Genomic DNA, 461,373 nt, shown 5'->3' with positions numbered 1-461,373 from the left:
TGGTGGTTTGCCTCATTTGAATGAAGAAAAAAACATCCTATAGGTGTTCCGATTACATTAAGCGGCCCCTACGCAAAGTACAGGAGTATAACCAGTAATATGTCCGGTTTGCGTACGATGCACGGGAAACATTCACAATAAGAATAAGAGCAAGAATGAAAAAAGGGTTGAAAATGGAACAGCCGAAGGATGAAGAAAATCAGCCGGAAGAATAACACGCGCGTTAAAGCGTAATATCAATAGGAAACCTACAACTCCGAATCCCTGAATTTAATGGTGCCTCCCCCGTTCAGGATGTTCCATTCAGTAAAATTCTGTTTGGCGTTCATGCCCATGCCATCAATGATTTCGGTTAAAGTACGGATTCGCACCTTCTTATCGGTATAAAAGGTTTCGGCTTTCTGGTCCCACCACAACTCATCACAATAGAGGGTGTCGCCTTTCAGCATATTGATCACCACCACGCTATCCCGGAGGAACACTTTCTGAATGCCCTCGTTGTATTTGCCGTAACGCGCATCGAGTTTGCTTTCGTGCACGGCGGAATCATTGTAGAAATCAACGTGCAGGCTTTTCGGGAATTCGTAATAAGGCGAGTCCACATCGTAGCGTTTCATCAGCGGGGACGTAAGCCTGGCCTGTATCTTTCCGTCCTGCGACAGGAAGCTTTCAATCTTTTCCGCCACTTCAACGGACACCACTTTATCGGTAAGCGCTTTTATTTCAGCATCCGAGTTTCCGCAGGAGACCGCAAAAAAACAGCCCGCCGAAAGGAGAGCTGCCGTAAAATATTTGTTGAGAAATGGCCTATTCATACTGGCGTTTTCTGAACCAGATATCGCTGAGGTTAAGTCCCAGGGATACCCTGAAATAGCTTTCTTTCAATGAATTGTCGTTATTCCCCCTTCTGCCGATCTCAAAGTTCGTATTGATGATGGTAAACTGGGTGGAATAGGGGCCGCGGCGAACGGGCAGGCCCATACCGAAGGTGAATCCGTAGTTGGGAATATCCCTTCCTTCCGCGATAATGTAATCGGGACCGGTATAAAATCCGGCACGGTAGTTCACCCTGCCCCAGTATTTTTTGGCTTCCAGGTTAGGCAGTATCTGCGCGCCCACGCGGAGGGTCCAGTTGTCTTGTGTGGCATCTGTCGCACCAAAATAACGGTAATTGCTCCACTGCGCCTGCTCATAGTCCACGCCCACCAGGAATTTCTCGGCCTTCTGGTAAAGCACGCCGAAACCGACTTTCATGGGGTATACCACATCTCCTTTTACTTCTTCGCTGAAATAAATGCTGTCAATGGTCTGGTCTGCACCTGTTTGCGAATAACTGAACGTTTCGTTCCTGGTGGAACGTTTGGCGCTGAGGTTCTGTTCCAGGTTGCCGTAGGCGCCGAGGCGCAGCCAGTTCTTCTCTGCCAGCTTGATGGAATATTGAACACCGGCATCAATGAAAGGACTGCCGATATTGGTTTGTGTGGAGAATTTGGATTGATAATAGAACACGGAATCATTTACGGGCGTGGTTCTCGTGGTATATTCCTTTCTGCCGAAGAAGTATCCGAAGTTGACACCCACACTGAAGTTCTTGATGGCCACCCCTGTTCCGGCAAAAGCCTGGTAGGTGCCGCCCGAACCTTCATACAGGGAGCGGATGCTGTCCACGCCTTCGATCCTGCTGTTCCTTTCAATTTTGTAATTGATTCTGGAGATGGGCCTCAAACCCAGGTTCAGCCCCCACTTACCGGCTTTTAGCGGCACACCTATGTTCAGGTAGTTCACCAGCATGTTGGCGGCGCTGAATTTATCGGTCTGATTGGTATTCCGTAATGTTCTGCTTTCTATATCCAAACCAATATCAAAAGTGGTAAGAAGTGAGAATTTAGCGTAAGAGGCCGGGTTCACCGTGTTGATGGATTGCCCGTCGAAATAAGCTGCCGATATCCCTCCCATGGCCCTGTTCACCACGTTTTGTGAGGGTACCAGGTTTCCCAGTCCATACCTTGAATAAGGTGAATTTTCCTGGGCAACGGCCGGTCCGGCTGTCAGCAGCAGTAAAGCGAGGGCGGTTCCGTTATTTTTCCTGTTGAAAATTGTGCTCACAAATCGCATACAATCCTTTATATATTAGTTGAGGGTCTGCAAATATCTTATTTTTCAGATGCCGTGCAAAAAAGGGTGTATCACCCCCGGTTAAAAGCACGTTAAAGTTCCTGTATTTTTCAGCGTATAAATCGATGAAACCGTCGATTTCACGGGCCATTCCGAAGAGTACCCCACTCAGAATATTTGTTTTTGTATCATACCCGGTTAGGGGGAAATCCCAGTTCTTTTCGATCAAAGGGAGCTTGGCGGTCTGCTCCTTGAGCGACCGGAAGCGCATTTCCATGCCGGGAGAAATTCCGCCACCCATGAATGCCCCGTACTTGTTGATGAAGTTGTAGGTGATGCAGGTTCCGAGCCCCACCACCAGTGTATTTGTCCCGGGAAACAGGTGAACGGCGGCACTCATCATGGCGAGGCGGTCTGCGCCGATGGTTTCAGGTTTTCCCACGGGCGTACTGAAGTTCAGTTTGCTGAGGTGGCTGAGTTTATGGAACCAGCTCTGTGCCGCAAGCAAGGTTTCCAACTCGGGATGGTGGTGCACCACCGAAGAAAGAATGGTGCGGGCGGGCCGCCATTTGTCGAGTAATGCTTTTATGGTAGCGGGGTGGTCATCTTCCGGAAAGACTTCTTCCGTAAATATTCCATCGGTGAATACCGCTACTTTTTTCCGGGTGTTCCCGAAGTCGAAACACAGGGTTACAACCATGTCAGGCGTATTATTTGTCGGCTTTCCATTCAAAATCGAGTCCTTCGAGGTTGCGGAAATGCCCGTTGAGTTTGATCTTTTCTTTCAGCAACTCCATCTGGGAAAGGAAGGGCACCACCTTGTTCAGGTGCCTTTTAAGGTATTCCAGCCGCTGGTCTTCGCGCAGCAAGGTAAGCAATTCATATTCTTCGTTCAGCGAAAGCGCCACATGGTGGGCCACATCGTAGCTGCTCAGTTCTTCATCTTTCTTTTTAAAAGACTTCGATACATTCAGCAACTTATGCAGTTCCCGTATAACGGGCAGGATACGTGGCATGAGTTGCGGCGGGGCGGAAAATACGTTGGCGGGGTAATCCACGATCGCGGCTTCGTAAAGCTTTTCGGGCACCTCTCTGATCACTTCGAGGATACGGAAAACATCTTCGCCACGGGTGGTGATGTCCAATTCGCCATTATCGTATTCTTTGACGATCTCCGTCACAAATACCCTGGTACCGTATTCTTCCAGTTTATGATCGATCACGGTGGGGATGCCGAAAGGCTTCTTTTCCTGCACGCATTCACGGATCAATTGTTTGTAGCGGGGTTCAAAAATGTGGAGGTTCAACTGTTCGCCGGGATATACTACGATGTTGAGCGGGAATATGGGAATGAAATTGATCAAAGTTATTTTTTTAGCAGAATATAGTTTTTGTACTCTCCTATGCGGATACCGAGAAAATCCTCGATGGGTTGAAGGTATTTATCTTTTTTCTTTTCCCAATACGCTTTTGCAGGATCGAATTCAAAATGCCAGTTCATATTTTCGACCAGGTCTTTCATAACAGCGGGATGCTCTCCTGTAAATTTTTCCAACCGGTCCACTTTCTGGTAGTCAAATTCTTTTTCTTTATTCTCTACATTCCAATGTATCAGGAAGTTGTCTCTTTTTTTGTTCATCAGTGGCGCCGGGCGCACCGCGTTGTAATGATACACCGGGGCGTCAATTTTTTTTACGTGGAGTTTTTTGCCTTTTTCTCCTGCGTTGTAGGTGTCGGCGCTCCTGTATATTCTGAAGCCTTGGGAATCACTGTACGCGCGTATATATTTATTGTTTCTGAATACGCGGATCTCATGTTTATGCACCTTTCTTGAGGTTCTGATATAATCATACGTTCCCCAGAAATGAAGAAAAGGCTGTATGAAACCATCCACTTTTTCGTTGTGTTCATTATCCTGGATAGCTTGGAGCAGAAGGGGAAGATCCTTTTCATGCATCACTTCATCCGCCTGAATATGGATTGCCCATTCGCCTGTTATGGCATCCAGCGCGGCGTTGGATTGCTGGGCGAACACCTTCCCCCCCTTTCGGAGCTGCATGTCCCAAACAGTGTCCACGATTTTTATTTTCTGCGGATCAATCGCTTCAACCGCTTCACGTGTTCCATCGTGGGAATCTCCAACAGCCACCACCACTTCATCACATATCGGAAGGATGGAACGAATAGACTCGATGAATGGGTAACCCAGTTCTAATCCATTCCGTACATAAGTAAATCCTGAAATTCGCATATCGTATAACGTGGCAATTTTTTTAAGATCATTGGCCGGTGATCGTTAACTGAAGTGTTCTTCATTCAAAATTAATTTCATTGTTTGGAAGATGATACATACTTTTAAAAAAACCTTATTATTATGAAAATGAGACGCACAGCCGCTCTGGCTATTGGTGTATTGTTTGCACTTTCCTCCTGTCAAAAATCAAGTTCCGTAATTTCCGAAGAGATCAATACACAAGACGTTCCCATTGCTGTTGACCAGGGAAGGCTGGTCTTTAAGAATGTAACCACATTTAATAAAGCGCTTACCGCCCTGAATAAAGGAGGATCTCTTGAGGGTATTCCAGGAAAAGAAACTGGTTTTCAGTCACTTAATGCCGCATTGGAAGCTTTTAATCTGCAGGATGATGCGCAAGACAAGCAGCTTGAAGCACTGGCGGATTTTCATTTTACCCCCGGTCAGCTCTACCTCTTAAACAGCAAAGGGGAAATACAGATTGGTAATGAAATCATCTGGTACCAGAACAACATGAAATATTACATTTCCGCTGAAAAGCAAAATGAACTGGCTTATTTCAAAGCAAATCCCGACAAAGTGGAGAAAAAGTTCAAGGCCGGCAGTAAAGTATTGCCGGTTTACGAGAATGGCTCCGGGGAAATAGCCGCGGATTATTTTAATATGGGATTCAACGCCGGTGATGCCCGCCACCAATATGAGTTTGTTCAACAAACGCCTATTGTTGGAAACAGGAAATATGTACACGAAGTCATTTCTTTCTTTGAAGGTTACTCTGACAGCTTCTTTTACTATTGGGCCACATATCTTACATTGAGAATTAAACTCGAATGGAAGGGCAAAAAGTGGAGACCCGCTTCTGAACTTCGCAATATTTCAACCAACCTCGCGGGCACCGCCACCGTAAATGTTCCAGGACAGGGCGCCTACTTCGCCGGACCGAATATCAGTTTTAATACTGCGGTTCAGGCCAACAGTGACTATGTGCTGCTTTTAGGACAATTCAACGGTAGCGGTACCCTGGGTACCGCCTACTGGACGCTCAACCTGTACGGTTCCATTACGCATCATATTGCGGGTGATGTGAGCCAGAACCAATGGACAAATGCAGGAACAGCGCAAGCGCCATTGTGGTAACAATTTTACAGGTGGACAAAAGAGCCGGCCCCATACCAGGTCGGCTCTTTTTTATTTAGAAATCATTGATGAAACGGGTACGTGTTGGTTTATGCCCCTAAATTGCAGTGCGCAAATAGGAACATCTCCCACCCAACCAAAAGTATGAAGCGGATATTAATCGACCTCGAAAAGCTGAAAGACCCTTATGTAGGACTGGGAGAAGTGTCTTTGCGTTATGCTACAGCCCTTGCTGCTAAAGCGCCTTTTTTAAAAGAAGAAGGAATAATACTCTGTGCCCTGGTGCCGCCATCCTTTGTTGGCTATTGGGGAAATGCGTTCACTTATTTCAAAACAGGTTTTCGTTCCCGGTATTTCCCTGGCACAATGCCTGTTTTCGATGTATGGCATTCCCTGCACCAAACCACAGGGTATGATCCCGCCTGTTCCGCCAGGAAAGTTTTACTTACCATCCACGACCTGAACCTGCTCTATGAAAAAACAGGTTGGAAAGCCGAAAAATACAGGCGTAAAATCCAGAAAAAAACCCATCGCGCATCCGTTATTTCCACGATTTCGGCTTTCTCCGCTGAAGAAATAAGGCAACACCTGGACCTTAACGGAAAAGAAGTTCATGTGATCAGGAACGGTGTGGCCAATCCGCTTGAACAGCCATCGCACGCGCCAAAACAATTACCGCCCGAAGATTTTCTTTTTCACATCTCCAGCCTTACCGCTAAGAAGAATACACACACGCTGGTCGAAATGATGCGCATCCTGCCGGAAAAAACATTGGTCATCGCCGGAAACTGGCAAACGGCTTATGCGCAACAGATGACGAAAAGAATTGAAGTGCTGGATTTGAAGAACATCATACGCCTGCACCAACCATCTGCTGAAGAAAAAAACTGGTTGTACAGTCACTGCGCCGCTTTTCTTTTCCCTTCCCTGTTCGAAGGGTTCGGACTCCCGGTTATTGAAGCTTTTTATGCGGGAAAGCCCGTTTTTTCTTCTCCCCTCACCAGTTTGCGGGAAATAGGTGGCAATCAGGCCGTGTTTTGGGAAAACTTCGATCCCGAATATATGGCAATGACGATAAGAAATGCGCCTGACTTCAACCAATCTGATGCGGCAGTTCTGGCACGAAAAAACTACGCGTCTCAATTTAATTGGGAAAAAGCATCGGAAGAATACATTTCTTTGTACAAAGCAATGCTGGAAGAAAAATAAAGAAGAGTCGGATACGTCATGAAGGCAGCAACAGTTACCATACAGTATATACAGGATATTCAGCAGGGCAATATCCGCGCGCTCTCCCGGGCCATCTCCTTCATCGAAAATGAAGCGCCCGGTTACGAGTCCCTGCTCTCCGCGCTTCCACAAAACAATTCCACCCGAATTATCGGCATCACCGGGCCTCCAGGCGCAGGAAAAAGTACGCTCACGGATGCGCTTACCGAATCGCTTCTGAAACTGGATAAAAAAATCGCCATCCTTTGCATCGATCCGTCATCTCCCTTCAGTAAAGGCGCGGTATTGGGCGACCGGATCAGAATGGGAAGGTGGTACGATGAACCAAAAGTGTACATCAGGTCCCTCGCCACCCGCGGCTGGCTCGGCGGACTTCACCCCAAAGTGCTGGAAATAACCGAACTGCTTAAGTTCGCTGCATACGATTATATTCTCGTGGAAACCGTAGGCGTAGGGCAAAGTGAAGTGGAAATCGCAGGACTCGCAGACCTCACCCTCGTGGTGCTAGTTCCCGAAGCCGGCGACGATATCCAGACCATGAAAGCAGGGCTCATGGAAATCGCCGATATTTTCGTGGTCAATAAAGCCGATCGTCCCGAAGCCAACCGCTTCGTGAAGAACCTGCAGCAGCACCTGTACCCATCCCTCAAACATACGGCGGAACACAAGCCCATCTTCAAAACCGTCGCCAGCACGCAGGAAGGAATAGCCGAATTGTCCACGGCAATTCAGGCGTATTTCGCCCAATCCTTTTCCCTGGAGGACCGCGCGGGATTACTCACCGAAAAAGCATGGCAACTCATTCAGCAGAAAAGAATGAAAAACATGAGCCGTTCCGTATTACGCGAAGAGATCACACAACTATTGGAGAAAGGAACTTTTAACCTGTACAAACTGGTAGAAGAAAAAGTATAAGGTGTTAACGGTTGCTCTGGTACCAGCGGTAACCAATGTAACCCATAATGGCCAGCGGTGTAAGCATCAGGTAGATGATGCCGGAGTTCATGCCTTTCGCGGGCTTCTCCCCCATTTGCTGGGCGGTTTTGGTACAGATGGAACATTGGGCGGAAGCCCTGTTCCCCCAAAAACCTGCCGTAAGCAGGCAGATGCCCAACACCAGTACACCTCTTTTCATGACAAACGAATTTCTGCAAAAATACAGCAATCGGCGGCGCGAAGCGCGCCAGGCCCGTTCAGTACCATTAAAACCCTGAAAAGTAAAAGGCCGCCCCAAAAGAGGCGGCCGTTGAACATTTACGAGAGAAATATCGTGAAAGGAAGTTAGGCTTCCGCTTTCATTGATTTCTGCTGCCTCAGCCGCTCGTTCTCATCCAGGTGGATCTTACGCATCCGGATGAAGTTGGGCGTAACCTCGATGCACTCGTCCTGTTGAATGTATTCCATACATTCTTCCAGCGTCATCAGGGTTTTGGGGGCAATATTGGTAGCCGCGTCGCTTCCGCTCGCGCGCATGTTGGTCAGTTTTTTTCCTTCGATCGCGTTCACCACTAGGTCGCCCGGTTTAATGTGTTCGGCGATGATCTGTCCGGCGTACACTTCTTCCCCCGGATCCACGAAGAAAGTACCGCGGTCGTTCAGTTTATCGATGGAGTAGCCTGTGGTGGTGCCGGTTTGTTTGGCCAGCAACACGCCGTTGCTTCTTCCGGGAATCACCCCTTTCCAAGGCTTGTATTCGGTAAAACGGTGTGCCATTACGGCTTCGCCGGTGGTGGCAGTCAGCATTTGCGTACGCAAACCGATCAGTCCGCGGGAGGGGATCTCAAATTCCAGGTGTTGCATTTCACCTTTGGTTTCCATCACCAGCATCTCCCCTTTACGGCGGGTAACCAGGTCGATTACCTTTGAAGCGAATTCCTGCGGCACGTCCACCACCAGGTTTTCGTAGGGTTCCATTTTTTTACCGTCGATGTGCTTCACGATTACCTGGGGCTGACCCACGGTAAGTTCGTAGCCTTCGCGGCGCATGGTTTCTATCAGTACGCCCAGGTGCAGGATACCACGGCCATATACCAGGAAGGTATCGCCGCTGTCGGTGTCCACCACGCGGAGGGCGAGGTTCTTTTCTGTTTCTTTAATCAGCCTGTCGCGGAGGTGGCGGCTGGTAACGAATTTACCGTCGCGTCCGAAGAAAGGCGAGTTGTTGATGGAGAAAGTCATGTTCATGGTAGGCTCATCCACGCTGATTACTGGCAGCGCTTCAGGCGTTTCAGCATCGGCGATGGTGTCACCAATGTTGAAATCTTCCAGTCCAACCACGGCGCAAAGGTCACCCGCGATTACTTCAGTGGCCCTTTTCTTGCCCATGCCTTCAAACACGTACAGTTCCTTTACGCGTTGTTTTTTGATGGTACCGTCGGCCTGCATCAATGCGATGGGCTGGCCTTCTTTCACGCTGCCGCGGGTTACTTTCCCGATGGCGATACGGCCAAGGAAGGAAGAGTAATCCAGTGAAGTGATCTGCAACTGGAGCGGACCTTCATTCACTTTGGGCGCGGGTACATATTTCAGGATACCGTCCAGCAAGGGATCAATACCTTCAATTTCAGTAAGGGAGTCGTTGAACCAGTTGTTCTTGCCACTTCCGTAAAAAGTGGGGAAGTTCAGTTGTTCTTCGGTAGCGTCGAGGTTGAAGAACAGTTCAAAAACAGCGTCGTGCACTTCATCGGGACGGCAGTTGGGCTTGTCCACTTTGTTGATTACCACGAGTGGCTTCAGGTTCAGTTGAAGCGCTTTCTGCAATACGAAACGGGTTTGGGGCATGGGGCCCTCGAACGCGTCTACCAGCAGAATCACGCCATCGGCCATTTTGAGTACCCTTTCCACCTCACCGCCAAAGTCGGCGTGGCCCGGGGTATCAATAACGTTGATTTTCACGTCTTTGTATTTAACGGCGGCGTTCTTACTGAAGATGGTGATCCCTCTTTCACGCTCCAGGTCGTTGTTATCCATGATCAACTCTCCGGTGTCTTGGTTATCACGGAAAACCTTGGTGGCGTGTAAAATGCGGTCAACCAGTGTAGTTTTACCGTGGTCAACGTGTGCAATGATGGCGATGTTTCTGATGTCCATAAAGTGACTAAAGCTAAAAATTTAAGGGTGCAAAGGTACGGTAAATAGCGGGAACGGGCTATTTTAATTGGTTATGCCATTGTTATGTGTGGCGGCCGCGGCATAATACGTTCGTTTTTAAGGTATTGGTTATTTTGGCCGTGTCCCTTCGGGCCGTGCTATCCGCTGCAAGTCCTCCCGCTTCGCCTGCGGCTTGCGGTGCGGGCTTTCCGCTGCTATCCCTCACGGGAATTTCACGCAAAGGGCGCAAAGGAGCAAAGACGCAAAGTTTGAAAGGCTGAGTGGCTTAAGGCATTTTAAAATGGATGCAACCAGTTCTTCATTCAGCCTATCCGAAACATATCAAGGCCTTGCGCCTTTGCTCCTTTGCGCCCTTTGCGTGAAACGAAGCAGTCCGTGGTTAGGCACAAGCAATTGCGTGAAACGAAGCAAAAAGCAATTCCGTGAAACCTCCTAACTTGCACCACCATGCGGCACCTCCTTTTCCTCATCAACCCTATTGCGGGAACGAAAAACAAAACCTCCCTCCCCGAGGAAATCGCGGGTTTCTGCACAAAAAACAAACTTTCCTTCCGTATAGAACATACCAACCGAGAAGGTGAATACGCATACCTCGCCAACATCATCCATACCGAAAAAATCACCGATGTCATCATCGCCGGAGGAGATGGCACCATCAACCAGGTCGTGGGTGCCCTCAGGAACAGCCCGGTAAATTTTGGGATCATCCCCTTTGGTTCGGGGAACGGACTGGCTTTTTCAGCCGGTATTCCCACCGATATTCAAAAGGCACTGCAAATCATTCTATCGGGAAACGCCCTGCCTACCGACGCGTTCACCATCAACAACACATTCGCCTGCATGCTCAGCGGCATCGGCTTTGATGCAGAAGTGGCGCACGCTTTCGCGCAGCAGAAAACCCGCGGACTTCTTACCTACACCATGGAAACCCTGAAACATTTCATGGCGGCAAAAGCCTATCCCTTCCTCATTACCGCCGACGGGCAGTCCATCGAAACCGAAGCATTCTTCATTTCCATCGCCAACAGCAACCAGTTCGGAAATCAGTTCACCATCGCCCCCAAAGCCAGTTTACACGACGGATTACTGGATATAGTAGTGGTAAAAAAGATGAACAAACTCCTCCTTCCCTTCACCGTTTTCAGCCAGGTGACCGGCCAGAACGAAATGAAACGCGTGGAGCAACTGGAGGATGCCGATCATATCCTGTATTTTCAGGCAAAGCAACTTTCCATTCAAAATACAGGCGCAGCCATGCTGCACATAGATGGGGATCCGGCAGCAACAGCCGGGAACTTCAACATTGAAATATTGGAACAGGCGTTTTATTTGCTGGTTCCGGCAGCAGCGGGCGCCCGGGAAAAAGCCTGATCGGCAGCCACCCGGAATCCAGGGTTGGACACCAATGTGTTGTTGTACTTCATTGTGTACTTCTGATATGCTACTGCTTTGCCTGCATCAATTCGTATACGGAGGAGAAGGATTTTGAATTGAAAGGATTATCCAACGCATCGGCGATATCCTGTTTTTCGCGCCGGGTAAGGTGGAAATTCAGCGCCGCCCCATTGTCTTGCTGACGGGGCACATACTGGAAAGATATTTTCTGCAATTTGCCGGGTACAATGGTTTGCGCGTAACTGAGCTGGTCGTTCTGGTAATAATCCTGGAGTTTATGCCAGTTGTGCTGGATCAGTAATACCGGCTTCGTGAGCAGTTCGCTGATATCCGTGGCCACATAAGGATGTTCCCACCCACCCGTTTGCCGGTCGCGGATGGAGATCATGACCACGCCTGCCGTATTTTCATTGATCCAGTCCCGGAAATGGCGGATAAAACGCAGGGTTGTTTCCTGGCCGAAATTATCCCGCAATCCCGCGTCCATCACATCTATCACCGGGGTGGTAGGCAACCACACGTTGGGCAGCACATAAGGGAAGGTGGCGTTCATGCGCATGGCCGTGAGTATGCGTAAACCCTGGGGATCGTGGTGCTTCAGTAAGGCACCGAAATCCACCGCATCCGGATCAGACTGGCGGATGCGTGCGGTGTCCATATCGGGCACCATCATAAAGCTCACGGGTTGCGTGCTGGCCACCATTTTTTTACCGTCGCGGGTGATTACCGAATTGAACATCATCAATGGAATCCGGGCCTCGCTTTCTTCAACCCTGTAATCGCCGAGGGTTTTGTTGAGGTAGCCACGGGTATTCTCACCCAAACGTTGTTCAAGGGCGTAGGCACGGTCCTTCACATAAGCCTGACCATTCACTTTGAATCTTTGCGTGGGCGATACCAGGTCGCGTGCCACGAAAGAAGAGAAAATTGAATTCAGCAAATCCTTTGAAATATCATCCACATAACGGTGATCGTGCAGGTTGATGGAAGAATCGGTCTGGCTCCTCCGGTAAAGCTCTCTGAAATACGTGGCCCCCAGCATACCACCCGAGGCGCCGGAAATCAGGAAGGTCTGGTGCATCAGTTGTCCGTTGGTGATGCTGTCCAGCCGCTGCAACACATTCATGGTAAACGTGGCGCTCCGGTTTCCGCCGCCACTTACGTTAATCAGGTACATCACCGGTTTCTCCGAATGCTGCCTGGCTTTCCAGGCGTTGAGGATCCGGATCATATTCTGTTTGTCGGCCTCCATTTTCTGCGGTGTACACAACGCCATCAGCGCCTCGCGGTTGTATGGCGCACGTTCTGTTTTCGTGTATACTATTCCGTAAGCCTTGTTCCGGGTATCAATAATATTGTTCGTGTAAAGGGTATTCAGCAGTAAATAGATCAACACCACAACAGGGATGCTCCAGCTCTGCAGGAACAGTGAAAAAGCGCCGCTTACGGCGATCAAAATTGAAAAGAAGAGGGCAATACTGGCGCCTGCGGGAAGTTGAAAAACGGGCTGGTCAAGCAGGAAGCCGATGATCAGCAGAAAGATGAAGGCAATAAAGATGGAAAACACCGCCGCCACGTGGTGCTGTTTGAATACATTTTCAATGAAGCCCGAACTGTAATGCGATACGTTCCGTGTTTTGCGCGGGTGAATCGGGCCGGCCATGTACCAGTCCACTTTCACCAGACTTTTCTCCTCGCCCCCGTTCCGGTGTTTGCCATAGGTGGATAGAAATTTGATGGGGTTGCTCATAACCGGCGCCATCCGTTTCATAATGGTTCTGTCGGCGCCAAAGAAATACAGCAACGAAATAGCCAGCAGCAATACCAGCCCCGCTACAAAACCGCCCACCAGCGCGAACACTTCAAATCCCGGCATCAGTTCACGGTTCAGATTATAACGGATGGCGCTCACCAGGTAAAACACCAGGAACACCATGGGAATAACACTGTTGTTAAGGCAGTATTTGAGGAAAGGCTGCGTGGTGGTGGCAAGAAAGCGGAACTGTCGTGAATGCAGAATGAATGTGGTGATGTTCCAACTCATGATGAAGATACCGATGGATATTCCGACAAAAGAAGCGCTGACGGGACTTACATTATCCAGGTACTCCGGGGCCAGGAACAGGGAGTCCGCGCCGAAAGCATGCATGAAATCTCCGTTCACCGTACTGAAAAGTATTACCCAGAATAGCAGCAGCACCTGGTATTTCCTGAAATGAAGAAAAACCAGTTGCACGGGAAAGGAATATAAAAAATTCTTCAGGCCCTGGGGTACTTTCATATGGATTGTATCTCCCGACAAGATACAATAATAGGTGTAAGGTGAAAGGGTTTCACCTACAAATTAAAAGGTAAAATTATGGTTTACAGGTTCCTGGATGGTGTTCGCAGCAGGAAAAGCAGGCGCAGCAAACTTCCCAGCAACAACATGCCTACCACCTGGTGCAATTGCGCCATCCATTCAAATACGCCCCACTGGTTAGGGATAATTTTTGTGCTGGTGAGTACGGCAAATATGCCCAGCAACACCTGTAAAAAAGTGAGCAACAACGGCCATTTGGCCCAGCGCTTAAAGGTGGTCGTTACCGATGGTGTTCTAAAAGCTTTCACCGTAAACAGCACCACCATCACCAGCAATATATAGGCGAGCCCACGGTGCACGAAATGCACCGTCAGCTTGTTCTCAATAAAATTCAGCAACCAGGGTGTTTCCCTGAACAATGCTTCGGGAATCCATTCTCCATTGATAGTGGGCCAGGTGGCGGCGGAAGTGGCGGCTTTATGACCCGCCATCAAAGCGCCATACATCAGTTGCGGCACCAGTATAATCACCAGCCAGATGATCCGTTTTTTTAACACGGGCTGCACTGTTTTTTCACCAGGCTTTACGGTCAGTTGAAGGTAGAACCAGTAGGCGTAAGCAATCAGACCCAGGGCAAAAATAAAATGCAACGCCAGCCTGGTGGGTTTAACATAAACGGCATCACCGGTTAATCCGCTGGCCACCATGATCCAGCCCACGGCACCCTGCAATGCACCGAGCAGGAAAAGTACCAGCAACGGTCGCTGCATTTCCGGCTTCAGTTTCTTTTTAGCCACCAGGTATACGAATCCGATCACGAACACCACACCGATGAGCCTGGCCCAGAAGCGGTGGAACCATTCCCAGAAGAAAATGAATTTAAAATCGCCCAGGGTGAAATCCGCGTTCAGGATCCGGTACTGGGGGGTGGCCTGGTATTTCTCAAATTCCACCAGCCAGCCCTGTTCGTTCAACGGGGGAAGGGCGCCGGTAACCACGTTCCATTCTGTAATGGACAGCCCCGACCCGGTAAGGCGCGTGATGCCGCCCAGTATCACCTGTACAATAAGCATGAATATGCCGATCAGTATCCAGTTCGATACCGCTGTTCCGCGGGATCCGTTCAAATTGCTGTCCATAATGCTGCAAAATTAGGACGCGTTACAAATTGAAAGTGGAACGGAACATGCTTTGTATGGACTACAACAAAGGTGAGAACAACCGGCAGATGGAGTCGGCCAGTTTCACCCGGCGCGGACGCGCCTTCCAGTTCTGGAGGAATACCTGCTCGCAGGAGAGGAGGTCGTTCTCGAAAACGGACACCAGTTCGGCACCCAGCTTCCTGCTGTACAATACCGCGTTTACTTCAAAGTTCAGGTCGAAACTCCGGATGTCCATATTTGAAGAGCCCACCATACACAACCTTCCGTCACAAACCATAGTTTTGGCGTGGACGAACCCTTTCTGGTACAGGTAAATCTGCACACCAGCCTCCAGCAGTTCTTCGTAATAAGAACGTGCGGCGGCGTTCACCACGCGGGAGTCGGAAACACCCGGCACGATGAGTTTAACTTCCACCCCGCTGAAAGCCGCTTTTTTCAACGCGTTCAGGATACTTTCGTTCGGAATAAAATAAGGTGTGGTAATACAGATGGATTCCTGCGCATTGCTGATGGCCGCGAAATAAGAAAGCATCACGGTGGCACGGTCCGAATCTGGTCCGCTGTACACGATCTGGGTGAGTTCTTCTGAAACAACGCAGGTATCGGGGAAAAATTCGTGGGTAACCCCAAGTTCCTCGTCGGCGCAGAAGTTCCAGTTCACCAGGAAAAGCGCCTGCATCATTTTAACGGCATCCCCTTTGATCATGAGGTGCGTGTCGCGCCAGAAAAGTTCATTGCCCGGCCTGGAGTTATCGTAGCGGTCGGAGATGTTGATGCCGCCTACAAAACCGGTTTCCCCATCCACAATAATGATCTTCCGGTGGTTCCGGTAATTGTGGCGGTTAGAAAGCACCGGAATATAAATTTTATAGAACGGGAGCGCTTCCACACCCGCTTCGTGGAGTGAACGGAGGAACTTCCCGCTGAGACTGCTGCCAAAATCGTCGTAGATCAGGCGCACTTTCACGCCTTCGCGGGCCTTTTGTTTCAGGATAGCGCAGATTTCTTCCGCTACGGCACTCTCTTCAAAAATGTAATACTCCAGGTGAATGTGGTGCCTGGCTTCTTTCAACGCCGCCATCACCGCCGGAAACTTCTCTTCCCCGTTCACCAGTAATTTCACTTCATTATATACAGTAAGTGTTACACGGCTTTCGCGCAGCAACATCCGCACCAGCGGGGCATTGTGGGCAATTTCTTCCTGGTAGGCCGCCAAAGCTTCCCGTGTAAGGCGCACCAGGTAAGCATTGTACTTCTCCATCGTTCTTTCATCCCTGATCAGCTTGCGTTTGTACAGCTTCCGCTTGCGGTAATTCTCTCCGAAAACAAAATAAATGAGTACGCCCAGGTAGGGCAGCACGAACAGCAACAGCAAATACCCCAGTGTTTTACTGGGATTTCTGTTTTCTGAAATAATCAATATCGCCACGATGGCGCTCAGTATGTAGGAAATACCCAGCAGAATCGTGGCCCAGCCCATATCGGTCAGCCAGTCAATCAACAGTAAGGGAAATGAAAACATAACCGTAAGTTAGGGCGAGAACCCGTTCATTCGCCACTATATTACATAAAACTTACAATACAGGCAGTAAAAGCGGAAAGCCGTTTCATTCCAAATCACCTAAATTTGTCTCCCAATACAAAACAAAACTATGAGCGCACAAAAGTATCAGTTTGCCATGATTGGCATTGGCGTAATGGGAAAGAACTTCCTGTACAATATGGCCGATAATGGTTTCGCGGTTCTCGGATTCAACAAGAGCGCGGAAAAAACAGGGGTGATGGAAGCTGAAGCCACACCCGGAACAAAGGTGAAAGGCGTGAACACATTGGAAGAAATGGTGGAATTGCTGGAAGTTCCCCGTAAGGTAATGCTGCTGGTGCCCGCAGGACAACCCGTGGACGATGTGATTGAATCGCTGATCCCGCTGCTTTCTCCCGGAGACATTATTATAGACGGAGGCAACTCCCATTTTACCGATACCGTTCGCCGCAACGCATACCTTAAAGGGAAAAACCTGCACTTCCTGGGCATGGGTGTTTCCGGCGGTGAACAAGGCGCACGCCGTGGACCGAGTATTATGCCCGGTGGCGACAGAGAAGCTTACAACTTCGCGAAACCCATGCTGGAAGCCGTGGCCGCCAAAGTAAACGGCGTTCCCTGCGTAGCACACCTCGGAAATGGCGCTGCCGGTCACTATGTGAAAATGGTGCACAACGGCATCGAATACGCCATCATGCAGCTCATCACGGAATGTTATGACCTTCTCCACCGCGGTGCAGGCCTTACCAACGAAGAACTGCACGAAGTATTCAAAGCATGGAACGATGGCGACCTCCAATCTTTCCTCATTGAGATCACCCGCGATATCTTCCTGCAGAAAGATGATGTGACCAATAACCATCTCGTGGACATGATCCTCGATAAGGCCGGCGCTAAAGGAACCGGTAAATGGACCTCACAGGATGCCCTGGAACTCGGCTCCCCGATCCCGATGATCGACGGTGCCGTTGCAATGAGAAATATCTCTTCCCAAAAAAGCCTGCGCGTGGAAGCCGCCAAACTGTACAACGCTGAACCGGCAAAGCTTTCCGTTGACAAAACCGCTTTCATCCAGGAAGTACACGACGCTTTGTTCCTCGGTGTAATGATCAGCTATGCACAAGGTCTTGCCATGCTACAGGTAGCCTCCACCGATCATGATATGCAGATCCCGATGAAGGAAGTGGTGAACGTATGGAAAGGCGGCTGTATCATCCGCTCCCTGCTGCTCCAGGATTTCGATAAGGCTTTTGAAAAGAATCCTTCCCTCAGCAATATCCTCCTCGACGAGGCCATTGCCGGTATGCTGAAAGATAAGATCGCCAACACCCGCAAAGTGGCTTCCGCAGCCGTGCTCAACGGATACGCCGCCACCTGCCTGTGCAGCGCCCTGAATTATTTCGACGCGTTCACCAGTGCGCAACTGCCCACCAACCTGCTGCAGGCGCAACGTGATTTCTTCGGCGCACATACGTACGAAAGAATTGATCAGCCAGGTAAATTCCACACGAGCTGGACCACTATCTAATCCCAACATCAACCACCCGTTATGCAAAATCATAAAAGACCGCCGGCTTCACTGCTGTTCATCTTCGGAGGAAGCGGCGATCTTAATTACAGGAAACTCTCTCCTGCCCTGTTCAACCTGTTCATCGACGACTGGATGCCGGAGAAATTCGATATAGTAGGTATAGGAAGAACAGAATACAGCAACGATAACTACCGCGCGCACCTGCTGAAAGGTATTCAGCAATTCAGCCGCCGGAAAGGTGAAGAAAACGGTAAATGGAGCAAATTCTCTGAGCATGTGGCCTATCTCCAGATGGATGCCGGTAATGAAGCCGATTACCAGAAGATCGCCGATATCGTGAAAGAGAAAGAAAAAGAATACGGCGAACACCCCAATGTGATTTTTTACCTCGCCGTAGCGCCGCAACTGGTGCCGGGCATTGCGCAGAAACTTGGTCCGCTCAACATTTGCGCCGATACCAAATGTACCAGGATCGTGGTGGAAAAGCCTTTCGGTCACGACCTGAAAAGCGCGCAGGAACTGAATTCGCTCCTGCTCACCATGTTCGATGAAAAACAAATCTATCGTATCGACCATTATCTTGGGAAAGAAACCGTTCAGAACATCATCGCGCTCCGCTTCGCGAACGCCTTGTTCGAACCCATCTGGAACAGGAATTATATCGACCATGTGCAGATCACCGCGTCGGAAACCGTGGGCGCGGAAGGAAGAGGCGGTTACTACGAGCAGTCCGGCGCACTCCGTGATATGGTGCAGAACCATATCCTGCAACTGTTGTGCATGATTGGTATGGAAGCGCCCGTTTCCTTCGATGCCAATGAGATCCGCAACAAAACAGTGGATGTACTCCACGCCATGCGCAAGATCACGAAAGACGATGTAAAAGATTTTGCTGCCCGCGGCCAGTACAGCAGCGGATGGATGAAAGGAGAAAAAGTACCGGGCTACCGGGAAGAAAGCAGCGTGGATCAGCATTCCAACGTGGAAACCTTCGCCGCGGTGAAGTTCTATATCGACAACTGGCGCTGGCAGGGCGTTCCATTTTATGTAAGAACGGGTAAAAGGATGAAGGAGAAATCCACCATCATTACCGTTCAGTTCAAAAAAGCCCCCAACTACGCGTTTCCACCGGAAGCCGCAGAAACATGGCGGTCTAACCGGCTCACCATTTCCATTCAACCTGAAATGGACATCAGGCTCAGGTTCCAGGCCAAGCGCCCGGGGCAGGAAATGTCGCTCAATCCCGTGGACATGATCTTCAACTATAAAGATGCCTACGAGGAGAGCCAGCCGGAAGCCTACGAAACATTGCTGCTGGACGTGATGGAAGGTAACGCGACATTGTTCATGCGTGCCGACCAGGTGGAAGCCGCGTGGAAAGTGATCATGCCGATCCAGGAAGCATGGGAAGCACGGCCGCCGCTCGATTTTCCGAATTATGCACCCGATAGCTGGGGACCGGAAGATGCGGAGGCGCTGATCGCAAGAGAAGGGCATAACTGGATATCGGTGCCGGCGCATCATTAATTTTTCAGGGCCTGGCGTTGATGCAGGGTTTCCCGCAATTGCTTCCTGCTTCGTGCCTCGCAGACGCAAAGCGTTGCCGAACTTTTTAAACCCTGAGTAATTTGTAAGTAAGGTACTGTTGGTAATCATAGAATAATTTGATTATAGAGGGGCGTGTTGTTGGATACGCCCCTTTCATTTACATTAGTTAGTATATGCAGATACATATTCATCCAAACATTGATGAACTCGCGCAACATGTGGCCCGCTGGATGGCCGTTGTGATCAAAGAAACGTTGGCGGAGCAAGACCGGTTTACACTGGCATTGTCAGGTGGAAGTACGCCGCAGAAGCTGCACCGGATACTGGCGCAGGAACCACTCCGCTCCGAAATAGACTGGAGCAAACTGCATATCTTCTGGGGCGATGAACGCGCGGTTCCTCTTGAGGATGAGCGCAACAACGCGAAAATGGCTTTCGATACGCTACTGAACTTCGTGCCTGTTCCAAAAGAACAGATCCATGTGATGAGAACGGATATTCCCGCGGAAGAAGCGGCACTGCAATATGAAAACCTGCTCCATGCTTATTTCGACGGAAAGCCATTCAGCTTCGACCTTGTATTGCTGGGCATGGGCGACGATGGGCATACACTGTCCCTTTTCCCTGGTAAACCCATTGTAAACGAAAAACATAAATGGGCGGACGCGTTTTTCCTGGAGGCGCAGGATATGTTCCGCATCACTATTACGGCACCGGTTACGAACTTGTCTAAGCGTGTTGCTTTTATGGCCGCTGGCGCAGGCAAGGCAGCAACATTAAAGGCTGTGCTGGAAGGTCCGCATCAACCGGATATTTATCCTTCACAACAAATCAAACCCGCGGGGGAACTGCATTGGTTCGTGGACGAAGCCGCCGCACAACAATTAAATCGTTAAACCATGTTCATACACCATGTATTTTTCTGGCTCATCAAAGGAGCCGGCACTGAAAACAGGGACCAACTGATCAAAGGATTGAAAGACCTCTCGAAAGCGAAGTCCATCAAGAGCTTCCATATCGGTGTTCCGGCCAATACAAACAGGCCCGTGATCGAAAAATCGTACTCCGTTTCGTGGATGCTTACGTTCGATACACCCGAAGCACAGGAGGCTTACCAGGAAGATCCGCTGCACCTGAAGTTCATCGCCGATTGCGCCCATCTGTGGGAGAAAGTGGTAGTCTACGATAGCATTGATGCATAACCGTTAAAACACGGTACCCGGTGGCACCGCTATAGCGGTGCCACCGGGTACCGTGTTTTAACCGACGTGAGCGCCGTTTAAAAACTCAACGTAACGACCCGGCGCTAACATTTCGGTAAGAACAAACATATTGGGACGCCCCTCTCCGCGCCGGAGAGGGGTTGGGGTGAGGCTACAACGGATACTTCCCTTCTGCAATCAATTTCTCTGCGATATTTCTTTTTGCCGCCTTGCTGTTGAAAGGCTCTGCTTTGGTGAAGCGTTTGAGCCCGAGCAGCATCATGCGCAATTCATCCCCCTCGGCGAAGGCGTTCACGGCATCTTTGCCAGCTTTGTTGATCTTATCAGCGGCATCGTAGAGGTAAGTATGAACGATATCCAGTTCGTAAGCACAGGCCGCCTCGCCTTTCTGCTGCACCAGCCTTTCGGCGCGGAGCAGGGCACTTTCCGCGTTGAAGGTGAGGATCGCCATATCGGCTATGTTCATCAGGATTTCCTGCTCCTGTTCAATTTTCATCATCAGTTTTTGCACGGCGGCACCGGCAGTCATCAGGATCGCTTTTTTGAAGCTGGCCACTAGTTTGTGTTCTTTCTCAAAAGCTTGTTCATCCCCGCTGCCAAAATCCGGTATACTCATCAGTTCTTTCTGCACGGCCATGGCTGGTCCCATCAGATCGAGTTTGCCTTTCATGGCGCGCTTCAGAACCATGTCCACGGTAAGCAGTCGGTTGATCTCATTGGTGCCTTCATAAATGCGGTTGATGCGGCTGTCGCGGTAGGCTTTTGAGATAATGTATTCGTCGCTGAAGCCATTGCCTCCATGAATCTGCACGCCCTCATCCACGATCAGGTCGAGCATTTCGCTGCCGTGCACTTTCAGCATGGCGCATTCTATGGCGAATTCTTCAGCCGCACCCAACAGCGCTTCATTAAAGGGCTTGCCTTCGTTCAGCAGTTCCACTTCTTTATCGTCGATCCATTTCGCTGTGCGGTAGAGTGAGCTTTCGGCTACCCAACATTCAATGGCCATGCGGGCCAGCTTCTCTTTGATGGCCCCGAAATTACTGATGGGCTGTTTGAACTGCTCGCGGGTTTTCGCGTATTCAATACTGGTGGTGATGGCTCTCTTCGCCCCGCCCAAAGCTGCAGCACAGAGTTTCAACCTTCCGATATTCAGGATATTGAACGCGATAATGTGCCCGCGACCGATTTCTCCCAATACATTTTCAACGGGCACTTTGCAGTCCTGGAAATACAATTGTACGGTAGATGAACCCTTGATGCCCATCTTATGCTCCTCTACCCCCTGGGTGAACCCTTCAAAACCGCGCTCTACAATAAATGCTGTGAATTTATCGCCATCCACTTTCGCGAATACGGTATACACATCGGCGAAGCCGCCGTTGGTGATCCAGCATTTCTGGCCATTCAACAGGTAGTGTTTTCCATCTGCACTTAATGTGGCCGTTGTTTTCGCGCCCAGCGCATCACTGCCGCTGTTGGGTTCAGTTAGGCCGTAAGCGCCTTTCCACTCACCAGTTGCGAGTTTGGTAATGTATTGTTGCTTCTGCTCCGGTGTTCCGAAATACAAAATGGGTAAGGTGCCGATACCGGTATGCGCGGCCACGGCCACGGAAAAGGAGAAACCTCCGCCCAGCGCTTCGTTCACGAGTGTGGAGGTAATAAAATCTTTTCCCAGTCCACCGAACTCTTCGGGAATGGAAGTACCGAGCAGCCCCTGTTCACCGGCTTTTTCCACCAGCGATGGCATTAAACCCGGCTCCAGTTTATCGATCCGGTCAATAATGGGTAACACTTCTGCATCCAGGAAGGAGGCACACATTTCTTTCACCATCAATTGTTCTTCGTTGAACTTTTCGGGGATGAAAGTGTTTTCAGCCTTGCTTTCCTTAATCAGCCATTCACCACCTTTCAGGGCGGCTGCTGTTGTGTTTGCTGCGGTACTCATGGTATATTGTTTTATGACAAGTTATCGTAAACACGTTGCAAAACCTGTTTGGACACCTCTACCATTTCGGGTGAAACGCCTTCCAGCGCTTCGTTCAGGGTCTGGTTAGCGATCTCCATCGTGATATCCTGTAACGCCCGGGCTTCCGGCGTTACGTAGATCATGTTCATCCTGCGGTCCTCTTTAGAAGGAACCCTTTTCACCAGGTGCTGCTTTTCGAGGTTATCCACCAATCTCGTAATGCTTGGCTTGTCGCGAAAAGTAGCGTTGCAAAGATCCTGCTGACTCATGCCGTCCAGTTTCCACAAATGATACAACACACTCCATTGTTCTATGGTGATCTCCAGGCCTTCCTGCTTGAACTTTTTCTGCAACCTGCGCGCTATGGCGGTAGAAGCCATGCCCGTGATGAAGCTGTAAAGTTCCCCTCTCTTAAATTGGTTGTTTGGCATATAGTTAGTTATGCAACTAAGTAAAGCTAATCAATTTTAGGAAGAAAAGAAAGGCTTCACAGGAAAATTTCCTTCTGCATAAAACATTTCCGGGTGCTGGTAGATTTTTTTCCGGTGAATGTATTTAATGCAGGAAAAAAGCCCATTTTACAGGAGAAATGAATACCGGTTCCATCATATTAGAGGAGCAGAAAATCACCTACCACCGCTGGGGAAAAGGGCCTCATCTTCTATTGTGTTTTCACGGTTATGGAGAATCCGGAAGACATTTCGGGTACCTGGCAGCCGCGATGCCCGAAAGTTGGAGCGTGATTGCCCCCGATCTGCCTTTTCATGGAGAAACGGAATGGGCGTTTGAAAAAGAATTCAACCCGGCAATGCTGGTGAACGTGCTCCAACTGATCCAGGAAAAAGAACAGCTCCAATTCCCCGCTGTATTGATGGGCTACAGCATGGGGGGGAGAATAGCGCTGCATCTTTACCAGGAGTACCCTTCTTTGGTTAGCGCGATCAGTCTTGTTGCGCCCGACGGTCTGCACGAAAACTTCTGGTACCGCCTGGCCACACAAACCGGTTACGGAAACAAACTCTTCAGCTATACGATGCGGCACCCCGATTGGTTCAAAGGGCTTGCGATGGCCGGTGTGAAACTCCAACTGGTGAACCCCAGCGCTAATAAATTCATTCAACGGTACATGCACGATCCACACATCAGGAATGAATTGTATACCCGATGGACGGCAATGCGCCATTTCAGGCCGGTCATTTCAAAGCTAAAGGACCAGATTAAAAAGGAGCATACACCCGTTTTGCTGGTGTATGGAAAACATGACCGTATTATCACCCATCTAGGCGGGGAGAAATTGCGTAGAGGCCTGGAAGAAAATGTACACCTGAAGTTTTTACCCGCCGGCCATCAGCTGCTTCAGCCTACCTTTGTGGAAGAGATTGCTGACGCTACCATTGCGCTGCATACTTAAATATTTTCCATGGTTCTTTCACTCACCATTCTGTTGCTTTTCTTTCTTTATACTGCCCTGATCCTTTATTACCAGGGCGGCTGGGACAAACTGCGCCTTTTTTCCAAACCAGCGGAAAAGCCGGCAAAGCACCTGTTCTTTACCGTTGTGATACCGGCGCGGAACGAATCGGCCAATATAGTTAACTGCCTGCGCTCCATACTGGTCCAGGATTATCCTGCCGACCGGTTTGAAGTAATTGTTGCGGATGATTTCTCCGAAGATGATACCGCGGACCTGGTGCTCTCTTTTCAGAACCCCCAGGTAAGGTTGCTGAAGATGAGCGATCATATTACTGCGGAAGAAAAGATTAAGGCGCACAAAAAGAAGTCTATAGAAACCGCGATCCAACTGTCCGGATCAAACGAAGTGGATTCCTGGATCATCACAACCGACGCAGATTGTATTGTATCCCCGCAATGGCTCTCTTCTTTCAACGCTTTTATCCTGGAGCATGAAGCTGATTTTGTGGCGGGTCCGGTAGACTATTCAGGTCCTTTCAACAGCTTTCTTTCCATATTTCAATCCCTGGATTTCCTTTCCTTGCAGGGCATTACGGGTGCGGCGGCGGCCCGGAAACTGCATGTATTGTGCAACGGAGCGAATATCGCTTACCGTAAGCTGTTATTCAATGAGCTGGGCGGATTTATTGGCATTGACCATATCGCCAGCGGCGATGATATGCTCCTGATGCAGAAGTTCTACCATCACCGGCCCCAGGGTGTTCAGTATATTTTTTGTAAGGAAGCCATTGTCCGGACTACACCAACACCAACCTGGAAATCTTTCTTCCACCAGCGGATCCGTTGGGCCAGTAAGGCCGATCAATACCGGGATAAAAAGATATTTTCAGTTCTATTATTGGTTTACCTGTTCAACCTTTCTTTCCTCGTACTTGCCGGATGGAGCTTGTTTCATCCGGCGTACGCCTGGTTCCTGTTCAGCCTGCTGATCAGCAAAACTTTGCTGGAACTGTATTTCCTTATACCAGTCGCACGCTTTTTCGGGAAAACAACACAACTGATCTGGTTTCTCCCCGCGCAACCCTTTCATATTCTATACACCGTGATCGCCGGCTGGCTGGGTAAGTTCGGTTCCTATGAATGGAAAGGAAGAACCAATACTTCCGAAAAGAGAAACACTTAACTTCGGTTTCATGGAGGAGAAAAAGTCGTGGCAGAAAGCCTGGAAGAAATTCCGCAGGAACCCGCTTTCCGTGGCAGGACTGGTAGTGATCCTACTCAGTTTGTGCCTCGGCATCTTCGCCTACCTGGTGGTGCCGGACAATAGTACGAACGCTAACCGGATGATTGTGGAGATCGGAGGAAAATCTCCGGGTTTCAGGCAGCAGTTCCTGCTTGTTCCCAAAGAAAATCCCGGACCGGAAACAGGTTTTTTAACGGAGATCGTCAGCGGGAAAAACACCGTGGTACAATACATCCCGATCATCGGCTATGCACGGGGAAAAAACGGCATTCACTACCGGAAATACATAGACGAGGGCGTTTGGGAGGAACAGTTCATCGCGGCAGGAAAGCAGGGAAAGATTCCCCAGATAAAAGAAGAAACGTTCTGGCTGGGTACCGATAAGTATGGAAGAGATATCCTGAGCAGGTTACTGGTTGGCATCCGGGTAAGCCTTTCCGTGGGTTTTATCGCCGTGGCCATCTCACTTACCCTGGGCGTACTGATTGGAATGCTGGCAGGCTATTTTGGCGGAAAGACCGACGAATGGCTGGTTTGGTTCATGAATGTGGTATGGAGCATTCCCACCTTGTTACTGGTATTTGCGATCACCCTTGTCCTGGGAAAAGGCTTCTGGCAGGTGTTCCTGGCCGTAGGCCTTACCATGTGGGTGAACGTGGCCAGGATGGTGCGCGGGCAGGTGATGGCCGTAAAAGAAATGGAATACGTGGAAGCCGCACGGGCCCTGGGGTTCAGCGATCTCCGGATCATGTTCAGGCATATCCTTCCCAATATCGCAGGCCCTATCATTGTATTGGCGGCGGCTAATTTCGCCAGCGCCATCGTGCTGGAAGCGGGACTCAGTTTCCTCGGCGTGGGCGTTCAGGCCCCGCAACCCAGTTGGGGGCTTATGATCAGGGAGAATTTCAACTTCATCATTACCAATCAACCTTTCCTCGCCCTGGTACCGGGCATTGCCATCATGGTGCTGGTGCTGGCCTTCAACCTCGTGGGAAACGGGCTGAAAGAAGCATTCAATACCAGGTCCTGATTCTATTTCCTTGAATACCTGTATGAACTGGTAGCCGTATTGCTGGGCTTGGCAATGGAACTTACTTTGATAGTGGCAATACAGGATTGCTGAACCGGAGTACCAGTAATGGTTACGGTGGAAGTTGCCGCTGTAACCGGGGTAAGCGTTTGCGTGAAGAAAGAAGCGCCTCCCGATTCAGGAGCCGCGGACACTTCAATTTTTACCCCCTGCGAAGGCATCTGGGAATCAACGCGGATCGATACTGTAAAACTTTCCTGCGCGGCGGCAGGAGATACGGTCCCATTTGCAGGTGTTGTGGTAATTACCAGATTCTGTTCTGCCTGGGGTTCAGGGTCTCCTCCCCCACCACCTTTCCCGCAGGAAGAAGACATGATACCGGATACGGCTATAGCGAAGAACGCAATCGACAATACTTTTTTCATCAGTGTGTTTTTAGCGACCCGAATGATGGGCATACACATCAGACGGAATTACTTTTAAAGATAATAAAAAGCAACAATGCCGCCTTTTTTTGTAAAAGGATGATCCGGACCGGGTTTACAGACTAACTTCTACGTTCCGGATAAAACTTTCTTCCAACGAAATGAAGGTTTCCGTGCGCTCAATACCTTTGATTTTCTGTAATTCATCGTGGAGTACGAAACGGAGCTGGTTGATGTCTTTACACACGATCTCGGCGAACATACTATAGTTGCCGGTCGTATAGTTCAGTCGTACGATCTGTGGTATCTTTTTCAACTCTTTGGCCACCGTATCATAAAGTGAACTCTTCTCCAGATAAACGCCTATGAACGCGATCACATCATAGCCCAGTTGTTTGAGGTCCACATTGAGCCGGGTACCCTTTACAATACCAAATTCCTGGAGTTTTTTGATGCGTACATGAATGGTTCCGCCGGAGACGAACAGTTTTTTACCAAGATCGGCGTAAGATATCTCAGCATTCTCCATCATTTCATGGATAATCTGGATATCCAGTTTGTCAAGATTTAATTTAGCCGCCATTTTTAGATAACAGTTTTGATGGTTTCGAATCGTATATACAAATATTTGAACAATTTCTATAATTACAAAATTTTATTTGAATAATTTGCAAACTAAAGGAGAATTGCCTTAATATTGCACTATCAAAGTTCTTACGGCAGAAGCCGATACATACTGTGGAGTGATGAAACTGGCAGACATGCCCTCTTGTCTCGGGGGTGGGGATCATGGGATAAACGTAGCATAGACCTGCGGGCAGCAATGCTTTCAGGAAGGGTTGACCACTCAATATTTTGTGCTATGGCTAACTACTCCGTGGAGGTTCGACTCCTCCCTCTACAGCTCTCTGTTTTGCGTATAAGTTGCAAGTCGTTGCTATGTTCTACCACACAAACATGGTTGCGGCTTGCAATTTTTTTTGCTTTCCCCTTCAGATTTTTTCTTTTCTCGCAACGGCGACTGCTTCGCAGCTTTGCTTCTCGCAGACGCAACGCTGGCTGTTGATTATCGACAATACATTTTGGTGCAGGGTGCTATTTATCAGTGTTTTTCTTCCTGAATCTCAGTGATTAAACATTTTTCAGTTTTTTTACCTTGGACTTTGACCGAAGCCTTTGGGGGCAAGGTTTCTGGGGTTTTTAGCGCTAACAGCGGTTTCCCGAACCGGTGCCACCGACGTTGTTTTCCCTGGGGTAGAACAGGGTTTTCCCGCACTTTTTACCCGTTCAAATACTTTGGTTGCCGAAAGGGTTTTAGTCTGCTTACGCTATAATCAATTGCCAGTAAGAGCTTGAAAGAAATTATGTGGCAGGAACACACTCATCTCCGGGTACCACCATGCACCAGTTTCCGTATACAGCGTTTAGGCTTCTCAATCGACATATTTCCCATCCCGGCTGCTTACCTTTGCGGGATGGGACAGAATAAATTAGAGCGCTTCGCCGATATCCGCGGCTTCTCGAATGTTTTTGAATATCCACCCAACATGCCGGGACAGTGGAAGAAGCATTTCAGCAATACAAACCCCATTACACTGGAACTGGCCTGCGGGAAAGGAGAATATGCCGTTGGACTCGGGAGGATGTACCCCGAAAGAAACTTTATTGGTGTCGATCTGAAAGGGAACAGGATTTGGGTGGGGGCAAGAACCGCACTGAAAGAGCAGCTCGGCAACGTGGCGTTCATCCGCTCACAAATAGACCAGGTGACCCAATATTTCGCGGCGGAGGAAGTGGCTGAAATATGGATCACGTTCCCCGACCCGCAACTGCGCTTCTCTAAACTGAAAAAAAGATTGACACACCCCGTGTTTCTCCGGAGATACCAGCAGCTCCTGAAGAAAGACGGCATCATTCACCTCAAAACAGATTCGCCCAGCCTTTACCATTTTACTAAAACAGTAATTGGAGTGTACGGGCTTGAACTGCTTGTAGACAAAGAAAATGTTTTCTCGGAAGAAAACGTTCACCCCGAACTTCAGATCAAAACCCATTATGAAAGCCTGGATATTGCTGGCTCCAACCGGATTCATTACCTTCAGTTTAGGCTCAATGTTGATCTGCCCGTTGAAAAAGACACCATCTTAAAAGAAATGCTCCGTGAAACAGCCGATGAAGGAGGGAATTGATTTTTATTTTAATGAAGCCGGACTGATGGTGTTAACGGAGGCCTTTCACCTGAAGCGCGGCCATTGCTGCGGAAACGGGTGCAGGCATTGCCCATATGATTATGAAGCCGTGCCGGAACCCAAACGTTCCATTTGTAAGGAAGACAGAAAACGCCGCGCACATGAAGGAAACGCCAACGTATAACCGGGAATCTTTTTATGAATCGGTCTTCGAGATTGTAAGGGCCATTCCTAAAGGCAGGGTGACCAGCTATGGCGCTATCGCCGCGGCATTGGGCGCGCGATCCTCCTCCAGGATGGTCGGTTACGCCATGAACGTTGCCGGTACGGCTCACCCGAAAGTTCCCGCCCACCGCGTGGTGAACAGTAAAGGACTCCTTACCGGTAGGCATCATTTTTCTCCCCCTGAAAAAATGGAAGAACTGCTCCGGAAAGAAGGGGTTACAGTGGAAGAGCACCAGGTGAAGGATTTCAAAAACAAATTCTGGGATCCCTCCGAAGAACTTTCCATCTAAAAAAATTGCCGCGGCTAGACAACCGCGGCGTAACATCATTAATGAGAAAACTTCGGCCGGCTATCGCCAACCGACATTGGAGGTATTAATTCCATCGGCATTGGCAACACCTCCGAACGTGTAGAAGGGTTGCTTTACGGCAAACGTTTCGAGCGTTTTACCCGGCAAAGGCCAATGGAGCGGCGTTCCTTTCTGGAGCAGATTCTTTTTACGCATTTCAAAGAAGGGTATTCCCATGCCCGTTAAATACATTTCCACATGTCGTTCATGGTGGATCGCTTTTTCAATATCCGTAAGCACGGCGGGCACGGCAGTCATATTCCCCCTGGTAACGCGTGTTCCGGCATTGATAATGGTTGCGGCGCCCGAGAGGTCGGAAGTATAAGCCCGCGCTTCCGCTTTGAGAATATCGTTTTCAGCTTTCATGAATTCCGGTATCGGGCCCACGCCCAACGCGAACTGATCGTCATAACGTTTGTAACGGTAGTTGGAAAAATGGTAGTATCCGCGGGTGGCCTGGAACCAGTTCAGACTTGAATATTCGAAATCGGTTTCCATGCGTGCGTCATCCGGATTAGTTGACTCGGGCGGTGTGGGGAAGCTGCTGTTATCCGTCCAGTGCGCAGGCTGTGTATCATCCAACAGGTTTACTACATACATGTCCACTTTTCCCCATCCCGGATAGCAGAGGTAATCGGCGGCTTCAGCGTACCATTTTACATAGCCGTCCATGTTGATAACGAAATCGCTTGTTAAGCCTGCGTCGGCGTATGTTTTTACCTTCGCCCAGTTCACGGCAGCGTGCTCCGTTTTGTTGCGGGGCATGTACGACATGATTCTCGCGGCGAAAGAGTTGCAGAGTTTGGCGAATTCCACATTGGAATAATCGGTTGTGGTGCCGAGCCATGCGGCGGGAACAGTAAAGGAGGATGAAGAAAGCGCGATGGCTTCATCCAAATAACCCAGTGCAGCTTCGGCCACGGCTTCGTAGGATACGGAACTATCTACTGTGGCGCCCGGAATGGATTTTACTTCATCTACAATGAATGCTTTATCGAAGAACAACGCCAGCGCTCCGTAAGAAATACCCTGGTTGAAACGGCAAACCGCTTTTACAAGATTATTGTCTGCACCACCCACGCCCACTTCAACACCATTGTTCAACGCGTAGAGGATATCGCTTGCGGGTACAATGGTGGCGTACATTTTATCGAACAGGTATTTTGTAATGGCCTGATAAGTGTAGTTGGGCGCATTGTTCCAGGCGTTCCGGGGCTCCCAGCTCATATCGCGCATGGCCTGGTTTCCCCAGGAGCAGGTCACGTTATCGGAAGCGGTGGCCAGCATCATATAAACACTGCTGAACGAATGGGTTCCGGTGTACCAGGTGTTAAAGAGGTTGCCGGCATTGGAACGGAGGTCCTCGCCAGAGCCATATACCTCACTTCTGGTGGGCCTGTTGGGGTCCCGCTCCAGGTCCTCTCCCAACTTCTCGCAACCCATAAAGGCTGTCGCGAAAACCAACGCTATTGTTATTATGCTGAATTTTTTCATAAACTTCATGGTTTTAAACAGGTTTAAAAATCAAGGGACAACGAAAAAGCCAGGTTCCTGAAATTGGGATAGCTGCCCGTTCCATCGAAAGGATCACGGATGGAACCTACTTCAGGATCGTAACCGGAGTAATCGGTAAAGGTGAACAGGTTCCTGCCAATCACTCTTGCGGTAGCGCCTTTCACTACGCCTTTAAACAATTTGAGGGAAGATGGGCCAAAGCTGTAGCCCAGCGCTACTTCCCGGATCTTCACAAAACCGGCGTCTTCCACCCAGTAACTGTTGTTGGTGTTTACATCATAGAAAGCCTGGAAGTAGTCGTATGCCTTCTTTTGCGCATCAGGTACGCCTCCCATGTCCATGATCCCGTTCCTGGAATCCCGGGTAAGCCATTGAGATTTTCTGTTGTACACATCTCCACCCTGCTTAATGTCCACCAGCGCATAAAACTGGAAGCCCTTGTAGCGGATCGTGTTGGAAATTCCCATGTTAAAATCAGGGTTACCATTGCCGATCATTACAAAAGCCGGGTTCCCGGTTTCATCCAGCAGTTTTACGGGCTTTTCGTTTATTGTTCCCTGTGAGCCAACAGGAACAACGTATCCGTCTGAATTGAGCTCATAGTCGGAAATGGATTTTCCCGAAGGCAGTTGCGCCGCCATCTGGTCAAGCGTTCTCACCCAGTCGTAGCCGTAGATCGCACCATAATCTTCCCCTTCACGTATATAGAACAGACCATCGGAACCAGCCTGGTAAGGAGGAATATCAAGTTGTGTGATCTTTTGTTGGATTTTCGCGAATACGATGTTCGTGTTCCAGGAGAAATCTCTTTTTTTAATCCAGTTCGCGCCCAGCGTAAGTTCGATCGTTTTGGATTCTGTTGCGGCCGCGTTCACCCATGTTGACCTGTTCCCGCCGTTCAGGAACGGAATGAGCGGCTGGTTGATAAACGCATCCGTTGTTTTTGATTTGGCGAAGGTTCCTTCAAAATAGAATTTCTTCAGGAACTCAACATTCAAACCAACCTCCAGTTCAGCGGTATTACTTGGTTTCAGGAAGGGGTTACCCACCTGACTCGGTTCATAGTTTGAGCCTGTATTGGAGAAATAATCATATTGCCAGTCGAAGCCGGGACGAATACCCGCCGTTCCGTAAGCGGACCTTACTTTCAACTCATCGATACCAGGTAGTTTGAAGTCTTCCGAAATACGGTATGCGCCTGAAACCCGGTAGTAGGGCCTCCATCTTTCTTCGGAGCCGAACAACGAAGAGCCATCGTACCTCCCCATTCCATCCAGCAGAAGTTTGTCTTTATAATCAAGGGAAACAATCGCGAAATAGTTCCTGGCCCTGGATTCTTCCATCCAGTTGTTCAGCGAGCGTGGTGCATCCTGCGCGAAGTTGTCGAAGTTGGCCACATTGGGATACAGGAACTGTGACGCGGAGGCATCATAGTTTTCATACTTCCTGCTTTCGTAGAGGTAAGAAAGCTTTGATTTTATGGCGAGATCACCCAACTTATGGCTCATGTTCAGCGTGGCCTGTGTATTCTGACTGTTTGTTTCGGCAGAATATTTATACAAACTTCCCTTGCTGTAACTCATGCCCCATTCCGGAGCGGTTCCTCCGTTGGCTACGATCCAGGTATCATAAGGCGAATAATTGGTGTAACGATAGTTTTCGATCTCAATGGTACGCGTAATATCCATATTGATCCAGCGCGCAAACTTCACATTGGCGCTGTAATTGCCCAGCCACCTTCTGGTAAAGTCTGTCCGCTGGTTTTTATACACGGAATAAAGTGGGTTCTTTTCGTTACTGAAAGGGTTGTGTCGGATGAGGTAAGGCTGCCCGTCGGGGTTTTCCAGGTTCAGGTTATTGTCCGGCTCGGCCAGTACAATGTTGAAGAAGATGCCTCCGCCGTCGCCCGGGAACTGTGTCTTGGTATTGATGAAAAGGTTAGAAGTGGATAATTTAAGCCAGGGCGCTATTTCATGGTCCACGTTCACCCTGAAGTTCTGGCGCTTATAACCATTCGTATATTGAATGATACCTTCCTGGGAGTTGTTCTCGAAAGAGGCGAACAGGTTGGTCAGTTTTGAGCGTGTTTGGATACCTATATAATTGGTATAGTTGGTGCCGGTGCTGAAAAACTCCTTCTGAAGGTCGCGGGTAACACCGAAGGGGTTGTCCATATAATGGTCAGCATCCACTTTTCTGCTGCCGGAAAGGTCCGGATGAAATCCCCCCATATAACCGGAAGGATAACCGGTAACACCATCAAACTTCGTGTACTGGCCTTTATAGGTTTCCCAATCCGAGGCCAGCATGTAAGGATGGTTTTCGGCGAGATCAATATAGTTTTGAAGACTTTGGAAACCGATCTCATTCCGGATGGTAACGGAAGAGCTGTTCAACGCACCGGATTTGCCACGTTTGGTGGTAACGGCTATCACGCCATTACCGGCGCGTGATCCGTACAAAGCCGCTGCGGCCGCACCCTTCACCACTTCCATTGACTCCACATCATCCACGTTGATATCGGATAAACTTCCATTCAGGATAATACCATCCACCACAATCATGGGGCCGGAACCAACGTTCAGGTTATTATCACCACGCAACAAAACTTCAAAACCATTTCCCGGAGAGCCGCTGTTGGAATTAACACGTACACCAGCCACTTTACCGGCCAGTGCGCCTGCCGCGGATGTAGCCGGTACCTGGTTGAGCCGGTCGGCGTTGATTTTTGTAACGGAAACGGTCATTTTCTTTGTGCTGGTAGCGCCCGCGACACCGGTAATGATCACGTCCTCCATTAAAGAGGAGGTCCCCGTTTTGAGTGACACGGTAATGTTGCTGGCTGAACCCAGCGTGAACTCAGTGGTTTCGTACCCGATACCAGATACAATCAACGTTTTGGCCGAAGCCGGAACTGTAATGGTGAAGTTTCCTTCCATGTCTGTGGAAGTACCTGTTCGAGCGCCCTTCACGATTACAGAAGCCATGGGAACCGTTGTTCCGTTGGCATCCGTTACCTTACCCGTTATTTTACGGCTGGTTTGCGCCATGAGGTAAGTAATGGGCATAGCAAGGACGAACAGGAGAAATAGTAGTTTTCTCATGTGAATCAATTTTGGTGTTTGAAATAAAATGTCGCTATGTTTCGGGCACGAAAACTTCAACCGCGCGCAAGCTGAAACTTCGGCAGCAAAACATTTCCTTCCGGCGACATAAAGCCGCCAGCAGATGCAGACTACAGTGTGTAATGGTAAAATATGCCTATGGCAGGCAACGGAGTGCTTGGTAAAGTTTGCACGAATGTGCGGAAGCGAAAGGAAAAACTAGATCTAAAAAACTAAAGGCGGGCCCGTATCATTGTAACGGGCAACTGTAAATGGTTTTCTCATGTGTGTTGGTTTGTTGGTTGCTTGTGTTAAAAATAGAATAATTTTTTTAACATCCAAAATTATCTTGATGCTCCATTTAGATAATTTGCAACCCACAAATAACACACAAACTTATCAAGAGGTTGCCGCTTATACATAATACGGACTGATCATCAGGTAAACGATCACTCCTGTGGCCGCTACATAAAACCAGATCGGCCAGGTGATGCGGGCGATCTTTTTGTGCTGCGGAAATTCAGCCGTCAGCCCCCTGTAAACCGTGAACAGGATAAAAGGCAGGATCACCGCGGCCAGGAAGATATGGGTGATGAGGATGAAATAGTAGAATGTTTTGATGGCGCCCGTTCCCCCAAACTTTGTTTCACCAGTAAACAGGTGGTAACAAATGTAGGAAACAAGGAACAACGCGGAAAACACCATCGCCGTAAGCATAATGTTTTTATGTGTGTTGAATCGCTTCATTTTCACAGCAACCAATCCGGCGGCAAGCAATAAAGTAACGGCGGTATTAAGGATGGCGTTGATCTTGGCGAAAACGTGTACATCAAACCCCAGGTCCACTTCAAGTTTAACCCTTGAAAGCAATACCACGGCGGCGAACACAACAAAGGACACCACACCGATCAGCAGTCTTGCCGACTTATCATTCTTCTTAATTACCGGAGCGAGCATAACGGGGGATTTATTTTCTGAAGAGGTTTCGTTTTTTCTTTTTGTCTTTTTCGAGCATCAGGAACACAATGTCTTCCGCGAGGGTCGCCATGGAAGCGGTATCCAGTCCGTTGTAATAACCACGGATCACACGGTCCTTATCGAGGAGGACGAATTTTTCGCTGTGGATAAAGGCGCTGTCCACATGTTCGCCGTCCACCAGCGCAAGTTTGTATTCGTTCAGCACCAGGTCATAAATGGATTTTTTATCGCCGGTGAGCATCCACCATACATCGTGGTTCACGCCATAACGGTCCGCGTAGTTTTTCAAAACAGGAACACTATCGCGTTGCGGGTCAATGCTGTAGGAAAGGAAATGAACGAAAGTGGTATCGATCATCCGCGTCTGGCTTTTCAACTTCAGCGCGTCCTGCAATCCTTTCATGCTGGTGGTGAGCCTGGGGCAGATGGTGGGGCAGCGGGTGAAGAAAAAGTTCGCCACAATCACTTTGCCGGGAAGGTCCTCAAAACTTACCGTGTCGCCCAACTGGTTGACGAGGGGAAGCGCGGGTATCTTATGCCAGACTGTATCGGTGGCCGTTTTTCCATCCACTATTTTAGTAAGAACGGTATCATAATAAAAACGGCGGGGCATGGCATAGGAATCATCGCTGAAAGATTTCACGATGAAATAGCTTACCACCGGTAACAGTATCGCGATGCACAAGGCCAGTAACGCACTTTTTTTCACTTGTTCAAATCGTTTAATAAAAAACCACCGCATAGCTGCGATGGTTTTGAAAAATATAAAAAGTTCCTTTCAAATCCGGGTTAATCCATCGCACCTTCTTTCTGCGCTTCGGGTTTATGTTCCTCGTGCGCGCCGTGTTCTTTCTTCTCCACTTTTTTGGTGGATTGCTCCTTGTGGTAAGGATCGTATTCGTTTTTCAGGTTCTTGTAAGAATTACCGTCCGCGAGGAAGGCGATGATGAACCAAACGAAAAGAAACAGGGGCACCACGATGGTCATGATGATCGTTTTCAATTCGTGCTTCAGGTGCATGAAGTAGGCCACGATGTAGAAAGCTTTCGCCAGCATCAGGATGATGATCGCTCCTTTGATACCGGTGAGCAGTCCGCCGTGTGGCATACCGATGATCCAGTAACCGAGTCCGAGTTCTACGATGGTGAGGATAAGCAGAATCCAGAAGGTCCTCCAGATTTCTTTGGTACCTCCGCCATGGTTTTCCGCGTGTGCTGTATGTTGGTTGTGTTCCATGATAATGTCTTCTTGAATTGGTGATTAAAGCAGGTAGAAGCAGGTGAATACGAATACCCAAACGAGGTCAACAAAGTGCCAGTACAAACCGGCTTTTTCGATCATCAGGTAATGACCTTTTCTTTCAAACACACCATTGATGGTCATGATCAGCATGATGATATTGATCACCACACCGGAGAATACGTGGAAACCGTGGAAACCGGTAATGGTAAAGAAGAAGTTGGTGAAGTTGGTGGTGGCTTGCGTACCATCAGCATTCAGGAAGGGATTGCTTCCCCACCAGGCGCCTTCGTGGTGCAGGTGTGTCCATTCCCAGGCCTGGCAACCGAGGAACGCCAGTCCGCCGATGATGGTCCAAACCATGTTTTTGATCACCCCTTGTTTGTCGTTGTTGTGTCCCGCGTGCACGGCCAGCACCATGGTCACGGAGCTCATGATCAGGATGAAGGTCATCACACTCACGAACAGCAGGGGATAGCCTGAACCAAGTCCGGGGAACGACTGGAATACTTCGTTGGGGTCAGGCCATCCGTTGGTAGCGAAGCGGATGGTTCCGTAAGAAATGAGGAACGCGCCGAATGTAAAGGCATCACTCATCAGGAAGTACCACATCATCAACTTGCCGTACTCTACATTGAAAGGGCTTTTTCCTCCGCCCCACAGCTTTTGTCCGGTTGGAACTGCTTGTGCCATGTGATTGTTTTAATAGATTCGCAAATTTAATTTACAATCCTGTTAACTGTTTAATTTTCCGCCAATTTTATTGCTACTGGATCCACAGAAAAAACACGAAAAGATAAATCCAGAGTATATCTACAAAGTGCCAGTACGTGCTCGCCACTTCTATCCCTACTGAACTGTATGTTCTTTTTTGTCTTCTGAACGCTTTAAAGAACATCACGATCAGCGCTACCACACCACCCAATACGTGTACCATGTGCAGCCCGGTGATCACGAACAGGAAAGAGCCGGAAACGTTTCCATCTAAACGGATACCCGTCTGGTACAATTGCCCGAAACCGAACCACTGCATCACCATAAATACCACGCCTAAGAGGGCGGTGATGGTGATGAGCCTTCTGTACTTCACCATTTCACGGTCCTTGAAGGCGCGCAGCGCCATCTGGATCGTGAGACTACTTACCAGGATCACCGCGGTGGAATAATAAAATTCCATCGGGATGCGGAACTCCTGCCAGTTGCCCTGGTTCCTTTTTACAATATACGCACTCGTTAAACCGGCGAACATCATGATGATGCTGCCCAGCGCGATCCACATGGTAAACTTGTGGGGGTGTATCTTTTTTCTTTGTTCACTCATGGTCAGGTTCATTCTTCACTTATTAAGAAATTAAAAATCTATTCTATTTTCCATAAAGTCCAAGTAAAATGGACAGCGATCCTCCATGTTCCCCCTTATCCCACAACAAAAACAACAACACGATAGGCAGGTAGAGGTAGCTCGTAAACATCACTCTTCTGGCCGAAGGCACATCCATTCTTCTGAAAAGCCGCACACATTGCAATACCATGTACAGGTTGGCGAAGAAAATCAGGATCAGACTTGCTTTTCCAGTCATCCCCAACACGTAAGGTAAAATACAAATCGGGATCAGCAGGGCCGAGTACATAATGGTTTGCACTGCCGTAAATTTAGTAGGACCTTCAGCAGTGGGGAGCATGAATTTGAACCCTGCGCGGGAATAATCTCCATGCGCCACCCAGGCGATGGCCCAGAAATGCGGCAGCTGCCAGAAAAACTGTATGGCAAAGAGCACCCATCCACCCGGCGTGTGCGCATCAGCGCCTGCCACCCAGCCAATCAGGCAGGGAAGCGCCCCGGGAACCGCTCCCACCAATACCGCAACTGAATTTACTTTCTTCAGCGGCGTATAGATGTAAGCGTATAAAAACAAACTGAATACCGACCATAAGGCGGCCATCCAGTTAAAATAATACCACATAATCAGGGTTCCGGCTATTCCGGCCACCCAAACAAAGAGCCAACCTTCCGTTACACTCATTCTCCCCGAAGCGATGGGCCTTACGGCGGTACGTTTCATCATCGCGTCCGTATCCTTCTCCACAATCTGGTTGATGGCGTTGGCCGCGCCCGTTACCAGCATTCCGCCCAAAAACAGCAGCGACACCATTTTCAGGTTAAAGAACACACCGGGCACCAGCAGGTAACTGATCACACAGGAGAAGACCACCGTGAAACTCAGTGTGAATTTCATGAGCAACATGTAATCGCGCACTTTAGAGTGCCTGGTTGCTTTTTCGCTCAAAGTCTTCCTCCTTCCGGTTTAAATCTGAATCTGAAAAAAATGCCCTGACACTGGTTCAGGGCATTGCCAAATATCTTTAGTGCTTGCTTTCCTGAGGATGAACCGGTTCGGTTTGCGGAATGAAATCCTTCCCATCCTTACCGTAATCGTACGCCCAGCGGTGTACTTCGGGAATTTCACCAGGCCAGTTGCCGTGACCGGGATTGATGGGAGTGGTCCATTCCAGCGTAGTTGATTTCCACGGGTTGGTATCCGTCACTTTTCTTCCCTTGAACATGGAATAGAAGTAGTTGAATACGAACAACAGTTGAACCGCGAATACCAGGATCGCTACAATACTGATGAATTTGTTCAGTTCCACGAATTGTTTGAACGATTCCCATCCGCTGTAATCGAGGTAACGGCGGGGCATACCGGCCAATCCTTCATAGTGCATGGGCCAGAAGATCAGGTAAGCACCGATCAGCGTGATCCAGAAGTGAATGTAGGCCAGTGTGTTATTCAGATAACGTCCGAACATTTTGGGGAACCAGTGGTATACCCCGGCGAACATGCCGAAGAATGCTGATACACCCATTACAATGTGGAAGTGCGCAATTACAAAGTAAGTATCGTGCAGGTGAATATCCAGGGTAGAGTTACCAAGGAAGATACCTGTAAGACCGCCCGAGATGAACAGGCTCACGAAACCGATCGCGAAGAGCATACCGGGCGTAAACCTGATATTACCCCTCCAGATGGTGGTGAGCCAGTTGAACACCTTGATGGCGGAAGGTACCGCGATGAGCAGCGTCAGCAGTACGAAGAACGCGCCGAGGAAGGGGTTCAATCCCGTCACGAACATGTGGTGCGCCCAAACCAGGAACGCCAGTACGGTGATCGCGAACAGGGAGGCAACCATGGCCATATATCCGAAGATGGGCTTGCGGGCATTGGTAGAAAGAATCTCCGAGGCCATACCCATCGCGGGGAGCAGGATGATGTACACTTCAGGGTGACCCAGGAACCAGAACAAGTGCTGGTAAAGGATAGCGCTACCACCTTCGTTGGGAAGAGCGCCCACACCTGAAATGAAGATATCGCTGAGGTAGAAGCTGGTACCACCGTGGCGGTCGAACAGCAGCAGGATGAATCCGCTCAGCAATACAGGGAAAGAAAGTACACCCAGTACAGCAGTGAAGAAGAACGCCCAGATGGTGAGCGGCATCCTCGTCATGCTCATACCTTTGGTACGCATGTTCAACACGGTTGAAATATAGTTCAGGCCGCCCAGCAGGGAAGATACCACGAAGAGCGCCATGGAAACGAGCCAGAGGTCCATACCCACTTTAGAGCCTTCGGAAGCGGCACCGAGGGCACTCAACGGAGGATAAGATGTCCATCCGCCACTCGCAGGGCCTGTTTGTACGAAGATAGAAGAGAACATCACCACGCTGGCCAGGAAGAAGAACCAGTAGCTCAGCATGTTCATGAAAGGCGAAGCCATATCGCGTGCACCGATCTGCAGGGGGATCAGGAAGTTGGAGAACGTTCCGCTGAGGCCCGCCGTCAGTACGAAGAACACGAGTACGGTACCGTGCATGGTAACGAGGGCATAATAAAATTCAGCGTTCAGTTTACCACCCTTGGCCCATTTACCGAGCAGGTCTTCCAGGAAAGGGAAGGTTTGATCGGGGTAACCGAGTTGCAAACGGAAGATCACGGAGAAGAGCCCCCCGATGATGGCCCACATGATTCCTGTAAACAGGAACTGCTTGGCGATCATCTTGTGATCCATACTGAAGATGTACTTCGAAATGAAGGTCTCATGATGGTGATGATCACCATGGCTGTCGTGATGCACATCGTGCGCATGTTCCGTTCCGTGTGCGTGTATTGTGGCTTCGTTGCTCATGAGAATGTTTTTTTCAATAACCTTAATAAACTTCGCGTCTCTTGTTCAAATTATTTCTGGGCAATGCTTTTTGTGGCGGTGGAATCACCGGCTGGTGTTCCCGCTGGCTTCTGGTTAGCGGGATCCTTATCGGGATGCGCCACCAGGTACTGCGGTTTCTGCTTCATCATCCACAGGTCGAACTCTTCCTGGGTAACCACCTCAATCACCCCTCTCATGGAGTAGTGCCCCTTGCCGCACATCTGGTCGCAGGAAATTTCGTAGGTGAAGTTGGGGTTGTTGGTCATTTCCTTCATTTCCGCGGTGGTGTACTTCGGTGTGAACCACATTGTTGTAGGGGTTCCCGGTACCGCGTCCATCTTCATACGGAAGTGCGCCAAACCCACATCATGTACCACATCACGGGAGTTGATCACCAGTTTAACAGGACGGTTCTTCACGATGTACATTACGGTAGGCGTAACATCGTCCTGCGCGGCGGGATCTTCCCAGATCAGGCCCAGTTCATTTGATTTGGAGTCGTCAATGTTCTTGTAATATTTTTTACCGAACTGCTGGTCTTTACCAGCGTAACGGTACAGCCAGTTGAACTGCTTTCCGGTAATTTCCACCACCAGGGCGTTTTCAGGCGCGTCGGAAGTGATGCGGAACCAGTATTTCAGACCGAAACCTACCATCACGGTGAGCACCAGGGCGGGAACAACGGTCCACAAAAGTTCGAGTTTGTTGTTGTGGGGGTAGTAGAACGCTTTGCGACCGGGTTTTTCCTGGTATTTGAAAGCGAACACGAACAGTACAATCTGCGTGATAAAGAATACGGCGCCGGTTACCGCTAGGGTGATCCACATCATCCTGTCGATCAGTTCACCTTCCACGGAGGCGGAGTCATGGGGCAAAAGGGTCTTGTTGTACAGCAGGTCGTTGCACCACCATACGCCCACCAGTCCGAGCAGCAGGAAGCCCACCATCAGGAAACCGTTGATACGGTTGCTCTGCTGGCGCGTTCTTTCTTCGCCCTTCAGTACAGACACGTATTCACTGGCTTTGGCAATCTGGAAGATTACTACAAAAACCAATACTACTACTGTAACAATTAATAAATACATGATATTGATCTATTAAACAAAGTTTCTAAATAAAATGGCTTCTTCCTCTTTTCGTTTACTGAACTTTCCGGATTAAGTATGGTGAATAATACTTTCTTTCAGGAAAGGGTGGTTCTTCGCGAGCAGGGAATGCTTCGTCAGTTGCCTTCCCACCAGCAGAATAATCAGTCCAACGTACAATACCGCGATACCGAAATCGAACCAGTTCAGGTGGAAATGTTCTTTCTGAACACTGGGCTGCACCATCAGGTAAACATCGATCCAGTGGCCGAATATGATCAGTACCGCCATAAAAGTTACAACGGAATAATTCCTTTTTGAATTGCGCGACATCAGAATAAGGATAGGCGCCACGAAGTTCACGATCAGGTTGAAGAAGAACAATCCCCTGTACGGACCTTCCAGCCTTGCCTTGAAGTAGATGGTCTCTTCGGGGAAGTTGGCGTACCAGATCAGCATGAACTGGGAGAACCAAAGGTAGGTCCAGAAGATAGAGAACGCGAACATGAACTTACCGATATCGTGCAGGTGCTCGTTGTTTACGTATTCAAGGTAGCCGTTGTTTTTCAGGAACACCACGAACAGGGCGATCAGCGCCATGCCGGAAACGAAAGTGCTAGCGAAAGTGTACCAGCTGAACATGGTGGAGAACCAGTGCGCGTCAATACTCATGATCCAGAGCCAGGGAATGGTGGAGGCAACGGTCAAACCGAAGAACACCAGGAACAGACCGGCCCAAACCGTGTTCTTCCAGATGAATTTCTGACCTTGTTCTTTGCTCATCACCCCGTTTTTATCGGAATCATAAGACATCTTACGCATTTTCCAGCCCAGGAAGCTCCACAGCACCAGTGTGATCACTGTCCAGGTGGTGAAGAAACCCGCGTTCAGGAAGCCCGATTTCCCTTTCAGGATGGGGTCGTGCTCCACGTGCTCCTTATCGAGCCAGTGGTAAATATGGTGTTGGTGACCGAGTACAATACCCATCAGCACAATGAAGGCGAGGATAGCGAAAACGGGAACCAGCGCTGATATGGCTTCGGGAACTCTTCTGAAAGCCACCTGCCATCCACCCATTGCGAGGGTGGTGGCGCAAATAAAGAACATGGCGGCGTTCACTACCAGCAGGAAGAATACGCTGTTTTGCAACAGAACGGCCCAGAAGCGCGCTACATCATGCTCATCTTTACTCATACCGAGGGTGAAGACTCCCAGGATTAGCGCGAGTGCGCCTACCGCTGTTAATCCCAGTCCCCAGTTGCGCATTCTGCCGGTGATTTGAAATTGTTCTCTGATAGCCATTATCAACTGTTATTTAATGATTTTTCGAAATGCTGTTTTGGTTTACTTCGTTGCTGTTGAATCTGCTTTAGGGGCCGCTGCGGTGGAATCCGAAGCCGCGGCTGCTGTTGCGCCGCCAAGTCCCTGTTTGTTCCTGATATAGCTAACGATCATCCATCTTTGCTTGCGTGTCAATTGAGAAGCGTAGCTGCCCATCAGGTTCCGGCCGTAAGTCATCACGTGGAACATGGTACCGTCGGCGAGCTTTTTAGAATAGTCGTCCAGCAAGTTCCGTGGCGCCGCGGGGTAAGGACCGGCCCCATCTTTATACAACGGACCGTTTCCGTCCAGTGCCTGACCATGGCAGATGCCGCAGTTGATGAGGTAGAGCCTTTCGGTTTCCTGCATCTCCTGTTCGGTGAGCGCGGGCAGCGGGTTCCTGATTCCTGCGCTGAGCGCGTAACCTGCGGAATCATTTTTCAGGCTGTAAGGAAGCATTTCGCCGCGGCTGATGGTTCCTTCAACGGGTAAGTTGCTGAAATTGATGCCTTGTTTTTTCAATTCGGCGCGTTGCTCCTCGGTTACCGAATAAGCCTCGTATGCACGGCTGTAAGCCATATCGGGCATATATATTTTCCCGGGCTTGCGCTTAACATCGCTGCAGGCGGCCAGTACTACGGCGCCGGTAACAACTGCTATGATTGATAATTTCTTCATCCGATGGTATTTTTTTAGCTGGCCGGTTGCCCGGATCAGCCTGCTGCTCGTTTAAATGATTAATGTCCTTCCTGGCGTACACCTTTTGCTTCAGACAATTTTGTTTCCTTGTCGTAGCGGCCCAGCCACCAACCGGTTTCAGCCATCTGCGTGTGCACTTCCTGCGCGCCGTTGGCTTCGAGGAACGCCATTACTTCGGCCTCATTGGTTTTAGAAGTACATTCAATGGCCATTACATGCAGGTCGTCGGTAGCGCGGGCATGGAAATGGTGCTTCTTCACGAAAGGCGCCAGCTGGCACAGGTAGCAGAAGGTAAGTACCATTCCTACCGCAGAGAAAAGCACGGTCAATTCGAACGTAATGGGAATGAACGCGGGCAACGGGAAATGGGGTTTGCCACCAATGTTCATCGGCCAGTCTTTGTTAAACACCCAACTCATAAAGCTAAGCGCCGTGGTGGTACCGGTGATGCCGTAAATGAAACCTGCCGTGTGAAGGCTCGTCTCGCGAAGGCCCAGTGCATGATCCAGACCATGCACAGGATACGGCGTGTACACATCGTGGATCTTATAACCCGCTGTGCGTACCTTTTTTACCGCAGGAAACAGTGTAGCCTCTTCACTGAAACAACCTACTACGAATTTTTTAACAGCCATTATTCTTCAATTAATAATAATTCAATTTGTTACCGTCTCTTCCTAGTGGTGATGCGCATGGTCATGTGCGAAATCATTCACGCTTGTACTTTCAATCACTTCCATCTTCTCTTTCTGCGCCTCACCTGTGGTAGCCAGTACGTGTTTGATCTCCGCGATGGCGATAACAGGGAAGTATTTGGCGAACAGGAAGAAGCAGGTAAAGAACAAGCCGAAGGTTCCGAGATAGAAGCCGATCTCCCAAATGGATGGACTGTAGTAAGCCGACCAGGAAGAAGGCAGGTAATCGCGGTACAAAGATGTTACGATGATCACGAAACGTTCGAACCACATCCCGATGTTCACGATAATACTCATGAAGAACGTGAAGGTGATGTTCCTTCTGAGCTTGCGGAACCAGAACAGCTGCGGAGATACCACGTTACAGGTCATCATCAGCCAGTAGCTCCATCCGTAGGGACTCAGCGGATCGGCACGGTTCTCGAAGAACACATATCTTTCGTATTCCACACCGGAGTACCAGGCAATGAACAATTCGGTGAGGTAAGCACAACCCACAATACAACCGGTGAGTACGATTACCTTGTTCATCGCTTCGATGTGGCCCAGCGTGATATAATCTTCCAGATAAAGAATCTTTCTAACGATGATCATCAGGGTTTGCACCATGGCGAAACCGGAGAAGATCGCACCCGCAACGAAGTATGGCGGGAAGATGGTGGTGTGCCATCCGGGAATTACGGAGGTGGCGAAGTCGAACGATACAATGGTGTGTACGGAAAGTACGAGTGGTGTACTCAAACCGGCCAGTACCAGCGAAAGCGCTTCATGGCGTTGCCAGTGTTTGGTGGAGCCTGTCCATCCGAAGGCGGCCACACCGTATAACATTTTACGGAGCTTAGTTTTTGCACGGTCACGAACGGTAGCGAAGTCGGGCAGAAGGCCGGAGTACCAGAACAACAGGGATACCGTGAAGTAAGTAGAGATCGCGAATACGTCCCAAAGCAGCGGGGAGTTGAAGTTCACCCACAGCGGACCGCGGCTGTTGGGGTAAGGCAGTACGAAGAAGGCCATCCATACACGACCCATGTGGAAGATCGGGAACTGACCGGCGCACATTACGGCGAAGATGGTCATCGCTTCCGCCGCGCGGTTCACCCCGGTTCTCCAGCCCTGGCGGAACAGGAGGAGGATCGCGGAGATCAGTGTACCGGCGTGACCGATACCTACCCACCATACGAAGTTGGTGATGTCCCAACCCCAGCCGATGGTCTTGTTCAGGTTCCATTCCCCGATACCGTAAGCCACCTCACGGTAAACGGAATACACACCGAACAACAACAGGGCCACGGAAATGTAGAAACCTACATACCACAGTCGGGCCGGCTTGGCTTCAATAGGGCGAACGATGTCTTCGGTTACCTTGTGGTAATCTTTGGTGCCGTTCACCAATGGCTCTCTTAACTGTGATTCGTACTTTAATGATGCCATATTTTGTCTGCTTTTCGCTTCTGTACTGAGTTATGATCTGTCTTTAAGGATCCGTTTTCTTAGTGGTGCGCCTCCGCTTCTTTCTTTGTGCCATGTTCCGCTCCGTGTTCAGCGGGAGCAGCGTGGTGCGCATCTGCCATTTCCACTTCATCTGTATTGCGCACTTTGGCCAGGTAGCTCACGTTCGGCAGGGTGTGCACTGATTCCAGGACATGGAACAACCTGTTCGGATGTTCATCCCTCATCTTGCGTACGCGGCTGTTCTTGTCGTTCACATCACCGAATACGATACAATCGCTGGCGCAGGCGGTAGCACAAGCCACTTTCGCTTCGCCGTCCTGTACGGGGCGACCGGCTTTTTTGGCTTCCAGTTTCGCTTCCTGCAGGCGTTGTACGCAGAAAGAACATTTTTCGATCACACCACGGCTTCTCACGGTAACATCCGGGTTCAGCACCATACGGGTGAGGTCGTCGTTCATTTCCAGGATCACATCTGAAGCTTCGTCCTGGTTGCCTTTGAAGCTATCCGCTCCGGTATAATCGGCCCAGTTGAAGCGACGTACTTTATACGGACAGTTGTTCGCGCAATATCTTGTACCGATACAACGGTTGTAAGTCATTTGGTTCAACCCTTCAGAACTGTGGTTGGTGGCGGCTACGGGACAAACGTTCTCGCAGGGCGCACTGTCACAGTGCTGGCACATCATCGGCTGGAACACCACATCCTTGATTTTGTCGGGATGTGCCGCGTCGCTCACAAAGTAGCGGTCGATACGGAGCCAGTGCATTTCGTGACCGCGCAGTACTTCCGCTTTACCAACAACGGGTATGTTGTTTTCAGCGTTACAAGCCACCACGCAGGCGTTACAACCGTTACAGGAGTTGAGGTCGATGCTCATTCCCCAGTGAATACCGGGACGCTCGTTCAGTTCCTTGTCGTACATGGAAGCCTCGTCGCGGTAGCTGCCTGTTTTGGGCGCATAAGTCTCAACCAGATGCTTGCGGTCGGCGGAGAAGACTTCTCTGTTGTGAACGAAAGTTGCCAGGGAGGCTTCTTTCACCACTTCTTTACGGTCTTCGTAAGTATTGTGTACCTGTGTAATGGCCACAGGGTAAGTTGCATTTGTTTTTTCCACGGTCACGCCAGCCAGTTCATACTGAACGGTGGTACCGTTGAAAGCTGCGAGGGGATAAGCGTTCCTTCCCACACCAATCACGGATTTACCAACTTTGGAATCACGTCCGTAACCTACGGCGATGGCGATGGTATTGCTGTCCATACCCGGGATAATCACCACAGGCAGTTCAATCGGATCTTTGCCGGAAACGGTCACTTTTACCACCGGCTTGGGGCGGTTCACTTCATAGTCATCACTCTGACCGCTGTGGGTAAGGTCGATGCCAACGATGCTTTTTGCCATGCTCCAGCTCATCAGTACATAGTTGTCCCATGTAGCTTTGGAGATGGGGTCAGGCATTTCCTGCAACCAGGGGTTGCTGGCCTGCTTACCTTCACCGATACCTGTTTTCTGGTAAAGCACCAGTTCAGCGCCGGTTCCTTTTTTATAGGAAGCGATAGCGGCAACCGCACCGGCTTCGTTGCCTGCGAATGCTGCACCTGAAACAGTGGCAACCGCGGGTTCGATCACACCATCCTGCAGGGCTTTGTCCCATGCTTCCTGTGAACCGAGTTTACCCATCCAGTACCCTTTCAGTGTAGTAAGGTAATCGTTGGTGCTGCCGCTCCATTTCAGGAGAGAATCCTGCCACTGCCTTGTTTTGAACAGGGGAGCGATGGTCGGTTGCATCAGCGAGTAGTAACCTGCTTTGGGTTCCGCGTCACCCCAGCTTTCGAGGTAGTGGTGATCGGAGATAACATATTTACAGAGTTGGGTGGTCTCATCCATTTTGGGACTGAGTGAAACCGTAGCTCTTACTTTTTTGATTCCGGCAACGAACTTCGGTGCATCGAAATATTCGTAGGCGGGGTTGGCGCCGTAAACAATGAGGCCGCCAATAGCGCCTGCATTCATATCGGCCACCAGTTTCACCATATCTGCGTCTATGCCCTGGCGATAGTTCACCGGAGCGGCCCAGTTGATGGTGGTTCCGTTTGCGCCAAGCGCTTCGTTGATGGCGTTTACAACGGTTTGAACATTCACATCATTGCTTCCGCTCACCACCAGGGCTGTGCCTTTGGCGGCGTTCAGTGCGGCAGCGGCTTTCTCGATCCCTTTCTTCAGTTCAGCATCAGCGATTCCGGTTGCACCCTGACCTCTTACCGCACTCAGCAAAGCGGCGGCCACGGCACCAACTTCAGAAGCACGGTGTGTAAAGCGCTCGTCGGCGTTTGCGCCGGTCATGCTCAGGAAACTTTCAAACTGGAAGTGCTTGCTCATTTCGAGTTTCGTCTCATCCAGTTTCCTTCCTGTGGAATATTGTTTGGCGAATTCTACGGGGCTGAGCCATGAACCGAGGAAATCGGCGCCAAGGCTCACCACTACTTTTGCTTTATCGAAATGGTAAGAAGGAATGGCTCTTTTACCGTAGGAAGCTTCGTTGGCCAGCAGCATACCGGCATAAGATACCGCGTCGAATGTTACATGGCGGCTTCCGGGGTATTTCGCGAGGAAACCTGCGATCACTTCTTTAGAAGAGGGCGAAGTAATGGTGCTGGTGAGCAATACGATGGGTGCGCCACCAAGGGAAGCGAACGCGTCGCCCACCATTTTATCGAACGCTTCGAGCGTGGAAACTTCCTTTCCGTCGGCCAGCGGGAAACGCAGGCGGGCGGTATCATACAGGTCCAGTACTGAAGCCTGTACGCGGGCGGAAGTAGCGCCGGAAGTGATGGTAGAAAGGCTGTTGCCCTCAATTTTGATGGGGCGGCCGTCTCTCACACGGGCGATCACGGGCACCACATCACCATCCTGTACATAGGTGGTAGCGTAGTAGTTCGCGATACCTGCCACCAGGTTATCGGGCTTATTAACGTAGGGAATCGCTTTTTTTACGGGGATTTCACAGCTCGCGGCGGCAGCGGCAGCGGCGGTGCTGAATCCGAGGTATTTCAAAAAGTCACGGCGGGGAGCCTTCGCGTCAAGCAGGCCCTTACCATCCAGATCCTCCAAGGGCAGCAGATCTTCCTGGAATTCATTTTGAGCCTGTTTTTTGTGGGCTTCACTGTTGTTCAGCTCTCCAAAACTTTGCCAGTACTTTTTTTGCTCCATATTCATTTAGTTGACTTGTACAAAGAGCGCTGCTTGCGCGGTCATCCCTCTGTTTCTACGATTATACTATGAATTACTTTGGTCTGTTGTTTCGCTTAGTAGTGACATTTCTGGCACTCTGTTCCACCGATTTCCTCCACGGTTACACCATCTCTTTTCTTCTGCTTGATCTCATCGTGGAACTTCTCGTAAATGCTGTAGAACTTGTTTTCCACGAACTGCACCTTTGTTTCGCGGTGGCAGTTGATACACCAGCCCATGCTCAGGTCGGTGAATTGCTTCACTTCGCCCATGTTCTGGATTTCACCGTGGCAGGTCTGGCACTGTACCTTACCGGCCGTAACGTGTTGCGCGTGGTTAAAGTAAACGTGGTCGGGCAGGTTGTGAATCTTCACCCATTCAATCGGTTTCGCTTTGGAAGGATCCCATTGCTTAGACACTGCGGGATCGAAACCAGCATACTTATAGAGTTTCTGAATTTCAGCCGTACCGTTCACCTCTTTTCCGTCTTCGGTAAACAGTTGTTCGCCGTTGTATTCGTTGATGGCCATGTGACAGTTCATACACACGTTGAGGGAAGGAATACCCGCGTGCTTAGATTCCTGCGCACCACCGTGGCAGTACAAACAGTTGATCTGGTTGATGCCGGCGTGCACCTTATGGGAATAGTAGATAGGCTGTTCTGGCTGATAATCTTTGCTGCGTCCCAGGTTGATCGCGCCATTCACGGTGAAGATACCACCTACGATGAACAATACGATTACCACCAATGCGATGTACGCTTTATTACGGTAGAAGGGAACTGGTTCGGAAGCGGGGATACCATCTTTATCGTCTGCCAGTTTGCGGAGGTTGCTGTTTACCTGGAGGAGAATCAGTGCAACTACTGCCAGTACTAATGTTAAGATACCGAAGAGCAGGCTGTTGTCGCCGGACTCTTTAGCTTCGCCGCCTTCGGGCTTGGCCACTACTGGTGGGGCGTAAGCCTCAACATATTTGAAGATCGCGTCAATCTCTTCATCGCTCAGGGAAGGAAAGCTGGTCATAGCTACCCTACCCCATTTAGCGAAGAGGTCGTTCGCATACTTATCGCCACTGGCTATTACTGCCTGGCTGTTCCTCACCCATGCGTGAAGTTTGGCCTTATCTCCCCAGCGTGCTTCAGCACCTTTCAGCGCGGGTCCGGTCGCATCCTTAACAGGATTGTGACAGGAAGCACAGTTGGCAGTGAACAAAGCTTTGCCATCCTGAGCTTGTACCGCAGTACCAAAGGAGAAAACTGTAGCGAGCAGAAGACTAAAAATTACTTTTTTGGCAGACGGTCTATTATGCATCATATCCACAATAATTGGTTTGGGATGTGGAAAAATATCCAAAGTCGGCTGCAAAAATATGACACGATGTTGACAAATTCGCAACCTGTTAAATTTTTTTTTTGCCAGTATTGACGCGGGTTTCAGCCGATTTCATACATGGTATTTTTTCCTTAGTCGTGATTATTCCAACTCCATTGTTGAATAGTACCATTGCACTTTAACAATCCCTAAACGGCACATAGATACTGCTTTTTTGGCATAACATTACATTCATTTTGCGCTATTGAAGTTTGATTTTAGCTTTGGCACATGAAAAAACTGGCCATCTTCGCATCGGGCGCAGGATCAAACGCGCAGAAGATCATCGACCATTTCAGGAACCATGCCTCCGTTAAAATCGCGCTGATCGTTACCAACAAACCTGGCGCGGGTGTATTGAACATCGCCGTGAAAGAAGGCATCGATACACTGAATATAGAGAAGGAACGTTTTTTCAGGGGAGACGCTTATGTTCCCGATCTTCAACAGAAAGGCATTTCGTTTATCGTACTGGCCGGCTTTCTCTGGAAAGTGCCCATCGCCCTGATCAATGCATTTCCCCAGGCCATCGTAAATATTCACCCGGCACTGCTGCCCAAATATGGTGGAAAGGGGATGTATGGCAGTTTTGTACATGAGGCCGTGGTGAACGCCAGGGAAAAAGAAAGCGGCATCACCATCCATTACGTGGATGAACATTACGACCACGGAGATAATATCTTCCAGGCGAAGTGCGCCGTTGACCCCGGAGATACCCCTGAAATGGTAGCGAAGAAAGTCCAGAAACTGGAACACCTGCATTTTCCTGTAGTGGTGGAAAAGTTACTGCTGAACGAAACGCCCTGACTGCAAACAAAATTCAGCAGGTATTACTAAAGGCAAGCGCCTTCTTTTATATACATCATTATATATCCGAAGTTGTTCAGGCTTCGCCCCATTCAACATCCATCATTCAACATTCAACATCATTCCCATGGATCAAACTAAACTCGGTATCGGCACACGGTTACAGCACACGCATTATGGTCCCGGTGTGATTGTCGGCGTTAAATTCGCGACTTACCTGATCTCTTTTATTCACCATGGTGTAAAGGAAATTGATAAAACGGACACAGATCTGGAGGAGATTCTCCCTGAAAACGTAACATTAGAAGTGGAAACCACTTCGGAGGTAGAAAAATCCCTGCTGAAAATCCTCCGCATGTGGGGCGGCATTTCAGAAACAGTGCCCCTCGGCGACCGTTGGAAAGGTGGTACGATGCTGCTGCAACCCGCAGACGCATCGCTGAAAGCTAAAGAAGTTCCCATCGAAGTTTTCTTTCACAAGATTGTGATGGCGCGCGACCGGCTTCGCGTGCTGGAACAGCAGATCAACAGCCATAAAGGGCTTGGCGATGAAGAGAAAGTGAACATGCAGCAATACATTACCCGCATTTACGGGAGTTTCACCACTTTCAACGTGCTCTTCCGGGATAAGGAAGACTGGTTCACGGGCGAGAAGAGTGGGGATTAGGTTAAAACACGGATACTTCCACGATAGAAGAAGGCATTTTGCCAGGTATGCGTTATCGGAGTACGGCTTCCATATAAACAACCCCGGGAAGCGGGTTATCGTAATAAGCGCCGGTTTCCCTGAATCCAAACTGTCTGTACATCTTTATGGCGGGTTGCAGTTTTTCGAGTGTATCCAGCCGCATTGTATGGTACCCGAGTTCCTTTGCCATCTCCAGCAGCATCGCCACAAGGGTACGACCGGTGCCGGTGGAACGGTGCTTTGGCCGCACATACAACCGCTTCATCTCGCAAACTCCTTCCTCCATGGGGTAAACGGCAATACAACCCGCGGGTTCAAAATTCCACAGCGCGAGTAATAATATGCCTTTCGGCGGACCGTATTTTTTAAGGGGATCTTTCAGTTCTGCTTCAAAACTTTGAAAACAGAGGTTCTCACCGAGTTCCTGCTCATATTCACGGAACAACATTCTTATAGAGGCCAGTTCTGGTCCCTCTTCTCTAACCTGGCGGATAATGCGCATGTGGCAAAAATAAAAAAAGGACCCTAGAAAAGGTCCCTGTCAACCAAAACCAACTGTTATGAGAAAACTTAAACTTGTATCTGTAATTTGTGCGGTTTTTAACCCGTTTGCGCTGCAAAGATACGTTCAAACAGTTGATTATCCCATATTATCAAAACGTTAAAGAAATAATTCCTGCTTTTAACAATAATACCATAATTTCGTCCTGATAACAGGAAATAAAACATCCAAAACAGCAAATTATGGCTTTGGAGAACCTCGATGCGGTTGACGTGCGCATACTGGCCCTGCTCCAGGAAGATTCCTCCCTTAGTGTGAAAGAGATCGCCACTAAAGTGGGACTCAGCACCTCTCCCACTTATGAAAGGATCAACCGCCTGCAGCGGGAAGGGTTCATATTAAGGTATGTTGCCCTGCTCGACAGGGAAAAGATCGGGAAAGACCTGGTGGTTTACTGTAATATCACCTTGAAGGAGCAGTCTAAAGCGACCCTGCGCAATTTCGAAAAAGCGGCTTCCTCCCTGAAAGAGGTCATGGAAGTGACCTGCCTTTCAGGCAACTACGACTACCTGCTGAAAGTAGTGACCACGGATATGCGGAGTTACCACGATTTTGTGATCGAGAAGTTGTCAACGATTGAGAACATTGCGAATGTGCAGAGTTCTTTTGTAATGGAAGAAATTAAGCGGGATACGGCGTATTGGCTGGAATAACACTAATACCCCAATAACCGCCCCATCGTGTCCTCCAAACGGGCTTTCGCCAGGAACTGCGCTTCCAGTTCTTTGTTAAAAGGTACCGGCGTATCCAGTGAAGCGCAGCGCATCACAGGCGCATCCAGCCATTGAAAGCAGTGTTCTCCGATCCAGGAGGCAATTTCTCCGCCTAGCCCGCCAGTGAGCGTGGCTTCGTGCAGGACCAATACCCTTCCCGTAGCCCGCACGGCACGTGCGATGGCTTCATGGTCCAAAGGCTGCAGTGTTCTCAGGTCAAGGATGTAGATGCTCGTTTCGGGATGCGCACCGGCATAAGCACGCGCCCATTCCACCCCCATACCATAGGTGATGATCGTTGCTTCTTCCCCGGTTTGTAGTACCCTGGCTTCGCCAATCCTCGTTTCATAATAACCTTCCGGCACGGGGCCATTCAGGCTGCGGTACAAAGCTTTGTGCTCAAAGAAAAGTACCGGGTTAGGATCGGAAAACGCCGCCAGCAGTAAGCCTTTTGCATCGGCAGGCGAAGAAGGATATACTACTTTTAACCCGGGCACATGGGTGAACCAGCTTTCTGTACTTTGTGAATGGAAAGGCCCCGCCCCAACGCCCGCCCCCGTAGGCATCCGGATCACAACATCTGCCGGCTGGCCCCATCGGTAATGTATTTTGGCGAGGTTGTTCACAATCTGCGTGAAGCCGCTGCTTACAAAATCAGCGAACTGCATTTCCACCATAGTTTTTCTTCCCTCCAGGCTTAGTCCTAAGGCCGCGCCCAGAACGGCGCTTTCACAGAGCGGGGTGTTTTTCACCCTTTCGGACCCGTATTTTTCCAGCAGTCCTTCCGTTATTTTAAACACGCCACCGTACTCCGCGATGTCCTGTCCCATCAGTATTAACTGTGGATGCTTTTCCATCGCTATATCCAGCGCCTCTTTGATACCGTCCATGAATCTTTTGGATGGCGCGGAAACAAAATCAGGAGGGGCGGGTTCTTCGAAAGGTGTGATGGGCAGCGCGTAAACATCTTGCAGTTGAGGTTGTGCCCCCACTTGTAAAGGAGTGGGTTCTTCTGCTTTCTTCCATTCGGTTTCAATGTGTTCATGCATTTCATCACGGGCGATACGGATGCTTTCTTCCGTTAATAACCCCGTTTCCAGCAGGTGTTTTTCGTATTGCTCCAACGGGTCCTTTCTCCCCCATTCTTCCAGTAAATAAGACGGCACATACTTGGTGCCGCTGGCTTCTTCGTGCCCGCGCATCCGGAAGGTGACGCATTCCACCAGGTAAGGCTTTTTTTCCCGCAAACAATATTCGCGGACACCTTTTATGGTATCGTAAACCGTTAACAGGTTGTTGCCATCGATCCGCACCCCTTCCATGCCATAACCCCGGGCTTTTGCCACCAGCTCACGGCAACGGAACTGTTCATGCGCAGGCGTGCTCAGGCCGTAGCCGTTGTTTTCGATCACAAAAATCACCGGCAGGTCCCACACCGCGGCCAGGTTCAGCGCTTCGTGGAAATCGCCTTCACTGGTGCCGCCTTCTCCGGTAAATACCAGCACTGCTTTTTCTTCCGCTTTCAACTGGTGCGCCAACGCAATACCATCGGCTACCGAAAGCTGGGGGCCAAGATGGGAGATCATTCCGCAGATATGGTGCTCCCGCGTACCAAAATGGAAGCTTCTTTCTCTTCCCTTGCTGTAACCGCCTGCATCCCCCTGCCATTGGCGGAAAAGTTTTTCGAGTGGTAAGGCCCTGGTCGTGAATACGCCAAGGTTACGGTGCAACGGTAGTAACCATTCATCTTCCATCATGGCAAGGGTACAGCCCACAGCAATCGCTTCCTGCCCGATCCCACTGAACCATTTGGATACTTTTCCCTGGCGCAGCAGCAACAGCATTTTTTCCTCCACCAGTCGTGGCAGCAGCAACGCACGGTAAAAACGCAGTTGCGTTTCCGGAGAGAGATCGCGTGGGTCGAAATACATAACGGCAAGATTTGGCGTGAAGATAGAAAGAAGAACAGAAACCGCGTTTGTACACGGAGGGGGGACAATACTCAGACAAGCGGGAAAGTAGATTTGTCCTCCCGGATCCATGCACAGTTGACGAAAGCACAGAAGCTGTTTTCGGACTGGTTCCAGGCCTGGGTTACGACTATGTTGCCCGGAACGGCGATAAAGTATGGAGGGGAACGATAAAAGTACCGTGTGAACTGAACAGGTGTTTTAATATAAGAATTGAATAGGTGTATCAAATATAACGGCACAAGCCCCTTCAGCACGTATTCATCTTTTATAAGATATCATTATATTCGTGTTCGACTCATAACCTTAAACCATGTCCGGTCATTTTCAATTGTTGGCTTTCGACCATCTGCAGCAGCACGTACGATCCTTATTCCCGGGGGAACCTTTGCAAGGCGTTGTTTCCCGGGCCGAACAGGAAAAAGAAGTTAATCTATTAAAAGAAACGCTCGGGAGCGAACGCTTCTTCTTCACAGTAGACCTTCAGGACTTTGAGATCAAGGAATGCCACGGTGTATTGCGCTGGCTCGGGTATCCCGACAGCCAGTTCTCCCTGAAAAACTACTGGAACCTCGTTCATCCAGGTAAGCAACAATCCCTGCTCGCGTTATCCATTCAATTGTACAATACACTTTGTACCGGAAAATTTGTTTTGAACTTCATGGTACAACGGTATTCCAGTCTGATAGCGCTGAAGCATTACCGTGGGCATTACCTGCTGGTAAAAAAGACCGCTTCGGTTTTTCAATATGATAAGAACAACCGTCTGCTCAGCTACCTGGATGAGTTCACCATCGTAGGCGATTACAACGGAGAGCCATTAAGCCCTACCTTTTTTACAGAAAAAGGCGACCTCGAAGTGACGCGCGGCGGACAAATGATGCAGCAGATGATGGAACATTTTATGGCTTTGAAAATCTTCTCTACCAACGAGTTCCATACGGCACGAAAGCTGGCCTACGAACCGGGCATCACGCAGGCCGCGATCGCCAAAGAATTTGGGGTTACCGTAAATACCGTTGACACATACTGCAGAAGGTTCCTGCAAAAATCGAGAAAGTTCTTTCAACAAAATTTCAGCAATGCCCTGGAAGCCGCCATATACATGCGTCGCGACGGATTATTGTAGTATTTAGCTTTGTCCGGCCAACGGTGACAAATCCGCCCAAAAACACATTATACTTTTAGGCGCAAGCCTCACATAGTTTCAACAATCTTTTACCTGCCCACTTAAATAGCCATAGTACCTGCTACCTGATCCTTAGAGGTCTGAAAAAATTTCATCCCCCAGGGGCCGGCTAGTCTGGTCCTTTTTTTGCCTTTTTCCCGGTTTCATCCCCCACAACCGGCTTCACAGGTTCTACTCCTGAACTTTACTGCCGTGATCGTGGAGGAAGTACCTCCGGTTCACGGCCTGCTTCCGGAAGCGGCATACATACTCCTTCATTTTAAACGGGCATGTTATGCTTACGTACAGAAAGTATTGTCTTTTCCAATTGAACGCCGATCCGGAAATTCAGGAAAATCTTTTCCAGCTTTTTAAAGAAATCCTCAATCCCGCCCTCACCAGAGCAGAATTTCAATCTTATCTCTTTAAAATGTGCCCCTGTGATATTTTCCTTTTACTGGTATATGATGGCGATAAGGCCGTCGGCTTTTGTTTCGCGGGTTTTTACCCTTTCCTGGTGAACAAGAAAAATGTTTATGTGGCACGTGTGGCCCTCGGCCTGCAAGACCGTTACCGGGGCAGGAACCTTCCGCTCTCCACATTTTTCATGGGTTTTCTGAGGTTCAAACTCAGCCATCCCGGCGCGGAAATCGTATTGATGAACTTTGTCCTGAATCCCATCGTATACAGAATGACACACGAATATTCCGCGCGCGCGTACCCTCGGGAAAAAGGTACCACCCCGCCATTCCTGCTTGAGTTGAAGAACAAAATCCTTGAACGTATGGGATTGAAAGAAAACGTGCGGGATTCTTTATTGGTAAATACGCCTTTCCGTGTGGTGCAAAGTCCTGAGCAGGTATCACGTTTTGAGAAGAGCGCCAATAAACTGATTCAGGAGTTTTTAAGGATGAACCCGGCATACAATCACCAGACCGGCGTGCTGATGCTTGTACCCGTAAACACCCGGAACCTGCTTCATGCGATTGGTACCGCCATGCGCAAAAAGAACCGGAAAGTGACGCGTATGCTTTGAAAGCACCTCCAGAAGTATCATTCAGAAGCCGTGGAAAACAAGCCTGAGCCTTTTCCGGGCTTCCTCCTGATAGTTCTCGCTTACTTCCTCCGACCCTTTCATGGTTTCATCGCGGTGGAACAGCAGTTCTTTCTCCGCGTCGCGGAACAGGAAATAGTACATATTGAACACCGTTGATTTGTTAAACCTTACCTGGTAGGCAGGAGCAAGGCTTAACAAATCACCGAGTGACCTGGTAATTTCATACGCGTTGCCGTCTTCCATATGTATCATCACTTTGGGCTTGTTGCTGCGCGACAATTCCTTAGTATTGGAACTGCGGAGCGCATAAATTTTGTTCCATGGAAGCATCAGGTGAAAATCAAGCTGCAACATGGTATCCAGCGACTCTTCTTTTCTGATAAGCCTTCGATAGCGGGATAGAAAGAGCGCTCCGGTTTTTACCAATGGAAAAGGTTCAGGCATTTTTTTTTGGTCGAACAATAACCTTTCACAAAGATCGTCGGCATCCAAGGGTTTGGGAATACGATGAACTTCCGGACCAAGATCATTTTCTGTTTTCGGCTTCCAGCCCAATACCGAGAGTCTTGCGGCGCGGTCGCGGTCTTCTTCCTGTTTTGTGCTGGTAAGCACGTACATAAACGTATTGTAGCCCTGAAAAATGTACTCGGCCACATCAAGTCCGTCTTTGTCCCCATTAATAACGATATCTAATATGGCGAAATGTGGCGGGTCCTTTTCAATGAGCGCCACCGCTTTTTCAAAGGTATCCACGGCTTCGTGTTTGGTACCCAGCACATGAAACCCTGCGTTTTCAAGTTGTAAACGAAGACCGAGGTAAATAAAATAATCATCTTCAACAATCAGGACTTTCTTTTTATGGCTCATGTTTTCTTCACATTATCTGATTTATTGAACTGTACTGGAAATACCGCTTCAAATACGGTTCCATTCTTTCCGTTTATGGTACAGGTGCCGCCAAGCCCTGATTTAACCTGCCCCATTATCAACATAAGTCCGAGGCCCTCATCCGACTCCCTCTGTTCAAACCCGACACCGTCATCCGTTACCGTAAGTTTGTAATTGTGCGCATCTGCCTGCACAATGCTCACTTCTATTTTTCCCGAGTTCCTGCCGGCGAACGCGTATTTAAAACTATTGGTCCATAATTCGGAAACGATGACGGCAAGCGCCCGGGCACGTTCTTTATCCAGCGCCATATCCGCGTTCACATGCAGGGTAACCGGAATTTCAGGGGCGAATATGCTTTCCACCTGCCGGTACAACTCTTCCAGAAAAGGTTTTACGTTCAGTTGGTCCAGTGTCATTTCCCCGTATAATGTTTTATGCAGCGTTCCCATTGCCTTCACCATGGAGTAAACGGGCCTGATGGAAACATGATCGTTTCTTGTGAGCATTTTTATTTCGACGTAGGAAGTGATGGCCTGAATGGTATTTTCAATCCGGTGCTTTAACTCCATACGAAGCGCGCTGATTGTTTCGTTGCGCAAGGTCAGTTCATTGTTCTGCTGGTCCAGTTCATTGTTTTTCAGCTTCAACTTCCTGGCATTCGCTATTCTGTTCCACAGTAACGCGCCGAGCAAAAGGAGGCCTGAAATGGCAAAGATGAGCTGCCAGGTTCTCCTGCTGTTTTTCAATTGTTCGTTCTGTACTTCAAGTTTAACCTGTCTCAGGCTGTCGTTCACCTGCCTTATGCTGTACTTTGTTTCCAGCTCCTGAAGCTGGCGGTTGAATACAATGCTGTTTAAGGAATCCCGTTCCACGGTATTCAGGGAAAACCGGTTTTGGGCCGCAAGGGAATCAATCAATGGCGGGAGCGTATCACGGCCATTTACAAGCAGTTCCTTTTTAATTTGTTCCACCCCACCTTTACTGTACAGCTTTCTAAGCAAGGTCCAGTACCGTTCTGGAAACTGTGGATTTTTTTGCTTCAATAAAGTAAGAGAACCCTCAATCTCGCCACGGTCCTGTGTTGCGGCAACCCCTTCCGCATAGGAAAGGAATAAAGAATCTCCTGTTCTCTTTTTGCCCTGTTTCAGCATAAGCGTAGCATAGTAAAGGTCATTTTCCGCTTTAATAGGCGCCAGCTTCCACTTTGTGGCATCCCTTGAAACGGCCTGGAAGAGGGAGTCCGCCCGGTCGAATTTCTTCAGAACGGTATAATAAACACCACGCAGCATCGCCGCAAAAGTATTTAGTGCAGGTTGCCCTAAGCTTGGCAATAGTTTTTCAAGGGTTGAAAGATATTGATCTCCTTCCACGGCGTTTTGTTGCGCAAGCGCGAATGCAGCCAGGTCTACATAACACTGAGCGGCCTGAAGTTTCATAGGAATCGCTTCATAAAGTTGCACCGCCTCCTTGTAATTGCTTACCGCCTGCTTCATATTTCCGGAAAAAGCATGGGCCTGCCCAAGCAATCCTTTACAATAGGCCATCTTACTACGCTTACCCACAATGGCGTAATAATTGAGCGCTTCTTCAAGCAGCCCGGGAACCTCTTTTATTTTCCATAACCTTAGCAGGGATTCTGCTTTAAAAGATTTCGCATCGGCCAGCCTTTCAAAATCCTTTGCATACGCTAATGCGGCAATGGCTTCATCATAAAGCCCAACCGCCTTTCCGTGTTCCCCCAGAGCAGAAACGTATCCTGCCCTTGTATACAACACGCGCGCTTTCAACAGCGGATGCCCTGTTTCTTCCGCCATCTCCGCGGCTTTATTGAGGTATGGCAGCACAGCCTGGTACATTTCCATGTCAATGGAAAAGTTCGCGGAAGAGAGGAAAGCATCGTAAATAACGATTTTGTTTCCCGACCGCAACGCGGCTTCCCGCCATAGCGGATAGCGTTTGGCCATATTGGGATAATCCTGAAGCCTGCGGTAATAAATCAACATGGACTCATGCCCTTTCGCTTCGAGGAAAGCGTTCCCTGATTTTAATCCGTATTCCTCCGCTTTAAACGCGTATGGTTTGGCCTTCTCAGGTTGCCGTGAAAAATAAAACAACAGCAGGTCGTAAGCGGATACTACTTTCTGAGAATCCGTAACGGCTGATTCATACCGATCGAGCAGTAATTTTTCATCCTGCGTCAATGCGCAGAAAGGCAGGCACAAGAGGGTGCAAAGGATAAGTAATCGCATAGGTCAATCCGGGTTTAAGGTTTGGGAACGGAGCACCGGTTATTAATAGGAAATGGACTGACCAGCGGGAAAATACGAATTATATGCAGCATGAAAAATATTCATCCAGAGAATTTAATTCGCATAGGCAAAATAGTTATGCACCCCATTCTTTGCCTTCGACATGGGTGCTTTCAACAAACAAATTATTCATTAATAATTGATCACCTGCTCTTCCATTGTTTCCGGGATGGCCCTGAACTCATATTGCTGGTTCCGCAACTGTGGCTCAAATCCCGCTTCCCGGATGGCTTCCTGGATACTGCGGCTGGTGAACCTGTGCGGCGCTCCGGCGGCGGACACCACATTTTCTTCGATCATGATGCTGCCGAAATCGTTAGCGCCCGCCTGCAGGCAGATTTGTGCGGTCTGTTTTCCAACGGTGAGCCAGGAGGCCTGGATGTTCTTCACATTGGGCAGCATGATGCGGCTCATGGCGATCATGCGGATGTATTCCTCCGGCGTGGAAAGGTTGTGCACGCCACGGATGCGGGCCAGCAAGGTGTCCACGTCCTGGAAGGTCCAGGGAATGAAGGCGATAAAACCCTTCGCGTGTTCCGGCTTCCTTGATTGCACTTCCCGGATTTTCTCCAGGTGCTCGAACCTTTCGCGTACCGTTTCCACATGACCGAACATCATGGTGGCGGAAGTGGTGATGTCCAGTTTATGGGCCTCGTGCATGATATCGAGCCATTCCTGGGAACCGCATTTTCCTTTGGAGATCAGGCGGCGAACGCGGTCGGTGAGTATTTCAGCGCCAGGACCCGGCAGGCTATCCAGCCCCGATTCTTTTAGGGCGAGGAGTACCTCGCGGTGGCTCATTTTTTCCAGTTTACAGATATGGGCCACTTCGGGCGGACCAAGCGCATGCAGCTTTACGTTAGGATAAAGTTGCTTGAGCTGCCGGAAAAGATCGGTGTAGAACGCCAGTCCAAGTTCCGGATGGTGCCCCCCCTGCAACAAAAGCTGTTCGCCGCCATAGCGGATGGTCTCATCAATCTTTTGTTTGTAGGTTTCAATATCGGTGATGTAGGCCTCGGCATGACCGGGTATCCGGTAGAAATTACAGAATTTACAATTGGCCACGCACACATTCGTGGTGTTCAGGTTCCGGTCAATGATCCAGGTCACTTTCCCATGCGGTACCTGCTTCTTTCGCAGTTCATCCGCCACCAGCATCAGTTCAGTTAAAGGCGCCTGCTCAAACAGGAACACACCTTCATCCACGGAAAGAAATTCAAAGTTCAGTGCTTTTTGGTATAGATCGGCCAGGTTCATCAGTTTCAATTTCTGTTTCCGCACAAAAATAACACAGTTGCATGAGCCGACGCAATTCCGTTGAAAATTGCCATTGTAGCGGGAAATATGTATATTCAGGAACATGAAAAAGCTTGCCTTTTTACTGGTGCTGCTGGCGTTGTGGGTGGAAGGAAAGGCGCAGGAAGAGTTTGTTCCCCCACCTGCCCGCAAGATCGCCCGCGTGCCGTTCAGGTTACTGAGCGGCGGTATTGTTATTCTGAAAGCCACCATCAACAACCACCCCGACAGCCTGCATTTTATCCTGGATACCGGCAGTGGCGGCATATCCCTCGACTCTGCCACGCACCATAAACTTAATCTCCCGCTTACCCCTTCAGAAAGAACCATACGCGGCCTGGGTGGCATCAAAAAAGTAAGTTTTGCGAACAACAACAAGCTTCATCTTCCCGGACTAAGCGTGGACAGTCTGAATTTCCACATCAACGACTATGACCTGCTCACCAGTGTTTACGGCATCAAGATCGATGGCATCATCGGTTACAGCGTACTCAGCAGGTATGTGGTAAACATCAACTACGACAGTTCCTGGATGGATTTCCATACCCCCGGCATTTTCCGGTATCCCAAAGGCGGCTTCATGTACCGCCCGCTCATCACCAGTTTACCTATCATGCAGGTACGGGTGAAAGATGAACACAGCATTCTAGCCAGGTATTACTTCGATACCGGGGCGGGATTGTGCATGCTTTTCTCCAAAGAATTCACCGACGACAGTATGTTTATTTCACGCAAAAGGCCACGTGTTTTAACCCAGGGAGAGGGACTCGGCGGAAAAATCAATATGGAACTGACCGCTGTAAAAGAAGTAAAACTGGGACCGTACAAGTTTAAAAACGTACCGGCTTACGTTTTTGATGACGAATACAATGTCACCTCCTACCCTTTCCTGGGCGGACTGCTGGGGAACGACCTGCTGCGCCGGTTTAACGTGATCCTGAATTATCCCCGTAGAGAATTCTACCTCACACCCAATACGCATTTCAGAGAAGCCTTCGACTACTCTTACACCGGACTTGGAATTTATTACATCGATGAGAAAATTGAAGTGGTAGACGTATTACCGGGATCGCCGGGCGAGAAGGCTGGCTTCAGGCCCGGCGACTATATTTTAGGGGTCGGAAATGTGATCAACAAAGATATTCTCACCTATAAAACCATGCTGCAACAAACCAATTCACGCATAAGGGTGATCGTGATGCGGGACGGCAATGTGCTGGAACTGTACATCAAACCCAGGAATATTCTCAGAAGGCGTTAATGGAGTTCTTTCATCAATTCGGCCACGGCCCTTTCCAGTTGCTGGTCCTTCCCTTTTCCAACCTGCTGGTACTCGTTCATCAGTTTAATGTCGGGCTCGGTTTGCAGGTTCTCCAGGTATTTTCCGCTCATGCTTTTTACACCCAATGGTGGCGCGCCCCAGCGAACACTATTGTCCTGCAATGTTTCCCATCCTGCGAAAGTACAGGTTCCCGGAACGGGCATCCCCACCAGTTTACCCAGTTGAAGATCACGGTAGCTGAATGCGAAACAGTGTCCATCGCTGTAATTGGATTCGTTGGCCAGCGCTATGGAGGGCTTTGTCCAGCGGAACGTAGGTTCGTAGGTAACCACACGGTTATCGGTGGTGTATTCCAGGAATCTTTTTCCACTGAGGAACATGGCCAGGTCGGCAACAAGATCGCCGCCGCCGTTGTTGCGGGTATCCACCACCAGTCCTTTGCGTGTCGCGTATTTGCCCATCGCGTCATCATAGGTGGTGCGGTAAGCGCCATCGTTCATGCCGGGAACATGTACATAACCCAGTTGTCCGTTGCTTAACCTGTCCACTTCATCCTGGTTCCTGCGCACCCATCTTTTGTAGAGCAAAGAATTTTCCTCTCCAAGTGATATGGGTTTTACACGTAATTCTCTCCGTGTTTTTCCATCGGTAACCGTGAGTAAAATATACTTGCCTGCTTTTCTGTTCAGGTAACGGGCGAAATCTGTATCCGCAGAGATGGGTGCGCCATCAATATTTAAAATGATGGTGCCGGGCGTAATATTCAGCATAGGCTTATCCAGCGGTCCTTCTTTAATTACCTCCTGCACCTTAACGCCCTCTCCTTTATAAGCTGGATCGTAAAATACGCCCAATGAAGCGGTGGCATCACCCAGCGGGTTAGCCGAATAATAACTGGAACCACTATGCGAAACGTTCAGCTCACCCAGTAACTCACTGAGCATTTCTGAGAACTCAAAGGCATTTCCAATATGCGGAAGATACGCTTCATAAGCTTTTCCAAGTTTTTCCCAGTCGGCGCCATGATACCCGGCGGTATAAAATGTTGTTTTGGTCCTGCGCCACACATGGTCGAACATTACCTTGCGTTCCTGCGCCAGGTCCACGGTCATTTCACCGCTGATGGAAACCGGCTCCTGTTTACCCGTTGCCGGATCGAGTTTACTGATCCTGCCTTCGGCGAGGATGAAAAGGGTTTTCTGCTCCTTGTCCCAGGTGAGCGACCCTGAACCGGCGTTCAGCGGGGCGATCATTTTCGTTTCTTTGGTGCGAAGGTTGGTACTCCAGAGGTTGTAGCCTTTTTCAAAACGCGCAAGGTAGTATAAAGTCTCGCCATCTTTACTCAGCGCAGCATCTGCCAGACTGGAAGAATGCAGAGTGAGTCGTGCTTTCCGGTAAGGAATGCCATCCAGGTCGAATTTGAGCAGGGTATCTTTTTTCTCTTTCTTTTTGGTAGAATCCTTGGCCGCCTTTTCATCCTGTTCCTTTGCCAGCGCGGCTTCTTCTTTAGTAAAACGGAAACGCTCCCAGGCATCGGCGTCCAGGAAAAGTCCGTACACATCCGATTGAGAGCCCCCGCTGTTGGCGAAACTGCGCAGGCCGTCCCTGTTGCTGGTCCAGAAAACCATCTTGCCACCCATGGCCCAATGTGCGTATCCATCGTTGTACCCGCTGCGGGACAGGTTATTGATACCGCCCTTTCCGTCCGCGGCGATCAGTCCGATTTCCCCGCTCCACACCGTTTTTTCACTGTATTCAAAAAGGATCCATTTACTGTCCGGGCTCCAGGTAAAATACTGATCATTGTCGCGCATGGAAAACAACTGATCTGAATTGAGCAAGGTGCGTACCTGTTTGGATGCGATGTTGTACACCTTAAGATGGTTTCGTTCTTCGATAAAAGCGATCTCCTTGCCATCCGGAGAATATTCCGGCTGGTAATTTTCTTTGTTGTTGGCGATGATGGCTTCTTCCTTCAAAAGGGTGGCGTGAGAAAAGTAAGCTTCTTCTTCCCGTACTATCTTCGTTTCATAAATCTTCCAGGAGCCATTTCTTTCACTGGCGTAAACCAGTTTTTTGCCATCAGGGGAAAAACTTACGGATCGTTCAGGTTCCGTTGTATTCGTAATCCTTTTTGTTGTTCCGCCATCCACCGAACTCACAAACACTTCTCCCCGTACGATAAAAGCCACCTCCTTCCCATTGGGAGAAACCGAGAGATCGCCGGCACCGCCGTTTACGGGCATTAGTTTTTCCGGATTAGATTTATCATCAGCAGTGATTAACACGGACAATTTACGGGGTTCTTCACCGGGTCGCTGAATGTATAAATGACCGTTATAACCATAAGATAAAGTACCATTATCGGCCACGGTTAAAAAACGGACCGGGTGGTCCTTAAAAGACGTGAGCGCTTTACCCGACCCGCTCCCGGGCCCCATGCTGAACACGTTGAAAGAGCCGTTCTCTTCACTGAGGTAAACGATTTCCTTTTCGCCAGCGGTAAAATGAGGCGTTCTGTCTTCTCCGGCAAATGTTGTAAGCTTCGTATGCTTATCCGATGCGGGCTCGTACAACCAGAGATCCCTTGCCACGGAAGAAGTATGGTGTTTTCTCCACTGGTTTTCCTGCCCTTTTTTATCGTGGTAAAGCATTTTCTTTCCATCGCGGCTCCAACTGATGTCTTCTGCAGGGGTAGTCAGAAAAAGTTCCACCCTTCCTCCTTTTGCCGCAACCCTGTATAGTTCCGGCTGATAGGCCGCAGGGAACTGGCGGTTGGAAGCCAGGTCTTCCTGCCGCGATCCGCCGAAATAAATATACTTGTCATCAGGACTGAACGAATATGGATATTCCTGCCCGGAATGCCAGGTCAGTCGGGTGGGCGTTCCGCCCGTAGCCGGAATGCTGAACACATCGAAATTGCCGTACCGGTCCGATGCAAAAGCGATCGTTTTGCCATCGCGACTCCATACAGGCATAAAATCCTGCGCCTCGTGCTGGGTCAGCGGGTAAGCCCTTCCGCCGCCAACAGGCACGGTGTAAAGGTCACCCTTATACGTAAAAACAATGGTTGAACCGTCTGGGGAGATTGCGGGATAACGCAGCCATGAAGCTTCCATTTGCGCGGAAGTGGCCACGGAAAGCAGCGTACAAGCCGCCATCAGCAGTAAGTATCTCATGTATAGGTATGTTAGTTAACAAATATAAGATTCAGATGTCTATAAGTACTGGCGTTGGGAAGAGCGGTGAAAAAACGGTGCGGAAACGGTGAAAACACGATTGTCGGGGAAAAATGCCGGGCGTACATTTGTATGGAATTGAAGGCGGGATCATTTCATTTGTTAACCATGTGGGACGAAGACGGGCAAAAAGATAAAAAAAAGGAAAAGCTCACCAAAGAACAGGCTTTTCAGAAACTGAAACACTTTTGCGCTTACCAGGAGCGGTGCCACTCCGAGGTAAAGGAAAAGTTGTACGGCTATGGATTGAGAACCAACGAAGTGGATGAGTTGATCTCCACCCTGATCACAGAGAATTACCTGAATGAAGAAAGGTTCGCCATTCAGTTTGCAGGAGGAAGGTACAGGCTGAAGAAATGGGGGAGGAATAAGATTAAATATGAACTGAAAAGCAGGCAGGTGAGTGAATATTGTATCAGGAAGGCACTGAAAGAGATTCCGGAAGAAGAATATTATGATACATTGCTAAAACTGGCCCATAAAAAATGGGAAGAACTGAAACGGGAGAAGAACAGGTTCACGAAGTTGAGGAAAGCTAAGGATTTCCTGTTACAGAAAGGGTATGAACAAGCGCTGGTACAGGATGCCCTAAAGCAGGTTGCTGAAAGTTAATAAAGACGATTTACCATGAGACCACTCACCATAACATTAATGCAGCAGGACCTGGCCTGGGAAGAGCCGGAAACGAACAGGAACAGGTTCCAGGCATTGATCGAAGCGATAGCAACACCCACTCACCTTGTGGTGCTGCCAGAAATGTTCACCACCGGTTTCAGTATGCAGCCGGAAAAACTGGCGGAGTCCATGGATGGCCCAACCTTTCATTGGATGAAAACCATCGCCGCTCAAAAAAGGATCATCCTCACAGGAAGCCTGATGATCAGGGAAAGGGAGCGGTACTACAACAGGATGATCTGGATGTTGCCGAACGGACAGTTCGGGTATTACGACAAACGCCATCTTTTCGGCTATGCCGGTGAGGATGAACATTATGCCCGCGGCCAGAAAAGGCTGATTGCGTCTGTGAACGGGTGGAAAGTAAACCTCCAGGTTTGTTATGACCTGCGATTTCCTGTCTGGGCCAGAAACAGGATGATGGAAGATGAAGAGGGGCGGGCCACCCCCGAATATGACCTGATGCTATATGTGGCCAACTGGCCGGAAAGAAGAAGTTCCGCATGGAAAACACTGTTGCAGGCGAGGGCCATAGAAAACCAGTGCTTCGTCGCGGGCGTGAACAGGATAGGAAACGATGGGAATAATATTTACCATAGCGGAGACTCTATGCTTATTGATCCTATGGGAGAGGTAATGCACCATGTGGCAGATAAACCGGATGTTTCCACTTTCACGCTTATGCCCGAAACGCTGACAGCGGTAAGAAACAAGTTGCCGTTCCTGAAAGACCAGGATCATTTTTCACTGGAACTGTAACCGCCGGTCCTCTTTTGACGAGCATCAATCAGTTGAAGGGTGCGTTCCATTTTTGAATCCAATCCCAGGCTGATGGAGCGAACGGAAGGTTTCACCTCCACATCAGGAAGCACACCTTTTCCTTTGAGGGCCCTATCCGGGTTGATCACCATGCGAAAAATGGGAAGGGTAACACGTATCCTGGTATTGGGAAGCGTCACATTTGGAATAAGCATGCCGTTGTTGCCGTATGCGCCGCCGCCGGTCTCTTCGCCAACAATGGTGCATCCTTTCTGTCCTTTCAGCGCTGACGCGAACAGCGTGGCGGCGGAGAAGGTCTGGCCGCTGGTGATAACATAGAGATCGCCGTTAAAATGTTGCTGCTTCCGGGGTTTGTAGCGGTGTTTTTCAAAGTAAAGAAAATGATACCGGTCATCCCGCATTTTCTTTGCGGAGAACATCATGTAGATGTCATTCAGGAAGCCGGCTTCCATAAACCTTACGGCGGGCATCTTTTTGGTAATGGCGGCCACGGTGTCGGCCACCCGAAAAGGTGTGTGCCGCAGGTACCGGGTGAGGAGGATATAATTCCGGATGTTACCCCCGCCATTGTCGCGTACATCCACCACAAGGTTGTTAAGTTGAGCCGCCTCGAGTTCGCGGAAGCTTTTGCGGAAAAAAGACCGGAGTTTATACCCGTTCGAAAAGGTATTCACTTCCATAATGGCCGCTCTGTGCAAGGTATCTATCCTCAGGGACCGCGCCGACTTCAGTTGATTTTGTTTGCGTTGCCTGGCAGGGACCTTCGGAGGACGGGGCTTTTTAACCGGGGAGGAATCGGGACGCAGCCTCCGGGAAGAATCGGAAAATGGTTTATACGAAGAGAACTTCCGTTCAAAGGTGGCTCCGCTCAATGTGGTATAGCCAACCTGGAATTCGGTAGTTGTGCCATAAACATTGCGGTAATAAGAAGGGAAAGAATAACTCAGGCGGATCTCGTTCACGCCTTGGGAATAACCATCCATTGGCATGAACTCGTAAAGGGAGTGGAGTATTTCCTTTACTGGTCTTCCGTTAATAGAAGTAATCAGTGTTCCCCTGGGCAGGCCGGAATCGCCACGGAGCCAGCTTTGGCTAACGGCCATGGTGTCGCTCCATATCCGAACATTAAACGGGAACTGGCTGCCCCTGTTGAAGCGCTCATACCGGCCAAATGCTTTGGAAGGCCTGACGAATGTATGCCCGCACCTGATCTTGGAAACCGCGTACGATACCAGGTTCCTGAACTGTACTTCATTCATGGAATCGGTGATGCTGTTGAAGGACCAGGTAAAATAACGGTGAAGGTCTTCCTCACTGGTGTACCAGTACAAACTTGGGTGGGCTTTCTCCAGTACGTTGTAAAGAAACTCGAAATCCTGCCGGAGCGCTTCCGCTGTAAAAACGGGCAGTCGCCGTTGTTGCTGGCCTTTCGCCAGTTGCAACATAGCCAGCAGTATCAGCAAACAGGAAACACACCGTCGTAAGATCATATGTATAAAGATAAGGTTCAGCTCCGTGTTATCAGGCGCCTTTAAAGGCGTTCCACCCCTGAGCAGTCAGTTCATGACGGTTTCCCCCGCGGGTAATGATGTGCGCGCCTTCGGAAACTTCCGTCATATAACCAACTACGCTGATTTGCTCGTTCAGGACAAGCTTATCGTACTCAGATTGGGCAACGGTGAACACCAGTTCATAATCCTCCCCGCCGCTCAGGGCGCAGGCGGTGGGGTCAAGCTCCAGTTTGTACGCAAACTGGCGGGCCTGCTCGTGCACCGGAATCTTCTCTTCATAGAGCACACAACCCAGTTCACTCTGTTTGCAAATGTGCAGGATCTCACTACTCAGCCCATCGCTGATGTCCATCATGGCGGTGGGCAGGATGTCGTTCTCCGCAAAAAAGTGGATGATATCTTTCCTGGCCTCCGGCTTCAGTAAGCGGCCCACGATATAATCCTGGTTCTCCAGGTCGGGCTGAATCTGCGGATTCTCCATGAATATTTTTTTCTCCCGTTCAAGGAGGGTGAGCCCCAGGAAAGCGCCCCCAAGGTAGCCGCTCACACAAAGCAGGTCGCCTTTTTTGGCGGTACTTCGTTTTACAAATGTATCGGGGGTTACTTCCCCGATGGCCGTAACGGAAATGATAAAGCCTTTCTGCGAAGAAGTAGTGTCGCCCCCGATCAGGTCAACGCCATATTGTGCACAGGCGGCGTAAACACCTTCGTAAAATTCTTCCAGCGCTTCCACGGAGAACCTGTTGCTGAAAGCGATACTCAAGGTAATCTGCGTGGGCGTGGCATTCATCGCGTATACATCGCTGAGGTTTACTACCACAGACTTATACCCCAGGTGTTTTAACGGTGTGTACATCAGGTCGAAGTGGATGCCTTCCACCAGCATATCGGTGGTGATCACCGTTTGCTTCCCGAAATGGTCGATCACGGCGGCATCATCGCCAACACCCAATAAAGTGGAAGCATTCTGAATCTCAATGTTCCTTGTGAGTTGTTCAATCAGTCCAAACTCTCCCAAAGCGTTTATTTCTGTACGCGGCTCACTCATATTCAACTATAATTTAATACTATTCAAAAAAGTTCCGGTTCATCTCTTTCAACGAACGTTTCAGCCTTTGTTCATAATACTCGATGCCAAAGCAAATTCCACAACCGAGTACCACCAGGAAATAAGCCAGGAAATGACTTAACCGGGAAATAAACGGCGTGATCATCACCATGAACATGCCGATGAGGAAAACAAGGTCATGAAACGGAAAGTTCCGGTCGGCATCTATTTTCTTCAGTTTCGCGGGTTCATCGCTGAACAGGAATTTGATGCGGTGGTAATCTCCGATCAGCAATACCAGGTTCAGGGCCAGTAATCCTACATTCACCCAGGGGGTTCCTTTCCATTCCAGGGAAACCGTCACCATCAGGATATTGAGGATCATGGGAAAAAGCATGAGTGCGCCTAAGGTCGCAAACCGTTGTGTGAGCAACAGGAAGCCGATGATCACCTGTGCGTAGGCCACAAAACGGGCGTAAAGGGCTAGGCCAAACCTGGATAATTCCTCTTCCAGCCAAACGGGTCCAATCACACCGGGAAATTTATGTTCGGCAAACAGCTTCGCCATTCCCGAGCTGAAAAAGATCAACCCTAAGCAAATCCTGATAAGAATGATGATCGTATTTTTCATTTCGATAATGGAAAAAATGGGGTCGGATGGGCTTCAAAAGTATCGTAATAATGGCAAGCGCACAAAAAAAGGCCCTTTCCTTTTGAGAAAGAGCCTTTAACCGACTCAACTTCAACCTGCTGTTCCGGAGGGAACAAAAGGTTAACGTAAACTCCTCGAGAGCGCCAGCAGCGGAGAAAAGAGGTTACCGGATACTTTTCCCACGCCTTTTGGCGCTTCATCTGAGGATGCTTCGGTTGGTGCGTCGTTATTTTCAGTACGTGATTTTTTCGCTTCCTCTATGGCTTTCAACTGTTCACGCAGTTCTTTTTCTTTTGCCTCCAGGATTTCCTGTTTCGCTTTTTCGGTTTCTTTGATCACAGAATCCATGGCCTGGTCGATCTCTTTTACGGAACCACGGTAGCGGTACCCTTTTCCATTCACTTCTACGGAAACTTCTTCCGGCTGTTTTTCAATTCTTTCCAATCCGCCGATGGTCATGATGTATTCCACCCCACTTTCCCAGCGCAGGTCGTCATCCCAGTTGTCATCGAATTCCCATTCGTCATCGAGGGAGAACCATCCGAGGCGGCGGGTAACGCTTCTGTCGATCCTTATTTTCTTACCCACGGGCACTTCGATGGTGAGTACCACTTGCTGCGCCCTGAACTTTCCCCCTTCCGCGATGGAGAATCCATTATCAAGATAGAACACGCTGTCTGCCTGGTTCACGGCGTAGTTGATATTCCTGGCAAAGGTCTGCGCCTGGTTGCCGTTTCTTCCACGACTGTATTTCTGTGCGCTGACGTGGTAGATTGAATCGCGGCTCTTGATTATTTTCAGCCTGATGCTGTTGATAATCAGGCTGTCTTCCGTGAGCTGGATGCCACCTGTTTTGAACCATCCACCATATACTTTCACTTTAGAATCCGCCACTTTCACGATCAGTTTTCCATTGGAAGGCTGCGTTACGGGCATTTCTTCGTGGATGCGCGCCTTGGTACTGAAGTTCCTGCCGATCTGCGTACCGAGCGCGATGGCGCAGAACAGTCCGATCAGCCAGAGGGCTCCGAAAGTATAACCGAGGTAGCTGTTCTTGCTTTTGATACCCATGATCTTACGGATCAGCCATACGATGAAAGCGATGATGGGTACGCCCAGGAAGAGCAGGATTCCACCCCAGGCCAGCAGGTTCTGCGCTGTACCCTCAAGAATATATCCTTTAAAGGGCAATGATCCCAGCCCGGCGCCGAAGAGCGCGATCAGGGCCACGAACAGGGCGAAGGCCACGGTTCCGGCAACGAACAGGAAGAAAGCTTTAAAGATCACCCCAATCGCATGTCCGAAGCCGGAAGCAACGGGTTTTGCCGCGGATGCCATCTCAGAAGCCAGCGGCTTTGCTTCCGTCTGAGAAAAATTTTCGGCACGCTCCTTCAGTTCGGCACCGAACTTTTCCGCACGACCTTTCACGCTCTGCATTTCTTCTTTCACTTTATTCTTGATGTTCTCCAGGTCCACTTTCTGTCCTTTCATCTGCAAACGTTCCGAAGTGGTGGATGCCATTGGCACTACGATCCAGAGGATAATATAGGCCAGCAGGAAAGTACCCATAAAGGAACTGGAGATGAAACCGGCGCTGCCGAAATCGAACCAGTACCAACCCCTGCCCACGATATTGAAGGCAATGTTCAGGATCAGCGGGGCAGCGAATACGAGCCGGGGAATCCAAACTTCCACATTGAAATAAGCGGCGATACCACCAGCCACACCTCCGATCACTTTTTCTTCAGGATTCCTGAAGAGTCTTTTCTGAACATTCTGCTCCAAAGACGCTTTCGGCAGCACGATCCACATGATAATATAGATGAGGAAGCCCAGGCCGAACCCACCGAAAGTGATGAGCGCGAATAAGATACGCACCAGAGAAGGATCGATGCGCAGCGAATTTGCGATGCCGCTGCACACGCCACCCAGGATTTTGTCGTTCTCATTCCTGAAAAGACGTCCGCGGGGAGCGCGTTGCTCGTACTCTCCAGAACCGGCGCCGCCATTGAATCCTGAAGCAGCGGCCTGTTGCGCGGTAGCCTCTTCGTTAGCGTCAAAATCTTCGGGGCGTCCAATGGAAGCCATTACTTCTTCCACATCAGCATCCGTAATGCAATGCGCGCCTTTTTTGATCTTATCCTGGAACAATTCGGCAATACGGCTTTCAATATCGCTGATGATCTCCTCTTTCCCTTCTTCGTGGGCAAAATACCGCTTCAGACTTTCCGTGTAGCCCCGCAGTATATCGTAAGCCGAATCCTCAATGGGTATCAGCCTTCCCGAAAGGTTTATGTTGATAATCTTTTTCATCTCCGTATGATTTATAGGTTGAGTTATTGGTTGTCGGTTGGTGTGCTTTGTAAGGCTTGTTGTTTGGAGGCGAGCGTGTTTACCGCGTTGGCCAGTTCGTTCCAGGTGGCTTCCAGTTCTTTGTAGAAGACTTCTCCTTTTTCTGTGAGGGAGAAGTATTTCCTGGGAGGACCGCTGCTGCTTTCTATCCATCTGTAAGTCAGCATCTCGGCGTTCTTGAGCCGGGTAAGCAGCGGGTAGAGCGTGCCTTCCAGGATCTGGAGGTTCGCTCCGCGCATCTCCTCCACAATGTCGGAAGGATAAGCTTCTCCCCGCCGGATGATGCTCAGGATACAGAATTCCAGTATTCCTTTCCGCATCTGGCTCTGGGTGTTCTCAATGTTCATACCGCATCTTTTTTAGAGTGAACTGATTTTGTTTTTCATGGCCGGATACTTTCCCCGGCTTTGTTTTCTTGGCTATTTGGCTATCTCAGACACAAAGATAGAAACAATTCAGTACTATGCAACACATAGTACCATTTTTTTACAGGTAATTTTTAATGAGTACTATTGGGCGAAAAGGAGAATCCAGTATTTACAAGGGTTTCCTTCAATTTTGATAGAAAGATAAATAATCGAATTTGGGAAGAACGGTAAATAAGATGGATAAGTGGGGCGAAGTATTCCTGGAAATCAAGCCCCAATACGCAGGATTAACTCCCAACCAGTTGCGGTAAGGCAAATAGAATGCACCGTGGAATAACCCGAAGAAGTTCAAGAAGCGGCCTGAAACAAATGTACTGCCAATAAAAGAAATCCATCCCATCGCCGCGCCGCCGTGTAGCCGCGAGAAAATTACCATCCAGTAATAATGTTGAGAAAACCAGCTGAATGCGTTACTTCACCCCTACAAGCACCATATAATTTCTCCTGATCACTTCCCCATTGGAACGGACCTCCTCCTCTTCTTCTTCCAGGCGCTCCATATGGAACCCGGCCTCGGTTACCAGGTTTTGTATGGCTTCAGGCGTATATAGTCTGAAGCCGAACCGGGTGAAGGGAAGTTTTTCCATGAAAGATGCCGGCGCGAAACCAATGGCCAGTCGACCGCCTTTCCGTAAAACACGGATCATTTCCAGGAGATACAACCCGGGATCGCTCCAGAAATACACGGTGTTTACCGTGAAAATATGGTCGAATATCTCATCTTCAAAAGGCAAATCCTTTCCGTTAGACAATGAAAATGATGCCTGTCCCTGCTCAACAGCATGCTTGTTCAGCCGATGGGCTTCCTCCACCATTGTTTCAGAAATATCGATACCCGTGTAAACGATGTTTTCCGCCTGGGATAAAATATAAGGAAGATGGCTTCCGTTGCCGAAGCCGATCTCGAGAACGCGGTCATCATTGTTGACGCGGAGCACATCAATGGCTTTACGGATCATACCGGCATTGTTTTCCTGCATCCTTTCGGCGGTTTTAATGCCGTCGCTGCCGCTGGGGTTTCCAAGTTGGCGCGCGATTTCATGCCAGTCAGGCTCCTGCATCATAATGGCGTGGTTTGAGTAATTGAAAGTAAGCAATTAAACACGCATATCATCGGCTACCCAGTGCACGATCTGTTGTTTGATGGCATCCGGGGAAAGGTTTTCTTCCATGGCGCGTAGCGTGAGCGCCGGAAGTTCCGCGTCTGAAGCGAATCGCAGGGCAGCGATCTGTCCGAAGCTGAGTTTCGGTTCCAGTTCCTCCAGTCTTTTCCCGGTAAGGAGGTGGTAACGCCAGCGCATTTCCATACGCACAAGCCTGTTCTGTACCGTGAGCGCGTAATGTTGCCTGGTCATAAAACTCAGCCAGGTAACCGTTATGGCCAACGCTGAAAGCAGGATATATTCCCCCCTGTTTTCCGGATGTTGCCAGATGCCTCGTACTGAAATGATGATCAGCAACAACATGACCGGGTAAAATACAAAATGGTGCGGGGCGTAAAAACGGATATGATTCTTATAATTCTGCATTGATAAAGTTTGAATGTCAACAAAGATAGGCCGGAGATGTTCCCGGCATTCCACATTTTAAGGCATAAAAAGGGGAAACCGATGCACAATTTTCCAGGTTTCTCCGGAAGAAAAGCTGGTCCCGTTTTTTAAGTAAATAATCCGGTTAACACTCTAAATATATAGGATTCCTTCCTGACGGATGTTTAGCCGAGCGAAGGTGAGGCGGATAGAAGCGGGTTGGGAGCCAGGCCGGAAGGCGCACTTCAGTAAAGGTGCGCCTTCCGCTTTTTAAGTGGTGCGCGGCTGAACTCATAAGCTGAAGCGATGGAGCGCATTCAATTCGCTGAAAGACTTGTTGTAAAATTCGAAAGCGTTTTCCCAATGCTCCAGGGGCAGCAGTTTTCCCATTTTCAGAAAGCCATGTGCAGGGAGCTTTTTCTTATTTATCTGAACATATCCGTCCTGTTCAAAATCGTATTCCCATGGAGAGGAATGCCGCGAGATCAGCCATCCGTATTTTGCGCCGGTTTCCAACACAACATCACGGTATTGCTCAACGTATTTTCCCTGTAAATGGAGGTGTATGCTGAACCCTTTTCCCCACCAGAAAAAACTTCTGATGGCGAAAATATCTTCCTTTCCGAAAATCCTCGGATAATCGAGCATTACATACGGCAGGCCCTGGTAGTTTTCGCCACGGGATATTTTCGGGGAGATGCTGAACAGCGTTATAGGAAGGGAAGATTGTAGGGCGTGTGCACGATAGGAGTCGCTCAATGATCCGAAAAGTGTGCACACTTTATCGATGATGCGCCGTTTCGCAAACAGCCACTCGGTGTTCAGCACCAACTCTTTTTCTGCCGGGGTCAATTGTACAATTTTGTCCATCGGTGTTTTTCTATTTGTTCTACCGTTAAAATACCGGGTTGACCTACTCCTGATCCGGTATAAATTTACAAGGCAAATCACACATCTGATACAATAGGCGTAAAAGGATCGTCAGAGGAAAAAACCACACACATTCAAAAGCTACGGATGTGCAAAAACAATAGTTTATCGGCATTTACATTGATCCATTTTTGGAGAAGGTGAACAGCTATGTACTTCAGCGCATGGAAAGTATAATTGGGTGCTGAAAGTATTTTGAAGATTGAACAAACGGACGAACGAACAGAGATGATGTATGTAAAATTTATTGAGCGTAGGAATGGAAACGGCCTACCCACCCTGAAGTAAGTGCATAAAACCTCGAATGGAGCAGGAACTGAATGGAATAGAACATCAAAGCGAGCCTAAATGAATAGTCGGGCACATGAATGTTAGCGTAAAGACAGAAGTGTGCATGAACAAAAAGATGCATGCACTTGAAATAAATGCAATATGATATTAACGCACTTCTTTACCAAAAGGCATCATACTGATCTCAAGCAATTTAAAATGTTGTTTGGCAAATGGAATCCCGATAATGGTAATCAGCAACAAAGCGCCGAAAAAAAGATGCACCAATGCTGTATACAAGCCGCCACAGATCAACCAGATAATATTAAACCCTAATGTGAAGCAGCCGTTATTGGAGGAGTTGTACACCACCTGCCTGCCGAAGGGCCACAATGCAAGACCAGCGAGCTTAAAACACTGTAGGCCGAAAGGAATACCAATGATGGTAAAACAGAGCACGATGCCGCCAAACAAATAACCGAGCGCGGAAGCAAATCCTCCAAAGACAAGCCAGATGAGGTTCCCAAGTAAATTCATTGGAGTAAGGTAAAAATTTATTTGAAAGTCACTGATACGCGTCCGGTTTCTTTTTTACCGGTGGTCGTTTTCCATGATGGTCCTTCTTTGATGAGTCGTAAAGCTTCCTTGTCGTAGGCTGCTCCTGCCGATTGTTCGATCCGAAAGCGCGTCAGTTTTCCTGATGCACGGACTTCAAAGGATACGATAACGATGGGTGTGGGCACACCTTCGGCAACTTTGAGCCGGGAGCTGTCCAGGAGGTACTGGTTGTAAGCCGCCCAACCTGCTTCAGGAACGGCTTTCAGGGGATTTGTATTGACAGTTTTAGAAACAGAGCCCGTTACCGTCTTTTTTTTCTGCCTGCCATATCCCACCACCACCACTTCCTCCATTGCTGCGGAACTGTTTTCAAGCGTGATCCTATTGGCAGCGGTATTATTTTTCAGTTCTACCTTTTGTGGTACAAATCCCAATACGTCCAGGGTGGCAACGGCAGCGGAATCTTTGGAGCGCAGACTGAACCTTCCCAGACTATCGGTAAGCGTTGCGGTCTTTTCCTTTTCCAGGGTAACCACCACGCCGGAAACAGGCTTTTGCTGCACATCCAGTACTTCTCCTCTGATTTGGAAAGCCGGTCTTTCATTTTTCAGCATAGCGTTCGCCCGTTGTTGAGCTTGTTTGTGTTCTGCTTTCGCCAGCTCCTGGAGTGCGGAAGCCTTGTCTTTCTGTTGCCGATCGTTTTCGGAAAGAATAAGGTCAGAAGATTTTGTTGTGGCCGCTAAATCTTCTTGTTCAGAAACGTGCTGTTTAGCAGGAGTCGGCTTCTCCTTTGTAGGGGCAACGGGAGCATCCGTTTTTTCACCGCTATCGTTCGCGTTGGTCAACGGGGTCTCTTTTGTTTTTTTAACGGTGGGTTCTTTCCGTGCAATGGACTGGTCTTCGTTGCTCCAGATCAGACGGTAAGCTACTGCCGCCGAAACAACGATCAGCACGGCAGCCGCAGCCGACCACCACCAGTTGCGTCGTAAAGGAACAACTGGCACCGGTTTATTTTCTTTGCTTTCCTTCAGGCGTTCGTTTAACCTCAAATTCAATTCCACAACATCGTACGACAATGTTTCAACATGCGCCGTGTAACCCTCCAGCGCATCGGCCAGGAACGGATCTTCCAGTGCCGCCTTTTCCAGTGCATGCATTTCCGTTGCGGTCATTTCACCCGCATGGTAACGGCGGATATCCTCCGCTGTAAATGGACAGTATGGTTGTTTTTGCTCCAGTTGTTATTTGTTGTTTTTCTCCATACAAATTCTGAGGTTGCGCCTGCCGTTCTGCACCAGGCTCCTCACTTTATTCCAATCCATCCCCGTTAATTCAACGATCTCCTTGTAACTTTTCTCTTCCAGGTAAAAAAGCCGGATGGTACGTTGCTGATCGGCCACCAGTTGTGCGATGCAGTCTTCCATGATGCGGAGATTCGTTTCCTGCTCCGATATACCGGCATGATGCAGGTTTTCCTCCGATTGCACATCCCATTCCTTTAATTCAGTGGTTTGTTTGTTTTTCCCACCTCTCAACTGCATCAGGCAATGGTTCTTACTGAGTACGTGAAGCCAGCTTTTAAAATTCGTTACCTCGAAACGGGGCAGTTTGGTAATCAGTTCCTCGAATATCTGCATCACCGCATCCTTACTGGCTTCCGAATCCTTGAGGTATTTAAGGCATACCCCATACACCAGCTCCATATACCGCTGATACAATGCGCCCAATACCTCCAGGTCACCTTTTTCACGGTATAAAGTTACCAATTCCTGATCGGTGGCAGTGGTATATGATATGTGGGGAAGAAATGACATCCGGGGTGAAAATAAATAAAATGGGTGATTGTGTAATCCTGAAAAAAGCGGCATCCTGCCTGCGGGCCCCATTCTTAAACAACAAAAACCATTCAGATGAAACGCATACAAACCTTCAGCCTGGGTGCATTACTTGCCGTTATAGTATTTGCGCTTGCTGCTTTTAACTCGTTTTCTCCCATCCGCATTACCGGTAAAATAACGGATGCTGCGGGTAAGGTAATAAGCGATGTAACCATCAGTGAAAAAAACACCAGGAATACCGTGCAAAGCGATGGAAACGGAGACTATTCCATTACAGTGTCCAATGCAAATTCGAAACTTTTCTTCAGCAAACTGGGTTATGCGGGTCAGGAACTCCCTGTAAGCAGTTCGGGCGTGGTTAACGTGGTGATGCACTCCACCGCGCAGGAGTTGAATGATGTTGTGGTCTTAGGCTATGCCGCCCAAAAAATGAAGCGCATCGTTGGATCAGTGCATTCCAACCATCAACCGGTGATGTACGGAAATCTCTACGAAACGCCACACAATACAGAGTCTTACGATTTTATCAATGAGAATAAGTTTCTTTCATCTCTGCAAAATCCACTTTCCACATTCTCCATTGATGTGGACGCGGCTTCTTATAGTAACGTACGCCGTTTCCTGAAAAGTGGCCAGCTTCCTCCCGCCGGTGCCGTACGCATTGAAGAAATGATCAACTATTTCGATTACCACTACAAAGATCCGGAGGGCAAACACCCGTTCGCCGTGTATACCGAGCTGGGTGAATGTCCCTGGAACCCGAAGCACCATATTGTGTCAATAGGCTTACAGGGCAAACATATGCCGCAGGAAAATCTGCCCGCCGCGAACCTCGTTTTCCTGGTAGATGTTTCCGGTTCAATGATGAGTCCGAATAAACTTCCACTCGTGAAGCAATCGCTCAACCTCCTGGTGGATCAACTGCGTGAAGAAGACCGCGTGGCGCTGGTGGTGTATGCCGGTAGTGCCGGTGTGGCGCTTCCCGCAACCAGCGGAGCCGACAAACAAGTGATCAAAGATGCCATCAACAGGCTGGAAGCAGGAGGTTCAACAGCAGGCGGGGCCGGTGTTACCATGGCCTATAAAATCGCGCAGGAAAATTTTGTAATGAACGGGAACAACCGCGTGATCCTTTGTACCGATGGTGATTTCAACATCGGAGAAAGCAGTGATGATGCCATGGAAAGACTGATCGAAACCAAAAGAAAATCCGGTGTTTTTCTCACGGTACTGGGCTACGGTATGGGCAATTATAAAGATTCAAAAATGCAGAAACTCGCCGATAAGGGCAACGGAAACCATGCTTATATCGACGATATTTCAGAAGCGAAAAAAGTATTGGTGAATGAATTCGGCGGCACACTGTTCACCATCGCGAAGGATGTGAAATTGCAGCTGGAATTCAATCCCGCCAAAGTTCAGGGCTACCGCCTTATTGGTTATGAAAACAGGACGCTGGCCAAAGAAGATTTCAACAACGACACCAAAGATGCCGGTGAAATGGGCAGCGGGCATACGGTTACAGCCTTGTATGAGGTCATTCCCGTTGGTATCGTATCTTCTTTCATCGGAACTGTGGATGGCCTGAAATACCAGCAATCCAACACCAGCCAGCTTCCTAATTATCAAAGCAACGAATGGCTGCATGTGAAAATCAGGTACAAACAACCTGACCAGGACAGCAGCATTTTATTGCAACAACCCGTTTCCGGCAATGTACTGCCCTTAACTAAAACATCCGACAACTTCCGCTTCTCCACTTCGGTAGCAGCCTTCGGTATGCTGCTCCGCAACTCCGAATTCAGGCAGGAAGCAAGTTTTCAGAAAGTGCTGGATATCGCAGAAACGGCTTCCGGCAAAGACAAGCATGGCTACCGAAAAGAATTTGCCGGCCTCGTGCGCAGAGCAATGAAGAAGCAACCGGACCTCAGTTACCACGAATAAATATCCGTTAACAGTACAGCGTCTTTTCTTTTAGTATCATTACAGTTCATTTTTCAGAACTATGCAAAGAAAAGATTTTATACGCTCGGCAGCCCTCGCCTCCGCCGCAGGAATGATGCCCCGATGGACATTTTCAATGGGTTCGCAGGAATTTCCCACCGTAAGAACACCCGAAAATGAAAGGAAATTTAAAAGCGAAGCCATTGAAAATGCTATCGCCACTTTCAAAAAAAATGTGTCCGACAAAGAACTGGGATGGCTCTTCGAAAACTGCTTCCCTAATACCCTCGATACCACCGTCGAATTTTCCGTACACAACGGAAGACCCGATACATACGTGATCACGGGAGATATTGATGCCATGTGGCTCCGCGACAGTACTGCGCAGGTATGGCCCTATATCTCTTTTATCAAAGAAGATAAAAAATTGAAAGAACTGGTGGAAGGGGTCATCAACCGGCAAACGGATTGTATCCTCTACGACCCTTACGCCAACGCGTTCTACAAGGAACGCACTAAAGTAGGAGAATGGAAATCGGATATCACCGACATGAAGCCGGGTATCCACGAAAGGAAATGGGAGATCGACTCCCTTTGTTATCCCATCCGGCTCGCGTATGAATACTGGAAACAAACCGGCGACACCCGCCCATTTGATGGGGACTGGAAAAAAGCCATCGCACTTACCGTGAAAACCTTCCGGGAACAACAGCGAAAAAACGGTAAAGGTCCTTACACGTTTCAACGTACCACCGCCTGGGCAACCGACGGTGTGGCCATCGGCGGATATGGGTATCCCGTAAAGCCGAATGGGCTGATTTGTTCGGTGTTCCGACCCAGCGATGATGCCACCTTGTTCCTTTACCTCATCCCCGCCAATTTTTTTGCGGTCACCAGTTTAACGCAGGCCGCGGAAATGTTGTCAGCCATTCAAAAAGATACAACGCTTGCAAACGAATGCGCGGCCCTCGCCAAAGAAGTGGCCACCGCCCTGCAACAGAACGCCATTGTTTCCCATCCCAGATTCGGGAAGGTATATGCTTACGAAGTGAACGGCTTCGGCAGTTACAACCTGATGGACGACGCGAATGTGCCCAGTCTGCTCGCATTGCCCTACCTCGGTGCCATGAAAAAAACGGATCCCCTTTACCTCAGTACCCGCAAGCTGATCTGGAGTGAAGAGAACCCTTTCTTCTTTAAAGGATCCGCATCCGAAGGCATCGGCGGCCCCCATGCCGGACTGGACATGATATGGCCCATGAGCATTACGATGCGTGGCCTCACCAGCACTAGCGATGCGGAAATAAAACAGTGTATCCAGGCGCTAAAAGCCACCCATGGAGATACGGGCTTTATGCACGAATCATTTCATAAAGACGATCCAAAGAAATTTACAAGGAAATGGTTCGCATGGGCAAATACGTTGTTCGGTGAGTTTCTCTGGAAGACCTATAAAGAAAAGCCGAAGCTGCTGTAAAAAGTATTTCACATGCGTTGCGCCGTAGCGTCGTTGCGAGAACTTTATTCTTTCCTGAAAGATGTAATTTTTATCTCTCGCAACGGCGCAACGTTTTTCAGCTTACAGGAATTTAAAAACCCATTTGCGGTAGTTTTCAAAATCTTCCAGCGTGGAAAGCGCATCAAATTTTTCCAGGGAACCACCAGGTTGTTTCCTGGCGAGGACCACGGTGCACCCGTTCACGATGCACCGTTTTCCTTTTTCAAATATGCGGTTCAGTTCATCAGTATCGCCGATGGTTTGTAATGCTTCTATTTCAGCCACGTTGATCGTAAGGTCTTCCATACAACTTCTTCTTTTACCTGTTCTGCAAAGTAAACCAATAACCGCGGGCTATACTTTTACTTTTTTCCATTTTCCCTTTTTGAAAAGAATAAAGCCGGCGATGGTGATGGCCGTTTCCGCAATGGGGATCGCGACGAATACGCCTGTTGGTCCCATGCTCAGTTGTTTCGCAAGGTACCACGCGAGCGGAATCTGGAAAAGCCAGAACCCGGCCAGGTTAATATAAGTGGGCGTCCAGGTATCTCCGGCTCCGTTGAAAGTATTGATCATTACCATGCCTATACCATAGAAAACGAAGGCCAGACTAATGATGCGCATGGCCCGTTGTGCCACGTCAATCACTTCCGGATCGGTGGTAAAGAAGGAAACCATCCAGTTGCCGAGGAAGAAAAACGCGAGCGTAACCAGCAACATAAAGATGGCGTTGTATTTCACCGTTTTCATCACGGAATCGTGGGCCCTTTGCACCTGGTTGGCGCCGAGGTTCTGCCCCACCAGCGTAGATGCCGCGTTACTCAAACCCCAGGCGGGCAGCATGAAGAACATCATGAGCCGGATCGCGGTTTGGTAACCGGAAGAACCGGCTTCCCCTCCGGTAGTGGCCACGAGTTGCGCCAGGAAAATCCAACTGCACGAGGCGATCACGAACTGGAAGATGCCCGGTGTGGCAATGCCCACCAGCGAACGCATCAGCGGGAGGTCTATATTCCAATGTGAGGGTTTGATCTTCAAGCTGTGTTTCCCGGAGAAGAGGTGGTACAACTGGTAGGTTACGCCGATACCCCTGCCCAATGCGGTGGCCATGGCCGCGCCGGTGAGACCGAATGCGGGAACAGGTCCCCATCCATTGATGAACAGCGGACACAACAAGATGTTGCAGCCGTTGGCGATCCATAAACTTTTCATCGCGATGGCCGCATTGCCTGCACCACGGAAGATCCCGTTGATGAGGAAGAGCAGCATGATCACAATGCTGCTGCCCATCATGATGCGCACGAAAGTTGTTCCTTTTTCTGCTGTTTCTGCACTTGCTCCCATCAGGAGCAGCAATTCCTTCGCGAAGAAAACACCGGTCAGACTCAATGCAGCAGTTACAACCGTGGCGATCACGATGGCCTGTGCACCTGCGTGGGCAGCGGCTTCAGGGTTCTTTTCCCCGATACGCCGCGCCACCACCGCCGTGGCAGCCATACTCATTCCGATGGCGATCGAATACATAATGGTGAGCACGGATTCTGTAAGTCCAACCGTTTGAATGGCTGCGCTGGAATCTTCGAGGTGACCTACGAAATACAGGTCAACCAGGGCAAACACGGATTCCATGATCATTTCCAGCATCATGGGAATGGCGAGCAGCAGAACCGCTTTGCGGATACTGCCTTGCGTGTAATCAGTTTCGCCGCCCTTCAGCGCCTGTTTCAACAATAATATATAGGCAGATACCGTTTTGGTATTCCTGGGATAAGATGTCATGAGAAGACTGTTATAGGTAAATAATTGAATTACAGGCAGGAACGTCCCGCTGTACGATATGGGTAGCAAATACCCCGTGGATTAGTGGCGCACACGCGCTGCGAAGGACTTCATGGTTCGTAACATTGAGGCACCGAAGGTAGAATAATTTTGGAGAAGGCCATTAAGCAGACGTTAATTTCCCCCGGCAACTTTTCTTGATGAGTAGAATTCTGTAATTTAAGAGCATGACCCCGTTTAAGAAGCGATTAGTAGCCGCCGCGATGATGTTCGCCGCCTGCCTGCCATGTTTGGCCCAGTCTGTAATGAAAAGGGACAGTTTACCGGAAGCCCCCCGGTTCCCGGTCACGAAGTTGCTGATCCCCGCAGCCATGATCAGTTATGGCGTTACTTCACTCGAAAACCACCAGATACAGAAATGGAACAACAATATCCGGGCGGAGATCGTGGAAAAGGATTATAAGCACGTCCGTATTGATGACTACCTGCAGTACGCACCTGCGGTTGCGGTTTACGGATTGAACGCCGCGGGCATCAAAGGAAAGCACAATTTCAAAGACAGGACCATCATCTACCTGATGTCGTCGCTGATTATGAATACCACCGTAAGCACCCTGAAGAAGTCTTCCAATTTTGAGCGCCCCGATGGCTCCAACGACCGCTCCTTCCCTTCCGGACATACGGCCAACGCTTTCCTTTCCGCGGAGTTCCTGCACCAGGAATACAAAGATGTATCGTTGTGGTATGGCGTGGCGGGTTATACGGTGGCTGGCTTAACGGGTACCATGCGCATGTACAACAACCGCCACTGGCTGAGCGATGTGGTGGCCGGCGCAGGCATCGGCATCGCTTCTTCCAAACTGGCTTACTGGCTCTATCCTACCATCAACAGGGCGATATTCAAACAGAAAGAAATGAAAACAGTGGCCATGCCCGCGGTGGTGAATGGCGCTCCGGGATTGGCATTGGTGCATCGGTTTTGAGTGGGAATAAAAAAAGCCTGAGAAAAGGTATTCCCTCTGCTCAGGCTTCTAGGATTTGAATGAATCCTCATTCAAAATTCAACATCCAAAATCTATAATTTCTTTATCTCAATATTCCGGTACCAAACCTGATCTCCATGATCCTGTAACGCGATGCGTCCGGATTTGTATTTCCCGAAGTCTGCCCAGGATTTGAATTTGCTTCCGGCCACCAGTTGGTTCCAGTTTTCATCCCACATGGTAGTCTCTACTATTTTCACACCATTCAGCATGAAGGTAAGTTTGCCGTTGTTGGCGATGATTTCCGCGAGGTTCCATTGCCCCACGGGTTTTACCGGTTCGGAGGAACTGGCGATCAGATCGTACAAATCGCCGGTACGGTGTTTATGGATTTTTCCGTCGGCATGGGCCTCATTGTCCAGCACCTGCATTTCGGGGCCCGTTAGATAGGTTTGGCTGAACTTCGGATCTTCCTTCACGAAGAAGATGATCCCGCTGTTTCCTTTGGGAGAAATTTTCCATTCCAGTTTCAGGTGAAAGTTCTCGTATTCTTCATTTGTTACGAGATCACCTCCGGTAGTGCCGGGTGCTTTCACAAGGGTGATGGCGCCATCCTCCACTTTCCAGGCATCGCCTGCCGTGGACTTGTTGAACGTGTGCCATCCGTTGGTGGTTTTGCCATCGAAGAGTTTGATCCAGCCTTCTTTGGAAGATGCTGTCGTCATGGAAGTGCTTTTTTTAGCGCTGCTGCAGCCTACGGCTACGATGCCTGCGGCCAGTAAGGTAAGAAAGGTGTTACGCATGGGTTAATTGTTTTTGAGCAGGAAGATGTATTTCACCATCGCTTTCGCGTCGTCCTGGGAAATATTATCGTGGGCGGCCATTGGCACCTGTCCCCAAACGCCGCTACCGCCTTTGATGATCTTTTCGGCCAGCATGGAAAGGTTGGCTTCGTTGTTTTCATATTTATTGGCGATATCCCGGTAAGAAGGTCCGATGAGTTTTTCGTCCACTTTATGGCAGGTAAGGCAGTCCGAGTTCCCGATGAGTGAGAGCCCTTTTGTGTAATCGGGGTTGCTGCTCATGTCGTCGGCAGGCTTGGGTGTTTCGGTGGCCGTTTTATCGGCGGGTTCAGTGGTGTTTGTTTTGGGGGATTCTTCCGCGCTGTTACCGCAGGCGTAGCAGAGTGCGCCCATCAGCACTACAAAAGCCAGTTTTTTCATCTTGATTGTTGTTGATATTGAGTAAAATAGTCCGTCGCCGCTAAAGTTCTGAAAAGAATCAGTTCAATCCCAGAATCCTGCGGTTAAAATTTTCATCCGCGCCTTGTCCGGCGAAATCGTCGAATGCTTTTTCCGTAACGCGGATGATGTGGTCCGCGATGAACTGCGCGCCTTCGCGGGCGCCGTCTTCCGGGTGTTTAAGGCAGCATTCCCATTCCATTACGGCCCATCCTTTGAAATCGTATTGGGCCAGTTTGCTGAAGATGGCCTGGAAGTCCACCTGTCCATCACCTGGCGAACGGAACCTTCCCGCCCTGTTGATCCAGCCCTGGAACCCACCGTAGACTCCTTGTTTTCCCGTGGGATTAAACTCGGCATCCTTCACATGGAAGGCTTTGATGCGTTCGTGGTAATGATCGATATAGCTGATATAATCGAGACACTGCAGTACAAAATGGCTGGGATCGTACAATAAACATGCGCGGGCATGGTTGTTCACTTTCTCCAGGAACATTTCGTAGGAAATACCATCGTGGAGATCTTCTCCCGGATGAATTTCATAACAAACATCCACGCCGTTCTCATCGAATACATCCAGGATGGGCTTCCACCTGTTGGCAAGTTCGGTGAACCCAGTTTCCACCAATCCGGCGGGACGTTGCGGCCAGGGATATACCGTATGCCACAGCAGTGATCCGCTGAAGGTGGCGTGCGCGTTGAGGCCCAGGTTAGCACTGGCTTTCGCGGCGTATTTCAGTTGTTGGGTTGCCCATTCGGTTTTGGCCTTCAGGTCGCCTTTCAGTTCCGTGGGCGCGAACCCGTCGAAGAGTTCATTGTAAGCGGGATGACAGGCCACGAGCTGCCCTTGCAGGTGCGTGGACAATTCCGTTATCTCCAGTCCGGCGGCGGCAATAGAGCCTTTCAGTTCATCGGCGTAGGTTTTGCTTTCCGCCGCTTTTTTCAGATCGATGCAACGGGAATCCCAGGTGGGTATCTGTACACCTTTGAAACCCAGATCAGCGGCCCATTTGCAGATGGTGGTGAGGTTGTTGAAAGGCGGTTCATCACCGAGGAATTGGGCGAGGAAGATGGCAGGGCCTTTTATTGTTGTCATAAGAAGATGATTTTAGTTTATTTTTTCACGCCAAGACGCAAAGGAGCAAGGACGCAAAGTTCGTTTATGTTGATAAAGCTCTTGATATAAGGTAACAGAAAAAGGGATTTGTAATTACAAAAACGCATCGCAAAAACGCAAGCTTTCCCAAGCTCAGCAACCCCTTGCGTCCTTGCTCCTTTGCGTTGCGCAGTGCGCAGCACAAAGCAATTGCGAGAACAAAGCAATTGCGTGACCACTTATACCTCAAAAGCCACCCACTTTTCAGCAGATTTCCCGCTCCGCACCACATTCTCCACGAATGCCATTCCTCTAACCCCGTCTTCTGCTCCCGGAAAATCGAGTGACTCTTTGGAAGGCGTTGCTCCTTTTTCCATCGCCACCACGCTCTGCGCGAAATTGCGGTAGAGGTTGGCGAACGCTTCGAGGTAACCCTCCGGATGCCCCGGAGGCGTTCTCGTATTGTGCGCGGCGTAACTACTTAGATAACCGGCTCCGGTGCGGAGGATCTGCGCGGGCTGATCGGGCCATTTCAGGATGAGGCTATTCGCGTCTTCCTGGCGCCATTCGAGTCCGCCTTTTTCTCCGTAAACGCGGATCTTCACATTGTTCTCTTCGCCGGCAGCTACTTGTGTGGCGAACAACATACCGGAAGCGCCATTGTCGAAACGCAACATCACCATCCCGTCGTCGTCGAGTTGTCTTCCTTCCACTACTATGTTGAGGTCGGCGCAGAGTTCGGTCACTTTTGCTCCGGTAACATATTCCGCCATATTGAAGGCGTGTGTGCCGATATCGCCCATGGCGCCCGCGATACCACTGCGGGAAGGATCGGTTCTCCAGCTTGCCTGCTTGTTATCGGTTTTTTCGGCGAGGGTGCTGAGCCAGCCCTGCGGGTATTCCACATATACTTTCCTGATTTTACCCAGCCTTCCTTCTTTCACCACCTGGCGCGCCTCTTTCAGCATGGGGTAACCTGTATAGGTATGCGTAAGACAAAACAGTTTTCCGCTTTGCTCCACCACTTGTTTCAATTCCTTTGCTTCTGCGAGCGTGAAGGTCATCGGTTTATCCAGCACCACGTGGAAACCGTTTTCCAAAGCCGCTTTCGCGGGTGCGAAATGCACGTGGTTGGGCGTAACGATGCTGATGAAATCCATCCTTACATTTTCGGGCAGTTGCTTCTCCTGCTCGATCATGTCCCACCAGGAAGGATATACCCGCTCAGGTGGAAGACCGAGCATGATGCCGCTCTCTTTTGATTTCGCGGGATCGCTGCTGAAAGCGCCGCAAACCAGTTCAATTTCTCCATCCATAGCCGCCGCAATGCGGTGCACGGCGCCGATGAACGCGCCGATACCGCCCCCCACCATGCCCATTCTGAGTTTTCTTTTCATGCTGCTCTATTTAAGTTTTGAATATGCGGAAGTTACCGTGCATTTTAGCCTTAACGCCTGCTGTTTTATAGCAAATGATAGTATTATTTTATCATTTGACGGTACAAAAGATCGCCGGTGATTAAATTGTTGTGCGCAAAACAGGCAGCAAGGTAAAACGGGCATTAAGTTAGGAACAAAAATTTTCAAAACGGGTAAATTTTACACAATGTTGGGTGAGGTGGTCTGATTTTACCCGGAAAAAAATTACATTTATGCCTTCCCCGGAACCCTTGGGAAAACCAAACGATCAATCAATCAAAACAACCTAGCGGTATGCAAGCCATCCAGCGGAACAAACTTTTTGTAGCCAGTTGCCTGGCATTACTGGTAACCTCTCTTTCTTTCGGCATCCGTGCCGGCATCCTCGGTAAACTTGGTGTGGAGTTCAATTTAAATGGACAGGAACTCGCGATCATCACCGGAACCGCTTTCTGGGGATTTCCCCTCGCGGTGGTAATCGGCGGCTTCATTGTGGATGCCATCGGCATGAAACGATTACTGGTAGCGGCATTCGTGTTGCACCTGCTTGGTATCGTACTCACCATTTGCACCCCTTATTTCAGCTCCGGCTTCTGGCCATTGTTCATCTCCACGCTTTTCATCGGGATGGCTAACGGAACCGTGGAAGCAGCCTGTAACCCATTGGTGGCAACCATTTATTCTGACAACAAAACCACCAAGCTGAACCACTTCCATTTGTGGTTCCCCGGTGGTATCGTTGTGGGCACGTTGATCGTTTATTTTTTAAGCGAACTTGGTCTCGGCTGGCAAATACAAGTGGCAACCATGCTTATCCCCACTTTTCTATATGGTTATCTTTTCCTTAAACTGGACTTTCCTGTTACTGAACGTGTGGCTTCCGGTGTAACCACGGCACAGATGTATAAGTCTGTAACCAGCCCGCTGTTCATCTTCATGTTCATCTGCATGTTCGGAACCGCGATCACCGAGTTGTTCACCAACCAGTGGATCGAGATTTTATTGAAGAATGTGACCAGTCATGGTATCCTGATCCTCGCGCTCACCGCGGGTGTGCAGGTACTGGGTCGTGCAGTGGCGGGGCCCATTGTTCACCGCATTTCGCCATCGGGCGTGCTGTTGGTTTCCGCTGTTCTTTCCGCGATAGGTTTGTACCTGATGGGTTCCGTATCCGGCAATATGCTGATTGTGGCCGCCATCATCTTTGGTTTGGGTATCACGTATTTCTGGCCCACGATGCTGGGATTCGTTTCTGAAAATATCCCGCAATCAGGCGCATTGGGCATGAACCTGATGGGTGGCGCGGGTATGTTCGCCGTATCCGTTTATACATATTTCATGGGCGGCTTTTACGATAACATCATCGCGAAGAACCTCCCCACCGGGGCGGACCTCAAAACTTACCAGGGCGCCGCAGCCGGAACGCCCGAAGCGGCGGCTTTCGCGCAGGCGCAGGCGGTGGCCGGTCCTGAAATCATCAATGTAACGCTGGTGATTCCCATCATACTGGTGGTGGCTTTCGCGGGTCTGTTCTTTTACATGAGAAAGCGTCAGCCTGTACATGCTTAACATTTTCTTTAACAATTACAACGGGATCGGTTCCTTAATTTCAACTTTTCGATACTATGCAATCTTCTAATACCCGCCGTTCGGCGATAAAAAACCTGGTTATGAGTGGCATCGCCGTAGGAGCTTTCCCTTCCCTTTCCATGGCTGAAAAAGCCGCGCTGGAGCAAAGTCCTGTATTGAAAGGAAACATCAATCATTCCGTTTGTTACTGGTGCTATGGCGGTATTCCCTTCGAAGAATTCTGCGCAGCCGTGAAACAACTGGGCATCAAAGCAGTGGACCTCGTGGGACCGAAAGACTGGGCCACCCTGAAAAAGCACGGCCTGGATTCCTCTATGTGTAATGGCGCGGAGATTAGTCTCACTGAAGGATGGAACGATCCACAGTACCACGAAAAACTCATTCAGAATTATTCAGAAATGATTCCGCTGGTGGCGAAGGCAGGCTACAAAAACCTGATCTGCTTCTCCGGCAACAAGCGGGGCATGGATGATGAAACCGGGTTAAAAAACAGTGCTGAGGGCCTGAAAAAAATCATGGCACTGGCAGAAAAAAACGGGGTCACCATCATCATGGAATTGCTAAACAGCAAAGTGGACCACAAAGATTATATGTGCGACCGCTCCGTTTGGGGTGTGGAACTTTGTAAGAGAGTTGGATCCGACAACTTCAAACTGCTGTACGACATCTACCACATGCAGATCGATGAAGGAGATGTGATCGCCACCATCAAACAGAACCACCAGTACTATGGGCACTACCATACTGCGGGTGTACCAGGCAGGAACGAGATTGATGAAACGCAGGAATTGTATTATCCCGCCATCATGCGCGCCATTCTTTCCACCGGGTTCAAAGGGTATGTGGCGCAGGAATTCGTTCCGAAGCAACCCGATAAAATCGCTTCACTGAAGCAAGCCATCACGATATGTGATGTTTAATTTGTAACGACTGTTAAAGCAATAAAGTAAAAATCAAAACAATTTTGTTATGGCGGAGAACACCTATGATGCCATTGTGATCGGCTCCGGGATCAGTGGCGGCTGGGCAGCAAAAGAGCTCACGGAAAAAGGACTGAAGACCCTGATGCTGGAACGCGGCAGAAACATAGAACACGGTAAAGATTATGTGAATGCCAATAAAGGTCCCTGGGAATTCCCACACCGCGGGGGCAGAACACAACAAATGATCGAAGATTATCCCGTGCTGAAAAGGGATTATCCGCTGAACGAAAAGAACCTCGATTACTGGGTCAACGAAAAAGATTGCCCCTATACCGAAGTGAAACGCTTCGACTGGTACCGTGGTTACCATGTGGGCGGAAGGTCACTGATGTGGGGCCGCCAGAGTTACCGCCTCAGCGACCTCGATTTCGAAGCCAACGCAAAAGACGGCATCGCCACCGACTGGCCCATCCGCTACAAAGACCTGGAAAAATGGTACGATTATGTAGAAGGATTCGCCGGCATCTCAGGCTCGGTTGAAAATATTCCACACCTCCCGGATGGCAATTTCCTGCCACCCATGGAGATGAACTGCGTGGAAAAAGACGTTTCTAAACGACTGAAAGAATATTACAAAGGCAACCGTCACATGATTATCGGGCGCGTGGCCAACCTCACCGCTCCGCACAAGGGGCGCGTAAACTGTCAATACCGCGATAAATGCTGGCTGGGTTGTCCGTTCGGCGCCTACTTCAGCACCCAATCGTCCACGTTGCCCGCCGCCATGAAAACGGGGAACCTCACCCTCCGGCCCTGGTCCATCGTTACCGAGATCATCTACGATAAGGATACCAGGAAAGCCAAAGGCGTGAAAGTGCTGGATGCGGAAACGAATAAAACCTACGAGTTCTTCGCCAAAGTGATCTTCCTCAACGCTTCGTCGCTCAACTCCACCTGGGTGCTGATGAATTCCGCCACAGACATCTGGCCGGAAGGGCTCGGCAGCAGCAGCGGACAACTGGGTCACAACCTGATGGACCACCACCTGCGCGTAGGTGCCAGCGGAGAAGTAGATGGATATGAAGACAAGTATTATTTTGGCCGACGTGCGAACGGCATTTATATCCCGCGCTTCGTAAATGTTGGCGGTGACAAACGAGATTATATCCGTGGATTCGGTTACCAGGGACGTGCCAGCCGCCAGGACTGGAGAAGGGAAATTCCGGAACTGTCCATTGGTGCGGAACTAAAAGAAGCGTTGACGGAGCCCGGTAAATGGACCTTCGGCATCGGTGGATTCGGTGAAACACTGCCTTACCACGAAAACAAAGTGACGCTCGATAAAAACAAAAAAGACAAATGGGGCCTTCCCGTTCTCGCCATCGACGCGGAACTGAAAGACAATGAGTGGAAGATGCGCAAAGACATGCAGTCTGAAGCAGTTGCCATGCTGGAAGCCGTTGGGCTCAAAAATGTGCACGGTTACGAAAATGACCAGGCACTGGGCATGGGCATCCACGAAATGGGTACCGCACGTATGGGTACCGATCCAAAGAACTCCGTGCTGAACGGCCACAACCAGGTATGGGATTGTAAAAATGTGTTCGTGACCGATGGCGCGGCAATGACCTCCGCCGGTTGTCAGAACCCATCCCTTACCTACATGGCGCTTACCGCACGTGCAGTGGATTATGCCGTAAACGAACTCAAAAAACAAAACCTGTAACCGAAATATAAACGACCATGAACAGAAGAGATGCCCTCTCCGCCGTTGCACTCCTGATGGGTGGTACCATTGTTGGCGCCAATGTTTTCCTTACAGGTTGCAACACCGCCGAAGAAAAGCCCGGCGAAGGAATGCTATTCACCGACAAGCAGATCGCCTGGCTCGATGAAGTGGCTGAAACCATCATCCCAACAACGTCTACCCCAGGGGCAAAAGCCGCCAAAGTAGGCGCATTCATGAATGTGATGGTGCGCGACTGCTACACCAAAGAGGAACAGGAAGCCTTTAAAGCCGGTTTCAAAAAACTGGAAGACGCCTGCAAAGCGAAGTTCAGCAAAGGCTTTATGGACTGCACACCGGAACAACGCAAAGAGCTGCTCACCGCACTTGATGCCGAACAAAAAGAATTCCAAAACACAAAGAAAAAAGAAGAACCCAAACACTATTTCAGGCTCATGAAAGAACTCACCTTGCTGGGTTATTTCACTTCCGAAATCGGTTCTAAACAAGCGATGCGCTATGTTGAGACCCCGGGAAGGTTTGACGCGTGCGTGCCTTATAAAAAGGGTGAAAAACTTTGGGTAGCGTAGGAAATTATAAATTTTGAATGTTGGATTTTGGATTAGGGGGAATACTTTAATTCAAAATTCAACTTTCAAAATTATTTCACCAGCAACTCCCTGAAATCCGTACTGTCTCCTTTAAAAACGTTGAAGTCTACTAAGGAGCGGATGCCGTTCACGCGACCGGTTTCGCTGTGTTGCCAGAAGTGCCAGGTACGGCCGATGCGGGGACGTTCTTTCTGAAGGTAATGCGCTACCCAAAGCGGGTATTCATCAAAATCTTCCCCGAGGTATTTTTCGTAGAACGAAACATTTGTGTACAGGATGGGTTTCACCCCATAATGCACTTCCACGATATCGAGCCAGGTTTTCACTTCCGCTTTTATTTTCGCGGTGGCCACGCCGTAAGTTTGTTCCACATCCAGTACCGGGGGTAAATCGCCTGGTTCAAGTGCTACGGTTCTGATAAAGTTTTCAGCCTGTATCCTGCCGCTTTTGGTAGCGAGGAAGAAGTGATAGGCGCCACGTGGCATAGCTGCATCGCCGGCACGTTTCCAGTTGCGGCGGAACTGACGGTCCACATTGCCCAGTCCTTCAGTAGCCTTGATGAATGCAAAGCCGAGTTTGATTCCCTCTACTTCCATTTCTTTCACGGCTTCCCAGTTGATGGTTTGCTGGTATTTAGAGACATCAATACCGTGAATTTCATAGCTCACGGGCATATCAATGCCGAATTCGGGGTAGCGGATGAACTTCGCGCGGCGCACTTTCCACCATTCATAGCCGGCTACACCGAACATCGCCACGATGGAAACGATCATGATCGCGATAAGTATTTTGTAGCCCTTCGGTGTTTTAGTGGATTTTTTCTTTGCCATGAACGGATGGTTGGGTGCAAAGATAATCCACCGTCATTATTCCCTACCTTTGAACTTCATGGGACAATTTCACCGACACGATGCCGTTAACCTGCTTTCCAAACTCACGCCACGCCGTGCCTGGAACATGTTGAAAGTATGGAGCAGCTACCGCATCAGCAGGCTCTCCGGGAAACCTGTGCAATGGGGCTATCCCGTTTCGGTTTCTTTTGAACCCACCACCTCCTGCAACCTTCGCTGCCCCGAATGCCCCAGCGGACTCCGCGCTTTCACCCGGCCAACGGGCATGCTGAACCGCGATTTCTTCCGTGAAACAATCGACGATATTTATAAGGACCTGCTGTACCTGATCTTTTATTTCCAGGGAGAACCTTACCTGAATCCGGATTTCCTGGAAATGGTGCAGTATGCATCTTCCAAAAAAGTATATACCGCCACCTCCACCAATGCGCATTACCTTACAGAAGCCAATGCCCGAAAAACAGTGGAAAGCGGACTCGACCGGCTTATCATCTCCATTGATGGCACTACGCAGGAGGTGTATAAACAATACCGGGTAGGCGGTAACCTCGAAAAAGTGATACAGGGCGCAAAAAATATCGTGCGGGCCAAAAAAGAAATGAACAGCAAAAAGCCCTTTGTAGTGTTCCAGTTCCTGGTGGTACGCCCCAACGAGCACCAGCTTGAGGACGTGAAGCAACTCGCGAAGGAAGTGGGCGTGGATGATGTTTGGTTCAAAACGGCCCAGGTATATGATTATGAAAACGATCCCCACCAACTGATCCCCCAAAACCAGAAATACAGCCGTTACAAACGTTTGCCTAACGGGGAAACCATACAGAAAAACAAACTGGAAAACCATTGCTGGAAACTGTGGCACGCCAACGTGATTACCTGGGATGGCCTGGTGGTGCCCTGCTGCTTCGATAAAGATGCCCTGCACCGCCTCGGGAACCTGCGCCATCAGAGCTTCCGCGAAATATGGAAGAACCCCGCCTACATTGATTTCAGAAGGCAACTGCTGACAGGAAGAAAGAACATCGACATCTGCGCCAATTGCAGCGAAGGCACACGCGTATGGGAATCCTGACACATATTCCGTACATTCACACATAACGATTATACCGTATTTTTGCACGCGAGAAGAAGCATATTTATGGGAATTGAGAAGGACATCAACCAGTCGGTTTTCAGGAACGAGCACCAGAAAGCGCTCATCAATATTATTTATACCCACAACTGGATGATGGAAAAGATGAAGGCCATGTTCGGGAAGGAAGACCTCACGCCCCAACAGTTCAACATCCTCCGTATTCTCCGTGGTGCACTGCCCGAACCACTTTCCACCCTTCAGATCAGGAACCGGATGCTCGATAAAATGAGCGACACCAGTCGTATTGTGGACAGGCTCGTGGCCAAGGGCCTCGCCAAAAAAACGACCTGCCGCGAAGACAAACGTCTTGTTGATGTCACCATCACCCCAAAAGGAAAGAAAATACTCGAAAAATTTGATGAGATGGAGGAAGAAATGGACAGCCTGATGGGGCATATTTCCTCCGATGAAGCAAAAACACTGAACGGTATTCTTGACCGGATGCGCAACTCCCAATAACTTTTACACGTCCAATAACTATGCAAAAAGCGATGCTATTGCCGGCCCTGCTGGCCAGTTTTTTATTTTTCAGTTCCGCACATGCGCAGCAATTTCCCAAATATGAAATGCGCGCCGCATGGATCGCCACGGTGGACAATATCGACTGGCCATCCCGAGGAAATTATGACTCCAGAAAACAACAGGAAGAATTCATTGCACTGCTGGACATGCACCAGCGCAATGGTATGAACGCCGTGGTGGTGCAGGTTCGTCCCGCTACAGACGCGTTCTATCCTTCCGATTATGAACCCTGGAGCGAATGGCTCACCGGCAAACAAGGACGCGCGCCGCAACCCTATTACGACCCCCTCGCTTTTATGGTGGAAGAAACGCACAAACGCGGCATGGAGTTTCATGCCTGGTTCAACCCCTATCGTGCGGTATTCAACATCAGAACATCTTCCATTAGCACGGATCATATTACACGGAAGAAGCCGGAATGGTTCCTTACTTATGGCGATAAAAAATATTTTGACCCTGGTAACCCTGAAGTTCGGAAACACCTCACCGAAGTGATCAGTGATGTGGTGAAACGATACGATATTGACGCCGTTCATTTTGATGACTATTTCTATCCATACCGCATTCCAGGAAAAGAGTTTCCGGACTATGCCTCGTATAAAAAATACGGAAACAACGTATCACGCGATGATTGGCGGAGAAGCAATACCGACAGCATCATACACAATCTCTTCACGGCCATCCGTGCAGAAAAACCCTGGGTAAAATTCGGCGTCAGCCCGTTCGGGGTATGGAGAAACAACGATAAGGATCCCGACGGATCACCAACACGGGGCGGGCTCTCCAATTATGATGACCTCTATGCGGATATCCTTTTGTGGCTGGAACTAGGATGGATAGATTATGTTGTGCCGCAGTTGTACTGGGAGCGCGGCCATAAGCTGGTAGCCTACGAAATACTGCTAGACTGGTGGGCAAGTTATGCTTACGGTAAACACCTGTATATTGGGCATGGCATATACCGCACCCAGGAAAATGTTACCACCGCCTGGCGCAACAAACAGGAACTTCCCGAACAGATCAGGTTGCTGCGCGAATACCCGGAAGTGCAGGGCAGCATGTATTTCAGCACCAAATCGTTTCTCAATAATCCGAATGGCTGGAACGATTCATTAAGGCTGAATTATTACAAATACAAAGCGCTCGTTCCCTCCATGTCCTGGATGGACACCACCCGGCCCGAAGTGCCTTCCGTTGAAAAAGTGGAAATAAAAGACAACAAAGCCGTTTTCTTCGTTAAACGGCTTTCCCAGCAACGCCCCATAAGAGGATTCGTACTTTACAGAGGGGGCAATGAAGCTGAACTGAAACTGAAAGGCGCTGAACAGTTGAGGGCGGTCAGCTTCAGCAGCGATTCCTGCTCTTTTGAAGAAGTGATCCCTGAAATGGCGCAGGAAATGTTGTTCCAGGTTTGTGCCATCAGTCACAACAGCATTGAAAGCGCTCCAAGTGTCTCCATTCGTATTATTAAAACCGCGAACAACGCCTGGGAAGTGGCGGAAATATTGCCTTAGAACTTAGGATCAATATTATAATTTATGTTATAGATTTTGTCTATTTAAGAATAGAGAAAAGAAATACTCAACAGAATCTGCCACAGCAAAGGGTTTCACGTGATCTTTCCTATCATATTAAAAAAAGAAAGTTCCCTGATTTTGATTTAAAGATGAACTGGTAGAAATTTGCAGCGCTAAAACAAGCTAATACATGCAAAACACAACCTTGTCGCTCGGCGCGCAATTTCCCGGATTCAAAAAGAAAGCAGTAGTATCCATTGAAAAAGGAAAAGAGTTTTATGATCTTTCTTACGAAGAGATCAAAAACGCAGGAAAATGGATGGTGATGTTCTGGTGGCCGAAAGACTTTACTTTCGTTTGTCCCACAGAGATCGCGGAATTCAACAAACACTACCAGGACTTCGCGGACCGCGATGCCGTGCTGGTAGGTGCTTCCACCGACAGTGAATTCGTGCACGTAGCCTGGAGAAGGGACCACGAAGACCTTCGCGACCTGCAATTCCCTATGCTGGCTGATACTTCCAAATCACTGGCCGAACAACTCGGTATCCTGGAAGCCGAAGAAAAGATCGCCTACCGCGCCACTTTCATCGTTGACCCACAAGGAATCGTACGTTGGGTTTCCCTTTACGACCTGAACGTGGGCCGTAACGTGAAAGAAGTGATCCGCGTACTCGACGCACTGCAAACAGATGAACTTTGCCCCTGCAACTGGCAGAAAGGTGAAGCCACACTGACCGCATAATTTTTCTCTTTTATCTTCTTAAGGAACCGGCTATCCCAGCACAACATAAGAAACAACAGCCCGGATAAACGACCCAGGATAGCCGGTTTCCTTTCCCCTCAAATTTATTACCATGATGTTCGGAACCGCAAATACCACGGACAATGCTGTTGCATTGCTCCAGGACCTCGGCATTGATCCATCTGCCGTTACGCCTTCCCTGAAATTACTCGCAGCTACAGATGCCCGTTACCTGAAAGACCTGAAGATCAATATCACCAATTCCCTTCAGGCGGAGAGTCTGCCCAGGAAAGAAGCTTACCTCATTGCTTTTGCCGTGGCCGTAAACGAAAAAAATACACTGCTCCAGGAAGCGTTCACCGCAAAGGCAAGAGAAGAAGGTGCTACCGATAAAGAGTTGGCCGAAGTCATCAGCTGTACTTCACTGATGGCCGCTAACAACGTATATTACCGCTTCCGCCACTTTATGCACGAAGAGTTCTACAATACCGCTCCCGCCGGTATCCGCATGAGCATTATGGCCAACCCGGTGCTGGGCAAGGAATTGTTCGAGACCATCAGTCTGGTGGTGAGTGCTGTAAATGGCTGTGAGATGTGCGTGACTTCACACGAGAAGAATATTGTATTGCATGGGGCTTCGAAGCAAAAGATCCACGATGCGGTACGTTTGGGAGCTGTGGTACGGAGTCTCGCGGTATTGTTGTAAATATTTTATGCGTTGCGCCGTGGCGTCGTTGCGAGAGATTTCTTTCAGGAAGACAATATAGTTTCTCGCAACGACGCCACGGCGCAACGTTTTTATTCCACTATCCGCAACTTCGCGTAATTCAACATAATCTTTTTCTCTCCGTTGTGTTGAAAATTAATCGTCGCGATAGGGTTGTGTGCGGAGCCTTCCAATTTAGCCACAGTTCCGAACCCGAACTTCTGGTGTTCTACCTGCTGGCCCGCCTGTAAGTTGCTGGTATCACTGGCAACAAAATCGGTAGAGGGCACATGCTCCACTACTTTGGCGGGCGCGGGCGGCGGCATGTAAGCCGGTTTGGTATCTTTTCTTTTGGCTGGCGGGGGACCATACATTTTTTCGGCCTGCGCGGCTGCACCAAAACCACCTTTCATTCTTTCGAAAGCTGATCCTCCGGTAAAAGAAGCGCCCTGGTTCCGGGCACCACCACCTGAGTAGCTGCGGTCTAGGTATTCATCCGGAATTTCTTCGAGAAAACGACTCGGCTCGTTCTGCACCAGTTGCCCGAAGCGGTAACGACTATTCGCATAAGAAATCCAAAGCCTCGTTTTTGCGCGGGTAACCACTACATAAAAAAGGCGGCGCTCTTCTTCCAGTTCTTCCCTGGTATTGATGGACATAGCGCTGGGAAACAATGTTTCTTCCAGCCCCACAGAAAATACAACTGGAAACTCAAGCCCCTTCGCCGCGTGGATGGTCATCAGTTTTACCACATCGGCATTCTCATCTTCATCGTTATCGGCATCTGTTAGCAGCGTAATCTGCTGGAGGTAAGCGCCAAGTGATTTGTCCACCTGTTCGCCATCTTCGGTATCAGGTGTTTCGGTAAACTCTTTGATAGAGTTCAGCAATTCCTGCACGTTCTCGTAACGCGCCAGGCCCTCTGATGTTTTATCGGAGAAAAGTTCCTTCACCATGTTGGTATGCTTACCCACCTGCTGTGCCACATCGTAAGCATTCTTATCGTTCAGCAACGCACGGAAATATTTTATCATCTGAACGAATTGCTGGATCGACTCCAACGTACCCGCTTTGAAGCCAAATTCCCCGGCTCTTTCCAGCACCTGCCACATGGAAATATTCTGCTCATTGGCAACGATCACCGCTTTTTCAACGGTAGTTTTTCCTATTCCCCTGGCGGGGTAGTTGATAATACGTTTGAGCCCTTCCTCATCCTGGCCGTTCACGATGATACGAAGGTAGGCCACGAAGTCGCGGATTTCCTTCCGCTGGTAGAAAGACATGCCGCCAAATATTTTGTAAGGAATGGCCTTTCTTCTCAGGCTTTCTTCGAATGCGCGGCTCTGCGCGTTCGTTCTATAGAGAATCGCGAAATCGCGGTTGTTGAAATGATTGCGCAGCTTCTGTTCCTGGATGGTATCTGCTACGAAATGCCCTTCCTCGTTATCGCTCATCGTACGGACGAGCCTGATCTTTTCGCCCTGGGCATTATCTGTCCAGAGGTTCTTCGGAATCTGTCCTTTGTTGTTGCTGATGATCTCGTTGGCAACATTCAGGATATTCTGCGTGCAGCGGTAATTCTGTTCCAGTTTTACCACTTTCACATCGTCATAATCTTTCTGGAACTGAAGGATGTTTTCGATGGTGGCCCCCCGGAAAGAATAGATACTTTGGGCATCATCACCTACCACGCAGATGTTTTCGTGCATCGCCGCGAGCAGTTTGATGATGGCGTACTGGGCAGGGTTGGTATCCTGATACTCATCTACGAGTATGTATTTGAACTTATGCTGGTATTTGTGCAGCGCATCTGGCTGCGTGTTCAGGAGTTCATACATTTTCAGCAGCAGGTCGTCAAAGTCCATCGCGCCGTTTTTGAAGCATCTTTTCACGTATGCGTCAAAGATGCGGGCGATCTCAGGCCGGTTCTGCCGCATATCTTCCTGCTGAATGTAATAATCCGTGGCATATTCCGCGGGCCCGACGAGCGCGTTCTTCGCGCCTGAAATCCTGCTGTGCACCACATTGGGTTTGTAGTGCTTATCGTCGAGGTTCATTTCATTGATCACCGTTTTCAGCACACTCCTCGAATCGTCGGTATCATATATCGTGAAGTTATTGGGATACCCGATGTTATGGGCTTCCCCGCGGAGTATCCGTGCAAAAACACTGTGGAACGTACCCACATATAGATTACGCGCTTCACTATTGCCGAGGATCTTTCCGATCCTTTCCTTCATTTCTGCCGCGGCCTTATTGGTAAAGGTAAGGGCGAGTATGTTGAACGCGTCCACCCCCTGTGCCATGAGGTGGGCAATACGGGTGGTGAGTACTTTGGTTTTTCCGCTGCCGGCACCGGCAACAATCATGATGGGTCCGTCTTTATGCAATACAGCTTCTCGTTGCTGCTCATTCAATCCTTCCAGGTAATTAAACATGGGTGCAATTTACGAAGGAATTGTGTACCCCGGTGCCACCGGTATAGCGGTGCCACCGGGTACCGTGTTTTTCTGCTGATGTTCACCGTGTTAATCTTTTGGAAGAAAAGGCCCTTGGGCGTGAAATCCGCGGAACCGGTGCCACCGACGTTGTTTTCCGTTAACGGAATCAGTATTTTGCCCGGAAGCCCTTCCGTTATTTTCTTTTAGTATTCTGGATTCAAAATTTTCCTTTCATCTCGTTAACATCCATTCTGCACACGAATTCGATTATCTTTATTCCTATTAAATTTTATCATTATGAATGGGCACATGCGTGTGTTCATTAAAAAAAACTACCATGAAACTTTTTCAGATCCCGGCTTTCGCGGCAGCCCTCTTTCTTTTCTCGTGTAACAATGCAGATCCTAAACCAAGCAGTCCCGATGGGGTGGAAGGTGGAAAGAACGGCGCCGCTTTCGTACCGAAAAGCAATGTGGCGCTTTGTTATGCCGGCATAAATGGCAAGGACACCATCAGCATGTCGATGATTGTGAGCGCGGACTCCATAAAAGGCAACCTGACTTACAATCTTTTTGAGAAAGATAAAAATGTGGGTATGGTGGTATTGCAGGCTTCCGGTGATACTTTGTTCGGGGAATATACCTTTATGTCGGAAGGAAAAGTTTCTATCCGGGAAGTCAGCTTTTTGAAACAGGGAGATTCGATGGTGGAAGGCTATGGGCCGGTGGAGGAAAAAAACGGGAGAATGGTTTTTTCGGACCGTTCGCAGCTTCAGTTCACAGGGTTTCCTTTGAAAGAGGTGGATTGTAATGCGGTGAATAAATATGCGAACCTGGGGGCGAAGAAGGATTCGTTGTAACATGTTGTTCCTCGCAATGCAGGGGAAAGCAATGGTTTTGTTGGGGAAGGTTTCACGCAACTGCTTTGTGCTGTGCACGGCGCAGGCGCACTGCTTCGTTCCTCGCAGGAGCAAGGACGCAAGGCATTAGCGGGTTGGCGGGCGTTTCTTTTATTAGAAAGCCGCGGATGTATTCTTATTTCTCGCAATTGCTTCATGCTTCGCAACACGGCGGCGCAACGTGTGCGCTTGGTATAATTTCTTGCTTATTGATGGCTGAGATTTTTTTGGAAATACTTCATGTGAAAATATGAATGAAATAAACGCGGGCGTATCGTTCTTTGATACGCCCGTTTCATTTTACTTTTTCGTAACCCGTTTTTTCGCCGGGCTTTTCTTGGGGGCAGCCTTCTTAACCGGTGCTTTTTTCACGGAGATGCCGCCGTTCTTTTTACGGAGCTTCAACACTTCCCTGACCATTTCAACATACACGCTGATCGTTTCCATACCTGCGTTTCCTTCGGGGATGAATTCGTAAGCAATATCTTTTCTCTGGCCTGAAAGCGCATGTGCCAGGAAGCACCATCTTTCAGTTTCCGCGATCTTTTTACCCGGGGAGCCGGCCTTTTCCCATATAGATTGCAGCGTACGCATAATATTGCTCCAGTCCTCTTCCCCGCCGGACGCTTTGCCCACCAGCATTCTGCAGAGTTCGATGTGTGTGGCGGAAACCATATCGTTGTAATCAAATTCATCGTCGTCGCTGTAAACAGTAGTGGCGGACTGCTCGAGTAATTTTAGAACATCCTCGGCTTGCGGGAGTGTGTAGGTCAGGTTTTCCGAGCGGCAGGACTGTCCCCATTTTCTTCCGTAGACCAATACCAGCACGCTTTCCATTTCCAGCCATGCCGTTAGCGCGTACATATTCTCCCCTTTTCCCGCCACCTGGTATGCCTGGTAACAAAGCGCGGCCGCTTTTTCCAGCAGCTTTGTCCGGGCGGCGGACTGGTTGGTCATCAGCGCTTTTCTTTTGTAGGCGCGCGCGAGTAGCCCGAACCGCTCTGCCGTACCGCCGGCGTTGATCAGCACACCCAGGTCGGCAATCACGCGGAGGATGCCTTCTTCCGCCTGTGCGGCCGTAATGAGTTTACGCTGAAGATCGCGCAACAGTTTTCTGCCCCTGATATCGCAATACCTTTCCATACTGAGGAAAGTGAAAAGCGCTTTTTCCATCCGGAGCAACTGCTCGTACTTCACGATGGCCTCATCAAAACTCGCCAGTTCAGTGAGGACCCATGCTTCTTTTTCGGTGATCTCCGCATTCCGGATGCCCGCACGGTCAACGGCATCCATGATGGCGACCAGTTTGCGGTTGTATTCAGCTACGGGCCGGTTCCCCATCTCCAGTTCATTCAGCAGGTTGAACAGGTCGTATTCCGCTTCTTCCGAAATAACATACGACAACGGACGCGCTTCTTTCCTGGAAGGACCATTCGCTTTCAATTTAAAGAACGGATCACCATAGCATTGATAGGCCCCCCAGGTGTTCGTTCCCGGGAACAGCGTGAAAACAGCCTTTCGAGCTTCCAGCACAGCTTCCCCGAAGTTATACCCATCGAAAAGGTGTTTGTAAAACACATTGGTAAACTCCTGCGCTGCCGCGTCGTTCACAGCCCACCCTGCGGCCACTACGGCTTTCACTCCGTTTTCAATCAGTTGTGTGCCAATGTTGGCGGCCAGCCGGTATCTCTTGTTGTACAGCGCTTCGGCGGCTCCGGAAGTTTTGCCCAGGAAGCAGCAGTTCACCACCACCAGTTCCGGAACCACACTCATCTGGGCGATTTCACGGGTGGAGAGATAGACATTATGACCGATCATCATCCCGGAATTTTCCGGTTCCTGTTCGTTGAAAAAACCGTGTCCCGCCAGGTGAATAATACGGTAATCGTCTTCGTATAAAGCCTGGATTATTTCCGGGGCCGCTGCTTCTGCCACGAGTTTTGTTTCGTACCCGTTCTCCTTCAATATATCCGCCACTTGCAGCCCCTCTTCTTTTGCTGCCGGAAGGGCGGGGGCCGCGCCGTTGAGCTGCGGTTCGGCAATAATCAGCACATTGTTCTTCACCGCTGGATTGATAATGGTCCGGTATTGCTCCGTGGCCAGTTGACGGATCATGCCCGCGCTGATGCACAGGGGTTTTGCATTCTGGATCGTGTCCTGCAGCAACTCCCAGGGATAAGCGGCCGTTTCCTTGTCCAGTATCCAGGAGATATGGCATTGCCTTTTGAGTTGTTCTTTAAAATCGTTGGGTATCAGCAATTCGAAGATGGTCTTGGCTCGTTGTGGCGTCCATTCATTGCTGGTGGAAATATTGTTCACCAGTTCATCAATAATTCCCATGCTGCAATGCAGTACCCGCACTTCCTCTCTTGCCCCTCCGGTGGAGGCGCTGAAATGCAGGCTGCTGATGGCTTTTCTTTCCAACGTCTCCAGACCATACTGCCTTACGGTGATGCGGTTCCACCATTCCTCGCTGGCGTCGTGTGGTATTCTTTTGGTCCTTCCCAGCAGGAGCCTTATTTTTTTCTCGGGTAAAGTAATGTTGAGCCAGCGGTTGCGCTCCTGCTCTATTCTTGCGAGTGAATAGAAACATCCGAGCGCGCGACTGTGGTCCTTCTCCACAAATTCTACATCTTCCACCATCCGGCAATGGGTTCCATACAATTTCGCCATTTTCACATTGGCATTCTGAACGCCCTGTAAAATGGCGCGGATGGAATTCTCCACGCTTAGTCCGCCATATCCACACCCGATAATAAGTGAGGAAATACCCGACCCGTCGTTCTTTTTTTGCCTGCGTTCCAGCCCGCTGTTAAAGCCCAGTAAATAATTGGTGACCCCCTGCTCTACGGTAAGCGTGAGCTGGTGCGCCGTTAATGTACCGGGTTTACCTAAACCGGTTATAATCGCTCCGGTAAACCGACCCGCATCGGGCAGGAACACTTCACTGGTACCGATTTTTCCCGGGTACAATCCAAGCTGGTGTCTTTTTCGCAACGCGCCATCCAGCAGCGCATCTATATAAGATTCGGCATACAGTACGCCATCATCTTCAAAGTGACCTGCGAGTACCGGATTTGCCGCGTAAGAAAGGTCCCCGTTACTTACCCATACCCGGATCGGTGTTTCACCCCGCTCAATTCCGGTGGTTTCTCCACCCAATCCCAGCAGTGTTTTTTCCAACCCTATCATGGAAGTATCGAAGTCGTGTACTTCCGGTGTACGGAATACTTTTTCTTCCCCGCGTACCACCGGCCGTTTCTTACTCAAAAGGTTGGTGGTACCTGTTTCAAGTATTTCACCAATGCCTTTGAACATGGAAGGTTCGTTGGCCAGCGCGCCATGCGAAACGTTTACGTAATACACATTATTGGCGGCTGACATTAAAGCAGGAATGCCTGTTTCCCAGGTTACGCTCTGGTCGCCTTCGGCGGTACTTAGGAACACGAGCTGCCCATTTTCGATGCGATAACCGCAAGGTGTGGACTTATCTTTCCCTGCTATGTACACGGCATTCTTAAAGTCATCCGCTGAAAGATCCGTTATGCCATCACGGTAATCTGCAAATGCTTTAATTGTATTGGCAGGCGGAAGCGGCCAGGAAGAATCGCCTACAGCCTGGGCCATCTGTCGCCAGGTTTCACCGTTTCCAAAATCATTTTCCGCATTGTTTTTATCGAGGGGAAGTAAACTTAACAATCCCTGCATGCCTGAAAACACGCGCAACAACTCCTTTTTGCTGTGGCGCATATCGATCATCGCGAGTTTCTTGATGATGGAATCTTTCCCGAACAACACGTAGGGAATTCTGAAAGAGCCGCCCAGTGGGGACCCGAGGAAGATAAGCCGGAAGCCCGTGGAATTATTGAGCTGCTGCCAGGTTTCGCGGTGGTTCACCATAAAATCACGGATCACCACACCGCCCATAGAGTGGCCAATCAACCTGATCGGCTGGCCGAAGGCCATCAGTTGTTTTATTCTTTCATTGAAGATAGCGGCCACTTCGGTCAATGGACGACGCCAGTCGAAATGAAAAGTCTCCACATCGTATTTCGCGGAGAGTTCATCTTTCAGTTTTTTATACGAGGTTTTCACCACGGAAGTTGCGGTGTATTCCTCCAGGTTGTTCAGGTCTTTTAACCCACCCTTAATGAACTTCCAGTAATTGATCCAGAGCAGGTCGCCCTTAGGACCAATATTGGAGCCCATGATGCCGGGTAACAGCACAGCGATAGGTCTTTTTCCCGTGATTTCATCGGGGAAAAGTTCACCACCTTCCGGGTTAAATAACGCGTTGCGGAGGGCTTCTTCCGAGCTGGGGCTGTTGAAGAGCGCGTACCCCGGAACAGGCTTATCGGGCTGGGTCTGGAAGGCGCGCATCATAGCCTGGCCCGTCTTTTTATTCCTGAAATAGCTGAAGTGGTCCACATCATCGGCCTCATCAAAAAAATACTGCACTGGCATTTTTCTTTTGGCCCCCAGGTACATGGAATCGCTGTTCACCACAAGGTCGTTGGCTTCCAGGAAAAAAAGGCGAACGGCAAGTATCTTCAACGCCTTCATACTGAAGTTCAGTCCACAGTTACCGGCCACCACCACCAATTGATTGTTCAATGGCGCTGACGTGGATGGATTGTTCAGCACTTTCAAAAACGGCGATTCCGGGTTCATGGCTTCTATGCCCGGTAATACATCGCTGTCATCTTTGGTATCGATCACCGAGGCGATCAGTTCGCGGAAAGCCGTGAACAGCGGGTTGGCCAGTGAACCGGTTAATAAACCGGTAAGGTTGGCGATCACATTGAAATAAATATCCAGTCGTTTGGAAGCCAGTATCGTTCCGGCGGCAGGACAGGCAACACGGATGAAACGCTCCACACGCAACTGTTTCCCCGCCATCAACTTCGTGATCGCCTCAATGTTCCGGAGGTCTGCATGTCTTTTCTCTTTCTCCAGCAAAGCCAGTTCCTCATCTGTAAAGCCATTTTTCCCCGCATCAGAATCTGTGAATCTGGAGAGTACATCTCCCAGCAATCCACCACGTGAATGTGTAATGATATGCAGGTGGAGGTTGGAAGGCAATAGCCCGATAAGTTCGCGGATATTGTCTAACGGACTTTTGCTCAGTGTTTCATGCTGGAAAGCGTAAATATTGTTACCATAGGTTTGGCAAAGGTATTTCCAGAGTTCTGTATTTTTCATTCCGCCAAAGCAACCCCATACGGAAGACGCTGTTCCATGGATCAGCAAAAGCACCGGTTTCCCCAGCTCCGGCGCACGGAATTCGTGCAAATGAAAGCCAGTATCTACTTTAAAAAGTCCCACCACATTGCCCAGGTTCTTCAACTCATAATTCCTGGCGGCTTTTTCAACGGTGATGCCTATCTTCTTTTTCGCGAATACATTGATGAGCTTTATGGCCACGTTGGTCACCCATCCACGTTCCGCTCCCGACGCCTTTAATGCCGCGGGTATTTCGAATGCGCCATCGCCGCCACGTACCGCCGAAGCCATGCCAGGCGCATCCAGTTCGGGGAATAATTCGTTGATGGATGCATCGCTGCACATCCATGTAGTTTCATCTTCAAAAATAAATTCAAGTAATTTCTCCCTGTTCAGTGTGATCTTATGGGCAGAGGCATCGCCTCGGGAAACCCCGGTAATCGTGTAAGACGCTTCCAGCTCCAATACATCGCCTGCATTGGTCGCAACTGCGGGCGTCTGCTTATGCCCTCTTATAACAATGTTCAACCCGTTCATGAGTATAAATTGATTATGAAGAATATGCAGACTAACCAGAGCGCCTTTCCGGAAAGAAAAGGGACATAATATTAGGAAAATTTTAAATGCCGCCGCTGAATACTTGCTGAACGGAAAAAGGAAGATAAATTACAGGTTGAAAAAACTTACAGACATGCAATCGATTGTTCGCTACCTGACCCTTTCGCTCAGCGCTCTACTGGTGCTGTTTTCCTGCAAGCCCCCCGTTCAAAACAAACAGGCCGGATGGCAGGACCTGCTCAACGGAAAAGACCTCAAAGACTGGATGGTAAAGATTCACCACCATGAAACCGGCGATAACTATGGCAACACCTTCCGCATTACCGAAGATTCTGTGCTCGAAGTAAGGTATGACCAGTACGAATCGTTCAACGAAAGGTATGGCCACCTTTATTACAAGAAACCGCTTTCCAGCTTCCACCTCAAATTCGAATACAAATTCACCGGCGACTGGCGGAAAGACGCACCCTCCTATACCATCCTGAACAGCGGCATCATGTTCCATTCCCAGGATCCCCGTACCATGCCCAAAGAACAGGACTGGCCAATATCCGTGGAAATGCAGTTGCTGGCCGGCTTACCCGATGGCAAACCCAGGCCCACCGGCAATATGTGTTCGCCCGGCACACACGTTGTTTATAACGGAAAGCTGGATTCCACCCACTGCATCAATTCTTCCTCCAAAACTTATCCCCCGGAGCAATGGGTGAAGGCTGAACTTATTGTGTACGGCGACTCCCTTGTGCAACACATCATAGAAGGCGACACAGTATTAACCTACAGTAAACCACAGATTGGTGGCAGCGTGGTGAACAGGTTCGACCCCACGCAGAAGCTGAACGGGAAAATGCTCAAAGAAGGGTATATCGCCTTCCAGAGTGAGGGACAGCCCATCGATTTCAGAAGAATACAACTGAAGGAACTGAAATAGTAACGAAGTCATGGGGTGAAACACCGATCTTTTTCGCCAAAAAAATGTTATCTTCCATCATACCTCATTGCCCGATCAACCTCAGGTAGGAATTTTGCATCTACAGAAAAAATGAAAAATATGAGATACCGTTTTGTAATGGCCTTCCTTCTCCTGTCCACCGCCATCTTCGCGCAGGAAACCGTTACCGAGAAGTTCAAAAAGATCACCACGCTCCAGCAGGCGCAGCAGTTTATCAAAGATAATCCTGAACTGAAGCCCGCTATTCTGGAACTTTCCGCAGATAAGGACACTACGCTTATCGATAAACGTTTGCTCCGCCAGAAGCAGGGCGATGTTTTCTCCGTGGGCTACGTTACCTATAAAGTGCTGGAAGCCGTTGGCTCCGTGGCTTATCGCGCCAGCTACGTGTTCCTCGATGGCGGATCACTCACCCCTTCGGAAATTGAGAAACTGAAAAAAGAAATCGTGCAGAAAGCCAATGAAGGCGTTTCTTTCGCTGAATTATCCGACAAATACACGATGGACGGCAACACCACCCGCGGTGATACCGACTGGTTCTTTGGTGAATACAGCTTCCCCAAAGAATTCCAGGACGCAGTGGCAGAACATAAAACCGGAGAAGTATTTTTCGTGGATGTATCCGACAAACAATGGCACTACATCATCAAAAAAACCCACGATGACAGGGTGAAGAAAAACATTACGGTGTTGAGAGCGAACGGGAGATAATGTTGGATGTTGAATGATAAATGATGGGCCGCTTCTTTGGGAGCGGCTTTTTTGTTTTCTGCTGTCGCATTCCCCCTGCTTAAAGTCATAATTGCACCCTGCTTATTTCTTCCTTACGCCGTAAGTTTGGTAACCTAAAACCATTTTATGGAAAATGCACCCGTGCTGGCTTCCGAACCCGTAAAGGCCACCCGCAAGGAATGGCTCGGTCTCATCGTGATTGCCCTGCCGTGTATGCTCTATTCGATGGACCTCACGGTACTTAACCTGGCCGTTCCTCAACTGAGCGCCGACCTGCAGCCCACCGGCAACCAACTGCTCTGGATCATGGACATCTATGGGTTCCTGGTAGCGGGTTTCCTCATCACCATGGGCAACCTCGGCGACAGAATCGGCAGGCGAAAACTGCTGTTGATCGGGGCTGCCTTTTTCGGATTGGCCTCATTGTTCGCAGCCTTCGCCCAATCCGCGAATATACTCATCTTCGCAAGGGCCATTCTCGGTATTGCAGGCGCAACCATCGCGCCCTCTACTTTATCGCTGATCAGAAACATGTTTCCGGATCCTGAAGAGCGCACGAAAGCCATAGGAATATGGGCCATGGGTTATGCCGCCGGTGGCGCGGTAGGCCCTATCGTGGGTGGCGTTATGCTACAATACTTCTGGTGGGGATCGGTTTTCCTGATCGGTATTCCCGTGATGTTGCTGTTGCTGATCGCCGGCCCCTATCTTCTGCCAGAATTTAAGGACCCTGCGGCGCGGCGCCTTGATATTGCGAGCGCCTTTCTTTCGCTCATTGCAGTACTGCTGATTATTTTCGGGCTTAAACAAATCGCAACCAATGGGTTCAATTGGCGCTGGCTCACCTCCATCGCGGCTGGTTTAATCACAGGAGTCATCTTCTTCCGGCGACAAAAACAACTCAACGATCCATTGATAGACATTAGCCTATTTCGCATACCCGCATTCAGCGCCTCCCTGACCATTTATGGAATGGGTTGCTTTGTGATGTTTGGTTCTTTCTTTTTTATCTACCAGTACATGCAGCTTGGGCTGGGCTTATCGCCACTTGCAGCAGGACTCTGGGCACTTCCCTCCTTCACCGGGTTTATCCTGGGTGCCACGCATGGGCCGAAACTACTGAGAATATTCTCCCCTGGTAAATTGATGGCGCTGGGTCTATGCCTCGCTATTGCCGGTTTTTTAGTCATTGCGCAACTCACCGCTCAGAGTAGTGTGTGGATGGTGGTTGCCGCCATGTTCCTCACTTCGGTAGGGTTTGCACCGGTTGTTACCCTGGCCACCGATCTGGTAGTGGGTTCTGCTCCGCCTGAAAGGGCCGGTTCCGCGAGCGCGATTTCTGAAACAAGCGCTGAGTTTGGCGGTGCAACAGGGATGGCCATTTTCGGAAGTCTTGGTACAGCCATTTATGTGCGACTGATGAGCCGGGAATCCATTCCAGCGCAGGCTTCAGAAAAGTCCCTGGAAACATTTGGGGGCGCGGTAAACGAAGCAGCGGCATTACCGGCGGAGCAGGGTAAGGCGCTTATTATCGCGGCACAGAACGCCTTCGGCACCGGAATGCAGGTGAGCGCCTGGGTGAGTGTGTTGTTCCTGCTGGTGTTAGTTGTGGTGGCACTGAAAAAAGTGGGTGGCCAGAAGACCGGGAACAATGCTGTTGAAAGTTGATCCTCTCCGGTAACTCACTTATCAGCATTAATCAAAGGAAGAAGTTTCTGTTGCAAATACTGCGTCCATGCGGGTGAACATGCATTGTAACATTCCACATCAGGCGTAAGGCCCTCGTGGGTAAAAACAAGTTTGGTTTTATCCCCTTCTTTTTTGATCTCAAAAATCACTTTTGTTCCGGTCCATTCATCTTTTTGCTGAATGAAATTGAAATCACTTTTTGTAGTGAGCCATACTATTTTTTCCCCGGGCACTACTTCAACCAGTTTGTGTTCGCTGTAATGCGCGCCATCTCCGGCACGGAAGCTGAATGTATCGTTCAGTTTTTCGGTTGCTCCTGTGAGTTCTTCCCCGAAAAATCCCGTCCACCAATCGCGAACCTGTGTTATCGCTGTAAAAACTTTTTCCGGAGACTGTACGGTTTCCAGCGTGAAAGTGAAATGTTTGTCTGACATATTCAAGGAGGTTTTTATTTTGTAAATCTATCGCCACTGATTCATTCGGAAGGGTGGCTGAACAGACATTTTAACGGGGCGATTCAGACAACCCACTTTCGTACCTTTAAACAAAAGACGCCGCATGCAACATATTACCATACTGGTTCCCGAAGGAGAAGGCAATAACCTGAGCAGCATTGTTGGCGCTTATAAAATTCTCACCAGGGCGAACGAGTTTCGGAAACAAAACGGAGGATCGGCACTGTTCAGCATACAACTCGCGGGCAATAAGAAAAAGATTGCTTTCCACGAAGGTGTTTTTACCGTACAACCGCATATTGGTATAAGGTCCATTCAAAAAACCGACCTGGTCATCGTTCCATCGGTGAACCACCAGTATGAAGAGGCCATAAAAAGAAACCGCCCCATGATCAGCTGGATTGAAAAGCAATACCAGTCCGGTGCCGCCATCGCTTCCATTTGTACCGGCGCCTTCCTGCTGGCTGCCAGCGGATTGCTCAATGGAAAACGCTGCTCCACACATTGGGCGGCCGCAAACAACTTCAGGCGCATGTTTCCAGAAGTGAATCTTCAGCCCGATCAGCTCATTACTGATGAAAAAGGCATTTACACTAACGGTGGCGCGTTCTCCTTCCTGAACCTGATGATCTATCTCGTGGAGAAATATTTCGATCGCGCAACCGCTATTTATTGCGCCAAAGTTTTTCAGATCGAAATGGACAGGAACAATCAATCCGCATTCGCCATCTTCACCGGGCAGAAACAGCATGGCGATGAATTGGTGCAGCGGGCGCAAACATTTATTGAACACCATGTACAGGAAAAAATATCCATGGAGGAACTAGCGCTGAAACTCGCTATCGGCCGGAGAAATTTTGACAGAAGATTTATAAAAGCTACCGGAAATACGCCGCTTGAATATGCCCAACGGGTAAAAGTGGAAGCCGCCAAAAAATCCCTGGAAAGCTGCCGGAAAAACATCAGCGAAATTATGTACGAAGTGGGGTACTCAGATGTGAAAGCTTTCCGAGAAGTATTCCGTGGCATAACGGGCATGTCGCCACTCGAATACCGGAGTCGTTATAACAATGCAATGGCCCGTTAAATATCACTTCTTCTTTCCACCGAGGTTCTTCCCATAATAAACATCCGCGGGAATATGGTGGTCGTGGTATACCTTTTCAAGGATGGCATACAAAGCGGGATCATAAGCCCTGAGGTCTTCGGGCGACTGAACACGCACATCGTTATCGTAAAATTCAAAATTCGACCAGAACCACCACTGGGTTCCTTCGGCCCAGTATTCATCCATCGTATTGATGGCGTATTGCCCTTTGTAAAGACCTTTCTCTTTCGCATTTGTATATGCTGCCTGCAACTCTTTTCTGAACTCAGGGTCTATTGATTGAATCGCACCCATCATATTGTGGCTGAATTCGTGCACTGTAATGTTCTCACCAAAATACCGTGTTCCCGGAATACCGAGCAGGTTCTCTTCAGCGCAGGAAGTATGAATACCGCCCATTCCACGTGCGCGTTGGTTCCAGTATTGCTGATCGGTCATAGAAGCGATCCCGCCTGGTTTATCGTAGTTTTCTCTTTCTCCCGGTGTAAGCCTGCGGTCGTCCCTGGTTGGCTTTTTCCAGTCCCTGCATTCAGGAAGATCGGTTTGCATTTCATCTTTCCCGATAATGGATAAACGTGCGCCTCTTTTGATGAGCACTTCCCTAACATCAGGCCGTTTCAGCAACATGTAGTTCACAATATCACGTGCAACGAGCAACGCGTCATCGGAAACATTTTTTGAGGAGATCACAGGAATGCCCCAGGCGTCAGTATACTTCGCGTAGAAAGAATCCAGTTTCATTGTTGCAGGCGGCGCGGTAATCAGGTGCTTTCCGAAAGAATGCACAATAGCGCCACCAGACGAGGTTTGCGCCTGCACAAAGAGCGCGAACAAAACACTTGAACAGCAAAGCAGGGTCTTTAACATAAGCATGTTTTTACCATTTCAAGGTAGCTATACTGCCGTGATTAAGGTTTACGGATTTTCACTGAAGCGGGCTTTATTTTACCAGTTATGCATTTCCAAAATACTTTATTCTTTTATCCATTTTAAATGGTTAAAAACACCTCGCCCAAAACAATAGTTCTAATCTTGCCCTTCATCAAAATTTTACATCATGAAATTATTTCCTTTTGTTTTTTTCCTGTCCATTTTTGTTTTTTCCTGTAGCAAACAGTCCGCTCCGCATGTTGACCTGAACCTGGCGCATGAAGCATCACTGATCACGAACCTTGCGAAAGTTACGAGGGCTTTGGGTATCGAAAGTATAGAGCGCATAAGCCCGCTTATCGGGAACGTGATTGAGTTCAGGCTGAATGGCGGGTTCAGAAATCTGAACGGCGCAACGGTAGAAACAGCAGGCGCAACATTAAAGTATAAGTTGGAGCCTGATGAAAGTATCACGCTGTCTTTCAGCAATGAAAACATTTCTTCTGCGCTGCTGATCAACAGCCGGGAAAAGACATTCCAACTCGACTACAACGGGCAGCTTTATGACGCCGCTTCCGTGGAGCAATTGAACGACAATCAAATAGCTGTGCTAAGCCTGCTTACCGTTGCCTATCTAGAGCTTACGGACAAGAGTCTTCCTCGTTTTCAAAAAGCGGAAACTGTTGCTGATGTGGCAAACCCAGGGATGGATGGCGCGGATCCCGGATTAGACGATTTTAATTGCAGAAAAACTGCCGTATCTTTCAGAACGTCGCGCAGCAGTGCCTCAGAACATGTGACGAGATTTGCGAACGATTACATCAAAACGCACCCTGACTGCAGAAAAATATATGGCGTTGACGCGGGCTGTCTCTGGGAAGATTATGGTTGTATGGCGACCCAGGAAATTGAGTGTACCGGTAGTTCCTGTAAATAAACTTTAATACTATGGAATTTATTATCTCATCCACTGTTTGGAAGGCGGCTATAGCGCTGCATATCGCGCTGGCCATTGCATCCAGTTTCTTATTGTTGAAATTTCCCATCAAGAGAGGCGCGTTGGCAATATTGCTGCTGCTTATATTGATCTGGTCTGTTCCTATTGTCGGAAGTACGCTGGCGATGTTAATGATTTACATACATCAGCGGAAATTGAATATGCAGCAATAAACCCCATTCTTCAGAAGGCGTTACGGGAGCAATACCGCATTGCTCCTGTAACGGTTTCTTTGTATTTGAATTTGTTTTGAAAAGGGTTTTAACGTGGCTTCTTATCGTAAATTTGAAGCCCTGTAAAGAAACCTTTTAGCTCATCTGTAACATGAATTTTTTTTCTGAGTAAAAATTTTTATTCAAAAAATTCATGCAATCATTTGGTGATATCAAAAAAAGATTCACATCTTTGCATCCGAAGAAAAAATAAATCATGCCACGAATAGCGCAACATATTATTTCACTCAATTGGTTTAGCAAAGAATGCTATACACCATTTACGGGGCATGTACCTATGCAATAAGTTGAACAGACTGAATCGCTGAAAGATACGCCCCGCCTGAATCGCGGGGTTTTTTATTTTATTTATACCAATATAACGGAGATGCAACAACGAATACAACATATACCATTTACCATGCGAAAGAATTTACGTTCGCAACATGCCGCCTATTGGTTTACGATACCCCTCTGCGCAAAAATCAGTACAGGCAACGAACAACATATTCTTTCCCGGCAACCGGATCATATACTTGTGAATACATAACCCATTCATGCAGTAACGATGAACCCGGTCGCCAAAAACGACCGGGTTTTTTTATGCGATGTTGAGTAGTGCAACGGCGAGCACGTCAGCTTTTGGCGCTGAAGATGCTGGTTCGAATCCAGCCTCAACAACAGTTTGTTGTCTTTAGCTTAACGGGTAAAGCGCCTCCCTGTGAAAGAAGAGAACAGGGTTCGAGGCCCGGAGACAACCCCCGGCTTATAGTTTAACCGGAAAGAACACTGTGCTACGAACACAACAGTGAAAGTTCCAATCTTTCTGAGCCGGCAAATGGTCCGTGGCGCAATGGTAGCGCAGGAACCTGATACGTTCAAGGCTGCAGGTTCAAATCCTGCCGGACCAACAACGGATGAATAGCTCCAATGGTAGAGCAGCGGTTTGAAACGCCGTGGTTACAGGTTCGAATCCTGTTTCATCCACCATTCGCGGGGTTGATGTAATTGGCAACAACACGGATTCCAAACCCGTGCATGAAGGTTCGAATCCTTCATCCCGTGCTTTTATAAAACCAAATGAAATGGAACAGCAATGGAGGAAATTAAACGGAAAGCCCATCGGCCAGCCGATTGAGGACGAGATCAGGGAAAGGATCGTTCAGGAAAAAGCCGCGGGCCACGAACTGAAAGTATGCATCGGGACCGATAGCCAGGTGAAAGGCAACACAACGGAGTTCGCTACCGTGATCGTTTTTATCCGGAAAGGAAAAGGCGGCTTCATGTACATCCGCTCCGAAACCAGTCGCAGGAAAATGAGCGTGAAAGAAAGGATGCTCGTGGAAGTATCAAAGAGTATTGACGCGGCTTTCCACCTGTGCAGGATTTTTACCCTGTACAATATTGACCTTGAAGTGCACGCCGATATCAATACGAATCCGGCATTCAAAAGCAATGAGGCGCTGAAAGAAGGCATGGGGTACATCATGGGCATGGGTTTCGCTTTCCAGGCCAAGCCTTTCGCTTTCGCCAGCAGCTCCTGCGCCAACAAAGTTGTGCAATAATGCAACAAAAAATATTGCTGAGTCCGTTCAGCAGAAAAGCTTCCCTCGCGGGAAGAAAGGCAATGATCATGAATGAACAACCCAGGCGAGGGTTTCCACGCCCCGCAGTGCAACGGTAGTAACCAGTTGTATGCTGTTGTTGGAATGGCATTGTCTACCATTAATCTGTGGGTCGAAGGTTCGATTCCTTCCCTCCTAACGCAGGTAGCTCAGTTGGTAGAGCAACAGTTCATGCAGCGCGGGTTCGAATCCTGCTCACGCTCAAAACGTGATAGTTCAGCGGTAGAACACAACACTCAAAATGTTGAAAAAGAAGTCCATCGCTTCTCAAAAAATGATGACAAGCAAACAAAACCAGGCTGCCCGCCTGTGGAACCTATGACCGCCGGAAGATTCCGGCGCTTGAAAGAGCGGCTCCCTTGAGTGGGGCGGCTTTGGAACCGCAACCAGGCAATAGCCAGCAATGGATGGAAGATGGCAGATCGACCCGCACTTCTTTTCGTGGCTGTCGTTCCTCAGCAGGAGCGACATAAGCGAAGGGAACAACAGGAGCAGCTGGTATACGAATTCCATTCCGCCTTTGCCGGTGGCGGGCATCGTGGTTTTTGAAAAAACAACCTTTAAAACGTGAATATGAAACAGGTAAAAGTGAACGCCTACGAAGTTGGACTGGTGTTCAGAAAAGGGGCTTTGGAAAACATTCTTACAGCCGGAACATATTGGTTCTGGCGCAACGAAAAGGTGGAAGTGTATGATACCACCAAACCCTTTCACGCCCCCATAGAATTGAACATTCTACTGGAAAACAGCACGCTTGCGTCTATGCTGATTGTGACAGAAGTAAAGGACAACGAAATCATACTCCTGTACAGGAACGGCATCCTGCACGAAGTGCTTTCCTCCGGAAGGTATGCTTTCTGGAAAGGTCCCGTAAAATATGATTTCGTTAAAGCTGATACGGGCAAAGCTGAAATTACGGAACCCATTGACCGGGCAATCTTATCCAATAAGATGGTGGCGCCTTATGTTCGCAGCGTAAGCGTGGAGAACTATGAAAGGGCCGTCCTTTTCATCGATGGTAAATATGTCCGTATGCTGGAAAGCGGCGCGCACTACTGGTGGAAAAACAACATCGCCATTTACGTGGGCAAAGTAGATACGCGCCAGCAACAACTGGAGATCAACGGGCAGGAAATGCTTACCCGCGATAAAGCAACACTCAGGATCAACGCCTGGGCGCAGTACAAAGTCACGGATATTGAAAAAGCCCTGTTGCAGAACAAGGAATACGATCGTCAGTTGTACATCTGTTTCCAGTTGGCCCTTCGGGAATATGTTGCCGGATTCGGTTTCGATGAGTTGCTCGATAAAAAAGACGTCATCGTGCCCTTCATCCTGGAGAAAGTAAAAGAACGTTCCGAAAAATTGGGTGTTGAAGTATCCGGCTTCGGTATCCGCGACATCATTTTGCCCGGCGACGTGAAAGAGATCATGAACCAGGTGCTGGTAGCCGAAAAAAAAGCGCAGGCCAACACCATCATGCGCAGAGAGGAAACCGCCAGCACACGTAGCCTGCTGAACACCGCAAAGTTGATGGAAGAAAACGCGATGTTGTGGAAACTGAAAGAAATGGAATATGTGGAGAAGATCGCGGATAAGATCACCAGCCTTAGTGTGAGCGGCAACGGAAAATTGCTGGAACAACTGAAGGGGATTTTCGTGCCTAAATGATGATACCGGAGTGGGAAACTGCTCCGGTATTTGCGTTTATTGCTTTATGTTTATTCGAGCATGTTAGGCAGTTATAAACAATTGCTTAATCTTCCATTAACCTTTTAATAACAGTACACTTCTACTTTCGGGCAAATATACTTCACGCAATGAAAAAGTTATTGCCAGCGCTCACTCTTCCCTTGTTCTTGCTCAGTTGTGACAAGAACGACAAAAATGGTTCTGACGCAGAAAAACCAGAATTCAGAAACAGGTCCAATGCGGAATCATTTGTGACCATCGATCCCGCTTTCTCTTCCACGGTTTCAGCTTACACCCTTATAAGTACCAGCGATACCATTCCAGGCTACCCCAACTTTATATATGGCGGCGCACCCGACGGACAAGGATTTCTTAAAAATCCTGACGGAACCGGGTACATCATGGTGACCAACCACGAAAATACTTATGCGGTATCCCGTGTATACCTCGATAAAAAACTTAATCCGGTTAAAGGAGAATATATCGTGAATACGGACGGTGGTATGTTCAGACTTTGCTCCGGCTCCCTCGCCACACCGGAAGAACATGGTTTCTCCAAGCCTACATTTCTCACTACCGGCGAAAGTAATGTGAACGCGATGACCCATGCCATCGATCCTATCGCCACGGCAAATCCTTCCGACCAAAGCCGGGTTAAACCAGCCCTCGGGAAATTCAGCGGGGAAAATTCCGTTCCACTTCCAAAAGATGCGTATCCAGGTAAAACAGTGATCATCCTCGGGGAAGATGCGGGTAACGGACAAGTATACCTGTATGTGTCCAATACCATGGGCGACCTGGATAACGGTAAATTCTACGCGCTGCGCAGAACCGACCTGAACCAGGTTGAAACCGCCATGACCAAAGGAAACACCTACGATGTCGAGTTCGTGGAAGTGCCCAATGCAAAGAACCTTACCGGCGCAGAAATCGAAAACCTGAACAGCAGCCTTAAGTCTATTCAGTTTGCCCGCGTAGAAGACCTTGATTACCAAAAAGGTGGCGGCGCGAAAGGACGTGAGGTATATTTTGTGGCCACTGGTGTAAGCGGTCAACCTGAAAAAACATATTGGGGAAGGGTATATCACCTGACCATGAATGCTTCCGATCCCCTCAAGGGTAAACTTTCCATCATCGAAGACGGCGACCTGAATCCGGGAAAAGACATCATCAACCCCGATAACCTCTGCGTTACCGAAAACTATGTGTACATCCAGGAAGACGGCGACTCTTTCTTCCCCGGCGCCTCGCACAACTCACTGATCTGGCAGCACACCATTTCCTCCGGTACCAAAAAAGTATTTCTTGACCTGAAAAATAAAACGTTGGGTAATACCAAGTACAACCCAAATAACGATCAACGTTACGCTACCTGGGAACATGGCGCAATGATCGATATCTCAAAAAACATCGACGTGCCCAACACGTTCCTCATCAACATCCACGCACATACCTGGGTAGATGGAGACAAATTCCTGAACCCCAGTAAAGCCACTTCCGTTCAGCCCTATAAAGCAGGCGGACAAACCCTGATCCTGACCGGTGTACCCCGTTAATAAAGCCCTAAAATCCATACCTAAATGTGATCCCTGGTAGTTTTTACCGGGGATCGCCTCTTTCACTTGTTACCATTTTATCGTTTTATGAGAGTTGTTGTGCTATCCATCGCTGCATTTTTTGCCTTCGTTTTATTCGCGGGTTCCTGTTCGGAGCACAAAACTGAAACCCTTGAAGGCGCCCGGAACAGCATCGTTCAGTTCGAACGGCAGATGGATACCCTCATCACTGAAATTACCGTACTCGATTCCATGCTTGCTCAAAAGGCCGGAGCCAATTCGCTTCAGCAACAGTTCCACCGGAGCCGTGCTGTTTACAAAAGGGCCGAGGCCATTACTGAATATTACTTCCAGGGACTTGTTCGCCGCATTAACGGACCGGCATTGCCCGATGTAAAAACGGAAGATGGTGTGGTTTGGCCACCCCATGGTTTCCAGGTAATTGAGCAATTGCTGTTTGCAGACTACCATGATTCCCTTCGGAAAACTGTTTCGGAGGAAGCGCAGCTTTTACTAACCGATATCCGTTTCGTAAAAGCCAATATGGCCCACAACGCCATTCTGCCGCGCCATGCGTATGAACTCCTTCAACATGAAATCATACGAATCGCCACACTTGGCATTACTGGATTTGATGCGCCAGTCAGCGTTGCTGCCATCCCTGAAACCGCAGCAGCGCTAGAAGGCATCAGGCTTTTCTGCCAGGCTTATTTTGGAGATTCTGTTTCAGCAGAACTGAATATCGCTATCGATGCTGGTATTGGTTACCTGGGAGCGCACAACGATTTTAATACCTTCAACCGCCTTGGGTTCATCACTACTCACCTGATGCCGCTGAGCCGCCTGTTGGATGTGTACCGTCCGCAACAAGCCGACACACTTAACTTCAGCGCTCCTTTCTCCGGTAGCTTCGCGGATTTGATGGAAGGAAGCGCCTGGAATCCCGACTTTTATGCGCCGTATGCAAAAGCCGCCACCAGTAAGGAAAAAGTTGCCCTAGGGAAATTATTGTTTAACGATCGGCGACTGTCAGCTTCAGGAAAAATCAGTTGCGCCAGTTGCCACAAGGCAGGACTCTCTTTTACCGATGGATTGCCTAAGGCAAGTAATCTTGTGCATGGCGGCTCCTTGCCCAGGAACAGTCCGACACTTTATTACGCCGCATTGCAGTCCGCGCAGTTCTATGATATGCGCTCCACTTCGCTGGAGGACCAGATCAACGATGTAATGCAGAACAGCAATGAGTTTGCGTTGGAAGCCCGGTCAACCGCCGAACGGCTGCTTGCAGATTCTTTCTACCGGAAAGCGCTTCAAAAAGTGTATGGTGAAAAAAATCAGCCGGGTGGTTACGAGATCAGGAACGCGATCGCAGCGTATGTTCGTTCGTTGAACCCCTTCGCCTCGCGGTTCGATAAATATATTCGCGGAGACAGAAAAAGTATGTCGCAACAAGAGGTTAACGGATTCAACCTGTTTATGGGCAAAGCCAAATGCGGCACTTGTCATTTCATGCCCCTCTTCAACGGCACCACACCGCCCTGGTTTACCAAATCCGAATCTGAGATTATCGGGGTTCCTGAACGGGCCGTTTGGAACAATGCACGCATCGACAAAGACTCAGGTCGCTATAAGATAAATGCAATCCGGGAACTCCTTTTTGCCTTCAAGACACCGGGATTAAGAAATATTTCCACTACGGCTCCCTACATGCACAATGGCGTTTATACTAACCTGGAAGAGGTGGTTGAGTTTTACAACAAAGGAGGTGGCGTCGGTATAGGGATAGATCTTCCTTCTCAAACACTTCCTTTCGATTCATTGTCGTTGACGGTGGGTGAAAAGAAAGCGATTGTGGCCTTTTTGGGCACATTGAAAGATAGCCATTGAGTAAGGCTTTTTACCAGAACTTTATTTATCAGAACGCTCAGGAAAACAAGATTGAATCCAAAATTTTGAAATAGATTTGTTTCAATCTTATTTTATGAAGTTTTATTTAATGTGTGTTCATGCACTCATTGGAATTGGTTTACTATCGTGCCGGAAAGAGAAAAGCCCACATCTTGCGGCCAACCCTAAAGCTGAAATTGTTGTTGCACAAAACGTTTCCGCAACAAATATCTACCTCGATCCCAGCCGGAAATATGCAAGTATCGATACGCTTCTTGCAGACTCACTATTCTATATTTATAAAACACCAAACGGCACCTATTACGATGATGGTGTCCGACTCAATTTTTCATTAAAAATTGATACATCATTCGATTATTCAGTGAAATGGAAATTTGGAAGTGATCCGCTTATCAGACAAGGCAAAAGCCTGTATCTGGGCTTTGGAATGCCTCAATCGCAAGTTCTTGTTGAGGCGATCGTAACCTACACAAACCGACACAAAGCTGAATACAGCGGGATTGATACAATAAAAAAATCAATTAAAATCCTGGAGGGTACCCCACTTGTTGGCATCTATAGAGGCGTTCTCGCAAGCAACCAAAACGACACATTTAATATTGAGATTGGTTGGATGTATGAAAGCCGTTACAGCGTTGAGCGAAGTTATTATGCTATCAAAGACCTTCCTGCCGGGTTTCCGATTTACTCCGAAATCGACCCTTCTTCCAAAGGGTTTGGCATAACCGGTCCAACTGTTACAGCGGCTTATTTTCAATACAAAGGTGAGTGGGTAAATTCCCTGTATTCGTTTGGCTTCTATAATCGAGTAAATGATTCTCTTCATATTCAATTTAATTACGGTGTAATTAAAGATCCAAACGTCGGTACCAATGACTGGTCTCGTATTGTGGCAGATAGGTTTAAAGGGGCGCGGCTTAAATGATTTCGTGACGCAACGATCAATGGCCTTCAAGGTAACGGTAATCGATAAAATTACTATGTAAGCAAGTGGCGCCAGTTGGGGAGTATTATGGCTAGAAATTGTATCGTAGCACCGGAGTAAGTGTTAACGCTTCAAAGGTCCCGGTTGACACCAAAAAATATCCCCGTGTACGAATGCCAAAGTCCACTTTTGTATCCAACTTAAAAGAATATTCACCACCTAAAAAAACGCCAGCCTCTTTTGAGCCGGAATTTTCCGCATTGGTTTCGCTTATGCTTATAAGGTTATCCCATCTTTCTATTGAAATGAGCTGCTTTTGGTCGGTGAGCATAAAAACGCCCGCTTGCGCTTGTATAAAAGCGTTTGCCATTTTAAAGTTTCTTACATAACCTAGTTGAAAAAAATTATTGACATGCCTGAGCCTGAAGTCTTCGATCATTACACTCGTGCTATTTAGTGAACCTTCATATGATTTTTTCCCAGTGTTGATTGTGCGTGAATACTCAAGAAATAGTCCTGAATTTTCGGACACCTGAAATGTGACAGCAAGCCCCGCCGCGGATCCTATAAAATTCTTTTTGTAGAAGTACTGTTTGTCTGTTGGGCCATTTTGTTCATCATAAGAACGAACAAAAAAATTCCCTGTCAATCCATAATTAGCAGATATGGATACCCTTCCTTTCTTTTGTTGTCCAAAAGTTATATGGGTTGTGAAGAAAAACAGAAATATCGCAGTTAACGCTTTCATAGAATTATTTGTGACCCGAATGTATAAAAAATAGGGCAGCCATTGCCGCCCTACTCCTATCATGATTAACGATAAGTATGATCGTTATGCGTAAACATTACTGCTGTATTACCAAATCCCTAAAACTCGCTCCCGCCGCTCCCGCGCACAAAAAAAGACCACATTTCTGTGATCTTTTCTTCGTGGTGTGGGCCGGAATCGAACCGGCGACACAAGGATTTTCAGTCCTTTGCTCTACCAACTGAGCTACCGCACCATCCTTGGTTCTTTTGGAACGGGTGGCAAAAATAGGAATTAAACCGACACGGCAAAATTATTTTGTGGATTTTTCGGGGAAAACATGCTTAATCTTTCCGATACCGCGTCCCACAACCGGAGGCGCTGCTCCAATCCTTTCAGGGCAACAGCCGTAGCTTCATCCCATTTCACCAGGTCATCTCCACACAATTCAGAAACCATCTCCATGGCCAGGATGCTATGATGATCGCCATCCACTTCGATATGACGCTCCAGGTAATAACGGAACGTGGTTAGCTGGCCTGGGAAACTTTTATCCAGGCCCCGTACCATTTCCATGAACATATCCGGGATAAGGTCTTCCCGGCCAAAAGTAAATACCGCGGCCATTTCATGGGGTTTGCCCCTGCGGATCACTTCAAACGTAAACGAAAGGAAGCTTTTCACCGCTGCCGGCAATGCGCTCTTTTCCAATATTTCCTCTATGGTGGAAACATGGAGTTCTTCCAGCAGCTGGAGCATGGGCCTCCGGTCGGACCCGAGCTGGGCCATCGCTTTCAGGTACAGTTCAAAATGGCTGATCCGCTGCCCATGTTCATCCACATCGCTTTCCTCTCCGGTAACAATTTCGTTGATGAGGTAACGGGTATTGGCGCTGCCCACCGGCACCCAGGGCAGTTCCACACAGGTCAGACTGCGCTGGAGCGCTTTGAGCAGGCTCATGAAATCCCATACAGGAAAGACATGGTACTCGGTAAAAAGCTGGAGATCGCGCGGTGTTCGGATAGCCGAATACAACGGATGTGCCGTGATAGCGTTGCGTACCGGCTCAATATTTTCCCGGAGCCGGTTGATGTACTGGTTCATTGGTTCAAGGTTTTGGCAGATATACGAATTAAAAACTGATGCGGATTGCCTTCCGCAACTTACATGCCATATTGCGCCAAAAACTTGATTCTCATGATTTTGAGCTGCTCCCAGGTATAGTTGCCATCGCTCAACTCTTCGAGTGCGAGTTGCAAGCTGCTGGTTTCACAACCTTTAAAGTATTCCAGGATTTCTTCCTGCTCGTATTCGTCCAGCATTTCATCTATGGCATAATCGAGGTTGAGACGGGTTCCGCTCGCGGCGATGGTCTCCATTTCCTCCAACAGGGCATCCAGGCGGAGTTCCTTGTTTTTGGCGATGGTTTCCAGTGGTATCTTTTTATCCGTTTGCTGGATGATGTATACTTTCAGCCCGCTTTTGTTGACCACACTCTTCATGACAAAATCATCGGGACGCACTATATCGTTCTCCTCCACGTACCGGTTGATCATTTCCAGGAAGGGCTTTCCGTAACGCAACGCCTTACCCTTGCTTACACCCTGGCATTTTTCCAGTTCTTCCATGGTGGTGGGGAACATGGTGGCCATATCGTGCAGCGAGGTTTCCAGGAAAATCACGAATGGAGGCAGCGCTTTCTTTTTGGCCTCTTTCTGGCGGAGTTCTTTCAACATTTCAAATAACTTCTCATCCGTGGCCGTGGTGGCGGCAGCGGCTTCACCCGCCTCATCATCGTCGGCGTTCGCTTCTTCGAAAAGGTTGTTCAGGACTATTTTGAACGAGGTGGGTTTTTTCAGGAATTTCTCTCCTTTCGCGGTGATTTTCAACACGCCATAATCCTCAATATCCTTTTGCAGCAAGCCTTCCAGTAGCAACTGGCGGATCAGGGAGTTCCAGAAATGATCTGGTTCTTCCTTACCGGAGCCGAAAACGGGAATCTGTTCGTGGCGGTACATCATGATCTGGGGCGTAAGTCTGCCGATCAGTACGTTCACCATATAGTCCGTTACAAAGCGTTCTTCCAATGCCTGTATGGCTTTCAGCACTTTCACGGCGCCTTCTTTGGCTTCGATGCGTTCTTTGGGGTGCAGACAGTTATCGCAATTGCCGCAGCTCTTTTCGTCGTTGTATTCTTCCCCGAAATAACTCAACAGGATTTTCCTCCGGCACACGCCACTTTCAGCGTAGGCCACGGTTTCATTGATGAGTTGGGCACCCACCTCGCGTTCGCTCAAAGGCTTGTCGCGCATGAGGTGCTCCAGTTTGGCCACATCTTTATGAGAGTAATAAAGAATACATTTTCCTTCGAGTCCATCCCTTCCCGCACGACCCGTTTCCTGGTAATAGTTTTCGATGGATTTGGGAATATTGAAATGGATCACGAAACGCACATCAGGTTTATCGATCCCCATTCCGAAGGCGATGGTGGCCACGATTACCTGCACATCTTCGTTCAGGAACATGTCCTGCCTTTCGGCCCGGAGCTTGGAGTCGAGTCCTGCGTGATAGGCTACGGCTTTGATGCCGTTGGCCACCAGTACATCGGCGAGTTCTTCGGTGGTTTTGCGGTTCAACGTGTAGATGATGCCGCTTTTGCCTTTATTCTGAACGATGAAGCGGACCATATTTTTGATGGTCTGGTCCTTCTTCACTTTAGGTTGAATTTCGTAATAGAGGTTTCCCCTGTTGAAGGAAGAAATGAAGATGCGGGGTTCCCGCAGTCCGAGGTTCTTCACGATATCGCTCTGCACTTTGGGGGTGGCGGTGGCGGTAAGCGCGATAACGGGGATGGTCTCATTGATCATGTCCATCATTTCGCGGAGACGGCGGTATTCGGGGCGGAAATCGTGGCCCCATTCTGAGATACAGTGCGCTTCATCTACGGCGAAGAAGGAGATGGGCAGTTCTTTAAAGAATTCCAGGTTTTCAGCTTTGGTAAGCGTTTCAGGCGCCACGTACAGCATTTTGGTTCTGCCGGAAGTGAGGTCTTCCTTTACTTCCCTGATTTCTTTTTTCGACAAGGTAGAGTTCAGGAAGTGGGCTATATCATCGTTGCTTGAATAGCTGCGGACCAGGTCGACCTGGTTCTTCATCAGCGCGATGAGCGGGGAAACAATGATGGCCACGCCTGCCGAGGAGATAGCGGGTAGTTGGTAGCACAGGCTTTTTCCGCCGCCGGTGGGCATGATCACGAATGTGTCCCTTCCGGAGAGCAGCGATTCAATAATAGCTTCCTGCTCACCTTTAAAGCCATCGAAGCCGAAATATTCCTGGAGTTTGGCCGCCAGGGTGGTGGGGCCATTCTGAAGATCTGCTGATTTTACTGAAGTCGCCTTTTTCCTGGGGGCGGCTGATTTTTTCGTTGCGGTTGCCATGACGTTTATTTTCCTTCTCACCGGTTACACTGCACTTTGCACGTGAATTAAATATAAGCAATTTTAGAGGTAGAACAAGGTTCAGAAAGCAGTCGTGTAGTAATCCGTTTCAAATTGGCTCCCTTCGGAGAAAGAAGGGGTATTTTTTGAAAAAGGTGGGCGAAGTTACTAAAACTTAACCCGGTACTATGGCACTTATGGAAACATTCATGGGGCGATTTACAGGTGATCTGTACTTTATATTTCCAGAAATACGGGAAAAAACGCCCGTGATTACCGTGAAAAAACAGAAAAGGTCCCGGAGTAAACGCGTCCGGCCAATGCGTATCAATCTCCTTGAATTAACCTTACCCTGTTTTGGATTATCCAAAATTTTGATAGAATGTAAACACAAAGAAAGATTTTATTGTACCTGGTGCTGAACCTTTCCTAACCGATCGGCCTTCAACCTCATATCAGCCCACTGCACAACGCTGCCATATAAAGTTATCCTGATTCCTCCCAACACCCGGTGGAAACACCGGTGGTTGAACCAAACCTTATTCGATGAAATGGAACGATGCCAGCATACATAATGGTATGGGGCAAGTAAATTATACTACAACCCTTGCCCGCAGCACAACCCGGAATAAAGTAACCCTTCTGGCAAGAGACATGATCATTTCCGGTCACACGGCAACGTCTGTTTCCACGGGCTTTGCAGATATGTGTCTTATCCTCGTACTAAAGGGTAAGGTGGATGTGGAAAGCGGGACCGAAAACATTCGCATAGCAAACAGGTCGGTGTTACTTTTTCCCGTAAAGCCATCCTCGGAGGTTTTCATTAAGCTGTTAAAGCCTCATGTTAAAATACTGGTATGGGGGTTTCCGCGGTCCCATTTTTTACTTCCCGTTACAACAACCGGCTCAAGCAGCGATTTATTTCGCATATCCGGACCTGTAAGCGCCGGTATCACCCGTTTTACCGAGCAATACGTGAATGCACTGCTTTTTCAACCCCATCTGCCTGCTGAGTTGGATCATCCCGATGTTCATCTTTCAAATATTCTGGCTACGGTTAGCGGCTGGCGCATGGTGCGGGAGGACGCGTTTTTCCAGTCAAGAGACAAAAAAGCCGTTCATGCCAGCATTCTTTTTATAGAACATTGTATGCCCGGAGAATTTTCGCTGAAAGAATTGTGCATCCAGGTAAACGCAAGTGAAAGCACCCTCCGGAGAGCGTTTATCCGTGAAACAGGCATGCGTTTGCAGGACCACATCAAACAGGTCAAACTCCGGAAATCTCAGCAACTGCTGCTGCAAAGACCAGCACTGGAGATCAAAGAAGTGGCTTATATGCTGGGCTTCTCCTCCCCTTCCCAGTTCTCGGTTTTTATACGGAGAAATCTGGGTGTTTCTCCCGGTACTTACAGAGCAAAAAACCTACCGCCTGAATGAAATAAACAAGAGAACTATGACGGGAAAACACAAGCCTGTCTGATAAAGAGTTTGCAAATTTACTTTTCACCCTCACCACCTGTGGTGACGGGAGGAATCAGGAGAGGCCTCCCTTTTCGAGGGGAGGCCATTTTAATAAACCTTATTCTATGGAGGAGCTGGTTCATTATCTCCGGAGCCGGGTTATGCTTTCCCAGGGGTTTCTCCTTTGCCTGGGGGAGTCACTTCGTTATGCACAGCATGCGAAGGGCGATTTCCTCCTAAAGGCGGGGCAGGTAGCGGAAAGGATATGGTTCTTAAAAACGGGGATAGTCCGGTGGGAATGTGAACACATAACGACCTGGTTCAGCGCTTCGGGCAACATGATTTACCCTGCGCAAAGTTTTAATGCACAGACTCCCTTCCGGGAAAACATCGTAGCGGCACAGCTATGCGAAACCTGGTCCATCAGCCGCAAATCAGTTTATACTTTTTACCAGTGTTTTCCCGAAATGGCGGCGCTGGAGCGTGCCATTAAAGACGAGTTCCAGGAACAGGTAAGAGAACACTCCCTATTTAAATCGAATCCATCGTTGCGGGAAAGGTTCCGGTACCTCCAACAAAAGTTCCCGGAATTGCTGTACCATGTTCCGGATGCGCACCTGGCCTCCTTCCTGAATATGAGCGAGCGAAGTTTCAGAAACCTGAAGAACGCCAGAAAAAAGGATACGGATTAAGCTTGAATAAAATACGGCACCATTGCCGGAAACGCCAGGGCTGGTTCAGTTAGCTTCGATCCTGAAGGTTGGCCAACCTCCGGAAATTTCATTCACCATTCAACACTTTAATTATGAAAATCAAAATTTTGTTACCGCTCCTGGCGGTGGTGTTCGCAGGTATCGGCGCTTTCGCATTTACTGAAAAAGCCGTAGAAAAAAAGTTTACGCCCACCTATTGGGAGTTTACACCCCAGGCGCCATCTACTGATCCGTTGGACCAGGAGAACTATACTCCTTTTGTGGGCGACCCCTCCACATTTTGCGACGGAGATGCCCGTATTTGCGTTATTCTCGCAACGGAAGACCTCTCTCATCCCGGCTTTCCCGCCATTCTTGGCGAACCGGTTGAATCCTTGATAGAACAAGCACTTCAGGAAGGTGAAAGTCTTCCGGAAGACGGCATCTATCTCCGTGATTAGCACATGCTTCAACCACCGGCAAAGGGTTCATTCCTTTGCCGGTATGTCTTTACCTTGGGTTCTGTGTTATTCCGGATAAACGCACCACATCCAGCGGAATCAGCCACAGCAATCTCTTGTCCTCCGAATCAAGTATTACCTCTTCACCATTTAATAGCCGTTTGATGGAACGCCGCTCATCGGGAAGTGTGTTAAACCTTTTAAGGTCCATCCACCGCAATCCGGAACGGAAACAAAGTTCTTTCCTTCTTTCTTCCAAAATCAAAGCCAGCGCCTCATCCTGAACAGAAGCCTGGTAAGGGACAAAGGTTCCGCTCTTCCATCTTTTTACCAGCAGCGCATTTAGTGCGTCCATCGCCCCTTCTATGTTGTTGCGCCTCGCCTCACATTCCGCCTTGATAAGCAATACTTCGCTTACGGTAATCCCCATAAAACGGGGTGCAGATTTGGACTGATCGTATCCGCCTTTAAAGAAAAAGGTATTGTCGTTGTTCTTTCCAAAATAGGCAGCCTTGCGGATATCGTTCTGATGGTATAGCGCGTACAACCCTGTATCCACCTTTGCCACCGTGTTGGGGGTGGCGTTCATTGCACCACCCATCACGCACTGCGCATGGAAAATAACTTCTTCATTCAAAGCAGGAACAGGACCGGCAGAGGATGGATTCAGTGTATTATAATTCAGTATGGCACTATTGTACAAAAGTGTTGAATCCGCATACAGCAAAGCGTTTTCAAAATCATTCATAGAAAGATACACCCTTGCCAATAACGCCAAAACAGCGGCTTTGCCGGGAATGGCCTTGTGTGTCACCTGAACAGGAACAAGTTCCGATGCTTTGCGAAGGTCTTCTACAATATGCCCATAAGTTTGCTCCACTGTTGATCTTGTTACCGGTTCATTGATATCGTATGAACTGCGCAACGGAATACCCGGCTGGTCATTTTCCCCTCCTTTTTTATAGGCGGGCGCCCAAACCTGGGCCACATTAAAGTGTGCCATTGCCCGGAAGAAAAGCGCTTTCCCCTCCAACTGTCTTTTCTCTTCTGTCTGCGCAGGCAAAACCTTGAGTTCGCCTATATTCTCCAGTACCAGGTTTGCCCGGAATATGATGGCGTAAAGGTTGGACCAATGCCCGTTAGAAACACCATTCCATTCCCAGGTATATGCCAGCCTGGGCTCATCGTCCAGCGCGGCCCATTCTTTATCGCGGATATAATAATTGTCACTGCCCACCTCAGCCAGTCCGCAGAACCTCACATTCATGGTGGATGTGCTGTTGATCAGGGCCTGGTAATCACTTAGCGTTTCCGGGATCGCAAGCTTTTTGTCGGACTTCTCCTCCAGGAATTTCTTGCAGGAAGCGAGCCCTATTAAAGAAAGCAGACACACATATATGCTGATGTACTTTTTCATAAAACAGTTTAGGTGTTTATTTGAAATTCAGTTTAAAACCGGCAGCGTAGGTCGTTCTCAGTTGCTGGAAAGATTTTCCGGCATCCGGATCACCTTTCTCTTTATTTGACTTCCAAAGCACCGCCACATTAAAAAGGTTCGTGTAAAAAGACACGTTACTGAACACGCGTAATGTGGTCTTGGAGAAAGTATAATTCAGGTGTATATTCTGCAACCTGATATGGTCTCTCCGTACCACCATGGCAGCGGATTGCCGGTAGAAATTTTCCTGCTGCAGGTTCACCGGGTAAGTAATCGCCGGTAAGTTGGTATGCAATTCATCTCCGGGCAGCTGCCACCTGTTCATGTAATCCTGATATCCAGTAAGACCGCCGTTGAAGATGCCGGAACCGGCATAAGTGCGGTGCTGCCAGTATTTAAAGTTTCCCGTCAGGTTAAAAGAAAGATCGATCCCTTTCCACGAAACCATATTCCGGAGCCCCATCACATACTCCGGCCTTGATGAGCCGGGCGTATAAAGGTCGGTAGCTTTTGTTTCAACCTGTATCGCCGCGTAATCGCCGGACGGTTGCCCGTTCAATATTCCAAGGGCGGCACCGGTATCGGGGTCCAGTCCGGCGAAAGGGTATGCCACCAATGCATACGCTTCTCTTCCTTCCACGGGATTGATGGCACCGCCATTCTCTACAAGGTCGCGGGCAATGGATGGAGAGAGCAGGTACTTTTTAACCTTGTTGGTGTTCCAGGTTAAAAAAGCCGTTGTACTCCATTTGATCGCTTTATCCACCAGCTTTCCGGTGAGTGAAACGTCAACTCCTTTTGTATGAAGCACCGCGCTGTTCTTCATGATTTCATCCCCCGCCCCCAGTGTTGGATCAATAGGAGCATTGGCAACAAGGTCAGTACAATTCTTAAAATAATATTCCAGCGATCCACTGAGTCTGCCGGCCCAAAGCGAGAAGTCGGTCCCGATATTTGTCTGGCCCACCCTTTCCCAACGCAGATCGGGATTAGGCACATTGCTTACCGAAGCGATTGGTACATTGGTGAGTACATCGGCACCAGGGCTGTACCGGATCGTAAGCACCCCGGCTACGGAAGTATTGGTATTCCCCTGATACCCATACGTCGCCCGGAGTTTCAGCATATCTATCCAATTCACATTAAAGAAGGGCTCCTTTGACAAGGTCCAGGCTGCGCCGGCGCTCCACAACGGGGTCCATTTATTATTTGTAGAAACCCCGAACAGATTAGAGGCGTCTCTTCTGGCGCTTCCTGAAAGCGCATACCGTTCTTTGTAGGTATAGGTCGCGTTCGTAAAAAACGAAACCTGTCTGGTGCTGGTACCGGCGCGTAACGTTGGGAGTGCTATACTGGCGGAACCTCCCATATATCTTGGGTGCAACCTGAGTAAATCTGCGTTGGATGAGGTAAGCAGGTTTTTATCGAATCCATATAAAAAGGAGTTGTCTGCCTCCGCTTCTGTATGTTGTATTTCCGATCCTGCAATCGTGGCCACTGCATGATTGTTCCATTCCCGGTTGTAGGAAATTTGCGCGCGCGCCTGTTGCGAAAGTTGACGGCTATTCTGGTACAATAAAATCCCGCCATAAGGAACGGCACTGCTCTGGTACGTTCCTCCCGGGGGCGTAAACTGATTGATCCGGCTTCGGGTAAAATAAGATTCTTTACTCCGGTAGTCCTGCGCGGCTGTATTGCCCGACTGGCGCTGGTACATCGCCGTTACATCCATTCCTTTCAGCATGCGGAAGGTGATGCCAATATTCATCAAAAGATCTTCGCCCCGTTCGGAACGATCGGCGAGACGCATCTCCTCCAATGGACGGAAGTTCCAATCCAGCAGTTTGCCGTTTCCCGCGGTGTCTTTATAGGATTGCCGGTATTCATAAGGAAGCGCTAAAGGGTTGCCCTGCTCATCCGCCAGCTTGGCGTATGGCCAGGGCGTTTGCAGCAAAAGGGGTTCCGTTCCGGTAGTAGCGTCGTTCTTTACATACTGAAGCGTTGTGCTAATTTCCAGTCGATTCGTGGCCTTAAAATTCATTTGTTGCCGGATGGTGGCCCGGGACTGGTGGTTACCGATCACTTCCGCATTCGATCTGTCAAAGCCCGCTGAAAAATAGTACGTCATATTTCCGCTTCCCCCGGACACGTTCAAGGCGTACTGCTGACTTACGGCTGGCCGGTAGAAATACTTCCTGAAATCATTTCTCAAGTCATTTCTTCCAATGGAATCCAGTAAATAACGTTTTTGTTCGTCTGATAACGTCCCCGCCCTGTGTTTTCCCAGGATTTCCGCCACGGGGTTAACAATTGTAGTTGGCGCCGTACTATTCAGCATCGTATTATAGTATCCCTTTTCAAAAAGGTCCTCCTGTAGCGCTATATATTCCGGCACCGGCATGGTGGGCTCAAAAAACAAGTCCTGCTCAGGTAACACCCTCATGTTCACATGGAGTGAAATTTTCGCGGGCTGAGAGAATTTCCCTTTTTTGGTTGTAATCACGATCACGCCATTTCCTGCTTTAGCGCCCCAGATAGATGCGGCGGCGGCATCTTTAAGCAGGGTTACCTGTTGTACATCGTTGGGGTTAATATCCGCGATATTTCCATTGTAAATGAAATTGTCAACGATAATCAGCAATTGATTATCGGCCATACCACCAAGCGTGCTGAGTCCCCTGAGCGTTATACCCGCCCCCGTTCCTTTATTGAACGTTAGTCCGGCGGTGGTTCCATCCAACCGCTCCATTATAGATGTGGTCACCCTTTCATTCAGCAGCTTATTGTCAATGGTTGCGAAAGACCCCGTACTTCTTTCTTTGGGAATGGTTTGGTATCCCGTACTTATAATTACTTCTTCCAATTCTTTTACTTTCGGTATCGCCGAATCCTGTTTTTCCTGGGCGAAGAGTTTACACGCGCCCGCCCACAACAGCACCAGTATAAGCATCACACACTTCTTCATAACTGTTGTTTATCGTTTTGAGGAAATCATTGTTTCTTTCAGCACAAACTGTTTTAACCCTGTGGAGGTGTTCCGGATGTTTCCTTCAAGGCCGAAATAATGGTCAATATCATGCTTTAGTTTTTCCCGCATAACAGCTTCCGGAGTTCCGATTGGCCAGGCGGATTCGTAGCAGAAAGCGTATTTTTTTTGCCACTCTCTTTTATACTTATGGATAGCGGGATCGTACAGGTATTGCAAGGTGTCCTTTACCAGTAGCGCTCTATGCGCTGGAGATTTAAGGAATCCCAGCCGCTCTTCTTTAAAGGCTTTGTAATACATGTTCAGGACAGGCGCGTTGAGGATGTAAAACCTGGTTGTTTGTGCTGCGGAATCTGTGATCAGTCCTTCTTTCAAAAAACCCGGACCGTGTATATAACCCGTAAAGCCGGAATAGAAAGATTTTCCTGGCGCGGCAGTTACCTTATCCAGTAAGGGTTTCAGTGGTTTTGAATGATCGAAAGTGAAAAAATCGTCTTTCATTACCCAGGAAATTTCTTTTCCTGCGAGCGCCTCGTTTATTTTGTCGGCAGTAACATATTCTGCCTCGGTAACAGCTTTCAGGACCCGGTTTCCGCTGATCCAGACTTCATGGGGTATAAGTTGGTGGGGGAAAAATTGCTTACATGTAGTGTCTTCCGTTACCAGGGTTAACTCCAGCCCTTTCAATAATTTGTTCCGTTCAAAAAATGCTTTTACTTTTTCCTTCGGTTCAGAAGTCACGACCAATATTTTCACATCGTTTCTTTGCTTTTGCAAAGCGTCAAGATGCGGCAGGGCTCCCACACAGGATGTGCACCAGGTGGCGAAAAAGTCGAGTATTACCAGCTTCCCTTCAAAATCTGAAAGTTTCGCGGTGTTCTCTTTATAATTAAGCAGGTTATTCAGCGTAATATCCGGAACTTTTTCCCCGGGTTTCAACGCCATGGAAAGGTCTGGTACAGAAGTTTTTTGCGCCATTCCGTTCAGTAACAGCACACAGGTACCCAGCATGAAAAAGAGTAGTTTTTTCATTTACAGTTGGTTTTGGTTAATAATTGATATCGTGGCCGATGCGTAGTCTTTATGGTAATCGTTGCGACTCTTCCGCGTAAGTATCTCCGCATCGTGTACATCAACCAGGAATGCCTTGTGGTGGGTGGCGTGAAATAAAAACTGAAAGCTAGTTCATCCTGAAAGGAACAGCAATCGTGCTTTCACCGTAAGCCGGTGAGAAATAAACCCATAAATGTGGTGGTGAAAAAACGGTGTGTGGTGCAACAAATATAGGTCAATTTATTATTCATCAAAATATTGAGCAAAATAAAATTAAACGGATATCTCTCTTTGCCCGGTGAATGTTGAGCAAATTTTAGCGGAAGAATCACAGCTGATCGGGAAGCGTATCATTCAGTTACGACTGCGGCTTGGCATTGCACAAAACGACCTTGCGAGGGGTTGCAGGTTCTCGCTGAATACGATTGCAGGTATCGAGAAAGGCAGCATTCGTTTCAACCAACACCATCGTTATCATATCTGTAGTTTTTTCGGCGTGAATTATGACCTGTTCGATCCTTCCAAAACTTTTTCAGTGCCCGATTTTTCTTTGCTGAAAGAAAGTTCCGAAGCGTATATCAAAGCGAAAAATCCGGACGAGCTAAAAGATTACCGGGAAAAACTCGCCGCCAATAAAGTATTGTCGATTTTACGGGAGCGGGTACTGCCTTCCGGCTTTTTGAATGAACCCCGGGAAGTAAAAACGATCAGGATGCTTTTAAAAGAGGATTATGCCATTCAGCCTTCGAGTTCCACTATCAGCAATGCATTGAAAAAACTGATCGAAGAAAACAAAATAAAGATGGTGGCCTCTTCAAAAAAACGTGTATTCTTATACGTTATAGCTTATCCTGCCGTTCAAAGTTAAAGACCTGTTTTCGGGTGGCGTCGCCCACTTCCGCCCTTAATTTTCCCGGCCCTTCCAGTTTGTATTCAATGTATTTCGGGTAATCGTGCTGCTGGTTCTCGGAACGAAAACCGTTCGGTGTATGCTGCATCATCGCGAAACGTATGGGCTTGCCATTGTCGGGAACATCGGCCACGTAATAACAGGTGGGTCCTTCGCATACAAACTGGAGTTTTTCGGTAATGGTGGTATCGCCCTCTTTTATGCTGAATGAATAACCGGTCAGCAGGCTACTGTCTTCATTAAACTTCCAGTATTCAAAGCTGTTCCGTTCCGTATTTTTCCATTTGCCCGCGAGCCAGGAAAATTGCTTAACGGAAACGGAGGGTTGTTGTGCCAAACATGTTATCCATGAACCTGTTACAAACAAAAACAGGAATATGGCCTTTGGTATATTTATGTGGGAGTGCAGATCCGGCGCCTTTTTCATGCCTTAAAGATACGATTTTGGTTCAGGTTCATTTTATTGATCCATCCAGCCATTGAACGCGGCGGCCATTTCAGCAGAAACCATTACTTCTTCAGGCGCTGCGGGGTTAGGGTACACCTGTAGTTATCCGTTTTTACGGTTTGTAATCCTGTTGGCCGTATTCAATTTATGCCCGGATCAATACTGATTACCAGTTGGCCGCACGTACTTCATGGGTACTATCTATTGGTTGGTAGTTGCGGGCAGCGCAGCTTGTACACCCCAACGGTCCAATATTGGTTTTTCCAGCTGCTGCTCCCGGTACTCATCAGGCTGCATAATGGGCACACCATATACAATAGGGTAATAACGTTGGCAGGAAGGGCAGGTAAGCAAGCCTTCTACGATATCGCCATTGGTATCGCGCGACATTATTTTCAGTTCAAGATCACTTTTGTCCATTGGGCAGCAAAGCTTTGCTATGGTTGATGGGCTCATAAAAAAACTGGTGTTAATTGTTATTATAGTACGGTGGCCTGTTGCTCAAACGTGTTCAGGTAATTACGTGCGGCTCCTGCGGGATCGGCGGCGCTGAGAATACCGGATATCACGGCAATACCATCCGTTTTCAGCGGTGCGAGATTGGCCATGTTTGCCGGCGTGATGCCGCCTGAAAGAAAGATCTTGCCGCTGAATATTTCCCTGGCTTTTAAAATGTTTGCCGGATTGACGATTTCACATACCCCCGCAGAGGCGGAGGGGAACATGGAACAAAAGGAAATGTAATCTATGTTATTCTCGGCGGCCCATTGTACGCGTTCCATATCGTTTCCGCAAGTGATGCCAATGATGGAGTCCGGCCCGGCTTGCTCTCTCAGTTTATCATACTGGTTTGGAACCTGGTCGAAATGAATACCATCCGCACCTGTTTCAAAGAAAAGAGCAATGTTTTGATTGATGAGCACGGGCACATTGAACTTTTTCCCAATATCCATGATAGCCCTTGTATACGCAACTGGATCGCATCCTGCCGGGAAATGATCCCAAACCTGTACGGTGGACACGCCCGCTTCCAATACCTGTTCCAGCAATGGCAATAATTTCATCAGCGGCATGGCCGGGTCCACCACGAGGTAAATTCCGTTCTTAATCATTCGTTTCATTTGTATGGTTTATTTCCATCCATTTTTTAAAGCGGTGAAAAAAGCATTCCAGTACGGGTCCTTTTCCGGGTAGGGTAACGGTGTTCTTCCCTCAGTTGTTTCCAGCCATTTTCCTTCGGGGTCGTTGAGGAAGCTTCCAATAATGGCGGCATGAAAACCTTCCTCTTCCAACGATTTCACCAACATTCCGGCGTACCGGTGATTGGCGGCAAGAATCATGGCGCCCGCGCCAACACTGATGCACGGATCTATATTGAACAACGCACATATCTCCCGCTGCACGGGCGCTTCGGGCATTTTCTCCGCGTAAACCTCAACGCCTGTTCCGGAAGCGACGGCCATTTCAAAAATGGCGCCGTACACCCCTCCTTCGGTAACATCGTGCATGGCTTTCAACGCCCCAGGATATTGACCATTGAATGCGGCGGCGCGCAACGCAGGATGGAGCACGGAAGTGCTGGAGAAAAGGTCAGCGGCTTTTTGTTGTACTTCCTTTCCCAGTTTTTCCGTGATAGTTTCAGGGAAGCTCAGCGAAAGAATTGAGGTGGAGGAACAGGCCGGTTCTCCCAGCAGTACAAGTACATCTCCGGGTTCCGCTCCCTGACTGGTAAGTATTTCCTCCCTTGATGCTGTGAGAAACATGGTTCCGCCTCCCACAATGGTGGATTGCATCCCTTCTATCTTACAGGTATGCCCACCCGTAATGGCCACGCCTGTTTGAATACAATAATGATTGATCCAGTTCCAGTATTCTTTGAAACCCTTTTCATCCAGCGACTGCGGCAGGTTGAGCACGAATTGCGCGTACATGGGCGCAAATCCTGTAGTGGCCATATCATTCACCAGGAGTTGAACGGAAAGCCAGGCCGATTCACGGTAACCGAGTGAAGGTATCAGCGAAAGCGGATCACTGGTAATGGCGAGTCCCATGTTCCCGGGCAGGTCAACGATGCTCACATCCACGCCGAAGGCGGGACCCACACGCACTTCAGGGCGGTTCAGGCCAAATTTCGGATAGAGGTGTTCTTCAAAAAACGCCTGCTGAAATTTTCCAGTGGTATCGAAACTGCTCATCGACTAAGGTTGAACATCATTGAATTTCACATGGAGTCCGAAGAAATCGCCTACCGGAACACTCCATTGCTGTACGGGAAACCATTTTGGCAAACCGGTGCAGGTCCATTCAATACTATAATCCCTGCCTTTCAGCGCTTCGTGGATCTTTGCCATCAGCATATCCGGTGTGTAGAATGTTGCGGTTACATAAAAAGGATTTTTGCCAAACGCCTGCTGAATACGGCGCCGCACTACTTTGGGAGAGTTCCTGTTCATCATCCCGAATACGATTCCATATTTCGCTACGCGGGCGGATTCACGGATCACCTGGATGGGATCACGGTAATATTCAAAGGTAGTGATGAAAGCCAACGCGTCGAAGGTCTGGTCTTTGAAAGGCATGTGGTGCGAATCTGCCAGCACCAGGTCACCATCAAAAAGGCGTACGCCCTGGCCCAACATGAGCGGTGAAATATCTGCGCCCATCGCTTCGATACCAATGTTCTTCCACCAGCGGGTGAAGCGGGTTGTTCCGCAACCGAATTCCAGCAGGGTTTTAACGCGCGTATCCTTCGAGATAAGGCCCCCGATCACTTTTTTCTGCCAGATCTCCGCTCTTTTGTAGCGCCCTTCATACCATTGTTCGTACGTATCGGTGTGTTCGCGGTTGAAGAACCATTCCGGTCTTCCCTGCCAGTGCTGCAGGCCGCGTGTGTACAGGTCGAGTTTCATTGTAATGGTGTTGCGTATTAAAAAATCAAAAGCTCCTGCCCGGAAAACCATGGGAACAGGAGCTTACGCCCGAATGATGTGCAACACCATTTTTGCAATTCCTCCGCTGGTATTATCCAGATCAGGTACCGGGTATGATCTCAGCCTTCCCTGCGGGAAAGCACCCCGTGCATTTGTGAAACGTGAAGTTAGGTAAAATTTGGTTCGGCAGGCGTTAAAATCCCGGCCGCCTGCCCATCGAAAAGCTCTTTTCTTTTCATTCTGTAAAAATTGAAAACTGTATTGTAGTAAGACTGCAGCGCTTCATACATTACGCCGAGCGCATCGTTATAATAATCGGGACGTATGAAATAGGTCCATTCGCAGGACAGGTATTTTTCCAGCGCGGCTTTTTCATAAGCCGTCATTAACGCGCGGTGTTCTTCGCTTTCAAATATCCTGCGCATCTTTTCTTTGAGCGGAGCTTCCTTTTGTTTTAAAACTTCCATATTTGCTTCAATAAACTCATACGATTGGGTTTCACGCATAAATTCAGTTGTGGCAAGGTAGGCATTGTGTTCTTCCACCGCGGCTTTAAATGCTGCTTCCACCTCAAAAAACCTGTTGTACCTTTCTTTCCATTGTGTCTCGTTTCCGGAACGGCGTGCGTTCGCGTAAAAGAACTTCAGCGCAAGCAGATCGTGTTGTCGCAATTTAGCTTCCAGCATCTCCTGCTGTTTTTTCGCGTCTTCCAAAACGACAGCCGCTTCTTTTTCCGTGTAACGGATACCGTTATAATCGAACGTCTTGATTCCTGTATTCCCGGCGGCGATTGTTTCCAGCGAACGGATATCGCTTTCCAGCGCATTCAGTACGCTTATTTCCTCCGCGACTTCAGCGGAAAAAATAGTGGCTGCTTCATCCGGCATATCGGCAGGAGCTTCTTTCAATACCTGTTCCAGGTCTTCCGCCTTCAGGGTTCTGTTATCATAATACCCATTGAAAACCGGGTGGTAGCGGAACCTTTCAGCATCGGCGATGTAAGCTGAGCTGAATTCTTTCTCTGAAAGTTGTGCAGGCTCCTCCGTATAAGACACGGCCGAAAAGAGTACCGCGTTCATCTTTTCCTGTGTGGCGGCTGGCGATTTAAAAAGGCTCCAGGCACCTGCATTGTTCTGCTCTTTTTCCACCGCAAGTATTTCAAGTTTCCCGATGCGCTCTTCTGTTTCCGGATGAGAGGCCCACTGGTTCTTTACCACCAGTTTTGATTTGTTGAACCTGCTCAGGAAGTCCATTGTAACATCAGGCAGACCGTGTTGCAACTGAACACCTGAAGTATGCGCGAGGCGTTGCATCACAAAACGGTGGTGCGGGTATACATTTCCGGAAGTAATGTTTTCCGGAATCCGTCTGCTGTAGAAATCAAGCGTTTCATCGAGCGCCTGCGCGGAAAGATCAAGTCGAAGCAAAGAAGTGACCAGTGGTTTTGATCCGGCGGCGTAAGCGGCCACTTCATCGGCGTGGAACTCCATCTCCCTGGAAAGCGCCATGTAGCGCAAGTTTACAAACCCGTACATTTTGTGCAGCACCCATTGTATGCCGTTTGCGATTTTCACAGCGATACCCGCAAAAAAAGAAAAATATCCGCTCATGTTCGCAAAACGGCCGATCATGTTGTTGTACGATTCATTATCATTGAGCATATTGTACATCACGTGGTTCACGTGGTATACATAGCTTCCCACTTTCATGCTTCGCTGACTGAAATGTCCGAACTCATGGGCGATGATGGCTTTTAGTTCGGAAACCGTAACACTGTTTACGAGGCCAACGCCTATCTGCAGGTTTTTTTTGATGGGGAGCAACATGCTCCAGAAACCCGAATCATAAAACACACAGGCATTCACATCGGATGAGAGGTAAACTTTTTTGGGAAGTGGCGTTCCCGTTTCAGCCGCGGTTTCACGGATAAACTCGAAGAGCGCCGGTTCTTCCGTTGCAGACACTTCCAGCAGCGCGGAGCGGTCTACTTTATTTCTTGAAAAAAGGAATTTTATGATGAAGTAGAACACAAAAAAAGCCAGGCCCACCATTCCACCGCCAAGCATCAGCGTAATAAAAGAGGGCTTTGCGAGAATGAGCATCACCCCACCGTACACACAAAGCACCGAAAGGCCGAGCACGGCAATAAAGAGGAAGAGGTATACCAACACAAATAATACAATGGAAGAAACGGCTCTGGTTGCCTGTTGCTGGAAGGACGCCGAAACGGTTGCGTTCATGGAAAGGGGTTTAACAACTAAAATAGTAATTTATCTTTCTTTGTTGATTAGTTCGATTGCCTTTTCCATGAGTTCGTCTCTGCCCGCTTTTATCCCCGCGATGGTTGGCTTACATTCAATATCCGGTATTATGCCCACACGCTGTGTTTCCCGGCCATCAGGATAATAAACGCCAATCCCGCTGAACATGGTGCTCACATTCCCCGGAAGAATGAAGCCGGAAACATTTCCATCTGCGCCAGCGGTTGTACTGCCCAGCACCAGAGCTCCAGGTGCGGTTCTGAATGCCATCGTAGTATATTCGGCCTGGCTTTGCGTAAGTTCGTTGATGAGAATCACAACCTTTCCTTTGTAGGTATGGGAATCTGTCGGTGCAATATTAAGTTGTTGTCCCTGGTAGAACGTGCCTGGCATCAGGATACCACCAAATGAGAACTTCACAAATGGCGTGGACTTCGGAACCAGGAAGCCGCCCAACGTAAACACCGTAAAATCTGAAGGATAGCAGCGCAGGTCGATGATCAGGCCTTTTGTGTTTTTCAGTTCATTTTTTATGGCCGGCAGGTAAGCATTCTTTATTTTACCCGGGTATATCCAGGCAATGCCAGGTGCAGCCATACCAAAACAGGTATCTTTAGCTGAATACCTTTTATACACATTCACTTGCATGGGTGTATACGTTGGGATCATCTTTTCAAAAGACTTCCCATCCCTGTTGAAAGTAACGGACAATGTGGAATCATTCGACCGTAAAAAATCACGTCCTATATCACGCATTTTTGTGGGCAGGTTCGATGCGGGAAAATAAGGAATGCGGTTCTGCACCAACTCATTCGCGGGAATGCCGTTTATTTTTTCAATCACATCACCGGGCAATATTCCGGTCTTCTTTCCAAGGGAATCGTTGAGGTATCCTGTTACCACGGGTTTATCTTCCACGAATACCACGGAGAGCGGTCCATATCTTTTGCCAAAGAATTCGGCCAGAACAGCTTCATTGCCCCACACATTCGCATGGGTATCATGAATACTTCCGATCAGTTGAAGTAAGGCTAGTTTGTATTCCTTTTCAGAAGTAGCATAAGCGAAACGTGGAACAAAGCACTCCAATGTTGTGTTCCAGTTCTCCTCCAACAGGTTGCGATAAGGGAAGAAGTATTGTATCAGGTTCCAATACCGGTACAGCGCGAGTATGCGAAGTCCCGCATCTGAAAAGTGCATTTTTGCGTAGGGGAGCTCATTTTTGATAACCGGGTTACCCACACCTTGCGCCATGGCAATGTAGTAATGCTGGTTCTTACGTTCCGCGTGGTAAATATCGCGCAACAATTGATGCAGTTCCTTTCCCAGCGATTGCTCCGTTAGCCAGGAAATATCCGTTTCGAGGAATGGTTTGAGGGATAGCGCCGTATCCTTTTTTGTTTTCACCGCGCCGAACTTTTTAACCCAGTTGTACAGCAGGCGTTGCTGATCAGCAGGTTGAGCAGTTGCGAGGTAGATGGGCATGAAACGAAAAAGTTCCGCGTCCATGTTAAAGTTTCCGGCCGCTACCGCGGGATGATGGTATTTCACAAAGCCCCACACCTGGCCCAGCAAAACAAGCGCGGCGTTAGTAGCCGCCGACGGGGCAATTTCATTTATACGTGAGCCATTTGAAAAGGATGTATCCGATTCAGCCAACGGTGCTGATACGGTATCCGATTGTTCAAAAGGTTTTCCATCTATAGAAAGTGTGATATCGTCAATCCATAGTTGCCCTTGTCCCGCCATTACGGCCGCTACATTTACAGTACGTGCATCGGCACTTAAGGGAATAGAAACTTTGTATTTTTTCCAGGGTTGTGTTCCCGATACACCGCTCTCTGAAAGATCTGTTTTCTGAATCGTGCCGTTTTTGCCGATGATGGCGAGGTAAAAACCCGCTAAGCCGTTCTGTACATTTTCCAGTTTCAGGTAACCTTCCATCGTCAGTTGCTGCCCTTTCCTCGCGGGAATATTGATGCCCATCGCACCATATTGCGCAGGGTTTGGAGCAGTGGTGCTTTTAATATAAAAAGCGTTTTTGCCGGAATAGCTTACAGTGGAATCAATACCGCCTTCATAACCAGTTGAGTTGTACCAGTTCCATTCTCGGAGTACACCATTGGCGGGATCCGCTTCAAACCCGGCGTTTAGTTTATAATTGACGGTTTGTGCGCGGGAAAAAGCGCAAACGGCCAGCAGGATAAGGAGAAGAGAAGGTTTCATGTGCAAAGGTTTGGGCTAAAGTCGAAAAAAAACCGGAAAAAATAGGGGGGATCAACCTATATTTTTTCCGGCTCCAATGAGGAAATAACGTACATGTTACTGCCTGGTCCATATTTCATGGATGGGCTCTCCTTTAGAACTCAGTCCGCTGTGGTCCCAGTTGTTGCCTTCTACTTTTCCATTGAATGTAAGTGTGGCGCCCACCCTGGAACTGTCGCGGGAGAAGAACTCAATATTTTCCGTGTATTTCCCGTTTTCAAAAGTATAGGTTCCGCCGCCTGTTCCGAAGAACTCTCCGGTTTGTGTATTGATCGCGATCCATTGGAAACGGGTACCTGAAAGTATCTTAACGGTTTTTCGCGCGCCGGGATTAATGGTGTTGATCTTTCCATCCTGTTCTCTGCCGGAAATGCGCCAGTCGCCGGAGAGGGGGCCCGCGCCATCATCTACGCGTGTCCATTCCAGTTTATCGGAGCCCTTGGCGGTCACCAGTTTACCATCGTGCATGTCTCCGGAGATGGTCAGTTTTTCGCCTACCTGGTTTTTCTCCAGAGTATTGAATTCGATCATGGCTTCCACTTCTCCGTTATCGGTCACCTTCCAGGTGCCGCCGTAGCTGGCTATGAATTTTTTTCCGGGAAGGTCAAAATGTGTCTGGGAAAAATACCCGGGCGTTATAATAAGAACTGCCGTAGCGTTGTTGACTTCAGTTTTCCACGCGCCTACGGGATTGTCCTGCGCACGGGTGGAAAGTCCCATCAGCAGGACTGCGAAACAAAATGTTGTAAAGTTTTTCAGGTTCATTGCAATGGATTTATTGCAGAAAGGTACAAATTAGAGACAACAAAAAAGCATACATGGTAACCTGTTTAAAGGTTTCATATATGCTTCACACGAAGGATTGGCTTAATGGTAAAGAAAGCTGGAGTATGGTGGCTGATTGGATTCAAAGGTCGGCAGGTCTCATTTACCTGGCAATGGTGAAGTCACGGGATTTGTTATCCGTTAAATAACGGATGGCCTGCACGGTGTCTTTACGGGAAAAACTGCGTTTTTTTCCTCTATTTCCTGGCTTTCCGGCTTTTTTAAAAAACATTTTTGATTTACCCGCCGCTTCCGCTTTAAATTGCCTCAACCTTTTAAACCAAAAAAAACCGTAAGTGCTATGTCAAGACCAACCTGGCAGGAAGCTGTGGACCAATGCGCAGCTTACCGTGATTATTTAGAAACATTGGATGTTCCTGTGGAAAGTAAAGTGAAAGCGATTCTTCTCACCAAAGAAGATTTGAATGAGTTATTAACCCAGGATGGCCTGGACCTGGATGGCATCCGGATCTATATCGGCGAGAAAACCGAGGGTGGTGAAAGACTGACCACACTGGTGGTGGTGGCCGTGGATAAACTAGTGGAGAACGGGCATGTAATCTACAACGATTACAATATTCCGGGACCTGATACAGATCTCGGTGTAACCAACCCGATAAGTGATCCGCTGGCGAACGAGCGGCCCTGTCCGTCGAATTGCAGCGATCCGAATATCCTTAATACGGGAAGAACTGCACCACCGGTGCTATAATGTAAATGGAGAATTTTTTTTTAAACTATTCCGATACCACTTTCCCGCTGCTGGCCGCCATTTTGCTGATCGTATATATCAGGAAATGGCAGCCGGGAGCAGGATGGCTTTTAGCCTATTCACTTGTTTCCTTTCTGTTGATGGGTTACGGTAACCTGCTGGCTGATCAGGGACTACACAACCTGTATATCTACCACTTGTTCACCATGTTGGAAGCCATCCTGGTGCTTCACCTTATCAACACCCTTTCACCGGAAAAGTACAAGTACATCAACGTGGTGCTTTCGCTCTTCCTGTGTTTCACGGTGCTGAATCTCATTTTCTGGGAACCTTTGTTCACCAGCTTCAACAGCAATGCAGCCGGGGTATTGAACCTGATATGTACCGTTTTTTGTTTCAGGTATTTTATCCGGTTGGCGAAAGACGATAATATCCTGCATTTTCAGAAACTTGCGGGGTTCTGGATCGTAAGCGGTTTTCTCTTTTACAGCGTAGTGAGTGTGCTGACGCTTTCCGCCTATAAGTACAGGGAATTGTTACCGGAATCGGACGCCATTATTTCCTGGAAGATTCAGCAGGTGGCAAATATGATTAGATTTGTGCTCATATACGTAGGTGTTATATGGTGCTATCGTCCGGATTCTTCCTCTGGTTTATATTTATCGGATCGGCAACGCTGATGCTGATCGTGATTTTCTTTTTCCTGCTGTTCGTGCAGTACAACAGGAAAAAGAGTGATCATATCCGGGAGAAAGAAGCCCTGCAACGTACGTACGAAAAGGCGCTCCTCCAATCTCAACTGGAAATACAGGAGGCCACCTTCAACCAGATCAGTGGGGAAATTCATGATAATATCGGCCAGGCGCTCAGCCTGGTTCGTTTACAACTGAACACGTTGGGAGCCGGAGCCAATGAAGCTAAGGTGAACAGCGCCGATGAACTGCTGGGAAAAGCCATTGGCGACCTCAGAAGCCTTAGTCATAGCCTGAATACCAAATACCTTGTTGAAACTGGTTTGGCCAATGTGATACAACAGCAACTCGCCTATCTTGAAAGATCAGGCCGGTTTAAAACTTCGTTTAGGGATGATAGTGATGGAATGGAAATCGCGGAAGAAAAATCTATCTTCCTGCTGCGCATGATCCAGGAAATCATCAACAATATTCTGAAACACGCCGCCGCAACAGAAGTTTCCGTAGCCATATCTGGTGAGAAAGGTCAATACAGCATTGCCGTTTCCGATAACGGCATCGGGTTCGAACAAAATGAAAAACAAGGCAAAGGAATCGGAATAACGGGCCTGCACAAAAGAGCCGAACTCATAGGCGCTACCATACAATTTAATTCATTTCCCCAAAAAGGAACCACCGTGTTCATTAACCTTACTTAAATTTAAGCCATGGCGCAACCATCCACCACTTGTTTTATAGCCCTTGTTGATGATCATGCACTGCTCCGGCACGGACTGGCCAATCTTATCAACGAATTCGATGGGTATAAGGTGCTTTTCGAGGCCGACAACGGAAAAGACTTTATCGCTCAGCTCAAAGGGCCACACCACCCGGATATTGTACTACTGGACATCACCATGCCCGAAATGAACGGGTACGAAACAGCGGAATGGATTCAAAACAATCTGCCGGAAACGAAAGTACTTGTGCTGAGTATGCTGGACAATGATACCGCAATCATCAGGATGCTCAAAAGAGGCGCACGCGGTTTTATCCTGAAAGACAGCAAGCCTTCTGTTGTGAAACAGGCCCTGGATCAGATCCGGAACGATGATTATTTTATCAACGACCTCGTGAGCAACAAACTCTTCCGTTACGTGCTGCTCAAAAAAGATGGAAAAGAAAACGAAATGGATTTCACCTCTTCTTTTACAGAAAGAGAGCTGGAATTCTTTAAGCACGCCTGCACGGAAATGAGTCACAAGGAAATCGCGGAATTGATGAACGTTTCACCCCGCACGGTAGACAGCTACCGGGATGCGGTGTTTGAAAAAACAGGGGTGAACAGCCGGGTTGGTCTGATCCTTTTCGCCATAAAAAATGGGCTACTGGTGAACTGATCAGATGGCACCATATTTTAATATATAAGCGAAAATAAGCTTATGTTACGCTGGACCATCATTTTCCTGGTTGTCGCAATCATTGCGGGAATACTGGGATTTACCGGGATAGCCGCCAGTGCCGCCGGTATCGCCAAAATCCTGTTTTTCATTTTCATCGTGCTGTTCCTTATTTCTCTGATCAGGGGAAGAACCCCATGATGGGCAGAAATATACACGGCTCAGGAGGAATGCACGGGGAGACTTATACCACGGAGGTTTTTATACATTTCCATGGCGTAAAGGTCCGTCATGCCTGAAATGAAATCTACCACACTCAGCGCCTTTAAGTAAGGCGTACTTTCGCCGACTACTGAAAACTGCGCAGGCAGCAATTTCAGAATTTTCTTTTGCTTGTGCGTGGGTGAATTACTGAGCATGGCGGGGATAAACTCTTCCAACAGGGCTTTCATTACTTCGTAACCCGCCAGTTCAATTTTTACGACAGTCTCATGGTTGTAAATTTTTTGAATGGTGACCTGGTTGATGTTTTCGAGGGCGTTGATACTGCCGATCGGCAATAAATCCAGCAACGGTTTATCAAGTGTTCCGTTCAGCAGGTTTTGCTGTTCCCCGGCAAAGGCTTTTGCGCAGGTTACCACAAGATAATTGATGCACTTGGCGCGGAGGTAGGCGAGTTGTTCACGTGGATCATTTTTTAACTCATCCATCGTTCTTTTTATGCCGGGCATTTGTGCCGTTGCATCCGGTGCTGTTTCCAGCAGGTTGATGAGGTGCGTTGACGCCGTATGTGCATCAAGGATGCCGATACGGTGCGCATCCTCCCAATCAATAATTCTGTAACATATATCATCCGCGGCTTCCACGAGGAACACAAATGGATGTCTTTTCCAGGAAAGCGGCGCATTTCCATCGGGTATCATATTCGTTTGTTCGGCAACGTTGGAGAACGCAGCTTTATCGGCCTGGAAGAATCCATACTTTTTTTTGTGCAGGACACCTTTTGTAGTACCCGTAGACTCACACGGATATTTGGCGATGGCGGCCAGGGTGCTGAACGTGAGCCTGTACCCGCCCGGCTGGCGGTGCGCATAAGGATGCGTGAGGATACGGAATGAATTGGCATTGCCCTCGAAGTTGGTGAGGTCCTTCCATTCAGCATCCGTAAACTGCGCGCGCAACGTGGAACCATTGAGTGGCATCGGAGCGGCGTATTCAAAATAAGCGGAGATGGCGGCTTCGCCGGAATGACCGAAAGAGGGGTTGCCAATATCGTGTGCGAGACAGGCCGCTGCAATTACACTGGATAGATTGTACGCGTAAAATTCTTTCGACGCATCCGAGAAAGTTTCACCCGTGGATGCGAGCAACTCCTCTCCCGCCAGCTTTCCTATGGAACGGCCCACACTGGCCACTTCCAGCGAATGCGTCAGTCGGTTGTGCACCAGCACCGGACCTGGTAAGGGGAATACCTGTGTCTTGTCCTGGAGCCTTCGGAACGCGGAAGAAAAAATGAGCCGGTCAAAATCCCGTTCATAAGGTGTTCTTTGCGCAGGCGAGGCATTGTTCTGGCCGAAACGGCCGGGAGCATGGCAGGTATTCCAGTTCATGCGGCAATTTAAGGAACAACGGCCACCTAAAAAATTGGTAAAACATCAACGGATAGCGTCTGGCTGGCGCTTAGATTGTATCTTCCGTTTCTGAAATTTGCTCGCGTTGAAAATATTTTTACGATCCTTCTTTTTAGTGTTGCTGGCCGGAAATTGTTATTGCAGCTTTGCGCAGATAGCCGTACAGGGTAAAGTATTCGATATCTCGCAGAAGATTCCGCTGGAAGGCGTAAGCGTAATCGGTAGTTCCGGACAAGGCGTAAGTTCCGATTCGTTGGGCAGGTACAAGCTTGTACTGGCAGAAAAAGATTCTATCTGGTTCTCGTACCAGGGAAAGTCAACGCCCCGTTATGCCGTCAGAACAATTCCCAACCCACTTACTTTCGACGTCTCTATTCAGGTGAAATCCGATGTGCTGCCCACCATTACCGTATGGAAGCACAGTTATAAGTTTGATTCCCTGAGTAACAGGGAGAACTATGCGAAGATTTTCAACTATAACAAACCTTCTTTCGGTACTTCTATTGCCCCGCCGAATTCCGGAGCCGTAGGCGTTGGACTTGACCTTGGGGCATTGATCAATATGTTCAGTTTCAAAAAGAACAAACGGATGCTTTCGTTGCAGGAAAGATTGATAGAAGAAGAACAGGAGAAATACATCGACTACCGCTATTCCAAATCTTACGTAAGAAGGTTAACTGAACTTACGGGAGAAGAAATGGAATTATTTATGAAGATGTATCGTCCTGGTATTGAATTTGTTAAACTGGCATCAGAAGCAGAAATGGGGATTTATATCCTGGAATGTTTCAAAGATTATAAAGCCGGAAGGAAAACACCGAAAGAAGCCATTCAGATCCGGGTGATCCAATATGAGTTTTAATTAATATATTATTATCTTCCCATATATACCATCAGTATCTGTACATCGCTGGGATTTACGCCACTTATCCTGCTCGCCTGTCCTAATGTATGCGGTCTTATCTTTTTGAATTTCTGCAGCGCCTCATTGCTGATGGCAGCAACTTTATCGTAATCGAAGTTATCAGGAATCACGAGATTTTCGAGTTGCCCCATTCTTTCCACCAGCTCTTTTTCCTTTTCAATATAAACATCATACTTTACCTGGATTTCTGCCTGCTCCAGTATTTCATCGTCTGCGTAAGAAAGTGTTTCCGCCAGTTGTGCGGAAGCGCCCACCATCTTTTTGAGGTCAACATTCGGGCGAAGCAAAACCTGCATCGCTTTTTGCTTTTGAGTAAGCGGAGCAGAGTTTATACTTTCCAGGTAGGGGTTGAATGTAACCGGATCGAGGGAGAGTTCTTTTAAAGTCGCTTTTACTTTTTCAACACCATCCCGCTTTTCTTCCATTCGCGTCATCCTTTCTTTGGTGGCCAATCCCAAACGGAAACTTCTTTCGGTTAACCTGAGGTCCGCATTATCCTGCCGCAACAATGTTCTGTATTCAGCGCGGGAAGTAAACATACGGTATGGTTCATCGGTACCTTTTGAGATGAGGTCATCAATCAATACCCCAATGTAAGCTTCGCTTCTTTGAAGAATAAATGGTGCTTCATTTTTTGATTTGAGGTGTGCATTGATCCCTGCCATTAATCCCTGACAGGCAGCTTCTTCGTAACCGGTGGTTCCGTTGATTTGTCCTGCGAAGAAAAGATTGGGTACCAATTTTGTTTCAAGCGAATAGGTCAGCTGTGTTGGCGGAAAATAATCGTATTCAATCGCATACCCTGGCCTGAAGATGCGGACATTTTCAAAACCGGGCACTTGTCTTAAAGCTGCCATCTGTACTTCTTCAGGAAGTGATGTCGAAAAGCCATTCACATAGATTTCAACAGTATTAAATCCTTCGGGCTCTACAAACAGCTGGTGCCTTTCCCTATCAGCAAAACGATTGATTTTATCTTCAATACTCGGGCAATACCTTGGCCCTACTCCTTCTATCCTCCCGGCATACATCGGACTCCTGTCGAAGCCGGTCTTTAGAATATCGTGAACGGTTTGGTTGGTATAACTAATCCAACAACTTCTTTGTTGTTCCGCTTTAATTTTGGGCACATCCATATAAGAAAACCCAACAATCTCCTCATCACCTTTCTGCTCTTCCATTTTGGAATAATCAAGGCTTCTTCCATCTATCCGGGGTGGTGTGCCGGTTTTGAGCCTGTCGCTTTCAAAGCCCAGTCCAACCAATTGCTCTGTAATTCCTGTTGCGGCTTTCTCAGCTACCCTGCCCCCGCCAAACTGTTTCTCGCCGATATGAATGATGCCATTGAGAAATGTTCCGCTGGTAATCACCACACTCGAACTGAATATTTCGTGTCCCAGACCCGTTACTACCCCACATGCCTTTCCATCCTTCACAATTATTTCTTTCACCATATCCTGGTAGAAATCCACGTTTGGTGTTTGCTCCAGCATTTCTCTCCAGGTGGTGGCAAATACCATACGGTCACTTTGTGCACGCGGACTCCACATGGCAGGTCCCTTCGACCGGTTTAACATCCTGAACTGGATCATACTCTTATCGGTCACAATACCGGAATATCCACCCAGTGCGTCTATTTCCCGAACAATTTGTCCTTTAGCAATTCCACCCATTGCAGGGTTACAGCTCATCTGCGCAATGGTCTGCATATTCATGGTTATCAATAAAACCTTTGAACCCAGGTTGGCCGCAGCAGCCGCCGCTTCACAACCTGCATGACCAGCACCTGCCACTATCACATCATACTTAGGAAACATCGCAATAATTTAGGAGGCAAAGGTACACCATTAGCGGATAATTTAGGATAGTGGGATGAGGGTATAAACCAGGGTGCAAGGACTTCAATACGACGGAAAACTAGACATCATAACAAGCAATTACACCCTCTACAGTAAAGAAGAAAAACCTTAGGAAAGCCCACAAAACAAGATTAATGTTTGAATATGAGATGACGCTCTTTATACTTCTCTCTGAACGCCATTACCTTATTTTCTTAATCTTTATTAAAGTTATATTTTCTCCTAACGTTCCTAAACTATTGAAATCACCTCACGTTCCACGTGGAACAAAGAGTATTAGCAGGAAAACAATAGAGGTCAATTGAATTATGTTCCACGTGGAACATAAGGTTCAATATTAATTCAGAAACAAGGAAAAATATCTAAATAAAAGATCTGCTGTGAATAGTAGCAGCCTTATTATTATCAACATCAATCGAAGAAATAGGTGAAAATAGAGCACACAAATGATACTTACTTATTGATTTTCAATCCCAAAAGACAACACGCGAAACTAAAATATACTGTTAATAACTGTTCCACGTGGAACATTAGCTAAAATACATTGTAAGGTACTCATCTTCTTTATTCCTCATCATCTTTTGATCCTTAACGGACTTGTCTTTATAGCCCATCAGGTGTAAAACACCGTGAAACACCACTCGGTGCAGTTCCTTTTCAAAGGAAGAATCAAAGTTTATTGCATTGTCTTTCACCCTATCCACACTAATATATACCTCTCCCACAGTGGGATCATTCTTGGCAGCAGAAAGATCGAATGTGATAATGTCCGTGTAATAGTCGTGCTGAAGGAAGTCGCGATTCATTTGTAATAAATGCTCATCGCTACAGAATATGTACTGTAGGGATTCGACCTTCTTTTGTTCCAATTCAAACATCTTCACAAGGAAATTCTTTAACCGGGTCCGGTCCCGAAAGGGAAATTTTACGTCGAGGAAATGAAAGGTTACTTTTGCAGAGGAATTCTTCATCCTTCAAAATTCGGAAATACCCGGTACATTCGCTCAGGAATCCTTTATCGAAGGAGAAGCACCACGAGAAGATTCATTTCAAGTAAAAGCAAACAGATGAAAAAGCTATCACAACTTACGGCAGGCACTAAGGCGATCATCAGGTCATTTGAAAAGGACGATATTTTTATCAAACTCATGGAAATGGGCTGTATCCCGGGTGAAGAAATCAGGGTAGAACAAGTAGCCTTCATGGGAGATCCTATCTCAGTTTCCGTGGCTGGCTACACACTCAGCCTCCGTTTGAATGAAGCAGAGAACATCCTGGTAGAAGTGGTCGCTTAATTTTCCTCCCATGAACATCGGTTTATACTTCGGCTCTTTCAATCCTATACATACCGGACACCTTATCATCGCCAACTATACGGTACAGCACACCCCGCTTGAACAACTATGGCTGGTGGTATCCCCACAAAATCCGTTCAAACCCTCCTCTTCCCTACTCAACGAATACAACAGGTTGCACCTGGTACGTTCCGCAGTAGAAAGAAACGATAAACTCCGGGCAAGCGATATCGAGTTTAACTTACCCAAGCCTTCTTATACCGTTGATACGCTGGCTTACCTGGAAGAAAAGTATCCTCAACACGAATTTTCGATTGTTCTTGGTGCAGACAGTTACCTCAATCTTCCCAAATGGAAAAATGCAGCGGTGATTGGCCAGCGTTATCCCCTCTACGTTTACCCCCGCCCCGGCTTTGAAGTAATGCAACAGGAAGGCTTTCCCTGTACTGTAATAAACGCGCCGCTCCTGGACATCTCCTCCACCATGATCCGGCAATGGATCAAAGGAAAAAAGGACATCAGCTACCTGGTCCCCGAGAATGTAAAACTGGAAATAACAGAAAACGGCTACTACTTATAAAAGCCACCCCAGTAAAAGGCAGGCCAGCACAACAACAGGGGAAGGAACCCTGGTAAAACGAAGCAGGAGAAAGGTTCCTACAATCACACCGATATTCATAAAAGTAACGGTCTTCCACTCCGTAATCGTAATGTCTTTCATCATGATGAGTGTCGCCGCAATCATAATACCTACCACAGCCGCATTGATTCCTTCTAAAGCACGGTATACCACCGCGTATCTTTTCAGGTTATGCCAGATCGGGTAAAAGAAAAGCGCAAGTAAAGCACTGGGCAGGAAGATACCGATCATACCAACGGTACAGCCAATCACCTGCATCACCGCACCCTGATCGTGCATGGCCATACCACCGGCGAAAGATGCAATAGAAAAAACCGGCCCAGGCATCGCCCGCACAATACCCGCGCCGGTAAGAAATTCGGCACCCGACATATAAGGTTCCTGCCCCCTTGCCACAAAACGAACCACGAACTGTTCGTACATCAGCGGAATCAGCACTTGTCCCCCCCCAAATACCAGGCTTCCAAAACGGTAAAAGTTCTCGAAAAGGTTAAACGCACGACGGTGCTCCCATTGCTGTACACGGGCGATCTCACTCACAAAACCCGCGGCAATGAATATCACCACGAACAACCAGATGTTTCCCCACTTGATCTTCTTAGGAAGGATATCCTTCTGCGGAATACGCTTGTCACTAAAATTCGTGACAACACCGCCTGCAATCAGCAACAGGGGAAATACCCAGGGCGACTTAAACCAGATATAAGTGATGCCCAGGCAAATCAACATGATGATCCAGGTAATCGTATTGTGAATGGAAAGCCGGAAGGTTTTAAACGCGGCATACGCCAGAAAACCGACCGCCATAGGAGAAATGAAAGAGAATACCTTATTGTTGAGGTCCTTTTTATCGAAGAGAAACAGCAGGAAAGAAAACAAGCCCATCAGTATGCACGCCGGCAATATCCAAACCAATAAAGTAATGATCGCCAATGGAACGCCTCCCCGCTTATAACCGACCAATGTAAGTATCTGTGTACTGGAGGCTCCCGGCAGCAACTGGCAAAAGGAATTGTAATCGATCAACTCTTCTTCAGTAATATCCCTTCGTTTCTGCACAAAGGTTTTCAGCACCATTCCGTAATGTCCCTGGGGACCACCGAACGCTGTAACACTGTGCAAAAACACAGATTTTAAGAACGGGATATGGCGCAGTAGAACCACAAACTAAAATTAATAAAAAAGCAACCCTGTTGAACGGGTTGCGTTTCCTAAGCGATAAAGCGGTTATTTCTTGAGACCAATTTCTCTCAGTCTTTCATCCAGGTAACCTCCCGCAGTGATATCCTCATACTGCTTGGGGTGATCTTTGTCTATGCAGTTTTCCAGACAAGCCAGGCTCATCTCACTCTTAGGATGGAGGAAGAAAGGCATGGAGAAACGGCTTGTAGCCCAGAGTTCCCTCGGAGGATTCACTACACGGTGTGTCGTAGACTTCAGTTTATTGTTGGTAAGGCGTTGTAACATATCACCAACATTCACCACAATCTGTTCGGGCAATGAAGTAACAGGCACCCACTTCCCTGACCTGTCCAGTATTTCAAGCCCATCAGCGCTGGCGCCGACCAGCAATGTGATCAGGTTGATGTCTTCATGCTGCTCTGCGCGGATCGCACTTGCAGGTTCCTTCAATATCGGAGGGTAATGAATGGCACGCAAAATTGAATTACCATACTCAACATGTTGATCGAAATAATTTTCTTCCAACCCCAGGTACAGCGCTATGGCCCGGAGTAAAGCGAAGCCGCTTTTTTCGAAAGCCCTGTACGTCTGCTGAAGCGTATTATTAAATCCCGCTATCGAAGGCACTTGTACGTTATCAGGATAATCTTCTGAAGAAGCTACCCCTTCAGGAATTGTTTGTCCATACTGAAAAAATTCTTTCAGATCCGGCGCATCACTTCCTTTCGCATGTTCTTTCCCGAAAGAAGTATAACCCCTTTGGCCGGCAAGTCCCTCTATCTCATACCGCTTCTTTTCTTCAGCGGGTAACTTATAAAACTGTTGTACTTTCTGGTAAAGTGTGCTGATGAGTTCATCGGGAATGCCGTGGTTCTTCACGGATACAAATCCTACATCTTCATAAGCCTTTCCCAATGCACTTACGAAACTACTTTTCCTTTCCGGATCACCGGATAAGAAATCAGCAAGATCAACAACTGGTATCGACATCGTTAGGTGTTTTAGTGTGGCAATTAGAATTCAGCGTTCTTCGGTGTTCTGGGAAAAGGAATCACATCACGGATATTACCCATGCCCGTAACGAACAACACCATTCTTTCGAAACCGAGGCCAAAACCGGCATGTGGCACGGAGCCAAATCTTCTCGTATCCAGGTACCACCACAATTCTTCCGCAGGCACGCCCAGCTTTTTCATTTTTTCTTCCAGCACATCCAAACGTTCTTCCCGTTGAGAACCACCAACAATTTCACCAATACCCGGCGCGAGGATGTCCATGGCCGCAACTGTTTTTCCATCCTCATTCAATCGCATGTAGAACGATTTTATCTCAGCGGGATAGTTGGTCACGATCACTGGCTTTTTGAAATGTTTTTCTACGAGATAGCGCTCATGTTCACTCTGCATATCCACGCCCCACTTCACTTCATACTGGAATTTCTTCTTCTTGTAAGCGGGCGACTGCAACAATATATCAATCGCCTCCGTATAAGTGATTCTTTCAAAAGCATTGTTCACCACGAATTCCAGCTTTTCTATCAATCCCATTTCGCTGCGTTCATTCTGTGGTTTTTGTTTTTCTTCTTCCGCAAGTCTTTGCGTGAGGAAAGTAAGATCATCGGCATTGTGTTCCATCACATAACGGATGATGTATTTGATGAACTCTTCCGCCAGGTTCATGTTGTCTTCCAGGTCATGAAAAGCCATTTCAGGTTCAATCATCCAGAACTCAGCGAGGTGTCTGGCTGTATTTGAGTTCTCCGCGCGGAACGTTGGGCCGAAAGTATAAATTTCTGAAAACGCCATCGCCGCCAGTTCTCCTTCCAGCTGACCTGAAACCGTGAGGTTTGTACTTCTTCCAAAAAAATCCTCTTTGAAATTCACAGCGCCATCTTCCGTTCTCGGCAGTTTATCCAGGTCAAGTGTGGTGACGCGGAACATCTCACCCGCACCTTCCGCATCCGATGCAGTGATTACAGGTGTATGCATGTAAACGAATCCTTTTTCGTTGAAAAACTTATGTACTGCGAACGCCAGCGAATGCCGTATTCTGAACACGGAACCAAAGGTGTTTGTACGGAAACGCAAATGGGCGATTTCACGGAGAAACTCCAGGCTGTGTTTCTTGGGCTGAAGCGGGTATTTTTCCGGATCACTGTCGCCGAGAATTTCTATTGCTCCTGCCTTTATTTCCACCGACTGGCCCTTACCAATGGAAGGCACAACTTCACCGGTTACTTTAACGGAAGCCCCGGTAGTTAACCTTTTCAGCAGATTATCATCAAATTTTCCAAGCTCCGCCACTACCTGAATATTATTATTGGTAGAACCATCATTCAGCGCTATAAACTGGTTGTTGCGGAAGGTGCGCACCCATCCCATCACCGTAACCTGGTCCCCTGCAGTAGCAGATGTTAGTAAAGTTGAAATTTTAACTCTCTTGTTGAACATGATTCCCTTATTCAATTGTTTAGTGGTTACAAATCTCTCTTTTTTCCACATAATATCAAGGAAATCAACACTTATAAAAGATATTTTTGGTAAAAACACTGCGGAACGATACCATGAACTTTCACACGGCAATTTCAATCTATTGAAAATCAATTCTTTACAATAATCATAACTGATTGATTATGACCAATTAACAAAATATTTGATTGCTCATTTGACGATTTTCTGAATATATTGTAACATTGCAAGGAGAAACTAGCTCATCGGCTCCTTTCAATCCCAATCAACTTATTTTTCAAATCAAATTTTCCTTTCTGTTGGCCGCCCGGCTAACCACTCTTCAAATCGTTTCTATGTACGACATTTTACAACTGAACGACATGCTCGTTCCTGAGTTGCTGGATATCGCAGAGCAATTAAAAATCCCTAACGCTAAGAAAATGAACAAGCAGGAACTTGTATACAAGATCCTCGACAAACAAGCAGTAATGGCATCTGATAACGCAGGCAAAGATGATGATAAAGCAGGCAAGAGAAAACGAATCGTGAAAACCACAACAGCCAACAGTACGGAAGAAGCCGTAGTGGAAAGTGGTGAAACAGTTCCCGAACCCAAAGCTAAAAAACCGGTTAAAAAAGAACTCAAAAAAGAGGAAAAGAAAGAGGAGAAAAAAGAAGAAAAGCCTGTAGCGGCCACACCTCCTCCCCCACCAGCTCCGGTTGCAAAAAAACCTGTTCGTAAAAAGCCTGAGCAACCTGAACTTCCGATTGGTGAAATCAACGCTGATTCTTACGAAGGCGATGATACGCTGAACAACGAACCGCTCATTATAAGCCCGCTCATTGCTGAAGCGCTTGCCGAAGACATCAACCTTGATCCGCCACCAACGCACGAACCCGCGCCACAACAACAACCCAGAACCTTCCATAAAAAAGAACCGGTTTTCAACATCGAATTCGATGGCATGATACCAGGTGAAGGTGTGCTGGAAATGATGCCCGACGGCTACGGCTTCCTGCGTTCCAGCGATTATAATTACCTTTCTTCTCCCGATGATATTTATGTAAGTCCTTCACAGATCAAACTGTTCGGACTGAAAACCGGTGACACCGTTAACGGAACGGTTCGTCCGCCAAAAGAAGGCGAGAAATATTTCGCGCTGCTGAAAGTGGAAACCATCAATGGCAAGAAGCCCGAAGAAGTACGCGACCGCGTTCCCTTCGATTACCTCACGCCTTTGTTCCCTTTCGAAAAACTGAACATCTTTACAACGCCCGATAACTACTCTACCCGTATCATCGACCTGTTCACACCTATCGGTAAGGGACAACGCGGATTGATTGTTGCCCAGCCAAAAACGGGTAAAACAATGATGTTGAAAAACATCGCCAACGCCATCGCCGAAAACCATCCTGAATGTTACCTTATGGTGGTACTGATCGATGAACGTCCGGAAGAGGTGACCGATATGGAAAGAAGCGTAAAGGCAGAAGTACTGGCTTCTACCTTCGATGAACCCGCTGAGAAACACGTACGCGTTTCCACCATCGCTTTACAAAAAGCGAAACGTTTGGTAGAATGTGGCCACGATGTAATCATCCTGCTGGATTCCATTACCCGTCTCGCACGTGCACACAATACCGTGGCACCCGCTTCAGGTAAAGTACTGAGTGGTGGTGTGGAAGCCAACGCCATGCAGAAACCAAAACAATTCTTCGGCGCCGCCCGTAAAATTGAAAACGGCGGATCACTTACCATTCTTGCTACTGCACTTATTGACACCGGTTCCAAAATGGATGAAGTAATCTTCGAAGAATTTAAAGGTACCGGTAACATGGAACTGCAACTGGAACGTCGCTTGTCGAACAGAAGGGTTTACCCCGCCATCGACCTCGTTTCATCTTCTACCCGTCGTGATGACCTGCTGCTGGAAAAAGATGTGCTGCAGCGCATGAACCTGCTGCGTGTATACCTCAACGATATGAATCCTGAAGAAGCGATGCAGGAACTCCTGAAACGCATGAGGGGAACGAAAGACAATATCGAGTTTCTCGCGAGTATGAACCGCTAAACAATACGTTACTATACAAAATCCCGCTGTTGATCAGCGGGATTTTTATTTGTCAGATATTTAGTAAATTAGTTATGGAAATTTTCCACCAAAAACGATCCGCATGTTGCCTGCCATCCTTATCGCAATAGGTGTGCTGTATTTATCACTCAGCGCTTTCAACCTGCTTTTCGAAAACGAAAAGAACAATTTCATCAAAGCTGTATTTATTGTGCTGCTCTTCACACTACCTGCCATATCGGCTATCGTGATTTATATGCTGTATTACAACAGGTATAAAAGTCAGAAATCCTTTATCGTACCGTAATACCTGAAAAGCGTACTTTTTCCACATACTCGGGGAACATCTTCAAAGTTGCACCGCAGTATTCATATTTCTCGAAGAGATCCTCCACAATATTGATTTTCCACAACACTGGTTCAAACCGGTTCATGGAATCCCCTTCGGCTATAGAAGCCAGTAGTACCGATTCATTGTTGATCCACCATGCATCCTGGATATAAGTACCAGGGCCGTTGAACAACAAACGCTTTTTGATCTGGTTATTTTTGTCGATAAGAAAAACCAGGTTGTCAGGGCCGCCCACTGTTCCGGATACCACTCCATTCGTTTCCTTCAATAAAATATTGTAACTATCAAGGTCCACGAAATAAGCGCTGTCCGGCGCGTAGCGCAGGTACTTTCCATACAATGGATAATACAGGCTATCGGGTTTGAAGGGCTCTGTTATCAGCGAATCTTCCACCCAGATATCCGTGAGTACAAAACTGTCGATGCTCAATTTATATTCAGGTTGGATGAAAGAAAACCATTGCTGAAGCGCCCCTTCTGCCGGACCGCTCACCTCAAAGGACGAATCCGTTCTGGCAAGAATGTTCACACTGTCCGATTGGTCTTCCGGAGCAGTACTTTCCTTGTCTCCGTTGTTACAGGCGAAGACGAAAATTATTACCAGAGCACTACTAAGAAAACGTAATCCTTTTATCATAATAAAGCGTCAATTGCTGCCGCGAGCTTTTTATCTTTCTCCGTCACAACATCGCCGGCATCATGTGTGGACAACCATACTTCAACTGTATTATAGGTGTTCCTCCAGGAAGGATGGTGGTTTTGTTTTTCAGCTATCATCGCTACACGCGTCATAAAAGCGAAAGCTTCTGAAAAATCTTTAAAGCTGAATTTCCTGTAAAGTTTATTGTCTGTATTTTCCCACATAACACACGTATTAATTGTTAAAAGATCATGTGACTTTTATGCTTTACCTGGCTCTGACCAATCTCCATTACCATTTGCACATCACCCATACTCCGGAGCAACTGCATGATGTTCTGAAGGTAATCATCAGAAACCACATCTCCTTTCAGTAACCACAAAAAATCGAGGTGCCTGAATTCGGGCAGCAGGTATTCCCCATCGAACTGGTTATTGTATAAATAATGAACCAGGCTGCAATGGGGTTCCGGAAATGAATATACGGAGAAAAAATATTGCCTGTTTTTCCGGGTAAGCTGTATCTCCACATCATTGTTGATCCTGAAATCGAAGCGAAGTCTGTTGTTCAACCGCCAGCAAAACTGGTAATCGCGGATAGGGGCCACAACGCCAAGCAGCCGCGTATCCTCGAAAAATTCATCTGCCATCTGGCTCACATCCAGTTTCAGTTTCATACGCTATTGCAGTTTCTACCAGTTAACTTCCGCTTTCATTTCTTTTCCATCCCTTACAAACACCACCGTTGTTTGTTGACCTTTTTCAAAACTTCCCAGGGCCTTCATATAATCTTCCATACCTGAAATCGTAAGATCACCAATTTTCACCACGATATCCCCTTTCTTCAAACCAGCTTTTTCCGCAGGTTTTCCCGTTGTGGTACCATCAATTTTTACACCTGTTCCGTAGAAAACATAGTCCGGCATTATGCCCAAGGTAACCTTAAAAGAAGTGGAGGAAGCAGTTTGTTTTTCCCTTGTTTTCAGGAAACTGAGTTTAGGTTCTTTTTCCGCCGCCGTAACGATATCCATAATTTTTCTTTCCACCAGGAACATTCCTGTATAATTCAGTTTATCCGCATCATCACTGGGTTTATGGTAATCCTGATGCGTTCCGGTGAAGAAAAAAAGCACGGGAACATTGATCCTGTAAAAAGAATAATGATCACTGGGTCCGGCACCTGAAGAATCGATGGAAACCACTAATGATTTGTCTTTTTTATTGAGCACCAGTTTTTCCCAGGAAGGAGATGTACCATATCCACCAACGGTAATCACGTTCTCAGGGGATTTTAACCTACCCACCATATCCATATTGACCATATAGTTCAGGGGTTTATCCTTCAACGGAAGATGTTCCGTAAAATACCTCGAACCGATCAGCCCCAGTTCTTCTCCCGAAAAAGCGGCGAAAACATAATTGTATTGTTTGAGCTGCTTTGCCTTAACGGCTTTTGCCAGTTCAATCAACACCGCTGTACCACTCGCATTATCGTCCGCTCCGTTGTGAATACCGGGATTTCCTTCACGTATCATCGAATTGCCATCCTCACCATAGCCCAGGTGATCATAATGCGCACCCAATACCACCGTATTTGGCGCATTGTTGTCCACAATCCCTACCACATTTCTGCCTTTCCTGATCTTATCGGAGAGTTTTACCTTCAATTTGATCTCATAACTGGCGGCATGATCCTTAAGAAATTTTGAAGCAGCCTGTTCTTTCACTACGATCAGGGGAATATTTGCCGGTTTATCCCCATTACCTTTCGGTTCAAACTTCAAGACATCCTTGATTCCTGTTGCTTCATAAAAAATAACTGCTGTGGCACCTTTTTCCTCCAGCTTCATAGCCAGTGCGCGCACAGCATCATTCATATCCACATGCGGATTTTTTTCCAGCTCACTTTTCACAAATTCATTCAGTTCCACAAACCATGGCACACCCGCTTCTTTGATGGCCATGGATGGAAAAGATTCCAGGGCTTCCTGCGCACTGTACACCAAAGGAAAAAAATCCTGGTGCACCTTCAGCTCAATTCCGTTGATGAACAAAAAAGAAGTCGGATCAACCTGCTTCCCCTCATTAATTGTGAATACCTGCTCAAATTTCCCTTCCACACCCGGTTGCAGGCCTGCTTTCTCAAATTCACCCGCGATATACGCCGCAGCCTTCTCTTCTCCCGGTGTACCCGTTCTTCTTCCCTCCAATTGATCCGAAGCAAGAAATGTCACGTGGGCTTCCAAAGCCGCGACCAGCGCTTTATCCGCTTTTTTTAACTTTTGTGCGTTTACCACCCCGGTGGTCAGCAAACTCATCCCCAACAGAAGGCCGATTGGCCTGAAAATCTTTATGAACATCCCTTTGTTTTGAAAAGTACTGCAAAAATCGCCCGACCCTGCAAAGGTAGCTGAATGTAATAAACCCGTAAAACTCCCGAATTCGTAAACAGTAACCCGGAAATAGCCAGTACCTTTGCGGCTTTACAGCTTTATTTTGGGAAAGAACACAGTAAACATAGCATTGGTGGGCAACCCGAACAGCGGAAAAACTTCGCTTTTCAACACGCTCACCGGGATGAATCAGAAGGTTGGGAACTTCCCCGGCGTTACCGTAGATAAGAAAACAGGTTCCTGCAAGATCGCGGACAACCTCGATTCCACTATCATCGACCTGCCCGGAACCTACAGTTTATACCCACGCCGCGAAGACGAATGGGTGGCCTACCGTGTATTGATGGACCAGGACGCGCAAATCAAGCCCGAAATGCTGATCCTGGTAGCTGATGCCAGTAACCTCAAAAGAAATCTTCTTTTCTGTTCCCAGATCATTGACCTCAAAATTCCTGTGGTGATCGCGCTCACCATGATGGATATCGCCCGGAAAAAAGGCATCTCCATTGATGTGCCCGCCCTGGAAAGGGAACTGGGCGTTCCCGTTATTGCTGTGAATCCACGCAAAAACAAGGGGATTCCCCAACTGAAAAAAGCGGTGGAACAAACGGTTCAGCACCTGTATAAAACACCGTTGCGCGATTTTATAGAAAACAGGCAACTCGCGGAAAACGCCATTGGTACCGTGCAGGAAATATTCCCGGAAGCCAGCGACTACAAAGCGATTCATTACCTGATCAACCACGAATCTTTTGACCTGAAAAGAGATATACAGGAAAGAATTGAACAAGCCGAAAAAGACAACCAGTTCAATCCCACCAAAACGCAGGCGGAAGAAATCATGCAACGGTACACCCGCATCAGGGGTATCATGCACCAAAGTGTTTCCCAGCCCGATCCCATTCAAAAAAACCTGTTCACCGAAAAACTGGACAGTGTTTTACTGCACCGGCGCTGGGGTTATGTTATTCTTTTGGCTGTGTTGTTTTTACTTTTCCAAAGTGTTTTCTGGATCGCCTCCTACCCTATGGATTGGATTGAAACCGGCTTCGCCTGGTTAACGGAAACAACAGCTGCGGTACTTCCCGAAGGATGGTTCTCCGATCTGATCGTGAACGGATTGATCGCAGGACTCGGCGGCATCGTAATATTCGTTCCGCAGATCATGATACTTTTCGGATTGATCACTTTGCTCGAAGATACCGGATACATGGCCCGTATCAGTTTTATGACCGACCGGCTCATGCGCCAGGTGGGCATGAACGGAAAAAGTGTGATGCCCATGATCAGCGCATTTGCCTGTGCGGTTCCCGCCATCATGAGCACAAGGAACATTGAAAATAAAAAAGAACGCCTGCTGACAATACTGGTAACACCGCTGATGAGTTGTTCCGCGAGGTTACCTATCTACGTAATCATGATCGCCCTTATTATACCGGATACAAAAGTGCTGGGCATCTTCAGTTTACAAGGACTGGTAATGATGGCACTTTACCTGATGGGATTAGTAATGAGTTTGATTGTAGCCTGGGTTTTCAAATGGTTCATCAAGATCAAAGAGAAAAGTTTCTTTATCCTGGAACTCCCTGTTTACCGCTCTCCCAGATGGAACACCATCTTTCTTACCATGTTCCAGAAAGCGAAAATATTCGTGGTGGACGCGGGTAAAGTAATTATGGTAATCAGTCTTATCCTTTGGGTGCTGAGTTCCTACGGACCGTCCGGTAAAATGGAAGTTGTGCAGGCAAAGTACGAACAACTGGAACAACAACCCGGTGTGGACGTAGAAGGCCTTGAAAAACAAAAATCAGGTGAACTCCTGGCCAATTCTTACGCCGGTATTCTTGGCAAATCAATAGAACCAGCCATTGAACCACTGGGTTACGATTGGAAGATTGGCATCGCGCTGATCACTTCTTTTGCGGCACGGGAAGTATTTGTAGGAACCATGGCCACCTTATACAGTGTAGGCGATGAAGACGAGAATAGTCCTTTACTCCGAGATAAAATGCGACAAGCTACTTTTGAAGACGGCAGCAAAGTATACACCTTCGCAACCGGTATGTCGTTACTCGTATTTTATGTACTTGCCATGCAATGTATGAGTACACTCGCCGTGGTAAAAAGAGAGACCAAAAGCTGGAAATGGCCCATGGTACAACTTACCTACATGACTATTCTCGCTTACGTGTTGAGTTTGATAACCTACCAGGCCCTGAGTTAATTACCACGCGGTATTGCGCTGTATAGTATTCCTTACCTGGCTGTAAATGCTGCGGTACAATTCACTCAGCAACATATAACGGTTGGGAAGTACATAGCGCCTGCTTACCAGGATTGCATCCTGTTCGGTAAGCGCCCTGCTGTCTCCGGTGAAAGTGGCGGTTTCAATAATGTAATCTGTGCTGGCGGGTATGGTGTTCCAGGAGATATTTTTTTGTGCGGCAATATCGCGGATGTTCAGTTCCAGGTCTCCCCTAGCCGTGAAAATCCTTTTGGTGATCTTTAACTTCGCGGTAACCGTAATGTCCTCATCTTTCTTAGTGGTGGGATTTTTCTGTTTGACGGTTTTTGATCGGTCCACATCGTAACTACTGATGGCCGGCGACATATTGAAGAAAAGGTTCCGCCAGCCGGATTCCACCACTATCGATGGATTTATAGTCGAATTGCGTGCATCCGTTTCCGTGAAATAACGCGCACCGTTGTTGTTACCGTAGTTGCCACCAAGATCCTGCACCAGTTGTCTTTCCAGGTTATTGTTTAAGGGAACGCCGAAGTTCCAAACAGGGAAATCATTGAAGGTCATGTCCGTAATCACCACATCCACCGTTCCTAATTCCAGTGCTTCCTGGATCTTCGCTTTCGAATCTTTGTACTCCGGAATATATTGCTGGCTCCTTCTAAACAGGTTCCAGGATTCTTTTAGTGCGGCACGGTTGCCCACACGCATCATTTCTTCTCCTTTCCTGTAATAAAATTCAGCGGCGTTTTCTTTCGTCTCGTTCAGTTCGGTAGCAAAATTCACCGGTTTTACCAATTGGGTCATGGCCAGTGAACTGTTGATGGCGAAATAAATATTCTGAAGCGAAGTATATTCCTGCACCAGTCCATCCCATTTGGTATCGTAGGTGCTGGCGTTCAGTTGTTCAATATTGTTCAGGTGCCTTTGTCTGGAATCGGCGTACAGGTAAGCAAGATCGTTTCTTGCGTTTTTATTGGCCGGATCTTTTACCAGTGCGTTAATGGCTTTAAAAAGTTCTTTGTCTTCGGTATTAGATGCTCTGAATTTGTTTCCTCCTCCGCAGGAAAAGAAAATCACGGTACATGCAAGCAGAAAAAAACGGGTCATGGATGGATTTTAAGGGGTCATTTACTGGCTGAAATTCACCACAAAATAATCCAAACCCGGAAATATTTCTCTATAACCCGAATTGTTTGCTGATCTCGAGCATCCGGTCGATCGGTTTTTTAGCCGCCAGGCGGAGTTGCTCATCCATCGTGATCTCCGGTGTTTCGTACTTCATACAGAGGTACAACTTTTCCAGGGTGTTCAGTTTCATGTGCGGACAATCATTGCAGGCGCAGGAATTGTTCGGTGGAGCAGGGATAAAAGTTTTGTGGGGCGATTCCTTCTGCATCTGGTGCAGGATGCCTGTTTCGGTGGCTACGATGTATTCCGTAGCGCTATCGGTCTGGGTATATTTCAGCAATCCGGTGGTGGAGCCGATATGATCCGCGATACGAAGGATCGGTTCTTCACATTCCGGATGCGCGATGATCTTTGCGTTGGGATGCCTTTGTTTCAGTTTGGTGATCTTCTCCAGGGAGAATATCTCGTGCACCATACAGGCGCCGTTCCAGAGCACCATATCTCTTCCTGTCTTTTTCACCAGGTAGGCCCCCAGGTTTTTATCGGGCGCGAAAATGATTTTCTGGTCCTTTGGCAGACTTTCCACGATTTTCTCCGCGTTGGAAGAGGTACAAATGATATCGCTGAGCGCTTTAATGCCCGCTGAGCAGTTGATATAAGAAATAACAAGGTGGTCAGGGTATTTCTGTTTGAAGGCCTTAAACAGCTCCGGAGGGGCCGAATCTGCGAGGGAGCATCCCGCGTTCAGATCGGGTAGCAATACCTTTTTGGAAGGATTCAGGATCTTCGCTGTTTCGGCCATAAAATGCACACCGGCGAAAACAATGATATCGGCATTGGTTTTCTCCGCCTGCTGCGCGAGGCCCAGGCTATCGCCAATGTAATCTGCCACGTCCTGGATATCCGGCTCCTGGTAATAGTGCGCAAGCAATATGGCGTTCTTTTCTTTCTTCAGCTTTTCGATCTCCGCAAACAGGTCAAGCGTTGGATCCACCTCCACATCCAGGAAACCTTTTTTCGAAACTTCGGCCACCGCTTTTTCCATGTTCAAAACTTCCATAGTATATATTATTAGTTATCTTTTTTAATTAACCCACTATTACTATTATGGCTGTGGATTCGTGGAAAGATTATTTTTAAAACATTTGGAATTGCAAAGGTACTGGGTTTATCCACTATTTTCCACATCTCATTCACATTTAGCTTTCCAGTAAAAACGTGCTTTTGAGGTGCTTATCCCCAACTGTGGACTCAAAACGGGTGCCCGGAACTTTTTTGATCATTCCTTCCATTTTTGATGTGAATGAAGCCTTGATAATTGGTGCGGTATTTTCGAAGAAGCAGAATCCGAATCAAAAACCCGGTATTTGTTCCACCTGTTTCCACGTCCGGGATCTTCGGAACCGGGGTTTATCCACAGGAAAAGGGCTTCATTCACACCCCATGTGGATATCCGGAAAGCACCGTTAAAATACGGATGCTCGCCCGGTGTTTTCCACAATTTGTGAATATTCTTTTTTATCTATATTTGCCCCTCACTCAAAAAAGTAATACATACAACGATTATGTCGATTATTCAGACTATCAGAGACCGTGCCGCAGTGATTATGATTGTGATCATTGCCGTCAGCTTGATCGCCTTCATTCTGCAGGATGCCTTTTCAGGCCGTGGAGGAATGGGAAGCCAGTCCACTACTATTGGTAAAGTAAATGGAAGAGAAGTGGATTATGTGGAATTTCAGAAAATGGTGGAAGCCCAGGAAGCGCAATACGCGCAGTCCGGTATGCCCGTTAATGAATCTACCCGCCAAACGATCCGTGAAAATGTTTGGAACCAGTTCATTGGGGAAGAACTGCTGACCGCCGAAACAAAAGAACTCGGAATGCAGGTAAGTCCTAAAGAACTGAACGATATGTTCTTCGGAGATAATCCTCCCCAGGATCTTCGCCAGCAATTCACGAATCCCGAAACCGGCCAGTTCGACGGAGAAGCGCTGAAAGCCGCCATCCGTAACCTGAAGTCTCAGAAAAATACCCCCCAGGCCAAGCAGTTCGCGGAACAATACATTCCCGCCATCGGCAAAAGCAGGCTCCAGGAAAAATATTTTTCCCTGGTTTCCTCCGCTTCTTACGTGCCTAAATGGATGATCGATAAAATGGCCAGCGATAACAGTGCTATCGCTAACATCTCCTTTGTGAATGTGCCTTATGCCACCGTTTCAGATTCTACCGTAAAAGTTTCTGATGATGACATTAATAAATATGTAAGCGCCCACAAAGAACAATACAAACAAGAGAAAACAAGAAGCATCGTATATGTTGCCTTCGATGCTGCCCCTTCTGGAAAAGATACTGCCGAAACACTCGCGCAGATCCAGCAGCTGAAAGAGGAATTCACCACCACACCAGAAACGGAACAATTTCTGAACAGGGTTGGTACCGAAAGCCCCTTCTTTGATGGGTATGTACTGAAATCCAAACTCCAGGTAGTAAACGCGGATACCATCCGCTCACTGGCTCCAGGCCAGGTTTATGGTCCTTACCTCGATGGAGGCAACTTTGTATATGCGAAAATGCTCAGCTCCCGCAGCATTCCTGATAGCGTAAAATGCCGACACATACTGATAAGCACCCAAACAGGATTGCCTGATTCCACTGCTAAAACAAGAATAGACAGCATCGCGGGTGCAATTAAGTCCGGTGCAGATTTTAAAGCCCTCGCTGAAAAATATAGTGATGATCCCGGAAGTAAGTCTAACGGCGGTGAATACGAATTTTCCTCCCTCAACTTCGCCAGCCTGGCAAAGGAATTTGCGGAAACAGTATTCTATGGCGCAGCCGGCGACAAGAAAGTGGTAAAAACACAATTTGGTTACCATTATATAGAGGTAATGAGCCAGAAAAACTTTGAGACGGCTTATAAGATCGCCTATCTCGCAAAACCCATTCTTGCCAGCAACGAAACAGAAACCACCGCCAGCAATGCGGCAACGCAGTTCGCCGGAGATGCACGTTCCCTTTCCTCTTTCAAGGATAATGTGAAAAAGCAGGCGTTGCAGGAATTCGTTGCAGCAGATATTAAAGAAAATGATTTCGCTATTCCCGGTGTTGGTTCTTCCAGGGAACTGGTGCAAAAAGTTTTCGGAGCCGATAAAGGTGATGTGCTCGAACCAGTGAATGTGGGTGATAAATACGTGGTGGCCGCGGTAACGGAAGTAAACGCTGAAGGAACCATGTCTGCCGCTAAAGCGCGTCCATTGGTGGAAATATTTGTCCGCAACGAAAAGAAAGCGGAAGAAATCCGTAAGAAACTCGGCAATGCCGCAACACTGGAAGCCATCGCAGGTGCTTCAGGCACGCAGGTATTACGCGCAGACAGCGTATCATTCGCCAGCACCTTCGTACAGGGAGCAGGGTCCGAACCCAAACTCGTTGGTATGGCCTTTAACAAAGCGAACCTCAACAAGGTATCGCCCCTCATCAACGGAACCTCTGGCGTATTCGCGGTAAAAACCGAGAGCATCGGCGCCAAAGGAAACGACGCGATGAACCCACAGCAAATGAAGGAGTCCGCACAAATGCAGATGAAACAATTCGGTGGCCGTTCCGCGCTGGAAGGACTGAGAAAATCCGCTACCATTAAAGACAACAGGTCTAAGTTCTTCTAACGAAGGATCGTATTATATTGAGTGAAAGAAAACGCCCCGTACGGGGCGTTTTTATTTTTCCCGCAATCGTGTGCTGCAAGGCAGCACACGGCGCAAAGGCACAAGGGACGCAAAGCCTTGTATGTATTGTTGCAGCTTAAGTTTTGGATTGAATATTTCTCGCAACGACGTGCTGCTTCGTGCCTCGCAGACGCAACGTTAGACGCTGATTGAGTTTTTTGCTGTGTGTTTATTAGTAATTTCAGGCCAGGACACCCTCCTTAAAAATAGGAGGAGCACTGCTTCATTCTTCACAGAAGCAGAAGACAGATTTTATTTACATTATCGCAAATCATGATGTTTATGCCACTTCTTCTACATTAAAAAGAAAACATCATCTTCTACAAATACATCAACCAGAAATTAAATAGTGCTTTAACGTTGCGTCTCCGCGTTGCGAGGCACGAAGCAATGGCGTGAAACAATCACACCACCATTACTCCTTTCACAATCCCAGATATTTGCTCCATATCTCCCCCGGAAATCTTAAACTTCAACGCACCCGCATTGTCTTTTACCTGTTGCGCGTTTCTCGCCCCCGCCAGCACACAGCCGATAGCGGGCTGGTTCATCGTCCAGTTCAGCACCAGTTGCGCAAGTGTTGCATTGTACCCTTCTGCGATGGGACGCAGTTGCGCCAGCATTGCGTTTGCACGGTCTATGTTTTCTGGCGTATAATATTTGTTGCCCTCGCGGCTGTCGCCTTCCCCGAAAACATGGTCGCGTTTGATTTTACCTGTGAGCAAACCTCTTTGCAATGGGCTGTAGGCGATGATGCTGATCTTTTCTTTCAAAGCCTGTGGAACCACTTCGGCTTCAATATCCCTGTTCAGCATACTGTATGGAACCTGGTTGGAAGCGATGCGGTAAGTAGAGAGCGCTTCAGATACTAAAGCGGCGTTATAATTACAAACGCCGCCGGCACGGATCTTTCCCTGCTGCTGAAGCATGGCCAGGGCTTCCATGGTTTCGGCGACAGGCGTGGTGGCATCGGGCCAATGGATTTGCAGGAGATCAATGTAGTCTGTGCGGAGTCTTTTCAAACTGGCTTCACATTCTTCGATGACGCGCTTTTTGGAAGAGTATTTATAAATTTTCAGGGGAGCACCTTCGTTGCTTTTCGTGTCGAAGAAATATTCTCCTTCGGCGGTTTCCCAGTTCAGCCCGAATTTGGTAAGCAATTCATATTGATCGCGCGGAACGCCTTCCAATGCTTTTCCAACCAGTTCCTCACTTCTGCCAAAACCGTATACGGGTGCAGTATCAATGGTGGTGATGCCCTTCTCAAGGGAGGCTTTGATCGCTTCAATGGCCTCTTGTTCATCCGCTCCGCCCCACATCCATCCGCCGATGGCCCAGGCGCCGTATGCAATCGGAGTAACTTGTACTGCTGATGTGCCCAATGTTCTTCTTTCCATAACTTGATATTTGTACCTGCAAATTACAGCAAACCCGCCTTTATGTTCGCCACAGAGTTCTGTATCTTTAGACTTCACAAAAAAAGAACATGCAGACGATCAGAACCCTCAACGCACGGAAACGCATCGCCCTGGTGGCACACGACAATAAAAAGAAGGACCTCATAGAATGGGCCAAATACAACAAAGCCGCCCTGGCGCGCCACGAATTGTATGCCACGGGTACCACGGGCAAAATGATGGAAGAAGAACTGGATCGCCCGGTGCGGAAACTGATGAGCGGCCCACTCGGCGGAGACCAGCAAATCGGCTCCATGATCGCCCAGGGTGAAGTGGATGTACTGATTTTCTTTTGGGATCCAATGGAACCGCAACCCCATGATCCGGACATCAAAGCTTTGTTGCGGCTGGGGGTGGTTTGGAATATACCCATGGCCTGTGACCGCGCCACGGCAGACTTTATGCTCACTTCTCCATTGATGCACCAGGAATACAATACACAGGTGCCGGATTACCAGGCGTATCTCTCCAGGAAAGTCTGACCAATCGGGAGAGCGCTGTAGAATTGATTTTCTTTCATTTCAAATGAATCGCTATGCGCAAAACACTTATCCTTATCTTTTCATTCATCGCCGTCAATTGCAAAGCGAATAAACCCGACTCCATTCCCTGGAACCACCTGGTAGAGCAGATGCAACGTTTCCACAACAGGGAAACCGCTGATTCATTCATTACCCTGCTCAGCCCGAATTTTTTAAAAGCGGTTCCCTCCGAAAAATTCAGGGAAACCCACAAGATGCTGAAAGGCCAACTGGGTGAATGGAAGAAGAGTACAAGAAGGTCGGTAGCCGGGAATAACGGAAAATATTTGGTGGAAGCAACTTCCTTGAAATTGCTCATGGACCTGTATGTAGATTCCTCCGGAAAAATTGAAGGGTACTTCTTTGCGCCTTTTAACGAAGAAAAGAAAAGCGCAAAAGTGAACGCTGCAAACCCCATGCGTACCGCAATGGATTCACTTTCGGATAAGCAGTTGCGCGAATACCTTTCCATTCCCGGTACAAAAGGGGTGAGCGCAGCATTCATTGATGGTGAACATACCAGCTTTTACAATTACAGTGACGGTAGCGAACCTATGCCCGACAGCCTTACTATTTACGAAATCGGCTCCATCACAAAAACGTTCACGGCCAATATGCTTGCTCAACTGGTGCTGGAGGGAAAGATGAAGTTGAATGATCCGATCAATAAATACCTTCCGGACTCCGTAAAACCCCAGGTTTTTAAGGATACGGCTATCACTGTCGTATCCTTAAGTAACCATAGTTCCGGATACCCGGAAGTGCCACCAACACTGGCGTTGACACCCGGTTTCAATATGCAGGATCCATTTGCGCATTTTTCGAAAGCAATGCTCATGCATTTCCTGAACCATTTTAAGCCGTACCGCAGCCCGGGTGCTAAATTTCAGTATTCCAACCTGGCGGTAGGATTGCTGGGGAACCTCATCGAAAATGTTGCCGGAGCACCGTATGAGGTTTTGTTGAAAAAGATGATCACAGGCCCCCTGAAGATGAACTATACCACCATTACCATTGATGAACAAACGAAGTCCCGGCTGGCTTCCGGGCACAACGACGCAGGCAACATCACCCAGCCCTGGAACCTGGCGGCTTTCCAGGCTGCGGGTGCCATCCGTTCCAATATGGTTGACCTCGTTAAATATACCCGGGCACAATGGGACGAAAAAGCCCCAGGCTTCGCGGCCATAAAACTTACGCACCAACAAACAGCATCCGATCCGGCCATCGGGCTGGGCTGGTTCCTCCTGAAAAAAGACGGTTCAGATGAACTGATCACCCACAATGGAAAAACAGGCGGGTTCGGTTCCTACCTTATTTTCAACCCGGCAAAAAAGAAAGCGTTCATCTTCCTGTTCAACAGCACCACCGGTTCCACCCAGGGAAAATGGATGCAACCGCTGCTTGATACCATCCGCTGACCGCAAGATTAACACGACATTGCCGCCCCAACTTTCAAAATGCCCTATATTTGTATATCGAAATAAAGAACATGAGTGAAGTATTTGTAAATAAGGTGGCCGAAAGTGGTATTCTGACCCTTGACCTGGAACAGTATCTTCCCAAAGAGGAGATCGCGGTATTCGATATCAAGGGTTATCTTTTTATGGAACTGATCCTGAAAGAGAAAGATTTCCGTGCCGCGCTCCAATCCCTAGACTGGAGTGTTTACGAGGGGAAAAATGTGGCGGTCACCTGTTCTGCCGATGCGATTATTCCTGTTTGGGCTTATATGCTGATTACAGTGTACCTTCAACCTGTTGCCAAGGAAGTATTTTTTGGTACGGAAGAAGAAATGAAAAAAGCGCTCCTGGTGCGTAATATAGCTGCATTATCTGAAGCCGAATTCGCTGATAAGCGCGTGGTGGTGAAAGGCTGCGGCGATGTGGAAATCGGTCCGTTCGCCTACCTGGAAGCTACTAAGAAATTGCGTCCTGTCGCTAAAAGTATCATGTACGGAGAGCCTTGCAGCACTGTTCCCATTTTCAAAAAGAAACCCGGCGCGGCCGTTTAAAACCAGCCTCTCTTTTTAAATATCCACAACATCCATATCGGTACCAACACCATCAGACTCATCGCGATGTAAAAACCGTTCTGATGATGGAGGTAAGGTATCCGGTCAAAATTCATCCCGAAGATACCACCGATCACAGTAGCGGGGGCCATGAGGCAGGTTACGATGGCCATTACTTTCATCACCTCGTTCATCTTCAGGTTTACATTGCTTACATAGAGGTCCTGAAGGTTGATCATTACGTCGCGGTAGTTTTCTGCGAGGTCGTTCGCCTGCACAATATGGTCGTAAATATCTTTGAAGTATTTCGTGGTGCGTTCGGCCAGTAAGTCGCTTTCGCTGCGGATAAAGCCGTGGATCAGTTCCCGAACAGGCGCGATATTTCTTTTCAGCACGATGAGTTCCTTGCGGAGCCGGTTGATGCGCGCCAGGCTTTTCGTATTACTGTTCCTGATGACCTCTTCTTCAATCGCTTCAATTTTATCGCCCAGCTTTTCCATGACCAGGAAATAATTATCCACGATCAGGTCCAGCATGGTGTAACAAACATAATCTGCGCCCGCGTTCCTGATTTTGCTGGAAGGAATTTTCAGTTTTTCACGCAACGGATCGAACACATCCCGCGAAGGATCTTCCTGGAAGGAAATCACGAAATGCTTTCCCAGTGCGATGCTGATTTGTTCCTGCTCCACCGTTCCGGCATTTTCATTGAAATATAACATGTTCAGCAGACAGAAAAGCACATCATCAATTTCATCCATTTTCGGCCGCTGACCCAGGCTGAGAATATCTTCTTCCAACAGCGGGTGCACGCGGAACTCCTGGCAAACCCTTGCTATATCTGCTTTCCGTATGCCATCAATGTTGATCCAATGCACGTGTTGGCCATTGTGCGCGAATTGTACACACTCGTTGATATCGGTAAACAGGTGTTCTTTGAATTCATGCGCGTTGAACTCGTAAACGGAAATCCGTACTTCAGGCGCATCAATACGCGTGGTGGGCTGAACTGGATTTACGTTCAGAATTTCCCTTGTGCGCCTTGTATTAAAAATGGGAAGAACAAGGTTGATATAATCGGTGTACCGCATGAGATAAAGTTAAGGAACCGCGCGTTCGGTCAGATCATTTCTCTTGCTTTTTCGAGGTCCTGTGGCGTATCTATATTGATGCCCATTTTTTCCACCACTACCATTTTGAGTTGGATACCGTGTTCCAGGTAACGGAGGCATTCGATTTTCTCGGCTTCTTCCAATGGGGTCATGGGCCAGGACGTGAACTTCATCAGGGCGCTTTTCCTGAAAGCGTACACCCCTTTATGTTGGTAATGGGTGATCGTAATATCGTTGTTGCGTGGGAAGGGAATAACACTGCGTGAAAAAAGCAGCGAGTTGTTGTGCTGATCCACCACCACTTTTACGTTGTTGGGGTTTTGTATTCTTTCGGGGTCATCCATCACTTCCATCATGGAGGCGACCTGTACCTTCTGCCCTTCGGCTCCTTTGAAGGCGTTCAGCAGGCGCGCGAGCGCGTCTTTGTTCACAAACGGCTCATCGCCCTGCACGTTCAGCACAATTTCCACGTCCATATCGGCCACGGCTTCCGCGATGCGGTCGCTGCCACTTTCGTGTTCGCGGATGCTCCGGCGTACATTTCCACCATTGGAGCTGATCTCTTCAAAAATGATATCGCTGTCGGTTACCACCCAAACCTCATCAAACAACCCGGTGGCTACCGTATTATCATAGGTATGCCGGATGATGGTTTTATCACCCAGTGTTTGCATCAGTTTGGCGGGAAATCGGGTGGCGGCATAACGCGCCGGTATCATGGCGATGGTTTTCATGCCGTAAAAATAATGAACTACTGCTTCCGGAACGGCGCTTTCATTAATCCTGAAAAGTTTTCATCTTCTTCATTCGGGTAATAACGGTCCAGACCATACCTGATTTTTGAAGGATGCAGCCGAAGAAAGGTGCCGAGCAGCCGGTCCCAGATCGCGAAAACCGCCCCATAGTTGGAGTCCGTGTATGGTTGTTGCCAATGGTGGTGCACTTTGTGCATATTGGGAGAAACGAAAATGAAGCTCAGGACGCGATCCAGTTTTTCGGGCAGCCTGATATTCGCGTGTGTGAACTGCGTGGCCAGCACAAGAAAAGTTTGGTAAATCATAACCGCGTACATAGGTGCTCCCGCTACCACAACGCCGACGAGGAAAAAAACGCCGCGAAAGATACTTTCCACCGGGTGGTGACGCAAACCTGTGGTCACGTCCACATTGTTGTCTGCGTGATGGATCACATGAAACCGCCACATCCACGGCACCTTGTGTTCGGTAATGTGAACCAGCCATCCGCCGAAAAAATCGAGGGTAAGCGCGGCGATCAGGATCGTGAGCCAGACGGGCGTTTGGAGCCAGTGCACAATACCAAAGCTTTTTGCGGAACAGAGGTCACTGAGCAAAACGATAAGAATCGCGAAACCGGTGTGCAGCACGAGGTGCATCACGGTAAAAGAGAAGTTCACGGCGGCGTGCCGCCATTTTGTTTTGCGGTATTGCAGCCGCAGCAGCGGGATCGCCCCTTCTATCAGCCACAACAGCAACATGCCGCTCACGAGGAACAACATGCGCTCCATGGGACGCTGTTCCAGTGTCTGGAAATATTCGATGAAGGTGTTCATGGCAGGAATCGTGTACGGTAATTTACAAAAAAAAGAGGTTCCGTTGCCGGAACCCCTTACAGTTGGATTGGGTTGACATTTAATTGTTCAGCATCAACGGCATTACCAGCATCAGCAATTCGGTATTTTCCGCGTTTTCAGCGGGTTTGATGATCCCGGCTTTGGTGGGAGTGGAAAGCTCCATCACCACTTCCTGGGTATCGGCGGCATTCAGCATTTCAATGAGGAATCGCGCGTTAAAGGCGATCTGGAGATCTTCTCCATCGTACTGGCAGTGCATTCTTTCATTTCCTTCAAAGGAGAAATCCACATCCTGCGCAGCAAGCTGGAGTTCGTTCCCGCTGATGGTAAGAGCCACCTGGTTGGTGCTTTTGTTACTGAAAACGCTCACGCGGCGCAGGGCGCTCTGGAAGTCGGATTTCAGTACCATCAGTTTGTAGGGGTTATCAGCAGGGATAACAACCTTGTAGTCAGGGAATCGCGCGTCAATAAGGCGACACACCATCTGTGTGGAGCCATGCACCACGAAAAGGTGGTTGCTGTTATAAGAAACCGTGATTTCATCGGCATTGTCCGGCAACGCGGCCTTCAGCAGGTTGAGCGGTTTTTTGGGAACGATGAAGGAGTCGGCCTTTGGCGTAACAACATCTGTTCTTTTATAACGGACCAGGCGGTGCGCATCGGTGGCAACGAATTGCAGGCCGGTTTTATCCAGTTCGAAGAAAACGCCGGTCATCGCGGGACGAAGGTCGTCGGTGCTCACGGCGAAAAGTGTTTTGTTGATGGCGGTTACCAGTCCGGTACTGGTCATGGTGAAAGAAGTGGTGTCATCTGCTACCGGCTCTTTCGGGAAGTTATCCGGATTTTCCCCCATTACCTTGTATTTACCGTTGTCGCTGGTGATTTCAACGGAATAATTCTTATCGATGGTGAAAGTGAGGGGCTGATCAGGAATATTTTTAAGCGAATCCATCAGGATCTTGGCGGGGATACAGATGCGTCCTGATTCACGGGCCTCGATCTCCAGGCTGATGCGCATTACCGTTTCCAGGTCGGTGGCCACCACGTTCAGTTTGTTCTTATCCACCTCGAAAAGGAAATCTTCCAGGATGGGCAATACCGTATTCGCGTTGATAACGCCGCTGATCTGTTGTAAATGTTTCAGTAAAGCCGAAGATGAAACGATGAACTTCATGGGTTTAAAACTTTAGGAGCAAACCTACATTAAAATTTGAAAGCAAAGAACATACATTTAAAATATGTATAGCAGAAAGCGATACCGTGTTTTTCTCCCCGGATTATAGGTGAAATAACAGGCAAAAAAATTTGTTTCCTAAAATAATTAGGATTAGATTTGCTAAATAATTTAGTGTTGATAATTTGGCCTTGCCGGAAGCTGGCAAGTGGTAATTTTGATCAGCGGTGAATTTTACTAACCCATTAAAAAAGAAAAACGGATAATATGTCAAATGCGGAAAAACTGAAGGCGCTCAAGCTGACGATGGACAAGATCGATAAGGATTTTGGGAAAGGAAGCGTGATGATGATGAATGAAAAAGGGGAGCAACAGATCGAAACGGTTTCCACCGGCTCCATCGGTGTGGATACCGCATTAGGCATAGGCGGACTGCCCCGCGGCCGTATCGTGGAAATTTACGGACCGGAATCTTCGGGTAAAACAACCATCGCCACACACGTGATCGCTGAGGCACAGAAGAAAGGCGGCATGTGTGCGATCATAGATGCTGAACACGCTTTTGATAGCTCTTATGCCCGCAGGCTGGGCGTGGATGTGGACAACCTCCTGATCTCTCAACCCGACTACGGAGAGCAGGCACTGGAGATCGCCGACAGGCTGATCTTGTCCGGCGCACTGGATGTGGTGGTGATCGACTCCGTAGCTGCACTCGTACCCAAAGGAGAACTGGAAGGCGAAATGGGCGACAGCAAAATGGGTCTACAGGCACGGTTGATGAGCCAGGCGCTGCGTAAACTCACAGCAACCATCAGCAAAACGAATACCATCTGCATATTCATTAACCAGCTCCGCGAAAAGATCGGTGTGATGTTCGGTAACCCTGAAACCACAACCGGTGGTAACGCACTGAAATTCTATGCGTCCGTAAGGATAGATATCCGCAGGATATCCCAGATTAAAGATGGCGATGAAGCTATCGGTAACAGGGTGAAAGTGAAAATCGTGAAGAACAAAGTGGCACCGCCCTTCCGCCAGGCTGAGTTTGACATCATCTTCGGTGAAGGAATATCTAAATTGGGTGAGATTATTGATATGGGTGTTGAAATGGGCGTGGTGCAGAAAAGCGGTTCCTGGTTCAGTTATGATTCCAACAAGCTCGGCCAGGGCAGGGATTCTGTAAAGAACTTGCTGCGCGATAACCCCGAACTCGCCAATGAGATCGAAGGTAAGATAAGAGCCAAGATCGCTGAAGCTGCTGCTGGTGCAGTTTCTGCGGCAGCTGTTGCACAATAAGATGTTGCCGCCGGGCCCTGGGTTATAAGGATAGCCCCGGTAGTCCACTGATTGGTTCCGGTCTTTGGAACGGCGGCTTGAAATAACTTAAAGATACTCCACTGCCGGTTTTTACCGGTGTGGCCGGGTTAGTAAGTAAACGAAGGGTTGGGCCGGAAGGCTCAACCTTTTTTGTGCGTATACGTTATCAACTGACCTTAAAACAGCACTATGAAACAACTTCTTTTTGCCATCTGCTGCATATTCTGTCAATGTTCCCCCTCACCAAGGATAAGTTCGCAACTTGCACCCGGCGCCGATTTTTCCCGGTACAAAACCTTCGACTTCTACCAATTAGATGCCTCCGGTGATACGCTTTCCACCAAATTCTCTTCCCGTACAAAATCTATGGAATACGCCATAGAACAGGAAATGAAAGCAAAAGGATATACCAGGACCAACGATAATCCTGATCTCCTCATCAATATCGGGATCGTGGTGGAAGAAAAAACACAGACGCGTCAAACGGATTTCCGTACGGATGCCCCAAGGTATATCGGGCAGCGGAACTATTCCTGGAAATCAGAAGAAGTACCTGTTGGAACATATAGGCAAGGAACTGTTACCGTTGATCTTGTTGACCGTAAGACCAACCAACGCGTATGGGATGGCGTGGCCCGCGAAATCATTCCCGGCAGAGATGAGCGCGTGGAGAAAGCCATCGCTACAGGGGTTAATCTGTTGTTGAAAGACGTTCCTGCTAAGTAGTTTTGTCTTTAATAAGGTAGAATACACAAGTGGTCACAAAATTTCTGAACCAGGGTATCCTGCTCACTAAACGATTTTGCACACGCGGTTTCCAGCCGAACTTCCATTGGTAGATCGGGTTAATGAAGTAATGCAGTTTGTGCACGATTTCATACCCGGTTTTCTTCGTTATCCGCTCGAATTGTTCTATCGTAATACTCGTATCGTAAATTTCCAGCAGCCCGCGTGTATCTTCTCCAAAAGCTTTCAGCAAACCTTTGTAAAGCGGTCGGGGCAAAAGATGGTACCACGGTAATTTAGAGAGCCATTTGTTCCGGCAAATCTGCTGGTGTCCGCCGAAGGGCATCATCCAGGGCGGGAACCCGAAAAAGATCACACCACCCGGGGTGAGGAAGGTCTTCATCCAGGCTATGAGTTTCTCCTGGTCGAAAATATGTTCAATCACATCTTTCAGTACAATGATATCGAAGGCCCCATGGAGATCCTGCTCAACATCGGCCTTGTAAATATCTTTGGTCACAAAACGGATGCGGCCATCCGCCACTTCGGGTGCCAGCCAGATTTTCGCGTTCTCAATACGCGGTGCGTCAAACTCCACGCCCACACCAATGCAGCCACGGTCAATAAAAGCTTTCAGCACACCGGCTTCGCCGCAGCCTATTTCCAGCACGCGCATCCCGGGTTTGATAGGGAACTTCGCCTCTATAAAAGGAAGCACGTATTGCCGCGCATTCTCTACCTGGATATCAAAATATTGCTTCCGGTCCTTGTGAAATTCAAACATATATGCAGGAAAATAGGGCTAAAATTATTCATTCTGCCCGAAAAACAATATAACTTTCGCACATGGCTTTTAAGGCAACCATACAACGTTTCGAAGAACAGGGCGAAAAAACCGGGTGGACCTATATCGAAATCCCCGCCGATGTTGCGCAGGAAATTTTCCCGGGCAACAAAAAATCATTTTACGTAAAGGGAAAGCTGGATCAGTGGCAGTTCAAAGGGATATGCCTCCTACCCATGGGGAACGGGAACTTTATCATGCCCCTGAACGCGGAGATCCGTAAAGCCATCGGTAAAAGAAAAGGCGCCACCGTACAGGTTGACCTGCACAAGGATGTTCCGCCCGCGCTTTCCTGTCCTGAACTGATGGAGTGCCTGGCCGATGAACCCGGTGCCACCGATTACTTCAATACAGGCATCGCAAATTCACATCGCAACTATTTTTTAAAATGGGTACTCAGCGCCAAAACTGAACCCACCAAAACAAAGCGCATAGCCCAGGTGGTTACCGCGATGGCCCGTAAAATGAGCTATTCGGAAATGATTCATTTTTTCAGGGACCAGAAAAACAAATGATTACAACTTAGCCACCGCATCTTTCAAAGCGGCCACTGTTTTTTTATCGTTCCCGATGAAAATCTCCTTACCGAGAATGGTAACCGGACGTTTCAGAAAAGTATATTCTTCAAGGATAAGTTTGCGGTAATCCTTTTCAGTGAGTGGCTTGTCCTTCAATCCCATCTCCTTGTATTTCGTGGCCCTTCTGCTGAAAAGCGCCTCGTAAGAGCCGGCCATTTCCTTTATGGCATCCAGTTGTTCCGGCGTAATTTTTTCAACCTTGATGTTTTGTAAAACGATCTTTTTATCAGCGACACCTGTTTCTTCAATGATACGCTGGCAGGTATCGCAGGTGGCAAGGTGGTACATCTTCTTCATCCGGCGAAACTAATCGTTTTTCAGTATCTTGTATCCCTTAAATCTGTAATTATGACTTCGCGCCGCAGCTTTCTTCAACAATCGGTTCTCCTTGCCGGTGGTGCAATGCTCGCTCCTTCCTGCATGACTTCTGCCGCCAATTCATCCGCTGAAAAGCCCTGTGGTATCCAACTGTATACCTTGCGCGATTTTGTGGGGAAGGACCTGAAAGGTACACTGGATAAGATTGCTGCAGCCGGGTATACTGATGTTGAAACGTTTGGATGGGAACCAGGTAATACTTTCTTCGGAAAAACACCTGCTGAATTTTCAGCGCTCATAAAAAACGCCGGTCTGAAAACCACCAGCGGTCACTACCTGCCCGAAAAATACCTCTTTCAAAACGGCTCTTCAGATGAATGGAAACAGATCGCCGAAGCAGCCGCCACACTTGGACAGGAATACACCACCGTGCCCTGGATCCCGGACCAATTCCGTACGCCGGAAGTATATAAGGCAATGGCTGAAAAGCTGAATGAGGCCGCGGAAATTTCAAAAAAAGCAGGAATAAAAGTCGCTTACCACAACCACGATTTTGAATTCGCCCCCGTTGGCGACGCTTTCGGGTTGGATTATCTCCTCAAAAACACCTCCCCGGACCTGGTGGATTTCGAACTGGATATATACTGGGCCGTAGTGGCTAAAAAGGACCCGATCGATCTCTTTAAACAATACAAAGGCAGGTTCGCCATGTGGCACGTAAAAGACATGCACAGAGAAGTTCCCACAAAAAATACAGAAGTAGGTTCAGGCTCCATTGACTACAAAGCCATTTTCAAACACGCTTCCACTTCGGGACTAAAGCACTTCTACGTGGAGCAGGAAAACTTTGATATGGAAGCTTTCGCCAGCATCAAAAAAAGTTACGATTACATTAAAACGCTGAAGCTAGGCTAACCAGGCAGCGATCAACTGTGCCAGCGCGCCTATCGCGAAGCCTGAATACACTTCGATGTTGGTATGGTCCGAAACCAGCATACGCGCCGTACCTACCAACCCGGAGATGAGCAAGGCGATGGAAAGATAACCGCCCATGGCAATGTCGCCATTGAATGCGAGCAGCAACATGTAAGCCGCCATACCGCCCATGGCAGTCGTGTGCATACTGATCTTAATGAATATGTTCGCCATCCACGCGCCCGATACGCCGAGGAAGGCCCCAAAAAGGAACTGCACGAACATGCGCGGCATTTGTGGTTGCTCGCGAAAAACATACCAAGCCCAGAAATAGAAGACCAGGCTGGCTGCAAAAGGAATGATGCGCTCTTTCTGCGTGCGCAGCATAATAGAAGAAGCAAACTTCAGCCGCCACAACAGGAACACCACCAACGCCGGGAAAAAACAGAGGTTGATGAATACCGACATCAATACTTTGATGTGCCCCCTGTTATCAAATCCCGCAAAAAAATACGGGTATTGATAAACGATGAATGCTGTTACATATAAAGGAATGAACAGCGGGTGAAAAACATAGGACACCAGTTGCGCCAGTGCCCTTACGATGATATTCGGCTTGAAAGTTTGTTCGGCCTGCATTTACAATTCTTTGCGCAGCCTTGCTACGGGAATATTGAGTTGCTCCCTGTATTTGGCCACCGTTCTGCGTGCAATATTATAACCTTTCTCCTGAAGAAGGTCGGTTAATTTCTCGTCACTCAGCGGCTTGCGTTTGTCTTCGCCTTCCACCATATCACTCAGTATCTTTTTTACCTCGCGGGTAGACACCTCTTCGCCGCTTTCGGTGCTGAGCGATTCGCTGAAGAAGAACTTCAGCCGGTAGGTACCGAATTCCGTTTGAACGAATTTGCTGTTGGCCACACGGCTCACGGTGGAAATGTCGAGTCCGGTGCGCTCCGCGATGTCTTTGAGGATCATGGGGCGGAGGGTGGTTTCATCGCCTGTGAGGAAGAACTCCTGTTGATAATCCATGATGGTGCCCATCGTGGAGAGCAGAGTATGTTGCCTTTGTTTGATGGCATCGATGAACCATTTGGCGGCATCGATCTTTTGTTTGATGAAGATCACGGCTTCCTTCTGGCGCTTGTCTTTTTTAGCGCCTTTGTCGTAATCCCGGAGCATGTCGCGGTACCCTTCGCTGATGCGGAGGTCGGGTGCGTTCCGGGAGTTCAGGGTCAGCTCCAGTTTGCCGGCATTATTGTGGATGAAGAAATCGGGCACCACGTAACTTTCGGCTTTGTTCATGCTGCCGATGTTGCCGCCAGGCTTCGGACTCAGCCGGATAATCTGCTGGATGATCTCTTTGAGTTGTTCATCACTGATGTTCAGCCCTTTCTGTATTTTTTCGTAATGTTTTTTGGTGAATTCATCGAAGTAATCCGTGAGCACCTCAATGGCCTGGTCTACGGAGCGGGCCTCTCCTTTTTTCCGGTCCAGTTGCAGGAGCAGGCATTCCCGGAGGTCGCGGGCGCAAACGCCGGCGGGATCGAAGCGTTGTATTCTTTTGATGAGTGTTTCCACTTCTTCTTCTGTTGTGGAGATGTTCTGGCGGAACGCGAGGTCATCCACAATAGAACTGACTTCACGCCGGAGATAGCCATCATCATCGATGCTGCCCACGATTTGTTCGGCGATCACCCGTTGCGCATCTTCCAATTTCATCATGCCGAGTTGTTCCAGCAGAAGTTCGTGGAAGGAGGTTTCTACTTTATAAGGAATCGTGCGCTGGTCGTCCAGCTCGGGATAGTTATCGTCTTTCAGTTTATAATCGGCAATTTCTCCGTCATCATCGGCTACATATTCACTGATGTCGATGTTCTCGTATTCGTCCGCGCTGCCATCCGGCTCATAGTCTTCTTCTCCGGCCTCAAATTCGTCGGGCTGTTCTTCGGAAAAACTGTCTTCATTCATATCCTCTCCCTGTTCTAACGCAGGATTCTCTTCCAGCTCTTCTTTGATGCGCTCCTCCAGGTTAGCCGTGGGAACCTGCAGCAGTTTCATCAACTGGATTTGTTGAGGAGATAATTTCTGAAGTAATTTCTGTTGTAAAGATTGACTTAACGACATAATTCCGGGCCTGGGATTTTTATAACTTTGAATCTGTTCTACCGGATTTTCCGGCCTCTATCAAAAATCTTGCCGTAAATGTAGGAACAAATCAGATACAGCGCATGCAAAGAGTTGTTATAGTTTTTTTGATTTTACTTAATACACTGGTATTCAAGTCTTTTTCCCAAAAGGTGCCGGAATTATTGTTGGTTCGATCAACGGAAATTTTGTGGAAAAAAAATCATGCCAGCCCTGTTTTCCTGTTCAACACAAAGTTTTTCCTGGCAGATTCCACCCGTGCTCCGAAGCCGGTAGTTAAACCTTTACTAGCAGATTTTCATACGCGGCACTGGGGGTTTTTCTGCGCGCAGGAATTGAAAATGGAGAAAGCGATAAGGTTTCCGTTAAAAATGAGGCTGGGGAGTGTGGAGTATGTGGATCGGATGGAGGGGAAAAGAAGGTAGGTTGGGTTCACGCATTGGTTTTTTCACGCGATTGTTTCATTCCTCGCAAAGGGCGCGAAGAAGCAAGGACGCAAGGCCTTGTTTGTTTTTTGAACGGTTTATTTGCAGCCTTTTCTGGCGCATTTTTTTGCCTTTTATAATTTGAACAATTTTTGAAGCTATTAGCGCTGTAAAAGAAAAGCAGGCGAAGCTGGATTAAAGCTTCGCCTGCTTTTAAAATGCACAATTAACTTTTGCCTACCTAATTCTTTTCCAACCTAATCCATGCCAACTACTCTAGGCGTTGCGTCTTTGCGCCGTTGCGAGAAAAAAATCTCACCCAACGAACTGGCTGCAATTACTCAAGGCCTTGCGTCCTTTCTCCCTCGCGTCTGCGCAGTGCGAAGCACAAAGCAGTTGCGTGAAAAACCTATGCTTGAAATCTACTTCTCAAGCAACTTAAAAAACTGATCCAACTGCGGCAATATCACAATCCTTGTCCTCCTGTTCGCCGCTTTTCCTTCCGCAGAATCATTGGACCCAACCGGATGGTACTCCGCACGGCCCGCAGCAGACATTTTAGCCGGATCAAGCCCGTATTCTCCCTGCAGCAACCGGATCACGGAAGTCGCCCGTTTAACACTCAGGTCCCAGTTGTCGATGAGTACACCCCGTTTGAAGGGCACATTATCGGTATGGCCTTCCACCATAAACTCAATATTGGGTTGGTTTTTAAGCACCAGCGCCACTTTTCCCAGTACTTCTTTGGCGCGGTCGGTCACATCGTAGCTGCCGCTTTTGAAGAGCAGTTTATCGGAGATATCGATGTACACCACGCCTTTGTCCACTTTGATGTTGATGTCTTCGTCGTTGATGTTGCCGATGGCGCCTTTCAGGTTCATCACCAGGGCCATGTTCAGCGAGTCTTTGCGGGCGAGGGACGTTTGCAGATCCTGGATATAAGCGTCTTTCGCGCCGATGTTTTCCATCGATTTCTTGATGCTTTCCGCTTGTTGGGAGCTGATTACGGAGAGGTCTTCCAGTTGTTTTAGCGCCTGGGTATTGTTCTGTTTCAGGAAATCGATCTGCTTGTTGAGGTTGGCCATATCGGCTTCCAGCTGACTTTTACTGAGCCGGAGCGACGCCCTTTCATCTTCACAGGCTTTCGCATCGCCCTGAAGTTTGGCGTAGTTGGCGCTTAATTCTTCGTAGCGGGCTACCTGCGACTTATATTTTTTACTGCTTACACAGGAAAATAACAATAGCGGAGCGGCCGCGGCAAACAATAATCTATTCAGTTTCATGTTCGTATAATTTGGTCTGCCCGTAATTTACAATTATCGGGCCAGCCCATTATTATCCCTTTAACAACTATGTTTGTACTTTTGCTGTTTAATTGCGGAAGTAAAAAGTTCCGCCCCGATTTTTCATTCAACAGATGCATAATATGGTTCATTTCGACCGATTCACCCTGGCCAACGGGCTTAGGGTGCTGGTTCACCCCGACCTTTCCACGCCCATGGCCGTTGTTAACGTGATGTACGATGTTGGCGCCAAAGATGAGGATCCTGCTAAAACCGGGTTTGCCCACCTCTTCGAACACCTGATGTTCGGCGGCAGCATCAATATCCCGGAATACGATGATCCCCTGCAGATGGCGGGTGGCGAGAACAATGCTTATACCACGAACGACCTCACCAATTACTACATACAGTTGCCTGCCGAGAACCTGGAAACTGCGTTCTGGCTCGAAAGTGATCGTATGCTGAGCCTGGCCTTCAGCAAAAAAAGCCTGGAGGTACAGCGGAAAGTGGTGTCTGAAGAGTTTAAAGAGCATTACCTGAACAAGCCTTACGGCGATGTGTGGCATAAAATGCGTGAGCTGGCCTATAAAGAACATCCCTACAAATGGATGACCATCGGCCGGGAACTTTCACACATCGAAAACGCCACGCTGGAAGATGTAAAAGCCTTCTTCTTTAAGCATTACCGTCCCATCAACGCGATACTGGTAGTCGCAGGTAATGTGACCACAGAAAAAGTGAAGGCGCTGGCGGAAAAATGGTTCGGTGATATTCCTTCCGGAGAAAAATATGTACGTGCGCTCCCGGTGGAAAAACCACAGCAGGAACACCGGAGGCTGGAATTGAAGTCGAATGTTCCGCTGGATGCATTCTACAGAACTTACCACATGGCGGGTAGGCTGCACCGTGAGTATTATACGGCGGACCTGATCTCCGAAGTTCTGAGTGGTGGCGGCTCATCGCGATTGTTCCAATCGCTGGTGAAGGAAAAACAACTCTTCAGCAACATCGACTGTTACCATTTCGGCTCCGTTGATCCAGGGCTGCTCACGATTTCAGGCAAATTGGTGCAGGGCGTGAAAATGGAGGATGCCGAAAAAGCGATTGAAGAGGAACTGGATAAACTGAAACAGGAAGGCATCACCGAAGCGGAACTGGAAAAAGTGAAGAACAAAACCGAAAGCATGATCGCTTTTGAAGACATGAGCGTGATGAACCGCGCGGGAAGTCTCGCGTTCTACGAACTGCTCGGCGATCCCAACCGGATGAAACATGAACTGGAGCACTACAGTTCAGTAACAAGGGAGGAAATCCTGGAATCCAGCCGCCGACTATTCGATAACAACAATGCCAATACGATTCATTATTTCAGGGAGAACTGATCTTCCTTAAAATACAGCACAAGGTGATAGTAAAAGAAACGAATTTGACACAAACGCTCAACAGGAAGAAAGCGCCCGCCATTATAGATACCGCATCGCTCCACCTCAGCCTTCCACCTTACCGGCACTTTAAGTTGAACAACGGGGTGGATGTATACGCCATCCATGGCGGTACACAGGATGTTTTTCAGGCGGAATGGGTTTTTTATGCCGGAAACAGTTATGAAACCAGCAACAATGTTGCGCCGGCTACGAACAACCTCTTAAAGAATGGAACGAAAAAGCATTCGGCCTTCGAACTGAATGAGCAATTTGAATACTACGGCGCCTACCTTACCCGCGCTTGTTACAACGAAACGGCGGTGATCAATTTGTCGGGGCTGAACAAACACCTGGAAAGTCTTTTGCCCGTGGTGCGGGAACTCATCACCGAAGCGGTTTTCCCGGAGGAAGAACTGGCCATCTTCACGCAGAACGCGAAACAAAGATTGCTGGTGAACCTGAAAAAATGCGATTACGTTGCCAACCGGCTGATCGACGCGCAACTTTACGGTGAGGCACACCCGTACGGGAAATACAGCCGCGCGGAGGATTACGACGCGCTTACCGCCGAACAGCTCCGCCAATTCTATCAAACGTACTACCAGGAAGGAAAATGCGTGTTGTTCCTCGCGGGCCTGCTGCCTGATAACCTGGAATTGTTGCTGAACAATTATTTCGGCGATCTTCCACTCAAAGGAGCAGCGCCAGAAAAAGTATATCCGCTGGCGCCTGCCGCGCAAAAAAAATCACGGATACAAAACGATCCGGATGGTGTACAGGGCGCCATCCGGCTGGCCCGTCCTTTCCCGAACCGCCACCATCCCGATTTCCAGAAAGTACAGGTGCTCAACAACGTGTTCGGCGGCTTCTTCGGGTCCAGACTGATGAGTAATATCCGCGAAGACAAAGGCTATACTTATGGTATTTACAGTTATATCCAGAACCATATCGGCGATACCGCCTGGGCCATTTCAACAGAAGCGGGTACCGGTGTTTGCGAGGCTACCGTACAGGAAGTGTACAAGGAAATGAACATCCTCCGCGAAGAGTTGATCGATGACGAAGAACTGCAACTTGTACGCAACTTCATGATGGGTTCTCTGCTCGGCGACCTCGATGGTCCTTTCCAGGTGATGAGCAGGTGGAAGAATATTATCCTGAACAACCTGGATGAGGCTTATTTCAACCGTTCCATAGAAGTGATCAAAACCATTTCGGCGCAAGAACTCCGGGACCTGGCGCAGAAATACCTGGTGGACGAAGATTTTTATGAAATGGTGGTTGTATAGGTTTTTGTATTTTTAGCAAAACTCCGTTTATGGTCAGGTTTGTACTCCGCACCTTGTTCACCGCAGCCGTGGCGCTGGGGCTTTCGCATGTGCTTCCCGGTATCAGGATCACCGATTACTGGGCGGCCATCCTGATCATCCTGGTGCTTTCCCTGCTCAACACCTTCGTAAAACCATTGCTGATTCTGTTCACGCTGCCCTTAACCGTGTTCACGTTCGGACTGTTCCTGTTCGTGATCAACGCGCTCATGATATTGCTGGGCAGCGAAATCGTGAAAGGCTTCGAGGTAAGTAATTTCTGGTATGCACTGCTCTTCAGCATCATCCTTTCTATACTGAACTCCTTTCTCGACCGGAAAGAGCGGGAGGCGGAATAATTATTTTTTCCAGCCAATGTCCTGCAGCATCTCCGTATGTATGATACCGTTAGAAGCCAGTATTTGTGGCTGATAGGGAGAATAAGGATTACCGTAGAAGTCGGTTACTTTTCCTCCGGCCTCTTCCACGATGAGAAATCCTGCGGCTGAGTCCCAGGCATTAAGGTTGTGTTCATAGAAAGCGTCGAAGCGCCCGGCGGCCACCCAACACAGGTCGATGGCGGCGGAACCGAGTCGGCGAACGGGAATACCGCGCCTGATAAAACGGTCGAATACATCCAGCGGACCATTTTCCATATCAAGGTAGGTATAGGGAAAGCCGGTAACCAAACACGCGCTGGCCACTTCATTTTTCTGGCTCACGTGAATAATTTTGTCGTTCAGCGTGGCGCCCCATCCTTTCTGCGCGAAAAAGAATTCCCGCATAAACGGGTTGTATACCGCGCCCATCATCATTTCCCCATCCTTCTCCAGAGCGATGCTCACGCAACAGAGGGGGATGCCGTTGGCGAAGTTCACCGTGCCATCAATGGGATCGATAATCCATTTGTAAGCGGACTCCTGCACGATGGCGCCGGATTCCTCACTCAGGATATAATGATCGGGATGTTCCTGCTTGATCATATCCATGATCACTTTTTCACAGGCATGATCGGCCTCCGTAACAAGATTGTTGATTCCTTCCTTGTTGGTGATACGGAAACCTTTTTCGGAGAATTCCATCATTACCTGCGCGGCGGCTTCAGAGGCCTTTATAAGTGTGGTCTTGAACATGGGGGCAAAGATAAATAACACAGGTATATTTTGCGCTCCGCTTCAAATCCGCTTAATTCGTGTTCACAACGTGCGCCCTTACATGCTCATCAGTATCGTGATCGTCAATTACAATGTGCCACTTTTCCTGGAGCAATGTCTTCATTCGGTGAAGTATGCGCTGGAAGGAACGCAGGGAGAAGTAATTGTGGTGGACAATGCTTCCGCCGACAACAGCATGCGTTACCTGCCGCCACGGTTTCCCTGGGTGCGGTTCATCCGGAATAAAGAGAATGAAGGCTTCGGAAAGGCGAACAACAGGGCGCTCGCGGAAGCAAAAGGCAAATACATCCTGTTCCTGAACCCGGATACATTGGTAACGAAGGAAGCCTTCGACACCTGCATCGGTTTCCTGGAAACACATGCTGATGCGGGTGCCGTGGGTGTACGCATGTTGGATGGCAACGGGAGGTTCCTGCGGGAATCGAAACGTTCTTTTCCAGATCCAGTCACTTCGTTTTATAAATTGACTGGTCTCTCTGCCCTTTTTCCCCGTTCCAAAAGGTTCGCGCGTTATCACCTGGGCTTCCTGCCCGAAAATGAACCTGCGGAAGTGGATGTGCTTGCGGGCGCTTTTATGATGGTGAAAAGAACCGTGCTGGAAAAGACCGGCGGCTTCGACCCGGCTTTTTTTATGTACGGGGAAGACATTGACCTGAGTTTCCGCATACAGAAAGCCGGGTATAAAAACTTCTACCTTCCTGTCCGCATCATTCATTTTAAAGGAGAAAGTACCCGCAAGGGAAGCCTGAACTATGTGCGCATGTTCTATCAGGCCATGCGCGTATTTGTGGAGAAACATTATTCGGGACAGCAGGTGCGGCTTTTCCGTGCCGCGATCAAACTGGCCATCTCCGGAAGAGCGGCCCTCTCGGCGCTCAGGCGTTTTATGCTGAAAGCCGGGTTACCGATCCTCGATATTTTGTGCATGTTCGCATCCTTTGGCATCCTGTTGCTGGTTTGGCAAACTTATATGAAACCCGGGGTCGCTTACCAGCACCAACTGGTGGCCGCAGCCGCTTTGGGATCGGCCCTGGTGGCCATGCTCATCCATTACTGGGGTGGGTTGTATTACAGAAGTTTCCGCCCGGTTAATATTTTGCTTTGCGCACTGATTCAATTGCCGTTGGTATTGTCTGTGTATGCATTGCTGCCGGAAGAATGGCGCTTTTCGCGCGGGATGCTGGCTTCGGCCCAGTTGTTATTTTATATGTTCACCTGGATGAACAGGAAAGCCCTGGTTGGCCTGGATGTGCTGGAAGCAGAAAAAGAAAAGCTGCCTTACGAGGCATTGGTGGCAGGAACAAAGCCGGAGCTCGAAAGAGTGGGCGCACTGATTGCCGCTAACGGGAAAAACACCCAGTTGCTCGGAAGTTTTTCACCGGAAACAGAAGCGGATTTTCAACTGTATGCCACGATTCCTTATGGCGAAGTGATCTGTTGTTTTGGAGAAATTCCTTTGGAATCCTTTTTACAGAAACTGGAAAACTTTCCCAAAGGTGTTCGCATCCTGTATTCCGCTTCCGGAAGCGAAAGTATTGTAGGCAGCGAGTCGGCCAACGAAGCGGGCGAGGCGTATTCAACGGAGCTTTCCACCCGGCTGGCCACCCCCCGGGAGCGGAGGAACAAACGACTAACAGATGTGCTGATCTCTTCGTACCTCCTCCTAAGTTGGCCCTTGCTGGCTTTTATTATCCCGCGGCCCCTCGGTTTACTCCGGAATATTTTCAGGGTCCTCTCCGGAGCGAGAACATGGATCGGATATGCGGGATCGGGGAAAGAGCTTCCGTGTATACCACCGGGCATTCTCACCACCACCAGCAGGCCATCAGCACATAATAAAGCCATGAACTCAGGAATACTGGAAGCATTGGATAAACACTATTCGCTGGAATATTCCTTCAACAGGGATATCGCGCTCACGCGGAAAGGATTTTACCACCTCGGCGCTAAAAATCAGTAACTTACCCTGTAAAATGCCTTTTAAAAGGGGTTCCGTACATTTGCATATTTTAAAAGCACCAAATCACTAGATGGCCTTCTTCGATATCAAGTTACCCAAATCAGTGGCAGCAGCGCTCCGGCTTACGGGGAACTCTCCTAAACGGCAGCAGATCAACGTGTTGAAAAAGCTGTTGAAGAAGGCCCGGTTCACCGAATTCGGGCAGCGGTACCAGTTCGATAATATCCTTATCAGCCGCCACCCGGGGAAAAAGTTTCAGGAACTCGTTCCCACGCACGATTATAACGGCATCTACCAACAATGGTGGCACAAAACGCTGGAAGGCAAATCCGATGTATGCTGGCCCGGCAAGATAAAGTTCTATGCACTTTCCTCCGGAACCTCGGAATCTGCCAGTAAATATATTCCCATCACTTCCGACCTGCTTCGTGGCAACCGGATGATCATGATCAAACAACTGCTCACGCTCCGCGGGTATGAAGATATTCCCTGGAAATCGGTGGGCAAAGGATGGCTCACCCTCGGTGGCAGTACAGATTTGCAGAAAGGTCCGGGCTATTATGCCGGAGACCTCAGCGGTATTACCGTAAAAAAAGCGCCCTTCTGGTTCCAGCCATTTTATAAGCCGGGCAAAAAAATCGCCCGCGAAAAAGACTGGAACATCAAGATTGAAGATATTGTACAGGAAGCCCCCAACTGGGACATTGGCTTCGTGGTGGGCGTTCCCGCATGGGTGCAGCTCTGCATGGAAAAAATCGTGGAACGCTATAACCTCAAGACCATCCACGATATGTGGCCCAACCTTGCGTTCTTCGTGCATGGCGGCGTTTCTTTCGAACCGTACAAAAAAGGATTCGAGAAACTGCTGGGCAAACCCATGACCTATATAGAGACCTACCTCGCTTCCGAAGGTTTCATCGCTTACCAGGACAGGCAACACGCCAAAGGCATGCGGCTCGCAGTAAACGAACACATCTTCTTCGAATTCGTGCCCTTCAACGAAAAAAATTTCGATGCCGACGGCAACCTCGTTCCCAACGCCGAAACGCTGATGGTACATGAAGTGGAGGAAGGAAAGGACTATGCCATCCTGCTCAGTACCAGCGCTGGCGCATGGCGCTACCTGATAGGCGACACCGTGCGCTTCACCGACAAAGAAAGATGCGAGATCGTGATCACCGGCCGCACCAAACATTTTCTTTCACTGGTGGGAGAACACCTGAGCGTGGACAATATGAACAAAGCCGTGAAGAATGTGTGCGAACAATTCAACGTGTCCATTCCCGAATACACTGTGGCCGGCGTTCCTTATAATAATTTCTTCGCCCACCACTGGTATGTGGCCTGCGATGATACGATAGATGCCGACCAACTCCGGAAGGCCATTGATGAGCAACTGAATATCCTGAACGACGATTACGCCGTGGAAAGAAAAAGCGCCCTGAAAGAAGTTTTCCTGGATGTTTTGCCGGAAGAGCGTTTTATGGAGTTCATGCGCCTGAAAGGAAAAATGGGTGGTCAGCACAAGTTCCCGCGGGTATTGCGTGGAAAAATGTACGAAGACTGGAAGAACTTTGTGGCGCCCGCAAAAACAACGACCTCATGAACATCAGGGAGACCGCCCTCAATACAATAGACCTGGAAGCTACATCCGTGGCCGGTTTGAAAGCATTCATCAATGAAGATTTTGAACGGACCGTGGAATTCATTCACACGCACAACGGTCGTGTAGTGGTTACCGGTATCGGCAAAAGCGCCATCATTGGGCAGAAGATCGTGGCCACACTGAACTCCACAGGAACGCCAGCCTTGTTCATGCACGCCGCTGATGCCATTCACGGCGACCTGGGCATGATTCAGGTGAACGATGCCGTTATGGTGCTCAGTAAAAGCGGTGAAAGCCCGGAAATAAAAGTACTGATACCGCTGATACGGAACTTCGGCAATAAGATCATTGCCATGGTGGGGAATACCGGTTCCTTCCTTGCGCGCAATGCCGATCTTGTACTGAATACCACGGTGAGCCAGGAAGCCTGTCCCAACAACCTGGCACCCACCAGCAGCACCACCGCGCAACTGGTGATGGGTGATGCGCTCGCCGTTTGTCTGATGAAGCTGAAGGGCTTCACCGGAGCGGATTTCGCCAAATACCATCCGGGAGGTATGCTCGGAAAACAACTCTACCTGCGGGTGGGCGACCTCTCCGTACACAATGAAAAACCCGTTGTGGAAACCACCGCCACACTCAAAGAAGTGATCGTGGAGATCTCCAGGAAAAGACTCGGTGCCACCGCCGTTACGGAAAAAAACGGTACACTGGTGGGCGTAATCACCGACGGAGACGTGAGAAGAATGCTGGAAAACACCACAGATTTAAACGGTATCAAAGCGATAGATATAGCGGGGAAAAATCCCAAAACCATCGGAGAAGAAGCGCTGGCCGTTGATGCGCTTGCGTTGATGCGCGCCCACAACATCAACCAGCTGCTGGTAACCCGCAACGGAAATTATGCCGGCATATTGCACATCCATGATCTTATCCGGGAAGGCTTGATATAATGGATAAAACTTGCGTACTTTGGGCCACTTAAAAATAAAATCAATTATCCTGGTATGAACAAGCATCAGTATGTGGCGATAATGGCAGGTGGTATAGGCAGCAGATTCTGGCCCATGAGCAGAACGAATTTCCCCAAACAATTCCTTGACATCCTCAATACCGGCCGCACGCTGATCCAGGCTACTTACGACCGCTTCGCGCATTTCATACCCGCCGAAAATATTTTCGTGGTAACAGCGGAAGAGTATGTTGATATCGTGAAGGAACAACTTCCTGAACTGAAACACGACAACATTCTCGCTGAACCATACCGGAAGAATACCGCGCCCTGCGTGGCTTATATCTCTTATAAATTACTCGCCCTCGACCCGGAAGCCACACTCATCTGCGCACCGGCCGATCACCTCATTCTCGATAACATCGGTTTCAATAAAGTGTGCATCGAGGCCCAGGGCTTCGTAAAGGAACACAACGCCCTCGTTACACTCGGCATTAAGCCCACCCACCCCAATACAGGATACGGTTATATCCAGTATGAAATGCAGGCGGTTTCGCATAACGTTTATAAGGTGAAGACCTTCACAGAAAAACCGAACCTGGAACTGGCCAAAACATTCCTCCAGAGCGGAGACTTTCTCTGGAACGCAGGCATCTTCGTGTGGATGGTGAAAAACCTTGTTCAGGCCTTTGAACAACACCTCCCGGAAATGCACGAAATGTTCTTCCTGGAAAAAGAAAACCTCACCGGCACAGAAGAAAAGAACGCGCTGGAAAGAATCTACCCCCAGTGTACCAATATCTCCATCGACTACGGTATCATGGAAAAGGCCTCGAATGTATACGTGATCCCCTCTTCCTTCGGCTGGAGTGATCTCGGTACATGGGCCAGTGCTTACGATAACCTTAAAAAGGACCACCTTGCCAACGCCATCGCCTCCCAACAGGTGATGGTCATCGACTCCGCGCGCTGCATGGTGCATGCACCGGAAGATAAACTGCTCGTTTTACAAGGCCTCGACGATTTTATTATCGTAGATACGGAGGATGTATTGCTGATCTGTAAAAAAGACAAAGAGCAGGAGATCAAGGAATATGTGGCCGAAGTAAAACGCAACAAAGGCGACAGGTTCCTCTAAGGATAACTTCAACATTAACAGAACGCTAACTTAGTTCAAGGTTAAATTTGAAGGAGTGGACCGCCCCATTCCATACTTTTCCAGCATCGACGAGGCATTCCGAAAAAATGCCAGCATCCATGCCATAAAGCCCCATTTTGAGCTTTATGAACTGGAGCAATATCCCGTACAGGAGGTACCCGAAATCAAACCGTTCCGGCTCAACGCCTATGTGATCGGCTTTATCACCAGCGGCACTGCAAGGCTTACCATCAATTCAAATGAATATGAGATCAAACGCGGAAGCCTGTATTTCTCTTCGCCCTGGGATATCCGTGCCTACAATAAAATGAGCGACTGGAAAGGCTTTCTGCTGTTCTTTACGCCCGATTATCTTTCCCAGTTCCAGTTTACCGAGAACAGTTTGCATGAAATGGATTTTTTCCAGCCCGATGCGCAGGTGGTGCTGTCGTTGGAGGAAGAAAGAACCTGCCAGCTCGAAGAATGGTTCCTGCGGATAAAAACTGAATTGAACAGCGGCCATCCCCACAGCATGAAGGTCCTGTTCCACTACATCCATATTCTGCTCTACAAATGCAGGGAACTCTACCAGGAGATCTTGCCGTTGAACGACAGGCAACGCACGCCTGTTCCCGCGCTTTTCCTCGAAAAACTCAACCGCTATTTCACCGAAATGGCGGCCAGCCAGGCGGAGGGCCAGGTCACCATCCAGCAGATTGCGGATGAAATGCACCTTCACCCGCATTATGTAAGTGATCTCATCAAAAAACAAACGGGCAAAACGGCCACGCAGATCATCCGCGAAAGGTATGTGCAGGAAGCGAAAACATTGTTGCGGAATACAAAGATGTCGGTTTCCGAAATCTCTTACCACCTGCATTTTAAGGATACCTCCAACTTCACGAAATTCTTCAAGAACGTTGCCGGGGTTACCCCGAAAGCGTTCCGGGAAAAAGGCCCGGGCATCATGCCGTAAATACCTTTCCTTCTGCACCAGCTACCTGCGGAAATATAACCTGAAGGTTAACTTTGAAATATCACATTGTGAATTATCAGGCCTATGGCCCTTAGATAGAAGAATTTCTTCATGTTGGTTTTAGGGTGGGTTCACTACTATGCGGCGTCCGGGTTTCCGGGCGCTGCTTTTTTGTGGGCTAATGAGCGGGAAATTTCTTTTGCAGAAGGGCCACCGCTTGCTCGAGCGTCTCCTCTTTTTTCGCGAAGCAGAAGCGCAATACCCGGTCATCGGTGCCGTCCAGGTAAAATGCGGAAACGGGGATAGCCGCTACACCGGCTTCGGTGGTGAGCCGTTTTGCGAATGCGATAGCGGGTTCTTTGCTGATGTTTTCGTAGGAAAAGCACTGAAAATAACTGCCGTGACTTGCTAAGGGTGTGAAAGCCGTTGCCGCCATGAGTTGACCGAAATAAATTTTCTTTTGCTCCATGAAACCGGAGAGCCCCAAATATGTCCATGGGTCAGAAAAATAAGCTGTGAGCGCAACCTGGGCCGGACTGAAACAACTGAAACAGTTGAACTGGTGCACCTTGCGGAACTCCCTCATTAAATCCGGCGGCGCCACGCAATAACCCAGCTTCCAGCCCGTGCAATGGAACACTTTCCCGAAAGAAAAACAAACGAATGCGCGCGCCAGCAAATCGGGATACCTGAGCATTGAAAGGTGTTGCTTCCCATTATAAACAAGGTGTTCGTACACTTCATCTGAAAGCAATAAGATATCGGTTCCCGCCACCAGTTCGCGGAGCGCTGCAATATCTTCTGCTGAAAGTACCGCTCCTGTTGGATTGTGTGGAGAATTTAGAACGATCATGCGGGTGCGGGGTGTAATCTTTTCTTTTACTTTCTCCCAGTTGATGCGATAATCGGGGAACTCCAGGTTAACGAATACCGGCGTGGCGCCGTTGAGTTCAATATTGGGAACATAACTATCATAGCAGGGCTGGAACACGATGACTTCATCGCCGGGACGCAGTACCGCCGTGAAGGCGGAGTAGATGGCGTAAGTACCGCCCGGCGTAATGGTGATCATGGTTTCGGGATGCACTTCCGCCTGGTAAAGGAGTTTTATTTTTTTCGCCAGCACTTCCCGTAACGGCGCATATCCGTTGGTGTGGGTGTATTGGTTCCAGCCATCCAGCATGGCGCGGTGCACCAATTCCGGGAGTGCGGGTTCCATTGGAAAATCAGGAAAACCCTGTCCCAGGTTCACGGCCTTGTGTTCCGCTGCCAGTGCGCTCATCACGGTAAAGATGGTGGTGCCTACATTGGGCAGTTTGGAGGTAAACATCATGTTATTTTGTTTGCGCGACTTCTTTCAATAATAGTTCAGGTTCATTCGTGGTGATATACCTGAATTGCTTGTCTAAGAGCCAGCGCATGGTGGCGGCATCGTTTACGGTCCATGCGTTCAATACAATCTTGTTGGCGTGGGCGCTTTCGATCCATTTGGGATTTTTTTGGAAAACGGAGAAATGGTAATCCGCACCTGATATGCCATCTGCCTTTAATTGTTCGGGACTTTTATCTCCGTTGAGGTATTGGGAAGGAATGCCGGGCTGAAGCCGGTGCAATGTTTTGAGGATATCGTAATCGAAACTGATGTACACGATCCAGGGCTGCGCCTTCAGTTCTTCCACCATTTTCGCCACGGCGGCGGCGGTTTTCTGACCACGTTCTTTGCTGACGGAAGACGGTTTTATTTCCAGCACCAGACGTGTGGAGCGTTGCCGCATACCGGTTTGAAGGTATTCCCGTACAGTGGGGATGGGCTCTCCGTTCGGCAGTTTTTTTGAAAGAAGTTCCTGGTAAGTACTTTTCTCGATGTGCATGCCGAAAAAAGTGTGATCGTGGTTCACCACGAGGGAATCATCTGCGGTAAGGTGCACGTCGAACTCCGATCCTTCGCAACGCAGTGCGATGGCCTCCTTCAGTGCCGCGATAGAGTTCTCAGGAAGTCCTTTGGCTTTGAAGGCGCCGCGGTGCGCCACTGTTTTGTTTGCTTCAAAATGAAATGACTTATTCATCTGCTTTGTAGTGGAGCACGCCGCAAATAGCAAAACGGCTGCGGCAAAGGTTCCTGCTTTTTTCATGGTGTGTTTTTTCGGCTATACCGGTTTCAATCGTTCTATCTTGTAGGATGTAAAAATAGGGTAGTAGTCTGATTCTTTACTTTAATTATCGGTAAACAGTTTCAGGTGAAATGTTGTAGGTTTGTTTTACTTAAATAACCACGGCAAGCCAGATGAAAAAAGCATTCTTCCCTGTTCTGTCCCTGATCTTTCTGATCGCAGCCTGCGGTACATCGAAGTCGCAGCTCAAATCTCAACCCAAAGTATTGGTCTTCTCAAAAACAGCGGGTTTCCGCCATGAGAGTATTCCCGATGGCATCAAAGCGATCCGTGCGTTGGGCGACAGCAACCGCTTCGGGGTAGAAGCTACGGAAGACGCGGCCATGTTCCATCCTGATACATTAAAACGTTTCGCGGCCATTATTTTTCTTTCTCCCACGGGAGACGTGCTGAATGAAGGACAGCAGAACGCGTTGCAGCAGTACATCAGGAACGGGGGCGGCTATGCGGGCATCCACGCGGCCACGGATTGTGAATATGAATGGAGCTGGTACGGACAAATGGCTGGCGCGTATTTCAACTCCCATCCCCATCAGCAAAAAGCAAAGATTGTTGTTACCGACCGCAAACATATTTCCACCGCGCATCTCCCCGAAATATGGGAAAGAAAAGACGAATGGTATGATTATAAAACATTCAATCCATCCGTTAAAATACTGATGAAGCTGGATGAAAGTTCTTACAAAGGCGGCCGCATGGGGAAGGAGCACCCGATTGCCTGGTACCATGAATTTGAGGGCGGAAGAGTATGGTACACCGGTCTGGGGCACACGAAAGAATCGTATACCGAACCTGCATTCCTAAAGCATATACTCGGTGGCATACAATATGCCATGGGAAAGTAATACACACCATTTTTCAGCATAAACAAAACAACGCAGATGAAAAGAATAGCAAGCATCACCTGTCTCGCGCTGGCGTTTTCCGCCGCACAGGCACAAACTGACCCGAAGGCCACGGAAGTGTGGCAGGATGTTAAACTGGTAACTCCTGGCAAAGGCACCGCGGCTCCTTCCGACGCCATCGTGCTTTTCGGTGGAAACGCTCTTGACCAATGGAGCGCCAAAGCCGGAGGACCCGCGCAATGGACCGTCAACGCGGATGGTTCTTTCACCGTAGCCCCGGGAAAGGGAGACATTCAAACCAAACAGGCTTTCGGCGACTGCCAATTGCACGTAGAGTGGAAAAGCCCCGCGGTTGTAAAAGGTGAAGGACAGGGCCGCGGCAACAGCGGGATATTCCTCATGGGCTTGTACGAGGTACAGGTGCTGGATTCCTATAACAACAAAACCTATGCGAACGGACAGGCTACGAGCATTTACAAACAACATATTCCCTTAGCCAATGCTACTTTGCCGCCAACAGAATGGCAGGTGTACGACATCTTTTTCACCGCACCGCGTTTTTCCGCCAGCGGAACCCTGGAAAAACCCGCTTATGTTACAGTGGTGCATAATGGCATCCTCGTGCAAAATCACGTGGAAATAAAGGGAGAAACGGTGTATATCGGAAAGCCCGCTTACAAAGCGCATGGCAACGCGCCCATCGCATTACAGGACCACGGTAACCCCGTAAGTTTCCGGAACATCTGGATCAGGAACCTGTAAACGAAGAAATTTTAGGAAAGAAAAAAGCCACTTCAATTTACTGAAGTGGCTTTCTTCTTTGTCCCATTTTTTTAAACATTAACGAAGTGGAAAGGCGATCCCTACATTTGCCTGCAGGGTATTCAGGTTCTCCACGTCTTCATAACGGTAAGGTACGTAGTTATATTGTATTCCGAACTGGAGCATGGAACTTTTATACCTGCCGATGGGAAGGGATACCCCGGCTCCCGGGCTGGCCGTAAATACAAATCCGTTGTCGCGGGAATTGAACTGCCCCCAAAACAGGTCGTTCCGCACAAAACCACCGCCTGCGGCGAGGGTGGCATAGGGCCTTATCTTTCCTTCCTCTCCCCAATAGTAGCTGCCGTACAATTGAACGGGTACCACCTGGATGCTGCGGGTTTGTACCGCGGAAACCGTTTGCTCTCCATCCACATAAAGCTGGCGGGGTAGTTTTTTATAATGATCCTGGAAGCCAACCTGTAAACCGGCGTGCCAGTTGGTATTGATGGTACGGTCCAGTGCGGCGCCCCATCCGTTCATACTCGTTTTATCGATATAGTTTTTCATGCCGCCCAAAGGCTGGCTTGGACTATATTGTATTTTAAGTCTCATTTTTTCCTGTGCTTTTGCGGAAATGGATGGGAATGCCAGTCCGGAAATCGCCATTATAATTATTGCTAATCTGTTCATTGCTTAAAAGTTTAAGGATTCGTACCAAGGTAGGCAGACTGATCAAAAGCCGAAACCACGGCCAACCTGGCCGCTGCCGGGGCAAGTATGTTATCGCCCTCCAACTGAGCGTTCCAGATCACTTTCAACTGGTTGTTACTGGTGGCCGCGTTTTCCAGGTCGATCATGTCGATACTGATGGAAGAAACCTGCGTATTGAACACATTATAGAAGGTCGGGAAGAAATAGTTGTACCCGCCATAACCCCAGTAAAATGGATCCCAATACGCATCATACATACTCCAGTAGCCGGGGTAATAATCGGGAACGATGCTGGTAACGGAAACGTCGATTTTGGAAACGTTCAACCCCAGATCGGGATTCTCGGTTCTTTCCACTCTCCGGTAACCTCTTTTGTTCATCTCCGTTTCTATGGTATTGAGGAGGTCCGCATCTGCCGAAGTCCGTTGTTTAAACTGTCCGTTGGCGGAAATCACCGCAATGGAGTCTACCAGGCTGTAAGTGCCGTAAGAACTAAATTGCGCCGAGGCGTCGCGGTTCGTAATATACACCCGTGATTCCTCACTGGTCAGGTTATTGAGCGGGTCTTTCCGGCAACCTGTAAGTGCGAGTAAGGCACCGATGCCCGCGTAGAATAGCGTGTTTTTTGTCATGATATACAAGCGATTTAGGTTAGAAATCCGGCTGATCTGAAACGGCCATAGATAAGTACAGGAACAAGATGCAAAGTTCAGGCCGCCGGATGTTAACACCCTCTTAAAGCAACGCGCCATAAGGGTCGATTTGCGCCCTGATTTGCTTAATTTTGAAACATGCCATTCAAAATCCATTCACCATATACGCCGGCGGGCGACCAGCCCACGGCCATTCAGCAATTAACAGAAGGAATAGACAACGGAGAGAAGTTTCAGACGTTACTCGGGGTAACCGGATCGGGGAAAACATTCACCATGGCGAATGTGATCCAGAACGTGCAGAAACCAACATTGGTGCTCACCCACAACAAAACCCTGGTGGCCCAGTTGTACGGTGAGTTCAAACAGTTTTTCCCCGATAACGCGGTAGGTTATTTCGTTTCTTACTACGATTATTACCAGCCCGAAGCATACATCCCCGTAAGTGATACTTATATTGAAAAGGACCTTGCCATCAATGAAGAACTGGACAAACTCAGGCTTCAGGCCACCTCCCAACTGCTCAGCGGCAGGAGGGATATTATTATCGTGGCGAGCGTAAGCTGTATTTATGGTATGGGTAACCCCACGGATTACGAAAACGGGATCATCCGTATTCACCAGGGACAAGTACTGAGCAGACAGGGTTTTTTACACGCATTGGTGAACTCGTTGTACCACCGTACCACAACGGAATTTACACGGGGCACCTTCAGGGTAAAAGGCGATACGGTAGACATTAACCTGCCGTATGTGGATTTCGGCTACCGCATCAGTTTTTTCGGCGATGAAATCGAAGAGATAGAAAGTTTTGATACCGAAACCGGGAAACGCATCGGGAAAATGGACAACGCGGCCATTTTCCCCGCAAACCTTTACCTGGCCCCGAAAGATATTCTGCAGCAGGTGCTCAACGAAATCCAGGATGAACTGGCGGCACAGGTGGAGTACTACAAAAATTCAGGGAAATATATTGAAGCGCAGAGACTGAGTGAAAGAGTGAACTACGACCTGGAAATGATCCGCGAACTGGGCTATTGCAATGGCGTGGAAAACTATTCCCGCTTCTTCGACCGGCGTGCACCGGGAACAAGGCCCTTCTGCCTGCTGGATTATTTTCCCAACGATTTTCTTTGTGTGATCGATGAGAGCCACCAGACCATTCCCCAGGTGAGTGGGATGTATGGCGGCGACCGGAGCCGTAAACTGAACCTCGTGGATTTCGGCTTCCGTTTGCCCTCCGCATTAGACAACAGGCCACTGAACTTCTATGAATTCGAATCCCTGCTCAACCAGGTGGTATTCGTTTCCGCCACGCCCGGTGATTACGAACTGGAAAAAACCGAGGGTATCGTGGTGGAACAGGTGGTGCGTCCAACCGGGTTATTGGATCCGCCCATTGAAGTGCGCCCCAGCACCAACCAGATTGATGACCTCCTCGACGAAATCGATAAGCGGGTGAAAAAAGGCGACCGCGTGTTGGTAACCACACTCACCAAACGCATGGCCGAAGAAATGGACAAATACCTGCACCGCATCAACATCAAATCGAAATACATCCACAGCGAAGTGGATACACTGGACCGGGTGGAAATTCTCCGGCAACTGCGTTTAGGGGAAATTGATGTGCTCGTGGGCGTGAATTTGCTGAGAGAGGGACTCGATCTTCCCGAAGTATCGCTCGTGGCCATACTGGATGCGGATAAGGAAGGGTTTCTCCGGAACGAAAAATCACTTACCCAAACCGCTGGCCGTGCGGCAAGAAACGTTGATGGTCTTGTGATTTTCTATGCGGATAAAATGACGGAAAGTATGCAGCGCACCATCGATGAAACCACACGCCGGCGCGAAAAACAGATCGCTTATAACCTGGAGCACGGCATCACACCAAGAACCGTGGTGAAATCGAAGGAACAGGTGTTTGCTCAGACATCCGTGCTGGACATCAAAGGATTTGATCCCGATTCAAAATATGCGGTGATGGAAACCAAACCCATACTCGCCGCCGAAGAAGAAGGCGTTTACCAGACCGTTCCTCAAATGGAAAAAGCCATCAAAGAAGTGAAGAAGGCCATGGAAAAAGCCGCGCGGGACCTGGATTTCATGGAAGCGGCAAGGTTGCGCGATGAAATGTTCGCCATGCAGAAACAATTGGAAATGATGAAAACAACATCGTAAGAGTAGGTGTTTTTCTGTTTGGCGGGTATTGGAAAGTTGATATACTTTTGTAGTGAATATGAAAAAAACGAATAGCACGGCTAATGCGAAAAGCTCCAAGGGAGCAAGACTCTTCAAGAAAATGATTGAAGAGAAGCGGGCTATTCAAAAACATCTGGCAGAGGGAAAGAAAATTGAGGAGTTAAAGGATAAGTTCAGATTTGTTAAGCCCCTATCAACTTTACGAAAATGATGAACTTTCTTATGAGTTCATAACGGATCAAGGGGTCCGATATAAAATCTATTTCCTGGACACCTCTTATTTGTTTGAAGATTATGCTTCTTTAAAACAGGAAAAAGTCTATTCGTTTAACATTGATGAGGTTGAACGATCTCAAGGGAGTAATGTTGGATCTGATCGGAGGATTGGGTTAACGGTACATAACATGTTTCTTCATTTTTTCGCACAGATAAATAATGTCGCGATCTATGTTTGTGATAGCCTGGACAACAGGCAGCTAGCAAGAAAAAGAAAATTCGATAGCTGGTTTTCTTTTTTTGGTGATGACACGATTTTAAAAGTGAACGGAGAGGCCAACATGGAAGGAACAAAAATTTTCAATGCTATCCTTGTGCATAGGAAAAATCCAAAACTCGAAGATTTTATCGAAGCCTTCATTGATCTCTATAAAATAGCGTCAATCAAGTAGTTCATCAGTTTCCTTCTTCCCCCGAAAATTCATATATTGAACTGTAAACATGTTTCAATATAAAACCGGGGCCCATGGTAACCATTGCTTTGTACAACCTCAAAGGAGGAGTCGGAAAAACCGCTTCCTGCGTGAACTTTGCCTGGCTCGCCGCACAGGATGGCTATAAAACCCTGCTCTGGGACTTAGATCCTCAAGGGTCCACCACCTTTTACTACCAGGCTAAGCCCAGGGTGAAAGGCGGGATGAAAAAACTGATGAGCAAAGAAATCGCACTGGAAGAAGTGATCATGGCCACCGATTATGAAAACATCGACATCATTCCGGCTGATATCTCGGCAAGGAACCTGGACATCATTCTCGGGGACTTGAAATCATCTAAAAAAAGATTAAAAAGCATTATCCAGGAACTGGAAGGCGAATATGATTTTGTGTTCATTGATTGCCCGCCTGGCTTTTCGGTGTTGTCGGAAAATATCTTTATCGCCGCGGATATCATCCTGATGCCCACCATCCCCACCACGCTTTCCGTACGCACCTACCAGATTGTGAAAGACTACTTTGAGGAACGCGAACTCGATCTCTCTAAGATGATGTGCTTCTTCACGATGGTGGACAGGAGAAAGTCTATGCACCAGGATATCATGGAAGAGCTTTACAAAGACAACCGCTTCTTCTGGAACTTTATACCCTACCTCTCCGACGTGGAAAAAATGGGCATCCACCAGGCACCAGTAGCCGTTTTTGCCCGCTCCAGCTACGCGGCCCAGTGTTATTCGGACCTCTGGCAGGAAATAAAAGAAGGTGTACTAGAATAGTTTACGAAAACCTCCGTGACCGCACAGTAAAAATACGGTATTGCCGTCTAGGTGAAATCACCCGATTTTGTTAGGGGCGTTTGGAGTTAAGAATCAGTGTATTACTTTTACTTCAGAATCATTAACCAAACCACTGTTACGATGGATACGGCCTGGGAGGCACGGGGAAATCGGACCAGATATAAACCTTAAAAAAATTTCGGGATGAAACGAATTGTGAGTTGGGCCGCTATCGTGATGCTGGCATTTTCCACCTACCTGAACGTGTTCCTTTCACTGGATGAAATGGAGGAAACCACCGCCTCGGCCACTAAAACCAATACACCTGATACCGCTGAAAAAATAGAAGCCGGAAATAAAACGGGAGAATACCCTGCGAGCCAGGAGTCGAACGTTACTTTTAAAACAGCGAGGTAAGTCCTTAGTGTTTTTCTTTTGTTCAGCCGGCCGTCACGCCCATCGCGCGACGGTTTTTTATTTTCCGGCGCTTCTTGCTGTTCCATTTGCCTAATTTAGCGGCATGAGCAAGAAACTTTTTCTACTGGACGCACTCGCGCTTATTTACCGTGCATATTACGCGTTGATACGCAACCCAAGGATCACTTCTTCCGGCAGGAACACAAACGCGCAGTTCGGTTTCACTACCACCATATACGACCTCATCAACAAGGAGAAGCCTACCCACATGGCGGTTTGCTTCGATACAGAAGCGCCCACCGAGCGGCATACCGGCTTCATCGAATACAAGGCCAACCGGCAGGAAGCACCCGAAGACCTGCTCTCCGCGCTGCCCGATATCAAAAAGATCATCCGCGGCTTTAATATCCCCGTGATGGAACTGGACGGATACGAAGCGGATGATGTAATCGGCGCACTCGCCAAACAGGCTGAAAAACACGGATACGAAGTGTTCATGGTAACCCCCGATAAAGACTACGGGCAACTGGTTTCAGAAAATATAAAGATCTATAAACCGCCATATCAGGGGGGAAAAGAAGAAATTCTCGGCCCCAAAGAAGTCTGCGAGAAATGGAACATCAAAGATGTTTCCCAGGTAATCGATATCCTCGGTTTGATGGGTGATGCCGTGGACAATATCCCTGGTATTCCAGGCGTAGGTGAAAAGACTGCGGCAAAACTGCTCGCGGAATACGGAACCCTCGAAAATGTGCTCGCCAATGCGGATTCCATCAAAGGCGCCCTCGGCGAAAAAGTACGCAATGGAAAGGAACTTGCCGTGATGAGCAAGCAACTGGCCACTATTATTACAGAACTGCCCGTTGAATTTCATGAGGAAGATTTCAGGCTGAAAGAATGGAACACGGAAGCATTGGTGGAAGCGTTCACAGAACTGGAATTCAAAACACTTGGGAAAAGGATTTTGGGCGAAGGGTTTAATGTGTTCAGCGCCGCGCCTGAAGGTGTGCAGACGGATCTCTTCGGAAACGCGGTGGCCGGAGCTGCGCCAAAGCAAGCCAAAGCCGCACCGAAAGAAGCTGCCGGTGAAGAAGCTGAAGTGGAACAGAACCTGTTCTCCGAAAAAAACATTTCCAATACCCCCCATAATTATACACTTGTTGAAGGAACGGAAGCCATCCTTGCACTGGTAGAAATTTTAAGGAAAGAACCGGAAATCTGTTTCGATACGGAAACCACCGGTACCGATGCCAACGATGTGGAAATGGTGGGCATGAGTTTCGCCATTAAACAAGGCGAAGCCTGGTATGTTCCCACCCCTCCCGACCAGGAAAAAACCCAGGAGATCATCCGTCTTTTTACGCCGCTCTGGGAGCGGAAAGACGTTACCTGGGTAGGGCAGAACCTCAAATACGATATGCTGGTGCTGAAGTGGTACGGCATTGTATGGAAGGGAAACCTCTTCGATACCATGCTGGCCCACTACCTGATAGAGCCTGAGGGCAGAAGAAGCATGGACCTGCTGAGCGCCCAGTTCCTGGGATATGAGCCTATTCCCATCGAAGACCTCATCGGCAAGAAAGGAAAGAACCAGGGCAACATGCGTGATGTGGAACCTGAAAAGATCAAGGAGTACGCCGCCGAAGATGCTGATATCACGCTGCAACTCAAACATGTTTTCGTTCCCCTGCTCAAAAAGAAGGAGGTGGAGAATGTATTCTTTAAAGTAGAAAACCCGTTGGTGGAAGTGCTCACCAACATGGAATATGAAGGGGTGAAAATTGATGTGAACTTTCTTTCAGAATATTCCGGTACGCTTGAAAAACAGGCCAAAGAACACGAAGAGGCCGTATATGAACAGGCAGGCGTTCGTTTCAACCTGGCTTCTCCCAAACAACTGGGGGAAGTGCTGTTCGAAAAACTGAAACTTGATCCCAAAGCGAAAAAAACAAAGACCGGTCAATACGCCACGGGAGAAGATGTGTTGCTGAAACTTGCTGCCCAAAACAAGATCGTGGACGATATCCTGGCTTTCCGGGAACTCACCAAATTGAAATCCACCTACGTGGATGCGCTCCCGCTGATGATCAACCGTAAAACTGGTCGCGTGCACACCAGTTACGCGCAGGCGGTGGCCGTTACCGGAAGGCTTTCCAGCAACAATCCCAACCTGCAGAACATACCCATCCGTACCAACCGCGGCAGGGAGATCCGGAAGGCCTTCATCCCCCGCGATGAAAGCAGGGTATTGCTCAGCGCCGATTATTCCCAGATAGAACTGCGCATTGTGGCCGCCATCAGCGGCGATCCCAATATGTGCGAGGCTTTCCGTTCCGGTAAAGACATCCACACCGCCACCGCCGCCAAAGTGTACAACGTGGACGAGTCGGAGGTGACAAAAGAAATGCGCTACAAGGCGAAAAGCGTGAACTTCGGCATCATCTACGGACAGGGGGCTTTCGGCCTGGCCGAAAACCTCGGCATCAGTCGTTCCGAAGCAAAACAGATCATCGACAACTACAAATTGCAGTTCCCCTTCATCGAAAAATACATGGACGACCAGAAAAATTTCGCAAAGGAAAACGGCTATGTTCAAACGCTGATGGGAAGGAAACGCTGGTTAAAAGACATCAACTCCGCCAACTTCACCGTGCGCGGCTTCGCGGAACGCAACGCCATCAACTCACCTATTCAGGGCACCGCCGCCGACATGATCAAGCTGGCGATGATAAAGATCCACGAACGTTTCCAACAGGAAGGATACCGTTCCAGGATGATACTCCAGGTACACGATGAATTGGTTTTTGATGCGGTAAAAGAAGAGGTGGATATTATCCGCCCCGTAATACTGGATTGTATGCGTTCAGCCCTGGAACTGCCGCACGAAGTTCCGGTGGAAGCCGAACTGGGAATGGGCCAGAACTGGCTGGAAGCACATTAAACCAGCGGGAGCGCCGTTTCCCGCTTCACTTCTTTCATTTCAAAACAACTCTGTACCTGCCGGATATTCGGGAGCGGGGCGAGTTTTTGTTCGAGGAAACTGTTGTAAGCGGCGAGGTCCGGCATTACCACTTTCAGCATATAATCGAAATTGCCGGAGAGGCGGCTGATCTCGGTGACTTCGCGGAGCGCTCCGGCGCTTTCCTCGAAGGCGCGGGCCAGTTCCGAAGAGTGTTCCTTCAGGTTGATGAGGCAGAGGGCGCTCACATTCAAACCCACTTTCTCCCTGCTCACCAGCATCACCTGTTTCTGAACGATGCCCTCCTTTTTGAGCCGGCTGATGCGGTCGTAAGTGGGAGATACCGTAAGGCCGATGGTCCCCGCAATAGCTTTAACGCTAAGGGTGGCATCTTCCTGTAACAATTCAAGGATACGCTTATCGGTGGCATCAAGTAGCTCCATAATCCGGTGTTAGAACCGCAAAATTCCGGAAATTCCCCCATAAAACCGGAATCATTCCTCCTGCCGTGTTGCCGGAGACGTTGCCCGCAATGTGCGCCCTACTTTTGATGAAATTCCTTTTATGCCGCAATTACAGGAGCAGGACCGTGCCGTACTGCATCAATATATGGATCAGTTGGTGGAAAGAAGTTATTCGATGCTGGGCTATCCCTGCGCCCGCGATTTCGATTATTCAGAATTGTATCCCACCCTCCGCTACCAGCTGAACAATATCGGCGACCCCTGGGTGCCCTCTACCTGCGCCCTCCATTCGAGGGAAATGGAACAGGAAGTGGTGGACTTCTTCGCCAGATTGTTCCGTGCCCCGGAACAAAACTACTGGGGCTACGTGACCAATGGCGGAACTGAAGGAAACCTTTACGCACTGTACCTTGCCCGGGAACTGTATCCCCACGCGATGGTGTATTATTCTGCGGCCTCTCATTACAGCATCCAGAAAAACCTGCACCTGCTCAATATGGAAAGCATCGTCATTAAAACCGATGCCCGGGGCGAAATGGACTATACTGACCTTGAACACACCGTTTCACAGAACAGGCACCGTCCCGCCATCGTACTGGCGAACATCGGCACCACCATGACGGAAGCCCGCGATAATGTAGCCCATATCCGCTCCATTCTCCAAAGCCTGGCCCTGCGCAGCTTTTACATCCACAGCGACGCGGCGCTTGCAGGAACCTACACCGCGCTCCTCGAACCACATCATCCTTTCGATTTCGCCGACGGCGCCGACAGCATCGCCATCAGCGGACATAAATTCATCGGTTCCCCATTACCGTGTGGTGTGGTGGTGGTAAAGAAAAATTACAAGGAAAGAATTGGCCAGCTGGTGCCTTACATCGGAACCCTGGATACCACCATAACCGGCTCACGCAGCGGCCACGCGCCTTTATTTTTATGGTACGCCATTAAAAAATACGGCATCGAAGGTTTCCGTGAACGCGCTTTACACAGCCTGGAACTGGCAGATTATACGGAACAGAAGTTACAGGAAATGGGCTGGAGCGCCTGGCGGTTCCCCCAATCGCTCACCGTGGTCATAGAAAAACCTTCTGAAGAAATCATCCGCAAATGGCAGCTCGCCACACAAGGGAATCAATCGCACATCATCTGTATGCCGGGCGTTCAACGTGAACACATAAACGCTTTGCTCACCGATTTGCAAAGAAGCGTGCAACAAAAGCGTCTTACCGCGGTGCTGTAGGGGCATAAAGAGATTTTGTTAAGTTTCTCGCAACGGCACTACGACGCAACGAAGTGCACACCATCAGCATACTGAAGCAGAAACGCAAACATATAAAAGCTTTACTCCAATCTTAAAAAAGGTTAAAACAAAAGCATCCTTACGTTGCGTCGTAGTGCCGTTGCGAGAAACACAGCTTTCTGTAAAACCAGTCTTTCTCCAACATACAAGGCCTTGCGTCCCTGCTCCCTTGCGTCTTTGCGTGAAATTTACTTCTCATCCCCCGACGGCCCGTACATCCCCGGCACCGGAACGCCCAGCATCCGGTAATACACCATCAGTTGCCCCCGGTGGTGAATGATGTGATTGTACACAAACATCCGTATGGAAGCCTTGCGCGGCATCGTGAAAATAACATGCTCCCCTGTGCGAAGCGTCCAGGGTTCGTTCAGTTTTTCTTCATCGGTTTTATCCAGTTCAGAAAACCCCCAGTCGAGGTTGTTCTCCAATTCAGAGAGCAGTTCAGCCTTGCTGTGGAAGGACTGCTTGGCCTGCATGTCTGTACGGGAAAGGTCCATTTCCGGCGTCGAAAGCGTGAGCGGAAGCCAGGAGTACATTTTGGTAATGTGCTCGGCCAGTTCGCCCAACGTATAAGATTTTTCGTGCGGCCGCCAGTTGAAATGTTCTTCGGGCAAACGTTCCAGCGCTTTGGTGGTATTGGCCGATTCGTATTTGAGTTCGGCGATAAGGCTGCTTTTCAACGACATAATGGATCGGGTTGTGGTTTGATGATTTATGCTGCCATAAAACTTCGATTAAGATAAGAAAATTTAGGAAACAGCCGCATTGCTTACCTTCGTCCGCCAGGTATGAAGCAAATAGAACAAAGCCAGTCCGTTTTCCTTTTTCAGCGCGTGATGAACGCGTCCATTCCCGGTATTGCCCTGCAGGAAGCGCGTGAATACCGGCTGGTATTGGACCTGCTTTTCCGTTTGCTTACCAAAGACGACCAAAGAACCTTCAGCAACTTATATGCGCGCACGCAGTTTGTTTTTGACCAGTACGCCGTTCCGGAAACGGTGCAGGCCGGCGTGAATGGTTTGCGCATCTTTACCAACCAGGTAAACAACGGAACCGTATCGCCTGAACCCTTCCTGTTGCTGGCAAAACAGACAATTTCAGAGACGATCTCGTTCTTTTGCGGAGCAGCAATTCCGCCGGAACTGGCGGAAACCTTCGCCGGCAGTACGGAAAAAAACTGGCCCGCCATCAGTGAAAAAGATGTTTCCGAAAAAGTGCTTCCCATCAAAGCGATCGTGCATGAAGTAAAGGAGAATGGCCTCTTGTGCAGGGATGAAAATGCCGGTATCTTTTTTATTGAACTGCCACTGCTGGAAAGAAATGACCTCAGCTACCTGATCCAGGTCGTGAAGCCCTACAACACCCTTCGCATTGAAAATGCCGGGAGGACCGACGATAGCGGCGAGTATTACAAGGCCTTGCCGGAAACCCAGATCATCCTGGAACCCGATCTGCTGATGGACATCAGCGAGCTGGCTGAATGCTTCGCCGCGGCTGGTCTTTTTCCCCTGAATTTCCTGGTGAAAAAACTGGTGCCCCCCACCTTCAGTGAAGCGGCCCTGAAAGGGAATATGGTGAACGCTATTTTCGACGCGGCGATCCGCGGGGAACACGATCATATCCGTGATGTATTCAAAGAGGCCGTGGCGGAACAGGTTTTCCAGGCCGCCTCTTTCGGGAAGGAAGCGTTGAACAGGATGTACCGCGACATTTCGGAACACCACTGGCGCAACCTGATTGCAGTTGCCGGAGACATTAAAAAGAAGCCTGTCCGGATAGAGCCCTCTTTCTTTTCGGCTAAATATGGTTTGCAGGGAAGGCTGGATGTGCTGCTGGAAGACAGCGAAGACGAATACAGGAAAGAAATCATAGAGCTCAAAAGTGGTCGTCCGCCCGAAAAGGATACCTGGGTGAACCATGGTATGCAGGTGATTGGTTACAACATGTTGCTGAAATCCGCTTTCGGGGAGGAACGGAAAGGCGCTTCGGCGATTCTTTATTCCGCGGCGCCGCAGGCGCCATTGCGCAATGTTACCAGTAACCTGTATATGGAAAACAGGTTATTGCGCGTGCGCAACCAGGTGGTGGCCTGGCTGATGGAACTGGCCCAGGACAATTTCTCCTGCCTGGATGCCATCACCCCGGAAAATACCGCAGGACTACCAGGTTTTTCACGGAACGACTATGCGTTTTTTCACGAGACCTATTCCGGCGCGAATGAAATACAGCGCGCCTATTACCAGGCTTTTCTGGCCTTTACCATCCGGGAATACCTACAGTCGAAATGTGGGATGTTCAGCGCGCCTGAACGGGAGGAAGAGGCGGATGGCTTCGCCGCATTGTGGCTCACGCCCGAAGAAGATAAAGTAAAGAACTTTTCGATTATACGCAGCCTGCAGTTTGTGGAATTGCTGGATACTTCTTACTACGCGCGTTTCAGGATCAGCGAGCCCCAGCACCACAATTTCCGTGTGGGCGATACCGTATTGCTTTACCCGCGCCGCAACGGCAAACTGGAACCCCAGCAGCAACAGGTGGTGAAAGGCAGACTGGATGCGATTTCCGCGGAGGAACTCGTACTTTCTCTCAACAACCACCAGTTGGATGCCTCTTATTTCAGCAGGCAGCCCGAATGGATACTGGAACACGATGTATATGAATCAAGTTACTGGCTTTGTACCCGGGCGCTCTTCCAGGTGCTGCGGAAGGAGAACGACCACAGGTTCAGGTTGCTGACCGGTGAAACAGCGCCCCGTACCGCCACACAGGCGGTCCTCGCTGTGGATGATTCGCTCAACGCGAACCAGCAGCTACTGTTAAAAGACGCACTTTCCGCCAAAGATTATTACCTGCTGCAGGGTCCACCAGGAACAGGTAAAACATCCAACATGCTCACACGCATGGTAAAACACCTGTTCCTGGAGCAGAAAACCACGGTGATCGTGGCCTTTACCAACCGTGCCGTGGAGGAGATCGCGGAAAAACTGGAAAAGAACAACATTCCTTTTCTGCGGATGGGCAACCGGCGTTCTTCCTCTGAACAACAGTTGCGGGACCTTTGCCGGAACGGGAAGATCGATGATGCCGTAGCGCTCATCCGATCGCACAAGGTGTTTCTCGCTACCGTGGCCACCATGTCGGCCCGTGTTGATCAATGGAAGGCTTTCGGTAATGCGGCCGACACCTTGATCGTAGACGAGGCCTCCCAGTTAACGGAGCCGCAACTCCTGCCCTTATTGATGGCGTTCCCCCGGTTTATCCTGATTGGTGACCAGAACCAGTTGCCGCCGGTGGTGGCGCAGGATCCGGTTTTTTCTTCCGCGAAAAACCAGTCCTTACTGGATGCGGGTATTCATTATCTGCGCGGCTCTTTGTTTGAACGGCTCATGAGCACCGCACGGCGAAACGGCTGGCGGCACGCTTACGGCATGCTTACCACGCACTTCAGAATGCACGAGGAAATAGCGGAGCTTATCAATCATTATTATGCGCACCAACTGCAATGCGGGCATGAAGATCAGTTAAAAAACGGAGCCGCTTTTCATTCGGATGAAAGCCCGTGGTCCCGTATTTTATCCGCTGGTCGGGCCGTGTTTATCCCCAGTCCAACGGAGCCGACATCACGCTACCATGTGACGGAGGCGGAGCGGGTCGTCTCACTTTTGAACGCGCTTGAAGGACGGTATGGAGCTGCTTTTTCCCCCGAAAAAGTTGGCGTGGTAACACCGTGGCGCACACAGATCGGACTTATTCAGTCCAAACTACCGGTATCCGGTCCCCTGCGGAACATCACCATTGATACCGTAGAGCGCTTCCAGGGCGGAGAGAACGATATTATCATCGTTTCCATGGCACTCTATCATAAGGCGCAACTTCAGATTCTCCACAGCCCCGGTACTTTTGAAGGAATGAACGGAGAAGAACAGACGAAAATAGAAGTTGACAGGAAATTATTGGTGACCCTGAGCCGCGCAAGGCAACAGGTAATACTGCTTGGCGATGAAAATGTACTTTCCGCCAGCCCGCATTACGCGGCTGTGCTGTCAAAAATGAAAAGAGTGGAACTCAGTTCAGCTGTTCCGCCGCCTCTTTTCTGACCCATACGGAAACCGATCTTTCATTCACCCTGAAATCGGCCCAGCCCTCATCATTGGTAGTAATTTCCTCCGGGATATTACCGGTAACATCTACAAAAACCGCATTCGCATGGTGGTCGCCCATGTGCATACTTTTGAAACCTTCGCCACCGTTGGTCAATACCACCGCGCAACCTGAATGCGTGATTTCATCCACACCCCAGCGCACCCATCCGATGGTGCTACCGTGGTCGAAATAATCGTGTTGTATACCGTAGGCGAGTTGGGCCCTCACTTTGATCATCACCCTTATCCAGGGCACTTCGTTCAGTTCAACCTGCACCTCTTCCTCACCGTTTTTTTCCGTGTAAGCAGCACCGAACATGCTGGGGTAAAAAACACAGGGGATACCTTGCTCACGGAGCAGTATAAGCGCATTGGCCAGGGGCTTGAACCAGTATTCAACAAAGGATTCCAGCGACTGGAAGGGTTGGCTGTCGTGGTTGTCCACGAAGGTGATGGCGCGCTGGGGATTCCTTTGCAGCAGCGTATTGTCGAAGATGGTACGCATATCGAAATCTTCTCCGGCAATGGAAGCCTCGTAAAAATTAAAATGTAACGGCACATCAAAAAGGTGTGCATGGCCTTCCATGGCATCGATCCAGTTCAACAAGCTTTCTGTATTCGCGCTCCAGTATTCGGCGATGCAGAAGAAATCGCGCTGGAACTCGTGTTTGAGGTAGGGGAGCCATTCGAGGAAGAAACGGTAATTGATGTGTTTCACGGCATCGAGCCTGAACCCGTTGATACCGGTGGTTTCCACATACCATTTCCCCCATCTTTTCAACTCTTCGCGCACATGCGGGTTCCGGTAATCGATATCCGCGCCCATCAGGTAGTCGAAATTGCCCATTTCATCGTCCATCATCACATCCCAACCTTCCTGGTGGCCGTGTTCGATGAGGAAGATGCGTTCCCGGTCTTCAAACCTGTCGCTCACGCCTGTGAAACAATGCTGGTCCCAGATAAAATCTGAATACTGGCCCTTTCTTCCGGGGAAATTGAATTTGGTATAAGCATCTATTTCAATGGTATGGTCAGCGTGTTCGCTCCTGTTGTCGGGGTTTACTTCCCTTGCGGTGATGCGTTCCTGTTCGTCCGCGCCGTGTTTGTGGTTCAGCACAATATCGGCCAGTACATCAATCTCCTGTTCCTGCAGGTCCCTGATTGCTTTTAGGTATTCATCCCGCGTACCGTGTTTGGTGCGCACGGAGCCTTTCTGATCGAACTCTCCCAAGTCAAAAAGATCGTATACCGCATAACCTGGTTCGGAAGCGCCCCATCCTGATTTATAAGCCGGCGGCAACCAAACATGGGTAAAGCCCGCGCTTTTAATAAAAGGCGCCGTTTCGGAAACATGTTTCCACCAATTGCCATCGTTAGGCGTGTACCAATGGAAAAACTGAAGAATCGTCAGATTAGCAGGCATAAAGGGATTATTTAAAGTATAAACATCAAAATCCTGTACCGCACAGTGCGGGTAAAAAAATCTACAATGAAAAATCCGTTTTTATAACATACTTATTCGGCCAAAAGACTGGTTACGCTTACGGTGATTTTCTGCTGAAAGCCGATAGAAAGGCTTTAATAGAATGACCAGTTTCTTAGAAATCCTTTATTAGCGGTGCCACCGACGGGCAAATGCGCTACCGGTACAGGTGAAATTCTATCGGCACTATCGGTGAAAAAACACGCCGGTGCTGTATAATTTCCTTATTAAAAACATAATCATTTAGCCCATTAGAATATTACACTTAAACTCTTTACGTAATGGATTAATGCGCACAAATAGCACAGCTTCAGCGACGTTGCTGTTGATAAACCGAAAGTTCTTGTAACGAAAGCGATTGGTACGGATAAAAAACATGAACGCCTTCGTCACAACATTAAACTGAATAACAATCAGCCAACATACACCAACTCAGTAGATTCTCCCGCAATGGCCCATTCATGGCGGTAAGCTGGTTTTTTCCTGCCGAACAACCACTGTACCAGGCTGTTGAACCAATCCATGATCCCGGATTTGCTGAATGCTTTTTTGGGCGCGAGGTCAAACACTTCCACATGCTGGATCTGCACGTGCACCAGCATCATGGTATTCGTATCCCATTGAGCGTTATGGTGTTCGAGTTTAAAAACAGACACGGTTTCCGGATCGGTAACAATGGTTGCTTTTCCATAAACCTGAAGTGCCACCGGATGTCCTTTTTTGTAGTAATGGAGTCTCGCGGGAAAGTGGGGATGAAACTGCTCGATTTGCTGGAGTGGCTTTGGAACCAGGATCCAGACCTGCCCTTTTTCATCGGTTACAAGAGTTTGAACCAATTGGGTAGGCATTTTCAGTACATCATTACCGGTATTGAAGAGTAAAGCACCTCCAATGCCCTCGATATACTGTTTTACGGAGTGAGTAAAAGTATTCATAGTTCATGTTTGTGGTCATACTAAAAAAATCCGTGCCTGGCCCGGCAGGAACGATTTTTTAATAGGATACCGGAAATCAGAAGCTATGTTTACAAAGAACATTCTGAAGATCGCTTTTACAGCCGCCATACTTTATCTCATATTCCTGGCCATATTTGCTTTTAACAGTCATTACGAAAATATTGTTCTGTTGTACATCGGAAACGGGCTTTTTTTCCTGTCCATATTATCCGGGCTGATCTGGCTGAACAAAATGGCCGGTGGAAACGCCTCTACCAGGGTTTTGTTTAAGACGGGGGTATGGAGCCTTATTCACGGCGTGGCTGTAGCTACTGTTTTGGGGATCATCTTGTTTTACATACAAAAAGGTAATTATGTTGATGCTGAAATGCTGGAGGATTTACCGGCACAAGGCGGAGATATTCATAAAGATGATATGTTTCTGAACATCATCATCAACAGTGCGGTACTTAACCCGATACTTGGGTTTTTCGCTACTATTCTCGGTTCCGGCGTCATCAAAAAGAACCAGAAAAGCGGAAGCGGCAGAGAAACAGTTCAATAACTAAAATTTACCAACATGAGAATATTAGGTGTTATTCTATTGATCGCTGGCATTGCCATGATTGTATTCAGAGAAGTGAATTTTACCACGGAGAAAGAAGTGGCCGATCTCGGGCCCGTGGAAATCAATAAGAAAGAAAACAAAACCATCGGGTGGCCCTCTTATGCAGGCGGCATCACCGCGGTGGCGGGTATCGTATTATTAGTAGCCGGAGGAAAGAGAAAGTCCTAGAACAGGACTTTCATCATTTCTTCCGCAACGAATTGATTTCCCTTTTCATTCAGGTGCACCCGGTCGGTGGTGAGGATACCTGATTCTTTATTTTCTGAATTGTGTTTCAGGTTATAATCGAGGAATGATTTCCTGAGGTCGATCAGACCACAGTCATTTTTCTTTGCGAGGTCGCGTATAAAGGATGCGTATTTGTTGAGATCGCCGTCCAGTTCGTTGGTGAAGTCCGTTTTTTCACCGATAGCCGCGGGTGTGCACAACACTACTTTGATGTTTTTATCACGGAGTTTTTTGATAACCGCGTTGTAAAAGCGGAGGAACTTATCGGGATCCGTACCAGTTCCGGAAGTTCGTTTGTGCCATACATCATTTACGCCCACCCATATTACCACGATATCAGGATTTTTAGCAAGAACATCTTCTTCCATCCGGAGATAGAGGTCGTAAATTTTATTTCCTCCAATGCCCGCGCCCATCAATTCATACCCGGCGCTTTTCCCGGAAGATTTAAGCATACTGTCGATGCGTTGAATATAGCCACCCTTATTTGCACCTGCCTGTGTGATGGAATCACCGAAGAACACGATTCTTTTTTTTTGCTGAACGGGCATAAATGAAAGCAATAATAAGGTGGAGAAAAGAGCGATCGTTATTTTCATAAACTGTAATGATTGAACTAAAGATAGGCATTAATTGCCGTCGGGTTTAACCACCGGGGACAACGGACTATGCGGCAGCACAAATGCTTCGGCGGGAGAGGGTTCAGCCGGATCAAAAACCGGCAGGTCTTTTTTAAGTTGCCGCGCCAAAGCCGGGATGGATTGCCGGATTCCGGTTACCATACATTTTGCCAGTTCATACGCGCCATAGTTGCTGAAATGCGTATTGTCTTTTATGGGTTCGGGCTGGTTGGGAAAACTGTTGGCCGGGTAGTGAACAAACGCTTTCAAAGACGGTGTTTCGCCCAGGGCTTCATACAGTGTTTTGCTCATCTCATTAAGATCGATAAGCGCCACATCTTCTTCCCGGGCGGTTTCACGCATGGCGGCGGGATAATCACCGAGGGTATTGATGATTTTTCCGTTCGGATCAAAATTTCGTCTGTGCATGGAAGTAACCAGTACCGGGATACCGCCTTTGCTTCTTGCCGCGGTGATGTACTTTTTCAGTTGTTCCTTGTAAGTAGTGAATGGCTCTACGTGTGCGCTTCCTGGTTTCTGATCGTTGTGGGCGAATTCAATAAAAAGATAATCGCCTTTTTTCATCAGGCTGATGATTTTATCCAGTCTTCGGGCGGAGGCGAAGCTGCGCAGCGCTTCTCCCGATTCCGCATAATTCGCGAATACTACTTTTCCGGGTTGAAAGAAAGCCGGGATCATTTGTCCCCATGCCGCGAAAGGTTCCTGTGCCTGGTCCACCACGGTGGAGTTCCCGGCGAGGAACACAGTTGTGGCCGAAGTGTTTCTTTTGATTTCTATCCCGCAAATTTTTGGTGCTTCGTTGCTGAACTCCAGGGTCAGGGCATTGTCCCAGTGGAGGTATGTTTTTTCACGGGGTTTCAACCGTACTTTTTCACCGGTGGCATGGATGATACTGTCGCGGATATTCACCGTGAATTTGTTCCGTAAAAAATTTCCGGTTGCGGTAACAGCTTTTTCCACCATGAGCCTGCGGCATTCCGCCTTGATGGTAGTGGTTGAGGGCCCTTCCGCATCGCCGGTGATTACGGTTACATCGTAGTTGCCTTCAGGAAGTATTACTGAAAAAAAGAAAGGTTGCGAAGAGGTGCAGTAATCGGAAAAGAGGTTCTTTTTTCCTTTTCTTTCCACGGAAACGATGGGTGCGGCATTGCCAAGGAACCCATAGCCGGTGGTGGTATTGAATTTTGTGTCTGGCGTAATCCTGGTATACCCTTTTTCGGTTTTACCGTTTCCGAAATCGAACCGGAGGTGTTGAGCCCGGCCTGTAATAACCGAAAGAATCGTGAAGCAGAGCAGGGAGAAGAATCGTTTCATTGGTTGAAATGTCTGATAGGTGAGGAGCAATCCGAAGAAGTTTTCATTTTATAAGTGAATCATGGCGGACTTTGAGCAACCGGAAAAAATCATGGCGGTATTCGTTCGGACGAAAATAGCTCAATGAAAGGGAGAACCCTCCCGCACCATCCTGTTTTAAGTGAATAGTATTATTTTTTTTGACTAAAAAATTATTTTACGCAATCGTTCCCGGATGCGGCTCACAGGATACGGCAGGATAGTTCCGTAAACGGGATAGTTACTTTTACGGCGTAGGGTGCTTAAAAGCGCCATTGATTGCTGACGATTTGCTCATTTTTAACCAACTAATCTGCTTGCCATGTTTGCGATGCTCAAGGTTGCCATAGCATCCCTTTTTCAAAGGGTTGCCTGTTCTTCACCTGTTTGTTTTTTCTATCCTTCACCTGGACAGTACGTGTGTGCCGGGGGTAACACTTATTTCGTACATCCCATTCTCCATTAGCTTATTAACTGCCATATACCGTAATCTTCTTACTTAAATCATCATTCACCAAGCTAGTTTGCTATGACCAAACCATTACAGACAATATTCCTGTTCCTGGTGTTTTCGCTTGTGCTTGTGCACTGCAGGAAAAAAGAATGGGACGAATATTATAGTCGCCCGGAATGGCTGGATGCGCCTATTTACCAGCAACTTGAAGCGAAGGGCAACTTCACGCAATTGCTGATTTGCATTGATAAGGCAAAATATAAGGACATTCTGGGCAAATCGGGATACTGGACATTTTTCGCGCCCCACGACTCTGCTTTCCAGGTTTACCTTCAATCCAAAAATCTTACAAGCGCCCGGGAGCTGGACTCCGCTACCTGCCGGCAGATTGTAACCTATTGCCTGGTGTACAATGCATTCAAAAAGGAACGTATTGGTGATTACCAGGCCAACACGGGCTGGGTGGCCAATAGCGCGTTTAAAAGGAGAACCGCCTACTACACCGGTGTTTTCGATGATGTTAATAAAGATGGACAGCCGGTGAAAGCCATTGCCTCCAACAGGAACAATACAACCGGCCTCAATTATTACGTGGATGCCGACAATAACAACAAGTACATCCCCTACTTCGTTGACAATTTCCTTCAGGCGAAAAACCTTTCAGAAGCCGATTACAAATACTTCTATCCCAATACGCCCTATACAGGTTTCAATGTGGTGGATGCCGTTGTTACGGAGAAAGACATTACCGCGGAGAACGGCGTAATACATGTGATCAACAAAGTAATCACCGCCCTGCCCGGCCTGCACCAGTACATCGCGGCCAATCCTCAGTACAGCGAATTTAAAAGACTGTTCGACAAGTACCTCACACAGCACGTGCTGAACGCAAGTGTAACACAGCGTTACCAGGCGTTGAACGGAGTCTCCGACCAGGTATTTACCCAGGTATTCAACTCTGCGCTTGCTTTTTCTCCCAATAACGAGAACTTCCTGAAACAACAGGACAACGACGGACAAAGCAATGGATACACGATGTTCGTGCCCACCAACGACGTACTTAAAAACTACATCAATACGGTATTGCTGGAACATTATAAAAAAGAAGAGAACCTGCCGATAAACGTTATCTACGATTTTATTAACGCGCACTTGTGGCAGTCTGCGGTATGGCCCAGCAAGTTCGGCAGTACATTGAACTTCCTGGGAGAAGAAGCCCGTTTTAATCCGGCGTCGGATATCGCTGATAAGAAAATACTCAGCAACGGCTTCTTTTACGGAACCAACAAAGTGCAGGAATCCAACGTGTTCAGCAGTGTTTACGGAAAAGCCTACCTGGATCCGAAATATTCCATGATGGCCTCGCTGCTGAATATAGAGTTGAAGTTTCAGGTATCGAATATATACCAGAAGTACACCTTGTTCATGTTGAGCAACGACGTACTGAACCAGGCTGGTTATACCGTTGATCCCACCGTGAGCAACGATGTAAACCTGCAATGGCGTTACCACCCGCCGAACGGGGGTGCAGACCTTACAGGCTCCTCCGCGCTGGTAAGGCTCATTCGTGTACTGAACCTCCATGTGATTCCCGAAACTGATATTACGAATGCGGCTCCGTACGGTGTGGCCATGAGTTACGGCGGAGAACACATCAGGTACGAGAACAATACGGTATTCTCTTCAGGCAATGTGGACTCTTCTAATGTAGCCACCATCCTTCAAACCAAGACCGCTAAAAACGGCACCGTTCATTATATAGACCGTATTCTCAATTTTAGTGAGTCTTCCATCGGAAAGCACATAGAGAAACTGGGAACACCCGTTGGATCGGCGTTTAACCATTTCTGGCAATACCTGAGGAACTCATCCATTTACAATGTAACCACGGGTGAAATTCAGGGCGTTGCCGCGGGTACTTTTTACACGTTTTTTATTCCGGACAATGCAGCCATCGTTGCCGCGGTGAACGCGGGGCTGCTTCCAGGAACAGGCACGGCGCCCAATAAAGTACCGGCTTTCAATCCGGCATCGTTGGCCGATAAGGAACTGGTGAACAATTTCATTTACTACCATATCCTCAATAAAAAAGCGGTGGCCACCGATGGCGTGGAGAGCGGTGCATTTGAAACCATGTACAAAACGCCCAATGGCGACCCAACCACCATTTTCGTGAACAATAACGTGGCCAATGCCATGACGGTTACCGATGTGGCCGGCCGTTCGGCCAATGTGCTGATACCGGGCAGCAACTACCTCAGCACACGCTGCATGATACACTTAACCAACAACTACCTTACCTACAGGCCATAACCCCCAAACTCAATAGAAATGAAAAATTATTGTATAAGAATTTTTGTTGTGCTGCTGCTGGCGGGTGGCTGGAGCCTGCATGGATGGGCGCAAACCGCTGGTGTAGTGGTGAAGGGAAAGGTGACGGATAAAAAAACAAAAAAGCCTGTCTCCGGCGCATCTGTTTCTGAAATGGACGCCGACGGCAGGATCATTAAAGGCGCCGCTACCGACATTGAAGGGAACTATGTGCTTAAAGTGACCAACACCAAAAATGAAATATCCGTTTCCAGCATTGGTTATGTGACCACGGCGCAAAGAATCGGAGGAAGAACAACCATCAACTTTTCGCTGGAAGACGGCGCCGGATCATCAATGGATGAAGTGGTTGTTATCAACGCGAAAAGATCTAACAACGGACTGCTCCCGATTCCAGAAAAAAACCTTACCACCGCGGTTTCAAGGGTAAGCGCGAAAGACCTGGAAGAAATGCAGGCCGTGAGCATTGACCAGGCATTGCAGGGAAGAATGAGTGGCGTTGATATTACCGCTTCCAGCGGAGACCCGGGCGCCGCCATGAACATCCGTATTCGTGGGGTGTCATCCATCAACTCGGTTGGGAATCCATTGATCGTGGTAGATGGAATGCCTTATGAAACGGAAATTCCAGGCGATTTCAACTTCGGCGCGGCAGATGAACAAGGTTATGCGCAGTTGCTGAACATTTCCCCGGCCGACATCCTGGAGATTACCGCGTTGAAAGACGCCGCGGCTACCGCTGTATGGGGTTCCCGCGCCGCAAATGGCGTACTCGTGATTACCACCAAGCGGGGATCAAGAGGAAAGCCCAGTATTACCTACACGTTCAAAGGCTCCACCTCCATACTGCCCAAGCCTATTCCCATGCTGAACGGCGACCAGTATTCCACGCTCATACCGGAAGGTTTCATGAACCGCATCGGTAGTACGCTGAACAGCCAGACGGTGCGGGAATTCAACTACGATCCCAACGATCCCTACTGGTACTATAATTACAGCAACAACACCAATTGGGTGGATGAGATCAGCCGGCAGGGATACCTGATGGACAATACCATCAGCATGAACGGAGGAGGCGCCAAAGCCAAATACTTCGCATCCGTTGGCTATTTCGGCCAAACAGGTACCACACTCGGCACCTCGCTTAACAGAATCAATACCAGGATCAACCTCGATTACGACATTTCTGAAAAGATAAAAATCTTCACCAGCTTCGCCTATACGCACACCAACCAGAACAGGAACTACCTCAGTTCAAACGAAGGCGCCATCAGGAACGTAGCCTACCTGAAAATGCCCAATATGAGTGTGTTTGAATACGATGAGTTCGGTAACCTTACACCCAACTACCTTTCTCCCGCAGCCAACGTGCAGGGCCAGTATTCACGCATCTACAACCCCGTTGCCATGGCGCAGGAAGCCAAGTTCAGCGTGCTGGGCGAAAGAATCGTACCCAGGTTCCAGCTCGATTACCAGATCATCAGAGGAACACTGCGCGCCACATTCGATGTGCAGTTTGATATCAACAATACCAAAAACAAAAGTTTTCTTCCCCAGATCGCTACCGGTCGCCCCAATACCGAAACCGTAGTGAACAGGGCTTACGACGGAGATATTGACATTTTTAACGTAGGCACCAAAGCACAACTGCTTTATACCCCCACGCTTAAAAACCTTAACCACCACCTCATCAGTTCCCTCACCTTCCTTACCAGCGATTACAAGGCGGTGAACCAGGAGATCATTACCTCAAATACCGCCTCTTCACTGCTGGTGGATCCTTCTATTCCTTCCAGGACACAAAATGAAGAACTGAGGGCCGTTTCCGTGGTGAACCAGTCGCGCAACATCGGCGCGGTAGCCATGATGCAATACGATTTCAGAGAGAAATACATCATCAGCGCCTCCGTTAGGGGTGATGGCAACTCCAGGTTCGGGCCCTCTTACAGGTATGGCCTGTTTCCTTCCATTTCAGCCCGGTGGCGCGTTTCGGATGAGAAATTCCTGAAAAATTTCAAGAAACTCGATGACCTGAGTTTCCGTGTCAGCTATGGACAAAGCGGCAGGGCGCCCCGGTTCGACTACACCTTCTACAACAAGTACGCGACTTTCAACTGGGGCTACCTGGGCCAGAGCGGTGTGTTCCCTTCCAGCATGGAACTCAAAAACCTGCGTTGGGAAACACTGGTAGGTACCAACGTTGGCGCAAACATCAGCATGTTCAGAGGACGCCTCCGCGCGGATGTGGACCTTTACCGCAACCGTACCAAAGACATGCTTTTTGAAGGGCTGCAGATATCTTCTTTTACGGGATACAATAACGTGGACATGAACGTGGGTACCATGGACAACCTCGGATGGGAAGTGGCCGTTTGGACCCAGCCCTACAAAACCAAAGACCTTACCATCGGGTTCGATTTCAACTTCTCCCAGAACCAGAACATCATCCGCGAAATATCTGAATTCTATCCCGCAAGCCGTGGGGATGTGGCACGCAACGGTGAATACCTTCGCCTTCTTCAGGTGGATAATCCCTTCGGATCATTCTACGGATACAGGTACAATGGTGTGTATAAGGACCAGGCTTCTACCATCGCGAATGGCAGCGACGGGAAGCCAATTGTCGGCCCTAACGGCCAACCGGTTTACATGCGTTTCAACTATCCTTCAGTGGACTATATTTTCCAGCCCGGAGACGCCATGTATGAAGACATCAACAAAGATGGCAACATCAACTATATGGATGTGGTATATCTTGGAAACAGCAACCCTAAGTTTACGGGCGGTTTCGGCCCATCCGCCACCTGGAAAAACAGGCTTAAAATTTCCGCCTTCTTCAACTTCCGCTTCGATTATGATATTGTGAACGGTACCAAAATGACCACGACCAGTATGAGCGGGTTCGACAACCAGAGTACCGCGGTGCTGCGCCGCTGGAGAAAAGAAGGCGACATTACCGATATCCCCCGCGCACTGATTGCAGGAGGATACAACTGGCTCGGCAGCGACAGGTACGTGGAAGACGCGTCCTTCCTCCGTTTCCGTACAATGACCGTTAGATACACCTTCCAGCCCGCCGTACTGAAGAAAATGAAGATGAAAACCCTGAGCGCTTACGTGACGGGCGAAAACCTGTTCACGCTCACAAAATACAACGGGCAGGATCCGGAAGTAAACACCAGGGGAGCGGATCCTTTCCGCGTAGCGATCGACTACACGATGACCCCACCTTCCAGAACCATTACCATAGGCCTGGTGGCGGGCTTCTAAACCAAGAGGATTAATCATTTGAACAACTGAAAATGAGAAAGATAATTTTATTTACCATTTTAATCGCATCTGTTGGATCCTCGCTGGTGTCCTGCAAAAAATGGCTCGAGCTGAAGCCGCAGGATGGTATTGTGCGCGAGGAATTCTGGCAAACCAAGGAGCAGGTGGAAGCCGCCGTAACAGGCATCTACGCCTCCATGCTGGGAAGCGCCACCAACAACGACAGAGCGCTGGCCGAATACATGTTCCTTTGGGGCGAGGCCCGCACCGATATGGTTTCCCCGGGATTCAGGGCCGTACAGGATGAACTGGATATCATCAACATCAATGTGCTGCCCACCAACCAGTTTGTGAACTGGCGTTCGTTCTACCAAACCATCAACTACTGCAACACGGTGATAGAACTGGCGCCGGGGGTGAGAAGTATTGACCAGACCTTTACACAGCAACAGCTCGACAGGGCCATTGGCGAAGCGCTCACCATCCGTTCACTCATGTATTTTTACCTCGCCCGTTCTTTCAGTGACGTGCCGCTCAAACTGAATGCCACACTCAGCGATGAAGATGTGGTGGCCATTCCAAAAAGTACGCAGAACCAAGTACTCGACCAGATTGTGGCCGACCTCAAAAAGGCAGAGCCCATGGTTCAACTACCCACCGGAAACAGGCCCGTGGACAAGGGACGCGTGAACAGGTATACCGTTAACGCCCTGCTGGCCGATGTGTACCTGTGGATGAACCGGTACGAAGATTGCGCAACCGAATGCGACAAGATCATCAGCTCCAACAACTTTGGACTGGTTTCCGGAGAAAACGGCGCCGCGCCTTTCTTCAATGAATTGTTTTATGCCGGCAATTCAAATGAAATCATATTCTCCCTTCAATTCGATGCACAGAAGCTAAACCCTTTTTATACCATGCATGTGTCGGGCTCCCGCCGCTGGGGCGCCGCGCCACACCTGCTGGAAGAAGTATATGGTGTTGACCTTTCAGGAGCGGTTCCCCCACTGGTGGACCTGCGCGGAGACAATGGATCATTCCGGGCCAATGACCTCGCCATCTGGAAATACATTGGAGCCGACGGAAACGGAAGCAATACCAGACCGCTCGACCAATCTTACGCGCATTGGATTTTCTACCGGTACGCAGATGTGCTGCTTATGAAAGCAGAAGCCATCAACATGAACAATGCGCCCCTGGAAGCTTCGCGTATCGTGAAGCAGATCAGGAACCGCGCCCATGCCCTGGACCTGGGCGTACCCATGGATTCCACCAATGTGGACGCCATGGCCGATTTTATTGTGGAAGAAAGGCAACGGGAATTTGCATTCGAAGGAAAAAGATGGTACGATGTGCTGCGCAACGCGAAAAGAGACGATTACAAAAGATTATACCTGATTCAACGTATGGTGTCCAAAAGTGTTGCCCCCGACCGGCAACAGGCTGCTATCAACAAACTCAGGGATAAGAACAGTCACTATTTCCCGATTTACTTCTATGAAATTCAAACCAACAAGGAATTGGTTCAAAACCCCTTCTATAAATAATATTAAACAGGTTACTTATGAACAAAATTACCAAATGGCCACTCTGCTGCCTGGCTGTTCTCCTGGTAACAGGAATGTACCTGGCGGGTTGTAAAAAATTGGATCTTAAAACAACTACCACTGATGATGTGAATATTGTCGGTTACCTGGATAAGCATATCGATTCTTTTTCACTGTTCCGCGAAATACTGGACGTAACGGGCAACACTTCTTTCCTGAACGCGTATGGCGCATATACCTGCTTCGCGCCCACCAACGGAGGTGTAAAAAAGTGGCTCACAGCCATTGGAGCAGCTTCCGTAACCGCGGCCGATATAAATGTTTTGAAAGATATGGTCCGTTTCCATGTACTAACGGACACGATTTCCACCGGTTCTTTTAAAGACGGAAAGCTCCCGGTACCCACCATGCTGGGCCAGTTCCTGATCACAGGAGTATCTTTTGAAAACGGCGCTTCCACTTATACCGTGAACCGTCAGGCCAAGGTGACCACATCAAATGTTCGCGTGGGCAATGGTGTCGTGCATGAGCTGAGCGAAGTACTGGTGCCATCTTCCCTCACCATCGCAAAACAACTGGAGGCTAAACCTCAATACTCCATTTTTGTGCAGGCGATGAAAGAAACGGGCCTCTATGAAAAACTGAATACCGTTGATCCCGATACCACCAAACGCTGGATGACCGTGATCGCGGAAAGCAACATGGCGCTGGCCGATTCAGGCTTCAACAGCTATGCGGATCTTAAAGCAAAATACTCCAATACCGGCAACCCGGCAAATACCAACGACAGCCTTTACATGTATGTGGCCTACCATGTCCTCACGGGAATAAAATTCCTGGGCGATATCATCGTGGCGCCTTCTCACCAGACCCTGCAACCGCAGGAGGTGGTAAGTACCAAATTGTCGGGACAGGATGTGGTGGTGAACGAAGTTGAATTCAACGGCGTGCTCGAAAAAGGCGTGGTACTGGACCGTGTAAAAAGCGACAACGCCGCTACGAATGGAGTTTGGCACGATGCCACCGCACACTTCGCCGTGAAATACAGAAAGCCTACCGCCATCTACTGGGATGTTTCGTCAACAGTGGAAGAGATCATCAAGCTTCCGGCGGTATACAGAAAAGCTTCTAAAGATTACCTGCGTCAAAGCGAAGTGGACCAGCCCTTTAAAGAAATGACCTGGGGATGGGGCTCCCTGGCGGGAACCAACGTGTTCACCTACGCCTATGGCACAAACAGCATCCTACTGCACGCGGTCAACAGCGATTGTAACAAACTGCCGCTGGGATTGCCCTCAAGACCCGTTTGGTGGGAAATGACCACCCCGCCTATCATTAAAGGAAGGTATAAAATATGGATCTGTTACTCCTCCAGAAAGCAATCTTCCAGCTCCAATATGTTGTGTGATGTAAGAGTAAACGGGGAACTGATGCAGCGGACCATGAACTTTACCGTTACACGACCCGCCGGATCCGATTCCGAACTGGAAGCCATCGGCTGGAAACGATACACCGAAAACACGGGTTCCCAGTTCGCCGGAAGGCTGGTGGGCACCTATGAGTTCACCACCACACAAAAGCACACCATCCGCATAACGCCGCTGGCAGGTACGCAGAACGAAAATTACCTGGATATGATCCATTTCATTCCCGTGGATGAAAACCAGATTCTGCCCCGGTTCAGAAATGATGGAACCCTGATTTTTGAATAAGCAATTGTTTGTTGCACCATAAACCAAAATAAGCGCTGATGCCGACCATATATAAAAAGACTTTGCTGTTTGCCGCTATTCCGCTCCTGCTCGCGGGTTGCAAAAAATGGGATGACCACAACGCCATTACCGATCCGGATGTTGAAAAGAACCTGATGCAGCAGATACAAGCCGATGAAGGACTTTCAACTTTCGCTGAACTATTGGTGAAAAGTGGTTACGATAAGGAGATCACCTCTTCCAAAACATACACCGTTTTCGCGCCTACCAATACCGCGTTGCAAAACCTGGATCCGGCTCTTGTGAACGATGCCGCAAAGCTGAAAGCCTTTGTGGGCAACCATATCGCCAACCAGTTGTACAATTCCAAAACAGCGCTGGCCGATACGGTACGCATTCCTATGCTGAACGGGAAGTTCCATAGCCTTATTGGAACCCGGTTGGATGAGGCGGCGATTACCAGACCCGATAAGATCGCGAAGAACGGACTGATTCATACCATTGACAAAATGCTTCCAGCCCTTCAGAATACATGGGAGGTAATGGAAAACGACCCAAGGATTCCCACCGTTCACAAAACCTTCCTTCAATCGCTTTACAGGAACGTGTTTGATGCAGAAAATGCGGAACAAATTGGCGTGAACCCCAATACCGGCGCACCTATTTACAAACCGGGAACAGATTCCGTGCGCACAAACAGCATCTGGCAATCTGTTTACGATGTGCGGAACGAAGAAGGCCAATATACAATGTTCGTTCTTTCCGATGAGGCCTGGGCGGCTGAAACCAGTAAAATCATCGGCTACTACCAGACCGATTCCGTAGGCATGCCCGAATACTTCTCTCAATGGAACGTTGCACGCAATACAGTTGTGGAGGGCGCATACATTCCTTCCGGAGCCGGAACCGATACACTTCAATCCAAGTCCGGCGTGAGGTTCCCGGTGGAAGCCTCGGCCATTGTACATACCATCAAAACAAGCAATGGAATGGTGTATGTGCTGAATAAAATGGATGTGCTCCCCAACCAGCGTTACAGGAGCATTGTGGTGGAAGGAGAAAGATACGCTTTCACCAGTCACGACAAAAGAGGGAACACTTATTTCCGGGACAGGTACAACCCGCTTACCGGTACCGACTTCAAAGACGTGCTGGTGCTTAACCATGCGCAGGCCCTGTTCAACCTGGCCTACAATGTTCCGGATGTCATTACCACTAAGTACAAAGTGTATTGGGTAGCAGTAAACGATTTCCAGACCGCTACCCACCAGCAGCGGATTTCAATAGGAACATCTACCGCCGGAACGCTCCCTTACACTGTGGTGCCCGTAAATAATTTCGGTGAGCAGTACATCGGGGAAATGACCATCTCCAAATTCAACACCTCAACGCTCCTGTTTCTTGTGGCGGCGAACAGTACTTCACAGGCTGTGAGCCCGCTGGTATGCGATTATATAAGGCTTGAACCCGTATTTTAACCGGAAGGTTGTTACTCATTCATACTAACACGATGCTTATATTAAGAAGAAATATTACGAAAGCGATCACTGTTTCAGTCATGGCGCTGGCTGTGGCCAATGCCGCGGCGCAACAACAGCAGCAGCGCTATAGCGACACTACCGCTGCGCAAACCCGGGGCGTGGAAATTTCAGGAACCATTACCGATGCGGTCACAGGAAAGGGCCTGCCTTCCATCAGGGTTCAGGTTCCGGAGTTTTCAGCCACCATTACGGGGGATAACGGTAAATTCAGGCTCAGGGTACCATCGTATGGTGCGGAGTTATTGGTGAGTGGCGAAGGGTTTGAAACCAGGAGGGTGGCACTGAAAGGAAGGAACACGGTTGAGGTGGCGCTGATGGACGATGAACATCCCTCCCTGCATGAATCCGTTGTTACACCGTTTGGCACAGCGCCCAATTTGCAAACAACGGTATCGGCAGCGCAATACAATGTAAAGGCAGGCTGGACCCAGCCGGGAGAAGTGGCGGACGCAATGTTACAAGGCCGTATTCCCGGATTGAACGCTATCCGGCGCTCAGGTACACCTGGTGCCGGCGCAAACCTTTTTTTGCGCGGATACAACTCGCTCTACGGTACAAATAAGCCCCTGATTATAGTCGATAATATGATATTCGATGCAAATGATTATGGAGAAAGCATCATCGCCAACAATTACACGAACCCGCTGGCCCTGATAGATGTAAAAGATATAGATAACATCACCGTTCTGAGAGACGCATCCAGCATCTACGGCACAAAAGGCGCCAACGGAGCAATCATCATAACCACCGCAAGGGCGCAACAGCAGGCCACCAAAATTGACTTCGGGATTTTTACCGGTATCAACAGCGCCCCCAAAGCGTTGCCGGTAATGGGCGCCGGGGATTTCAGGATATTGCTCAGCGAAATGCTGCAGGGTAAAGGGCTGTCTTCAGGCGAAATAGCCGCCCTTCCTTATATGAATGATGATCCGCAAAACCCCGATTACGCAAGATATCACTACAATACAAACTGGCAGGACAAGGTGCTTAAAGCCAGCGCCTCACAAAACGTTTTCCTGAAAGTAACCGGAGGCGACAACATTGCCACCTACGGGTTAAGTATGGGGTATATGAAATCGGAAGGTGTGGTGAGCAATACCGACCTTACGCGTTACAGCACCCGGTTTAACGCGGAGTTCAACTTTTCAAAAAAATTCACGGGCATGGCCAACCTGTCCTTCGCTTACAACGAACAGAATTTAAAGGATCAGGGCATCGCCGACAAAACCTCACCCGTTTTTCTTTCCCTCGTAAAATCGCCTTTCATGGCGGAAAGAGAAGTGAATGATGAAGGCATCGAATCGCCAAACCTTGCAGGACTTGATTCGCTCGGCATCGGAAACCCATCCACCGTGATCAGGCAAATGCAGGCATACAATAAATACTACCGCTTCTTCGGATCGTTCGGTTTCAGGTATGCCATCAACGACTATTTCAGCGCAGCCACCATGTTCGGGATCAACTATGATAAGGTGCGTGAAAATATTTTCGTACCGCAAAGCGGCATAGCAAAAGACTCCCTGAGCAATGCCGTGGTTACCAACAGGCTCGGTACTCAGGTGAAAAGATTGTATTCCGTTTATAACGATACCCGGATTGAATACAAAAGAAATTATGGTTTCATCCACAGCATCGCTTCCAGAATAGGGATGCGCTACCAGAAAAATGAAGCGGAACAGGATTTCGCACTGGGCTTTAACTCCGCCACCGATGAACTTGTTAGTGTTCAGAATGGTGTAAGCGCACTCCGCCAGGTAGGCGGCGGCATCGGAAACTGGAACTGGATCAACTATTACTTCGGAACCGATTATGGTTTCAGGAACAAGTTGTTCCTTTCTTTCAACATGGCTGTTGACGGATCTTCAAGGTTCGGAAAAGAAGCCCCCGGAGGAATCGGGCTGTACAATTCCCGCTTTGCGGTAATGCCGTCCCTGGGCGCCGCATGGCTGCTTTCTTCCGAAAGCTTTATGGCGAATTCTTCCCTGGATGTCCTCAGGTTACGCGCAGGGTTCAGCATGGCCGGGAACGATGATATCGGAAATTACAGCGCGCGCCAAACCTATGTTTCCCAAAACCTTTTAGGCGTGCAGGGGCTTGTTCGGAAAGGGATCGCCAACCCAACACTGCAATGGGAAACCAATAAAAAGCTGAACCTCGGCGTTGACCTGGCTTTTTGGAACGAAAGGGTAAGTCTGAGCCTTGACGCATACCAGAATACCACGGATAATATGTTGGTATATAAAGACCTGGATACCCCAACCGGTTTTACCCAGATGCTCACCAATGAAGGCAAAATGAAAAACACAGGCATAGACGCCGCACTGAATGTACGCGTAGTAAACAGCGCCACAGTTAAGTGGGACCTGGGCGTGAATATAGGAACCTACCGGAATAAAATCATGGAACTGCCCGGAGGCAGCTTTACCACTACCTATGCCGGTGCAACCATCCTTACCCGTGAAGGTGCTGCCGCGAACCAATTCTATGGGTACACCTCAACAGGCGTATTTTCTTCTGATGCGGAAGCAGCCGCTGCCGGACTGGTAAAAAAGAATGAAGATGGTTCTTACAGCAGGTTTATGGGTGGCGATATCCGCTTCGCTGATCTCGACAATAACGATACCATCAATATGGCCGATCAACAGGTGATAGGCAACCCCAATCCAGATTTTACCGGCGGAATTACCAGCCGCGTAAGCTGGAAAAGATTTGAATTGAACGCGCTGTTTACGTTCAGCCAGGGCAACGATGTTTTCAATTACCTCCGTTACCGCCTCGAATCAATGAGCGGTTTGGAAAACCAGTTGATCAGCGTAAACAACAGATGGCGCGCCGATGGACAGGTGACCAATATGCCCAAAGCTTCATTTAACGATCCCATGGGCAACAACAGGTTTAGCAACAGATGGATCGAAGATGGATCTTATTTCCGCCTCAGGTCGCTCTCTGTTCAGTACAATATCCCGTTGAGGGAAGGGTTCATTACCAATGCCAGTATTTATGCGATCGGTAGCAACCTGTTCACCCTTACGAAATACAAAGGATACGACCCCGAGTTCAGCGCCAGCCCAAGTGTTTTCGCGCAGGGAATTGATACAGGACTCGACCCCCAGTTCCGGAGTGTTACCCTGGGGGTAAGAATTGGTTTGTAAGCATCTATTAACGAAGTAATCTTTCAGCAATATGAAAAAGTTTTCGATAAAGCATTGGATGATTGTGGCCGCAACGGCAATGAGTACCCTTTCTTGCAGTAAGGCACTCGAAGAGTTGCCGCAGGATGAGCTGGACGCGTCTCAGATGTACAGGAATGTTTATGATGCCGACGCCGCGATTATTGGCATCTATGGTAAATTCATGGGCATGGCGGAAAGGTATGTGCTGCTGAACGAACTCCGGGCCGACCTGCTCGAATATACCGACAACGCCAACGAGGACCTGCGCCAGCTCAGCACCCACAACGTGAGTGCCGATAACCCTTATGCCAGCCCGCGCCCCTTCTATGAGCTGATCGTTAATTGTAACGATGTACTCAGGAACTTCAACATCATGCGCGCTGAAAACAAAATGAAAGAAGCGGAATACCAGCAGCGGTACTCCGATGTTGGCGCCATGCGTTCTTTTTTATACCTGCAACTGGGCATCCACTTCGGGGCGGTTCCTTATGTTACCGACCCGCTGGTGAATATCTCCGCTATCCAGGACCCCAATAAGTTCCCAAGGCTGCCGTTCAATGTATTGCTTGACAGTCTGATCAACTTTACAGAAGCGCTGCCCTTCAAAAACCAGTATCCCACAGGCACAACCCTGAACATTACCGTAGACGGATACCCTACCCAGAAATTCTTTATCAATAAAAAAGTCATTCTTGGCGACCTTCACCTTTGGAAAGGCAATTATGTACAGGCTGCTACCTGGTACCGGGAAGTAATGGAAACCGGCACGCAGGGGGCCATCAACGGATCTTATTTCGCTTTTTACAAACTGGGATGGGACAGTAATGGCGATAAGGACCATTACATCAGCTATTCCCGTGCGGGTGATGCCAGCACACTGGTGACCAATTCTCAGTGGAGGATCATGTTCGAGCAACCCATGAACTCCGACGGCTTCAACTGGGAATGGGTATGGGCCATGCCTTTCGACAGTAAGTTCAAACCAGAGAATCCCTTCATCAAATTGTTCTCGCCTATCGGCGGAAGCTACCTCGTAAAGCCCTCCAGGGAAGCAATGGACAAATGGAACAACGAACAGCAGCGCCCTGCACAGGGAACTCCAGGGATACCTTACGATGCCAGAGGATTACTTACCTGGCGGGAAATTGGCGGCAAGCCCGTGGTTATGAAATACCTCTACAACTACCTGAACTACACGAACAATAACCCGTTTGCCGCGCTTACCAAAAACGGAAAATGGTTCCTGTTCCGGCAAACGCACCTGCATATGCGCTTTGCGGAAGCCGCCAACCGCGCCGGGAAGCACCGTCTCGCGTGGGGCTTTTTTAACTCGGGCATCGCGGGAGCGTATCCGGCACCATCGTCTACCGTTACGGATTATCAAAATACATTGTGGGAAGCGCCGCCTTTTAACTTCGATGCACGCAACAGCGGATCCAGTGGCGTGCCTTATTATCGCGCAGACTGGTACCGCAATATCGGCGTAAGGGCAAGGGCCAATCTTGTTTCGCTTGAAGTGCCCGCTTCCGATAGTCTGGTCGCCATCGAGAATGGACTGATCCATGAAACAGCATTGGAAAACGCCTATGAAGGTACCCGTTGGCCCGACCTGGTGAGGGTGGCCTTAAGAAGAAACGATCCGGCATACCTGGCTGATAAGATTTACGACAAACTTCAGAAAGAAGGTAATCCTGCAGCTGCGGCGGTAAGAACCAAACTGATGAATCCTGAGAACTGGTACCTGCCGTTTAAATGGTAAAAGTCTCTTTACAATGAGCAATACAATCGCAAGCCCCCGCCATTCCTGGCGAGGGCTTATTCTTTTCAAAAACTTCTTCTTTGCTGCTGATAGAGAATCCCTCAATCTACCAACTGCAAAGAACTGTCGTTGATCTCGAATTTATTTGTCTTCAGTAATTCCAGCACTTCCGCGCCAGCCAGCAACACCGGTCCATAGCCATGTGCGGCGTACACATTTACCGGACGGTAATAATAAAATGCCGCATCGAACGCCATGCCGGTTCCCACGCAGGTTCCTTCTACCTGACCCTTCCCGTTCACCTTGGTGGAAACGGCGTTCCAGGCCAATAATGTTGCCGGGGCAAAAGCTTTTTTATCGAGCCATCCTTTGGTGATGCCGCGGGCGAAACAATAGGCGTAGATGGCGGTGGCGGAGGTTTCGAGGTAAGAATCGTTGCGGTCCAGGAGTTGGTGCCAGAAGCCCGTGCCATCCTGCATGGCCAAAATGCCTTCCGCGTGGATACGGAACAACTGCAATACTTTGTTCCTACCGGGATGACTTGCAGGCAACACTTCCAGCAATTCCGCCATGGCCATGATGGCCCAGCCGTTGGCCCTGGCCCAATGGAAAGTTGGGTGCACCTGCATTTCCTCCACCCAGCCGTGCATGAAAAGTTTTTGCTCCGCAACAAACATGCGTTTGCCAAATAATTCGATCTGCGCTACCGCATCATCAAAATATTGGCCGTTGCCCGTGAGTTTACCCATCTGCGCCAGCGCCGGGATGCTCATGTACAGGTCGTCGAGCCAGAGCGTGTTGGGCTGCGGACGGTTCCTGGCCAAAGTGCCGTCGGGCAGACGGAATTCTTTGGAAGATATGTATTGAATGAAATTATCTGCCAGCGGACGAAGGTTGGGCTGGTCGCCTTTTGCGATCAGCTTTGCGATGGCCGCGCAAAGGGCGCCTGCATCGTCCAGTGCATGTGGGTCAATCACGGAGCGCATGGCATTGGGCTGTTTGGGATATTGCTGGTAAAGGCGTTTGAAAGCAGGCATCCCATCGGCCAGGAAGCGGAGGCGTTGCTGCACATAATCTGTGTAACGTGCATCGCCGGTGGTTTCTCCCGCGCGCAACATACCACTGTAAGTTACGCCCCATTCATAACTGGTGAGCCGGAAATCGCCCGGTTTGAAGATCGTTTGAGTATCAATGGCGTTCGTTGCAACGGAAGCTTTGGTGTGTTTGTTGATCCATTCGGCGGGCGTTACCTGGTTGAGGTAAGTGTACACCCTATTTAAAACGGCTTTCACGGAATCCTGGTGCGGCGCACCATAAGGCGTAACGTAATCAGGTTTCATGGCATGCAGCGGGGTATTCACATCGTTCATTTTCACCTGCGCGTACCCGTTGGCCGCGAAAGAAGCGGCGGCAATCAATAATGGCAATTTCATCTGGCAATGATCATTTTGATGAAAGGGGAAGATAGCGGAATGGAACGCGTTCTCCGTCCTGAACCTTCCAGTGCTTACAAAGAGGCCCGTTGCGTAAGGTGGAAAGGAATGGGAACATGTTCCGAAGACTGGTTCAGGATCAGCTCGGCGGTTTTTTCTCCCATCAGTTGAAAATCGGTGGAGATGGTGGTGATGCCGTTCAGGATAATTTTTTTCAACGGCGTTTCGTTGTACGAGATCACGCCCACGTGCTTGCCTACCCGGAGTTTGGTGACGAGAATCTTTTCGATCAGCGTTACCAGGTCGTTGTCCATCAGGTTGATGAACACTTCGCCTTCCTTGATGGGTTCAATGGAAATATCGTGTACCACTTTATAGTTGAACGCGTACTGGTGGCAGAAGCGGGAGAAACCTTTTAAGATTTCCTGGGGGTAGTAAGTATATTCCGGGAAGATGATTTTGATGGTATGGTACTTGGCGAGCGGTTCCAACGCCTGTTCCAGCGAATGGTAGATGTCTTTCTCGAAGCTCTCATACACCGCGCCGAAATTGCCGGTAACGCCGGGAATCAGTTTATCGAGCAGGATCAGCCTTTCTTTCGGGATGGTATTGATCACATCCACGGCGTTCTCGCCACCGTCCATGAAGTGGGGGATGATGACATAGTGCGTATAATCTTCCTTCGGATTTTCGATCAGCTTTTTGAACAGCGCGAAATCGTTGTTGTAGATGTAGAAGTCGATGGCGGCCATATCGCCCAGTGTGTTGGCCAGGGCGTCGTAGATGATCTTTTTGTGCGGACTGAGTTTATTGAACAGCAGGAATATCTTGAGGGTCTGGTTCAGCTCCGCGTTCTTCACGAAATATCCTTTCCCGGGCACGGAGCCCAGCACACCAATGTTCTTCAGGTGTTTGTAGCCTTTTTCCGCGGTATCCCTGGATATCTCGAATTCGAAACTCAGTTCGTTGATGGAAGGAAGGGTATCGTTCTTTTTCAGTTTGCCTTCGTTGATGGCACGGATGATCGAATTGGCCAGTTGCAGGTACTTGGGCGTGGCGGAATAATAATCGATTTGCAGGTATTCGAAGATCGGGGGTTGTTTCATCCGTAAATTATCGGGCTTCTGTTCATAATGGTTTCCAAATCTACGGATTTTTCCCCGTCAACAGGCATGATGGTGCATGATGGCCCGGAACCGGATTCTGCTAACTTTATGCCCTTGTAACGACTTGATTGCTATATAGAAAATCTCATTTGCATGGCTGTAATCCTTGGTGTAATTTTTCATTTCATTGGTGGTTTTGCTTCCGGTAGTTTTTATATTCCTTATAAGAAAGTAAAAGGCTGGGCCTGGGAAACCTATTGGCTGGTGGGGGGTATCTTCTCCTGGCTGGTGGTGCCTCCTCTGGCGGCCTGGCTCACCATTCCAAATTTTACGGAGATCATCGCGGAAGCGGATGGCGGCACGCTGGGGCTGGCCTATCTTTTCGGGGTGCTCTGGGGTATTGGCGGACTTACCTACGGGTTGGGCGTGCGGTACCTTGGGGTGTCGCTGGGAAGCAGCATTATTCTCGGCCTGTGTATGGTGTTCGGGGCGCTGATCCCATCCGTTTATTACCAGTTCAATCCATCTGAAGGAAAAGATACCATCGGGATGCTGACAGGCACGAACTGGGGGCTTACCGTGCTGGCCGGGCTGGCCGTGTGTATCCTTGGGATCGTACTGTGCGGCAAAGCCGGAACCAGAAAAGAGAAAGAGATACCACAGGGAGAAGGCATTTCCGCCGAATATAAATTCGGCCTCGGATTAACCGTGGCCATCGTATCGGGGATTCTCAGCGCCTGTTTCAATTTCGGGCTGGAAGCGGGGAAGCCGCTCGCAGAAGTAGCGAACAACATCTGGAAAGCCGCACATCCGGGAGAAGGCGAATTCCTGTACCAGAACAATGTGACGTATGTGGTGGTACTTTGGGGTGGATTGACCACGAACTTCATCTGGTGCCTGATGCTCAATGCCCGCAACAAAACTTTTGGTGATTATTCCAATAAAAATGTGCCCCGCCTCGCCAACCTTATATTTTGTGCGCTGGCGGGAACCACCTGGTTCTTACAGTTCTTTTTCTACGGAATGGGAGAAAGTAAAATGGGCAACGGTCCCAGTTCCTGGATCCTGCACATGGCCTTCATCATCCTGGTCGCGAATGCGTGGGGATTGATATTGAAGGAATGGAAAGGCGTAAGCACAAAAACGAAAAACCTGGTGATACTGGGCATCATTACCATTATAGCATCCGTGATCCTGGTAGGTTACGGGAACTCATTAAAACCATAAAATTTTCTTTCAGTTAAAACTGCACAACATGTCTACTACCACTGCAACATTCAAACATGTAAGCTACTTATGGGACGAAGCGAAGGCGGCCGAAATGGCCGGTGATGAAGTAGCGCTTCTCATATACAGGTCCAATCTGCTCGGCGCCGATCTGCGCCTTACCAATTATGGCGGGGGCAACACCTCCTGCAAGGCCATGGCCAAAGATCCCTTAACCGGAACCGAAACCGAAGTGATGTGGGTGAAGGGAAGCGGCGGCGATATCGGCACACTCAAAAAAAGTGGTCTGGCGGCGCTGTATGTGGACCGCCTGTGCAGTCTGAAAAACATCTACCGCGGCATTGAACATGAAGATGAAATGGTGGAATTGTTCAACCACTGCATCTATGATCTGGCTTCCAAAGCGCCTTCCATCGATACGCCGTTGCACGGCTTTCTTCCGTTCAAACACATCGACCACCTGCACCCCGACGCTGCTATTGCCATTGCAGCGGCGAAAGACGGTAAAAAGATCACACAGGAGCTCTTCAACGGAAGCGTCGGCTGGGTGGAATGGCAGAAACCTGGTTTCGACCTGGGGCTTCAACTGAAGCAATGCCTTGACGAAAACCCCGGTATCCGCGGCATCATGCTCGGTTCCCATGGGCTTTTCACCTGGGGCGATACCGCTTATGAAAGTTACCTGAACACCCTTGAAGTGGTGGAACGCTGCGCGCAGTATATTGAAGATGCCCGCGCTAAAAAAGGCGAAGACTTCGGCGGTCAGAAGATTACTTCACTCGAGAAGGAACAACGCCTTGCACAGGCAGCGAAACTCGCGCCCGTACTGCGCGGACTCTGCTCTTCACAAATAAAAATGATCGGTCACTTCACCGATGACGACCGCGTGCTCCAGTTCATCAATTCGAATGACCTCGACAGGCTTGCGCCCCTGGGTACCAGTTGTCCCGATCACTTCCTCCGCACGAAAATCAGTCCGCTCGTGCTGAACCTCGCCCCGGATGAAAACCTGGATGATTACAGCGCCATCAAAGCAAAACTTTCCGGCCAGTTTGAAGCATACCGGAAAATGTACACCGAGTACTACGAAACCTGTAAACACCCGAACAGTCCGGCCATCCGCGATGCCAACCCCGTGGTATTGCTGTACCCCGGCGTGGGCATGTTCACCTTCGCGAAAGACAAACAAACAGCGCGCGTAGCCGCTGAATTTTATATCAACGCCATCAACGTAATGCGTGGAGCGGAAGCCATTTCTTCCTACACTTCCCTTCCCCGCCAGGAAGCGTTCAACATCGAATACTGGCTGCTGGAAGAAGCGAAACTGCAACGTATGCCTAAGCCAAAGGCGCTCTCAGGAAGAGTGGCCCTGGTAACTGGCAGCGCCGGAGGTATAGGTAAGGCCATCGCCAAACGTTTTGCCGACGAAGGCGCCTGCGTGGTAGTGAACGACAATGACGCGGCCCGGCTGGAATCTGCCAAAACGGAGTTCCAGCAGCAATATGGTAATGATGTGTTCGCAACCGCACTCCTCGATGTAACCAAATCATCCGATATTTCCAGCGCCTTCCACGTGGCGGCCCTCGCCTTCGGCGGAGCGGATATCATCGTGAACTGCGCCGGACTTTCGATCTCCAAACCCATCGAAGAGCATACCGAAAAAGACTGGGACCTGCTCTATGATGTACTGGTGAAGGGCCAGTTCTTCGTAACACAGGCCGGTGTGGAGATCATGCGCAAACAGGGCTTTGGCGGTGATGTACTGAACATCGTAAGTAAGAACGCGCTTATGTCTGGTCCCAACAACGCAGGTTATGGCTCCGCGAAATCGGCACAGCTCCACCTGAGCAGACTGAACGCCGCTGAACTCGGCAAAGACCAGATCCGTGTGAACGTGGTGAACCCTGATGCCGTAATTTCCGATAGTAAGATATGGGAAAGCGGATGGGCCGAAGGGCGCGCCAAGGCGTATGGCGTTACCGTAGCTGAATTGCCCGCGTACTATGCAAAGCGCACCTTGCTGAACGAGATTATTCTTCCGGAAGATATCGCTGCGGCATGTTTTGTGTTCGTGGGCGGGATGCTGAATAAATCTACCGGGAACGTCCTGAATGTGGATGGCGGGGTTTCAACGGCGTTTGTGCGGTAGAGGTTCACGCGTAAGAGATTCCACGCAATTGCTTTGTGCTACGCACTGCTTCCAGTTGCTACATTTCTCGCAGTCTCGCAGGGAGAGGGATGGTTCTCGCAACGGCGCTACGGCGCAACGTTAGAACGTGCTGTATGTTCCTGGTTGGATGTTTCCGCCACTTCCTGATATATTGGCCACTGAGTTTAGATGCGCCAGGAATGAACTCAGCATAAATGCTTCGTACGTTTATGAATGAAATAAAAAATGAATGTTATAAACCTTGCTTCGTTGCGTCGTTGCGCCGTTGCGAGAAATGAAAATAATGAAACGAGTTGCCTTTAAAATGCTCCTTCATCCCGGCAATGAAGCAGCCTACAAAAAACGCCACGATGAAATATGGTCCGAACTTCAGGACCTCCTGAAGCAGGCCGGCATATCCGACTATTCCATCTTCCTGGATGAAGAAACGAATATCCTCTTCGCCACCATGCTCGTGGCCGACCAGGATGCGGTAGATCGTCTCCCGGAGCAGCCGGTGATGAAAAAATGGTGGGCGTACATGAAAGATATCATGGCCTCCAACCCCGATAATTCGCCGGTAAGCATTACCTTAAAACAAGTTTTTCACCTCGCTTAATTCTTTACCATGCAAATTCAACAATACCAACTGGATGCCCACAACGATGCGGAACTGAAGGCCCATAAAAGAGGCTTCGACCATGTTTCAGCAGACCTCGTAAATAAAGAGGATATCCTGAAAAAGCTGGTCGATTTCCAGGTGGCCATCCCCAGTTGGGCATTGGGCACAGGCGGCACCCGCTTCGGAAGATTCTCCGGCGGAGGCGAACCCCGTAACCTCGAAGAAAAAATTGAAGATGTAGGACTGTTACAGCAATTGAACCGCTCCAGTGGCGCGATATCCCTGCATATTCCCTGGGATATCCCCGAGAATGCGCAACACATCCGCGCACTGGCCGCACAAAAAGGCCTGCGCTTCGATGCCGTAAATTCAAACACATTCCAGGACCAGCCCACACAGGAACTGAGCTACAAATTCGGTTCACTGCAACACGTAGACAAAGCCGTGCGCCAACAGGCCATCGAACACAATATTGAAGTGATTAAACATGGGGTGGAACTGGGTTCCGATTCCCTCACCGTATGGCTCTCCGATGGGTCCTGCTTCCCCGGTCAACTCAACTTCCGCCAGGCGTACGAACGTACTTTGGAAGGGTTGAAAGAAATTTACGCTGCACTCCCCGCCAACTGGAAAATGTTCGTGGAATACAAAGCCTTCGAACCGAATTTCTACTCCATGACCGTAGGCGATTGGGGACAGTCTTTATTGTACGCACAGAAACTTGGTCCGCAGGCTTATACCCTTGTTGACCTGGGCCACCACCTCCCCAATGCCAACATTGAGCAGATCGTTGCTTTGTTGCTGATGGAAGGCAAACTTGGCGGGTTCCACTTCAACGATTCTAAATACGGCGATGATGACCTTACCGTTGGAAGCATCAACCCCTACCAGCTCTTCCTCATTTTCAAGGAGCTCGTGGAAGGCATGGATGCCCGTGGTATGAACCACGCCACCGATCTCGCCTGGATGATAGATGCCTCCCACAATGTGAAGGATCCCCTGGAAGACCTGCTGCAGTCGGTGGAAGCCATCCAGATCGCTTACGCACAGGCATTACTGGTAGACAATGCCGCACTGAAGCAGGCACAGGAAAACAATGATGTGGTGCTGGCCCAGGAAATATTGCAGGGCGCTTACAGAACCGATGTGCGTCCGTTGGTAGCTGAGGCCAGGCTTCGTTCCGGCGCCGCGTTGCAACCCCTGAAATTGTTCCGTGAACTGAAGGTGCGGGAAGAACTCATAAAGAATCGTGGTCAGAAAGCTGTTTCAACCGGGTTGTAGGTCACGCAAAGACGCAAAGGAGCAAGGACGCAAGGAACGAAACTTTTTGTTTGAAGCGGCAAATGCTCCGATACGCTTTTAAGAACCAACACCAATTTAAATAAATAAAAAATTTGCAATAAATCATACGCATTTAACCAAAGCACCAACACGACCCAAACTCAACAACCCTTTGCGTCTTTGCAGCTGCGAGGCACGAAGCAATTGCGAGAAAAAATAACACCGCATGCCATAACCCATGCCAGCAACAAACAACATATCGCCCATACCGGTTATCGCCATCTTCGATATCGGCAAAACCAACAAAAAAAGATTCCTCTTTGATGAATCTTATAATGTGGTGGAAGAAACTTCTTCCAAATTCGAAGAAACCACCGATGACGATGGTGATGCCTGCGAAAACCTGCAAGCCCTCACCAAATGGGTACGCGACTCCATGGATGAACTTTTCCAACGGAAAGACATCCTGGTAAAAGCGGTGAACGTGTCCACTTACGGGGCGAGTTTCGTGCACATCGATAAGAATGGGGAAGCGGTGGCGCCCCTTTACAATTACCTCAAGCCATTTCCAAAAGAACTGGAAGCCGAGTTCTACGGCCGGTACAATGGCGCGGTTACTTTTTCCATGCACACGGCATCGCCAACTTTGGGTAACCTGAACTCGGGGCTGCAGTTGTACTGGCTGAAGAGCAGGAAGCCGGCGCTGTTTGAAAAGATCCGCTTCTCGCTGCACCTTCCCCAATACATTACTTACCTTTTTACGGGTAGAACGTATTCCGATATCACCAGCATCGGTTGTCATACCGCTTTGTGGAACTTCCCGCAGAACCATTACCACGAATGGCTTTACCGCGAGGGAATCATTCCCAAGCTCGCGCCTATATTTCCTTCCGACCAGGCCATGCACGCCAACTGGAAGGGAAGCCCGATCCTTTGTGGCGTAGGATTACACGATAGTTCCGCCGCATTGATCCCCTACCTCGCAGGATTCAAAAGCCCATTTTTACTCATCTCCACCGGGACATGGTGCATCAGCCTCAACCCTTTTAACCAGTCTAAACTGAGTGTGGAGGAGCTACAGGATGATTGCCTTTGTTACCTCGAATACCGGGGAAAGCCCATCAAAGCGTCACGCTTGTTTGCAGGCTATCTCCATGAGCAGGAAGTAAAACGTCTGGCGGATTTTTACAACGTTGAGGAAGATGCCTATAAAAATGTTTCCTTCAACCCCGACATCATCAGCAAATTTACCGGAAGGCATTCGAATTGGATCGACCGCAGTGAAAAAAGACCCGTGGCAGAAGATTTTTCTACCCTGGACCTCAGTGATTTTCCCGATTACGAAACGGCTTATCACCGGTTGATGTTTTCCATCGCTGAGGCCCAGGTGTATGCGACGGACCTGGTACTGCACGGAGCGCCGGTGAACAATCTATTCGTGGATGGTGGATTCGGAAAAAATCCCATCTACATGCAACTGATGGCCGCGGCATATCCTCAGCTGGATGTGTATGCCGCATCGGTGGCGCAGGCAACCGCATTGGGCGCGGCCCTCGCCATTCACAGGTACTGGAACAGCAAACCTGTGCCGGACAACCTCATCAACCTGCAGCATTATGCTGTGGATGTGAGGGTTTAACACGTTTGTTAATAAGCTTTTTGCTATGATTGATATGAAAAAAAAGGCAATGACCCTTGCCGCGTTCCTGTTATTGGCCGGAACCAGCTTTGCACAGCTTCAGTGGCCCGCCGTTACCACAACTACAAAACCCTGGACACGTTGGTGGTGGCAGGGCAGCGCCGTTACTGAAGCAGGCGTGGCAGCTTCTATGTACCTCTACAAAAACGCGGGACTGGGCGGCCTGGAGATCACGCCCATCTTCGGTGTAAAGGGAGCTGAAAACAGTTTCCTCCCTTTCCTCTCACCACGTTGGGTGGAAATGTTCCAGTTTACTTTAAATGAAGCGAAAGCGGTTGGCCTTGGCATAGATATGGCCACCGGTACCGGCTGGCCCTTCGGCGGACCCTGGATTGGCGCTGAAGATGCCTGCAAATACCTCACGCATAAGAAATATGACGTAGCGGGTGGAACAACATGGAGCCAGCAACTCGAATTCATCGCCGATGGCTTCGTGCGTACCGCAAATGGAAAACCGCTGAAACCTGATCAGTTGAAAGACCCCATCGCTGACAACGAAAACCTCCAGGCGCTGGCCATCGACCAGGTCCGGTTTCCGAAACCACTTAAACTCATCAAAGTTTTCGCCTACGGCGAAAACGGGCAGTCGATGGATATTTCCAGCAACGTAACCAATGGGAAGGATATAAAGTGGAACGCCCCCGCTGGTAACTGGAAAGTATATGCGCTTTTTGAAGGGCTGCACGGAAAGATGGTGGAACGCTCCGCGCCGGGAGGGGAAGGAAATGTGATCGATCATTTTGAACAGAAAGCGCTGGATAACTACCTCTCGAAATTCAACACTTCCCTGGCAAAAACGGATATGAGCCACCTGCGGGCCTGGTTCAACGATTCTTATGAAGTAGATGATGCCCGCGGTCAGAGCGACTGGACCCCCAACCTGCTGGAGGAGTTCAGCAAAAGAAGAGGTTACCGCCTCGAACGTTTTTTACCCGACCTGTTTTCCAGTGAAAATACAGATACCCGAATCCGTGTTCTACACGACTACAGGCTCACCATTTCCGACCTGATCCTGGAAAAGTTTACGCAACCATGGCACCACTGGGCCGCCAAACAGGGCAAGCTCATCAGGAACCAGTCGCACGGTTCACCCGCCAACATCCTCGATCTCTACAGCGCCATTGATATCCCGGAAACGGAAGGTACCAATATCCTTCGTTACAAGTTCGCCACCTCCGCGGCACATGTGGCGGGGAAACCACTGGCTTCGGCCGAGGCGGCCACCTGGCTCAACGATCACTTCATTTCAACGCTCTCCAATGTGAAAGCCGTGCTGGATAAATACTTCATTGGTGGCGTGAACCATATCTTTTACCACGGCACCAACTATTCTCCACAAAACGATCCATGGCCCGGATGGCTGTTCTATGCCGCCGTTCATTTTCATCCCAACAACCCGTTCTGGAAAGATTTCGCCTGGCTCAATCAGTATGTTACCCGTTGCCAGTCGTTTTTACAGGCCGGAAAACCCGGGAACGACGTGTTGCTGTATTTTCCCTTCCACGATCGCCTGATGGAACCGACCGCGCGGGGCGGAATGCTCCATCATTTTGATGGTATGGAAGGTTTTGACGGAACACCGTTTGAACACGCGGCTTCCTGGATGCTGGAAAACGGGTATGCCTTCGATCTTTTTTCTGATAAACAACTGGAATCATTCCAAACAGCGGATGGACGTATCCAAACGGGCGGAGCGGAATACCAGGTAATCGTGGTGCCGCAATTGAAGTCTATGCCATTGGCTACCGTACGTAAGTTATACGCCCTTGCGCAGCAAGGCGCCACCGTTGTGTTTGCCGGGCACCTGCCTCAAAACGCGCCCGGCATGGCCAACCAGGATGAAGTAAAGGCTTTCTTCGGAAAAGTGATGCAGGAACTCACCATTGAGAATGATCCCGCAACCGGCATTTTTACGGCAACAACCGGGAAGGGAAAACTACTGGTGGCAGAAGGTGAAAAACTTGCCGACCTGCTGAAAGCCGCCGCTGTAAGAAAAGAAATGCTACCAGAAGGGGTGAAGAGCATACGCAGAATCATCCCGAACGGAGAATATCATTTCATCGCCAATACAGGAAATCTGGCCATCGACCAATGGGTGCCCGTTTCCAAAAAATTCCGGTATGCCGCCCTGTTCAATCCCATGAACGGCGAAGCAGGCGTATTACAACCCAGGTTATCGAAAGATTCCATGCTGGTCCACCTTTCCTTAAGGCCGGGGGAAAGCCTTGTGCTCCAGGTATCGGACCAGCCCATCAGCGGACAAATGTTTCCTTCCTATGTGGCAGTTGGCGCCGCGCAAACTGTTGGCAAAAGCTGGAAACTGGCCTTTGTTTCGGGAGGCCCGAAACTTCCACAGCCTGTAATGGTTACCAAACCGGGTTCGTGGACGGAGCTGCCTGGTGATGATTACCAGTATTTTTCAGGCGTGGCGAAATATACCACCACCTTTGCAAGGCCAAATACCAAAACAGCGACCGATGTGTGGAAACTGGACCTGGGTAAAATCGGGGAGTCGGCGGAAATTTTCCTGAACGGGAAGAAGGTCACCACCCTACTGGGACCCACTTACGAAGTGTTGATTCCCTCCACTGCCTTCGCCGCGAAAAACACCCTTGAGATCGTGGTGTCCAACAGCATGGCCAACCGGATCATCTTCCTGGAAAAAAGTGGCGTGCAATGGAAGAAGTTCTACAACATCAATTTCCCCGCGCACAAAGCGGAAAACAGGGGTGCCGACGGCCTTTTCTCCGCACTGAAATGGGAACCATTCTCATCCGGTATGCTTGGTGAAGCCACCTTAACCCCGATGTTGAATACACTGAATACAAAATCATCAATTAAAGGAAAGTAGCGCCGGTAGACGCTCATAGAAAATAACGGATATGCTCAACGTAAAAAAACTGCTTTTCTCCGCTTTTTTCCTCGCAACGGTTGTTCACGCAAGCGCACAGGAAAAAGAGATTCAATACCTGTCCGGTACAGGAAGCTCGGATACCAAAACCTGGGAATTCTTCTGCACCGCCGGGCGCAACAGCGGCAAATGGACCACCATCCAGGTGCCGTCCTGCTGGGAACAGGAAGGATTCGGCGCCTACAATTACGGCCGGGATTACAAGACCTACGGAAAAAATTTCCGCTTCGCGGATGAAAAGGGACTTTACAAGTACAAATTCAATGTACCCGCGAACTGGAAGGGAAAAGATATCTTCATCGTATTCGAAGGTTCCATGACGGATACCGAAGTAAAAATAAACGGTAAACCCGCGGGAGAAAAACACCAGGGCGCCTTCTACCGGTTCAAATATAAAATCACTGATAAACTGGTTTTCGGCGCACAGAACCTGTTGGAAGCGGAAGTGTCTAAAATGTCGGCTGACCCATCCGTTAACAATGCCGAAAGGCTGGCGGATTACTGGGTATTCGGCGGTATTTTCAGACCCGTTTACCTGGAAGCCGTTCCGAAGGAACATATCGACTATACAGCTATCGATGCCAAAGCGGACGGTAGTTTCGCCATGCAGGTGTTCGTAAAAGGATTGCAACAAAACCGGGAGATCGTTGCCGATATCCGCGATGCCAAAGGGAAATTCGTGGCCACCGCCAAAGCCTCCGTTACACCCAAAGATTCCGTGGTGGTGCTGCGCACCAAAGCAAATAATATCCTAACCTGGACTTCGGAAACGCCACACCTTTACAAGGCGTTCGTTTCCCTTCAGTCCGCGGGAAAAAAAACTTTCCAGCTCAAAGAAACCTTCGGCTTCCGCACCATCGAAATAAGAAAGGGCGATGGCATCTACATCAACGGCGTGCAGGTGAAAATGAAGGGCATCAACCGCCACTGCTTCTGGCCCGAAACCGGCCGCACCCTGAACGAAGAAATACAGGTGAAAGACGCGTTGCTGCTGAAAGAAATGAACATGAACGCCGTGCGCTGCTCACATTATCCGCCCGATAAACGTTTCCTGGAACTCTGCGACTCCATGGGTATTTATGTGTTGAACGAGCTGGCCGGCTGGCAAAAAGCTTACAGTACTCCTGCCGGTGAAAAACTGGTGAAGGAACTGGTGGTCCGCGACCTGAACCATCCCTCCATCATCTTCTGGAGCAATGGCAACGAAGGTGGACACAACAAAGAACTGGACGATGATTACGGCAAATATGATTTCTCCAACCGTCCCGTCATCCATGCGCACCACAGGCCGGGAAACGCTTACAATGGCATCGACTGTAACCACTATGAAGATTATTACAGCACCCAGAAAATTCTCGCCGACAATAATATCTACATGCCCACGGAATTCCTCCACTGCCAGGACGATGGCGGTTGCGCCACCGGGTTATACGATATGTGGGAACAGCACTGGAACGCCAAACGTTCCGGCGGCGGTTTTCTCTGGGCCATGGTAGATGAAGGTGTGGTGCGGACCGACCTCAACAACATCATTGATGTGAACGGGGTGAACGCGCCCGACGGCATCATGGGACCCCACCGCGAAAAAGAAGGTGGCTTCTTCGCCATCCGCGAAATATTTTCTCCTGTAAAAATCACGCTCAAAAATCTTCCGGCTCAATTCGCCGGAGGCATTGAGATCGAGAACAGGTTTCACTTCACGAACATCGCTCAATGTTCTTTCCAGTGGGGTCTTGTGAATTTCCGCCAGCCGGGAGAGCAGTTCGCCGGTTATTCCCTCCAGCAAAAAGGAACGGCCCCCGCTCCCGATATCGCGCCGGGTAAAAAAGGCATTCTCAGTTTGCCCCTGCCCGCGGATTGGAAAAATTACGACGCCCTGGTACTGGCGGCCTTCGATCCTTTCAAAAAAGAAATCTACAAATGGACCTGGAAAATTAAGGGCAATGAAGCGCTGCTGACCCAAGTGGTCCTGAAAGATAAATCCGCCGCAGGCTTTGAAAACATCGGAGACTCCATCATCGGACTGAAAGGCGGAGAAGTAACGGTGTTCCTGGATAAAAAATCCGGGCAGATCGTGAACCTGCGCAATACGATGAGCGATAAACTCTCTTTCTCCAACGGCCCGGTAATGGTTTCGGGCAACGCCACTGTTTCCGGCGTGAAAACCTGGACCGAAGGAAATGATGCCATCGCCGAATTCACCTACTCAGGTGATATGAAGTATGTGCGCTGGCGCATGAACGGCAGCGGATGGCTTTCCATGGAATATGATTACGCCTTGAATGGTGATTATCCTTTTGCAGGAGTTTCTTTCAATTATCCTGAAAACTTCGTGTTGGGTGCGAAGTGGTTGGGGAAAGGCCCGTACCGTGTTTGGAAGAACCGGTTACAGGGCGTAACGGATAATGTGTGGGAGAACGCTTACAACAATACACATACGGGCAGCGCACCCTGGATCTATCCTGAATTCAAAGGGTACTACGCGGACATTACCTGGATGGAAATGAACACCGTGGAAGGCAAGTTCACCATTGCCAGCGCCGATACCGGTTTGTTCGTAAGGCTCTTCGATTTTTATGGTCTTTCCGGGGCGAAGCCACACCCCAATCTGCCGGTTGGCAACATCTCGTTCCTGGATGCTATTCCGGCGTTGGGCACCAAGCTGGCTTTGAACATAGATGCAAATCCTTCCAAACTGGGCCCATCGGGCGAACCCAATCATTTGAACGGAAACAGGAAAAGAACCCTCTGGTTTTACTTCGGACTTCCCAAACCATCTTCCGATAAAAAAGAGCAGTACAGCCGCCCCGCGGTGAACGACCTCTTCTAAAATAAAAATCATGAAAACGCTGATCAGTAGTATAATCCTTTCTTTCCTTACCCTTAGTTTGCAGGCCCAGCATAACCTGGAGTGGGCGAAAAAAGTCGGGAGCAGGCAACAACCTTCCGCGAAAAAGATATACTGGGTAAACGATTTCGGTGCGAAATCCGATACCGTTACCATCAATACCAAAGCCATACAAAACGCTATTGACGCGGCTTCGCGCAAAGGCGGCGTGGTAAGGTTCAAACCGGGAACTTATGTTACGGGCGCATTGTTCCTGAAAAGCAATGTGCAGTTACAGATTGATAAAGATGTCCTGATCCTGGGCAGTACCAGTTTCGATGATTACCCTGAAATAGATACCCGTATTGCGGGCATAGAAATGAAGTGGCCGGCCGCGCTCTTCAACGTGATCGGGCAAAAGCGGGTAGCCATTACCGGGGAAGGAAAAGTGAATGCCCGGGGAAAATTCTGCTGGGATAAATACTGGAACATGCGCCGCAACGACTACGAACCAAAAGGCCTGCGCTGGATCGTGGACTACGACGCGAAGCGCGTACGAACGGTACTTATACAGAACGCGGAGGATGTTACGCTGAAGGGACTTACATTCAGCAACGCGGGTTTCTGGACCATTCAGTTGTTGTATTCTTCCTATGTTACCGTTACCGGAGTTACCGTACGCAACAACGAAGACGGCAAGGGCCCCAGTACCGATGGTGTGGATGTGGACTCCTCCTCCTGGGTGCTGGTGGAAAACTGTGATATAGATTGCAACGATGATAATTTCTGTTTGAAAGCGGGCCGCGATTGGGATGGATTACGGGTGAACCGTCCAACCGAATATGTGGTGATCCGGAACTGCATTGCGCGGCGTGGCGGTGGATTACTCACTTTGGGCAGCGAAACCTCTGGTTCTATAAGGCATGTGCTGGCGGAAAACATGTACGCCAAAGGAACAGGCAACGGCTTTCATATTAAATCGGCGCTCACCCGGGGCGGCGTGGTGGAAGACATCCATATCCGGAACTGGAAACTGGATTCGATGAAGAATGTTTTCCATTTTACCATGAACTGGAACCCCACGTACAGTTATTCCAAACTGCCTGCGGGATACAACGAAAATAATATTCCTGAACACTGGAAAACCATGCTCCGTAAAGTGGAGCCGGAAGAAAAAGGCATTCCGCTTTTCAGAAATATTTATGTGGATGGGATGAAGGTAGATGGCGCCTCGAAGTTCATGGATGCGGAAGGATTGCCTTCCCGTGCATTGGAAAATTTTCACTTTTCAAACATTAAGGCCACGGTAACCTCGGCCGGAAAAGCGCATTTCACCAAAGGCTGGACCTTCGATAAAGTGGAACTCGTTGCCAAAGAAGGTTCATTAAAAGATCTTTCCGCAACAGTACAGGATGGAAGGGAAAAGGGAACAAACTAATTTGATTCCTCGAATTTATTTCGCCATGAATGGATTGCTGCATATGAAAAGAAACCTGCTTTTCGGACTTTGTTTATTAGCCACCCCTTTTTCCATGCGTGCACAACGAACCATGGAACACCTGGACCGCGGCGTGGTGGCTATTCCCGATAGCAACAAAACCTTCATCAGCTGGCGATTGCTGGCTACCGATCCCGATGATATCGCTTTCAACGTCTATAAACAATCGCCACGGGGACCACTCAAACTGAATGCGGTACCCATTAAAAACGCGACCTGGTTCCTCGATGAAACCGGAGGTCCGTCTGCACAAAGAACTTACCTCGTGAAAGCCCTGCTGAAGGGAAAAGAAGTGGAAACCTCCGCCCCTTTTACCATAGCGGCCGGCAACAACAAACCGTATTTGTCCATTCCGCTGCAAACGCCACCGGGTTATACGCCAAACGACGGTTCCGTGGGCGACCTTGATGGCGACGGCACTTACGAGATCGTGGTGCACATGACCGGCAGGGCGAAGGATAATTCGCAGGCCGGCATTACCGATCCGCCCATATTCCACGCGTATAAGCTGGACGGCACTTTATTGTGGCGCATCAACCTCGGGAAGAACATCCGCGAAGGCGCGCACTACACCCAGTTTATGGTGTACGACCTGGATGCCGATGGAAAAGCTGAAATAGCCATGAAGACCGCCGACGGCACCATTGATGGAGAGGGCAAGGTAATTGGCGACTCCACAAAAGATTACCGCAACAAAGACGGGTATATCCTCTCCGGCCCCGAATACCTCACCGTATTCGACGGGCTCACCGGAAAAGCCCTCGCTACCACGAAATACATTCCTGCCCGCCATCCTGAAACGGAAACGCCTACCACGGAGGATCTCAAAAAAGTTTGGGGCGATGGCTATGGCAACCGTATGGACCGCTTTCTGGCCTGCGTGGCTTACCTCGATGGCAAAACGCCCAGCCTCATTATGGCAAGGGGTTATTATACCAGGACCGTACTGGCCGCCTGGAATTTCAAAGAGGGCCAGCTTTCCCATGTGTGGACCTTCGACAGCGATGATCCCACACATCCTGAAAACAGGCCCTACCGCGGACAGGGCAACCACAACCTGAGCGTGGCCGATGTGGATGGCGATGGAAAAGATGAAATCATTTATGGCGCCATGGCGCTCGACGATAACGGAAAAGGATTGCACACCACCGGGTTCGGTCATGGCGATGCCCTTCACGTGAGTGACCTTGACCCGTCCCGCCCCGGGCTGGAAGCATTTGACATCCAGGAACGTTTCGGTGATGCGGGTGTGCATTTCCGTGATGCGCATACCGGAGAGGTACTCTGGAAAAAACCTTCCGTTAAAGCCGGTGAAGATGGCGAGGGACCCGGAAGAGGATTGTCGCTGGACGTGGACCCCCGCTACCCGGGCTTTGAAAGCTGGGCCGCCGGCGCGGGCATTACCGGGATGTTTGATGTGAAAGGCAACAAAATCGCTGAGAAAACCCCTCCTGTGAACATGGGTATCTACTGGGACGGCGATGAGCTGAGTGAAATACTGAACGGCACTTTCATAGGAAAATGGGACTACCTCAACCAAACGACCCATAAACTGCTCGATGCCCGTGAATATGGCTGCGCGTCCAACAACGGCACGAAACAGAATCCTGTGCTTTCCGCCGATATTTTCGGCGACTGGCGCGAAGAAATGATCGTTCGCTCCGCGGATAACAAAGAATTGCGGATATTTTCCACTACTATTCCCACCAGCCGCCGATTTTATACCTTTATGCACGATCCCCAGTACCGGCTCAGCATCGCCTGGCAGAATGTGGCATACAACCAACCGCCCCATACTTCCTTCTACATAGGGCCGGGTATGAAGGATCCACCAAAACCCGGTATAAAAACTGTTATCTACAAAGCGAAAAAGAAATGATCAAGAAGCACACGATTCTGCTGGCCCTGGCTTTCTGCACACTCACCTCATTTGTACTCCTCCAGGGAAGAAAGCCCATCCTGTACATTATTGGAGACTCTACCGTGCGCAACGGCGACGGCTCCGGAAAAAACAAACAATGGGGTTGGGGAAGCTTTATGTACAAGTATTTTGATACGACCGAGATCAGCGTACGCAACCACGCCATCGGCGGAAGAAGCAGTCGCACCTTTCTTACCGAAGGCAGGTGGCAAACCATATTGAACGATCTCCGCAAAGGGGATATCGTGCTGATCCAGTTCGGCCACAACGATGCCGGTCCGCTGGACGATACCGCCCGCGCCCGGGGAACCATCCGGGGCATTGGCAATGAAAGCAAGGACATCTATAATCCTATCCGGAAACAGAACGAAACCGTGTACACCTATGGCTGGTACATGCGAAAATACATTCGCGAAGCCCGTGAAAAAGGCGCGATCCCTTACGTGTGTTCACCCGTTCCGCGCGACAACTGGACCCCCGAAGGAAAAGCAAAAAGAGGAAATGCCGATTACGCCGGTTGGGCAAAACAGATCGCTTTGGAAGAAAAAGCCTGTTTCATAGACCTGAACAACCTGATCGCGGATAAATACGATGAGCTGGGAAAAGAAAAAGTAGCGCCGCTTTTTTTCGGAGACCATACCCATACCAGCGAAGCGGGTGCAAAACTTAACGCTTCCATCGTAGCAACGGAGTTACAGAAGAAAGGCGAATGCTCGCTGGATAAATACATGTACATCATTTTACCATGAGATATACCCTGCTATTCGTATTGCTTGCAACTTTCTCCCAATGCCTCCCAACCGCATCCGTTAATGATCAACCAATCGACCGGCAAAAAGTGGTGGAACGGCACAACATTCAACTCACATCAGCCGATACACTGGCATCGCTCACCGTAGGCAACGGGAAATTCGCCTTTACAACCGATGTTACCGGACTGCAAACTTTTCCCGAAGCGTATAAAAACGGGATTCCCCTGGGTACACAGTCCGAATGGGGATGGCACAGTTTCCCGAATGTGATGGGATTAAAACGGGAAGAATCATTGCAGGAATACGATTTGAATGGCAGGAAAATCACCTACCTGGTACAAAGAAAATCACCGGAAAGAAGCAAGGCGGCTTCCAATTATTTCAGGGAGAACCCGCACAGGTTGCAACTCGGCAACCTGGGTTTTGTGTTGCTGAAGAAAGACGGCACAGAAGCCACGCTGAAAGACATCACCAATATTCAACAGGAACTTGAACTCTGGAACGGTACCATACACTCCGTTTTTAGGGTGGAGAACGAGCAAGTGGAAGTATGGACCAATGCCCATGGTGAACACGATGCCATTGGCGTGAAAGTAGTTTCCCCGCTGTTGGAACAGGGCAGGATGCGGGTGAAACTGCGTTTTCCCCTCCCCACCGCCAAATGGAACGATGAAGGGGTTTATTATGGAGAACCGGAAAAGCATACTTCGTTCATTCATAAAGCGAAGCCCGGAAGGATCGTGCATACATTGGATACTACTACGTATTTCGCGGACCTGAACTGGGAAGGGAATGCCACGCTGGAAAATCCATCCGCGCATGATTTCAGGCTGAAGCCCGCTCCGAAGGATACTTTCTCCTTTACCTGCCGCTTCTCACGGGACAGCACAACCAAAAAAGAGCTCTCTTTTTCCACCATATCGGTCAGTAGCGCAAAAGCGTGGGCAGACTTCTGGCAATCAGGCGGAGCGATAGATTTCGAAGGAAGCACTGATACCCGTGCCCATGAACTCGAAAGAAGAATCATGCTTTCCCAATACCTCACCCGTGTACAATGCGCGGGTAGTTTCCCGCCACAGGAAACCGGCCTTACGGCCAACAGCTGGTATGGGAAGCCGCACCTGGAAATGCACTGGTGGCACGGCGTGCACTTTGCACTTTGGGGAAGGCCGGAGCTGCTGGAAAGAAGTATGGACTGGTATACGAAGGTAATGCCCACCGCCAGAGCGATTGCCGAACGTCAGGGTTTTAACGGCGTGCGCTGGCAGAAAATGACGGACAACAACGGAGATGAATGCCCCTCTTCCGTAGGTGCTTTTCTCGTATGGCAGCAGCCGCATTTCATCACCTTCGCGGAGCTGTTGTACCGCGCAGGGGAGAAAAAGGAAACCCTTGAAAAATACAGTGACCTTGTTTTCGCCACAGCGGATTTTATGGCTTCCTTCCCCTACTACGATTCCCTCAAAAGCAGGTTCATGCTCGGAAAAGGACTGATCCCCGCCCAGGAGCGTTTCCCCGCCGTGGAAACCTTCAACCCCACGTATGAACTCGCCTACTGGCGCTGGGCCCTGGAAACGGCGCAGCAATGGAAAGAGCGCCTCGGCATGAGACCGGATGAATCCTGGAACCGCGTACTGGACGAACTCTCAGCATTGCCAGTTCAGAAAAATGTGTACCTCGCCGCCGAAAGCGCCCCCGACTCCTATACCAAACCGGAATACATGACCGACCATCCTTCCGTATTAGGTGCCTATGGCATGCTCCCGCTCACGAAAGGACTGGATACCGCGGTGATGCGCAACACTTTCAACCTGGTTTGGGACACCTGGCAGTGGAACGATACCTGGGGCTGGGATTTCCCCATGACCGCCATGACCGCTGCAAGACTAGGCATGCCGGAACGCGCCGTGGACGCGCTGATGATGGATATCCGCACCAACACCTATCTTCCCAACGGACACAATTTCCAGGACAACCGGCTGCGGATTTACCTCCCGGGCAATGGTGGATTACTCGCCGCCATCGCCATGATGACGGCAGGTTTCGACAACAATAAAACCGACCGCCCCGGGTTCCCACAAAATGGCAAGTGGAAAGTGAAATGGGAGAAAATGGCAAAGATGTTCTAAACGAAATGGTGAAGGGGAATCCCATATCCCGCTTCCCCGCAAATAAAATGAGGATGAAACAAAAACTTCTTTTTACAACGCTCACGATCGCCTTTTGCGCAGGCGCACAACTTTTCGCGCAGAAACTTCCTTCGCAAAAATCCATCATGAAGGCCATGGTGAAAACCAACGCTTATTTCATGGAAACCTGGCCCGATCCGGGGAAGCCCATCTTCACCAACATCGAACGCCCCAGTAATATCTGGACCCGCGCCGTATATTATGAGGGCCTGATGGCGCTGTACAACATTAACCCGCAGAATGAATATTATAAATACGCCGTGGAATGGGGCGAAAAACACAAATGGGGCCTGCGCGGCGGTATCGAAACACGCAATGCAGACAACCAATGCTGCGGACAAACTTATATTGACCTCTACCTGCTGGACAGGAAGCAGCATCCCGAATGGATCCGCGATATAAAAGCGTCCATCGACCGGATGAACACCACCCCAAAAGTTGACGACTGGAACTGGATTGATGCCTTCCAGATGGCCATGCCCGTGTATGTAAGGCTTGGCCTGCTGTACAAAGATTCCACTTACTTTAACCGGATGTACGAGATGTATGCCTACTCTAAATACAAGCAGGGTGGGGGTTTGTACAACAAAGCAGATAAACTCTGGTGGCGTGATAAAGATTTTGTGCCGCCCTATAAAGAGCCGAACGGTGAAGACTGCTACTGGAGTCGCGGCAATGGCTGGGTAGTGGCTGCCCTGGTGCGCGTGCTGGAAAAACTGCCCGTAACGGATCCGCATTACAGTGAATACCTCCAGGATTATAAAGATATGCTGGCCGCCCTGTTGCCTGTTCAACGCAAAGATGGTTTTTGGAATGTGAGCCTGCACGATCCCAACCACTTCGGGGGCAAGGAAATGACCGGTACCGCACTCTTTGTGTATGGCATGGCATGGGGTATTAACAACGGGCTGATCGATAAAAAAACATACCTCGCCCCAGCTATAAAAGCATGGAACGCAATGGTAAAAGACTGTATCCACCCCAACGGGTTCCTGGGTTATGTACAGGGAACGGGGAAAGAACCTAAAGACGGTCAGCCGGTGAGCTTTACCAGCAAGCCTGATTTCGAGGATTACGGATTGGGTTGTTTTCTGCTGGCGGGAAGTGAGATGTATAAGTTGAGAAAATAATCGCCATTGGGCAAAAACGCCGCCTTCCTCCGTTAAACAACGGATATAAATTCAGTTTTTTAACGGAGGCTGCGGTGTCAAACAGTTTGTAATTTCCGTTCCTGCATCAAACTTACACTTACGGTGCCCCAAAGTGGGCGGTTCAGGAACGGCCCGGATTTATTCCGGGCCTGTTTATAGGTACTATTTCGATAGCATCCGGAGCAAATCCAGTACCGCATTCAGGATAGTATCTCTTTTCCGGTCCTGCTGCATGGGAACGGCGATGGCTTTCGGAGGCTGGGGTAAAAACGGTGGTTGTTGCTGTGTGTTCATGGATAATAGCTTTAGAATTCAAATATGAGGATAAAAAATCCTTCCCGCCAGTAAATCCGCCCGCTTAACCAGCCGTTAACCCCTGTTTAAGGTGAACTACTTATCCCCGAATCTTCCTGCTTTTAAGTAACCATAAGTTCCTTACTTTTGTAAAAAACCAACAAGATGAATCTTTTTGTAGCCGGCCTGCCTTATGATCTGTACGACGACGAACTGATGGAAATATTCGAGAAATTCGGTAAAGTCAATTCGGCGAAAGTGAGCATGGACAAGGAAACCGGGAAGAGCCGCGGTTTCGGATTCGTGGATATGCCCAATGAAGAAGAAGCCCGTGAAGCAATTGACGGACTCAACGATATTTCACTCGGTAAAAAACCGCTTGTTGTGAAGCAGGCGGAGGACAGGGGCAGCGCCCCCCGCGGACCCCGTCCAGGTGGTGGCGGACCCGGTGGTCCCAGGTTTGGCAACAACCGTCCCGGTGGCGGCGGCGGTGGTTACCGTGGTGGCGGCGACGACCGCAACAGAAACAGGTATTAATTTATTCCTATAAAACAAAGCACGGCAGTATGTAGTGTTACATGCTGCCGTGTTGCTTTTGGGGCCATGTACTGATTCCACCAACAGCAATGCATTCAAAAGATATGTGGTATTGCATGGCCACGAATGTGTGCCTGAAGCTGAAATATATCCCGGAGAACTCTGCCAGAGTGATGGTTGCCCCACCGTATCTCCGGGTATGCTGAAGAAACTTGAAAAGAAACTGGATGCATCGTCAAGGCCCGTGCTGCTGTGGTTATACCCTTAGCCCCGAACGAAGTACGCTACAAATAATCCGGCCCCGTTGAAACGGGGCCGTTGGGAACGGAACATTACATTTACTCGCTTGACATGTTCCGGTCCTGATTTCTACGCTTTCTTCACTTAATTTGAGAGAACAGAAATATACCGGCACAAACTTAGGATGGAGGGCCCCGTTTGTATTTCCTATATCGGGAAATTCTGTTTACGAATCCGGGAAATTAAAGGAGGGTTTTCGCGCAATTGCTTTGTGCTGCGCACTTCACAACGCACTGCTTCCTGCTTCGTACCTCGCAGTCTCGCAGGAGCAGGGACGCAAAGAGAGGCTGATGTTGAAGGTCATGGGAAAATGCTGTTTTTCTGGCGCTAGATGTTTGGAATAGGCATAAAAAGAAAAACCCGGTCAGCACCATGCTGACCGGGCCGTGTTTATACGGATAAGGGTTACTGTTTTTTCCGCTTCAGGTATTCCGTTTTTTTCTTTTCATATTCAGCTTTCTCTTCTGCTTTGTACCGCTCGCGGTAGGAGGCGGGGAGGTTCAGTCTTTCTTTCATCAGACCGGGTGCCCAGTCTACCAGTTCTTTTTCTCCGTTTTTGTTCCGGACGATATCGAATGCATCATACAGTTCACCGGTAACGGTATAAGCTTCCAGCCTTATTTTATCCGACTCAACTTTTACGCGCTGGTACAGCTGCGTATTGGCGGCCACCCGCTGCAGCCAGGGTTCCAACGAAGGCACATACATTTTAGGACCGCTCACAGAAACTACATAAACAGGACCTTTCAGGGGTTGCCGTTTTTGTTGTGGAGAGGTTTCCGCGGTTCCCCTGCCGTAGGTATGGTCGTGACCGGTGAGTACCAGGTCTACGGGATATTTTTCGAAGATGGGCTGAAAAGCGTCGCGCAGGCTTTTGTTGTCGCGGCCGTTACCCGAGGAAAAAACAGGGTGGTGCATGGTTAAAATCGTCCACTTGTTTGGGTTGTTTTTCAGCACGTTTTCCAGCCATTTCACTTGGCTGATGCTGTCTTCCTTACTCAGCAATAAAGATTGTGAGCTGATGGAGATGACCCTCACCTGCTGGTAATCGAAGAAATAAGTAAGTTCTTCCAGGCCTTCCGGGCCATTCAATGGCAGGTTGAAAGTTGGGCGCCAGTGTTTGGTGAGTGTAAGTTTTCTTTGCTCATCGCGGTAGAACTCGTGGTTGCCTGCGGTGGGTACACAGGGAATCATGGCGTGCATCCAGCCTCCGGCATAAAAGAACTCTCCCCATTCCTTGTCCACATTCGTGCGGTTGATCAGGTCGCCCGCATGCAACATGAAAGCTGCGGATGCTTCGTGTTGGAAAGCGGCGCGGATGGTACGGCTCCACCATTCTTTGTGGTCGTTCTGTGCATCGCCGAGGTAAAGAAAAGAGAAGGGACGGAATTTTTCGGCTGCTGTTCTGAATTGAATCCATTCACTTCTGTTCACCGCGTCACCCACGCGGTACATGTATAAAGTATCCGGGATCAGCCCGGTGAAAGTGGCCGAGAAATAGTGTGCTTTTGCACCCGGAAGATCCAGTGTTTCCACGGTAGCCGGCAAGGTGACGGGGTTGATCAGTTCGGGTTCGGCTTTGGCCAGCGCCAGTTCAACATACCCGGTAGTGACGGTGGTATCCATGCGCCAGGAAACACCCATTCCGGAGGCGGGTTTTTCACCGATGGAGAGCATGATGCGGTCGGGAACTTTTGTGGCCGGGTAAGCAGAAACCGGCTCCTGTGCGAACACAGGAGCGGTTTGTAAAACACCAATGGTAAGGATTGCTGCGATAGATATTCTCATCTTGAAAAATTGTTTTAGAACCTGAAATTGATACCGGCGCTTCCCCACCAGCTATCGAGGTAGGTGTTAAGCGGGTATTGTTTGTCACCCATGTAATCGGAGCGCTGCGCGCGGGTGATATTGCTGATGTTCACCACGGCTTTCAGTCGTTTGGTGATTTGTTGAGATGCGGAGAAATCGAGTTGCATCCTTCCTTTTTCGTAGGTATCGAACCTTTCTTCATCGCCTACTTCACGGAGATAAGTCGCGAAGAAGTAGGAAGATATTCTCCCTGAGAAGCCGTACTTCTCATAAGTAAGCGACAGGTTGCCCACGTGCGGTCTCATTTCAGGCAGGGCGATATCGCGGGTGGTGGTCATGAAGGGAATGGTAAGTTTGGAATCGGTATAGCTGTAGTTGGCGTACACGCCGAAGCCGTTCCAGAAGCCGGGGAGGAAAGTGAATTGCTGCTGCCAGGCGATTTCCACGCCTTTTACCGTGCCTTTTGCACCATTGGTTACGGTGTTAATACGGTATCCGTTGAATTCTCCGCCCTGTTGCTCGAAGGAGTAATCAAAAAGCACATCGCGTACATCTTTGAAGAACACGCCTCCGGAAACAAGTCCGATAGACTGGAAATAATGTTCAAACAAAAGATCGTAGTTGGTGGCGTTTTCTTCTTTCAGGCTCGGATTGCCCTGGTTGATGCGTTTTCTTCTTTTTTCAATCTCCATCCAGGGAACGAGGTCGTAGTAGTTGGGCCTGGAAAGTGAGCGTGTTACGGCTGCGCGGAAATTGGTTTTGGCGGTCATTTTGTATTTGATGTTCAGCGAGGGATAGAATCCGTCGAAATCTCCCTGGTGGTCGATTTTGGTGGTGGACACGTAATTCCCTGTTTCATCCAGCAATACCTGGTTGCCTTTGTAATCGAAGGAGGTTCTTTCGTAGCGTACACCGCCTACCACATCAAATTTTTTCAGGTTCAGGCTACCCATCAGGTAGGTCGCGGCCAGGTCTTCTTTGCCTGAATAGGAATCCGGGTCGGTGTTCTGGCGGGTATAGGTGATGTTGTCGACGTATTTCTCGCGGTTGTTCTGGAAGTTCTCTTCCATGGTTTTTGTTTCGGGGAAACCGTAGAAGTTTATTACGCCGTCGAAGAAATCATCGCGACGGTAGGAAGAAGTGTAATCAGAAAGTTTAAACGTTGCTTCTCCGGTTTTCAGCACATGGTTGTAGTAGTTCCTGAAGCGGTCGTTCGTTTTGTAACGGTAGCGGCCACCTGCTTTGATGAACGCCGACTGCTTGTTGCCCAGCTGAAAAGTCTTTTTAGCGTTGAAGGTACCTTGAGCGTCTTTGTCGTTCACCTGTTCGTGCCTGTTGGTATAACTCCTCGTGGTATAATTGGCGAGGTCGTTGGCTGCGGGTGTGGTGAAATTGATCCGGGGACGAGCGGGATCCGCAAAGTCGATATCCGCTTCCTGTTTGCCGAGGGTAAAAGAGGAGTTCCAGTACTTGGGCTGGTCGTACAGGCCTTTGTTCAGGTTGATGTTATAGTCAATTTCCACGGTTCCGGCCAGTGATTTTCCTCCCGTGCTGATGTTGAAAATATCACGGTGGTAATCGCGCCAGCGGCCCTCACGGTAAATGGTGATGTTGTTCACATGGTTTTCCGAAGTATAACCACCCAGGCTGTTCCCGATACTGCCCGAATACTGGAATTCATAGTATTTATTGTAGGTACTTCTGAGGTAAACCTTGCTGTTCTTCCCGAGGTCATAATTCAGGTCGAGGGTAAGACCGAGGTTATCCCTTTCAATATTGAACGCTTCGTAGGTTATGTTTTCGGGTTTGCGTTTTTCAGTTCCATTGACGTCGAAATCTTCGTAGGATATATCGATCCTGTCTTGTCCGCGGAACGATTTGAAGTAGCTGGCGCCGAACAGGTAGCCGAAACGCTTTTTCTTTTGTCCGTAAACGGCGGATACATCGTAATTCGCTTTGCCGGTAAGGTTGTTGTAGCCGATGAGCGCTTTACCGGAGAGGATGGCTTTGGGATCCTGGGCACTTTTGGAGATGATGTTCACGATGCCTCCTGTGGCATCGGCATCACGGTCCGGGGTAAGCGTTTTGATGATTTCGATGGATTCCACTGTATTGGAGAGGATACCGTTGAGGTCGGTGGTTCGCGACTGTGTTTCCGTGGCTGGAGCCTTGTTTCCGTTGATTTGCACGGAGTTCCTGGTGGGATCAAGTCCGCGGATGATCACATCCCGGGCCACGCCATAGCTGTATCCCACGGCTACGCCGGGCACGCGCTGGAGTGATTCGGACACCGTGTTGTCGGGGAATTTCTCCATCTGCTCTTTGGAGAGCACATACTTGATGTTTTCCGCGTTCCGCATCGCGTTGAGTGCGGTTACCTCTCCTTTACGTATACCCGTGATGGTAACGCCACCCAGTGTACCGGTTTTTGAGGTAAGCTGGAAAGAAATTTCGGTGGTGGCGCCTTCGGTAACGGTTACTTTTTTCCTGGCGGTATTGTAGCCGAGGTAAGAAATTTCCACTTCATGTTCACCAGCGGGCAGTTGGTGCAGCAGGTATTGCCCGTCCTTATCGGTGAGCACGGTCCAGCCGGAGTTCACCAGGGCCACCGTCGCGAAAGGAAGTACATCTTTGGTAACGGCATCTGAAACGGTTCCTTTTAATGCGCCGGTTTTCTGAACCGGTGTTTTAACGGGTTCGCTCTTGCGTAAAATCACCTGGTTACCGGAGCGGGAAGGCACCAGTCTGGTACCGTTTAATACCTTGCGAAGCACATTGTCAAGGTTTTCGTCCTTTGCTTCGAGGGAAACCGGCGCAAGGTTTTTCACGTCATCGTTGTGGTAGGCGAAAACCAGGCCCGTTTTAGACTGTAGTTCCGCCAGCGCTTCGGGCACCGAAACTTTCCTGAGCGACAGCGAGACTTTCTGCCCCGACTGCGCGTGAGAAGGATGACCCGCCCACAACAACAGGGCGAGCATGGGGGTAAAACAAGATTTCATACCAATCATTTATTTTTTGGGTGAGAAGACGATTTGATTGTTTTTCCGGATCACCCGGATTTTACCTCCGGCTTCCAATACCTGGAGAATCTGAGGGAGGTCCGCATAACCAAACACGGCCGTGAAGCGTGTTTGAGCAATATTTTTGTGGGAAATACTGATCTTTTCCCCGAATTGTTTTTCCAGTATACCGGCGATGCGCGCCAAGGTTTCGTTTCTGAAAACCAGTCCGCCATTCCGCAGCGCGGTTGCTTCTCCCTCCGCCAATACATATACTTTCCATTCTTTCGCCATGGTATCCAGCTGGAAACTTTGTCCGGGGCGCAGGCGGGTAAGCGGTTCGTTGTGCTGCATCATTTCCACGGCGCCTTCCAGCAGGGAAACCCGGTGTTTTCCGGAAGCCGAGTCGCTGTCCACTTCAAAGGAGGTGCCCGTTACCTTTGTTACCACCGGTCCTGAGTGCACGAAGAAGGGCCTGCTGCTATCTGTGGCCACGGAAAAAAATGCTTTTCCCTGTAGCAATACGTTCCTGTTTTTCCGCTCAAACGTTTCGGGGTAACGAAGCCGGCTTCCCGGAGCCAACCGTACTTTTGTACCATCGTTGAAGCGGAGGCTCAGTGTTTTTCCCGGTGCGGCCACCGTTTCTTTCCAGGTTACCGGCTGGTTGTGTTTTACACGTACCTGCGCGGTGAGCCACACCGTTCCCCACAGTAAAACCACCAGGGCGGCAGCGAGCCATAGGCGCGGCCACCTGCCGAAGAAGGACTCTTTTTCTTTTGAGTGAATGACGTAGGCAGGCTGGTGTATGTTACGCAGTTTGTTTAGTGCACCATATACATCGACCGTTTCGGAGTGATCTGCCCGTTGAAAGTGTGGGTACAACTCCTGGAAGAGCTGTTCGTATTCCGGTGATTGGCGCACACAGCCTTCCCATGCGCGCTGAAGCGCCTCCGAGCGTTCCCCGGAGAGCCGCCTGTAAAGAATGTCCCAGTTGAACCGGGACGGAATATTTTTCATACGAAAAGGTTTTTTCGGGAAGGATAACGGGAAGTATAAAAGAGCGACTTCATTTTTTTCACGGCTTTGTGCAGTTGAACCTGAACGGTGCCTTCCGTAATGCCCAGCATGATTGCTATTTCGGGAACCGAATAGTCCTGTAGCCTGTTCAGCCTGAATATTTCACGTTGCCGCACCGGCAGCTTTTCCATGGCCAGCCGCAGCGCTTCTTCCATGTCTTTCACAAGGAGGCGCGATTCCGGAATGCCCATCGAAGAATGCTCTTTTGCAGCGGCCATCTCCGTGAGTTCCTCCGCCAGACCGATCTTTTTCCGCAGGATGTTGAAAGACGCGTTGCGCGCGGCAGTGAGCAGGTAGCCTTTCAAACCGGTATGCAGTTCCAATGTGTTTCTTTTCAACCACAACTGGTGTAGTACATCTGAAGCGATCTCTTCCGCTTCTTCGTAGTGCCCGCAGTAATGGTGCGCGTGATCGCGCAGCTCCGGAAAATATTTCACGAAAAGAATCTCGTACGAACGGTGATCGCTCTGCTGAACGGCATCCCATAAAAGCTCATCTATCCCCTGCACCATTGTATATGTTCTTTTTCCGGAAATATTTCCGGTTAAAAGACACGAATTTGCCCCGTTATTTATACATGGCCGTGTTATGAAAATATTAAGCGTGATGCCCGCCGTTTCAGTATTTTTTCCTAACTTGAATATAGTCCTCGTCAACCAACCTTCTGCGAATGCTGCTGGAAAACGCACCTTATTCTCATGACAAAGCGAAACTGTATGATCTCTTATTGGATAATACAGACGAAGGATTTATACTTATAGATCAAGCCTTCAACATTGTGGCCATCAACAAGGCCGGAACAGAAAGGATAAAGGAAATATTCTCCAAAGATGTGCTCGTTGGTTCCTCCATGTTTCAGTTCACCAAACCTGACCGGTTGCCTTTTATACGTGAAGTTTATGCGCGCGTATTCCGTGGCGAACCCGTGAGCTACCAGGTAACAGCCCATACGCCAGGCGGGGTAAGAAAGACGTTTTCCATTTTATCAAGGCCGGCTTTTGAAAAAGACGGCGGTATTTTCGGAGCGCTAATCAATACCAGGGACGTTACACAGGAGGTGGAGCGCGTTTATGAGCAGGAGATTGCGTTGGGCATCTCTTCGATCTTCACCAGTAAACACCTGCTGTCTGAGGCGCTGGAGGACTTGTTGTACCTGCTTTGCAAGGAATACAAGCGGGATGCCGCGGAAATATGGATCAGCAATATTGATGGTACGGCGCTGTTGCGTAAGGCTAGTGCACACTGCATAGAGGATGGAGCGATGCTTTCATTCGCGAAGGGCAAGGGCCTTCCCGGCGCATGTTGGGCCGAACAGCAGGCAATTTATATCTCAGATCTTCAACGCGATGAGCTGTTCCAAAGAAAATCCTTCGCCCGGGCAAATGGTTTTGTAGCCGCGGAAGCCATTCCCATTGTGAATATGGGCGCAACCACCGCTGTGCTGGTGTTTTTTCAGAAACAGGACGGTAAGGCCGGTGCTAATATTCCCGCATCTGTTCTCTTTCATACCGGCAATGAGATCAGGAGAAAAGATGCTGAAGACCGGCTTAACAGGTTCTTCGAACTTTCTCCCGATGTTTTTTCTATAGCCGGCACAGATGGTTATTTCAAGATACTCAACGCCTCCTTCCCCCGAATGCTGGGGTATACCATGGAAGAAGTATTATCGGTATCGTATTATGACCTGATCCACCCCGATGACCTCAAGTCAACAGAAGTTCTGGTGGATGAACTGGCGGGCGGACTTCAGTCCAGCTATTTCGAGAACCGGTTCCGTGCGAAAGACGGCAGTTACCGTTGGTTTGCCTGGACCTCTACCTCGCTCGAGGAGGAAGGACTCATATTCGGCGTAGCCAAGGATATTACGGAGAAGAAAAAATCGGAACAACTTTACCACCACCTGAACGCTACTCTTGAAAAGAGGGCAAAGGAACTCGCGGCATCCAACGCTGAACTGGAACGCTTCGCTTACGTAGCTTCCCACGATCTTCAGGAACCCCTCCGTATGGTGAGCAGTTTTCTCCAACTGCTGCAAAAAAAATACAACAATCAGCTTGATGATACGGCGCACCAATACATTCATTTCGCGGTGGATGGCGCCGAAAGAATGAAAAAGCTCATCCTCGACCTGCTGGCCTATTCAAGAGTAGGAACCAACAGTGAAGAACATACGTTGGTTGACATGAACCAGGTGTTCAGCGAGGTGAAAACCTGGTTCACCAATACTATCCGCGAACTTGACGCGGATGTCCGTTCGGGCCGGCTCCCCATCATAAAAGGTAATCCCACACAAATGAAACAGGTGGTGCAGAACCTGGTGGGCAACGCACTCAAATACCACGCTGAGGCACTACCGAAAATTTTGATAAATAGCAAAGAATTAAACGGGGAATGGATATTTTGCGTGGAAGACAATGGAATTGGCATTGATCCCCGCTTCGCGGAAAAAATATTTATTATCTTTCAACGGCTGCACAACAGTAGTGAATACGAAGGTACAGGCATAGGACTGGCCATCACGAGGAAGATCGTGGAGAAACATGGCGGAAGAATATGGGTGGAACCCAATACGCCTTCAGGAAGTAAATTCTATTTCAGTATCAGAAAATAAACCTTTTTCCATGCAAACGGATGAAATAAAGATTTTACTGGTAGAAGACAATGAAGGTGATGTGATACTCACGCTGGAAGCCCTGAAAGAGGGACGGATTAAAAATTCCGTGAACGTGGTGCGCGATGGAGAACAAGCCATCTTTTACCTGGATAAGAAAGAAGGTTATGCTGATGCCATCACGCCCGACATTATACTCCTCGATATTAACCTGCCCCGCATTGATGGACTGGAAGTACTCAGTTACATCAAACAATCCGAATCGCTGAAAACAATTCCCGTGGTTATGCTCACAACATCATCTTCCAGGAATGATATTCAGAGCGCTTATGCATCCTACGCCAATTGTTACATCACCAAACCCGTAGATTTCAACAAATTCATGGACGTTATAGGATCGATCGAGCATTTCTGGATATCACTGGTAAAATTACCCACCCACTAATTGTTGCCACAATGCTGCCTGATAACCTGCATATCCTTGTTGTTGAAGACAATCCAGGTGATTTTTTCCTGGTCAGGGAATACCTGCGCGAGTACCATCCGCATTTCAATATCGTACAGGCCGTTACGCTTGCGGAAGCCCGGCTGCTGGTGAAAAAAGTGGCGGTGGACCTTATCCTGCTGGACCTTTCCCTGCCCGACAGCAGCGGCATGGAATCCATTAAAGAGATGATCGGTTTCGCGGAAAACATCCCCGTGATCGTGCTCACAGGCTTCGCCAACAAAAATTTCGGGATCGATACATTGGGGCTCGGGGTCCAGGATTATCTCGTGAAAGGGGAGATCAACGGCTCCATGCTGGAAAAAAGCATCTCTTACAGTTTCGAAAGGAAGAAATACATTGAGGACCTTAAAATCAGCAACGACCGGTACAGTTACGTGAGCAAAGCCACCTCCGACGCCATCTGGGACTGGGACCTGGTTTCTAATGAAATTTACTACAACATCAGCTACTACCGGCTTTTCGGCTACCCGTATAACGCTGGCTCACAACCGGTTTCCTCCTGGAAAAAACTGATCCATCCCGAAGACATGGAGCGGATAGCGATGAGCGTGGAAGAAAAACTCAGTGATCCGGGCGATGACAATACCTGGAAAGCGGAATACCGTTACCTGAAAGCCGATGGCTCCTACGCCTACGTGTTCGATCGCGCCTACATCGTGTACGACGCGCACGGCACACCCGTCAGGATGGTGGGTGCCATGCAGGACATTACCCGGGAGAAAGAGGAAGAAGCGCTCCGGTTACAGGAAGAAGCCGAAAGGCAGAAGGAGATACTGCAAACCATTATCCGCACCCAGGAAAAGGAACGTTACCACTTCGGGCGGGAACTGCACGACAACATCATCCAGATACTCGCCGTTTGTCAGATCTACCTGGACATGTTGCTGAAGGGGGAAGCCCAGCATGATTTCCTGCAAAAGAGCCATGAAAATATAAAACTGGCCATACGGGAAATAAGGACACTGTCGCACCAGCTCGCGCCGGCCACTTTCAGCGAGCACTCGCTCGTGACCGCGGTGAACGAAATCGCCGAACATATTTCAGCCTCCGGCAAATACCGGGTCTATGTAGATTATTCCAACTTTAAAACGGAAGAAGTGCCCGAAGAAGTGAAGCTGACGCTTTTCAGGATCATCCAGGAGCAGGTGAACAACATCCTGAAACACGCGGACGGCAACAAAATAGAGATCGCCATCATCCAACAGCCCGGGAACAAAATAAAACTTGGGGTGCGCGATAATGGTAAAGGGCTGAAATCCGACACTCCAACCACGGGCATCGGGCTGTCCAATATCCGGAACCGCATCAGTTTGTACAATGGGAAGATGGACCTCCGCTCCGCTCCGGGAGCGGGCTGCGAACTGGAAGTGGTGCTGGAATACTGATGGGAAAACCGTGTATATGAATCTTCACCGGCGCGTAAAATACAAATACATACCATCTTTTTACCGGCAAATCAAAAGTATGAGTATTTTGATGCCCAAAAGGAGGCCATGCTCCTGCAAAATACATGGGGCGTAACCCGAAAAGCCTGACGAGTAGGATAATGTAAAAACCGTAGAAAAAATGGATGCACAAAAAGTTGACATGTTTCTGATGTCAAATGGAAAGTTCTTTGAAAGCCACCACATGCACATGATCAGGGAAAAATTGCTTACGCTTGATGATGCGAAGTGGCCGATGTTGGCCACTACACAATTTAGTGACCCTACCACAACGCTTATCGTTTCAATTTTAGCCGGCAGCTTTGGGATAGACCGTTTTATGATAGGGGATACCGGGCTTGGAGTAGGTAAACTCCTTACTTGCGGAGGTTTTGGAATCTGGGCGATTGTTGACTGGTTTCTGATTCAATCCGCGACCAGAGAAAAGAATATGCAAAAAATTCAGCAATTCCTGTATTAATGATATGAACAGGAACAAGCTATACCTGATCCTCTTTATAGCCTGTTCAGCAGGGTATATCTGGCTCTATTACGCCTTTATTCCAGGTCTGGCCGGGAATAAAACAGCTGAAGTTTGCCTGCTTAAGCACGCAACGGATATACCCTGCCCTTCCTGTGGCGCAACAAGATCCGTGGTTTCATTATTAAACGGAAGGTATGGCGATGCTTTCCTGCTGAATCCGCTGGGTTATGTAATCGCGCTGATCATGCTTATCGCGCCGGTTTGGATAGCTGTTGATCTTGCCAGGAGAAGTAGTTCATTATTTAATTTTTACAAGAGAATTGAAGCCGGCCTGAGAAAGCCAAAGTATGCCATTCCGCTGATCATGCTTATAGTTATCAACTGGATCTGGAACATTACTAAAGGACTATGATACAAACGAAAAAATTCAGTTATGAACCCGGCGAACACGAGGCGGAGAGGGCTTCAGGCAGTTATTTGATGTCCTTAATCGCTATAGTGGTCGGACTTCCCCTGCCAATCATCAACCTGATCGCCACGCTGATATTTTATGTGGGCAATAGAAAGTCAACTTATTTTGTCCGATGGCATTGTACACAGGCCTTGTTGTCTCAATTGTCCATGCTTTTTATCAACAGTTTCGGATTTTGGTGGACGATATCAATCATTATCGGAGACGAGGTCGTAACCAATCGATACATTGCTTATGTAATCGTGGTGTTGGCATTCAACCTGGCAGAATTCGTCGCAACCATTTACACCGCTATTCAAACCAGAAAGGGAATCCATATTGAATGGTGGTTCTACGGCACGCTGACGAATATGCTTTGCAAACAGAAATTATGAAAAAGCCCCTTCTTCAAGGTATAGTAACCGTTTCCCTTTTTTTCGCCGCTTGGTTTTCCCTGTCACAAATAAACTGGGTGGGCATCTTTAAAGTGCAGCAGGTTTCTGATAAAACTGAGCAGAAACTTGGCGATTTTTTTTGGAAGATTTTCAAACAGCAGGACAAAGAAATTACTGATGCTCCTGTTGTTAACGCTGTTGACAGCATCATAACGCATATCTGCAACGCGAACGGGATCAGCAGAGATAAGTTGAAAGTTCATATTCTTGAAAAAGATGAGATCAATGCTTTCGCTTTGCCAAACGCACACTTAATCATCTACAGCGGGTTGATTTTAAATGCTGAAAATCAGGAGGAATTAGCCGGTGTTGTGTGCCATGAAATTGCTCATATCCAACTGAACCATGTAATGAAGAAGCTGGTAAAAGAGATGGGACTTTCTGTGTTATTGTCCGCGACCACCGGTAACGGAGAGGTCACCAGGAAAGCCGCGAAAATTCTTTCTTCTTCCGCCTTCGACAGAAGCCTGGAAAAGGAGGCGGATATTACAGCGGTAGATTATTTAGAGCAAGCCAATGTTGATCCACGGCCTCTTGCCGATTTCCTGTATAAACTTGCAGACGGCGAGCCGGAAGCGACAAAATACTTAACCTGGATGAGCACGCATCCGGACCTGAAAGAAAGGGCGGAATATATTATTGCGCACAGCAAAGGTGATGTTGCAGGCTACAAGCCTGTTTTAACCGATGAAACCTGGGAAAAAGTGAAGGCAATACTCCGGTACTGAAATCCAATTGCCAACTATTCTACCTAAAATTCCGGGCAGCATAAATGCGCTTAATTTCCCGCTTACTTCTTACTCCGTTTGCTTTCCAGGTATTTCCCATGAATAATTTCGCTCATCGGCTTTTCATATACCTTACTTTCCACCCAAGAAATAACATCGAGGTAAGCGAAAGCCCTGGTTTCGAAGCGGTTCTTCTCGAGGTGCTTGATGTTATGAAGGAATTTCTCCAGTTCCGGCTTCAGTTTCCGTGGCGATACGTTGAAGTTGTGCCGCAGGAAGCGGAACATTTCTTCTTCCACTACGGTGAGGTTGTTCATTTTCGCCATGAACCGGTACACCGATTTGGTGAGTGATTCTATAATATCGTAGTTCTGTAATTCGTAATGCGCCATCAGGTGCAGCAGGCGGGCGTAACATTGCAGGTCGATGCGCAGGTCGCCCTGTCCCTGCATGATCTTTTGCAGGTAGTCGATGGACGTACTGTAATTTCCGGCCCCGAAGTGCATGGTGGCCATTTTGTAGTTGAATACGAGCAGGCGGTGGGTATCCACATACAATGCGTATTCGTTCATCTTTTCAGCGATCTCCGGCATGATCTTGAGTCCTTCGGCGAAGGTGCCCTGCATGAGGTGCTGGTTGATGCGTGCACTGCTGATGTAGATGAAGGTGTGGATCCTGAAGTTATCGTGCAGGCGGTCTTCGTATTCATGCTCGAAAGCTTTGAATTCCCGCAGTGTTTTTTCAAATTCCGAGAAGTTCCTCAGGTCGAAATGCGCGTTCAGCAGGTTGTGCATTCCTTTAATATAGTGGCCCGTTTCCACCATTTTCATGGAGGGCTGTTCAATATACAGATCGATCCATTTACGGCTGTAACGGTAGTACATTAAGAAGTCCTGGCGCACGAACGCGTACCAGCAATAACTTTGGTAGAGGTAGAGTTTCTCGTAGAAATCGGTCACAAGGTGTGCATCCGGCGGAAGGTTCTCCTTAAAGAACTTCCGGATATCTTTTTCATCTTCCTCATTCCGTGCATGGCCATTCTTGATGTACCACCTGTACAACAGGAGCGCGAGGTTGGAAAGGCGCACCACACTGTTGATGTGGTTCGAGATATCGAGGGCTTCTTCGGCCAGTTTTTCCGTTTTTTCCTGCTCGCTCCTGGTGATGTGCAGGGTTTCAATTTTCTTTTCGAGCGAAATCACCTGGGCGAGGTAATTGTATTTGTGGTTGGCTTTGGCCAGTTCCTTGGCTTTTTCGAGGATTTTCAACGCCTGTTGCTTCAGGCCCTTGTTGTACAGTACACGGGCGTGATCGAGGTGCTCACTCAGTTGGAGGTCGATGCTGTCGGCCGTTTTCAGGATGCGCAAACTCGACAGTAACTGCTTGTATAAGTGTGTTTTAAGGTTGGCGAGCTGCGATTTGGTGATGGGGGCCAGTTTTTTCAGCAGCGGGCGCTCATCGTATTCGGTCATTTTATCCAATGCGTCGAACAATTGGATGATGCGAAGGTCTTCTTTGGCCGAACTTCTTTTTATATAGAGCTTGAAATGCCTTTTTTCCGACTTTTCCAGCGAAAGAACCAATTGAAATAATGCGTCTGTAAACCGGTTGGAACTCATAAGTTATATTTCCTCAAAATCAATACCAATAAGGGTTTTGTGAACATCTCCCTGTTTTGGGCATGATAAAAACGTCTAAAATTTGATTTTTCCCGCGCAGGTAGTCGTGGTATCTTTGTTCCAGTTCAGAAAGATAGTTCATAGGCAAGCAATCGTAGAAGTGACAAAGCAAGTGTTAGAGGCCTAAGAGAACTAAAAAAACAAGATTACTCGAACTTTTTCATATGGCAAGCAATCGTTAGAGGTCGACTGTTTCTACAGTTGACTTTCTTTTTTTATGGCCGCAAGATAGTTACTAAAGCGTTTGCCTGCAACAATTTGTTAAAAATTTCCTTTTTAGTCTGATTTTCAACCTCTTAGAATGATAAATGCCTCCTTTTCGGGAGGCATTCAAAACAAAACACACACTTGCTGTAAATGAGTAAAATAGCTATGCGGGCAAATTAGGGAATGTGTTGGGAATACGAACACGCAACCGTTTGCCGGATTTTTCCCGTTCAGGATTGGCTAAAAACTATTTTTCGGCAGTACGCGCCAGCTTCCTTCGGCGATTTCCGCTTCCAACTCACCCGCGTCCCAACCGCAGTAACCGATAAACAAGCGGATTTCCGAGTCTTCAATAACATCCATATCGAGGCATTCCACCACTGATTTGAAGTCTCCACCCAGGTACATCCGTTGAAATACCCTTTTCCCCCCTTCAATAAGATCGGGCCTCGTATGCAGGAAATACAGGTGTTCACGGTCCACCGGACCGCCATCATACAAATCAAAGGGAACGGTTTGGCTGAATTCTGCTAACTCGTTGAGTTTGCGGGGGAAAAGCTTATTTATAACGAAGCCCATGGCGCCGTTTTCATTGTATTCAACAATGACCAATGTGGCGCCTTCAAAAAAATCTCCGTTGAGCAACGCTGTACTTTCAAGAACGGTTCCTGCTTTCATAAACCAAAGGTAGCCGCCTGCCGGAAATCAGCCCAATCTTACTGAAGTCATGGTCAGAGAACCCGCCACTGCTTTGTCGTTGAAAAAAGAAACGGCATCTTTTGAGCCCTTCAGCCCCAACGTGTACATCAGCGGAAGATAATGTTCGGGCGTAGGAATGGCGAGTTGTGCCTTGCGACCCAGTTTTTCGTATTGAATCAGCGCTTTGTGATCGCCTTCGGCGATGAATTTTTTGAAATCTTCGTTCAGTTCCAGTGCCCAGTCGAAGCCGAAGCCGGGAACATCCATTTTATCCCATGCCACCATGCGGAGGTTGTGCACCATGTTGCCGCTGCCTACGATGAGCACGCCTTTTTTACGGAGGGCATACAATTCTTTCGCGAGGTCGTAATGGTACTGCGGCCCTTTGGTATAGTCGATGCTGAGTTGCAGCACGGGTATCTTCGCGTCGGGATACATATGGCGGATTACGGTCCAGGTACCATGGTCCAGGCCCCAGTCGTGGTTCAGTTCCACAGCCGTAACGGGTTTCAGCAACTCCGCGGTTTCTTTCGCGAGTATGGGAGAACCCGGCGCCGGGTATTGTACATCGAACAATGCTTTGGGGAAGCCACCGAAGTCGTGGATCGTGGGCGGTGCATCCATGGCCGTTACTTTAGTACCGTTGGTGAACCAGTGCGCAGAAACCACCAACACCGCGGCGGGCGTGGGCATATCTTTTACCGCGTTTGTCCATTGGCGGGAGAAATCATTGTCTTCAATACCATTCATTGGCGACCCGTGACCAATAAACAGAACGGGCATCCCGTATTCCTGTTCCCCCAGTTCCGATGTGAATTTGTTGAATGCTGATAAGCTGGTCATAACTGTTCCTCCTGATATTGAAAACCGGATGAAATCTTTCCTGTGCATGAAAATAATTGCGGCTACAAAGGTACGAAGGTTCTCTGGCGGGTTGAAACCCGGAAGGCGGCGTGCAGTTGTTTTAACAGTTCCTATGGAATGCCCTGTGGATTTGTGACCTGCATCACAGGTGCGGTCCCTTCCTGCCGCGCAACTTTGCATAAAAAAATAGAATATGAAAAATATATTCATACTCAACGGCGGTCAGGCCTTCGCCCATTCGGGCGGCAGGTTCAACCATACCCTGGTAGAATGGGACAAGACCTATTTTACCCCTGAAAACGGCTTTCAGCTCAAAATCACTGATATCAACCAGCCTTATGAACTGATGGAAGAAGTAGAGAAATTCGTTTGGGCCGATGTTATCATCTACCATACACCCGTTTGGTGGTTCGGACTGCCCCACAAACTGAAAGAATACATCGATACTGTTTTCACGGCCGGTCACCGCAACGGATTGTATTACAGCGATGGCCGCAAAAAGGAAAATCCCGCCATCAACTACGGTACGGGCGGCTCCCTGCACGGACGCGTTTACATGCTTACCACCACCTGGAACGCGCCCGAAACGGCTTTCACACTTCCCGGAGAATTCTTTCACCAGAAAACTGTTGACGAAGGCGTGATGTTCGGCTTCCACCGCATGAACGCCTTCACCGGCATGGATGCCCTCGGAAGTTTTCATTTCCACGACCTGGAAAAAAATGCCACACCCGAACGCATCAGTGGTTACCACCGGGACTATTTTGCGCACCTTTCCCAACAAATGCCCGTCCCTTCCGTGGAACAAATCTTAATCCCATCCATTGCATCATGAAAACAGCAGCTACCATTGCAGCATTCGCAGTGCTGGCATCGTTTTTTACAAGTTGTAACGAGACATCAGAAAAACATTCATCAGCAAATAATATAGAAATGAAAAAGAAAATTCTCTTCGTGGTAACCAGCCACGGCACCAAAGGAAATACAGGGGAGAAAACCGGCTACTATCTCGGCGAAGTGTCGCATCCATGGGAGGTATTGCATGAAGCCGGTTACGAAATTGATTTTGTGAGTCCCGAAGGTGGAAATCCCCCTGTGGACGGCTTTGATCTTTCAGATCCCGTGAACAAAAAGTTCTGGGAAGACCGTGTATACCATGAAAAAATCACCAATACCCTAACGCCGGATAAAATAAATCCTGAAGATTACGCGGCCATATTTTATGCCGGTGGGCACGGGGCGGTATGGGACCTTCCTTCCAACGAAGCCATCGCCAACATCGCGGCCCAGGTTTACGAGAACAATGGTTTGGTGGGCGCGGTATGCCATGGTCCAGCGGGTATCGTGAACATCAGGCTTTCGAATGGTGAGTACCTCGTGAGCGGAAAGAAAGTGAACGGCTTCACCAATGAGGAGGAAGAACTGGTAAAACTCACAGACGTGGTGCCTTTCCTGATGGAAGACAAACTGAAGGAGCGTGGCGGTATCTATGAGAAGTCTGCGCCGTGGCAACCCCATGTTACCGTTGACGGCAGGTTGATCACGGGCCAGAACCCGCAATCGGCCAAAGGTGTGGGCGAAGCCATGAAGAAAGCCCTGGAAGAAACTACCCGCTAGTGCACGAGAACATACCATAAAGAAGCATATTCCTGTTGTACATTTACTGCATGGAATATGCTTCTTTTTTGCGCCGCCATATTTCGGAGATCGTTCCGCTCAGCGATGAAGCGTTTGAAAACGTATTGCCGTTCTTTAAACCGAAGGCATTGAAGCGGAAGGAATACCTGGTGCGCAACGGGCAGCGGGTGACCTCGGAATTCGTAGTGGTGGAAGGACTGTTGAAAGCATCGCTTTACGATGATTCAGGAAAGGAACACATCTTACAATTCGCGATGGAAGGCTGGTGGGTATCCGATTATCCCGCGTATGCCATGCAGGGCAAGGGCGAAATGGATGTGCAGGCGCTGGAACACTGTATGGTGCTGGAGTTGAGCATGGCCGATAAAGAAGCGATGTGTGCGCTTGTTCCGGAAATGTACCGGTTTCATGCGCGCAAGGCATTTGGTGGCTATGTGGCATTACAGAAAAGAGTGCTTTCCATGATGCGCAATTCGGCCAAGGAGAAGTATGAACTGCTGCTGCACCAGTATCCGCAGTTGTTCCAGCGCGTATCCAAGACGATGATTGCGCACTATCTTGGTTTATCACGGGAAACGTTGAGCAGGCTGGAGAAGAATGGGTAATGTTAACCGGAGGCTTTCTGCTTCAGCCGTTTCATCTCTTCCGCCACGAACGCCTCCCAGTTCACCTGCGGAGGCGCTGTTCCGGGCAGCATGGCAACAATCATTTCATCGATCATACTTTTCATTTCCGCCTCCTCGTACAGGAGGAATGCGTCTTGCAGAAGCAATAACTCAGTTGGAGCAATTGTTCTTTCAAAATGTTTTTTCAGGAGGGACTTTACATAGTCCTGTTCATGGATCATCGGGCGAATTTTTAAGCGATAGGCTGCTGTTACGTGAACAGCGACCTGATCTGTTCGAGAAATTTCCGTACGGCTTTTCTGGCAAGGGATAAGTGCTTTTTAATGGTGTTCTCGGAAAGGTTAAGGCGTTCGGCGATTTCCTTCCGGGTAAGATCGGTTTCGAACCATAGTTTAAACGTCTTTTTCTCTTGTGCGGGCAGGGAGGCGATGGCTTTCAGCATGTTTCTTTTCAATTCGAGGTAGTTCATCATGTCATCGGGGTGCACCCCATCGGAAGGTTGGAAAGCATCTTCCAGCGTAATGGTTCTCTTGAATTTCCATTCTTTTTTGAGTTTATCAATTGCTTTATTCCTTGCGATGGTGTGCAGCCAGCCTACGGGATGCTCCATGCGCGCGACCTCCCGCCTGTTGTTCCACAAAGCGGTTAAAACATCGGACAATACTTCCCTGGCCCATTCTTCCCGGCCAACGATCAGGATGATCCTCTTATGCAGGTCATCGCCATAAGTGTTCCATATCTGCGCCAATGCGCGTTCCGAATCACTGGCCAATTGTTTGAACATCGGATAAGGTTTTGACGTGAATAGCGGTTAACGCGGAACATGAGGTGCGAGCCGTAAAAAAAATCAGTAACGGCTTCACCCGTTTTTCCGTTTTGAACCGATATGTAAAGAGTAGAAGTGTAAGAAGAAAGGCCGTACCACAATGTACGTTTTGTTTTCAGAAAGAAACACCTTTTCCTGCCGGAAAATTATCCGGTATAACCATGGGAAAGGGCCGTCACACCTATGTCTCAGCTTTGTTGCAACAATAGCCGCCGGCGTTTCACGCGCGGGGAACAACAGCGGCATGGATATCCTGGAAGCCCCGGCGGCCCGGCCGGTATCCGTGAAAGCGGGGCGGGCGATTATTTTAAACCATTAAAAAACAGAAGATGGAAAAAACAAAAAGTCTCCGGACTATAAAATGGGTATTGCCACTGTTGGTGGCGGTATTTGGGGTTGGGGTGGTGTTTGCGGTGAGTGGTAAACAGGACGCGGGCGTTGAACGTAAGGCGTTATCGGATATCCACTATTTTACCTACACGGGGCCGGATACACAGGAAAGCAGTTATGAAGATCCTGATAACTGGAGTTATGAAGGTACTACTGACCCCGGAGATTGCCCTGGCAATAGTATCCCTTGTGTTGTGCAAGTTGATCTTGAAGTTTATACTTCTCTCGACTTGAGTGACGAACAGGAAGAAAGATGGGTCGCATTTCTTGAGCAATTGATTGGAGCGGTGGATAATCAGACAGGAGCATCAGAGTTTATGGATGATCCCTCCAATACTATTCACTTAAAAGGAGCGCAATAATAAAAAGCATGGCATATCCCCCGGGGGATATGCCATGCTTTTTATTATCAGTTCTGTTCCATGCCGCTTTGCTGGATTACATCTTCCGGAATAGGAAGCGCGAAACCGGGGTCATTTGGTGGCAGGGTGATCAGTTGACCGTTTACTTTTCTTTGTAACGTAATGTTTCTCCCCTCTTTGTTTAGCCGCTTAATGTCCATCCACCGTAATCCTCTGAGGAAAAGTTCTTTCCTTCGTTCCTGCAGTATAAGTTCCAGCGCATCACCCGCGCTTGCTGCGGATGTATAAGGATAATTGCCGTTCCGCCATCTTTTTTTCATCAGTGTATTGAGGTCCTTCATAGCCAGTTCAGTATTTCCCGCTCTGGCGTAACATTCAGCTCTCATAAGAAAGACTTCATCGGTGGCGAGACCAGTAAAGTTACCATCGTTTCCGTAATAATCTCCTCTGAATGCGTCGGAGCCCAGCCCGCCTGGTTTATAGAAAATAGTTTTCCGAAGGTCATCGTTTTCGTAAGACCTGTACAGGACGGAGTCAATATTTCCCTTAGAGAGGATACTAACATAAATGCTTTTCGCTTCAAAGATCACCTCTTTGTTTGAAGGCGCTATTGGAAAACTAAGTGCGGGGTTAAGCCAGGGGAGGTCGCCATTAAAATCCATCAACTCATTTTTCAGCTGAAGGCATAGATCGGCGTACTTTCTGCAACTATCGTATCGCCTCATCGAAAGGTAGGTACGTGCAATGTAGCCGTATGCCGCGGCTTTTGTTGGCCGGAGCGGATGAATAGCAACTTCGGGTAGAAGGGGGGCGGCGTTTTTAAGGTCCTTCAGAATATGATCATACGTTTCCTGCACGTTGTTCCGGATGGAGGGCTTATTGAAATCCGCGTCCAGTCTTAACGGTAATCCTTTGTCCTTATCCGCCGAACTTTCGTCGTATGCTTTTGCCCATGTCCATGCCGCCAGCAAATAAGATTTTCCTCTATGGAAATAGGCCTGTCCCATTAAAGCCTTTCTTTCTTCATCCTTTAAATGATCGAAAGTAACCTTCTTTATTTCATCCAACACCAGATTCGCTTTATAGATCACGGTGTAACAATCCGCCCATTGGTGGAAATAATTCGTGTAAAGCGCGGTTTTTTCCCAAACGTAAAGGCGTCTTTCCCTTTCCAGCATGGTTTGCAGTATAGCGTCGGTTACATAGTAATCGTCAACGCTGATAATTCCAGGGTTGGGTTCTCGCATGTTGATCAGCGAATGGTAATCGAACAAGCCCTGGAGGTCGCGGAAAGTGGAGGGCACCACCAGTTCCTGGTTAGACTTCTTCTCCAGAAATTTTTCGCATCCTGACACAATGCCCGTCAGGATTGTTAAAATGAAAAGTATTCTTATTTGCATTATAATTTTTTTAATGGTTAAAAACCGGTTCTGACCCCAATTGCAATAGATCGTGGCTGACGACCATTCGGAAAGTCCGGGTCCAGGTGTTTATTGTTGGCTGCCCAGATCAGGCCGAGATTGCTGGTGTTAGCAAAAAGCTGCATGGTCTGGAAGGGTAGCTTATAGAATTGCTTTTTATTGAGCGCATAGCTCAGCGAGATATATTGACACCTGACATTGCCACCTTTTTCGGCCATTATTTCCGCGTTGGTATGAAAGTCTTCACGGTTTGCATCACGGGGATAAACCATTGAAGGCACGGTGGTATGCAGTTCATCTCCTGGCTTTTGCCAGCGCAGTGAATAATCGGAGTGGCCCGTGAGGCCTGTAACCAGACTTGAAAAGTTGATGGTTTCGCGTTTGAAAAAATAGCCCAGTTTATAAGTAAATCGCACCGAAAGAGATAATTGTTTCCATGAAATATTGTTTCCAACAGAACCAAACAATGTAGGAGCGGAAGGCCCCACATACACAACATCTCCAAAAGTAGCCGCAGCTCCGTTGATGCCTGCGTAATTGGTACTCTTTTCTCCTTTGAGGTAGCCGATCGGGTTTCCGTTCTGGGGATCAAGCCCTCCCCACTTATACGCGTAATACCCGAACATGGGGAAGTCCTTCACTGCCGTATACCCATAACCTCTTACCGCCCTGTCGAGGTCTGCGGGATTGGTTTGGTTTACACTCGTAATACGGTCCTTGTAGGTGTTAAAAATGAATACTGATGACCATCTTATGGCTTTGTCTGTATTGACGGTCATTATTTCTACATCTATTCCCCTTCCTTGCATACTGCCAATGTTTTTAGGGATGGTTGATTTCCCCAATCCGGTTGTAACATCTATTACTTGTGTACCATACATATCCGTAACCCTTTTCCAGTATATTTCAAGCGTTCCGGAAACACGTTCATTTTTTAATTTAAAATCAATGCCCATATTGGTCATGCCGGTTTTTTCCCAGGTAAGTTGCGGGTTGTAAAAGTTCTGAATATTCGTGTAGGGCGTTTGTGTAAAGAGAGATACTCCGGAATAGGTTAGCGTTGTGGTAGCCACCATAGAGGGATCAACGTTACCACTGAATCCATAAGTGCCGCGCAGAGACAACCCGGATAGCCAATCAATGTTGTAGAAGTCTTCCTGTGCGATGTTCCAGCCGCCGCCCACCGACCAAAATGGTTTCCATTTATTGTTGGTAGCCAGTCCGAAAAGATTGGCAGCGTCTCTTCTTGCGCTGGCGGAAAGGGTGTAACGCTTATTGTAGGTATAGGCCATGTTGCCATAAAGGGATACAAACCGCGTATTTCGTTCGGAGATATTTGCGTTTTGCGGAATAAATATTTGCGCGCCCGTAACAAAATTTGGATACCTGTTGGCGTAATCCACTGCATTAAAGGTCAGGATATCTTCATCAAGTCCGTAGGTTCGGTAGCTATTGCCAGAAGTTTTATTTTCGCTCACTTGCGCCCCGGAAATGGCTGTAATTTGAGAGCGCCCCAACGTTTTATTAAAGTTTAGTTGAAAGCGGACATCCCGGGCCACCATGCTTTCTATACCCCTGTCAAGTATTGCTCCCTTTGGTATCCGGTAGGTAACCTGGCCCGTAGATCGATTAAGTGATGAGTACTTGTTGATAAGGTCTCTGGTGAAAAAACTTTCTGCACCGTACAGGTAATTGGTTTCGGAAACCTGTTTCTGGTGCCTGAATTTAAGGTCAACCTGTAGGCCGTTGATGATCTTGTAATTGACGTTTACCATTGCGTTGATGTCGTGCACGCCATTTGATTGCTTAATATGGTTATACTCTTCAAGAGGATAATATTTCCAGTCTAAAAGTTTTCCCCCGCCAAGCGTGTCTATATAACTTTCCCTGAATTCCTGGTACAATGGAAGTGGGTTGCCGTCATCATCAGAAAAGCGTGTATAAATTGGCAACCCTGTTCCTACAGGTTTAATGGAACCGAAGGATGGTCTCGGAAATGTTCCGGATCGTTGCGCGTAAGAAACATCAGCGGCAACCAACAGCCTGGGCGAAAGTTGCCAGGTATTGTTCAGCCGGACAGTATAGCGCTTGAATTTTTCGTAACGACCTCCTGTATTTTCGTCATAACCGATACCTAATGACCAGGACATGCTATTGCTGCCGCCCCTTGCCGTGAGGGCATATTGGTTGTTGATGGCCGTCCGGTACATATTGTCCATAAAATCATTCCGCACATCGTGCTGCTTCATTTCTTCCAGTATTGCTTCTCCTTCCGCCTCGGAAAGGAGCCCGTCCCGCATTTTGAACAGGGTTTCATATACCGGAGAGAACCCGGGACGGCGCGAATTGGTTACATCCGCCCACCTGTATTGCTTGCTGAAAAGGAACTTTTCAAATTCAACGAGTTCTGCCGGGCTTATGGAAGGAATCTGGAAAAGATCAGGCTTTTCGGTAATCGAAGAATTGAAGTTGAAATCAACCTTTATCTTCTCATTGAACTTTCCTTTTTTCGTGGTGATGACGATAACGCCATTTGAAGCTTTGGCACCCCATATAGAAGCAGCAGCCGCATCTTTGAGGATGGTGAGGTTTTCCACATCATTGGGATTGATGTTGTCAATATCCCCTTCATACGGGAAATTGTCTACAATGATGAGGGGTTTAGCGATCTCGAAGTTTCTGGTGCTGAATCCCCTGATCACCATTTGATTCTGCGCGTAAGTGCCCACCCTTTCCGAGGCTACCACCGTAGCGCCGTTGGTAATGTATTTCAGGCGATCTATCACGTTGGTGCCGATCTGCTCATTGTACAATTCGTTTCCAATGCGGGTAAATGATCCCGTGGCCCTTTCTTTTTCTATTACCTGGTAACCTGTGTTCACCACCACTTCTTCCAACTCAGCATAAACCCTTTGCAGCGTGAGCTGTAAGGGCAATACCGTTTCACTGGTTAACGCCACCGAGTGCGACTGATAGCTGGTATAGGAAACAAGTAAGGTATCGGGTAAAGATGAAGTTGAAAAAGCAAAACTGCCATTAGACGCGGAAATAAATTGTTTACCGGAACTTTTAAGTACCAGTGTAACGCCGGAAAGCGGGCTACCGGTTTCAAGGTCCGATACCTTGCCGGTTATTGCCCGGGATTGCTGTGCGGTGGCGGAGAGGATCATGCAGCAGGTGCACCATACCACCAGTATATTTTTTATCATTGCTAAGCAGTTTTAAATGGTTGTAATCAGGTATTTTTTACCCTTTTTTGAAGAAGATTCCACTTTAATACCCAACACCTGCAGCCAGCGCAACAGGTCGGTACTTACAAATGCCGCGATCTGTTCTTTGGTATAGTGCGCGGGAAGCAAAAGTGAATAACAGTAGGTATGCGCTTCCGTCCATTCTTCATTGAGCGTTTCTGCGGGTTTAATAAAGCGCGAAGAATCTGAAACATTCAGTTCGAAGTCTTCTTTGTTCAGCAGAATGCCGCCATTCATGGCCAGTTGACATAAATGAAGCAGCGAAAGGTTGAAGAAACCGGTGGTGCAATAAGGACTTTCAGGCTGGCGAAGTGTCCCGTTCGGAGGAGAGATGCCCTTCAGGCGTCCTGTTAAAGTGGAATAAAATAGAAAAGCGGGTTTTTCCAGGTGATCACCGGAAAGGCTCAGCAAAGGAAGCGAAGCATCAAAACCAGGGACGTCTTTTTTTACCGGCCAGCTTACGGTTTCTTTTGAAAGCATCTCCTCAATATTCCTGGCGGTAATACGCTCCGTTCCTGTTATGGCCTTTACTTTTCCATTTCCACCAATCCAGACCACATGAGAGATGATTTTGTGCGGAAAGGCTGCTGCGTGTTCCGGCTGCCTGATGGCCACGGGCAAGCGGATGTTTTTTAAAGCGGGGAATTTCTGCCAGGCCTTCGCTACTTCGTCGGTGTTCTTAAAATCAGCGATGGTAATTACTTTCACCTGGTCTTTAAAAACCTTTTGAAGGCTGTCGATCGCCGGAAGTGCCTTTATACACGGAGAACAATACCGGCCCCAGAAATCAAGGATCACCAGTTTGCCGCGGTATTGCGAAAGGGTGATTGCTTCCGGATCGCCAATTTCGCCATTGTTCAAAATCCTGAATGCCATATCAGGAACCTTATCTCCCACGCCCAAAGCTTTTATTTCCTGGCCCTGTCCTTTACTCCACAGGCATAGCATGGCCACTACGCCAATAAGCGCTTTTTTCATTTGCAATTGTTTTGGTTGATAAATCGGCTGTGGTGGACTTGTAACAAAGTAAACTCCGCCGCTAAGTGGCCGCCTTCGGCTTTTTAGCGAACAGCACACAGAAGTTCGACAACGTCGGAAACACGCTGCTCATCCTAAAAAATTTTAAATGTGAGTGGTGGCCGGTGGAGATAGCCAGGTGGATGCTAAACGCCAGCAGTTACAGGAATGGTATGAATCGAACCGGGGGTATAGGATAAAGGACCAACTGAAGCGGATAGAACGATAACCCGGTCTGAAAGTTTTATAATTCAACCCTTCCGAACCAAAAATAAAAAACATTTTGAACAATTCTTTAAGAATTAAATAAATGTCCGATAGAATTTTAAGCAATGCTTTAAGGCTTTTTTAGCTGAAAAAGTTCAAAAATTTAGTTCTCTATCTTCGGTTCCACTGAAGGCGAACGATGGATAGAAAAAATTACAACCGCATAAAAGCCGCGATGGCGGAGAAACGCGTTTCACAAAAATACCTGGCGGAAAAGCTGGGTGTTACCGTGGGCACCGTTTCCACCTGGTGCCGCAACTTCAAACAACCCGAGGTACCCACCCTTTTCCAGATCGCTGATGTGCTGAACGTGGAAGCCGCATCCCTGCTCACTGCCAAACAAAACCTGGAAAGTTTGTAAGGTTGTAGTCAATTTATTTTTTCCACGGTCGTATTTCCACATCCTGCTTTACCCTACATTTGTTGTAACAACACAATGCGTCCACCACCTGCGTTTGTTGGGAACCGTTACTACACTACCACGCCGCTACACAGCCTTTTTAACCAAAATATTTTTTATGGAACAAACGCTCAGTAAAGCGGATGGTACTGCATTTCCATTTGTGGAGGATGAATGCTTTGTGGCTGGTGAGGTAATATGCTTTCCCGTACTTTGGTATAATGTTGCGTTACTGTTGAAGTCGCCGGAACCGCAAGATTTGCACTTATCGGTGGAAAATGGAATGAATGTCGCCGAAGATGAAACAGTGGATTTCCCTGAATTCTGGACAACCGGCAAGTACAAAGCTAACGGTGTTGATTACACGCCTGGTTTACGCGGTGGTACCAGCAGGCAGTTCAAACATCCATCGTTCATACAGGAAGAAGAGCCGTCATATACTTATGATACCCCTTTCACTCCAGGCAACCGCACACACCTGAATCTTTCCGGATTATTCGGTCAGTTACCCGGCGTTACGGCACCGCATCCGGCCCACGACCGCGATTGCTGTTTTCTGCTGGTGGGTTGCGAAAAGCCTTTGGTGCGTCGCGACCTCGCCATGTTGCCGGTGCTGGTACCGTGTTCGGGAAAACTTTCGCGTTCCGGTGAAAAAATGCAATACTTCGATGCCTTTCTTTCCTGTTTGGAGCAACCACGGCGGCACCTGCTTACGCCCGACCAACATGCGTTACAGGAACTCGGGCTGGCCATGGTAAAACTGGCGGAGCAATTGCCTGGCAGCTTGCTGGAACTGGCGCACAGCATGGCCAGTGCCGCGAACGATCTTTTGTTGTTGTGGGAGAAGGCCCTTCCGATGTTGTTCCACCAGCATCACGTGTTCCGTTATCCCATTGGCGGAAGAACAGGGTTAAAAGGAAAGCCGGAAAAAAGCAGGATCGGTGTTGCGTTTATAGGAAAGGATCGGCCGCAACTCAGTTTTGAACTGTCACATTACGAAAACCATATCGTATTAAAACCCGTGCTGCGCTTGCGTGGAAAACGGGTTTCAGCTTTCGAATCACGGATGCCCCTGTTTGTAAGTATTGGCAATACGTATTACCTCGCTTCATCCCTGCGCGATGCGGCCGCGCTGGAATGGATGGATGGCGCACACTATAGGGTCACGGTATTGAAGGAGGAGGAAGCGGTATTCCGCAAAGAAGTGCTTGAGATACTTGAACAGTTTTATGAAGTGAAGCGGTTGTAAATGGTATTTGCTCATCCACCGTGCCGGTAACAATAACCAGTACAACTTTTGGTATTGTTGCGGCACCTGCGCCCTTTTTTAGTGGAGCCCTTGCATTGCTGGCTGGCACAGTCTGAGCCAACTTTCGCTGAAGTGCTTTTGCGTTTAACAGCAGGTTTATTTTCTTTATCAGCTTCTTTACTGAAGGCGGATACTGTATCACTGACGGGAAGTACAGCAGCTGTATTCGTGCTGATGTCCGGAGCGGCTTTCAATGTGGTATCCGCAGGCGCGGAAGAGCAGGCGGCCATACATACAAATGCGGTACAGGCTATTAAAGATCTGAACATGGTATAGGAGTTAGGTGGTAAAACGAAAAGTAACAAGCCATTCAATCTATATAAGAAAAATATAAACTGTTTTTCAGATTTCAAAGTATATGGAAGAAGGAAACAATTTCCGCATCTCGAAAATGAAGTTCCTGATCTCGTTAACACGAAGGGGTATGTATCCGGTAGGTTTGCGAAAATTTACCCTCCAACATGAAGCATTGTATACTACTGCTCGCCATGCTGTTGCCTTTCTTCGGCTTTAGCCAGTCTGAAACAGGCGCAGTAAAAGGAACCATTACTACCCCCAACGGCGAAAGCGCTGAAAAGATTACCGTGCAATTTAAAGGCGCGGGCAAATCGGTGGCGCTCAATGCATCCGGAACGTTTGAAATAACTGCTGTTAAGCCAGGTGCTTATAAACTCGTGGTCACTTCCGTGAATACGGAAACCGTTGAATTGCCGGTAACCGTTGCCGCAGGCGTAACAACAGAGGTACCCGCCATTCAATTGAAGGAAAGCCGCCAACAACTGCAAACCGTGGAAGTAACCGGCAGAAAAGACAATTCCTATAAAAACGACCGTTCCTTCTCCGCCACCAAAATTGAAATGGCGGTGAAAGATGTACCCCAGTCTGTTTCTACCGTTACCAAAGAACTGATGCAGGACCAGCAGGCTTTCCGCGCCAGCGATGTGATCAAGAACGTGAGTGGTGTGAACCAGTTCTCCGGCTACGACGATTTTACGCTCCGCGGCTTCCGCAGCAGCACCCAGTTGCTGAACGGCCTTCGCACCGTGGTGGGCTTCTGGAACCAGCCCCTGCTCGTGAACATTGAAAGGCTGGAAGTGATCAAAGGGCCCGCGGCCGCGCTTTTCGGTAAAACCGATCCCGGCGGTACCATCAACAGGGTCACTAAAAAACCACTGGACGTTGACCGCAAAGTGTTCGCGTTTACCGTAGGCAGCTTCCAGACCTACCGCAGTACCGTTGACCTTACCGGTCCGCTGAACGAAGAAAAAACCCTGCTGTACCGACTGAATATAGGCTATGAAAACAGTGAAACCTTCAAAACCAACCAGGGCACCGAAAACTTTATCGTGAGTCCTTCCCTCTCCTTCGCGCCCAACGATAAAACCCGGGTAAACCTCGACCTGGTTTATGGGCTCACGAATGGCAAGCTGTACCGCGGGCAACCTATATTCGGGGCCACCGCGGGAACCGATCTGCATTCCACGCCCATCTCATTCACTATCGGCCGCGCCAATGATTATATTAAAGAGAAAACCTTCTCGGCCAACGTTTCCCTCTCCCACCAGTTCTCTTCCAATTTCTCCTTCAACTTCTCCTACCTCAAATACCAATGGAACGAGAACCTGATGGAGCATCGTACCGGTAACGGTTATGCGATGGACAGCTCGGGTGCCCAACAGCCCACGCTCATGGAAATGATGACCATCAAAAGGCTCTCCAAAAACATCAACGATAACGTTACGGCTTATTTTGTGCACCGCTTCCAAACCGGCGCTTTCCAGCACCAACTGCTGGTGGGTTACGACTTTAACCAATACTCCGTTCCCGTTGGTGGCTCCCAGGAAACGGCCCGCGGTTACCGCCTCAAAAACGGATCGGTGGCCAATACCTACAACAAAGCCCGTAAGAACGACTACATCCTTGATGCTAACGGCAACCCCGTGCCTAACGTGCCGCACTTCAGCCTGGTAAACCCCGATTATTCCATCGCCAACACTTCCGGATACATTACCACCAGTGTGGCCACGGCTCCGGCACGCAACGAGTCCAGCGGTATTTACATCCAGGACAACATCAAGTTCGGAAAACTGGCCCTGTTGCTTGGGCTCCGGAAAGAGTTCTACTCCGATAAATTCAATTTCAACAAACCACAGGAGGAAAACATCAAACAGGAATCGCTGATCCCGAGGCTTGGGCTGGTGTACAACCTTACAAAGCAGATCAACCTGTATGGCCTGTTCGTTCAGGGGTTCATGCCGCAAAACACCGCTACCATGGCCAACCCCAATGCCGGCGGTCCTTTCGATCCACTCGTGAGCCGGATGTATGAAGCGGGTGCCAAAGGCGATTTCCTGCATGGGCGTCTGAGCGCCACGCTGGCCCTGTACCACCTGGAACAGAACAATGTGCTTGTGAGCGCCAACAGCGCTTCCAACCCGGATCTGCTGGAGCAACGCGGGCAGGAACGTGGCAGAGGTGTGGAAGTGGATGTGAATGGCCGCATCACCGATAACCTGTTCCTCAGCGCCAACTATACGTACAGTAAAACTATTATTTCGAAGGCGGCAGATAAAACACTGGAAGGCCGTTTGAAGGAGAATGCCCCCCTGCAACAGGGCGGCGCCTGGTTGAAATACAACATCAACAGCGGAGAACTGAAAGGCATTGGCATAGCTGCGGGTGGCAACTTCGTGACCAAACGCCGCACCTTCTCCGATATCCTGGAACTTCCGGCTTATGCCGTTATGGATGCGGCCGTGTATTACAAATTCGATAAAGTGCAGCTTTCTGTGAACCTGAACAATGTGCTGAACAAAACGTACTGGTCGGGCGGTTACGATTACAACCGTCTGTTCCCCGGCGCTCCAAGGAATTTCCTCGCCACCATTTACTATACCTTATAGCATTATACTATAGCTGATGTTAAAAAAAATAGCAGCCAGATTACACCTATGGCTCGGCTTAACGGCCGGGCTTGTGGTTTTGATCAGCTTACTCGCCGCCGCTGTATTTGTTTGGGAAGAAGAATTGACGGAATGGTACCACCATGAGAAACTTTTCGTAAAAGAAGTGAAGGCCGCCCGCCTTCCTTTTCACCAGCTCTTACAAAACGCCCGCGGCGCCTCCATCGACAGCTCGATAACTTTCGTACGCATGGAGAACGACCCGCACCGCACCATCGCCTTCGGCAACTACAAAGCCGCCACCAAAAAAGGCTGGACCTACGCTTCCAGCGCCGATGATTACAGTCTGATTTATGTGAACCCTTATACCGGTGAAGTGCAGGGTAAAAGGGACCTCCGCCACGATTGGATATTCGGTACCCGCATGTTGCACCAGTGCCTGCTGCTCAACTACGATGTGGGCCATTATATTGTGGGCTTCGCCACGCTCATCATCCTTATTATGGTGGTTACGGGTATTGTATTGTGGTGGCCCAAAAACAAAGCGGCGTTCAAACAAAGGATCTGGTTCCGCTGGAAACCGTCCACCAAATGGCGGCGCAAGAACTACGATGTCCACAACATCGGCGGCATCTATTCTTTTTTGCTCATCACCCTCTTCTCCCTCACCGGATTGGTATGGACCTTCGACTGGTGGGAAGATACGGTGTACCGTATGTTGGGCAACAATCCAAAGGAAGTGTTCCGCAGGGCACCGCCTCCGGCGGTGGCGGTAGCTGAAGATGCTACCGGCGCATTCGATGTGGCGCTGGATGATATTAATAAGCGGTTGCCACATTGGTTATCGATCAACCTGAGTGTACCGGTGGCGCCGTATAAAGCGCCAATCAATGCTTTTGTAAGGTACGTGTCGGGGAAATCGGGATGGGATGAATCGGATAATTACAACTATCACCCGGTTACAGGGGAAATGTATTTCGCCACCACGCACGATGAGAAAACACTGGGGGCCAAATGGCGGAACAGCAATTATGCGATACACGTGGGCAGTATTTATGGATGGCCCACGAAGGTGCTTGCCACTTTTATAGCGTTGTTTTGCGCGTCGTTGCCGGTAACGGGGTTTTATATTTGGCGGGGGAGGAGGAAGAAGGGGAGGGGGTAACCGCTCTGCTAAATTAGTCAGCTACCGCCGATCGTATTGCGTTGATAAAAATTAGATTATCCGTTTTTAACGGTATGTCCTCTAACTACCTGCTTATTACTTTACATTTGAAAACTGAATGTTAGAAATAATTAATTGAGTTATATGGCCGAATAATAAGAGGGTAATTTTATAGGTGCTTCTGAAGCGACCGGTATTGAAAAAGATGGCAGCAGGCAATGAATTAGTGAATTGAAAGCGTATGAATAAAATGAGTAACAAGCCTCAAATAAATATAAACGATTCGGATTACAGCGAAATCCTACATCAGGCGATCAGTCAAATCAAGACCGCACGAATCCTGATCGCAAAGCAGGTAAACTCTGCCGCAAATTCCGTGTATTGGAATTTAGGGAAATTACTCTTTGAAAAGCAATTGGAAGAAGGTTATGGCAGTGGCGTTGTTAAGCAATTATCCATTGATCTCAAAAATGAATTTCCCGATATGGGCTTGTCGCCCCGAAATTTATGGAACATGAAACGCTTTTATGAGCGTTATTATCAAGCAGATACAAAACTGCTACAGGCTGTGGCAGTTTTGCCGTGGGGGCATAATTTGTTGTTATTAGATAAAGTACAATCTCTTTCTGCTGTCGAGTTTTATGCGAATGAGGCAATTGCGAAAGGGTGGTCGAGAGATTTGTTGCTGAACGCCATTAAGATGGACAGTTACAGCCGTGTACAAAGTGAATTAAAAACCAATAATTTCAGCAATACCCTACCTGAAATAAATGCCGGGTATGCCAACGAAGTGTTTAAAAGTTCTTACAATTTGGGTTTTCTTGGTATTACAGAACCCATGAAAGAATTGGAATTGGAAAACAGGTTGATGGCCAAAATAAGGGCTTTTGTACTGGAACTAGGGAAAGGCTTTTCGTTTATAGGTAACCAGTACCGCCTGGAATACAACCACAAAGAGTACTTCGTAGATATGCTTTTCTTCCATAGAGGGTTACAGTCTTTGGTAGCCATTGAATTAAAGATTGGAAGTTTTAAAGCGGAATATGTAGGAAAAATGAACCTATACCTTTCTCTACTGGACAAATTAGAAAAAGGCGAAAAAGAAAATCCATCTATCGGCATTATTCTCTGCGCCGACAAAGACCATCTGGATGTAGAGATCGCCCTTCAAGATATCAACAAACCCATTGGTGTAGCCGAATACCAGCTATTATTGCCCAAAGAGGAACTGCAAACTTTGGTGTTGAACGAAATAAAGTTAGAATACGGTTCTGATGGATTGGATGATGGTAGGGGTTCATCTACTTATTGATGAAGATGCATTCCCTATGATAACTGAGGTTAGCGGGAAGAATTTTATGCGCATCCTTTACAACCAGTTTCCCGGGTATGCCTATACAATTAAAATCGTCGTCAAAGCTAAACGCGCCCTTGTCTAACATCACATGATGATTTGGGCACAAACAAATAACATTATCTCCGCTATCGGAGCCATTGTGTGGACTTCCCAGGGGCTTAATATGTGCTGCCTCTGCATACCCAACACCAAGCACGTCAATTCTTGTATCGCATACCTGGCATTTATATTCGTACATTTCTTTAATGAACCGCGAAATTTTTGTATCGCGTACAATTCGAAGAACGGTAGCAGGAACGCGCTTTGCTGGTTCAACTACGGTATTATATGCACCCTGCTCGTCTTCTAATTGCGTATTGTTTTCGGCAGGTTGTTTCACCAACCGGTACCTGCAAATAAGGAAGCCGTCTTTTCCCACTTCTTCAAAATGATCTATAACAGTAAACAGCCCCCCATATTTGTATCCTTTTTTTGGACTGTATGGTGATTTATGTTCCGCCCCACGGGTAACGCGAACAGGTAATCCGTGCATTTCACTCACAATAAGTGCCTTGTTGCCCCGTGCTTCCCAACTTTGGTTAGAGGTTTGTCGTTTAGAATTTGGATCGTTCCCGCCGTGGCCCGTATATAAAACCTCGTTGCCATTGTCGTAATCATCCACGTAGCCACCGTTCAAAATAATAGAGGAGGCACCTACCTGTTTATTTCCATCTATGCCCGCTTGTGTGGCCAAGTGAATTCCCGCAGCGCGCAGCGCTTGCCTGTTTTCAAAGTAATCCCCCTCCCGAATTCCCTGAATTTCCCCGAATGTATATTTTGCCATAAACTTACACTACTGCAATAGATTCGGGCAATAAGTAAATACAGGGCAATACAGTAGTTATAGTGTGGAATTGATTCATATGTGGTGGTTATGAATCGTAAATATAGGAGAATTTCAATATCCGTGAACCACGGCTTGTACAATGGGAACGTCAGCCGCAGCCCAATGCAAAGAAGGCAATGCGCTGGCTTCTAACCATTGAAAAGATACATGTTCGTTTAAGGTGATGGTATTAGTGGCCACTGTGCAACGAAACGGCAATAAGTCGATCGAAAAATCGGGGTACTGGTGGTGAATAACTTCTAAAGAAGATCCAACTACGATAGCAAGATTTAATTCTTCCATAACTTCTCTTACCAGCGCAGATTCCGGCGTTTCCCCTGCTTCTATTTTGCCACCGGGAAACTCGAAAGTATTGGATAGATAAGGATACTTGCTTTTCCCTTTTTGCATGCAAAGGAATTTGCCGTTGTGTTCAATAACGGCAGCTACAACTTTATAGTGGGGGTTTAAAGACAAACTGGAGTTGATTTGAATGTTAAAACACTTCACCTGATGATTTTGTAATAGAATTTACAAGCCGCTATAGAATGTGCTAAAATCTACAATAGTAACCGCAGACATGTTGTATTACCTATTGATGTTGGATAAGGGCCTATCATCAAGTAATGGCCTGTTTAACCAAACTCATGATGTATTCTATATTTAAGTCATCTTCTATTACCAGTTCATAATCGCCATTTCCCCAATGTCCAATTCCCGAAACATCGCGGGTAATATTTTTTGGGTCATCCAACTTGCCTTTCTTTAAGTTGATCCACATTTTAAGATTCCTCTTCAGTAAGGTAATATCTGTAATATTGGTTCCTTTCTTGAATGCGATATAATCTTTTTGGGGCTGTATTTCAATGTCGGGACTCAAGTTTAGTATGGCCGTTTTAAACTGGTTGTAGAGTTCGGAAATATGGTCGTTAACCCTACTGATATGATCGTCTTCAGTAAAAGACCTGATTTCTTTTGCAACTTTTTCGAATTGCTCATTTTGTTTGGCTATGGGTTTAATGCTTGGGGCTGAAGAAGATTTCTTTATGGGGTTAATAAGAATTATATCATTTTGAAAGCGCTTAACTTCCCATAATTCAATAGATAAATCTTTGAAATTGGTTGATTGCTTTTGAAAATCAGTAAATGAAGCGGAAACAAATATTACCTTGCTTTGGCTCCAATCAACCTCTTCACGCTTTAGTACTTGTCCTAAACTTTCATTGTATTCTACGATGAAATCTGCCTTATGCTCCAGCATAAGGTTCAGGTAAGATACACCCTGGTCTATAACACTATAGTTCCTATCTCGCTTGTATTCAATTATTACAAAAGATTTGTTTTCCGGATCAAAAGCAAGTGTATCAATCCGGTTGCTTCTAATGGAAAATTCTGTTTTGATGAATTGCCAATTGGTGAGCGGTCTAAGATTCTCCTCAAATAATTGCTGAAGCTCCTTTTCAAGTTTAAATGGATTTTCTTTCAGTTGGATTAGTTTGTTGCTATTATTGTTGTATAGGATCATTTTCGAAATAGGATGTTATTTAGTGCTTGATTATTTTGATTTACTTTTTCAACTTGATATCCCCGTACAGCGCCTGTAACAAATCACAAGAATTTACCCCAATTGCTAATGCAATTAAATACAATTCCTCCGCCCTTAAATGACTGCATTCATCAGTGTTAATTCATTCATTCTTGTTCTCGACAAGCCAGTTTTCCGTGCGACTTCAGACTTATTATCCGATTTCTGAGCCAGGTAATCTCCCGGCTTAGTCATTGATTATTAGGGTTTTCTATAATTATTGATGTATTAAAAGTAAAAAAAAGCTGAAATAATTAAAATTTATTGCAAGATGCCCCCCGGCACAATTTTCCCTACACATCGTTTTTTCTTCACCATTAAACGATGCCTCCATGAAAAAAATCTACCTGTTACTCCTGGCCTCCGCTACAACTTATTTTTCCCATGCCCAGGTAAACCTTCCCCACGTACTCACCTTTTCCAGCAATGAACCCTCCTGGACCGCAGGCATAGCCCGCGATGGAGAAGGCGGCTCCGAAGATATCATCGGACTTGAAATTCAAATCTTTACCGGGAGTTCCACTTTTGGTCTGGAACCCGGATCCACCATCACCTGGAAACCCAATTCGTACCTCAGCTCCGATGATGCTACTTTTAACGGACTCACCTCCGGCCCTGATGTGGAAGCCACCAACAACGGCGTACCCGCGATGGTCATGAAAAGTTCGAGCACGGCTGTAAACTTCTCTCTACAATCCATCACACTGTACGATTGGGGCGGGTATTCCCCGCTCATGATCTCTACCTATGATAATGGCGTGCTGGTAGGCACTATTGAAGTGGCTTTCGCTACGCCTCCTGCTTATCCGCCAAAGACAATTTCCCAGGCCGATGAGTTAACGCCCTCTCTTTTCAGTGATGTGGATGAAATCCGTTTCTATCCCAAATCGCCGCAAACGGTTTTTAACCTGAGCATGAACTACATTTCGCTGGCCGCGCCAGGCACGCTTCCCGTGCAATACGAATATTTCAGGGGAGCCCTAAGGGGATCCGATTGCGTGTTGGAATGGGCCACCGCGCAGGAGCAGCAAAGCAGTCATTTTACCATTGAACACAGCACCGGCGGACCGCAATTTTCTAAAGTGGGTACAGTGAAAGCAATGGGCAACAGCACTGTTCAACAAGTGTATCATTTCGCTTATCCCGTGGGGAATGATCCCGTTCATTTGTTCCGTCTCCGCCAGGTGGACCTGGATGGGAAAGAATCGCTCAGCGAGGTAATTACGCTCCGGAATACGAATGTGTCGCTGGTATCGGTTGCTCCGAATCCTACTGTGGGAAGGGTGGAAATTACCTTGAAAACCGGGAGCATTAAGGACGTGCAGGTGTATGATATGAATGGGAAAAGATGGCTGCAGGTAGAACAAGCGAGCGCCGGAAAATGTATTGCCGATCTTACACCATTGCCTTCCGGCATGTATATCATCCAGGTGAAAACCGATACGGGTGTGGAGAAAATGAAGGTGCTGAAAAATTGAGAAGAAGCTTATTTTTGGTGCATTCAACTTAAATACACTTTATGCTTCGTTCCGTTCATCCCAAACTCCCTATGCGCGATAAGGCGGCTACCAGGAATTATTATATTGATTGTTTGGGGTTTCGTGATGTAGGCGCTGTGGATTATGAGGGGTACCTGATGCTGGAAAAAGACGGAATCCAATTGCATTTTTTTGAATTCAAAACATTGGATCCATTGGAGAATTATGGTCAGGTGTACATCCGCACCGATGCTATCGCTGCTTTGTACCAGTGGCTGCTGGATAGAAACGTGGCCATTCATCCGAATGGCGCTTTGCAGCAAAAGCCCTGGGGCATGAAGGAATTTTCGTTGCTGGACCCGGATAATAATTTGCTGACGTTTGGGGAGGAGGGGTGAGGGATATCGCTCATCCCCGCACAATTTTAGCCGTTACATGCAATTGTCCGATATGCCGCATCGTGTGCTCCGCCGCATGAAACAACAATCCTAATACAGTAGAAGGAAGTTGTTTTTCACCGATGCCACGGAAATCTGTTAGTGTTTCCGCAGCGGTATTCCGAAGTTGCTCCAATGCGTTTTCCACTTGCAGGTGAAATCTTTCCAACAGCATTGAAACCGAAACATCCGGATTTTCAGCAAGTGCTTCCGCAGCCAGTGCCACTCTTTGCTGGTTATTCAGCTTTTCGCCCCGGGCATAAGTAAAGAGACGATCCAGCACACCAGATAAATGCTGCAGATGAAAACCAACAGATGCCACACCAGCGGGCTTTTCCCAAAGGAGGTGGTCCGGGAAATCATTCATCATTTCATCCAGTTCTTCTCTGGCTTGCAGCAGTGCGTGTGCCACAGGTTGTAGGAGTGCAGTAATACCCGGAACGGGACCTCTTTGCCATACTTCAGGGAGGGAAGGAGCCATTGTGTTTTTTGTTTTGGCAGATGCCATTATTAAATCGTGAGCCGATTAAAATAGCTAATCGGCTCAAAAATAAGGGAAATATGAGCCGGTTAGAAAAGGAAGCATTTCTTGATAAAGGCGGCTATTTAAGAGTTCATCTTCAAATAATATCTCCAACCAATTAGATTTAATAATTTTCTTCATGTATAATTAAATAAATGTCATTAGATTAAAAAATTTTCTATGATTTAGTTGCAGAAACAAAATATTCTACCTTTGTTTGTGTCGAAATAACGCAAACAGAATGAGACCCTTCGATAGTTATAAAAATCCTTCGCTCGCTATTGACCTTGTGGTGTTCGGCTACCACAACGGAGAACTCTCCGTTTTGCTGCTGAACAGGAACGAAACGCCTTTCAAAGACCAATGGACGCTTCCCGGTGCCTTTCTCCAAATGGAAGAAACCTTCTCCGATACCTGCTCCCGCGTGCTGCAAACAAAACTGGGCATGGATGATCTTTACCTGGAACAATTGTACTCCTTCGATACCCCGGACCGCGATCCCCGCGGACGCGTGATCTCCATCGCTTATTACGCGCTGGTGAACCCCGATAAATTCGGAATCGCAGCAGGCTCTATGGCCAACGATGTGCAATGGTTCGATGTGCGGAACCTCCCCGCGCTTGGGTTCGACCATACCCACATATTTGGAAAAGCACTACAAAGGCTTCAGTCTAAGATTCTGTATTATCCCGTGGGCTTCGAATTGCTGGATGAATCTTTTACGCTGCCCGAATTGCATCACCTGTACGAATGCATCCTCGGCATCTCCATCGACCGGAGAAATTTCAGAAGGAAAATCCTTGATTCCGGTTACATCGTTCCCACAGGTGAAAAAAAGACCGGCGCCCAAAACAGGCATCCCGATATCTACCGTTTCAACAAAACCATTCAACCCAATCAGTTTAACCTCAATATTTCCTTACCATTATAATTACCCGCTATGAAATGCACACCCCTGCTCCTGAAAGATGGCTACAAAGTTGGCCATAAATTCCAGTATCCGGAAGGTACCACCCTCGTTTATTCCAACCTTACGCCCCGTAAATCGAGGAATGAGGACATCGGCGAGATCGTATTTTTCGGCCTGCAATATTTTATCAAAGAATATCTTCAATACCAGTTCAATGAAGATTTCTTCAACCGCCCGAAAGAGGAAGTACTGTATCAATACCAGCGTAGAATAGACAATTACCTGGGCAAAGACAGCATCACTTACCAGCATATTGCCGACCTCCACGATCTGGGTTATCTTCCCCTCGAAATCAAAGCTTTGCCGGAAGGAACACTCGTTCCCATGCGGGTGCCGGTTTTTACGATCAGGAATACGCATCCGGATTTTTTCTGGCTCACCAATATGTTGGAAACCCTGCTTAGTGCCATTCTCTGGAAGCCCTGTACCTCCGCTACTACCGCCTACCAATACCTGAAGACCTTCCACCGGTACGCCCATGAAACCGTTGGCAGCGATACAGCCTTTATTCCCTGGCAGGGACACGATTTTTCCTTCCGGGGCATGAGTGGCATTGAAGATGCTGTAATGAGCGGGGCCGGCCACCTGCTTTCCTTCAGTGGTACGGATACCATTCCCGCCATTGATATGCTGGAGCAATATTACGGTGCCGATTGTACGCAGGAATTGATTGGTGGTTCCGTTGCCGCCACCGAACACAGTGTGATGTGCATGGGTACCCAACAGGATGAAATCGGAACATTCCGGCGACTCATCAATGAAGTGTATCCAACAGGCGTCGTTTCTATTGTGAGCGATACCTGGGACTTCTGGCAGGTGATCACCGAATTCCTGCCGCTGATGAAAGCCGATATACTGGCCCGGGATGGAAAAGTTGTGATCCGTCCCGATAGCGGCGATCCGGTGAAAATCATTGTAGGTGACCCCGATGCGCCGGTTGGAAGTCCGGCTTTCAAAGGTGCCATCGAATGTATATGGGAAACCTTCGGTGGAAGCATTACAGAAAAAGTGTTCAAACTCCTTGACCCGCATATCGGCCTGATTTACGGCGATAGTATTACGTTGGAACGGCAGGAAGCCATTCTTTCCGGGTTAAAAAACAAAGGGTTCGCCAGTTACAATGTGGTGTTGGGAATAGGTTCGTTCACCTACGAATATGTTACCCGCGATACTTTCGGCTTCGCCATGAAAGCCACCTACGGTGAGGTGAATGGAGCAGGAAGAGCAATTTTCAAAGACCCGAAAACAGACGATGGCACAAAAAAATCGGCCAAAGGGTTGATGCAGGTGTACCGCGATCCACAAACGGGTAAACTGAGTCTTAAAGATGAATGCACGTGGGAAGAAGAAGCGGAAGGCGAATTGAAAACTGTATTTAAAGATGGTGAACTGCTCGTGGAGTGGTCGCTTCAGCAGATACGGGAAAGAGTAAATGATGGAATTTAAAATGAAAATTGCAACACACAACTACGAGTTAGCGCAAAAATTGCTGCCGGGTTCCGGACAACAGATTATTGCCCAACATACGGAAGAGGAACTGGTAGTGTACCAGGCTTACAGAACATCTATTGCGGATTACGCAGTTGCCAACCAAAAATTTGGCGGCCCGGATTTTAGTTATAACAGAATGTCATGGATAAAGCCGAATTTCCTTTGGATGATGTACCGGAGCGGCTGGGCAGAAAAAGAGAACCAGGAAAGAGTACTGGCTATATGGCTCAAAAAGACTGAGTTTTTGAACATCCTTGCAAATGCGGCTTTCACCAGCTATAACCCGGAAGTGCATGCCAGCCGGCAAGACTGGGAAAAAAGCCTGAAGGAAAAAGAGGTTCGGCTGCAATGGGATCCCGACCACGATCCATTTGGAAAAAAGCGCACAAGAAGGGCCATTCAGTTGGGCTTAAAAGGAACACTGCTGCAACATTATGGAACAACCGCGATTAACCTGATAGAAGACATCACGCCATTTGTTAAGGCGCAAAAATCTTTATTGGACAGAGGACGAACGGGAGAACTGCTTGTTCCCGTTGAGAAGGTCTGGAAAATAAATGACCCTGTGCTTGAAGCGAAAACAGGAATAAACCATGAACACAATCACATTGTACAGGCCGATAGGCATTAAGGAACTGGAACTGATCATCGATTCAGGATGGACAGCGTTTCCGCCCAGGCTCTTCTGGCAGCCCATCTTCTATCCTGTTTTGAATCAATCCTATGCGGAACAGATTGCCAGAGACTGGAATACAGTAGATCCGGCGTCAGGCTTCTGTGGTATTGTTACACAATTCGATTTACAAAGGGGTCATTACGACTTGTATGAAGTTCAGAATGTGGGAGGCGAAATTCATAATGAACTTTGGGTACCAGCCGAACAACTTGACGCATTCAACAAACATATTGTTGGAGATATCCGACCGGTAAAAGTATTTTTCGGCGATGCTTTTTCTATGCCTGAGAACATGGCTATAAAAAACGCGTTACAAATTTTCCGTTCAATATGAAATACAATCTTGCGTGGTTGATACAGCAGTATGAAAATAACCGCGACGTTTCGTTCCTCTTTTTTTGGGGCCACCGTCCCTCAAAAGAAAACCGGTTAACAAAGTCTTGCTTAAGTCAGTGGTGGATGGCCTCCTTTGAAGTAGAGGGATCAGTATATTTTACAGCAGAACATTGGATGATGGCGGCTAAAGCAAGGCTTTTCGGAGATGAAGAAATGGCCAGGCAAATAATACAGACACCAGACCCCAATGCTGCCAAGAAACTTGGCAGAAAGGTGAAAGCCTTCGACCCAGAGATTTGGGATGCGCATAAATTTGATATAGTGGTGGAAGGAAACTTCCACAAGTTTTCTGCTCATGCAGTATTGAAAAATTTTCTTCTCGCTACAGGAAACAAAGTTTTAGCGGAGGCAAGTCCTGAAGATACGATATGGGGGATAGGTCTTACCCAGGAAGATCCCTGCGTTTACGACCCTACAAAATGGCTTGGGGAGAATTTACTTGGTTTTGCGCTTATGCAAGTGCGTGACCAACTTTTAAAAGCACAAATATGAAAATTGAACTTATTAAAGCAGATATTACTACGATGGAAGTAGATGCCATCGTAAATGCAGCGAACTCTTCGTTATTAGGGGGCGGGGGTGTAGACGGGGCCATTCACCGGAAAGGCGGCAAAGCCATTCTGGAAGAATGCATGGAAATTCGCGCCCGTCAGGGAAAATGTCCAACCGGAGAAGCTGTGATTACCACGGCCGGAATGCTCCCTTCAAAATATGTGATTCACACGGTAGGGCCCGTTTGGAATGGAAACGGCAAAGAGACCAACCTGCTTCAGAATTGTTATATAAATAGTCTGCGATTGGCTGTGAAGCATCAGATAAGGAGCATCGCTTTCCCCAATATCAGCACGGGGATTTATAGATTTCCAAAAGAGTTGGCGGCCGGGATAGCAGTAAAGGCTGTTGGAAATTTCGAAGATAGCATGCATATAGACCGGCTGATCTTCGTCTGCTTCGATGATGAGAACTACACTATTTACGAACAACTGCTCAACAATGAATGAAAAACAAATAAACAGCGCCAGTAAATACCTGAGCCTGTTGCTCCGGCATCAACCGGAAAAAATCGGATTGCAGCTCGACGAGAACGGCTGGGCATCGGTAGAAGAGCTGCTTTTGAAATGGGACGGGCCGGTTTCACTGGATTATACTTCATTGGAACACATCGTGTCCACTAACAATAAGAAAAGGTTTTCCTTCGACGAGTCGGGTCAAAAAATCCGGGCCAGCCAGGGCCATTCGATTGGCATTGATCTGCAGCTTGAGCCACAATTACCTCCTGATGTGCTGTACCACGGAACAGTAGAAAAATACCTTGCTTCCATCCGATTACAAGGGCTGCTGAAAATGGAGCGGCAGCATGTACACCTGAGTATTGACGAATGTACTGCAACAGCAGTGGCGCAACGCCGGGGCAAGCCAGTATTGCTCCGGATCCGGAGTGGTGATATGCAGGCGGCAGGGTATTCTTTTTTCCTTTCAGCTAATTCTGTATGGCTCACAGAACACATTCCTGTCAATTACATTCAATTTCCATCCTGAAAATATGCCACGAACATTCGTTATAGGAGATATTCACGGGGCTGACAAAGCGCTTAGCCAACTTATAGAAAGGGTAGCTCCGGAGAAAAGCGATACGCTGATTTTTCTTGGTGACTATGTGGATGGATGGTCCGGATCCGCCGCCGTGATCACCCGCCTGCTTGCGTTAAAGGAAAGTTTCTCTTGCTTTTTTATCAAAGGCAACCACGATGTATGGTGCGGAGATTGGCTTGCCGGTAAAAATGCTGATGATGAATGGCTGAAGCATGGCGGTACTTCCACTGTTCAAAGCTATGCCGCATTGACGGAAAATGAAAAGCACCTGCACAAAACTTTTTTTAATGAACTCATTGACTATTATATTGATGAGGATAACAACCTCTTTATACACGCGGGCTTTTCATCCATGCACGGTCCGGCAAAAGAACCTTATGCAACAAATTATACATGGGACAGAACATTGTGGGAAACAGCATTGGCACTTAACACCGCTCTTCCACCCGACCATGCATTCTTCCCAAAAAGATTGAAACTGTTTCGTGAAATATTTATCGGACATACGCCTACAATCAATTACGGAACCGATCTTCCAATACATGCTGCCAATATTTGGAATGTTGACACCGGCGCTGCTTTTACGGGAAAAATCACCGCTATCGATCTTGATTCAAAAGTCTTTTTTCAGTCTGATAAAGTAATAGATCTTTATCCCGGCGAGAAAGGAAGAAACATCTAAAAAATAAAACCATCCCTTTATGCATACCATCAACCTTCTATATCCTCAAAAATCTGATGTTTCTTTCTCCACCATCACTTTCCCGGATGGCCAACCTCACATCAAAATGGATGTGCAAAGCCTTGATCGTTTAGACAAAAAAGCACCAATCCGCCTTCTTTCCAGAATTGCCAATCCAGCCGATCTGATGCTTGTGTTGTTTATCAAAAACACGCTCGATTACCACGAGTTCGAACACATTGAACTGCACATCGCTTACCTCATGGCCGCACGAATGGACAGGGTGATGACCGGCGGGGAACCTTTCTCCCTTAAAGTAGTAGCTGCTGTACTGAACCAGGCGAATTTCAAAAAGATAAGAATATTCGATCCGCATTCCGAAGTGGCTACCGCTCTGATTGACCGATCATACATTGTAACCAACCATTCCTTTGTAAAAGATGCTTTGAAAAGCTATTTTGAAAAGAATGGCCAGGAGTCTTTCTGCCTTGTTTCCCCGGATGCGGGCGCACTTAAAAAAATACATGGGCTGGCGCAGTTCCTGAACGTTGAACATCTGGTGGAATGTATGAAAGAACGCGATGTGAAAACAGGGATCCTTACTAACTTTACCACTACCGCCAATAACCTGGACGGCCTCACCTGTTTTATTGTTGACGATATCTGCGATGGTGGCGGTACATTTATCGGAACAGCGGCTATGCTCAAAAGTAAAGGTGCTTCTAAAGTGGTACTCATCGTTAGCCACGGCATTTTCAGCAAAGGGGAAAAGCTGGAGGGGATTGATGAAATTTTTTCAACGGATTCGTTCCGCGGTTTGGAAGGGGTGCATTGCTTTGAGGTGGGAGACTATCTTTAAAAGATACCCTTTCAATAGCGGTTAAGCCATTGAAAGGGATAGCTTATGGATGGTTTAACGGTAATTATTTCTGTTAATTTGCAGTAGTAAGCGTAAACTTAATACTTAAAAAAATCCTGAATCTTGCTCTCTGTTAAGGCGTTCGCCTGCTCACGCGGAATGAATGAAATTTTATGAGCTTGCATTCTTTGCAGCCAGTCGGTCCAATAGGCTTTTAGGATTTCAAAGTCTTTTTTTATTCCATTTTTTCTTTCATGCACTTCACAAACAAGCACATCAGTATGGGAAAGATCTAGATTTGCCACCTTAGGGATGTTCAGTTGTTTAGAATTGATAATGTCCATTACATTCCCAATATCAACTGCCGGGTATAAAATGGGCCTGTAATCATAGCTTCCTTTTTCTGAAAAAATTTTTGTGTCGGCGGGTTTGTTTTCTGCTTCCAGATAGCCGTCTGTAATGATAATAACTTTGTTTCTGTAGTTTTCAAATAACGTGGGCTTTTTCAGGCGATTTATCAGGTACCTGCTAAAGTAAAAACGATAGTCGGCTCCCAAAGGATTTTGTTTTGCCGATGCATACATTTCGTTGGCAGCGTGTTCAAATTGCTTTGTTTTCTCACTTGTAAAATACAAACGATTGGTTTTGCCTTTATGAGTGGAAAGGTCGAACTGTAATTGGTTGGCTACATTGCCAAATTGACCCCGCGCCTGATCGATGTCAGTAACATCTACCATGAGCATATCCCGGGTGTCCTGTTTTAGTTTGGCATGATCAACAAACTGATTCCAAACAGCATGAAGCACAAAAATATCGTTTGCTATTTGATTGGAATTGTTGATTGAATCCGTAATCCTCCTCGATAAGTCAGGAATTACAATAACATTCAGGTTTGTGTTTGTGGGCGGGAGCCATTCTATACATTTACTGATTTCTTCTTCATTCAAACGTAAGGAATGCAACTTGTTGCGAATGGCGTGTTGAAATTCCATCGACACTATTTTGTTGCCGTTCTCATCATTTTCTAAAAGGTCAAATTTATACCGGTCAAAAATGGATTTAACATCATCCACATTGCTGCAAACCTGGATTTGTTCTATGGCTTTGCTTTGCAGGGATGGACGTGTTATGAAATTGATGAATAAGGCGAAGAATAGTAAAAACCCTAAAAGCAGGTAAATTGGTTTCCTGTTCTTTTTTTTCTTCTTTTTACTTTGTGTGTGTTCCATAGTTTAGTGGTCGTAAGAGTGGGTGGAAATTTTCTTGCTTAACCATTCATTTTGTCGTTTAATGGTTTCCTGGATCAGTTCATCCGCCTTTTTTAAGGAATAATTGCCGTAGGTGTAATTTTGCCAACCGCCCATGAATTCACCAACAGAACCACGCAAGGATGCTTCGTTAATTGGAATTTTACCATTTTCATATCCGATAATATCCTTTGTTTTCTCCTCTATTTTATTGTCGATGGTGACAATATCGCTTTCCTGTTTATGTATTTTGGCAATAATATCTGAAAGCTCCTTTCTTTTTTCTGAAACCCTATTGTTTATATTCTCCACCATCAACTTTATTTTTTCACTTTCCGTTTTTAAATATGGGTGGCTTAAAACATAATGTAACAGGAACCCCCAGATCACATAAACAACAAAGCCCAGAATTAAAACAAGGTAGAAATTGATATCAGTATAAATCATATTGAACTTCCACAGCTCCTCTGTTCTTCCTGCGTTAAAATCGTTGGTGTGAACGCCTTCTGAAATTTTATAACCGATAAAGGCATCCGCGATAAACGTTATGGTTAAAAGAATGATAATTAATGCGAATTGACGTGGTTTTCTCTCTTGCACCAGCTTTTTGTTCTTTTCCAGCGCATCGTGTATGAGGAAGCCGAGCCCTAGGAAGATAACGGGAAAAAGTATGATCAGCGTGATAACACCACCGCCCTTGTTCGTCGCATCTGCAAATACGTTGGGATTTATAAATCCAAGGCTTCCCGGCTTAATACCATAAAAAGCGGAATATCCTGATGAGGAATAGAATACGAACAGGTAAAGTGTTAACAACAGTGTAATAAAAGCGCCGATTACAAATGGTGTTGTATCGCCTGTTTCTCCGTCTCCGTTCCTGATATCTATTTTCTCCAGTTCCAGTGTTTCGATTTCCTTTTCTTTGTCTTCCTTGTTTCGCTTGCTTGCGTTAACGTCTGCAATGGTTTCTTGTTTTTTTGCCTTTTCCTGTTGGACCTCGGCTCGAAGTTTGGCTATTCTGTCTTTCAATCCTTGTTCATCTAATTTCTGGTCTTCTAAAAATCTGGCATAAACAATTTCCAGGTATCCTTCAACTGTGTCGGGACGTGATTGAGACTTAGCCGCCGAACGAAACCCAAATTGATTGAAAGTAATTTTATCGCTTTCGTCTGTATTTATTTTTTGTTCATTGATTGGTTGTACTGTCATATAGTATAAGGGTGTTTTTGAATTGCGGATAAAATATAAATACATAAACTGATTGCGCTATTCCAGTAATGCCTGCACATTGAAATCACTTTTCCCACCTGCACAATGTCTTCCCCTCTTCTTTTGCTTTTCCCTCCGTTGTTCTAAGTATCCTGTAACTGCAACTTTTTAGCCCACGGCAATTTTCTTTTAAGTGATACCTGATAGCTCCTTTGCTCTCACATATATATACATCCCTATCGCCGCAGGCCGAAGTGGAGAGTACAAGTGCGCAAAAAATCAGCGTTTTCATACGAACGCTACGGTGCTAGGCCGACAATGAGATGTGCTTAATAACTGCGTCATCAGCCCGGTCATTTATACCCCGCCCCTGCGCGGCTATGTTTTAATAGAAGTTTCTGATAACCTGCCGTATGTACATAATAAAGCTTCATAACAATGTGGTGTTGATGATGCTTCAAATGTAATTGCCCTTGATGGCTGTTTTTTACGGGAATCCGTAAATGGAGAAAGAAATGTTTTCTACTCTATAATCCCTTTCTTCACACAATAAGCGATCAGTTGTTCATTCGTCGTAAACTGGTAAACTTCTTTAATCGTGTTCAACCGCTTTTCCACGCTGCTTTTCCCGGAAGGCTTTATCCCTTTTTCTTTCAGGTAGTCAGGAATATCCTGCACCTTTTTTCCCTGGATCATCAGGGTTAATATCGTAATGTCGAACGGGGTGAAATCGTGTGCGTTCCTACGTTCCATCGGCTCCGGAAGATTTCTTGGGTAATAACGTTGGTTGTTGTAAAGTGCATGGATGGCGTTCAGCAGTTCCTGGGCATCGCCGCGGGATTTTCTGACGAAGGCGTCGATGCCAGGTGAATCGAAAAGTTTTTGGATGATGGCGGGCCTGCTTTCAGCGGAGAACACCAGTATTTTTAAAGCAGGCTGTTCCGCTTTTACCGCTCCTATCAGTTCGTGGCCACCGGGAAGGGTTTGTGTGCGGTGGTCCTTCTCGAAATAGAGGTCGGTGATGAGCAGGTCGTAGGGATCACCTGCGTGAAGGGCTTTTTTTATTTTCAGCGCCGCGTCGTCGCAATGGTATACGTAATCGGGCTGGAAGATTTGTAAGGCTTCAAGGGTTTTCTGCACGGAGATGTTGGCGCTTTCATGGTCCTCGGCTATCAGTACTTTCTGGATCATCTGTTTGTTTGGGTTGGAACGAATAATTGAATGTGTAAGGCCTTTGCGGGCGATGATTCAAAAATAACCCTGCCGCCGATGTTGCGGATACGGTTTTCCGTACCCGTGAGTCCATTGCCGAAAACAGTGTTTTCAGGTATACCAACGCCATCATCTGTATAACGGATCAGCAATTCATTTTCCTGCGGCTCAAATTTTATGACCACATTGGTGGCGTGGCTGTGTTTGCGCATGTTCACCATCAGTTCCTGCAGCACGTGTTTCAGTTCGGCTTTCACTCTGGAAGAAACCGGAAGCCAGGTTTCAGGCGTATTGCCCACGATGGATACGGTGGTGCCGGAGGAAGAAAAGGATTTCAATAACGCGGCGATTTGCTGGTGGAAGCCGTGTGGTGTTTGTTCCGGCTGGTCGTAGGAAATATCTCTTGATTGTTCGTACAGTATCTCCATTTCATCCAGCAGTTCTTCTTTTTCGATGGTGGTGCCGTGTTCCACTTTGGCCATGAGGCGGTAGAGTCCGTTCGCCACCACATCGTGCACTTTCCGGGATGTTTTCAATTGCTGTTCGCGAACGGCCTGTTGCCTGCGTTTCCTGAACCAGATCCATCCGCCGATAAAGAGCGCCACCAGTGCAACGATAGCGGCCCGTTGCCTGAATATGCTGACTTTCTTTTCGGCATTCTGCTTTTGCAGTTCCAGGTTTTCAGCCCGGTGTTTTTCCGCTTCATAACGGATAAGCGCAAACTGGTTCCTGGCATTGCCGCGACTGGTTTGTATACTATCGTTCAATTGAAGGTAACGGTTGAAGTATTGTTTTCCGTTGGCAGAATCGTCGATTTGGATGAGCCGTTGCAGTGCGTCCAGTTCATCTTCCGGACTTTCCAGTTCCAGGGCAAGCCGGCGCAGGTTTTCCGCGTACAACCGTGCGGAATCCTTTTGTGTGGCGGAATAATAGTCGCTGAGGTGAATGTAGCTTGCGGTAAGTCCCCATTTGTCCTGTTCCTTCCTGCGCAGCAGGAGCGAGGTATGAAACTCGGGCAAGGCGTTATAGCCCGGGTCCTTCAGCCATCTTGTTTTCGCCCTGTTCGACAATACGCGCGCGTATTCTTTTGTATCAGGATTACTGCGTTCAAAAATAGAATCGTAAATACGGAGCGCTGCATCATAGTTTTTCAAACGTTGCAGGGCCAGGGCTTTGTTGTTCAGCGGTATCAACCTGTAATCCGCATCTTCTATAAAGCGCAGTGCCTGGTCGAAATAGCGGATGGCATCGGGGTAGTTTTTCAGCCCCAGACTTGTAAACCCGAGTTCATTGTAATCGGAGAACAAACAATAACTGTTGCGCTCTTCTTTTTCATCCAGGTATCGCAAGGAGGTGAGCAGACTTTCCTGGCTGCCGAAATGATCGCCCGCATCGGCCTGTATGATGGCCATTTTGTTGTAAGCCATGGCCACTTCCAGACTATCGGCGGAGGTGTTGGCTACCTCGTTGAAGTAATAGAAGGCTGAATCGTTTTGCACATTGAGGAGCGCTTCCCCCATTTTATACAGTGCTGAAGTGGTGACGGGAATTTTTTCAGGCTGTGTTTTACAGCCGGTGGTATACAGCATAAAGAGCCATAGGAGCAGGTATAAGGGCTTTTTAACCACGGAAGGAGTTTGTTTAAAAGTAATATTTCCTTCCGCGACGGGCAAAAAAATGAGGCAGGATACTTTCCTGCCTCATGGCGTTATCCGCTACCGTAACAACTACGGTTTGATGGGCTTGGGAGGTGGTGGCTGGTTGGGTGCGTGCCCGGCTTCTCCGCCGCCGCCATCATCGTCCATGGTGGTAATGGGTGTATTGTCGCCGCCATTTACGGGCGTGGTGTGCTGTCCTGCGCATAGTGATAGCAGGATCGCAAGAATGTATGTAAACATTTTTGTGTTATTAAAATTTTACGAAATGCTGCTACCATCGCCGTTGGCGGGTGCAGTGTGGCGTGGCGGTAAGAAGCGCTTCTTACGCCGTTGGGAAGAGGTGGGGAGCCGATTGCGGAAGCCGGTAAACGCTTCCCAGGCCGGTTAGCTGCAACCGCTTTCAGCTCCCCGTGGCAACCGTTGCTGTACAGGAACCTCTTAGCTGGAGAGGTGGTCAACCGTTGCTGAAGTCAAAATTAGAGCGTCGTAAGTGATTGATTACTATTCGATTCCGGGAATTCCGATGATTCCGTTGAGATTCCGGTAATGCCGGCGGGATTCCGGAAATTCCGTTAGATTTAGGGTATAATATTTAGAAAATGTCACCTGCCTATATCAAACTTGTTCTGCAGGACTATGAGAAAAAGAGGGCTGAAAATTTGCTCTCATTACTGTTAATGTATCCCACACCTGCTAGATTGAAAGATGAATGCATTAATGTTTGCTCCAAGCGGTATTCCAGAAAGGATGGAAGATTACTCAATGCTTTTTTTGGAGAAGGAGATGACAAAAGCCTTGTTTCGAAGGCTATCGCAAAGAAGAAGGTAGATGAGTTCAGGCCCGTACTTAATTATTTAAATAAGGACACTACAAGACCGGATGGGAAATATGTTGAATTGGTAGCCTGGCTCATTGATTTTGAAAGAAGGCCATATAAGTTAGGAGAGGATTATGATATAGAATTAGAAGAGGACAAACCAGTAAAGAATAGTGAAGAATTGGAAAGTATGAGTGGAGGAGCGGATGAATTTTTGCAAGAACTGCGGTTAAAGGAGGAAGTAAAAATAGCGGCAGAAATTCAGGGAATGGGGCCAGATAATCCATTGCAAAGCGCAAACACCGGGAGTGATGAAACAATACTAACGAATCCTTTACATGCTTCGGATAATCCGGACACAGCTGCCCAATTAAACAAATACGGAGAAATTAAACCATTTTCTCCCTTTGTAAAGTTTCGTCTTAAATATCTCGTCTTTTCAACCTTGCTGGCTTTCGTTGTATTTACCGGATTTCTGGTTTACAGAAACTTTGACCTGACCAGCAATCAGCAATTGAACACAGCTCCACCAACGGGTTCAGGGTGTATGGAATGGATAGATGATCATTACGAACAGGTTCCTTGCAGCTCAAAGCCTAACGGCAGGCATATAATTGCGGTCGATCCGCAAAAACTGAAGTACTTCAGGAAAATAAACAAGCCCGATACACTCACCATGGATGATATTGGAAAAGTATGGTACATCAAACTGAATGGAAAAATGGAATTCTATACCGCTGAAGGCTTTCATCCATTGGATATGAACAGAAGACTCAGGCCCATCTCGGCGTATATCATCGATAAATATATTCTTTCGGAAAAGAAGCTGTAAGAGGAATATCTTTTCAGGTTAAACGGGTTTCCATAAAAGGCTTCCTCCGTTTCTTTCTAAATTGCAGCAATGATACATCCTTCCATAAAGCACCGGCTTCCGATATCGTTATTGCTGTTTTGCATTCTTTCTAATATTATCTCCTGCACGGAAACCAACGGCGCCACCGCCTACACACTTGAAAAGAATACAACGCATTCATCCCCCACCTACAAAGTGGTGAAAATAAAAGACGGCGATACCTTCGTTGTCCTGAAAGACAATACCGAACTCACGGTACGCTTCGAACACATCGACTGCCCGGAAAAGAACCAACCCTTCGGCACCAAAGCAAAGCAATTCGTTTCCGACCAGTGCTTCGGAAAAAACATCACGCTTCAACATCACAACAAATTCGACCGCAACAAAAGGCTGATCGCCGAAGTGCTCCTCGCCGATGGCCGTAACCTCAACAAACTGCTCGTGGAAAACGGACTGGCCTGGCACTTTAAAAAATATTCAGGCGATACCGCTTACGCCCAACTAGAAAGGATGGCCAGGAATAAAAAACTGGGACTGTGGTCGGAAAAAGACCCCGTGGCGCCCTGGTTGTGGCGGAAAAAATAAGGGTACACGGGTGATGTGTAGGTCTTGGCGCCGTGGTCCGGTTTTTTCTTTGTTACCCGAAAAACGACTATGAACAGCATCAACCAGCAACAGCCTGAAGACAACAGAGACGACCTCCAGGGCCGTGAAGCAGCCGAAAAACTGTCGGAACTGGTGAACAAAGCAAAGATTTGTTTTATGTGCACCAATACCAGCGCGGGCACCGACTTCGCCACCCGCCCAATGGCCGTGCAAAAAGTAGATAAAGGAGGGATAATCTGGTTCCTCAGCGCCTCCGACAGCCACCAGAACCTTGAAATTGCCGCCGACCCGCGCGTGAGCCTTCTTTTCCAGGGATCCACCTATTCCGATTTCCTGCGGCTCTCAGGAGAAGTAAATATGCTCAACGATAAATCCATCATCGAAGAGCTGTGGAATCCAATGCTCAAAACATGGTTCACCGAAGGAAAGGACGATCCACGCATTACCGTGCTTCAGTTTATTCCCGATAACGGCTATTACTGGGATACCAAACACAACCAAATGGTGGCGTTCGCCAAACAAGTGATCGGCGCAATGATCGGTAAAACACTGGACGATTCTATTGAAGGAACATTGAAGTTGTAAAATATCCTTCGGGTTATTCACTATAAATTATAATCGGATGCAGCGGTGCCCGGGAAAGGGTAACCGCTTTTTCCGCATCTCGCAACATTATTTCCGCATTCCGGAAACAAACATTTTGTCGATGGACTTCCTTTGCAGGCCAAAACAGTCCACGTATGAAATGGTATGCCCTTACACGCCTTTTTAGTTTATTGATAATATGTTCTTCCACACTTCCTTCCTTCGCCCAATCTTCCGCCCGCATCGAAGGAAAAATACAAACCGAAGCCGGACAACCCGTTCCCAATGCCACGGTTAACGTGAACAACCAGCAATATGTTTCCTCCGAAACCGGCGATTTCTCTATACAAAACCTGCCCGCAGGCAAATACAAACTGGTGATCTCCTCCGTGGGTTTCGAAACAACGGAACGCACCGTAAACCTGAAAGCCAACGGCTCCGAATACCTTACCATTACAATGTTGCCTGCTAACGGTCAACTGCAAACGGTGGAAGTAACCGGTCGCCGGAACGAAGGTTATAAAGCGAATTATTCTTTCGCCGCCACGAAAGTGGCCATCCCCGTTACCGAAATTCCAGGAACAGTTTCCACCATTACGCAGCAACTGATCCGCGACCGGCAGGCTGTTCGTTTCGATGATATCGCCCGCAATGCCAATGTGCGTGTGTCCAACAACGGTAGAACCATCATCATCCGCGGTTTTCAGAGCAATACCAGGCTTATCAACGGACTGAGAACACTGAGCGATAACTACCGCTTCTCCGCCATCTCTCCCGTAGTGGAGAGTTATGAAGTGGTGAAAGGGCCTTCCTCTTCCATGTTCGGCAATATGAGTCCGGGCGGGGTGCTCAACCTTGTTACCAAAAAACCGCTGGCAGAAAAAAGACAAACTTTATCGTTCAGCGCAGGCAGCTTCAATACACTACGCGGCGATATGGATTTCACCGGAAAAATGACCGAAGACGGAAAGGTGTTGTACCGTTTGAATGTGTTCGGCCAAATGAGCGATACCTGGCAGAATAATATGAAAGACAACGCTTTCACCGTAGCACCATCTTTCTCTTTTCTCCCCAAAGAAGGCACCCGCATCAACGTAGACATCAATCATACCCGCCTGCTTACGATGGAAAACGATGGCATCTTCCCCTTCAAAGGAAAAACAATCGACGAAACACCTATCGATTTTACCGTACTCCAGGTGGGCGATGGCAACAAAACCACCACCACTTCGCTCAATCTTTCACTGAGTCAGAAAATCACGAAAAACATCGACTTTAACGTGTCTTATTTAAAGGACTTCCTGAGCTGGGACGATAAGCGCCACGCCACTGAACTTTACCTCGGCAATGCAGCCTGGTCTAATGGAGATAGCAGCCTGAGCGTGTATTACGGCGAATGGAACGCGAAAATGGATGCGGACAACGTTACAGGTTATGTGACCGCCAACTTCAACACAGGCAGCCTTCAGCACAAATCGCTGATCGGATACGATTACAATGTGTCGCTGTTCAACTGGGGTACTTACCGCTACAATACTTCACCCATCGGTTCCGTGAATGTGTATGATCCTTCAAAAAGTTCTAACCTCGACGGTACTACGTATACCCTCGCTGCTACTACTTACGACCGCGTGAACAAAACACGTGATTTTGCCAACGGTATTTATTTCCAGGACCAGGTGAGCGTTACCGACCGGTTGAAAGTGCTGCTGGGACTGCGCCACGAACGGTATACTTTCCGGTTGGCTTATGAAACACCGCAGGAGAACGAAGTGGCCCAGAACGCTTGGCTCCCTAAAGTTGGCGTAACCTATATTCTGCCCTCCGATACTTATGTATATGGTTCTTATGTAACCGGCTTCCAGCCAGTGTCTTCCGGATCACTTATTTATGGAACGGTGGAAGGAGGCGGCAATCTGAAACCGGAATACAGCAATCAGTTTGAATTCGGCGCGAAACAAGAGCTTTTCGGGAAGAAATTGCTGCTCACCGCTGCCGTGTACCAGATCACCAAGACCAACGTAACACAGCTTACCAACCCCGGCGTAGTAGATCCCAACGACCGAATATGGCGCCAGTTGGGAGAAGTGTCCTCCAAAGGTTTTGAAGTGGAATTCAACGGTGCCATCAGCCAATCATTCTCCGTGAACGGCGCTTACAATTACAACGATGCGAAAATCACCGAAGACCTGGACCCCGCTAAAGTAGGTGAGAAACTCGGGATGGCCCCGCTGCACCAGGGGAACATCTGGGCAAAATATGAAGTGAAAAACAATACGGTGCTCAATGGTTTCGGTATTGGATTCGGAGCGGGATTCTCTTCCAAAACGCCCATGCTTCAGTTCCCGAATATCTCCACGCCCGGCTACACCGTGCTGGATGCTTCCCTACAATACCGGATCGACCGGGTGTTGCTGAGCATGAACCTCAACAATATCGCGGATAAAAGATATTATACCGGCGCGAACCGTGAAAGAGAAAGGTACTACACCGGTGCGCCCCGTAACATTCTTTTCAGAATCGGGTATAACCTTTAGCGTATGTTGAAAAAATGGGTGAGAAAAATACATTTATGGCTCGGACTAACGTCCGGGCTTATTGTTTTTATTGTGGCCATCACCGGCTGCGCCATCGTATTTGAAAAGGAGATCAATACCTTGCTGGGCACAGGTATTTGCCAGAAAGTGAAAAGCCGCAACAATGAACCGGCATTGCCTTCACAGGTTTTCGCGGTAGCCGATTCTGCTTTCCAGAAGCTGCGGTTGGTGAATATGTACTACACTGTTTATCCCGGTGAACCGAACGTGAGTGTATTGTGGGTGCGGGATACGGCGCGGAAATACCATTCCCTGCTTCAGGATCCTTACTCCGCGCAGATCGCGGGTACCTACGATTACGAAAGTTCTTTCTTCACGATCATGACCTTCATCCATGTTTCACTCGCGTTGGGCGAAGTGGGCACCACTATTATCCGGAACGCTACTCTTATTTTCGTGGTGCTGATGATCTCCGGTCTTATCTTATGGAAACCAGCCAGCAAAAAAGGGTACAAGCAACGCTTCACTATTAAATGGGGCGCCAGCTTCAAACGGCTGAACTACGACCTGCACAATGTACTCGGTTTTTACATGACCTGGATCGCTGTTTTTATGGCGCTTACGGGGTTGGTATGGTCGTTCGAATGGTTCAGCAACAGTGTGGTGTGGATAGCGAACGGGGGAAATCAGGTGGAACCGGCGCAACAGCAACCGCCTTTATCTGTAAAGGCTGAACGCAACAATGCGCACCTTTCATTGTACGCCGCCATCGATAACGCTTTCCTTGAAATAAGGAAACTTGAGCCCGCTGCCCGTGCGCTCACTGTTTACAAGCCGATGAACGATTCTTCCGCCATCAGGATAACTGTTGAAACTGAAAAAGGAAAGCATTACGCGCGTGCCGATGAGTATTTCTTTGACCAATACAGTTCCCGGTTGCTCGCCCGCAAACGGTTCAGCGAGCTGAGCAACGGGGAAAAGCTGTTGCGGATGAACTATTACATCCATGTGGGAAGTATCGCCGGTATTACCGGGAAAGTATTGGCGTTTCTCGCGAGTTTGATCGCGGCATCATTGCCTGTTACAGGGTTTATGGTATGGCGCGGAAGAAAAAAGAAGTTGCGGAAAGGAGCTTAAATAAATATACCCCCTGAAACCTCCAAACGCTGTGCATTCACCCATTTGGATTCGTCGCTGCAAAGAAAAGCCACCACACTGCCAATATCATCGGGTAGTCCCACCCGGCCAAGCGCGGTGAGTGAAGCGAGTTGTTGGTTCAACGCTTCATTGTCGCGTACGGCTCCGCCACCAAAATCGGTTTCTATGGCACCCGGTGCCAGTACGTTCACCCTGATTTTCTTTTCACCGAGTTCTTTCGCCATGTATTTCGTCAACGTTTCCACACCTCCTTTCATCGTGGCGTACGCCGCGTATCCTGGGAAGCTGAACCGGGTAAGTCCGGAAGATACATTCACAATGCTGGCGCCGCTGTTAAAATGCGGGATGAGTTTTTGGGTGAGGAAGAAAGGCGCTTTCAGGTGAATGTTTACCATACTGTCGAAATCCGCTTCCGAGGTGCTGTCAAATCCTGCGTGCACGCCCACGCCGGCGTTGTTGACCAGTGCATCGAGCCTGCCGGAGCCAAAGCCGGATTGCAGCGAAGCTGTGAGCGTACTTACAAAAGCATCTAAACCATTGCTGTTGGAAACATCCAGTTGAAGGGCCAGCGCTTTTCCGCCCGCCGCTTCAATTTCCGCGACTACTTTATCGGCTTCCTCTTTTTTGCTGTGGTAGGTGAGCGCTACGTTGAAACCTTTGCCTGCCAGCGCAAGCGCCATGTCTTTGCCCAGTCCGCGGCTGCCGCCGGTTACCAGTACTGTTTTGCTTGTATTTGTCATTTTGCGGTGATTTTGTCTCACAAAGTTGGAGACATTTACCATCGCAGGCATTGCGCCAAAGAGAGGATTATTTGTAAATTTCAAATAATCACCTGAACTGCAGGGGGGAGCTGTGGTTCATTTTTTTGAAGAAATGGGAGAAATGGGCCAGTTCGTTGAATCCGAGGCTGTAGGCTATTTCTGAAACGTTCCAGTTGGTTTGTTTCAATAATATTTTGGCCTCCTGGTTCAGGCGGGCGGCTATGATTTCAGAGGTGGTTCTGCCGGCGGTTTCTTTCAGCACTTTGTTGAGGTGGTTGGCATGTACGCCCAGGGTGTCGGCAAAATCTTTGGCCGATTTCAGTTGTACCACCTGCGAGGTGTTTTCAATGGGGAACTGTCTTTCGAGGAGTTCGACGAACAACGTGGAGATGCGTTGGGCCGCATTGGGCGCGTGATGCGTTGGTGCGATGGGCTTCAGTTTCTGTCCTTCGTGGATCAGTTCCAGGATATAATTCCGGATAAGGTCGTATTTGAACGCGTAATCGCCGTTCATTTCCACCTGCATCTTCCTGAAAATGCGGGCCAGTTCGGAAAACTGCTCCCGGTTAATCTGGAAGATGAAATCGCTTTGGGGAGAGAAGATGGGCAAGCCGGTAAGCGCGACCCCGGTTTGCGTCTTCGACATAAAGTCTTCCGTGAACACGCAGAAATAACCCAACTGGTTATTATCTAATGGTGTATAGCGGTAAGGAATACGCGGCGTGGCGAACAACACGGCGTATTCTTCTATGTCTAACACCTTATTGGCGTATTCTACCCGGTTCCTGCCGTGGATCAGGCTTATCTTGTAATAGGTGCGCCTGTTGTAAGGCATCACGGGCTTTGTTTTACAGCCCTCGTACATGCTGCCGATGCTGAAAATATTAAAATGCCCGATGTCCTGCTTATTCTTATCGTCAAAAAGGCAACCCAGTTCGCCGCAGTTCGCGCCGAACATCTCCCTGTAGAAATCCAATACATTTGTTGGTGCCGCCATATTTGTAAAAATCAAATGTACGACTTTGCCATACAACCGATGGAGGCAATTTACAGTCTTACCACCATGATAAACAAAAAACCTGTCCCTTCATTGGTTTTCTGTGTGCTGATGGACATCATCGGGATGACCACATACGCCATTCCTCTCATCGGTGAATGGGCCGATATGATCTGGGCGCCCATCTCCTCCCTTATTTTCTGGAGCATGTTTGGCGGGTGGAAAGGGTTACTTGGCGCAGGGTTTAACTTTCTCGAAGAATTTCTTCCAGGTACCGACATCATTCCATCCTTCACCCTGGCCTGGCTGATAAGGAAAGTCTTTTCCGCCACGCAATCCCGTGCGCTCACCCGGTAACAAGCTGCCTGCAACCTTCAAAAACTATGAGCCTTTGTAGGATAGTCCATTAAATAAGACTTCTACTTAAAAAAACGTCTCCCGCATCACCCGAAAAGAGCCTCGTCCGAACAAGAACGGCTCCTTGCGTCCTTGCTTCGTCGCGTCTTGGCGTGAGACAGATTTCCCCTACAACTCCTCCTCTCTTTCAAGCATCAGTATGGCGTTCTGCGGCACTATATAATACTTTTCATTTTCATACATTACTTCTGTGGCGGCGTTCAGCAGGAAAATGGCCAGGTCCCCTTCTTTCGCCTGCAAGGGCACGTATTTCACCTGTTCCTCCTCCGCCTTCCAGGATTCGCTTTCCACGGGCATGGGAATGGCGTAACCTGGGCCGGTCTTGATCACATAGCCCTGCTGCACTTTTTCCTTTTCCTGTACACCGGGTGGGAGGTATAATCCCGAAGGTGTTTTTTCAGTGGCGGTGGTAAGGCGGATCAGCACACGATCGCCGATCACGATGATCTTCTTGAACTTGTTGTCGGGTGTCAGTCGCACGGTTTCGATAATTTAAGTTTGAAAAAAGACAGGCAAAATTAAGGATTGCTTTGGTTACCAGGTTAACAGCTGAGTTTTGGTGTTTTCCCTGAGTTTCTTACCGGCAAAGGCTAAGGCGGAGGGGGTGATCGAATTGAACTGCGGCCCTTTCAGGGTATGCTGTTTTCTTGTTATGCCCGGATTAAAAAACACGTAAAAACAAAACGACCCGCTATCGTGCGGGCCGCTGTTTCTATAGGAGGGTAATGGTTAGTTATTTTTTCGTTGTTGATCATGTTCAGGCATTGGATTACTGTTTTTCTCCAGGCAGGGTTTTTAAAGTGGGGCACCTCCTTCCAGGAATACTTCGTTCCCCTGCTTCTGGCTTTATTCATGGCAGGGCGTAGTATATTTCTTTCAATCTTGTTGCTTATCTCTTTACTCCGTTTTTCAGCTTCCGTATCCACTTGTTTAGTGTGGGTCAGCATATTGGGCTTTACACGAAGAACTAAGCGCCAGGGCTCATTGAAGGCATAAGAAGTAACCTTTTCTCCCCGTTTATTGACCCTCGTGATCGCCGTGAACATTTGCCGCTGCGCATCACTCAACGTTACCCGCTTCCAATAGCAGGAAGAAATTTCCTGTAAATACTGGGGGATGGGCACACGTACCTTTTTGCCGGATTTTCTCTTTTTCCTGGTAAAATGCTTGTCGTTGCTATATTCTACCCGGTTCACGGCCTCTAAGATTCCTTCAAAAAAAGCCGCATGCTTTCCGCGCGCCGTTTCATCGTTCAGGTAGAACTCCCTGCGCCAGCCACGCTGTACTGGTTCCTTTAATGGAATATATGTCGTATTCCAGCGTCGTTCATTCCAGTATGTTTCCTGCTTCTCCAGCCGGATCACACTTTTTTGATGCCCTGCTTTTATCCTTCTTTTTTTTCTTCTTTTGTCCATAATGCGCAGGGAGGCTGTGTCCACTGCGCTTTGGTTAAGGAAATAATCATCCATAAAACAATGTATTTGTGTGTTGGTATAGTATTGCCCGGTGGGGGCGGATGTTCGGTCTGGTTCATACAGAAAGTCATAATTCTTTATTTAATTATCGTTATTGAATTGGGTTAAGCTTAAAAAATTGTCCTTCTGTCTGTGCGCTGTTCCGGCGTGGTCCCATCCATGCGCACGATCTTCGGTATAAACCGCCCTACGGTATCTACCAATGCCCGCTGGCCCTTCATGACCATCTCGATATCCTTATACGCATGGGGTGCTTCGTCCAGACCACCACCCATCAGGGTTACGCCGTTTTTCAGCAGCAGAAGATTCAGTTCATGGTGCGTGAAGCTGTTGGCAGCCCTGCTCCTGCTCATTTTACGGCCGGCGCCATGCGCGGCTGAGCAAATAGCAGCGGCTTCGCCTTTTCCTTTTACGATAAAACCAGGATGCACCATGGAGCCGGGGATAATGCCCAGCACATTTTTCCCGGCTGGCGTAGCGCCTTTCCGGTGAACGATTACTTCCTGCCCCTCCCACTTCTCCTTCCAGGCGAAATTGTGGTGGTTTTCGACACGCTTAAATGGCTTGCGACCAAGCGCTTTAGCGATCTTCGTATGTATCACATCGTGGCATGCGGTGGCATAATCGCCCGCGAGGTTCATGGCGAGCCAGTATTCCTGTCCTTCCGCTTCATCCAGTCCCAGCCAGGCCAGGTTAGCCGCTTCGCCGGGAAGCCTTCTCCTGCTTCGTGCCATCTTCGTGTAATGGTTAGCGATATGCGCACCCAACGCCCTGGATCCCGAATGGGTGAGTAGCCCTACATATGTTCCCGGTTCAACACTCAGTATGTCGTCTTTTTCAGTGATCTCAACAGCGCCGAATTCCGCAAAATGGTTGCCGCTACCGGAGCTGCCCAATTGTTTCCAGGCTTTGCCATGCAGTTTTTTCAACAGGGGAAGCGCTCCGAAAGCAGGATTGTCCATAACAGCATGATCTGCTGCCTGCTGAAAGGATTTTCCGCTGCCGAACAATGTCGCGTTCTTCAATTCGCGCGCAAAGAAATCTTTCCTCCGGTGTAGTTCAACGGGATCTATATCGAACAGACTTAAACTCATCCTGCAGCCGATGTCAACACCCACACCATAGGGAATTACGGCGTTTTTCACCGCAAGCACACCGCCTATGGGCAAACCATAGCCTGCGTGCGCGTCGGGCATCAGTGCGCCACCCACACTAACCGGTAATTTAACGGCTTGGTGCATCTGGTGCAATGCGGCGGCTTCAATGTGTTCCTGACCGAATATCGTGAAGGGTACGCCGTTCTTGTTCAGAGATACGGCTTCTGCTTCGGCCTCCGTTTCTTCCACCAGTTGCCTGGCGATGAGTTTCAGCACGGCATCATCGAGATATGTCGCGGGCGATGCCAGTACCGCGTTTAAAATGTTCATTGCTTTTTCTTTTGTTTCGTGTTTATAATGTTGTTGCATCACCTGTAAGGCGATGCTGATGACCGGTGTTTCCGGATATCCTGCTTTGCGCAAATCCTTTGCGCTTAGTTTTAACTTGCTCATGGTATTTTGAGTTGGCTCACGGTGTTTTCACGGTACCCGGTGGCACCGCTATAGCGGTGCCACCGGGTACCGTATTTTAACGGTTCGTTTGGACCGTAAAACCCAGTTCCGTTATCAGTATAATTGAAACGAGTATGCGAAAATTATTAATGTTTTCGATGCTTCCGTCAGGACGCGTATCTCCTGGAGTTGATGAAGGCCGGGATTACATTGCTTTGGGTTGAACGAGTGGCAAAAAAAAGCCCCGCGGTTCAGGCGGGGCGTATGTTTCAGTTATTTTTCTCCTATGGGTAATAAAGAAAAGAACATGCCCCGCAGCCTGCAACGTTGCCTTCGCGGCCCGCCAGGTTGGTGTTGATATGTTTGTGTTGCTGGAGCATTGTTGTTGTTTTAAATTCTTAGGATGCAAAGGTGTGATTAATTTTTGAATCGTACAATACTTCTTGTTTTTTTATTTTGTCTACATCGTTTTCATCATACAGCTCTCACAAAAAATATTCTTCCAGAAAGGGGTCAGCAGCAATTGCATACTTACACCTCCCCGGTCAATAGCGTTGAACAAGGCGCAGAAGCGCGCATTGTTAATTCCGATCGCATTTTGCATAGTCCTTTTAAAGAGGGGAAGCCGGGTGTCCAGTTCAAAAATGATGGAGAGTGAAAGGTAGTAGAACAGCAGATCTTCGTTCACTTCCAGGCGACTGATACGCGGCTCGATGAGTGTGAAGGCCCATTCGTATTGTGCATAATAACAGAAGAATTTGGCGATTGAAAGCAAGTCTTCGTCTGAAACGCCAGGGTCCAGATATTTGTCCCTGATTATTCCGAGTGCCTCATCTTTTTTATCGAAGTTGCCCTGGCTCATATAAATTTCGCATAACAGTATATGGTAGTTGATCATCATCCGGCGCGTTAATTTCTGATCTGTTCCGTACGAAGGAAGCTGGTTGAGTCTCGCAAGGAGCGCGTTCCTGTTCACAAGTGTGTCGCCATATTGCAGGAGCCGTAATTGCAATGCGCAGATGTTGTATTTTATTTTACCATTTGCAGGATCAGCTTTTTCGATGGCGAGCAGTTCGTTCAGTGCATCATCTTCGTAAATCTCTTCCAGCAGTAGTTTGTAAACGTTCTTATCGTTCAACAACCGGCTGAACGCTTTTTCCCGGGGAATCGTGACAGCGTCAAGGTAGCTGGCGGGTATTTTGTTGTCGGTTACTCTTTTATAAATTGACCTTTGAATATCCTGTGCAAGCTGAATATTCCGGGCTTCCACAGCGGCTTTGAGCCGCGTAACGAGTTCGCCGTCTTTGAGCATATCTGCCGGATTTTTATCGTCCAGGTAGAAAGTCACGATAGCTTTCCTGGAGTACGCGAGTACTGGCTCCATAGAGTCGAGCAACGATTTGTTGCGTAAACGTGTTTTAATGTCTTCTTTGGGAAGACCGGCCAGGTATTGGAAGGGTGTTCCCGCAATGGACTGGAAGAATTCCATCCAGTTTTCGCCGCTGGTTACCTGGCTGGTAAAATCCTCCGTTTGGAGGGCGTCAATCATTTTTACAATCCCGGCTCCCCGTTCTTTCTGCAGTTGCATGTTCAACGCCGTGGCGCCTTCAATGGAAGAAAATGCTCTTACTTCAATCCTGGAAATACGTTGCTTTTTTTGCTGGAGTGTATCATACAATTTGCGGAACGTTTCGGGTTCAAAAGTGGACTTTCCTTTAGGGAATGGAACAACCTTCGTCATTTTCTCCGTGAACGGAATGCGCTGTACGTATTCAGTATCCAGCGGAATATCAGCCGTATGCAGCAGTGATTCTGTAAAAAGCCCCATGTCCAGCAGTTCCCACATACTTCGGGGGATATTCGTAAAGTTGGTATAGAAGCATACTTTCTTATCACGCAATACCACGAGGTTACCTTCCATTTCTTTTCCCTCGATTGCTGTGGGTATCTTGCCCAGGAGAATAGAAATATGCCCTCCTTCTTCTCTTTCAAGGCGCCTGTTCAGTTCATCCAGGTAAACCGGCGGCAACAGTTGCCCGGTGTGCCAGCCTTCCCGCCGGACCGTTTCTTTTCCGCAGGAAAACTGTTCTTTCAACACGATATCAGCGGTTATCCCATCGGTAGGACGGAAGAATATCTTTCTGAACCAGGCCTCGCTGTTCATTTCGAAATATACATTTCCATCCCGGAAAGTAATACCGAAAAGCACTTCTTTGGGCTTGCTTTCTATAAGTGTTCTGCACTGCACACATTCAGGCGCGGCACTGCCACCTGTGAGGGAATATGTTTGCTGGGCCATCGTCCATACCGGGAGGAATAAGGCTAAAAGAATAAGGTGTTTAGGGGATTTCATAACGGTGATTATACGGCCAATTTAATACATCCCACGGAAAAAAAGATGTCGCATCCTCCCCACTTCTTGTCGTAACCGGAAGCTTTTATTTTCTTCCTAACATGTAAGTTTGCATCACCAACTCCTTCCAATATGAAAAAGTTACTGCAACTGTCCCCGCTTAACGCCGATCTTGCGGCATTGCTGCTGCGCCTGATTTATGGTGGACTTTTCGTGCGCTACGGCTATATGAAAGCCTCGAATTATGACGCGATCCTTCCCATGTTCGGAGACATCATCGGGATCGGTTCGAAACTATCTTTCAACCTGGTGATCTTCGCCGAACTGGGTTGCGGCTTTCTCGTACTCATCGGGTTATTCACCAGGGTAAGTGTGTTACCCGTTCTGTTCACCATGATCATCGCCTATTTTGTGGCCCACGCGAAAGATACTTTCGATGTGAAGTCTATGTCTTTCATTCTGATGGTGCTGTCGCTGGTAATATTTGTACTGGGCAGTGGTAAATATTCGGTAGACGCGTTGTGGAACAGGAAGAAGCCAGACTGATGCTAGTTTAAAGAATGTAATACGCAACTTTTCTTTAAAGTGTGCTGCTTACATACATTACACCGAATTTACTATGGGTGTAAAATACACGCAAATTTCCTTGTCTTAACATCGGGGGAACTGGTCATTTCCTGCCGCCTTACCTGTTGAATGTAAAAACCAATGGTTTGCCGTCTCCTAAAGTCCCCTTATGGTACGGAATGCTTTGGCGATGGTTTCCGCTTCTTCCGCTGTAATCTGCGAGGTGGCGCGCAGGGTACGCGTAAAATAGTCGATCTCTTCTTTAGTGGCAGGACAACCGCTGTTGCCTCCCGGTTCATCCGAACCTTCTTTGCGGATGCGCGCATCGGCAAGCAGTGATCCCTTTTCATCAAATACCAGCCAGTAAGGAATACCGGAGTTGCCCCCATGGTACTGGTCCATAAAAGCTTTCCCGCCAGGGTTCTCCAGGTTCTTCTTGTTCTCCGATTCCAGTACGGTGATATGTCGGGTAAGATAATATTTGTTGAAAATGGGCGCCACGGCAGGGCTTTGAAGGATCGTATCCATTTTATGGCACCAGCCACACCAGGAAGCGTGGAAAATGATGAATACTTTCTTCTTTTCCTGCGCCGCAACAGACCGTGCTTCCTTCAGTACATCAGTTGCAGAAGGCGGTTGCGCATGGATAATGGTTGCTGTCAGCAGGAGAAAAGCCAGGGTGAAGAGCGCTTTTTTCATAACGGTGTTTTCAGTTGAGGGTACAATTTACTGGAATTGCGTGAACCCCCCATGGCATGATTTTTTTCTCTTTTTCCCCAAAGAAAATCACCATGCAGAACTGGTTAAAAACACTCATCGCCGGCTACGGCGCCTACAAACTTGGCGGCGGATGCCTCGGCACCATACTGGTATTCGTACTCATCTTCTGGGCATTGGGACATTGCTAAGCTACTGCGCGATGGTGACCACGCTTTCCTCCCTGTTGCCACAAGTGTGAAAAGAGCAGGAAGGTTTTCGTGCATCGGCGTAGCCCGCTATTGCGGTGGTTTGATCCACTTCCTCCAACATGTTTGCAGGGAATTCCTGCGCCTTGGTCTGCACCAGTTCGGTGCGGATGTGCATGAATAAAAGACTTTCATTGGCATCGTTCTTCTCCTTGGGAGAAGAAATGCCCGTGAACAATACACCGAAAAGCGTGATCCCCGTAACCAGGATATTCTTTTTCATTTGTATTTTTTTAAAGGGTTACTCCGCTGGCGCGGTTTATTTTTTTGTATTCCACTTTCGCTTGCTGCAAAAGATCATTCACGTACATGGCGCATCTTTCATCCGCATCGTACAAACTGAACTCATGGGAAAGGCGTGTTACCCTTTCTTTGTATAAAGGATTGTTGAGCACTTCATTTACAGCCGCCTGTATCTTAACGGGCGTAGGTGTTTCTGTTTTCATGTTCACACCAAGTTTAAAATAACCTACCCGCGCGCATATTTCGCTTTTGCCTTCATGAACGCCGGCCACCACCAGGGGTAGTTTGTGGGTGATGCCCAGCAGTGTTCCGCCATATCCGCCGTTGGTAATGAATACATCGGCCAGCGGCATTACTTCTGAAAATGGGATAAAGTCACGGATCAGTATATTTTTTTCCGGGAACCTGGCTTTCAGTTCTTCGGTACGGTTACCCGCGGTAGTGGCGATCACGAGGTATTCCGTGTTCCGGAAAGCTTCCAGTGTAGGCACAAGCAGCTTTTCCACATCGGGCTCCGCGGTTCCCTGGGTTACCAGGATCACTTTTTTGTATTGCGCCTGCTCAGCACAGAGTCGGAAAGGTTCGTTGCCGGGCTTGTGTTTGGGTAGCAAGGGGCCAATGTACCGGATCTTGGGGTTGAGGTCGCCACGGCGGTACTCGAAGCCCGGGGTGCCGCTCTGGAGTACGAGGTCGACTTTGCGGTAGAGGATATCCAGTACATTGCCGGAAACCACTTTCACCCCGTACTGCCTGAAGATGCGGTTATTGATCTTCGTGAGACCGGAGAACATCATTTTGTCGCAGGAGAAGCGCATCAGACCTTGTTTTATCTTTCCGAAAAAAGTATACGAAGGCGTAATACCCAGTCCCGCGGGCGCAAGGTCCTTTGAAGATTCCATGATGGGCGCGATGCCCACGGTAATAACGGGAATCCTGAGCTTATCTTTGATGTAGGCCGAACCCGTGAACATAATATCGGCGATGAGCAGGTCGTAAGGGAAGTCCTGGTAAATCGCTTCCAGGTCCTGGAAATATTTCGGACCGAAGCCGATGAAAAGGTGCTCCAGGTCGTATTTGAATTTCTTTACCTGGCTTTTAATCGCTTTCCTTTCAGAGAAAAACTCCTCGAAGTTGTTGGCGTTTATCTGCGGAACGTTTACAAAAGGATAGTGGTGCAGCCCGAGTTTGGCGACTTTCTCCTTGTAATAGTCCTGGGTGTAGAACCGCACATCGTGGCCCATTTCTTTGAGATGGGTGGCGAGGCCGGTGAGTGGATTAAAGTGGCCGTCGGCCGGGACACATGCAAACAGGATGCGTCTGCCATTCTTTGCCAGCGTGTTTTTCACAGGGTCGTTTCCGGGAAGAATGTTGTGTTGCATAATTGCTGATTGAGTTGTAAAGGATAATTTTGATGCAAGTTTCCATCAATCTTATTTCAGAAGAAAGTGCATCCTGCGTGAATTGACATATCAGGTGTATGGATTGCGGGTTTATGCGTTCTTCTCTATCTTTATTTTTCAAAGCCCCCAAGTGAACAAGTTCTTCTCCTTCTTATTGTTGCTGCTTGTGCTGGAAAGTTTTGCCCAGGCACCCGACCGTTTCGTTTTCAACCGTTTTGGTAAGATCAATGGTCTTGCTGCGGATGATGCGGTTTCCGTAGCGCAGGATGCGGAAGGCTATATCTGGATCGCTACCGGAAACGGCTTACAACGTTATGATGGTAAGCGTTTCATCACTTTCAGGCACAATGCCGCGGATCCGAATTCGCTGCCCACGAGCAATATCGCTTTCGTGCTGCTGGATAAAAAAGGCCGCTTATGGGTGGAATGCGAAGGCTCCAGGATCGGGATATTCGATACGAAAAGTTTTCGCTATACACCTGCCAGGATAAGTTTACCGGAAGAGGCAAGAAGGAATGAACTGTTGCGGATCACTGCCGATGCCGACAATACTTTGCAGATGATCGTGGCCAATTACGGGGTGATCACTTACCATGAACAGCGCAATGAATTTTCAGCCGCATTCAACAAAGCCAAAGCCCCGGATGGCAGCATCGCCGGCGATATCCGTAAGAACGGGCAACAAAACAGTTACTGGGTAACGCATGCCAAAGGGATCGACCTGTTTGATGCTTCCACCCAACGGTTTGTCCCACGCAGCTCCATGCCCATGCTGGTGACCATCAACCGGAAGCTGGAAGAAGAAAAAGCCATGGGACCAATTTATACGTTTACCGACCAGCACGGGGTACTCCGGATGCAGCTATGGTCGAACAAACAGGTGGGCCCCGATCTCCTTAGCTACGATACCCGTTCTCACCAATTGCTTTCCTACAAAATAAATATGGACGAGCTTATCGGTTCCTACCACGATCTCAATGGCACATTGGAGCAGCGCAACGGCGACCTTTGGGTATATGGCGCCCCGCTTTTCGCCCGCTTCAACCGACAGAAAGGAAAGTTTGAGGACGTGCGCAACGAATCGCTGCGGGAACACGGCTTGGATATAGAAAAAGTTTACCACCTCTTCGAGGACCGCGAAGAGAATATCTGGGTGGCCAGCAGCAACGGGCTTTATGTTTTTAATCCTTCGGCTCAGGTCTTCACGAACATGCCTAACCGCAGAAACGACAACAGGAAATACAACCACGCCCCCGAATCGATCCTGCAACGCGCCGATGGCACCATCTACGTTTCCGCCTGGGGCGCCGGCATCTTCGCCTACGATCCCGCATTCAATATTCTTCCCAATCCATTCTTCCCATCGCCAAGGCAGAACGACGCCATCTCCGTATGGGATATGCTGGAACGGAAGAACGGGGAAATATGGATGGGTATGCAGGGTGGAAGCTTACGCATTTACGATATGCTCCAACGCACCCATAAGGAACTGCACCTCGGCGTATTCGAAAAACATACGCTCCGCCAGGTGCGGGAAGCGCCCAACGGAGACATCTGGATTGGCACCCAGGCGGGCCTGATCCTTAAATGTAAAGGCGGAAACTGGAAGGATACCAGTTCCTTCTCCATCGTGCAACGCGTGAAAGGCAACATCATGCAGTTACTGCCCGATCAGAAAGGCAATGTATGGGCCTGTTCGGACCGGGACGGACTCTACCGCATCAACGCGGCTTCGGGCCGGATTGAAGAACATTTTTCAGAAAAAGGTCCGGAGGGAAAAAGGCTGAACAGCGGCGGGGCAACGAACATTATGCAGGTGAACGACAGCACCATGCTCGTTGCCAGTGGCTGGTTGCATATCCTCAATACCCGTACCTCCACCTTCAGGTATATCACGCCCGACCACGGCCTCCCGCCCTCCGCGGTGGTCAGTTTCGTAAAGGACCTTAAAGGATTCATCTGGATCGGTTTGCTGGATGGTATCTGCCGTTATGATATGCGTACCAACCTGGTCAGTACCTTCGGTTCCGAAGATGGTGTGGTGAACGACCATTGTCAGCCCAATGCCGCCCGCCTGCTCCACGATGGCCGGATACTCTTCGGTACCACTTCCGACCTGCTGGTGGTGGACCCCAACAAAATCATCATCCCCGAAAAAAAGCCGCCCGTTACCATCGCTTCTTTTTTCGTTTCCAACAAACCCCTTCGTGTTGATTCCCTGCTTCAACTCAAAAAAATTACGCTGCCCCATTACAACAACTCCCTTACCATCGACCTTTCCACACTCACTTACACCCATACTTACGGGATCGTGTACCAGTTGGTGGGCGTAGATAAAGACTGGCAGATGAGCGCGAACAAACAGGCCATGTACAATTACCTGGCGCCCGGCACGTACACTTTCCGCACAAGAATCTGGCAGGAAAATGACGGTTCCAAAAAAGTGACGGAACTCACCATCGTGATCACACCGCCCTTCTGGGGAAGCTGGTGGTTCTACGGATTGCTGCTGCTTTGCGGCCTGGCCATATTGTATTTTATTGATAAGAACAGGATCAGCCGGATCAAACAAACCCAGGAACTGCGCACCGATATCGCGCTGAACCTGCACCAGGATGTGAACACCACGCTGAACAACATCAACCTGCTCAGTGAAATGGCACGCATCAAAGCGGACAACGACGTGGACCGTTCCAAGGAACTCATCGACCGCATCAGTGAAAAAAGCAACAGCATGATCGTGGCCATGGACGATGTACTCTGGGCTATTGATCCCGCCAATGATACGATGGAGAAAATGGCGCTGCGGCTCCGTGAATATACCGATACACTCCGCCTGCGTTACGATGCGGAAATCAATACCCAGGCCGATAAAAAAATCCGGAAACTGAAGCTGGATATGAAACGTCGCTATGGGCTATTTGTGGTGTTCAAAGAAGCGCTCCGTTGTTTGGTGGAATATATGGGCGGAAGAAAGACGCAGATACAACTGAGCCTTTCTCACCACCAGCTTTCCCTGAAGATCAAGGATGAAACGGCGCTGGACCAGGATCACCCCATGTTACAGGGTAGTGTAGACGCCATGCGGGCCAGGGCCGAAGAAATGAACGCGCTGCTCGATATCCAGACCGATAAACACGGCGCTGATATTGTATTGCAGATTCCGCTTCAATAATTATTTGCCCATCCAGCGCTTGAACTCGGCTACTTTTTCGCGGCTCACAATTACTTCTTTATCCAGTGCGGGTTTCAATTGAAGGATGAGCCTGTTCCCGAAATAATCGTGTATCTGTCCCACGCTGTTTACGGAAACAAAGAAGGAGCGGCTCACGCGATAGAACCGGTCGGGATCGAGCATATCTTCCAGTTCATCCATCGTATAATCGACAACAAACTTTTTGTTCTCACCTGTTTTAAAAAAGATCAGCCGGCCGTCACTGTAGAAGTAGGCGATCTCGTCGGTTTCCACGGAAACCAGGTTGGGTCCGTTCTTTACCAGGAAGCGTTTGCGGTAATCTTTCGGGTGCAGCTTCTGTTGCAGTTCTTTCAGCAGGTTGTCCATATTCAGCGCAGGCGCTGCGGCGGATGTGGCGTATAGTTTTTTGTATTTTTCGAGTGCCGCGGCCAGGTCATCTTTCTGGACCGGCTTCAAAAGATAGTCGATGCTGTTCACCTTAAAAGCTTTCAGCGCGTATTCATCGTAAGAGGTGGTGAAGATGACGGGGCATTTCACTTCCACGTGGTGGAATATTTCGAAACTTTGTCCGTCCAGCAGTTCAATATCCATCAGCATCAGGTCGGGCGTTTCATTGTTTTCCAGCCATTCCACCGCGGCGGCCACACTATCTGCGGTGGCGATCACTTCAATGTCTTCATCAATACTCAACAATGTTTTGTAGAGTTTCTTCACGGCCAGTTCTTCATCTTCAATAATAAAAACTTTCATGGGTGTTGTGTTTAGGTAAAGGTGGTGTTCAGGTTGGGCGTTCCGTTCCAGATCAGCGGCAGCACCACGGTAAAGTATTTTCCATCTTCCATCACCTGGAAACCGTGCTGGTTCAGCAACTGGTATTTGGTGGCGATATTGGAGAGGCCCACGCGTCCGGAAGGCGCTTTCTTACTCCTGCCCCTGATGTTGTTGTTGACCACCAGTTTATTGCCGGCGGTGGTGAATATTTCGATGGTGAGTGGATGGTTCTTTGAAAGCGCGTTGTGCTTCACCACATTTTCCACCAGCATCTGCAAACTGAGCGAAGGCAGCAGGTGTTGGTCGTATTTCTTATCGGTCTCGATCTGCAGGCGCAACGCTTCACCATGGCGCGTTTTCAGCAAACGCATATAGGATTCAATAAAATGAAGTTCGTTGCGGAGCGTACTCATGCCGCTTTCGTTGGTGCGCAGCAGGTAGCGGTACACTTTGCTGAGTTCGTTCAGGAAGAGTTCCGCTTTCTGTTTGTCTTCGGAAATAAGCGCCGAAAGCGTATTAAAGCAATTGAACAGAAAGTGCGGGTTCACCTGCCTTTTCAGCGACTCAAACTCGCCTTCCAGGCTAAGCTGGGCGTACATCTCCCGTTCCCTTACACTCTCTTTGTATTGTGAAAAGATAAAATCTCCTTCCCAGATGATCATCGCGATCAACGTAATGCTTACGCCAATAGAAAGCGAGAGCCAGAACTTGCGCGGTGTTACCTCGAAGGGCTCCGCGGAAAAATGCTCCACGCCCCAGAGAATGATGAACACGCATATTGTGACGACTACGAACTGCTTTACCACCAGCGTTACGATGCGTTTGATGGTATCGCGGTAGGAAATAAACGCGTCGTGAATGTACCTGGTAAGCACTACATCCGTGTACCAGATGCCCAGTCCCACCAGCAGGATAAAGCCGAATCCTTTGAGCCAGAGCGCATCGTTCCTGTACCACTCGTTCCCGAACAGCACAAAGCAGGTGAGAAAGGAGATCAGCGGCATCAGCGTAACGAAGCTGGCCCATTCCATCTTATTGGGAACCGGCAGTTTCATAGGGCTACGATTTTATGTTCTATCAACGGGAGTTTCATCGTGAAAATACCGTTGCCGTTTTGCACTTCCACCTCTTTTTTACACAAGAGTTTGTACTTATCGGCGATGTTGAAAATACCTTCTTTGCTCACCTCCACCGGATGTTTCCTGGGCAGCCATTCGTTTTTTAGAATCAGGTTGCCGTCAGGATCGGTGTTTACCGCAAACATCATCGGGTGTTTTTTAGACAACATCCCGGTGTTAAAACCATATTCAAATACGGCTTGTAACAGTAGTGGGGTCACAAATTTCTTACGGTCGTTCTCAGGGACTTTTATGTCCAGTTCCAGGCTATTGCCATACCTGGTTTGTAAGAGATAGAAATAAGAATGGAGGAATTGTATTTCCGTTTCCAGAGGTACGAACTGTTCCTCGTGGCAACTGAGCATGTAGCGGTATACTTTAGTAAGTTCATCCAGGAAGGCTTCGGCTTTTTCTTCATCTTCGCTGATCAGGCTCGAGAGCGAGTTCAGGCTGTTGAACAGAAAGTGCGGGTTGATCTGACTTTTCAGTCCCAGCAACTGGCTCTGCGTATAAGTTCGTTTGAGTTGTTCTGTTTCCTGGAGCGTGTTTTTCCAACGTTCGAAACTATCCACACCTTCGTGTACCAGCGTCACCATTACATTCAGGACAATGCCGATGGCCAGCATCCAGTAATACGGTGTTTCCTCGAAAGAATAGCCGAACAGTCCGAAGAAATCGTATCCTTTAAAAATAAGCGTGGTCACGAAAGCCTGTACCAGTGAGATGAGCAGGATAGTAAGCAGCATGCGTTTCAACAACTGCCGCCCTTGCGGCAGGCGGTTGCGCACGGTTACGGCGATGAGTGCATAGCCGATCCAGGCCAGGGCCATCACCGCGGCCACCAGCAGACCTGAACCCGCGATAAGCACAGTGTTGCTGAAGAAGTTTTTCCCGAACAACAGCACATTAAAGAGCGCCACCACTGGAGGGAGCGCGGTGGCCATAATGAGCATGTCTTTCCGGGTGTATTGCGGGAGCGGCATAGTTTAACGCGGGCAAAATACGATCTTTTTGAGGGAAGGAGGGTGGGTGAGCGGGTGTTTTACGGGGTGGTGTGTATGAATTGAGGAAAAGGGGGGATGAGTTGGGGGAGGGCAAATCAGAAACGAAGCAGTTCTTCAGGAGACACTTCCAGCGCCTCTGCGATGATGAACAAATAAGACACGGAAAAATTTACCACCCCTCGTTCCATCCTGTTGATCTGAGAGTAGTCCATATCGTTACACTTGAAAGCCAACGCTTCTTGTGAGAGGCCTTTTTCCTTTCGTAAAGCTTTGATTTTCAAACCAATTTGCCGTAGGAATTCTTCATTCCTGTAATAAGATCTGGTGGCTGGCATAATCAACCCTAAAAAGAATGGATTATAGGTGATTGGAGTAGGGAGAATTCTCCCTATTTTAGCAGGCTCAGATGTGTAGTAACTCCCTTTAAGCTTTTAAAGGACCTTTTTTCAGATGCTCATCACCAAACAAACCATGCACCAAACCGATTCACCCATTCAAGTTACCATGAGCTCGCCTGACCTTATTCAAGAAAACATTCAAAAACTGGCGGCTTTATTCCCCCATTGTGTAACTGAATCAGCTGCGGGACTTTCGGTAGACCTTGATCTGCTGAGGCAGGAGTTAAACGGAAAAGTGGTGGAAGGAACCAAAGAGCGTTACCGCCTGGAATGGCCCGGCAAAAGAGAAGCCATTGTTGCCGCCAATCTTAAAACCACACGTACCTTGCGCCCGGCCGTGGATGAATCTATTGATTTCGATACCACAGAAAACGTTTATATAGAAGGCGACAACCTCGAAGTGCTGAAACTGCTCCAGGAAAGCTATGTAGGGAAAATAAAAATGATTTATATAGATCCGCCTTACAATACGGGGAAGGACTTCGTTTATAAAGACAATTTTGCGCAAGACAGCGAACTATTCAGAGCAGAAAGCGGGCTCACCAATGAATACCACCAACGACTGGTAAGTAACCCCGATAACAGCGGGCGCTACCATTCCGACTGGTTAAGTATGATGTATCCACGTTTGAAGCTGGCACGTAACCTGCTTACGGAGGACGGCGTAATTTTTATTTCTATTGATGACAATGAAGTTCATAACCTGAGAAAGATTTGTGATGAGGTTTTTGGGGAAAGGAATTTTGTGGCTAAACTAATATGGAAAAGAAGAGCTTCTTCGGCAATGGCCGACAACAACGTATCTACAGACCATGAGTATGTTGTATGTTATCAAAAGGGTGCGTTAATTGGCTTCACTGGAATAGAAAAAGATTTTAAGAGTTATTCCAATCCAGATAATGATCCCCGCGGACCATGGGTATTAGGAGACCTTACTGTTGGAATGACTGCCTCTATGCGCCCCAATCAGGCTTACGATTTAGTAGATCCCTCAACTAATCATGTTTATCCCTACAATCCAAATCGTGTTTGGGCTTTCATTCCAGAGTCAATGGATAAAATGATTAGAGAAAAACGTGTAATCTTTCCAGAAGATGTAACGAGGCGCCCAATGCAGAAAAGATTTCAGCATGAATTAAAAAGTTCCCAAAACCCTCTCTCCTCCATATTGATCGATAAAGTGGGCCTAAACACTGAGGCTACAAAAATTATGCAGAATCTACTTGGGGGAAATATGTTTGACTATTCAAAACCTGTATCATTATTGCAGATTCTGATTGCTCAGATCGCCTCTTCCCCCAACTCCATCATCCTCGACTTCTTCTCCGGTTCTGCCACCACGGCCCATGCCGTGATGCAATTGAATGCGGAAGATGGAGGTTCGCGCCGCTTTATCATGGTACAGCTGCCCGAAAAAACACCGGAGGCCAGCGAGGCTCACAAAGCGGGGTACGATAACATTTGTGCTATTGGAAAAGAAAGGATCAGGCGTGCCGCGCGTAAAATAAAAGAAGATACCGGCGCTGCCATCGACTATGGGTTCCGTGTTTTTCGCCTCGATGATAGCAATATGAGGGATGTGTATTATGCGCCGGAAGTATTTAAGCAGGATCAGCTGGAACTTTTTGCGGATAATATTAAACCCGGCCGGACAGCGCTGGACCTGTTGGTTCAGGTGATGTTGAGCCTGGGCCTTCCGCTCTCCGTAAAGATCGACAGGAAAGAAGTAGCCGGGAAAGAGGTGCTGCTCGCAAACGATGGCACATTAATGGCCTGTTTTGATTCCGGCATCAACGAAACATTCATTAAAAGTGCCGACCTCACTGCTGTGGAGCGGATCGTATTCCGTGATGCCTCTTTTTCCGACGATACGGCCAAAGAGAATGTGAAGCAACTGCTGAAACAACTGAAGCCTTCCTTAGAAATGCGTGTAATCTGATCCTATGAAACTGCAATTCAAAAAGCAATCTTTCCAGCTTAGTGCGGTTGATGCCGTTACAAAATGTTTTGAAGGTCAGCCACGCCGCTCAGATGCTTTTCAGGTGGTAAATGGCCAGGACCTGTTAATGCGCGCACGTGATATCGCAACAGGCGTTTTGCCACTGGCTTTTGAAGAAGACCTGATGGAGCGGATCGGTTACCGCAATGCGCCGTTAGAACTTTCTCCCCTGCAACTTTTGCGGAATATTCAACAGGTGCAGCGGGATAATAACCTTCAGGTTAGCGACAAACTGGAATTTCCAAAATACAATACGGAAGGATGCCATCTTACCATTGAAATGGAAACAGGAACGGGGAAAACGTACACCTATATACGCACCATGTATGAGCTGTACAGGCAGTTTGGCTGGAGTAAATTTTTGGTGATTGTTCCCAGTATCGCCATACGTGAGGGTGTGTTCAAAACATTCGAAATAACCCAGGATCACTTCCAGGAAATATACGGCCATAAAATAAGGGCTTACATCTATAATTCAGCAAATCCCCAGCACATAGACCAGTTCGCTTCTTCGGGAAATATAAGTGTGATGGTGATCAACACACAGGCTTTTAATGCCAGGGGGAAAGATGCCCGGAGAATTTATATGGAACTGGACGATTTCTCAACACGCCGCCCAATAGAGGTGATCGCACAAACGAATCCGGTTCTTATTATCGACGAGCCACAGTCGGTTGATGGAGAAAAGACGCTGGAAAGCATGCAGGATTTCCATCCCCTTTTTACGCTACGTTATTCCGCAACGCACAAACAGGAATACAATAAAGTATTTCGCCTGGACGCACTGGACGCATACAACCAGAAACTGGTAAAAAAGATACAGGTAAAAGGAATCAATATCAGGAATGTGTCTGGAGCTGATGGTTACCTTTACCTGGAACAGGTTGTTCTCGGGAAAGGCAATCCCCAGGCAATGGTGGAATTTGAAAAAAGAACCTCGACAGGGATAAAACGGGTCCGTCAAAAACTCAAAGCGGGCGCAAATTTATTCCAGCTTTCAGGCGAAATGCCCCAGTACGAGCATTGTATCCTGCAGCACATCGACGGATACCTCAATAAAATAGAAATCAACGGCCAGGAATTGTTTGCCGGTGAAATGATTGGGGCGGGCAGCGAAGGTGAAGCTTTCCGGAGGATTCAGATCAGAGAAACAATCCTCTCTCATCTTCAGCGGGAAAAGCAGCTTTTTATAAAAGGCATTAAGGTGTTGTCACTTTTTTTTATTGATGCTGTAGAAAAATACCGCATTTATCCTGAAGGTGGAGGTTTTGAGCCCGGTATGTATGCACGTGTTTTTGAAGAAGAATATCAGGCGGTGGTCCAGGAATTATTGCAGGAAGAACAACTTCTTCCGGAGTATGCCGACTACCTGCGCAGAGATGCTGCAACTTCAGTACATGACGGCTACTTTTCCCTGGATAAACAGAAACGACTCACCGACCCGGTTATCAGAAAAGGAAAGAAGCCGGAAGATGTTGATTCCGATGACAAGGAAGCGTTCGATCTGATCATGAAGAATAAAGAACGCCTTCTTGATTTTAAAGAGCCGGTAAGGTTCCTCTTTTCTCATTCTGCCTTAAAGGAAGGATGGGACAACCCGAATGTTTTCCAGATTTGCGCGCTGAAAGGAGGTACAACTCCGGGATACAGCACACATAGGCGCCGCCAGGAAGTGGGGCGGGGAATGCGTTTGTGTGTGAACCAACATGGCATACGGCAGGATTTTGAAACCGTTGGAGAAGAGGTGCATGACATTAACAGGCTCACCATTATTGCGGCAGAAAGTTATGAACAGTTTGCAGAAGGTCTGCAAACCGAAATTGCGGAAACATTAAAAGGAAGACCAGTAAAGGTTTCTGTAGATTTCATCACTGGAAGGATTGTAACTGATGCACAGGGAAACCAACTCCGCCTGGATGAGGATACTGCAAGAAAATTAAATAAACTTCTCTATAAAAATGACATTCTGGATGATGACGATCAGTTTACTGAATACGGAAGGAGCGCTGTGGAAGAAGGTGCTTTCCCATTACCTGTGAACCTGGAGCCTTTCCGAGATAGTGTACAACTTTTGTTACTCTCCGTATTTACACCTTCTTCTATTGAACCAGAAAATGAACGCCATCAGGCACCGGTTGCGTTAAACCCGAATTTTCACAAACAGGAATTCCAGGAGCTCTGGAAAAGGATCAGCCATAAAACGATTTACGAGGTTGCATTCAATACGGAGAAACTTATCACCGAAAGTATACAAAGACTGAACAATAGGCTTTTCGTTGCCGAAAGTACCTATGAAGTGAAAAGCGGAAGTCTTGAAAAAACCACCAAAGAACAACTTGAACAGGGTGAGGCATTCAGTGAAACTGGAAGAGCAACACATAAACTTTTGACAAAGACAACTTACAGCCGCTATGATGTGGTGGGAGAAATAGTGAGGTATACAAATCTTACAAGAAAAACCATTGTGCGGATACTTAAAGCCATTAAGCTGGAGAAATTCAACATGGTTGCTATCAATCCGGAAGCGTTTATTGCCAATACCTCGCACCTGATCAATGAGACCAAAGCCAGCCTGATAATTCACAATATTGTTTACCACAAAACCGATGAAAAGCACGATGCCGCGGCTATTTTTACCAACGACCGGCTGGTAATACGGAATCAACAGCAGCTTAAAAAACATATCTACGATTACCTTACAACAGATTCAGATACGGAAGCCAGTTTCGCTGAAGCGCTTGAGAAAAGTGCGGAGGTTTCCGTATATGCCAAACTTCCTAAAAGCTTTCATATTACCACACCTATTGCGAACTATAGTCCAGACTGGGCGATTGTATTTGATGAAAAGAAAGTTCGTCACATCTATTTCGTGGCAGAAACAAAGGGCACGGAGCATGAATTAGAACTGAGGGGTATTGAAGACCTGAAGATTCATTGTGCTGAAAAACATTTTAAAGCCATTGCAGGGAAGGATATTCTTTACTCGTTCGTAAAAACATACGATAAATTGCTGGAAATCGTGCAGGTAAAGTAATCGCCCCTTAACCCACAGGTAACATTCCCTTCCTACCTTGCCCCCATGCAATACCTACTCATCATCGGGGCTTTCCAGGCGCTGATTGCCCTGGGAATGCTGGCCGCGGGCCACAAAAGAAGACCCGCCGACAGCCTGCTGGGATGGATGCTGGCCTGTATGTGCGCCCATCTCTCCATCAAATTCGTGATATACGGATTCTCCGGGAGCATGGAGCTGAAAGCGGGATTCAATACATTTATCGATCTTGCCTACGGTCCCCTGTTGTGGATGTACGCGCAAAAAGTGCACAACGACAAGTACGTACCTGCCAAACAATGGTTCCTGCTGCTCCCCACGTTACTGGCCGCGGGTGCATACCTGGCCATTACTTATGGTATTGTAAATGAAGGTGTAAAAAGCATGAGCCGGTACATAGACATGTACAACCGCTCCACCGAGCGCCTGATTATAGCGTCCTTCCTTATCTATCCCTTGCTGGTACTTAATAAGAGCAACACCTTACCGTCGTTCTGGGCATCGGAGCGCAAACTCATCCGGCGGATGGCCAAGCTCTTCCTGGTGGTACCTAATATCATCTGGCTGATGAACAATATCGCCGATAATATGGGGTTGTTTTCCGTGGAAACCCGCATCATCGTCATCCGGGTGGTCGCGTATTCCAATATCATCGTCATCTGCATTTCCATCCTGAAGTTCAGGCTGTTCCAGGAGCAGGTGGTTTCGGGTGAGTGCATGGCTGAAGAACAGGTTCAGCCAACGGAACCCATTACGGAGACCTTATTGGTGCCGGAAGAAAAAGAGCTCCACATTGCCCGAAAAGCGGCCCAGGCTGATCTTGAGCTGAGGCGACAGGTAGCCGATAAATTACTGCTGGCGATGGAACGGTCGAAACGTTATACCGATCCTGATCTTACTTTGGAGAAACTCGCCACTGCACTTCAAGTGCCGCGTAACCTGGTTTCGGAGGTGCTGAACCAGCACCTTGAAAAAACGTTCTACCAGTTTGTTAACGAGTTCAGGGTAAAAGAAGTGATCCGTTTATTCAACCGGTGTAAGCAACAGGGTGTCTCCCCAAATATCCTCTCCCTGGCTTTCGAGGCGGGCTTCAATTCCAAATCTTCCTTCAACCAGTATTTCAAGAAACACACCGGACAAACGCCTTCGGAATACCTGAAACTGGAGCGCCGCGCCACCGCCGAAACAGGAATAGCGGCGTATGGATAAAGAATGGTAATATTTCCATAACCTCCGCAAGTGATTGATAATCAAAACATATAAGTGCATAGCCGTCCAGAATGTTCAGGCCTACCCGTTCGGACGGTCAGCCAGCTTCCTTCCTTCAGTTTTGTGACAAATATTTTTTGTATGTGGAAGAATCAACTGCTGCGGAACTGGCTTTTACTGGTACTCACCACAGGAGGGGTCACCGGTTTAAAGGCTCAGGTTATTAAGGGTACCGTGACCAATAAGGATGGTCAGTTACCGGGTGCCACCATTTCCCTGGAAGGCCGGAAAGAAACCGCTTCCTCCTCCCTGGATGGAAGCTTTACATTAAAGTGCGCCGTTACCGGGAAAATTACTTTAGTCGTTTCCTACATCGGCCACGAAACATTTTCCCGGGAAATGACCGTGAAAGAAGGGGTGAACGATGCCGGTGTGCTGGAACTGAAACCCGCAGGCAGCAACCTCGGGGAAGTGGTGGTGAAAGGAACCATGGCCCCCTCCCAAATGAAGGCGTATAACATCAAAAAGAATTCCCTTGCGATCATGGATGTGATCGCCGCCGACGCAATCGGGAAACTGCCCGACCGTAACGCCGCCGAAGCCGTGCAACGCATGCAGGGTGTGGCCGTGGCCCGCTACCACGGGGAAGCCGATGCCGCCACGGTGCGGGGCACTCCTTTCGCCTGGACCTCCACCATGTTCAACGGCAGCCGGTTGCCCAGCTCAAACGTACTCGGAAACCGTTCCTCCGTATTGGATGCCGTACCCTCCGAAATCATCCAGTATGTGCAGGTCGCCAAGGCGCTCACACCCGATTGGGAGGGCGATGCCATCGGTGGTTCCGTCAACTTTATTACGCGCACCGCTCCGTTGAAACGGCAACTCAACGCCAGCCTGGCCGGCGGATACAACAACTTCTCACAAAACGGCACCTACAACGCCTCCCTGGTATACGGCGACCGGTTCTTCAAAGACAAACTCGGTGTGATCATAGCCGGCGCCATCTGGGACCGCCAATGGGGAACCGATAGCTACGACGTGAGCTACAATACCGGCCTGGCCGACCCCGTTCAGCAAAAGTCCATCAACAACGTGATGTTCAAGCGTTACATGGGCAAACGCCAGACCTATGGCGCCAACCTGGGACTTGAATACAAGTTCAACGCTTCCAACAAACTGTTCTTCCGCGGGTTGATGGATAAGTTCAACGATATCCGTCCCGTATACGAATCCTACATTGATTACACCGCCAGCCGTTACCAGTACAACTACCGTTACTCTCATTACCAGACCAGGCTCAATGGTGCGGAGCTGGGCGGTGAACACCAGCTCTCGGCTAGGGTAAAAATGGATTGGTCGGCCAGCAACTACCTGTCCCAGTATTTCCTTGAAACCCCGCCCACCAGTGGTGTGAAAGGTTTGCCCATCGCTACTTTCCGCCAACGCATCACCGGGGGATTCAACAACCTCTCTTCTGATGGGAAAAGATACTGGAGCTTTGATTCCCCTGATGGCACAGGTGGTGATCCGCTCTCTTTCGATGCCGGATTGAAGAACCCTGCTGAAACAATGGATGCGTCTAAGCTTACCCTGCAACAACTGGTGATCGCGCAACTTGATACGAAGGAACAGGATAAGACCGCGCAGTTCAATTTCAAAGTTAACGCGTCTGCAAAGGTGAATATTAAGTTCGGGGGAAAATACCGGCACAAATACCGTGAAAGCACGTTCGGTTCCAACCTTGTTTTTCTCCCCGGCGCAGCGCTTGGCATTCCAAATTCTCCGGCATTGCTTTCGCTGTCGCAACTTGAAAGAGCAGAATTCCCTCAAGGCAACGGTTACTTCAAGGGGATGAACGGGAATTACAACCAGTATATGGTAGACCCGATTTCCAAACAGCAACTGTTCAACTTCTTCGACACTTCTTTTCAGAAAGAGCATGGTTTCGGGAACTATACCTCTAAAACCAACGCCACGAACTACTATTCCGGTACGGAAGATGTTTTCGCCGGTTACGCCATGGCTGAAATAGATGCCACGGAAAAACTCAAGATCGTGGCTGGTGTAAGGAATGAATACACGGCACTGGAACTGGATGGCTCCAAAGCTTCCACCAATGCGGGTTCGCAGGTAGTGATCGCTCCGGTTACCGTAAAAAATAACTACAACGCGTTATTGCCGATGGCGCACCTGAAATACAACCTGGCCCCACAGGCCAATATCCGTGCGGCCTACACCAAAACATTCGTGCGGGCGAATTTCAATGACCTTACCCCGGGTGAATCGATTGACAACACGAAGAACCCGATCACTATCACCAAAGGAAATCCGGACCTGAAACCAACTTTCGCCCACAATTTCGACCTGATGGGAGAATACTATTTCTCTAACATCGGACTGCTTTCAGGCGGTGCCTTCTACAAGGATATCAGGAACGTGATCTTCAGCGATAAAACATTCTACAATGAAGGGGGCAATAATTATGTGCTCACTTCAGCCGCCAACCTGGAGAACGCCTCACTTTACGGGTTTGAAGCCGGCATTAATAAACGCTTCAGCTTCCTGAAAGGCTTCTGGAGCGGGTTCGGCGTAGACTTCAACTATACGTTCATCAACAGTAAAGTGAAGGTTCCGCGCACCACCGGCACACAAAAAGTAATGGATGAAACCAGCCTGCCCAACCAATCGAAAAACCTTTTCAACGCCATCCTCTTTTATGAAAGAAACGGTGTAATGGTAAGGCTCGCAGGGAACTACCGCGGCAAATCAGTGGAAACCATCAACCAGCAACTGGGTCCTGACTTCTACATCTGGACCGATAAGAACTTCACGATCGACGCTTCCGCCACCGTAGGCATTACGCCACGCATCAAAGCCTTCGTGGAATTGAATAACCTGACCGACGAACCCCTCCGCACCTATATGGGCGATAAACGCAGGGTGACCATGACCGAATGGTACGGCGCCCGCGGACAGGCCGGGATCCGCTGGGACATCATCAAGTAGTTCTGGAAGTATCAACTATTTCAACAATTATTCACCTTCCTCTTCCGGTAAGCACCGCTGCTGAAAAGCAATCCGGGGGAGGAATCTTCAACACAATTCTCCATGAAAAAAATCATCTTTTCAATCGCCATGACTATTCCCCTGATCGCTGCCGCACAATTAAAAGACAGCGCTACCCGTGTAATCCGCATGCAGGGAACCGTTAATTTCCGTGATGCCGGTGGGTATAAAACCGCCGACGGCAAAAGGGTTATCACGGGTAAGGTTTTTCGCAGCGCAGACATCAGCAAACTGACCGACGCGGATATGCAGGTGATGGCCAATCACCATATTTATACCGTGATCGACTTCCGGGGAAAGAAAGAATCCGCCGCCGCTGAAGACAGGCTGCTGCCCAATACCGATTACACGTTAAGTCCGGCCGGCAGCGATAGCATGCCTGATCCGAAACAAATGGCGCAAAAGATCAAACAAAAAGGATTTCTGATGGACATGTACGGGCAGCGCAGCGTACAATATTACGGGGAAAGATACCGCCCGCTTTTCCAGAAACTGCTCTCCCTTCCCGACACATCTTCCCTCCTTTACCATTGCAGCGGCGGCAGGGACCGTACCGGAATGGCTTCCGCCCTTTTCCTTTATGTGCTGGGCGTTCCGCAGCAAACCATTGAAGATGATTTCGTGGCCTCTAACGTATATCTCGAACCGATAATGGGCAAATGGTACAAGCCCATGCAACAGGCTTTTGGCATGAGCGAAGCGGAGATCAGGGCCGAAATGGACCTTCGCCCCGAACATATCCGTAATTTCTTCAGCGCCATCAATGCTGAATACGGATCGGTAGAAAAATTTATGCAACAGGAAATGGGCGTTGGCCCAAAAGAGATTAATGTATTAAAGCAGAAGTACACGTTGCAATAATGCATTGATTCCACCGTAGCGTAACTGCAACCAGTTTAAATAAGAGAGGGGACGCTTCATGGTAGAGTGTCTCCTTTCTTTTATTGAAGCCTCTATCAATAATCAGGCTCTTCTTTCACCAATTACTCAACAGCGCCGCATGCTCAGCAACCCATTGCGTCGCCACGACAAATAAAAAACCACATGCTATTCTCCCCAACAAAGAACCCCTCACCAACCCACTAATGCCTTGCGTCCTTGCTTCTTAGCGCTCTTTGCGTGAAATCCTTGTCCCACCTCCCCGAAAAATTCACCCGCAAGTATCTACGACAACCATCGTCTAAAACTTCCGGAAACCGCCGTTGCTATCCGGAAAACACCCATTAGTCGAAAATCAATCAGGAAAACACGGTCTTATCCTACATTCATTTGTAACAAAATCAACATGGCCAAAGCACTACACATCTTCGTTTTATCCACATTGTTCCTTTTGGGCGCCCGGTTTGCGGCAGCGCAAACTACCGGCTCGCTGAAAGGGATTGTTTCAGACACCTCGTCCAAACAGCCGCTGATAGGCGCTACCATCAACGTCCAAAATGCCAAAGATTCCAATGCCATCCCGGCTTTCGCCGTTTCCGACAACAAGGGCGGTTTCGAAGTGAAAGGCCTGGTTTGGGGTGAATATGATGTAACAATCTCCTATTCAGGGTACAAGGATTTTGTGAAGAAACTGACCTTTGCTTCTGATAAAGCGGTGATAGACCTCGGCTCCGTGATCCTGGAAAGAAGTGCCGATGTGCTGGATGAAGTGGTGGTGACCGATAATGTGCCGATCCGGGTAAAAGGCGATACCATCCAGTACAAAGCGGATATGTTCAAGACCAAACCCAATGCCACGGCGGAAGATTTATTGAAGAAACTTCCCGGTGTGCAGGTAGACAAAGAAGGAAACGTTCAATCCCAGGGCGAATCGGTGAACCGTATCCTCGTGGATGGAAAGGAATTCTTCGGCAACGACCCCAAACTGGCCACGAAAAACCTGACCGCTGAAATGATCGAATCGATACAGGTTTTTGATGATATGAGCGATCAGGCCAAGTTTACCCGGATCGATGACGGTAACCGCCAGAAAACCATCAACATACGCTTGAAAGACAACCGCCGGAAAGGTTACTTCGGCAGGGCGCTCGCCGGATATGGCACGGACGACAGGTACGAAACAAGTCTGAGCCTGAACAAATTCAACGGCGATCAGCAGATATCCCTGGTGGCGGGGTCGAACAACATCAACAAACAGACTTTCTCCTTCAGTGATATCGTGAGCAATATGGGCGGATTCGGAAGCAGCGGCGGCATGGGCGGTGGTGGTTTCGGTGGCTTTGGCGGCGGCGGAAACTTCGGCGGTGGCCGTGGTGGTGGTGGTGGAGGTGGAGGTGGTGGCGGCATGCGCGTGATGAACTTTGGTGGTGGCGGCTTCGGCGGCGGAAACAATTCCAATGGTATTACCCGCGCAACTAATATCGGCTTGAACTACCGCGATAAATGGAGCCCCAAACTGGACGTGAACGGAAGCTATTTCTTCTCCGACAGCAAAACAAACGCGGCAAGTGAAGGAATAGAGCAGATACTTATCACGCAAAGACCAGATTCTACTTCAAACCGAACCTTCAATTCCAACAGGATCAATCTGAACCAGAACCACCGGTTTAACTTCAGAATGGAATACTTCATCGACTCGATGAACTCATTGCTGATCACGCCCAGACTTACATTGCAGCGTTCTGAAACCAATTCATTCGATACCAGCTACACGTATTCCGATATCCCCGGCAATAAATTTCTTTCCCAGGAAGCTTCCGCAAGAAGCACGAACCAAAGGGATGGCGTCAACTTTAACAACGAATTACTCTTCAGGCACCGCTTCGGAAAAGTAGGTAGAACGCTTACCCTGGGCTGGCAAACGGCTATCAACAACAGCGACGGGGAAGGCACTTACTATTCACCGCTTACTTACTACGGCTCCGACGGCTCTGTGGCAGAATATGGTATCCAGAATATTTACAATTCGCAGGTGACCAAATCCAACAACAATACCTGGACCACTTCCTATACTGAGCCCATCGGCCTGAACAAGTTGCTGGAACTGAACTACGCTTATACCAACAACCAAAGCACCTCCGACAGAAAGGCTTATGATTTCAACAGCAGCACCGGCGAATACGACCTGGTGAACAAAGTACAGACCAACTATTTTGAGAACAGCTACATTACCCATCGCGGCGGACTGAATTTCCGGGTAAAGCAAACTAAATACGACTACCAGCTCGGCGGTGGCGTTCAATGGTCCGACCTCTCCAGCAAAAGCTTGCGCGCACTCACAGGAAAGGATACGACCACGAGTCAGAAGTTTGTGAACTTCTTCCCTACGGCCAACTTCAACTACAATTTCGCCCGGTCCAAATCGCTCCGGATCAACTACCGCGGACGTACCAATCAGCCCTCCATCTCTCAACTGCAGGACGTGCTGGATGAAAGCAATATCTCCCAGGGACAACTGAGAAGTGGTAACCCGCTCCTCGACCAGGAATTCACCAACGACTTCTCCCTGAACTACAACACTTTCAACGCCACCACATTCCGGTTCTTCTCCGCAAGGCTGAACTACTCGAATACCCTGAACAAAATCAGCAATAAAATATTCAGCTCCCTGCCCTCCAATGTTACGCCGAGCACACCTGTGAATCCGGATGCCATTCAATACATCATCCCCGTTAACGTAGATGGCGTATTCAACACATCCAGTTTCCTTACCCTCGGTATTCCTTTAAAAGGGAAAATGCAGGGCAGCAACCTGAACTTCAACAACTCAGTCCGTTTTTCACGCGACGTGAACGTGTTTGAAAACCCGAAAACCACCGGCGAAATGGAAAGTCAGACCAATACCTGGACCGTGAGCCAAACCGCTGGCATCAACCTGAACTTTACCGATGTGATTGATGTTAGTCTGAACGGAACAGTATCGTACAACGATGTGCGTTATACCGGTCAACAACTTTCCGCCACACAAACCAACCAGAAATACGTTTCTCAAACCTACTCAACGGACATCACCGGGTACCTGCCTGCCAATTTCCTGATCAGCACCGATTTCGATTTCATCATCAACAGCGGACGGGCCGCGGGATTTAACCAGAACATCCCGCTCTGGAACGCCAGCGTATCCAAATTGCTCTTCAAGAAAAAGCAGGGTGAACTAAAGCTTTCCGTGAATGATATCCTGAACCAGAACCAGAGCATCAGCAGAAATGTGAATTACAACTCCATCACCGATACCCGCACCATGGTGCTGCAACGTTATTTCACGCTGAGCTTCCTGTATAGCCTGAACAAGTTTGGCGGTGGGCAGCAACAACAACGTGGTGGGCCAGCCGGTGCGCCACGTGGTGTGCCGAGGTTTATGGAAAGACAGATGCAGCGGAGTTCGCAGCAGTAAGTCTCGCAAGCAATAAAAACACCTATTATGCCCAAAGAAAAACCCCGCATCACTGCGGGGTTTTCAGCACACTGTGGTTTCAGAGGTTTGTGCTGCGTTATTGGTCAGACGCAATAACTATTTCAACAGTTGCTTCTTTCTTTCTATATACGATGGCCTGCCATAGGGGGCTTCTCCGCTAAGGAAAACACAGAGCAACGATTTCAGTAAATAAACGGGATTGGTGTTGGGGCGATAATAACGGCGATACATGCGCGCTTCGTCGTGTGCATACTGCACCTGGTTCTTTTTCATTGATATTGGTTTTATGGATGAGGGGTCAGTAACAGGTTAAAACGGAACAGTTCATGAATTATTGCCCAACGCCCTCTTTTTTAAAAATTAAGGGGTCGGGCATTGTGAAGAACTTGTGAATGTAATAACTTGTGCCAAATCCCCTTCCAATGAAAACAACTTTACTCATGCTGGGCCTTGCCCTCGGAGGTACCCTTACAGCACAAGCTCAAAGTATGTTGCGCACCGTTAGTCATGTGGCCGGTCCAACACTTAAATCATCAGTGGAACATATTCTTAAGGATTATCCTAATGCATTCCGTAATGTAATGGGCGCTGAAACGGTATCCAATCCTGAGTTCACGGAGTTCGAATGTACCACACCGCCAACAGGGGCCATCACCGCGCATTTCTCGAAGTTCAATACCCCAAATGGTAACGTGGTGAGTTTTGAGGCGCTGATGTTCCGGTCGGAAGATTTCAAAGCCGCTTCCGCAAAGTACAAAGCCATTTGCAATGAATTGAAAAGAGGTATCATCAATATGGGGAAGCACCGCCCGTATATTATGGATGGCACCTATAGCCAGCCTTCGGAAGAAAAAGGCTTCAGTGAAACATTGTATGCGCTGATGCCTTCGGATGATGTGGTGGAGAAACTGAAGATCGTGGTCACCATGGAGTTCGTCTTCCCCGAATGGGACGTATGTATCAAGATGTACGACAAAGGGTCGGATACGGAAATCATGCTGGAGGACGACGATGACGATATGTAACTAAAAGCTAAGCCCCGCAAAATGCGGGGCTTTCGCTAAGCACCAAAACCAAAATAAGTTATTGCTGGCTGCTGCGGTTGCCACCGCCGTTACCACCACCGCCGCGTTGAGGGCGCTGTGCTTCTTCGATTTCTTTCAGTTTTTTGAATTGCTCTTCCGTGATGAGTTTCTTTACTTTCTCATCGCGCTCTGTAGTCATTTTTTCAAACACGGAGCGGTCGGGCCTTTCACCGCCATTTCTTGCGGCTTCAAATATCTTCTGCTGTCCTTTGTAGAAATCGAGGTAAGCTGCTTCTACTTTGGCTTGTGTTTCTTTTTCAAGTTTCAGTTCAGGACCTGCTTTTTCAAAAAGGGTCTTTACTCTTTCTTCGGGTGTGCGCATCATGCCACGTCCGCCTCCGGGAGGTTGCGCGTGCAATGCGAAAGTTGTGGCGAAGAAAAGTACTGCGAGGAACAAGATTCTGGCTTTCATTTCAGTAGTTGATTTAAGAATTATAGATAATTAAGTAGTACTGAATATTAGAAGCCGGGATCTTGAAAAACCTTCGTAGTTATTTCATTTTCTGGGGTGAATTTTTTAAAGAATCTTCAGCGGCCTTGTTGTTGTTTACACGGCCCCTGGTCATGGTCATTTTTTTGATCACATCTTCAATGAAAGCGTCGAACTTTTCGCGCTGTTCAGGCAGGCACAATGCTTTTACTTCATTGAAGTGTTTAAAGGTCTGCAGGTCGATAGCCTGTTGGGCGTTCCCGATAGCTGCTGCTGCGCCCTTGAGGGCTGAGTCGCCCAGTTCGGGTACCCGTAACAGTTGATAAAAGGAATCTTTGGAGCTGCGCATTTTTTCAAACAGGGGGCGCATGGTGTTCCAGTGTGCCTCTCTGAGTTTTGTGTAACGCTCCAGTTGTTCTTTGGAGAACCCTACTTCTTTTTCCAGCATTTCACCGGTTCTGCCGTAGGGGTGTTTTTCCTGTGGTTTCTCTGTTTTTTTAGGCTCACCCGGTTTCTTTTCTTCACTTACCAGCATATACAGCAGCACCACGTTGGCCACCAATAATACGCTGATAATAAACACGAGCCATTTGTACCTTTTAGCACTGATCATTCCTTACTTGTTTTCGTAATCATAAAAAGTATTCACCGCGAGATTGTATTCATCGGCGAATTCTTCACGGGTCTGGGTGGTGGAATTGTTCCCCATCAGGGATTCTTTCCAGGCAAGGATAGATCCGTTGAGTGCCAGGATCAGCAGGAGTGCGCCGAAGGCGACCGAAGGTTTGCCGATAAATTGGAGGATACGTTCCCAGGGTGAGAAGGTGTCTTCCGCGCGCAGCGCGGCCTGCACCCTCGTAAACAAAAAGGCCGGCGCTTCCGCTCTCTGGAGGCCGTTCAGGCTTTCGAGCGTGGCGTCAACTTTTTTGGTGATGTCATTTTCAAGGTTCATCATGATAAATTTAGACGTTCTTTGATCAATTAACCTTCGCTGTCTAGGTTTTTATAATAATCACCCAGCCATTTCCGGAGGTTCATTTTGGCCCGGTGCATCAGCGACTCCACTGCCGGCACCGTATTTTCCATTACTTCACTCACTTCCTGGTAACTCAGTCCTTCCACTTTGTGCAAACTGAATGCAATGCGCTGGCTTTCAGGAAGTTTCTCTATTGCTTTAAAAAGAACCGCGGCCATTTCCTTCTGGTCGAGCGATACGCCGGGGTGGTGAAATTCCGGGGGATCCTCCACCAGTTCTCCGTGTTCGCCGAAAAGGCTGCGGACAAAAGCGAATCTTTTTTTCCTTTTCTTCCGCCTGATATGGTCCATCGCTTTGGATAAGGTGATCCTGTACAGCCAGGTCGATAATTTGGCATCGCCCTTAAAGCCGTGGATCGACTGATAAGCCTGAACGAAAACCTCCTGCGCCACGTCTTCCGCGTCTTCCGGATGCTGCAGAATGCCCAGCGCGGTGTTGTACACCATGTTCTGCCAGGCTTCCACCAACTGTTTGAATGCCGCCTGGTTTCCCTGCCTGAGCTGTTCAATGAGTATCCTTTCGTTCAAAATATCGTTTTTTGCGCAGCGGCCAACCAGGGGAGCCCGCTCTATCCTTCATGCTGATTTGCCTGATATAGACGACAATATCGCAATTTTCATTTGGAAATTTTCAGATTATTTTCACCCGTCGTCACCCATCAATCACCTCTTCTGCCGGGCCCCTTCCGCCAAAATCTTCCCGGCAGGAACTTATCTCGTACCTAAACCCGTATATTTGCACTCCTTGAAAAAAATATCAGTATGGAATACGGAAAAATTATCGCCGTTACAGGATTGAGTGGATTATTTGAGCTGGTGAGCAGCAAAAACGATGGCGCCATTGTTCGTTCTCTCGATGACAAGACCACCCGTTTCGTGGCCTCCCGCGTACACAATTTCTCGCACCTTGAAAGTATTGAAGTATATACCGTTAGCGATAACGTAAACCTGGTGGAAGTATTCCAGGCCATGGAGAAAAACACGAAGGCGCTGCCCGATGTGAAGGATGCCAAGGCGCTGAAAGCTTATTTCCAGGAAATATTCCCTGAACTGGACCAGGAAAGGGTGTACACCAGCGATATGAAGAAGATGGTGAAATGGTTTGAAGTGCTGAAAAACAATGAAGTGGCATTCAAACTGAGCCAGGCCGCCGAAGATGCCGGTGCGCCGGAAGAAGAAGAAGCGGAAGTGGCCGCTGCTCCCGAAGTAGAAGCACCGAAAGCGGAGAAAAAAGCGCCTAAAAAGAAAAAAGCTGAAGAGCCCGCCACTGCTGAGGCCGAAGCGGAAGCACCCAAAAAGAAAGCGCCCCGCAAAAAGAAAACAGAAGAGTAAAAAGGAAAACATAAATTTTTTCAAAACCGGCCTTGGGATTTTTCCAGCCGGTTTTTTCTTTAAATTGAAGTTATGAAGACCTATACCGCAGCTATACAAAAGCTTAAAAGACAGTATTTACCCGAAGATTTTGCCATCACCAACTGGGAAGCGCTGGAGCCCTGGTTCAAAGAATTGCTGGAGCGCCCGCTAGACAGTAAGGAAACGCTTGAAAAATGGCTCGCCAACCTCAGTGAACTGGAAGCAGTGCTCAGCGAAGATGTTTGCTGGCGGCAGATCCGCATGACGCGCGACACCGAGAATAAGGCGTTTGAAGATGCCTTTACTTTTTATTGCACTGAAATTCAACCCCGTATTCAGCCTTATGCCGATAAGCTGAACCGCAAACTCGTGGAATCACCTTTCGCGGTCGAACTGGAAGGGAAAGAATATTTCGTTTACCTGCGCAGCGTAAGGAAATCGATAGAACTTTTCAGGGAAGAAAATATTCCCCTGCAGAGCGAACTGAGTGTGATGCAACAGCAATACGGCCAGATTGCCGGCAAAATGACCGTGGAAGTGAATGGCAAAGAGTTCACCCTCCAGCAGGCGGCGAAGTTCCTGGAAAACGAAGACCGCAACCTCCGCGAAGAAGTGTACCGCAAGATCAATGAACGCCGCCTGCAAGATAAGGACGCATTGAACGACCTGTACTCCAAACTGATTGAAAAACGCCACCAGGTGGCCCTGAACGCCGGCTTCTCCAATTACCGCGACTATAAGTTCCAGGAACTGGGACGTTTCGATTATACCAAAGAAGATTGTTTCCAGTTCCACGAAGCGGTGAAAAAATATGTGATGCCGCTGGTAACTGAAATCTATAAACGCAAAAAAGAAAAGTTGCAGCTCGACCCGCTCCGCCCCTGGGATTCAGAAGCGGAACCCGCGGGTACATTACCGCTGCATCCTTTTGAAACCGGCGAAGAACTGGTGAACAAGTCGATCTCCTGCTTCTCTAAACTGCGGCCGTTCTTTGGTGATTGCCTGAACAAAATGAAAGAGATGGGACATCTTGACCTGGAAAGCCGCAAAGGGAAAGCGCCCGGTGGCTACAATTGTCCGCTTGCGGAATCTGGCGCACCGTTCATTTTCATGAATGCCGCGGGCCAGATGCACGATGTTACCACGATGGTGCATGAAGGTGGTCACGCCATCCATTCTTTCCTGGCACACGATCTGAAATTGTCCGCGTTCAAAGAATACCCCATGGAGGTGGCTGAACTCGCGAGCATGAGCATGGAACTGTTCAGTATGAAGAACTGGGAGGACTTTTTTGAAAACCCTGCCGACCTCAAACGCGCACGTGAAAAGCAACTCGAAAGGGTGATCACCGTTTTCCCCTGGATCGCCACCATCGACAAGTTCCAGCACTGGGTATATGAACATCCGCAACACACCACCGAAGAACGTTCAGAAGCATGGCTTTCCATTCTGAATGAATTTTCAACGGGTGTAATAGATGTTTCCGGCCTGGAAGAATACCGGAAGTACAGCTGGCAAAGGCAACTGCACCTCTACGAAGTGCCATTCTATTATATTGAATACGGTATCGCGCAACTGGGCGCCATCGGCATGTGGAAGCAGTTCCATGAAAAACCTGAAGCCGCACTTGATAACTATATTACCGCACTCAGTTTAGGTGGCACCCGCACATTGGGAGAGTTGTATGAGGCCGCGGGGATTCGTTTCGACCTTTCTCCGGAGTATATAGCCGCTCTTATGCAGTTCGTGGAAGCCGAATACCGTAAAATTCTCGCCTAAAATACCACCAAAGTGGTATATGACCGGGCATTGTAATATGAACGTTAAGATTATCTTTGTTGGATAAAAATAAATATAGTTCCGGGTTGAAGAATTGGCGGAATTGCTGATCCTTAGTTAGACAGAAGCTGGTGTGTGAGAGGGAATTCGATGAGGTTAGACTTCTTTATTGAATTCAATTCGCTGAGGCTGCTTTGCTCTGGGGCAGTTGCTTCGCTGAGGTTGCATCACGAGATGGGTTTCCTGGTCTCAGGGAGATTCCTTCGCTTCGCTCGGAATTGAAATAGCTACTAATCAGAGCCTTAACCAAGAAGTCCCCATGTTTCTACATGGGGGCTTTATTTTTTACTTACAGTCTTTGCAAACGCCGTTCACCACCATTTCCGCCTGGTGCGGTTTAAATCCTTTGGGAAGTTTAACTTCGGGAACGGTAACTTCTTCCAGGCAAATCGTGGTGCCGCATTCATCGCAAACGAAATGCACGTGGTTATCGTGGTGGTGCCCTTCGGAGCAATTGTCTTTACAAAGCGCGTAACGCACGTTGTTATCGGTGGTGGGAATCAGGTGAATGATCCCTTTCTCCATAAAGGTTTGCAGGGTGCGGTAGATGGTAACGCGGTCGAATTTTTCCCCGGTTTTCTTTTCAATATCACCATGGGCGAGGGCGCCGTTGTTCTGAAGAAAGAGCTCCAGTATTTTCACCCGGCTTCCTGTAACGCTAAGCTGGTTTTGCTTGAGTAGCTGCTGCACCTGGGTTTCCATAATCATAGCTTTATTGGTTCATCATTGTTTGTACCGATGTGCGTTGGGGTGTATTCTCCTTCAGCAGATCGGAAATATCTTTTTCCAGTTTGGCGATCTCTTCTGTTTTGAGTCCGTCGTAAATGCCGCGGACCCTTCCGCCTTTGTCGACCAGCGCAAAAAACTGCGTGTGGATGAACTGCTCGTCTATTGCCTGCTGCGCATTCGCGGGGTCGTCCAGTAAATAACTGGCGCGGGCCACGTTGTACAGACTGTCTTTGGGGCCTGTTAAAAACAGCCAGTTGGGCGTGTTTACACCGAGGGAATCCGCGTAATGTTTCATCCTGCCAACGGTGTCTTTCTCCGGGTCCACTGTATGGGAAAGGATCGCGAAGCCGTCTTTATTTTTATACTTTTCATACACCCCTTTCAGGTTATTGTTCATTCTGGGGCAGATGCCGGGGCAGGTGGTAAAGAAATATTCCGCCACATACACTTTTCCTTTTACGTCCTGGTCGGTGATCCGCTTGCCATACTGGTCGGTGAACGAGAACTCCTTCGTGTAATTCAATACGGGGAGTTTGGTCTTCCAAAGATCATTATCTCCATAAATAAAGAAGAAAAAGCCCCCTACCAGTACCACGAAAATCCCCAGATAGATCATCAGTTTTTTGCCCATACTTCCAATTGTGCCACAAAGGTACGGCCAATGCGGTTAAAAAATTATTTGCAACTTCGTTGCACGATTGTTATTTTTGCACTCTTATCTGGAAATTATGGGATTTAAAGTGAACTGGGACGCCCTTGGAATTGCCACCTCGCTTGCCTGCGCCATCCATTGTGCGCTGCTGCCGCTTTTTTTAACGAGCCTGCCGGTATTGGGCATTGAACTGCTTACCAGTACTTCTTTTGAAGTGCTGATGATCATACTGGCTTTCTGTATCGGCGCTTATTCCCTGATCCACGGTTACCTGAAACACCACCACACATTACTTCCGCTGCTGGTTTTCGTTTTGGGATTCAGTTGCCTGGTAGCCAAGCAGGTATGGCATCATTTCGAAATTCCGCTGCTATTGCTGGCGGTGATCGGTATCATTACGGCGCACATCCTCAATTACCGGAAGTGCCAGAAAGCAGGCCATTGCCATACTTCAGACTGTAACCACTAGTAAAGCTTAAAATATTCCGCTTTTCGGAAATGCCCTTTGTTCCCGTTGCAACCCAACGGGATTTTTTTTGTTACTTTTGTACAGTAAATTCAGAAATATGATTAAGACAGGAAACCCGGTGATCAGCATCTATACCGAAATGACACCCAACCCGGAAACAATGAAGTTTGTGGCCAACAAACTCCTGTATCCAGGTAAAAGCGTCGATTTCCCGGACGAGGCGAGTGCGAAACCTTCTCCCCTGGCAACAGAATTGTTCAGCTTCCCCTTCATAAAAAGTGTTTTCATCGCCAGTAACTTTGTGACGCTCACGAAAACAGTGGATACAGACTGGAACGATGTGATCCCTACCATCCGCCAGTTCCTGAAGGAATACCTGGAGGAAGGAAAAGCGGTGGTGAACGAAGAGGAACTTGCCAACATCAAGCCGGAAAGCACCAATGAAGTGGCCGCTGATGATGACGATGTGGTGAAAAGAATCAAGGAACTGCTCGAAAACTACGTGAAACCCGCGGTTGAAATGGACGGCGGCGCCATTCAGTTCAAAAATTACAACGAAGGGGTGGTGAACCTCATCATGCAAGGCTCCTGCAGCGGATGCCCTTCCTCCATGATCACGCTGAAAGCGGGGATTGAGGGCATGATGAAAAGGATGATCCCTGAAGTGAAAGAAGTAGTGGCCGAAGCGGAATAATGGCAACAGAGTTCTTCCGGCAATTCTGGACCGGTTTACTGGAAACAGGCTGGCTGGAAGCAATAGCGGTAATAGCAGGTATCGTAAGCGTTTGGTTCTCCCGCCAGGAAAATATCCTGGTGTATCCCACCGGACTGGTGAGTACCATCATTTACGTGTATATAAGTTTTAACGGGCATCTCCTTGGCGAGGTGGCCGTTAATGTTTTTTATACCATCATGAGTGTGTATGGCTGGGTACTGTGGGCCCGGAAAGACAGGGAGCAGCAATATGTATTGCACATTACCCGGTCGGACACCCGGGAGTGGATGATGCACCTTACATTTTTCCTGGCACTATATATCGCGATCTATTTTTCACTGTTGCGTTTGAAAGAAGGATTTGCCTCCGGCGCCCTGCCCGGACCAGACGCTTTCGCTTCCGCCTCCGCTTTCACCGGGATGTGGCTGATGGCGAAGAAAAAAGTGGAAAGCTGGATCTGGTGGATCATTACCAACATCGCCTCCGTTCCGCTCTACTACGTGAAAGGATATGTATTTACCAGCGTTTTTTATTTTATACTGTTGCTGATGGCCGTGAGCGGATTGGTGGAATGGCAAAAGAAGTTCAGGGCACAACGGAGCAGGGGTCTGAAGGATGGCCTGATGGCGAATTAGAAGTACACTACGGCGCATGTATAAAGTGGTTGTAATTGGTCCTGAATCAACTGGGAAAAGCACCTTGTGCAGGCAACTCGCACAACATTACCGGGAAAACTGGGTAAGAGAATACGCGCGTGGTTACCTGATGGTGCACGGAACCGATTACTCGTACGATGAACTGCTCACCATCGCCAAAGGACAACTGAGCCTCGAAGAGGCGGTTACGGCGCAATCCAACGGGAAACTGCTTTTCATAGATACAGATATGCACGTGATGCAGGTGTGGTGTGAATTCGTTTACCAGCAATGCCACCAATGGATTCTGGACCGCATCGTGGAACGGAAATACGATCTCTACCTGCTTTGTGCACCCGACCTGCCCTGGGTGGCCGACGAACTCCGGGAATACCCCGATCTCGAAAGCAGGGAGCAACTTTTCCATATTTATAAGGACATTATGGTGAACCAGCCGGTTCCCTGGACCGAAATTTCCGGGTCCTACGAAGAAAGATTTCAAAAGGCCCTGGATGCCGTTCAGCGGTTGCTGCAATAATCCGGTTATCTTTGCGGCACAATACCCTTCACTATGCAAGCATCCGCGCCCGCGAGGCCAGTGTCTGTCTCTCCCCGAATATTTTTTATCGCATGGTTTATCATTGGACTGATCCAGGCCACCGGAACGGGGCTGCTGGACGATGAAGCGTATTACTGGGTGTATTCCAGGTTCCTGGACTGGGGTTATTTCGACCACCCGCCCATGACGGCCCTGCTCATCAAACTGGGTACTTTACTTTTCCCCGGCGAATTGGGCGCAAGGTTCTTTATCCTGGTGCTGAACACCCTTACCCTGATGATTATCCATTCGATGCTCCGGGAAAAGAACAACACCGTATTTTACTGGATCGCGGGTGGGCTTGCGGTATTGCAGATCGGCGGAATGCTTGCGGTGCCTGATCTCCCGTTGGTGTTTTTTATCGCCTGCTTTTTTTATGTGTACAAACGCTTCCTGGAACATAAATCCTTCACCAATACCTTCCTCCTGGGCGCGGTGATGGCGGCCATGCTGTATTCGAAGTACCATGGAGTGCTGGTGGTGTTTTTTACCCTGCTTTCCAACCTGAAGTTGCTGAAGTATTACCAGAGCTGGCTGGCCGTTATTATTGCTTCCATCCTTTTCATCCCGCACCTGGTATGGCAATACCAGCATGGATTTCCTTCTGTGCAATACCATCTATTTGAACGGAACGCCGTTCGTTACCAGGCCGGCTTCACCATTGAATATGTGGTGGGGCAGTTGGCTTTCATGGGGCCGATCATCGGCTGGCTCCTGTTGTGGGGCGCCTGGAAACACAAGTCGGAAACGCCATTGGAGAAAGCGCTGCGTTGGACGCTTTTCGGCATCCTCGGCTTTTTCGCCATCAGTACCATAAAAGGAAGGGTAGAGGCAAACTGGACAGTGCCCATCTTCATCCCCCTGATCGTGCTGGGGCATACTTATCTTTCCCGGGAAAGGAAATGGTGGCCCTTCCTCCGCATCAGCGCTTTCGCCACCATCATGCTGGTACTGGTAGTAAGGGTGTATATGCTGATGGATGTGAACCCGCTACCCTGGTTGAAAAAAGACGAGTTCCATAAAAACAGGGAACGTGCAGCTGCCATTAAGGCGGAGGCGAAAGGAAGACCAGTGGTGTTTGTGAGTTCTTATCAGAACGCGGCCAAACATTGGTTCTATTCCGGCGATACGGCACTGTCGTTGAATTCAATTTATGCCCGCAGAAACAATTATAATTTCTGGCCGATAGAACAACAGTTCCAGGGCAGAAATGTACTCGTGGTGAACCATAAGATAAAAAACGACACCCTTCACGGCCCGGTGATCGTAACGCCACGCGGAAATATGACCTCCTATAGTGATTCCTGCTTCAGCAGCCGCATGGGCGATTGGTTCGAGTTGCCTGCGAAAGTATTATTGCGTGGCGATAGTGTTGCACAGGAAGGAACTTTTACTGCCGGCCTGAACGAGTTCGCACGTTGCCGGATAGCGGACCGGAGAGCGGCCATCGCCGGAATGGACGAAGGCGATCCTTTTTTCTTCTCCCTGCTCTCATTTGTGCCCGACCGTCAGAAAGGCGCTACGGAATCGGTGAAATTGTCCGCAAAAATCCCGGGGAAATTCCCCTTCAAGAAAAGAGTTCGTTACGGCTTACCTACTTCCATTCCTGATACTTATACGCTGAACAGCCTTACGGTGGAGGTAGTGGAAGAGTAATTTACTGGATCACTTTTAAAATATCGGTATCGTTCTTGAGGTTATTCATCTGCCGGAGTATGAAGGGCGTGCGCGATTTTACCCGGGCGGAAGCCGGTTTCACCGTGAACTTTACCGGGTTGGGGAGGCAGGCCGCGATCATGGCGGCTTCCCGGGCCGTTAAAGCGGATGCGGGTTTGGAGAAATAAGCCTGCGCCGCCGCTTCAATACCGTAAACACCTTTACCCATCTCAATTACATTAAGGTACACTTCAAGAATGCGGCGTTTGCCCCAGATCCATTCGATCATTTTCGTGAAATACACTTCCAGTCCTTTCCTGAGCCAGCTTCTGCCCTGCCATAAGAACACATTCTTGGCTACCTGCTGGCTGATGGTGCTGGCGCCGCGGGTCCGGTTCGGCTTCTTTTTATTGTATTCCATCGCCTTTTCAATGCTTTTCCAGTCGAAGCCGCCGTGGTCCACGAAAAGCTGGTCCTCCGAGGCAATCACCGCCAGGCGGGCATGAAATGAAATGGCTTCCATATCCACATAATCTCTTTTAAATCCGTAGCCGTTGAACCAACCATGTACCATGCTGCCCATTTGTGTGATGGTAAAAGGGGGATCCACCCATCTAAGCAGGAGTATATAGAATAGCTGAAAGAAGAAAAGGAAGATGAATATCTTTTTGATCAGCCTCCAGGTACGTGGAACAATGCCCTTTAATTTCATCCGGTCTTTTTTGTGCGCAACAGGCTGCAAGATAATATTCCGCGGATGGAATTGAAAGAGAAATGAAAATTACCGGGTAAGGGAAACGTAGTGCAGTTTGTATTTTTTGCCCACTTCCAGCAGGGGTTTGTGTAAACGGCCCATCAGGAATCCCGCGCCGAAAACGCCGGCCGCAATGCCTAAACTGCGCAGGTTCCGGCTATCGGTAATGGGCTCGTTGAGGTATTCTCCGTTGATTACGTTCAGAAGAATATAGCCCGCACCGCCTATTTTAAAAAGTGTTCCGTTTTTAATGAAGCGCCAGGAATCTTTGCGGCGCGGGAAGGCAACCATGTCCCGGTAATGGAGGGCAAATGGCAGCACGGCGATGGTATCAATGGAAAAAGTGCCATAACCGGTGGGCATGGGGCGGATATCGAAGAAATTGAGAAAAACGGAATCCCGCGCGATGTAACGGATAACCCCCTTCATCCACTGTCCATCGGCATAAACGAACTGCACCTGTTTCCCGGCGAAAAAAGTTTCAACGGTCCTGTTGTTCTTTTTCTTCAGCACCACCATATCAGACTGCTGTGCGAATAAAAAAGAGGGGAGTATGCAAAGGATAAAGAGCAATGCCGGTTTCATAAACCTAAGTTAAGGCGCGCTCCATGTTTTTGCGCTAATTTTTTGTTAATGCGTAATAAGTTCCCCAGAATAATAGCAGTCCGAAAATGATGAGCAGGCTTCCCGATATTTTATTGATGAGCGAAATGGTAGCGAGGTTGAGACGGTGCCTGATTTTTCCAGCGAGAAAAACTTTGAGTATATCCGCACCCATATTCAGGCCCATACAGGCCGCGAAAATGAGCATCCTTTCCTGGACGGAATGGCTCACGGATAAAGTGGTGGCGCTGGTGAGCCAAAACAGGAATACCCCGGGATTAAGTGTATTAAGGAGAAAGCCACTGCTGAATATCTTCGCGAAATCAGATTTGTTGAAAGCTTTTAAGGTAGCCGGATCGCTCCGGAGTTTTATTTTTTTGAAGAACGCGTAAAAAACGCCCATACCCACGAGGAAAATACTGCCCGTATAACCTATGGCCTGCTGATAATACAGGAGATGTTGCACCATTTCCGAGAACGCGTTGCAGAGTACGATCAGCAAAACATCACTCAACCATACGCCACCCACGAAACTCAGCCCGCCTTCTTTCCCGTTGTTGATGCTTTGTTTGAGTATGGTAAAGATGACCGGACCAACAGATATGGCCAGCACCGAACCAAGGGCAAGTCCTTTAACCAATGCTTCAAACATGCCGTAAATTAAAGAAACTGGTCCAGATCACGGAATGAAATAGGCTTTTCAAATACTTTCACCACCGTGTTTTCCTGAACCGGGGGTAGGGTAGGATGATAGGCGCTTACGAGGTAAAACTGTGTGTTGGGATGCTGGGTGGCAAAACGGGGCAGTTGCTCCCAACCAAGCCCGTCCGGGAGATTATTGTCGAGGAACAACACATCGGGGCAGATCTCCCCAAACTTCCGTATGCCTTCTTTTAGGGTGTTCGATACCGTTACATCGAACGCTTTCCTTTTCAGGTACCCTTGCAACAGCAGGCAAAAGTCTTCCTCATCGTCTATGATCAAAACTTTTTTATTGCTCATGATAACTGAACTCTAAGTTAGCAAATAAAACGATGGCGCAACAATAATCGGCGCCAGGTATGGGTGGTAGTGGCTGAAGTAAGCATGTGTATGACTGTGATAATCGTGCCTGACTTATATGGTACTGAGGCCATATTTTAGGGGGCATTCTTCCACAAAAGCTACAAACGCCGTTTTGAGTTTTTTAGTGTCCGGCAATCTGGTACGGTTTTTTCAAAGCAATAACTATTCTATCACCTTTTAAAACGTGACGTTATGAAAAATCAAACCAAAATCTTGTTGGGTATTGCCGGCGCAGCGCTGGCTGGAACAGTGATCGGTTTATTGATGGCTCCGGATAAAGGTTCAGAGACCAGGAAAAAGATCAAACATACAGCCGATGATTGGGCGGGCCGCATCAGACAGTTCGCGGGAAAAGCACAATCTCAGGCGCAGAACCTGGCTGATGAAGCGGAAGACGCTATCCATGAAGCACAAAACAGAGCAGGCAAAGTAAAAGCTGCACTCTCGTAGTTTTACCCGCCAGAATGTATGATCCTGCTTACCGGGAAGGGCCTCCGGTACGCAGGATTTTTTTTATGTTGGAATAGAAGCGGTGCCAAACCAGTAGTTGCGGATGTCTTCCACCACTTTCAGCAGCCCGTCGAAGCTGACGGGTTTTACCACATAAGTATTGGCCCCCAGTTCATAACAACGGGTGATTTCCAGTTCATTCTTCGTGGTGGTGAACACGATAACGGGAATCTTTCTGAACACCGCGTGTTGTTTCAGTTCCTTCAGCGCCTCCCTGCCATCTTTACGGGGCATGTTCAGATCCAATAATATACAGGCGGGATAATTGCCGCTCCCTCCCGCTTCAATCTGATAGAGAAATTCAAACAGTTCCACGCCGTTCTCCACGAATGCCAGTTGTTCGGGGTAACCTTTTTCTGAAAAGGCGGTTTCGAATAAGAACCTGTCGTCCGCATCATCTTCAGCGATCAGCATCACCATTTTGCTCATGTGGTCTTGTATAATTAATTCAAACTTAAGTTCCGTCTTTATTGCGGTTGTCCGGAAGCGTTATATCGTCCGCCCACCACACGAAACATGTTTTAATTCAAACGCATCAAAGATAACATATGCTTAAACAAAAGGTTGGGAGGGCATAAATTTTTCAGCATTATACCCAAAAACAAGATGAAAAAGCACCCATCAAACAAAAAAGACGACCAGCTTTACAAAGACAAAAATGAAGAAAGGGTAAAAGAGAAAGCGCCGGATGGTAAGGCCGGTATCGCTGCAACTGAGGAAGAACGCGCCAATCAGGAAAAAGAAAAGAAAGAGGAAAGTGTGGACCGGAAAAACCAGGAAGCGACAGAATAAAATAATTCATCCCCGGATAGGGAAATATTTTCTACACAATAGATTTCTCATTATCTTCCATGTTCAGAAGCGCTTTAATCAGTTAATGTATATCATGTTGATTTTCAAACAATTGATTATTTGTTTCTTTTAATTAACGTTTTTTTGCTTTCTGGCGCTCCGCTTGTTCTACATAGTGCGTAAAAATTACTGCTATGATCTACCAGCACCAGCAATTAAAACAACAGACAAAGATACTGCCGCATCAAATCCAGTTGCTGCACCTTTTTCATTTGAATACGATGGAACTGGAGCACCGCATTCAACAGGAATTGAACGATAACCCGATGCTTGAGCAGCAGCAGGACGAGTATGAGGAAATACCGGATAAGGCGGTGAAAGAAGATGATTTTCGTGATTACGATGAGTTCGCTTATGATGATGTACCCGATTATAAACTGGAATACGGCAACTACTTTTCCGATGAGGCCATGCCCGAAAAACCATTGGTAGCCGCTGTTTGCTTCAGGGAAGAAGCCAGGCAGCAGTTCCGCTGGAGTATTACGGATGAACTGGACGTGAAGATCGCCGATTACATCATAGATTGCCTGGATGAAAACGGGTTCCTGGCCATGGATGCCGCCGCGCTGGCCGACGACTTCTCGTTCCGCCAGGGACAGCTGGTTGATCCGGAAAGAGTGGAATCGGTGCTGAACACCGTGCGCACGCTGGAACCCGCAGGACTGGGTTGCCGCGATACACGGGAATACCTGCTGTTTCAACTGAACAGGATGAATACCAAAAGGCCGGATGTGAAAATGGCCATCGCTTTAATGAAGGACCATTATCAGGAACTGATGAACCGCCAGCTGGAGAGGATCATGCACAAGCTGAACCTGGAAGATGATGAGTTCCGCATCGTATTGGAATTAATTGCCGGAATGCAGATGAAGCCCGTACTGGAAAGTGAAGCCGTGCAGCAACCCAGGCAAACGATTGTACCTGATTTTATAGTAACGATGGAAGATGATAAACCCCGCGTATTGCTTTGTAAGGAAAGATCGGCGGGCCTGCACATCAGCAGCGACTGGCAGCAACAGGTGGAAGCCATGCAGCACGGTGAACAGAAAGACAAGTCCGCCATTCAGTACGTACGCAACAAACTGAACGCCGCACGCTGGTTCATTCAGGCCATCCGCCAGCGGGAACAAACCATGCGCAGGATCATGGAGGCCATCGTGGATTGGCAACAGGAGTATTTCGTGGAAGGAGACATCAGGGTGCTGAAGCCGATGATTCTTAAAAATATTGCAGAAGTGGTAGGAATGGATATTTCCACCGTGTCGAGGATCACCTGCAACAAATACGCGGAAACACATTTTGGTACCATCCTCCTGAAAGACCTCTTCACCGAAGGATTGATGACGCAGAAAGGGGATGTGGTAAGCAATAAAGTGATCCAGAACGCCATCGTGGAAGTGATAGAAGCCGAAGATAAAAGAAAACCATATACCGATCAGCAACTGGTGGCCATACTCGGACAGAAAGGATATAATATCGCAAGAAGAACCATTGCCAAGTACCGCGACCTGTTACAGATTCCCGTTGCTCAAATGAGGTGCCTCTGGGCATGATGTTTGAAAAAACCCCTCAATAACTAAACATAATTATGGCTGCAATGCAAAAAATTCTGGTGGTTGATGATGACAGAGACATGTGCCTGCTCCTCAAGGGATTTTTGTCCCGCCACGGGTATGATGTAATGGATACCCTCAACGGTAAAAAAGCGCTGGAGATCGTAGAGACGTTCAGTCCCGACCTGGTGATGGCGGATTTCAGGCTCGACGATATGGATGGGCTGCAATTGCTCACCCGCATCAAAGAAAAAAATCCGGACATACAGGTGATCGTGATGACAGGTTACAGCGATATCAAACTGGCCGTTGAAGTGATGAAAATGGGCGCCTTCGATTATGTGACGAAGCCCCTGCTGCCAGATGAGATACTGCTCACCATCAAAAAAGCATTGCACAGTCCTGCCCCGGAAACCCGTAAAGAGGAATTGAACGGTCATCCCGATACGCCGCCGCGTAAAGAAAGCGCCCCCAAACAAAAACTGGTGTATTCCGGTGAATACATCTTCGGGAACAGCGCGCAGTTCGTGAACATCATCAAACAGATCGAACTGGTGGGTCCTACCAATTTCAGTGTGATCATCTATGGCGAATCGGGAAGTGGGAAAGAAGCCATCGCACAGGAAATTCATAAAAAAAGCAAAAGAGCCGATAAGCCTTTCGTGGCCATTGATTGTGGCGCCCTCTCCAAAGAGCTCGCGGCCAGCGAATTGTTCGGACACGAAAAAGGATCCTTCACCGGAGCACTTCAGCAAAAGCCAGGCAGTTTTGAACTGGCGAACGGGGGAACCATCTTCCTCGACGAAATCGGTAACCTGCCCTATGATGTGCAGGTGTCCTTATTAAGGGTAGTTCAGGAAAGAAAGATGCGCCGCGTGGGAGGAACAAAAGACATCGAACTGGACGTCAGGATCATCGTAGCCAGCAACGAAAGGCTCTGGGAAGCTTCCAGGAATGGAAAATTCCGCGAGGACCTTTACCACCGTTTCAACGAATTCAGCATTGACGTACCACCGCTTCGCGAACGAAAAGAAGATGTGATGGTGTTTGCGCGCCATTTCCTGGGTTTAACCAACAAGGAATTAGGGAAGAACGTAAAAGATTTTTCACCCGAAGTGGAGCACATCTTCCTTCACTACGTGTGGCACGGAAACCTGCGCGAATTGAAGAACGTCGTGAAAAGGGCTACATTGCTCGCTGATGGCGATCTCATTGAATCCAGGTTTCTCCCGTTCGAAATTTCGAATTTCTCCAAACTGCAGTTTGGAGGAACATCGGCCGCGACACCATCGCCCGAACATGTTCCTTCCACCATTATACCGTCCCACCAACCAATGCAGCCCGCTCCTATTGCGCCTGCACCACAAAAACCAGTTATCCATGACCACTCCCTGAAATCAGCCAGTCTCGATGCGGAATACGAAATGATCGTCGAGGCCCTGAAACAGGTAAACTTTAATAAAAGCAAGGCCGCACGCTTGCTGAACATCGACCGGAAAACACTGTACAATAAAATGAAACAGTACCAGGATCTGGTCAACAAATAATGCCGCCGATGGGGAAGAGTGAAAACAACGACCTCCACTTTCTCCGGGTATTGTTCGGGGACGCGGAGGCGGAAACAGATGCAAGAGAAAGGCTGGCAGGGGCTTTTCCCGGTATCATTTATATCTATGATACGGCTGAAAAGAAACTCCGGTACACCAATCCCGGTTTTACCAGTATTCTTGGCTTCACCCAGGAAGAGGTACAGGGTTGGAACGATTTCGGGGACCTTGTTTATAAAGAGGACCTGGACCTTGTTCAAACCGAAATAGAACGGTTCCTGAAGGAAGACGGCCAGCACTCGTTTAATTGCAGACTTAATAAGAAAGAAGGCGACTGGACCTATTTCCGTACCAAAGGTACCGTCCTCCGTAAAGATGATGCGGGTAAACCACTCTCGCTCTTATTCGTTGCTGAAGACATCAGTAAAGAAATGGCCAGGGAGAAAGAACTGCTCGAAACACGGAGCCTGTTGTCGGATACCGAAGAACTCCTGGGATACGGACAATTCAGCTGGAATTCCGCTACCAATGAATTTGTATGGTCCGAAGGCATGTACCGCATTTTCGGCTATGCCAAAGAGATGGTTCCGGAAAAACTGACTTACGACTGGTTCCTTTCCCAGGTGAACAGTGAAGAACGTACTATGGTGGACAGCGCCATGAAAAACGCGTTACTACAGGGTACCCCGTTTGAAGTGGAATGCACCGTTGAGCCACAAGGCCTGCTGCCCAGGCTTATCGTGATCCAGGGAAAACCCGTTCCCAGCGGAAGCAATGGCGCACTGAAACTGATTGGTATTACCCGGGATATAACGGAGAGCCGTATCCGGGAAAAAGAACGGGAGCGTATGATCCGCGACCTGCACCGTTCTAACCTGGAATTGGAGGAGTTCGCTTATGTGGCCTCTCACGACCTGCAGGAACCGCTCCGGAAAATAAGCACCTTCAGCGAAAGACTCCGTACCAGGGCTGCGGAAGAGTTGTCGCCCGAGTCCGCCATTTACCTCAACAGAATACTCGCCAGCACCGCGAATATGCGGCAATTGATCGATAACCTCCTGGAGTTCTCCCGTGTAAGCCGTAACCAGTCTGATTTTCAGCGCATCTCCATGAATGATATCCTGGAGGAGGTCCGGAATGAATTTGAGCTGAGTATCGAAGAAGCGGGCGTAACCTTGCAGGTGGATCCTTTGCCTGAACTGGAGATGAATCCTACCCATGCGCGCAGACTGTTCGGTAACCTGGTGAACAACGCGATCAAATTCAGGCGGCACGATGAACCGGGATTTGTAAAGGTTGCGGCATCCAAACTTTCCAAAGCGGAACTGGAACATTTTCATCTTCCTCCGAATAAAACTTATTTTTCCATTCAGGTGGAAGACAACGGCATCGGCTTTGAAGAAGAGTACGCCAACAGAATATTCCAGATATTCCAACGGCTGCATGGAAAAGCCGAATACCCGGGATCGGGGCTGGGCCTTGCCATCTGTAAAAAAATAGCGGAGAACCATGGAGGTTTTATCTACGCTGAAAGTACACCTGGACGGGGTTCCCGTTTTTTCATCATTTTACCCGAACAACAATAACCCTTAATGGCAGTTACCGCTAAACCTACACGTATCCTGATCGTAGATGATGATGAAGACGATTTCTTCATTACGAGTGATTATATCCGTGAGATCAAAGATGTTCCTTTCGAGATAGAATGGTGTTTTCGTTATGCCGATGCCCTGCAGGCTTTGCAGGCGGCCCGTCATGATATCTACCTCGTGGACTACAGGCTGGGGGCGAAAACCGGCCTGGAGCTGTTGCAGGAAGCCATAGACGCCGGCTGCGAAGAACCCGTGATTTTGCTTACCGGAAAGGGAAATCCTGAAGTGGACAAGAAAGCCATGGAAGTGGGCGCGGTGGATTACCTCGTAAAGCCCGAGCTGAATCCTGAGAAACTGGAAAGAAGCATCCGCTACGCTATTGAAAGATCGCACGCCATGAAGGCGCTTCGTGCACAGGAAAAACGGTACCGTACCATCTTTGAGCAGTCGAAGGATGCGGTATTTATTGCCGATGAAAATCTTGCCTTCCGTGATGTGAATGCCGCTGCCCTGGAATTACTGGGTGTGCCCATTGAAGAAATTCTGGGAAGCAGCCTGTATGCTTATATGCCCCTGGAGCAGCAGCGGGATGTACTAAGTGCGCTCATCAGCGAAGTACATGAAGTGGATGATGAAGAGATTTTACTGCGCACGCCCGATGGCGAAACCCGCTTCTGTATTCTCTCCGCTTCATTGATCACCGAACGGGCGAAGCCTTCGTATATACAGGGGATCATCCACGACATCACCAACATCAGGCGGGAGGAAAAAGCCACCTTGCTGGCCGAAAAACTCGCATCCGCAGGAAGGCTGGTGCGCACGCTCGCGCATGAAGTGAGGAATCCCCTCAACAATATCAATCTTTCCATCGAGCAACTGCAGCCCAATTGTCAGCCCGACGACCAGTTGTACCTGGATATCATTCACCGCAACAGCAGGCGGATATCCGATCTGATTACAGAGCTGCTCAACTCGGCAAGGCCTTCCGAGATGGCGCTGACCAAAACCGCGCTCCAATCCATCGTGGATGAAAGCCTTTCTGCGGCGCTCGACCGGATTACCCTGCATAAAATTAATGTGCGCATCCATTATCCTGACCACGAAGCATTCATCCTGGCCGATAAAGAGAAGCTGAAAATCGCGTTCCTGAATATCATCATCAACGCGGTGGAAGCCATGGAGCCGGAAAAAGGATCACTTTATATCAACGTTTCGGCCAACAACAATTCTTTTCGTGTGATCATCGCCGATAATGGTTCGGGCATATCGGAAGAGCACCTCTCCCGGTTGTTTGAACCCTATTTTACTTCTAAAAGGAATGGCATGGGGCTGGGACTGGCGGCTACGCTCAATATTCTGCAATCACACAAGGCAGAAGTGGATGTGAAATCTGAATGGGGGAAGGGGACGAGTTTTATCCTGGATTTTCCTGCGCACGCGTAAGGGCTCGCAACGGGTAATATTTATTTTCTACTTTATGAAAACAAAAAAGCGTATCAACCGATACGCTTTTTAATTATTTCAATTTCAGAAAGCATTACAATCCACTGAACGTTATCCCTATCTGATAGGGGCGTATTTCAGGCCCGAATCCTTCCTTAATCAATGTCGTAATGGAGTAGCTGCCGAAAAGGCTCAGGTTACCATAACCTGCGCGGAGGGTTCCCGAGAGCCGCGTGCTGTTGAAGAAACGCTTACTGGTTTCCTTCAACGTGTATGCGTTGAGGGTGTTGCCGCTGGAGTTCTGCCAGGTTTTACCTTTGGTATGCGCGTTCACCATGGTACCAACTTTGGCGCCGATGGCGAATTTCCAACTCCTGTCCATGTCTTCCGGTTTCAGGGCGAAGCGCAATTCAACGGGCGCTTCCAGGTAAGCGGTGGTCAGTTTGTATTTCTTGAAGTGGTTGGTATCGGCCACATCGCGGAAGGGCAGTGTGCTGGCCGAAGACTTCACGTCAACGGTATATTTGTCGAAGTAGATATTGCTGGAAGAGACGCCCGCGCCGATGCCCACGCTGAACCTGGGATCGGTTTTGAAGGGGAAGTCGAACATGAAATACGCGTTAAAACCGCGTGAAAGGCCTTTGATCCGGATGGAGTCGGGGGCGCCGGCCCAGTTGTCGATCCCGATCTGGAACATAAAATGGTCGGCCGACCTGTTCTTCATCACCACCTTACTCCAGTCTTTCTTGGGCTTTTGGGGCTTATTCTCCGTTGAGTCCTGGGCCATCAGTTGAAAACCGGTTGCCAGGGTCAGCAACACCATCAGAATTTTCTTCATAAACATATTTGATTCGCAAATGTATCCTGCGTGGATGAAATTCGGGCTGCAAAATATGTTAAAAAGCGCTAGGATGGGTGGGTTCTGCGACGAGGTAGTACATTTTTTCGATCTCTTCCTTTTTTAGCAGTGCAGCCTGGGCTTTGGAAACAGGTGTTTTTCTCCATTCCGTTCCGGGGTTCAGACGGAGTTTCGCACCGTTATTTTCCAGTTTAAGGGGCAGGTTAAACCCCGCCACGCAATCCGTGTAGCGGTAACTTACCGAATCTCCGTTTGCCGAAACGCTGAACTGGAAATGCGGGACCTGGGTGGTGCGAAGGTATTGGTTGAATACTTTAGCGTAATTAAATCCGGCCATCCGGGAAACGTACGCCTCTACTTCGGAAGTATTCACGGTTTTGTGGTAGAATGTTTTGTTGAGGCCGCGCAGGATGTTCCGGAACAATACATCGTTGCCCATGCTGTGCCGGATGGTGTGCAGCATGTTGCCGCCTTTCGGGTACATGTCTCCGCTTCCCTGGGCATTTACGCCATAGGGAGGAATAATGGGCCTGTCGTTGCGGATGCCTTTCCTGGTGCCGGCGTTGTATTCGTTCCCGGCCCGCACACCAAAATGGTATTCGGTGAAAAGAGTTTCACTGTAATTGGTGAACCCTTCGTGCACCCACATATCGGCCAGGTCGTTGGTGGTGATGTTGTTGCCGAACCATTCATGGCCGCTTTCGTGAACCACGATAAAGTCCCATTTCAGTCCCCAGCCGGTACCCGAACCGTCCCGGCCCCTGTATCCCGGCGCGTAATGGTTGCCGTAGGCAACGGCGCTCTGGTGCTCCATTCCGGTGTGTGGCACGTCTATCAGCTGGTAACCATCTTCATAAAAAGGATAGGGGCCAAACCAGTGTTCAAAAGCCTTGAGGGTGTTGCGGGCTTCGTTGGGCAGGTATTGTTGCGCGCGGGTTTTGTTGTAATCGAGCACCCAGTAGGTGATGTCCAGGTTTCCTTTTTCTCCTTTATATACTTCTGAAAAACGGGTGTACTTCCCGATATAGGGGATGATGTTGTAGTTGTTGATAGGGTTTTTAACGGCCCAGGTGTAGGCTGTTTTTCCGCCTGTTACATCCGTTTTTTGCTGCAGCCTTCCGTTGGCTACTGCCACCAGTGTATCTGGCACAATCAGCGTAAGGGAGGCCCCGGCGTCCGGTTCATCGCTCTGGTGGTCCTTGCAGGGATACCAGACGGAAGCGCCGAGTCCCTGGCAGGTAACGGTCATCCAGGGGCGGCCGAGGGAATCTTTGGTGAAGGTCCAGCCCCCGTCCCAGGGGGCACGGATCGCTTCATGCACCTTGCCGCTGTAAAATACATCAATGGTATGGGTGGAAGAAACGGGTAATGCCGGTGTTTTCACCAGCCAGGCAGCGCCCTCGCGGGAATAGTTGAGCGGTGTTTTTTTATCAAGCAGGATACTGTCGATACCCAGTGGTTCCATCAGGTCGAGTTGTAAGATGGGGTTACTTTTGGAGGTGACCGCAAACCGGATACTGTTTTTCCCGGTCAGCGATTTTGTAGTATAATCCGGTTCAACAGTAAGATCGTAGCGCAATACATTCCACCAGTTGCGGTATGGGGTGATGCTTCCCCGGAGGGTGTCGGCCTTTGAATAAGATTTTTCCTGGGCCAGTGCAGAAAAGAAGAGCAGGGAAAGAAACGCCAGCAAGGATATGTACCGCATCATTCAACGTGTTTAAACGCTAAAGCTACACGGTTTTTCCCGGGATGCTTACCCGTGAATTGACCGAATCTTACCGTATTTTGGTGGCGGGCAGGAAGATGGTAAATACTGATCCCTGCTGCTCAACGGAACTTACACTGATCGTTCCTTCGTGCATTTCAACGATTTTCCTGCAGGTGGCGAGGCCAAGCCCCGTTCCCTGGTAATCGCTGGTGGAATGCAGTCGCACGAAAGGGTTGAACAACTTGTGCAGGTAGGCCTGCGGGATGCCGATCCCATTATCGGCAATCGTTATCGTGGTTCCTTTCTCGGTGTGGGCGGCGTGAATGGTTACCACTGGTGGCACATCCTTTTTTCTAAACTTGATGGCATTGCCGGTGAGGTTCAGGAAAAGCCGGAACAATTGTGTTTTATCGCCCCATACAACAGGCAGTTCGTTCCACGACAACTGTGCTCCGTTTTCCATCATGAGCGGTTGAAGGTCACCGGCCACTTCTTTCATGAGCACGTTGAGGTCGGTTGGTTCAGCATCGCCGGACAATTTACCCGCACGGGCGTAGTTCAGCAGGTTGATGATGAGTTGCTGCATCCTGTCTGCACCATCGCTGGCCCGGAAGATATATTCGTGTGCGGTTTCATCCAGTTGGTGTTTGTATTTTCTTTCAAGGAGCATGAGGAAGGAGCGCGTCATCCGCAAAGGTTCCTGGAGGTCATGCGAGGTAATGCGTGCGTATTCATCCAGTTCACGGTTTGAAGCGCGTAATTGTTCATTAATACCTGCGATCTTTCTTTCGGAACGAATGAAATACAGGGAGAGAAAGACCAGCAAGCCAGCGGAGATGGCGCCGATTACAATGGTCCATACCCGGTTGTGCAGCACCATTTTTTCAGCCTTGTCTTTCATGGCCGTATTGTTGCCAAGCAGTTTTTGCTCCAGCACCTGGCTTCGTTCCCGGAATTTTTCCATCAGCAATTTCCCCTGTCCGTCGTGTACGAACTCCAGACCGCCGGCTAGTCCCTGCGCACTGAAAATGGCCATTCCCTTGTTGAGGCGTTCGATCCTGTTCCTGGCCGCTTCCCGCATATTATTGAGGTCATTGCCGAAACGTTTCGCCACAGCGGTATCGCGCTCCAGGGACTGCATGGTATTTTCAAACCCTGATACAGAACTGTTGTAATTGTTGAGGTACCATTCGTTGTTTACCAGGTAATAGCCGCGCATAGCAGATTCCGCCTGCAAGAGGTCAACATTCAATGCCTTTACCTTATTCAGGAGGTTATCGTTTTCCTGGATGGCATACCTTGTTTCGGTAAGTCTGAATCCGTTGGTGATAAGGATGGCAAAACCCGCCAGCACAATCAGCAGCGAGATGCACAGGTTTAGATAAGTTCGTTTGGTAAAGTTCAACGTTAAGGCGGTTAATGGCTGTTCCGAAGATAAGAAAATAAGCGCTTACTGCTGCGTGCCCTCCTCTAACGCTTCTTTCAACTGGCCGGCCTTCTCACTCACGGGGGTACCGGGTGGGATTTTTTTCAGCCATTCCCTTGTTTTTTCACCGTTCTTTTCATCGGCATAGCCAAGGGCCATAAAGAAAGCCGCTTCATAGCGGAACACGGAACTTCCGTTATATACCTTTCGCAAATCCGTTCTTGCCTCATTGGTTGCTCCGGTAAAAAACAGGCATACCCCCCGGTAAAAAAGCGCCACCTGGCTGGAACTGTCGATCATCAGGGCTTTGTCCAATAACGGGAGCGCTTTTTCGTATTCCGTTTTATTGAAAAGCACGGAGGCGGCCAGCAACAGGGAATCGGTTCCGCCGCCTCTTTCAATGGGGTTCTCCATTTTCATTTGTCCCCAACGGTCAATATATCCCGGTGATGGCCATAAGAAAATAATGGCTACGATGGCCACAGAAGCGATGCCCGCAAAAATATAGCGCCGGCGCCTGACCGAGGCCCAGCGTACCCGCCGGGAAAAAGCAGGATCAGCTTCCAGTTTTTGCCTGAAAGCAGCGCGCTCCTCTTTGTTCATAGCGCCCGAAAGGTATTTTTCTATGTTGAAATCCGAAGCATCCATCTGAAACTTTTTTAAGGATGAATGATAGTCCAGCGCGAAGCGCTCATGCTTTCCCGGAAACAATTCATTCCGTACAACCAGTCCCTATAAAAGAAGTACTGGCAACATTCATTCCTTAATCTACTTAAAAAATCCATGCCTTTCGCCCTGAAACCCCATTTTCCCCCCGCCCTTCCTATCTTTGCCGAAACTTGATTCATTGCTCGAAAACAAATCTATCATTCAGAAACAGGAGAAAGCGCTCCTGGTGGGACTGGTTACCAAAGAACAAACGGAACAGCAGGTACTGGAATACCTGGATGAGTTGCAGTTCCTGGCGGAAACCGCAGGTGCCGTTACCGTGAAGAAATTCTATCAGAAACTGGCGCATCCCGACAGCCGGACTTTCGTGGGAAAAGGAAAACTGGAAGAAATTAAACAGTATGCCCTCAGCAAGGGCGCGGAACTCCTGATATTCGACGACGAACTTACCGGTTCGCAGATCATCAATATCGAAAAAGATACCGGGATAAAAACGATTGACCGCTCGGACCTTATCCTGGACATCTTCGCCCGCAGGGCAAAAACGGCGCAGGCGAAAACGCAGGTGGAACTGGCCCAGTACCAATACCTGCTGCCACGGCTGAAGGGGATGTGGAAACACCTGGAAAGGCAGGGAGGCGGTATCGGCACAAGAGGTCCCGGGGAAACCGAGATCGAAACCGACCGCCGGATCGTAAAGGATAAGATCGTACTGCTCCGCAAGAAACTCGCGGAAATCGATAAACAGGCGTTCACCCAACGCAAGGACCGCGGCGAATTCATCCGCGTGGCACTGGTCGGGTACACCAATGTGGGCAAGTCCACCATCATGAACATCCTCAGTAAAAGTGAAGTGTTCGCGGAGAATAAACTTTTCGCCACCCTGGAAACCACCACCCGGAAAGTCGTTTTTGAAAGTACGCCTTTCCTGCTGAGCGATACCGTGGGCTTTATCCGGAAACTACCGCACCACCTGGTGGAGAGTTTCAAAAGCACCCTCGATGAAGTGCGGGAAGCCGATATATTGCTGCATGTGGTGGATGTATCGCATCCGGCTTACGAGGATCAGTATGGCGTGGTAAACAAAACGCTTCAGGAACTGAAAGCATTCGATAAACCGATGATCACCGTTTTCAACAAACTGGATCTTTACGAAGAACGCACGTTCGACGAATGGCTGGAAGAAGACGTGAAACAACAGATACTGGAGGAGTTAAAAGAGAAGTGGCAACGTGATACCAACGGAAATTGCGTATTCGTTTCCGCTATTGAAAAAAGAAACATCGAACAGTTGCGGACCCGCATTCTCTATAAGGTGCGTGATCTTTACCAGGAGCGGTTCCCCTATAAATCCGAATACTTCTATTAATGAGCGGGCTGAACTGGATAAAAGTGGCCGACGGTGTGCATGAATTTGTTTTGGGGCCTAACAACATCGGCATCATTGAGGCGGACGGAAAAAGAATGTGCATCGGTCGACACGGAGAAAAATGGGTGGCCTTCGCGTTGAAGTGCCCCCATGCGGGTGGTATAATGGCCGATGGCTTTTTTGATGCCCTCGGAAATGTGGTATGCCCGCTGCACCGTTATAAGTTCAACCCGGAGAACGGGAGAAATACGAGCGGAGAGGGTTATTATCTCCGGACCTGGCCGGTGGAAATACGTGACACCGGGGTGTTCATCGGGATGAAACCGGGCTTCTTCAGTTCATTGTTCCAGTAGTTCGAATGGCAGCAACAATTCGAAATAAGGTACAGGATGTTCAGCGTTTCCCAAACGAAGCGTTCCTTCCACGGATGTTGCAATCTTCTGCGCCAGCGCCCATCCTAAGGAGGCTTCCACCACCGTGCCGGATTCATGCGTTCCTGTGTACGAAATCGTGAAACGCAGTCTTACTTTATTGTTACGCCCCAGTTCATCCAATTGCGTTTCCAACTGGATATAGCCCTCTTTTGTAAGCCTGAAAGCCTGCGCCAGCAGGATCTGTAGCGCCTGGGTGGTTTGCTGTTGGTGGCCCGCAACGCTTTTGGGCACCGATGGGTGAATCACGTTGTGCATGTTCAGTGGTCTTCCCAATGTAAGTATGTTGAAACGCCCGGCCAGTTCCTCGGTGATTTTCCGGATGCAAAGCGGGTGTTTTTCTTCCAGGGTATTTTCCGGCAGCTCATTGGAGAACTGGATCATTTCATCCGCCGTTCCTGAAGCATGGCGGATTGTTTGATCGAGTTGTTGCAGGAAAGTCTGTTGTTCCGCAGAAAGCGGTGTTTGCAGCAGTTGCGCCGTAATACTGGCCGCACCCTGCAAAGGCGTTCTTACATCGTGTTTAATGTGGTGGGCAAGCGTTTGCAACTGGAGTTCCCTTGCCCTGGCCCTTGCCGAACTTGTTTCCAGCATTTCCCTGTAATTCACGGCATCCGTATTGTCTTTAGTGATAGCGGCCACCCCTGTGAGACGCCCCTGCTGATCGAAAAAAGGAAACTTCACGGTGAACACATGAGTTTTTCCCCATGGACCATTAAATACATTTTCCATCTCCAGCGGCTCCAGCGATTGAATCACTTTAGCGTCGGCCTCTGCGTAGGTTTTGAGGAAGGACTCGTCGTGGCCATACACTTCAAAAATCGTTTTCCCGATCACTTCTTCCGGACGACGGTTGATGTAGTGAAGAAAAGTCCGGTTCACGGTCACATACTTACCATTCAGGTCTTTGATATAAATCATCAGCGGAATGGCATCTATCAGGTGCTGCACCTGGAATTGTGTTTGTTCTCCGGCTGCTTTCAGCAGTTCCAGTTCCTGCTCTAGTTTTACCCTGTCCGTAATATTCTTCACGATAATATGCAATCCGGAAACCGTATGCTTGTTGTAAAGCAGGTAACTGGTGATTTCCACATGTTTCTCTTCGTGGAGTGCAATCCTGAAACGTATTTCATGAACATCGTGCTCCAACTGTTCCGCGAAATGGTGTCTGATCACAGGTTGAAAGTATGCCGGGAAAAGGGATTCAAACGAAACGGACTTGTTTTCCAGGTCCATATTCCCTGTAATGGCGAGGACCTGGTTGCTCACGAAACTCATTTTCCCATCTGGAGCGGCGATGCAAATACCGATGGTGGCATTGGTGGCCAGTTGGTCGTATTTGCTTTTAAAATACCGGGTATCCGCTTCGGAACGGGCTCTTTTGAATACCTGTAAAAATGTGAACACGGCCAGCGATACAGTAAGTACGCCCGCGATGAGCAGTTGATTGAAAAGGATGGAAGCGATGGTGGCTCCTACGATGAACGCCGTCAGCAGGTACAATTTCTTCATGTCGGAATCCGGATTTTGTGGCGGGCCAACAAGCGCAAGGAACAATATGCATCCTGTTTCCCGGTCCCGGCTAAAGTAAGGGATTTTTGTGTTTAACACCCGGCCCATCAATATTTCATTTCAAAAAAAATGCTCAACCGGAAGTAAGCGATACCTTTATGACTCTTAACTGAAAGAGAACAAACACTTTAGAAATTCACCGGATGAATTTGTTCGAACAACTCATAGCGCTGGATGAAAAATTATTCATTGCTATCCATGCCAACGGAGCCGCATCCTGGCTCGATCCGCTGATGCTTGCGAGCCGGAACGCCATTACCTGGGTGCCGCTTTACACTTTTGTTTTGTACTGGATCATCCGGTACCGGCGCAGCAATGCTGTGTTGTTCCTGCTGGGCACTTTGATCACCTTCGCCATCACGGATTTCGTGAGCGCCAGCGTGCTGAAACCCTTGATTGGTAGGGAAAGGCCCTGTTACAACGAGGCGTTTGCCGACTATTTGCGGAACATCATTGGCTGTGGCGGGCGGTATTCTTTTCCATCCTCGCATGCCTCCAACCATTTCGGTATGGCGGCTTTCTGGTTCTTCAGCGTGCGTGCCATGGGCGCGCGCCGCTGGTACTGGGTCTGGGTTTGGGCGCTGCTGATCGGATACGCGCAGATTTATGTGGGGAAACATTATCCGTTGGATATTTTGGGCGGGGCGGTGTTCGGGACCATAACCGGTTACCTTGTATCCTTGCTGTTCGCCCGCATGATGGGAAAGAAAATTCTACCGGGGAAACGCACTACATTTGACCCGCTGCCCTAAATTGACCTTCTTATGCAAACAACTGTACTTCCGGTAATTACCAGGAAATGGTATTATTACTGGTTATCCATTTTAGTTTTGTCGCTTGTCCCGGGGTTGTTTACCACGTTGATGGAGCAGGATGCGGCGCTGTATGCGGGCATCGCGAAACAGATCGTGTGGCGGAACGATTGGGTGAACCTCTACGCGAACGGTGCCGACTGGCTCGATAAACCGCATCTTCCTTTCTGGATCACGGCGGCAAGTTTTAAACTGCTGGGCATTGGCACATTTTCCTATAAACTTCCCGCCTTCCTGTGCTGGCTGGGCGCCGCCTGGTATACCGGAGCGCTTACACGACATTTTTACGGTGTTAACACGGGCCGGGTTGCCGTGCTTATTTTTCTTTCAGCATTGCATGGCATTATCAGCATCAACGATGTGCGTGCGGAGCCTTACCTGACTTTTTTCCTGATCGCTTCTTCCTTCCACCTGGTGAAGGCGGAGCGGGCGGCGGCGCAACTATTCCCGGCTGCTTTGTTCACCGCGGCCGCTGTTATGACGAAAGGCCCGTTCGTATTGATTCCCATCGGTGGAGGCATGTTAATCCATTGGATGGTAAAAGGCGAATGGAAGCAATTCCTGAATTGGAAATGGTATGTTTACCTGTTGCTCACAGCCGTGTTTACAATACCGGAGCTCTGGTGTTTGTACCTGCAGTTTGATGCGCGTCCTGAGTTGCAGGTGTTCGGTCAGAAAAACGTGTCGGGTATCCGTTTTTTTCTGTGGGATAGCCAGTTCGGAAGATTTTTCAATACGGGTCCGATAAAAGGCAAGGGCGATCCTTTCTTTTTCCTGCACACACTGCTTTGGGCGTTTCTGTCGTGGAGTATTTTGTTGTATGCGGGCATTGTAGCAAAGTTCAGGATGCTGTTCAGTGGCGAAAGAAAGGCGGCTGCGGAATGGATCAGTTTTGGTGCTGGGCTTCTTACTTTGCTGGTGTTTTCGCTTTCCAGGTTCCAGCTTCCGCATTACCTCAACATACTGTTCCCTTACTTCAGCGTGTTACTGGCAGCCTGGTTGCTTCAACTGAAGTCCGCTTCAGCAGTAAAGAACGTATTCTTCACACAGCGGGTGGTGTCTTTGCTGATGATGATATTACCTGCTGTGGTCATCGTTTTGTTCCGTCCGCCATATTGGTGGATTTATCTGCTGTTAACCGGTGGTTTTCTATGGGTGTGGTGGGTGATAAAAACACGGGATTTGTCTTCGGCCCTTCGTACGGGTTTGGCGGGAAGTGTGGCGGTAGCGTTGTTCCTGAACCTGTTTTTTTACCCTGCTTTGCTGGAATACCAGGGTGGTTCGGTGGCTGCGGAATGGAAAAATAAAAAACACCCTGGCCGCCAGGTGCAGTTTTGGGAAATCAATTCCTATGGGTTTGAATTTTATAGCGATGCGCCGGTGTTGCGTTCTGCTGAAATAGAACTACCGCTATTGTACACCAGCAGGGCTGGTCTCGCGAAACTGGACAGCATGGCGCTTCCCTATACGGTTGACGCGGTATTTTCCAGTTTCCCGGTCACAAGATTGAATGGCCGGTTTTTAAATCCCGCTTCGCGGGCCTCCCGGTTGGATAGCGTATGGTTATTACAGGTTAATGCAGTGGATTTGAATAATTTAGAAAAAAAATAAAGAAAATGGCGCTTTGTTTTTGTTGGTATGTGAAAATCCCTATTTTTGCACTCCCGAATCAGTAATGAACCGGGAAAACAAATTCCTCCTTAGCTCAGTTGGTTAGAGCATCTGACTGTTAATCAGAGGGTCGCTGGTTCAAGTCCAGCAGGGGGAGCTGAAAATCAAGGGGTTATACATGGTATAATCCCTTTTTTTGTGCCTTTTTGCAAATTTGCCTAACAATTTGCCTAACATTTCAAAAAGCGGCTTTATTTACCTGTCTGCTTATTTAGGTTGCGAAATGGAAAAGAGCTGGTAAAATGTCCTGTGCGGGAGGCATTTTACTGAGATAAAATTACCGAATTTTCTGCCCATTTTCAGTTTCCCAGGACAGAAAGGTACTTCGGCTTAATGTGGACTTACTCATCGGCATATATATCAAAACGCCCAAAAACGACCTTCCCAAAATCTTTCTCCGTCTTTATATCCGGATAGATTTTCTCAGGTTCGACCGCATGAAAACTTTCCCCGCCGTCTTTATGCAGCAACCAATCGAGGTCAGCGGTAGAATATTTAAATGTCACGATTCTTGTCCATCGCCAGGCACTGCCCCCGTAGTGTTCAATTGAAAAATATCCTTTCGTGATAGCGATACCGGTATATGGGTCTCCCATCATTCCACCGCAATCAATGCACAGAACAACGTTGTCGTTTCTCGCTGCCAGTTTATAGGTTCCATCCTGTTGCCCTAAATAAAGCAAGAGTGGCCTCTTTTCCGGATGATCCACAACGTCAGAAGTCTCTTTTTCATTGCTCTTTTTTACAATCATGACCATATCGCCATAGGGGTCTCTATTCAGGTCGCCGGTCGCAGTATCCAGCAACACGTAACCTTCGGGAATGAATTCGTTTAAGGGGGGCGATCCCAATATCACGCCCGAAGGGTTCGCAGGAGTCTTCCCGCTGTATTTCGCAGGCAGCTTCTTTTTTTCAGCGGCAGCTTTTTCAGCATTGTGCCCAGGTATTCCATTCTGATCCTGGCAACCAGAACACAGCAATACAACCAGTAAGCTCACAGTTAATAATCTCATATGATACTATCGTCGAAGAGGCTTTACCCCCCATTCTTCAACCTTCTGATTTCTTTTTCGATCATTTCCACCAGATCATCGTACATGCCCCCGCCCGGCTTACTTGCTAAAATATCAGCGAAGTTATTTGCCTTCGACAATTCATTTGCTTCAGTCGCAAGCGCAAAGGCTTTATGAATATCTTTGTCTATACCTATTCCAAAGAAATAGCAGGCCGCCCGATTCGAAAGTGCTTTGAAACTACCGATATCAATTGCCTGTTGATTGTACTCCAGCGCACGTTCAATATTTGGGGGTATCGGGCCAAAACCTTTAAAATAAATGTCACTTAATTTATTTAAGGCCCACTCCTTGTTCCTTTCATCGGCGTGCTCAATAAGCTGTTCCAGCCCGGAAAGGATGTCGGATGTTTGCTCCGTTTTTTCGTCGTCTATTAAATCATCCAGTTTAGATCGCAATTCATAATGCTCCCAAAAATTATCTGCGTCCTCACCAGCAATTACTTCATCGAAATTATCAGATCGGACCACGACATCATGCTCGTCAATTTTAAAAAAATAATTATCAGTTAAAGAATATCCTGCCGGTCCATTTTGAACAGCATCGTGAATGTTCTTGCTAAACAGTTTCAGTTCAGCCGTTTCATGAAGCATTACCAGGATTACATCATTCAACTCCTCCGGCATAACAAGCAGGTAGTCACCGATGCCGTTCGTGGCGAATACAAGTCCATCCAACCCCCATTCGCTTTTGAAATGCAACGAGGCTCTGACAATATAATTATCATCTTCATCACTTTGCTTGTCCTTAACAGACCAAAACAACCATTCCTCTTTGCCGAACAACACCTTCTCATTATCCAGTTTAGCAATGAACTCAAAAAGTTCCGCCGGAAATTGCAGACCTAACCTGTCTTGGGCCTGCTCTAATTTGTTCTTTTTGTCGCTATTCATTTGGGTTGATGGCTTAAATATCTGAATTGTTTTCTTGTGTTCCCATAGTGTATAATGCGCATAATGCACCCCTGGTCACCTCACGTTGAACGTCACCGACCTTTCTTCCTCACTCCCCCATATTCCTGAACACGTCAAAAAAAGGCTTATCATCCTTGTTCCTGTCTATACCGTACGATCCCGGCGTGGGACGAGAGTGCCCACAAGATAAAATTTGCTTTCCGCATATTCTTTATAGGTCTTCGCATATCGCTTTCCGCCCCTTTTCCCGACATTCCCGCCATCCATCACATATCTGATAACCGGGCCTAATGTTTTCTTTCTTCCCAATATTCTATCGGGTGAATATTTCTCGCCGTAGTGAAGCGCTTTCCGGATGAATCGTATGTATAGACGAACTCCATCATTTTTGGCGTGGGAAAACTTCCGAGGTAGCGCACTACTCTCCCTTGAGCGTCATACTCGTATCTTCTGCATGTTGATTTTATTCGTTCATATGGAAATTCTCGCTGACCTGCGGTTGTAGGCTTTGGGTAGATTTCCCACATCTCACTGTACTCCAATAGCCCTCTTTCATTATAAAAATATACAGTGGAATCGTCGTGTATTCTTTTCGGCACATAAAACTTCTGAACAATCTTCTTCAATAACACCCTTTCAGGGTTGTAAAAATTAACGATCAGAGAGTCCTTTCCATATTGAAGGCTGTCAATGGTGTCAAGGCCTCTCACCGTTCTCAGCTCCAGTTCCTTTATTTTCATTTTCTCCCTGAATCGCCATACGTCCTGCAACAACTGGAACGCCTCTTGCTTCTTTTCAGCCGTGTCTTTCTTCGCCGAAACCACACGAACGGGTTGGGCATAACAACAGCAACTGAGCACGATAAGGAAGAGGAAAAGGCCAGGTTCTTTAAAATTTATTTCCATTGATTGAATATATTCTATGTTGTTAACAGTAGGAAGCCGCTCCACTGCTAAACGCCCATCATTCAGACTAATCTCTCTTATTTTCTTTTGACCAGTTCCCAAAGAAAACATCCCCCCGCAATAACCACTGCCCCGGCAACGCACCATATCATTGACCATACGATAAAATTCAGCGGCCGCTGCTCCCCTCCAGAAGTCGTAAAAATCAGGTAGGGTACATAAATGATATTTACCCCCACGACGACACCCGTCCATACCGTGATGCCTTTGCTTGCGTTCCTGATTACCGTTTTTTTATTCATTCCTCCGAAGCCCTCTCAACTCCACATAACTGACCACTATTTCAACCCTTCTGTTTTTTGCTCTGTTTTCCGGAGTGTCATTCAATGCTGCCGGTAATTTATTGCCATAGCCATTGGTAACAACATGCTCCGTTAACTGTGGCAGTTTGGAAATGAGATAAGCGGCAACCGATTCGGCCCGCTTCAAAGAAAGCACCTTGTTTAAAGTATCGGTGCCGGTATCATCAGTGTGTCCGCTAATACGAATACTTTTTACATTCAGGAGCCTGATTCTTTCCGCAAATTCAGCCAGGACAGCTTTTCCGGCAGCATCAATTTTACTATCGTTCACGCCGAAGACCACGCCTGGTATGATAAGGGTATCTTGCTTTACAGGATCAACCGGCCTTAAGCTGTTTTTTTCAGACCAAAGAGGGGTGGGTGTCTTATTTCTTTCTTCATCAAGAGACGCAAAGCTAGTGTGCCGTCTCTTTTCATCATATAGCTGGGAGAGGGTTTGTTTGTATTCCAGGCATGGAGACCAGGTGCTGTCTGTTGCAGTAAGGCTGATATCGTCAATCCAAAAGTCCAATTCACCGCCATTCAAATTTTTCTCCTTCCTGTTTCTTGGCGCTTCCGCATCGTTGGATAAGTTTCCAATCACTATATACCTATACTTCTCCTTAGGGATATAATTTTTACTCAGCAAAATCCATCCGTCCTTCCTCCGTTCCACGATGTCACCCAAACTAAACCGTAAAGTATATTCAAATTTACCAAACCGGACGTTCAACCTTGAGGGGTCGCTAAGGGTGAACAACACATCCAGGTGTGAAAACGCTTTTTTGCCGGTGTACAACCAGACCTGCAATTTATAATCCTTGCCCGGCAATAACGGGCATAAAATCTTAGAGTATGGGAATGCCCTTTTGAAGGGGGCATAATAGTTTTCAAAGGTAAAAGGCAATGCACGTTCGCCGGATTTAACAGGCAGTTTCCCACGGAAACCTTTTAAAACCATAAACCAGCCCGCTCTTGAGCATGGTGCGTTAAACTCCGTGCAAATATTGATGTCCTCAAAACCTGGGTTCGCCAACAGGTTTTGGCCATCTGCTCTTGCATTAAGACAAAATATGAACAAAATAAGTAAGCATATTTGCACTGGAAGCCGGATTAAGGTTAAGTAGTTAAATTTAGAAAAAATCTACACTCGCATGCTCTTTCCCGTATTTACCCTTCCAAGGCAAGTAGGAAGGCAGTGGTATCCTTAATCAGATCATTGCCTTTAAAGTCCAATTTCTTATACCTTGATACTACACTTTCTATCCCCTGAGCAAGCCCCTGCTTTATGGCAAGGATTTTTGCCTCTTTGCTACCTAAATTATAAATACCCTGAAAGTCAAGAATTACATCAAACTCGAGACGGCTTGCCTTCTTAACAAAACGTTTTCGCAATTTTAGCTTCCTTTCTCGCGCGATCAGAACAATCAGATAACGGATACACCTTCTCCGTACGGCTTCGATTGCAATAAAAGTTCAAGCCCCTCCCGTATCGGATACATGTCACTTGCCAATACGCCTATCGTTTCATCCCATTCTAAGGCAATTTTTAGTTCCATTCGTTCATTGAAGGTTTGTAAATTCTACCTGACTTCTGTTAATCATGAGAAGAACTGTTAAGTCCCGCTGCGGTCATTACTGGAATGCTCAATTAATTATCAAAATCAAACTTTATCCTTTCCTGTTCCTTCTTTTCAAGATAAGTCAATAGCATTAAAATGGCAATTGGAATCAGATTAACAACTACGGAGATTTCATCACTATTATGATTATATCCATTGGAGAATCGAAACGCAAAAAGCTGGAACTCCAGCTTGATTCTGAAATAGGGCTCGTCCGTAAAACCAACGCCTAAGTAAGGACCATAATAGTTCTTGAACAGAAACCCGATCAAAATGAATTGAAAAGAGTGAATCATCAGGCATATCTTCAGCAATAGTCCACTAATCATTTCTGCGGGATTCTTCAGACATGCGATGCCACTTATTATAAAAAGCATCAACACACTGAGGGTGATAATTGCAGGCACCAGATATTCCAGGTATCCTGCGAAACCAAATTCAATAAAGGAATAGCCAAGAAAGCCTACACCACCCAAAAGGAAATACCATGAAATAACCCTCTTAAGCATTTTTGTATTAATCTCCATATCAGTCCATATTTAATCTAACCCGCTCCGTTAAAAAACTCCGCATGCTCTTCCTCACTCCCCCAAATTCCTAAACACATCAAAGAAAGGCTTTTCATCCTTGTTCCTGTCTATGCCGTATGATCCTGGCGTAGGACCGGTGAGAATCCGTAGCAGCATAATCCACACAAACGGAATCGCCCAGATCAAAACCAGGTGCAGATACCGCAATCGCTTGGGCAATACCGGACTTTTCAAAAGCGTGACCGAATACCTGACCGTAACCACCAGGTACACCAGTACCAGGAGTAACAGGAAGTAAAACCATATCGTAGGCGCGTAGATGACCATATACCCCACAAGATAAAATTTGCTTTCCGCATATTCTTTATAGGTTTTCGCATATCCCTTTCCGCCCCTTTTCCCGACATTCCCGCCATCCTTAACGGCAAAATTTTCACGCATGAACCGCAAAGCCATTCAGCCCGGACTGACCCGGATCAGGGAGTTTATTGAAAGCATTTTCCAAACGGGTACTGGCACCCGCACCCCCGGAAACTTCACGCCTTATTTCCAGTACCACATCAGCAAAAGCCAAAACGACTGGCATTTGTATTTCCGCAGGGAGCCTTTCGCGCGGCAGGTATTACAACGAATGTTTTAACCGCATCGCTGCGCTCAGCGGCTCCGATATCTACCGCTTCATTGGGTTTCATTACGAGCGCTACCCCGATAAAACTGATTTTACACGTTTCCTCCGCTATGAGCTCACCGACCGGCTCCGGCAAAAACTCCCGAGAGTTTACCGGGATAAACTGCTCACCGACCGGCATTGGGTCACCGAAGCCGAGGGCGCTAACCAGGCGCAGCCCATTGCAGCCACGCCTTCCCACACCCTGCACGAGCGCATGGAAGCCCTCTTCCAACAGGCGGAGGAAAAGCTCCACCTCGCCGCCGGTCGCCTGCCCACCGGCAGCATCGAACTCAACAACCGCAGCCATGAGGACAAGCTCATCCAGTGCCTGATCCTGCTCAAGGAAGTGACCGCACCCGCCCATGTCGCGAAGTCCGAACACCTCTTCAAGCGCATATCCGATATTGATATAGCGACCATCCTCCACCTCCATGTCGAGCATTTCCGGGACAAAAAAATCCCGACCATTCAGAAAACCATCGGGCAACTAAACGGACAAATCAGGCCGAACCATCCCAAAGTCCGCAAACTCACAGAGGCGCTCCGGGAGTTTTTCTATGAATAACACCGGAGTAAAAAGAAACTTGTTCTCTTGAAGTTGGAAATTGTAAGGGTACCGTTCTTTTAATTGACAACCTTAAGTGTTTGGTACTGGTTTTTAAAGCCAATACGCAACATGTAGGTACCACCGGGTAACTGTCAGCGGCCCCCAAATTTCGGTCAGTTCAAAATTAGAGGATTGATTTGATTTTCGACCGCTTTATCCACTACCGTCCGCGCTTCACATAAAGCCGCTTTAGAAATCTAAAATTAAGAAAATAAAAGTTCCGCAATAACACAGAATCTTTGCGTGAAAAACAATACTCACCTCTTTTCCACCCTATCATAGAACCCCCCGAAGTTCGCCAGCCGCACCCCATCTTCCTTAAAAAACTCTCCCGGGAAACCCATATCTATCGCACTAACCTTATCGAGTCGCCCAAGCTGTTCAGGAGAAAGTTGTACGTTCAGTACACCCAGGTTCTGCTCCAACTGATGCAGTTTTGTGGCCCCGGCGATGGGAATGCACGAAATACCCTGCTGCATCGTCCAGCGGAGCGCGACATGTGCGGGTTCCACGCCTATTTCTTCAGCAATGGCCATTACCTCCTGTGTGATGGCGACACTTCTTTCATTCAGGCGCTTGCTTCCTTCTTTGATGCGGCCCGGGTCGCCTTTGAGGTATTTTCCGGTGAGCGCGCCTCCTGCCAATGGCGCCCAGGGCAATAGTGTGAGACCGAAATTTTTAGCCATCGGCAACAACTCTCTTTCGGGTGCGCGTTGCAGTAAGCTGTACTCCACCTGTAAACCCACGAACTTACTCCAGCCCATCAGTTCGGCCATGGTGTTGGCCTGCGCGATTACCCAGGCCGGCGTATCACTGATGCCGATATAATTCACTTTACCCATCCGAACGAGATCGTCAAGACCGCGCATCACTTCATCTACCGGCGTAAGGCTATCCCAGATGTGGAGGTAGAGCAGGTCGATAAAATCTGTATTCAATCTTTTCAAACTGGCATCCACACTACGCATCATGTTCTTCCTGTTGTTGCCGGAAGCATTTACGTTGGTAGTATTATCGTAAAGAGAATATTTGGTGGCCACCACGAACTGGTCGCGGTCGCGGGCAATGAATTCACCGATGATTTTTTCGCTTTCCCCATTGGTATAGCGGTTGGCCGTATCCAGGAAATTGCCGCCGGCCTCCGCGAATTTTTCCAGGATGGCGAACGATGCCGCTTTATCAATACTCCATGCCTGTCCAGGACCGAAGCCCATTGTGCCCAGGCACAGTTCAGAAACTTTCAATCCCGATCTTCCCAATAATTTGTATTGCATATTGTTACGATTATAATGGAATAACAGTGGAACGGAGGGGTTGTTCTCCCCAAAATGGAAAACTATTTACCGAGTTCTTCGGAAAGCCGGTTCATGGTGCCGGGAAGTTCGCCGCAGGCGGCATTGTTCATAGCGATAGCCTGCTTATCGTGGAATTGTTGCCTGCATGCTTTCATCAGCGGCAGCATTTCCACCGCTTCTTCCGTGGGAAAAACACTGGTATTCTTGCCCTCATTGGTTCGGGTCACCAGTTTTTTTTCCTCCAGTTTCTCGATGAGCCTGGTAATGGTACTGGGCGTTAATTGTAATTGTACGCTGAGGTGGTTGGGCTGCACGCCGGGCTTATCCAGCACCAGCAACAAGAGGTATGCGTGGCTGGGAGAGAGGCCCACAGGCTTCCAGCATTCCATCGCCAGCTTCTCCACTTTCCGCGCCAGGGCACCGGAAGCGAAGTACATGCACTCGCAATATTTTGTTTCAGAAACTTTCATCCAGGTGCAAAGATACGTTTTTGCCATTTGTACATGCAAACAGTACCTTTGGGGCATGACATTCAATCCGAATCTCAACAATGGAAGCGGCGGACAGTCGGCAGCGGAACGGGAATTTGAGAACACGATCCGGCCCACGGAACTGGACCAGTTCTCCGGTCAGCCCCAACTGATCGAGAACATCCGCATTTTCATCCGGGCCGCGAAAATGAGGGGGGAAGCGCTGGACCATATCCTGTTTCACGGTCCTCCGGGATTGGGTAAAACCACCCTCAGCCGCATCGTGGCCAACGAACTGGGTGTGGCCATCAAGGAAACATCGGGCCCGGTGATCGAAAAACCAGGCGATCTCGCCGGACTGCTCACCAGCCTGCAACCCAACGATGTACTTTTCATAGACGAGATCCACCGGCTGAGTACCGTGGTGGAAGAATATCTATACGCCGCAATGGAAGATTACCGCATTGATATCATGATCGATTCCGGTCCCAGCGCGCGCAGCATTCAACTCACCCTCAGTCCTTTTACGCTGGTAGGCGCCACCACGCGCAGCGGTTTGCTTACCGCGCCATTGCTTTCAAGGTTCGGGATTAAATCCAGGCTCGAATACTATAATGCTGAGGTATTACAACGTATTGTAACGCGCTCTGCCGGTATTCTTCAATCAAAGATCACTTCGGAAGCGGCCAACGAAATTTCCCGCCGAAGCCGCGGCACACCACGTATCGCCAACGGTTTACTGCGCAGGGTACGCGATTTCGCTCAGGTTCTGGGCAACGGAGTGATCGACCTCGCCATCGCACAACACGCGCTGAAAGCCTTGAACGTGGATGAACACGGGCTGGATGAAATGGACAACCGCATTCTTTCCGCCATCATCGATAAATTCAAGGGCGGCCCCGTGGGCATCACCACCATCGCCACCGCTGTGGGAGAAGAACCTGGAACATTGGAAGAAGTATATGAGCCTTTCCTGATACAGGAAGGTTTCCTGAAAAGAACGCCCAGGGGAAGGGAAGCTACACCGAAGGCTTATGAGCATTTGGGAAGAACGCCGGGGTCGGCGGCAGGGGTGCTGTTCTGAGAAGTTTATACAGTTTTTTTTCACGCATTGCTTCCTGCTTCTTACCTCGCAGCCACGCAATTGCTTCGTACCTCGCAACGCAAGGGAGTGAGGACGCACTGCTTCGTGCCTCGCAGCGTTGTTTGTGTTTGATGCTGATGAATCCGGTTAGCTTTTTTAACAATTGCTTTATACCTCACTGTTTTGTAGCCTTGCAGATACACTGCCTTATTCGTGTTTGAAATTGTTTCTGAGGAATTCGGTTGGCTTTTTACTAATTTATTGTTCCGGCAATTGCTTCGTACCTCGCAACGGGCTGTTTCCTGCTTCGTGCCTCGCAGTTCGCAGGCGCAACGTTGGACCAAACATTTTGGAGATGCTGATTTTTGGGCAAGGCTTACTTTAATCTATAAAAGACATTTTTATCCTTTATTAAATTTAAGCTTTATCTTTGCTGTGGAAAACGGATCAAACAATTGTACGTGCATGTTTTCAAAAAGTTGTGAATACGCGATAAGAGCTGTAATCTTCATTGGGCACCGTTCCAGGAATGGCGCTAAGGTGGGTGTAAAAGAAATTGCGGAGGAGATAGATTCTCCGGTACATTTTATCGCCAAGATATTACAGGAGCTGGGCAAACAGGGATTGGTGCAATCCGTTAAGGGGCCCAACGGCGGCTTCTACCTCGACCCCACCACGATGAAACGCTCCCTGGCCGATGTGGTACGTGCCATAGATGGCGATACTATTTTTTCCGGCTGTGCATTGGGATTAAAACAGTGCTCCGAAAGCAAGCCCTGTCCATTACACCATAGCTTTAAGGCATTACGCAACAATTTGAAGGACATGCTGGAAAACGCCACGCTTGGCGCATTTACCGAACAACTGGAAGAACGCCTGGTTTTCCTGAAAAGGGAGGAACCGGCGATAAAATAAAAGCCGATGAAACAAATCAGTGACATGAACGATATCCGGTTAATGGTGGATACGTTCTATGGAAAAGTGCAGCTCGATCCCCTGCTGGGACCTATTTTCAACGGAATACTCCACAACAGGTGGCAACCCCATCTCGAAAAGATGTACCGGTTCTGGCAAACAGTATTGCTGGAAGAACATACTTACAACGGCAGTCCTTTCAGACCACATGCACAGTTACCGGTAGACGCGAAACATTTTGAACACTGGCTCCAGCTCTGGAACGAAACCATCGATACTTATTTCGAAGGTCCAAAGGCCGAAGAAGCCAAGTGGCGGGGCCATAAAATGGCGGAAATGTTTCTTTCCAAAATTGAATACTATAGAAATAATACCGCTATACCACTGCTTTAAATAAAGTCTATGCAGCAAGCAGCCATTCTTCAGAACCTTCAGTTCCATCCCGAAAGAGCACTGCTCACTTCCATCATGGAGACCCCTTTTTCAAAAGAGATCAGGATATGCATGAAGGAAAATACTGCACTCAAAAGCCACAAAGCCGCGGCCGCTATTGTTGTTGAAGTGGTTGAAGGAGAAATCATTTTTGAAACGGAAAACGAAGTACTTACCATGCAGAAAGGAATGCTGGTGAGCCTTGAAGCAAATGTGCTGCATTCGCTGAAAGCGAACCAGGATAGTGTAATACGGCTTTCCGTTTCGAAGCAGGTGGAACGGCCGGAACACCAACACTGATTTCCGGCCGCTCCACCTTCTACTTATTTTACTACGAATCCACCGCCGGACTGTACCTCAATTTCCAGGAGGCCATTCTTCTTCACCTCCACTTCTTTAGAGAAACTTTCTTTATTACTACCGTCGTTGTACAAACGAACTTTCTTTCCCGCGAACATGGGCAGGTTCAGTTTCAGTTTCCTTGCTTCTTTTTCAGCATTCACACCCGCCACATACCATTCTGCGCCTTTGCGGCGTGCGATCACGCTGTATTTCCCGGGATAGCCATCTATGAACAGAGTCTCATCCCAGGTAGTGGGCACCTTCTTCATAAAATCAATCGCGAAATCCGGGGCGTCCGTAAGGTTGTTTGGCGTGAGGGCGAACATTTGCACCGGGTTCTGGAACAGCACAGCCGTTGCCAGTTGGAAAGCGTCTGTGGTAAGGCGTTTGTTCCGGTCCCTGTTGCTTCTTACCAGGAATTTATTCAGGAATACGCCACCAAATTCCATGCTGGCCACCGCGTTGCGGATAAAGGGATGCAGCGTGGCATTGAAGGCTTCCTGCTCGCGTACCTGTTGTGAAAAGATCAGCATTTCCGATGCCACCACCGCTTCCCCGCCCACAAAGTTGGGGTACATGATCTCCCATCCTCGCGGGAGTGTGGTGCCATGAAAAATAATCATCAGCCCATGATCGTTCGCATCGGAAAGAATATCTTCATAGAGGCGCATGGTTTCTTGTTTATCGCCACCGAAGAAATCCACTTTCAGTCCCTTCACGCCCGCTTCCTGCAACCATTTCATCTCTTTCTTCCGTTCGATGGACGCACTCATTTTGTTGCGTGGTCCTTGTGGCGCATCGTTGAATGGCCCGTTGGAATTGTACCATAAGAACACTTCCACTTTTTTGGAGGCGGCATAACGGATCAGTTCTTTCATCCGGTCTTTGCCGATATTGGTATCCCACAACGCATCCATCAGGATGTATTCATACCCCATGGCCGCGGCGAGATCGATGTACTTCACCTGGTCGTCGTAGTTCATGCTCTGGTCCTGCCATACGATCCAGCTCCAGGTCGATTTTCCGAATTTATACTCTTGTGAAGGTTCGTACAACGGCTCCACCACATCATACGGAATAGTAGTTTCCACGATGGGTTTCAGGTTCTGTCCGACGGTGATGGTACGCCAGGGTGTTTCTCCCGGAAGCGCGATGGCCGCGCCCGTACTGCCGAAACCGTTGTTCTGGCGCTGATCGGGATATTGAAGTGTATAGAGTCCGTTAGCGCCGCCATCCCCAAGGCTTGAGGCACAATACAGACTGCGCACGCCGGTTTCTGAAAGCAATACCCATCCGTTATCACCAACATGGAAAAGCCCGGGAAATACATAATTCCTTTTTCTTCCACCAGGAGCGGGCATCGGGGCATCGGCCTGGTAGCCGCTTTCATAACTGGGTGCGGTACGCGCGAAACCGGTCATGGGCGACATCATCCCGGACAGAAAGGTTGTGGTAACAGCGGGGAACTGGTAACCTGTGGCTTCTTGCTCCACCACACAACTTCTTCGGTCTCCCCAGGCAGGAAGTTCGTACCGGAAAGCAATATTGTTGTCGCTTACCTGGAACACCACATTGATCTTCTTCTGTTGTGAATTCTCGAAGGTGCAGGTGAGCTTATTGGCCAGGTAATGTACCTGCGATTTCTTGATCGTTTTTACACTATAGTCTTTCTCCACCTTTCCTTCGGTGCTGCTGATGAATTTCATACCGGCGCTGAAATCCCCTTCATTGGTGGTTAACCCCAGCGGAGAAGCCTCCAGCATATCTTTTCCCGCGAGGTTCACGGAGTACATGGGTTTTCCATCCTGAACGGAGATGGCTACTTTTAATTTTTTATCCGGACTGAATACAACAGCATCCTGGGTCATGCCCTGCAGGAAGAGCAGGGTGCAGCAGGCGAGCAAGGGAAATTTCATATAGCTTTTTTAGAGTTTCAGTTGCAAATGTAATGGTTTAGTTTTTGTTTGCAACCGATTGCTTTTTTAGGATGAATTCCTTCCAAGTGCCTTCGCGATCGCCTCCAGGTGTTCGTTGAAAGCACTTAACTGTGTGAGCATCTGCCCGGACGTATCGTTTGCTTCCAGTCCGCTGAACCTGTTGTTCTTTCTAAAAACTTCCACAATCTGTTGCCAGCGTGTGGCCTCCTCAGGAGCAAGGAATCCCGCGATCTCTTTCAATTTGAGGAGGTTGGCTTCCGCATCGGAAGTAAGCGTTTGAGATTCACCGTCGTAATGAGAACGGATAAGCATGCGTACTTCCTCCTCGTTCATTAACGGCACCACTTTGCCCACCATTCTATTCATGTTGCGGTATGAACCCTGCAACTTAAATGGCGGTTCGGTTCTGTATGCGTCTTTCATGGCTGCACTGGCGATATAGTGGGCATTCACTTTAACAACAATGTCCCTTATGCGCAATACACTTTTCAACACAGCAATGGCGTCTTCAGTTTCCTGCCGGTTGTAGTTACCTTCCAGTTCGGGTAGCAATTCGCTGTTGGTTTCAACGTAATTGATCAGTTTATACAAATCATCGAAACTTCGGCCGGCAATGCGCTGGAGGTAAATATTCTCGGCTATGGCGTTTTCGACCAGACTAAGTTTAAAGAGCTGATCAGATCCGCCGATCACATCACCGAGGTTATACACATCGGCCCGGTTGGCGAGCATATCTGGTATTTTGAATTGCTCTCCGCTTTCTGTGTAAGGGTTTCCGGCCATTACCACACAAAAGCGTTTTCCCCGCAGGTCATAAGTTTTGCTGTCGCCTTCAAAGATGCCATCCATCTTGCGTTGTCCATCCGCGAGGGAGATGAATTTTTGCAGGAATTCGGCGCTGCAATGCTGGATATCATCAATGTACAACATCACGTTATCCGCCATTTCAAACGAAAGGTTGATCTTCTTCAATTCTTCCCTTGCGCCTGATGTGGTGGCTTCCAGCGGATCGATTGAAGTAATCTGATGTCCGATCGTAGGGCCGTTGATCTTTACAAAATGTAATCCCATCGTTTTGGCCAGGTACTCCATCAGGGTTGTTTTACCGTAACCCGGTGGCGATACCAGCAGCAGCATGCCCATCCTGGCCGTACGTTTATCATCTCCCGCAGCCCCGATCTGCTTCGCAAGATTGGCGCCGATCAGTGGGAAATACACTTCGTTGATTAGTCGGTTCCTTACGAATGAACTCAGCACTTTCGGTTCGAACTCGGCAATCTTCAACTGCTGTTTGTACGCCTTCACCAATCGCTCCTTTTCCTGGTTGAACGCCGTAAAAGCAGGCACGATCGTTTCTGAATATGTTTGCATTTTCTGAAGGAACCTGTGGTAATGCAACAGGTATTTTCCTCCTTCCATAATAACGGCGTGCGTACCCTTCATGCCTTCCAGCCATAGATGGTCCGATGCCGGCCGTTCACGGTAAGGATGGTCCCTGAAAAGCAAGAGGCAAACGGTTTCCTCTACATAAAATTCATCTGTCTCCGTTGTTTGTGCTGAAAGAAAAGCCCGGAGCCAACTGTAGATGATGTGGAACCGCTCTTCAACAGAGAACATGGTATTAGCGGCTTCCTGTTCAAAAATTTCAGTCCGCTTCACGGAGAAAAGATGATCCCTGAAAGCCTTCTTAAGGTGAACAGCCTGTTCGCTGCAGGTAAAATTCCCGGAACCGGAGAACTCTCTGTACAAATAATGTGCAACGGAAGAAGGGTTTATGGCAGCACCGGAACCCATCTGTTTGTGATACTGTTCAACGATCTCCTTTTCCACGAATGCCGCACGTTGTCCGCCAGGGAAACTTTGTTCAATAGCATATGCCGCGGCGATCAGTTGCAGCAGCCTGTTTTGTGTATTTTCATCTAAGGAGAACCAAAACAACTGCGCTGCCACGCGGACTGCCGGCGCGAATTCAAGAATGCCCAGTTCATCCCGCAGTTTTTTCAGCCCGTTAAAAATAAGCAGGGCATCCGTATTGTGCACCCCTTTCATGTACGCGGCCGCGTAATCACGCTCCGTGCGTTCGTTAATAAAAGCTTCCGCATCCCATGGTGCAGGATGTTTATTATTTTCAACCAAGGTTTGGTGCGCCAGGTATTCGGAACGGTACACTTCAATGTTTTCCGAAACCAGTTCCTGCTCCCATATCGAACGGTACGTGTACAAAGTTTCCGCGGTCACTTCCTTGTAAAAACCGGTACCCGTGAGGTGAAAGAAAAGCCGTTCATTCCTCCGGACAATAGTGAGGTCGAGCACCTGCTTGTTGACGACGAACTTGTACGGACCCAGCGCGATCACATTCTGCCCGTTGGCGAACAGGTCCGTTTTGTCTTTCAGGTTGCGGAGCGCAGTTTCCTGCGCCACTTTCAGAAGGTTATCCAGGTTTTCCGCTTTGGCTACATCGCCAAGCGTCCGCAATTCTTCTGACAATCCACGTATTTTATCGATCATCAGATCGGTGGAAAAGAACGCGTAAATACTTTCTTTATCGGTGAACGACTGTGCTTTGTTCTCAATGTTTTTCAGTACCCTGACACCAATCTGTTCAAGTGCGGCGCTGCGTTTATTGAGCTGGGCCACCAGAAGGTCTTTCTTACCATTAAACGCTTTAATGACCTCATCCCGTTTATCGGCGATCTTCCCGACAAACTCCTCGAAATCCGCGAACTTACTTTCCAGCTCCTCCACCTGTATACTGATCTTCGTAAAATATTCCTCACATTTTTCGGGAGAAGTGGAGAGGTCCAGGAAATTGACAATGCTCTGGTCGAGTAAAGTCAGCTGTGCATAAAATTCGCTCGTGGATTCTTTCGTGCGCAACGCGGTGGTGGTACGCACCAGTTCGGCCTTTACTTCATTCAGGGAAGCGAAGATGAGCGATATCTTTTCGATGATCTTCGTCGCCTGTGTGGTATCTTCTATTTTTAAGCTGTTCAGGATATCGATCAGCATTTCCAATCCTGTTGCGATCCCTTTCACAGCCTCTTCCACAGGCACCGCGTCAATTACTTTGGCAACGGCTGAAGCCGCTTTTTTCTGTTCGGCCACTCGTTTTTCATAAGGCGCAAGCGCCTCTTCCTTCAGCAAAAAATGAATCGTATCCTCAGACAGCCGGGCGTTGTATTGTTGCAGTAAGGTTTTCAGTTCTTCCACCGCCGGCACGTCCATATACCTGACGTTGAGCAGGTCAATCACCGCGCCCTGCATGTTCCTGGTGGCGGCCAGCAGGTCCACCAGTTGATCAAGCGAACTGATGGACGCGTTCTTTACATCCACCACCAGTTGATCCACTCTTTTGCGCACGGCATCCAGCGTATCTTTCGCGTGTTTGCGCTGGGCCTGCACTTTCGCGAATTCATCGATCGCGGTGTCCGCGATATCCCTGATCTGCGTTAAAGGAGCGGCCAGGTTGAACGTGGCATCGTCCCTGATCCAGAAGTAAGCGTCGAGGATATCATTGGCCCGCTTGTAAACGTCTTCATAGAGCGCCTCGTAACTGTCTTCTTTCTGCAACAACTGAATTACTTCCTGGCTCTCGCTCATCGCGCTCACGATGTCCTTGTTGCCGATCTTAAACAACACGTTTCCACTCATCGCGGTGTTCTCCTCCAAAGCCAATGTATAGGGCGTTTGCCAGATCTGCACCTGGTGGTGCCTTACCGCTTCCGGCTCCGAACGGAAATACACCAGCATACCATCATCAAATACCGTGAACCCGTTGCAAACGATGGGCGTTTCCACCTGTTGCTGTATCATATTGTACGACATCAGCACATAGGTGTTCAGCACACGCTGGTAAAAAACGTACAGGAAATCCTCACCATTTGGGGAGGCGATGCTGCGTACGAATTCAAGTTCAGTAAGGTCCGATTCAAAAAGCTTGTATTCTCCGTTCTGGAGGTAATAACCGTTGGGGAAGATAATGCCCTGGTTGTCGGGCAACAACACACCCGCATCCAGCAAAGAAGGGATGGGCATCACCTGTTTGGTCCGTACATTAAAGATGTAGGCGCGAAAATCTTCCTGGTAGGGTTTTATCTTGATAGGAACCAGGTTGCCCAGGTCTCCGTAATAGTATTCCGCATCATCGAGTTGCTGGTCTTTGTTAAGGACAGGATCGGAGAAGATACCCTTTCCTGTATCCGTGTTGTTTTCGATCTTAAAAGTAACATCTCCGTTTAGTGCTTCTATGAACACCTTATCCATCACCGAGATGTGGGGATGAACGCCGAGCCTCCGGTTGCTGAGGTCGGTTTTGATCCAGTTAAAATCGTACTGCGGCGCTTTTTTCACCTCGTGTACGCTCCTGTCGTCCACATAAAAAAGCTGGTCGTTTTTTATCAGCCATTTGAACGCCTTCCTGTCGTCGGCGCTTTTGCCTGTCTGGAAGATCATGTAGAGATAGTGCTCCGTTTTGGTGAATCTGGCGAAAATGGAGTCTCTGTAATATTTATACAGGTTGGTAAAATCGGTGATGAAATTTTCATCTTCGATCAGCGTGAGTGGTTGCGGTTCAAAGTGATCGCCGGTAAATTTGTAGATGCTGAACACATCGCTGAGGCGGATGTCTTCGCGCAAACCGAAATGTACATTATAAGCGAATAGGGTGAGTTCCCCGAACGCCATAATACCCCTTGCCACGCCATTGTTACCGGTGGTAATGCGCTGGTTGGCCACAAGGCGGAAGCCGGAGGAACTGAATATTTCCTTCCGTGCGGCGTTCAGTTGCGCGAGCCGCTGCGCGAGTTCGATCCGTTGCTGCTCCAGCCGGCTCCGGATGATTTCGTAAGTACCGGAATCTAATATCGTTGTTGTGTTTTCAGTACTTGCCATGCTTGAATACTTTCTGAAGCGAACTAAGTGATAAGGTGGAAGGATTTTTTCACGCGATTGCTTTGTATCTCGCAAAGACGCGCTGCTTCCTGCTTCGTGCCTCGCAGCCTTGCGGCCTCGCAGGAGCAAAGACGCAAGGAGCGGTTCAATTGCACCGGCACTTTGCGTCTTTGTAAAACTTTACAATTTCTTATTAGAAATGCCCAGGCTGCTGGCGAGGTTCGCGAGGTTCAGCAGCATTGGCCTGTCTCCTTCTGAACTCTGTTGCTGCATCTTCAAAATTAAACTGGAAATGGTCAGGTTCTTGATATCATTGGTACTGATATTGTATTTCTCCGCGAAACCGCGGATACGTTCCAACAGGTCGCCGCTGTTGGAACCATCGCCTATGAGCGCGGTTTTCAATTGAGTAGCGTTCTCACTCTCATTGATGAGGCGGTCAAATCCTTTGGCGTTGGAAATCTGGTTGACGATGTTCTGGAAGAACATGGTTTCTCCACCCACGATATCGATATTCGCTGACCTGAGCGCTTCGGCCAGCACACCAGCCTGCGCGTCGGCGATATCTTTTTGAATATTGATTTGCGCCAGGGCGATGTCTTTCTCTTTGGTGAGCAGGAGTTTGAATTCTTCATGGTCCTTCCCAACAGCATCCAGCTTCTTCATGGCTTCGGCTTTTTCTTCTATGCCCGCGGCTTCGGCAAGCGCTTTCTCTTTGGTAACCTCGGCCTGCGTTAAGCCTTCCTTGCGTCTCGCCTCAGCGATCTTCTCGATCACGGAAGCATCCACGGTACCCTGCCTTTCCGCAGCTTCGGCTTTGGCCATCATCACTTCGGCTTCAGACAAGCCAAGTGTAGCTTCTTCACGCGCCTGCGCTTCGGCCAGTATTTTGCGGGCCTCCGCTTCTTTTACAGCCGCCTCTTTCTTCGCTTCAGCGTCGATGATCATTTGTTTGGCCCTTTCTTCCGCGGCTTTTTTCTCAGCTTCCGCCTGCTTCACGGTATAGATGAGTTTTTCCTCCGCCTGCTGACTGGCCTGTGTGATACCTACGCTTTTTTCGCGCTCCACGGCACGAAAAGCTTCGATGTCTTTTAACCCCTGCTGCTCTTCCACCACGCCTTTTTCCAAACGCACACGATCCCTGATCACATCCTGGATATTTTTCTTCTCCACTTCAAGGGTCTTCTCTTTTTCGATCTGAGCGAGGGTTACGATTTTTTCCCTTTCGGTCGCTTCCAGTGCGCGGTCCTTTTCCACCCTTTCTGTTTCCACCGCATCGGTACGTTGTTTGTTCTTTTCAGCGATGATGATCTGGCGCAGTTTGTTCTCCTCCTGGATGGCCAGGGATTCATCGGTTCTGATGCGCACGGTTTCCGCTTTCAGCCGCTCTTCTTCCCGCACTTTCACGATCTCGGCATTCTCACGCGCCCGGATGTTATCGATCTCTCTGCGCTGCTTCTCTTCTTTTTCGGCCATCTGGCGCTCCAGCTCCAGGATGGCTTCTCTCGCCTCCACGTTCTGCTTCTTGATCACTTTCTCTTCCTCCCGCTTGATCAGGTTCGCCTTGATGTTCTGTTCGGCGGTGAGTTCAGTGATCTTTTTGATGCCTTGTGAATCGAGGATATTCTGCGGACTTAAAAAAGTGATTTCCGTTTGCTCCAGGTAGTCGATAGCGCAATCGTCCAGGATATACCCGTTCAGATCGGTACCGATGATGTTCAGTATTTCCGTTCTGAATTCCCTGCGGGCTTCGTACAATTCTATGAAGTCGAATTTCTTGCCCACTGTTTTCAGCGCTTCAGAAAATTTCGCTTCGAAAAGGTTGCGTAAAGTATCCACATCACTGGCTCTGTCGGTACCAATGATCTGCGCCACATTCAGCACATCATCCACATTTTTGTTTACCCGCACAAAGAAGGCCACTTTGATGTCGGCACGGATGTTATCCTTACAGATCAGGCCGTCGTGTTCCATCCGGTCTATCTGCAATTTCTTTACAGAAATATCCATGATCTCCATTTTATGCAGGATGGGGATCACATACATTCCTTTGTTGAAGGCTACCTTACCGCCACCCACACCGGTACGCACAATGGCTTTCCCCTGCGGAATTTTCTTGTAGAATGTAGCGAAAGCGAAGAGAATAATAAAGACGAAAAATACAATGCCGCCAATGAAGAGCAGGCTGACACCACCGAGCATTCCCATAGATTAAATTGATTTAAGGTTAATGATGTGTTCTGTTTAGAAAGGGGTTTTATTCTACTATACTACATTGTTTAAATTAATTTCCGGCACCACGAGGTAATATTTTTTATCGGGCGACTCATCTGAGATCATTACTTCCGCATCATAAGCAAGTGTTTCACCGGTTTTACTTTTTACGTTTACCCGGAGCACATCGCCCTGGATCACCAGTTCAGCGGCTCCGATCGTATCTCCCGCAATAGTGGACCGCATACGGGCTACCCGTCCCATTATCTCCTGGGCTTCTTCTCCGTTATATCCCATGGCATTGTACACTTTAACGAGCGGTTTGGTGGCATAACGTGTGACAAAAAAAGCCACGAGAAAAACCGGCAGCAGGATGAACACCGATTTCCACCCCCAACCCGCCAGTCCCAGGGCTATAGAAGAAACCAGTGTGATGATCCACGCGAGGAACTTAAACATCGAATACACTACCATAAACGGCACTTTTCCGATGTTCACGTAATCCATCGCTTTTTGTAGCATTGACTTATCGCCTACCGAATCCCCGAGGTCCGTATCAGTATCCGTGTCAACATCAGCGCCGTCGACTTCTATTCCGGCATCAGCGCCCGCTTCCCCGAACAGATCGCCGGCAATGAAAGTGAACAACCAATACACGGCGGTAATGCCGGTAAGCACGGTCATTATTGCGTTACTGAGCGGATGGAAGAGCAGGTCAAATATTCCGGACATATATTAAAGAGAATTTACTGGATACCTAGTTTTTCTTTGATGGCCTGAAGGTCTTTTTCAATGGACAGTGTATCATCTTTCAGGAATTTATCCAACTCATCTTTCATGCTGTGTTTACTCCGGGCAATCTCACCATAAGCCTGCGATAAAGCTTCCTGGTCCTCAACCTTGGCCTTCATCCTTTCGAGCATGGCGATGGTCCCGTTATTGTCCAGTTGCGCCAGTTGTTTGTTCACCTGTTCCGTTGCCTTACTCACTTTCACCCTTGCTTTCAGCGTCCGCAATTCCTTCTCCCACTTTTCCAGGTTCTCTCTTAATATTTCGGTATTCCTGAGCATTTCCCTGGACGACTGCTGCAGGGCCGTTACCTGCTGGCCAAGTTCTTCCGATTCGGCATAAAACTTCCGGCGCAAAGAAAGGGCCTCCCTGGCCAGTTCTTCCGCTTTCCCGATCTCTACTTGTCCGGCCTGCGCCTTCTGCATAATCAAGATAGCTTTTTCCGCATAATTCATGGACTCTTTCTGGCAGTGCGCCTGGTCATTTTCGGTCCGTATGGCCAGGGCCTTCACTTTTGCATATGCTTCAGTTGCCTCGGTAAGGTCTTCTCTCAGTTCCCTCAACCCTTGCTCCGTCATTTTAACGGGATCTTCCATTTTTTCAACCGCGGCATGTATTTCTGCCTGCCCGATCCGCAATAATCTTTTGAAGATGTTCATGGCTGACGCTTTTACTTGTTTACAATTTTGAAAAGTCGATGATCTGCTGCGCATACTCACTCAACAGCAGCCCCAGTGAGTTAATCGCGCCTTCGAACTCATTGAAATTGATGTTCTCCAATTGCATGGTATACCTGAAAAGCACTTTGTTTCCTTCTTCATTGATCACAAAAGCGCCATGGATGGTATCCCTGTTCTTCTGAAGCAGTTTCTTGAACATGTCGGGATGGTCGTCCCGGAAGGAAAAAAGAAACTGCTCCATGATCAGGATCGGCGGAGCGATCCCGATGATCAGGTTATTGATCCCGTCGGCTTCGTTGTCGAGTTTCAGTATGCCGCTTTGCGCGTCCTTGTAAATGATCCGGCAATGAAGCCTTTCAGCGAACCCTTCAATCAACTCAAAATGATTCATCGGCTTTAATTTCAACTTTCGAAAACAAATCTACAAACAGCAATTTAAAATTGCAAATTAAATTAGCATAAAAGATAAAAAAATTACCCCTATATTTGCCCTGATGACAAAAATCGGAGCAAACATCAAAAAGATACGCACCACCAAAGGCCTGAGCCAGCAGTCCTTTGCCGATCTGTTTGACCTCACGAGAGGTAATATTTCCTCTTACGAAGAAAACAGGGCCGAACCGAGAATAGAAACGGCGGTCCGAATTGCCAATTATTTTTGCATCCCCTTGGAGAAGTTCATCAACGAGCAACTTACCATCAACGAGATACTCCAGTTCAATGGCGATAAACTATTGGTGGAAGAAACCCAACTGACTCAACTTCATTTACGCGAAATCCCTTTCATCAACGACAATATCTACATCAGGTGCAGCTACCAGGAACTTGCCTTCAACGACTGGACGGCCTTTCCCAAACTGGTACTTCCGGAAACCACCCGCAATCACCTGATCGCCCTTACCTTCAACCATAATATTCCCCATCACGCTGCGCTTCCGCAATACCAGGTGCACGATGTGCTGATCTTTGAAGAAGTAACCCAACAAAACATTCACCTGTGTCAGCATAAAACCGGGCTGTATACTTCCGAAAAAGAGATTATGCTCGGACGCTACGAAATGAATCCTCCCGAAATCCACCTCGTATTAAACGAGTTCAGAAAGCAGGCCTTCGATTTCAGCCAGCCCAAACTTTTCTGGAAGTTATTTGCTGTATATCAACACGTTCTGTAAAGTCGAGAAAAATAAGTGTAAAATACACGCTTTTGCACTTGCAAAAGTGCAATCGATTTCATAAATTGAAGTGCCATTTGACCTAACGACCTTGCTATGCCAGCTATTCAACCTTTCCTGTGCCTTACGGCTATTCCTTTTACTCCGCAATGCACGCGGATACAAAGTAATATTGACCCTCTCTTCATTTTCCCTCTTTTACATTCCAGAAAGCTTCGCGCTATCATCATTCCAAAAGCAAGGGCTTATTGTTTACCGGCTTATGGCTGCTCTGCTGTAAACCTTCATTTTTCATAAAAAACACAAATCTTATGCAACGCAAACAATTGTTTTTCAGCCTTTGCCTTCTTCTTGGTTTTAGCGGAGCCTTCGCTTCAGGTCCGGGTCCACTCCCCGCGGGTAAAACGCCTACTGGTGACCTACTCTTTCTTTCTCCTGCTCCTTCGGCATCCGCGGAAATCTCCGTGGCGCCAGCTACTACATTTGCATTTTATGGTATCAATGGAATGGGACTGGACATGAACATCCTTGTTACCAATACCAGCACGTATGCCAGCCAGTTCTACGTATTGCCTGCGCTTAGCTATTACCGCACTTTTCTTGGCGACCTGGAGCCAGGATACTACAATATTAGCGTGACATCCTCCCCCTACCCCAGTTTCTTTACCGTATACGCATCGGGACAATCCGGTTTGGGCGGGATAAATAATGTACTGCTGAACGCATCAAACGATCAGATGGTAATTACTTACTAACGGCTTTGTATACAGGCTATCTTTTTACCGGATCAATCTTCCGTTTAAAAGATAGCCTGTTCTTTTATCCACCTGCGTATCAACTGTAACAATAAGGCTATTGCTTCGGCAAATGATCCTTGACGATAACGGTCCAGTCTTTCTTGCCAAAACCTTTTCCGATCCATTCATCCATCACTTTTGCCACGGCAGGAATCACCGTAAGTTCCTTTCCGCCCTTTGCCGCTTCTTCCATCATCAACCGGGCATCTTTACGGGCCATCTGCAACTCCCAGGACGGTTCATCGAAAGGAGCCGAAACAATCCGTTCGTACCTGCCTGGCGCCAAAGCGCCCGGGTTCCAGGAAGCGAAAAGTTCACTGATCGCTGATGGCTGTACATGCATCGCCTGCGCAGTGGCCAGCATATCGGAGAATCCTCCTGTCAGCGTAATCAGGAACATATTACCGAGTAACTTCACCGCCGCCGCCTGGCCCGGTTCGGCACCCAGTTCCACCAACTTACCCGTCATAGGCGCAAGCCATGGACGCAAAGGCTCCAGTAAGGAAGGCGCGCCTGCCAGCAACATCACCCCGGAGCCTTCCAAAGCGTTCGCGGGCCCCATAAACACCGGCACATGCACATAATGTATTCCCTTCGCGTTCCATTCCACCGTACGCTTACGGGCGCCTTCCACAGATGTGGTTGTATGGTCTATTACATAAGTTCCCTGTTGTAAAGCTGGCGCCGCTGCTGCGAGTACGCTATCCACGGAAGCATCATCAGACAATACCAGGTGCACCCTCGATACCCCCTGTACCGCATCGGCAGGCGTTTCCGACAGTAACGCACCTTCTTTAACCAATACCTCGGCCTTTTCTTTCGAGCGGTTCCATACTTTCACCTGTTCGCCCTTCTTCAACAACGCGCTTACAAAAGCGCTGCCCAATAGTCCTGTTCCCAAAAAACTGATCATAGTGGTGTATTTTAAAATCTAAGTTAGATAGGATTTATACAATTAAACGCTACGTAATACTTCTACCTCATCCACAGCAAAGTTATCCAACGCATCCGATCAGAACAAAGGTGTTTACACGGATACCCTTCGGTGTTTTTAACGCAACAACAGGCATACAATCACCGGGAAATCTGAAAAAAGAGCACAAAAAAAGCATACCAGCTTTTATTCAGCCGATATGCTCTTCATTAGCGCAATGTGTTTTCTTAGTTGATCTTTTCCAAACGCATGTCCACTTTTTTATCTTTCTTAAAATACTCCGAGATGAATATGAAACCAGGTTTTCCAGGCATCACCCGAAGTGAACTGGCAGAAGATTTAAGGTTGATTTTATCAGTGGTAAGTTTTCCTCCGTTGTAGGAAATACTATGAAAAACAGTTCCCTTGTAGTCCTTCCCTTTCTCATAATCGTTGTAACCCACTACAAAATGGGTATGATCCTTATCTGTACGGGTGAATTCATAATCGTAAGCGCCCATTGTTTTCGCGCCCAGTGCCAGCAGGTGCGGCGATACAAAATCGCCACCGGGCAGTGAAAACCGGTTCTTGTTCTTATCGTACACTTTTGCTTCCAGGATATCAAATTCTTTATTGAACTTCACCAGTACCATATCGGTAATATCCAGGCGGGTTGTGCTCACCGAGCTGCTGTATCCTCCCATTGCCGCCAGGGCCACGGTTCCGGCAATACCACCGGCGCTGGCCACACGTTTATAGCCTTCCCCCACCGCGAATATTTCGCCTGATTCCGTCTGAATGATTTTATGAAAATAGAGGTATCCGATATCATCAATTTTTCCTTTGGAACTTACCGGGAGATGCTTCGCGAAATCGGAGCTCCAGCTGTTGTATTTTTGGGAAACGATTTTCCCCTTCGGATCAATGGTAACGGCCGCTATGCCCAATGTGGCGTCTTTGGCCAGTTTTGCGTCTTTATCGTAGTAAGTACCCAGTATCAGGATATTGTTCGTCCCTGTAAGTGTGGAAATGTTGATGGGCAGAAACTTATATTTTGTAAGATCATCCCGGATGTCAAACACCTTACGGCCATTGGACAGGTCGATGCCCAACAGGGAGCTTTCCATTTTGTTGGACATCATTTTTTCTTTCTTCATCACTTCAAACAGCGCAATATTCGATGTGGCGCCAAGGTACGAAGCCTGGTAAAATTTATAGCCTTCATCTTCCTGCACATAGGTGATCTGCTTTTTGGTATCACTGCGGAAGATGTTCACTTCAAAAGAATAATCCCTTCCGCTCCTCAAAGGGATCACCGACACATAGCCTTTATCGGCCACGTCATACAGGAACTTGTTCTGCCCTTCCTCTTCATTCATTTTCATAGCCGGAAGCGCGGAAAGATAGGCCAGCGACCTTTTATCGATCTCCTTCAGATAGGTGTATTTCAGTTTACCATCCAACCCATACACTTTAGACGTGAATGTTTTCATTTTTTTGTTGAAGAACATAAACATCAGTGAATTCTGGTTGAAAGAAGTTTCCATCAACTGGTCATCCTTATCCGACTGAAAAACGATGTTCTTGATGGGTGCAAGATTTTCATCGATGATCTGAATGGTATATTCATTGGTGTTCTTGTCTACCTTATCAGAGATATAGTATACAAAGTAGCCTTTCACTTCTTCCGACTCCACAATGGTTCCGAAATTCCGGAGCGAAACCGAACGGATATTGTCAATCGATAACTTTTGCTGGGCCTGGTGCGCGAAGGGCAATGCGCAGAGCAGCAATCCTGATAAAATTTTCCTGATCATGTTTACTTTGGGATTAAGGGTTTAGATGAATATAATTAATTGGTGGAAGACTGGGTCTTAAAATTGGCCGCAGCCCTTGCCATCACTTCCTGGAAATCTTTATAATGCCGGAACTTTGAACTTTCCCGCTGCATAAAATAATGATTCAGGGAGGCGATATCTGTCAGGCTAAGGTTTTGCAGGAAGCGGAGAAATTCAGCGTATTCCTGCTCCATTTCAGGATGTGGCGCATCAGCATGCTTACTCATCACATGCTCTACGCGCGCATCATACAACTGATTGAGGCATTTTCCAATCATGGTGGCCAGGTATGGACTATTGTTTTCTTTCCTGTACAATTGCAGCGCGTAAAAAAGCGCACGACCGGTTTCTTTGCTGAAAAAGCAATAATCAATGATGTCGTAATCGAAGCGGCGGCGAAGTTTTTCAAATGTGGCGCTGTTTACCACGAAGCGTTGTTTTTCCTGTGTATGATAAGCATTCACTTTAGCAGTGAGATCGGCAATACGCTTACTGCAATCGGGGTGCGTCTTTAGTGAATCCGCGGCAGCGGAGTCCTTAGCGGAACCTGCACCCGCCTGCAGCATCGCTTCCCCCAACGACCTGGAGGGCTGCCTGATCCAACGTTCCTTAAAGGGGTACTCCGGAAAATTAAATACTTCCTTCACCGAAAGTCCGGGATGTTTATGCCCGTCAATGCTGTCCAGCAATGCAAGGGCAGTCAGGGATTCCCGTATATCAAAATTCGTCCTCCGGAGAAATTCCAGCGCCAGCGAATCGGCTTCAGATTCATTGTACCGCCCATGCCTGCGGTTCTTATAAGAAACGGACTGCGCCAGTTCATTCACCGCGCGATTCTTCATATACTCCGATTTCTGGATCTCCTTTAACTGCTGCTGGAACGCCTTGGAGTTCACGGTATTCACATACTGTGCAATCCTTTTGTTGGAATGATCCAGGTAATAATGCGCAAGTTCATGACAAAGCACAAATGCCGCCTGACTTTCATTCTTCAGCCTGCTGAAGAGTCCCGCATGGAAAAGAATAGTGCCCTCTCCATAACTTGCCGCGTTGGGCACATGGTTCCGGGAAAAAAGTATCCTGGGCTGAAGGAGGGCCACCTCCGGGTTGTGTTGAAGAATGCTGGCGGAAAGCTGATCGAGGTAAGTTTTGGCTTCGCCGTCAAGCATCAGTTCCTGCTGGTCGTAAAGTTTACGGATATAGTTGAAACGCTCCGCGTATTCTTTCTCCAGTTCTTTTTTATAGGTCCCCGTCAGGTTATTTTTATCCGCTTCGAACTTGCGGGCGGTGAGCAGGAAAAGCTGCGCCTTCGCGGCCGTATCGGCCAAAGAAGAATTATACTGAAACGCTTCCTGCGCTCTTGTACACAAGGGTAAAAAAACTGCAACGAACAGCAGGACAGCAATGGGACAGGGTATGAATAAGCGCATCTGCGGCCGGGGTTTAATGGTCGTTTGCGGCAAAAGTAAGGCAAGAACAGGAAATTTGCAATGCCGACAACCACGCTAGCGCACCACCGTAACCGTTCCCTTCAGCAATATCGTTCCCCCCTCATGGCACTCGGCTTCCACCACATATACGAAAGTAGCATTGGATTGTGGCATCCTGCCTTTTACGGCACCGTTCCATCCTTTGGAGGCATCGTTCGGGGCAATATTCGCAACGGAATACACGAGCTGCCCCCAGCGGTCAAATACCTGCAACTTTTTTACCAACCGGATACCAAATCCTTTGATGAAAAAGACATCATTGTGCCCGTCTGTGTTGGGGGTAAATCCATTCGCGGGTGCCCAAAGGAAACGGTAAGTATTGCCTGATGCATTCAACGAATCCGTTTGACAAGACAGATAACCACGTCACTCTTTAATTTTAACGCGACGCGTTTATCCACTTTTATGGTGATCTAACCTGTGCTGCAGCAAACTAAATACCTACTGCTTTAAAATTCTTCCTAAGGGAATCAGCTCTGATCTATTTTTTAAAACAACCTGATAAGCACCACGAGGGAAAGACTGAATGTCAACCTTAGTCCTAATTGAGTTATTAGAAGTCTGGACACGTTGTACAACTCTGCCGGTTCCATCCATAATCAGAATAAATGTTCCCGGCTCAACAGGGGCATGCTCTACATAAAAGAAGCTGCTTGCAGGATTGGGAAATACCTTTATGTCATTTAGTTCGGTCGCCCTTACCGCCAAGGTTTTACTGAAACTATACGCACCATCGGCTTCAACAATTTTAAGCCGGTAAAAATAAAGCTTTAAATCTCCCGGCTTATCTAAATATTGATAAAATGCATGCTGTATATTCATAGCTTCTACATGAGCCACTTTACCAAAGTTATACCCATCAGCACTTTTTTGTAATTCAAAAAAGAGGACGTTTGCTTCATTCACTGTTTCCCACGAAAACTCCACTAGTTTACTTTTCACTTGCGCCGAAAACACCCTTAAAGATAAAGACAAAATAGAGGCATCTTTGGTGCCAACAAAAAATCCGCTGAACCCATTAACATCAAAGCTTATTTCCCACAAACCGCTTGTTTCATTCCAAATAATCTGGTTAATTGGAGGATCGATTTCCACTACATGGCCAGAGTATGTTCCAGGTTCACCGGTTAGGCTGGTTCCATGGAACTGAAAAATACGCAAATTGGATTCTGCACTTATGTCGCCGGGATTTCTTGGTAAAAATCCAACCCTAAGTGGATGAGAATTGAAATTATCAAAATCACGCTGAGTGAAATAAAGCGTCACGCGCCCGGTAGCTGAAGCGGCATTGTTTTCTGGCTCTATATCATAATGGCGTTGAACAAAAGGACTTCCATTATATACCTTTACTTCTGAATCGTATTTCATCGATTTTGCTATAAATCCGCTGACAGGATTACTCCCATTTGCTATTATCCGAGGTTCAGACATTGCGTTTCTCAATATAGCCACAAACGCATAATTAGAACGGTAGTCATAGTCAGTAATTATTATATCAGATTTCCCATCCCCATCCATATCGCCAGTTGATAAGGCTGTAGAAAAAATTTCAGATCCTAATGTTACATCCTGAGCTGATTCAAATGAAAAGCCACTTAAAGTGCTTTTGTTTTTAAGGATAGCGACACCATTCTGGCCTCCAGCCAAGCTCGCAAGAATATCAGGTTTTCCATCACCATCCATATCTTCTATGGCTAAATCAGAGGGCACCACTCCTGCAACCAAATTCACCGTTTCATTAAAGACTATATTTCGAGGTGTGCTAACATTTTTACAAAGAGAGATCAATCCTGGGTCAAAAAGGCTATGGCTGGCTAATAAGTCTGGTTTCCCATCCGCATCCATGTCTTTTATTTGCAAAGAATTTGGTGAAGCGTTTATCTTGATATCGGATTCTTTTACAAAACTTATATTCTGTTCTTCAGATGTATTCCTAAAAACAGAAATAGTTCCGTTGCTGTAGTTTACAGCTGCTATATCATGCTTCCCATCTCCGTCCAAATCACCAACTGCTACTGAATATGGATCTTTACCAGCTTCATAATCTACTCTTTCGCCAAACAAAATTTCACCTTCCTCTGAAATATTTCTGAAAACGGACAACTTTCCCACTGCCGCATTACAAACTACAATATCAGGCCGGCCATCCCGGTCAAAATCAGCTGTCGCTACGCTCCTGCAATGACTGATAGCGGGCAGGTCAATTTTAGGTGCTAAAGAAATAATTCCTACAGTGCTAGAATTCCTTAAAACAGATACGGAAGACCCGCCATCATTGGCAACGATTACATCAAGCTTTCCATCCCCATCAATATCTGCGGTTGCAATATCGAATGGAGAAGCGCCGGTTGAAAAATCAACCTTAGCGGCAAATGAAACAACACCGGGAGTACTTGTATTCCTTAAAACCGATAGAACACCATTTGCACCAAGTGAAAGTATCTCAGGCTTTCCATCCCCATCTATATCAGCATTACAATTATTTCCGGAATTTATTCCACCTAAAAAGGCTTTATAAGGCTCTATCAAATTCACATCCAAAACACCTAAACCAGGAAACGTTGCACAAAATTCCAATGGACTATATGCAGTCTGCCGATTAGTGGTAACAGTTACAAAATCATTGGCTGCACCCAAAGGAACAATTACGCTTAATGCATTTGTATCAGCAGCAATAACATCAGCTTTTACGGTGCCGAAATAAACAATGTTTTCAGCAGCAACAGCATTAAAATTTTCTCCATTTATAACAACTACACTTCCATATCCCGCAGACAATGGAGTAACACTTGAAATTAAAGGAACATCTGCCGGTGAAAGGAAATAGAATCCTGCCTTCTTTGCATTGCCGAAGGGAGTGTACAAACTCACATCACCTGAAGCGCCATCATCTACAGTAGCTTTAATACGTGTTGATGATAACACTTCGAAGGATTTTGCGCTGACCCCTCCGAAAAACACATCTGCCACCTCGTGAAATGAGGTTCCTTCAATAGTAACAACTGTTCCCCTTCTAGCTGTTTGTGGCGAGAATTTTTCAATAGCCGGCGGATATAAAAAAGTGAATCCCTGCAGACTATCAACCCCGGCATCTGATTCAACCATTACATAACCAGTCCCCCCAACTCCAACAATAGCAGTGGCTGCACTATCTGAATCAATAGTAAATTCACTTGCTGCAACCCCTCCAAAAGTTATACTTCTTACCCCAGTAAAATTTCGTCCTTTTAATGACACCTCTGTTCCGGCAAGACCGCTTGATGGGGAATAACTCCTAATAATTGGCGCATCAATAGTGTTTTTTAGCACTACGATTTTTGATACATTTTGATTTCCTCCAATTATATCCGGACGGCCATCTTTGTTTACATCTGTACTTAGAAAAGAACGGTCCAAATTAAAAGAACCTATAACATTTTCACCTTTCAAAAACATGACTTCGCCAAACCCAGAGTAGTTTTTCAGAAACGCAATCGAGTCAGTTTGATTATTTACCGCAATGTCCACTTTACCATCGCCATTAAAATCATTGGCAATAAGCATTGCCGGAGAAGGGGGAAGATCATATGAATATTCCTGAAAATACAAAACCTGAGGAACTCCAATATTCATAAATACATTCAACTTCCCGTCAGCATTTATTGAAATAAGATCCAGGCTATTATCTCCGTTCAATTCCGCCGCTAACACACCCCTGCCCGGAAGTGTCAAACTTTTTTCAAAGCTTCCTGTTCCTTCAGCATACCCATTTCTAAATACTTCAACGCCATTGCTATTGCCTACAATTATTTCCTCATCGTAGTCTCCATCTAAATCTGCAAGTATAATACGATCAGGATAAGGCATTGTTGGATAGTCAACACGATTTCCAAAAGAAACAATACCTGCCTCAGACAAATTATACAGGATGGATATTGTATGTGCGACAAAGTTTGCGACCACAATATCTGGTTTCCCATCGCCATTTAATTCACCCACTGAAAGATATCCGGGCCCTGAACCAGTTGTAAAGCTTCCGGCTTCTGAAAAAGAAATCTGTCCAGCCAGTGATGTATTGATAAAAACAGATACTGTGTGTGATTCACTATTCGTAGCCGCAATGTCCAATCTTCCATCGCCGTCAACATCACCAAGCGACAAGAACAAAGGAGCTAATTCCGTTGGAAGATTAACCACTTCCGAGTAAGCAAAAGGTTCGTTAGCAGACAAATTTCTTAACACAGACACTCCGTATGGGTACTCTCCCTTTACTGCAACTACATCAGGGTATCCATCCCCGTCAAGATCACCAGATGCAAGACCATGCGGGGGGGCCGCTATAACAGCTTCTTTCCTGACTTGAAAGGAAGATTTTCCTATTTCATCCCCTCCCTGAAAGGTATAAGTAAAAGGTATGTTCGAATAACATGTTAGCCCGTTCGTGGTCACAGATATCTGTTGATACGCTGCACCAGAGGGAACGGATACCTTTAGGCTGCTGCCCGTAGCAGCATGAACAACAGCGTTTGTTCCCCCAAATTTTACAATGTTTTGTTCCGGAACAGTACTGAAATTTTTTCCATATAGAGTAATGAGTGCGCCGGCATTACCGCTTGCAGGATAAAAAGAGAAGATGGAAGGCTGAGAAAATGAGTTTAGACTACTAAGCGATGTGAAAATGAAAAGACAAAAAAATCTCAACGAAGGAACAGATAATCCAATCCACATAGTTATAGATTAAAAACTTAGAAAAAGGATATCTGCTTTAATATTGGACCTCCATAGGATAGGGAACACAAATCTATAACTACCTCCTCAAATGTCCAAGAATATCCATGCAAAACTTTAATTCAGCATTTCCAGATTGATGGCATATTGAGTCATTAAAAGAAGCACCCCTAGTGATCAATTTAACCTCCTTTACAAAACATCTTCACCAGCATAATCCTGAAGATTAAATCCACTATCCTATAACTTAAACCGCTCCGCGATCATCCGTTCCAAATATTCCCGGTGGTCCGGGTGCGCGATGCTGGCCAGCGCCGTCGCGCGTTGCCTGAGATTCTTCCCGAACAAATTCACGATCCCGTATTCGGTCACCACCCAGTGTACATGTCCCCTGGAAGTAACTACGCCCGCCCCTTCCTTCAGAAATGGGACGATCCTGGAAATGCCTTTTGAGGTGGTGGAAGGCATGGCGATAATAGGTTTTCCGCCTTCCGACAAAGCCGCGCCGTGCATAAAATCCATCTGGCCACCAATACCGGAATACTGGAAAGTACCAATGGAATCAGCGCATACCTGCCCCGTGAGGTCCACTTCAATGGCGCTGTTGATGGCCACTACTTTGGGGTTCTGACGGATCACGCTGGTATCGTTCACATAACTGATGTCCCTCACTTTGATGGCAGGATTATCGTGCGCGAAATCGTATAACCTCCTGGTGCCGAGCATAAAGCTGGTAACCGATTGCCCGGGGTTGTTCTTCTTTCTTTTGTTGTTGATGATGTCTTTCTGAATCAGGTCAATCACGCCGTCGCTCATCATTTCCGTGTGCAGGCCCAGGTCTTTGTGGCCGTGAAGGTTCTTCAATACCTGGTCGGGGATACTGCCGATACCCAGTTGAAGTGTGGCACCATCCTCTATAAGGGAAGCCACGTGTCTGCCGATCTGTTCACTGGCAGCGGAAGCTTTGGCGGAGTAATCCACTTCGGGCAGTTCCGCATCGTGCTGCACCATTTCGTTGATCCGGCTGATGTGTACGAACCCGTCTCCCGAGGTTCGGGGCATTTTCGCGTTCACCTGCGCGATCACATAGCGGGCCGTTTCCACCGCGGCTATCGCGATGTCCACAGAAGTGCCCAACGAACAATAACCATGTGCATCGGGTGGAGAAACCTGGATCAGGGCCACATCTACCGGGAGTATTTCCTTCCGGAACAGGCTTGGAATCTGACTGAGGAATACCGGCACATAATCGCCGTAAGCACTGTTGGCTACAGCACGGGTATTGGCGCTCACGAAAAGTGAGTTGAAAAAGAAACTTTCACGGCTTACCGGATCATCAAAATTGATATCGCCGAGGTTGGTAATGCTCACCAGTTCCACTTCTTTCAATTCAGCATGTCTTTCCTGCAGGGCTTTAATGAGAACAACAGGGGTTGCGGCACTACCGTGAAGGAATACACGATCTCCGGATTTGATTTTTTTTACGGCTGCTGATGCGGAAGTATAACCGGGCATGGTAAGGAGGATTTTGTGGCGCAAAGATAGCATGAAGATACAGGACCGGCAGGATTTGTATCAGGAAGAAAGATGATGCTGGTCAGTATTGCCCGGATAGTGAACGCGGTATGTAAAGGGCGAGACCGGTTGCTGCCGGTCTCGCCCGGATTCGTTTTTCACTAATTTATACCTGATGCTATTCCGATTTCAGTGTACGGTAATATTTCCTGCCGTTCACCCACCAGTACACCACGGGAAACACCAGCAACGTCAATACCGTTGCGGTAATGAGCCCGCCAATAATAACGATGGCCAGCGGCTTCTGCGATTCGGACCCGATGCCAGAAGACAAAGCAGCAGGCAAAAGTCCTAACGAAGCCATCAACGCAGTCATCACAATCGGTCTTGTTCTTTCGTGCACGGCCTGCCGTATGGCATCGTTCATATCCAATTTAGCCTTGAGGTTGTTGCTGATGGCGGATATCAGCAATACGCCGTTTTGTACGCAGATGCCAAACAGCGCGATAAAGCCCACGCCCGCTGATATTCCGAAATTGGTGCCAGTAAGATGCAGGGCGAGTATGCCGCCTATCAGGGCGAAGGGCACGTTGGTGAGCACCAGGGCCGCGTCGCGCATGTTGCCGAACATAATGAAGAGCCAGCCCAGTATCAGCAGGAGGCTGATGGGCGCCACCTGTGCAAGTGTTCCGCTGGCCCGCACCTGGTTCTCATATTCACCTACCCAGCTCATGCTGTAACCCGCAGGAAGCTGCACCGTTGCACCCACTTTCTCCCGGGCTTCGGCCAGGGTACTACCGAGGTCACGGTCCCGGACGGAGAACTTGATCCCGATGAAGCGCTGGTTGTTTTCCCGGTACACGAACGCGGGACCGGTAACCGTGGAAACAGTCGCGATCTGCCCGATGGAAATTGTTTTTCCCGTAGCCGAAGGCACCTGCAACAACTCGATGTCCGCTTCCGATTTACGAAAAGCCGTATCATAGCGTACACGTATATCGTACCGCTGTTCGCCTTCGTATTTCTGTGTCACGGTTTTGCCGCCTATGGCCATTTCTATCACGCCCAGCGCGTCACTTTTGTTCACGCCGTATATGGCCATCTTCTCTTCATCGAGCACTACACTGATCTCCGGCTGGCCAATGTTGCGGATGATGCCCAGGTCGCGTACGCCTTCTACCTGCGACAATTGCTCCACCACCGATTTGGCGTACTGTTCCAGTACTGGCAGGTCCGCTCCATATATTTTCACCCCATTGGAAGCTTTGAAACCAGCAACCGCTTCTGAAACATTGTCGATAATAGGTTGTGAATAATTGTAGGTAATTCCCGGCCATTGCAGGAGTTTCGCATCCATCTTCCGTATAAAATCATCTACGGTGCCTTCTTCCGGCCATTCCTCTTTCGGTTTAAGGTCTACCTGGAACTGCACAAAATAAAACCCGTTGGGATCGGTTCCATCATTGGAGCGGCCGGCCTGCGACAATACCTGTCGTACTTCGGGGAACCTGCCCATCTCCGTGCGCAGTTCTTCGGTTACTTTCAGGCTTTCTTCGAGGGATATACTCATGGGCAACTCGGCCGTTACCCACAAAGCCCCTTCGTTCAGTTGTGGAAGAAACTCACTGCCGAGCCACCTGAAAGAATAGAGTGAAATACTCAATATGATAACGGTTATGCCTAAGGTAAGTTTCTTTCTTCTGAAGGCACCTGCAAATCCTTTCGCTACAATGTTGTTGAAAAAGTTCACAATGGGATTGTGTTTCTCCTTCACGTTCTTTCTTAACAAAAGCGAACACAGTGCAGGAACCAGCGTAAGCGAGAAAAGCAAGGCCCCCAGCAAGGCAAACCCCAGCGTGAAAGCCAGTGGAGAGAACATTTTCCCTTCCACTTTTTCGAAAGCAAAGATGGGTAGCAATGCGGTGATGATGATGAGTTTGGAGAAGAAAACCGCTTTGCCCATTTCAGTTCCCTTTTTCCGGAGCAGCCCCAGTTTGGCCAGTTTATTGAACCTTTCCATCCCATGTTTGTGCGCCAGGTGGTCGAGCGCCACAAAGATGCCCTCCGTCATGACCACGGCTCCGTCGATGATGATCCCAAAGTCCACCGCCCCCAACGAGAGTAAGTTGGCGCTCATACCGCGCAGGTGCAGGCAGAGGAATGCGAACAACAGTGCAAGCGGTATCACGAGGGATACGATAAGCGTGGTGCGCCAGTCGGCCATGAAAAGAAAAACAATCACCGTAACCAGTATGATCCCTTCCGCGAGGTTGTGCAATACGGTGTCTTTACAGTAGTCGATCAGGTTCTGCCGGTCGTAGAAGGTTTTCATCTTCACATCGGAAGGCAGCACCTGTTTGTTGATGTATTCAATTTTTTCCTTTACTTTTTCCAACACGATGGAGGGGTTCTCGCCTTTGCGCATCACCACGATGCCTTCCACCACGTCGTTCTGGTTGTTGTAACCTACCTGTCCCACGCGCGGCGCGCTGGATATGCGTACGTCGGCAACCATTTTTACCAGCACGGGGTTACCGTTCATATTGGTGATGATGGTATTCTCAATGTCCTGGATGGAATGGAGCAAACCGATGCCCCTTACCACGAACGCCTGCTGGTTCTTCTGCATGATATCGCCACCAACATTGAGGTTGCTTTGCGCGACGGCTTCATATACATCCCCCGCGCTGATGCCATAGCTCTGCAGTTTGACGGGGTTTACGGCGATCTCATATACTTTTTCCTGTCCGCCGAAGGCCACGATATCGGCCACGCCGGGAACGGCCCGCAGTTGCCTGTCTACGACCCAGTCCTGTAAACTGAGCAATTCCCTCGAATCGCGCTGGTTGCTTACCAGCAGGTAGCGGAATATCTCTCCTGTTGGCCCGTATGGGGGTTGCACTTCAGGCTGCACGCCATCGGGCAGTTCCACGTTACCGAGGAGGTTGTTCACCTGTTGCCGGGCGAAAAAATCTTCCACATCATCTTCAAAGATCACTTTGATGACCGAGAGTCCGAACATGGTTACGGAGCGCACGTCCGTTTTGCGTTGGGTGGCATTCATCGCCACTTCAATGGGTGTGGTCACCAGGCGTTCCACTTCTTCGGCACTGCGTCCGTTCCACTGCGTTACTACAATTATTTGTGTATTGGTAACATCGGGAAAGGCTTCCAGCGGCATCCTTGTATAGCCCCAGTAACCTGCCACGGCCAGCAGCAGGCTCATAGCAATCACCGTCGCCCGGTTCTTCAACGAAAAACCGACGATGGCCCTTATCAATTTGTTCATGTTTAATTTTTAAGCTGGTTGTACAATAGGAGTTGGTTCTCGCCCACCACTTCTTCTCCTTCCTTGAGCCCACTCTCGAGGTAGGTACGCTGGTTGGTTTGCCGGTAGATTTCCACCTGGCGGATGTGCGGCGCGCCCTTTTCATCGCGCACCAGTACCCAGTACTTACTTTCATCGAAGATAAGCGCTGAAGAAGGCACGGAGGGAAGGCTCCGGGGTTCAATGTATTTCACGAGCACGGTAGTACTCATTTCCGGTTTCAGCAAAAGTCCCGGGTTGGGAATGCTCATCCTAATTTGCATGGAATGGGTTTCCGCATCCAGGAAATTGTAGATCCTGTCTACTTTTCCACGGAATACCTTTCCCGGGTAACTGAGGGTTTGCACGTCCGCTTCCATGCCCATGGTGATCTTATCGATATCGCTTTCGTTCACGTTGGCCAGCACCCATACAGTATCAATTCTCGCGATGGAGAACAGGTTGCCGATCTTGTCTACCGAAACCTGCATGTTCTCGTTGATGTTTTTCTCCACGATAAAACCAGCCATGGGGGCACGTACCTCAAAATCGCCACCGGCCTTCTGCAGCAACGTAGCGTAGGTCTGATCCACTTTTTTCAAAGCGGAACGGGCGGTACTCAGTTCCGATTCCGCAATTAGCACATCTCTTTCCGTATTCAGTTTGCCATCCATGAGTTGCTTCGCAACCTCCAGCTCTTTTTCGGCGACCGAAATGCGGTTGAGCGCTTCCATTCGTTCGTTTTCCAATTCCGCGAAGCGGGCCGTTTTGATGATGGCCAGTAACTGACCTCTTTTCACTTCATCGCCAAGGCTCACATTGGTGCGGGACACCGATCCTTCCACCATGGGATACACCTGCGCCCTGGCATGGTTGGCTGAAACGATTTTTCCAAAAAGTTTGAGGTTGGTGGTAACGGGACCGCTTTCCACCGGAATCCAGGAAGGCTGAAAACCCGTTTTTGCCGTATCAATCTTCGCAGTGGATTCATTTGATTTACTTCCGGTACCACATGCCGCGCCCAGCAATAAAAGCAGTGCGCATACAGGTAACAGTTTTATGCTGTTGTTTGGGTTCATTGTTTGATGTTTGAATGGTTCAGGAATGCGGAGAGCGGCAATACTTCAGCCGCCACCGAATGATCGAGTTGAATGGCGGCATCCAAGAGGGCGGACTGCATATCGATCCTGCTTCGCATCGCCTCCATGCCCGACTCGTACATGTCCATAAATTCGATGAGGGAGATATTGCCTTTCCGGTAATTGACGAGTGCCGCGCTCATTACTTCCGACAACGTGGATTCGGTGGTGCGGATACTTTCCTCCCATACTTTCCTCCGCACCATGTATTGCTGCCAGGCACGCGTGATCTCTCCGGCGATGCGTTGCTGCTCCAGCGTCATTTTATGCTGTGTGGCTTCCTGCTCAAACTTAGCGGCGCGGATATTGCCTTGGTTCCTTGAAAAAACGGGAATCGGTATACCCACGCCCATATTGAATTCGTTGCGGAAAGCGCCGCTTTGGCGATCGTAATTCGCGTAGGCGGTCAGGTCGGGTACCACCTGTTTTCTTTCGTGGATCAGTGCGGCGGCGGCCTGGTTACTACCGGCTTTCGCCAACCGGATCTCGGGCCTGTTGCTGAGTCCAAGGGCGATAAGACTATCCACCACCGGAGGTTCGGATGCTGTGCCTGCAGCAGGTGGTAACGTTAGCTTTACAGGCTGTGGCGTTCCCAGTAACAGTTTTACCGCGGCATCCGTTTCACTCAGGGCGGATTCAGCCGCGGCCCGCTCCTGTAACAGTTGCAGTAGGGTGGATTGCAAACGGAGCAGGTCCCGGGCGGGCATGTTCTTTTTTTCCACCTGTAGTTCCACCTGCTTTACGAGGTCGCTGAACTGCGTAATCTGTTGTGCGTACCGGTTCAGACTGAGTTCCAGTATATACCGGTTGGCGGCGTGCTGCCGCAGTTGCAGCAAAAGGTTGCGGAGCAATACCTCCAGGTTGAGCGCAGCCACCTGCGTGTTGGCTTTCGCCAGCGCAAGTTCCGCTTTTCGCTTTCCCCCCAATATAATCAGTTGCTCTATCTCAAATATCTGCTGCCCTGTTCGGCCTACATGCAGCCATTTGTTGTTTTCGGGATCACGCAGGTTCCATTCCGCGGTAATAGTTGGGTTGTTGTAAAGCCGGGCCTGTATTTCCCGTGCTTTTACGGCGCTCACCTGTGCGGCTTCCGCCAGCAGTTCCAGGTTGCCGCGCATAAATACCTGTTCAGCTTCCGGCAGCGTTATGCGTAAAGTATCCTGCGACCGGAGTGTTCCGGCACAGCCCATGCACAACAACAGCGGAAACCAAAAGGAATACTTTCGGAGTTCCATGTTGCATTAAATTAAATAAGGAATTACGCCGTTGGCGTTACTAAAAGAGGACGATCAACAGGGAACAACATCAGGTGGCGGAGAGAACCTGGAAAGAAAGCCTGCACTTACGCGCGCGTCTTCCACGAGCGGATCATGTGTTGGTAAAGAAGGATTAAATGCGGGCAGCAGCCTGAGCGGGTCTGCCAGTACCACCGCGGAAACCGTGATGCTTCTTAATGCCGGAGCCAGCGGCTGGTCATTGTCTTCATCATCTGCATGCCGGCTTTTTTTGCCGAACATTTCTTTTTTGATGAGCTCTACGATGGAATTGGTTTCATCATAATACCCCAGGGCATCAACAGCGGTGTTCACTTCCTCGATAACGGGGAAGAACATCGTTGTGTTGATGTAGTTGAGCAATAAGAGAACCAATAACACCTTCTTCATGCAGCGGCAAAGATAGAAGGATAAGGGTGAAGGAAGGGTTAAATTTTTTCGGGGGTTGCACACTACAACAAACCCCGCCACTTTTACATTTAAAAGAATAGCAATATATTGCGCAAAATATTATCCCTGAGATGAAACATTTAGCCTTAACCGCCATTATCCTGGCTGCGCTGTTTTCCTTATCCTCCTGCCAAAAAGGTATTGACGAAATTCCTGAAACCACCGAACCAATCCCCCCGGCGGTGATTCAATCCATCATTGAATCGCCGGATGGTAAAAAACTTTTACTGACCAAATTTGAAGAGATAAACGAAACCTATCCGGATCTTTCTTATTCCTTCCAGCTTCTGTACAACTCAGCTAGGGGGCTTAAAGAATTTAAGGAGTTTGATGAAAATGGGGAAGAATCAGGTACCTTAAAGGTATCCTATGATAACCAGAAAGTAATCATGATAGGAACACCCAGGGATCAGCCATGGGTGGACTCCATCACCTTAAAGCTGGCAGCATCCGGTTGGCCCGTATCCTATGAATCAATTGAAAAGGAAGACTCCAGGTTATCGTACTCCACTCTGGAAACTTATACGTTGAACACTGAAGGTTATGTTACAGCAGAAAATTCAAGTTGGATTGAACATTCAGATGATCCTTTGGTTCCTCTCCGTAAAGAAGAAAACCGCTACGTTTATTCCTATGAAGGAGAAAATCTGGTAAAAGCTGAAGTGTACGACAAGGGATCCTCTACAATTAAAAAAGTATTGCTTTTCGAATATGATAACAATAAGCTCAATCTGCTGAAAAATTTTGGAGACTATGATGGCTATGGCTTTCAGTTTCTATTTAGAAAGTTCTCTAAAAATCTTCTTTTAAAAGTTGAGACCTGGATACCAGATAATCAGTACCAGAAATTATACCTTACAAGGACCGCCAACTATACCTATACCATGAACGCCAACGGCCTTCCTGCAGAGGTGAGCGCCACTGAAACATACCATTCTTCTTCTATGGGACCGTTAATAGACTTACGTTATAAAATGAAATTTACTTATACTGAATTGTAAACTATTTGTTCTAAACCCCAAAAAAGGTATGCCGATTGTTGAACGGCATACCTTTTTTATTTACCGCAAAGCCATCACCATTGGCACTGTTCAACCACCTACGTGATGAGCGGTTTCCACTTAACGCTTTGCTCCCGCAATAACAACTACCCAACAAAAAAGAGGCCGTCTCAACGAGACAGCCTCTCCCATATACGAAACCAACTGCTGCAATATTTTACTGTATATAATCGGGATTCTGTTTCAGGTTAGGGTTCTTATCCAGTTCTCCCTGCGGGATGGGGAAAAGGAACCTCGGTTTCCCATCTGTTCTCGGACGGTGATTGAACCAGGTTTTGCGGTGGAACACCCCGAACCGGATCAGGTCACTTCTTCTTCTGCCTTCCGCCGCAAATTCCCAACCCAGTTCATCCAGGAATCTTCCAAAAGGAATATCGGCTCCCCCTTCGGGATTTACTACCGCGCCATTCTCCCAGAAGCCATAGTTGTAGGAACTGCCCTGTTGCAACTGGGCGCCTGTTACAGTCGCTTTGGAGGGGTTCGCCGCGAATGCCCGCGTTCTCACTTCAGACACAATGGTGGCTGCATCACCGGCCTGTCCTTTGCGGAGCAGGCATTCGGCCTTCATCATTTTTACATCGGCCAGGCGGAAGATCGGGTAATCGGTACTTAGTCCGCCGGTGGCACCCACTTTAATTTCATACTTACCAATCCTGTAGCCATCGAAGAACCCGGTTTGGTTGATGCTGGGCACATCTTTGGTGTAGGTAAGAATAAGCTGCCCGGTTCTTACACTGTACTGCGGTCCCATAATCCAGGTATCTTTCAGGCGGGAATCATCGGGATCATAGGTGTTGATGAACTGTGGAACGGCGCAGTTGCCACCCCAGGGTTGCGCGGCCATGGCCAGCACATCACGGTGCGCGGTGGCCAGCGTTTTCATGTGGATGGTGAACTGCGTGGCGAACACCTCATCGTAGGGCACGGCGAAGATATTCTCCTTCGATACTTCGTTCGTGGTCTGGAAATTAGTTTTGTAGCTGGGCTCCAGAATATATTTATTGCTGCCGATAATGTCATCGCATTGCTGGATACATTTGTCCCATTGCGCAGTACCCGTATATACCTCTGCATTCAGGTACAGCCTGGCGAGGATGGCTTTCGCGCCCCATTTCGTGAACCGGCCGTAAGTAGTTGCGTCCGCAACTTCAGACAACTTATCCATGTTTTCCAGCAATTCCTTTTCCACGAAGTTGTACACTTCCACACGGGTGCTTTGTTTGGGCAGGGTTCCGCCCAGGTAATCGGACACGATGGGCACGTTTCCGTGTGTATCCACGAGGTAGGAGTAATAGAAAGCGCGCGCGGTTTTCAGTTCCGCGATCAGTCCTTCCTTATTGGTGGTAACGGGAATGGAACCATTCTCGATCTGGGAAAGCACCCTGTTGGCGCTGTTGATGCCCGCGTAGCAGTTGTTCCACAAATTCGTGGGTTGCCATTCGGTGGTGCTCCATTCATGGCGGTGCATTCTTTTATAAGTGCCTGCATCGTCCCATCCGTTGGGACGAGTGGGCGTTACAATGATATCTCCGGGTTCTTCCTGCAAATCAAAATGTCCCTGCCATCCTGCGAACATGCCGCGCATCTGCGTATATACGGGACCAATAATAGATGGAATATCGCCTTCCGTAGGACGGTAGGAAGATTCCAGAATCTCATCGTACACTTTGGTATCCAGCTTGGTGCAGGAAAAAAATAAGATGGAAGCGCCGATGCTTACTGTGGCCACTCCTTTATATAGGCTTCTTTTCATGGTTATCGTTTATAAGGTGAAGTTTACGCCAAAAGTATAAGTGCGGGTGGTGGGGTACTTATCGCGGGAATCGTTTCCGGCATCCAGTCCGCCACGGCTCAGTTCAGGATCAATGCCTTTGTAACCGGTAAGTACCAGCATGTTCAGCCCTGAAACATATACTCTTGCGTTTTTAAAATATTTGCTGTTGGCCACGGGAATATTGTAGCCCAGCGTGATGTTGTCGAATTTCCAGTGGTCACCATTTTCGATATAATAGGAAACATAAGTGAGCGGATTGTTCAGCATGGTTTTGCCATACACCGGATCAAGCGCGGTTTTCAGCATATTGTATTGCTTGATGGTGGGGTTTTCATAATACAGCCGCTGGAAGTTGAGTATCTGGTAACCGAATGCGCCGCGCATGTTGAGCGCCATATCGAACCTTTTGTAGCGGAAAGAAACGTTCATGGCCGCGGTATGTTTGGGTAGCCCGTTGCCCAGTATTTTCCTGTCCTGATCACTGGCGGAAGCCAGCGGCTTCGGCTTGCCGTCTTCGCCTTCGATGATCCACTTACCGTTCTCGTCGATGTCGATGGATTTGTAGCCGAAGAAATTACCCACCGGTTGTCCTACCTCAATCCTGTGGGTGGCGAGCTGAATAGGTTCTCCCGTATAACCCGCATTGAAGAAAGTAACGGTAGAGGAAGCGAGGTCGCTGTTGATGGAAACCAGTTCGTTCTTATTAAAAGAGTAAGTGATGTTCGCATCCAGGCCAACATCTTTGGTGTTGATGAAATTATAGTTCAGCAATACTTCCACCCCTTTGTTCTTCATGGTGCCGGCATTGGCTCTGGTGGTACCCACCAGGTTGGGCGGTGTGGCCACGGGCAGGTCGTACAGCAGATCGTTGGTAGTTCTCTGGTACAGGTCTATGCTACCGCTGAGCTTATTGCGGAACATGGCGAAATCAAGTCCGGCGTTGTATTCGCTTTTCTTTTCCCAACGCAGGTTCGGGTTGGGGTTACGGGTAGGTACCAGTGGCTGTACCCATTGCCCGTTGCTGAGGAAGCGGCTGGTTTGGTATGCGTAACTGATGAGCCCATCGTAGTTGTTGTTGGGCGCGGTTCCGGTTACACCGAATCCCACCCTGAATTTAAGGTCATCAATGAAAGTAACGTTCTGCATAAAACTTTCCTTACTCAGGCGCCATCCCGCGGATACCGCGGGGAAGGTGGCGTTCTTGTAGTTTTCCCCGAACTTGGTGGAACCTTCTCTCCGCACACTGGCCAGCAACATGTATTTCTCGTTAAAAGTATAGTTCACCCTGGCGAAGAAACCGATGAGGCGGAAGTTGTTCTTGCCGCTTTCCATACCGTATGGCCTGGCCGGGATACCGGGGATGTTCACCTGCTTGTAAGCATCACCCACGCCTAGTTCGTTGTAAGTGAAAAGTTCTGTGGGAAAGTGAGAGTTCCATGCTTCGAAACTTTCGTTGGTCACATCCTGGTAGCTGTAACCGCCGAGAACAGTGGCTTTGTGCAAACCGAAGGACTTCGAATAATCTGTCGTGAATTCGAGCAAACGGTCGTCGCGCAGACTAGTGCTTCGCGAAGCATATCCTCTTCTTCCATTAATTACGGAGGCGCGATGGTCGAAGGATTCGGCATAACCCGTAAGCCAGTTCTCTTTTACATTTGATACCAGCAATTTAAAATTCAGGTCGCGGATGGGTGAGAACACCACACTTCCGTTCAGCCTGGTTTCCTGCATTTTCGATTCGCCTTCCACTTCTTCTATGGGACGAACGGGGTTATCGTAGTTGTAGCCGTTGGGATCTTCTTTCCATCTTCCCATATAATCGTACACACTATCGGTAGGATTCCTGATGATGGCCTGGCGGTAGATATAGCTGTAGTTGGGGCCGGAAAAATATTTCCGGTTCCTGGAAATCACGCCAACGTTGAATTTCAGTTTACCATCCAGCATGGAATGGTTGGCTTCCAAACGACCGGTGAACTGCTGGTTGTTGGAGCGGAGGAACAGACCTTCCCAATGCCTGTAGTTCATGGAAGCCACATAATTGGTTTGGCCGTTTCCGCCCTGTAAAGTAAGGTTATGCGTCTGGCTCACGGGCGTTCTGGTAATTTCGCCCAGCCAATCGGTGCTGGTGCCATAATCATATTTCTGATTGGAGGGGAAGAAGCCATCCGCGATGAGCCTTCTGTAATCGGCGGCATCGAGGAACTCCATTTTCCGGGCGATAGATTGAACACTTACATACCCATCATACGTGAGTGTTGCCGGACGGTTACCATTGCGCTTCTTAGTCGTAATCAGGATTACACCGTTGGTGCCACGCGTGCCGTAGATGGCGGCGGCGGATCCATCTTTCAGTACGTCCACCGACTCAATATCTTCCGGCGCAACCGAGTTGATCGCGCCCGGAATACCATCAATCAGGATGAGTGGCTGCGTGGAAGAAGTAATGGTACTGTTTCCGCGCAAAGAGATCTGGGTGGTGGCATTGGGATCGCCACTTGAAGTGGAGATCGCAAGGCCCGCCACTTTACCCTGGATCAGTTGACCCGCGTCGCGTGCGAAACCTTTGGTAAAATCTTCCTGCTTCACGCTGGCCACGGCACTGGTTACTTCGGTTTTCTTCTGCTTGCCGTAACCGATTACCACCACATCAGTAAGACTGGTAGCTTCGGGGTTCAGTGTAATATTAATGTTCAGCCTGTTGCCTACGGCTACATCCGCGGTTTCGTAGCCAACAAAGCTCACGGTAAGTATGGCGTTCTGCTTGCTTACGTCAATAGAGAAAGTCCCATCGGTACCGGTGGTCACGCCATTGCTGGTATTCTTTTCAAGCACGCTCACACCTGCCAGCGCAGCACCATTCTCTCCAGTCACTTTTCCTTTCACCGTAAACTTCGTTTGCCCGATGGCCATCTGTGAAAGCAGCGTAAAAAGCAAGAGCAGTAATGGTACCAGGGGTTCCCGTATCTTCTTCGCTGTGGCGCATGGCCGGTAATGCAGTAGCGTTTTGGTCCAGAAGTTCATGATCTGTTCGTTTTGATGGTTATTGTATATGTTACTCGCGGGCACAGCGATGCCATCCTGAAAATGGCTATATTTTCAAGGACATGTTATGCATCTAACAAGCTAAACTTGGAGTAGGGGCGTTATTGGTAGCTGATAAGAAAGCGATATTTCTAAAAATCGTTAGTCTGTTGTTGATGGCCTTTCTTATGATAATAAAAGTATCAAACGTTTGCGTTGGTGCGTTAACGCATTTTAATCCTTAGTATTCAAATTTTAACTGAAACTTCATATACCTATCAAGAAAAGGAATAGCGCTACATGATTAGCGGCCGGTGCGCTCATAGTACTATACCACTATAATTAAGGCGGCGCTTCAGGAAGAAGATTTTTATCCTGATGGTTTGTAAGCTGCAACTTCCAATGGTTGAGCGGGAAGAAGTTAATTTCTTTGAGGTGCTCAAATTAGCTCAATAATGTATTCATATGCCGCGGGGAACGGCGGATAATTTTTAGATAACCCGATAATAAAAAAATGGAAATGAAACGGCTCGGGGGTCCGTCTCATTTCCATATGCCATGCGCCACAGCGCTTTAACTACCGGCTATTCAGCCCGCCTAGTGCACAAGCACCTGCTGGCTGCCTTCGGCGCAACGCAACACATAAGTTCCGGCTGGTAATCCTGTGGCAGGAATCTCATGAATACCGGCGCCAAGTTTTGCGCTCCACACGGCACGGCCATCCGCGTGATAGAGGGTAACCTGTGTTGCACGGTCAACAGACAGGCTGAACCTCAGCGTGCCATGACTGACAGGATTGCCCAATACCCTCAACGCTGTTGCGGTTTTATTGATAAGTACACTCCGTAGTTCGGAATAGGTATATGCCCCGTCAAGGTCCGTTTGGCGGATGCGGTAATAGTTACGGCCCGCAGCAGGAGCGTCGTGCCTGTAATGATAATCCTTAGGACTGTTGCTGGAGCCCGCACCGGCTATTGTTGCGATACCCCGCCAGTTGGTTTGGTCCGTACTGTGCTCCACCGTGAAGTCGCGGGTATTGATCTCCTGGGCGGTGCCCCAGTTAAGCATCACGTTCCCGTTCACCGCAGTTGCCGTGAAGGACTGCCAGCGCACAGGCAATACCGATAGTGTGTTTTGCTGCCCGATGTAATTTGAAGTCGTGCCGGTCAGCGCGAAATTCGTAATGGTGCCATTGAAGTTTCCCGCCTGATCAACAACGGTTGTAAGGCCGCTGTTGTCGCCATCGGTCACACCCTGGTTAAAAGTATAGTATGCGGCAAGGCCCGGTGTTGCGGGATCGATTTCTCCGTACATGGCTGCCTGTATCTCAGACTGGGTGCGGGCAACATTCCAGATTCTGACCTCGTCTATACCCCCATCGTAAGGCTGGCCGAATCCATCCCTGTATCCCATCACAAATGAACCCACGGGTGTCGTAGGCAGTACATTATTGGTGTAGATAGGTGTGCCATTGGCGTAAACGGTAACCCCGGTAGTACTGAACACCATAGCGAGGTGGCACCACTGGTCGGTGGGAACATAAAATGTTGTTCCATAAAGACCGTTACCTACCGAGACCAGCAACCGGAGCTGGGTATTGATAAATAACGCATAACCGTTAGAGTTAGCTACTCCATTGGTCATGATCATATGGTCCGTGCCCCTGCCGCCGTTGTGGTAAATCCAGGCTTCCATGGTAACATTGGTGGTTGCTGTGGTAGCGACCGGAGCCCCGAAACGATCGTTCGCCTGGTCGAAATGCAAGGCGTTCGCCGTAAACTGGATTGGGCTGGCCACCCAGGTTCCACCGTTGATCAGCGTGGCGTCAACACCTGTATTTACCGTGCCGGAATTTAAGGCTGAGGTACCCGAACCCTCATTGAAGCGGTAACTGGCAACGAGTGAAGGCATATCATTGTTCAGTCCCTTGCCCAGCATGTTCGCTTTGATTTGCTGCTGTGTGCGGGCGACGCTCCACAGCCGTAGCTCATCCATCCTGCCGCTGAAAAAATCAGTATTTGTTGCTGAACGGCGCACACCGGCGCTAACGGCATCAGGCGTCCAGGAACTTGGCGCGGTGAAATTCAGGTCATCCGTCAGTTGCCCATCGATGTACACTTTAAGGTTTGTACCAGAGGTTCGTACCACCGCTACGTGCACCCACCGGTTGGTGGCGATGGTACCCGTGGCCGGTTGAATATTGAGGCCGGTTCCTGTGCCATCTGTCAATTTCAGCGCAAGCCGGCCACCGTCGGCAGAACGCGCCACAATGCTGAATACAGGATCATTACTTCCAGCAATTGTTTCAGCATACATACAGCCATTGCCGGTTCCGTTCCAGTATACCCATCCCTCAACGGTAAACTCCGGGAGCTGACTCACGGACGCGGAGGCTGGAATAGACAGGTAATCGTCCGTACCATCGAGACTGATGGCGGTATTGGACTGCGCGCAAATAAGGGTTGAAATAGTTAAGGCCAAAAGTGTAAAAATGGTCTTCATTCGACTATGGTTTAGGTGTATTATTGCTTGACTGAAATCCTCCGATGCTTGTGTTTTTCAACAGAAGCCGTGAAACATATCATTAAAGGGGTTATTCTGATGGCGACCCAACCAGGAGACGGTTGATCTCTTCCAATAGCTGATTACCGGGAACTGGTTTGGATAAAAACGCGTTCATGCCTGCTTCCCGGCACCGCCTTTTTTCAGCGGGTGAATTGTCAGCTGTTAAGGCAAGGATAGGTAAATCGCTTCCCGGCTGAGCGCGGATAAAAGAAGCTACCTCGAACCCGTCCTTCAACGGCATCCGGATATCTATAATGGCAAGATCAAAAGAGGAATTCCTGAAGGTATCAATGGCTGCTTCGCCATTTTCTACCCAGGTAATTTCGTACGGCTCATTTTTCAGGAGCGCGTTAAAGACAAGACGATTAAAGGGATCGTCCTCCGCGAACAATATCCGGTTCTTCATAAAAATATGTTCAGGCTGGGGCCAATAATGCTCAACTAATCATTACAGTATCAAATAAATACAATTTTCTCTAAGTATGTTCACCAGTGACCAAAAATAAAAACATTTAGGTATAAACGCTTAATTATTGTCCAGCCAAAATAAATAATGCAACCACTTTTTTTAAACAGAAGACAGGAAGTTGTGTATAGGCGCACCCGTATTGACACATTGGAAAGCGTATGCAGTAGGCCCGCGAAGCACCCGCCGCCCGAAGTACCTAGGAGTGACCTCGGGGTTTTGACACATTCCACTGCAAAACCCATCTTCCGCCGGAACTACCCCTCAAAAAAGAAGATATCCCATTGCTGGTCCGCTTCGGTAACGGTCATGAACATCCGGAAACACAAAAATATCCGACGCGCCCGGTTCATCCCCGATCATTATGGAAACAACGCCTTTATTCGTATTCGGGCACATGACCATACACTTTTACCTACCAAACAGTTGTTTACGCTATTACATTTTTATTTTTTCCCTTACAGGATAATAAAGGATATACCTAAGCGCTAGTAACCCCAATGTATCAGTAAAAATCATATTGATGCGGAGGAAATCACTTAACCCCTAACCTATTTTTTATGAGTGCCAGTCTAAGGGCATGCCTTATCGTAGTATTTCTATGGGCCTTTTCCCAACATTCTTTTTCTCAACTGAGTGACCTGCATTACCTCCCAAAACAGATCAGCGGCGCTTTCGTGGACCAGCGAATTTACCTTTCAACACCGGAAACCACGCCGTTTTCGGTGAACGTGTATGTGGGTACAGCGAGTACCCCGACTACCACGATATCCCTTTCCAATGCCGCCACCGCTTCCTACGATCCAGGGGGCACCGACAACAACATCACCTTGCTGACGGCCGCCAATACCGGATTGGTCAACAGTTCAGCCGGGCTGCGTTTCGAGTCCCCCGGCGGTCAGAAATTCTATGTAAACTGGCGTGGAAAAAGCGCGAACCAGGCGTCTTCGCTTACCTCTAAAGGAAGAGCCGCGCTGGGAACGGCTTTCAAATGGGTTGGCGCGCCCAATAAGGGAACCAATACTGCCATATTAACCAATTCACTCGGCATAATGGCCACAGAGGACAATACCGTGGTAGACATATTCGGTTACGACCCTAACTGTACCTTTCGGTCCGGGAACACGGAAGCGGGCATCACTTCCGATGCCATCTCTGTTACACTGAACAAAGGCCAGACGTACGTACTGGAAGCGCCGCTCACCAACGCCAGCAACCAGAGTGGCTGGATCGGTTCCAGCGTCACCTCCACTAAACCCATCGCCGTTAATATCGGCCAGATGCATTACCAGCCACATACAGTAGGTAGCCAGGACTGTGCAATTGACCAGATCATCCCTGAAAACCGGTTGGGAAAAGAATATATTTTTGTTCGCGGAAATGGTACAGACAATCTTGAGTTTCCAGTCATCATCGGCACTCAGAATGACACGAAAATCTATGTGAACGGCTCCGCCACACCGCTTGCCACCATAAACGCGGGGGAATTTTACAAGATCGCATCAACTTATTATTCCACCAATTCGCCAACAGGATCAGCTCCGGGTGGCAACATGTATGTCCGCGTTTCAAAAGAAGCTTATGCCGTTCAATCATTGGGCGGGTCTTCGAATGAGGCGACTGCTGACCTCAACTTTATCGCGCCTGTAAACTGCCTGCTGGCGAATTCACTCGACAATATTCCCGATGTATCCAATATAGCGGGCACCACCATATCGGGTGGCATCACCATCATTTCATCTTCAGCCGTATCGGAAGAAAACATCACGGTCACTTACGGTAGCAATACAGTGTCAACGGCAACCCTTACCGCCGCGAAAAAAAACGTGGCGGGTAGTTCAGACTGGAACACTTATTACCTGAGCGGCCTGTCCGGCAACGTTAAGGTTTCCTCTACCGGACCCCTGGCGGTAGGTTACTTCGGGTTCTCCGGAGTGGCAGGCGCCTCCGGCTACTTCTCCGGGTTTGAAACCATCCCCACCATTGAAGTGCAGCGAATCGGAGACGGGTGCCTGCCCAGCACCTTACTGAATGCCACACCGGGCTTCACTGCCTACACCTGGTACCGCAACGGCACCGTGGTACCGGGGATCAACAGCAACAGTTACGCGCCCACCACCGCGGGTAAATTCACGGTTACCGTTACGAACGGAAGCTGCGCCTACACTTCCGCCAACCAATACATTTATGACTGCAACTCTGAAATCATCGTAAAAACAACAGCCAACAAAGCGGGTATACTGGCCGGAGAAACTGTTACCTTCCAGATAGCTGTGAGCTACCTCAGTGACGTGAACGTAACCGATCTGGTAGTATCCGCACTGGTGCCATCCAATGTAACGGTTACCGGCACATCAGCAACTTTTGGCTCCGTGTCCAACACCGGCGCCACCTATACCTGGAATATCGGGACCATGAGAAACGGAGAAGAACACCTGCTCAATATAACCGCAGTCGGAAACACTGTCGCCACCCCTACCAGCGGAACGCTGACGGTTTCAAAAACACAAACCTTCTCCATGGGGACGGAAATCAATAAGGTGGCGGATGACTTTTCAGAAACCGTTACCGTGTACAGCGCACTCTCCGCGGAGCCTACCGCGCCGGCAACGGGCCTATATTTCACCAATACAGGTTCTGCCCATCCATACAACAATGTATTGAACTTTTCTCCTTCATCCAGCGCCGCCGGATACCTGATAGTAAGGAGTACCGGCGCTACGCCAGGTTTTGTACCAGTTGATGGTTCCAGTTATACCGTAGACGATATCGTGTCGGGCGGCACCATCATCTATGTGGGCTCAGATACAGCCGTAACAGACTACAGTGCGCTGGCGGATGTAAACTATCATTATGCCATTCATGCATACAATGGTGGTGGCGCAGCATCAAACTATCTCACCTCGGCACCTTTACTGGCCGTGGTAAACAACCGCCCTGGAGCTACCTTCGCCATGAGCGCCGCCAACTCCAGTACCTCGGCAGGTTTCGCCGACCTCGGCATCAATGTGACGTTCAGGAACGGATTAGGCGGTACGGGAACTAGCCTTACAGCATCAAGGTATACCGGAACCACGCCGCCTTCGCCCACCAATGGAAGACCTGCAGGCTATACGATTCAGCCCCTTTACTTTACGGTTAGCTCATCCGTTGGCTCGCCGGGGAGTTACACCATCGTTCTGGACTTCTCCGAACTGGCGCTCTCACAGGTGATGTGGCAGGACGCCAGGCTACTGAAAAGAAGCGGCTCTGGATCAGCCTGGGCCGATATCACAGGGAATATCCTGACCTACACCACAGACGGTATTCCGGGCAAACTCGTTGTGAGTGGCCTGAGCAGCTTCTCCGACTTCGCCGTAGCTACACCTGGCGGAACCCTTCCGGTACAATGGGTATCGTTCAACGCCAAAGCACGCGGCAACGATGTTGAACTGACCTGGCAAACCGGGACAGAAGTAAATACCGATGCCTACGAAGTGCAGCACAGCAATAACGCCATCAACTGGTATGCCATTGGCAATGTTAAAGCCGCCGGCAACAGTGGAACCGCGCGCAACTACAGGTTCCTTCACACCGGCGCCAACGCGGGCACCCACTATTACAGGCTGCTCCAGAAAGATAATGACGGCAGCTCACAGTTCAGTAAAACCCTCTACCTGCGGATAAGCGACGACGCGCCAACGATCACGATTATGGGTAACCCTGTAGTGAACGGCCAGCTTAAATTCAGGTCAACGAGCAAAACCACCGTTGTATTAAGGGCCACCGACGGAAGGCTAATCAAAGAGATGGATGCCGCCGCAGGTGTAAACCAAATGGATGTACAGCACCTGCCTTCAGGCACTTACCTGCTGAGTTACGATAAACAGGTGTTGAAGATCATTATCAGGTAATAATTGTTTGAAATCATAAGTAACGGAGTCAGCGTTTAATTTAAATGCTGACTCCGTTACTGTTTTATAGACACCGCTCCGCGCAGTTCTTCGGCTCCATTGCTTAATAAAAGAATGCTTTTTTGCTTGCGGCCATCAACGCTGAATCAATAGCCTTCTTACGCAAGCAATCGCTACCAACGGAACCGAACAGCAGAAGAAAGCCGAAAACAGTTAAAAGTTTGCATATGAATTTTGTTAAATTCGCTTTAACAAAAACCTCTACTATGATCAACAAACTACGATCGTGCTTTCTTATCACGCTGATGGGCACCTCCTGCTCGGCCGCATTTGCGCAGGAGGTCGTTAATGCCGGGGGAGCAGATGCCACCGGAAGCGGCGGACAGGTCAATTACTCTATCGGACAGGCTTTTTACACCGTGGTGAATGATGCGGGTGGCTCTATGCAACAAGGCATACAGGCCATCGTGATCGACCAGGTACTACCCGTGACCTTGATGGATTTCCAGCTCAGGCTGGAAACAGACAACAGGGTACTGCTGAGTTGGCGAACAGCCATGGAACAGCACAACGACCGGTTCATCCTGGAAAAAAGTACCGACAGCAGAACCTTTAAACCCTTCGCCCAGGTAAAGGGTAAGGGCTACGCCACCAGCGTAACGGACTATGCCGCCCATGACAACCAGCCCGCAACGGGCCTTAATTTTTACAGGATCAGGCAACAGGATTTCGACGGCACCATCGCTTATTCTGAAATAAAAAGCATCCGCGTGCTTGCCCTGGAAAATACGGTCACCCTTTCTCCCAATCCCACGGCCGGAATGCTGATCCTGCAAACAAAGCAACCGCTTTCAAAAGTATACCAGATCCTTGACCTCAACGGCAGGGTCCTGGAAAGCAGGCCCGTTACGTCAGGTAACATGCAAATCGATATCAGCAGGCTTACCCCCGCCATGTACATCATCAACATCATCCACGACAACAAAACGGTACAATCCTTTAAGATTACTAAAAACTAAGTTCCATGAAAAAAATAACATTACTCCTTTCAGCTTTCATTCTATCCGCACAGTTATTCGCACAGGCCCCTAACAGCATGAGCTACCAGGCCATCGTAAGAAACGCAGGCAACAACCTCGTGACCAATCAAACAGTTGGGATGCGCATCAGCATCCTCAAAGGCTCTTCCTCGGGCACGGCAGTATATGTGGAAACACAAACACCTACCACCAACGCTAACGGACTTGTGAGCATACAGATCGGCGGAGGCTCAGTGGTTTCAGGTACTTTTTCCGCCATCAACTGGGCCAACGACTCTTATTATGTGAAAACTGAAACCGACCCCGCCGGCGGTACCAGCTACAGCATCACCGGCACCAGCCAGCTCCTGAGTGTACCCTATGCACTCTACGCCAAAACTTCCGGCGGACTGAGCGGCGGCGTTTCATTTACTAACGCTACGGTTGGCGGCACCACCAACATCACCATCACGGATGTTAATGTCAGCGCCGTCGTGGTAAACTTCGGAGGTAGCGCTGCGGGCACCTCCACCATCAACGTAACACTTCCAGCAGCCAGCAGCTACCCGGCGGGACATGTGATCTATTTTATCCCCACCGCCTTTATTACCTCGAACCCATCGTGGAACATTACAAGTTCAGGAGCTACTTACAGTGCGCTCAACAGCAATGGTTTGACGATGAACCCGGTAGCCCTCGGTGCCGGTAACAACTTCAGGATGGTGACCGATGGCATAAGCAAATGGTTCAGGATAATGTAAGATATGGCCAATATTTCAAAAGCGGGTTGCCTTGAAAAACGCAGGTAACCCGCTTTTCATTTTATCCCGGTTTTTCTTTCACACACCGGAGAAAAGCTTTTTACGCATTCAGTTTTCATTCAGAATTGAATCGTTACTTTGACCAAACATCCATATGAAAGTACTCATTGTGGAAGACGAAAAAGAACTTGCCAGCGCCATGCGGACCTACCTGGAAAGGGAGAACCTGGTGTGCGAAGTGGCGGACAATTTCCGGCATGGAATGGCAATGATGGAATCCTTCGATTATGATTGTGTGTTGTTGGATATTACCCTTCCCGATGGAAACGGCCTGGATATCCTGAAAGAAATGAAAGCCAGCCATAAAATGGATGGCGTTATCATCATTTCGGCGAAAGACGCCATTGAAGACCGGGTGTACGGACTGAACCTCGGCGCCGACGACTACCTCGCCAAACCCTTCCACCTTTCTGAACTGTACGCCCGTACCGCAGCGGTGATCAGAAGACGCCGGTATAATGGCAGCAATACCATCACCATCAACGAACTGACAATAGACCTGATCGCCAAAACGGTTTTTGTAAACGACCACCCCGTGGAACTCACCAGGAAGGAATATGACCTGTTGCTGTACCTGGCCGCCAACAGGAACCGCGTGGTATCCAAGAACGCGATCGCTGAAAACCTTGCAGGCGATAGCGCAGCTTTTTTTGACAGCTTCGACTTTATTTACGCGCACATGAAAAACCTGAAACGTAAATTGCAGGAAGCCGGCTGCGCGGACTACATCAGGGCCGTGTATGGCATGGGCTACAAGCTATCCGCATGAAATTACTGCAAAAAACAGGAAGGCAATACCTGGTTTCCACCCTGGTTACGTTACTCATCGCGTTACCGGTTTTTTATTTTGTGCTGAAAATGATTGTGCAGGAAGATATTGATGAAGACATCCGTTCCGCCCGTGCACAAATGCTTCCAGAACTGAAGAAATCCATCCGGGAGGGCACCGAAACCCAGTTTCGTTTCCTCGACCATAACGTGAGCTTCTCTCCTTCCTCCCAAAAACGATCTTCCGATACCATCTATACCATCATCATCCCGGACACCGCCACCAGTGAAAACGTTCCGCACCGCGTATTGGAAACCACTTTTGAAGAGGCGGGCCGGTTTTACCAGCTTACGCTCCGCACTTCTCTGGTAGATACCGAAGGACTTATTGAAGCGGTACTCGTGATGGAAGTGGTACTGGTCCTGTTGCTGTTCGCGGCACTACAGTTGGTGAACCACAGACTGGCGGGCAACATATGGCGTCCCTTTTTGCGGACCGTGCAGCAGGTGGCCGCGTACCAGGTGGAAGCGCAGGAAAAACCGAAGTTGGAAGTTTCAAATGTGGAAGAGTTCAGGCACCTCAACCAGGCGCTTGATCAACTCATGGAAAGAAGCAGGAACGCTTTTATCGCACAGCGGGAGTTTGCGGAAAACGCTTCCCATGAAATGCAAACCCCGCTGGCGATTTCCCAGTCGAAACTGGAACTGCTCATGCAAACGCAGCCCATTACGGAGGAACAATCGGCCCTGATCTCTTCCATTGCCGCGGCCAATCAAAGGCTTTCCAGGCTTACCCGTTCGCTGCTGCTCCTCGCCAGAATGGACAACAACCAGTTCTTTGCCAGAGAAACCATTGCACTCAACAAAGAAGTTACCGAACAACTGGCCCTGTACAAAGACCCGATTGAACGGAAACAAATTGATGTTTCAGTAGAACAACATGAACCGGTAACGCTTTCCTGCAACAGGACCCTGCTGGAAATCATGATCGCCAACCTGCTCACCAACGCCATCCGCCACAATATTAACGGCGGAAAAATAAAGATTCGTTCCAATGCGGCTTTCCTGGAAGTGTCCAATACAGGCAAGCAGGATGCGCTGAATGAAACGCTGATGTTCCGGCGCTTCAGAAAAGAAAGTGATGACCCGGCAAGTATTGGGCTGGGCCTTGAAATCGTTAAAAAAATCGCCTCGTCGAGCGGCTTTTCGCTATCCTATTCTTTTGAAGAAGGATGGCACCATTTCAGGATCAGTTTCCCCGCATATTAACGATTGATTAATCCCGGGAACGCATAAAATTCAGAAAGTATTCAGAATTGAAGGAGAATTTGCATGCAAGCTAAAATCCTTGTATGAAAATAATACTCCTGTTTGCCTTCCTTTTTTCCGCGACCGGTGAACCAAAATGGCAGACCGATTTCGAGGCCGCCGCACGCCAGGCAAAAGAAGAACACAAACTGATTTTACTTAATTTCTCGGGTTCCGACTGGTGTGGTCCATGCATCCGTTTACACAGCACCTTCTTCACCTCACCTTCATTTACCGCCCTGGCATCAGATGAACTGGTATTGGTGAATGCCGATTTTCCAAGGCTCAAGAAAAACCGGCTTCCCAACGCGCAACAAAAAAAGAATGATGCACTGGCCGAACGATACAACCAGAAGGGCGCCTTTCCACTAACCCTGTTGTTGAATGAAGAAGGAAGAGTGCTGCATACCTGGGAAGGCGTTCCGAATACAACGCCGGAAGCATTTACCGATCAGCTCAAAGCCGCGTGCCATGCAGCAAAATAGCACACTGGCCCCTGCTTCCGTTAAAGTGAGCGAAGTCCATAAGCTGATGGGCAACCGCTTCGAATTAACGGTGATCGCCCCGGATGAATCTGTAGGGGCCGAATGGATCGCAGCGGGTGTGGAGGAGATCAGTAGAATAGAACGCATGCTCACCACTTTCAGTGATACAAGTGAAACTTACGCCGTAAACGAACAGGCCGGCATCGCCCCGGTAAAAGTAAGCAGCGAGTTTCTCCACCTCGTAAAAAGAGCAGCAAACATTTCGGTACTCACCCAGGGCGCCTTCGACCTTAGCTATGGATCAATAGATAAGCGCTTCTGGAACTTCGACCAGCAGATGACTACCCTTCCCGACCCGGCAGAAGCGCGGAAAAAAGTGGCCCTGATCAATTACCGGAATGTGGTGGTGGACGAAATCAACCATACCGTTTTCCTCAAAGAACGCGGCATGCGTATCGGCTTTGGCGGCATCGGGAAAGGATACGCCGCTGAAATGGCCAAACTGGTGCTGATAGAAAAAGGTGCGAAAGGTGGTGTGGTAAATGCCTCCGGAGACCTTACCACCTGGGGAAACCAGGCCGACGGCAGCCCCTGGACCATCGGCATCGCCAACCCCAACGCCGCGGAACAGGTGTTTTCGTCACTGGACATCTCCAACAATTCCGTGGCCACTTCAGGGAACTATGAAAAATTCGTGGTGATCGGGGGAAAGAAATACTCCCACACGATCGACCCCAAAACAGGCATGCCCGTGACCGGTATAAAAAGCGTCACCATCATTTGTCCGAACGCGGAAATGGCCGATGCCATGGCCACCCCGGTTACGATTATGGGCATCAGCGCAGGGCTGTACCTGGTGAACCAGTTGAAAGGAATGGCCTGCATTATTGTGGACGACAACAACAAGATACATACCTCAAAAAACATACACATCATATGAAGCAGCAAACATTATTACGCACCGTACTGGGTTGTGCCACCCTTCTGTTCGGCGCCTCCTGCACCACGGTAAAAGCTTACCAGATGAACAAACTGAACGATGCGGAAATGAGCCTTTCCGCACGTAAAATCGAAAAAACAGAACTCAGCTTCCAGTCATACCGCGAAGGTTCTTCCGGCGCCAACGGCGGCAAAACCGGCGGCGGCTGCGGTTGCAACTAACACCTAAACCTCCCCTGCATGAAAAAGATCAGTCTGCTCACACTCGGCCTCTACCTCAGCATCCTCGCCGCATTCTCCCAATCAGTTTCCGGTGGCGATTCCACCTACAAGCGCCGTAAACTGAAGTTTGAAGAAGCGAACATCGTTTCCAGCTACTACAGCCAGAACGGCAACAATGCGGCCGTTACCGGCGGTATCGGCTCCCAGAAGCTTACCGACATCTCCAACTCCTTCGACCTTAAACTAAGTAAATACGACTGGAAAAACAGGAAGAACACGTTCACCATTGATATCGGGATAGATCATTACACTTCCGCTTCTTCTGATAAAATCGATCCCTCTACCGTGAGCTCCGCCTCTTATTCAGATACCCGCATCTACCCTTCCATCAACTGGACGAGAGAGAACACCGAGAAAGGTACCACCATCGGTGGCGGTATTTATACTTCCGCGGAATACGATTACATCTCCACCGGGGCAAATGTCAATTTCAGCAGGAAAACAAAGAACAGGAACGGGGAACTGTACGCCAAACTACAAACTTATATTGACCAGGTGAACCTGATCTACCCGATTGAACTCCGGGGCAGCATCACCAAACGACCGGCAAATGGCAGAAAAACATTCAGCGGCACGGTCTCCTGGTCACAGATCATCAACCGCAACCTGCAAGTGATGCTGGAAACTGAACTCGTTTACCAGCAGGGCTTCCTCAGCCTGCCCTTCAACAGGGTTTACTTCAAGGACCAATCCGTGAACATAGAGCACCTGCCCGATTCCAGGTTTAAAATACCCGTAGGCATTCGTGCCAGTTATTTCGCCGGAGACGCGCTCATATTAAAAGGATGGTACCGCTATTACAAAGACGACTGGGGCATTGCATCGCATACCGCACAACTGGAGACCACGGTGAAATTAACACCCTTTGTGTCTGTAACACCATTCTACCGGTATTACAACCAGACCGGCACCCGGTACTTCGCGCCATACCAAGCGCATAGTTTGGCGGACCAGTTTTACACCAGCAACTATGATCTTTCCACGTTTAACAGCGCGTTCTTCGGAGGAGGTATCCGGTTGGCGCCACCCAAAGGCGTATTGGGTATGCAACATGTTCAGTCTCTGGAACTGCGTTATGGGCACTATAATAAAAGCATTGATATGAACGCGAATATTGTTTCCCTGCATTTGAAGTTCAAGTAGCAGCAGGAAACATCTTTTGTGGTATTAATCCCTGGTTGGGTCAAAATCAATGATCCACTCAATGCCGTACTTGTCTCTGAACATCCCGAAGTAAGTGCCCCATGGACTGTTGTCCATGGGCATTTCAACCTGACCACCCGCTGAAAGTCCGTTGAAGAGCTGATCGGCTTCATCTTTACTTTCCGCACTGATGGAGATTTTTGACCTGTGTTCGTTTTCGTTTGTCTTACCCATAAATTCAGGAACATCGTTAGCGATCAACCTATTTTTACCGATGGGCAAAGCGATGTACATGATCTTATCCGCCTCTTTTTCCGATATGGGAAATTCGGGACCTGCGAGGTCTTTGAAACGTATTATTTTGGTGAATGTTCCACCAAATACTGATTTGTAAAAATTGAACGCTTCTTCGGCATTGCCATTGAAGTTAATATGAAGGTTGAGCACGGCCATATAGCTGAGTTGATTTTTGTATTCAAACTTACAGCTAAACCTTAAACCGTACAGGGTATAATCGCGTCAAAAAAGAGGGGTGATTGCGCAGTTGTTTCATTTACCTAACCCCGGAAACCCAGGCGATCGCTTCCTCCAGTTCATCGTGTTCAAATCCACGGAATTCGCCGGGAACAAACTTGCTGAACACATCGGTAAAGGTTCTCACGGCTTCTTTGTCGCTCACTATCGCGGCACGGTTCCATTTGGTGAGGGCTTTTAACCCCAGTGCGGCATCCTGGATCCAGGCACCCATGGTGAAGTTTTTCAGATCGGTATCCAGCACCAGCAGGTAATTCAGTTCGCCGTTCTTATCTATGGCCTCTTTGGCGCGTGGAATAACAATGTTTGCAAAATCCTCTTTGGTCACCTCGCCGGTGGCACGAAAGGCGACCATGTTATCGGGTGCAGCAATGGTAGTAATCATGTGGGATGTTTTTCATCAGTGGTAAAAATATTGTGCCACCACCAACCAGTTCATTCGCCCCGGAATGTTTAACGAATGTTACGATTCTTGCAGATTGAAATTGTAGTAAAAGTAAACAAACCACCTGCCAGCCACGCCAGGTAGTATATGCGTTAAAAAAAGCAGGGGAATTAACGGATATTTTTCCTGATCCTGCTCAACGATGATTGTGTAACCCCCAGGTAAGAAGCCAAATAGGAAAGCGGAATACGATTCACAAGTAGCGGGTATTTCTCTATAAACGCCAGGTAGCGCGTTGTAGCATCTTCCGAAACCAGGGGACTTCTTCTTTCTATCTTTTGGATTAATGATTTTTTGATGATCTTGTTTACCATACTTTCCCAACCCACAATGGTATTGCCTATTTCTTCCCAGTCCTTTTTGGGAAACACGATTAGTTTGCAGTCCGTAACGGCTTGCACATATCCTGAAGATGGAATTTTGTTATCGAAACTGTCCAGGTCCACCACAAAATTATTTTCGTCGATGAAATACTTGGTAATTTCTTCCCCTTTATTGTTGTAATAACAAACCCGGAGAATGCCATCCAATATGAACCCGACTTGTTTTGCAATTTTGCCGGCTTCTGAAAAATAGTCTTCTTTGCGAAGTGTTACTTCCGTTGACTTACTTATAATGAAATCAATTTGCTGTTCGTTCAAATTTCCGAATTGCAATAAGTAATTGATCAATTCTTTCATAGTTATTTCATTTGGCTCATTATCAGTTTGTCAAACATTTTATCGGACAGAATTTTTCTGAAAAATAACATCATTTTCGCTCCCGAAGCACCGACATATCTTGTTTTCGGATGATTTGCCTCAATGCCTTTTTTGATAAGTTTAGCAATAACAATCGGGTTGGCGGCATTTTTTTCTACTGCCGCGTACATATTGATTACGCCTTTCGCCAAAGCGCTGTATGCGGTATTCCCCGAAACTCTTGACATATATTCAGTTCCAAGTCCTGTCATTTCTGATTTTGTGCCGCCCGGTTCAATTACTATTACGTCAATTCCAAACGACTTAACTTCTTTGCGAAGCGCATCACTCAATCCTTCAATAGCGAATTTGCTTGCGTGATACCACACGCCCATCGGCAAGGTTACTTTACCACCAATGGATGAAATGTTTACAATTTTACCATAGTTGTTTTTTCGCATAGCGGGCAATACCAATTGTATTAAACGCGCCGCACCAAAAACGTTTACGTCCAACTGATATTTTGCGTCAGACATTGGCATATCTTCCAACGCGCCGTAGTATCCTGAACCTGCATTGTTGATTAAAACATCGATGCTTCCTGCTTCTTTCAAAATTTGTTGAACACATGAAACAAGGCTTTCTTCCTTGGTAACGTCCAAAGAAATTGGTTTTATGCCGTGTGTTTTTAAGTCTTGCATTTTCTCTGTTCTGCGTGCCGCACCATAAACGTTGTAGCCGTTTTGTGCGAGATAAATTGCTGTTGCTTTTCCAATTCCTGCCGAAGCACCTGTTATCAGAACCGTCTTTGCCATTATTTTATTTTTTTAAATATTAATGGTGCAAAGCTGGGTTAATAAAAAATGGGATTATTTGTCATTTGGCAAAAAGTGAGTTTGGGGTGCTGGGTGGGGCTGGTTCTCTTGCCTTTTAAATTTCCTGTGGGTATGCTTTTTTCTGTGTTTGTTGCTTGGAGGGTGCCGTAGGCTGGCGTTGTACTGCCATTGCCACTAACCTCTTGATTTTGTAAAAGAAAGTACTACTGGAAATTGATGAAAAAAAGAAGTGGGACCCGAAAGTCCCACTAAGTGCGGATAATAGGTGTGGAATCGAACCATTGGTGTTGGTGCTTAGTTTCGTAAGAAACATAAAATCGGAGTAATGGCAGCTTTGAACCTTCTTCAGTTTAAAAATAACTCCAGCGCATTATCCTTTTTCTTCTAAGGCACTTAACGTCAATTGCCCATATCACCTAAATCAAATTATCAGTTGAAAGTCTTATTAAAAAAGCAGGCTTAAAAAAAGCTGGCAAGGTGAGCTGTTGGCTGATGGGCTACAAATAAAACACTTACCGTCCTTCTTCCGCGCCAACCCACCGGTTCAGAAAATGTGTAGGCGTTTCCAGCACGACCTTTACAAAAGGGGCTTGTTTCTTTTTTAGCGGAATAAGCGCAGCGCCGTTCTCAACGGGCACCTTCATCAGCAACTCATATTTGTCCTCCCCGCCCTTATTGAAATGGTTGCTGAAACTCACCCATACACCCGCGGTACCTTGTTTTTCCAGTACGTTCCATTTCACTTGCAGTGTATCCTCATTTTCCCAATTGGCAGAAAGGTCAGAAGCATATACTTTACCGGTGAGCGGGATGCCGTCAACCTCCATGAGGATGGGCCTGGGAACAGCAATGTTCAGGAATCCGGCCAGCGTGGGCATGATGTCGACAATGCCGGGATTTCCGGTGCGGTAATAGGTATTCAATCCTTTTGCGTTGCTCACGATCCAGGTGCTTCTTTCCCTGTCGGACTGGCCGCCATGCCCTTTGCCGGTTTTAGCGTCCCTGCCATGGTCGGTGGTAATATAGATCACCCAGTCTTCATCGTGGTTTTTTATCCGGTATTGTATCGCCTCCCACAGTCTTCCGATCTGTGCGTCCATTAAACGGACCGCACGGTAGAACGCTTCACTGTCGCCGTACGCGTGTCCCATATCATCGGTGTATTCCAGGTATACCCAGGAAAGATCGGGCGCTTCCTTGCGTATATGCTCCGCGGCGGCATTTACGACCGTCTCATCTATCCTGTGCATAAAATCCCGCGCTTTGTCGTGCGGGTAGCGCACCGTATCGTGCTCCAGTCCATCAAAATGATGGTCCAGCACGATGCCCCCTGTTTCGGGGAGACCTTCCCCAATGAGTTTGGTTCTGTTGTCCTCCCAACTGGAGAAAATCGCTGTTTTCTTCTGTGGATAATGGGATTTGAATAAGCGGAAGATGGTGGGGTAATGATAATTCGGGCGCTTAATGTCGTTGCCCCATACATTGTGTTTGTTCACCCAGGTTCCCGTAAGCAGACTATTGTAACCAACGGCTGAGATCGTTGGCGTTTGCGTGTAGTCTCCCTTCCCTCCACCAACATGCGCACGGGTGTATCCGCCCACCGCGGCAATGCTATCAAGGGCGGGTGTAGCAATTTTTTCAATTACATCGGCTGAAATGCCATCCACAATCACAAACATGGCTTTGCGGGCGGGCTGCGCCGCAGCTGTGAAATACAGCAGCGTCGCGCTGATTATTGTTATGGTTATTTTGTTCATCTTCTGAAGATATAAAAGAATGATTTGAATAAACAGTTGATTAGTGTCCGTGGGCAATGTACTCGTTCTCCACCCACCCGTCACTGTAAAGTTTCAGAATGGCATATCCCGGCGGCGTTTCCAGGTAGTAACAGGGGCCGGCGGAATCCTTGTCTCCCTTTCCCCACCAAAACCCGCTCATGGCGCCGTTACAGCAATAGAGAACACCATTGTAGAGCGTTTTGTCATACAAATGATTATGGCCGCTCAGCATCACCTTTACCTTGTCGCGATGTTTATAAAACAGGTCCTTGAGCTTCCTGTTGTCGGAATGGTTACCGCCAACCAGCAATGGTGTGGCGCCGAAAACGGGGAAATGCGACATCAGCAGTGTGGGCGTGTTGGCGGGAAGCTGCTCCAGTTCCTTTTCAAGCCACAGGTACTGGGTATCATCAAGGGAAATATCTTTGTTGTTGCCATCCAGCACAATAAAATGCCAGCCGTTCCTTGAAAAGCTGTAATACCGTGCAGGCATCCTCAGGCGTTTCACCACATAATCCTTTCCATACATCGCATCTCCTTTATCCGGCACGGACCACCAGGGGTCGTGGTTGCCTATACAACTGTAGAACGCATCACCTTTAATCGTTTCCATCGCCCTGTCCCAGGCATCCCACTGCTGCAGCATCTTTTCCCGGGTTACATCCTTGTAAGATGCATCCATGATAGAATCGCCCCCATTCAGGAAAAAATCAACCTTAGATTTCCTGATATCTGCCAGGCATTTTGTAAAACGTTCGGCTGCAGTACTGTCGGACCCCGGCAAATGCACGTCCGTAATATGGGCCACCGTCAGGGCGAGTTTTCTCTTTGTTCCGCCGCCGGTACGTTCCGGAAACACTCCCCCCTCGCCCGCCATCATGGCGGATCCTGTAAGTAGGGTTCCGGCGGTTTTGATGAGTGTTCTTCTTTTCATGTGTTCAGCTTATATAGAACAGCAGGCGTGCAGGCTTAAGCCCGCAAGCCTGCTGTATGAAGGCCCGCTATTCCCAGCCGAAAAGCTGCGGGGCCAGTTTTGGATTCAGGGTAAGTTGGTTAAAAGGTATAGGACGGTAATAGTATTGCGGTTCAATGAACGTGCGCATCCTGTTATCGGTTACAATCGCCCCGCCGTTCTGCCCATTCTTCAAGTATACCGTTACGTTTTCGCCGAAATTCCCCGCTTTATAATACACCAACCGTACGCCCAGGGAATTCGTTTCCTGCGCGCTTGCCGGTGGGATCGACGCGGACTCACTGATCAGAATAATATCCTCCACGCCATCACCCGTAAGGTCGTATTTGCCGAGACCCGGGAAATACATGCCTTCCGGGATTTTCTCCAGCGCTTTCCCGGCGTGCCAACGCATGAGATCATCGAACCGGTAACCTTCTGCTGCAAACTCAACCCTTCGTTCCCGTCTTATTTCGAGGATCACCCCTTTATTAGCGCCCGCTACAGCAGGATACTTTCCCGCCATCAGGGGATCAACATCCGCATTCGCCACCATCATCAACAACGACGGCATGCCTGCGCGTGCACGAAGCAGGTTGATGGATTTATCCAGGTCCGCCAGTGTAAGCGTTTCAAGTTCCGCTTTGGCTTCAGCATAAATCAGCAGGGCCTCAGCATAGCGGTAAGCCGGAAAGTCCACGCTGTTGTTTACCTTGGTATCCGTAGTGTTGATATAGCCCTTCAGTTGGTGGTATCCGGTAAAGTTTTTATTCAACCGCTGCACATAGGGCGCAGTATTGCCGGCCATTATAAAGCCAGGATACATCAACGTTTGCGACAAGCGCGGATCCCTGTTCTCAAACTCTTTCACGAAACCAAAAGTTTCGTACCCGGGCTGGCTTGTAAAGCGTTTACCATCTTTCATAAGATAGGATTGCACCAGATCGCGGGAGGGTGACATTTCATAGTCGATCACATTGCTGTTGTTGTTGCCGTTCCTGTTCTGATCCTGGTCGTAAATACTGGCCAGCAATACTTCTTTGTTGTTCGCAAGACTGGCGCTGTTGAACAGGGTCGCATAATCGCTTTGCGGCGCACCCGTGTTGTGCAGGGCGAACTTACCAGATACCATGATTTCATTGGCTACTTCGGCCGCTTTCTCCAGAAAAGAGGCGGCGGTGCTCTGCAGGTTGAGTTCGGGATGGTAACGGCGGTAAGTACCCTCATACAAGGCGTGTCTGGCATAAACCAGCTTTACGACCCATTTCCCGGGGGTGCCGGTGGGCACGGTTTCACGGACATGGGCAGACGCGAATGCAAGATCGGCCATGATGCTGTCGATCACCAGAGCCCTTGGATCCCGTGCTTTGTAAAGGGCCTGGTCATCTCCTGGCGTCAATGTGGTTGAATACCAGGGCACATTAGAAAAACGTTTTACCATGCCCATATAAAATTCAGCCCGGTAATAGCGCGCCAATCCGGCATAGTGGTTTTTGGTAGCCTGGGGAACCGCGGCGCGGTCATAATTTTCCAGAAAATAATTAATGTTCCGGAGCCGTCCCCAACTCCAGCCGCTGGTGATGTTCTGCGAATTCGGCGTACCGGTCATCATGGATTTGATTTCCTGCGCGCCGGTGGTGGCCTTATCATCGGTGTTCTGATCGGCCAGGTAATTACCGCGGCCAGGTATGGATACCAGGCCATTCACGTATAACTGAAGGTCTTCTTCAGTATTGAAAAACAGGTCAGGTGGAATGGAAGTTTGGGGGAAACGGTCCATGAAGTCTTTCTTGCATGATGCCATAACAAATGCCATGCAGAGGAAGAGACAGATATGATGCTTTTTCATTTTGTCAACTTTACTGTGGTTAGAAATCAAGGTTTACACCGGCAGCGTACTTCCGTTGGAAAGGGTAGGCCCAGCCGTATCCATCCGCCACCGCTTCCGGATCAAAGTACTTTTTGATGGAGGAGAATTCAAACAGGTTCTCTCCGGTGAAAAATACGCGGACACGACTTGCTTTTATGCTCCTGGTCACCGACGCAGGCAGCGTATAGCCCAACGTGAGATTTTTAACACGCAGGTAAGCCGCGTTCAGCATGTATTTCGTTTGCGGAATATCCAGTCCGGCTCCGTAGTTGTTATCGGCCATCCAGGATTGCAGGATAGGGAAATAAGCGCCCTTATTTTCATCGGCGAGCCCCGCGGCGAGGTAAGAAGCCGAATGCCTGTCGCGGTCAGTGCCTGTTTCAGATTCTCCACGGTAATAGTCCAGGTTCCAGGGATAAATCCCGGCGTAAGGTTGTTGGTAGGGCCCCCAGAAAAGGTAATGCTGCGGGTAAAAATCCTGCTTGCCCACGCCCTGAAGGAACACGGACAAATCGAAACCGCGCCATTCCATATCCAGGTTCACCCCAAACCGGTAACGGGTGCTGCTGTTGCCGATTTTTTTAAGATCGCCGGGCGCTGTTTCCGTATTGCCCATGGTAATCTTGCCATCCTTGTTCTGGTCCACATACCGTGGCCATCCTTCCACCACTTCCAATGCGCCCCAGGGAACGATCGCCGACTGGTCAAGCTTGCTTACCGCATCGGCGGATTCAAAATAGCCATCGTTTTCCAGCCCCCAGATTTCCCCGATGTATTGCCCCACCCTGTAATTGTTCAACAGAGACAGGTCATTTTTATAGCGTGTTATTTTACTGCGCGAATCAGAGAGGATTACCCTGGTACCAAATGTAAATGGTTTGGAACCGAGGTTAAACGTGTTGCGGTAACCCGCGGTCAGTTCAAAGCCCCGCGTAGAGAGGTCCGCCACATTCTGAACCGGTGCGGCTGCACCCAGTACAGCCGGCAGTTCAGCCACGGGGCCAAGCATACCAGTGGTATTTCGGATGAAATAATCGAATCCGATCTGGACCCTGTTGTTCAGCAAACCGATATCGGTGCCCAGGTTGAAGGTGTTTACCTTTTCCCAGGTATAAGTGTCCGGATCAATGGCCAGTGAAGGCGCGCCAGTTACTATAGTAGGAAACGCGTTGTTGATGATGTAGGACGACCTTCCGGTTGGAAGCGTTTGAATATATCCGAAATCACTTACATTCTGGTTACCGAGATCACCATAGGAAACCCTCAATTTAAGCGTGGACAATAAACTGAGCCCGCGCATAAAGTCCTCTTCGCTGGCGATCCAGGCAGCGGATACAGATGGAAAGAAGCCGTACCTTCTTTGCCTGGGGAATCGGGAAGAGCCGTCGCGGCGGCCATTGGCCTCCAGGATATACCTGCCTTTGTAGGTATAGTTAAGCCTTCCGAAAAAACTACGCAAAGCGTAAGTGGTGTAATCCGCACTCAGCGTGGCGGTTCCGGTAGTAAGCGAAAGATAAGGCAGGGCCGAAGATATCAATACGTCCCGCGCGGCCTGTTCATAGGACCATACGTACTCTTCCTGGTTAAAACCGGCCATCAACTTCAGGTCATGGTCAGCTCCCAGTGTTTTGCTATAGTTGGCGTAAAGATCATATACATCATGCTTCACCGTTCCGTTCCGCACACTCACAGAGCCGCTTCCCCCCTCTTCGCGGATATCTTCAGGACCGAATCCGATCTTGTATTTCTGAAAATCCGTGTTGTAGCGCCATAGTTCTCGTTTCATGCTGGCGCTTCCGGTTATCGTCAGGCTGTTGTCAAGAAAACTGGCCACGCCGCGGAAAATATTCTGGAAACCAAATCGTGTCTGTTCGTTGCGACCGCCGTCTGTCAGTTGCGCGCCAAGTCGCCCGGCACCGGTGTTGGCCCATGTTCCATCAGGATTTTTTGCCACCTGTGTGGGCTGCAGGTAATACAGGTCAGTGATTGAATAACTGGGAGAGGAAGTGATGGTCTGATAGACATTCAGGTTGTTGTCTATTTTCAATCCCTTTACCGGACTAAAGTTCATCCTTGCGCGCAGGGCATACCTGTTCCAGTCGTCCCTGGCGAGTTTGTTCAGGCCGTTTTCTTTGGTGTAATCCGCTGAAATCAGGTAACCGAAAGGCTTTCCCTTTCCCATATCGGCACCGCCGCTGAAACTGATGTTATGGTTTTGTGACGAACTTGACCTGTTGAAAAAATAATCATTCCAGTTGTTGCTGCCCATATAAATCCAGCGATTGGGATTATTGGGATCAATCCTGGTGTCCTCAACAGCAGGATTTTCGGAACGCTCCTTTGCCCACTGGTACTGGTAGTCCGTATAGTTTACATAGTCCCAGGGTGTATTGTCTGTAGATGTCTCCAGCACCCTGGAATAAATGTACGGATCAGTAACCTGGTCGGGCAACACGGTACTGCGCGACCTGGAGAAGTAGTTGTTGTAACTCACGCGCTGCTTGCCGTTACCCGCACCCTGCTTCGTGGTGATAAGGACTACGCCAAACGCCGCTCTGGCGCCATAAATCGCCGCGGAAGCAGCATCACGGAGTACGGTGATGGAGGCGATATCAGCCGGACTCACACGCAGCAGGTCATCAGTGGTGCCGGCAATACCATCAATAATAATCAGTGGCGCCGCGCCGCCGCCAGTCAGCGTTGTAACACCGCGCACATTGATGGATGGCGTGGCACCGGGCCTTCCGCCGGGATAAGTAATATTCAGTCCGGGACTCAATCCCTGCAACCCCTGGAAAACATTGGCGATAGGGCGTTTCGCAAGTTCTTTGCCAGCGATCTGGTCCACGGCGCCGGTTACGCTGATTTTTTTCTGCGCGCCGTAACCTACCACCACAACTTCGTTCATTGAATTTTCAATCGCATTGAGTGTAACGGTAATCGATGAGCGCCCTTCCAACGGAACTTCCTGTTGGTTATACCCAACAAAGGAAAACACCAGCACGCCCTGCTCCGGTATAGTCAACTCAAACCTGCCGGCTTCATCCGTAGCGGTTCCTACGGAAGCATTCTTCAATTGTACACTTACGCCCTGAAGCGGCTCACCCAGGGCATTCAGCACCCTTCCCGTAACAGCCATATCTTTATACTCATTACCACGAGGTGCTATCAACACCAGGTTCCCTTTCATCATACGGAAACCAAGTGTGGTACCGGCAAGGGCCTTTCCCAGCAGTTGCTGTACGCTCAGCTCCCCGGCTTCCAGGTTTATCTTCCGGTTCAATGGCACATAGTCATCATTATACACAAATCGGTATTCCGTCTGTGCTTCAATACAATGAAAAACCTTTTCAAGACTGAGCTTTGAGGCTGATAAGGTTATTTTTTGCGCATGTCCGTTTGCGTGAATCTGCACACAACATACGAACAGGAAAAACACGGAAAGTTTCATATACAGAAACAGTTTAAGATGGCTTCGGTGAGGACAAAACCATTTTTGAAGTAAGCTTTTTTGCATACCTTTATTTTGTTGGTGAATGATGTTGTACACGTCCTAAAGTGAAACAATAGCACAAGCCAACGACCGCGGGAAATGGACCAACATTTCCCGTTTTTATTGGGCGTGCCGCTTGATGATCAGACTACAGGTTTCCTTTGCATGTTGATTTGTTTTGGTTAAAAATGAACAAACTGTTTATTCGATCCAGATAGTTCCTTCTTTATCCATCGTATAGTGGAAGGAGCCTGTTGCTTCCAGTGTTTCAAGAATGCCGTTCAGTGATTCACCTTTGAAAACACCGGTAAACAAAAGTGTTTTTCGCTCCGCCTTCCTGAATCGTATGACCACGTTAAACCAGTTTTCCAGCATAACCGCCACCCGCTCCAGTGGCATCTTCTTAAAAGCGATCGTGTTGTTTTTCCAGGCGGTTTCTACTAAAATTGAATCCTGGATAGTAGTCATCATCGATCTGCTCTGCACAGTCGCTTTAATTCCGGAGGCCGGTTTTGCCGCGGCGCTTACGTCTTTTTTATCCGCTGTACCCGAAGGCAATATTACCTGCTCATTTGGCTTCAGCATGATGCGTTCCCTGCTCACGGCAGCAATCACCTCAACCGATCCGTGGACCAGCGAAGCCGTGGCGCTGTCTTCGTCCGGATAAGCCCTCACATTAAACCCCGTTCCAAGTACACGCAGTTTAAAAGCATTGGTATGCACAAAAAAGGGACGGTTACTGTCTTTGGCGATTTCGAAATACGCCTCTCCGCTCAGGCGCACGTTTCTGGTAGGGCCGCTGAATGTGTTTTCATATTCAAGGGTACTGGATGCATTGAGCCATACGGTGGAGCCATCGGGCAGGTTAAGCCGTGTTTTTTTACCCTTTGGTGTTGAAGTTGCCTTGGCAAAATGCACGGTATCGGTATCCTGATGATGCTTGTGCCGGAACGCGAATTTCCACGTAGCAAAAAAAACCAGTACCACAGCCGCGGCCACGCTGCTATACCGAAGCCAACGGACTGTATTCGATTTTTCAATTGAAACCTCGATACCGTCAACCACCTCCTTTAAAGCTTCCGCAGCCGCAAGCCGTTCTTTGTGTCGTGCCATCAACCTTTCGGCCTCGGGTTTACTATAAGGCCGGAACTTGTCGGTCCAGCCATATTGCAATACTTCAGCAACAAAAGACGCATCAGGATGTTCCTGCATCAACCGGTCAAGTTCTTCCGCTTCTTCCGGGAGTATCTCTCCCGCCGTTCTGCGTGCAAGGAGTTGCCAGATGCGGTCGTTTATCTTTTCTTTCATAACCTGTACCTACATAAACAGATTATGGAAACAAAATCCCTAAAAGAATTCAGCAATTTTTTTCAGCCAGGTAACAATGCGCGATTTCAGCAGACATATTCAACTTAATGGCAAGGGACAATTTTTTTAACGCGACTGCGAGTTGCGCATCTACGGTTTTGGAAGAAATATGAAGCAGTTCCGCCACCTCATTGTAAGAAAGACCATCCATGCGTATAAGCCGGAATATCAACTGGCAGCGGGGCGGCAATTCGCTGATGGCCTTTTCAAGCGCAAGCTGTACCTCCCTGGACACCAGGTGGTGTTCCACAGCCGGTACAACGGCAAGCGCATCCGTATCCAGTTCATCAAAGGAGATAAAATTCTTTTTCTGCGACAACTCATTAAGCGACCTGTTTCTGGTGCAGGTGTACAGATAAGGAAGCGGGCGGGTAATATGGGTCAACTGGTGGCGTTTCTGCCAAACCATAATAAATACATCTGAAACAATCTCCTCCGCCTGAACAAAGGAACCCAGAATCGCCGCGGAAAAATGAATAAGTTTCGGCGACAGCGAAGAGAACAAGGCCTCATACGAATGCACACATTGGTCCTGGCATATCCGGTAAAACAGTTGCGCTATGTCCATGTCCTTCCGCATGGCGTAAAATTATAGAATGTGGCAGGAAAACACTTGCGCGGTATATTATCGTTTTGTTTCCAGCAGTTCTATAAAAGCAAAAGCGTAAGAAGCTTCCGAATTTTATTTTCGACTTTATTATAGGGACTATGCGGGTCAGGTCCTGTCGCGCTCACTGCGCTGCCTTTCCTTCAACTCACTGGTTGGATCAGAAACATCAGATGGAAGATTTTTTTTGTCGCGGTTATTCCTGATAAACAGGAACAACACCAGTGCCGCACCGGCCACTCCAACAAGCACTACCGAAAGAAGCTGCGTATTAGTCATTGCGGCTGTATTTTGTGTACATAAAATTACTGTAACTGTTCGAGACCAGTTTCTACCTAACGATAAAATCCTCTGCCTTTAAAAAACTTAACACTGGCTGCATTATCTAATTGTTAAGTTTGTTGAATAAGAAAATGGTATGCCCAAAGAACGTAAAAAGAATACTGCACGGTTGCTGATACAACAAAAGCTAACTAAAGCTTTCGCGAGTCTGGAAAAGGAAATCGGGGAAAAGAAATTCAGGAAAAAGATCAAAAAAGCCGGGAAGATCCTTGCTGCAGGAATTGGCACGGCAAAACAAAAGTCATCCCCTAAGGACACAACACCCAAAGCGGCCGCTGCTGTAAAGCAACGCGTACAGGAAACAGAATAAAGATTTCGTTTGGGTGCCTGAGAGTTGTGTGCTCGTTTTTCTCAGAAACAGTATACGCTCAAATATGCCTATCCATATGTGGTCTCCGTTTAAATCGGGGAATATTCATAATGGGTTGCATTTAAATAACCTTATAGGATTTTCTTCTTTGCCTTCACTTCTAGCTTCCCATTTCACCTCATCTGAAAATCGGTAAGAGTTTTTAAGTGCCGCCAAAATCCTCCTTTTTAAGCATATTTTGGAGATTATGAAGCATTATTATCCGCCAAAATAGTCATATTTTAACTTATTTTGGAGAGTAATAAAATATAATACTCGCCATAATTTGGGAAATTAATATTTTTGCTTCATAATTAAGAAATTATGGAAATGGTTATAGGGAGGAAAGAAGAAATGAGAATCTTAGACCATAAGCTTTCTACAGGCAGCCCGGAATTAATCGCTGTGTATGGAAGAAGACGGGTCGGAAAGACCTATCTGATTCGCACTTATTTGAAAAAAAATATTGTATTTGAACTGGCCGGTATTCATGGCGCTAAGATGGGCGACCAGTTGAAGAACTTTAGCCTGGCACTGGGGAGAGCAATCAACAGCCCTGCGCCAATAGCAACTGCCAATAGCTGGCTGGAAGCATTTTATGATCTGGATAAATATCTATTGGATAAAATCGATCCGGAAAAGCCAGCGGTTCTTTTTTTTGATGAGTTTCCCTGGCTGCATACACACAGGTCAAATTTTCTTCGCGCGTTTGATCATTGGTGGAATAGCTCTGGGACAAAACGCCCTAATCTCAAAGTGGTGATATGCGGATCAGCAGCTTCCTGGATGATTGAGAAAATTTTAAATGACAAGGGAGGCCTTCACAACCGGGTCACCCAAACAATAAGGCTTCTGCCATTTACATTGAGTGAAACGGACATGTATTTAAAGTACAAAGGAGTCCAACTGGATCATTACCAAACGCTGCAGGTCTATATGGCTATCGGTGGCATTCCATACTATTTACAACATATTTTACCTGGAGAAAGTGCCGCGCAAATAATAGATCGTCTCTGTTTCACCACGAACGGACCGTTACGAACCGAGTTTAAAAATTTATTTGAATCATTGTTTATACATTCTGATCAACACGAAAAAGTAATACGCGCGCTTGTAAAAAGAGCCAAGGGTTTGACAAGAGACGAAATTATTAATGAATGTGGTTTCACGACCGGCGGTGGCACCACAAAAATGCTCAAAGAACTCGAAGAGTCAGGGTTTATTTCAAGCTATATTCCGTTTGGCAAATCCGTGAATGAAAATATCTATAGGCTATCCGATGAATACGCTCTTTTTTATCAGAAATTTATTGAAAATGCCAAAGCTACTGGTGACGGAACCTGGCTCAGACAAATCCAAACGCAATCATATAAAAGCTGGAGTGGATTCGCATTTGAATCTGTTTGCCATAAGCACAGCAAGCAAATTAAAAAGGCACTTGGGATAGGGGATGTTCTAACAGAAGAGTCCTCCTGGCGATATCTTCCACCAAAAGGAAGCGGAATGCAGGGAGCACAGATTGACTTGTTGCTGGATCGGCAGGATCGGACAATTAATGTTTGCGAGATGAAATTCGCAGGTGATGAATTCGTAATTGATAAGAAATATGCGGAGGAGTTAGACAGCAAGCTAAATGTATTCAAACGGGAGACTGGTACAAAGAAATCACTATTTCTTTCCATGATTACAACCTATGGTGTTCGGAAAAACAATTATTATACGGGTAGAGTGCTACGGGAAGTGAAAATGGAGGATTTGTTTGATTAATGGGGAATTTATCAGCGCTTTTTCCAATAAACTGAAAAACGGGAATAGAAAAAACACTGCTGGATTGAAAATGCGGTTAATCAAGAGATAACTCAGTTCGCCGGTGGCTATGGCCAGACAAAAGCTTAGCTACTTTTCAGCCTTACTACTCATCCAATCTGGACAGAGTTTAAACCGTTCATTTATAAATCCAGGAGTGCTGTTCCAGATATAGCGAACTTTCTGAACAACAAAACGGCCATCCCCTAAAGAATAGCCGTTTTAATTTCTGTGAGTTCTTCCCACCTGGGAAAAATTTCATCGCGTGCGGATGATAGGAATCGAACCTACATGGGTCACCCCGCCAGATCCTAAGTCTGGTGCGTCTGCCAGTTTCGCCACATCCGCAATCGAAAGCAGGGCGCAATATTACAACTTTTTTCCTTAACTTTTGAATACTGTAAATTTGAAGCATGGATACCGTAGTTGCGCAACCTAAGTACAATCTGAACGAGGAAGAAGAAAAAAAGCTGATTCTCCGGGAATACCGGTCATTGTTGAGGGCCCTGAAAACAAAACTGAAAAAAGGCGATAAAGAACTGATCCGTACCGCTTTTGAAATGGCCGTTGAGGCGCATAAATCGATGCGAAGGAAAAGCGGGGAACCGTATATTCTGCATCCTATTGCCGTGTCGCACATCTGTGTGGAGGAGATCGGGCTGGGGGTACGTTCTTCTATTTGCGCCCTGCTCCATGATACAGTGGAAGATACCGATATCACCCTGGAAGACATTGAAAGGGAGTTCGGTCCCGAAATCGCCCGTATCGTGGATGGACTCACTAAAATATCCAACGTAATAGATGCCAATTCTTCCCAACAGGCGGAGAATTTCAAAAAGATACTCCTCACACTCACCGACGATCCGCGGGTGATCCTCATCAAACTGAGTGACCGCCTCCACAACATGCGTACCCTCGACAGCATGAAGCGGGAAAAACAACTGAAGATCGCATCAGAAACGGTTTGGGTATACGCCCCCCTCGCCCACCGCATGGGGCTTTACAACATCAAGACCGAACTGGAAGATCTTTCCATGAAATACCTGGAACCTGATACCTACCGCGAAATCGCCCGGAAACTGGCCGAGACCAAACGCGAAAGAACCCGATACATCAACGAATTTATCCGCCCGCTCCGCGATCAGTTGGAGAAAACAGGCTTTCATTTCGAAATCCACGGGCGTCCGAAAAGCATTCATTCCATCTGGAATAAAATGAAGAAAAAAGGCGTGGCCTTCGAAGAAGTGTACGATCTTTTCGCCATCCGCGTGATCCTTAATTCTTCTCCCGAAAAAGAAAAGGAAGAATGCTGGAAAGTGTATTCCCTCATCACCGACCAGTACACACCCAGCCCCGAACGCCTCCGCGACTGGCTCAGCAACCCGAAATCGAACGGATACGAAGCGCTCCATACCACCGTGATGGGACCGCAGGGCAAATGGGTGGAAGTGCAGATACGCACCCACCGCATGAACGAAATCGCCGAAAAAGGACTCGCCGCCCACTGGAAATACAAGGAAGGCACCAACGATGAATCCCGCTTCGACAAATGGTTCCACCAGATCCGCGAAGTGCTCGCCAACCAGGAAGCCGATACCGTCGATTTCCTCCAGGACTTCAAAACGAGTTTCCTCGCGGAAGAAATATATGTATATACCCCGAAAGGCGATGTGAAGATGCTGCCCGTCGGCTCCACCTCCCTCGATTTCGCTTTCTCCATCCACAGCGCCATCGGCTCCAAATGTATCGGCGCGAAGGTGAACCACAAACTCGTTCCGCTGAGCCACAAGCTGCGCAGTGGCGACCAGGTGGAAATCATCACTTCCAATAAGCAACGTCCCAACGAAGACTGGCTGAACATTGTGGTGACCGCAAAGGCGAAAACCAAGATCAAAGACGCGCTGAAAGAAGAAAAAAGAAAGATCGCCGAAGAAGGAAAATATACGGTGCAACGAAAGTTGGAAGGTATGGGCGCCGCATACAATCAATACAATATTGATGTGCTCACGGCCTTCTACAAACAGGCATCCACACTGGATTTTTTCTACCAGGTTTCCATCAAATCCATCGACCTGAAGGAACTGAAAGAGTTCCAGGTACTGGGTGATAAACTGGAACCGCCCAAACCACCAAAACCGGTTATAGAACACAAACCGGAATACAACGAGCAGGCGTCGAACATCAACCGGAAGGATACGGAGCTGATTATTTTCGGGGAAAGCAGCGACCGCATCGTCTACAACCTCGCCAACTGCTGTAAACCCATTCCCGGCGATGACGTGTTTGGTTTCGTGACCACTGGAAAGGGCCTTACCATCCACAGAACCAATTGCCCGAATGCCGCTAAACTGATGGCCAACTACGGTCACAGGGTGGTGAAAACCAAATGGGCGAAGAACAAGGAAATCTCCTTTCTTACGGGCCTGAAAATTGTAGGACTGGATGATGTGGGCGTGGTGAACCGCATTACCAACCTGATTTCCGGGGAACTGAGGATAAACATCAATGCCATTACTATTGAGGCGCGGGAAGGCTTGTTTGAAGGGAACATCAAAGTATACGTGCACGACAAGGAAGAGCTGGAGGAACTGGTAACGCGCTTGCTGAAACTCCCCGGTATTGAACGCGTGGACCGCTACGATACGGAAGAGAAATAACGTTGATCTTATTCATTCAAAACTATATTTTATGATACTCGTTCCCACCGATTTCTCCAATGCCGCAAGAGCAGCAGCGGAATATGCCGCTCAACTTGCCGCCGCCACAAAACAGAGCCTGTTGTTGTTTCATGCTTATATGTTACCAACGCCCGTATCGGACCTGCCGTACGTGATGGTAACCGCCGACGCCTTGCAGGAAGAAAATGAAAAGATGGCCGCCAAAGAAGCGCAAAGGCTGAACAACCTTTACCAGGTGCCCGTGGAATGGACCGTTCGCATCGGTGTTCCTTCAGCGGAAGTGGATGTGCTTACGGAAGAAAAAAACATCGGTTGGGTGGTGATGGGTATGAAAGGTGAAAACGGACTGGAAAAACTGATCGGCAGCACCACCACCAATACATTGAAAAAGGTAAAAGTTCCGGTAATCGTGGTTCCCGAAGGATGCTCCTTCCGCCCTTTGCAAAAGATCGCCTTCGCCACCGATTTCAATCCATCCCTGCCCCAGAACGTGTATGACAGAATATTTGAACTATCCGAACATTTTCAAAGCACACTTGATGTACTCCATGTTTCCAAACAGGATGAACTGAGTTCCGAAGAAGCCGCTGGTAAAATAAGAATGTCCGCGGTATTAAGCAATGTGCCCCACGAATACCACGAAATCCAGGAAAACAAAGTGGTGGACGGCATCCTCCATTACCTGGAACAGCAACCTGCCGACCTGCTGGTGATGGTGGCGCAACCCCATCCCTTCCTGGAAGGACTTTTCCACACCAGTCAAACCCGGAAAATGGCTTTCAATACCCCGATCCCCTTGCTCGTGATCCATCAAAAACACTAGTTATCAATCATTTAAAAGAAAGGACCGCTATTTCCGTTTCGCCCGTTCCCATAGTGTAAAAAATTGTACCTTTGCAGCCCCCAAACAGGGTTTAGAATTCATTTTATACACTTAAATAACTGATAATGGCAACCGTTACGAGGGAAAATATCGGTTTACTGAACGACAAGATCACAGTAAAAGTAGCCGGAGAAGACTATCTTCCTTCCTTTGAAAAAGCGCTGAAAACATACAGCAAAACAGCTAATATACCTGGCTTCAGGAAAGGAATGGTACCCGCAGGACTTATCCGCAAAATGCACGGCCAGTCGGTGTTCACCGACGAAGTATTGCGTTCCGTTGAAAAACAACTGAACGATTACATGACCACCGAGCAACTGGAGATTTTCGCGCAGCCCCTCCCCATGCCCGAGAACGATGCCCGCCAGCTCGATCTGAACAACCCCGCTGAATACGCGTTTGCGTTCGAGATCGGCCTGAAACCCAACTTCTCCATCACCGATCTTTCCAAAGGAAAATTCATCGGTTACAAAGTGGACATCACCGAAGAGATGATCGACGAAGAAGTGAGCAGGCTCCAACTCCGCCACGGAAAAATGACCGACCCCGAAACAGTTACCTCCGACGATAATGTGCTGAACATCACTTTTAAAGAAGCCGATGAAGCAGGTAACGCAGTGGAAGGTGGCATCACAAAAGACAACTCCCTCCTGGTAAAATATTTCTCCGAAGCTTTCCGCCCCCAACTGATGGGCATCGCGGCAGGAGCTACTTTCACCACCACCATAGCCAACGCGTTCGAGGGTAAAGAGCAGGAATGGGTACTGGGCGATCTCGGTCTTACAGCCGCTGATGCCGGTAAAAACTTCATACTGGAAGTAACCAAAGTTGGACTGGTAGAACGTTCTGAACTGAATGAAGAATTCTTCAAGCAGGTATATCCCGCCATCGAGATCAACTCCGCGGACGAATTCCGTGCGCAGGTGAAAGCTGAGATCGAACAACACTGGGCCGCTCAAACCCGCAACCAACTGCACGACCAGATCTTTCACGCACTGGTGGATGACACGCAGATCGATTTCCCCGAAACTTTCCTGAAACGCTGGATGCAGTTCAACCAGGAACAACCCAAAACCGCAGAACAGGCCGAAGCCGAGTTCCCCGCGTTTAAGAACCAGTTGAAATGGACCCTGATCGTTGACCAGATCGTGAAAGACAACAAGATCGAAGTTGGTCCGGAAGATATCAAAGCTTTCGCCAAACAACAGCTTTTCGGTTACATGGGCATGCCCACTTCAGGTGATGACCAACCCTGGATCGAAGATTACGTGAACCGTATGCTGAAAGACCGCAAATTTGTGGAAGACAGCTTCCACCGCATCCAGACCGAAAAAGTTTTCGGATGGGCGGAAACACAGGTGAAACCTAAAGAAGAGAAGATCAGCACCGATGCTTTTACAAAGCTGGTGCAGGAGCATAAGCACTAATGCTTCTGATTTAAATAATAAAAAATGCCCCGGTAAATTACCGGGGCATTTTTTATTGAAGGCTATTAAAATCCTTTCTTCTTCTCACTGATCTCTTTCAGCATCTCTTTCACGGCCGCTTCTATCTGCGGATCCCTTCCATTCAGGAAGTCTTCGTAAGGAAGCGGAACACGGATATCTGGTTCCAGTTGGAGATTTTCGGTAGGACGATTTTCCTTGCCAATCGTAGCCACCATGGGGATACCGAATACTAAGGTAGGATCGATCTGGGTTTCCCACCAAACCGCGGTACCTGTACCCGGAACCGGCATACCTACCAGTTTACCGATGCCATTCTGCTTATAGATATAAGGGAAAATAAAGGCGTCGCTGTAATTGCCTTCGCTCATCAATACCACACTTGGTTTGCTCCAGCGGCCCATGGGTTCACCGTCTTTCAGCCGGTTACCCTGGGGTGCGAAGCTCAGGTATTGTTTGCCGCTGAGGAAAGTGTTCAGGTCGTCGTGCAACCAGCCGCCGCCATTAAAGCGGGTGTCCACAATCAATGCTTCTTTATCGAAATTCTTACCCAGCACCACATCGAAGGTGTTGCGGAAACTGCCGTCGTTCATACCCTGAACATGTACGTAACCGATTTTTCCATCGCTCAGTTTGCGTACCATATCATCCATCATTTTCAACCAGCGTTTGTACATCAATGAGGCTTCTTCTCCGAAGGAAATCGGTTGAACGGTTTCCTCCCAACGTGTTTTGGTGGTTGGATCATACAGGCTCAGCAAGGTATTCTTACCTGTTTTCCTGTTCAGGAACTTAGCCCAGTCGGCTCCATCGGTAATGGATTCTCCATCTATCTTCTCGATCACCGTTCCGGCTTTTACCCTGCTGGACGATTTATCGAGCGGGCCGCCGGCAATCACTTCGGTCACCTTCAGCCCGTTTCCACCAATACTTTCGTCGTACAATAAACCAAGTACGGCGGTCGCGTCGGGATTCTGCATTTGGGGAGAATAACGTCCTCCTGTATGCGAAGCGTTCAGTTCGCCGAGTATTTCACTCAGCAGTTCCTGGAAATCGTAATTGTTGGAAATATGCGGCAGGAACCTGGCGTAGTTCTTGTGCAAAGCTGCCCAATCGAGGCCATGCAGTTTGGGATCGTAGAATTTCTTTTCCACCTGGCGCACGGCGTGGTCAAGAATATATTCCCTCTCCTTCGCCTGGTTCAGCACCATCTCGCCATTGATACCGATAGGCGATACTTTGCCGGATTCATCCACTTTCACCAGAGAGCCACGGTTGGTCACGAACAGTGTTTTACCGTCCTTGCTCATTTCAATACCGCTGGGAGAACCGCCCAGTTTAGCGAGAATCTTCGTATCGTGGGTACGCGTATCGGTTACCCAAAGGTCGAAGCCTTTCTCGAAGGAAGCGAGGTAATACAATTTACTGCCATCTTCATTCAACACATAATCGGAAACGGAAGAGCTGTTGATGGTAAGGCGCGCCACTCGGTTCTCGAAGTTTTCCAAATCGGGCGACCATGCCTTTTCTTCTTTCTTCGGCTCGGTTGTTTTCGTCCCTTTCTTATCGGCGGCCGGCGTTTCTTTATCGGTCTTCTCTTTATCGGTTTTCTCCTTCTCTTCTTTTTCTTTCAGTAATGCATAATCTTCTTTGCTCAGGTTGAACCTGTCGTACAATTCTTTATCGAAGAATCCGGCGTAGATGTCTACTTCCCTGCTGCCCTGGTTGGCGAGCGATTTACGGCCTTCGCGGGCACTGGTCCAGGTGAGGACCTTTCCTTTCATGGCCCATTTAGGATTACCCTGGCCGAAGCCGCTTTTCAACGGATGTTGAATACCTGCGGAAGCGTCTGCCTTAATGATGGCGGCGTTTCCTGTGAACCAGTTGCCTTCGCTGTCATCGGAAACGATCCATTTGCCATCGGGGCTCCAGTTAAAATCCCAGTCGCCATCGGAATAAGAATAGTTCCTTCCCACGGGCAGCAACGTGCGGGTTTGCTTTGAAGCGATATTGTACACTTTCAGGATATTTCTTTCTTCCACATAAGCGATTTCCTTGCCATCGGGAGAGAATTTCGGCTGGAACTCTTCTGCTTTCGTGGCAATCAACGGCTCTTCATTAATTACCGTGGACGCGTAAAAATAAGGTTCTTCCTTCCGGGAAATGCTGGCTTTGTAAATATCCCAGCTATTGTTCCTTTCAGCGGCGTACACCAGGCTTCTGCCATCGGGACTCCATTGCACCATACGTTCCTGTTGGGGTGTATTGGTGATGCGTTTGGTTTGTCCGCCTTCCACGCTGGTCACGAATATTTCCCCGCGGGTAACGAAAGCGATTTCTTTAC

General features: G+C 48.4%; 393 protein-coding genes, 8 tRNA genes and 1 riboswitch (1 of these 402 cut by a window edge). Of the genes, 199 read left to right on the top strand and 202 right to left on the bottom strand.

All coding sequences use genetic code 11. The features are described 5' to 3' along the window. Positions 1–248: 248 nt before the first annotated feature. Genes lptC through M4J38_RS16330 form a run of 5 tightly spaced genes read right to left on the bottom strand, consistent with a single transcriptional unit; the run spans position 249 to position 4,366 of the window. A complete protein-coding gene (gene lptC / locus M4J38_RS16350) occupies positions 249–815 on the bottom strand; it encodes an LPS export ABC transporter periplasmic protein LptC (RefSeq protein ID WP_251760851.1) in 567 nt (188 codons plus the stop codon). Beyond that, positions 808–2,115, bottom strand: a complete 1,308-nt coding sequence (locus tag M4J38_RS16345) for a hypothetical protein (RefSeq protein ID WP_251760850.1) — start codon at positions 2,113–2,115, stop codon at positions 808–810. The genes lptC and M4J38_RS16345 overlap by 8 nt, the downstream gene beginning before the upstream one ends. Next, positions 2,078–2,815 (bottom strand): type III pantothenate kinase, encoded by a 738-nt coding sequence (locus tag M4J38_RS16340; RefSeq protein ID WP_251760849.1) that lies wholly within the window; start codon positions 2,813–2,815, stop codon positions 2,078–2,080. The genes M4J38_RS16345 and M4J38_RS16340 overlap by 38 nt, the downstream gene beginning before the upstream one ends. 10 nt (positions 2,816–2,825) lie before the next feature. Next, on the bottom strand, positions 2,826–3,479 hold the full coding sequence (locus M4J38_RS16335) for an LON peptidase substrate-binding domain-containing protein (protein ID WP_251760848.1): 654 nt from the start codon (positions 3,477–3,479) through the stop codon (positions 2,826–2,828). A 2-nt stretch (positions 3,480–3,481) separates the two neighbouring features. After that, positions 3,482–4,366, bottom strand: coding sequence for a glycosyltransferase (locus M4J38_RS16330; RefSeq protein ID WP_251760847.1), 885 nt, complete (start codon positions 4,364–4,366; stop codon positions 3,482–3,484). Between the two features lie 123 nt (positions 4,367–4,489). Here M4J38_RS16330 and M4J38_RS16325 point away from each other — a divergent pair, with 123 nt between their 5' ends. The 3 genes from M4J38_RS16325 to meaB all read left to right on the top strand — a co-directional run bounded on the left by M4J38_RS16325 (position 4,490) and on the right by meaB (position 7,651). Then, positions 4,490–5,506, top strand: coding sequence for a hypothetical protein (locus M4J38_RS16325; protein WP_251760846.1), 1,017 nt, complete (start codon positions 4,490–4,492; stop codon positions 5,504–5,506). 144 nt (positions 5,507–5,650) lie between these two features. Continuing rightward, entirely contained in the window at positions 5,651–6,715 is a 1,065-nt protein-coding gene (locus M4J38_RS16320; protein WP_251760845.1) for a glycosyltransferase family 1 protein, read from the top strand. Between the two features lie 18 nt (positions 6,716–6,733). After that, a complete protein-coding gene (gene meaB, locus M4J38_RS16315; RefSeq protein ID WP_251760844.1) occupies positions 6,734–7,651 on the top strand; it encodes a methylmalonyl Co-A mutase-associated GTPase MeaB in 918 nt (305 codons plus the stop codon). A 4-nt stretch (positions 7,652–7,655) separates the two neighbouring features. On the opposite strand, the gene M4J38_RS16310 is transcribed toward meaB, so the two are convergent. After that, entirely contained in the window at positions 7,656–7,871 is a 216-nt protein-coding gene (locus tag M4J38_RS16310; protein ID WP_251760843.1) for a hypothetical protein, read from the bottom strand. Between the two features lie 146 nt (positions 7,872–8,017). Further along, complete coding sequence (gene typA, locus M4J38_RS16305; RefSeq protein WP_251760842.1) at positions 8,018–9,826, bottom strand: translational GTPase TypA; 1,809 nt, start codon at positions 9,824–9,826, stop codon at positions 8,018–8,020. A 468-nt stretch (positions 9,827–10,294) separates the two neighbouring features. On the opposite strand from typA, the gene M4J38_RS16300 reads away from it, so the two are divergent. Continuing rightward, on the top strand, positions 10,295–11,218 hold the full coding sequence (locus M4J38_RS16300; protein ID WP_251760841.1) for a diacylglycerol kinase family protein: 924 nt from the start codon (positions 10,295–10,297) through the stop codon (positions 11,216–11,218). Between the two features lie 70 nt (positions 11,219–11,288). Here the strand turns inward: M4J38_RS16300 and M4J38_RS16295 are convergent, their stop codons facing one another. The 3 genes from M4J38_RS16295 to cls all read right to left on the bottom strand — a co-directional run bounded on the left by M4J38_RS16295 (position 11,289) and on the right by cls (position 16,229). Continuing rightward, positions 11,289–13,523, bottom strand: coding sequence for a patatin-like phospholipase family protein (locus M4J38_RS16295; protein WP_251760840.1), 2,235 nt, complete (start codon positions 13,521–13,523; stop codon positions 11,289–11,291). 83 nt (positions 13,524–13,606) lie between these two features. After that, positions 13,607–14,683, bottom strand: coding sequence for a COX15/CtaA family protein (locus M4J38_RS16290; RefSeq protein ID WP_251760839.1), 1,077 nt, complete (start codon positions 14,681–14,683; stop codon positions 13,607–13,609). Between the two features lie 61 nt (positions 14,684–14,744). Next, complete coding sequence (gene cls / locus M4J38_RS16285; protein ID WP_251760838.1) at positions 14,745–16,229, bottom strand: cardiolipin synthase; 1,485 nt, start codon at positions 16,227–16,229, stop codon at positions 14,745–14,747. 130 nt (positions 16,230–16,359) lie between these two features. Here cls and gndA point away from each other — a divergent pair, with 130 nt between their 5' ends. The 4 genes from gndA to M4J38_RS16265 all read left to right on the top strand — a co-directional run bounded on the left by gndA (position 16,360) and on the right by M4J38_RS16265 (position 20,531). After that, entirely contained in the window at positions 16,360–17,778 is a 1,419-nt protein-coding gene (gene gndA, locus M4J38_RS16280) for an NADP-dependent phosphogluconate dehydrogenase (protein WP_251760837.1), read from the top strand. Positions 17,779–17,799: 21 nt separating this feature from the next. Next, a complete protein-coding gene (zwf, locus tag M4J38_RS16275) occupies positions 17,800–19,308 on the top strand; it encodes a glucose-6-phosphate dehydrogenase (RefSeq protein ID WP_251760836.1) in 1,509 nt (502 codons plus the stop codon). Between the two features lie 194 nt (positions 19,309–19,502). Continuing rightward, positions 19,503–20,225 carry a 6-phosphogluconolactonase gene (gene pgl, locus M4J38_RS16270; RefSeq protein ID WP_251760835.1) on the top strand — a complete coding sequence of 241 codons (723 nt, stop codon included), beginning with the start codon at positions 19,503–19,505 and terminating at the stop codon, positions 20,223–20,225. Between the two features lie 3 nt (positions 20,226–20,228). After that, positions 20,229–20,531, top strand: coding sequence for a Dabb family protein (locus M4J38_RS16265; RefSeq protein WP_251760834.1), 303 nt, complete (start codon positions 20,229–20,231; stop codon positions 20,529–20,531). A 172-nt stretch (positions 20,532–20,703) separates the two neighbouring features. Here the strand turns inward: M4J38_RS16265 and M4J38_RS16260 are convergent, their stop codons facing one another. Together M4J38_RS16260 and M4J38_RS16255 are read right to left on the bottom strand one after the other, a co-directional pair. Further along, positions 20,704–22,500, bottom strand: a complete 1,797-nt coding sequence (locus M4J38_RS16260) for an acyl-CoA dehydrogenase family protein (RefSeq protein WP_251760833.1) — start codon at positions 22,498–22,500, stop codon at positions 20,704–20,706. 11 nt (positions 22,501–22,511) lie between these two features. Next, complete coding sequence (locus M4J38_RS16255) at positions 22,512–22,952, bottom strand: MarR family winged helix-turn-helix transcriptional regulator (protein WP_251760832.1); 441 nt, start codon at positions 22,950–22,952, stop codon at positions 22,512–22,514. 158 nt (positions 22,953–23,110) lie between these two features. On the opposite strand from M4J38_RS16255, the gene M4J38_RS16250 reads away from it, so the two are divergent. Genes M4J38_RS16250 through M4J38_RS16240 form a run of 3 tightly spaced genes read left to right on the top strand, consistent with a single transcriptional unit; the run spans position 23,111 to position 26,207 of the window. Continuing rightward, positions 23,111–23,932, top strand: a complete 822-nt coding sequence (locus tag M4J38_RS16250) for an alpha/beta fold hydrolase (RefSeq protein WP_251760831.1) — start codon at positions 23,111–23,113, stop codon at positions 23,930–23,932. Between the two features lie 9 nt (positions 23,933–23,941). Next, positions 23,942–25,117 (top strand): glycosyltransferase, encoded by a 1,176-nt coding sequence (locus tag M4J38_RS16245; RefSeq protein ID WP_251760830.1) that lies wholly within the window; start codon positions 23,942–23,944, stop codon positions 25,115–25,117. 10 nt (positions 25,118–25,127) lie between these two features. Next, positions 25,128–26,207 carry an ABC transporter permease gene (locus M4J38_RS16240; RefSeq protein WP_251760829.1) on the top strand — a complete coding sequence of 360 codons (1,080 nt, stop codon included), beginning with the start codon at positions 25,128–25,130 and terminating at the stop codon, positions 26,205–26,207. A gap of 2 nt (positions 26,208–26,209) precedes the next feature. Here M4J38_RS16240 and M4J38_RS16235 read toward each other — a convergent pair whose 3' ends face one another. Together M4J38_RS16235 and M4J38_RS16230 are read right to left on the bottom strand one after the other, a co-directional pair. Continuing rightward, positions 26,210–26,632 (bottom strand): hypothetical protein, encoded by a 423-nt coding sequence (locus M4J38_RS16235; RefSeq protein WP_251760828.1) that lies wholly within the window; start codon positions 26,630–26,632, stop codon positions 26,210–26,212. Positions 26,633–26,747: 115 nt separating this feature from the next. Further along, entirely contained in the window at positions 26,748–27,215 is a 468-nt protein-coding gene (locus M4J38_RS16230) for an Lrp/AsnC ligand binding domain-containing protein (RefSeq protein WP_251760827.1), read from the bottom strand. Between the two features lie 892 nt (positions 27,216–28,107). Between M4J38_RS16230 and trmB the strand changes: the two genes are divergently transcribed. Genes trmB through M4J38_RS16215 form a run of 3 tightly spaced genes read left to right on the top strand, consistent with a single transcriptional unit; the run spans position 28,108 to position 29,336 of the window. Beyond that, on the top strand, positions 28,108–28,821 hold the full coding sequence (gene trmB / locus M4J38_RS16225; protein WP_251760826.1) for a tRNA (guanosine(46)-N7)-methyltransferase TrmB: 714 nt from the start codon (positions 28,108–28,110) through the stop codon (positions 28,819–28,821). After that, positions 28,805–29,005 (top strand): DUF5522 domain-containing protein, encoded by a 201-nt coding sequence (locus M4J38_RS16220; RefSeq protein ID WP_251760825.1) that lies wholly within the window; start codon positions 28,805–28,807, stop codon positions 29,003–29,005. The genes trmB and M4J38_RS16220 overlap by 17 nt, the downstream gene beginning before the upstream one ends. Continuing rightward, the gene (locus M4J38_RS16215) at positions 28,983–29,336 is read left to right on the top strand and encodes an MGMT family protein (RefSeq protein ID WP_251760824.1); all 354 of its coding nucleotides are present in this window, start codon (positions 28,983–28,985) and stop codon (positions 29,334–29,336) included. The genes M4J38_RS16220 and M4J38_RS16215 overlap by 23 nt, the downstream gene beginning before the upstream one ends. A 60-nt stretch (positions 29,337–29,396) precedes the next feature. Here the strand turns inward: M4J38_RS16215 and M4J38_RS16210 are convergent, their stop codons facing one another. The 16 genes from M4J38_RS16210 to M4J38_RS16135 form a co-directional block, all read right to left on the bottom strand. Further along, entirely contained in the window at positions 29,397–30,890 is a 1,494-nt protein-coding gene (locus M4J38_RS16210; RefSeq protein ID WP_251760823.1) for a hypothetical protein, read from the bottom strand. A gap of 23 nt (positions 30,891–30,913) precedes the next feature. Continuing rightward, on the bottom strand, positions 30,914–34,015 hold the full coding sequence (locus M4J38_RS16205; RefSeq protein WP_251760822.1) for a SusC/RagA family TonB-linked outer membrane protein: 3,102 nt from the start codon (positions 34,013–34,015) through the stop codon (positions 30,914–30,916). 414 nt (positions 34,016–34,429) lie between these two features. Continuing rightward, positions 34,430–34,972: a DUF420 domain-containing protein gene (locus M4J38_RS16200; RefSeq protein ID WP_251760821.1), complete on the bottom strand. Its 543-nt coding sequence runs from the start codon at positions 34,970–34,972 to the stop codon at positions 34,430–34,432. 10 nt (positions 34,973–34,982) lie between these two features. After that, a complete protein-coding gene (locus M4J38_RS16195) occupies positions 34,983–35,702 on the bottom strand; it encodes an SCO family protein (protein ID WP_251760820.1) in 720 nt (239 codons plus the stop codon). 80 nt (positions 35,703–35,782) lie between these two features. After that, positions 35,783–36,229 (bottom strand): cytochrome C oxidase subunit IV family protein, encoded by a 447-nt coding sequence (locus tag M4J38_RS16190; protein ID WP_251760819.1) that lies wholly within the window; start codon positions 36,227–36,229, stop codon positions 35,783–35,785. A gap of 24 nt (positions 36,230–36,253) precedes the next feature. Continuing rightward, complete coding sequence (locus tag M4J38_RS16185; RefSeq protein WP_251760818.1) at positions 36,254–36,925, bottom strand: cytochrome c oxidase subunit 3; 672 nt, start codon at positions 36,923–36,925, stop codon at positions 36,254–36,256. A gap of 73 nt (positions 36,926–36,998) precedes the next feature. Further along, the gene (locus M4J38_RS16180; protein WP_251760817.1) at positions 36,999–37,565 is read right to left on the bottom strand and encodes a heme-copper oxidase subunit III; all 567 of its coding nucleotides are present in this window, start codon (positions 37,563–37,565) and stop codon (positions 36,999–37,001) included. Positions 37,566–37,596: 31 nt separating this feature from the next. Next, positions 37,597–38,520 (bottom strand): heme o synthase, encoded by a 924-nt coding sequence (cyoE, locus tag M4J38_RS16175; RefSeq protein ID WP_251760816.1) that lies wholly within the window; start codon positions 38,518–38,520, stop codon positions 37,597–37,599. A 76-nt stretch (positions 38,521–38,596) separates the two neighbouring features. Next, positions 38,597–40,414: a cbb3-type cytochrome c oxidase subunit I gene (locus M4J38_RS16170; RefSeq protein WP_251760815.1), complete on the bottom strand. Its 1,818-nt coding sequence runs from the start codon at positions 40,412–40,414 to the stop codon at positions 38,597–38,599. 50 nt (positions 40,415–40,464) lie between these two features. Further along, positions 40,465–41,520, bottom strand: coding sequence for a cytochrome c oxidase subunit II (locus M4J38_RS16165; protein WP_251760814.1), 1,056 nt, complete (start codon positions 41,518–41,520; stop codon positions 40,465–40,467). Positions 41,521–41,592: 72 nt separating this feature from the next. After that, positions 41,593–42,822, bottom strand: coding sequence for a quinol:cytochrome C oxidoreductase (locus M4J38_RS16160; protein ID WP_251760813.1), 1,230 nt, complete (start codon positions 42,820–42,822; stop codon positions 41,593–41,595). Between the two features lie 42 nt (positions 42,823–42,864). Beyond that, entirely contained in the window at positions 42,865–43,518 is a 654-nt protein-coding gene (locus M4J38_RS16155) for a cytochrome c (protein ID WP_251760812.1), read from the bottom strand. A gap of 59 nt (positions 43,519–43,577) precedes the next feature. After that, the gene (locus M4J38_RS16150; RefSeq protein WP_251760811.1) at positions 43,578–44,174 is read right to left on the bottom strand and encodes a DUF3341 domain-containing protein; all 597 of its coding nucleotides are present in this window, start codon (positions 44,172–44,174) and stop codon (positions 43,578–43,580) included. A 42-nt stretch (positions 44,175–44,216) separates the two neighbouring features. Then, positions 44,217–45,665 carry an NrfD/PsrC family molybdoenzyme membrane anchor subunit gene (gene nrfD / locus M4J38_RS16145; RefSeq protein ID WP_251760810.1) on the bottom strand — a complete coding sequence of 483 codons (1,449 nt, stop codon included), beginning with the start codon at positions 45,663–45,665 and terminating at the stop codon, positions 44,217–44,219. A 59-nt stretch (positions 45,666–45,724) separates the two neighbouring features. Beyond that, positions 45,725–48,895 (bottom strand): TAT-variant-translocated molybdopterin oxidoreductase, encoded by a 3,171-nt coding sequence (locus M4J38_RS16140; RefSeq protein WP_251760809.1) that lies wholly within the window; start codon positions 48,893–48,895, stop codon positions 45,725–45,727. A gap of 95 nt (positions 48,896–48,990) precedes the next feature. Further along, positions 48,991–50,232 (bottom strand): c-type cytochrome, encoded by a 1,242-nt coding sequence (locus M4J38_RS16135; protein WP_251760808.1) that lies wholly within the window; start codon positions 50,230–50,232, stop codon positions 48,991–48,993. 288 nt (positions 50,233–50,520) lie between these two features. On the opposite strand from M4J38_RS16135, the gene M4J38_RS16130 reads away from it, so the two are divergent. After that, positions 50,521–51,096, top strand: a complete 576-nt coding sequence (locus tag M4J38_RS16130) for a phosphoribosylglycinamide formyltransferase (protein ID WP_251760807.1) — start codon at positions 50,521–50,523, stop codon at positions 51,094–51,096. Between the two features lie 127 nt (positions 51,097–51,223). After that, complete coding sequence (locus M4J38_RS16125) at positions 51,224–51,763, top strand: hypothetical protein (protein ID WP_251760806.1); 540 nt, start codon at positions 51,224–51,226, stop codon at positions 51,761–51,763. A 52-nt stretch (positions 51,764–51,815) separates the two neighbouring features. Here the strand turns inward: M4J38_RS16125 and M4J38_RS16120 are convergent, their stop codons facing one another. After that, positions 51,816–52,286, bottom strand: coding sequence for a GNAT family N-acetyltransferase (locus tag M4J38_RS16120; protein ID WP_251760805.1), 471 nt, complete (start codon positions 52,284–52,286; stop codon positions 51,816–51,818). A gap of 242 nt (positions 52,287–52,528) precedes the next feature. Here M4J38_RS16120 and M4J38_RS16115 point away from each other — a divergent pair, with 242 nt between their 5' ends. Then, entirely contained in the window at positions 52,529–52,999 is a 471-nt protein-coding gene (locus M4J38_RS16115; protein ID WP_251760804.1) for an Lrp/AsnC family transcriptional regulator, read from the top strand. 2 nt (positions 53,000–53,001) lie between these two features. On the opposite strand, the gene M4J38_RS16110 is transcribed toward M4J38_RS16115, so the two are convergent. Continuing rightward, positions 53,002–54,990: a thiamine pyrophosphate-dependent enzyme gene (locus M4J38_RS16110; protein WP_251760803.1), complete on the bottom strand. Its 1,989-nt coding sequence runs from the start codon at positions 54,988–54,990 to the stop codon at positions 53,002–53,004. A gap of 352 nt (positions 54,991–55,342) precedes the next feature. On the opposite strand from M4J38_RS16110, the gene M4J38_RS16105 reads away from it, so the two are divergent. Both M4J38_RS16105 and M4J38_RS16100 read left to right on the top strand, forming a co-directional pair. Further along, positions 55,343–56,158, top strand: coding sequence for a hypothetical protein (locus tag M4J38_RS16105; protein WP_251760802.1), 816 nt, complete (start codon positions 55,343–55,345; stop codon positions 56,156–56,158). 334 nt (positions 56,159–56,492) lie between these two features. Further along, positions 56,493–57,233, top strand: a complete 741-nt coding sequence (locus M4J38_RS16100; RefSeq protein WP_251760801.1) for a hypothetical protein — start codon at positions 56,493–56,495, stop codon at positions 57,231–57,233. 21 nt (positions 57,234–57,254) lie between these two features. On the opposite strand, the gene M4J38_RS16095 is transcribed toward M4J38_RS16100, so the two are convergent. From M4J38_RS16095 to mqnC, 3 genes are all read right to left on the bottom strand, one after another. Next, the gene (locus M4J38_RS16095; protein WP_251760800.1) at positions 57,255–58,121 is read right to left on the bottom strand and encodes a response regulator; all 867 of its coding nucleotides are present in this window, start codon (positions 58,119–58,121) and stop codon (positions 57,255–57,257) included. Beyond that, complete coding sequence (locus M4J38_RS16090) at positions 58,118–60,394, bottom strand: sensor histidine kinase (protein WP_251760799.1); 2,277 nt, start codon at positions 60,392–60,394, stop codon at positions 58,118–58,120. Before M4J38_RS16090 ends, M4J38_RS16095 begins: the two co-directional genes overlap by 4 nt. Before the next feature lie 192 nt (positions 60,395–60,586). Continuing rightward, positions 60,587–61,735, bottom strand: a complete 1,149-nt coding sequence (mqnC, locus tag M4J38_RS16085) for a cyclic dehypoxanthinyl futalosine synthase (RefSeq protein WP_251760798.1) — start codon at positions 61,733–61,735, stop codon at positions 60,587–60,589. Positions 61,736–61,814: 79 nt separating this feature from the next. Here mqnC and M4J38_RS16080 point away from each other — a divergent pair, with 79 nt between their 5' ends. Then, positions 61,815–63,011: an aspartyl protease family protein gene (locus M4J38_RS16080; RefSeq protein WP_251760797.1), complete on the top strand. Its 1,197-nt coding sequence runs from the start codon at positions 61,815–61,817 to the stop codon at positions 63,009–63,011. Here M4J38_RS16080 and M4J38_RS16075 read toward each other — a convergent pair. Continuing rightward, positions 63,008–66,211 (bottom strand): S41 family peptidase, encoded by a 3,204-nt coding sequence (locus tag M4J38_RS16075; protein ID WP_251760796.1) that lies wholly within the window; start codon positions 66,209–66,211, stop codon positions 63,008–63,010. The genes M4J38_RS16080 and M4J38_RS16075 overlap by 4 nt on opposite strands. A 168-nt stretch (positions 66,212–66,379) precedes the next feature. Between M4J38_RS16075 and M4J38_RS16070 the strand changes: the two genes are divergently transcribed. Both M4J38_RS16070 and M4J38_RS16065 read left to right on the top strand, forming a co-directional pair. Continuing rightward, positions 66,380–66,883, top strand: coding sequence for a regulatory protein RecX (locus tag M4J38_RS16070; protein WP_251760795.1), 504 nt, complete (start codon positions 66,380–66,382; stop codon positions 66,881–66,883). Between the two features lie 15 nt (positions 66,884–66,898). Next, the gene (locus M4J38_RS16065; RefSeq protein WP_251760794.1) at positions 66,899–67,705 is read left to right on the top strand and encodes a nitrilase family protein; all 807 of its coding nucleotides are present in this window, start codon (positions 66,899–66,901) and stop codon (positions 67,703–67,705) included. Here M4J38_RS16065 and M4J38_RS16060 read toward each other — a convergent pair. From M4J38_RS16060 to M4J38_RS16010, 11 genes are all read right to left on the bottom strand, one after another. After that, positions 67,684–69,216: a S41 family peptidase gene (locus M4J38_RS16060; protein ID WP_251760793.1), complete on the bottom strand. Its 1,533-nt coding sequence runs from the start codon at positions 69,214–69,216 to the stop codon at positions 67,684–67,686. The genes M4J38_RS16065 and M4J38_RS16060 overlap by 22 nt on opposite strands. A 31-nt stretch (positions 69,217–69,247) precedes the next feature. Beyond that, positions 69,248–70,285, bottom strand: a complete 1,038-nt coding sequence (thiL, locus tag M4J38_RS16055) for a thiamine-phosphate kinase (protein WP_251760792.1) — start codon at positions 70,283–70,285, stop codon at positions 69,248–69,250. Positions 70,286–70,304: 19 nt separating this feature from the next. Continuing rightward, a complete protein-coding gene (locus tag M4J38_RS16050; protein WP_251760791.1) occupies positions 70,305–70,916 on the bottom strand; it encodes a DoxX family protein in 612 nt (203 codons plus the stop codon). A 141-nt stretch (positions 70,917–71,057) separates the two neighbouring features. Then, entirely contained in the window at positions 71,058–73,250 is a 2,193-nt protein-coding gene (locus M4J38_RS16045) for a PspC domain-containing protein (RefSeq protein WP_251760790.1), read from the bottom strand. A gap of 23 nt (positions 73,251–73,273) precedes the next feature. Next, positions 73,274–73,636: a PadR family transcriptional regulator gene (locus M4J38_RS16040; protein ID WP_251760789.1), complete on the bottom strand. Its 363-nt coding sequence runs from the start codon at positions 73,634–73,636 to the stop codon at positions 73,274–73,276. A gap of 491 nt (positions 73,637–74,127) precedes the next feature. Beyond that, positions 74,128–74,781 carry a class I SAM-dependent methyltransferase gene (locus M4J38_RS16035; RefSeq protein WP_251760788.1) on the bottom strand — a complete coding sequence of 218 codons (654 nt, stop codon included), beginning with the start codon at positions 74,779–74,781 and terminating at the stop codon, positions 74,128–74,130. 33 nt (positions 74,782–74,814) lie between these two features. Then, positions 74,815–75,246: a DUF6526 family protein gene (locus M4J38_RS16030; protein ID WP_251760787.1), complete on the bottom strand. Its 432-nt coding sequence runs from the start codon at positions 75,244–75,246 to the stop codon at positions 74,815–74,817. 291 nt (positions 75,247–75,537) lie between these two features. Then, positions 75,538–76,116 (bottom strand): hypothetical protein, encoded by a 579-nt coding sequence (locus tag M4J38_RS16025; RefSeq protein WP_251760786.1) that lies wholly within the window; start codon positions 76,114–76,116, stop codon positions 75,538–75,540. A 498-nt stretch (positions 76,117–76,614) separates the two neighbouring features. After that, positions 76,615–76,983, bottom strand: a complete 369-nt coding sequence (locus M4J38_RS16020) for a YccF domain-containing protein (protein WP_251760785.1) — start codon at positions 76,981–76,983, stop codon at positions 76,615–76,617. Positions 76,984–77,000: 17 nt separating this feature from the next. Further along, positions 77,001–78,176, bottom strand: coding sequence for an energy transducer TonB (locus tag M4J38_RS16015; RefSeq protein WP_251760784.1), 1,176 nt, complete (start codon positions 78,174–78,176; stop codon positions 77,001–77,003). A gap of 69 nt (positions 78,177–78,245) precedes the next feature. Continuing rightward, complete coding sequence (locus M4J38_RS16010; protein WP_251760783.1) at positions 78,246–78,818, bottom strand: RNA polymerase sigma factor; 573 nt, start codon at positions 78,816–78,818, stop codon at positions 78,246–78,248. Positions 78,819–78,914: 96 nt separating this feature from the next. Between M4J38_RS16010 and M4J38_RS16005 the strand changes: the two genes are divergently transcribed. After that, positions 78,915–80,786 (top strand): von Willebrand factor type A domain-containing protein, encoded by a 1,872-nt coding sequence (locus M4J38_RS16005; protein WP_251760782.1) that lies wholly within the window; start codon positions 78,915–78,917, stop codon positions 80,784–80,786. 61 nt (positions 80,787–80,847) lie between these two features. Beyond that, positions 80,848–82,263, top strand: a complete 1,416-nt coding sequence (locus M4J38_RS16000; protein WP_251760781.1) for a glycoside hydrolase family 125 protein — start codon at positions 80,848–80,850, stop codon at positions 82,261–82,263. A gap of 102 nt (positions 82,264–82,365) precedes the next feature. On the opposite strand, the gene M4J38_RS15995 is transcribed toward M4J38_RS16000, so the two are convergent. Both M4J38_RS15995 and M4J38_RS15990 read right to left on the bottom strand, forming a co-directional pair. Further along, the gene (locus M4J38_RS15995; RefSeq protein WP_251760780.1) at positions 82,366–82,590 is read right to left on the bottom strand and encodes a hypothetical protein; all 225 of its coding nucleotides are present in this window, start codon (positions 82,588–82,590) and stop codon (positions 82,366–82,368) included. A gap of 48 nt (positions 82,591–82,638) precedes the next feature. Beyond that, positions 82,639–84,063 carry an MATE family efflux transporter gene (locus tag M4J38_RS15990; RefSeq protein WP_251760779.1) on the bottom strand — a complete coding sequence of 475 codons (1,425 nt, stop codon included), beginning with the start codon at positions 84,061–84,063 and terminating at the stop codon, positions 82,639–82,641. 227 nt (positions 84,064–84,290) lie between these two features. Between M4J38_RS15990 and M4J38_RS15985 the strand changes: the two genes are divergently transcribed. After that, the gene (locus tag M4J38_RS15985; protein WP_251760778.1) at positions 84,291–85,046 is read left to right on the top strand and encodes a phosphatase PAP2 family protein; all 756 of its coding nucleotides are present in this window, start codon (positions 84,291–84,293) and stop codon (positions 85,044–85,046) included. A 92-nt stretch (positions 85,047–85,138) separates the two neighbouring features. Here M4J38_RS15985 and M4J38_RS15980 read toward each other — a convergent pair whose 3' ends face one another. The 4 genes from M4J38_RS15980 to M4J38_RS15965 all read right to left on the bottom strand — a co-directional run bounded on the left by M4J38_RS15980 (position 85,139) and on the right by M4J38_RS15965 (position 88,780). Beyond that, a complete protein-coding gene (locus M4J38_RS15980) occupies positions 85,139–85,849 on the bottom strand; it encodes a DUF1080 domain-containing protein (protein WP_251760777.1) in 711 nt (236 codons plus the stop codon). A gap of 3 nt (positions 85,850–85,852) precedes the next feature. After that, positions 85,853–86,269, bottom strand: coding sequence for a c-type cytochrome (locus tag M4J38_RS15975; protein ID WP_251760776.1), 417 nt, complete (start codon positions 86,267–86,269; stop codon positions 85,853–85,855). Positions 86,270–86,327: 58 nt separating this feature from the next. Next, positions 86,328–87,383, bottom strand: a complete 1,056-nt coding sequence (locus M4J38_RS15970) for a sugar phosphate isomerase/epimerase (RefSeq protein WP_251760775.1) — start codon at positions 87,381–87,383, stop codon at positions 86,328–86,330. 239 nt (positions 87,384–87,622) lie between these two features. Then, entirely contained in the window at positions 87,623–88,780 is a 1,158-nt protein-coding gene (locus tag M4J38_RS15965) for a Gfo/Idh/MocA family protein (RefSeq protein WP_251760774.1), read from the bottom strand. Between the two features lie 315 nt (positions 88,781–89,095). On the opposite strand from M4J38_RS15965, the gene M4J38_RS15960 reads away from it, so the two are divergent. From M4J38_RS15960 to M4J38_RS15945, 4 genes are all read left to right on the top strand, one after another. Further along, complete coding sequence (locus M4J38_RS15960; protein WP_251760773.1) at positions 89,096–90,370, top strand: sugar MFS transporter; 1,275 nt, start codon at positions 89,096–89,098, stop codon at positions 90,368–90,370. Between the two features lie 101 nt (positions 90,371–90,471). Further along, positions 90,472–91,311, top strand: a complete 840-nt coding sequence (locus tag M4J38_RS15955) for a hydroxypyruvate isomerase family protein (protein ID WP_251760772.1) — start codon at positions 90,472–90,474, stop codon at positions 91,309–91,311. A gap of 49 nt (positions 91,312–91,360) precedes the next feature. Next, a complete protein-coding gene (locus tag M4J38_RS15950; protein ID WP_251760771.1) occupies positions 91,361–93,040 on the top strand; it encodes a GMC oxidoreductase in 1,680 nt (559 codons plus the stop codon). Between the two features lie 17 nt (positions 93,041–93,057). Beyond that, a complete protein-coding gene (locus tag M4J38_RS15945) occupies positions 93,058–93,630 on the top strand; it encodes a gluconate 2-dehydrogenase subunit 3 family protein (RefSeq protein ID WP_251760770.1) in 573 nt (190 codons plus the stop codon). A gap of 71 nt (positions 93,631–93,701) precedes the next feature. On the opposite strand, the gene M4J38_RS15940 is transcribed toward M4J38_RS15945, so the two are convergent. Further along, positions 93,702–94,481 (bottom strand): glycoside hydrolase family 25 protein, encoded by a 780-nt coding sequence (locus M4J38_RS15940; RefSeq protein ID WP_251760769.1) that lies wholly within the window; start codon positions 94,479–94,481, stop codon positions 93,702–93,704. A 58-nt stretch (positions 94,482–94,539) separates the two neighbouring features. Between M4J38_RS15940 and M4J38_RS15935 the strand changes: the two genes are divergently transcribed. From M4J38_RS15935 to M4J38_RS15915, 5 genes are all read left to right on the top strand, one after another. Next, positions 94,540–95,571 carry an SPASM domain-containing protein gene (locus tag M4J38_RS15935; protein WP_251760768.1) on the top strand — a complete coding sequence of 344 codons (1,032 nt, stop codon included), beginning with the start codon at positions 94,540–94,542 and terminating at the stop codon, positions 95,569–95,571. A 66-nt stretch (positions 95,572–95,637) separates the two neighbouring features. Beyond that, positions 95,638–96,093, top strand: a complete 456-nt coding sequence (locus tag M4J38_RS15930; RefSeq protein WP_251760767.1) for a MarR family winged helix-turn-helix transcriptional regulator — start codon at positions 95,638–95,640, stop codon at positions 96,091–96,093. A gap of 20 nt (positions 96,094–96,113) precedes the next feature. Further along, positions 96,114–97,670: a glycoside hydrolase family 10 protein gene (locus M4J38_RS15925; protein ID WP_251760766.1), complete on the top strand. Its 1,557-nt coding sequence runs from the start codon at positions 96,114–96,116 to the stop codon at positions 97,668–97,670. 193 nt (positions 97,671–97,863) lie between these two features. Then, complete coding sequence (locus tag M4J38_RS15920) at positions 97,864–98,418, top strand: peroxiredoxin (protein ID WP_251760765.1); 555 nt, start codon at positions 97,864–97,866, stop codon at positions 98,416–98,418. Positions 98,419–98,530: 112 nt separating this feature from the next. Beyond that, positions 98,531–99,124, top strand: coding sequence for a carboxymuconolactone decarboxylase family protein (locus M4J38_RS15915; RefSeq protein WP_251760764.1), 594 nt, complete (start codon positions 98,531–98,533; stop codon positions 99,122–99,124). A gap of 92 nt (positions 99,125–99,216) precedes the next feature. Here M4J38_RS15915 and M4J38_RS15910 read toward each other — a convergent pair whose 3' ends face one another. Next, a complete protein-coding gene (locus M4J38_RS15910) occupies positions 99,217–101,562 on the bottom strand; it encodes an ATP-dependent helicase (protein WP_251760763.1) in 2,346 nt (781 codons plus the stop codon). Positions 101,563–101,902: 340 nt separating this feature from the next. On the opposite strand from M4J38_RS15910, the gene M4J38_RS15905 reads away from it, so the two are divergent. Further along, on the top strand, positions 101,903–102,424 hold the full coding sequence (locus M4J38_RS15905) for a hypothetical protein (protein WP_251760762.1): 522 nt from the start codon (positions 101,903–101,905) through the stop codon (positions 102,422–102,424). A gap of 339 nt (positions 102,425–102,763) precedes the next feature. Here the strand turns inward: M4J38_RS15905 and M4J38_RS15900 are convergent, their stop codons facing one another. Next, positions 102,764–108,223 carry a CHAT domain-containing protein gene (locus M4J38_RS15900; RefSeq protein WP_251760761.1) on the bottom strand — a complete coding sequence of 1,820 codons (5,460 nt, stop codon included), beginning with the start codon at positions 108,221–108,223 and terminating at the stop codon, positions 102,764–102,766. A gap of 154 nt (positions 108,224–108,377) precedes the next feature. Here M4J38_RS15900 and M4J38_RS15895 point away from each other — a divergent pair, with 154 nt between their 5' ends. The 3 genes from M4J38_RS15895 (at position 108,378) to M4J38_RS15885 (ending at position 111,596) form a co-directional block, all read left to right on the top strand. Beyond that, positions 108,378–109,175, top strand: coding sequence for a DUF1080 domain-containing protein (locus M4J38_RS15895; protein ID WP_251760760.1), 798 nt, complete (start codon positions 108,378–108,380; stop codon positions 109,173–109,175). A gap of 120 nt (positions 109,176–109,295) precedes the next feature. Further along, entirely contained in the window at positions 109,296–109,907 is a 612-nt protein-coding gene (locus M4J38_RS15890) for a peptidylprolyl isomerase (RefSeq protein WP_251760759.1), read from the top strand. Positions 109,908–110,054: 147 nt separating this feature from the next. Continuing rightward, entirely contained in the window at positions 110,055–111,596 is a 1,542-nt protein-coding gene (locus tag M4J38_RS15885; RefSeq protein WP_251760758.1) for an MFS transporter, read from the top strand. Between the two features lie 14 nt (positions 111,597–111,610). Here the strand turns inward: M4J38_RS15885 and M4J38_RS15880 are convergent, their stop codons facing one another. Then, positions 111,611–112,051 carry an SRPBCC domain-containing protein gene (locus M4J38_RS15880; RefSeq protein ID WP_251760757.1) on the bottom strand — a complete coding sequence of 147 codons (441 nt, stop codon included), beginning with the start codon at positions 112,049–112,051 and terminating at the stop codon, positions 111,611–111,613. Between the two features lie 124 nt (positions 112,052–112,175). Between M4J38_RS15880 and M4J38_RS15875 the strand changes: the two genes are divergently transcribed. Beyond that, entirely contained in the window at positions 112,176–113,159 is a 984-nt protein-coding gene (locus M4J38_RS15875; protein WP_251760756.1) for a GlxA family transcriptional regulator, read from the top strand. Between the two features lie 3 nt (positions 113,160–113,162). On the opposite strand, the gene M4J38_RS15870 is transcribed toward M4J38_RS15875, so the two are convergent. Further along, positions 113,163–114,047 (bottom strand): hypothetical protein, encoded by an 885-nt coding sequence (locus tag M4J38_RS15870; RefSeq protein ID WP_251760755.1) that lies wholly within the window; start codon positions 114,045–114,047, stop codon positions 113,163–113,165. A 190-nt stretch (positions 114,048–114,237) separates the two neighbouring features. Here M4J38_RS15870 and M4J38_RS15865 point away from each other — a divergent pair, with 190 nt between their 5' ends. The 14 genes from M4J38_RS15865 to M4J38_RS15800 all read left to right on the top strand — a co-directional run bounded on the left by M4J38_RS15865 (position 114,238) and on the right by M4J38_RS15800 (position 122,965). Further along, a complete protein-coding gene (locus M4J38_RS15865) occupies positions 114,238–114,987 on the top strand; it encodes a hypothetical protein (RefSeq protein ID WP_251760754.1) in 750 nt (249 codons plus the stop codon). A gap of 11 nt (positions 114,988–114,998) precedes the next feature. Further along, a complete protein-coding gene (locus M4J38_RS15860; protein WP_251760753.1) occupies positions 114,999–115,220 on the top strand; it encodes a hypothetical protein in 222 nt (73 codons plus the stop codon). A gap of 648 nt (positions 115,221–115,868) precedes the next feature. After that, positions 115,869–115,940 (top strand) — tRNA-Gln (locus M4J38_RS15855). Between the two features lie 81 nt (positions 115,941–116,021). Continuing rightward, positions 116,022–116,094: transfer RNA gene (locus M4J38_RS15850), tRNA-Arg, on the top strand. Positions 116,095–116,098: 4 nt separating this feature from the next. Then, positions 116,099–116,170, top strand: a tRNA-Ile gene (locus M4J38_RS15845). Positions 116,171–116,174: 4 nt separating this feature from the next. Continuing rightward, positions 116,175–116,249 (top strand) — tRNA-Phe (locus M4J38_RS15840). A 3-nt stretch (positions 116,250–116,252) separates the two neighbouring features. Further along, positions 116,253–116,324 (top strand) — tRNA-Trp (locus M4J38_RS15835). A 20-nt stretch (positions 116,325–116,344) separates the two neighbouring features. Continuing rightward, positions 116,345–116,824, top strand: coding sequence for a ribonuclease H-like YkuK family protein (locus tag M4J38_RS15830; protein ID WP_251760752.1), 480 nt, complete (start codon positions 116,345–116,347; stop codon positions 116,822–116,824). Between the two features lie 72 nt (positions 116,825–116,896). After that, the gene (locus tag M4J38_RS15825) at positions 116,897–117,247 is read left to right on the top strand and encodes a hypothetical protein (RefSeq protein WP_251760751.1); all 351 of its coding nucleotides are present in this window, start codon (positions 116,897–116,899) and stop codon (positions 117,245–117,247) included. Positions 117,248–117,287: 40 nt separating this feature from the next. Next, positions 117,288–117,455, top strand: coding sequence for a hypothetical protein (locus tag M4J38_RS15820; protein WP_251760750.1), 168 nt, complete (start codon positions 117,288–117,290; stop codon positions 117,453–117,455). Between the two features lie 2 nt (positions 117,456–117,457). Further along, a complete protein-coding gene (locus tag M4J38_RS15815; protein ID WP_251760749.1) occupies positions 117,458–118,555 on the top strand; it encodes a slipin family protein in 1,098 nt (365 codons plus the stop codon). A 149-nt stretch (positions 118,556–118,704) separates the two neighbouring features. Further along, positions 118,705–120,132 carry an alkaline phosphatase PhoX gene (locus M4J38_RS15810; RefSeq protein WP_251760748.1) on the top strand — a complete coding sequence of 476 codons (1,428 nt, stop codon included), beginning with the start codon at positions 118,705–118,707 and terminating at the stop codon, positions 120,130–120,132. Between the two features lie 87 nt (positions 120,133–120,219). Beyond that, positions 120,220–122,019 (top strand): cytochrome c peroxidase, encoded by a 1,800-nt coding sequence (locus M4J38_RS15805; protein WP_251760747.1) that lies wholly within the window; start codon positions 120,220–120,222, stop codon positions 122,017–122,019. A 94-nt stretch (positions 122,020–122,113) separates the two neighbouring features. After that, positions 122,114–122,965 (top strand): hypothetical protein, encoded by an 852-nt coding sequence (locus M4J38_RS15800; RefSeq protein ID WP_251760746.1) that lies wholly within the window; start codon positions 122,114–122,116, stop codon positions 122,963–122,965. Between the two features lie 91 nt (positions 122,966–123,056). Here M4J38_RS15800 and M4J38_RS15795 read toward each other — a convergent pair whose 3' ends face one another. The 4 genes from M4J38_RS15795 to recQ all read right to left on the bottom strand — a co-directional run bounded on the left by M4J38_RS15795 (position 123,057) and on the right by recQ (position 127,150). Next, a complete protein-coding gene (locus tag M4J38_RS15795; protein WP_251760745.1) occupies positions 123,057–123,713 on the bottom strand; it encodes a hypothetical protein in 657 nt (218 codons plus the stop codon). Between the two features lie 183 nt (positions 123,714–123,896). Beyond that, positions 123,897–123,969 (bottom strand) — tRNA-Phe (locus tag M4J38_RS15790). Between the two features lie 38 nt (positions 123,970–124,007). Beyond that, on the bottom strand, positions 124,008–124,817 hold the full coding sequence (locus M4J38_RS15785; protein WP_251760744.1) for a DUF3050 domain-containing protein: 810 nt from the start codon (positions 124,815–124,817) through the stop codon (positions 124,008–124,010). 59 nt (positions 124,818–124,876) lie between these two features. After that, entirely contained in the window at positions 124,877–127,150 is a 2,274-nt protein-coding gene (recQ, locus tag M4J38_RS15780) for a DNA helicase RecQ (RefSeq protein ID WP_251760743.1), read from the bottom strand. Between the two features lie 546 nt (positions 127,151–127,696). Between recQ and M4J38_RS15775 the strand changes: the two genes are divergently transcribed. The 3 genes from M4J38_RS15775 to M4J38_RS15765 all read left to right on the top strand — a co-directional run bounded on the left by M4J38_RS15775 (position 127,697) and on the right by M4J38_RS15765 (position 129,764). Then, positions 127,697–128,587, top strand: a complete 891-nt coding sequence (locus M4J38_RS15775) for a helix-turn-helix domain-containing protein (RefSeq protein ID WP_251760742.1) — start codon at positions 127,697–127,699, stop codon at positions 128,585–128,587. A gap of 149 nt (positions 128,588–128,736) precedes the next feature. Beyond that, complete coding sequence (locus tag M4J38_RS15770; protein WP_251760741.1) at positions 128,737–129,303, top strand: Crp/Fnr family transcriptional regulator; 567 nt, start codon at positions 128,737–128,739, stop codon at positions 129,301–129,303. Between the two features lie 113 nt (positions 129,304–129,416). Further along, the gene (locus M4J38_RS15765; RefSeq protein WP_251760740.1) at positions 129,417–129,764 is read left to right on the top strand and encodes a DUF6520 family protein; all 348 of its coding nucleotides are present in this window, start codon (positions 129,417–129,419) and stop codon (positions 129,762–129,764) included. Between the two features lie 49 nt (positions 129,765–129,813). Here the strand turns inward: M4J38_RS15765 and M4J38_RS15760 are convergent, their stop codons facing one another. From M4J38_RS15760 to M4J38_RS15750, 3 genes are read right to left on the bottom strand one after another with little or no spacing between them, the layout of a single operon-like run. Beyond that, a complete protein-coding gene (locus tag M4J38_RS15760) occupies positions 129,814–131,181 on the bottom strand; it encodes a RagB/SusD family nutrient uptake outer membrane protein (protein ID WP_251760739.1) in 1,368 nt (455 codons plus the stop codon). Between the two features lie 16 nt (positions 131,182–131,197). Next, positions 131,198–134,167 (bottom strand): SusC/RagA family TonB-linked outer membrane protein, encoded by a 2,970-nt coding sequence (locus M4J38_RS15755; protein ID WP_251760738.1) that lies wholly within the window; start codon positions 134,165–134,167, stop codon positions 131,198–131,200. 9 nt (positions 134,168–134,176) lie between these two features. Then, positions 134,177–135,220, bottom strand: a complete 1,044-nt coding sequence (locus M4J38_RS15750) for a TlpA disulfide reductase family protein (RefSeq protein ID WP_251760737.1) — start codon at positions 135,218–135,220, stop codon at positions 134,177–134,179. 319 nt (positions 135,221–135,539) lie between these two features. Between M4J38_RS15750 and M4J38_RS15745 the strand changes: the two genes are divergently transcribed. After that, positions 135,540–136,109 (top strand): helix-turn-helix transcriptional regulator, encoded by a 570-nt coding sequence (locus tag M4J38_RS15745; RefSeq protein ID WP_251760736.1) that lies wholly within the window; start codon positions 135,540–135,542, stop codon positions 136,107–136,109. On the opposite strand, the gene M4J38_RS15740 is transcribed toward M4J38_RS15745, so the two are convergent. The 8 genes from M4J38_RS15740 to M4J38_RS15705 all read right to left on the bottom strand — a co-directional run bounded on the left by M4J38_RS15740 (position 136,081) and on the right by M4J38_RS15705 (position 144,820). Next, entirely contained in the window at positions 136,081–136,488 is a 408-nt protein-coding gene (locus tag M4J38_RS15740; RefSeq protein WP_251760735.1) for a DUF6265 family protein, read from the bottom strand. The two genes, M4J38_RS15745 and M4J38_RS15740, sit on opposite strands and share 29 nt — an antisense overlap. 312 nt (positions 136,489–136,800) lie before the next feature. After that, positions 136,801–137,019 (bottom strand): Trm112 family protein, encoded by a 219-nt coding sequence (locus tag M4J38_RS15735; protein ID WP_251760734.1) that lies wholly within the window; start codon positions 137,017–137,019, stop codon positions 136,801–136,803. 59 nt (positions 137,020–137,078) lie between these two features. Next, on the bottom strand, positions 137,079–137,720 hold the full coding sequence (locus M4J38_RS15730; protein WP_251760733.1) for a thiamine phosphate synthase: 642 nt from the start codon (positions 137,718–137,720) through the stop codon (positions 137,079–137,081). Between the two features lie 9 nt (positions 137,721–137,729). Beyond that, the gene (locus M4J38_RS15725; protein WP_251760732.1) at positions 137,730–138,794 is read right to left on the bottom strand and encodes an AIR synthase-related protein; all 1,065 of its coding nucleotides are present in this window, start codon (positions 138,792–138,794) and stop codon (positions 137,730–137,732) included. Between the two features lie 3 nt (positions 138,795–138,797). Further along, a complete protein-coding gene (locus M4J38_RS15720) occupies positions 138,798–139,508 on the bottom strand; it encodes a class I SAM-dependent methyltransferase (RefSeq protein ID WP_251760731.1) in 711 nt (236 codons plus the stop codon). 80 nt (positions 139,509–139,588) lie between these two features. Next, positions 139,589–139,686, bottom strand: a riboswitch (TPP riboswitch). Between the two features lie 10 nt (positions 139,687–139,696). Beyond that, positions 139,697–141,769 (bottom strand): M48 family metalloprotease, encoded by a 2,073-nt coding sequence (locus tag M4J38_RS15715; RefSeq protein ID WP_251760730.1) that lies wholly within the window; start codon positions 141,767–141,769, stop codon positions 139,697–139,699. A 30-nt stretch (positions 141,770–141,799) separates the two neighbouring features. Further along, the gene (locus M4J38_RS15710) at positions 141,800–144,016 is read right to left on the bottom strand and encodes a S41 family peptidase (RefSeq protein ID WP_251760729.1); all 2,217 of its coding nucleotides are present in this window, start codon (positions 144,014–144,016) and stop codon (positions 141,800–141,802) included. A 96-nt stretch (positions 144,017–144,112) separates the two neighbouring features. Then, positions 144,113–144,820 (bottom strand): hypothetical protein, encoded by a 708-nt coding sequence (locus tag M4J38_RS15705; protein WP_251760728.1) that lies wholly within the window; start codon positions 144,818–144,820, stop codon positions 144,113–144,115. A 361-nt stretch (positions 144,821–145,181) separates the two neighbouring features. Between M4J38_RS15705 and M4J38_RS15700 the strand changes: the two genes are divergently transcribed. The 5 genes from M4J38_RS15700 to M4J38_RS15680 are packed head-to-tail and all read left to right on the top strand — an operon-like array spanning position 145,182 to position 147,864. Next, positions 145,182–145,592, top strand: coding sequence for a hypothetical protein (locus M4J38_RS15700; RefSeq protein ID WP_251760727.1), 411 nt, complete (start codon positions 145,182–145,184; stop codon positions 145,590–145,592). A gap of 5 nt (positions 145,593–145,597) precedes the next feature. Beyond that, on the top strand, positions 145,598–146,272 hold the full coding sequence (locus M4J38_RS15695; protein WP_251760726.1) for a hypothetical protein: 675 nt from the start codon (positions 145,598–145,600) through the stop codon (positions 146,270–146,272). After that, the gene (locus M4J38_RS15690) at positions 146,215–146,982 is read left to right on the top strand and encodes a sensor histidine kinase (protein WP_251760725.1); all 768 of its coding nucleotides are present in this window, start codon (positions 146,215–146,217) and stop codon (positions 146,980–146,982) included. Before M4J38_RS15695 ends, M4J38_RS15690 begins: the two co-directional genes overlap by 58 nt. Before the next feature lie 9 nt (positions 146,983–146,991). Next, positions 146,992–147,663 carry a response regulator transcription factor gene (locus M4J38_RS15685; RefSeq protein WP_251760724.1) on the top strand — a complete coding sequence of 224 codons (672 nt, stop codon included), beginning with the start codon at positions 146,992–146,994 and terminating at the stop codon, positions 147,661–147,663. A 42-nt stretch (positions 147,664–147,705) separates the two neighbouring features. Next, on the top strand, positions 147,706–147,864 hold the full coding sequence (locus M4J38_RS15680) for a DUF1328 domain-containing protein (protein ID WP_251760723.1): 159 nt from the start codon (positions 147,706–147,708) through the stop codon (positions 147,862–147,864). Positions 147,865–147,884: 20 nt separating this feature from the next. On the opposite strand, the gene dgt is transcribed toward M4J38_RS15680, so the two are convergent. Then, a complete protein-coding gene (gene dgt / locus M4J38_RS15675) occupies positions 147,885–149,273 on the bottom strand; it encodes a dGTP triphosphohydrolase (RefSeq protein ID WP_251760722.1) in 1,389 nt (462 codons plus the stop codon). Between the two features lie 106 nt (positions 149,274–149,379). Between dgt and M4J38_RS15670 the strand changes: the two genes are divergently transcribed. Next, positions 149,380–150,156, top strand: a complete 777-nt coding sequence (locus M4J38_RS15670; protein ID WP_251760721.1) for a hypothetical protein — start codon at positions 149,380–149,382, stop codon at positions 150,154–150,156. 11 nt (positions 150,157–150,167) lie between these two features. Here the strand turns inward: M4J38_RS15670 and mnmG are convergent, their stop codons facing one another. Together mnmG and ybeY are read right to left on the bottom strand one after the other, a co-directional pair. Beyond that, the gene (gene mnmG / locus M4J38_RS15665) at positions 150,168–152,036 is read right to left on the bottom strand and encodes a tRNA uridine-5-carboxymethylaminomethyl(34) synthesis enzyme MnmG (protein WP_251760720.1); all 1,869 of its coding nucleotides are present in this window, start codon (positions 152,034–152,036) and stop codon (positions 150,168–150,170) included. Positions 152,037–152,608: 572 nt separating this feature from the next. Beyond that, a complete protein-coding gene (ybeY, locus tag M4J38_RS15660) occupies positions 152,609–153,049 on the bottom strand; it encodes an rRNA maturation RNase YbeY (RefSeq protein ID WP_256469217.1) in 441 nt (146 codons plus the stop codon). A gap of 96 nt (positions 153,050–153,145) precedes the next feature. On the opposite strand from ybeY, the gene M4J38_RS15655 reads away from it, so the two are divergent. Both M4J38_RS15655 and nadD read left to right on the top strand, forming a co-directional pair. Next, the gene (locus tag M4J38_RS15655; protein ID WP_251760719.1) at positions 153,146–153,373 is read left to right on the top strand and encodes a FeoA family protein; all 228 of its coding nucleotides are present in this window, start codon (positions 153,146–153,148) and stop codon (positions 153,371–153,373) included. Positions 153,374–153,383: 10 nt separating this feature from the next. Next, on the top strand, positions 153,384–153,953 hold the full coding sequence (nadD, locus tag M4J38_RS15650; RefSeq protein WP_251760718.1) for a nicotinate (nicotinamide) nucleotide adenylyltransferase: 570 nt from the start codon (positions 153,384–153,386) through the stop codon (positions 153,951–153,953). On the opposite strand, the gene chrA is transcribed toward nadD, so the two are convergent. The 3 genes from chrA to asnS all read right to left on the bottom strand — a co-directional run bounded on the left by chrA (position 153,948) and on the right by asnS (position 157,645). Further along, positions 153,948–155,141, bottom strand: coding sequence for a chromate efflux transporter (gene chrA / locus M4J38_RS15645; protein ID WP_251760717.1), 1,194 nt, complete (start codon positions 155,139–155,141; stop codon positions 153,948–153,950). The genes nadD and chrA overlap by 6 nt on opposite strands. Positions 155,142–155,240: 99 nt before the next feature. Further along, entirely contained in the window at positions 155,241–156,185 is a 945-nt protein-coding gene (locus tag M4J38_RS15640; RefSeq protein ID WP_251760716.1) for an isopenicillin N synthase family oxygenase, read from the bottom strand. Between the two features lie 23 nt (positions 156,186–156,208). Next, positions 156,209–157,645 carry an asparagine--tRNA ligase gene (gene asnS, locus M4J38_RS15635; protein WP_251760715.1) on the bottom strand — a complete coding sequence of 479 codons (1,437 nt, stop codon included), beginning with the start codon at positions 157,643–157,645 and terminating at the stop codon, positions 156,209–156,211. 353 nt (positions 157,646–157,998) lie between these two features. Between asnS and rho the strand changes: the two genes are divergently transcribed. Both rho and M4J38_RS15625 read left to right on the top strand, forming a co-directional pair. Continuing rightward, a complete protein-coding gene (gene rho, locus M4J38_RS15630) occupies positions 157,999–159,717 on the top strand; it encodes a transcription termination factor Rho (protein ID WP_256469216.1) in 1,719 nt (572 codons plus the stop codon). 103 nt (positions 159,718–159,820) lie between these two features. After that, positions 159,821–160,024, top strand: coding sequence for a hypothetical protein (locus M4J38_RS15625; protein WP_251760714.1), 204 nt, complete (start codon positions 159,821–159,823; stop codon positions 160,022–160,024). Here the strand turns inward: M4J38_RS15625 and M4J38_RS15620 are convergent. From M4J38_RS15620 to M4J38_RS15605, 4 genes are read right to left on the bottom strand one after another with little or no spacing between them, the layout of a single operon-like run. Then, positions 160,011–160,706 carry a hypothetical protein gene (locus M4J38_RS15620; RefSeq protein WP_251760713.1) on the bottom strand — a complete coding sequence of 232 codons (696 nt, stop codon included), beginning with the start codon at positions 160,704–160,706 and terminating at the stop codon, positions 160,011–160,013. The two genes, M4J38_RS15625 and M4J38_RS15620, sit on opposite strands and share 14 nt — an antisense overlap. Then, positions 160,703–160,933, bottom strand: a complete 231-nt coding sequence (locus M4J38_RS15615) for a 4a-hydroxytetrahydrobiopterin dehydratase (protein ID WP_251760712.1) — start codon at positions 160,931–160,933, stop codon at positions 160,703–160,705. The genes M4J38_RS15620 and M4J38_RS15615 overlap by 4 nt, the downstream gene beginning before the upstream one ends. Before the next feature lie 17 nt (positions 160,934–160,950). Continuing rightward, positions 160,951–161,385 (bottom strand): IPExxxVDY family protein, encoded by a 435-nt coding sequence (locus M4J38_RS15610; RefSeq protein ID WP_251760711.1) that lies wholly within the window; start codon positions 161,383–161,385, stop codon positions 160,951–160,953. A gap of 15 nt (positions 161,386–161,400) precedes the next feature. After that, a complete protein-coding gene (locus tag M4J38_RS15605) occupies positions 161,401–163,068 on the bottom strand; it encodes a M20/M25/M40 family metallo-hydrolase (RefSeq protein ID WP_251760710.1) in 1,668 nt (555 codons plus the stop codon). A 136-nt stretch (positions 163,069–163,204) separates the two neighbouring features. Between M4J38_RS15605 and feoB the strand changes: the two genes are divergently transcribed. Then, on the top strand, positions 163,205–165,325 hold the full coding sequence (gene feoB / locus M4J38_RS15600) for a ferrous iron transport protein B (protein WP_251760709.1): 2,121 nt from the start codon (positions 163,205–163,207) through the stop codon (positions 165,323–165,325). Here feoB and M4J38_RS15595 read toward each other — a convergent pair whose 3' ends face one another. Then, complete coding sequence (locus M4J38_RS15595) at positions 165,326–166,453, bottom strand: hypothetical protein (RefSeq protein ID WP_251760708.1); 1,128 nt, start codon at positions 166,451–166,453, stop codon at positions 165,326–165,328. Between the two features lie 70 nt (positions 166,454–166,523). After that, complete coding sequence (gene nadA, locus M4J38_RS15590; RefSeq protein WP_251760707.1) at positions 166,524–167,534, bottom strand: quinolinate synthase NadA; 1,011 nt, start codon at positions 167,532–167,534, stop codon at positions 166,524–166,526. A 505-nt stretch (positions 167,535–168,039) separates the two neighbouring features. Here nadA and M4J38_RS15585 point away from each other — a divergent pair. Continuing rightward, entirely contained in the window at positions 168,040–170,142 is a 2,103-nt protein-coding gene (locus tag M4J38_RS15585) for a SurA N-terminal domain-containing protein (protein ID WP_251760706.1), read from the top strand. Between the two features lie 464 nt (positions 170,143–170,606). Here M4J38_RS15585 and M4J38_RS15580 read toward each other — a convergent pair whose 3' ends face one another. Continuing rightward, on the bottom strand, positions 170,607–171,599 hold the full coding sequence (locus tag M4J38_RS15580) for an aldo/keto reductase (RefSeq protein WP_251760705.1): 993 nt from the start codon (positions 171,597–171,599) through the stop codon (positions 170,607–170,609). Between the two features lie 89 nt (positions 171,600–171,688). Here M4J38_RS15580 and M4J38_RS15575 point away from each other — a divergent pair, with 89 nt between their 5' ends. The 3 genes from M4J38_RS15575 to M4J38_RS15565 all read left to right on the top strand — a co-directional run bounded on the left by M4J38_RS15575 (position 171,689) and on the right by M4J38_RS15565 (position 174,194). Then, positions 171,689–172,141: a methylglyoxal synthase gene (locus tag M4J38_RS15575; RefSeq protein WP_251760704.1), complete on the top strand. Its 453-nt coding sequence runs from the start codon at positions 171,689–171,691 to the stop codon at positions 172,139–172,141. Between the two features lie 53 nt (positions 172,142–172,194). Then, the gene (locus tag M4J38_RS15570) at positions 172,195–173,601 is read left to right on the top strand and encodes a serine hydrolase (RefSeq protein ID WP_251760703.1); all 1,407 of its coding nucleotides are present in this window, start codon (positions 172,195–172,197) and stop codon (positions 173,599–173,601) included. Positions 173,602–173,672: 71 nt separating this feature from the next. Further along, complete coding sequence (locus M4J38_RS15565) at positions 173,673–174,194, top strand: DUF2480 family protein (RefSeq protein ID WP_251760702.1); 522 nt, start codon at positions 173,673–173,675, stop codon at positions 174,192–174,194. On the opposite strand, the gene corA is transcribed toward M4J38_RS15565, so the two are convergent. The 4 genes from corA to dnaN all read right to left on the bottom strand — a co-directional run bounded on the left by corA (position 174,191) and on the right by dnaN (position 178,071). Beyond that, the gene (corA, locus tag M4J38_RS15560) at positions 174,191–175,285 is read right to left on the bottom strand and encodes a magnesium/cobalt transporter CorA (RefSeq protein ID WP_251760701.1); all 1,095 of its coding nucleotides are present in this window, start codon (positions 175,283–175,285) and stop codon (positions 174,191–174,193) included. The two genes, M4J38_RS15565 and corA, sit on opposite strands and share 4 nt — an antisense overlap. Positions 175,286–175,314: 29 nt before the next feature. After that, positions 175,315–176,040 (bottom strand): 3-deoxy-manno-octulosonate cytidylyltransferase, encoded by a 726-nt coding sequence (kdsB, locus tag M4J38_RS15555; RefSeq protein ID WP_251760700.1) that lies wholly within the window; start codon positions 176,038–176,040, stop codon positions 175,315–175,317. Between the two features lie 17 nt (positions 176,041–176,057). Beyond that, positions 176,058–176,876 (bottom strand): sterol desaturase family protein, encoded by an 819-nt coding sequence (locus M4J38_RS15550; RefSeq protein WP_251760699.1) that lies wholly within the window; start codon positions 176,874–176,876, stop codon positions 176,058–176,060. A 79-nt stretch (positions 176,877–176,955) separates the two neighbouring features. After that, positions 176,956–178,071, bottom strand: coding sequence for a DNA polymerase III subunit beta (gene dnaN / locus M4J38_RS15545; protein WP_251760698.1), 1,116 nt, complete (start codon positions 178,069–178,071; stop codon positions 176,956–176,958). A gap of 267 nt (positions 178,072–178,338) precedes the next feature. On the opposite strand from dnaN, the gene recA reads away from it, so the two are divergent. Next, on the top strand, positions 178,339–179,367 hold the full coding sequence (gene recA, locus M4J38_RS15540; protein WP_251760697.1) for a recombinase RecA: 1,029 nt from the start codon (positions 178,339–178,341) through the stop codon (positions 179,365–179,367). Between the two features lie 210 nt (positions 179,368–179,577). Next, on the top strand, positions 179,578–180,114 hold the full coding sequence (locus tag M4J38_RS15535; protein ID WP_251760696.1) for a DUF4136 domain-containing protein: 537 nt from the start codon (positions 179,578–179,580) through the stop codon (positions 180,112–180,114). On the opposite strand, the gene M4J38_RS15530 is transcribed toward M4J38_RS15535, so the two are convergent. Further along, positions 180,107–180,898 (bottom strand): bifunctional 2-polyprenyl-6-hydroxyphenol methylase/3-demethylubiquinol 3-O-methyltransferase UbiG, encoded by a 792-nt coding sequence (locus M4J38_RS15530; protein WP_251760695.1) that lies wholly within the window; start codon positions 180,896–180,898, stop codon positions 180,107–180,109. The two genes, M4J38_RS15535 and M4J38_RS15530, sit on opposite strands and share 8 nt — an antisense overlap. A gap of 62 nt (positions 180,899–180,960) precedes the next feature. Here M4J38_RS15530 and M4J38_RS15525 point away from each other — a divergent pair, with 62 nt between their 5' ends. Further along, on the top strand, positions 180,961–181,473 hold the full coding sequence (locus M4J38_RS15525) for a YdeI/OmpD-associated family protein (RefSeq protein ID WP_251760694.1): 513 nt from the start codon (positions 180,961–180,963) through the stop codon (positions 181,471–181,473). Here the strand turns inward: M4J38_RS15525 and M4J38_RS15520 are convergent, their stop codons facing one another. Beyond that, positions 181,474–181,833 carry an arsenate reductase family protein gene (locus M4J38_RS15520; protein WP_251760693.1) on the bottom strand — a complete coding sequence of 120 codons (360 nt, stop codon included), beginning with the start codon at positions 181,831–181,833 and terminating at the stop codon, positions 181,474–181,476. A 51-nt stretch (positions 181,834–181,884) separates the two neighbouring features. On the opposite strand from M4J38_RS15520, the gene M4J38_RS15515 reads away from it, so the two are divergent. Further along, complete coding sequence (locus M4J38_RS15515) at positions 181,885–182,769, top strand: sugar phosphate isomerase/epimerase (RefSeq protein ID WP_251760692.1); 885 nt, start codon at positions 181,885–181,887, stop codon at positions 182,767–182,769. Here M4J38_RS15515 and M4J38_RS15510 read toward each other — a convergent pair. Both M4J38_RS15510 and rpoN (M4J38_RS15505) read right to left on the bottom strand, forming a co-directional pair. After that, positions 182,761–183,408 carry a hypothetical protein gene (locus M4J38_RS15510; RefSeq protein WP_251760691.1) on the bottom strand — a complete coding sequence of 216 codons (648 nt, stop codon included), beginning with the start codon at positions 183,406–183,408 and terminating at the stop codon, positions 182,761–182,763. The two genes, M4J38_RS15515 and M4J38_RS15510, sit on opposite strands and share 9 nt — an antisense overlap. Continuing rightward, entirely contained in the window at positions 183,409–184,896 is a 1,488-nt protein-coding gene (gene rpoN, locus M4J38_RS15505; protein ID WP_256469215.1) for an RNA polymerase factor sigma-54, read from the bottom strand. Between the two features lie 104 nt (positions 184,897–185,000). On the opposite strand from rpoN (M4J38_RS15505), the gene M4J38_RS15500 reads away from it, so the two are divergent. After that, complete coding sequence (locus tag M4J38_RS15500) at positions 185,001–185,342, top strand: hypothetical protein (protein ID WP_251760689.1); 342 nt, start codon at positions 185,001–185,003, stop codon at positions 185,340–185,342. A 422-nt stretch (positions 185,343–185,764) separates the two neighbouring features. On the opposite strand, the gene M4J38_RS15495 is transcribed toward M4J38_RS15500, so the two are convergent. After that, positions 185,765–186,625, bottom strand: coding sequence for an OmpA family protein (locus M4J38_RS15495; RefSeq protein WP_251760688.1), 861 nt, complete (start codon positions 186,623–186,625; stop codon positions 185,765–185,767). Positions 186,626–186,768: 143 nt separating this feature from the next. On the opposite strand from M4J38_RS15495, the gene M4J38_RS15490 reads away from it, so the two are divergent. Genes M4J38_RS15490 through M4J38_RS15480 form a run of 3 tightly spaced genes read left to right on the top strand, consistent with a single transcriptional unit; the run spans position 186,769 to position 189,715 of the window. Next, positions 186,769–188,007 (top strand): pitrilysin family protein, encoded by a 1,239-nt coding sequence (locus tag M4J38_RS15490; RefSeq protein WP_251760687.1) that lies wholly within the window; start codon positions 186,769–186,771, stop codon positions 188,005–188,007. 44 nt (positions 188,008–188,051) lie between these two features. Next, positions 188,052–189,338: a pitrilysin family protein gene (locus M4J38_RS15485; protein WP_251760686.1), complete on the top strand. Its 1,287-nt coding sequence runs from the start codon at positions 188,052–188,054 to the stop codon at positions 189,336–189,338. Between the two features lie 29 nt (positions 189,339–189,367). Next, positions 189,368–189,715 (top strand): phage holin family protein, encoded by a 348-nt coding sequence (locus M4J38_RS15480; RefSeq protein WP_251760685.1) that lies wholly within the window; start codon positions 189,368–189,370, stop codon positions 189,713–189,715. Here the strand turns inward: M4J38_RS15480 and M4J38_RS15475 are convergent, their stop codons facing one another. Beyond that, the gene (locus M4J38_RS15475; protein WP_251760684.1) at positions 189,716–190,489 is read right to left on the bottom strand and encodes an inositol monophosphatase family protein; all 774 of its coding nucleotides are present in this window, start codon (positions 190,487–190,489) and stop codon (positions 189,716–189,718) included. Between the two features lie 82 nt (positions 190,490–190,571). On the opposite strand from M4J38_RS15475, the gene M4J38_RS15470 reads away from it, so the two are divergent. The 5 genes from M4J38_RS15470 to M4J38_RS15450 all read left to right on the top strand — a co-directional run bounded on the left by M4J38_RS15470 (position 190,572) and on the right by M4J38_RS15450 (position 197,163). Beyond that, entirely contained in the window at positions 190,572–192,491 is a 1,920-nt protein-coding gene (locus M4J38_RS15470; protein ID WP_251760683.1) for a glycosyltransferase family 2 protein, read from the top strand. Positions 192,492–192,561: 70 nt separating this feature from the next. Then, complete coding sequence (locus M4J38_RS15465; protein ID WP_251760682.1) at positions 192,562–194,097, top strand: GH3 auxin-responsive promoter family protein; 1,536 nt, start codon at positions 192,562–192,564, stop codon at positions 194,095–194,097. After that, positions 194,094–195,050 carry an SIS domain-containing protein gene (locus M4J38_RS15460; RefSeq protein ID WP_251760681.1) on the top strand — a complete coding sequence of 319 codons (957 nt, stop codon included), beginning with the start codon at positions 194,094–194,096 and terminating at the stop codon, positions 195,048–195,050. The genes M4J38_RS15465 and M4J38_RS15460 overlap by 4 nt, the downstream gene beginning before the upstream one ends. A 54-nt stretch (positions 195,051–195,104) precedes the next feature. Continuing rightward, on the top strand, positions 195,105–196,187 hold the full coding sequence (locus tag M4J38_RS15455; RefSeq protein WP_251760680.1) for a mannose-1-phosphate guanylyltransferase: 1,083 nt from the start codon (positions 195,105–195,107) through the stop codon (positions 196,185–196,187). A 55-nt stretch (positions 196,188–196,242) separates the two neighbouring features. Continuing rightward, positions 196,243–197,163 (top strand): AraC family transcriptional regulator, encoded by a 921-nt coding sequence (locus tag M4J38_RS15450; protein WP_251760679.1) that lies wholly within the window; start codon positions 196,243–196,245, stop codon positions 197,161–197,163. 178 nt (positions 197,164–197,341) lie between these two features. Here the strand turns inward: M4J38_RS15450 and M4J38_RS15445 are convergent, their stop codons facing one another. Both M4J38_RS15445 and M4J38_RS15440 read right to left on the bottom strand, forming a co-directional pair. Then, a complete protein-coding gene (locus tag M4J38_RS15445) occupies positions 197,342–198,496 on the bottom strand; it encodes a methionine aminotransferase (protein ID WP_251760678.1) in 1,155 nt (384 codons plus the stop codon). Position 198,497: 1 nt separating this feature from the next. Further along, positions 198,498–199,295, bottom strand: coding sequence for a glycerophosphodiester phosphodiesterase family protein (locus M4J38_RS15440; RefSeq protein WP_251760677.1), 798 nt, complete (start codon positions 199,293–199,295; stop codon positions 198,498–198,500). A 152-nt stretch (positions 199,296–199,447) separates the two neighbouring features. Here M4J38_RS15440 and M4J38_RS15435 point away from each other — a divergent pair, with 152 nt between their 5' ends. Then, positions 199,448–200,179, top strand: a complete 732-nt coding sequence (locus M4J38_RS15435; protein WP_251760676.1) for a ThuA domain-containing protein — start codon at positions 199,448–199,450, stop codon at positions 200,177–200,179. Between the two features lie 36 nt (positions 200,180–200,215). Beyond that, a complete protein-coding gene (locus M4J38_RS15430; protein WP_251760674.1) occupies positions 200,216–200,941 on the top strand; it encodes a DUF1080 domain-containing protein in 726 nt (241 codons plus the stop codon). A gap of 78 nt (positions 200,942–201,019) precedes the next feature. Here the strand turns inward: M4J38_RS15430 and M4J38_RS15425 are convergent, their stop codons facing one another. Further along, positions 201,020–201,634 carry an outer membrane beta-barrel protein gene (locus M4J38_RS15425; protein WP_251760673.1) on the bottom strand — a complete coding sequence of 205 codons (615 nt, stop codon included), beginning with the start codon at positions 201,632–201,634 and terminating at the stop codon, positions 201,020–201,022. Between the two features lie 11 nt (positions 201,635–201,645). Further along, a complete protein-coding gene (locus M4J38_RS15420; protein ID WP_251760671.1) occupies positions 201,646–202,287 on the bottom strand; it encodes a DUF4136 domain-containing protein in 642 nt (213 codons plus the stop codon). A 159-nt stretch (positions 202,288–202,446) separates the two neighbouring features. On the opposite strand from M4J38_RS15420, the gene uvrB reads away from it, so the two are divergent. The 5 genes from uvrB (at position 202,447) to polA (ending at position 209,351) form a co-directional block, all read left to right on the top strand. Further along, positions 202,447–204,486, top strand: coding sequence for an excinuclease ABC subunit UvrB (gene uvrB, locus M4J38_RS15415; RefSeq protein ID WP_251760670.1), 2,040 nt, complete (start codon positions 202,447–202,449; stop codon positions 204,484–204,486). A gap of 200 nt (positions 204,487–204,686) precedes the next feature. Then, on the top strand, positions 204,687–205,175 hold the full coding sequence (locus M4J38_RS15410; RefSeq protein WP_251760669.1) for a DUF6169 family protein: 489 nt from the start codon (positions 204,687–204,689) through the stop codon (positions 205,173–205,175). A 74-nt stretch (positions 205,176–205,249) separates the two neighbouring features. Next, positions 205,250–205,993 carry a ParA family protein gene (locus tag M4J38_RS15405; RefSeq protein ID WP_251760667.1) on the top strand — a complete coding sequence of 248 codons (744 nt, stop codon included), beginning with the start codon at positions 205,250–205,252 and terminating at the stop codon, positions 205,991–205,993. A gap of 204 nt (positions 205,994–206,197) precedes the next feature. Further along, a complete protein-coding gene (locus M4J38_RS15400; RefSeq protein WP_251760666.1) occupies positions 206,198–206,410 on the top strand; it encodes a hypothetical protein in 213 nt (70 codons plus the stop codon). A gap of 103 nt (positions 206,411–206,513) precedes the next feature. Next, positions 206,514–209,351 (top strand): DNA polymerase I, encoded by a 2,838-nt coding sequence (gene polA / locus M4J38_RS15395; RefSeq protein ID WP_251760664.1) that lies wholly within the window; start codon positions 206,514–206,516, stop codon positions 209,349–209,351. Here polA and M4J38_RS15390 read toward each other — a convergent pair. After that, the gene (locus tag M4J38_RS15390) at positions 209,348–209,812 is read right to left on the bottom strand and encodes an Lrp/AsnC family transcriptional regulator (RefSeq protein WP_251760662.1); all 465 of its coding nucleotides are present in this window, start codon (positions 209,810–209,812) and stop codon (positions 209,348–209,350) included. The genes polA and M4J38_RS15390 overlap by 4 nt on opposite strands. A gap of 121 nt (positions 209,813–209,933) precedes the next feature. Between M4J38_RS15390 and M4J38_RS15385 the strand changes: the two genes are divergently transcribed. After that, positions 209,934–211,076 (top strand): histidine decarboxylase, encoded by a 1,143-nt coding sequence (locus M4J38_RS15385; RefSeq protein ID WP_251760660.1) that lies wholly within the window; start codon positions 209,934–209,936, stop codon positions 211,074–211,076. A 248-nt stretch (positions 211,077–211,324) separates the two neighbouring features. Here M4J38_RS15385 and M4J38_RS15380 read toward each other — a convergent pair whose 3' ends face one another. Beyond that, on the bottom strand, positions 211,325–211,822 hold the full coding sequence (locus M4J38_RS15380) for a DinB family protein (RefSeq protein ID WP_251760659.1): 498 nt from the start codon (positions 211,820–211,822) through the stop codon (positions 211,325–211,327). Positions 211,823–211,924: 102 nt separating this feature from the next. Here M4J38_RS15380 and M4J38_RS15375 point away from each other — a divergent pair, with 102 nt between their 5' ends. Beyond that, entirely contained in the window at positions 211,925–215,233 is a 3,309-nt protein-coding gene (locus tag M4J38_RS15375) for a DEAD/DEAH box helicase (RefSeq protein ID WP_251760658.1), read from the top strand. Here the strand turns inward: M4J38_RS15375 and M4J38_RS15370 are convergent. Next, positions 215,202–216,701, bottom strand: a complete 1,500-nt coding sequence (locus M4J38_RS15370; protein ID WP_251760656.1) for an alpha-amylase — start codon at positions 216,699–216,701, stop codon at positions 215,202–215,204. The two genes, M4J38_RS15375 and M4J38_RS15370, sit on opposite strands and share 32 nt — an antisense overlap. Positions 216,702–217,174: 473 nt before the next feature. Continuing rightward, the gene (locus tag M4J38_RS15365) at positions 217,175–217,696 is read right to left on the bottom strand and encodes a hypothetical protein (protein WP_251760655.1); all 522 of its coding nucleotides are present in this window, start codon (positions 217,694–217,696) and stop codon (positions 217,175–217,177) included. 85 nt (positions 217,697–217,781) lie between these two features. Here M4J38_RS15365 and M4J38_RS15360 point away from each other — a divergent pair, with 85 nt between their 5' ends. After that, positions 217,782–218,261, top strand: coding sequence for a hypothetical protein (locus M4J38_RS15360; RefSeq protein ID WP_251760653.1), 480 nt, complete (start codon positions 217,782–217,784; stop codon positions 218,259–218,261). A 15-nt stretch (positions 218,262–218,276) separates the two neighbouring features. Then, positions 218,277–218,492, top strand: a complete 216-nt coding sequence (locus M4J38_RS15355) for a hypothetical protein (RefSeq protein WP_251760651.1) — start codon at positions 218,277–218,279, stop codon at positions 218,490–218,492. On the opposite strand, the gene M4J38_RS15350 is transcribed toward M4J38_RS15355, so the two are convergent. Further along, positions 218,489–219,151: an SGNH/GDSL hydrolase family protein gene (locus tag M4J38_RS15350; protein ID WP_251760649.1), complete on the bottom strand. Its 663-nt coding sequence runs from the start codon at positions 219,149–219,151 to the stop codon at positions 218,489–218,491. The two genes, M4J38_RS15355 and M4J38_RS15350, sit on opposite strands and share 4 nt — an antisense overlap. 30 nt (positions 219,152–219,181) lie before the next feature. After that, positions 219,182–220,507: a rhamnogalacturonan acetylesterase gene (locus M4J38_RS15345; protein WP_251760648.1), complete on the bottom strand. Its 1,326-nt coding sequence runs from the start codon at positions 220,505–220,507 to the stop codon at positions 219,182–219,184. A gap of 547 nt (positions 220,508–221,054) precedes the next feature. On the opposite strand from M4J38_RS15345, the gene M4J38_RS15340 reads away from it, so the two are divergent. Genes M4J38_RS15340 through M4J38_RS15310 form a run of 7 tightly spaced genes read left to right on the top strand, consistent with a single transcriptional unit; the run spans position 221,055 to position 236,312 of the window. Beyond that, entirely contained in the window at positions 221,055–223,292 is a 2,238-nt protein-coding gene (locus tag M4J38_RS15340; RefSeq protein WP_251760646.1) for a fasciclin domain-containing protein, read from the top strand. A gap of 18 nt (positions 223,293–223,310) precedes the next feature. After that, entirely contained in the window at positions 223,311–226,580 is a 3,270-nt protein-coding gene (locus M4J38_RS15335) for a SusC/RagA family TonB-linked outer membrane protein (protein WP_251760645.1), read from the top strand. A gap of 32 nt (positions 226,581–226,612) precedes the next feature. Next, positions 226,613–228,127 (top strand): RagB/SusD family nutrient uptake outer membrane protein, encoded by a 1,515-nt coding sequence (locus M4J38_RS15330; protein WP_251760643.1) that lies wholly within the window; start codon positions 226,613–226,615, stop codon positions 228,125–228,127. Positions 228,128–228,144: 17 nt separating this feature from the next. Next, entirely contained in the window at positions 228,145–229,839 is a 1,695-nt protein-coding gene (locus tag M4J38_RS15325; protein ID WP_251760642.1) for a fasciclin domain-containing protein, read from the top strand. A 38-nt stretch (positions 229,840–229,877) separates the two neighbouring features. Further along, positions 229,878–231,317: a fasciclin domain-containing protein gene (locus tag M4J38_RS15320; protein WP_251760641.1), complete on the top strand. Its 1,440-nt coding sequence runs from the start codon at positions 229,878–229,880 to the stop codon at positions 231,315–231,317. Positions 231,318–231,349: 32 nt separating this feature from the next. Beyond that, positions 231,350–234,532 (top strand): SusC/RagA family TonB-linked outer membrane protein, encoded by a 3,183-nt coding sequence (locus M4J38_RS15315; protein ID WP_251760639.1) that lies wholly within the window; start codon positions 231,350–231,352, stop codon positions 234,530–234,532. A 31-nt stretch (positions 234,533–234,563) separates the two neighbouring features. Then, positions 234,564–236,312: a RagB/SusD family protein gene (locus M4J38_RS15310; RefSeq protein WP_251760638.1), complete on the top strand. Its 1,749-nt coding sequence runs from the start codon at positions 234,564–234,566 to the stop codon at positions 236,310–236,312. A gap of 101 nt (positions 236,313–236,413) precedes the next feature. Here M4J38_RS15310 and M4J38_RS15305 read toward each other — a convergent pair whose 3' ends face one another. After that, positions 236,414–237,745: a glycoside hydrolase family 105 protein gene (locus tag M4J38_RS15305; RefSeq protein WP_251760637.1), complete on the bottom strand. Its 1,332-nt coding sequence runs from the start codon at positions 237,743–237,745 to the stop codon at positions 236,414–236,416. A 74-nt stretch (positions 237,746–237,819) separates the two neighbouring features. Then, positions 237,820–238,851, bottom strand: coding sequence for a GntR family transcriptional regulator (locus M4J38_RS15300; RefSeq protein WP_251760635.1), 1,032 nt, complete (start codon positions 238,849–238,851; stop codon positions 237,820–237,822). 153 nt (positions 238,852–239,004) lie between these two features. Between M4J38_RS15300 and rhaT the strand changes: the two genes are divergently transcribed. The 12 genes from rhaT to M4J38_RS15240 all read left to right on the top strand — a co-directional run bounded on the left by rhaT (position 239,005) and on the right by M4J38_RS15240 (position 259,057). Beyond that, complete coding sequence (gene rhaT, locus M4J38_RS15295; RefSeq protein WP_251760634.1) at positions 239,005–240,078, top strand: L-rhamnose/proton symporter RhaT; 1,074 nt, start codon at positions 239,005–239,007, stop codon at positions 240,076–240,078. A gap of 28 nt (positions 240,079–240,106) precedes the next feature. Further along, entirely contained in the window at positions 240,107–242,227 is a 2,121-nt protein-coding gene (locus M4J38_RS15290) for a bifunctional aldolase/short-chain dehydrogenase (RefSeq protein WP_251760632.1), read from the top strand. 304 nt (positions 242,228–242,531) lie between these two features. Beyond that, a complete protein-coding gene (rhaM, locus tag M4J38_RS15285; RefSeq protein WP_251760630.1) occupies positions 242,532–242,846 on the top strand; it encodes an L-rhamnose mutarotase in 315 nt (104 codons plus the stop codon). Between the two features lie 9 nt (positions 242,847–242,855). Continuing rightward, a complete protein-coding gene (locus tag M4J38_RS15280; RefSeq protein WP_251760628.1) occupies positions 242,856–244,130 on the top strand; it encodes a TIM barrel protein in 1,275 nt (424 codons plus the stop codon). A gap of 238 nt (positions 244,131–244,368) precedes the next feature. Next, the gene (locus M4J38_RS15275; RefSeq protein WP_251760626.1) at positions 244,369–245,769 is read left to right on the top strand and encodes an FGGY-family carbohydrate kinase; all 1,401 of its coding nucleotides are present in this window, start codon (positions 244,369–244,371) and stop codon (positions 245,767–245,769) included. Positions 245,770–245,818: 49 nt separating this feature from the next. Next, positions 245,819–248,680, top strand: coding sequence for a glycosyl hydrolase (locus M4J38_RS15270; RefSeq protein ID WP_251760625.1), 2,862 nt, complete (start codon positions 245,819–245,821; stop codon positions 248,678–248,680). 31 nt (positions 248,681–248,711) lie between these two features. Further along, positions 248,712–251,570 carry a glycoside hydrolase family 2 TIM barrel-domain containing protein gene (locus M4J38_RS15265; protein WP_251760623.1) on the top strand — a complete coding sequence of 953 codons (2,859 nt, stop codon included), beginning with the start codon at positions 248,712–248,714 and terminating at the stop codon, positions 251,568–251,570. 10 nt (positions 251,571–251,580) lie between these two features. Next, the gene (locus tag M4J38_RS15260; protein ID WP_251760621.1) at positions 251,581–253,005 is read left to right on the top strand and encodes a glycoside hydrolase family 28 protein; all 1,425 of its coding nucleotides are present in this window, start codon (positions 251,581–251,583) and stop codon (positions 253,003–253,005) included. Between the two features lie 94 nt (positions 253,006–253,099). Continuing rightward, on the top strand, positions 253,100–254,944 hold the full coding sequence (locus tag M4J38_RS15255; protein ID WP_251760620.1) for a rhamnogalacturonan lyase: 1,845 nt from the start codon (positions 253,100–253,102) through the stop codon (positions 254,942–254,944). Continuing rightward, on the top strand, positions 254,941–255,735 hold the full coding sequence (locus tag M4J38_RS15250; RefSeq protein WP_251760618.1) for a rhamnogalacturonan acetylesterase: 795 nt from the start codon (positions 254,941–254,943) through the stop codon (positions 255,733–255,735). The genes M4J38_RS15255 and M4J38_RS15250 overlap by 4 nt, the downstream gene beginning before the upstream one ends. Then, positions 255,732–257,867 carry a hypothetical protein gene (locus M4J38_RS15245; RefSeq protein ID WP_251760617.1) on the top strand — a complete coding sequence of 712 codons (2,136 nt, stop codon included), beginning with the start codon at positions 255,732–255,734 and terminating at the stop codon, positions 257,865–257,867. The genes M4J38_RS15250 and M4J38_RS15245 overlap by 4 nt, the downstream gene beginning before the upstream one ends. 53 nt (positions 257,868–257,920) lie before the next feature. Continuing rightward, the gene (locus M4J38_RS15240) at positions 257,921–259,057 is read left to right on the top strand and encodes a glycoside hydrolase family 88 protein (protein WP_251760615.1); all 1,137 of its coding nucleotides are present in this window, start codon (positions 257,921–257,923) and stop codon (positions 259,055–259,057) included. A 183-nt stretch (positions 259,058–259,240) separates the two neighbouring features. On the opposite strand, the gene M4J38_RS19760 is transcribed toward M4J38_RS15240, so the two are convergent. Further along, entirely contained in the window at positions 259,241–259,372 is a 132-nt protein-coding gene (locus M4J38_RS19760) for a hypothetical protein (RefSeq protein WP_256469214.1), read from the bottom strand. Positions 259,373–259,537: 165 nt separating this feature from the next. Between M4J38_RS19760 and M4J38_RS15235 the strand changes: the two genes are divergently transcribed. Together M4J38_RS15235 and M4J38_RS15230 are read left to right on the top strand one after the other, a co-directional pair. Then, the gene (locus tag M4J38_RS15235; protein ID WP_251760613.1) at positions 259,538–259,909 is read left to right on the top strand and encodes an RNA-binding protein; all 372 of its coding nucleotides are present in this window, start codon (positions 259,538–259,540) and stop codon (positions 259,907–259,909) included. A 34-nt stretch (positions 259,910–259,943) separates the two neighbouring features. Next, on the top strand, positions 259,944–260,177 hold the full coding sequence (locus M4J38_RS15230; protein WP_251760612.1) for a murein L,D-transpeptidase catalytic domain-containing protein: 234 nt from the start codon (positions 259,944–259,946) through the stop codon (positions 260,175–260,177). 437 nt (positions 260,178–260,614) lie between these two features. On the opposite strand, the gene M4J38_RS15225 is transcribed toward M4J38_RS15230, so the two are convergent. Genes M4J38_RS15225 through M4J38_RS15210 form a run of 4 tightly spaced genes read right to left on the bottom strand, consistent with a single transcriptional unit; the run spans position 260,615 to position 266,606 of the window. Next, positions 260,615–261,997, bottom strand: coding sequence for a metallophosphoesterase family protein (locus M4J38_RS15225; RefSeq protein ID WP_251760610.1), 1,383 nt, complete (start codon positions 261,995–261,997; stop codon positions 260,615–260,617). A gap of 14 nt (positions 261,998–262,011) precedes the next feature. Further along, positions 262,012–265,017, bottom strand: coding sequence for a TonB-dependent receptor (locus M4J38_RS15220; protein ID WP_251760608.1), 3,006 nt, complete (start codon positions 265,015–265,017; stop codon positions 262,012–262,014). 9 nt (positions 265,018–265,026) lie between these two features. Next, positions 265,027–266,034 carry a FecR family protein gene (locus tag M4J38_RS15215; RefSeq protein ID WP_251760605.1) on the bottom strand — a complete coding sequence of 336 codons (1,008 nt, stop codon included), beginning with the start codon at positions 266,032–266,034 and terminating at the stop codon, positions 265,027–265,029. Continuing rightward, positions 266,031–266,606: an RNA polymerase sigma factor gene (locus tag M4J38_RS15210; RefSeq protein ID WP_251760602.1), complete on the bottom strand. Its 576-nt coding sequence runs from the start codon at positions 266,604–266,606 to the stop codon at positions 266,031–266,033. Before M4J38_RS15210 ends, M4J38_RS15215 begins: the two co-directional genes overlap by 4 nt. A gap of 158 nt (positions 266,607–266,764) precedes the next feature. Here M4J38_RS15210 and M4J38_RS15205 point away from each other — a divergent pair, with 158 nt between their 5' ends. The 7 genes from M4J38_RS15205 (at position 266,765) to M4J38_RS15175 (ending at position 272,755) form a co-directional block, all read left to right on the top strand. Next, positions 266,765–268,705 (top strand): PAS domain S-box protein, encoded by a 1,941-nt coding sequence (locus M4J38_RS15205; RefSeq protein WP_251760601.1) that lies wholly within the window; start codon positions 266,765–266,767, stop codon positions 268,703–268,705. A 10-nt stretch (positions 268,706–268,715) separates the two neighbouring features. After that, on the top strand, positions 268,716–269,150 hold the full coding sequence (locus tag M4J38_RS15200; RefSeq protein WP_251760599.1) for a response regulator: 435 nt from the start codon (positions 268,716–268,718) through the stop codon (positions 269,148–269,150). Positions 269,151–269,161: 11 nt separating this feature from the next. Further along, complete coding sequence (locus M4J38_RS15195) at positions 269,162–270,598, top strand: PAS domain-containing protein (RefSeq protein ID WP_251760597.1); 1,437 nt, start codon at positions 269,162–269,164, stop codon at positions 270,596–270,598. A gap of 181 nt (positions 270,599–270,779) precedes the next feature. Further along, positions 270,780–271,118 carry a TM2 domain-containing protein gene (locus M4J38_RS15190; protein WP_251760595.1) on the top strand — a complete coding sequence of 113 codons (339 nt, stop codon included), beginning with the start codon at positions 270,780–270,782 and terminating at the stop codon, positions 271,116–271,118. A gap of 4 nt (positions 271,119–271,122) precedes the next feature. Beyond that, positions 271,123–271,533 (top strand): DUF2752 domain-containing protein, encoded by a 411-nt coding sequence (locus M4J38_RS15185; RefSeq protein ID WP_251760594.1) that lies wholly within the window; start codon positions 271,123–271,125, stop codon positions 271,531–271,533. Further along, positions 271,530–271,967, top strand: coding sequence for a DUF4870 domain-containing protein (locus M4J38_RS15180; protein ID WP_251760592.1), 438 nt, complete (start codon positions 271,530–271,532; stop codon positions 271,965–271,967). The genes M4J38_RS15185 and M4J38_RS15180 overlap by 4 nt, the downstream gene beginning before the upstream one ends. After that, the gene (locus M4J38_RS15175; RefSeq protein WP_251760590.1) at positions 271,964–272,755 is read left to right on the top strand and encodes a M48 family metallopeptidase; all 792 of its coding nucleotides are present in this window, start codon (positions 271,964–271,966) and stop codon (positions 272,753–272,755) included. Before M4J38_RS15180 ends, M4J38_RS15175 begins: the two co-directional genes overlap by 4 nt. 62 nt (positions 272,756–272,817) lie before the next feature. Here the strand turns inward: M4J38_RS15175 and M4J38_RS15170 are convergent, their stop codons facing one another. The 3 genes from M4J38_RS15170 to ygiD form a co-directional block, all read right to left on the bottom strand. Then, positions 272,818–274,374 carry a hypothetical protein gene (locus M4J38_RS15170; RefSeq protein WP_251760588.1) on the bottom strand — a complete coding sequence of 519 codons (1,557 nt, stop codon included), beginning with the start codon at positions 274,372–274,374 and terminating at the stop codon, positions 272,818–272,820. A gap of 507 nt (positions 274,375–274,881) precedes the next feature. Continuing rightward, the gene (locus tag M4J38_RS15165; RefSeq protein ID WP_251760586.1) at positions 274,882–275,319 is read right to left on the bottom strand and encodes a YqgE/AlgH family protein; all 438 of its coding nucleotides are present in this window, start codon (positions 275,317–275,319) and stop codon (positions 274,882–274,884) included. A 27-nt stretch (positions 275,320–275,346) separates the two neighbouring features. After that, a complete protein-coding gene (gene ygiD, locus M4J38_RS15160; RefSeq protein WP_251760584.1) occupies positions 275,347–276,231 on the bottom strand; it encodes a 4,5-DOPA dioxygenase extradiol in 885 nt (294 codons plus the stop codon). 166 nt (positions 276,232–276,397) lie between these two features. Here ygiD and M4J38_RS15155 point away from each other — a divergent pair, with 166 nt between their 5' ends. The 3 genes from M4J38_RS15155 to M4J38_RS15145 all read left to right on the top strand — a co-directional run bounded on the left by M4J38_RS15155 (position 276,398) and on the right by M4J38_RS15145 (position 278,447). Continuing rightward, entirely contained in the window at positions 276,398–277,039 is a 642-nt protein-coding gene (locus M4J38_RS15155) for an NAD(P)H-dependent oxidoreductase (RefSeq protein ID WP_251760582.1), read from the top strand. 98 nt (positions 277,040–277,137) lie between these two features. Continuing rightward, the gene (locus M4J38_RS15150) at positions 277,138–277,821 is read left to right on the top strand and encodes a type 1 glutamine amidotransferase domain-containing protein (protein ID WP_251760580.1); all 684 of its coding nucleotides are present in this window, start codon (positions 277,138–277,140) and stop codon (positions 277,819–277,821) included. 50 nt (positions 277,822–277,871) lie between these two features. Continuing rightward, on the top strand, positions 277,872–278,447 hold the full coding sequence (locus M4J38_RS15145) for a Crp/Fnr family transcriptional regulator (protein ID WP_251760579.1): 576 nt from the start codon (positions 277,872–277,874) through the stop codon (positions 278,445–278,447). A gap of 2 nt (positions 278,448–278,449) precedes the next feature. Here the strand turns inward: M4J38_RS15145 and M4J38_RS15140 are convergent, their stop codons facing one another. Further along, on the bottom strand, positions 278,450–278,689 hold the full coding sequence (locus M4J38_RS15140; RefSeq protein ID WP_251760576.1) for a hypothetical protein: 240 nt from the start codon (positions 278,687–278,689) through the stop codon (positions 278,450–278,452). 29 nt (positions 278,690–278,718) lie between these two features. Beyond that, positions 278,719–279,252 (bottom strand): RNA polymerase sigma factor, encoded by a 534-nt coding sequence (locus tag M4J38_RS15135; RefSeq protein ID WP_251760574.1) that lies wholly within the window; start codon positions 279,250–279,252, stop codon positions 278,719–278,721. Positions 279,253–279,623: 371 nt separating this feature from the next. Here M4J38_RS15135 and M4J38_RS15130 point away from each other — a divergent pair, with 371 nt between their 5' ends. Next, on the top strand, positions 279,624–280,046 hold the full coding sequence (locus M4J38_RS15130) for a DUF6520 family protein (RefSeq protein WP_251760572.1): 423 nt from the start codon (positions 279,624–279,626) through the stop codon (positions 280,044–280,046). A gap of 47 nt (positions 280,047–280,093) precedes the next feature. On the opposite strand, the gene M4J38_RS15125 is transcribed toward M4J38_RS15130, so the two are convergent. The 3 genes from M4J38_RS15125 to M4J38_RS15115 are packed head-to-tail and all read right to left on the bottom strand — an operon-like array spanning position 280,094 to position 285,696. Next, positions 280,094–281,446 carry a RagB/SusD family nutrient uptake outer membrane protein gene (locus tag M4J38_RS15125; RefSeq protein WP_251760571.1) on the bottom strand — a complete coding sequence of 451 codons (1,353 nt, stop codon included), beginning with the start codon at positions 281,444–281,446 and terminating at the stop codon, positions 280,094–280,096. Positions 281,447–281,463: 17 nt separating this feature from the next. After that, the gene (locus M4J38_RS15120; RefSeq protein WP_251760569.1) at positions 281,464–284,676 is read right to left on the bottom strand and encodes a SusC/RagA family TonB-linked outer membrane protein; all 3,213 of its coding nucleotides are present in this window, start codon (positions 284,674–284,676) and stop codon (positions 281,464–281,466) included. 12 nt (positions 284,677–284,688) lie between these two features. After that, entirely contained in the window at positions 284,689–285,696 is a 1,008-nt protein-coding gene (locus M4J38_RS15115; protein WP_251760568.1) for a redoxin domain-containing protein, read from the bottom strand. 445 nt (positions 285,697–286,141) lie between these two features. Between M4J38_RS15115 and M4J38_RS15110 the strand changes: the two genes are divergently transcribed. Both M4J38_RS15110 and M4J38_RS15105 read left to right on the top strand, forming a co-directional pair. Then, positions 286,142–286,363 (top strand): helix-turn-helix transcriptional regulator, encoded by a 222-nt coding sequence (locus M4J38_RS15110; RefSeq protein WP_251760566.1) that lies wholly within the window; start codon positions 286,142–286,144, stop codon positions 286,361–286,363. A gap of 157 nt (positions 286,364–286,520) precedes the next feature. Continuing rightward, positions 286,521–287,651: a hypothetical protein gene (locus tag M4J38_RS15105; RefSeq protein ID WP_251760565.1), complete on the top strand. Its 1,131-nt coding sequence runs from the start codon at positions 286,521–286,523 to the stop codon at positions 287,649–287,651. 11 nt (positions 287,652–287,662) lie between these two features. Here the strand turns inward: M4J38_RS15105 and M4J38_RS15100 are convergent, their stop codons facing one another. Continuing rightward, entirely contained in the window at positions 287,663–287,980 is a 318-nt protein-coding gene (locus M4J38_RS15100) for a hypothetical protein (protein ID WP_251760563.1), read from the bottom strand. Between the two features lie 192 nt (positions 287,981–288,172). Here M4J38_RS15100 and M4J38_RS15095 point away from each other — a divergent pair, with 192 nt between their 5' ends. The 3 genes from M4J38_RS15095 (at position 288,173) to M4J38_RS15085 (ending at position 293,091) form a co-directional block, all read left to right on the top strand. Continuing rightward, on the top strand, positions 288,173–290,614 hold the full coding sequence (locus M4J38_RS15095) for a TonB-dependent siderophore receptor (protein ID WP_251760561.1): 2,442 nt from the start codon (positions 288,173–288,175) through the stop codon (positions 290,612–290,614). A 16-nt stretch (positions 290,615–290,630) separates the two neighbouring features. Continuing rightward, the gene (locus tag M4J38_RS15090) at positions 290,631–291,779 is read left to right on the top strand and encodes a PepSY domain-containing protein (RefSeq protein ID WP_251760560.1); all 1,149 of its coding nucleotides are present in this window, start codon (positions 290,631–290,633) and stop codon (positions 291,777–291,779) included. 241 nt (positions 291,780–292,020) lie between these two features. Then, positions 292,021–293,091 (top strand): YhcG family protein, encoded by a 1,071-nt coding sequence (locus tag M4J38_RS15085; RefSeq protein ID WP_251760558.1) that lies wholly within the window; start codon positions 292,021–292,023, stop codon positions 293,089–293,091. Here the strand turns inward: M4J38_RS15085 and M4J38_RS15080 are convergent. From M4J38_RS15080 to M4J38_RS15070, 3 genes are all read right to left on the bottom strand, one after another. Then, positions 293,081–293,959: a YDG/SRA domain-containing protein gene (locus M4J38_RS15080; RefSeq protein ID WP_251760556.1), complete on the bottom strand. Its 879-nt coding sequence runs from the start codon at positions 293,957–293,959 to the stop codon at positions 293,081–293,083. The genes M4J38_RS15085 and M4J38_RS15080 overlap by 11 nt on opposite strands. A 114-nt stretch (positions 293,960–294,073) precedes the next feature. Next, positions 294,074–294,511: a (deoxy)nucleoside triphosphate pyrophosphohydrolase gene (locus M4J38_RS15075; protein WP_308217821.1), complete on the bottom strand. Its 438-nt coding sequence runs from the start codon at positions 294,509–294,511 to the stop codon at positions 294,074–294,076. A 109-nt stretch (positions 294,512–294,620) separates the two neighbouring features. Continuing rightward, positions 294,621–295,526 carry a DUF5655 domain-containing protein gene (locus M4J38_RS15070; RefSeq protein WP_251760552.1) on the bottom strand — a complete coding sequence of 302 codons (906 nt, stop codon included), beginning with the start codon at positions 295,524–295,526 and terminating at the stop codon, positions 294,621–294,623. 392 nt (positions 295,527–295,918) lie between these two features. Between M4J38_RS15070 and M4J38_RS15065 the strand changes: the two genes are divergently transcribed. After that, complete coding sequence (locus M4J38_RS15065; RefSeq protein WP_251760550.1) at positions 295,919–297,064, top strand: T9SS type A sorting domain-containing protein; 1,146 nt, start codon at positions 295,919–295,921, stop codon at positions 297,062–297,064. A gap of 41 nt (positions 297,065–297,105) precedes the next feature. Then, on the top strand, positions 297,106–297,462 hold the full coding sequence (locus tag M4J38_RS15060; RefSeq protein ID WP_251760549.1) for a VOC family protein: 357 nt from the start codon (positions 297,106–297,108) through the stop codon (positions 297,460–297,462). Between the two features lie 10 nt (positions 297,463–297,472). On the opposite strand, the gene M4J38_RS15055 is transcribed toward M4J38_RS15060, so the two are convergent. Further along, positions 297,473–297,982: a DinB family protein gene (locus M4J38_RS15055; RefSeq protein ID WP_251760548.1), complete on the bottom strand. Its 510-nt coding sequence runs from the start codon at positions 297,980–297,982 to the stop codon at positions 297,473–297,475. 283 nt (positions 297,983–298,265) lie between these two features. On the opposite strand from M4J38_RS15055, the gene M4J38_RS15050 reads away from it, so the two are divergent. The 9 genes from M4J38_RS15050 to prs are packed head-to-tail and all read left to right on the top strand — an operon-like array spanning position 298,266 to position 304,691. Then, the gene (locus M4J38_RS15050) at positions 298,266–298,955 is read left to right on the top strand and encodes an NUDIX domain-containing protein (protein WP_251760545.1); all 690 of its coding nucleotides are present in this window, start codon (positions 298,266–298,268) and stop codon (positions 298,953–298,955) included. A 9-nt stretch (positions 298,956–298,964) separates the two neighbouring features. Then, positions 298,965–300,440 carry a nicotinate phosphoribosyltransferase gene (locus tag M4J38_RS15045; protein ID WP_251760544.1) on the top strand — a complete coding sequence of 492 codons (1,476 nt, stop codon included), beginning with the start codon at positions 298,965–298,967 and terminating at the stop codon, positions 300,438–300,440. A 1-nt stretch (position 300,441) separates the two neighbouring features. Then, positions 300,442–301,116 (top strand): DUF4291 domain-containing protein, encoded by a 675-nt coding sequence (locus M4J38_RS15040; RefSeq protein WP_251760541.1) that lies wholly within the window; start codon positions 300,442–300,444, stop codon positions 301,114–301,116. Continuing rightward, positions 301,079–301,495: an ADP-ribosylation/crystallin J1 gene (locus M4J38_RS15035; protein WP_251760539.1), complete on the top strand. Its 417-nt coding sequence runs from the start codon at positions 301,079–301,081 to the stop codon at positions 301,493–301,495. Before M4J38_RS15040 ends, M4J38_RS15035 begins: the two co-directional genes overlap by 38 nt. Beyond that, entirely contained in the window at positions 301,492–302,049 is a 558-nt protein-coding gene (locus M4J38_RS15030) for an NADAR family protein (RefSeq protein ID WP_251760537.1), read from the top strand. Before M4J38_RS15035 ends, M4J38_RS15030 begins: the two co-directional genes overlap by 4 nt. After that, entirely contained in the window at positions 302,046–302,558 is a 513-nt protein-coding gene (locus M4J38_RS15025) for an O-acetyl-ADP-ribose deacetylase (RefSeq protein ID WP_251760535.1), read from the top strand. The genes M4J38_RS15030 and M4J38_RS15025 overlap by 4 nt, the downstream gene beginning before the upstream one ends. After that, positions 302,551–303,096, top strand: coding sequence for an RNA 2'-phosphotransferase (locus M4J38_RS15020; protein WP_251760533.1), 546 nt, complete (start codon positions 302,551–302,553; stop codon positions 303,094–303,096). The genes M4J38_RS15025 and M4J38_RS15020 overlap by 8 nt, the downstream gene beginning before the upstream one ends. A gap of 4 nt (positions 303,097–303,100) precedes the next feature. After that, positions 303,101–303,832 (top strand): metallophosphoesterase family protein, encoded by a 732-nt coding sequence (locus tag M4J38_RS15015; protein ID WP_251760531.1) that lies wholly within the window; start codon positions 303,101–303,103, stop codon positions 303,830–303,832. A gap of 19 nt (positions 303,833–303,851) precedes the next feature. Beyond that, on the top strand, positions 303,852–304,691 hold the full coding sequence (prs, locus tag M4J38_RS15010) for a ribose-phosphate diphosphokinase (RefSeq protein ID WP_251760529.1): 840 nt from the start codon (positions 303,852–303,854) through the stop codon (positions 304,689–304,691). 98 nt (positions 304,692–304,789) lie between these two features. On the opposite strand, the gene M4J38_RS15005 is transcribed toward prs, so the two are convergent. The 5 genes from M4J38_RS15005 to M4J38_RS14985 all read right to left on the bottom strand — a co-directional run bounded on the left by M4J38_RS15005 (position 304,790) and on the right by M4J38_RS14985 (position 310,257). Then, positions 304,790–305,920: a hypothetical protein gene (locus tag M4J38_RS15005; protein WP_251760528.1), complete on the bottom strand. Its 1,131-nt coding sequence runs from the start codon at positions 305,918–305,920 to the stop codon at positions 304,790–304,792. Positions 305,921–305,923: 3 nt separating this feature from the next. Beyond that, positions 305,924–307,147: a hypothetical protein gene (locus M4J38_RS15000; protein ID WP_251760526.1), complete on the bottom strand. Its 1,224-nt coding sequence runs from the start codon at positions 307,145–307,147 to the stop codon at positions 305,924–305,926. Between the two features lie 522 nt (positions 307,148–307,669). After that, positions 307,670–308,338, bottom strand: coding sequence for a response regulator (locus tag M4J38_RS14995; RefSeq protein ID WP_251760524.1), 669 nt, complete (start codon positions 308,336–308,338; stop codon positions 307,670–307,672). Further along, positions 308,335–309,987 (bottom strand): tetratricopeptide repeat-containing sensor histidine kinase, encoded by a 1,653-nt coding sequence (locus M4J38_RS14990; protein ID WP_251760522.1) that lies wholly within the window; start codon positions 309,985–309,987, stop codon positions 308,335–308,337. Before M4J38_RS14990 ends, M4J38_RS14995 begins: the two co-directional genes overlap by 4 nt. 99 nt (positions 309,988–310,086) lie before the next feature. Beyond that, positions 310,087–310,257 (bottom strand): hypothetical protein, encoded by a 171-nt coding sequence (locus tag M4J38_RS14985; protein ID WP_251760520.1) that lies wholly within the window; start codon positions 310,255–310,257, stop codon positions 310,087–310,089. 359 nt (positions 310,258–310,616) lie between these two features. On the opposite strand from M4J38_RS14985, the gene M4J38_RS14980 reads away from it, so the two are divergent. The 5 genes from M4J38_RS14980 to M4J38_RS14960 all read left to right on the top strand — a co-directional run bounded on the left by M4J38_RS14980 (position 310,617) and on the right by M4J38_RS14960 (position 316,552). Continuing rightward, positions 310,617–311,666, top strand: coding sequence for a hypothetical protein (locus M4J38_RS14980; protein ID WP_251760519.1), 1,050 nt, complete (start codon positions 310,617–310,619; stop codon positions 311,664–311,666). A 69-nt stretch (positions 311,667–311,735) separates the two neighbouring features. Then, the gene (locus M4J38_RS14975; protein WP_251760517.1) at positions 311,736–312,272 is read left to right on the top strand and encodes a thermonuclease family protein; all 537 of its coding nucleotides are present in this window, start codon (positions 311,736–311,738) and stop codon (positions 312,270–312,272) included. Positions 312,273–312,341: 69 nt separating this feature from the next. Further along, positions 312,342–312,878, top strand: a complete 537-nt coding sequence (locus tag M4J38_RS14970; RefSeq protein WP_251760516.1) for a pyridoxamine 5'-phosphate oxidase family protein — start codon at positions 312,342–312,344, stop codon at positions 312,876–312,878. 155 nt (positions 312,879–313,033) lie between these two features. After that, a complete protein-coding gene (locus M4J38_RS14965; RefSeq protein ID WP_251760515.1) occupies positions 313,034–315,415 on the top strand; it encodes a TonB-dependent receptor in 2,382 nt (793 codons plus the stop codon). 3 nt (positions 315,416–315,418) lie between these two features. Beyond that, positions 315,419–316,552 carry a PepSY domain-containing protein gene (locus tag M4J38_RS14960; protein ID WP_251760512.1) on the top strand — a complete coding sequence of 378 codons (1,134 nt, stop codon included), beginning with the start codon at positions 315,419–315,421 and terminating at the stop codon, positions 316,550–316,552. Here M4J38_RS14960 and M4J38_RS14955 read toward each other — a convergent pair. Together M4J38_RS14955 and M4J38_RS14950 are read right to left on the bottom strand one after the other, a co-directional pair. Then, entirely contained in the window at positions 316,549–317,313 is a 765-nt protein-coding gene (locus M4J38_RS14955) for an SDR family NAD(P)-dependent oxidoreductase (protein WP_251760511.1), read from the bottom strand. The two genes, M4J38_RS14960 and M4J38_RS14955, sit on opposite strands and share 4 nt — an antisense overlap. An 88-nt stretch (positions 317,314–317,401) precedes the next feature. Further along, positions 317,402–318,331, bottom strand: a complete 930-nt coding sequence (locus M4J38_RS14950) for an AraC family transcriptional regulator (protein ID WP_251760509.1) — start codon at positions 318,329–318,331, stop codon at positions 317,402–317,404. Between the two features lie 15 nt (positions 318,332–318,346). Between M4J38_RS14950 and M4J38_RS14945 the strand changes: the two genes are divergently transcribed. After that, entirely contained in the window at positions 318,347–318,688 is a 342-nt protein-coding gene (locus M4J38_RS14945) for a hypothetical protein (RefSeq protein ID WP_251760507.1), read from the top strand. Positions 318,689–318,856: 168 nt separating this feature from the next. On the opposite strand, the gene M4J38_RS14940 is transcribed toward M4J38_RS14945, so the two are convergent. From M4J38_RS14940 to M4J38_RS14925, 4 genes are all read right to left on the bottom strand, one after another. Then, positions 318,857–319,228, bottom strand: coding sequence for a co-chaperone GroES family protein (locus M4J38_RS14940; RefSeq protein WP_251760506.1), 372 nt, complete (start codon positions 319,226–319,228; stop codon positions 318,857–318,859). 170 nt (positions 319,229–319,398) lie between these two features. Beyond that, entirely contained in the window at positions 319,399–320,217 is an 819-nt protein-coding gene (locus M4J38_RS14935) for a hypothetical protein (RefSeq protein ID WP_251760504.1), read from the bottom strand. A gap of 116 nt (positions 320,218–320,333) precedes the next feature. Then, the gene (locus M4J38_RS14930; protein WP_251760503.1) at positions 320,334–321,773 is read right to left on the bottom strand and encodes an RtcB family protein; all 1,440 of its coding nucleotides are present in this window, start codon (positions 321,771–321,773) and stop codon (positions 320,334–320,336) included. A 460-nt stretch (positions 321,774–322,233) separates the two neighbouring features. Continuing rightward, on the bottom strand, positions 322,234–324,126 hold the full coding sequence (locus M4J38_RS14925) for a hypothetical protein (RefSeq protein WP_251760501.1): 1,893 nt from the start codon (positions 324,124–324,126) through the stop codon (positions 322,234–322,236). Between the two features lie 132 nt (positions 324,127–324,258). On the opposite strand from M4J38_RS14925, the gene M4J38_RS14920 reads away from it, so the two are divergent. Then, a complete protein-coding gene (locus M4J38_RS14920) occupies positions 324,259–324,672 on the top strand; it encodes a DoxX family protein (RefSeq protein ID WP_251760499.1) in 414 nt (137 codons plus the stop codon). A gap of 177 nt (positions 324,673–324,849) precedes the next feature. On the opposite strand, the gene M4J38_RS14915 is transcribed toward M4J38_RS14920, so the two are convergent. The 3 genes from M4J38_RS14915 to M4J38_RS14905 form a co-directional block, all read right to left on the bottom strand. After that, positions 324,850–325,392, bottom strand: coding sequence for a thioredoxin family protein (locus M4J38_RS14915; protein WP_251760498.1), 543 nt, complete (start codon positions 325,390–325,392; stop codon positions 324,850–324,852). A gap of 210 nt (positions 325,393–325,602) precedes the next feature. Next, on the bottom strand, positions 325,603–325,881 hold the full coding sequence (locus M4J38_RS14910; protein ID WP_251760496.1) for a hypothetical protein: 279 nt from the start codon (positions 325,879–325,881) through the stop codon (positions 325,603–325,605). Positions 325,882–325,891: 10 nt separating this feature from the next. Then, positions 325,892–327,280, bottom strand: coding sequence for a glycosyltransferase (locus M4J38_RS14905; protein WP_251760494.1), 1,389 nt, complete (start codon positions 327,278–327,280; stop codon positions 325,892–325,894). Positions 327,281–327,431: 151 nt separating this feature from the next. Here M4J38_RS14905 and M4J38_RS14900 point away from each other — a divergent pair, with 151 nt between their 5' ends. Beyond that, entirely contained in the window at positions 327,432–330,476 is a 3,045-nt protein-coding gene (locus M4J38_RS14900; RefSeq protein WP_251760493.1) for a hypothetical protein, read from the top strand. Here the strand turns inward: M4J38_RS14900 and M4J38_RS14895 are convergent, their stop codons facing one another. The 4 genes from M4J38_RS14895 to M4J38_RS14880 form a co-directional block, all read right to left on the bottom strand. After that, complete coding sequence (locus tag M4J38_RS14895; RefSeq protein ID WP_251760491.1) at positions 330,477–331,247, bottom strand: LytTR family DNA-binding domain-containing protein; 771 nt, start codon at positions 331,245–331,247, stop codon at positions 330,477–330,479. 11 nt (positions 331,248–331,258) lie between these two features. After that, complete coding sequence (locus M4J38_RS14890) at positions 331,259–332,323, bottom strand: sensor histidine kinase (protein WP_251760490.1); 1,065 nt, start codon at positions 332,321–332,323, stop codon at positions 331,259–331,261. Beyond that, positions 332,320–333,369, bottom strand: a complete 1,050-nt coding sequence (locus M4J38_RS14885; protein WP_251760488.1) for a sensor histidine kinase — start codon at positions 333,367–333,369, stop codon at positions 332,320–332,322. The genes M4J38_RS14890 and M4J38_RS14885 overlap by 4 nt, the downstream gene beginning before the upstream one ends. Positions 333,370–333,485: 116 nt before the next feature. Beyond that, positions 333,486–333,725 carry a helix-turn-helix domain-containing protein gene (locus M4J38_RS14880; protein WP_251760487.1) on the bottom strand — a complete coding sequence of 80 codons (240 nt, stop codon included), beginning with the start codon at positions 333,723–333,725 and terminating at the stop codon, positions 333,486–333,488. 115 nt (positions 333,726–333,840) lie between these two features. On the opposite strand from M4J38_RS14880, the gene M4J38_RS14875 reads away from it, so the two are divergent. From M4J38_RS14875 to M4J38_RS14850, 6 genes are all read left to right on the top strand, one after another. After that, positions 333,841–335,727 carry a site-specific DNA-methyltransferase gene (locus M4J38_RS14875; protein ID WP_251760485.1) on the top strand — a complete coding sequence of 629 codons (1,887 nt, stop codon included), beginning with the start codon at positions 333,841–333,843 and terminating at the stop codon, positions 335,725–335,727. 4 nt (positions 335,728–335,731) lie between these two features. After that, on the top strand, positions 335,732–338,821 hold the full coding sequence (locus tag M4J38_RS14870) for a type III restriction-modification system endonuclease (protein ID WP_251760483.1): 3,090 nt from the start codon (positions 335,732–335,734) through the stop codon (positions 338,819–338,821). A 45-nt stretch (positions 338,822–338,866) separates the two neighbouring features. Further along, a complete protein-coding gene (locus M4J38_RS14865; protein WP_251760481.1) occupies positions 338,867–340,048 on the top strand; it encodes an AraC family transcriptional regulator in 1,182 nt (393 codons plus the stop codon). A 141-nt stretch (positions 340,049–340,189) separates the two neighbouring features. Further along, positions 340,190–343,054 carry a TonB-dependent receptor gene (locus M4J38_RS14860; RefSeq protein ID WP_251760480.1) on the top strand — a complete coding sequence of 955 codons (2,865 nt, stop codon included), beginning with the start codon at positions 340,190–340,192 and terminating at the stop codon, positions 343,052–343,054. A 102-nt stretch (positions 343,055–343,156) separates the two neighbouring features. Further along, the gene (locus M4J38_RS14855) at positions 343,157–343,975 is read left to right on the top strand and encodes a tyrosine-protein phosphatase (RefSeq protein ID WP_251760478.1); all 819 of its coding nucleotides are present in this window, start codon (positions 343,157–343,159) and stop codon (positions 343,973–343,975) included. 424 nt (positions 343,976–344,399) lie between these two features. Then, entirely contained in the window at positions 344,400–347,447 is a 3,048-nt protein-coding gene (locus M4J38_RS14850; protein WP_251760477.1) for an outer membrane beta-barrel protein, read from the top strand. A gap of 117 nt (positions 347,448–347,564) precedes the next feature. On the opposite strand, the gene M4J38_RS14845 is transcribed toward M4J38_RS14850, so the two are convergent. Next, positions 347,565–347,741, bottom strand: a complete 177-nt coding sequence (locus tag M4J38_RS14845; protein WP_251760476.1) for a hypothetical protein — start codon at positions 347,739–347,741, stop codon at positions 347,565–347,567. Between the two features lie 149 nt (positions 347,742–347,890). On the opposite strand from M4J38_RS14845, the gene M4J38_RS14840 reads away from it, so the two are divergent. Next, positions 347,891–348,493 (top strand): hypothetical protein, encoded by a 603-nt coding sequence (locus tag M4J38_RS14840; RefSeq protein WP_251760474.1) that lies wholly within the window; start codon positions 347,891–347,893, stop codon positions 348,491–348,493. Between the two features lie 58 nt (positions 348,494–348,551). On the opposite strand, the gene M4J38_RS14835 is transcribed toward M4J38_RS14840, so the two are convergent. The 4 genes from M4J38_RS14835 to M4J38_RS14820 all read right to left on the bottom strand — a co-directional run bounded on the left by M4J38_RS14835 (position 348,552) and on the right by M4J38_RS14820 (position 350,546). After that, positions 348,552–348,965 (bottom strand): hypothetical protein, encoded by a 414-nt coding sequence (locus M4J38_RS14835; protein ID WP_251760472.1) that lies wholly within the window; start codon positions 348,963–348,965, stop codon positions 348,552–348,554. Positions 348,966–349,044: 79 nt separating this feature from the next. Further along, positions 349,045–349,596, bottom strand: coding sequence for a Spy/CpxP family protein refolding chaperone (locus M4J38_RS14830; protein ID WP_251760470.1), 552 nt, complete (start codon positions 349,594–349,596; stop codon positions 349,045–349,047). A 3-nt stretch (positions 349,597–349,599) separates the two neighbouring features. Next, positions 349,600–349,935, bottom strand: a complete 336-nt coding sequence (locus tag M4J38_RS14825) for a hypothetical protein (RefSeq protein ID WP_251760468.1) — start codon at positions 349,933–349,935, stop codon at positions 349,600–349,602. Positions 349,936–349,964: 29 nt separating this feature from the next. After that, positions 349,965–350,546 (bottom strand): RNA polymerase sigma factor, encoded by a 582-nt coding sequence (locus M4J38_RS14820; protein WP_251760466.1) that lies wholly within the window; start codon positions 350,544–350,546, stop codon positions 349,965–349,967. Positions 350,547–350,780: 234 nt separating this feature from the next. Here M4J38_RS14820 and M4J38_RS14815 point away from each other — a divergent pair, with 234 nt between their 5' ends. Both M4J38_RS14815 and M4J38_RS14810 read left to right on the top strand, forming a co-directional pair. Continuing rightward, positions 350,781–351,350 carry a DUF5606 domain-containing protein gene (locus M4J38_RS14815; RefSeq protein WP_251760465.1) on the top strand — a complete coding sequence of 190 codons (570 nt, stop codon included), beginning with the start codon at positions 350,781–350,783 and terminating at the stop codon, positions 351,348–351,350. Positions 351,351–351,422: 72 nt separating this feature from the next. Then, on the top strand, positions 351,423–353,150 hold the full coding sequence (locus M4J38_RS14810) for a M3 family oligoendopeptidase (protein ID WP_251760464.1): 1,728 nt from the start codon (positions 351,423–351,425) through the stop codon (positions 353,148–353,150). A gap of 345 nt (positions 353,151–353,495) precedes the next feature. Here M4J38_RS14810 and M4J38_RS14805 read toward each other — a convergent pair whose 3' ends face one another. Together M4J38_RS14805 and M4J38_RS14800 are read right to left on the bottom strand one after the other, a co-directional pair. Then, entirely contained in the window at positions 353,496–353,912 is a 417-nt protein-coding gene (locus M4J38_RS14805) for a Fur family transcriptional regulator (RefSeq protein WP_251760462.1), read from the bottom strand. Positions 353,913–353,922: 10 nt separating this feature from the next. Next, positions 353,923–354,570, bottom strand: coding sequence for an SCO family protein (locus M4J38_RS14800; protein ID WP_251760461.1), 648 nt, complete (start codon positions 354,568–354,570; stop codon positions 353,923–353,925). 97 nt (positions 354,571–354,667) lie between these two features. On the opposite strand from M4J38_RS14800, the gene M4J38_RS14795 reads away from it, so the two are divergent. The 5 genes from M4J38_RS14795 (at position 354,668) to M4J38_RS14775 (ending at position 358,664) form a co-directional block, all read left to right on the top strand. Beyond that, complete coding sequence (locus tag M4J38_RS14795) at positions 354,668–355,060, top strand: MerC domain-containing protein (RefSeq protein ID WP_251760460.1); 393 nt, start codon at positions 354,668–354,670, stop codon at positions 355,058–355,060. Between the two features lie 97 nt (positions 355,061–355,157). After that, on the top strand, positions 355,158–355,754 hold the full coding sequence (locus tag M4J38_RS14790; RefSeq protein WP_251760458.1) for a NifU family protein: 597 nt from the start codon (positions 355,158–355,160) through the stop codon (positions 355,752–355,754). Then, entirely contained in the window at positions 355,754–356,410 is a 657-nt protein-coding gene (pnuC, locus tag M4J38_RS14785; protein ID WP_251760457.1) for a nicotinamide riboside transporter PnuC, read from the top strand. The genes M4J38_RS14790 and pnuC overlap by 1 nt, the downstream gene beginning before the upstream one ends. A gap of 16 nt (positions 356,411–356,426) precedes the next feature. Then, positions 356,427–356,948, top strand: a complete 522-nt coding sequence (locus tag M4J38_RS14780; RefSeq protein ID WP_251760455.1) for an AAA family ATPase — start codon at positions 356,427–356,429, stop codon at positions 356,946–356,948. A 33-nt stretch (positions 356,949–356,981) separates the two neighbouring features. Next, complete coding sequence (locus M4J38_RS14775) at positions 356,982–358,664, top strand: glycosyltransferase family 39 protein (protein WP_251760454.1); 1,683 nt, start codon at positions 356,982–356,984, stop codon at positions 358,662–358,664. A 1-nt stretch (position 358,665) separates the two neighbouring features. On the opposite strand, the gene mtgA is transcribed toward M4J38_RS14775, so the two are convergent. From mtgA to M4J38_RS14755, 4 genes are all read right to left on the bottom strand, one after another. After that, entirely contained in the window at positions 358,666–359,376 is a 711-nt protein-coding gene (gene mtgA / locus M4J38_RS14770; RefSeq protein WP_251760452.1) for a monofunctional biosynthetic peptidoglycan transglycosylase, read from the bottom strand. Between the two features lie 69 nt (positions 359,377–359,445). Beyond that, positions 359,446–360,003, bottom strand: coding sequence for a hypothetical protein (locus M4J38_RS14765; protein WP_251760451.1), 558 nt, complete (start codon positions 360,001–360,003; stop codon positions 359,446–359,448). Positions 360,004–360,037: 34 nt separating this feature from the next. After that, positions 360,038–360,673, bottom strand: a complete 636-nt coding sequence (locus M4J38_RS14760) for a LysE family translocator (RefSeq protein WP_251760449.1) — start codon at positions 360,671–360,673, stop codon at positions 360,038–360,040. Positions 360,674–360,681: 8 nt separating this feature from the next. Beyond that, entirely contained in the window at positions 360,682–361,023 is a 342-nt protein-coding gene (locus M4J38_RS14755) for a response regulator (protein ID WP_251760447.1), read from the bottom strand. Between the two features lie 255 nt (positions 361,024–361,278). On the opposite strand from M4J38_RS14755, the gene M4J38_RS14750 reads away from it, so the two are divergent. After that, positions 361,279–361,536 carry a YtxH domain-containing protein gene (locus M4J38_RS14750; protein WP_251760446.1) on the top strand — a complete coding sequence of 86 codons (258 nt, stop codon included), beginning with the start codon at positions 361,279–361,281 and terminating at the stop codon, positions 361,534–361,536. A gap of 63 nt (positions 361,537–361,599) precedes the next feature. Here M4J38_RS14750 and M4J38_RS14745 read toward each other — a convergent pair whose 3' ends face one another. Continuing rightward, entirely contained in the window at positions 361,600–362,025 is a 426-nt protein-coding gene (locus M4J38_RS14745; RefSeq protein ID WP_251760444.1) for a response regulator, read from the bottom strand. 177 nt (positions 362,026–362,202) lie between these two features. Here M4J38_RS14745 and M4J38_RS14740 point away from each other — a divergent pair, with 177 nt between their 5' ends. The 5 genes from M4J38_RS14740 (at position 362,203) to M4J38_RS14720 (ending at position 368,583) form a co-directional block, all read left to right on the top strand. Then, a complete protein-coding gene (locus M4J38_RS14740; RefSeq protein WP_251760442.1) occupies positions 362,203–362,388 on the top strand; it encodes a hypothetical protein in 186 nt (61 codons plus the stop codon). A 194-nt stretch (positions 362,389–362,582) separates the two neighbouring features. Then, positions 362,583–364,001, top strand: coding sequence for an RNA polymerase factor sigma-54 (gene rpoN / locus M4J38_RS14735; RefSeq protein WP_251760440.1), 1,419 nt, complete (start codon positions 362,583–362,585; stop codon positions 363,999–364,001). 44 nt (positions 364,002–364,045) lie between these two features. Then, positions 364,046–365,548, top strand: a complete 1,503-nt coding sequence (locus M4J38_RS14730) for a sigma-54 dependent transcriptional regulator (RefSeq protein ID WP_251760438.1) — start codon at positions 364,046–364,048, stop codon at positions 365,546–365,548. Positions 365,549–365,556: 8 nt separating this feature from the next. Further along, positions 365,557–367,134 carry an ATP-binding protein gene (locus tag M4J38_RS14725; protein WP_251760437.1) on the top strand — a complete coding sequence of 526 codons (1,578 nt, stop codon included), beginning with the start codon at positions 365,557–365,559 and terminating at the stop codon, positions 367,132–367,134. Between the two features lie 6 nt (positions 367,135–367,140). Continuing rightward, a complete protein-coding gene (locus tag M4J38_RS14720) occupies positions 367,141–368,583 on the top strand; it encodes a hybrid sensor histidine kinase/response regulator (RefSeq protein ID WP_251760436.1) in 1,443 nt (480 codons plus the stop codon). Between the two features lie 94 nt (positions 368,584–368,677). On the opposite strand, the gene M4J38_RS14715 is transcribed toward M4J38_RS14720, so the two are convergent. The 4 genes from M4J38_RS14715 to M4J38_RS14700 form a co-directional block, all read right to left on the bottom strand. Then, positions 368,678–369,421, bottom strand: coding sequence for an outer membrane beta-barrel protein (locus M4J38_RS14715; RefSeq protein WP_251760434.1), 744 nt, complete (start codon positions 369,419–369,421; stop codon positions 368,678–368,680). A gap of 58 nt (positions 369,422–369,479) precedes the next feature. Then, positions 369,480–371,153 (bottom strand): M1 family metallopeptidase, encoded by a 1,674-nt coding sequence (locus M4J38_RS14710; RefSeq protein WP_251760432.1) that lies wholly within the window; start codon positions 371,151–371,153, stop codon positions 369,480–369,482. Between the two features lie 67 nt (positions 371,154–371,220). Beyond that, positions 371,221–372,558: an ATP-binding protein gene (locus M4J38_RS14705; protein ID WP_251760431.1), complete on the bottom strand. Its 1,338-nt coding sequence runs from the start codon at positions 372,556–372,558 to the stop codon at positions 371,221–371,223. Between the two features lie 45 nt (positions 372,559–372,603). Next, positions 372,604–373,227, bottom strand: coding sequence for a hypothetical protein (locus tag M4J38_RS14700; protein WP_251760429.1), 624 nt, complete (start codon positions 373,225–373,227; stop codon positions 372,604–372,606). A 199-nt stretch (positions 373,228–373,426) separates the two neighbouring features. Here M4J38_RS14700 and hflX point away from each other — a divergent pair, with 199 nt between their 5' ends. Both hflX and M4J38_RS14690 read left to right on the top strand, forming a co-directional pair. Beyond that, entirely contained in the window at positions 373,427–374,617 is a 1,191-nt protein-coding gene (hflX, locus tag M4J38_RS14695) for a GTPase HflX (protein ID WP_251760427.1), read from the top strand. Then, positions 374,617–374,970, top strand: a complete 354-nt coding sequence (locus tag M4J38_RS14690) for a Rieske 2Fe-2S domain-containing protein (RefSeq protein ID WP_251760426.1) — start codon at positions 374,617–374,619, stop codon at positions 374,968–374,970. Before hflX ends, M4J38_RS14690 begins: the two co-directional genes overlap by 1 nt. Here M4J38_RS14690 and M4J38_RS14685 read toward each other — a convergent pair. Beyond that, positions 374,956–376,560 carry a PAS domain S-box protein gene (locus tag M4J38_RS14685; RefSeq protein WP_251760424.1) on the bottom strand — a complete coding sequence of 535 codons (1,605 nt, stop codon included), beginning with the start codon at positions 376,558–376,560 and terminating at the stop codon, positions 374,956–374,958. The genes M4J38_RS14690 and M4J38_RS14685 overlap by 15 nt on opposite strands. 203 nt (positions 376,561–376,763) lie before the next feature. Here M4J38_RS14685 and M4J38_RS14680 point away from each other — a divergent pair, with 203 nt between their 5' ends. The 3 genes from M4J38_RS14680 to M4J38_RS14670 all read left to right on the top strand — a co-directional run bounded on the left by M4J38_RS14680 (position 376,764) and on the right by M4J38_RS14670 (position 379,200). Further along, positions 376,764–377,372 (top strand): phosphatase PAP2 family protein, encoded by a 609-nt coding sequence (locus tag M4J38_RS14680; RefSeq protein ID WP_251760423.1) that lies wholly within the window; start codon positions 376,764–376,766, stop codon positions 377,370–377,372. A gap of 12 nt (positions 377,373–377,384) precedes the next feature. After that, positions 377,385–379,043: a glycosyltransferase family 39 protein gene (locus M4J38_RS14675; protein ID WP_251760422.1), complete on the top strand. Its 1,659-nt coding sequence runs from the start codon at positions 377,385–377,387 to the stop codon at positions 379,041–379,043. An 83-nt stretch (positions 379,044–379,126) separates the two neighbouring features. Beyond that, positions 379,127–379,200 (top strand) — tRNA-Asn (locus M4J38_RS14670). A gap of 244 nt (positions 379,201–379,444) precedes the next feature. Here M4J38_RS14670 and M4J38_RS14665 read toward each other — a convergent pair. From M4J38_RS14665 to M4J38_RS14640, 6 genes are all read right to left on the bottom strand, one after another. Next, positions 379,445–380,116: a hypothetical protein gene (locus M4J38_RS14665; RefSeq protein ID WP_251760420.1), complete on the bottom strand. Its 672-nt coding sequence runs from the start codon at positions 380,114–380,116 to the stop codon at positions 379,445–379,447. Positions 380,117–380,139: 23 nt separating this feature from the next. After that, entirely contained in the window at positions 380,140–381,069 is a 930-nt protein-coding gene (locus M4J38_RS14660; RefSeq protein WP_251760418.1) for an SMI1/KNR4 family protein, read from the bottom strand. Positions 381,070–381,377: 308 nt separating this feature from the next. Next, positions 381,378–381,995, bottom strand: coding sequence for a hypothetical protein (locus M4J38_RS14655; RefSeq protein WP_251760417.1), 618 nt, complete (start codon positions 381,993–381,995; stop codon positions 381,378–381,380). A 294-nt stretch (positions 381,996–382,289) separates the two neighbouring features. Continuing rightward, entirely contained in the window at positions 382,290–383,417 is a 1,128-nt protein-coding gene (locus tag M4J38_RS14650) for an OmpA family protein (protein WP_251760415.1), read from the bottom strand. A gap of 570 nt (positions 383,418–383,987) precedes the next feature. Beyond that, on the bottom strand, positions 383,988–384,485 hold the full coding sequence (locus M4J38_RS14645; RefSeq protein WP_251760413.1) for a hypothetical protein: 498 nt from the start codon (positions 384,483–384,485) through the stop codon (positions 383,988–383,990). A 54-nt stretch (positions 384,486–384,539) separates the two neighbouring features. Further along, positions 384,540–384,929 carry a hypothetical protein gene (locus M4J38_RS14640; RefSeq protein ID WP_251760412.1) on the bottom strand — a complete coding sequence of 130 codons (390 nt, stop codon included), beginning with the start codon at positions 384,927–384,929 and terminating at the stop codon, positions 384,540–384,542. Positions 384,930–384,976: 47 nt separating this feature from the next. Between M4J38_RS14640 and M4J38_RS14635 the strand changes: the two genes are divergently transcribed. Continuing rightward, a complete protein-coding gene (locus M4J38_RS14635) occupies positions 384,977–385,723 on the top strand; it encodes a hypothetical protein (protein WP_251760410.1) in 747 nt (248 codons plus the stop codon). 299 nt (positions 385,724–386,022) lie between these two features. Here the strand turns inward: M4J38_RS14635 and M4J38_RS14630 are convergent, their stop codons facing one another. After that, positions 386,023–387,039, bottom strand: coding sequence for an aldo/keto reductase (locus M4J38_RS14630; protein ID WP_251760408.1), 1,017 nt, complete (start codon positions 387,037–387,039; stop codon positions 386,023–386,025). Between the two features lie 62 nt (positions 387,040–387,101). Then, complete coding sequence (locus M4J38_RS14625) at positions 387,102–387,497, bottom strand: MarR family winged helix-turn-helix transcriptional regulator (protein WP_251760406.1); 396 nt, start codon at positions 387,495–387,497, stop codon at positions 387,102–387,104. 88 nt (positions 387,498–387,585) lie between these two features. Between M4J38_RS14625 and ruvB the strand changes: the two genes are divergently transcribed. The 4 genes from ruvB to M4J38_RS14605 all read left to right on the top strand — a co-directional run bounded on the left by ruvB (position 387,586) and on the right by M4J38_RS14605 (position 390,261). Further along, positions 387,586–388,614, top strand: a complete 1,029-nt coding sequence (ruvB, locus tag M4J38_RS14620; RefSeq protein WP_251760405.1) for a Holliday junction branch migration DNA helicase RuvB — start codon at positions 387,586–387,588, stop codon at positions 388,612–388,614. Positions 388,615–389,079: 465 nt separating this feature from the next. Then, entirely contained in the window at positions 389,080–389,529 is a 450-nt protein-coding gene (locus M4J38_RS14615) for an Rrf2 family transcriptional regulator (RefSeq protein WP_251760403.1), read from the top strand. A gap of 6 nt (positions 389,530–389,535) precedes the next feature. Then, entirely contained in the window at positions 389,536–389,922 is a 387-nt protein-coding gene (locus M4J38_RS14610; RefSeq protein ID WP_251760401.1) for a group III truncated hemoglobin, read from the top strand. Between the two features lie 9 nt (positions 389,923–389,931). Next, the gene (locus M4J38_RS14605) at positions 389,932–390,261 is read left to right on the top strand and encodes a hypothetical protein (protein ID WP_251760400.1); all 330 of its coding nucleotides are present in this window, start codon (positions 389,932–389,934) and stop codon (positions 390,259–390,261) included. Between the two features lie 23 nt (positions 390,262–390,284). On the opposite strand, the gene M4J38_RS14600 is transcribed toward M4J38_RS14605, so the two are convergent. The 6 genes from M4J38_RS14600 to M4J38_RS14575 all read right to left on the bottom strand — a co-directional run bounded on the left by M4J38_RS14600 (position 390,285) and on the right by M4J38_RS14575 (position 401,204). Further along, on the bottom strand, positions 390,285–392,219 hold the full coding sequence (locus tag M4J38_RS14600) for a glycoside hydrolase family 97 protein (RefSeq protein ID WP_251760399.1): 1,935 nt from the start codon (positions 392,217–392,219) through the stop codon (positions 390,285–390,287). 66 nt (positions 392,220–392,285) lie between these two features. Next, positions 392,286–397,130, bottom strand: coding sequence for a DNA repair ATPase (locus tag M4J38_RS14595; protein WP_251760397.1), 4,845 nt, complete (start codon positions 397,128–397,130; stop codon positions 392,286–392,288). Positions 397,131–397,310: 180 nt separating this feature from the next. Next, entirely contained in the window at positions 397,311–399,338 is a 2,028-nt protein-coding gene (locus M4J38_RS14590; protein WP_251760396.1) for an SPFH domain-containing protein, read from the bottom strand. Between the two features lie 57 nt (positions 399,339–399,395). Further along, positions 399,396–400,076, bottom strand: a complete 681-nt coding sequence (locus M4J38_RS14585; protein ID WP_251760394.1) for an OB-fold-containig protein — start codon at positions 400,074–400,076, stop codon at positions 399,396–399,398. Between the two features lie 14 nt (positions 400,077–400,090). After that, the gene (locus tag M4J38_RS14580) at positions 400,091–400,792 is read right to left on the bottom strand and encodes a PspA/IM30 family protein (protein WP_251760393.1); all 702 of its coding nucleotides are present in this window, start codon (positions 400,790–400,792) and stop codon (positions 400,091–400,093) included. Between the two features lie 19 nt (positions 400,793–400,811). Continuing rightward, a complete protein-coding gene (locus M4J38_RS14575; protein ID WP_251760392.1) occupies positions 400,812–401,204 on the bottom strand; it encodes a YbjN domain-containing protein in 393 nt (130 codons plus the stop codon). Positions 401,205–401,307: 103 nt separating this feature from the next. Here M4J38_RS14575 and M4J38_RS14570 point away from each other — a divergent pair, with 103 nt between their 5' ends. Next, positions 401,308–401,985, top strand: a complete 678-nt coding sequence (locus M4J38_RS14570) for a helix-turn-helix domain-containing protein (RefSeq protein WP_251760390.1) — start codon at positions 401,308–401,310, stop codon at positions 401,983–401,985. A 311-nt stretch (positions 401,986–402,296) separates the two neighbouring features. Then, positions 402,297–402,740, top strand: coding sequence for a hypothetical protein (locus M4J38_RS14565; RefSeq protein WP_251760388.1), 444 nt, complete (start codon positions 402,297–402,299; stop codon positions 402,738–402,740). 97 nt (positions 402,741–402,837) lie between these two features. On the opposite strand, the gene M4J38_RS14560 is transcribed toward M4J38_RS14565, so the two are convergent. From M4J38_RS14560 to M4J38_RS14515, 10 genes are all read right to left on the bottom strand, one after another. Then, entirely contained in the window at positions 402,838–403,695 is an 858-nt protein-coding gene (locus M4J38_RS14560) for an NAD(P)-dependent oxidoreductase (RefSeq protein ID WP_251760387.1), read from the bottom strand. Between the two features lie 248 nt (positions 403,696–403,943). Further along, positions 403,944–405,512 carry a DUF6770 family protein gene (locus M4J38_RS14555; RefSeq protein WP_251760384.1) on the bottom strand — a complete coding sequence of 523 codons (1,569 nt, stop codon included), beginning with the start codon at positions 405,510–405,512 and terminating at the stop codon, positions 403,944–403,946. A gap of 35 nt (positions 405,513–405,547) precedes the next feature. Then, a complete protein-coding gene (locus M4J38_RS14550) occupies positions 405,548–406,963 on the bottom strand; it encodes a M48 family metalloprotease (protein ID WP_251760382.1) in 1,416 nt (471 codons plus the stop codon). Positions 406,964–407,038: 75 nt separating this feature from the next. Then, a complete protein-coding gene (locus M4J38_RS14545; protein ID WP_251760381.1) occupies positions 407,039–407,359 on the bottom strand; it encodes a gliding motility-associated C-terminal domain-containing protein in 321 nt (106 codons plus the stop codon). Positions 407,360–407,464: 105 nt separating this feature from the next. Then, positions 407,465–411,730 carry an FG-GAP-like repeat-containing protein gene (locus tag M4J38_RS14540; protein ID WP_251760379.1) on the bottom strand — a complete coding sequence of 1,422 codons (4,266 nt, stop codon included), beginning with the start codon at positions 411,728–411,730 and terminating at the stop codon, positions 407,465–407,467. Positions 411,731–411,970: 240 nt separating this feature from the next. After that, positions 411,971–413,245, bottom strand: coding sequence for an acetyl-CoA hydrolase/transferase family protein (locus M4J38_RS14535; RefSeq protein ID WP_251760377.1), 1,275 nt, complete (start codon positions 413,243–413,245; stop codon positions 411,971–411,973). A gap of 178 nt (positions 413,246–413,423) precedes the next feature. After that, a complete protein-coding gene (locus tag M4J38_RS14530) occupies positions 413,424–416,534 on the bottom strand; it encodes an efflux RND transporter permease subunit (RefSeq protein WP_251760375.1) in 3,111 nt (1,036 codons plus the stop codon). A gap of 2 nt (positions 416,535–416,536) precedes the next feature. Continuing rightward, positions 416,537–417,631, bottom strand: a complete 1,095-nt coding sequence (locus tag M4J38_RS14525; RefSeq protein ID WP_251760374.1) for an efflux RND transporter periplasmic adaptor subunit — start codon at positions 417,629–417,631, stop codon at positions 416,537–416,539. Further along, positions 417,628–418,926 (bottom strand): TolC family protein, encoded by a 1,299-nt coding sequence (locus M4J38_RS14520; protein ID WP_251760372.1) that lies wholly within the window; start codon positions 418,924–418,926, stop codon positions 417,628–417,630. Before M4J38_RS14520 ends, M4J38_RS14525 begins: the two co-directional genes overlap by 4 nt. Before the next feature lie 54 nt (positions 418,927–418,980). Next, positions 418,981–419,355 (bottom strand): hypothetical protein, encoded by a 375-nt coding sequence (locus M4J38_RS14515; protein ID WP_251760371.1) that lies wholly within the window; start codon positions 419,353–419,355, stop codon positions 418,981–418,983. Between the two features lie 131 nt (positions 419,356–419,486). On the opposite strand from M4J38_RS14515, the gene M4J38_RS14510 reads away from it, so the two are divergent. Continuing rightward, positions 419,487–420,416 carry a hypothetical protein gene (locus M4J38_RS14510; protein ID WP_251760369.1) on the top strand — a complete coding sequence of 310 codons (930 nt, stop codon included), beginning with the start codon at positions 419,487–419,489 and terminating at the stop codon, positions 420,414–420,416. A 217-nt stretch (positions 420,417–420,633) separates the two neighbouring features. Here the strand turns inward: M4J38_RS14510 and M4J38_RS14505 are convergent, their stop codons facing one another. From M4J38_RS14505 to M4J38_RS14490, 4 genes are all read right to left on the bottom strand, one after another. Continuing rightward, positions 420,634–422,229: a RagB/SusD family nutrient uptake outer membrane protein gene (locus M4J38_RS14505; RefSeq protein ID WP_251760366.1), complete on the bottom strand. Its 1,596-nt coding sequence runs from the start codon at positions 422,227–422,229 to the stop codon at positions 420,634–420,636. 9 nt (positions 422,230–422,238) lie between these two features. Next, positions 422,239–425,274, bottom strand: coding sequence for a SusC/RagA family TonB-linked outer membrane protein (locus M4J38_RS14500; RefSeq protein ID WP_251760364.1), 3,036 nt, complete (start codon positions 425,272–425,274; stop codon positions 422,239–422,241). A 597-nt stretch (positions 425,275–425,871) separates the two neighbouring features. Further along, positions 425,872–427,776, bottom strand: a complete 1,905-nt coding sequence (locus tag M4J38_RS14495) for a LamG domain-containing protein (protein WP_251760363.1) — start codon at positions 427,774–427,776, stop codon at positions 425,872–425,874. Positions 427,777–427,867: 91 nt separating this feature from the next. Further along, complete coding sequence (locus M4J38_RS14490; protein WP_251760362.1) at positions 427,868–428,245, bottom strand: response regulator; 378 nt, start codon at positions 428,243–428,245, stop codon at positions 427,868–427,870. A 620-nt stretch (positions 428,246–428,865) separates the two neighbouring features. Between M4J38_RS14490 and M4J38_RS14485 the strand changes: the two genes are divergently transcribed. The 9 genes from M4J38_RS14485 (at position 428,866) to M4J38_RS14445 (ending at position 438,963) form a co-directional block, all read left to right on the top strand. Next, entirely contained in the window at positions 428,866–432,198 is a 3,333-nt protein-coding gene (locus M4J38_RS14485; RefSeq protein ID WP_251760360.1) for a DUF11 domain-containing protein, read from the top strand. A 266-nt stretch (positions 432,199–432,464) separates the two neighbouring features. After that, positions 432,465–433,217: a T9SS type A sorting domain-containing protein gene (locus M4J38_RS14480; protein ID WP_251760358.1), complete on the top strand. Its 753-nt coding sequence runs from the start codon at positions 432,465–432,467 to the stop codon at positions 433,215–433,217. Between the two features lie 5 nt (positions 433,218–433,222). Continuing rightward, positions 433,223–433,978, top strand: coding sequence for a hypothetical protein (locus M4J38_RS14475; protein WP_251760357.1), 756 nt, complete (start codon positions 433,223–433,225; stop codon positions 433,976–433,978). Between the two features lie 154 nt (positions 433,979–434,132). Beyond that, positions 434,133–434,807 (top strand): response regulator transcription factor, encoded by a 675-nt coding sequence (locus M4J38_RS14470; protein WP_251760356.1) that lies wholly within the window; start codon positions 434,133–434,135, stop codon positions 434,805–434,807. Beyond that, complete coding sequence (locus M4J38_RS14465; protein ID WP_251760354.1) at positions 434,804–436,075, top strand: HAMP domain-containing sensor histidine kinase; 1,272 nt, start codon at positions 434,804–434,806, stop codon at positions 436,073–436,075. The genes M4J38_RS14470 and M4J38_RS14465 overlap by 4 nt, the downstream gene beginning before the upstream one ends. Before the next feature lie 83 nt (positions 436,076–436,158). After that, positions 436,159–436,599, top strand: coding sequence for a thioredoxin family protein (locus tag M4J38_RS14460; protein ID WP_251760353.1), 441 nt, complete (start codon positions 436,159–436,161; stop codon positions 436,597–436,599). Then, the gene (locus M4J38_RS14455; RefSeq protein ID WP_251760351.1) at positions 436,586–437,539 is read left to right on the top strand and encodes an FAD:protein FMN transferase; all 954 of its coding nucleotides are present in this window, start codon (positions 436,586–436,588) and stop codon (positions 437,537–437,539) included. The genes M4J38_RS14460 and M4J38_RS14455 overlap by 14 nt, the downstream gene beginning before the upstream one ends. After that, positions 437,536–437,760 carry a DUF4266 domain-containing protein gene (locus M4J38_RS14450; protein ID WP_251760350.1) on the top strand — a complete coding sequence of 75 codons (225 nt, stop codon included), beginning with the start codon at positions 437,536–437,538 and terminating at the stop codon, positions 437,758–437,760. Before M4J38_RS14455 ends, M4J38_RS14450 begins: the two co-directional genes overlap by 4 nt. A gap of 18 nt (positions 437,761–437,778) precedes the next feature. Continuing rightward, a complete protein-coding gene (locus tag M4J38_RS14445) occupies positions 437,779–438,963 on the top strand; it encodes a DUF3570 domain-containing protein (protein WP_251760348.1) in 1,185 nt (394 codons plus the stop codon). Positions 438,964–438,987: 24 nt separating this feature from the next. Here the strand turns inward: M4J38_RS14445 and M4J38_RS14440 are convergent, their stop codons facing one another. From M4J38_RS14440 to M4J38_RS14390, 11 genes are all read right to left on the bottom strand, one after another. Then, positions 438,988–439,416, bottom strand: a complete 429-nt coding sequence (locus M4J38_RS14440; RefSeq protein ID WP_251760347.1) for a VOC family protein — start codon at positions 439,414–439,416, stop codon at positions 438,988–438,990. Positions 439,417–439,516: 100 nt separating this feature from the next. Further along, on the bottom strand, positions 439,517–439,882 hold the full coding sequence (locus M4J38_RS14435) for an STAS/SEC14 domain-containing protein (protein WP_251760346.1): 366 nt from the start codon (positions 439,880–439,882) through the stop codon (positions 439,517–439,519). A gap of 170 nt (positions 439,883–440,052) precedes the next feature. Further along, the gene (locus tag M4J38_RS14430; RefSeq protein ID WP_251760344.1) at positions 440,053–440,622 is read right to left on the bottom strand and encodes a Crp/Fnr family transcriptional regulator; all 570 of its coding nucleotides are present in this window, start codon (positions 440,620–440,622) and stop codon (positions 440,053–440,055) included. A gap of 2 nt (positions 440,623–440,624) precedes the next feature. Further along, on the bottom strand, positions 440,625–441,437 hold the full coding sequence (locus M4J38_RS14425) for an oxidoreductase (RefSeq protein WP_251760343.1): 813 nt from the start codon (positions 441,435–441,437) through the stop codon (positions 440,625–440,627). Between the two features lie 533 nt (positions 441,438–441,970). Then, positions 441,971–443,215, bottom strand: a complete 1,245-nt coding sequence (locus M4J38_RS14420; protein WP_251760342.1) for an alkaline phosphatase family protein — start codon at positions 443,213–443,215, stop codon at positions 441,971–441,973. A gap of 40 nt (positions 443,216–443,255) precedes the next feature. After that, positions 443,256–444,170, bottom strand: a complete 915-nt coding sequence (locus M4J38_RS14415; RefSeq protein WP_251760341.1) for a metallophosphoesterase — start codon at positions 444,168–444,170, stop codon at positions 443,256–443,258. Positions 444,171–444,237: 67 nt separating this feature from the next. Then, positions 444,238–446,037 (bottom strand): RagB/SusD family nutrient uptake outer membrane protein, encoded by a 1,800-nt coding sequence (locus M4J38_RS14410; protein ID WP_251760340.1) that lies wholly within the window; start codon positions 446,035–446,037, stop codon positions 444,238–444,240. 19 nt (positions 446,038–446,056) lie between these two features. After that, positions 446,057–449,509: a SusC/RagA family TonB-linked outer membrane protein gene (locus M4J38_RS14405; protein WP_251760339.1), complete on the bottom strand. Its 3,453-nt coding sequence runs from the start codon at positions 449,507–449,509 to the stop codon at positions 446,057–446,059. Between the two features lie 243 nt (positions 449,510–449,752). Continuing rightward, a complete protein-coding gene (locus M4J38_RS14400; protein ID WP_251760338.1) occupies positions 449,753–450,859 on the bottom strand; it encodes a FecR family protein in 1,107 nt (368 codons plus the stop codon). Positions 450,860–450,908: 49 nt separating this feature from the next. Beyond that, positions 450,909–451,499, bottom strand: coding sequence for an RNA polymerase sigma-70 factor (locus M4J38_RS14395; protein ID WP_251760337.1), 591 nt, complete (start codon positions 451,497–451,499; stop codon positions 450,909–450,911). A gap of 135 nt (positions 451,500–451,634) precedes the next feature. Further along, on the bottom strand, positions 451,635–451,805 hold the full coding sequence (locus M4J38_RS14390; protein ID WP_251760336.1) for a hypothetical protein: 171 nt from the start codon (positions 451,803–451,805) through the stop codon (positions 451,635–451,637). Positions 451,806–451,944: 139 nt separating this feature from the next. On the opposite strand from M4J38_RS14390, the gene M4J38_RS14385 reads away from it, so the two are divergent. Together M4J38_RS14385 and M4J38_RS14380 are read left to right on the top strand one after the other, a co-directional pair. Next, on the top strand, positions 451,945–452,178 hold the full coding sequence (locus M4J38_RS14385; RefSeq protein WP_251760335.1) for a hypothetical protein: 234 nt from the start codon (positions 451,945–451,947) through the stop codon (positions 452,176–452,178). 363 nt (positions 452,179–452,541) lie between these two features. Then, a complete protein-coding gene (locus M4J38_RS14380) occupies positions 452,542–453,984 on the top strand; it encodes an ATP-binding protein (RefSeq protein ID WP_251760334.1) in 1,443 nt (480 codons plus the stop codon). A gap of 305 nt (positions 453,985–454,289) precedes the next feature. Here the strand turns inward: M4J38_RS14380 and M4J38_RS14375 are convergent. After that, positions 454,290–454,371, bottom strand: a tRNA-Leu gene (locus tag M4J38_RS14375). 65 nt (positions 454,372–454,436) lie between these two features. Between M4J38_RS14375 and M4J38_RS14370 the strand changes: the two genes are divergently transcribed. The 3 genes from M4J38_RS14370 to tig all read left to right on the top strand — a co-directional run bounded on the left by M4J38_RS14370 (position 454,437) and on the right by tig (position 459,011). Further along, positions 454,437–456,680, top strand: a complete 2,244-nt coding sequence (locus M4J38_RS14370; protein ID WP_251760333.1) for a bifunctional (p)ppGpp synthetase/guanosine-3',5'-bis(diphosphate) 3'-pyrophosphohydrolase — start codon at positions 454,437–454,439, stop codon at positions 456,678–456,680. A 31-nt stretch (positions 456,681–456,711) separates the two neighbouring features. Next, on the top strand, positions 456,712–457,524 hold the full coding sequence (locus M4J38_RS14365; RefSeq protein WP_251760332.1) for a universal stress protein: 813 nt from the start codon (positions 456,712–456,714) through the stop codon (positions 457,522–457,524). 125 nt (positions 457,525–457,649) lie between these two features. Further along, complete coding sequence (tig, locus tag M4J38_RS14360) at positions 457,650–459,011, top strand: trigger factor (protein ID WP_251760331.1); 1,362 nt, start codon at positions 457,650–457,652, stop codon at positions 459,009–459,011. Between the two features lie 65 nt (positions 459,012–459,076). Here the strand turns inward: tig and M4J38_RS14355 are convergent, their stop codons facing one another. After that, positions 459,077–461,373: the 3' portion of a S41 family peptidase gene (locus M4J38_RS14355; RefSeq protein WP_251760330.1), read on the bottom strand. Its footprint extends 982 nt past the window's final position; the window shows 2,297 of its 3,279 coding nt (coding positions 983–3,279); the start codon falls outside the window, past its right edge; its stop codon occupies positions 459,077–459,079.

The sequence above is a fragment of the Parasegetibacter sp. NRK P23 genome (genome assembly GCF_023721715.1).
Classification (GTDB): Bacteria; Bacteroidota; Bacteroidia; order Chitinophagales; family Chitinophagaceae; genus Parasegetibacter.
Note: the sequence above shows the minus strand (reverse complement) of the source record. Positions and strands in the feature narration are given on the sequence as shown.

Bases quoted from the DNA above. Each gene is read 5' to 3' on its own strand.
- prs (WP_251760529.1), top strand. From the start codon at position 303,852: ATGCATACCATCAACCTTCTATATCCTCAAAAATCTGATGTTTCTTTC.
- M4J38_RS14720 (WP_251760436.1), top strand. From the start codon at position 367,141: ATGGCAGTTACCGCTAAACCTACACGTATCCTGATCGTAGATGATGAT.
- M4J38_RS16215 (WP_251760824.1), top strand. From the start codon at position 28,983: ATGAAGGAAACGCCAACGTATAACCGGGAATCTTTTTATGAATCGGTC.
- M4J38_RS14700 (WP_251760429.1), bottom strand. From the start codon at position 373,227: ATGGATGCTTCGGATTTCAACATAGAAAAATACCTTTCGGGCGCTATG.
- M4J38_RS14840 (WP_251760474.1), top strand. From the start codon at position 347,891: ATGAAAACAACTTTACTCATGCTGGGCCTTGCCCTCGGAGGTACCCTT.
- M4J38_RS15325 (WP_251760642.1), top strand. From the start codon at position 228,145: ATGAACAAAATTACCAAATGGCCACTCTGCTGCCTGGCTGTTCTCCTG.
- M4J38_RS14400 (WP_251760338.1), bottom strand. From the start codon at position 450,859: ATGAAAGAAAAGATAAACGACCGCATCTGGCAACTCCTTGCACGCAGA.
- M4J38_RS16260 (WP_251760833.1), bottom strand. From the start codon at position 22,500: ATGAGTACCGCAGCAAACACAACAGCAGCCGCCCTGAAAGGTGGTGAA.
- M4J38_RS14805 (WP_251760462.1), bottom strand. From the start codon at position 353,912: ATGGAAACCCAGGTGCAGCAGCTACTCAAGCAAAACCAGCTTAGCGTT.
- M4J38_RS14830 (WP_251760470.1), bottom strand. From the start codon at position 349,596: ATGATCAGTGCTAAAAGGTACAAATGGCTCGTGTTTATTATCAGCGTA.
- M4J38_RS14425 (WP_251760343.1), bottom strand. From the start codon at position 441,437: ATGGCAAAGACGGTTCTGATAACAGGTGCTTCGGCAGGAATTGGAAAA.
- M4J38_RS15200 (WP_251760599.1), top strand. From the start codon at position 268,716: ATGCAAACGGATGAAATAAAGATTTTACTGGTAGAAGACAATGAAGGT.
- M4J38_RS14795 (WP_251760460.1), top strand. From the start codon at position 354,668: ATGGGATTTAAAGTGAACTGGGACGCCCTTGGAATTGCCACCTCGCTT.
- M4J38_RS16090 (WP_251760799.1), bottom strand. From the start codon at position 60,394: ATGCGATTACTTATCCTTTGCACCCTCTTGTGCCTGCCTTTCTGCGCA.
- M4J38_RS15985 (WP_251760778.1), top strand. From the start codon at position 84,291: ATGACCCCGTTTAAGAAGCGATTAGTAGCCGCCGCGATGATGTTCGCC.
- M4J38_RS15500 (WP_251760689.1), top strand. From the start codon at position 185,001: ATGCAAAGAGTTGTTATAGTTTTTTTGATTTTACTTAATACACTGGTA.
- M4J38_RS14745 (WP_251760444.1), bottom strand. From the start codon at position 362,025: ATGAGCAAAATGGTGATGCTGATCGCTGAAGATGATGCGGACGACAGG.
- M4J38_RS14410 (WP_251760340.1), bottom strand. From the start codon at position 446,037: ATGAAAAAGCATCATATCTGTCTCTTCCTCTGCATGGCATTTGTTATG.
- M4J38_RS15040 (WP_251760541.1), top strand. From the start codon at position 300,442: ATGAAAATTGCAACACACAACTACGAGTTAGCGCAAAAATTGCTGCCG.
- M4J38_RS14380 (WP_251760334.1), top strand. From the start codon at position 452,542: ATGGAAATGGTTATAGGGAGGAAAGAAGAAATGAGAATCTTAGACCAT.
- M4J38_RS15750 (WP_251760737.1), bottom strand. From the start codon at position 135,220: ATGAAAAAACTACTCTTTTTCATGCTGGGTACCTGTGTGCTGTTACTG.
- ruvB (WP_251760405.1), top strand. From the start codon at position 387,586: ATGACATTCAATCCGAATCTCAACAATGGAAGCGGCGGACAGTCGGCA.
- M4J38_RS16290 (WP_251760839.1), bottom strand. From the start codon at position 14,683: ATGGACAGCAATTTGAACGGATCCCGCGGAACAGCGGTATCGAACTGG.
- M4J38_RS15365 (WP_251760655.1), bottom strand. From the start codon at position 217,696: ATGAATACTTTTACTCACTCCGTAAAACAGTATATCGAGGGCATTGGA.
- M4J38_RS15820 (WP_251760750.1), top strand. From the start codon at position 117,288: ATGGATGGAAGATGGCAGATCGACCCGCACTTCTTTTCGTGGCTGTCG.
- M4J38_RS15475 (WP_251760684.1), bottom strand. From the start codon at position 190,489: ATGTTCAAGACCACACTTATAAAGGCCTCTGAAGCCGCCGCGCAGGTA.
- M4J38_RS16150 (WP_251760811.1), bottom strand. From the start codon at position 44,174: ATGGCTGTTAAAAAATTCGTAGTAGGTTGTTTCAGTGAAGAGGCTACA.
- corA (WP_251760701.1), bottom strand. From the start codon at position 175,285: ATGCGGTACACCGATTATATCAACCTTGTTCTTCCCATTTTTAATACA.
- M4J38_RS14605 (WP_251760400.1), top strand. From the start codon at position 389,932: ATGCAGCAAGCAGCCATTCTTCAGAACCTTCAGTTCCATCCCGAAAGA.
- M4J38_RS15345 (WP_251760648.1), bottom strand. From the start codon at position 220,507: ATGAAACGATTCTTCTCCCTGCTCTGCTTCACGATTCTTTCGGTTATT.
- M4J38_RS15195 (WP_251760597.1), top strand. From the start codon at position 269,162: ATGCTGCCTGATAACCTGCATATCCTTGTTGTTGAAGACAATCCAGGT.
- M4J38_RS15015 (WP_251760531.1), top strand. From the start codon at position 303,101: ATGCCACGAACATTCGTTATAGGAGATATTCACGGGGCTGACAAAGCG.
- M4J38_RS15060 (WP_251760549.1), top strand. From the start codon at position 297,106: ATGCTTCGTTCCGTTCATCCCAAACTCCCTATGCGCGATAAGGCGGCT.
- M4J38_RS15905 (WP_251760762.1), top strand. From the start codon at position 101,903: ATGAAACTTTTTCAGATCCCGGCTTTCGCGGCAGCCCTCTTTCTTTTC.
- M4J38_RS15290 (WP_251760632.1), top strand. From the start codon at position 240,107: ATGTCTACTACCACTGCAACATTCAAACATGTAAGCTACTTATGGGAC.
- M4J38_RS16075 (WP_251760796.1), bottom strand. From the start codon at position 66,211: ATGAGATACTTACTGCTGATGGCGGCTTGTACGCTGCTTTCCGTGGCC.
- M4J38_RS14765 (WP_251760451.1), bottom strand. From the start codon at position 360,003: ATGAAACCGGCATTGCTCTTTATCCTTTGCATACTCCCCTCTTTTTTA.
- M4J38_RS15360 (WP_251760653.1), top strand. From the start codon at position 217,782: ATGTTTACAAAGAACATTCTGAAGATCGCTTTTACAGCCGCCATACTT.
- M4J38_RS15595 (WP_251760708.1), bottom strand. From the start codon at position 166,453: ATGACCCGTTTTTTTCTGCTTGCATGTACCGTGATTTTCTTTTCCTGC.
- thiL (WP_251760792.1), bottom strand. From the start codon at position 70,285: ATGAGTGAGCCGCGTACAGAAATAAACGCTTTGGGAGAGTTTGGACTG.
- M4J38_RS15435 (WP_251760676.1), top strand. From the start codon at position 199,448: ATGAAAAAAGCATTCTTCCCTGTTCTGTCCCTGATCTTTCTGATCGCA.
- M4J38_RS14485 (WP_251760360.1), top strand. From the start codon at position 428,866: ATGAGTGCCAGTCTAAGGGCATGCCTTATCGTAGTATTTCTATGGGCC.
- M4J38_RS16105 (WP_251760802.1), top strand. From the start codon at position 55,343: ATGTCCGGTCATTTTCAATTGTTGGCTTTCGACCATCTGCAGCAGCAC.
- M4J38_RS15800 (WP_251760746.1), top strand. From the start codon at position 122,114: ATGAAGTTTTATTTAATGTGTGTTCATGCACTCATTGGAATTGGTTTA.
- trmB (WP_251760826.1), top strand. From the start codon at position 28,108: ATGGGACAGAATAAATTAGAGCGCTTCGCCGATATCCGCGGCTTCTCG.
- M4J38_RS14465 (WP_251760354.1), top strand. From the start codon at position 434,804: ATGAAATTACTGCAAAAAACAGGAAGGCAATACCTGGTTTCCACCCTG.
- M4J38_RS14860 (WP_251760480.1), top strand. From the start codon at position 340,190: ATGTGGAAGAATCAACTGCTGCGGAACTGGCTTTTACTGGTACTCACC.
- M4J38_RS14760 (WP_251760449.1), bottom strand. From the start codon at position 360,673: ATGTTTGAAGCATTGGTTAAAGGACTTGCCCTTGGTTCGGTGCTGGCC.
- M4J38_RS14540 (WP_251760379.1), bottom strand. From the start codon at position 411,730: ATGTGGATTGGATTATCTGTTCCTTCGTTGAGATTTTTTTGTCTTTTC.
- M4J38_RS15575 (WP_251760704.1), top strand. From the start codon at position 171,689: ATGCAGACGATCAGAACCCTCAACGCACGGAAACGCATCGCCCTGGTG.
- M4J38_RS15330 (WP_251760643.1), top strand. From the start codon at position 226,613: ATGAGAAAGATAATTTTATTTACCATTTTAATCGCATCTGTTGGATCC.
- M4J38_RS15890 (WP_251760759.1), top strand. From the start codon at position 109,296: ATGAGATACCGTTTTGTAATGGCCTTCCTTCTCCTGTCCACCGCCATC.
- M4J38_RS16205 (WP_251760822.1), bottom strand. From the start codon at position 34,015: ATGAGAAAACTACTATTTCTCCTGTTCGTCCTTGCTATGCCCATTACT.
- M4J38_RS15795 (WP_251760745.1), bottom strand. From the start codon at position 123,713: ATGAAAGCGTTAACTGCGATATTTCTGTTTTTCTTCACAACCCATATA.
- M4J38_RS14420 (WP_251760342.1), bottom strand. From the start codon at position 443,215: ATGAACAAAATAACCATAACAATAATCAGCGCGACGCTGCTGTATTTC.
- M4J38_RS15885 (WP_251760758.1), top strand. From the start codon at position 110,055: ATGGAAAATGCACCCGTGCTGGCTTCCGAACCCGTAAAGGCCACCCGC.
- M4J38_RS15975 (WP_251760776.1), bottom strand. From the start codon at position 86,269: ATGAAAAAACTGGCTTTTGTAGTGCTGATGGGCGCACTCTGCTACGCC.
- M4J38_RS15350 (WP_251760649.1), bottom strand. From the start codon at position 219,151: ATGAAAATAACGATCGCTCTTTTCTCCACCTTATTATTGCTTTCATTT.
- M4J38_RS15815 (WP_251760749.1), top strand. From the start codon at position 117,458: ATGAAACAGGTAAAAGTGAACGCCTACGAAGTTGGACTGGTGTTCAGA.
- M4J38_RS14615 (WP_251760403.1), top strand. From the start codon at position 389,080: ATGTTTTCAAAAAGTTGTGAATACGCGATAAGAGCTGTAATCTTCATT.
- M4J38_RS14495 (WP_251760363.1), bottom strand. From the start codon at position 427,776: ATGAAGACCATTTTTACACTTTTGGCCTTAACTATTTCAACCCTTATT.
- M4J38_RS14660 (WP_251760418.1), bottom strand. From the start codon at position 381,069: ATGAATAGCGACAAAAAGAACAAATTAGAGCAGGCCCAAGACAGGTTA.
- ygiD (WP_251760584.1), bottom strand. From the start codon at position 276,231: ATGCACAGGAAAGATTTCATCCGGTTTTCAATATCAGGAGGAACAGTT.
- M4J38_RS14965 (WP_251760515.1), top strand. From the start codon at position 313,034: ATGAAATGGTATGCCCTTACACGCCTTTTTAGTTTATTGATAATATGT.
- M4J38_RS15300 (WP_251760635.1), bottom strand. From the start codon at position 238,851: ATGAAACAACCCCCGATCTTCGAATACCTGCAAATCGATTATTATTCC.
- M4J38_RS14930 (WP_251760503.1), bottom strand. From the start codon at position 321,773: ATGAGCAAGTTAAAACTAAGCGCAAAGGATTTGCGCAAAGCAGGATAT.
- M4J38_RS14595 (WP_251760397.1), bottom strand. From the start codon at position 397,130: ATGGCAAGTACTGAAAACACAACAACGATATTAGATTCCGGTACTTAC.
- M4J38_RS15625 (WP_251760714.1), top strand. From the start codon at position 159,821: ATGTTGCCTGCCATCCTTATCGCAATAGGTGTGCTGTATTTATCACTC.
- M4J38_RS14395 (WP_251760337.1), bottom strand. From the start codon at position 451,499: ATGCGGAAGGACATGGACATAGCGCAACTGTTTTACCGGATATGCCAG.
- M4J38_RS14710 (WP_251760432.1), bottom strand. From the start codon at position 371,153: ATGATGCGGTACATATCCTTGCTGGCGTTTCTTTCCCTGCTCTTCTTT.
- M4J38_RS16155 (WP_251760812.1), bottom strand. From the start codon at position 43,518: ATGAAGAAATTATCAATCATAGCAGTTGTTACCGGCGCCGTAGTACTG.
- M4J38_RS14800 (WP_251760461.1), bottom strand. From the start codon at position 354,570: ATGGGCAAAAAACTGATGATCTATCTGGGGATTTTCGTGGTACTGGTA.
- M4J38_RS15190 (WP_251760595.1), top strand. From the start codon at position 270,780: ATGGATGCACAAAAAGTTGACATGTTTCTGATGTCAAATGGAAAGTTC.
- M4J38_RS15265 (WP_251760623.1), top strand. From the start codon at position 248,712: ATGCTCAACGTAAAAAAACTGCTTTTCTCCGCTTTTTTCCTCGCAACG.
- M4J38_RS14915 (WP_251760498.1), bottom strand. From the start codon at position 325,392: ATGAAAAAAGCGCTCTTCACCCTGGCTTTTCTCCTGCTGACAGCAACC.
- M4J38_RS15065 (WP_251760550.1), top strand. From the start codon at position 295,919: ATGAAAAAAATCTACCTGTTACTCCTGGCCTCCGCTACAACTTATTTT.
- M4J38_RS16130 (WP_251760807.1), top strand. From the start codon at position 50,521: ATGAAAAAACTGGCCATCTTCGCATCGGGCGCAGGATCAAACGCGCAG.
- M4J38_RS15310 (WP_251760638.1), top strand. From the start codon at position 234,564: ATGAAAAAGTTTTCGATAAAGCATTGGATGATTGTGGCCGCAACGGCA.
- M4J38_RS15335 (WP_251760645.1), top strand. From the start codon at position 223,311: ATGAAAAATTATTGTATAAGAATTTTTGTTGTGCTGCTGCTGGCGGGT.
- M4J38_RS16330 (WP_251760847.1), bottom strand. From the start codon at position 4,366: ATGCGAATTTCAGGATTTACTTATGTACGGAATGGATTAGAACTGGGT.
- rho (WP_256469216.1), top strand. From the start codon at position 157,999: ATGTACGACATTTTACAACTGAACGACATGCTCGTTCCTGAGTTGCTG.
- M4J38_RS16005 (WP_251760782.1), top strand. From the start codon at position 78,915: ATGAAACGCATACAAACCTTCAGCCTGGGTGCATTACTTGCCGTTATA.
- M4J38_RS14810 (WP_251760464.1), top strand. From the start codon at position 351,423: ATGAAGACCTATACCGCAGCTATACAAAAGCTTAAAAGACAGTATTTA.
- M4J38_RS15150 (WP_251760580.1), top strand. From the start codon at position 277,138: ATGAAAAAGAAAATTCTCTTCGTGGTAACCAGCCACGGCACCAAAGGA.
- asnS (WP_251760715.1), bottom strand. From the start codon at position 157,645: ATGTTCAACAAGAGAGTTAAAATTTCAACTTTACTAACATCTGCTACT.
- M4J38_RS14515 (WP_251760371.1), bottom strand. From the start codon at position 419,355: ATGAAGAAGGTGTTATTGGTTCTCTTATTGCTCAACTACATCAACACA.
- ybeY (WP_256469217.1), bottom strand. From the start codon at position 153,049: ATGAAGAATTCCTCTGCAAAAGTAACCTTTCATTTCCTCGACGTAAAA.
- M4J38_RS16325 (WP_251760846.1), top strand. From the start codon at position 4,490: ATGAAAATGAGACGCACAGCCGCTCTGGCTATTGGTGTATTGTTTGCA.
- M4J38_RS15510 (WP_251760691.1), bottom strand. From the start codon at position 183,408: ATGCAGGCCGAACAAACTTTCAAGCCGAATATCATCGTAAGGGCACTG.
- M4J38_RS15020 (WP_251760533.1), top strand. From the start codon at position 302,551: ATGAATGAAAAACAAATAAACAGCGCCAGTAAATACCTGAGCCTGTTG.
- M4J38_RS15720 (WP_251760731.1), bottom strand. From the start codon at position 139,508: ATGAAACTCGACCTGTACACACGCGGCCTGCAGCACTGGCAGGGAAGA.
- cls (WP_251760838.1), bottom strand. From the start codon at position 16,229: ATGTTTTCATTTCCCTTACTGTTGATTGACTGGCTGACCGATATGGGC.
- M4J38_RS14440 (WP_251760347.1), bottom strand. From the start codon at position 439,416: ATGGCCGTGCTCAACCTTCATATTAACTTCAATGGCAATGCCGAAGAA.
- M4J38_RS15960 (WP_251760773.1), top strand. From the start codon at position 89,096: ATGCAAGCCATCCAGCGGAACAAACTTTTTGTAGCCAGTTGCCTGGCA.
- M4J38_RS15460 (WP_251760681.1), top strand. From the start codon at position 194,094: ATGAACATCAGGGAGACCGCCCTCAATACAATAGACCTGGAAGCTACA.
- M4J38_RS14590 (WP_251760396.1), bottom strand. From the start codon at position 399,338: ATGGGAATGCTCGGTGGTGTCAGCCTGCTCTTCATTGGCGGCATTGTA.
- M4J38_RS15725 (WP_251760732.1), bottom strand. From the start codon at position 138,794: ATGAGCAGTTTCGATACCACTGGAAAATTTCAGCAGGCGTTTTTTGAA.
- M4J38_RS15515 (WP_251760692.1), top strand. From the start codon at position 181,885: ATGACTTCGCGCCGCAGCTTTCTTCAACAATCGGTTCTCCTTGCCGGT.
- M4J38_RS15355 (WP_251760651.1), top strand. From the start codon at position 218,277: ATGAGAATATTAGGTGTTATTCTATTGATCGCTGGCATTGCCATGATT.
- M4J38_RS14775 (WP_251760454.1), top strand. From the start codon at position 356,982: ATGCAAGCATCCGCGCCCGCGAGGCCAGTGTCTGTCTCTCCCCGAATA.
- M4J38_RS14640 (WP_251760412.1), bottom strand. From the start codon at position 384,929: ATGCGTGAAAATTTTGCCGTTAAGGATGGCGGGAATGTCGGGAAAAGG.
- M4J38_RS14895 (WP_251760491.1), bottom strand. From the start codon at position 331,247: ATGAAAGTTTTTATTATTGAAGATGAAGAACTGGCCGTGAAGAAACTC.
- M4J38_RS15870 (WP_251760755.1), bottom strand. From the start codon at position 114,047: ATGTTAAAGACCCTGCTTTGCTGTTCAAGTGTTTTGTTCGCGCTCTTT.
- M4J38_RS14910 (WP_251760496.1), bottom strand. From the start codon at position 325,881: ATGAAAAAGAATATCCTGGTTACGGGGATCACGCTTTTCGGTGTATTG.
- M4J38_RS14510 (WP_251760369.1), top strand. From the start codon at position 419,487: ATGAAACATTTAGCCTTAACCGCCATTATCCTGGCTGCGCTGTTTTCC.
- M4J38_RS15680 (WP_251760723.1), top strand. From the start codon at position 147,706: ATGTTACGCTGGACCATCATTTTCCTGGTTGTCGCAATCATTGCGGGA.
- M4J38_RS14750 (WP_251760446.1), top strand. From the start codon at position 361,279: ATGAAAAATCAAACCAAAATCTTGTTGGGTATTGCCGGCGCAGCGCTG.
- M4J38_RS15105 (WP_251760565.1), top strand. From the start codon at position 286,521: ATGGAACAAACGCTCAGTAAAGCGGATGGTACTGCATTTCCATTTGTG.
- M4J38_RS15120 (WP_251760569.1), bottom strand. From the start codon at position 284,676: ATGATAAAAAATATACTGGTGGTATGGTGCACCTGCTGCATGATCCTC.
- rhaT (WP_251760634.1), top strand. From the start codon at position 239,005: ATGGCTGTAATCCTTGGTGTAATTTTTCATTTCATTGGTGGTTTTGCT.
- M4J38_RS14565 (WP_251760388.1), top strand. From the start codon at position 402,297: ATGCAACGCAAACAATTGTTTTTCAGCCTTTGCCTTCTTCTTGGTTTT.
- M4J38_RS16295 (WP_251760840.1), bottom strand. From the start codon at position 13,523: ATGAAAGTACCCCAGGGCCTGAAGAATTTTTTATATTCCTTTCCCGTG.
- M4J38_RS15370 (WP_251760656.1), bottom strand. From the start codon at position 216,701: ATGCCTGCTAATCTGACGATTCTTCAGTTTTTCCATTGGTACACGCCT.
- M4J38_RS14865 (WP_251760481.1), top strand. From the start codon at position 338,867: ATGCAATACCTACTCATCATCGGGGCTTTCCAGGCGCTGATTGCCCTG.
- M4J38_RS15340 (WP_251760646.1), top strand. From the start codon at position 221,055: ATGACCAAACCATTACAGACAATATTCCTGTTCCTGGTGTTTTCGCTT.
- M4J38_RS15320 (WP_251760641.1), top strand. From the start codon at position 229,878: ATGCCGACCATATATAAAAAGACTTTGCTGTTTGCCGCTATTCCGCTC.
- M4J38_RS15110 (WP_251760566.1), top strand. From the start codon at position 286,142: ATGGATAGAAAAAATTACAACCGCATAAAAGCCGCGATGGCGGAGAAA.
- M4J38_RS14415 (WP_251760341.1), bottom strand. From the start codon at position 444,170: ATGAAAAGAAGAACACTCATCAAAACCGCCGGAACCCTACTTACAGGA.
- M4J38_RS14365 (WP_251760332.1), top strand. From the start codon at position 456,712: ATGATACTCGTTCCCACCGATTTCTCCAATGCCGCAAGAGCAGCAGCG.
- M4J38_RS14450 (WP_251760350.1), top strand. From the start codon at position 437,536: ATGAAGCAGCAAACATTATTACGCACCGTACTGGGTTGTGCCACCCTT.
- M4J38_RS14580 (WP_251760393.1), bottom strand. From the start codon at position 400,792: ATGAACATCTTCAAAAGATTATTGCGGATCGGGCAGGCAGAAATACAT.
- M4J38_RS15260 (WP_251760621.1), top strand. From the start codon at position 251,581: ATGAAAACGCTGATCAGTAGTATAATCCTTTCTTTCCTTACCCTTAGT.
- M4J38_RS15170 (WP_251760588.1), bottom strand. From the start codon at position 274,374: ATGAGTTCCAACCGGTTTACAGACGCATTATTTCAATTGGTTCTTTCG.
- M4J38_RS15615 (WP_251760712.1), bottom strand. From the start codon at position 160,933: ATGTGGGAAAATACAGACAATAAACTTTACAGGAAATTCAGCTTTAAA.
- M4J38_RS15005 (WP_251760528.1), bottom strand. From the start codon at position 305,920: ATGGAACACACACAAAGTAAAAAGAAGAAAAAAAAGAACAGGAAACCA.
- M4J38_RS15705 (WP_251760728.1), bottom strand. From the start codon at position 144,820: ATGAACCTGAAAAACTTTACAACATTTTGTTTCGCAGTCCTGCTGATG.
- M4J38_RS14385 (WP_251760335.1), top strand. From the start codon at position 451,945: ATGCCCAAAGAACGTAAAAAGAATACTGCACGGTTGCTGATACAACAA.
- M4J38_RS19760 (WP_256469214.1), bottom strand. From the start codon at position 259,372: ATGAACACACAGCAACAACCACCGTTTTTACCCCAGCCTCCGAAAGCC.
- M4J38_RS14520 (WP_251760372.1), bottom strand. From the start codon at position 418,926: ATGGAACTCCGAAAGTATTCCTTTTGGTTTCCGCTGTTGTTGTGCATG.
- M4J38_RS15570 (WP_251760703.1), top strand. From the start codon at position 172,195: ATGCGCAAAACACTTATCCTTATCTTTTCATTCATCGCCGTCAATTGC.
- M4J38_RS15530 (WP_251760695.1), bottom strand. From the start codon at position 180,898: ATGTTTGAATTTCACAAGGACCGGAAGCAATATTTTGATATCCAGGTA.
- M4J38_RS15400 (WP_251760666.1), top strand. From the start codon at position 206,198: ATGAAACGAATTGTGAGTTGGGCCGCTATCGTGATGCTGGCATTTTCC.
- M4J38_RS14445 (WP_251760348.1), top strand. From the start codon at position 437,779: ATGAAAAAGATCAGTCTGCTCACACTCGGCCTCTACCTCAGCATCCTC.
- M4J38_RS15055 (WP_251760548.1), bottom strand. From the start codon at position 297,982: ATGGCTCCTTCCCTCCCTGAAGTATGGCAAAGAGGTCCCGTTCCGGGT.
- M4J38_RS15900 (WP_251760761.1), bottom strand. From the start codon at position 108,223: ATGAACGGGTTGAACATTGTTATAAGAGGGCATAAGCAGACGCCCGCA.
- M4J38_RS16100 (WP_251760801.1), top strand. From the start codon at position 56,493: ATGCTTACGTACAGAAAGTATTGTCTTTTCCAATTGAACGCCGATCCG.
- M4J38_RS14405 (WP_251760339.1), bottom strand. From the start codon at position 449,509: ATGAAACTTTCCGTGTTTTTCCTGTTCGTATGTTGTGTGCAGATTCAC.
- M4J38_RS14430 (WP_251760344.1), bottom strand. From the start codon at position 440,622: ATGAAAGAATTGATCAATTACTTATTGCAATTCGGAAATTTGAACGAA.
- M4J38_RS15920 (WP_251760765.1), top strand. From the start codon at position 97,864: ATGCAAAACACAACCTTGTCGCTCGGCGCGCAATTTCCCGGATTCAAA.
- typA (WP_251760842.1), bottom strand. From the start codon at position 9,826: ATGGACATCAGAAACATCGCCATCATTGCACACGTTGACCACGGTAAA.
- nadA (WP_251760707.1), bottom strand. From the start codon at position 167,534: ATGGAAGTTTTGAACATGGAAAAAGCGGTGGCCGAAGTTTCGAAAAAA.
- M4J38_RS16030 (WP_251760787.1), bottom strand. From the start codon at position 75,246: ATGCAGAATTATAAGAATCATATCCGTTTTTACGCCCCGCACCATTTT.
- M4J38_RS14555 (WP_251760384.1), bottom strand. From the start codon at position 405,512: ATGATCAGGAAAATTTTATCAGGATTGCTGCTCTGCGCATTGCCCTTC.
- M4J38_RS14435 (WP_251760346.1), bottom strand. From the start codon at position 439,882: ATGATTACTACCATTGCTGCACCCGATAACATGGTCGCCTTTCGTGCC.
- M4J38_RS15180 (WP_251760592.1), top strand. From the start codon at position 271,530: ATGATACAAACGAAAAAATTCAGTTATGAACCCGGCGAACACGAGGCG.
- M4J38_RS15715 (WP_251760730.1), bottom strand. From the start codon at position 141,769: ATGAACGCAACCGTTTCGGCGTCCTTCCAGCAACAGGCAACCAGAGCC.
- M4J38_RS14725 (WP_251760437.1), top strand. From the start codon at position 365,557: ATGGGGAAGAGTGAAAACAACGACCTCCACTTTCTCCGGGTATTGTTC.
- uvrB (WP_251760670.1), top strand. From the start codon at position 202,447: ATGCCATTCAAAATCCATTCACCATATACGCCGGCGGGCGACCAGCCC.
- M4J38_RS14530 (WP_251760375.1), bottom strand. From the start codon at position 416,534: ATGAACAAATTGATAAGGGCCATCGTCGGTTTTTCGTTGAAGAACCGG.
- mnmG (WP_251760720.1), bottom strand. From the start codon at position 152,036: ATGTTTCCTAAGTATGATGTGATAGTGGCAGGTGCTGGTCATGCAGGT.
- M4J38_RS15970 (WP_251760775.1), bottom strand. From the start codon at position 87,383: ATGACAACAATAAAAGGCCCTGCCATCTTCCTCGCCCAATTCCTCGGT.
- M4J38_RS15735 (WP_251760734.1), bottom strand. From the start codon at position 137,019: ATGGACAAAAGTGATCTTGAACTGAAAATAATGTCGCGCGATACCAAT.
- M4J38_RS15035 (WP_251760539.1), top strand. From the start codon at position 301,079: ATGAACACAATCACATTGTACAGGCCGATAGGCATTAAGGAACTGGAA.
- M4J38_RS15480 (WP_251760685.1), top strand. From the start codon at position 189,368: ATGGTCAGGTTTGTACTCCGCACCTTGTTCACCGCAGCCGTGGCGCTG.
- M4J38_RS16000 (WP_251760781.1), top strand. From the start codon at position 80,848: ATGCAAAGAAAAGATTTTATACGCTCGGCAGCCCTCGCCTCCGCCGCA.
- M4J38_RS14955 (WP_251760511.1), bottom strand. From the start codon at position 317,313: ATGACAAATACAAGCAAAACAGTACTGGTAACCGGCGGCAGCCGCGGA.
- M4J38_RS16320 (WP_251760845.1), top strand. From the start codon at position 5,651: ATGAAGCGGATATTAATCGACCTCGAAAAGCTGAAAGACCCTTATGTA.
- M4J38_RS15610 (WP_251760711.1), bottom strand. From the start codon at position 161,385: ATGAAACTGAAACTGGATGTGAGCCAGATGGCAGATGAATTTTTCGAG.
- rpoN (WP_256469215.1), bottom strand. From the start codon at position 184,896: ATGTCGTTAAGTCAATCTTTACAACAGAAATTACTTCAGAAATTATCT.
- M4J38_RS15875 (WP_251760756.1), top strand. From the start codon at position 112,176: ATGCAACATATTACCATACTGGTTCCCGAAGGAGAAGGCAATAACCTG.
- M4J38_RS15620 (WP_251760713.1), bottom strand. From the start codon at position 160,706: ATGATAAAAGGATTACGTTTTCTTAGTAGTGCTCTGGTAATAATTTTC.
- M4J38_RS14935 (WP_251760504.1), bottom strand. From the start codon at position 320,217: ATGGATGATTATTTCCTTAACCAAAGCGCAGTGGACACAGCCTCCCTG.
- M4J38_RS15070 (WP_251760552.1), bottom strand. From the start codon at position 295,526: ATGATCCTATACAACAATAATAGCAACAAACTAATCCAACTGAAAGAA.
- M4J38_RS16080 (WP_251760797.1), top strand. From the start codon at position 61,815: ATGAAAAAGCTTGCCTTTTTACTGGTGCTGCTGGCGTTGTGGGTGGAA.
- M4J38_RS15860 (WP_251760753.1), top strand. From the start codon at position 114,999: ATGGAATTTATTATCTCATCCACTGTTTGGAAGGCGGCTATAGCGCTG.
- M4J38_RS14665 (WP_251760420.1), bottom strand. From the start codon at position 380,116: ATGAGATTATTAACTGTGAGCTTACTGGTTGTATTGCTGTGTTCTGGT.
- M4J38_RS15895 (WP_251760760.1), top strand. From the start codon at position 108,378: ATGCAATCGATTGTTCGCTACCTGACCCTTTCGCTCAGCGCTCTACTG.
- M4J38_RS14600 (WP_251760399.1), bottom strand. From the start codon at position 392,219: ATGAAATTTCCCTTGCTCGCCTGCTGCACCCTGCTCTTCCTGCAGGGC.
- M4J38_RS15390 (WP_251760662.1), bottom strand. From the start codon at position 209,812: ATGGAGCTACTTGATGCCACCGATAAGCGTATCCTTGAATTGTTACAG.
- M4J38_RS14680 (WP_251760423.1), top strand. From the start codon at position 376,764: ATGAATTTGTTCGAACAACTCATAGCGCTGGATGAAAAATTATTCATT.
- M4J38_RS15770 (WP_251760741.1), top strand. From the start codon at position 128,737: ATGGAGGAGCTGGTTCATTATCTCCGGAGCCGGGTTATGCTTTCCCAG.
- M4J38_RS14475 (WP_251760357.1), top strand. From the start codon at position 433,223: ATGAAAAAAATAACATTACTCCTTTCAGCTTTCATTCTATCCGCACAG.
- M4J38_RS15810 (WP_251760748.1), top strand. From the start codon at position 118,705: ATGAAAAAGTTATTGCCAGCGCTCACTCTTCCCTTGTTCTTGCTCAGT.
- M4J38_RS16035 (WP_251760788.1), bottom strand. From the start codon at position 74,781: ATGATGCAGGAGCCTGACTGGCATGAAATCGCGCGCCAACTTGGAAAC.
- M4J38_RS16125 (WP_251760806.1), top strand. From the start codon at position 51,224: ATGGATCAAACTAAACTCGGTATCGGCACACGGTTACAGCACACGCAT.
- M4J38_RS15955 (WP_251760772.1), top strand. From the start codon at position 90,472: ATGAGTGGCATCGCCGTAGGAGCTTTCCCTTCCCTTTCCATGGCTGAA.
- M4J38_RS15425 (WP_251760673.1), bottom strand. From the start codon at position 201,634: ATGAACAGATTAGCAATAATTATAATGGCGATTTCCGGACTGGCATTC.
- M4J38_RS14685 (WP_251760424.1), bottom strand. From the start codon at position 376,560: ATGAAGAAATTGTACCTGCTGACGGCGTTCATCGTAGGAGCCACCATC.
- kdsB (WP_251760700.1), bottom strand. From the start codon at position 176,040: ATGAAAACCATCGCCATGATACCGGCGCGTTATGCCGCCACCCGATTT.
- M4J38_RS14490 (WP_251760362.1), bottom strand. From the start codon at position 428,245: ATGAAGAACCGGATATTGTTCGCGGAGGACGATCCCTTTAATCGTCTT.
- M4J38_RS15405 (WP_251760667.1), top strand. From the start codon at position 205,250: ATGGTAACCATTGCTTTGTACAACCTCAAAGGAGGAGTCGGAAAAACC.
- M4J38_RS15760 (WP_251760739.1), bottom strand. From the start codon at position 131,181: ATGAAAAAGTACATCAGCATATATGTGTGTCTGCTTTCTTTAATAGGG.
- M4J38_RS15990 (WP_251760779.1), bottom strand. From the start codon at position 84,063: ATGACATCTTATCCCAGGAATACCAAAACGGTATCTGCCTATATATTA.
- M4J38_RS15215 (WP_251760605.1), bottom strand. From the start codon at position 266,034: ATGAAAAATATTCCGTCCCGGTTCAACTGGGACATTCTTTACAGGCGG.
- M4J38_RS14715 (WP_251760434.1), bottom strand. From the start codon at position 369,421: ATGAAGAAAATTCTGATGGTGTTGCTGACCCTGGCAACCGGTTTTCAA.
- M4J38_RS14390 (WP_251760336.1), bottom strand. From the start codon at position 451,805: ATGACTAATACGCAGCTTCTTTCGGTAGTGCTTGTTGGAGTGGCCGGT.
- M4J38_RS14460 (WP_251760353.1), top strand. From the start codon at position 436,159: ATGAAAATAATACTCCTGTTTGCCTTCCTTTTTTCCGCGACCGGTGAA.
- M4J38_RS14995 (WP_251760524.1), bottom strand. From the start codon at position 308,338: ATGATCCAGAAAGTACTGATAGCCGAGGACCATGAAAGCGCCAACATC.
- M4J38_RS15185 (WP_251760594.1), top strand. From the start codon at position 271,123: ATGAACAGGAACAAGCTATACCTGATCCTCTTTATAGCCTGTTCAGCA.
- M4J38_RS16185 (WP_251760818.1), bottom strand. From the start codon at position 36,925: ATGGCACAAGCAGTTCCAACCGGACAAAAGCTGTGGGGCGGAGGAAAA.
- M4J38_RS15115 (WP_251760568.1), bottom strand. From the start codon at position 285,696: ATGAAAAAAGCGCTTATTGGCGTAGTGGCCATGCTATGCCTGTGGAGT.
- M4J38_RS14925 (WP_251760501.1), bottom strand. From the start codon at position 324,126: ATGAAATCCCCTAAACACCTTATTCTTTTAGCCTTATTCCTCCCGGTA.
- M4J38_RS14610 (WP_251760401.1), top strand. From the start codon at position 389,536: ATGAAACAAATCAGTGACATGAACGATATCCGGTTAATGGTGGATACG.
- M4J38_RS15050 (WP_251760545.1), top strand. From the start codon at position 298,266: ATGAGACCCTTCGATAGTTATAAAAATCCTTCGCTCGCTATTGACCTT.
- zwf (WP_251760836.1), top strand. From the start codon at position 17,800: ATGCAAAATCATAAAAGACCGCCGGCTTCACTGCTGTTCATCTTCGGA.
- M4J38_RS15225 (WP_251760610.1), bottom strand. From the start codon at position 261,997: ATGAGAATATCTATCGCAGCAATCCTTACCATTGGTGTTTTACAAACC.
- M4J38_RS15145 (WP_251760579.1), top strand. From the start codon at position 277,872: ATGGAATATGCTTCTTTTTTGCGCCGCCATATTTCGGAGATCGTTCCG.
- M4J38_RS14875 (WP_251760485.1), top strand. From the start codon at position 333,841: ATGCTCATCACCAAACAAACCATGCACCAAACCGATTCACCCATTCAA.
- M4J38_RS14535 (WP_251760377.1), bottom strand. From the start codon at position 413,245: ATGCCCGGTTATACTTCCGCATCAGCAGCCGTAAAAAAAATCAAATCC.
- M4J38_RS15945 (WP_251760770.1), top strand. From the start codon at position 93,058: ATGAACAGAAGAGATGCCCTCTCCGCCGTTGCACTCCTGATGGGTGGT.
- M4J38_RS15495 (WP_251760688.1), bottom strand. From the start codon at position 186,625: ATGAAACTGAATAGATTATTGTTTGCCGCGGCCGCTCCGCTATTGTTA.
- M4J38_RS14470 (WP_251760356.1), top strand. From the start codon at position 434,133: ATGAAAGTACTCATTGTGGAAGACGAAAAAGAACTTGCCAGCGCCATG.
- M4J38_RS14525 (WP_251760374.1), bottom strand. From the start codon at position 417,631: ATGAACCCAAACAACAGCATAAAACTGTTACCTGTATGCGCACTGCTT.
- M4J38_RS15930 (WP_251760767.1), top strand. From the start codon at position 95,638: ATGGGAATTGAGAAGGACATCAACCAGTCGGTTTTCAGGAACGAGCAC.
- M4J38_RS15280 (WP_251760628.1), top strand. From the start codon at position 242,856: ATGCAAATTCAACAATACCAACTGGATGCCCACAACGATGCGGAACTG.
- M4J38_RS14480 (WP_251760358.1), top strand. From the start codon at position 432,465: ATGATCAACAAACTACGATCGTGCTTTCTTATCACGCTGATGGGCACC.
- polA (WP_251760664.1), top strand. From the start codon at position 206,514: ATGAGCAAGAAACTTTTTCTACTGGACGCACTCGCGCTTATTTACCGT.
- M4J38_RS15455 (WP_251760680.1), top strand. From the start codon at position 195,105: ATGAACAAGCATCAGTATGTGGCGATAATGGCAGGTGGTATAGGCAGC.
- M4J38_RS15655 (WP_251760719.1), top strand. From the start codon at position 153,146: ATGAAAAAGCTATCACAACTTACGGCAGGCACTAAGGCGATCATCAGG.
- M4J38_RS15135 (WP_251760574.1), bottom strand. From the start codon at position 279,252: ATGTTCAAACAATTGGCCAGTGATTCGGAACGCGCATTGGCGCAGATA.
- M4J38_RS15775 (WP_251760742.1), top strand. From the start codon at position 127,697: ATGAAATGGAACGATGCCAGCATACATAATGGTATGGGGCAAGTAAAT.
- M4J38_RS14825 (WP_251760468.1), bottom strand. From the start codon at position 349,935: ATGAACCTTGAAAATGACATCACCAAAAAAGTTGACGCCACGCTCGAA.
- M4J38_RS15765 (WP_251760740.1), top strand. From the start codon at position 129,417: ATGAAAATCAAAATTTTGTTACCGCTCCTGGCGGTGGTGTTCGCAGGT.
- M4J38_RS15210 (WP_251760602.1), bottom strand. From the start codon at position 266,606: ATGGTGCAGGGGATAGATGAGCTTTTATGGGATGCCGTTCAGCAGAGC.
- M4J38_RS14880 (WP_251760487.1), bottom strand. From the start codon at position 333,725: ATGCCAGCCACCAGATCTTATTACAGGAATGAAGAATTCCTACGGCAA.
- M4J38_RS15685 (WP_251760724.1), top strand. From the start codon at position 146,992: ATGGCGCAACCATCCACCACTTGTTTTATAGCCCTTGTTGATGATCAT.
- M4J38_RS16235 (WP_251760828.1), bottom strand. From the start codon at position 26,632: ATGAAAAAAGTATTGTCGATTGCGTTCTTCGCTATAGCCGTATCCGGT.
- M4J38_RS16230 (WP_251760827.1), bottom strand. From the start codon at position 27,215: ATGGCGGCTAAATTAAATCTTGACAAACTGGATATCCAGATTATCCAT.
- M4J38_RS14870 (WP_251760483.1), top strand. From the start codon at position 335,732: ATGAAACTGCAATTCAAAAAGCAATCTTTCCAGCTTAGTGCGGTTGAT.
- M4J38_RS14655 (WP_251760417.1), bottom strand. From the start codon at position 381,995: ATGGAAATAAATTTTAAAGAACCTGGCCTTTTCCTCTTCCTTATCGTG.
- M4J38_RS15440 (WP_251760677.1), bottom strand. From the start codon at position 199,295: ATGAAAAAAGCAGGAACCTTTGCCGCAGCCGTTTTGCTATTTGCGGCG.
- M4J38_RS14890 (WP_251760490.1), bottom strand. From the start codon at position 332,323: ATGAAACTGCCGGTTCCCAATAAGATGGAATGGGCCAGCTTCGTTACG.
- M4J38_RS16115 (WP_251760804.1), top strand. From the start codon at position 52,529: ATGGCTTTGGAGAACCTCGATGCGGTTGACGTGCGCATACTGGCCCTG.
- M4J38_RS15925 (WP_251760766.1), top strand. From the start codon at position 96,114: ATGCAAAAAGCGATGCTATTGCCGGCCCTGCTGGCCAGTTTTTTATTT.
- M4J38_RS16160 (WP_251760813.1), bottom strand. From the start codon at position 42,822: ATGGCTATCAGAGAACAATTTCAAATCACCGGCAGAATGCGCAACTGG.
- M4J38_RS14780 (WP_251760455.1), top strand. From the start codon at position 356,427: ATGTATAAAGTGGTTGTAATTGGTCCTGAATCAACTGGGAAAAGCACC.
- M4J38_RS16190 (WP_251760819.1), bottom strand. From the start codon at position 36,229: ATGGAACACAACCAACATACAGCACACGCGGAAAACCATGGCGGAGGT.
- M4J38_RS14945 (WP_251760507.1), top strand. From the start codon at position 318,347: ATGTACGACTTTGCCATACAACCGATGGAGGCAATTTACAGTCTTACC.
- M4J38_RS16010 (WP_251760783.1), bottom strand. From the start codon at position 78,818: ATGTCATTTCTTCCCCACATATCATATACCACTGCCACCGATCAGGAA.
- M4J38_RS15470 (WP_251760683.1), top strand. From the start codon at position 190,572: ATGCTCATCAGTATCGTGATCGTCAATTACAATGTGCCACTTTTCCTG.
- M4J38_RS15445 (WP_251760678.1), bottom strand. From the start codon at position 198,496: ATGATGTTTACCTCCAAACTGCCCAATGTAGGCACCACCATCTTTACC.
- M4J38_RS15420 (WP_251760671.1), bottom strand. From the start codon at position 202,287: ATGACAAAAAACACGCTATTCTACGCGGGCATCGGTGCCTTACTCGCA.
- M4J38_RS15995 (WP_251760780.1), bottom strand. From the start codon at position 82,590: ATGGAAGACCTTACGATCAACGTGGCTGAAATAGAAGCATTACAAACC.
- M4J38_RS16070 (WP_251760795.1), top strand. From the start codon at position 66,380: ATGTGGGACGAAGACGGGCAAAAAGATAAAAAAAAGGAAAAGCTCACC.
- M4J38_RS16265 (WP_251760834.1), top strand. From the start codon at position 20,229: ATGTTCATACACCATGTATTTTTCTGGCTCATCAAAGGAGCCGGCACT.
- M4J38_RS15580 (WP_251760705.1), bottom strand. From the start codon at position 171,599: ATGGAAAGAAGAACATTGGGCACATCAGCAGTACAAGTTACTCCGATT.
- M4J38_RS15700 (WP_251760727.1), top strand. From the start codon at position 145,182: ATGTCAAGACCAACCTGGCAGGAAGCTGTGGACCAATGCGCAGCTTAC.
- M4J38_RS14370 (WP_251760333.1), top strand. From the start codon at position 454,437: ATGGATACCGTAGTTGCGCAACCTAAGTACAATCTGAACGAGGAAGAA.
- M4J38_RS14960 (WP_251760512.1), top strand. From the start codon at position 315,419: ATGTTGAAAAAATGGGTGAGAAAAATACATTTATGGCTCGGACTAACG.
- M4J38_RS15940 (WP_251760769.1), bottom strand. From the start codon at position 94,481: ATGGCAAAGAAAAAATCCACTAAAACACCGAAGGGCTACAAAATACTT.
- M4J38_RS14790 (WP_251760458.1), top strand. From the start codon at position 355,158: ATGATTAAGACAGGAAACCCGGTGATCAGCATCTATACCGAAATGACA.
- M4J38_RS15385 (WP_251760660.1), top strand. From the start codon at position 209,934: ATGCCGCAATTACAGGAGCAGGACCGTGCCGTACTGCATCAATATATG.
- nadD (WP_251760718.1), top strand. From the start codon at position 153,384: ATGAACATCGGTTTATACTTCGGCTCTTTCAATCCTATACATACCGGA.
- M4J38_RS14625 (WP_251760406.1), bottom strand. From the start codon at position 387,497: ATGTACTTCGCTTCCGGTGCCCTGGCGCGGAAAGTGGAGAAGCTGGCG.
- M4J38_RS16140 (WP_251760809.1), bottom strand. From the start codon at position 48,895: ATGGAGCAAAAAAAGTACTGGCAAAGTTTTGGAGAGCTGAACAACAGT.
- M4J38_RS16020 (WP_251760785.1), bottom strand. From the start codon at position 76,983: ATGAATTTACTTGGGAACCTCATCTGGCTTGTCTTTGGAGGATTTGCT.
- meaB (WP_251760844.1), top strand. From the start codon at position 6,734: ATGAAGGCAGCAACAGTTACCATACAGTATATACAGGATATTCAGCAG.
- M4J38_RS14985 (WP_251760520.1), bottom strand. From the start codon at position 310,257: ATGTTTACATACATTCTTGCGATCCTGCTATCACTATGCGCAGGACAG.
- M4J38_RS15025 (WP_251760535.1), top strand. From the start codon at position 302,046: ATGAAAATTGAACTTATTAAAGCAGATATTACTACGATGGAAGTAGAT.
- M4J38_RS16245 (WP_251760830.1), top strand. From the start codon at position 23,942: ATGGTTCTTTCACTCACCATTCTGTTGCTTTTCTTTCTTTATACTGCC.
- M4J38_RS15380 (WP_251760659.1), bottom strand. From the start codon at position 211,822: ATGTCGTTGAAAAGCAGCCTTATCGCCGAACTCAAATACGAATCGGCC.
- M4J38_RS15270 (WP_251760625.1), top strand. From the start codon at position 245,819: ATGACCCTTGCCGCGTTCCTGTTATTGGCCGGAACCAGCTTTGCACAG.
- M4J38_RS15910 (WP_251760763.1), bottom strand. From the start codon at position 101,562: ATGTTTAATTACCTGGAAGGATTGAATGAGCAGCAACGAGAAGCTGTA.
- M4J38_RS16045 (WP_251760790.1), bottom strand. From the start codon at position 73,250: ATGAAAAAGATTATCAACATAAACCTTTCGGGAAGGCTGATACCCATT.
- M4J38_RS15690 (WP_251760725.1), top strand. From the start codon at position 146,215: ATGGTGCTATCGTCCGGATTCTTCCTCTGGTTTATATTTATCGGATCG.
- M4J38_RS15315 (WP_251760639.1), top strand. From the start codon at position 231,350: ATGCTTATATTAAGAAGAAATATTACGAAAGCGATCACTGTTTCAGTC.
- mtgA (WP_251760452.1), bottom strand. From the start codon at position 359,376: ATGAAATTAAAGGGCATTGTTCCACGTACCTGGAGGCTGATCAAAAAG.
- M4J38_RS15100 (WP_251760563.1), bottom strand. From the start codon at position 287,980: ATGTTCAGATCTTTAATAGCCTGTACCGCATTTGTATGTATGGCCGCC.
- M4J38_RS15605 (WP_251760710.1), bottom strand. From the start codon at position 163,068: ATGTTCATAAAGATTTTCAGGCCAATCGGCCTTCTGTTGGGGATGAGT.
- M4J38_RS16095 (WP_251760800.1), bottom strand. From the start codon at position 58,121: ATGAGCCATAAAAAGAAAGTCCTGATTGTTGAAGATGATTATTTTATT.
- recA (WP_251760697.1), top strand. From the start codon at position 178,339: ATGTCAAATGCGGAAAAACTGAAGGCGCTCAAGCTGACGATGGACAAG.
- M4J38_RS15250 (WP_251760618.1), top strand. From the start codon at position 254,941: ATGATCAAGAAGCACACGATTCTGCTGGCCCTGGCTTTCTGCACACTC.
- M4J38_RS15245 (WP_251760617.1), top strand. From the start codon at position 255,732: ATGAGATATACCCTGCTATTCGTATTGCTTGCAACTTTCTCCCAATGC.
- M4J38_RS14645 (WP_251760413.1), bottom strand. From the start codon at position 384,485: ATGGAGATTAATACAAAAATGCTTAAGAGGGTTATTTCATGGTATTTC.
- M4J38_RS15980 (WP_251760777.1), bottom strand. From the start codon at position 85,849: ATGCGTAACACCTTTCTTACCTTACTGGCCGCAGGCATCGTAGCCGTA.
- M4J38_RS15915 (WP_251760764.1), top strand. From the start codon at position 98,531: ATGATGTTCGGAACCGCAAATACCACGGACAATGCTGTTGCATTGCTC.
- M4J38_RS16040 (WP_251760789.1), bottom strand. From the start codon at position 73,636: ATGAACATTGAGAACACCCAGAGCCAGATGCGGAAAGGAATACTGGAA.
- M4J38_RS15305 (WP_251760637.1), bottom strand. From the start codon at position 237,745: ATGAAATTGCCATTATTGATTGCCGCCGCTTCTTTCGCGGCCAACGGG.
- M4J38_RS15240 (WP_251760615.1), top strand. From the start codon at position 257,921: ATGAAACAAAAACTTCTTTTTACAACGCTCACGATCGCCTTTTGCGCA.
- M4J38_RS15430 (WP_251760674.1), top strand. From the start codon at position 200,216: ATGAAAAGAATAGCAAGCATCACCTGTCTCGCGCTGGCGTTTTCCGCC.
- M4J38_RS15585 (WP_251760706.1), top strand. From the start codon at position 168,040: ATGTCGATTATTCAGACTATCAGAGACCGTGCCGCAGTGATTATGATT.
- M4J38_RS16025 (WP_251760786.1), bottom strand. From the start codon at position 76,116: ATGGACAAAATTGTACAATTGACCCCGGCAGAAAAAGAGTTGGTGCTG.
- M4J38_RS14950 (WP_251760509.1), bottom strand. From the start codon at position 318,331: ATGGCGGCACCAACAAATGTATTGGATTTCTACAGGGAGATGTTCGGC.
- M4J38_RS15950 (WP_251760771.1), top strand. From the start codon at position 91,361: ATGGCGGAGAACACCTATGATGCCATTGTGATCGGCTCCGGGATCAGT.
- M4J38_RS14730 (WP_251760438.1), top strand. From the start codon at position 364,046: ATGCAAAAAATTCTGGTGGTTGATGATGACAGAGACATGTGCCTGCTC.
- M4J38_RS14855 (WP_251760478.1), top strand. From the start codon at position 343,157: ATGAAAAAAATCATCTTTTCAATCGCCATGACTATTCCCCTGATCGCT.
- M4J38_RS15550 (WP_251760699.1), bottom strand. From the start codon at position 176,876: ATGAACACCTTCATCGAATATTTCCAGACACTGGAACAGCGTCCCATG.
- dgt (WP_251760722.1), bottom strand. From the start codon at position 149,273: ATGAACTGGAATACCTGCCATGCTCCCGGCCGTTTCGGCCAGAACAAT.
- M4J38_RS16300 (WP_251760841.1), top strand. From the start codon at position 10,295: ATGCGGCACCTCCTTTTCCTCATCAACCCTATTGCGGGAACGAAAAAC.
- M4J38_RS16255 (WP_251760832.1), bottom strand. From the start codon at position 22,952: ATGCCAAACAACCAATTTAAGAGAGGGGAACTTTACAGCTTCATCACG.
- M4J38_RS14905 (WP_251760494.1), bottom strand. From the start codon at position 327,280: ATGCAACACAACATTCTTCCCGGAAACGACCCTGTGAAAAACACGCTG.
- M4J38_RS15565 (WP_251760702.1), top strand. From the start codon at position 173,673: ATGAGTGAAGTATTTGTAAATAAGGTGGCCGAAAGTGGTATTCTGACC.
- M4J38_RS15030 (WP_251760537.1), top strand. From the start codon at position 301,492: ATGAAATACAATCTTGCGTGGTTGATACAGCAGTATGAAAATAACCGC.
- M4J38_RS15755 (WP_251760738.1), bottom strand. From the start codon at position 134,167: ATGAAGAAGTGTGTGATGCTTATACTGGTGCTGTTGTGGGCGGGCGCG.
- M4J38_RS15880 (WP_251760757.1), bottom strand. From the start codon at position 112,051: ATGTCAGACAAACATTTCACTTTCACGCTGGAAACCGTACAGTCTCCG.
- M4J38_RS14835 (WP_251760472.1), bottom strand. From the start codon at position 348,965: ATGAAAGCCAGAATCTTGTTCCTCGCAGTACTTTTCTTCGCCACAACT.
- M4J38_RS15235 (WP_251760613.1), top strand. From the start codon at position 259,538: ATGAATCTTTTTGTAGCCGGCCTGCCTTATGATCTGTACGACGACGAA.
- M4J38_RS16165 (WP_251760814.1), bottom strand. From the start codon at position 41,520: ATGTATTTATTAATTGTTACAGTAGTAGTATTGGTTTTTGTAGTAATC.
- M4J38_RS14815 (WP_251760465.1), top strand. From the start codon at position 350,781: ATGGAATACGGAAAAATTATCGCCGTTACAGGATTGAGTGGATTATTT.
- M4J38_RS15535 (WP_251760696.1), top strand. From the start codon at position 179,578: ATGAAACAACTTCTTTTTGCCATCTGCTGCATATTCTGTCAATGTTCC.
- M4J38_RS15220 (WP_251760608.1), bottom strand. From the start codon at position 265,017: ATGAAATCTTGTTTTACCCCCATGCTCGCCCTGTTGTTGTGGGCGGGT.
- M4J38_RS14845 (WP_251760476.1), bottom strand. From the start codon at position 347,741: ATGAAAAAGAACCAGGTGCAGTATGCACACGACGAAGCGCGCATGTAT.
- M4J38_RS14755 (WP_251760447.1), bottom strand. From the start codon at position 361,023: ATGAGCAATAAAAAAGTTTTGATCATAGACGATGAGGAAGACTTTTGC.
- rhaM (WP_251760630.1), top strand. From the start codon at position 242,532: ATGAAACGAGTTGCCTTTAAAATGCTCCTTCATCCCGGCAATGAAGCA.
- gndA (WP_251760837.1), top strand. From the start codon at position 16,360: ATGAGCGCACAAAAGTATCAGTTTGCCATGATTGGCATTGGCGTAATG.
- M4J38_RS14570 (WP_251760390.1), top strand. From the start codon at position 401,308: ATGACAAAAATCGGAGCAAACATCAAAAAGATACGCACCACCAAAGGC.
- M4J38_RS15140 (WP_251760576.1), bottom strand. From the start codon at position 278,689: ATGATCCATGAACAGGACTATGTAAAGTCCCTCCTGAAAAAACATTTT.
- M4J38_RS15165 (WP_251760586.1), bottom strand. From the start codon at position 275,319: ATGAAAGCAGGAACCGTTCTTGAAAGTACAGCGTTGCTCAACGGAGAT.
- M4J38_RS15490 (WP_251760687.1), top strand. From the start codon at position 186,769: ATGGTTCATTTCGACCGATTCACCCTGGCCAACGGGCTTAGGGTGCTG.
- M4J38_RS15640 (WP_251760716.1), bottom strand. From the start codon at position 156,185: ATGTCGATACCAGTTGTTGATCTTGCTGATTTCTTATCCGGTGATCCG.
- M4J38_RS14630 (WP_251760408.1), bottom strand. From the start codon at position 387,039: ATGCAATACAAATTATTGGGAAGATCGGGATTGAAAGTTTCTGAACTG.
- M4J38_RS15465 (WP_251760682.1), top strand. From the start codon at position 192,562: ATGGCCTTCTTCGATATCAAGTTACCCAAATCAGTGGCAGCAGCGCTC.
- M4J38_RS15045 (WP_251760544.1), top strand. From the start codon at position 298,965: ATGAAATGCACACCCCTGCTCCTGAAAGATGGCTACAAAGTTGGCCAT.
- M4J38_RS16340 (WP_251760849.1), bottom strand. From the start codon at position 2,815: ATGGTTGTAACCCTGTGTTTCGACTTCGGGAACACCCGGAAAAAAGTA.
- M4J38_RS14975 (WP_251760517.1), top strand. From the start codon at position 311,736: ATGATACATCCTTCCATAAAGCACCGGCTTCCGATATCGTTATTGCTG.
- M4J38_RS16180 (WP_251760817.1), bottom strand. From the start codon at position 37,565: ATGAACCTGACCATGAGTGAACAAAGAAAAAAGATACACCCCCACAAG.
- M4J38_RS15080 (WP_251760556.1), bottom strand. From the start codon at position 293,959: ATGGCAAAATATACATTCGGGGAAATTCAGGGAATTCGGGAGGGGGAT.
- M4J38_RS14920 (WP_251760499.1), top strand. From the start codon at position 324,259: ATGAAAAAGTTACTGCAACTGTCCCCGCTTAACGCCGATCTTGCGGCA.
- M4J38_RS16210 (WP_251760823.1), bottom strand. From the start codon at position 30,890: ATGAAAAAATTCAGCATAATAACAATAGCGTTGGTTTTCGCGACAGCC.
- M4J38_RS14885 (WP_251760488.1), bottom strand. From the start codon at position 333,369: ATGCCGCTCCCGCAATACACCCGGAAAGACATGCTCATTATGGCCACC.
- M4J38_RS15205 (WP_251760601.1), top strand. From the start codon at position 266,765: ATGCTGCTGGAAAACGCACCTTATTCTCATGACAAAGCGAAACTGTAT.
- M4J38_RS15255 (WP_251760620.1), top strand. From the start codon at position 253,100: ATGCGTGCACAACGAACCATGGAACACCTGGACCGCGGCGTGGTGGCT.
- M4J38_RS15965 (WP_251760774.1), bottom strand. From the start codon at position 88,780: ATGAAAAGAAAACTCAGAATGGGCATGGTGGGGGGCGGTATCGGCGCG.
- M4J38_RS15175 (WP_251760590.1), top strand. From the start codon at position 271,964: ATGAAAAAGCCCCTTCTTCAAGGTATAGTAACCGTTTCCCTTTTTTTC.
- nrfD (WP_251760810.1), bottom strand. From the start codon at position 45,665: ATGGCATCATTAAAGTACGAATCACAGTTAAGAGAGCCATTGGTGAAC.
- M4J38_RS14850 (WP_251760477.1), top strand. From the start codon at position 344,400: ATGGCCAAAGCACTACACATCTTCGTTTTATCCACATTGTTCCTTTTG.
- M4J38_RS15125 (WP_251760571.1), bottom strand. From the start codon at position 281,446: ATGCAAATAAGAATACTTTTCATTTTAACAATCCTGACGGGCATTGTG.
- M4J38_RS15375 (WP_251760658.1), top strand. From the start codon at position 211,925: ATGAAGCAAATAGAACAAAGCCAGTCCGTTTTCCTTTTTCAGCGCGTG.
- M4J38_RS16250 (WP_251760831.1), top strand. From the start codon at position 23,111: ATGAATACCGGTTCCATCATATTAGAGGAGCAGAAAATCACCTACCAC.
- M4J38_RS15525 (WP_251760694.1), top strand. From the start codon at position 180,961: ATGGCTTTTAAGGCAACCATACAACGTTTCGAAGAACAGGGCGAAAAA.
- M4J38_RS15155 (WP_251760582.1), top strand. From the start codon at position 276,398: ATGAAAAATATATTCATACTCAACGGCGGTCAGGCCTTCGCCCATTCG.
- M4J38_RS16220 (WP_251760825.1), top strand. From the start codon at position 28,805: ATGAAGGAGGGAATTGATTTTTATTTTAATGAAGCCGGACTGATGGTG.
- M4J38_RS14980 (WP_251760519.1), top strand. From the start codon at position 310,617: ATGTCACCTGCCTATATCAAACTTGTTCTGCAGGACTATGAGAAAAAG.
- M4J38_RS14560 (WP_251760387.1), bottom strand. From the start codon at position 403,695: ATGATCAGTTTTTTGGGAACAGGACTATTGGGCAGCGCTTTTGTAAGC.
- M4J38_RS16065 (WP_251760794.1), top strand. From the start codon at position 66,899: ATGAGACCACTCACCATAACATTAATGCAGCAGGACCTGGCCTGGGAA.
- M4J38_RS16120 (WP_251760805.1), bottom strand. From the start codon at position 52,286: ATGCGCATTATCCGCCAGGTTAGAGAAGAGGGACCAGAACTGGCCTCT.
- M4J38_RS16110 (WP_251760803.1), bottom strand. From the start codon at position 54,990: ATGTATTTCGACCCACGCGATCTCTCTCCGGAAACGCAACTGCGTTTT.
- M4J38_RS15710 (WP_251760729.1), bottom strand. From the start codon at position 144,016: ATGAAACCTTCTCTTCTCCTTATCCTGCTGGCCGTTTGCGCTTTTTCC.
- pgl (WP_251760835.1), top strand. From the start codon at position 19,503: ATGCAGATACATATTCATCCAAACATTGATGAACTCGCGCAACATGTG.
- M4J38_RS15095 (WP_251760561.1), top strand. From the start codon at position 288,173: ATGAAGCATTGTATACTACTGCTCGCCATGCTGTTGCCTTTCTTCGGC.
- M4J38_RS15825 (WP_251760751.1), top strand. From the start codon at position 116,897: ATGAACAACCCAGGCGAGGGTTTCCACGCCCCGCAGTGCAACGGTAGT.
- M4J38_RS16240 (WP_251760829.1), top strand. From the start codon at position 25,128: ATGGAGGAGAAAAAGTCGTGGCAGAAAGCCTGGAAGAAATTCCGCAGG.
- M4J38_RS15275 (WP_251760626.1), top strand. From the start codon at position 244,369: ATGCCAGCAACAAACAACATATCGCCCATACCGGTTATCGCCATCTTC.
- M4J38_RS15520 (WP_251760693.1), bottom strand. From the start codon at position 181,833: ATGAAGAAGATGTACCACCTTGCCACCTGCGATACCTGCCAGCGTATC.
- recQ (WP_251760743.1), bottom strand. From the start codon at position 127,150: ATGGCAACCGCAACGAAAAAATCAGCCGCCCCCAGGAAAAAGGCGACT.
- dnaN (WP_251760698.1), bottom strand. From the start codon at position 178,071: ATGAAGTTCATCGTTTCATCTTCGGCTTTACTGAAACATTTACAACAG.
- M4J38_RS15865 (WP_251760754.1), top strand. From the start codon at position 114,238: ATGAAATTATTTCCTTTTGTTTTTTTCCTGTCCATTTTTGTTTTTTCC.
- M4J38_RS15730 (WP_251760733.1), bottom strand. From the start codon at position 137,720: ATGAAACGAATGATTAAGAACGGAATTTACCTCGTGGTGGACCCGGCC.
- M4J38_RS14970 (WP_251760516.1), top strand. From the start codon at position 312,342: ATGAACAGCATCAACCAGCAACAGCCTGAAGACAACAGAGACGACCTC.
- M4J38_RS15130 (WP_251760572.1), top strand. From the start codon at position 279,624: ATGGAAAAAACAAAAAGTCTCCGGACTATAAAATGGGTATTGCCACTG.
- M4J38_RS14675 (WP_251760422.1), top strand. From the start codon at position 377,385: ATGCAAACAACTGTACTTCCGGTAATTACCAGGAAATGGTATTATTAC.
- rpoN (WP_251760440.1), top strand. From the start codon at position 362,583: ATGATCTACCAGCACCAGCAATTAAAACAACAGACAAAGATACTGCCG.
- M4J38_RS14740 (WP_251760442.1), top strand. From the start codon at position 362,203: ATGAAAAAGCACCCATCAAACAAAAAAGACGACCAGCTTTACAAAGAC.
- tig (WP_251760331.1), top strand. From the start codon at position 457,650: ATGGCAACCGTTACGAGGGAAAATATCGGTTTACTGAACGACAAGATC.
- pnuC (WP_251760457.1), top strand. From the start codon at position 355,754: ATGGCAACAGAGTTCTTCCGGCAATTCTGGACCGGTTTACTGGAAACA.
- M4J38_RS14500 (WP_251760364.1), bottom strand. From the start codon at position 425,274: ATGAACTTCTGGACCAAAACGCTACTGCATTACCGGCCATGCGCCACA.
- M4J38_RS15000 (WP_251760526.1), bottom strand. From the start codon at position 307,147: ATGACAGTACAACCAATCAATGAACAAAAAATAAATACAGACGAAAGC.
- M4J38_RS15830 (WP_251760752.1), top strand. From the start codon at position 116,345: ATGGAACAGCAATGGAGGAAATTAAACGGAAAGCCCATCGGCCAGCCG.
- M4J38_RS14690 (WP_251760426.1), top strand. From the start codon at position 374,617: ATGAGCGGGCTGAACTGGATAAAAGTGGCCGACGGTGTGCATGAATTT.
- M4J38_RS14505 (WP_251760366.1), bottom strand. From the start codon at position 422,229: ATGAAAAGAAGCCTATATAAAGGAGTGGCCACAGTAAGCATCGGCGCT.
- M4J38_RS14575 (WP_251760392.1), bottom strand. From the start codon at position 401,204: ATGAATCATTTTGAGTTGATTGAAGGGTTCGCTGAAAGGCTTCATTGC.
- M4J38_RS15090 (WP_251760560.1), top strand. From the start codon at position 290,631: ATGTTAAAAAAAATAGCAGCCAGATTACACCTATGGCTCGGCTTAACG.
- M4J38_RS15935 (WP_251760768.1), top strand. From the start codon at position 94,540: ATGGGACAATTTCACCGACACGATGCCGTTAACCTGCTTTCCAAACTC.
- M4J38_RS14455 (WP_251760351.1), top strand. From the start codon at position 436,586: ATGCAGCAAAATAGCACACTGGCCCCTGCTTCCGTTAAAGTGAGCGAA.
- lptC (WP_251760851.1), bottom strand. From the start codon at position 815: ATGAATAGGCCATTTCTCAACAAATATTTTACGGCAGCTCTCCTTTCG.
- M4J38_RS16310 (WP_251760843.1), bottom strand. From the start codon at position 7,871: ATGAAAAGAGGTGTACTGGTGTTGGGCATCTGCCTGCTTACGGCAGGT.
- M4J38_RS16345 (WP_251760850.1), bottom strand. From the start codon at position 2,115: ATGCGATTTGTGAGCACAATTTTCAACAGGAAAAATAACGGAACCGCC.
- M4J38_RS16170 (WP_251760815.1), bottom strand. From the start codon at position 40,414: ATGAGCAACGAAGCCACAATACACGCACACGGAACGGAACATGCGCAC.
- M4J38_RS14550 (WP_251760382.1), bottom strand. From the start codon at position 406,963: ATGCGCTTATTCATACCCTGTCCCATTGCTGTCCTGCTGTTCGTTGCA.
- M4J38_RS15805 (WP_251760747.1), top strand. From the start codon at position 120,220: ATGAGAGTTGTTGTGCTATCCATCGCTGCATTTTTTGCCTTCGTTTTA.
- M4J38_RS15085 (WP_251760558.1), top strand. From the start codon at position 292,021: ATGAATAAAATGAGTAACAAGCCTCAAATAAATATAAACGATTCGGAT.
- M4J38_RS15695 (WP_251760726.1), top strand. From the start codon at position 145,598: ATGGAGAATTTTTTTTTAAACTATTCCGATACCACTTTCCCGCTGCTG.
- M4J38_RS16200 (WP_251760821.1), bottom strand. From the start codon at position 34,972: ATGCTCGCTCCGGTAATTAAGAAGAATGATAAGTCGGCAAGACTGCTG.
- M4J38_RS16060 (WP_251760793.1), bottom strand. From the start codon at position 69,216: ATGATCTTACGACGGTGTGTTTCCTGTTTGCTGATACTGCTGGCTATG.
- M4J38_RS16050 (WP_251760791.1), bottom strand. From the start codon at position 70,916: ATGAAAAATACGATCATCATTCTTATCAGGATTTGCTTAGGGTTGATC.
- M4J38_RS16015 (WP_251760784.1), bottom strand. From the start codon at position 78,176: ATGACCGCAACGGAAATGCATGCACTGGAAAAGGCGGCACTGGAAGAT.
- M4J38_RS16135 (WP_251760808.1), bottom strand. From the start codon at position 50,232: ATGATGCATAATAGACCGTCTGCCAAAAAAGTAATTTTTAGTCTTCTG.
- M4J38_RS14585 (WP_251760394.1), bottom strand. From the start codon at position 400,076: ATGTCCGGAATATTTGACCTGCTCTTCCATCCGCTCAGTAACGCAATA.
- M4J38_RS15785 (WP_251760744.1), bottom strand. From the start codon at position 124,817: ATGAACCAGTACATCAACCGGCTCCGGGAAAATATTGAGCCGGTACGC.